Source organism: Polaromonas sp. P1_F9, from assembly GCF_056405615.1.
This window is the reverse complement of the sequence record NZ_JBFUBT010000002.1, coordinates 278,518-726,040: the sequence shown is the minus strand read 5'-3', so window position 1 is coordinate 726,040 and position 447,523 is coordinate 278,518. Positions and strand designations below refer to the sequence as shown.

Sequence of the window (447,523 nt, the reverse complement as noted above, 5' to 3'; positions counted from 1 at the left end):
CCTGGCGCAGGTAAAGCGCGCGGCCGCCCTTGGCGCAATGCGCCGCAATGGCCTCGGCTTTGGGGTCGGTGCTGTAGAAAATGACTTCGCCATCGCAAAGCTCCTGCATTTCGGCGATGCGGGGATCTGCGGCATTGAGCACTGCGGCGCCGCCGGGCAGCACCACATCGACCTGCGAGCGCATGACCTTGTACATCTGGTCGGCTTCGGTGATGTCGAATTCGGCCAGGCCTTCGGCTCCGCCCAGGTCGGTGACGACACCCACCTGGCATTTGTCATAGGGCAGGCCGGTGCGCAGGATGGTGTCGGCGCCGTTTTCAAACACGGCTGCCTGCACGGCGCGGTTGATCAGCAGGCGCTGGCCGGCTTCCCAGTTGGCGCAGTTGGATGCGTCCACACAGCGCTGGTCCAGGAACAACCCACCCTGGCAGGCCAGGCCGGTGTGCCGGCCCGACAGGTGCAGCAGCCAGGCCACCAGCCGCGCCACGCGCTGGTTGTCGCTGGAGCCGGCAATGCCGACGATGGGAATGCGGCCGTCAGGGCTGTCGGAGTCGGTGGCGGGGAAAAGGTGGTCGCAGATGGCACGGCCCACCGGGCGCGGCGCGCCTTCGGCCGGCTTGAGGTGCATGAGGAGGCCTGGGCCGGCGTTCACTTCCACGATGGCGCCGCCTTGCTCGTGCAGCGGGCGCGAGATGTCTTGCGCCACCACATCGACGCCGGCGATGTCCAGGCCCACCACGCGGGCGGCCAGCGACACGATGTGGTCAACGTCAGGGTGAACCTGGTCGGTGCAGTCGATGGCGACATTGCCGTTGCGCTGGATCAGCACCTCGCGGCCCACGGCCGGTATGGCTTCGGGGCTCAGGCCCTGGCGCTGCAGATCAAGAATGATGGCGCCGTCGCTGGCCGTGTTGATGCGGCCCAGCGGGAAGTCTTCACCGACGCCGCGGCGCGGGTCGGTGTTGAGCTGTGCGTCCACGAGCTGCGATACGGTCGAGCTGCCGTCGCCGGTCACCCAGGCCGCTTCGCCGCGCGCAGCGGCCACCACGCGGCCGCCGACCACCAGCAGGCGGTGTTCGTTGCCGCGCACAAAACGCTCGACCATGACTTCGCTGCCATGGCGCGCCGCAACGTCAAACGCGCCTTCGACTTCAGCCTGTGTTTTGAGGTCCAGCGAAACGCCCCGGCCATGGTTGCCGTCAGATGGCTTGACGACCACCGGCAGCCCGATATCTTCGGCGGCTTCCCAGGCTTCTTCGGCCGTGGCGACGATCTGGCCTTCAGGCACCGGCACGCCGCAGGTGGCCAGCAGGCTCTTGGTGAGGTCCTTGTCGTGGGCGATGCCTTCGGCAATCGCGCTGGTGAGATCGGTTTCGGCCGTCCAGATGCGGCGCTGGCTGGCGCCGTAACCCAGTTGCACCAGGTTGCCGTCGTTCAGCCGGATATGGGGAATGCGGCGGTCGGTGGCCGCGGCCACGATGGAGGCGGTGCTGGGGCCGAGGTAGCAGTCGTCCACCTTGGTCCGGATTTTCTCGACGGCTGACTGCACGCCGGCCTGGCCGTAGTCTGTGCCGTTGATGGCGGCCATCAGCAGGCGGTGGCCTTCGGCCAGCGCGGTGCGGGCCACCTGCTCGTCGCGGGCACGGAACACCATGCGGTAAACGCCGCGCTGGGAGGTGCTGCGCGTCTGGCCGAAGCCGGTCGGCATGTCGGAAAGGTTCAGCAGCTCGATGACCACATGCTCCAGCACATGGCCGGACCAGGTGCCTTCCAGCAGGCGCTGGATGAAGCCACCGCGCTCACCCACGCCGCAATGGTGTTCGACGAGGGCCGGCAACAGGGCGACCAGGCGGTCATTGAAGCCCGGCAACAGGTTGGAGGGGAAGTCTTCGAGGCTGCCGAGGTCCAGCCAGACTTCCAGCACGGGCCGATAGGTCCAGATGTTGGGACCGCGCAGGTAGTTGATGCGCAGCAGCTTGATGTCGTCCTGTGGGCTCATTTTTCGCAAAATTGTCGGCAGGGTTGGGCCTTGGCACCCCGGGGAGCAAGGCTCGGCCCTGGCCGATGGATTTCAGTGTGAGGCCTGTCAAGGTCTCGGTGGGTCCCTGTGTCTCGTTATGTTGTTGTTTTTGTCGCGGCGATGGCCGCCAGGGGTCGATTTTGATGGTTCCGTCATTTTCAGGGGGGTGAAATGGTCAAACTCCGTCGCGTCAGGCCGCATTCGGCGAAAATCCCTGTTTCGGGCCTATTCGCACGACTACGAAGAACCTGCGAATACCCTGCCGCGCCAGATGCGGGACGCCAAGATTTTCCACAACACAATGCAACACAACCACCCGGCAGACGACTCCAGCCCTACCGACCCTGTTCTGGCAGGGCTTCGCTCACAACTTGCAACCCAAGAGAACGTTTTGTGCACGCTGGTGGTTGACCTGGACAACCAACTTCATTTCGCCCGGGGCCTGCTGGCCCTGACGGACCGCCGGCTGCTGGCCTGCAACCCTGAAGGCGTGTGGGCCAGCTGGCCCACGGCGAACGCCGACGGCACCGTATTGCAGGGGCTTTCACTGCGCCATTTCGACCATGCCGGCGTGGGCACGCTGGAGCTGCATGAAGCGGGCCGGCGGCTGGCCAGCTGGCGGTTTACCCTGGGTGCCAATGTGCAGGCCCTGCGCCTGGTGCGCCTGTTTGCCCAGCAGCAGGCCCCGGCGGCGGGCGATGCCGCGGCGCTGGCCGAGGACACGGCCCTGTGCCCCGAGTGCGACCTGCCGCTGCCGCCCGACAGCGAGGAATGCCCGGCCTGCGCGCGCGAGTTGCACACGCCGCCTTCCACCTGGGTGCTGCTGCGCCTGTGGCGGTTTGCCGATCCGTACCGCTACCAGTTGCTGGCCGGCTTTTTGCTGACTTTGGCCTCCACCGCCGCCACGCTGGTGCCGCCCTACCTCACGATTCCGTTGATGGACGACATCCTGATCCCGTTCCAGAACGGCCAGAAGATCGAGCCCTGGAAGGTGGGATTGCTGCTGGGTGGCCTGCTGGGCGCGGCCGTGCTGGGCTGGGCGCTGAACTGGGCGCGCACCTATTTGCTGGCACTGGTATCCGAGCGCATAGGCGCAGACCTGCGCACCGCCACCTTCGACCACTTGCTGGAGCTCTCGCTGGACTACTTTGGCGGCAAGCGCACCGGTGACCTGATGTCCCGCATCGGCTCGGAAACCGACCGCATCTGCGTGTTTTTGTCGCTGCATGCGCTGGATTTCGCGACCGATGTGCTGATGATCGTGATGACCGCGGTGATCCTCATTTCCATCAACCCCTGGCTGGCCGTGGTGACCCTGCTGCCGCTGCCGTTTATCGGCTGGATGATCCATGTGGTGCGCGACAAGCTGCGCACCGGTTTTGAAAAAATCGACCGCGTCTGGTCGGACGTGACCAATGTGCTGGCCGATACGATTCCGGGCATCCGCGTGGTCAAGGCCTTTGCCCAGGAAAAGCGCGAAGCCCAGCGGTTTCGCGAAGTCAACCAGCACAACCTGGCGGTCAACGACAAGCTCAACAAGACCTGGTCGCTGTTCACGCCCACCGTCTCATTGCTCACAGAAGTTGGCCTGCTGGTGGTCTGGGCTTTCGGCATCTGGCTGGTGTCGCGCCAACAGATCACCGTGGGTGTGCTAACGGCCTTTATCGCCTACATCGGCCGGTTTTACGGCCGGCTCGATTCGATGAGCCGCATCGTTTCCGTTACGCAAAAGGCCGCCGCCGGCGCCAAGCGCATTTTTGACATCCTTGATCACGTCTCCAATGTCCCTGAAACGGCCAACCCGGTGAAGATTGGTGCGCTCGAAGGCCGCATCGACATGAAGAACCTCGGGTTCCGTTACGGCAACCGTTCCGTCATTCGCGGGCTGGACCTGCAGATCCGCCCCGGCGAAATGATCGGACTGGTGGGCCACAGCGGTTCGGGCAAAAGCACACTGGTCAACCTGATCTGCCGGTTTTACGACGTGAGCGACGGCTCCATCAGCGTGGACGGCACCGACATCCGCCGCTTCGGTGTGGCCGACTACCGCCGCAACATCGGCCTGGTGCTGCAGGAGCCGTTTCTTTTCTTCGGCACAATTGCCGAAAACATTGCCTACGGCAAGCCGGGCGCCACGCGCGCTGAAATCGTCGCGGCCGCGCGCGCCGCTCATGCGCATGAATTCATTTTGCGGCTGGCCCAGGGCTATGACTCGCTGGTGGGTGAGCGCGGCCAGGGGCTGTCGGGCGGTGAGCGCCAGCGCATCTCGATTGCGCGGGCCTTGCTGATCAACCCGCGCATCCTGATCCTCGACGAAGCGACCTCATCGGTGGACACCGAAACGGAAAAAGAAATCCAGCGTGCCCTCGACAACCTGGTGCAGGGCCGCACCACGATTGCCATTGCCCACCGCCTTTCAACGCTGCGCAAGGCCGACCGCCTGGTGGTGATGGACCGCGGCCAGGTGGTGGAAGTGGGACCGCACGACGAATTGATGGCGAAGCAGGGTGCCTACTGGCGCCTGTACGAGGCCCAGGCGCGCCAGGTCGACAGCGAAGAGGGCGGCGAGGAAGCAGCGCAAAGCCTTATCGCAGTGGCCACCTCGCAGCTGGCCCACACCGCGCAGCACACCGGCAATCGGTGAGCCAAGGATTGCACATGACAACTTCTTCTCATTTCTCTTCTATTTCATTTTCTCTGGAACGCACGGCGTCGGGCCGGCTGGTGTTCGTTGATGCCGACGGCCAGCCGCATGTGGGCGTGGTGCCGATCCGGGCCTTTCCCCTGGCCGCGCCCGATGAAGGCATTTCACTGGTCAACATCGAAGGGCACGAGGTCGCCTGGGTGGAAGACCTGCAGGCCTTGCCGGCGCAAGCGCGTACCGTGCTGGAGGAAGAGCTGGCCCTGCGCGACTTCGCGCCTGAAATCACACGGCTCAAAAGCGTGTCGACCTTTGCCACCCCCAGCGTGTGGACGGTGGAGACCGACAGGGGTGAGACGTCTTTTGTGCTCAAGGGCGAAGAAGATATTCGCCGTTTGGGGCGCACGGGCTTGCTGATTGCCGGCAGCCAGGGAGTGCAGTACAGCGTACGGGATATGACGGCGCTGGACCGGGGGTCGCGGCGGTTGCTGGAGCGGTTTCTTTAGGCCGGGTATTGCTCCGGCGGTGTGCTCTCCGCTGAGTGTTGTTGGCCGGGGGTTGCCCGGCGAGCAACCCTCAGACGAGAACACAACGCAAAAACCCCATCTGCCGTTAGCACCTGAATCCACGAGTGACGATGCCGCGTATCACCACCAGTCGCGTTGCACTCCGCCGTGCACCGCCTTTTTCTGAACGTTTCAAAAGCGAGACGAATAAATGCCCACTGACTCTTTACCCGCAACCCTGGGTCTGTTCGCCAGAACGTGTTGCACGATGCTCCTGCTCGCCGCGGGCCTGACCGTCACTTCGGCGAATGCCCAGCCAGTCCCACCCCGGGAATGGACCAACCCGCCACCGGGCGACATCGCGCGCGGCATGGCCCTGTACCAGGCCCGCTGCACGGCATGCCATGCCGTCGACAGCAACAAGATCGGGCCCGCGCATCGCGGCGTGATGGGCCGCCGCGTGGGCAGCTTGCCTGGGTACAAATATTCGGACGAACTGGCCCGGTCTCGGCTGCGCTGGACGCCGCAAACCCTCAACGCCTGGCTGGAAGACCCCGAGCAGCTGGTGGCAGGGCAGCGCATGGGTTTTCAGGTGGAAAGCGCGGCGGAGCGTGCCGACCTGATCGCCTACCTCGCTACGCTGAAGTGAGCCCCCCGCCCTGAGGTGCCGCGCATGGCGGTGATGAAAAAGCTCATGGTCCAGGCTTCTTCTTTGTTTCCGCCGCCTTCTTTTTAGTCGCTGCGGTTTGCGCTTTCAGCGTGTGGCGCCGCTGCTCCAGGAAAGCCAGCAGCCTGTGCTCGGCTGCGTACAAGCGGCGCATTTTTTTGCCGGACTCCAGCCGCGGCCACAACGTACTCATGGCTTCGGCATCCTGCGCAAGGCTGCTTCCCAGCGCCAGCACGGCCGGATGGATGTAGGACTTTTTGCAGACCGCTGGCGTGTTCCCCAGCAGGCGGGCCACCTCCTGCAGCACGGCTTTGGCGCTGTAAGTACTCGCTGGCGCAGCGCCGCCGCCGCAGGCCAGCCGGGTCAGTTCCAGCGCCTGCACCGTGCCGTGCCAGGTGCGGAAATCCTTGGCGGTGAAATGCTGCCCCCACGGTTGCTCACTGCGTGTAGCGTCCTGCCCCCCGAGGGGGCCGCTGCGCCTGCGGCCTGGCAAAGCCGGTTCCGCGGCCCCTGTTTGATGGGGAACTTGTGTCGACGCATGTCTGCTTCTTGTGGGTAGAGCAGTTATCTCCGCCAGGTAGTCATTGACGTCGCCTGAACCCACGGCGCGCAACTCGCCTTTCTCGTCCTCATACTGGAACAGCTGTTGCCCCGGCAGCTGCTGGCAGCGCCGCACCACGGCCGCTACCTTGGGGTCGTCAACTTTCAGCGTCTGCATCACGCCGCTCTTGCCGCGAAAGCGCAGCTGCAGTGTTTTGCCGCGCACGCCGGCATGCGGGTTGCGCAGGGTGGTCAGGCCGTAGGAGCCGTTTTCCCGGGCGTATTCGTCATTGCCGACGCGTACATACGTGGTGTCCAGCAGGCGCACCAGTGTTGCCAACACCAGGCTGCGCGTCACAGGCTGGTTGCGGTGTGGCACCAGGTCGCGCGCCACGCGGGCGCGTATGCGCGGCAGGGCCTGGCCGAAAGCCTGCAGCTTTTCGAATTTGCTGTCGTTGCGCTGGGCCTGCCAGTCGGCGTGGTAGCGGTACTGCTTGCGGCCCCGCGCGTCGTAGCCGGTGGCCTGCAGGTGGCCATTGGGTTGGGGGCAAATCCAGACCCGGCTGTAGGCTGGCGGAATCGCCAGTTTCCGGATGCGCCGGATTTCTTCCGGATCCCTGATCCATTGGCCTGCGGCATTGCGGTAGCGAAAGCCCTTGCCGCTTTTCAGCCGGGCCAGCCCGGGCATGTCGTCGTTTACATAAACCAGGCCGGTGACCAGACCGGTGCCCCGCAGGCCGGGCGGGGTGTTGGCCGAAGGTGAGGAGGGGCGTGCGCCTGGCATTGGAGATGTTTGTGGTGATTTGCTGAAGGATGATTTGTTGCTATAAATTCAATAGCTGCTTGAGCCCGTTGTCATTGGCCTGGAGCTGATTTTCGTTAATGATTTTGTGGCGGCAACCCCGGTATCTCAAACCGGACGGGCCATTTTGGGGATCGTCGCACTGCCGGAACTGTAGGACTCAGCCGTTTGATGACCCTGCCCGGGTTCTCATCTTCGCGGCGAGGCCGCCCGGTGGTGTCGCCATCGTGCCAATGCTTTTGCCTTGGCGTGACGCCCTGGCTGTACCATCGCAGCCATGAAACGACGCGACTTTCTTGCCACCACCACACTCGCTTTTACCGGAGGATTTGCCATGGCCGATGTGCCCAAAGTCCAGTCACTGGACGAAGCGCTGCGCTGGCTGGACAAGGTCGACCAGGCCGCCAGCGTCAAAACCACCGGCCAATGGCCCCTGGTGTCGGTGCTGGAGCACATGGCGCAAAGCGTGGAAATGAGTCTGGACGGTTTTCCGCAGCCGAAAAGCGCGGTGTTCCAGAACACGGCGGGCGCCGCGGCTTTCGCATTTTTCAAATGGCGCGGGCAAATGAGCCACAGCCTGAGCGAGCCCATCCCGGGTGCTGCGGCTCTCAGCCGTGAAGGCGACTGGCGGCCCGCGTCGGCGCGGCTGCGCGCCGCCATAGCCCGTTTTACCGGGCACCAGGGCCCGCTCAAGCCGCACTTCGCCTACGGCGCACTCAGCAAAGCTGATTTTTCACTCGCCCACACCTTCCATATCGCCAACCACCAGGATGAGATCGTCCTGGTAGCGCGCTAGAAGAACTGGTTAAAAGAGCTGATTAGAAAAGCTGGTCAGTTGCTATCGATTCAGGAGCTGCTTGCGCATGAACTGATTGGGCCGCAGGCACTTTTTGTTCATAAATTCCTTCTTCACCGGGCTTGGCCAGCGAGGAAGCGCGAACCCCCAGCAGGCGCAGTTTTTTGTCCAGCGGCACCCGTTTGAGGCACAAGCCCGCCAGCTGGCGGATGGTTTTTCCGTCCGCGGTATACGTGTCTGAGGTCTGGTCGCGTGTCGCGATCTTGAAGTCGTCGTAGCGCAGCTTGATGCCGATGGTTTTGGCCACATAACCCTTGCGTTGCAAGTCTTCGCCCAGCCGTTCGCACAGGTCGGTGAAGATGGCGCCCAGCGTCGCCTTGTCGCGCACCGCGTGCAGATCGCGGTCAAAAGTGGTTTCGCGGCTCATGCTGACGGGCTCGCTCTCGGTGACCACCGGGCGGTCGTCGCGGCCCCAGGCGGCCTCGTGCATCCAGGCGCCGGTGGCCTTGCCGAAATTGTCGACCAGCCAGCCCGGGTCTTGTGCGGCCAGCTCGCCGATGGTGTGAATATGGAGCTTCGCCAGTTTTTCACCGGACTTCGGGCCGATGCCGTTGATCTTGCGTACGTGCAGCGGCCAGATTTTTTCCTGCAGGTCCGCTTCATGAATGATGGAAATACCGTTGGGCTTGTTGAACTCGCTCGCCATCTTGGCCAGCAGCTTGTTGGGCGCCACGCCGACGGAGCAGGTGAGGCCCGTCTTTTCAAAAATCGCTTTCTGGATGAGCCGGGCCAGCACACGCCCGCCTTCACGCTGGCCGCCGGGCACGTCGGTGAAGTCGATATAAACCTCGTCCACGCCGCGGTCCTGCATCAGCGGCGCGATGTCGGTGATGGTGCCTTTGAAGAGCTGCGAGTATTTGCGGATTTCCGAAAAATCGACCGGCAGCACGATGGCCTGCGGGCACAGCTTGGCGGCTTTCATCATGCCCATGGCCGAGCCCACGCCGAACTGCCGCGCCGCATAGGTGGCGGTGGTGATAACGCCGCGGCCCACATAGTCCTTCAGCAGCGGAAAACTTTCCACCGGAATGAAGCGCAAGGCCCGCTCGCCCTGAGCGGCCCGCAACTCTTCGTCAACCTTGCGCCAGCCGCCGCCTATGACGACCGGCAGGCCCTTGAGCTGTGGGTAGCGCAGCAGCTCGACGGAGGCGAAAAACGCGTCCATGTCGAGGTGGGCGATGCGGCGGATTTTGGCTGGAGATGAAACGGGTGAATGGGCCACCTCGCAAGCATAGCGCGCAGGCAAGGGTTGTGGCGGAGGGCTTGCGTCCGGCAGGGTAGGCCCGGGCTTACGGCGCTTCTTCCCCGTTCCTTACGCGGACACAAATTGCCCTGATAAATACTCGAATCCACGCCAGACGGGTGGCCACGGCGGGTGCCATGCCCGTTGGCTTATTTTTGCCATCCACCCGTTGGGTGGTTTTTCCAAGGAGGCCGTTGCCATGACCGAGGACCCAAAAAATAGCCGTGCAACCATCATTCCCACGCTGCGTTACCGGGACGGTGCCGCAGCGGTCAAATGGCTGTGCCGCGCTTTCGGCTTTCAGGAGCACCTGGTGGTGCCCGACAAGGACGGCGCCATCGCACATGCCCAACTGGTTTACGGCAATGGAATGATCATGTTGGGCTCCGCCACCAACAACGAGTTCCACCAGCTCGTCAAATCGCCGTCAGAGTCCGGCTGCGTCGGGTCGCAAAGCGCTTACATCCAGGTTCAGGATGTGGACGCGCACTACAGGCAGGCCATTGCTGCGGGAGCCGTCATCGTGATCGACATCAAGGATGAAGACTACGGGGGACGAGGCTACTCCTGCCGGGATCCCGAGGGCCATATCTGGAATTTCGGAAGCTACGATCCCTGGGCAGTCTGACCAGGTGGACTCATACCATAGGCGAGGACATGCGTCGGCGACGCTGATGGCCAAGATTGCTATTTACAGGCGCAGACGATGTCTGGCTGCAAGTAGCCTTAGCAACGACAATCGTTGACATGTCGAAATCGCCTGAGTATGTACACCTAAGACCCGAAAGCCCTTTGCCGCCCATCGCGGCAACACCGCCATTTAGAGCGATTGTGGCGGTTGATAACCAGGTGTCGGGGCATTGGCAAATCGAGCTGAGCAACTGGCTTGTTCGCTCAGGCTGCCTGTACATGATGGCGTGGGGTTCCAACTGCAGTTCATGGGATGACTCGGTCGACATTGCCAACATAGAACAGTTCGAATTCGGAGAGATTCCGGGAGACAAGTTCGTGATGACGACCTGGCATGCCGACGAAGCGCTTTCCCAGGTATTTTGGTTCTCCAAGAACTGCGCGTTTCATCCAGCAGTCGAGTTGGAACGCACTGTGATACTTCATATCTCCGACAGAGAACGAGAAAGCGAATTTGTGGCGTCATATCGTGACGCTTGATCCTTATTGAAAAAGCTACCCGAACTCACATTGCTATCTGCAGCTCTGGCATCATCGAAATAGCCATCAAATCGAAAGCCAACGCCATGCCCTCCCACGCCACCGGAACATTTGAAGTCAAACTCCTGCCCCAGTCACTTGCTAACACCGAGGCCAGCCCCTTGATGGGACGCCTCTCCATCAACAAGACCTTCAGCGGTGACCTGCAGGCTACCAGCCAGGGCGAGATGCTGAGCGCCGGCACGGCCGTCAAAGGCTCGGCCGGTTATGTCGCGATGGAATGCGTCACGGGCACGCTGCACGGAAAAACCGGCAGCTTTGTGCTGCAGCACAGCGGCACCATGAACCGCGGCGCACCGCAGTTGACTGTCAGCGTGGTGCCGGATTCAGGCACCGATGAGCTGACGGGCCTGAGCGGCACGCTCACCATCCAGATCGCCGATGGCAAGCATTTGTATGTGATGGATTACGAAATACCGCCTCAGGCTTGAGATGGCGAAATAGTCATTGCCAACGAGCGTCCCCTGCACTCGCCGGGAGTCATCTGCGGCCGACCGGGCCCTCACCTCAGGTCAGGGGCACTGGCTGCATAGGCCAGCTGATAGCGGCCTGCCAACGCGCCGGACAGTGCGCCGTGGCGCTCGATCTCTTTCCCAAGCGACTCCTGCTGCAGCGCTTCCAGTGCCGACATATCGTAGGCCATGGCGACCACGATCCAGTCGGCTACCGCATCTTTGCCCCCGCGAATCTGCTGCTCCTTCGTGCTTGCGGCCTGTGGCGTTTCAGTGCGCAACACATGGAACGCGACGCCACCGGGCTGATTGACGAATGCCGCTCCCCTTGCCGAGAAGTGGCTCAATAACTCGGCATCGCGGTCTTCTGCAGGCGACAGCCGCAAGGTCAGCGCAAGGCGGCCGATGCCGCCCCCGGCGCTGTGAAGCAGCCGGCACTGGCTTCGAACCATGCCCTGGTGGTGCGGCATCATCTTCGTGGACCAGGGCGTCGGGTTGTTCAGGCGTTCCAGGTAGCCGGGCGATGTGAGGGTCTCATAGTTCTCCAGCTCATACAGCACGAAGAAACCTTCTGCGCTGTCGACGCTGGACCAGCGTGAGCCACGCAGAAATCCCTGGATGCCCATGCGCTCGGGAAAGTGCTCGTGGGAATGCCAGTGCTCGAACTCTTCCCGGCGTTCGGGCGCCATGTTCCACCACATCGCGACGGCGGCTTGTCCGAGGAAGGCCATGGTGTATACCGCCTCAGGCTCAGTAAGTGCCCGGCACAAAGATGCTGGTGTCCACCGCCTTGATGTCGGTGCGCCCACAGAAGGCCATCGTCAGATCCAGCTCCTTGTGGATGATCTGCAGCGCCTTGGTGACGCCTTCTTCGCCCATGGCGCCCAGGCCGTAGAGGAAGGCGCGGCCGATATAGGTGCCTTTGGCACCCAGGGCAACTGCTTTGAGCACATCCTGGCCGGAGCGGATGCCGCCGTCCATGTGCACCTCGATTTGGTTACCGACTGCCGCGACGATCTCGGGCAGGCAGGAAATGGAAGACATCGCACCATCGAGCTGGCGGCCGCCATGGTTGGACACCACCAGCGCATCGGCGCCTGAATTGACGGCGAGCTTGGCGTCTTCGACATCCTGGATGCCCTTGAGGATCAGCTTGCCGCCCCAGCGCTTCTTGATCCATTCCACGTCGCCCCAGTTGAGTGCCGGGTCGAACTGCTTGGCCGTCCATTCCGAGAGCGAACCCATGTTCTCGACACCCTTGACGTGGCCCACGATGTTGCCGAAGCCGTGGTGGCGGGTGCCGAGCATGCCAAGCCCCCAGCGCGGCTTGGTCATCAGGTTGAGGATGGTGGAGAGCGTCGGCTTGGGCGGGGCGCTCAGGCCGTTCTTCAAATCCTTGTGGCGCTGGCCGAGGATCTGCAAATCGAGCGTGAGCACCAGTGCCGAGCAATTGGCCGCCTTGGCGCGGTCGATCAGGCTTTCAATGAAGGCGCGGTCCTTCATCACGTAGAGCTGGAACCAGAAGGGGTGGCGGTCTGTGCCGGCGGCCACGTCTTCGATGGAGCAGATGCTCATGGTCGAGAGCGTAAAGGGGATGCCGAATTTTTTGGCGGCGCGGGCGCCCAGGATTTCGCCGTCGGCGTGCTGCATGCCTGTGAGGCCCGTGGGTGCAATCGCCACCGGCATGGCCACGGGCTGGCCGATCATGGTGGTGGCTGTGCTGCGGTTTTCCATGTTGACGGCTACGCGCTGGCGCAGCTTGATCTTCTGGAAGTCGCTTTCGTTGGCGCGGTAGGTGCTTTCCGTCCACGAGCCCGAATCAGCGTAGTCGTAAAACATGCGGGGCACCCGCTTTTTGGCCAAAACGCGCAGGTCTTCGATGTTGGTGATCACGGGCATGGGGTCTCCAGACGACATTTTTTGGGGAAGCTGCCGCCATGGTAGCGCCCGTGTTTGCGTTCTTGCGTGAATTCTGGTCCCGAGGCTTTGAAATTATTGATAAGCCACTGTCCCGCATAATCTGCGCCGGTGCGCCCCCGGGGGCGCTACCTCAACAAAAAGCGGCGACCAGGGCCTGTTCGCCAATACCAGGGAATTACCTATGCAACGCACTCTCTTCACACTGATTCCAGTCCTGACGCTCGCACTGCTGGCCGGATGTACCCGCATTGAAACCGGCGAGGTGGGCTTGCGCATCAACTTTGACAAAACCACAGACCCGACCGAGCGTCTGCCGGGCTCCTTTAACCAGACGCTGATCGGCGATATCCTGACCTTCAAGATTCAGGACGTGGCGGTAGCTGTGGACAACATGACACCCCTGGCGTCTGACAACTCGACCATCAAGGACTTTGACATGACCGTTGTCTACAACGTCAACCCGACGGCGGTGTCCGAGTTATGGACCACCAAAAACAGGACGTTTCACGGTTTGTCTGAAAAAGGCAACGACATCTTGCTGATGCAGAACTATGTGGCGATGAGCGCGCGCAACGCGGCTTACAAGGTGGCACGCGAATATGAGTCGCTCAAGATGGCGGACAACCGGCCGGCGATTGAACAGAAAATCCGCGAAAACGTCATCAAGACATTAGGTGAGGAAAAGCTGGCGGACAAGATCACGGTGTCCCAGATCCAGGTGCGTGCGATCACGCCCGCCGACGTTATCGTGCACAGTGCCAATGAGCTGGTGCGGGCGCAAAATGAACTGAAGACCAAGGAAGTTGAGGTTCAGACCGCCAAAAAAGAGGCGGAACGCATTGCCGCCCTGAATGCCAACGCGGGGGCCATTGGGTACATGAACGCCATGGCCAACCTGAAGATTGCCGAGGGCGTTGCCGCAGGCAAGGTACATACCATTGTGGTGCCCTATGACTTCAAGGGTATCGTGAACGCAAAGTGATCCTGGGCCGGCGGCGCGCATCCAACGCTGCCGGCGTCTCCTACCAGCTGCCCGACGACCCGCCGCCGCTGCTGGAGCCGCCCGATGAACTTCGGCTGCTGGAGCTGGAGCTCGAACTGCTGCCCGACGAGCTGCTGCCATCCCGGTCATCGCGCCCACTGCTGCTGCCGGCGCCACCGGTGAAGAAGCCGAACAGCATCGCCAGCCCGAATGCCATGCCTGTCGGCATCCAGGATTCCCAGTCAGTTAGAAGCAGGTCTGGCGGGTTTTGAAACGCCACATACCCCACAACGCAGGCCACCAGGGCGCTGCGCACGCCAAACTCCACCAGGCTGCGTTTGTAGGCCGCGCGCATACCCATGGCGATCAGGCCGAGCAGTAAACAGCCTATACCGCCCCCCAAGGCGTAGAGCAGGCCCAACCCGAAGCGGTTGGCGCCCACCACGAAGGCAATGCCGACCATGGCGCTGATTGCGAGCGCGATACCACCGGTCACCAGGCGCACCGTGCGGGAACGGCCGCAGCCGAACCCCAGCGCAAACGCCAGCGGCACGGGGAAGGAAAGCAGGATGGCGCCGACGGCGGGACTCTTCAGGACAACCACCGCCACCGCCGGTACCGCGGCGACGATGCCGATCGTCACGGGCCACTTCCAGGTGCAGGTGCGGCGCGCCCGAACCACGCCCACGGCAAAACCCCACAGCAGCGCGGCAAAAAACGCCCAGCCAAAGGGCGTGATGCCACCGCGGCTCGCTTGCGGGGGCTCAACTTCGCCCCGCACCAGCGCGCCGATGTGGCTGATGGTCGCTTCCAGCCCGCCCGCGTAGTCGTTGCGCTTAAAGCGCGGCTTCATGTCCTGGTCGATGATGCGGCCTGCCAGCACGTCGGGCACGGTGCCCTCCAGGCCCTGGCCGACCTCGATGCGCATGCGCCTGTCTTCCAGTGCCACCAGGATCAGGATGCCGTCGTCGCGCTGGGTGTCGCCGAGTTTCCATTTCTCGAACACGCGCGTGGCGTATTCCTCGATGGAGTCTTCGCCCGTGGTCGGCAGCATGTACACGACGACTGCTGCGCGCGTGTCTGCTTCGATTGCCAGGATTTGTTCGTTCAGGGCCGCGACCTGGGCGGTGTTCAGCGTGCCTGTGGTGTCGAGCACGCGAGCGCTGTAAGGCGGAATCTGCACCCGGACGGCATCGGCGGGCGTGGCTATCTGCGCGGCATCGGACGGCACGTCTGTCTGTCCGGCACGCGCCGGTGCTGCCATGGCATCACCCGCCGCCAGCATGCACAGCGCCCCCCACAGAACAACCAGCGTTATATAGAGAAAACGCCGGGTTTCAGCCGCTGAAGGAAATAACGGGGCGCGTTGAAGGTGAAGCATGGAAGGTTTGGGGTAGAGCATGGCCGGTACAGCGTTGTCGGATGCCGGCGACGGAAAGATCAACGTGCCGCAGTCGCGCCGCCGCGCACGCTGGCTTCACGCACTCCGGCGCCGCGAACTTCGAGCCTGATCTCGTCGGCCACCTTGCCGCCGGCATCGACCAGCTGCACCACATGCCGGCCCGGCCAGGGCATCCACTGTGCCTGGGCTCCGCGCGCAAACTCCTTGCCGTCCATCAGCCAGCGGGTGCCGCGGCCTTCGGCGCTGAAGCTGACGCGCTGGTGTTTGGGTGGAATGTCCGGGTCCAGCGCAATGATGGTGCCGGAAGCCGGCGCGGTGATGCGGGCCGGGGTATCGGGCTCGGCAGCCGGCTTTTTCAAGCCATTTCGTGCTGTAGCCCTTTCAGAACGTGCGGGAGCAGCTCCTGAATTCATAGCAAAAACGGCCTGCTCTGTGCCCTTCAAAAACCATTCGCTGCGGGCGGCTTCCAGCGGCGTGCCTCCTTGGTTGCCAAACCGGGTCTGGCTTTGCACCAGGCCGGCGGGCGGCAGCGGCGCGCGGCTGGGTTCGGTTTTGTGCAGGTAATTCATCACCGCGGCCCAGATGGGGGCGGCGCCCGTGGTGCCGCTCACGTCCCACATGGGCGCACCACTGGCATTTCCCACCCATACGCCCACGGTGTAGCGCTGTGAAAAGCCCATCGCCCAGTTGTCGCGCATGTCCTTGCTGGTGCCGGTTTTCACGGCGCTCCAGAAGCGGGTGGCCAGGATGCTGTCGGTGCCGAAAGTGCGGGCGCGGGCCATCGGGTCGGCCATGATGTCGGTGGCGATAAAGGCCGCGCGGGCGTCCAGCGCCGGCTTGAACTGGGGCTTGGGGTTCTTTACCAGTGAAGGCGCGCTGTAGCGACCGCCATTGGCCAGCGTGCGGTAGGCATTGGTGAGGGACAGCAAAGAGACTTCGCTGCTGCCCAGCGCCAGGCTGTAGCCGTAGTAGTCACCCGACTCCTTGAGCGGCAGGCCGACGGCCTTGAGCTGTTTGTGAAAGGCATCGGGCGTCACCATCACCAGCGTACGCACGGCCGGCACGTTCAGCGAAGCACCGAGTGCGGTGCGGGCCGACACCAGGCCCTTGAACTGGCGGTCGTAGTTTTGCGGAATGTAGAGCCCGCCCGCGGTCTGGATCTGCGAAGACGAATCTTCGAGCAGCGACGCTGCGGTGATGCGGCGCTCGGCAATGGCCTCTGCATACAAAAACGGCTTGAGCGTGGAGCCCGGCTGGCGCAGTGCCATCACACCGTCGACTTCTGCGGCGCCGCTCAGTTCGCCCGACGAACCTACCCAGGCCAGCACCTCGCCGGTGGCGTTGTCCAGCACGACAATGGCGCCGTCTTCGACATGGCGGCCGCGCAGCTCCCGCAGCTGCTGGGTCAGGGTCTGCACGGCAAAGCGTTGCAGTGGTGCGCGTGCGGTGGAAACCAATGTGCGGGGCACGCCTGTACGGCCGGGGGTATCTGCCTGGGCTGCGAGCAGCCGGCGCGCCAGATGCGGCGCCACACCCTCGCTGGGGTCAAACGCCTTGCGCTGCAGCGCGGCAGTGGCAAACAGATCCAGGCCTTCGCAGTCGGTTTTGGCCGGGGCTTGCATGGTTTTCAGTACGCCGCACGCCCGCTGGGAAACCTGCGCGGCTTTGGCGTTGGGGGCGCGCACCAGGGCGGCGGCGATCGCGGCCTCGCGCTCATCCAGCCCGTGTGCGGCCTTGCCGAACAGCGTGCGGCTCAGTGCGTCGATGCCGACAAGTTCGCCGCGAAACGGCACGAGGTTCAGGTACGCCTCCAGGATCTGGTCCTTGCGCCAGCGTGCCTCCAGCACCTGGGCCGACACGGTCTGCCCCACCTTCTGCACGATGTTGCGGCCACCCGCGCCGGCGCGCCAGTCCTCGTCGAGCAGTCCGGCCAGCTGCATGCTGAGGGTCGAAGCGCCGCGGGTTTTGGTGTTCCACAGATTGCCCCAGGCCGCCGCAGAGACAGCGCGCCAGTCCACACCGCTGTGCTCGTAAAAGCGCTTGTCCTCACTCAGAATCAGTGCCGTGCGCAAGGCAGGCGAGACATCGGGCAGCGCCACCCACTGGCCGCGCCGCACAGCGCTGTCGATGCGCAGGCGCTGGATGACTTCGCCGCTGCGGTCGAGGACGAGCGTGTCGGAGGGCCTGTAGTCGCGCTTTACTTCATCAAAAGTGGCTACAGCCCAGGCAGGACGTGCGCAAGCGGCTATAAAAAATATAGCAACTGCGAAGAAGCGTCGATAAGGATGCAGACATTGCAGGTGCGTTGCTTGCAGGGACCGCAGTTTCATTTCTGCTCTCCGGTACGGCACATCATGGGGAATATTTTTTCAGGGTAGCCTCGACACTGCCATTGGACTTCGCCGCTGCTGAGAGTCTTCAGCGCAGGCGTCATAGTGAGGACCGCCGCCGGATTGTCTGAAATCAGGATGATGGTGCCGGTGTCGGTGACAAATCCACTACTGACCCGACCTCCGGGCTTAACCGAAACGCCAAGGCCTGACTTCTCGAGCGTCTTTGACGCGGTTACTTTTCCCTCAATCATCTCCCTCAGCCCAGCTGTGGCCAAAACCAGCTCGGCGGCTTTTGCGCGCTCGGTGTAGCACTGGTAGGTTGGCGTAAACATGCTGACCGGAATTGCCAGAAGAAGGCTGAAAAAAAATAGCACCAAAAGATTGGTAGCAGTCCTGCCCATCATGGGGGCAACGGCCTCTAGACCCATGGGATTTCCAGCCAGCAATTGCCGCGTGTGGGCTTCCCATAGGCAAGCCATGACCGCCAGCACCGGATACGTCAAATAGAAGTACTCAGGATGAGGCGTGCAAGGGAGTGCTACGACCCATACAACTGGAGTGACCACCAATAGCCAGAACGCCCATAGAGCGCCCTTGAACGGGAATGAGTAGCGCGACCAGAAGAAGCGGAGAGTCACTTTCGCACCTCCACCTTTGACCTGGAAAGAACGCTTGTCGGCTTGCGGTTCATTTCTTGGTGCAAAGCCGCAAGTTGGTCCGGGTGGCTTGCACCACCGGCAGATAGGCCTCTGAATCGCTAGGAGGGTAGCTCCCCTTGATTTCATCGTCAGACTTTGCGGCGTCAGGCGCGAGGCCTTGCAAAGTCTTGATGCAGGCCGCGCGGTCACCCAGCTTGAATTGTGTGAGAGCAAGGTCGTTCAATACCCAGGCCGATTCAATCCAATAGAGGAATGGCTTGCACTGCGTTGCAACAGGCTGGATCACAGCCAAAGCGGCAGCGTAGTCTTTCGCCACATAACTCTTCTTGAAATTCTTCTTCGACTCATTAATGCTCTTGCGCATGCAAAGAGGCTCAGGCTTGCGGTACGTCCCCTCAAACCATGCCCGCATGCCGCAGAAATCGCGGCATGCGTCGGCGCCGTTGGTTGAGACCTTGACATCCTGGCCCTCGGTCTTGAAGCTCACCTGGCATGCGGATTTCCCGATCTTCGACTTGCCATCGACGATCACGCCGTCCAGGTCGCATACGTGTGCGTTGGCTCCCGTGGTCTCTATCGCGAACTTTCCGCGCGGCTGAACCCGCAACGTGCCCGATGCACCGTCACTGATCACGTATTCACCCTCGGCAGGCGTGTTGAACTGTGCAAGGGCCAGGTTGGCGCCCAGGAGCATGAATGCATAAAGGGCAAGTTTCACTTTGACGCCTCCAGTCTTTTTCATGCCGGCAACCCAATTTTCGTCGCCGCGTTGAAGAGCTGGAACAGCTGCGCTTGCCACGGCCCCTCGGCTTCCACGGCGGTCTGCACCAGCACGGTCTGTGTCACGCGGTCTACCAGCACGCGCTGTCCGTGGTGGCCATTCATCGTCATCCAGCTGCCGTCGGCCTTGGGATGCCAGAAGAAATTCTTGTAGCCGAAGCCGCGCATGGCCGTGCCGTGCCGGACTTGCGCATCGGCGGCCGACCATGAGGCGCATTCGTCTATCCACTTCTTGCTGACGACCTGGCGGCCTTCCATGATGCCGTCCTGCGCGATCAACTGCGCCAGCCGTGCCCAGTCGCGCAGCCGTGCGCCAAAGCCTATGCAGTTGAACTCCTTGCCTTTGCTGTCGCACAGCCAGCTGGCGCTGCCCTCTGCGCCCAGCGGCTGCCACAGGGCTTCTTCGCAAAAGGCCGCCAGGGGTTTGCCCGTCACCTGGCGGATGACCATGCCGATGGTCAGTGGGCACAGTTCGTTGTAGTTGTAGCGCGTGCCGGGCGGCTCCTGCACGGCGTTCCAGCCGCGCACCACGGCCTCCAGGTCGCTGCTGCTGCCGAGGAGCGCGCGCGGGTAAATGGTGGGGTTGTCGCGGTCGTGCAGGATGGCCGCGCCGCTGGACATATTGGCCAGGTGGCGCAGGGCAATACCGCCGTGCAGCGTTCCCTTCAGTTCGTCAACGTACATCTGCGGCGTGTCGTCCATGGAACGGATCAGGCCTCGGTCCAGGCAGATACCCAGCAGCAATGACGTCACGCTCTTGGCCATGGACCAACTCGTCATGCGCATGTCGGGTTTGCGGTCGAACTGGTAGGACTCGAGCAGCACCGTGCCCTTGCGCGCGATGAGCAGGCCCGTCACGGGCCAGGCCTTGAGGTAGTCCGCCGCCGATTCCGCAATGGGCGCGAATGCCTTGAGGCCTTCGGCCGATGCCGTGTTCAGCGTGGAAGCCTGCGCCGGTACGGCGATGGGCCGCGCCCGGAGCATGGTTTCATAGCCGCCGGAATAATTGCCAATGCGGTAGTCCTTGTCGGTCCAGTTGCGGTTGCCGCCCCAGCCCGTCGGGTAAGCGAAGCGTTGCTGCCAGTCGGCGGCGGCCGCGGCTGCCCCGCGCGGCAGGGCAATGCCTGCGGCGAGTGCGGCGGCTACGGCGCGGCGCTGGATCATTTCGCGGCTTCCACCTTCACCCGTGCATTCGGCGATTCGCCAAACATCTCGGGTGCATACATGGCCTCGACCCGGCTAGGCGGCAGCGCGAAGTCGCCGACGTTGTTCAGGCGCACGGTGTATTCCATCTTCACCACGCCCTTGGGCAGGTATTCGTAATAACTGCGGAAGGCTTCGAAGCTGCGTTCTTCAAACGCCGGCCAGCCTGCGCCGGTTTTCTTTTCGCCGCTGGTGGCGATTTCGGAATCACGGCCCAGACCGCCACCCAGGATCGTTGCACCGCCCGGCACCGGGTCGCTGATGACGACCCAGGTCATGTCGGCGCTGGCGTTGACTTCCAGCGTGATGCGAATCACGTCGCCGCGCGTGTAGATACCTTTGACGGCCTGCTCCACCGGGGTGATCGTTTTCTTGATCTGGTAACCGGCATTGAAAGGCGCCTTCAGCTGGATGGCTGCGATGGACTGCAGCGTGAGCCACGGCTTTCCGGGGCCTTGATGCGTCACGGTCAGCGTGTCCTTCGCTGCGCTGCCCCATGGCAGGAACATGCTGTTGTTGCGCAGGTTGCCGGGCGAGGCCGGTGCGCCGAAGAAGGTGGTCTGGTTGGGTGCGCCGGCCGCGTCGGTTGCCTTGACGCGGTCAACCTTGGCCCAGTCCACGCTCGCTACGCTGGCTGCTGCTGCCGCCAGCGTCGCCTTGGTAACGCCCGCTACCGGCGTGGCTTCAAACTTCGCCGAGAACTTGTCGAGGGCCAGGCCGCCCCACAGGTTGGCCGTGGTGGTGTGCCAGGCGCCTTTTTGCTGGCGCGCGATAAAGCCGTTGGCGAGGCGGCCCATGTCGTCTTTCCAGGCAGGGTCGTCCATCACGGCCAGCATCAGGCGCGCGGTGTTCACATCACCGTTGGTCATCAGCCACCACCAGTAGTCGTCCTTCTCGGTGCTGAAGATCAATTTGGTGCCCTGGAAGGACAGGCGCGAACGCAGCACCTGGTTGGCCTCGGCGATGCGCTGCTCACGCTGCGGCACATCGGCCACGCGTTTCAGGATGTTGAGCCAGTCGATCACCGCGTGCGTGGGCCACTGGTTGGGCGCAATCGTGATGCTGCCCAGCATGCGGCCCTGCGCCTTGCCGTAGCGCGAGAGCGCTTCCAGCGCAGCCAGCTTGCGCACGTCGAGGTCTTTGCGCGGGCTCCAGAACTCGCGCTGGATACGGCCTTCCACAAATGCGATCAGGCCGCGCTCCATGGGCGCGCGCGCATCGTCGGGCAGGGCAAATGCCGGGTTGATGCCGGAGGCTTCGTGCGTGGCGGCCAGCAGGTAGGCCGTCAGTGCATCGCTGCCGCGGTTGGCTTCGCCGTCGCGCGGCGGGAAGTAGTTGGCCAGGCCATCACTGTCCAGGTAGCTGGGCAGTTGTGCCAGCACGGTCTGCCACAGCTTGCTGTCGCGCAGTCCCACCGATTTGCTGGTTTTTTGCTCGAGGCAGATGAAAGGGTACATCGCGAAATAGTCGCGCACACCGTCCATGCCTTCTGCGAGTTTCGGCTGCAGCGACATCTTCAGGCCGCCGCGGCCGGGCAGGGCGTCGGCCGGCGGGTTCACGTCCAGCGTGAAGCTGCCGTCGACCTGCACCAGCGTGGCTTGCTGCACGGTCAGCGGCACGGCCGGGATGATGCGCTGGCGCGCCTTGAGGCCGTCGCGTGCGCCGCTGATCGTGTCTTTGGCTTCGATTTCCCAGAGGATGGCTTCGGCGCGTGTGAGCGCAAGTTGCGCCGGTGCGGTGACCATCCAGGCCACCTCACGCGCTTCGCCTGCAGGTATGTCCACCGTTTGCGGTTTCAGGTCGAGCATCGTGGCGCGCGGGCTCACTTCCACCTTCATGGCCACTTTGGTGGTGTTGCGCAGCGTCAGTTGTGCGCGGAACTGGTCGTCCTCGCGCACCAGCGGCGGCAGGCCGCTGATGATCTGCAGGTCCTGTGTGGCCTTGATGCTGGTCTGGCCCGTGCCGAAGAGGCCGGTGCCTGCGTCAGCCACTGCCACAATCTTGAAGGTGGTCAGCGCGTCGTTGAGCGGCACCATCACCACGGCCTGGCCGTTGGCGTCCAGTTGCACCTTCGGGTTCCACAGAAGCAGGGTGTCGAGCAGTTCGCGCGTATTGCTTCGCCCGCCGCCACCGCCGGCTGCCACCGCCTTGCGCCCGAAATGCCTGCGCCCGATGATTTCCATCTGCGCGGTCGAGGTTTCCACGCCCCAGGCGCGGCGCTGCAACATCGCGTCCAGCAGGCCCCAAGAGGTGTTGGGCATCAGCTCCAGCAGGGCCTGGTCCACTGCGGCCAGCGCCACTTCGGCATTGGCGGCCGGCTGCCCATTGGGCAGCTTCGCGGTAATGGTTACCTTGGCCTGGCTGCGCACGGCGTAGCTTTCCTTGTCGGTCTTCACGCTGACGTCAAGCTGGTGCGCCTTGGTGCCGACACGTATTTCAGCCACGCCCAGGCGGAAGGCCGGCTTGCTCAAATCGACCAGCGCGGTGGGTGCAACGTATTCGCGGCCTTCATACCAGAAGGATGTCCACCATTCACGCGGCGCCTTGTAGCCCCAGGTGAAGAAGCTGTACCAGGGCACTTCGCGCAGCCGGCCGCGCAGGGCCAGCACGCTCACGTACACATTGGGCCCCCAGCCTTCCTTGATCTGCAGGTTCACCGTCGGGTCCTGGCCGTTGAGCTGTATCACCTGGGTCTCGACAATGCCTTCACGCTCAACGGCGACCAGTGCCGTGGCAAACCGGAAGGGCATGCGCACCTGGAACTTGGCGGTCTCGCCGGGCTGGTAGCTTTTCTTCTCGGGCAACACGTCCATGCGGTCGTGGTCTTCGCCGCCAAACCAGAGTTCGCCCTGGCGGGTGACATACACGTTGCTGGCGGCCTGGATGGTGTTGCCGTCCTTGTCCTTGGCCGTCACGATGAGTTCGACCTCGCCGGGTTCGCCGAGCTTGGTCTCGCACAGCAGCAATCCACGCGAATCGCTCTTGCCGCTGCAGACGCTGCCGAGGTCCTTGACTTCCGTCTTGTTGTCGTAGGTGTAGAAGCCGCCCACCATGCGCTTGCGGCTGGTGGTGGTAATGCGCGCCACGGCCTTGACCTCCAGCGAGACACCAGGAGCGATCTTGCCTGTCAGGTCAAGCGCCAGCGCCTGGAACTTGATCTTCTGGCTGGAAGACACCCAGCCTTCCGTCTTGATGCCTGCCACCACAGCCGCCGGCCAGACGGTGGAAGTGCTGCGGATGGTCTGCACTTCGCCGTTCGGGTCGGCATAGGTGGCTTCCATCAGCAGCTCCTGTGGCTGCCTGCGCTCGGGGATGTCGTTGATGGTGAGCTTGCCCGCGCCATTGCGGTCCAGCGTCAGCGGCAGTTTGTCGGCAATCACACGCTGGTCCTGCGACGAGGTGCTTTCCTCTTCGCCCTGGTTGCCGGCGGCGCCCCGGCCGGTGCTGGGCGGCGAGAAATTGAACTCGTCGAAATCGCTGTAGCTCAGGGACTTGCCGCGCACCAGCGCGGACACCCGTACGGGCAGGGCCACGGCCCCGCCGCCCGCCACGTAATTGATCTGCACGTCGGTTGGCACGGACTTCACATTGACGAGCGGTTTTTTGTCGGAAGGATTAATGCGGCCTTCAAGCACAGGCAAACGGAACTCTTCCACACGGAACTGCCCGCTGGAAAAACTGCGCTCGCGGCTGCCGCGTTCGCCCTTGAGCTGCACTTCATACACGCCCAGCTTGGCAGCAGGCGGAATGGCAAAGGTGTTTTCGGCGCTTTGCCCGCCCGTGGCGGTCTTGCGCCAGGCGATGGGCTGGGTGTATTGCTGGCCGCTGCCGACATGCGTGATGACCAACGTGGCGGGTGCGCCCTCGGGCAGGCCGAAACCTTTGCTGGTTTCGGTGCGCAATATGTGTTTCATCGACACCGTTTCGCCGGCGCGGAACAGCGTGCGGTCAAAGACCGTGTGGGCCCGTTCGTTGGGCAGGGGGTCGCGGCTGGTCGGCACGTTGAAGCGCCAGGGTTCAATGCCCTTGTGCCAATCGCTCCAGGTGAAGGCCAGGTCTTCAATGCCGGCCACTGAGCTGCGCGCACTCACGAAATAGGCATTGGCGGAGTCGCTACCCGGGCAGCGTGGAGGCTCGGAAGACAGGCCGCTGAAATTGGCGATACCCTGCGCGTTGGTGACAGCCTTGGTGATTTCGGCGCCGTTGCAGCCCGAGACACGCACCGTGGCGCCCGCCACCGGCGCGCCCTTGTCGAGCGTGGTGACCCAGGCCAGCGAGTTCTCGCGGCCCAGCTTGAAGTGCACGCCCAGGTTGGTCACCAGTGCGGAAGTGCGCACATACATGGTCCGGCTGTTGCCGTAGCGTTCGTCGAGCAGCGAGCTGCCCAATTTTTGCGAAGCGATCTCTACCACGTGAAAACCGGGTGCCAGCGGGATGCCGACCACTTCAAACGGACGTGGGTCGGTGCCTGCGGCGGGCTTGGGCAGGTCCAGCGTCTTCACGCCGGCCTGGCCGGCCAGCAGCGACACCATGCGCGATTGCACGTAATCGCGGTCGCGTGACTCCAGCGGTTTGGGAAGGGGCCCCTTGATGTCGGCCGCAGCCGTCTTGCGCGAAACCTGGTAGTCGTCGTAACGCTGCACCTTGCGGAACCACGCAATGATCTCGGCGTCGGTGCGGGGCTGGAGGTCGCTGACCTTTCCGGCCGGTGCTGCGCCGGGCGTGAGCCCTTTCACGGGCAGCAGGGCTTCGACATTGCGCAGCGTGACGGGCAGCAAAGCCGGGTCGCCCGGTTTGGTGTTGGGTTCGGCAAAGCGCTCGACGATGCCGAAGGGAGAGGCGGCGAACTTGGCCAGCGGCGGCATGGAGCCCGTAGCCACCTTGAGGGGGAAGCTGTCGGCATTGCGCAGCGTGCGGCCCGAAGCGTCCTTGAAACCTCTGGGCAGCTCCAGCATGAATTGCCCCTGTTCAGGAAACAGAGGCTTGAAGGTCACGTTGCTGACCAGGCTGTCTCCGTCGCTGTTGCCTTCCTCGAAGGCGGGCTTGAACGTGTCCTTGTCACCCTTCAGGCGAATGGCCTCGGCCAGCTTGCGCGGCACGGGGGTATTGAAGTTCAGGGTCATGGGCCGCATCGGCAGGCAGGCCGACTGGGCGTTTTCGCGTTCGCAGGTGAAGCTGGCCGCAAATGGCTCGCGTACCTGGAAGTTGTAGCGTTTTTCCACTGAGTTGGGTATGCCGCTCGGCGTGCTGACGCCTTTGCCGTATACCAGTTGCACTTTGGCGGCCGACGTCAGGCGCCGGTTGCAGGTCAGGGTGGCGTAGCGTAGCGGCTCCTGGGCAGCGGCCTTTTCCAGGCCCAGCGACTTGAGCAGTTCGTTGCGCTCGTTACCGTCGATGAGCTTGACAGGAACACGTTCACCCAGGCCTTCCACGTTGCACCAGACGTTTTCGCGAACGCTGGCCAGTGTGGCGGCGCCGTTGAACTGCAGCACGAAGTACTGTTCTTCGTCGATGCGCTCGTAGGTGCCGGGGCGAAGGTTCTGGATGAAGGGGCCGCCGGTGTTGAATTTGTAGGAGGTGTTGCCGCCCACGGGCTGGCTTTTGGGAGACTTGAAGGTGCTGACCACCTGCACCGAACAGCTCACGCCGGGCGGCAGGTCGTTTTCAAATTCGAAAGCCCATTCGCGTTCATTGATCCAGCGGCCGGAGCCCTTGGTGGCCTGCGCGTCGCTGCAGCTCAGCGACAGCGGGGCCGGTGCCTTGGGGTCACCGAAATTGACGGCGCCTTCGTCGAACTTGGCGACGATTTGCCTGACACGCGCGACTTCGCCCTGCGGCGAAAGACTGGTGATTTGCAGGGCATGGGCATGCAGCGAGACAGCCGCGATCAGTGCCAAAGCGGCTTTTTTCATTGTTGGGCTCACGTTTTCCTCTCCTTCGGGAGGCCAAGCGTAGCCGATCTGGATGTAACAAAATGTCCCGTGAAATGGGCAAAACCGGCCAAAAAAAAGCGGGCCTGAAGCCCGCTGGTGTGATTTTCAGAGGGCCTTCAGCGAAAAAGCGGAGGGCCCAGCGTCAAGATGCTCAGCTGAAGTTCACCGGCACAAAAATTTTGCTGTCGCCCCGCTGTATCAGAAGCGCCACGGATTTCTCCGCTTTGGCCACGGTGGCGCGCACTTGGTCGATGTTTTTCACCGGAACGCCGTTGATGGACAGCAATACATCGCCAACCTGTACCCCGGCCATTGCCGCCGGGCCGCTGGCCTGCTGGACCACCAGGCCGTTGTCCACGCCGGCTTCCTGCTTTTCATCGGGCTGCAGCGGGCGCAGCGCCAGGCCCAGCTTGCCCTGGTTGGGCGTGTCCTTTTTGGCTGCGGCCTGGGCCGTCTTCTCGTCGGCATTGGCCAGCCTGGCAGTGACCACCTTGGCGGCGCCCTGCCGCCAGATGTCCAGCCGGATGCTGTCGCCGGGCGCCGCCAGGCCAATCAGCGCGGGCAGGTCGCCCGAGGACACGATGGGCTGGCCGTTGACGCCGCGGATCACGTCACCCGACTGCAGGCCGGCCTTGTCTGCCGGGCCGCCTTTTTCCACACTCGAGACAAGCGCGCCTTCGGGCTTGTCCAGCTTGAAGGAGTCGGCAAAGGACTGGTTGACCTCCTGCACCGCTACCCCCAGGCGGGCATGTTCGACCTTGCCGGTGGCCACGATCTGGTTTTTGATGCGGACCGCCACGTCTACCGGGATGGCGAAAGACACACCCTGGTAACCGCCGCTGCGGGTATAGATCTGCGAGTTGATGCCCACGACTTCACCGCGCGCGTTGAACAGCGGGCCACCCGAGTTGCCCGGGTTGACGGCCACGTCGGTCTGTATGAACGGCACGGCGCTGTCGTCGGGCAGCGAGCGGCCCTTGGCGCTGACCACGCCAGCGGTGACGGTGTTCTCAAAACCAAAGGGCGAGCCGATGGCCAGCACCCATTCGCCGACCTTGAGCTCGCTGATCTTGCCGAGTGTCACCACGGGCAGGTTTTTGGCGTCGATGCGCAGCACGGCCACATCGGTCTTGGGGTCGGCGCCCAGCACCTTGGCGCGGTATTCGCGCCGGTCGGTCAGCTTGACGGTGACCTCTTTTGCATCGCGCACCACATGGGCGTTGGTCAAGATGATGCCGTCTGGGCTGACGATGAAGCCCGAACCCTGGCCGCGTGTGGGCATTTCCTGCTGCTGGCCGCCGCGGCCACCACGCGCGCCCGGGCCCTGCTGGAAGCGTTTGAAGAATTCAAAGAACGGATCGCCGGATGGCGTTTCGTCGTCATCGCCGTTGTCCTGCGCCAGCGGGGAGTCGTTTCGTACTTTGGTGGTGCCGGTCACGCTGATGTTGACGACCGCCGGGCCGTAGCGTTCGGTGATCTGCGAGAAGTCGGGCAGGGCCATGGGCACTGAGGCTGTGGTGCCGGCGGTGATGGCCGGAGGGACGGCCGCCGTGGCGGCAGGGTGCACAGCATTAAGCGCACTGACGCCGGCGCCGCCAATGGCGCCCGCAGCCAGAAGTGCAGCGACGAGCCGGGTATTTTTCAATGCTTCAGATTTCATGGATGGGCTTCCTTGCGTTGAGGGCACACACCGGTGCCGATGGGTACAACTATGGGGTGACAGCCTTAGGGGAAGCTTAAATTTGCGCTACGGCAAAAAAAACGGCATTTTGGGGCAAAATTTTGATGAAAAGTGGCTGTGACCTATATGCAGCATGCACGGTATGCTATCAAAATAGTAGTGAAGAACTTGCTAGGCGGCGGTTTCGCTCACCGGAAATCGAACCTCGACGCACAGCCCGCCCAGGCGCTGCGATGTGCCAAGCTGCAAAGTCGCGCCGTGCCGCTCGGCGATCACCTTGACAATGGCCAGGCCCAGGCCACTGCCAGTTTCCGGGGGTATGGCCGCAGCCGTGACGCTGGCGGCACGGAAGAAGCGGTCAAACACGCGATGCCGGTCTTCTGCGGCGATGCCCGGGCCGCTGTCTTCCACCGTCAGCACTGGCTGGCCCTCCTGCATGTCCAGTGACACATCGACCCGGCCTGCCACCGGCGTGTACTTGACGGCGTTGTCCAGCAGGTTGCGCAGCAGGATGCGCAGGGCCTCGCTTTGGCCCTTCACCTGCACGGGCTGCAGGGGCTCGCTGCCGGCCAGACCCAGATCTATTTGCCTGTGGCCCGCATGCGGCAACACGTCAGCCACGGCCAGCTTCACAATGGACCGCAGGTCCACAGGGGCGGCGGCAGATGCCTGCGCCGTGCCACCAGCTTCCTCGCGTGCCAGCACCAGCAGCTGCTCGACCAGCCGTATCGCCCGGTCTATGCCCTGGTTTAACCGGCCGATGGCGGCTTCCCGCGCGGCAGGCTCTTCGTCATTTCGGCGAAGTGCTTGCGCCTGCAGCTTGAGCGCCGTCAGCGGCGAGCGCAGTTCGTGCGCCGCATCAGCCACAAAATGCCGCTGCGCCTCGAAAGCGCCGCGCACCCGGCCGAACAGCAGGTTCAGCTCTTCCACCAGCGGCCGCACTTCGTCGGGCAGGCCGTCGTCGGCCAGCGGCGACAAATCGTCGGCCGGGCGTCCGGCCACCTGCCGCCGGGCACGCTCGATAGGCGCCAGCGAACGGCTGATGACCCACCACACGGCCAGCATGAGCAGCGGGGTGAGGTAGGCAAAGGGCAGCACGGCGCGCGCAGCCAGCGTGCGGGCTCGCGCCGATCGGGCATCCAGGTCCTGCGCGATCTGCACGGTTTGCAACGCAGTCTGCAGGGTGTAGACGCGGTACCGGTTGCCGTGCGCTTCGACGTCCGAAAAGCCGAGCACTGCGCGTGGCGGAAGCGCCGATCGGGTGGAGCGGAAAATCTGCGTGCCGTCCTGGCCCCAGATCTGCACATACACCTCGAAGCGGTCGTCTTCGTCGGCTTCGTCCAGGGGAATGTTGAGTGGAATGCCGCTGCGCAGGGAGCGCGCCATTTGCTGCAAATGGTCGTCGAACATCGCGTCGGCCTGCTGCAAGGCGCCGCGATAGGCGGTGGCCGCCTGCAGCAAGGCGGCCAGGAAGATGGCGGCCAGCACGAACCATAGCAGCCTTCTTCTCAGGGAGTGACTTGCCGGCGTCCTCATTGTTTGGGCACCAGGTAGCCCAGGCCGCGCACGGTCTGAATCACGTCGTTGCCGAGATGCATAGGCCCCCACGCTCTCCACTTCGTGTGGTCGCTGCCCCCCGAGGGGGCGCTGCGCCTGCGGCCCGGCAAAGCCGGTTCCGCGGCCCCTGCTGGTGTTTGATCTGCGGGAGTTGTCATTGTTTGGGTACCAAGTATCCAAGGCCGCGCACGGTCTGAATCACGTCGTTGCCGAGTTTTTTTCGTACGCCGTGGATGTAGACCTCGACCGCGTTGCTGCTGATATCGTCTTTCCAGCTGAAGAGTTTTTCCTCAAGCTGCGCGCGTGACAGCACCACGCCCGGACGTGCGAGCAGCGGTTCGAGCACCGCCCATTCGCGTGCCGAGAGCGACACCGGCTGGCCGTTGAGGCTGGCCTCACGCGTGGCGGGGTTCAGGCTCACGCCCTTATGTTCAAACGCCGGCTCGGCCCGGCCCGCACTGCGGCGTATCAGCGCGCGGATGCGTGCCAGCAGTTCGTCGGTGTCATAGGGCTTGACGACGTAGTCGTCGGCGCCGGCATCCAGCCCGGCGATGCGGTCGCCGACCGCATCGCGCGCTGTGGCCACCATCACCGGGGTGGTGTTGCGGCGAGCCCGCAAAGCGCGCAGCACTTCCAGGCCGTCGCGTTTGGGCAGGCCCAGGTCCAGCAGCACCAGGTCGTACTGTTCGCTGTTCAGGGCCTCGTCGGCCATGCGGCCGTCACGCACCCAGTCGACGGCATAGTGCTCACCGCGCAGCACCTGCAGCACGGTCTCGCCGATCATGGCGTCGTCTTCAACCAGCAATAAACGCACTAGATGGGCCCCCACGGTCGCTCACGGCGTGTAGCTCCCTGCCCCCCTCGGGGGCCGCCCGCCTGCGGCCCGGCGAAGCCGGTTCCGCGGCTCGTACTTGGTTGAAGAGTTTCATCGGCCTCTGCTGGCCTGGGATTGCTGGGTGGCGGTAGTTGCATTGTTGAGTCCGTCGCAGCTACTGACTCTACAAAGCACACCTTAGCCGTGGCTTAGGCCAGCCGTACCCGGTGCCGCGCGATCTGCGCCTTGACCTGGGCCGGCGCGGTGCCGCCCAGGATGTTGCGCGCGTTGAGCGAGCCGCGCAGGCTCAGGCAGTCATACACGTCTTTTTCGATGTTCGGGTTGAACTCCTGCAGAACCGCCAGCGGCAGTTCGGACAGGTCCACCGCATGGGTTGTGGCGGCCTTCACGGCGTGCGCCACGGTTTCGTGCGCGTCACGGAAAGGCAGGCCTTTTTTGACCAGGTAGTCGGCCAGGTCGGTGGCGGTGGCGTAGCCACGCAGCGCGGCCTTTTCCATGGCTTCGGGCTTGACGGAGATGCCGGCCACCATCTCGGCAAAGATGCGCAGCGTGTCCTTGAGCGTGTCGACGGTGTCGAAAAGCGGCTCCTTGTCTTCCTGGTTGTCCTTGTTGTAGGCCAGGGGCTGGCCCTTCATCAGTGTGATCAGGCCCATCAGGTGACCGACCACGCGGCCGGTCTTGCCGCGCGCCAGTTCGGGCACATCGGGGTTTTTCTTCTGCGGCATGATCGAAGAGCCGGTGGTGAAGCGGTCGGGAATGTGGATGAAGCCGAAGTTCTGGCTCATCCACAAGATGAGTTCTTCGCTCATGCGGCTGACGTGCACCATGGCGAGCGACGCGGCTGCCGTGAACTCAATCGCGAAGTCACGGTCGCTCACGGCGTCCAGGCTGTTCTGGCACACCTGCGGCTGGCCGTTTTCGTCGACCATGCCCAGCGTTTTGGCCACGCGTTCGCGGTCCAGCGGGTAGCTGGTGCCGGCCAGTGCTGCAGCACCCAGCGGCAGGCGGTTCACGCGCTTCCTGATCTCCAGCATGCGTTCGGCGTCGCGGCTGAACATTTCCACATAGGCCAGCATGTGGTGGCCAAAACTCACCGGCTGGGCTACCTGCAGGTGCGTAAAGCCGGGCAGGATGACTTCGACGTTTTTCTCGGCGATGTCGACCAGTGCTTTTTGCAGGTCGGTCAGCAGCCCGCCGATCAGGTCGATCTCACTGCGCAGCCACAGGCGCACATCGGTGGCGACCTGGTCGTTGCGGCTGCGGCCGGTGTGCAGGCGCTTGCCGGCGTCGCCTACCAACTGGGTCAGGCGCGCTTCGATGTTGAAGTGCACGTCTTCGAGGTCCAGCTTCCACTCAAAAGCGCCTGAGTCGATTTCGGACGTGATCTGCGCCATGCCTTTCTGGATGTCGGCGTAGTCGGCGGCGGGAATGATCTTTTGCGCTGCCAGCATCTCGGCGTGAGCGAGCGAGCCGGCAATGTCGGCTTGCCACAGTCGCTTGTCAAAAAACACGCTGGACGTATAACGCTTCACCAGGTCGCTCATGGGTTCGGAAAAAAGGGCGGACCAGGCTTGGGACTTTTTGTCGAATTGATTCACGTCAGGGCTTTCATTGAGGCAGTCGCTGGCCGGTCTGTGGGGTAAAGCACGCCATTTCGGTCAGTTGCGCAGCCGGCCGGGCCTAAATAGTGTTTTAACCCATGGTCGAAAGGCCTTGGGCGGTGCAATACTCGTCCCTGTGATTTTATCTGGGCGCCGGACCATGCGGGAAACCCTTCCCGTTCCTTGCCTCAACTGATCTTTTTTTTAACCATATCGACGCTTTCCACCTCATGAAGCCCGTGCCCGACCTGAAGAATTTCGGCGAATCGACCTTGCTGGGCAGCTTCATTCCGGGCGATGAAGAAGCCGCGCCACTCGGCGCTTCACGTACCAACATGTTCGATGTCTGCCACGTCGGGGTGGTTTTACGCGCCGTACTGTTCGTGGAAGCGGTGACCGGCGTGTGCGTGATGTTCGGTGCGCGCGAGCCCCTGGACTGGCTGCTGAGTTTTTCATTGCTCACCGGCGGTGTGCTGCCCGCGACCCTGGCCTGGCTGATTGCGGTGTGCGCGCTGAAAGCGCGGCTGAACCGGCTGGCACTCTCACGCCAGTGGGCGGCAGGCATTGTGCTGGGTGTGTTGTCCGGGTTGTACGGCTGCGGCTTGCTGGCCTTGCTGGGCCTGCTCCAGCCGGTCCCCTGGTGGGCCAGTGCGGCGGCGGGTGCCTTGCTGTCGGCCATGATTCTGGCGGGGCTGTTCTGGCGGGCCAAGGCGCGTACGCCTGCAGCCACGGCGGCACGCCTTGCTGAACTGCAATCGCGCATTCGGCCGCATTTTCTCTTCAATACGCTGAACAGCGCCATTGCGCTGGTACGCGCCGAGCCTGCCAAGGCCGAGGCGGTGCTGGAAGACCTGAGCGAGCTGTTTCGCCATGCATTGGCGGATCCGGCCGAATCCGTGACGCTGGGCCAGGAAATTGCACTGGCGCAGCGTTACCTTGCCATTGAGCAAGTCCGCTTTGGCGAGCGCCTGCAGGTGCAGTGGAGCCTGGACGCCGCAGCGGACCAGGCCAAGCTGCCGCCGCTGCTGCTGCAGCCGCTGGTGGAAAACGCCGTCAGGCATGGCGTGGAACCCAGCGCCAGCGGCGCGCAGCTGAAAATATCCACCCTCCGGCGGGGCAGCACGGTGGTGATCAAGGTGACCAATTCAACCCCCGCGGGCGCCGGTGAGCGCGGCCACGGGTTGGCCCTGGCCAATGTACGCGAACGCCTTGCGCTGCTGCATGATGTCGAGGCGAAATTCAAGACCGTGTTCAAGGACGGCATATTTCAGGTTCGACTGGAGATTCCCGCATGACGCTCAAGGTACTGGTAGTTGACGATGAAGCCCTGGCGCGTTCGCGCCTGCGCACCCTGCTGGGTGACTGCACCGCGCCGGCTGCAGTGGCGGCAGCCGAAGCCGCCGATGCTGTTCAGGCCATGAAGGCCTTGCAGCGTGAATCATTCGATGCGGTGCTGCTTGACATCCGCATGCCTGGAGTTGACGGCATCGCGTTGGCACGCACCATTGCTTCGCTTGCGCAGCCACCCGCCCTGGTGTTTGTCACGGCCCATTCCGAACATGCCGTACAGGCCTTTGAACTGGAGGCCGTCGACTACCTCACGAAGCCGGTGCGCCTGGAACGCCTGCAGCAGGCGTTGCAGAAGGTAGAGCGTTTGGGCCAGTCCAGGGTGTCCGTAGCGGATGCAGCGGAAGAAACGCTCATCATCCAGGACCGCGGCCGCACCGAACGTGTGCCGCTGGCCGAGGTGTTGTATTTCAAAGCCGAACTCAAATACATCACTGTGCGTACTGCGACCCGCAGCTACATCCTTGATGGTTCCCTGAGCGAGCTGGAAGAGCGCCACGCGACACGTTTCATGCGCATTCACCGTAACGCGCTGATTGCGCGCCGGGCCGTGCGTGCGCTGGAAAAACATTTCGATCCCGAAGAGGGTGAGGGCTGGGCGGTACGGCTCAACGGTATTGATGAGCTGCTGGCGGTGTCCAGGCGGCAGCTGAGCGCCGTTCGGGAAGCCATCGCGGCCTGAGCCTGCTCCTCCGCGTCAGGATGGAGTCATGGCTGCCAGGGCGAGCAGATGCGTCAGCGTTACACGGTTTGGGAACACAGTTCCAGCGAAAGCGTCCTACAAATTTTCCTGGGCATATAGGTTGCAATATGTAAATACAGCCTGGGACTTGCGGTGTGCATTTTTGTCACGCCCCAGGCGAAAAAACGAATATGGGAGACATATGACCGAAGAACCCGCAGAGCGTGTCGTACGCGCGGCGCCGCCAGTGGTGCCGGGCGATCCTGAACAGCTGCATGTTCGGGTTCCGGTCGATATCCGCAGCATGTCGCTGGTGGTACTGGCGGGTCTCGCTTGTCTGTTTGTACTGCACTGGGCCAAAGCCGTCTTTATTCCGGTGATGCTGGGTGTTTTGTTCAGCTATGCTTTTTCACCGGTGGTCAACTGGTTTGAAACGAAACGCGTTCCACGCTGGCTGAGCGCTGCCGTGGTGTTGCTGACGATTGTGGGCGGCATCGGCACCACGGCGTACTCGCTCAGCGATGAAGCGGCGCAGCTGCTGGAAGCGCTGCCGGCCGCGGCGCAGAAATTCCGCCAGGCCGTGAAGGTGCGCACCAACCAGTCCGACAGTGCACTGGAAACCGTACAGAAAGCCGCCGCACAGCTTGAACAGGCCGCGCAGGAAAGTGCGGCGACCAGCAATACGCGTGGGGCGATGCGTGTCGTGGTCGAGCCTGCCCGTTTCAACATCAAGAATTACCTCTGGTCAGGCACCATCGGGCTGATTGCACTGATCGGCCAGGCGACCGTGGTGGTTTTCTTCACCTACTTCCTGATGCTTTCGGGCGACAGCTTCCGGCGCAAGCTGATCAAACTTGCGGGCTCCAGCATCAGCAGCAAAAAAATCACGCTGCAGGCCCTCAATGAGATCACCGACCAGATCCAGCGCTACCTGCAGGTGCAGCTCCTGACCAGCGTGCTGGTCGGGGTGCTGACCTGGCTGGCGCTTTGGGCACTGCGGCTGGAAAACCCCGCCGTGTGGGGCATTGCGGCTGCCGTGCTGAACCTGATTCCTTATGTCGGCTCGCTGGTCACGGCGGCGACGTCGGCCCTGGTGGCCTTTATGCAATTTGGCTCGCTCAACATGGCGCTGGCTGTGGGTGGGGCCTCGCTGGCCATTCATACCGTGGTGGGTAACCTGCTGACGCCGTGGCTTACCAGCCGCGCCAGCCGCATGAGTCCGGTGGCGGTGTTCGTCGGCTTGCTGGCCTGGGGCTGGCTCTGGGGGGTGTGGGGCCTGTTGCTCGGCATTCCCATCCTGATGATTGTCAAATCGATTTGCGACCGCATCGATGACCTGAAGCCGATTGGTGAGTTTCTCGGTAGCTGATTTGGCCCCCACGCTGGAATAAAGCCCCCACGGTCGCTCACTTCGTGTAGCTCCCTGCCCCCCGAGGGGGCCGCTGCGCCTGCGGTCTGGCAAAGCCAGTCCCGCGGCCCCGGCTGGCCTGGAGCGTCTGGGGTACTTTTATGATCTTGTTGTACTAAATTGATGAGAAAGAGAAAAAGTCATGATGGAACTGCTGACTGATCCGCAAATGTGGATCGCGTTTGCCACGCTCACTGCGCTGGAGCTGGTGCTGGGGATCGACAACATTATTTTCATCTCCATCCTGGTCGACAAGCTGCCCAAGGACAAACAGGAGCTGGCAAGGCGCCTGGGCCTTTTTATGGCGATGTTCATGCGCATCGGCTTGCTGTTCGTGCTGTCGTGGATCATCGGGCTGGTGGATCCGCTGTTCACCGTTTTGAAGCAGGAAATCTCGGGGCGCGACCTGATCCTGATTGCCGGGGGCCTGTTCCTGATCTGGAAGAGCACCGGCGAAATCCACCAGTCGATGGAAGGCGAGGAAGGCCATGCGTCCAGCGCTGTCAAGGCAACGTTTGCGGCCGTGATCGTGCAGATCATGATTGTCGACATGGTGTTCTCGCTGGACTCCATCATCACCGCCGTTGGCATGGTGGACAGTCTGCCGGTCATGATTGCCGCGGTCATCGCTTCGGTGGGCCTGATGATGCTGTTTGCGCCGGCCATCGGCCGCTTCGTGTCTGACCACCCGACCATCAAGATGCTGGCGCTGTCTTTCCTGGTTGTCGTGGGCGTGGTGCTGATCGCTGAGGGCCTCGACCATCATGTGCCCAAGGGCTATGTGTACTTTGCCATGGCGTTTTCTGTGGCAGTCGAAATGCTCAACATCCGCATGCGCAAGAAAAAGAGCAAGCCGGTACATCTGAGAAATGCCTATGTCAATGGCGACAAGGCAGACGTGGCCGACAAGCGCAAGCCCTGAGACGGGTCGCTGCCCGTGACACGCCCGCGCTGCGCCGCGTGCCTTCGTCCGCAAAGCGCCTGCATCTGCGCGTGGGTCACGCCCGTGGCGCATGAGGCGGAAGTACTGATCCTTCAGCACCCTCTGGAGTTCGACCACGCCAAAAACAGCGCCCGCCTGCTGCACCTGAGTCTGCCGCGCAGCCGCATGCTGACGGGTGAGGCCTTTGACGAGGTTGACTTGCATGATGCGCTGAAAGAGCCGAAGTACACCGTGCTCCTGTACCCGCAGACGCCGGAAGACGAAGCACCGGCCCTGGATACCGCACAACTCAAAGACCCGTCGCGCGTGCGGCTCGTGGTGCTGGACGGCACCTGGCGCAAAAGCCGCAAGATGCTGCATCTGAGCCCGGTGCTGCGGCAACTCCCTCGCTTGTCGCTGGAGGATCTGCCGGCCTCGAACTACCGGATCCGCAAGGCCCACAAGCCGGGGCAACTGTCAACGCTGGAGGCGACTTGCGCGGCGCTGGCGCAGTTGGAAAGTGATCCCGAAAAATACCAGCCGCTGCTCAAGGCCTTTGACGGGTTTGTCGCGCAGCAGCTGGCTTTCGTTCCGAAGTAATTCGGTTCCTGTTCAGTCGCCCAGGTCGACCACACCGGCCAGTGGTACACCGCTGGGGGCCGCATAGTCCGCAATCACCGCCGCGCGCCCTGCATGCGCTGAGACGCCCTGAAGCTGCTCTTTGACAAAGGCAATCGAGGGCGCATCCAGCGCAGCGAAAGGCTCATCAAGCAGCAACACCGCAGCGCCCGAAGCAAACGCCGCCGCCAGCCACACCTTGCGCTTTGACCCAGTGGACAGCATGAAGAGTCGCTTGCCCATGTGCGGTTCCAGTCCCAGACCGTCGACCAACGGAGCGATCAGATCCGCATCAAACCCCGGATACCAGCTGCTAATGGTTTCGAAATATTGCGGCGGTGTCAGCTGGTCAAACGTATCAGCGCGCGGCTCCATCCAGAACAGCTGTTGGCGGTAGGCATCCGGCTTTTCCTTGAGCGCGACACCATTGAGTCGCAACTGCCCCGAATCGGCCGGCAAGACGCCCGCCAGCAAACGAAGCAGCGTGCTCTTGCCGCGACCATCGCCGCCCTGCACCAGCGTGACCCCCGGCAGGATTTCGCCAGACCAGTTGGCGAGAATTTCAACTTGCGGGTTGGGATAGCGGAACCACAGTCCTTCAATGGTGAGCATGGCGGGCGTTTGAGCTCGGTTAAATTTTGGAGAGCAACGAATTGACTTCAATGTGAGGTCGTTTTAGTGCGTTCAGGCTTTGCTCAATGAGATCCGGATCGCGGGTGTCAAGACCAGAGCCTGTTAGCTCAGCTGTCCAATGAAGCAGACTTGAGACTATTCTCTTGAGCAAGAACGCAGCTGCCAGGCGATGGTCGCCATAGTCGGAGTTGAATTCATCGAAACCCGAAGAGTCTGTGGAATGAATATCTTGAAAGGTCAGTCGTTGAGAACGCACAAATGAGTACTCGCGAAAAAAGGCATTGACCTGTCTCTTGACTGTGTTGGTCCAGAGATATCGATGAAGTTCTACTTCACCCTCTGCGATAAGAGCCGCTGAAACAGGAAGCATGTACTCGACGCAGTTACCGGATGTCCAGTTGCCGACGATAGCCTTCACAAGCGCCATGTAGTCCTTCTTGGCAAGCCAACTATCACGGACGACATGGTATGCCTCCTGCATCCGTTGGTGATGATCCGTTTCGTCGCCGAGACGCATTGCGTCACCATGCTCTTTGAGGAACCGCGCAGTACTCATTAATTCTCCCTGACTTTGATACTCCGCAGAACTGCGGGATTGATTGGATGCCAAGTAATATTGCATTCTCTGCCGCCTTTTTTATGGCATTGGCTTGCGCGGTCCATTTTAAGAAGTTTGCAGATAGAAGCCGAGACGAAAACCTTGACTGTCTGTTTTTATGACGTCGTACCAGTTGAGTAATTACCCATGAGTTTTGGAAAAATCACCCCCATCCTTCGCATCTTCGATGAAGCCAAGGCCCGGGAGTTTTACGTCGATTTCCTCGGCTTCAAGGTCGATTGGGCGCATCGCTTTGAGCCCGGCATGCCGCTCTATCTGCAAATCTCCAAGGACGGCTGCGTGCTGCATTTGTCGGAGCACCACGGCGACTGCAGCCCGGGTGCTGCGATGCGGATTGAAACGGACGAGCTTGACGCGTATCACCAGCAGCTTTTGGCGAAGAACTACAAGCACGCCCGTCCCGGAATTGAAGACACAGCGTGGGGGAGCCGGGACATGTCGATCAGGGATCCTTTTGGCAACCGGCTGACATTTACCAATGCCATCAGCACCTGACTGCACTTTACAAACCGGGTGAATCTCACGCCGGCGCGCTCTAAAGCCCCAAGTCTTGACTTGCCCCCTGCGAGGCACCGCTCACCGTCGATGTTGGGCGACTTGACGAACGCCTGAGGCGCCCTGGAGCCAAAAAAAGGGGAATTTATAAGCAAAAAAAGCTTCCGGCCCCTACGGGAAAAGCGCGATTAGCTATTAAATTGATAGCAACGCGAAATTCAGCTTGCTTCAGCCTGCACCAGCAATGCCGCTTGCGCCCGCAGCTCGGCCAGCAGCACCACCTGTCCCGGCATGATCACCATGTCGGGCTTGAAGCTGTCTTCTGCGGCAAGCCCTGCGCCTTGCCAGCGGAGCTTCACCACACGCTCCTGCAGGCGCAGCGTGATCTCAAACGAGGGCCAGTGCGCCGGCACGCGGGGCGACAGCGACAGCGCGCCTTGCTGCACCTTGAGGCCCAGAATGTTTTCCAATGCCGCGCGGTGCAGCCACGCAGCCGAACCGGTGTACCAGCTCCAGCCGCCGCGGCCTACATAGGGCGCCGCGCCATAGATGTCACCCGCCATCACATAAGGCTCCAGCTCATAGGCGGGGCCGCGAACGGGGTGTTCGCTGCGGTGGGCGGGGCTCAGTGCCTTGAAGCTTTCCCAGGCGGCTTCGGTGTCGCCGGTGATGGCTTGCGCCATCATGGCCCAGACGGCGGCATGCGAGTACTGGCCACCGTTTTCACGCACGCCTGGCGGATAGGCCTGGATGTAACCCGGGTTGTTGTCCGAATTTTCCAGCGGCGGCGTCAGCAGGCGCAGCAGGCCCGCTTCGTTGTCCACCAGCTGTTCATTCATGGCCTGCATGGCCGGACCGATGAAGGCCTCGGTGGAGGCGCCGGAAAGCACCGACCAGGCTTGGGCAATCAGGTCGATGCGGCATTCGTCATTGGTGGAGGAGCCGAGCGGCGCGCCGTTGTCGAAGAACGCCCGGCGGAACCAGGCGCCGTCCCAGCCGGCGTCGTGCAGTGCGGCAACCCAGCCGGAGCGGGCCTGGCGCCAGCGCTGCGCGCGACCGTCGTCGCCGCGCGATGCGGCCAGGGGCAGAAAGTCATTGACCACCCGGCATAAAAACCAGCCCAGCCAGACGGACTCGCCGCGGCCTTCGTGGCCTACGCGGTTCATGCCGTCGTTCCAGTCACCCGTGCCCATCAGCGGAAGGCCGTGTGCGCCGATAGCCAGGCTGCGGTCCAGGGTACGGGCGCAGTGTTCGAACACCGTGGCGGTTTGCCCGCTGGTTTGCGGCGCGTAATACGCGTCTTCCGCACCTTCGGGAATCGACGGCCCGTCGATGAAGGCAACCTCCTCATCCAGGATGCTGGTGTCGCCTGTGACCTGGACATACCAGGCGCAGGCATAGGGCAGCCACAGCAAGTCGTCCGAAAAATGGGTGCGCACCCCTTCACCCCCGGGCGCGTGCCACCAGTGCTGGACATCTCCCTCGGGGAATTGGCGCGAGGCGTTCAGCATGATTTGCGCACGCAGGCGGCCCGGTTCAATGACGGCGAAGGCCATGGCGTCCTGCAACTGGTCCCGAAAGCCGAATGCGCCGCCGGCCTGGTAGAAACCGGCCTTGGACCACAGGCGCGATGCCAGTGTCTGGTAGAGCAGCCAACGGTTGACCAGGGCGTCAAACAGCGGATCGGGCGTCTGCACCTGCACTTTGCCCAGCAACCCGGACCAATAAGCCTTGACCTGTTCAAGCGCCTGCGCTGCATCTTTGCCTTGCCAGTTGCGGGCCAGTTGCAGTGCCTGCGAGGCGTCCCCGGCATGGCCAAGCAGAAAGGTGAACGCAAGAGTCTGGCCGGGAGGCAGGGAGAACTCGCCTGCCAGCGCGGCGCAGGGGTCCACGCCGCCGGCGGCATTCTGGCCCAGGGTGGAAGGAGGCACCAGCCGGCCTGTTGCGTCGAAAAATTCGCTTCGGTCGCAGGTCCACTCGGGTGTATCGGGCAAACCGGCCAGTGACAGGAACGCCGTGCTGCCGCCGAAGCCCGCCCGGCTTTCACGCTGCTGCGCAAACACGGCTGTCAGCAGGCTGTCTTTGTCTTTCCACGCATGGATGGTGCGGCGTTCGTGGCGTGCGGCACCCATCTGCCATTCGACCATGGCCAGGGCGCGCAGCTTGCGCGTGGCGCTGCCCTGGTTATGAAGCCTGACCTGCACCAGTTTGACCGGATCAGTCTGATCCACAAAAAAAGTGGTTTCCGCATGAAGCGCACCGTGCTGGCATTCGAATACGGTGTAGCCCTGGCCGTGACGCACACGGCAGGCAGGCGCCGGGCCGTGCTGTGCAGACGGGCTCAATGCCAGCACTTGTTGCGTGTCTACATCCTGCAGCAGATAGTGCTCGAAGGTGGGGTCCGCCACCGGGTCGTTGGACCAGGGCGTGACCTGGTGCAGCCGGCTGTTGACTGCCCATGTGTAGCCGGCGCCGGTCTCCGACACCTGAAAGCCGAAAGAGGGATTCGCGATCACGTTGATCCACGGGCGAGGTGGACGGTGCAGGCTGTCAACGTCAAACCGGAACTCGCCGGTGCCGGCATCAAAGTGTCCCTGGGGTGTCTGCAGTGCACCGGGTTGCCCGTTGGCGCTGGCCGAACCCGAAGAGAGCGCCGGCAGTGGACGCGTGGCGGGGCCCGCGCGGCGCTGGGCGTTGGCCATGACGCGCAGCGCTGCGGCCTGTTGCTCAAGCGGCCTGCCGTCTGCCACCAGAATGACGCGTGCCAACCCCGTCAGTGCGGCTTTTTCCGAGGGCACGATTTCCTGGTCGCGCAGCAGGTAAAAACCACCGGCGTCGCTGCGCGGAAAGCTGTTTTCCGTTTGTTGCAGCGTGCGGTCGCGCAGCGCCAGGATGTCGCGTTGCAAGGGCATCAGGTAGGAGTTGACTTCGCTGTTGAGGATGACCACGTCGGTACCCAGCCCGCAGAAACTCCACCAGGGTTGGGCCCGCAGCAATGAATGCACCAGCGCCATCCCGTTGCTGGAGTGGATGAGCACCAGTACGATGGGTTTGTCTCCCGAGATGCCGAAACGCCAGAGCTGGCGCTGGTCCAGCAGGCCGCGTTCCGCCATCGGCCGCGCGCAGCTGTACATCAGTGCGGTGTTCAGGTCCTGCAGCGCTGCATTTTCCTCAGGGTCGACCCCCAGGTCGCGCAGGCGCACCTGGGCCAGCGTGGCGGCCATCCGGGTAGCGCGCTCCACGTGCATGGGCTGCAGGTATTTGTCGATGCGTGCCGCGAGTTCGTCACTGCTGGACGCGGCGGCTGTGGCAAAGCTGAGCCGGGCCACGCCGCCTGCCGGAATGCGGATGCGAAGGCGCAGGCCCGCAACCGGATCCAGCCCGTTGATGGGTGAGCCGTCCTGGCCGTGCGCCTCGGCCCGCAGTGCCGGGTGGCCGGGCTCCCGGTTACGGCCCAGAAAGGCGCGCCGGTCCGAGATGAAATCGATGGCGCGGACGTTGGCCTCTGAATTGGCGAGGAAGTGTGCGACCGCCATGACAGGATCGCCCTGCAGCCGGGGTTTGCGCGACAGCAGCAGGGCGCGCCATTCGGGATGCCAGCGTGTCTGGACAAACAGGTTCGAAAACGCCGGATGGGCCTCGTCGGCGCGCGGGTCGGTCAACACCGCTTCAAAGCATGAAATCACGTCGAGCGTCATCTCCGTGGCCGACAGGTTGCGCAGCGTCACGTTGCGCATTTCGGTGTCGTCCTCGGGACTGACCAGCACGCTGGTGCTTGCCTCCAGCTGATCGGAGCTCACGTCAAATTGCACGCGGTCCGGCAGGTAGGTGGCCTTGTATTGCCAGCCGGGATGCGGCGCCGGATGTTGCGTCAGGGACCAGGCCTGCTCCTGGCCGGACGGACGCAGGTAGATGAAGGTACCGCAGGCATCGCGCAGCAGGTCGTCGCGCCAGCGGGTGATGTTGTAGGTCTTGCCTGCGGCGCGCCAGCGGCTGACGCCGGCCCCATTGGCACGCAGGGCGACGCTGTAGCGCCCATTGGACAGCAGCTGCGTAGGTTGCCAGCCGGGCATGGCCGGGTCGATCTCACGCGAATGGTACAGCCGGGCTTCGGCCAGCTCCGCGGGTTCGGGCAATGCCCGCGGGTCTGCGCTTTCGATGATCTGGCGCGGTGTTTTTTCATGCAGCAGCGATTCGAAAGCCTGCACCAGCGGCGCCGAAGCGAACCAGCGGCGCGGTGCTTCGTTGCACAGCACATTGCACAGCGCCACCAGCGACATGCCCTGGTGGTGCGCCATGTAGGTGTTGACCAGGCTCATCGCCTGGGCGCCCGGTTGCCTGGCGACGGTGAAATCCAGCGCATCGGCAAAACCGTATTCGCCGCGCGCACCCCATTGCTCAAGCTGGCGCAGGTTGGCCACTGCCTCCTGCGGCGTGAACTGGGACGCCATGATGCTGGCATAGGGCGCCACGACGCGGTCGGCAGGCGGGGTCCGCCGAAGGGCCAGCCGCGGCACGCCAAACGGCGAATACTGGTAGGCCAGCGTATGGTCCTGCCCAAAGTAGGCCGACTCCGAAACGCCCCAAGGCAGGCCCTGCGCCTGGCCCCAGGCCTGTTGCTCCTTGACGGCCGCAAGGCCGGACACATGCAGCAGGCCCTCGTCGGGCTCGCTCATGACCAGCGAAGGCATCAGGTATTCAAACATCGAGCCCGACCAGGACTTCAGGCCGGGCGTTACGCCCACCGTCAGGAAGGCGCGGCCCAACGCCAGCCAGTGGCGCCGCGGCACATCACCTTTGGCAATCGCCAGGAAGCTGGTCAGGCGCGCCTCCGAGGCGATCAGGTCGTAATAACTGGCGTCAAGTGCCTGCTCGTGCACACGCAGCCCGATATGAAACAGGTGGCGCTTGGGGCTGTAAAGGCCGCCGAAATCCATCGCCATACAAAGCTTTTCACAGCGGTCTCCCAACTCCAGGAGTGCAGCGGATTCGCCTGGCAAGGTTTCCTGGTGCGCCGCCAGCTGGCGAACACACTGCGCGACGGCCAGCAGGTGGCCGGCCAGGTTGCCGCTGTCTACGGTGGAAACATAGGCCGGAGGCAGCACCTGCAGCGACCGGGTTTCGTACCAGTTGAGCAGGTGTCCCTGGTGCTTGGGCAGGGCTTCGACCGTGCCCAGCGTGGCGCCCAGCCGCGCGATCAGCTCCGTGGTGGATATCCAGTTGAACTCGCGCGCGCAGGCGGCAGCCATCAGGTACAGGCCGATGTTGGTCGGCGAGGTGCGGTGTGCGATCGTCGGTTCCGGTTCCATCTGCAGGTTGTCCGGCGGCAGGTGGTGGTCTTCGGGGCCGACGCAGCGTTCAAAGAAGCGCCAGGTCTGTGCCGCCAGCTTCATGAGGTAGGCGCGGTCTGCGGCGCTGAGTGACAGATATGGCGTGCGGACAGCCGGCTTGCTGCCCCACCAGGCCACCGCGGGCGCCAGCGCCCACAGCAGGAAAAGCACCGGACCGATCAGGGGATGCGGCCCCCAGCATGCGGCCGCGCCCAGCGCGAGGCATAACGCGGACACCGGGGCATGGTTGCGGACAAAAGCGCCCAGCGTGTACTGGGCGGAAGCCTGCGCTTGGGCAGCGGTGGTCCACTGCAGCAGATGGCGGCGGCTGATGGCCATGCGCCAGAGGGCTCGTGTGATGGCGTCGAACGACAGGGCGGCAAGGGCGGGCAGCTGGCTCAATTGCCAAAGCGCCTGCGCCATGCTGCGGGCCACGTCGCGCATGCCGACGTCAAAGAAGTGCCCCCAGGCGATGCCTCGCCGCGTGGGAACCAGCCCTGCCAGCGCACCCATCAAGGGGCCGGCCAGGAATGCCAGAACAGTGAAAACCAGCGCTGTAGCCACAGGCAGCGCACCGGTGAATATTGTCCAGGTTAGAAGCGCGAAGCAGGCCGGGGCGATCATCGAGCGGCGCAGGTTATCCGCCATGCGCCACAGGCCCAGGGCATCAATGCCGTAGCGCTTCGCATGCAGCATCAGCGGCAGCAATTGCCAGTCGCCGCGCGTCCAGCGGTGCACGCGTGATGCGGCCACGCCTGCGTGATGCGGGTGGTCTTCCATCAGCACGACGTCGCCTGCGTAGCCGCAGCGGGCAATGCTGCCTTCCAGCAGGTCGTGGCTCAGGATGGCGCCCTCGGGCATGCGGCTGTCCAGTACGGCATGCACGGCCTCGACATGCAGCAGGCCCTTGCCGATGAAGTTGCCCATGCCGAACACGTCCTGGTACAGGTCGGAGGTGCCGTTGCTGTAAGGATCCAGGCCGCGCTGGCCTGCAAACATCGCGTGGAAAGGTGATCGCTCGTGATGGGCCGACAGGGGCATGGCCACGCGGGGCTGCAGGATGCCGTAGCCGGCGGTCACGCGCCGCGTCTCGTGGTTGACGTGCGGCGTGTTGAGCGGGTGCGCAGCGATGGCCACCAGTTCGCGCAGGGAGCCCGCCGGCAGGCTGGTGTCGCTGTCGAGCGTCAGCACGTAGCGTATGCCCGGTGCCAGCTGCATGTTGCCGTCCACAGGGACAAAGGGCGATGACGAGTGTCCGGCCAGTTGCCGCAACAGCATTTCGAGCTTACCCCGTTTGCGTTCCGCCCCGATCCATCGGCGCTCCGTCGCGGACCAGCTGCGCGGGCGATGCAGCAGTAAAAACCTTGCCGGTGAGGCTGGGCTCGCCGGTGGGCAGGTTGCGTTGAGCGCGCGCAGTTTGGCGAGGACGTCCTCGAGCAGCTCTGCATCGCCGGCCAGGCTCTCGGCGTCGGCGTCGCCCCAGTCTGTCAGCAAGGCGAACTGCGCATGGGTTTCGCGGCTGGCCAGCCAGTGCAGCTGCAGGCGGTGCACCAGTTCGCTGTTGGCGCAAGCTGAAGAAAGCATCGAAGGGATCACCACCAGCACGCGGTGTTCAGCCGGGATACCCGTGCTGAAGTCGAGACGGGCCAGGGGCTGTATGCGTGTGGATTCAGCGATCAGCCGGTGGATCAGCGCAGCGACCACTTCCGACGCGGGCCAGGCCATCAGCACCAGGGCTACCCACGCCGTCCAGGGCATCGTGGCGAGCGGGTGCGCGGCCCAACTGAGCAATGCAGCGGTTCCGGCAATCCATGCGGCTGCGTAGAGCGGCAGGCGCCAGGCACGCGGTGTTTCAGGGGCCGGCGATGGTTTGTGGGTACCCGCCGCGGGCTGCAATGCTGCTTCCAGCAGGGGGCGGCCCGGTCCTATCAGGTAGTAGCCGGCGGTGTGGGCCGCCAGGGCGTTGTTGGGCTGGTGCGCGGCAGCCAGCACCGCTTCGGCGACGGCGCGCTCGGATTTACCGGTTTGCTGCGCCAGCCTCTCCATGGCGCGCGTGATCTGCTGGCGCGTCATCTCGCTTTCGCGGGAAAAGCTCGGAAGCCGGCGCAAGACCTGCAGGGAATGGCTGACCGGCTCGATCAGCTCCACCCACTCCACCTGGCCTATGAGCCTCAGGGTGGTGATGATGTTGCTGACGGTCAGGTTGGCGGCGACCTGGGTGGTTTGCCCTTCGCCGATCATGCCCAAGGCATCGTCGCAATGCTTTTCGGTCCAGCGGACGAGGGGTGGCGCCGAAGGCGAGTCCGGCTCTTCACGTTCGGCAGGCATGCGCTGCCAGAGCTGCGTGAGATAGCTGCGTTCAAGGCCATGGGCCTGCATCAGGCCGTACAGCTCGTCGAGATCCTGCAGGCTCAATACGCCGGCCTTGTCCCAGGTCGCATGCGCCACTTCGCGGGCCACCTTGTTCCAGGCGATGCGGTCGGCCATGCGGCGCAGGTTTTCCAGCAGGACCACACGCAGCGTGGTCGGCAAGGCCCAGAGTTCGCCGAGATTGAGTTCACTGACCTCCTGGTAGGCATGCAGGAAGGCCGTGAAGAGCTCCGGGTCCAGCACGCTGTCGGTGTGCGCTACATAGGCCCAGGCAATACCGTATACCCGGGGAAGGCCCTCCAGCGGCTTGCTCGCCAGCTTGGGCAAATCCGCGTAGTAGCGCAGGGGGACGCCATCCTGGATCTGTTGCAGCTGGGCTTCGACAAGGTGGAAATTGTCGAGCAGCCATTCGGCGGCCGGCGTTACGTAGTGGCCTGTCAGCGAAGTCAGGGCGATGTAGTCGTAAGCAAGGCGGATTGCAGCGATGTTTTCCTGCACGCGCGGGAAAAAAGGCGGGCCGTGATCGGGGCTGCCGGCAGGCCTGACAGGCTGGGCTGCGGCCAGGCTGCGACCGTGTTCCTCAAAGCGCTGCGCACCGAAAAGTTCAGCGCGGATGGGCTGCTCTGCGCCGCCCTGGCGGGAGGCGAGCAGTTGCCGGGCGTAGGCGCTTAGGGTGTCCAGCCGCTCGATGACAGCGGGGGTCACGCGCTCAGGCTACGGCTAACAGACCAAGAAAAATAGCCAGTATGGCCGCGACTGTGACGATGCGCGGTGAGGCCAGGGAGTGCGCGGACTGAAGCCCGGACTGGAGCGTAAAAAACCGGCTGCGCGAATGCGCGCACTGATCCATGTGTGACGCCAGATCGGCGGCGTCGGTGGAAACAAAATCGTTTTGAATGGCGGACGGTGAGTCGGCCATGATCTCCAGGGTAGTCATGATTTTGCGCTCCGGGGTAGCTGGTTTGGGCAACGCGTGGCGAAATACCCGCATTGCTCCGTGTCTGACACCATGCTACGCACGGGCACCTCGCGGGGCCATCAGAAGACGCTGGAGTTTGTCTAGGACAAGGCCTACAGTATGCGCGCCCGGCAATACCCCTACAGCGCGAAACCTCTCACGCGCAGCATGGCTGCCCGTTGTTCACGGCCGTTCAGCCTGTGTTGCGCAAGCCCGCGGCAATCCCGTTGATGGAAATGTGAATGCCGGTTTGCACCCGCTGGTCGGCCTGGCCGGCACGGTAGCGCCGCACCAGCTCCACCTGGAGGTGGTGCAGGGGGTCGATGTACGGGAAACGATGGCGGATGGAGCGCTGCAGGGCTGCGTTGCCCGCCAGCCGCTGCTTTTCCCCGGTGATCAGCGTCAGTGCTTCGGCCGTACGATGCCATTCGGATTCGATCGCGCTGAAGATTTTTTTGCGCAGGCGCGCATCGCCCACCAGCTCCGAATAACGCGAGGCCAGTGCCAGGTCGCTTTTGGCCAGCACCATGTCCATGTTGCTGAGCAGGGTGCGGAAAAACGGCCACTGTTTGTACATTTTCTGCAGCAGCGCCAGCGCTTCCCTGCGGCTGGCGGGCGTACCGCCCTGCTGGAGGAATTGCTCGATGGCCGAGCCGAAGCCGTACCAGCCAGGCAGGGTCAGGCGGCACTGGCCCCAACTGAAACCCCAGGGAATCGCACGCAGGTCTTCAATTTTCTGCGAAGCTTTGCGCGACGCCGGGCGGGATCCGATGTTGAGTTCCGCAATCTCGCGGATCGGCGTGGAGCCAAAAAAGTATTCGGTGAACCCAGGGGTTTCGTAAACCAGATTGCGATAGGCAGCCATGCTGGCCTGTGACAACTCGGCGGCGGCTTGCAAAAAGGCCTTGGTGGCGGGCTTGGTCGGCTGCAGCAGTGTGGCCTCCAGCGTGGCGGCCACCAGCGTTTCCAGGTTGCGCCGGCCGATTTCCGGGTTGGCGTATTTGGAGCCGATCACTTCGCCTTGCTCGGTCAGGCGGATCTGGCCGCGCACCGTGCCGGGCGGCTGCGCCAGGATGGCCTGGTAGCTCGGACCGCCGCCGCGGCCGACCGTGCCGCCGCGGCCATGGAACATGCGCAGCTGGATGTTGTGCGAGTTGGCCAGCACGTCGAACAGCTCCACCAGCGCGATTTCGGCGCGGTAGAGCTCCCAGTTGCTGGTGAAGATGCCGCCGTCCTTGTTGCTGTCGGAATAACCCAGCATGATGTCCTGCTCGGCGCCGCTGCGCTTGACCAGCTGGGCGATGCCGGGCAGGGCGTAGAACTCGCGCATGATGGGCGCGGCATTGCGCAGGTCTTCAATGGTTTCAAACAGCGGCACGACGATCAGGTCGTTGGTGGCGTGGCTGTCGAGCGTGGCGTGCATGAGGCCGACTTCTTTTTGCAGCAACAGCACCTCGAGCAAATCGCTCACGGTCTCGGTATGGCTGATGATGTAGTGTCGGATCGCTTCCTTGCCGAAGCGGGCGCGCGCCGTGCGGGCCGCCTCAAAAATCGCCAGTTCGCCGCGGGTGTGGGCCGAATAGGCGGTGCCGACCACGCGCAGCGGCCGTGCATCGTTGAGCAGGCCCATCAGCAGTGCGCGTTTGGCCGCTTCGTCCAGCTTGCCGTAATTCGCCTCGATGCGTGCAACGGCCAGCAGTTCGGCCACCACTTCTTCGTGTTTGTCGGAACTCTGGCGCAGGTCGACCGTGGCCAGGTGAAAGCCGAACACTTCGACCGCGCGGATCAGCGGGTGCAGGCGCTGGGCGATCAGCGCTTCGCCGTGATGGGCCTTGAGGGAGTCTTCAATGGTGCGCAGGTCGGCCAGGAAGTCCTCCGACTTGAGGTAGGCATTTTGCGGCGCCACGGCATGGCGCGCGGCATCGCCGCCGGTCAGGTCCTTGAGCGTGGCGGCCAGGCGGGCGTAGACGCCGGTGAGGGCGCGGCGATAGGGCTCGTCCTTGCGGTGTTCACTGGTGTCGGGTGAGCTTTCGGCGAGCAGCCGCATCGCGGGACTGAACTCGACCAGCATGGCTGACAGCGAGAGCTCGCCGCCCAGGAAATGCACCTCGGTCAGGTAGTGGCGCAGCGCCACTTCTGCCTGCCGGCCGAGTGCGTAATTGAGTGTGCCGGCGCTGACGTTGGGATTGCCGTCGCGGTCGCCGCCTATCCATTGGCCCATGCGCAGAAAACTGTGCACCGGCTGGTTGCCCAGTTCGCGTTCCAGGTTGGCGTAAAGCTTGGGAATCTCCCGCAGGAAAGTGGCTTCGTAGTAGCTCAGCGCATTTTCGATTTCATCGGCGACGGTGAGTTTGGAAAAACGCAGCAAACGGGTTTGCCACAGCTGCATGACGCGGGCGCGAAGCTGCGCTTCGTTGGCGGCCAGCTCGCGCGGTGTCAGCGCATCCTTGGCGGCATTGACAGCTTGCGCCAATGCCTTGATGTCGTCCCGCGCCGTCAGCAGCAGGGCGATGTCGCGCTCGGCGTCCAGGATGCTTTTGCGCTGCACCTCGGTCGGGTGGGCGGTCAGCACCGGCGAGACAAAGCTGTGCGCCAGGGTGGTGGAAATGGTTTTGGTCGAGATGCCGGCCCAGCGCAGTCGGGCCAGCGCCACGTCGATACTGCCTTCCTGGGTGTCGCCCGCGCGCTCATGCACTGCGCGGCGGCGGATGTGGTGGCGGTCTTCGGCCAGGTTGGCCAGGTGGCTGAAATAGGTGAAGGCGCGGATCACGCTCACCGTCTGGTCGCCGGACAGTCCCTTGAGCAGTTTCTTGAGCGATTTGTCGGCTTCGGGATCGGCGTCGCGCCGGAAGCTGACGGAGAGCTTGCGCACCTGCTCGATCAGTTCGTAGGCGGCAACGCCTTCCTGCTCGCGGATCACGTCGCCCAGAATGCGGCCCAAGAGGCGGATGTCTTCGACCAGCGGGCGTTCGTTGTCCCTGGAACGAGTGGACGTTTTGGTTGTACCGGCCGCGGCGGCGTCTTTGGCGCCCTCGTTGACGTTTGGCTTAACCCTCTTGGCGCGCGCGGAAGTGACCATCTCTACCCTCTAGTTCTTGAGCCTTGCATGCTAGCATTCACTTCCCCCCAAGTATTACAAGCAGGTTACGAGTGTCCGCAGCGTTTGAATCCAGACCGAATGATATGAAAAAAGTGGTCATCGCCACCCGCGAAAGCCGCCTGGCGATGTGGCAGGCCGAGCATGTGAAGGCGCTGCTGCAGGCGCGTCTGGGGTGGCAGGTCGAACTGCTGGGCATGACCACCCAGGGCGACCAGATCCTGGACCGCTCGCTGAGCAAGGTCGGCGGCAAGGGCCTGTTCGTCAAGGAACTCGAAGTGGCGCTCAGCGAAGGGCGGGCCGACCTGGCAGTGCATTCGCTCAAGGATGTGCCCATGGACCTGCCCGAAGGTTTTGCGCTGGCCTGTGTGCTGGAGCGCGAGGACCCGCGCGATGCTTTTGTCTCTAATCAATTTGCCACACTCGCGGATCTGCCGCAGGGCGCCGTGGTGGGCACTTCCAGCCTGCGCCGGCTGGTGCTGCTCAAGGCCATGCGCCCCGACCTGGTCATACAGCCGCTACGCGGCAACCTCGACACGCGCCTGCGCAAGCTCGACGAAGGCCAGTACCAGGCCATCGTGCTGGCGGCTGCGGGCCTGAAGCGCCTGGGTCTGGAATCACGCATCCGCAGCGCGTTCGAGCCCGAAGACATGTTGCCGGCGGCAGGCCAGGGCGCATTGGGCATTGAAGTGTGCGCCGACCGCGCCGACCTGATGGCCGCGCTGGCCACACTGGCACACCAGCCGACCTGGCTGGCCGTGACGGCCGAGCGTACGGTGTCGCGCGCCATGGGCGGCAGTTGTTCCATGCCGCTGGCGGCCTTTACGCAGGGTGCCGCCAACGGGGACGCCATGCAGCTCAATGCCGCATGGGGCGACCCTGCCACCGCCGAGGCGCCATCCGCCGCTGCAGGCCCGTTGGCGCCGCTGGTGCAGGTCAACCAGACCGCCGTGGTGCGCAACTTTGCCGAGGCCGAGGCCCTGGGTGAGGCCGTGGCGGCGCAATTGCGCGCCGGCGGCGCTGTGTGGGCCGGCAAAGCCCCGGGCGCCTGATGTCGCAGGCGCCGGTGCCTCCGACTGGCGCTACGACTCGCGTCATCGTGACGCGGCCCGCGCAGGATGCGCAGCACTGGGTGCGGCAACTGCAGCAGGGGGGCTTTGCAGCCGAGGCCCTGCCGTTGATTGACATCGCCCCCGCTCTGGATACGGCCGCGCTGGAGGGCGCTTGGCAAACACTGGGCCAATACGCCGCCTGCATGTTTGTCAGCGGCAATGCGGTGGAGTACTTTTTCAAGAAAGAAATGGCTGCAGCCCATAAGGAGCCTGCGCAGGCAGCTATCAATAACATAGCGAATTCCGATGCAATGCTGCCGGTTGCGCTGCGTTTTCTGGCGCCCGGGCCGGGTACTGTGGCGGCTTTGGTGGGGACCGGGGTTCCTGCCGGGCAGATCGATGCGCCGCCGGCCGATGCGGCCCAGTTTGATTCGGAAGCCCTGTGGGCGGTGATAGGCGAGCGCGACTGGCGGGGCAAGCGCGTGTTGGTGGTGCGGGGGGAGGGTGCTGCCTTGTCTGGGGTCACGGCATCTTCCGGACGCGACTGGATCGCCCGCCAGTGGGAGACTGCCGGTGCGCAGGTGGATTTTGTGGGGGTTTACCGGCGCCTGGCGCCTGTGCTCGACGAAACGCAACTTCAGCGCGCGCGCGCGGCCAGCGTGGATGGGTCTGTCTGGCTCTTCAGCAGCTCTGAAGCGGTGGCCAACCTGACGGCCTTGCCTGCGCTGGCCGGGGTGGACTGGCGCCGCGCCCGCGCGGTGGCCACACATCCGCGGATTGAGGAAGCCGTGCGTGCTGCCGGTTGGGGTGTTGTTGTGGCGTCACGTCCTGCCCTGAAGGACATCAGGGACACACTTGCCTCGATAGAATCTCTTTATCCATGAGTGACAGTCCTAACGCCCAGCCTCCATCCTCCACGCCAGACAACGAGCCGGTGCTGGAACGCGCGCTGGTGCCGCTTCCCCCCCAACCCGTTTCGCCCGACGTCTGGATGGTGCCGCGCAAATGGGCACTGCTGGTTGCCGTGCTGGCGGCTGCCGGATTGCTGGTAAGCGGCTTGCTGTGGCAAAAACTCGGCAATATCCAGGAAGAACTGGCCCGCCGCAGCATTGATTCCGGCGCGCAGGCCATTGAAGCGCGCACACTGGCGCGCCAGGCCCAGGAAGGTACGCGCGAACTCTCCGCACGGCTGGCCATCCAGGAAACCCGCATCAGTGAAGTCAGCCTGCAGCGTACCCAGCTGGAGGAACTCATGCAAAGCCTGTCGCGCTCGCGCGATGAGAATCTGGTGGTTGATGTGGAGTCCGCACTGCGCCTGGCCCAGCAGCAGGCCCAGCTCACCGGCAGCGCCGAACCGCTGCTGGCGGCGCTCAAGTCGGCCGACCAGCGCCTGTCGCGCGCCGCGCAGCCGCGCCTGAACCCGCTGCAACGCGCCATTGCCAAAGACATGGACCGCATCAAGGCCGCCACGCTGACTGATGTACCGGTTCTCATGCTCAAGCTCGACGAACTGGTCCGCATGGCTGATGACCTGCCGGTGGCCAACGCCATGGTGGCAGCCGGCCAGCGTGCATTGCCCGCTGCGGCCGCGCCGGCTTCCGCGCCGCGCGCTGCTGCGTCGGCTGCGTCGGCTGCGTCGGCTGCGTCTTCCGCTGGAAAGTCTTCCATGCTGGTATTCGACAAGCTTGCTCTCGATGCCTGGTCGCAGCGCACGCTGGACAACCTGCGCGAAGAAGCACGCAAGCTGCTGCGCGTGAGCCGCATTGACCAGCCCGAGGCCGCCCTTGTGTCGCCGGAGCAGTCGTTTTTCCTGCGGGAGAACCTCAAGCTGCGTCTGCTCAATGCGCGCCTGGGCTTGTTGTCGCGGCAGACGGATTCGGTGCGCGCCGACCTTGGGAGTGCCAATGCCTGGCTGGGCAAGTACTTTGATGCTTCGTCCCGCAAAACGCAGGCCGCAGCGCAGCTGCTGGCCCAGGTCCAGGGCCAGCTGAAAACCAGCGAGCTTCCGCGCCTGGACGAAACCATGGCCGCGCTGGCCACAGCGGCCGCAGGCCGCTGAGCGGGAAAAGGCAGGAACCAGCATGCGCGCCGCACTCTGGCTTTTGGCCCTGTTTGGCGTAGCCGTTGCCGTGGCCCTGTTTACGGGCAACAACCAGGCCGTGGTCACCATCTTCTGGCCGCCGCACCGTGTCGATATTTCCTTTAACCTGATGGTGATGCTGCTGGCAGCGCTGTTCCTGGTGCTGTACCTGGCCTTGCGCGCGCTGTCGGTGGTGTTTTCGCTGCCGGCGGAAGCCCGCCGCTGGCGCGCCCAGCAAAAAGAGCGCGCCATGTACGGCGCCCTCATGGATTCCCTGGCGCATCTGCTGGCGGGGCGCTATATCCGTTCGACCAAGTCGGCACAAAATGCGCTGGCGCAGGCAAAGAGCCTGAACCTGTTGACCGACGAATCCGGCCATGTGACAGGCCACAGCGCCAGCCGCGGCAAACAATTGCGTTCGCTGGCCCACCTTCTGGTGGCCGAAGCCGCGCAGGCGCTCCAAAACAAGAGCCTGCGCGACCAGCACCTGCAATTGGCGTTGAAGAGTTCACGCCATGCGCAGGAAGTGCGCGAGGGCGTGCAGTTTCGCGCGGCTCGCTGGGCGCTGGACGACCGTGACGCTGGTGCGGCACTGGATTGGCTGGGCCAGCTTCCGCAGGGGGCATCGCGCCGCACGCTGGCCCTGCGCATGAAGCTGCGTGCCTCGCGGCATGCGCGGCACACGGCGCAAGCGCTGGAAACCGCGCGCCTGCTGGCCAAGCACCGCGCTTTTTCGCAGGCGGCGGCGCAAAGCATTGTGCGCGGCCTGGCCCTGGAGCTGCTGAACGATGCGCACGACCCCGCGCAGCTGCAGCAGGCCTGGTTCTCTCTGGATGACACCGAACGCGCCATGCCCGAGCTGGTGGTGCATGCAGCGTCGCGCCTCATGGCGCTGCACGGCGACGCGGAACTGGCCCGCAGCTGGCTGCTGCAGGTCTGGGACCGCATGATGCAGCCGCGCTCGGAGATTGGCGACAACCTGCGCATCAAGCTGATCGGCGTGCTTGAGGCCGGCCTCGATTCGCTGGACGCGGCCTGGCTGGCCCGCATTGAAAACGCGCAACTTAACCGTCCACGCGACGCCAACCTGCAATACCTGGCGGGCATGGCCTGCCTGAGCCGCCAGCTCTGGGGCAAGTCCCGCCAGTTGCTGACGCAGGCGGCGCCGGCGCTTCAGGATCTGACGCTTCACCGCAATGCCTGGCGCGCCCTGGCGCTGCTGGCTGAACAGCGTGAGGACGAGGCGGGTGCTGCGCAAGCTTACAAGCGGGCTGCGCAGATCTAAAAACGGCCTGGTCGTCGACTGAAGTGGCCACACCCCTTTGGCCACAGCAACCCGATCTTGCCGCGCAAGAGCCAGCTTGCTGAAAACGGCTTCTCCACCGAAATCCTTGCTTTTACCTGCCGTGCTGCCGGTAATGCGAGGGTTCGGCGCGTTGCCTGCCGTGCTCGTGGCGTCCTCCGCGCCCGTGGCCTGGATATTTGTTGACGCAAAGAAAAAGGCCCGCAAGCGGGCCTTTTCAGGAGGCCGCTCCCGCGGCAGAGGTCGGGACTTATTGGCTAGCGGATTGCTCGAAAGGCAGCTTCACAGCGCCCAGGTCGCGCTTTGTTTCGACCAGCACCAGCGGGCCATCGTCGGACACCACCAGCGGTGGACGCTCACGCGGCACGTGGACGGGTTTGACTTCGGCGGCGATAGCCGCCTTGGCTTCGGCGATCTTGGCAGCGTCAGAGTTGACCCACTGCAAGCCTGAAGACTGGGCGACCTGAACCAGGTCCTGCAGAGGCAAGTCGTAAGACTGGACCTTTGGCAGGCTGGTGGCTTGCGGCGCAGCAGCTGGAGCCGGTGCGCGAGCAGGCGCAGGCGCTGCGACCGGTGCTGGTGCAGCCACGGCGACAGGTGCCACATAGGCGGGGACAGGAGCGGCAGCAACTACGTCTGCTACAAATTCAGGAGCGACTGGTGCATGCTGTTCCTGGGTCTGCAGCCGATTTTGTTCTGAAAATTCGCCTTGGCCAGCGGGTGCGCCGGTTTCTGCGGGTTGCTCGTTACGCTCACCGTTTTCACCACGTTCGCGGCGGTCACGGCCATAACGGTCGCGGCTGCGGCGTTCGCGTGGCTGGCGCTGTTCGTCGCCCTGGTCGTTTTGAGCGGGTGCAATCACATTGCCGGCGTTATCCAGCACGGGGGCTGCTGCGGCTTCCGGATTGAAGCCGGCGGTGCCTTCAGTGGCAGCGTTCTGGCCTTCCGCTGCGCCTTCAGGGCGATCGCCACGGCGGTCGTTGCGACGGCCGCTGCGGTCACGGCGGCCTTCACCACGCTCTCCACGTTCACCACGCGGCTCACGGTTGCCTTGTGGGCGTTCGCCGTCCTGCGGTGCGCGTTCCTGGCGCGGCTCACCGGCTTCACCGCCCATGGCGGCTGCCATGGCGGCCTGGTTGGCCAGTGCGAGGTCCTGCTCGACAGAGTCGCGCTGAATGCGCTCGCCGCCGCGTTCACCACCGCGCTCGCCACGTTCACCGCGCTCGCGGCGGCCACGGCCTTCGCGGCCGGGGTTTTCGCTGCGGGGCTGGTCGGCGGCATTTTCAGGACGGCTTTCGCCGCGGGTTTCACCGGCAGGGCGTTCCTGGCGGCCGGCTTCGTTGCGGCCTTCCGGGTTGCGTTCGCGGCGCTCGCCGCCGCGGCCTTCATTGCGGCCTTCGCCACGGCCCTGGGCCTGGCCTTCTGGGCGTGGTTCGCGTCCTTCGCGGTTTTCGCCGCGGCCTTCACCGCCGCGTCCTTCGCTGCGGCCACGTCCACCGCGGCGGCCATCACGGCCTCCGCGTTCGCCGCCACGATCCGAACGCTCACCGCGTCCATCGCCACGGCCATCACGGCCTTCACGCCGGCCTTCGCCGCGCTCGTCTTTTTTCACTTCTTTGGCGGCAGGTGCCGGGGCCGGTGTTTCCGCGCCGCCGAACAGACTCTTGATCCAGCCGAAGAAGCCTTTTTCTGCAGGCGCGGCCACTGCCGGGGCAGGGCGGCGCGGCTGGGGCTTGGGAGCCGCCTGCGGCGCCACTTCCGGCTTGGGCGGGGCCACAGGCGCGGGTGCGTCGGGCAGTACGCCCTTGATGATGGGCTCCTGCTTGTTGTGCTTTTCCTGGCTGCGGCGCGTGACTGTGGTCGGATCCTCGATTTCGTCGGCCATCTTGTAGCTGGCGGCGATGTTGTCCAGGCGCGGGTCGTCGTGCTTCAGGCGTTCCAGGCGGTAGTTGGGGGTTTCCAGCGTCTTGTTGGGTACCAGCAGCACGTTGATGCGTTGCTTGACTTCGATCTTGGCGATCTCGGAGCGTTTTTCATTGAGCAGGAAGGATGCCACGTCAACAGGCACCTGGCACAGCACCGAGGCCGTGCTGTCCTTGAGGGACTCTTCCTGGATGATGCGCAGAATCTGCAGTGCCGAGCTTTCAGTGTCACGGATGTGGCCGGAGCCGCCGCAACGCGGGCAGGGGATGGATGCGCCTTCCGACAGGGCGGGGCGCAGGCGCTGGCGGCTCATTTCCATGAGGCCGAACTTGCTGATGGTGCCGAACTGCACGCGGGCGCGGTCTTGCCGCAGCGCGTCGCGCAGGCGGTTTTCCACGTCGCGGCGGTTGCGCGACTCTTCCATGTCGATAAAGTCGATGACGATCAGGCCGCCCAGATCGCGCAAACGCATCTGGCGCGCCACTTCGTCGGCGGCTTCGAGGTTGGTGCGGGTGGCGGTTTCTTCGATGTCGCCGCCCTTGATGGCGCGGGCGGAGTTGACGTCGACCGACACCAGTGCTTCGGTATGGTCGATCACGATGGCGCCGCCGGAAGGCAGCTGCACGGTGCGGGCGTAAGCCGACTCGATCTGGTGCTCGATCTGGAAACGGCTGAACAGCGGCGCGTCGTCGCGGTAGCGCTTGACGCGGTGCTCGTGCTCGGGCATCACGTGGGCCATGAACTGGCGAGCCTGCTCGTAGACGTCGTCGGTGTCAAAGAGGATGTCGCCGATGTCGCTGTTGAAGTAGTCGCGGATGGCGCGGATCACGAGGCTGGATTCCTGGTAAATCAGGTAGGCGCCTTTGCCGCCCTTGCCAGCGCCGTCGATGGCGGTCCAGAGCTTGAGCAGGTAGTTCAAGTCCCACTGGAGCTCTGGCGCGCTGCGGCCGATACCGGCGGTGCGCGCAATGATGGACATCCCGTTGGGGTACTCCAGCTGGTCCATGTTCTCCTTGAGCTCGGCCCGGTCTTCGCCTTCGATACGGCGGCTCACGCCACCACCGCGAGGATTGTTCGGCATCAGGACCACATAGCGGCCTGCCAGGGAGACGAAGGTGGTGAGGGCTGCGCCTTTGTTGCCGCGTTCTTCCTTTTCGACCTGGACCAGCAGTTCCTGGCCTTCACGGATCACATCGTTGATGCGCGCCTGGTTGACGGGCACGCCCTGGGCGAAGTATTGTTTGGAGATTTCCTTGAACGGCAGGAAGCCGTGGCGGTCTTCGCCGTAGTCGACGAAGCAGGCTTCCAGAGACGGCTCGACGCGGGTGACGACGGCCTTGTAGATGTTGCCCTTGCGCTGTTCGCGCCCTTCAATTTCAATTTCGTAGTCGAGGAGTTTTTGTCCATCGACGATCGCCAGACGGCGTTCTTCAGCCTGTGTGGCGTTTACCAGCATCCGTTTCATGGGTAGCCTTCCTTATCGTTCTTCGTTTTGATGTCATGTCTTGAACATCAATCACATGCCCAAAATGGGCCAACGACGCCGGAGGGACGCAGTGCGAACTGGAGGAATTGCCGGAGAGCTTTTGACAGCGCGCGGCCGACCGAAATGAATCGGTCAGCGACGTGGTCTGGGCGTAGGCGCGTGGATGGAGCGAGCAGGGGTCAAACGGGTGGGTGCTACAAAAAGAGTAGCTGGTTGCGCCCGCTGTACAAGGGCTGGCGGCTGATTTATGCCAAAAGCAGGGCCCACGAATGTCGTGAGGCGCCGCAGGCATATATAAATCAGACTGACCAGTGTTGTCATCAGAGGGCTACCCGTTAAAGGACTTGATCTCGACTGGATCCGCATGCAGCCTGTTGTTCATGACTTGGGCTGCACACATGGTATTCCGTAGTGTTGTTCGCAAAACGTCGACTCTTCTACCGTGCAAAGACGCTCGCCGCGAGGTGCCTGGCACTCGTCGCTTGCGGGCAATTGCCGGCGTGGGCATCGACCTTCCAGCAAGGCTGCTTGTTTGCCTTTTCAGGGCCGGGGACTTGCGTGGACTAAACTCCAGACAAATCAACCACTTACAGCGCATCGCTAGTGAAACACATTATAGGGTCAGCAAAGGGCTTGGCAAGGAAACCCGGGAAAACACCGGTATGGCCGCCCGCAGCCGTGTCCGCGCCCACTTCGGCACCACTCATTCCCCAGGCGGCGGCCCCGGCCGCGCCGCAGGCCACGGTGGTGACGGTAGATGAAGACTATGCGGGCCAGCGCCTCGACAATTTCCTGATCCGCCAGCTCAAGGGTGTGCCCAAAACCCATGTCTACCGCATCATCCGCAGCGGCGAAGTGAGGGTTAACAAAGGCCGGGCGCAGGCCGACACGCGAGTGGAAACCGGCGACATCGTGCGCCTGCCGCCAGTGCGGACTTCGGAGCGAGCCGGGCAAAAGGCTGAGGCCATGGCCCAGGAAATCGCCCGCCACGGCGCAAGTTCGACCACGGGCGGCTATGCGCCGTCCCGCGAATTCCCCATCCTGTTTGAAGACGACTTTGTGCTGGCCATCGACAAACCGGCCGGTGTGGCTGTGCACGGCGGCAGCGGCGTGAGCTTCGGCGTGATCGAACAGCTGCGCATGGCCAGGCCCGAGGCTGACTTTCTGGAGCTGGTGCACCGGCTGGACCGCGAAACCAGCGGCATCTTGCTGATCGCCAAGCGGCGCATGGCGCTCAAGCTGCTGCAGGAGCAGTTCCGGGAGCGTGAAACCGACAAGGTCTACCTGGCCCTCGTCGGCGGCGACTGGCCGGCTAATCACCGCGTGATCGACAAAGCGCTGCACAAGTATTTGTTGCCCGATGGTGAGCGGCGTGTGAAAGTGGTGCCCAACGACCACCCCGACGGCATGCGCTCGGTGACGCTGGTCAAGGTCAAGTCGGCTTTTCCTGCCAGTCCGCTGGCGCCCGCAACACCCTTCACCCTGCTCGAAGTCACGATCAAGACCGGCCGTACGCACCAGATCCGCGTGCACCTGTCCAATGAAGGTCATCCGATTGCCGGCGACGACAAGTATGGCGACTTTGAACTGAACCGGGCGCTGCAGAGGTCCGCCCCGGGCACGGTATCGCTCAAACGCATGTTTCTGCACGCCTGGAGCCTGAAATTTAACCATCCCAAACTGCGCAAGGTCGTGCACCTGCAGGCGCCTTTGCCGCCTGAACTGCAACAGTTTTTACCGGCGCAGGTTTCTACATGATTCGCGGGGGCCCTGAAGCGCTTGGCTCAAACAGCGCAGCCAAGCCGATACGGGGAAAGTTCAGCGGCCTGGCCGGAACAGTGCTGATGTTTGTCTTGGCCGGTCCTGCCCTGTACGGTGTGGCGTATTACCTGGTGGCAGGTGAGCTTGGGCGAGGCGAATTCCGGTGGAGCGAAGTGCCCTCGGTCATCTTTTGGCCGCTTTTGACGGAGTTCATGTTCTGGGTGTCGTGGGGAAATATTGAAACGATGCTTCTGTTTCCGCTCCCCACCCTTTTGGCGGCCGCGGTTTTTTGGCTGTTGAACAGGCGGATGGTGCCTTCCCTGAACACCGTGTCTGCATTTCGTTTTGTTGTTTCCAGATCGGCAATCTGCCTGGTGGTTTGTGTGTGCGCTTTTGTGGCCTTGAATCCGGGGACAGTGACACAAGGATGGGATGCGCTGTATTTTTACAATCCCCACAACCGGCATCCGTTCGACGACTCAGGGTGGGGGTTTCTTGAAAACTATGGACCGCTGTTCCATTTGACAGTGCTCGGCCTGGCAAGCGTCTTGTTGGGCGCAATTCACGGGTTCTCGTCGTGGTGGCTCCGTAGAAGCCGGAACAACTGACGCCTGCATTTCAACGTATGTCCATGTGCGCGCATAGGCATGCCTTCCCTAAGACAATATCTCCATGCAAACCCGAAATTTCGATCTGATCGCTTTCGACTGGGATGGCACGCTGTTTGATTCGACCAAAATCATCGTGCGCTGTATCCAGGCCGCGGTGCGTGATGTGGGCGGCACGGTTCCCTCCGACAAGGAAGCCGGCTACGTCATCGGCCTGGGCCTCATGCAGGCGCTGGCCCACGCCGCGCCTGATGTACCCCCTGAAAAATATCCCCAACTGGGCGAGCGCTACCGCCATCACTATGCCGCGCATTACGACGACCTGAGCCTGTTTGAGGGCGTGCTTCCCCTGCTCGGCGCCCTGAAAGCGCGCGGCCACCTGCTCGCGGTGGCCACCGGCAAGTCGCGCCGCGGCCTTGACGAAGTACTGCGCACCGTAGAGCTCAAAGGCGTGTTCGACGGATCCCGCACGGCTGACGAGACGGCAGGCAAACCCGATCCGCGCATGCTGCATGAGCTCATGGCGGAGTTCGGTATTCCCGCGGGGCGCATGCTGATGGTCGGTGACACCACCCATGACCTCCAGATGGCGGTCAATGCTGCTTGTGCCAGTGTGGGAGTGAGTTATGGCGCGCATGAGCCGGACACATTTACCGATCTGTCGCCGCGCCATGTCGCGCATTCGGTGCAGGAACTGCACGACTGGCTGCTGGTCAACGGGTAGTTTTCCGATGACGTCCACGGACCTCCGGCAAGCTTTGTGCAATAGCCGCGACCTGCTTGAAGGCGGGTTGGCAGTGCCGTTCGACGTCATGTATGCCGGGCAGACCTGCCGCGCCTTTGCGGTGCGTTACGAAGGAAGAGTCCACGCGTATCTCAATCGCTGCACCCATGTCGCGATGGAACTGGACTGGCAGCCCAACCGGGTGTTTGATGCCGGGGGGCAGTGGCTGTTATGCGCCAGCCATGGCGCCGTTTACCGTCCGGATACCGGCCTGTGCGCCGGCGGGCCTTGCCAGGGAGGGCTGCTCAAAATCGAGCTTTCAGAAATCGAAGGGGTTGTTTATTGGCATTCTGCTTACAACCTTAAACCGCTACAGTTCTAATACCTCTCTAAACTATCGCCCATGAACGACCCCCATCGCCCCGACCCTCCCATGGACTCTGATTCGCTGCGCGAATCGGATTTCCGGCCCAACCAGCCGGAATCCCTTCCGCCTTATTCCCAGGCCAGAAAATCCGCCGTTGACCCTTCCGCCACCCCCGGCTGGGAGCGCGCGACGCTTGAGAAACTGGCTTTTGCTGCGCTGAACGAGCAAAAAGCGACGCGGCGCTGGAAAACCTTTGTGCGCCTGTCCTGGCTGGCGTTTTTTATCGCCCTGGTGTGGATGGCGCTGCACCGCGGCACGCCTGCCAGCGATGCGACTGTTCCGCATACGGCCGTGGTGGAAATCAAGGGTGAAATCGCCGCGGGCGCCGACGCCAGTGCCGAGTTCGTCAACGCGGCGCTGCGGGCCGCCTTTGAGGACGAAGGCGCCAAGGCTGTTGTACTGCTGATCAACTCACCCGGCGGCAGCCCGGTGCAGGCCGGCATGATGAACGACGAAATCCTGCGCCTGAAGGCCAAGCACAAGAAGCCCGTTTACGCTGTGGTCGAAGAAACCTGCGCTTCCGCCGCTTATTACATCGCCGTCTCGGCCGACAAGATTTACGTCGACAAGGCCAGCATTGTGGGCAGCATCGGTGTACTGATGGATGGCTTTGGCTTCACGGGCCTGATGGACAAACTCGGCGTGGAGCGCCGCTTGCTGACGGCCGGCGAAAACAAGGGCTTCCTTGATCCGTTCAGCCCGCAAAGTGAAAAACAAAAAGTCTTTGCACAGGCCATGCTGGACCAGATCCACCAGCAGTTCATCGCGGTGGTCAAAGCCGGCCGCGGTAAACGCCTGAAGGAAACGCCCGAGATGTTCAGCGGCCTGTTCTGGAGCGGCCAGCAGGCGGTGGAACTGGGCCTGGCCGACCAGCTCGGCAACCTGGAGTATGTGGCCCGCGAAGTGGTCAAGACCGATGAGATCATTGACTACACGCGTCGCGACAATGTGGCCGAACGGCTGGCCAAGAAGTTTGGCGCGGCGATGGGCGAGGGCGCCATGAAGGCCTTCAAGGCGATTCCGGCGCTTCGCTAGGACGACCCCTTGAAAAGGTGATGGCCTTTGCCAAAAAGCCCGCTTCGCGCGGGCTTTTTTGTTCGTATCTGGCGTTCTAGCGGCCGATACAGAAAACGGTTGGCAATTCCAGCGGTGCCTGGAGCTTGTCGCGTTTCCAGCCGCTGACCTGCGCGCTGCGGGACCAGCCTTTGGTCATTGTCAGGCCGCAGCTCAGCGCCAGCCGGGTGTTGCCCTGCAGCGTTTGCAGCAGCGACTGGAACAAAGCCGCATTGCGATAGGGCGTTTCGATGAAGAGCTGGGTCTGGCCGGATTTGAGTGCCAGGGATTCCAGTTCCCGGATGCGCTGGACGCGCTCGGCCGGTGCCTGCGGCAAATACCCGGCAAACGCAAAATGCTGGCCGTTCAGGCCGCTCGCTGCCAGCGCCAGCATCAGCGACATCGGGCCCGTCAGCGGCACAACCTCCAGCCCCAGGTCATGGGCGGCGCGCACCACCGAGGATCCGGGATCGGCAATGGCAGGCATGCCGGCTTCGCTGACCAGGCCCATGTCGCGGCCTTCCACGGCCGCCATCAAAAGGGGGCGCGCGTCGAAGTTGCCGGTGTGGTCGCCTTTTTTGTGAACCTCCCGTGGCAGCTCCTGGATTTGCTGCGACTGCAGCGGCGTGCTGAGCGGCTGCAGCGCGTCGATACGCTTGAGGTAGGCGCGCGTGCTTTTTGCGTTTTCGCAGATCCAGCAAGAGAGCCCTGCGGCGATTTGCACGGTGCCCAGCGGCATGACATCCTGCAGGGGGGCAAGGTCGTCGCAGCCGAAGTCGAGCGGCGCGGGCACCAGGTAAAGTTTCCCTTTCGCTTCGCTGCTCATGGCTGGCTCCCGCGGGCTGAAAGCAACTTCACGCCTGCGGCTTCGATAAGCCTGCAGGTGCGGATCAGTGGCAAGCCGATCAGCGCAGTCGGGTCGTCATTGTCGATCGATTCAAGCAGCGCGATGCCGAGGCCTTCGCTTTTGGCGCTGCCCGCGCAATCGTACGGTTGCTCGGTGCGCAGGTAGTTTTCAATTTCATCATCCGTCAGCGTGCGGAATTTCACCCTCACTGCGGCCAGGCTTTGCGCTTCATAACCGCTGTCCAGGCACACGACGGCCACAGCCGTCTGAAAAATGACGGTTTGCCCTCGCATCCGGCGGAGCTGGGCGACGGCTTTTTCGTGGGTGCCCGGCTTGCCGAGCGGCTGGCCGTCGAGGTCTGCAACCTGGTCGGAACCGATGACAACCGCGTCGGGAAATGCCTCGGCGACAGCCCGGGCCTTGGCCAGGGCCAGCCGCTCGGCCAGTGGACCAGGGCGTTCGCCGGCATGGGGCGTTTCGTCCACGTCGGGCGCGACCACCTCAAACGGGAGATGCAACCGCTGCAGCAATTCCCGGCGATAGCGGGAGGTCGAGCCCAAAATCAGGGGGCGGTTTTGCCCGGTGTGTCTGGAGATTGCGGCAGGGTCGGAGACAGGATTCATGCCTTGATTCTCTTACACTGCACTCATGTCCAGATTCCTGCAGCCCAACCGACTCAACATGACCGCTTTCGCCCAGGATGGCGTGGCGCTTTCCGAGACTACCTTGCTACGAAATATGGAGCGCCTTGCGCATGAAACACAAGGGCTACAGGCCGATTCGACTGTGAAATGGCAGGCGGTCGGCGAGCTGCGCCCGCGCCCAGGCGTTGAAGACGACGTATGGTTGCATCTGACGGCCGAGGCCGTGGTGCCTTTAACCTGCCAGCGCTGTATGGGTGTGGTTGCCGCACCTGTAGGGGTTGACCAGTGGTACCGCTTTGTGGCCAATGAAGACATTGCCATGGCCGAGGATGACCAGTCTGAAGAGGATTTGCTGGTGATGGAGCCCCAGTTCGATTTGCTCGCCGTGCTGGAAGATGAATTGCTGATGGCCCTGCCGCTGGTGCCCATGCACGAGGTGTGCCCTGTCGCGCCCAAACTGCAGGCGGGCGACCTTGGTGACAATGCAGATTCGATGGGCGAGGGTAGTGAAAAACCCAATCCCTTTGCAGTTCTGGCGCAGCTTAAAGTAAAAAAGTAGTAATTTAGAGTTACTTATTTTTCAAGTAAAGCCCCCAGATTTGTCGGCATTTCACCAGTCCCGGGTTGAGGTGATGAAATTTGTCTCGCATCGAGCTATAATCAAAGGCTTCGCGTACCAATGCGGTGAATACGGTGACATGGCGTCTAGACCGCCTTGGGCCGATATTCAGGTCCAGCTATCTGAACTCGGAATTTGGTGCGTAATTTACCAACCTTACACCCCATCAGGAGCGGATCATGGCCGTCCAGCAGAACAAAAAGTCACCTTCGAAGCGCGGTATGCACCGCTCGCACAATGCACTCACCGTGCCAGGCATTGCCGTGGAATCCACCACCGGCGAAACCCACTTGCGCCACCACATCAGCCCCACCGGTTTTTACCGTGGCCGCAAGGTGCTGAAAACCAAATCCGAAGCGTAATTCCACGCTTTGAGCATGGGCCCGCACTCATCCTGCGGGCCTTTCTTTTGCCTGAATTCCACTCTCTCTTGACTGCACCGGTCGCCCCATGATCAGGATCGCTGTCGATGCCATGGGCGGCGATATCGGCCCAGCCGTCACGCTCCCGGCCAGCCTGGCATTCCTGGATGGTCATCCGGATGCTGCTGTGGTGCTGGTCGGCCAGCCCGAAGCCCTGGCGGCGCACCCGCTGCATGCCCAGCTTCAAGCCCATCCGCGCTGCCAGATCGTTCCGGCCAGCGAGATTGTCACCATGGACGATCCCATCGAGATCGCCTTGCGGCGCAAGAAGAATTCCTCGATGCGGGTCGCGATGAACCAGGTCAAGGACGGTGTGGCCCAAGCGGCCGTGTCGGCCGGCAATACCGGCGCCCTGATGGCCATTGCCCGCTACGTCCTCAAAACCCTGGAAGGCATAGACCGTCCGGCCATTGCGACCCAACTGCCCAATGCCCTGGGTGGTGCCACCACGGTGCTGGACCTGGGGGCCAACGTCGATTGCACCGAAGATCACCTGCTGCAGTTTGCCGTGATGGGATCCGCCTTGGTGGCGGCCATTACCAGCAACCCCACACCCAGCGTCGGCCTACTCAATATTGGCGAAGAAGCGATAAAAGGCAGCGAAATTATCAAAAAAGCCGGTGAATTGTTGCGTTCTGCGTCTAATTCCGGTGATTTGAATTTTTATGGAAATGTCGAAGGTAATGATATTTTCAAGGGAACGACCGATATCGTCGTCTGCGACGGTTTTGTGGGCAACGTCGCACTCAAGGCCAGTGAAGGCCTTGCGAGCATGATCGGCGGTTTCATAAAAGCTGAGTTCTCCCGCAATATCTTGACGAAAATTGCGGCAATCATTGCTTATCCGGTGTTAACTGCGTTTAAAAATCGGGTTGATCACAGGCGTTACAACGGCGCTGCACTGCTCGGCTTGCAAGGCCTGGTTTTCAAAAGCCACGGGTCGGCGGATGCCTTTGCTTTTGAGACGGCGCTGAATCGGGCTTATGATGCGGCTCGGAACAATTTGCTTGAGAGGGTGCGCGAACGCATTGCCCATGCGGCCCCTTTGCTGGTGGCAGCGCAGGCGGCGCCCCCTGCTGATGCGCCTGTCAACACCTCCTCAATGCCAGTTGACTCAGCAGTCTCAACACCGGCCACTTATTAATGACCCGTTACTCACGCATCACCGGCACCGGTAGTTATTTGCCGCCGCGCCGACTGACCAATGCCGAATTGGCCGCCGACCTGGCGACCCGGGGTGTAGAAACCTCCGATGAATGGATTGTGGAGCGCACCGGCATCCGGGCCCGCCACTTTGCCGCGTCCGACGTGACCAGCAGCGATCTGGGTGTAGAAGCCGCCAAAAATGCACTGCAGGCTGCGGGTCTGCAGGCTGCGGACATCGACCTCATCATCGTGGCGACCTCGACCCCGGACATGGTGTTTCCCTCGGCGGCCTGCATTTTGCAGAACAAACTGGGCATCGCCGGTTGCCCGGCCTTTGACGTGCAAGCTGTGTGCAGCGGATTCGTCTATGCATTGACCGTGGCCGACGCCATGATCCGCACCGGTTCGGCCAGCAAGGCGCTGGTGATCGGTGCGGAAGTGTTCTCGCGCATCCTGGACTTTTCAGACCGGACCACCTGTGTGCTTTTTGGCGACGGCGCCGGCGCCGTGGTGCTCGAGGCCTCGGACACGCCCGGCATTCTTGCCAGCGACCTGCATGCCGACGGCAAGCATGTCGGCATCCTGTGTGTGCCGGGCAATGTCTCGGGTGGTCAGATACTGGGCGACCCCTTGCTCAAGATGGATGGCCAAGCCGTGTTCAAGCTGGCTGTGGGGGTGCTCGAAAGCGCCGCGCGCGCTACGCTGGCAAAAGCCAACATGACCGATGCCGACATCGACTGGCTGATTCCACACCAGGCCAACATCCGCATCATGCAGAGCACGGCAAAGAAACTGAAGATGCCGCTCGAGAAGCTGATTGTGACCGTTGACCAGCATGGAAACACCTCCGCGGCCTCCATCCCGCTCGCGCTGGATGTGGCCGTGCGCAGCGGCAAGATTCAAAAAGGCGACACCCTCATGCTCGAAGGCGTGGGCGGCGGCTTTACCTGGGGTGCGGTGCTTCTCAACTACTGAGTGGCTCCCACCCATCTGCCAGGCTTTCACAGACAGGTGGGCATTTGAACTTCCGACCGTCCGGTGTTTGGGACCGCCTTGCAGCAGCCTTGCTGGTGCTGGCCTTCGCCCTGGCTGGATGGAAAATCCTGCAGCGCCCGCCGGCCACCCCATTTGCGGCATTGCCGGCCAGCCCTCCGGCTGATCCCGTCAAATCCTTGCCACGCACCGGCTTGCCGGGACAGCAACTTTCGCCGGATGGCCGCTTTCGTTTTGATGCGCAATTTGTCTCATCTTCTCCCGGTCAGGCCGTGCATGCGGCCTCCCTCGTGGAGTTGCGTGATGGCCGCTTGCGCGCGGTCTGGTTTTCGGGCTCGCGCGAAGGCGCGGGGGATGTCACCATCCAGACCGCAGTGATGGACCCCGCCAGCCTGCGCTGGAGCGCGGAAAGCACGCTGTTCAATCGTCAAACGCTTCAGCAGGGCCTGTGGCGCTATGTCAAGAAACTGGGCAATCCGGTGATTGCTCGCGCGCCCGATGGCTCACTCTGCCTGTGGATGGTCAACGTTTCATTGGGCGGATGGGCGGGCAGCTCCATCAGCTGGGCGCGTTCCACGGATGAAGGCGCGACCTGGAGCATGCCACGCCGCCTGGTGACGTCGCCCTTCCTGAACATCAGTACGCTGGTCAAAGGAGCACCCGTCAGCTTTGAAAGCGGCGAGACCGGCTTGCCGGTGTACCACGAGTTCGTCACCAAATTCGGCGAAGTCCTGCGCATCAACGCTCTGGGCCAGGTCGTCGACAAAGTTCGCGTTCCCGGCAGTCGCACCGGTCTGCAGCCGGTTGTGCTGGTTTCGGGGCCAGAGAAGGCGCAGGTCTATATGCGCTCAGGCAATGCCAGGGCGCTGATGGCTTCAGACACCACGGATGCCGGCAAGACCTGGTCGCGCGCGCAGGCAAGCATCTGGCCCAATCCGGACTCCGCTGTGGCCGGCGTCGTGACGAACGTCGGCACGCAATGGCTGGCCCTGAACCCGGCGCCCCGAAATCGCGAAATGCTGGCCTTGTTGCAAACGGCGGCGGGCGGCTCGTTTGACGGGGTAAGCCCATGGATCGTCGAATCGTCCGCCAACCCGCAGTCGCGCACGTCCCTCATCGACTATGAGCGCCTGCTGACTCAGGAGCTCAAAGCCCGTGGCGCCAGCGACGGCGAAGCCCAGTCCTATGTAGCCAGTGCCCGGCGCCAGTTGTGCGGCGACCAGAGCTGCTCCCAGGAGTTTTCCTATCCTTACCTGCTGCAAAGCCGCGACGGCTACCTGCATCTCGTCTATACCTGGCATCGCACGCGCATCAAGCACGTGCGGCTGGACCCCCTGCAAACCCTCCAGGCCGCGCAAGCGGCGACCGGCCATGCTTCCTCCGGCAAATGATCTGATCGCCTTGCTCGGCATTGATCTGGTGCTCAGCGCCGGCTGCCTGCGGCTGCTGAGCTGGCGGGGCGGCGTAACGCCGTGGGCCAAAGTTGTGACCGCCGCGGTATTTGTGTTGCTGTGGTGCCCGGTGGGGCCCGCCCGTTTGCCGCTCGTGGCCTATGTGCGCGGCATCAGTTCGGACCTGAGCATTTCCCTGGTGGCCATCGCCTGCCTGGGCATGTACCAGCGCCTGCGCGGCATCCCCCTTGTGGCGCAGCGTGAACGCATGTTGGTGAACCTGGCCTTCGCGGCTGGCGCATTGTTTTTGTACCCGTTGGCCCTGGGCTGGGGTGACTGGGATGCCTACCGGCTCGGCTGGGGTTCGCCAGTTCTCTGGGCGGCGCTTCTGGCGCTGTCGCTGGCATGCTGGGCCAGGGGATTTCGTTTGCTGCCCGTGCTGGCAGCTCTGGCTTTACTGGCCTGGGCTGCGGGTTCGCTGGAGTCCACCAATTTGTGGGACTACCTGATAGACCCCTGGCTGGCCGTTGCGGCTATCTATCAATGCGTCAAATCGGCTGTCGGATGGGGTTTTGCACGGCTGCGTGGTGCGCACAATGGCGCTATACCGTCGTCAGTCTGACAGACTGTGCTTCAAAAAATGACTGTTCATCTTCTTAAAATGCATGCGGATGCTTTTCGGCGACCCAAGAATTCGACCCATGGAGTAATCATTTGAAATCGTTTGCTATTGTTTTTCCCGGCCAGGGCTCGCAGTCGGTCGGCATGCTGGACGCCTGGGGCGACCATCCGGTGGTTGCGCAGACGTTGGCCGAAGCCTCCGAGGCGCTGGGCGAGGATGTCGGCCGGCTGATCAAGGACGGCCCCAAGGACGCGCTGGCGCTGACCACGAACACGCAGCCTGTCATGCTGGTCGCCGGTGTGGCGGCTTACCGTGCCTGGATGGCCGAAACCGGTGCCGCGCCGGCCGCCGTCGCGGGTCACTCGCTGGGCGAATACTCTGCTCTGGTGGCTTCGGGTGTGCTGACACTCGCACAAGCCGCGCCGCTGGTGCGCTTTCGCGCGCAGGCCATGCAGGACGCGGTGCCGGTCGGCGTGGGCGCGATGGCGGCCATTCTGGGCATGGAAGCCTCCAAAGTGATCGAGGGCTGCGCCGAGGCCGCGCGCAGCTTCGGGGCCAACACCTCCGAAGTGGTGGAAGCCGTCAATTTCAACGACCCGATGCAAACTGTCATCGCGGGCAGCAAGGCTGCGGTCGAGAAGGCCTGCGAAGTGCTCAAAGCCAACGGCGCCAAGCGCGCCTTGCCCCTGCCGGTATCCGCGCCTTTCCATTCCAGCCTGATGAAGCCCGCGGCTGAGAAACTGCGCGAGAAGCTGGCCGCCATCGAGTTCGCGGCGCCGAAAATCCCGGTCATCAACAACATTGAGGTCGCCGTCGAGACCGACGCCGACCGCATTCGCGCAGCGCTATACGGCCAGGCTTTCGGCCCCGTGCGTTGGGTGGAATGCGTGCAGGCTATCAAGGCACGCGGCCTCACGACGCTGGTCGAGTGCGGGCCTGGCAAGGTGCTGGCCGGCATGGCCAAAAGAATCGATCCCGAATTGACGGGTGTCCCCCTGTTTGATCCCGCCTCCCTGGCGGAAGTGAAGGAGTTACTGGCATGAGCGAAGTCAAGTTTGAAGGCCAGGTCGCACTGGTCACCGGCGCATCGCGCGGTATTGGCGCGGCCATTGCGCTGGAGCTGGCCCAAAAAGGCCTCAAAGTGATAGGCACGGCGACCAGCGATGAAGGCGCGGCCAAAATCGGCCAGGCCCTTGCGGCTTTCCCGGGTTGTGCCGGCAAAAACCTGAATGTGAACGACGTTACCGCCGCCGAAGCGCTGATCGACGCCATCGTCAAGGAGCACGGTGGCCTGCAGGTGCTGGTCAACAACGCGGGCATCACACGCGACATGCTGGCAATGCGGCTCAAGGATGACGATTGGGATGCGGTGCTGGACACCAACCTCAAGGCCGTGTTCCGCATGAGCCGCGCTGTGATGCGCACCATGATGAAGCAGCGATACGGCCGCATCATCAGCATCACATCCGTCGTTGGTGCCTCGGGCAACGCGGGCCAATCCAATTACGCGGCGGCCAAGGCAGGCGTGGCCGGCATGACGCGCGCACTGGCGCGCGAGCTCGGCTCGCGTAACATCACTGTCAATTGCGTTGCGCCGGGCTTTATCGAGACCGACATGACCGCCGGATTGCCGGAAGAGCAGCAAAAAGCACTTTTGGGGCAGATCCCGCTGGGCCATCTTGGCAAACCGCAAGACATTGCGCACGCTGTGGCCTTTGTGGCGAGTCCGCAGGCGGCCTACATCACAGGCCAGGAGATTCACGTCAACGGCGGCATGTATATGTAGCTCTTGAAGCGTCAGCCCTGCAGTTTCATGAAAACAGCAGGCTGACAGTGGTAAAACACGGGAAATCGAAGCCGGTTTTTATCCGTCCGGCGCGGTGCTTAGGGAAACGACTCTAACGCGGTAAAATCACGGATTAATTTACAACCCTCAGAGGGAACTATGAGCGATATCGAAGCACGTGTTAAGAAAATCATTGCCGAACAACTCGGCGTGGAAGAAGGCCAGGTCACCAGCGAAAAAGCTTTTGTGGCCGATCTGGGTGCTGACTCCCTTGACACCGTAGAACTGGTTATGGCTCTGGAAGACGAGTTCGGCATTGAGATTCCCGACGAAGACGCCGAGAAGATCACCACCGTCCAGAACGCGATTGACTACGCAAACACCCATCAAAAGGCTTGAGGCAAGGCATACGCCTGCCTCCGCCGTCATCAAGCCTGAAAAGTCGTTCCAGGGCTTTTCGGGTTCTTCTCAGGATTTTTGAATGAGCCGTCGTCGTGTCGTCGTGACAGGTCTGGGTTGTGTCAGCCCGGTAGGTAATACCGTGGCTGAATCCTGGGCCAATCTGATTGCCGGTGTACCCGGAATTGATCTGATCACGCAGTTTGATGCAAGCAACTTTGCCTGCAAATTTGCCGGTGAGGTCAAAGGCTTCAATATCGCGGATTACATTCCCGAAAAAGAAGCGCGGCACATGGATCGCTTCATTCATCTGGGTCTGGCCGCGGCTTTCCAGGCGGTGACCGACAGCGGTTTGCCGACAGGCGAGGCGCTCGACGGCGAACTGGCGACCCGCATTGGGTGCAATATCGGTTCGGGCATCGGCGGTTTGCCGATGATCGAGCAAATGCATTCCGAGCTGGTCAATCGCGGCCCGCGCCGGGTGTCTCCGTTTTTTGTACCTGCCTCTATCATCAACATGATTTCCGGGCATGTATCCATCAAATTCGGTTTTAAAGGCCCCAACGTCGCTGTCGTAACTGCGTGTACGACGGGACTTCATGCCATCGGCCTGTCGGCGCGCATGATTGAATATGGCGATTGTGACGTGATGGTGGCTGGTGGTGCCGAGTCCTGCGTTTCTCCGCTCGGTATAGGCGGCTTTGCGGCGGCGCGTGCCCTGTCCACCCGCAACGAAGACCCTAAAACAGCGTCTCGCCCCTGGGACAAGGACCGTGATGGTTTTGTGCTGGGCGAAGGCGGCGGTGTGCTGGTTCTCGAAGAGTACGAGCATGCCAAAGCGCGCGGCGCCAGAATTTATGCTGAACTGACCGGGTTCGGCATGAGCGCAGACGCATATCACATGACAGCGCCCGATGTTGACGGACCGCGTCGCTCCATGGTCATGGCGTTGAAGAACGCGGGCGTCAATGCCGACGAGGTCCAGTACCTCAACGCGCATGGCACGTCCACGCCGCTGGGCGACCTGAACGAAACAAACGCCGTCAAGGCTGCGTTCGGCAGCCACGCAAAAAACATGGTGGTCAGTTCGACCAAATCCATGACGGGTCACCTTTTGGGCGGCGCGGGCGGCATCGAGTCGGTGTTTACGGTGCTCTCGCTATATCACCAGAAAATCCCGCCGACCATCAATATCTTCAACCAGGATCCCGAGTGCGACCTGGACTACTGTGCCAATACCGCGCGTGACGCAAAAATCGAGGTTGCCGTCAAAAACAATTTCGGGTTCGGCGGCACCAACGGTACGCTGGTCTTCAAGCGCGCCTGATTTCCCGGCTCACGCACGTCAAACAGCCTGCCTTGAGCCTGCACAACGCCCCGCCGGTTGTTTATCCGCTGGGGCGTTCGCGTTTTCTGGGCACTATTTTGTTGGGTTTATGGCTGTCCGGGCTGCTTTTAGCCATGCTCTGGTATTTCAACGGAAGCCGTCAGCTGGATTGGCGCATCGGCCTGGCACTTACTGCCGCGTTGGGCGCTGGTGTGGCAGCACATATCGGTTGGCAAAATTCTCCGGCGGGCCACTTGGCATGGGATGGCGAAGTGTGGCGCTGGGAGAGCCCGGGATACCAGGCGGGCGTCGCCGAATATGAGCTTTCAGTCCTTGCCGATTTTCAACACTATTTACTGCTTCGGCTTGAAAATTCTGCTCACGCACGGTTATGGCTCTGGGTGGAGCGCGGCGTCATGCCGGAGCGATGGCTGGACCTGCGCCGCGCGGTCTACTCGCCGCACAAGTCGTCTTCCACCTTATCGCCGCATGATTTTCTGCCGGCAGAACCCGTGCCGGCTGTGGCAGTATCGGGGTCTATGCGCCCAGTTGAAGCCACATCACAAAACCCATGAGCGCTGACCTGCCTCCGCCTCAACTGGAAAAAGCAACCGACAGCGATGCCATGCTGGTGGAGCGCACCGTTGCAGGCGACCAGAAGGCATATGAACTGCTGGTCATCAAATATCAGCGGCGCATCCAGCGCCTGATAGGCCGTATGGTGCGCGATGTGGACCTGGTGGAAGATATCGCCCAGGAAACGTTCATCCGCGCCTACAGGGCCTTGGCGCAGTTCAGGGGCGAGGCCCAGTTCTACACATGGCTTTACCGGATCGCGGTGAATACCGCCAAAAAGGCCCTGATGGACCTTAAACGGGATCCAACCGTCTCTGAAAACTCCTTTAAATCGGGCCAAAGCGATGAAAGCGATGAAACTTCCCCGCTTGAAAACGAACTAACAAGCTCGGAAACGCCGGAAGCCGTACTGGCCACCAAGGAAATTGCTGAAATCATCAATGCCGCCATGGAAGCCTTGCCTGAGGAGCTTCGCCAGGCCATTACCCTGCGCGAAATAGAAGGGCTGAGCTACGAAGAGATTTCAGAGGCGATGGATTGCCCCATCGGTACAGTGCGGTCCCGGATTTTCAGGGCGCGCGAGGCAATTTCGCAGAAGGTAAAACCGTTGCTGGAAAACCAGAGCGGCAAGCGTTGGTGAAGCCGCAGCACCCAGGGGCCATCCATGAAACCACGAATCAGATCCCGTATTTTGAGCCTTTCAAAACGGCAGTTCGGCTGCCCACGAACATGATGAAACCGTCAATGCAAACCAGCGAACTCATGTCTGCCCTGGCCGATGGCCAACTGGACGGGGACGAAGTTGCGGCTGCGCTCGATGCCAGCCGGCACGACGACTCAGCGGTCGCCGCCTGGGACACCTATCACCTGATTGGCGATGCCTTGCGATCTCCTGCGCTTCGGAGCAAAAGGGCGGACGTGGCCTTTTTGGCGCGCTTGAATCAGCGCCTTGCCCAGGAAGCCCCGGCCGGTTCGAGTTTTCACCCTGCTGCACCGGCTCTGGATGTTGTTCGGGTCCCCGTGCAGGCAATGTCCCAGCCGCGTGGCGAAGCCTCCAATGACAGCGATTTCCGCTGGAAGCTGGTGGCAGGGGTTGCCTCACTCGCCGCGGTGGCGGCCATTGCGTGGAACGCCTCCAGTTCGCTGGCACCCGGCTCGGCGCTGCAGCTTGCCCAGGCGCCACTGTCACAACAGGTATTGGTTGCTTCTCCCCAAGGTCCGATGGTGCGGGACGCCCGGCTGGAGGAACTGCTGGCTGCGCACAAGCAGCTGGGGGGCACATCGGCCCTGCAGGAGCCCTCGGGTTTCTTGCGCAATGCCACCTTTGAAACGCCACAAAATGCAGGACGCTGAGCGGGCGTCTGCTTGCCGCCGGGCGCTGAAAATACCATGAAATTCAAGCTATTTCGCCTTCTGGCCCTTGCGGGATGTGCGCTGCCAGCTATGAATTTCGTAGCGGCACAGGTGCCACCGCCGGCCCCTGCTGCGACGCCCGTGGAATCCCGCAACATCAACGATTGGCTGATGCGCATGCACGAGGCTTCCAAAAAGCGCGCGTATATCGGCACCTTTGTCGTCTCTTCCGGTGGCGCCATGTCCAGTGCGAAGATTTGGCATGTTTGCGAGGGCGACCAGCAAATGGAGCGGGTAGAAACGCTGACGGGGGCACCGCGCTCGATTTTTCGCCATAACGACCAGGTAGTCACCTTCATGCCGGACCACAAGGTGGTTCGCAGTGAAAAGCGCGAGTCGCTGGGTATGTTCCCCCAGTTGCTGCAGTCAACCGATAACCGGATTGCCGACTATTACAAGGTTCGTCAGGAAGGTACCGAGCGCGTGGCGGGCGTTGAGGCCGATATCGTGCTGCTGGCGCCCAAAGACAACATGCGGTTTGGCTACCGGGTCTGGACAGAACAGAAGAAAGGCCTGGTCGTGAAGCTGCAGACGCTCGATACCGACGGCAAGGTCCTGGAACAGGCAGCATTTTCAGAATTGCAGCTCGATGCCCCGGTCAAAATGGACAAGCTCCTCCAGATGATGGGCAAGGTCGACGGTTACCGTGTGGAAAAGCCGGTTCTCGTGAAGACCACGGCAAGCGCGGAAGGCTGGCTCCTGAAAGCGCCTGTGGCGGGCTTTAAACCCATGAGTTGCTACAAGCGGCCGGCGATGGCATCGGCGCCTGCCGGCATCGCGACCGGTGAAGAGCCCCTGCAGTGGATTTTTTCGGATGGTTTGGCATCGGTGTCGATTTTTGTTGAACCGTTCGACCGCCAGCGCCACGGCCAGGAATCAAGCCTGTCGATGGGTGCCACCCAGACGATGACCCGGCAGCTCGACGCCTATTGGGTCACCGTGATGGGCGAAGTCCCCATGGCCACCTTGAAGCTTTTTGCGGGCGGGCTGGAGCGCAAGAAATAATATGCACCGGCGCTCCTGGTAATTTTCTCGGGGCTTACGTGCTGCAACAGTTTTCTCCGGCGCTGGCCTTGGGTTGCCGCCGGGTGTGATGGCCGGATGACAACATTTATGACGAGGCTGATGATGCTTGAATTGAACTGGAAACCCCTGCGCTCCTGCCTGACGGCGGCCATCGTAGGAAGCACTGCGTTCCTGGCGGTGCTGCCGGTCGCGCCGGTCTGGGCGCAGAACCGCACATTGCCGGATTTCACGGACCTGGTGGAGCAGGTGGGTCCTTCGGTGGTCAATATCCGCACCCTGGAGAAAGCCAAGGCAGTGGCTTCCGGAAGTGCCGACGAACAGATGCTGGAATTCTTCAAGCGCTTTGGCATACCGATCCCCCCCAATATGCCCCGCGCACCCCGGCCGGACCGCAGTCCTCAGCCTGACGAAGATCAGCCACGCGGCGTCGGGTCGGGGTTCATCCTGACGGCCGACGGCTTTGTGATGACCAACGCACATGTGGTCGAAGGCGCCGATGAAGTCATCGTCACGTTGACCGACAAGCGCGAATTCAAAGCCAAAATTATCGGTGCGGACAAGCGCAGTGACGTTGCCGTCGTCAAGATCGAGGCGACGGGGCTGCCCGCAGTGAAGATCGGCGACATCAACCGCCTCAAGGTCGGGGAATGGGTGATGGCCATCGGTTCGCCATTTGGCCTGGAAAACACCGTGACCGCAGGCATCGTGAGTGCCAAGCAGCGGGATACTGGCGATTACCTGCCCTTCATCCAGACCGACGTGGCCATCAACCCCGGCAACTCCGGCGGGCCCCTGATCAATATGCGCGGTGAAGTGGTGGGCATCAACAGCCAAATTTATTCGCGCTCCGGCGGCTTCCAGGGCATTTCCTTTTCCATTCCCATAGATGAGGCAGCGCGCGTGTCCGATCAGCTGCGCACGAGCGGCAAGGTGACGCGGGGCCGCATCGGTGTGCAGATTGACCAGGTCACCAAAGAAGTGGCGGAATCGATTGGCCTGGGCAAGGCCCAAGGCGCACTGGTCAGAGGTGTTGAGAGCGGCGCACCCGCGGAAAAGGCGGGCGTGGAAGCCGGTGACATCATCATCAAGTTCGACGGCAAGCCGATAGAAAAATCCAGCGACTTGCCGCGGATGGTCGGCAACGTGAAGCCGGGTACCAAGGCCGTGGTGACCGTCTTCAGGCGTGGCGCGAGCAAGGACCTTTCGGTCACGATCGGTGAGGTTGAGGCCGAAAAACCTGCGCGCAAGGCTTCGGCTGGCCCTGAACCCAAGTCCCCGGTGGCGGGTGCCGCGCAAGCTTTGGGTCTGGCTGTTAGTGAAGTGCCCGACGCGCAGAAGAAAGAGCTGAAGATCAAGGGTGGCGTCAAGGTGGACACCGCCGAAGGGGCTGCTGCGCGGGCCGGCCTGAAAGAAGGCGACGTGATTGTGGCGATTGCCAACTCCGAAGTCACCAGCGTCAAGGAATTTGAAGCGGCCCTTGCCAAAATCGACAAGTCCAAGGCCATCAATGTGTTGTTCCGCCGGGGCGAGTGGGCGCAATACGCATTGATCAGGCCTTCCCGCTGAAGGCGCCACCTAGGGGCGCTTTCTCGCGGCGGCGCGGCAAGGAGCATGTGAAGCTGCCTTTAACCCCCATACCCTGCCGGGCTATGGGGGTTTTTTGATATCTGGCGCGGGAATTTGGTGTTTCGCAAAAATATATTTTGCGAGGAGCCGGACCTGATTTTTTGTTAGTGGTCGCTCACAATAAAGTGCCCATGGACCGTTTTCGGTAGAATATAAGCTCGCGCCTGCGTTATTTCGATATATCGGAATGGCTAAAGACCCGGTTTCTCTCTTTATTTTGAGTAATACCGAACGCTCCACAGATCACCCACAAGTTGTCCAGAGACAAGCAGTATAAAATTGTGAATAAGTTGTGCATAAGTTCCATGTTGCTAGCCTGCAACGACAAAAATATGGCCATTTCGGGACTGTTCGGCTCCGGCTTTTTGCCTACAATGAAGTTCCAACTATCGCAGTTGCCATAGATTGTTGGTTCAGGGCGCGTCGCTACTCGACGCGCCCTTTTTTATGGCCCTCGCGAATTCCATTCAATCTCTTCGCAATACTTTCAAGTACTTAGGCGTTCTCGTTGATGAATCACATCAGAAATTTTTCGATCATTGCCCACATTGATCACGGCAAATCCACGCTGGCTGACCGTCTCATCCAGCGCTGCGGCGGTTTGCAGGACAGAGAGATGAGCGCGCAGGTTCTGGATTCGATGGATATTGAAAAAGAGCGTGGGATAACCATCAAGGCGCAGACCGCTGCGCTCAAATACAAGGCACTCAACGGCGAGGTCTACAACCTCAATCTGATCGACACGCCGGGCCATGTTGACTTCTCTTATGAAGTGAGCCGCTCGTTGTCCGCATGCGAGGGTGCGCTGCTGGTGGTCGATGCGAGCCAGGGCGTGGAGGCGCAAACGGTCGCCAACTGCTACACCGCGCTGGACCTCGGCGTGGAAGTCGTGCCGGTGCTCAACAAGATGGACTTGCCGCAAGCCGACCCCGATAACGCCAAGCAGGAAATCGAAGAAGTGATCGGCATCGACGCGACCGATGCGATTCCCTGCAGTGCCAAGACAGGCATGGGCATCGATGAAATCCTGGAGGCCGTCGTTGCCAGGATTCCGCCGCCCAAAGGTAATCCAGGCGGCCCACTGCGCGCCATGATCATTGACAGCTGGTACGACGCTTATGTGGGCGTCGTCATGCTGGTGCGTGTTGTGGACGGCCGGCTTGCCAAGGGTGACCGCATCAAACTGATGGCCAGCGAGGCGATGTACAACGCCGAGCAATTAGGCGTCTTTACCCCGCATACCGAGCCTCGCCAGGCACTCGAATCCGGCGAGGTGGGTTTTGTCATCGCTGGCATCAAGGAGCTTCAGGCGGCGCGGGTCGGCGACACCGTGACCCTGATCAAGCCCGGGACAGGCGGTGCTGCCTTTACCGCCACCGAGGCCTTGCCCGGCTTCAAGGAAATCCAGCCTGCGGTGTTTGCCGGCCTGTATCCCTCGGAGGCCAGCGAATACGAATCCCTGCGTGACGCACTGGAAAAACTCAAGCTCAATGATGCGTCGCTGCACTATGAGCCGGAGGTCAGCGAGGCGCTGGGTTTCGGGTTTCGCTGCGGTTTCCTGGGGCTGCTGCACATGGAGATCGTCCAGGAGCGGCTCGAGCGGGAATTCGATCAGGACCTGATCACGACGGCCCCCAGTGTGGTCTATGAAGTTCTCCAATCCGACGGAACCCTCCTCAAGGTTGAAAATCCCTCCAAAATTCCCGACGGCGGAAAGGTTAACGAGATCCGCGAGCCCATCGTGACGGTGCATCTTTACATGCCGCAGGACTACGTCGGCGCCGTCATGACGCTGGCTAACCAGAAGCGCGGCATCCAGCTGAACATGGCCTACCACGGCAAGCAGGTCATGCTGACCTACGAAATGCCGCTGGGCGAGATCGTGCTGGACTTCTTCGACAAGCTCAAGTCCGTCTCCCGCGGCTATGCGTCGATGGACTACGAATTCAAGGAGTTCCGGGCATCCGATGTGGTCAAGGTGGACATCCTGCTGAACGGCGAAAAGGTCGATGCGCTGTCCATCATCGTCCACCGCAGCCAGTCGGCCTACCGCGGCCGGGCGGTGGTGGCCAAAATGCGCGAGATCATTTCCCGGCAACAATTCGATGTGGCCATCCAGGCGGCGATCGGGGCCAATATTATTGCGCGTGAGACAATCAAGGCGCTGCGCAAAAACGTGATCGCCAAGTGCTACGGCGGCGATATTTCACGCAAACGCAAACTCCTTGAAAAACAAAAAGCGGGTAAAAAACGCATGAAACAAATCGGTTCCGTTGAAGTCCCCCAGGAAGCCTTCCTGGCCATTTTGCAGGTGGAAGATTGATGCGCGGCGCAATGAGCACGATCACGGCCGTGGTGCTGGCCGCCTTTGTGGGTTATGGCGCTGCCTGGTACTTCGGCATTGTGGACGGAAACTTTTCCCTGCTACTGTTCCTGGCGTCGGTGGTCACCGGGATTTACTGGCTGGCCGAGCGGTTTTACTTTTTGCCGCAGCGCTACCGTGCGGCGGCGGCATTTGAGGAAAGTGCTGCCAGGCGGCAGGCTGAGCTCGCCGGCAAAGGCATCAGCCAGGTCGACAACCATGTTGACGAAGCCAGAACCCGGCTCATCATGCAGCCCTGGTGGCTGGACTGGACCGCCGGCCTTTTCCCGGTGATCGTGGTGGTTTTCCTGTTGCGCTCCTTTCTGTTTGAGCCCTTCAAGATTCCTTCCGGCTCCATGATCCCGACCCTGCTAGTCAACGATCTGATCCTGGTCAACAAATTCCATTACGGCGTTCGCTTGCCGGTGCTCAATATCAAGGTACTGGACAACAACACCCCGCAGCGCGGCGATGTGATGGTATTTCGCTACCCGCCAAAGCCGAGCCTGGATTACATCAAACGGGTGGTGGGGGTGCCCGGGGATGAGGTGGCCTACCTGAACAAGAAGCTGACCATTAACGGCAAGCCTCTGGTCAAGACGCCTTTGCCCGACTTTTTTGACGAAGATATTTTGCGTTATGCAAAACAGTTCGAAGAGGTCAATGGGACGAAGAAATACCGCCTGCTGAATGACGAATCCCGCCGGGCAGGCCTCGATGAGCGGGAGGTCATGGACTTTCCTTTCAAGGAAAATTGCCGTTACAGTAGCGAGGGCGTTGTCTGCAAAGTGCCTGAGGGGCAGTATTTCATGATGGGCGATAACCGCGATAATTCGCTGGATTCCCGCTATTGGGGATTTGTTCCCGATAAAAACATCGTCGGCAAGGCCTTTTTTGTCTGGATGAATTTCGGCAACCTCAAACGTATCGGTTCTTTCGAGTAGCCACTGTTTCGGCACACTTTGGTGTACCAGGGGCAATATGACAGAACTTCCTAGTCAGAGCAGGAGAAAAAAATGAAACATCGTCAACGTGGCATTTCCTTTATTGGCCTTCTGTTTGTAGGCATCGTTCTTGTATGTGGTGGCATTTTGGCTGCCCAGGTTGCCCCGACGCTGATTGAATATCAAGCCATCCTCAAGGCCGCCGGAAAGGCGAGGGAAGGCAACACCGTGGCTGAGGCCAGAACTATCTTTGACAAGGCCGCCCAGATTGACGACATCAAGTCAATTACCGCCAAAGATATCGAAGTGACCAAAGAGGGTGACAAAACTGTAGTGTCTTTCGCCTATAACAAGGAAATTCACATGGCCGGCCCAGCTTATCTGCTGCTCAAGTACAACGGCCGTGCCAAGTAAGTGCGAGCGAGTGCTACCTCAAGTCCTGGTTTGCTGGCACTGCAAAAGCGCCTGCAGCATGATTTTTCCGACCCAAGGCTGCTCCAGCAGGCGCTGACACACCGCAGCTTTTCGACCGACCATAACGAGCGTATCGAGTTTCTGGGCGATTCCGTCCTGAACCTGGCTGTCGCGGGGCTGCTCTACGAGCAACTGAGCACCCTGCCTGAGGGCGATCTTTCACGTGTGCGGGCCAACCTGGTCAAGCAGGACACTCTGCACAAACTTGCCGTCGTGCTTGGCCTGCCGGACCTGGTACGGCTGGGTGAAGGTGAGGCAAAATCCGGAGGACAGAAGCGGCCCTCCATCCTCGCCGATGCGCTGGAAGCTGTGATAGGAGCCGTTTACCTGGACGCCGGCTTTGAGGCGGCCAACCTGCTGGTGCGCCGGCTGTTCAAGGACGTGGAAATCAACCCCCAGATGCAGGCCATCGGCAAAGATCCGAAAACCGAATTGCAGGAGTGGTTGCAGGGGCGCAAAATGAACCTGCCGATTTACCGCGTGGTGGGCACCATGGGTGCGGCCCACAAGCAGACCTTCGATGTGGAATGCGAGATCACCGAGTATGGCCGGGCCGAGCGCGGGATCGGCGGCTCCCGCCGGGCCGGCGAACAAGCCGCCGCCGCCGCCATGCTGATGTTTGTCAAGACACTGGATTCCTGACTCCGCGCCGGCAGCCTCCGAAGGCCGCAGGCCAACACACCAAGATTATGAGTACAGGTAAAAAAGAACCGAAAAAACCGGTAGCTGCTGCGGCGACTCCCTCTGCAGTCGCGCCGAAAAAGCGTCAAGCCAAAGCCCCGCAAACCGTGCAGCCGCCCGATGCGCTGGAAGCCATGCTGGCGCAGGCCCTGTCTTCGCGCGGCGCGGCCGTGCCGGCCACCGCTGACACGCCGCCTGCCGGCGAGCAGCGCTGCGGCCTGATCGCCATCGTCGGCAAGCCCAACGTGGGCAAGTCCACCCTGCTCAATGCCCTGGTGGGGCAAAAGATCAGCATCACCTCACGCAAGGCCCAGACCACGCGCCACCGCATCACCGGCATGCGCACGGTCGAGGCAACGCAGTATGTCTTCGTGGACACGCCGGGCTTCCAGACCCGGCACGGCAACGCGCTGAACCGTTCGCTGAACCGCACCGTGGTCGGCGCCGTCAATGATGTGGACCTGATTGTCTTTGTGGTCGAAGCCGGCCAGTTCAACCAGGCCGACGCCAAGGTTCTGGCCCTGCTGCCCGAGAAGACGCCCGCGATCTTGCTGGCCAATAAATTTGATTTGATTCACCGCCGTGCCGAGATCGCACCCTGGCTCAAGGAAATGCAGGAGCGGCACAATTTCGCCGAGTTCGTGCCCATGTCTGCCAACAACGCCAAGGACATCGAGCGCCTGTTCGGCATCTGCGAAAAATACCTGCCGGTCCAGCCCTGGATGTATGGTGCCGACGAATTGACCGACCGCAGCGATCGCTTCATGGCGGCGGAAATCATCCGCGAAAAGCTGTTCCGCCTGACGGGCGACGAACTTCCCTACACCTCAACGGTCATCATTGACCAGTATGAAGAAGAGGGTGCCCTGCGCAAGATTGCCGCCACCATCGTGGTGGAACGCGACGGCCACAAGGGCATGATCATTGGCGAGAAGGGTGAAAAGCTCAAACGCATCGGCACTGAAGCCCGGCACGAGCTTGAGACCCTGACCGGCGGTAAGGTGTTCCTGGAAATCTGGGTGAAAGTCCGCTCCGGCTGGGCCGATGACGAGGCACGGGTCAAGACGTTCGGGTATGAATAGATGTGGCCCCCACGGTCGCTCACTTCGTGTAGCTCCCGAGGCCTTGCAGGCCGCGGCTCGCGAGACGCTTCGCCTCTGTCGCCCGTCCAAGCCTGCGCAGGCAGGCTTGGAGCCGCGGGCTCCAGCCCCTCGGGGGCCGCTGCGCCTGTGGCCCGGCGAAGCCGGTTCCACGGCCCCTGCTTGAAGGGGGAATCCGCACAGTGCCTGCTGCGGGTTTTCCGCCTGACGCTCTGAACCATGGCCACCAAACGTATTGGTGACGAGCCCGCCTACGTCCTGCACCGCTACGACTGGAGTGAGTCCAGCCTGATTCTGGATGTGTTTACCCGGAAATATGGCCGGGTGGCTCTGGTGGCGCGGGGGGCCAAAAAGCCGAGTTCCAGTTTCCGGCCGATCCTGTTGCCTTTGCAGCCGCTGCATATCGCCTTTGGCGGCGATGCCGAAATCCGTACTCTGAAAAGTGCTGAGTGGCAGGGCGGTCACGTCATGCCTACGGGGGATGCCTTGCTGTCGGGTTATTACCTCAACGAGTTGCTCATGCGCCTGATGGCGCGTGACGACCCGCATCCCGTGCTGTTTGACGCCTACGCCGCCACGGTGCAATTGATCGCTGCGCAAAGTGCCGAAACCCTGCAGTTGGCGCTGCGCGCATTCGAGTTGCGGCTGCTGCGCGACATCGGTCTTTTGCCCCTTCTGGACGCAGAAACCGCCACGCTGGCGCCGCTGGGCCCGGACACCCGCTATGTACTGGTGCCTGAGGCCGGGCTACGGCAGGCGCATGACGACGACCGCGTCAGCCTGCCCGGCAGGCAATGGCAGGCGCTTCAGCAGGCGCTGGGCGACGAGGCCATGTTTTCCGACACCGTACGGGCCTGTATCCCCGGTTTCAATGAGCTCAAAACCCAGTTGCGCAGCCTGCTGCACTACCATTGTGGCGTGAAGGTCCTGAAAACCCGGCAAATGATGATGGACCTGCAAGCTTTCTAACGAGCAACCGCCATGAAACTCCTTTCACCCGCTCCCCTCGTGTCCCATGTGTATGACAAGACCGCGCTGTCGGTCAACGTCAACAAGGTCGCCTTGCTGCGCAACTCCCGGCACCTGGACATTCCCAGCGTGCGGCGCGCCGCCGAGCTGTGCCTGGAGGCCGGCGCCCAAGGCATCACGGTGCACCCGCGGCCCGACGAGCGGCATATCCGCCCTGACGATGTCTTTGAACTCGCCGCGCTGATGAAGGACTGGCCTGACCGCGAATTCAACATCGAAGGCAACCCGTTCCAGAACCTGATGGGCTTTGTGCACGACCTGGCCGCCAGGGGCCTGCCGCTGCACCAGTGCACCTTCGTGCCCGACAGCGAAGACCAGTTCACCAGCGACCACGGCTGGAATTTCCCCGAAGACGCGGAGCGCCTGCAGCCCCTGATAGAACAGGTGCATGACCGCCGTGTGCGGGTCAGTCTGTTCATGGACCCGGTTCCCGAGGCCATGGCGGCGGCCAAGGCCGTGGGCGCCGACCGGGTGGAGTTTTATACCGAGACATATGCGCGCGCATGGGCAACCCCGAAAAAAGCCGAAGTTCTGGCACGCTTTACCCGTGCGGGCCAGGCCGCTGCGGCGGCCGGCCTGGGCATCAACGCCGGCCACGACCTGAACTGCGACAACCTCACGGAGTTTGTACGCGAAGTCCCTGGCGTGCTGGAGGTGTCGATAGGCCACGCTTTTGTTGCCGACGCGCTTGAGTTGGGTTACGCCGCGACCACCAGGCGTTACCTGCACTGCATCTCCCAGGCGTTTGCCCCCGCATGATTGGAGCCCCCACGCTCCCCCACTGCGTGTGGGTCGCTGCCCCCCGAGGGGGCCGCCCGCCTGTGGCCCGGCAAAGCCGGTTCCACGGCTCGAGCTGGCCTGTTTTGTGTCACCTTACGGCAGCGACTGTGCGGGCAGAATGATCTACGGAATCGGTACTGATATTTGTGATGTGCGCCGCATCCGCGCCAGCCTTGAGAGGCATGGCGAACGTTTTGCCCGCAGGATCCTGAGCGACGGTGAACTCGCCACCTGGAAGCAGCGCAGCGCCCGCTGGCCCGATCGCGGCGTCAGCTACCTTGCCACCCGTTTTTCAGCCAAAGAGGCTTTCAGCAAGGCGATCGGCACCGGCATGCGCATGCCCATGACGTGGCGCAGCTGCGAAATCACCAAGGCACCCAGCGGCAAACCCGAGATCGTGCTGCACGGCACACTCAAAGCGTGGTTTGAAGCCCACCAGCTCACTGCCCATGTGTCCGTCACCGACGAAACCGATTACGCCGCCAGTTTTGTGGTCGTAGAGAAAAATAGCCCCTAGTGCCTGTCAATATTGCGCCGGCAGCTATCAATTTAATAGTATCTAATTCCTGATTTCAAACCCATGACCCAGCACGCTCCCCTCATCATCGACATCGCCGGCCTCACGCTGACCAAGGCCGACCGCCGGCGCCTCAAGCACCCCTTGACCGGCGGGATCATCCTGTTTGGCCGCAATTGGCAAGACCGCCGACAGTTGAGCGCGCTCTGTGCAGAGATCAGGAGCATCCGGCCGGATTTGCTGATTTGCGTGGACCACGAAGGCGGCCGTGTGCAGCGCTTCAGGACGGATGGTTTTACCCACCTGCCGCCCATGCGCGCGCTGGGCTCGCTGTGGATGAAAGACCAGCTTGCGGCCACCAACGCCGCCACTGCCTGCGGATATGTGTTGGGTGCAGAGCTTCGCGCTTGCGGCGTTGACTTCAGTTTCACACCGGTGCTGGACCTCAATTGGGGTGAAAGCGGGGTCATCGGCGACCGTGCCTTTGGCCGCGACCCGCGCGTCGTCACGCTGCTCGCCAAAAGCCTGATGCACGGTTTGCTGCAAGCCGGCGTCGCCAATTGCGGCAAGCACTTCCCCGGCCATGGTTTCGTCAAGGCCGACTCCCACACCGACATTCCCGTCGACAGGCGCAGCCTGAAGGCCCTCCTGGCAGACGACGCCGCGCCTTACGAGTGGTTGAACACCGCGCTCACCAGCGTGATGCCCGCGCACGTGATTTACCCCAAGGTGGACGCCCGGCCGGCAGGTTTTTCGGAAAAGTGGCTGACTTACATCCTGCGCGGCCAGCTGGGTTTTGGCGGCGCGATTTTCAGCGACGACCTGAGCATGGCCGGCGCACGCCTCATTGACGGCAAGGAAGTCAGCTACACCGAGGCTGCCGTCACGGCCCTGAATGCCGGCTGCGACATGGTCCTGCTGTGCAACCAGTCGGTGGGGGAGGGCAAACCAGTGGACGAACTGCTGGACGGTATGGCCGAGGCGCTGCTTAAGGGTCAATGGGAAGCACTGGAGTCCAGCGAACTGCGCCGGCTCGACCTGCTGCCCGCCACCCCGGCCCACGAATGGGACGAACTGATGCTGCACCCGGCATACATGCACGCGATGGGGCTGATTCCCTGAGGCTGCGTTTTGGTGGCTGCGGAATGCTATGAAATTAATAGCTGGTAGCGCATATTCCTATTGGGCCTCAGGCCTGTTTTCCATGAAATATGGCCCGGTGACCGGGCTCTGCAAGCATCGCGCTTGCCAGAGGCCTTCCTCAGGCCGAAGGCCACTCCAGCCGGCCCGCCGCATCCATATGCGTCAGGTACACCCGCAGGTCAAATTCATACTGGTGGTAGCGCGGCTCCATATGGGTGCAGAGTTGGTAAAAAGCCTTGTCATGTGCTTTTTCCTTGATATGGGCCAGCTCGTGCACCGCAATCATCCGCAAAAACTCTTCGGGCACTTCCCTGAACAGCGTGGCCACGCGGATTTCACGCTTGGCTTTGAGTTTGCTGCCCTGGACCCTGGAAACGGTGGTGTGTGTGCCCAGCGCATGGGCAATCACGTGCAGCTTGCTGTCAAACGCGACTTTGGAGAGCGGCTCCGAGCTGCGTAAAAACTCGCTTTTGAGCCCCATCACGTAGTCGTACAGGGCCTTGTCCGTCCGCACGCCATGGGCAAGGGGGTATTTGGCAAGCAGCACCTCGCCCAGCCGGCCTTGTGCCAGCAGCTGCCGCACTTGTGCGATGAGGTTTTCCGGGTAACCGGCGAGGTATTTCAATAGCACCCCCGTCCAGGCTCACTGCGTGTAGCCTGTTCCCCCCTCAAGGGGGCGGCGCCTGCGGTCTGGCAAAGCCAGTCCCGCGGCCCCTGCTGGTGTGGAATCGGGGATGGCGAAGTGAGCGATCGTGGGCTAAACCTCACGTCGCAGCGCGGGGAAGAGAATCACATCGCGGATGCTGGGGCTGTCGGTCAGCAACATCATCAGCCGGTCTATGCCGACCCCACAGCCGCCGGTCGGCGGCATGCCGTACTCCAGCGCGCGGATGAAGTCGTGGTCATAAAACATGGCTTCGTCGTCACCGCTGTCCTTGGCGGCTACCTGGGCGTTAAAGCGCGCGGCCTGCTCTTCAGCGTCGTTCAGCTCACTGAAACCATTGCCGAATTCGCGGCCGGTGATGTAGAGCTCAAAGCGTTCCGTCACCTCCGGGCGGCTGTCATTGGCGCGGGCCAGGGGGGAGATTTCCGTCGGGTGCTCCATGATGAAGGTCGGCTGCCAGAGCTTTTCCTCGACCAGCTCCTCAAAGTACAGCACCTGCAGGCTGGCCAGCGAACGCGTCGAGAGGCGGTCTTTTTCCTCGTTCATGCCCAGCTTGCGCAGTGCATTGGTTAGCCACACGGCGTCATCGACGTTGTTGCCGGCTTCGGTGTGCTTGAGGATGGCTTCACGAATGGTCAGGCGGGCAAAGGGTTTGGCGAGGTCGACTTTTTCTTCCTTGCCGCCGTAGCTCAGCTGCAGCGTGCCCACTGCTTTCTGGGCCGCGTCGCGAATCAATGCTTCGGTGAAGTCCATCAGGTCGTTGTAGTCCCAATAGGCCGCATAAAACTCCATCATGGTGAATTCAGGGTTGTGCCGTACCGAGATGCCCTCGTTGCGGTAGCTGCGGTTGATCTCGAAGACGCGGTCAAAACCGCCGACGATCAGGCGCTTGAGGTAAAGCTCCGGCGCGATGCGCAGGAACATCTCCTGGTCCAGCGCGTTGTGGTGCGTCTTGAACGGCTTGGCATTGGCACCGCCCGGGATGGGGTGCAGCATCGGCGTCTCGACCTCGAGGAAGTCGTGGCCGACCATGAATTCGCGGATAGAGCTGACGGCCTTGCTGCGGGCGGTGAAACGCTTGCGTGCCTGCTCGTCGGTGATCAGGTCCACATAACGCTGGCGGTATTTTTGTTCCTGGTCGGCCATTCCGTAAAAATCGCCGGGCAAGGGGCGCAGGCTCTTGGTCAGCAGGCGCACGCTGGTGGCGTGGATGGACAGCTCCCCGGTCTTGGTCTTGAAGACCTTGCCTTCTGCCGCGACGATATCGCCCAGGTCCCAGTGTTTGAAGGCGGCATAGAGTTCTTCGCCGATTTCGTCGCGCGTGAGGAAAATCTGGATACGCCCGGTGCTGTCCTGCAAGGTCGCAAAGCTGGCTTTTCCCATCACGCGCTTGAGCATCATGCGGCCGGCGATCTTTGCGGGAACTCCCTCGGCGGCCAGCGTCTCGCCATCCTTGCCGCCGTGCATGGCGTGCAGCTTGCCCGCGTGGTCGGACGGCTTGAAGTCGTTCGGGAACGCAATCCCCTGGCTCCGGATGGCCTTGAGCTTTTCGCGGCGTTCCGCGATCAGCTTGTTTTCGTCTTGGGCGGGGGGCAAGGTGTTGTTATCGGACATGGTCAGAAGTGTGAAAACGATCGGAGCGCCCGCTATCAGGCCGGTTTTGTGGCTGTTGCGGATAAAGCGCCAAACCGTTGATTTTAGTTTTTTAAGTGGCTGGTTTCCCCATTCAGGGCCGGCTGCCCCTATTTAAGCCTTGATAATCCCGCCTATGTACCTGCGCGCCGGCGTTTTTTCCCTGGGTTTGCTCATGGCCAGCCGCCTGCTCGGCCTCCTGCGGGAATCGGCCCAGGCCGCTGCTTTTGGCGCTACCGGGCTTGGCGACGCGGTGATTGTGATGTTCACCCTGCCGGACTTGCTGGTCGGCATATTGTTCAGCGGCGCCCTGGGTTATGTGTTATTGCCGGAATGGGCGCGCCAAACGCCTGCGCAGCAGGATGCCAGCCAGAAAAAGGTTGCGCGGACGCTGCTCGGCACTGGTCTTGCATTGGCCTTGCTTATCTGGTTGCTCCGGGAAGCTGTGATTTATGCATTGGCGCCGGGCCTTCAAGGCGAGATGGCAATGCTTGGTGCCCATTCGCTTGGTTGGAGTGCCGCCGCACTGCCGCTGGCCCTTCTCGGCGCTTTATGGGCTACGCGGCTTCAACATGAGCGCGATTTTGTCGGCATGTATGCGGGTAATCTGATCATTAACCTGATGTTGGTCGGTGCCTTGTTTGTTGTTTCGCCGGCAGCGCCCGGGGGGCAGATCGTTATGGGGCTGGGCTGCGTGCTGTTGCTGGCCATGGCGGGTCGCCTCGGCTGGCTGGCTTGGCGGCTGCCTAAAACGGCGACCCACGATACTGCAGGTGCAGATCAACCAGCCGTTCCATTGCCCGGCGCGAGCGTGTGGCTTTGGGCCGCACTGTCCTCAGGCTTGTTGCTGCTGCTTCCACTAATAGGTCGCAGCATGGCGTCCCAGGCAGGAGAGGGCGTGCTTGCCAGCTTTAATTACGCCTGGAAGCTGGTGGAGTTGCCGCTGGTGCTGGCGATACAGCTGGTTGCCGCTCTGGCATTTCCTGCGGTTGCAGCTACCGAAGCTGGCACTGACGCGAGACAGAGGGCGCTGCAGACGGCTTTTTTGCTGGCCTGGACGCTGGCCTGCATGTCAATCGCCGTGGTCGGAACGTCCTCTCTGCCAATCACCTCTTTATTGTTTGGCTGGGGTCGCATGAATGCCGAGTATCTGCGGCTGATTGCAGATGGAGGCGCGATTGGCATATGGTCGTTGCTGCCACACGCTCTGATGGCCGTGCTTCTAACTGTAATGGCCACAGAGCGGCGCATGCATATCGCGGTTTGGGCGTATGCAGCAGGAGCCCTGGCGTTGGCTTGTATTGCCGGGGTCGGACTGGCCAGCGGAATGCGGGTCATGTGGGCCCTTAACGCAGTGCTTGCCGGTGTGGCGCTCATGATGATGCTGGCAGAACGTCGCAGCGTTTCTCAGGCCTTGCCTTGGCGGGCCATGCTGGCGCCGTTGCTGGTTTGTATGGGGCTGGTCCTCCTGAAGCCCTGGTTACCTGTTTGGAACCTGCCAGGGGCGTTGCTGGCCTGCTTTTTATACGCGGCCGCCGTGATGGTCGCCGCAGTGACGGCCAGCCCCGTTCTACGAGGGGCGCTGCTCGCCAGGGCTGAGCGCAACAGTGGCCCGAGCTGATCAATAATTACGCCAAAGCTGTCCCATGATTGATTTCCTAGCCATTACCAACCAAGCCGACTTCGCGCAACAGTGCGACCAGATGCCGGGCATGCGCATCTTTGTGGACCTCGAACGCAACGGCAAGGCGGAACGCCAGGCAGGCCGAAACACCTTTATCAGTACACATCAGATGGGTGATGTGCCCGCAATCCGGGCCGTGCTGCAGCGGTCGCCGCTGATGGTTCGCGTCAATCCCTACCAACCATCGGATCCGAAGGCCAGCAAAACCGAGGTGGATGAAGTGCTTGCGGCAGGTGCTGACCTGGTGATGCTGCCGATGTTTACCAATGCAAGTGAACTTCAGGCGTTTATAGGCTTGGTGGCTGGGCGTGCGCCTGTTGTGGCATTACTGGAAACCGCAGGAGCCCTGGCGTCGCTGGATGAATGGATAGCCACGCCAGGGCTCCGCGAGGTCTTCGTGGGTCTTAACGACCTGCACCTTTCATTGGGGCACCGCTTTATGTTCGAACCACTGTTGCAAGGGCATGTGGAGCGGGTTGCGGTTGCCGCGCACAAACAAAATCTCCGTTTTGGCTTTGGCGGCATTGCGCGTGTCGGGGAAGGGCAGTTGCCGGGGCAGGACGTGCTGGCCGAACACCTGCGGCTGGGATCGCGGGCGGTCATCTTGTCTCGCACCTTCAGCGGTGGCGGAGGGGGGCGTTCTTTCCGCCAGGGGGTTGAGGAACTTCGCAGAGCCGAGCAGGCGCTTGCAGCCCGGACCGCTGCTCAGGTCGAGGCTGATCGCGCCAGAATTGTGGACTTGATTCGTTTGCTGGCGGAACCTGTTGGACAAGGCGCATGAAGCGGCTGATGGATGTTGTTTTTTCGCTGGCCGCGTTGCTGGCCTTAAGCCCGATACTGATCCTGACGGCAATAGCTATCGCACTGGAAGGGGGTTTCCCGGTGATTTTTCGGCAGACTCGTATTGGTCTGGGCGGACGCGAGTTCGAGATGTTCAAATTTCGAAGCATGAGGAAGAACGCCGCGGCCACCGGTCCCTATTTCACCGAGACAAATGATGTCCGGATAACCCGGGTCGGTCGCCTGATCCGCCGCACAAGCATTGACGAACTGCCTCAAATAATCAATGTCCTGCGCGGCGATATGAGCCTGGTAGGCCCCAGGCCAGATGTGCCGGCCCAGCGTGGCCTCTATACCGCTGATGACTGGGCGCGGCGCTGCAGCGTCCGGCCAGGAATCACTGGACTGGCGCAGGTGAACGATCGTTCGGACAGTACGTTCGAGCTTCGCCTGCACTTTGATCTTGAATACGTCGATCAGGCAACCTGGTGGCATGACTTGCAGATTATGTGGATGACTGCGCGCCAGCTCGGTGGGAAGCAGTCAAACTGAGCGGGCCATCATCACGTGCGCGACGCATACTCAGGTGCCAAACCCTATAATCCGGCTATCGCGATCCCCAACAGCTCCTCCCCCGCTGCAACTACGTGAACCAAAGACAAGCTGAATCTGTCATGGAGCAAAAGCCGATCGGCTACAACGTTCACACGGGCTCCGACCGGCAGGCGATGCTCGAGGCGATGGGGCTTTTTTCGGTGGAACAGCTGTTTGCCGATGTGCCGCAGCAGGTCCGCCTTCGGCGCGAGCTTGACATCCCTCCTGCACTCAGCGAATGGGAGCTGATGCGTGATGTCATGGCGATGGCCGGGCTGAACCAGACAGTGCTCACGCATTCAAATTTTCTCGGCAGCGGCGCCTACGAACATTACATTCCGGCCGTTGTCGATGCCATCGTCTCTCGCGGTGAATTCCTCACGGCCTACACGCCGTATCAACCTGAAATGAGCCAGGGGTTGCTGCAGGCGCTGTTTGAGTTTCAGGTGCTCGTGGGCAGATTGTTGGGCCAGGAGTCCGTCAATTGCTCGGTTTATGACGGTGCGACGGCGCTTGCCGAGTCGTGCTGGATGATGTGTTCGGTCAGTGGCAAGCGCCGCATTGTGGTGGCTCAGGCCCTTTGGACCGAATACCGCGAAGTGCTGACTACCTATCTGGAGCCGCGAGGTGTGCGGCTCGATAGCGTAGGGCATGACGCTGGCACTGGCCAGATCGACGCCGCAGCCGTAGCCGCATTGTTAGTGTCTGGCGATATCGCCGGTGTCGTGCTGCAAAGCCCCAACGCTCTTGGCGTTGTCGAGGACGTTGCAGCAATTTCCCCGATTTGCAAACAGGGGCAGGCGCTGCTTGGCATATGTGTCAACCCGCTGCTTTGCGGGTGGATTGAAGCGCCTGGCAAACTCGGTGCCGACGTTGTTGTCTGCGAAGGCCAACCCCTTGGTTTGCCGCTCAGTGCAGGCGGGCCTTATGTCGGCATCATTGCCTGCAGTAAACCGCTTGAACGGTACCTGCCGGGCCGGCTGGTCGGCCGGGTGCACGACCTCAACGGCAAACTTGGTTATGCGCTGGTCAAGGAAGATCGCGAGCAGCACGTGGCACGCGACAAGGCGACCAGCCACATTTGCTCCAACCAGGCGCTCAATGCGATTCGCGTGGCGATCTACCTGGCGTGTCTGGGTGACGCAAATTTCATGCGAATCGCTGAGGCTAATGCGGCGAATGCAGCCTTGCTGCACGAGCTGCTGGTTGCACTGCCCGGCGTCAAGGCGCTGCGCAGCGGCGCTTTTTTCAACGAGTTTTCGATCGAATTGCCTGTTGCCGCCACGGCCTTTTGTGCGCGCATGCACAAGCTCGGATTTTTCGCGGGTGTGCCGGTCGCGGCCGCTCTGGCGGGTAGTGAGCGCGGTCTGTTGGTCGCGGTCACTGAAACCAAATCCCGCGCCGATATCGAGGCTTATGCCGCGCATGCGCGAGCTTGCCTGCAGGAGTGCTGAGATGGCCGCTACGTCCGCTTCTCAGACCCTCACCGAACTGCACCGCCCCGGCGCGGCCAGCGATGTTTTTGCCGGACGCCTGCCCAGGAAGGCGCCTACGCTGCCGATTTTTGCACGACCCCGTACCGCCATTGGGCTGCCTGAAGTCAGCGAGGTTGACGTCGTCAGGCATTTCACTCGCCTGAGCCAGGAGTCGCATGGTGTCGACAACGGGCCCTATCCGCTGGGCTCGTGCACGATGAAATACAACCCGAAGCGCAATGACGAGCTTGCACGCCTTTCGGGTTTTGCCGATGCCCACCCGATGCAGGACACCGACACCCTGGGCGGCGTCTGGGAAATGTACGAGCGGCTGCAATCCATGATTTGCGAGGTCACGGGCATGGATACCTGCTGCCTGGCGCCCGCCGCAGGCGCCCATGGCGAACTTGCAGGCCTGCTGGTGATTCGCGCCCATTTCGCGCGGCTGAATAACCAGCGCCCGGTGGTATTGGTACCTGACTCGGCACATGGCACCAATCCGGCATCGGCTGCTATGGCGGGCTTTGACTGCCGTATCGTGCCATCCGACCTCAAAGGCCGGGTCGACCTCGCCGCGCTACGCGGAATGCTGACTCCCGATGTCGCGGCTTTCATGCTGACCAATCCTTCAACCCTGGGCCTGTTTGAGGACCAGATCGTCGAGATTGCCGACGCAGTTCATGCCAACGGCTCGTTGCTTTATTACGATGGTGCCAACCTCAATGCGCTGATGGGTATCGTGCGCCCCGGCGACATGGGCTTTGACGTGGTTCATGTCAATGTTCACAAGACTTTTTCGACGCCGCATGGCGGCGGTGGACCGGGCGCCGGACCCGTCGCGGTCAAGGCCGCGCTGGCTGCCTATCTGCCGAGCCCGGTCGCAGTCCGAAAGAACGGCGTGGCTCAACGAGACGACGACAGGCCGCTTTCCATCGGCCGCATGAAAAGCTTCCACGGCCATGTTGGCGTGTTGCTGCGTGCTTACGGCTACATGCGCACTATGGGTGGGGCCGGCTTGCGCCAGGCGTCCGAAAATGCGGTGCTGAACGCCAACTACCTGCAGCACCGGCTCGCGCCCATGCTGCCACCGGTTTACGACCAGTTCTGCAAGCATGAAACCCTGTTGTCGGGCGAGAAGCTCAATACATCAGCACGCCAGTTCGCCAAGCGGCTGATCGATTACGGTATCCATCCGCCAACGCTGGTAGGTGCGGGCTGCGTTTATTTTCCCGGTGACCTCAAGTCGGCCATGTTGATCGAGCCGACCGAAACAGAGACCAAGGCCAGCCTGGACTACCAGGTGGAAATTTTTCAGCGGGTCTTTGATGAGGATGCTACCGACGAAGCGCTTGTCGAAAGGGCACCGCTGAGCCGAAAAATTGCACGAATTGATTTGAAGACTTAAGGATTTGCCATGTGTGGAATAGCTGGCGTGGTCAACGCTGCGGGTACGACCAAAGATGATGTCTGGAAGATGATCGACTGCATCAAGTATCGTGGGGTCGATGAGCAGGGGGTGGAGGACCTAGGGCAGGCGGTGCTGGGTCACGCACGGCTTGCGGTGGTGGATCCCGAAAACGGCATGCAGCCCATGTCGAGTACCGACGGCAAGGTCTGGGTTGTTTTCAACGGCGAAATCTTCAATTTCATCGAGTTGCGCGAACAGCTCAAGGCCAAGGGCTACAAGTTCAAGTCGCGCTGCGACACCGAGGTGCTGGTGCATCTGTGGTGCGAAAAGGGTGAAAAAATGCTCGACGACCTGGTCGGTATGTTCGCATTTTTTATCTGGGACCAACGAACAGGAACCGGCATGCTTGCGCGTGACCGCCAAGGCATCAAGCCGTGTTTCTATGCCTCGTACCAAGGGGGCATGGCTTTCGCCAGTGAAATAAAGGCCATCCTTGCGCTGCCGAAATTTGAACGCAAAGTCAATGAATCAGCACTTGGCAATGTCTTTACCTTCAACTATTGCCCTCCGCCGGAGACCTGCTTTGAGGGTATTCGCCATCTGCCGCCCGGCACTTTCATGCGCTATGGTGCGGGCAAGTTCTCCGAACCTGTGCGCTACTGGAGCTGGCCTCTCGATGGCCCTCGTGTTGAAGCGTCTCAGGAACAGCTTGAGCAGGCACTCAACGAGGCGATCAAGCTGCAGATGCGGTTTGACGTCGACGGTGGCCTGTTTCTTTCCGGCGGTGTCGATTCGTCCGTAATCGCCAATCGGCTGGTACCGCAATGGAATCGGCCACAGCTCGACGCAATTGGCCTGCGCATCGAGGACAAGGGGTTTTCGGAGTATTCCTATGCCGAGCGTGTGGCATCGGAGCTAGATATCAATCTGAAGCCGCTTGATATCAAGCCAGCCGACATTCCCGAGATTGCACAAACTGTGGTGCGGCACGCGGAACAGCCGCACGGTGATTTTTCATTCTTCCTGTTCTTCCTGCTCTCGCGTGAAGCGCACAAGCAGGGGAAAATCGTGATGTTCACGGGTGATGGACCCGACGAGGTGATGCTCGGTTTCCGTCACAACGAACAGTTTTTCTCGGAAATGACCCGTACCAATTTTCCGATGCGGAGTTACTTCGACCTGATCAGCTACAGCACCGAAAAAGACCGTCAGCGGATGATGAGCCCGGCTTTTTTCCCGCACACCCAGGGCGCCCTGGATAGGTTCATGGAAATCATCGAACCGTTCGGCGACCTTGAGCCGGCAGAGCAGGTTGCCGCCTATGAACTCAACTCGCTGATGCCAGGCAACAATTCGGTCAAGGGTGACCGTATGGGGGCCTGCTGGTCAATCGAGGGCCGCGCGCCTTTTCTTGACCACCGTGTCAGTGAAATGTTTGCACGTCTTCCGGTGACTTCAAAGTTCCGCGATGGCATCGGCAAGCATTTTCTCAAGCAGGCCGCCGCTAGCTATTTCGACCACGATTTCGTCTTCCGTCCCAAGACCATGCCGACCCTGCCGATTGGCGAATGGATCAAAGGGCCGCTTTATACCTGGGCACGCGATGTGCTAAACCTGCCTGATGGCGGCCGCTTCGACCGCAATGAGCTGCTGGTGATGCTGGAGGAGCACCGCAGTGGTTTGCACAACCATACGAAACAGCTGCGTACTCTGTTGATGACGAAGCTCTGGCTGCAGGAATTTTTCCCCGAAAACGCATAATTAAAGACGGAAGGCCGGACATGGCAGATTTTGATTACTACCTCGCGCAGTTTGTCGATATTCATGGCCGGCCAAAGGCGAAACTGGTGCCAGGCAAGCACAAGGAAATGATCTTTGGGTCGGGTGCGGGCTTTGCGGGCTTTGCGATCGCCGGTATGGGAATGGGTCCTCATGGCCAGGAGTTCATGGCCGTTGGTGACCGCAATAGCGTGCGTCCCGTGCCCTGGATGGCGTCGACCGCAAGTGTGAGCTGTGATGGACATGTCGATGGCAAGCCACATGCGCTCGATTCACGTGTGATCGCCAAGAAGGCGATTGCCGCCTTTCGCAAGGCCACCGGCCTTGAATTTTTCTCTGGCCTCGAGCCCGAATTTTTTCTACTCAAAGCAACCGTCGCCGGTGGATACGAGGTTGCCACTGGCTCTGAGTCGCTTGACAAGCCTTGTTACGATTTCCGGCACCTGTCGTCGGTGTCGGACTTTCTCATGGAGTTGCGTGCCGCGCTCGAGGGGGCGAATATCGACGTGTATCAGATTGACCATGAAGACGCGAACGGTCAGTTTGAGATGAACTTCACCTATGCAGACGGCCTGCGTACGGCAGACAATCTGACCTACTTCAAAATGGCGGCGACGGCGATCGCGAAAAAGCACGGCATGCTGTGTTCGTTCATGCCGAAACCGTTTGCCGAGCGCTCAGGTAGCGGTCTGCATATGCATATGTCGGCCGGCAAAAAATTTGGCGATAACGCTTTTGAGGATAAGGACGATCCGCGCGGCATGGACTTGAGCCCGTTAGCCTATCATTTCCTCGGTGGATTAATGGCTCATGCTCCGGGATTGACGGCCATCGCAGCCCCCTGCGTCAATTCCTACAAGCGATTGGTCTCGCGCGGCTCGCGCTCTGGTGCGACATGGGCGCCTGTCAATATTGCCTGGGGCAACAACAACCGGACTGCATTTGTGCGCATCCCGGGAGGGCGGCTTGAGTTGCGCGTTCCTGATGCCTCATCAAATCCTTATCTGCTGACCGCCGCCATTATTTACGCCGGCTTGGACGGCATCGAGCGCAAGCTTGATCCCGGGGCACCGTGCGACGAAAATCTTTACGAGATGAGTCTGGATGAGCTTAGTGCACGAGGTATCCGGCGTTTGCCGGCTTCGCTGCCAGATGCAATAGAAGCGCTTGAAGTCGACGCTGTACTGGGCCTCGGATTAGGACAGGCCTTTATCAACGAGTTTGCGCAGATGAAGCGCCTTGAGTGCGACGAACTGATGCTGAACATTTCGCTCGCCGAGTTCCGCCGTTATGTCGATTTTTTCTGAACCCCATCGGACCACGATTGACTGCGTATGACCACGATGGACGCGACCCCTTCTGTGTTGTTTGTGACTTATGGTAACGGTCATATCGCTAAAGTAGCGCCGGTCGTGAAGATGCTTGAAGCCAGGGGAATCCGCTGTGTTGTGATGGCGTTGACTCTTGGATACAAGCAGGCGGAGCGACTAGGCTTGGCGCCCGTGGGCTACAAGGACTTCCTTCATCTGGTCGATGCGGGCAAGGCTTTGCACTATGGGCGGATGCTATGGCCCGAAAACCGCCACCCCGATGTGGACGAGTTCGAGAGCTGCTGCTACCTGGGCATCAACTATCTTGAATGGACCGAGACGTACGGTGAGGAGGGGGCTGCGCAGCTTTACGCCGAAAAGGGTAGGCGCGGGTTCCTTCCGGTGAAGTTCCTGGGCAAGGTGATTGATGCAGTAGGCGGGAGCGTCGTCGTGAGCACGAGCTCGCCGCGGTCGGAGCAGGCGGCCATTGAAGCCGCAGTGCTGCGCAAGCTCCCTTCGCTGACCATGCTGGATGTTTTCGCCAATCCGCACGATACCTACCTGTACCATAAGACCTACGCCGACCGGATTACCGCGCCCTCGCGGCTGGCGGCGCAGCAGTTGCATAGCGCTGGCTTCGACCCGGAGTGCATCCGCATTACAGGCTGCCCCGCTTATGACTACTTGAGAGATCCGTCGCATGTGGGCGAAGGCCCTGCACTGAAACACAGCCTCGGTTGGGATGGCCTGAGCGTCCTGTTGTGGGCCGGTTCGATGGAAGCCGCAACTACAGGTGCGCCTCCCGAGTATGTCGATACAGGCCTGTGCGAGATGGTAGAGCGTCGATTGCGCGAGTGGGTGCGAAGTCGCCCCGATGTCGCACTGATCGTTCGCTACCACCCGACCCAGTACCATTTTTTTGCGGATCAAGGGCCACAGGAGCGGGTGTACGTCAGCAACCCGGGTGTGGACCCTCTGCGCGCGCAATTGCACGCCGCCGATACTGTGCTGGTTCAGACCAGTACCGTCGGTTTCGAAGCTGCCTTGATGGGCAAGAGACTGTTGAACCTGGCGTTCTCGCCGACGGTGATCAGTACGGAGTACGACTTTTCGAAACTGGGCCTGGCCGAGGCCGTGACGTCGATGGAGGAACTCACGGCGGTCCTGAACCGCCCTCGAGCCCAGGTGACTGACCTCGGCGGGCGTCCTCCAGAAGGCGCCGCCACTCCGCGAGTGGTCGCCGAGATTTTCGACCTGATGCGCTCATCGCCATAGCGAGATGCTTCGCGCCGTGTCCCTGAAGACGCATTCGAACCCCGACTGCACCAGTGTATCGCGCTGTATGTCGTTGGCGTAAGCAATCAGGCTTCCATGCGCCTTGATGCGCGTGTGGTTGCGGGCGATGAATCGGCCCAGGAGCACGTCGTCGAATGGATTGAATAGGAAAACCAGGCTGGCTTCATCGGGAACATCGTAGTGCGTTGCGTCGGCGAGGATGAACTGGATGTTGTCCCGTCGCGCGCGCTGCTGATTGGTCCGCGCCGCCGCCACGAGCTCGCTCGAATATTCGACGCCAATGACGCGGGGGAAGTGGCGCGAAGCATAGATACAGGCCTTCCCCTTGCCGGCCCCGATGTCCACGAAGACGCCTCGTGCGCCTGCCCGCAGGGCTACGCGGATCAGCGCCCGCAAATTGCGAGTCCAAACGGCTTGGTAAGCGGTGCCATGTACGCCGGCCTGTGCATGTTCTCCCAACTCGCTGGGTACCGTGACGCCACGCGTGTCGATGTTGTTGCGCCAGTCGAAAAGCCGGTCCTCGAGAGTGAAGAACAGGCGCTTGAGCTTCTCAAGTACCATCGGTTCGACTCCGGACCAGGCTTTGCAGGTGACGGATGCCCGGCTGTGGCAGCAGGCATGGGCTGCCCCCGGGCGGTATGCAGCAGACCGCCTCCCGTCCGGCAAGCAAACCGATAACCATGGCCATGCTATTGCATCCCACGACCCAGTGGCTGACCGCGATCTCGTCGATCAGATCGTGGCCGCCCGATAGCTGTATCGGCAGGTCGTACTCGCGCATTACGGAAGCATATTTGTCGCGAGCTTCGGCCGGATGGGGCCGCACAATGATACGGGCCACGGGTTGAGGCAGCGCGTCCACGTGATCGAGGAAATAGCGCAGTGCCTCTTCTTCGGTATAGCCCCAATGCCGTTCGTTGCCGTATTGTCGCAGCGCATGTTCACGGATCGGCTCGCAAACGAACAAGATTGAGAGCTCGTTCATTCCGGGAGTTGTTGGAACACGCTGATGAAACGCGTCGCGCACATCCAGGAAATACGGGTTCTCGACGAGGAGGGCCGGAACTTCGGGCAACGCCGCCCGGACACGCTCAAGCGCCAGTGCGTCCCCCACCCAGATCTCATCGGGCAATACCATCCCCGAGTCACGCACGAAGCGTTCACGGAAATTCACCCAGTGGTCGAGAAAGACCGTGGATTTCTTGTGTTTGCGGCGAGCGAGCGCTATGGCTTGCAGCTCGAGGTCCGATTGCCAGCCTGAACCGCAGAGGACGCTGGCCGACTGCTCCACAGCATCCTCCATAGGCAGCTGTGTGAGAGGCCCCAATTTTTTTGGAAAGATCCTGCTTGCCGGCCCTTCGAGAGCGAACAGGAAGCACGATCGCTGCGCCGGTTCCAGGCGACGCACATGGCTGCTGAGGATTTCCGCGCCCCCGGCGTCATGCGCAACGATTGCAACCAGACCAGTGTTCATGTCGCCGCCGGGCAGAGGCTGCTGCGGGGATAGTTCAACTCGAAATACAGCTTCAATTGCGGATTGAAACTGAGCTTGAAGTCGCCGCGAGCCGGCGAATTGACGCCTACGAAATCAAGTTCTCGCAACCCGCGTCGCTTGGCGTCCAGGATGTTCTCGAACATGAGCCGGGTCGAGGCGCCGCTGTCCCTTTGCGTCGGGTCATTCGCAGCGAAAAGATAATAAGCGCGCCGGCTATCGTAGAGGAACAGGCTCATGGCAGCGATGCCGCTTTCCGTGCTGCAGCTGCTGAGGCGTCCATAGCCATGCAATAGGGCATCGCGGCTGATATCGCCCACAAGCGCCAACCTGGCATCGTTCACCGCAATCCCCTGGCGCGCGAAGGTGCCCGAGTACAGACGCAGGAAGTCGTCCAGTTGGGTTTCTGCCTTGACGGAATAGCCAGCGGCTTTTTTCAATTCCTGGCGGCGTGATGCGCGCACCTGGGCAGCGTAGGCCGCGGGCTCGATTGAATCCAGATCGAGGACGGCGGTGTAGCGTGACTGCGCGTCGAAATGCCCGCCTGAGGCGCCATGGTTGTGCCAAAGGAAGGGGCGGATGTCCTGGAAGTTCCATGACAAGGTCATCGCAATCTCGCGATAGCGCTCGGTCAGCTGCGAAACCACGAATTCGGTGATACGAAACTCGTTGAGTATCTGCTGGCGCCGTTCGGACTGTGGATCTGGCAGGAAGAGGATGCCTTGATACGGAGTGAAAGGGAACCGCACAGGGTTACCCGCTTTGTTTTCAATCGTCGGCACCAGAGCCACCGGCCGGCCCGATTTCTCCACCGCGAACAGCCGGAATGGTGTCTTGAGGGAACGCAGGAATGCCAACTTCGAAAATACGGTGCCTTGGGGCGACCGTTCGACCCATGCATCCCAGGCCGCATGGTCGGTGGCTTCGGCCAGCTGCAACCGCTTGGGGTTCATCGCGTCTGCCGGGGCGCCGCCTCGCGCTGGCGCAGCGTATCGAGCTGCGACCAGACCTTGGCAAAGGCGTCGACGATCAATTGAACATCCTGCGGGTGGTATTCGTGCATGCACAGGTTCACGCCCAGGAAGCTCGCGGTGTGCAGCTCCTCGGCAACGGGGCAAGTCCCCCTTCCGTAGTGTATTTGCCGTGAGGCATAAGGCGAAGTCCAGGGAAAGCCGCCGGTGCCGTAGGCAATCTTGTGCTGGAACATCGGCAGCAGGTGTATGTTTTGGTAGCCTGACATCAGTCCCGGTACGCCTTCAGCCCTGAGCGCTTCAATGACGCTCTGCCGCGACACGCCCAGCAGCGACGGATCGAGTGTTATCCCATAGACATAGTAGGCGTGGCTGCAGGCTGGTGAAACGTATGGCGTAGTCAGTCCTTGGAACCCTGCGAGTCCGCGATCCAGAGCGGCAGCTGCGCGCTGGCGGCTCGACACCCGTGGCGCCAGCTTGCCCAGCTGCACTGAGGCTATGGCTGCTTCGATTTCTCCCATGCGAAAGTTGTAGCCCAGCATGTTGGCCAGCTCGGCCGGCTCGTTGTCTTGCACTACGCACTCGGCATGGTTTCGAATCAGCCGCGTGCGCTGTGCCAGCCGGTCGTCGTCCGTCACGATAATGCCACCCTCGCCGCAGTGGATGTGCTTGTGGTAGTTCAGGCTGTAGCCGCCGATGTCTGCCAGGGTGCCGGCGTAACGGTCGCCCACGCGCGCACCAGGCGACTGTGCCGTATCTGATAGCAGCTTGAGCTTGTGGCGATCCGCGATCACGCGCAGTGCCGTCATATCTGCCGATTGGCCGAAGATGTCTACCGCCATGATGGCTTTGGTGCGCGGCGAGACCAGACTCTCCACGCTGGCGGGATCGATGTTGAAACTGTGGCGATTGATGTCGGCGAACACCGGGATTGCGTTCCAGTGCAGGATGGCCGTGGCACTGGCCGCCATGGTCCACGGCGTAGTGATGATCTCGTCTCCCGGCTCGACGCCGATGGCGCCGACTGACGCGATTAGCCCCGAAGTCCAGGAATTGACCGCCACCGCGTGCCGCACTCCGAAGTATCGGGCCGCCTGTTCTTCGAGCGCTCGCACGCGGGGCCCGCCCATGAAGAATTCGCCCGGCGCTCCGATATAGGCGGACAGGACTCCGCTTCGTATGACTTCGGACGCGGCATTGACCTCATCTTCCCCGACGCTGCGGAACGGCTCCAAAGATTGGGTGATGACGGGCGTGCCGCCATCGATGGCGAGCTTGGGTATTAATGTGGTGGTGTTCATGTTGAGGGCTTGTTGATGGCCATGTCTCGAATCTGTTCGCACACCAGCTGTGCCTGTAGCGCGCTGTGGCCAGTACTTTCCAGCGTGGCGCCGTGGGCCAGCGCTTGGTGAAGATTGGAAACGGCGCCGCTCATGGCCCGCGCGTACTCGCCGGCGATGTCCTCGGTCGGGCCGAGCGAACGGTAACCCGCGAAGTGCGGGCTGTCGACGGGTCTGCGCAGGCGCCAGTTCATTCCGCCATTTTCCATGATCAGCACGCCATGCGACGTCACGAGCTGGAGCTCGAACACCGCATAATCGCCGGCGTGGGCGGTGGACAGGTTCACCGGTATCCCGGAATCCGTTAGCAGGAATGCGCTGACCGAAGGATCGTCAGGCCAGAAATCGTGGACTGCCGGACCAGTGGCGAGCAGCTGCAGCGGCCCGGCCAAGTAGGTGATCATGTCCACCAGGTGTCCGCCGTTGTTCAGGACGCCCTTGTTGTACAGGCCGGTGATCGATCTGATAACCCCCCACGTGCCTGCGGTGAGTTGCTCCTTCAAGCGGATGACGTCGGGTGCCCAGCGCCGCGTGTGGTTCACCGCGAGCAGCACACCCGCTTCGTCGCAGGCACGGATCCAGCGCTGGGTTAGCGCCGCGGAAGGCGTGACCGGCTTTTCGCAGAAGATGGCGCGGGGCCGTAGGGCCAGTGCCCCTTCCAGGTCCGCTGGATGTGCCGGCGTGGGCGAACAGATGCTCACCAGTTGTGGTCGCAGCAGCGGGTGAGCCACAGCCTCGGACATGCTCGCGAATCCCAGCGGAACCTGCCAGCGCGCCATGAACGCCAGGCGCCTTGTAGTATCGGGTTCTACGCAGGCAGCAAGGCGAAATCCCGGGTGGGCGTTGAACGCGCCCGCATGGGTCAGCGGCAGTTCGCCCGCTGGACGCTGCGAATCGAAGCCTCCGGCAATGTTGCCGCAGCCCACCACTAGGACATCGAAGGCGGGCATGGAACTCATTTCAGCAGCGACCAGGACAGCGGTGTGCCGCGGGCCACCGGTTTGTTGACCTTGCAGCCCAGCACCTCCTCCAGGTGCTTGGGCGCCAGGCCCAGGCCCGGCCGGATGGCGCGAACATTGTCGGCGGTGAGTTCATCTCCCGGCAACAAATTCTTTACCACGTACAGAGATCGGCGAAACTGCAGTGAATTGCGCTCGGCTTCTGTGGGGCCATAGTGCACATGGCCCAGGCTTTGCCAGGCGCGGCCGGTTTCCACTACGAGCTGCGCCAGCTCCGCGGGTTCCAGCGAGAACGAGCTGTCCACGCCGCCGTCGGCGCGGCTTAGCGTGAAGTGTTTCTCGATAACTGTCGCACCGAGCGCAACGCTGGCCACAGACACACCCACACCCATCGTATGGTCGGACAGTCCGACCTGGCAGTTGAACAGGTCGCGCATGTGCGGGATGGTCGAAACGTTGGTGTTTTCGGGTGTCGCCGGGTAAGTGCTGGTGCATTTGAGCAGAATCAGGTCGCGGCAGCCTGCCTCTCGTGCGGCTCGCACCGATTCGTCAAGCTCCGCCACTGAAGCCATCCCGGTGGACATGATCGTGGGCTTGCCGGTCTTCGCCACACGGCGGATCAGCGGGAGATCGGTATTCTCGAACGACGCAATCTTGTAGCAGGGGGTGCCTATGCTCTCCAGGAACTCCACGGCGCTTTCATCGAATGGAGTGCTGAAGGCGATCATGCCCAGCTCGCGAGCCCGCTCGAACAGGGGCTCATGCCATTCCCAGGGTGTGTAGGCCTGCTGGTACAGCTGGTACAGCGAAGCACCTTTCCAAAGACTATCCTTGTCGTGGATCTGGAAGCCTTCGCCCTGTATGTCGAGCGTCATCGTGTCGGCTGTGTAAGTTTGCAGCTTCAACGCGTGCGCGCCGGCACGGGCTGCCGCTTCGACAATGGCCAGCGCCCGTTCGAGCGACTGGTTGTGGTTTCCGGACATCTCGGCAATGATGAAGGGCGGGTGGTCGCCGCCGACTTGTCTGCCGGCGATGCTGATATCGGCGTTCGCACTCATGTTTCGATCCTCTTCCAAAATCGGTGGGTAGCCAAGCTGTAGCCCCCATTCTCAAACAGGCGACGCGAGGCCGCATTGGCGGCGAGCGTCTCCGCACGGATTGCCGAAACATCCGGCCGGTGAGTGATAAGCCAGGCCTCGGCGGCACGCAGCAGGCCGCAGCCCAGACCCTGGCCAAGGCGCGAGGGGACGACGTAGATAGAAACCTCCGCTTCCTGGCCCTGGATGTCGAAGCGTGCCACGCCGACGGAGCCCTCCTCGTCTTCGCCGACCAGCAGCGCGCGATTCGGTGTGCGCAAGGTCTCTTCGAACCAGCGCCGGTGCTCCTGCAGGGGTATTTCTGCATTCTGGCGGGAAAATGTGCGCACTTCGGGGGCGTTGCGCCAAGCGTGAATTTGCTCACTGTCCTCCGCGACGGCCATTCGCACCCTGATCTGTGCCCCGAATAGCGCGGCGGCAACCCGTTGCACACCGCGGCCGTCGACCAGGGCCATGCCGGCGACCGACAGCGACTCCCGAAGGGCGCTGTTGTGCAGCAAGGCCTGCAGCTGGGTCGCCATTAAGGAGGGAGCAAGTAGCATTTCGTCCGGTGCACAAACGAGTCCGGCCCGGGCCGCACTCTCCAGAAGGATGCGTTGGTTTTCTGCCAGGGCCAGCGCAAGCGTGGGAACGCCCATGCAGCAACGTTCCCAGGTCGCACTGCCTCCCGCGCCGACGGCCAGGTCGGTATCTGTCAGCAGGGTAGCCATGTCAGAGGTCTGAACGTGGCAGCGGCTACCGGGCCTTGCCCGGCAATATGCCTCAATATCGGCACGTGCGGGGTGGCCCGCTCCCACCACAATGTCCAGCAGGGGCCGCGGCTCATCGAGCAGCGCCACGGCCTCCAGTACGCGCCCCGTGGCGTTCCCCGAGTCCATTCCGCCCATAAATACCAGCAGCCTGCGAACGGGGCCGCTGCGCGGGGAAACCCTGCTGCGTGCACGTGCGAATTCCGGCCTCAGGAGTGCGTAGGCAGGGCCGAGCAGCAAGGCTGTATGACCTGCACTCGTGGCATATCGTGCTCGTGCATTCCGGTGGAAATTCGCGTCCAGCAGGACGTCGCATTCGTGCAGGCGCCCAAGGTCGTCGATGGCCATCAGGTGGCTTGTTACTGGGCGTAGCTCCTGTTCCCAACTTCGGTCCAGCCCATAGTGGTCAACTACTACCCAGTCGGGCCGAAAATTCGCCAGTGCAGTTATTGTGGCCTTGGCGTCTTCGATTTGATGGTCAGGGGCCCAAGCTTCTTGCGGCGCCTCGCTGCCCGTCGGCGCTGAGAGGGAAAGCGTGGCGAGCGAATGCCCTGCCGTGGCAATGGCCTGTGCCAGATGGTTCGGCAGGGGGCGACAGGCGAAACGGATCCGGGCTCCGCGCGCCGCTAGCGCATCTGCCAGGCTCAGGCAGCGCATGATATGCCCGCTGCCGGTTGCAGAGGAGGCGTCGGCCCGGATGGCGACTTTCATGTTGTGGTTTTTCCGCCGAAAGCCAGGTGGAGCAGTTCGGCGCGTTGCCAATCGTCAGGGGTGTCGATGTCGACCACTCGCCATTCCGGCATGACGATGGTACGACCGTGAAGGTGGATGTTCAAGCCAGCTAACCACGCTGCAGCACGTCCCCAATAAAACTGGCCCGCATCGTGAAAGGCTGGAGGCAGGTCCTGGGTGCGGGTCGAGGCGAACTGAGGAAAATAGGGCTGGGTCGAGCCGTCGGACTCGCGCCGCAATGCACGCTGGATTGCAGACGGGAAGGGGGTTACGGGGAAGGTGTAATCCGCGCCTTTTTCGAGCAAGGCCAGTGCCTCCTGCAGGTCTGTCGCATGCAGGAATGGAACCCCTGGATAGATACAGCAAACCTGCTGCGCGGCCCATCCGAGCTGTGCGCATGCGTCGATCGCATGCGCCACCACAGGCACGGTGGGTGTGTGGTCGTCAGCCAGGCCCGCCGGCCGCATGAACGGCACCTGGGCGCCCATCGCAACGGCGATCGAGGCGATTTCGGCGTCGTCGGTCGACACGATGATCTTGTCGAACAGGCCCGAAGACTGGGCCGCTGCGATCGCATGGCCGATCATCGGTTTGCCGGCAAAGGGCCGAATGTTCTTGCGCGGAATGCGCTTGCTTCCGCCACGCGCCGGAATGACGGCCAATCTCACGGCATTACTCCGAGCGCGCTTCTCAGTGTGTTGACCACCTTTTGCTGCTGGGCTTCAGTCAGCGCGGGGAACAGCGGCAGGCTCATTGCCCCGCGATAGTAGTGCTCGGCAGCGGGAAAGTCGCCGGGTTTGAAGCCAAGACTAGCATAGTAGGGCTGAAGGTGAATGGGAATGTAGTGCACATTCACCCCGATCTGCGCCTTGCGCATCGCCCGAAAAACGTCCGCACGCGAGGGACCGGCGTGCTCGTCGATCTCGATTGCGTAGAGATGCCAGGCTGAAACGCGATCGTCGCGGCGAGGCGGCAGAACGAGCGGTAAGCCGCCAAGCAGCTGGTCATAGTGGTTGGCGAGACTAATTCGCTGGCGATGCAGCTCTTCCATCCGCTGCAGCTGGGACAGGCCAAGCGCCGCCTGCATATCGGTCAGCCGGTAGTTGAATCCCAGCAGGTGTTGCTCGTAGTACCAGTCCCCTTCCGGTTCCCGCTCCAGTTCGGCCGTTTCTCTCGTCATGCCGTGTGATCGCAGCAGCTGCAGCCGGCGTGCCAATTCACCGTCTTGCGTGGTCACCATCCCTCCCTCGGCGGTGGTGACTATCTTGACCGCGTGGAAGCTGAAGACCGACACGTCGGCCCACCGACTGCCGGTGGGCCGGCCCAAGTAGCTGGAGCCTGCGGCGTGAGAAGCGTCCTCCAGCACTCGAAATCCGTAGCGCTCCGCCAAGCCGCGAATCTCGCGCAGATCGCATGGCAACCCGGCGAAATCGACCGGAATCACCACCTGGGGCAGCCGTCCCAGGCGTTCCGCCGCTGCCAGCTTCGTGGCCAAGGCTGTAATGGAAATATTGCGCGTCGAAGGGTCCATATCGACGAAATCGACGTCCGCCCCGCAATAGCGCGCGCAGTTTGCAGAGGCCAAAAAGCTGTTGGGTGTGGTCCACACCAGTGAGCCCGGCCGCACATCAAGTGCCAGGCATGCGATATGCAATCCAGCTGTGGCATTGGTCACGGCTACGGCATGGCGAATATCGTGGCGCTGCGAGAACGCTTTTTCGAACGCTGGCACAGCCGGACCCTGGGTCAGAAATTCGGAGCGCAATACCTCGTTGACGGCGTCGATGTCGGCCCGGGTAATTTGCTGGCAGCTGTAAGGGATGAATGCCATGTGTCCCCGCCTAAATCGTTCAGTCGACCTGTGGATTGATGACGTAGTTCTCGATCAGCGTGCGCAGTTGCTCGACCGACAGAAATTCGGGATTGGTGCCGCTGTTGTAGGCGAAACCTGCGGGAACCGGCGTGGCTCTCATGGACCTGCAATAGTCCTCGGCCGTAAACTGGCCCGCCACCGGCAGGATGGCGTAGTAACGGGCCATATCCACCGTATTGAAACTGTCGCTGGAGGTGATCATCTCTTCGTGGATTTTCTCGCCCGGGCGGATGCCCACGATTTCATGGCGGCACTCAGGCGCAATGGCGGTGGCGACATCCACGATGCGATAGGAGGGGATTTTGGGTACAAGCACTTCGCCACCCCATGCGTGTTCGAGTGACCACAGCACCATATCCACGCCCTCTTGCAGCGAAATATTGAAGCGCGTCATCCGTTCGTCGGTGATTGGCAAGACGCCGCTGCTGCGGCGATCCAGAAAAAAAGGAATCACGGAGCCGCGGCTTCCCATTACATTTCCATAGCGCACGACTGAGAAGCGGATGTCGCGATTGCCGCGTATGTTGTTGGCGGCCGTAAATAGTTTGTCGGAGCAAAGCTTTGTCGCTCCATAGAGATTGATTGGCGCGGCGGCCTTGTCGGTTGATAGTGCCACGACGCGTTGTATGCCGTTGGACAGACAAGCTTCGATCAGATTCTGTGCGCCAAGTACATTGGTTTTAATACATTCAAAGGGGTTGTATTCGGCGGCTGGAACTTGCTTTAGCGCGGCAGCATGCACCACGATATCGATGCCTTCCAGCGCTCGATTAAGACGTGATTCGTCGCGCACATCACCAATAAAATACCGAAGGGCCGGATATTGGCGTTCCGAAAATACCTGCTGCATTTCGTATTGCTTGAGCTCGTCGCGCGAAAAGATTACCAGGCGCCGCACCTTGGGGTAGCGAGCCAGCACTGTTCGCACAAAAGCTTTGCCGAACGACCCCGTACCGCCGGTAATTAGAATAGATTTATTGTTCAGCATAGGATGGCAGGATAAATGCTCCCCGGCTTTGGAGGTGGCGGGTGAGAACACAATAGATGGAGTCCCGGTCATTATATGAACGGTCACTGGAGCTTGCGGCCGCATCGCCTCGGAATAAAAAGTCGTGAAAAAAATAAATTATCACTCTGCTACCCTGCCCATGCTCTCGTTCGACGTAGCGTTGTTGTTGGGTACTTGGTGGTTGGCGTTTTGGTTTCGCTTCAATCTCGACATTCCGGAAGATTTTGAGGCGCTGATTCGCGGCAGTTACGCACTGGTCATCGTCGGCTACGGTATTCCCCTGTTGTTTGGAGGTATGTACCGCCATGTCTGGCGTTACACGGGTATCCCGGAGCTGCGGCGATTAATGATGACCTGCATCGTAGGAGCGTTGCTGACGACTGCCATCGTACTTATGCTGCGCTTACCCAATTTTCCGAGGTCGGTATTGATGTTGCATCCGATTTTGGTGTTGATGGTGCTCGGCAGTACCCGTATTGGTTGGCGGATGCTTTTTGAGCAGAAGCGTTCGATCATTGGTGCAAACCCGATTCTCATTGTCGGGACCATGCAACATGCCTCCACCGCGTTTAACGCGCTGCGACAGTCACGGCAATGGTATCCAGTAGGCATCGTGTCGCCGCTGCCATCCGAACTAGGACGCTATGTACATCAAATTCCTGTTCTGGGAAGGGCCGAAAACATTGCAGAAATTGTCAGAGCCACTGATGCCAAAGCTGCGTTGATTGCATGCCCACAGGGAACGCCGGGGCGGCAGACCCTGATGCTTCAAGCCAGCGCAACCGGACTGCCTTTGTTAACGGTGCCAGGGACAGAAGAATGGCTTCGAGGCGGGGACAATACGGTCAGAAAGATCGAACTCGAGGATTTGTTAGGTCGAGATTCGGTACAACTTGACGTCAAAACCCTTGCCGAACTTTTTTCCGGGAAGACCGTGATGATCTCAGGCGCGGGAGGCTCTATTGGCTCCGAATTGTGCCGCCAGGTCGCCCGGCTCGGCGTCGCGCGAATGGTGTGCATAGATTCTTCCGAGATTGCGATTTACAAGCTGGAACAGGATTTGCGGCAAGCCTATCCACAAATGCAGGGGTTGTACTACACGGCCAATGTGCGCGAGATGGAGCGCATACGTTCTATCGCGGCGCTGTACAACCCATCCGTAGTTTTCCATGCTGCTGCTTACAAACATGTGCCATTGATGGAGCATCACAATGAAATTGAAGCGGTCCGCACCAATGTTTTAGGAACTTTTAATGTGGCGAAGGTCGCGGGCGAATGCGGTGCGGCTCGCTTTGTTCTGATCTCTACTGACAAGGCGGTCAATCCGACCAATATCATGGGTGCAACCAAACGCATGGCGGAGTTGGTCGTAGGGGGAGTTGCATTGGAGCATCCAACAACCCAGTTTGTTTCCGTCCGTTTTGGTAACGTGCTGGGTTCCAGTGGTTCGGTTGTCCCCTTATTTACAGAGCAGATTGCGCGGGGGGGGCCGATCACAGTTACCCATCCCGATATCGTGCGCTACTTCATGACTATACCGGAGGCGGCCCAGCTTGTGCTACAGGCCGGGTTGATGGGGAAAAGCGGGCAGATATATGTGCTGGATATGGGTGAACCGGTCAAGATTGCCGATCTTGCGCGCATGATGATCCGGCTTTCCGGAAAGACTGAACAGGATGTGCCTCTCGCATTCACTGGCTTGCGGCCAGGAGAAAAGCTTTTTGAGGAACTATTGGCTGATGACGAGACCAGCGAACCGACACCTCATCCCAAGCTGCGCATTGCCAAGACCTCGGGGAACCAAGTGGTTGCAATAAGCAGCGTAACGGATTGGATTGCTACGACGGGTCCATCGCCTCCGAGCAGCGATCTCCGAGCTTGGCTCTGCCGTCACGTTCCGGAATACCACCCGCAAGTCTATTGATGTCCTAAATTGAAATTCCTGTGCGTTCCAGAATGTCGCTGACCAGTTCCAGCCGCATCAATGGGTTGTCCAGCTGCATCAGGCGCTGCTTTAATTCCAGCGGCATTGGCAACAGTTCGCACCAGCGGTTGGCGACCCATCCGCAGTCGTTCAGCCTGTAGGGTGCCAATAGCGGCATTTGTGCCTGCGGCACCTCGCGTTCCTGCAGGCTTTTGATCAGCTTGCCCAGCGCATTGGCCGTAGCCTGCAGGTCTGCCGGGATTTCCACCAATTGGTCGTCTTCCAGGCGGGTGACGTCGGCAATCCACAGGCCATGCCTGAGTTTTTCGCGGCGGGTAGTTTCAAAGCGCTGCGCCCCAGTGCAACGGATGACCATCAGGCCCGGCTGGGGGATGGAAAATTCGGTGATGGTGGCCAGGGTGCCCACGGTGCTGAAGGCCTCGTTCGCAAAGCCGTCGCCCGTGGGGGTGCCGGCATCGGCGGGCCGGCGTACCTCGGTGCCTTCGGTGAGCGAGACAACGCCGAAAGGCGCGCCGGCCTTGTGGCACTTGCCGATCATGTCGAGATAGCGAATCTCAAAAATGCGCAGTGGCAGCACGCCGCCGGGATACAGTACCGCGCCCAGCGGGAAGAGAGGGAGGGAACTCAGCGTCAGGGCTTCTGGCATGGTCTCATCGTGCTTTGGAGTGCCGTGAACCACATCATCCCATGTGACCCGTGCGGTGAACTTTTCGAGCGGCTAATACGCTTTGCTTCAGGGGCTTTTCGAGGAAAGGCTTGCCGGGTTCTCAGCTGACGGCATCAGCCGGTTGGCGTAGCAGCATGGCCAGGGAATTGGCCACGGTCTTGCGCAGTTCCCTGCGGTCGCAAATCAGATCAACCGCGCCTTTGGTCTGCAAAAACTCGGCGCGCTGAAAGCCTTCAGGCAGCGTGACGCGTACGGTGGACTCAATGACGCGCGGACCGGCAAAACCGATCAGGGCCTTGGGCTCGGCGATCACGATGTCGCCCACGAAAGCAAAGCCGGCGCTCACACCGCCCATGGTCGGGTCGGTCAGCACGCTGATGTAGGGCAGGCCTTTTTTGGCCAGGCGGGTCAGCGATGCATTGGTTTTGGCCATTTGCATCAGGCTTAGCAGGCCTTCCTGCATGCGTGCGCCGCCGGTGGCGGTAAAGCAGATGAAGGGTACTTTTTGTTCGATGGCCGCGTGCACGCCGCGCACGAAGCGTTCGCCCACCACGCTGCCCATGCTGCCGCCCATGAAGTCAAACTCAAAGCAGGCAACCACCACGCCGATGCTGTGTACGGCTCCGCCCATCACAACCAGGGCGTCGGTTTCCTGGGTGTTTTCCAGGGCTTCTTTCAAGCGCTCGGGGTATTTGCGGCTATCCTTGAATTTCAGGGCGTCGACGGGCAGCACTTCCTGGCCCAGTTCGTAACGGCCTTCGGGATCCAGAAAGGCGTCCAGGCGCGCGCGCGCGCCTATGCGGTGGTGGTGGCTGCACTGCGGGCAGACGTTCTGGTTTTTCTCCAGATCCGTCTTGTAGAGCACGGCTTCGCAGCTCGGGCACTTGATCCACAGGCCCTCTGGCACGCTACGGCGCTCGGTCGGGTCGGTGGGGCTGATTTTGGGCGGGAGGAGTTTTTCTAACCAAGACATGTGTGTCAGTCCTTATGGTGTCGGGTAGCGCCTGGGCGCCTGTCGCTTCAATGCCTTTTGGGCTTTTGCCGGGCGAAAAGCGCAATTATGCGCCGGTTTCGCCTGGCAAAAGTGAAGTGAAAAGTCAGCCTAAAGCGGTACGGATTTCTTTCAGAAAGTCATGCGCCACCGCGGCAACCTTGTCACGCGGCTGGTTCTCAATCAGCTGGATGATCTTGCTGCCGATCACCACCGCGTCGGCCACTTTGCCGATGGCTTTGGCCGTAGCCGCATCGCGTATGCCGAAGCCCACACCCACCGGCACGTTCACATGCTCGCGGATGCGCGGCAGCATGGCTTCCACGGCGTCCACATCCAGCGTGCCGGCGCCCGTCACGCCTTTGAGCGAGACGTAGTACACGTAGCCGCTGGCGACTTCGGCCACCTGGGCCATGCGGGCGGAGGTAGAGGTGGGGGCCAGCAAAAAGATCAGGTCCATGTCATGCGCGCGCAGCCGGGCGGCAAACTCCACGCATTCTTCGGGCGGGTAATCGACGATCAGCACGCCGTCCACCCCGGCCTGTGCGGCATCGCGGATGAAAGCGCTTTCGGTTTTGCTGCCGCCGTGCTTGATGTCGTAGCGCTCGACCGGGTTGGCATAGCCCATCAGAACGATGGGGGTGGTGCTGTCTTTGGTGCGGAACTGGCGCACCATGTCGAGCACCTGTGCCAGGCCGATGCCCAGGGACAAGGCCTTTTCACCGGCTTTCTGAATCACGGGGCCGTCGGCGCTGGGGTCGGAAAAGGGCACGCCCAACTCGATCACGTCGGCGCCGCCGGCCACCATGCTGTGCATCAGTTCAGGCGTCACGTCGGCAAATGGAAAGCCTGCCGTGACGTAGGGGATCAAGGCCTTGCGGCCCTGATTTTTCAGTGTGGAAAAGGTGGTGCTGATGCGGCTCATGACTTCACCCCGCTGTCCTTGGCGGCATTCGCGCCGCCTTTGACGGAGAGGCCCCGCATGGAAGGCCGGTCGTAAAAATCGGCGCCCGAAAGGTCGGCCACGGTGCCGATGTCCTTGTCACCACGGCCTGACAGATTGACGAGCAGGCTCTGGTCCGGGCGCATGCCGCGGGCCATCTTTATGGCGCAGGCAACAGCGTGGCTGGACTCCAGCGCCGGGATGATGCCTTCGGTACGACACAGGTAGTGAAAGGCTTCCAGCGCCTCGATGTCGGTGATGCCGACGTATTCGGCGCGGCCGATGTCTTTGAGGAAGGCGTGTTCGGGGCCTACGCCCGGGTAGTCGAGGCCCGCGCTGATGCTGTGCGTTTCGGTGACCTGGCCGTCGTCGTTTTGCAGCACGTAGGTGCGGTTGCCGTGCAACACACCGGGCAGGCCGCGCTGCAGCGACGCCGAGTGCTTGCCGCTGTCCAGGCCTTCACCGGCGGCTTCCACGCCGATGAGGCGGGTTTTTGCGTGCTGGATGTAAGGGTGGAAGATGCCCATGGCGTTGCTGCCGCCGCCCACACAGGCAATCACCGCGTCGGGTTGCCGGGTGCCGATGAACTCCGGCATCTGCTGCAGGCATTCGGTGCCGATCACGCTCTGGAAGTCGCGGACCATCATGGGGTAGGGGTGCGGGCCCGCCACCGTGCCGATGATGTAGAAGGTGTTGTCCACGTTGGCGACCCAGTCGCGCATGGCCTCGTTGAGCGCATCCTTGAGCGTTTTGCTGCCGCTTTCGACCGGCACGACGGTGGCGCCCAGCAGGTTCATGCGGTAGACATTGGGGCTTTGGCGCTTGACGTCTTCGCTGCCCATGTAGACCACGCATTCGAGGCCGTAGCGGGCACAGATGGTGGCGGTGGCTACGCCGTGCTGGCCGGCGCCGGTTTCGGCGATGACGCGTGGCTTGCCCATGCGGCGCGCCAGCATGGCCTGGCCTATGGTGTTGTTGATCTTGTGCGCGCCGGTGTGGTTCAAGTCTTCGCGCTTGAGGTAAATCTGCGCGCCGCCCTGTTCGCGGCTCATGCGTGCGGCGTGGTAGATCGGGGAGGGGCGGCCTACAAAATGCTTCAGCTCGGAGTGGAATTCGGCGAGAAACTCCGGGTCGTGCTGGTATTTGGCGTAAGCGTCTTTGAGCTCGTTGATGGCATGCGTCAGGGTTTCTGAAACAAAACTGCCGCCGTAAACTCCGAAATGGCCTGAAACGTCAGGCTGGTGGTACTCGTACATGGTTGGGACTCTTTGCAAGTAGCTCGTCAGCGGCGCGAACGGCCGCTACAAACTGGTTGATCTTGTCGGCGCTTTTGATTCCCCTGGAAATCTCGACGCCCGAACTGACATCAACGGCCAGCGTTGTGCAACGCGGCCTGACTTGCAAAATGCCATCGATCACGTTTGCAGGCGTCAATCCACCAGACAAAACGAGGTGAGCGCTGACGTTTGGAGGAAGAAGTGACCAATTGAATGTTTTCCCGCCGCCGCCATAACCTTCGACATGAGCGTCGAGCAGGATGGCTTGTGCGGCCTTGAAGTCTTGTGCGTATTTTACGAGATCAAAGCTGCCGGAGGTTCCGGGCGTGCTTTCAGTGGTTTTTTCACCAAGTGGAATGCGTGCGGCGCGCATGAATGGGCGCCCGGCCTCCAGGCAGGTTTCGGGTGTTTCGTCGCCATGAAATTGCAGTAAAGCCATTGGTAGGCCTGCACAAGCAGCTATGATTTTTGTAGCGGGGGCATTGACGAAAAGCAGCACCGGCGTGACGAAAGGAGGCAGGCGGCGAGCCAGTTCGGTGGCGCGTTCGGCTGTCACATAGCGCGGGCTGGCTTCGTACATCACAAACCCGACTGCATCGGCTCCGGCAGCCACGGCCGCGTCCACGTCTTCCTCGCGGGTGAGGCCGCAGATCTTGATTCGGGTGCGGGTGGCGGGCAGGGTGTTTTGTGTACTCATCCTGAAAGGTCCATGGCGCGAAACGCCGCACATAGTCTATGCACCCGGCACTGCACAGCCCAGGAACATCGCGGAACCGGCTTTGCCGGGCCGCTGGTGTTGCCCCCTTGAGGGGGGCAGCGACCCACACGAAGTGGGGGAGCAACGGGGGCGCGCGTCATGGTAACCAATCATAGGCTGGCGCGCGAGCCGGGAGGCCGTAATGGTCTTCGTAGACGGGCCCCAGAAAGTACAGGCCGTCCGGTGAAAAGGTGGGCGCGGCTGCGTCGCGGCTGCGCGCGTCCCTTACCTCGGCCAGCCAGCCTGGCGGGTAGTTGCCTTGGCCGACAGCCACCAGGCAGCCCATGATGTTGCGAATCATGTGGTGCAAAAAGGCGTTCGCCTCGAACTCGAAGCGCCAATATTTTGAGCCCGTACCGGCACGCTCCGAAATGTCGATTCGGCTGATCGTTTTGACGGGGGACTTGGCCTGGCACTGCGCGGCCCGGAAAGAGCTGAAATCGTGCTTGCCAATGAGGTGCGTGACGGCCTGTCGCATCGCAGCGCCGTCCAGTGGCCGGTAGACCCAGCCGACACGCCCGGCTTCCACACTGGGCCGTACCGGCGATTCCAGCACCACGTAGGCGTACCTGCGTGCGATGGCACTGCCGCGGCAATGGAATTCGTCGGGGACCTCACGCGCCCATTGCACCGCGATGTCACCGGGCAAAAAGGTGTTGGTGCCGCGCACCCATGAGGCAATATCGCGCTGCAGGGGCGTGTCAAAGTGCACGACCTGCATCAGCGCATGCACGCCAGCGTCGGTGCGCCCGCAGCAGAGGGTGCGAATCGGCTGGGCGGCAAATCTGGCTAAAGCCAGCTCCAGCTTGTCTTGCACGGTGTTGCCCGAGAGCTGGCTTTGCCAGCCCTCGTAGGCACTTCCGCTGTAGCTGACGCCGAGGGCTATCCTCACGGTTGAACCCCGGCCGGTGCGCAGTGAACGCGGTGCGTTCAGGCTGCGCTCACGCCAAGGCGTTCAGGAACGCCTGCGCCTTGACTTTCAGCGGGCCGCTGGCTTCTGCCAGTACTTCTTCGGCCAGTGAGCGGGCACCGTCGGTGTCACCCAGCGAGCGGAACTCTTCGGCCAGCATGAACTTGGTTTCAAGCGGGTCATCCGACGAAGAAGATACTTCAAACTCAGGAGCGGGACTCTCCGTTGTTGGACCGTTCAGGTCAAGTGAAAGCGAACCCAGGTCGAATTCCAGCATGCCGCTGTCGGCTACTGCCGGGGCCGGGGCCGGAGCGGCCTTGACCGGCGGAACCGGTTTGGCTGGCGGGACGAACGGCTCGGGTTCAAAGTTCAGGCCTTCGGACAGAAAGGAAATCTCAGGTGCCGCTTCGGCGGGTTTGGCCGCAGCAGGTGCCGGTGGCTTGGCCGCAGGCATGGCAACCGTTGCGCTGCTGAAATCCATGTTCAGGGCGGCGGGTTCCGGTTTCTTGGCAACGGGCGGGGCAACTGGTTTTGGTGCAACGGGTGCCGATATTGCCGCAGGGGTCGTGGCTGTATCAGGCTCATCACCGAGTGAGAAATCCAGGTCAAGATCAACGTCCACGGCCGGTGTTGGCGCAGGGACATTGACCGGTTGAGCCACCATGGCCACGGTACCGCCCGGGCTGAACGCCGAGGTCCCGGCGGCGGAGGCTGTGCCGGCGGGCTGTCCGCCAGGCTGGTACATCGGGTTCGAAGGGTCGAGCTCGCGGCCCATCTCGGTGATGTACGCCCATTCCGGGCCATTGCCGTGGGTCAGATTGAAGGCTTCGATGGCGACAGTTTCAAATGCCTTGCTGTCGCGGCGTTTTGCATAGATTTCCATCAGCTTGGCATGAATTGCCACGCGCATGGGGCTGGTGCGCATCGCCTCCTTGAGGATTTCTTCAGCTTGCAGGTCGCGTCCATATGCCAGGTACACATCGGCTTCGGCTACGGGGTCTACGTCGCCAGCGGCGTCCAATTGACTGGGCGAATACACCAGGGACGAGCCCGTGGCGTTGCCTTCATTCGTGTCAATTCTTTGGCCGCCGCTGGCGCCGAAAAAAGAATCGGGCTGCAACCTGCTTTCAAGGAAAGAGCTGTCAACCTGGGCCCCACCGGCGCGCTGGCGGTACCGGTAAAAGCCGAATCCGGCGAGCAACGCGACCAAAAGGCCTACGCCCGGCAATACCAGGGGGTTTTCCAGCAGTTCGTCGATCAGGCTGGGTTCAGGTGGCGGCGGAGGCGGCGCAACAACCGGTTTTTTGGGTGCTGCCGGAGCGGCTGCCACCGGTGCGACGGGTTCGCTGGCCGCGGGGGCTGGTTGTGAAGCCACTGCAAGAGGCTCGGCGCTTGCAGCCGTGGCTGAGGCTGCAGAGGCGGGTGCCATGGCACCCGCAGGCGTCGTGCCGGTAACTACTGCGCTGGCCGCCTGTATGGGTGTAGCGGCTGCCTTGGTGGAGGTTGCCGATGCGGCGATGGAGGGCGCCGAAGCTGCCGGAGCCGCCGCGGGCACCGTGACGCTGGACGGGGCTGGAACAGCCACACCTGGCGTTTTGGCCGCGCTGGCTGCGGGTGCCGCTGCAGGACCGCTTCCGAGCTTGTTGAGCTCGTTGATATTTTTGGACAGCTCCGCGACCCGTGTCGAGGCTTCTTTGGCTTGCCGTTCCTTGGCAATCTTTTCTTCGGCGGCTGTCGCTGCCTTGCCCTTGACGGCTCCCTTGGACAGGGTGAGCTTGTCGGGGGTGGTGCTGGCAGGTGCCCGGTCTTCCACCTTGGCTTGTACCTTGCCACCGGCCTGGCGGTCGGCACCGGCTACCTGTGCAGCCGGCACGCCTTCTGCGAGTTTTCGGCGGAAAGTGTTGAAGTCCTTGCTTTGCGCGACGATGGTCTGCGTAGCTTCGCCGGGGGAGACAGCGCCGGCCGATTCCGCGGTCGGGATGTCCAGCACGGCGCCGGACTTGATGCGGTTGACGTTGCCGCCGATGAAGGCATCCGGATTGCTTCGGAGCAAGGCGACCAGCATCTGGTCCAGCGAAATGCTGGACGGCTTGTTCTGGGCGGCGATCTTGCCTGCGGTGTCACCGGATTTGACGGTGACCTGGGTATCGCCGGCGGGCGCTTTTTCCATCTTTGCGGCCGGTGCTTTCGCTGCGGGCGCGGACCTGGCGGTGCTGGAACTGGAGCCTGAGGGGGAATAGGGGATGGACGCAATGCCTTTGGAGGGCGGCGCGGCATTGGGCGAACCGGGGCGTGACAGCACAGGTGCAGTGGGTGCAACCGCAGTACCGCTACTGCCGGACCGCAGGGCCGGCGGGTCAAACAGCATGGTGTAGTCGCGTGTAATTCGCCCGTTCGACCAATTGGCCTCCAGGATGAGGTCCACGAAAGGCTCGGTAACGGGGCGGTTGCTGCTCAAGCGCAGGAAAGACCGTCCGTCCGCCCGGCGTTGCAGGCTGACTTCGACGCCGGTGACTACCGTGCCGTATTCCATGCCTGCTGCCTTGAAGGCTTCTGCCGGTGCAACACCGGCCCGAAGGCTGGCTGCTTCATCGGGCTTGATGTCCGTGATCTCGATTTCGGCGCGAAGGGGTTCACCCAGCGCCGATTGAACGGTGATCCGGCCCAGCGCAAGCGCATGGGCTTCAAGACTTGCCAGGCTGCCCAGCAAGGCAATGGCACTCGCCAGGGCGCCAATACGCCAACGACCGCGTTTATTCATGGGGTTGGGAGCCTCCAGTGCTCGGTCTGCATGTAACTTTATTCTGCTTAAGCGCACAAAAACCTCGATGCGAATTTTCGAAAAACAACCTTAACATCAAGGCATTAGGCTGACAAGCTAAGACACCACTTAAGTTTTGACACATCGAGTTAGCATCAACTTACATGTTCAGGATGTTGTCAGACGACAACGCACGGAAACAAGTGGTTACGGATGAGCAACCGCATGTTGGCAACTACTCACCCCGAATTATTCACCCCTGAAGCAGGATGCGGAGCATGCGGCGCAGCGGTTCGGCCGCACCCCAGAGCAACTGATCGCCCACGGTGAAGGCACCGAGGTAGTCGGGGCCCATGGCCAGCTTGCGCAGGCGACCCACCGGAATCTGCATGGTGCCTGTCACGGCGACTGGTGTGAGGTCCTTGATCGAGGCCTCGCGCGTATTGGGTACCACTTTGACCCACTGGTTGTCTGCGGCGATCATGGCCTCGATATCTGCCAACGGCACGTCCTTCTTCAGCTTGAAGGTCAGGGCCTGGCTGTGGCAGCGCATGGCGCCTATGCGCACGCAGAAGCCGTCGACCGGCGTTTCGGCCGTACCGAAGCTGGCGCCCTGGCCCAGGATCTTGTTGGTCTCCGCGCCGCCTTTCCATTCTTCCTTGCTCATGCCGTTGCCCAGGTCTTTGTCGATCCAGGGGATCAGCGAGCCGCCCAGCGGTACGCCGAAGTTGGCGGTCTCGTCGCCGCTCAGCGATTGCTGTTTGGCCAGCACGCGGCGGTCGATTTCCAGGATGGCTGATTTGGGGTCGTCCAGCAAGGTGCGGACTTCGCTATTGAGCGTGCCGTACTGGGTCAGCAGCTCGCGCATGTGCTGTGCACCGCCGCCGGAGGCCGCCTGGTAGGTCATGCTGGTCATCCATTCGACCAGGCCGGCCTTGTACAGCGCGCCCACGCCCATCAGCATGCAGCTCACCGTGCAGTTGCCGCCAATCCAGTTCCTGCCGCCCTTGGCCATGGCATTCTGGATGACCGGCAGATTGACCGGGTCCAGGATGATGATGGCGTCGTCGTTCATGCGCAGCGTGGAGGCCGCGTCAATCCAGTGGCCCGTCCAGCCGGCCGCGCGCAGCTTGGGGAAAACTTCCGAGGTGTAGTCGCCGCCTTGGGCCGTGACGATGATGTCGCACTTCTTGAGCGCTTCAATGTCAAAGGCGTTTTTCAGCGTGGTTTCGTTCTTGGCCTGGGCTGGGGCCTTGCCGCCGGCGTTGGAGGTCGAGAAGAAAACCGGCTCGATCAGGTCGAAGTCGCCTTCGGCCTGCATGCGATCGATCAGGACCGAGCCGACCATGCCGCGCCAGCCGACGAGTCCTGTGAGGTTGCCTTTGAGTTTCATTGGAACTGCCCTTCAAAAAGTCAAAAATAAGGCTTTTTGGCCCGGCTCATCGAGCCGGCAGGGCACGACGAACCAGGCTTGCTAGCCTTTAATGGTGGTCGTTTTGGTGATCTGGGCAAAAACCGGCGCAGCGCCGATCGCGCGCGAAGCGGCGATCAGGCGGGTGGGTGCGGGGTTTTTGCGCATGTGTCGATTGTAGCCAGGCTTGGCTTTATCGGGGCTGATGGCCGCCTCAAACCCGTGTTTTGACGCTGGTTTGAGGTGGTTTGCTGCAAAAAAACGTCAGAGATGTTTTTGCGCCGGGCCGCCCCAAGGAAAAATGCGCCCCCTCGGGGGGCAGCGCATTACACGCAGTGAAAAAGCGTGGGGGCTCCGGTTATCCCAGCGCTTTTACGACTGCGTTGCCCATCTCCACCGTGCCGACTTTTGTCGTACCTTCGCTATAGATGTCAGGCGTGCGCAGGCCCTGGCTCAGCACGGCATCCACGGCTTTTTCGATGCGGGCGGCGGCCTCGGGCTGGTTCAGGCTGAAGCGCAGCATCATGGCCGCACTCAGGATGGTGGCCAGCGGGTTGGCCACGCCCTTGCCCGCAATGTCGGGCGCGCTGCCGTGGCTGGGCTCATACAGGCCCTGGTTTTTGTCGTTCAGGCTGGCCGAGGGCAGCATGCCGATGGAGCCGGTGAGCATGGCGGCGGCGTCGCTCAGGATGTCGCCGAACATGTTGCCGGTGACGACCACGTCAAACTTCTTGGGCGCTTTCACCAGTTGCATGGCGGCGTTGTCGACATACATGTGGTCCAGCGCGACGTCGGGGTATTCCTTGCCGACTTCGGTAACCACGTCTTTCCAAAGCTGGAAGGTTTCCAGCACATTGGCCTTGTCGACGCTGGTGACGCGCTTGTCACGTTTGCGGGCTGCCTGGAAGGCGACGTGCGCGATGCGCTCGATCTCGGGGCGCGAGTAGCGCATGGTGTCAAAGGCTTCTTCCGAGCCGGGAAAGTGGCCGTCGGGCGAGACGCGGCGGCCGCGTGGCTGGCCGAAGTAGATGTCGCCGGTCAGCTCACGGATGATGAGGATGTCCAGGCCGGACACCAGCTCGCGTTTGAGGCTGGAGGCGTCCACCAGCTGCGCGTAACAAATCGCCGGGCGGAAGTTGGCAAAGAGGCCGAGGTTTTTCCGCAGGCCGAGGATGGCCTGCTCCGGTCGCAGCGGCCTGTCGAGCTTGTCGTATTTCCAGTCGCCGACGGCACCGAACAGCACGGCATCGGCTTCCTTGGCGAGCTTCAGCGTGCTTTCGGGCAGCGGATGGCCATGGGCCTCGTATGCTGCGCCGCCGACCAGTGCGCTTTCGGTTTCAAACTTCAGGTCGAGCGCCTTCAAGACCTTGACGGCTTCCGCGACGATTTCAGTGCCGATGCCGTCACCAGGGAGGATTGCGATTTTCATGTTTACTATCTTTTTTATAGCTGCTCGCGCATGTCCCGATTGGGCTGGAGCACGATTGGATGGTTGAAAAGCCTGTTTTGGGGCGTTTTGAGGCCGTTCAGGGCTGTTTTGCGCTGTGGGAGCGACTTCAGCCTGTCACGGTGTGGTTCAGCCACGGCTTGGTCGCCAACCGCTCGGCTTCAAAGGCCTTGATCTTGTCGCTTTGGCGCAAGGTCAGGCCAATGTCGTCCAGGCCGTTGAGCAGGCAGTACTTTCGGAAAGCCTGCACGTCGAACGGGAGCTCCTCGCCCTGCGGTTTGACGATCACTTGCCGTTCCAGGTCGACCGTGAGCTGGTAGCCCGGGAAGGCCAGCGCTTCGTCGAACAGCTGCGCCACCTGCGCTTCAGGCAGCACGATGGGCAGCAAGCCGTTCTTGAAGCTGTTGTTGAAGAAGATGTCGGCATAGCTCGGCGCGATGATCGCGCGAAAGCCGTATTGGTCCAGCGCCCACGGCGCGTGTTCGCGCGAGGAGCCGCAGCCGAAGTTCTTGCGCGCCAGCAGGATGGAGGCGCCCGCATAACGCGGCTGGTTCAGCACGAAGTCGGGGTTGGGTTTGCGGCTGGCCGGGTCCTGGCCGGGGAAGCCCGCGTCCAGGTAGCGCCATTCGTCAAACAGGTTGGGGCCAAAGCCCGTCTTGCGGATGGATTTGAGGAACTGCTTGGGGATGATGGCGTCGGTGTCGACGTTCTCGCGGTCCATCGGGGCGACCAGGCCCTTGTGTACGGTGAATTTCTGCATGTGATTCTCTCTTTCACTCTATCGAAACAGTTTCTTGCCAAGAAACACCGCGGAACCGGCTTTGCCGGGCCGCAGGTGTTGCACCCTTGAGAGGGTCTGGCTTGCGCGTTGTGAGCCGAGACAGGGGTTCACACAAACTTTCTGATGTCAACAAAGTGGCCGTGCACGGCGGCCGCGGCGGCCATGGCCGGGCTGACCAGGTGCGTACGGCCACCGGCGCCTTGCCGGCCTTCGAAGTTGCGGTTGGATGTTGATGCGCAGCGCTCGCCCGGCTCGAGCCGATCGGCGTTCATGGCCAGGCACATCGAGCAGCCTGGTTCGCGCCATTCAAAACCGGCGGCCACAAAAATCTTGTCCAGGCCTTCGCGCTCGGCCTGTTCCTTGACCAGGCCCGAGCCCGGCACGACCAGCGCGAGCTTGACGTTCTTGGCGACCTTCTGGCCGATCTTCTTGATCACGGCCGCGGCTTCGCGCATGTCCTCAATGCGGCTGTTGGTGCAGGAGCCGATGAACACCTTGTCGACATAGAGGTCGTTCAGCGCCTTGCCGGGCTCGAGACCCATGTACTTCAGCGCGCGTTCGATGGCGTCGCGCTTGTTGGCGTCTTTTTCCTTGTCCGGGTCGGGAACGCGGTCGTCGATGGTCAGCACCATCTCGGGCGAGGTGCCCCAGGTGACCTGCGGCTTGATCTCGCTGGCGTCCAGCTCGACCACGGCGTCAAACTTCGCGTCGGCATCCGAGTGCAGCGTGTTCCAGTACTTGACGGCCATGTCCCATTCGACGCCGGTGGGCGAGAGCAAACGGCCTTTGACGTAATCAATCGTCTTTTGGTCGACAGCGACCAGGCCGGCGCGGGCACCGGCTTCAATCGCCATGTTGCAGACCGTCATGCGGCCTTCCATGCTGAGCGCACGAATCGCCGAGCCGGCGAATTCAATCGTGTAGCCCGTGCCGCCTGCCGTGCCGATCTTGCCGATGATGGCGAGCACGATGTCCTTGCCCGTCAAGCCTGGGGCCAGCTTGCCTTCGACCTTAACGAGCATGTTTTTGGCTTTTTTGGCCAGCAGGGTTTGCGTCGCCATCACGTGCTCGACTTCGCTGGTGCCGATGCCGTGCGCCAGCGCACCGAAAGCGCCGTGCGTGGAGGTGTGCGAGTCGCCGCAGACGACCGTCATGCCGGGAAGGGTGGCGCCGCTTTCGGGGCCGATGACATGCACGATGCCCTGGCGCTTGGAGAGGAAGGGGAAGAAGGCGGCCGCGCCAAATTCCTTGATGTTGCTGTCCAGCGTGGTGATCTGTTCCTTGCTGACCAGGTCGGTGATGCCGTCGTAGCCCAGTTCCCAGCCGGTGGTGGGCGTGTTGTGGTCGGCGGTGGCGACGATGGAGCTGATGCGCCAGACCTTGCGGCCGGCCTCGCGCAGGCCTTCAAAAGCCTGCGGGCTGGTGACTTCGTGCACCAGGTGGCGGTCGATGTAGAGGATGGCCGTGCCGTCGTCTTCGGTATGAACGACGTGCTCGTCCCAGATTTTGTCGTAAAGGGTGCGTCCCATGGTGTCCTTCGTGGTCTCTCGTTGTCGTCTGTCGTGAGGGGTGATTTTAGGCCGCTGCACTTGCAGCCATGGCTGCAGTTTTGGCAGGTTGGGCTGCATTGGTTTGTGGTGTGTCGGGCTGCGTGAGATGTTCCACCAGCAGCCGCGCCGTCAGGGGCAGGGTGGAAAAGTCTCGCGCCACCAGCTGGATCTGGCGCTCGGCCCAGGCGTCCAGCAGGGGAATGGCTTCGAGTTCGCCGACGCCGTGCATCAGCTCAAAAGCGCGCTGCGGCATCACGCCCACACCCAGGCCGTTATGGATCATGCGGCACATGGCGTCCAGGCCGGTGACATGGATGCGCAGCTTGATGGTGCGGCCCAGCCGGGCGGCCGCTTCACGCATGGCGAGGTAAATAGAGCTGTTGGAGTGCAGCCCGACCTGGTCGTAGTCCAGTGCTGCTTCAAATTTGATAGCGCCTTGCGCACAGAGGGTATGGCCCCTGGGCACAATCAGCACCAGTTTGTCGGTGCGGTAAGGCAGTACCTGCAGGTCACCCGCGCCGTCGGCGGTGTTGCAGATGCCGAGGTCGGCCGCACCTTCCTGCACCGCACGGACGACCTCGGTGCTCAGGTGCTCTTCCAGATCAATCTTGATGCCCGAATGCTCGCGGGTGAAAGCGCCCAGGTCTTCCGGCAAAAACTGCACGATGGCCGAGATGCTGGCGTGCACGCGCACATGGCCGCGCACGCCGTCGGCGTATTCGCTGAGCTCGCTCTGCATCTTCTCGAGGCTGAACAGCACCGAACGCGCATGGTGGAGCAGGCTTTCGCCGGCGGGCGTCAGGTCGACGCCGCGGGTGTGGCGGTACAGCAGCGGCGTGTCCAGCGTGGCTTCGAGGTCGGAAAGGCGCTTGCTCACGGCTGAGGCGGCAATGAATTCGCGCTCGGCCGCCTTGCCGATGCTGCCGAGCTCGCACACGGCCACAAAGAGCTGAAGCGAGGTCAGGTCAATGCGGCGGGCAAAATTGCGTTCGGAGCTTTTCATGGCATGGGCGTGGCGTCATCGTGTTAGACGATGGTGAAACGTTATTTTGCTACCATGATTGATGTTTTGTCATCGCAATACGCGATGCCCTGCTTGCCAATAGGCGTTTTCAGCCCAAATCCCCGAAATTTCGGATTCTTTAAGGCTTTAGCCCAATAGCAATAAGTACAAGCAGCTATCAAAAGTATAGCAATCGACGAGTGTTGCGGCCTCCCCGGGGTTGCGCGACAAAGCTTGAGGGCATGAAAAAACCCGCCGATGTTGCCAAGGGCGGGCTTTATGTCAACGCGATGCGGCGCTTAGCGCTTGGCCAGCGGCAACACCTGACGGGTCGTGGAGCCGGTGAACAACTGGCGTGGCCGGCCAATCTTGTACTCGGGGTCGCCGATCATTTCGTTGAGCTGGGCGATCCAGCCGACGGTGCGGGCCAGCGCGAAGATCGCCGTGAACAGAGGCACAGGGATGCCGATGGCGCGTTGCACGATGCCGGAGTAGAAGTCGACATTGGGGTAGAGCTTGCGCGACACGAAGTATTCGTCTTCCAGGGCAATCTTTTCCAGCGCCATGGCGAGCTTGAACAACGGGTCGTTTTCCAGGCCCATTTCCTTGAGCACTTCCTTGCAGGTTTCCTGCATCAGCTTGGCGCGCGGGTCGTAGTTCTTGTAGACGCGGTGGCCAAAACCCATCAGCTTGACGCCGGAGTTCTTGTCCTTGACCTGCTTGATGAAGTCACCGATTTTCTCGATGCCGCCGGCTTTCTGGATGTCGCCCAGCATGTTGAGTGCCGCTTCGTTGGCGCCGCCGTGTGCCGGGCCCCAGAGGCAAGCCACGCCGGCAGCGATCGCCGCAAACGGGTTGGTGCCGGACGAACCGCACAGGCGCACGGTGGAGGTCGAGGCGTTCTGCTCGTGGTCTGCATGCAGGATGAAGATGCGGTCCAGCGCGCGTTCGAGCACCGGGTTGACCTTGTACTCTTCGCACGGCGTGGCGAACATCATGTGCAGGAAGTTGCCGGCGTAGCTCAGGTTGTTCTTGGGGTACATGTAAGGCTGGCCCACGGTGTACTTGTAAGCCATGGCGACCAGCGTCGGCATCTTGGCGATCAGGCGGATGGCGGAGATGTCGCGGTGCTCGGGATTGGTGATGTCGGTGCTGTCATGGTAGAAGGCCGACAGGGCGCCGACCAGGCCGGTCATGATGGCCATCGGATGCGCGTCACGGCGGAAGCCGCGCAGGAAAAACTGCATCTGCTCGTTGACCATGGTGTGGTTGGTCACGCGGCTGACGAAATCTTTTTTCTGCTCGACATTGGGCAACTCTCCGTACAGCAGCAGGTTGCAGGTTTCCATGTAGTCGCAGTTGGTGGCCAGCTGCTCGATGGGGTAGCCGCGGTACAGCAACTCGCCCTTGTCGCCGTCGATATAAGTGATGGCCGACTGGCAGGCAGCGGTTGACAGGAAACCGGGGTCATAGGTGAACATGCCGGTCTGGGCATACAGCTTGCGGATATCAACGACGTCCGGACCGACGCTGCCCTGGTACACCGGCAACTCGATGCTGGGGCTTCCGTTGCTGAAGGACAGGGTGGCTTTGTTGTCAGCTAGCTTCATTTCGTGCTTCTTTCTTTCGTATCAGTGTCAATGGAGGACGGACGCGTAATCAGGGGCCGGCGCTGCGGGCTGCAGCAACTTTAAAACTTCATGGGCTTCAGAAGTAGAGGCACTTGCCTTGGCCGCTTCATCGGGCAGCTGGCCGGCAACTTTTCGTTTTAACAGCAGGTCCAGCAAATCGTTGTCGGACAAATCCATTAAATCATTTAACCCTTTAGCCTGCCTGACGGTTAGCGTGGTTTCGTGCGCCAAAAAGAAGCGCTCGATCAGCAAATCGTTTTCCAGCAGGCCGCGCCGGCAACGCCACTTGAGCTTGCTCAGGGCACGCTCGTCAAGTAGGGCGTCGGCGGTTTCCATATCGTTCAGGCCGTAGAGGTTTCGCCGCCGGGCCGCCCCAAGGCGAAACACGCCCCCTCGGGGGGCAGCGTAGTACGCGAAGCGACAAGCGTGGGGGCCATATTGGTCACACTGTCCGCAAAACCATCATTTCCTTGATCTTGCCAATCGCCTTGGTCGGGTTCAGTCCTTTGGGGCAGACGTCGACGCAATTCATGATGGTGTGGCAGCGGAACAGGCGGTACGGGTCTTCCAGGTTGTCCAGGCGCTCGGCGGTGGCTTCGTCGCGGCTGTCGGCGATGAAGCGGTAGGCCTGCAGCAGGCCGGCCGGGCCGACGAACTTGTCGGGGTTCCACCAGAAGCTGGGGCAGGAGGTGGAGCAGCTGGCGCACAAAATGCACTCATAGAGGCCGTTCAGCTCATCGCGCTCTTCAGGACTCTGCAGGCGCTCTTTTTCGGGCGGCACGTTGTCGTTGATCAGGTAGGGCTTGATCGAGTTGTACTGCTTGAAGAACTGCGTCATGTCGACGATCAGGTCGCGCACCACAGGCAGGCCGGGCAGGGGTTTGAGGATGATGACCTCGGGCAGCGTGCGCATGTTGGTCAGGCACGCCAGGCCGTTCTTGCCATTGATGTTCATGGCATCGGAGCCGCAAACGCCTTCGCGGCACGAGCGGCGAAAGCTGATGGTCGGGTCCTGCGCCTTCAGCTTCATCAGCGCGTCCAGCAGCATGCGCTCGTGGCCGTCCAGCTCTACCTCGATGGTCTGCATGTAGGGCTTGGCATCGGTGTCCGGGTCGTAGCGGTAGATCTTGAAGGTGCGTTTGGTCATGGGGTTCTCGCTTCTTGTGGGGTCGCAGGGCGTCAGGGGCAGTAAGGGCAACGTCTTCAGAAAGTACGCGTCTTGAGCGGGACCGAATCGACCGTCAGGGGTTTCATCTGCACCGGCTTGTAAGCCAGACGGCTGCCTTCGCTGTACCAGAGCGTGTGCTTGTGCCAGTCGGTGTCGTTGCGGCCGTTCGGGTGCGCGGGCGTGTCGCCGTAGTCGTCGACAGAGTGCGCGCCGCGGCTTTCCTGGCGGGCGGCGGCGGACACGATAGTGGCCTGCGCTGCTTCGATCAGGTTTTCCACTTCCAGCGCTTCGATGCGCGCGGTGTTGAAAATCTTCGACTTGTCCTTCAATCCGATGCTGTTGACGCGGGCGCGCAGCGCCGCGATTTTCGTCACGCCTTCGTTCATGATGGCCTGTGTGCGGAACACGCCTGCATGCTGCTGCATGGCGGCGCGCAGGTCGTTGGCCACGTCTTGCGCGTATTCGCCGTCGGTCGCGTTGTCCAGGCGCGCGATGCGGGCCAGGGTCTTGTCGGCAGCATCCGCCGGCAGCGGCTTGTGCGTGGTGGTCTTGGCGAACTCGACAATGTGGTTGCCGGCGGCCTTGCCGAACACCAGCAGGTCGAGCAGCGAGTTGGTGCCCAGGCGGTTGGCGCCGTGCACGCTGACGCAGGAGCATTCGCCCACCGCATACAGGCCGTTGACCACCTGGCTCTGGTTGTTGGCGTCCTGCGTGACAACCTGGCCATGGATGTTGGTCGGGATGCCGCCCATCTGGTAGTGGATGGTGGGCACCACGGGAATCGGTTCCTTGGTGATGTCGACGTTGGCGAAGTTGTGGCCGATCTCGAACACCGAAGGCAGGCGCTTCATGATGGCGTCCACGCCCAGATGGGTCATGTCCAGCAGGATGTAGTCCTTGTTGGGGCCGCAGCCGCGGCCTTCCTTGATTTCCTGGTCCATGGAGCGCGAGACGAAGTCGCGCGGTGCGAGGTCTTTCAGCGTGGGCGCATAACGCTCCATGAAACGCTCGCCATTGCTGTTGCGCAGAATCGCGCCTTCTCCGCGGCAGCCTTCAGTCAGCAGCACGCCGGCACCGGCCACGCCGGTGGGGTGGAACTGCCAGAACTCCATGTCTTCCAGCGGGATGCCGGCGCGCGCCGCCATGCCCAGGCCGTCACCGGTGTTGATGAAGGCGTTCGTTGACGCGGCAAAAATGCGCCCAGCGCCGCCGGTGGCCAGCAGCGTGGTCTTGGCTTCAAAAATGTGGACGTCGCCGGTTTCCATTTCGAGGGCGGTCACGCCCACGACGTCACCTGCCGAGTCGCGGATCAGGTCCAGCGCCATCCACTCGACGAAGAAGCTGGTTTTTTCCTTGACGTTTTGCTGGTACAGCGTGTGCAGCATGGCGTGGCCGGTGCGGTCGGCTGCGGCGCAGGCGCGCTGCACGGGCTTTTCGCCGTAGTTGGCGGTGTGGCCGCCGAAAGGGCGCTGGTAAATCGTGCCGTCGGGGTTGCGGTCAAACGGCATGCCCATGTGCTCGAGGTCGTACACAACCTTGGGTGCTTCGCGGCACATGTATTCAATGGCGTCCTGGTCGCCGAGCCAGTCGGAGCCCTTGACGGTGTCATAGAAGTGGTAGTGCCAGTTGTCTTCGCTCATGTTGCCGAGCGATGCGCCGATGCCGCCCTGGGCTGCAACGGTGTGCGAGCGGGTGGGGAACACTTTGGAAAGCACGGCCACGTTGAGGCCGGCGCGTGCCAGCTGCAGCGACGCGCGCATGCCGGAGCCGCCGGCACCGACGATGACGACGTCAAATTTGCGCTTGGGGAGTTTGGATGTTGCTGTCATGATTTTTGTGTGGGGTGTCGGTCTTCTTGTCGTGGGATCAGCGAAGGCTTAAAGGCGCCACAGGACCTGGATGCCCCAGCCGGCACAGGCCACCAGCCAGACAATCGTGAAAACATTCAGAACCAGCTTGACGGAGGCCGGCTTGACGTAGTCCATCCAGATGTCGCGCATGCCGACCCACACGTGCAATAGCAGGGCAGCGATGACCACAAACGTCAGCGTCTTCATCCACTGGGAAGAGAAAATTCCGGCCCATTTGTCGTAGCCGATGGGGCCTTTGCTGAAGATGACCTGGGCCAGGACCAGCACGGTGAAGAGGGCCATCAGGGCGGCCGTGATGCGCTGCGCGAGCCAGTCGCGCAGACCATAGTGGGCACCGACAACGATGCGCTTGGAGCCGTAGTTAACTGCCATTTTTTGTGCTCCTTGTGATCAGTAGAGGCCGAACAGCTTGGCGCCGAGGATGAGCGTCAGGATGATGCTCACGGCCAGCGTGAAGATGGCGGACGATTTGCCGAATTCCTTGCTGACGGCGGCGTGGCTGACGTCCATCCACAAATGGCGCAGGCCGGCGATGAAGTGGTGCAGGTAGGCCCAGATCAGCGCCAGCGCCACCAACTTGAATATCCATCCTGGGATAGTGAATCCAACGGGTTGCGCAAAGCTCCAGAACAGGAAAGAAGACCAGCTAAAGGTCGAGCCGATGTTGAACAGGGCCTTGAATTTCGCAAACGAGATTTCAGAGGAGATCGAAGTGTCGAACATCCAGATGATGAAGGGCATCAGCAAAAACATGATGAACCCGCTGATACGGTGAAGGATGGAAACCCAGCCGGCGGGCGGCAAACGATAGGAGGGGAGGTCGGTCAGAGCGTTGATGTTGCGGAACTCGGGCCGCTTCTTCGCTACGGTTGTCGCTGATTCGGACATACTTGGCTTTCTGTGTTTTTGAGTAACGGCTTTGTAACTGCCAAAGCGGCTCAACCCGAAATTCTATTGCAATGCAGCAACAATCCCGGCCGCTTCGGGTGATGGCCGGAAATTTTTGTCGGGAAAAGCGCGTTTGGCGGCGCAACAGTTCGCAATTGCTGCGCGAAGGTCGTCGTAACTGACATGACGATTACAAATCACCGGCTGCCGCAGTGTCAGTTCAGGGTGTTGTGGTAATGGTGTGTGTCGGTGCGGTAGTAGCCGCGGCGCAGCTCCATGGGCGCATCGTTGTAGGTGTAGGCGATGCGCTCCACGCTCAAAAGCGGTGCTCCGTGCTCTACTTTCAATAGCAGCTCGCGCCCGTCAGTGGCTGCTTCGGCGCGTATTTTTTCTTCGGCGCGGACCATTCGCACGTTGAATTCGGTCTCAAACAGCGCATACATGGGGCCGTGGTAGTCAGCCAGCCGCTCGGCCGTCAGGCCCTTGAAGGGCGCGGCGGGAAGCCAGATGTCTTCAAGAATGGTGGGTGTGCCGGCAAAGCTCAGCACGCGTCGGGCCTGCAGCACGGCGTCCCCGGTGCGCAAGGCCAGCGTGCGTGCAATCTCGGCGCTGGCGCGCACGCGCCGGCAGTCGATGATGTCGCGTTGGGCCGGGCCTTCGCTGCCCGGTGTGCCGCTGTCGGGGACCAGTTTGAGAAAGCGGAACTGGACATGTTGCTCGGCGTGGGTTGCAACAAAGGTGCCCTTGCCCTGGCGGCGCACCACCAGGTTGTCGGTGGCCAGCTCGTCGATGGCTTTACGCACAGTGCCCTGGCTGACGCGGTAGCGCGCTGCCAGGTCCATCTCGGAAGGGATGGCTTCGCCCGGTTTCCATTCACCTGATTGCAGGCTTTGCAGGATCAGGGCCTTGATCTGCTGGTACAGCGGACTGAACGCCGGCGTGGCACCTGCAAAGTCATCGGCGGGTAAGGCGGGAGTGGCGTTCATGGGTTGGATTCTGGCTGGCCGTATCATATCTTATATAAGACATAAGACAAATTGACGCCCGCCACTTTTCAAGCGTAAAATCTTTGGCTGAGCCGGCGCGCGGCCTGCCGTTTTGCGGTGAATTTGGCGGGTAAAAGCATAAGACCCGTTAGTAATCTCTCCCAGATATTCCAGGGTCGCGCCAGACATCTCACGCTACATCCCTCATTCAACCGATTTTCAACTTCCTGGAGTCCTCCCATCATGAGCAAAAAACCCGTCCGCGTTGCAGTCACCGGTGCAGCAGGCCAAATCGGTTACGCATTGTTGTTCCGCATTGCTTCCGGCGAAATGCTCGGCAAGGACCAGCCCGTCATTCTCCAATTGCTCGAAGTGCCGGTTGAAGGCCCGCAAAAAGCGCTCAAGGGCGTGATGATGGAACTCGACGATTGCGCGTTCCCGCTGCTGGTCGGCATGGAAGCCCACAGCGACCCGATGACCGCATTCAAGGATGCCGACTACGCGTTGCTGGTCGGTTCGCGCCCACGCGGCCCCGGCATGGAACGTGCCGAATTGCTCGCCGTCAACGGCGCCATCTTCACGGCGCAGGGCAAAGCGCTCAACGCCGTCGCCAGCCGCAATGTCAAGGTGCTGGTGGTCGGTAACCCCGCCAATACCAACGCCTACATCGCCATGAAGAGCGCCCCTGACCTGCCGCGCAAGAACTTCACTGCCATGCTGCGCCTGGACCACAACCGCGCCGCCAGCCAGATCGCCGCCAAGACCGGCAAGGCCGTGGCTGACATTGAAAAGCTCACCGTCTGGGGCAACCACTCGCCCACGATGTATGCCGACTACCGTTTTGCCACCATCAAGGGCGAAAGCGTCGCCAAGATGATCAACGACCAGGAATGGAACGCCAACGTGTTTCTGCCCACCGTCGGCAAGCGCGGCGCTGCCATCATTGAGGCACGCGGCCTGTCCTCGGCTGCGTCGGCCGCCAACGCCGCCATCGACCACATGCGCGACTGGGCGCTGGGCACCAACGGCAAGTGGGTCACCATGGGCATCCCGTCCGATGGCCAGTACGGCATCCCGAAAGACATCATGTTCGGTTTCCCCGTGACGTGCGAAAACGGCGAATACAAACTGGTCGAAGGCCTGGAGATCGACGCGTTCAGCCAGGAACGCATCACCAAGACCCTGGACGAGCTTAAGGGTGAGCAAGACGGCGTCAAGCACCTGCTCTGAGCAATTAATGAGCGATGTGCGCCGCGCAGGGCCGCCCCAAGCAAGCACGGCCCCCTCGGGGGGCAGCGTAGTACACGAAGTGACAAGCGTGGGGGCTCGCCAACATCCGCGCGACGTTCTGCTTGGTGCCCAGGCACAAGCCGGGTTTCTTCCGGTTTGTGATCACTACAGCGGTGTTGAAGCCCGCATGCGCAAAAGCCTGCAGCTGCAGGCCGAAATGATCGAGGAGTTCGGCGCCTGCGTGTTTGACGTGACGCTGGATTGCGAAGACGGCGCACCCGTGGGCGGCGAAGCCGACCATGCCGCGATGGTCGTGGCGCTGGCGGCCCTGGCCAGCGACAAGGCACGCGTCGCGGTGCGCATCCATTCGGTGGACCACCCCGCCTTTGAGGCCGACATGGCTGTCATTGCCGGGAAGCTGTCCCGCCATCTCTCACACATCATGGTCCCCAAGGTGGAATCGGTTGCCGATGTGGTCAGGGCCGAGCAGGCTCTGCTCTCGGCATCTGCCGGCTGCCTGCCGCTGCACGTGTTGATCGAGTCTCCACTCGCGGTGCGAAACGCTTTCGACATTGCGGCGCATCCGCGCGTGCAGTCATTGAGTTTTGGCCTGATGGATTTTGTCTCGGCGCATGGCGGTGCGATTCCCGCCGACGGCATGAGCAGCCGCGGTCAGTTCACGCATCCGCTGGTGATGCGTGCCAAGCTCGAAATCGCGTCGGCTTGCCACGCCCACGGCAAAGTGCCGTCGCATTGTGTTGTCACAGAGTTCAATGACACTGAGGCCATGACTTCCGCCGCACGCCATGCCGCCCGTGAACTGGGCTACACCCGCATGTGGAGCATCCACCCCAACCAGATCCGTCCTATCCTGGCGGCTTTTGCGCCCACCGAGGGCGAGATTGAAAGTGCTACAAAAATAATAGCTGCTGCCGCACATTCAGACTGGGCCCCCATCAGTTTTGAAGGCAAGCTGCACGACCGCGCGAGCTACCGCTACTTCTGGCAGGTTCTGGAGCGCGCGCACCAGACCGGCCGTGTTTTACCGCACGAGGCGCAGGCGTATTTTTCTGTCCCGCTTCACTGATTTCCCCGATTGACTGTTGACCGTTCCAAAAGGATTCCCCATGAAACATTTCGCTCTCTCTGCCCTGATGCTGGCCGCTCCGGCCCTGTTGCTGGCCCAGACGGCGGCCGCCCCTAAAGCCGCTGCACCCAAGAAGGCCGCCGCCGCAGCCGACCAGCCCGCTCAGGCCGCCAAGCGTGCGCCGATCAAGCGCTCTGCCGCCAAGGTGGTGGAAGAAAGGACGCCCATTGACGATGACCCGTCTGTCACGTTGACCCCTGAAGACCTGGAGCTCGCCAAGCGGGTTTACGTCGGCACGATTCCCTGCGAACTGGGTGCCTCCGTCACCATCACGCCGAATGAAAAACGCCCGGGCTTCTTCCTGGTGCAGACGGGAAAGACGCGTTTTCGCATGCACCCGGTCGGAAGCCGCACCGGCGCCATCCGTCTGGAAGACGGCCGTGCCGGCGCCATGTGGCTGCAGTTGGGCAACAAGTCGATGCTGATGAGCCAGAAATTGGGCCAGCGCCTGGCTGACGAATGCATGAGCCCGGCGCAGGTGACTTTTGCCGACGAGTTGAAGAAGAACCCCCCGACCAGCATTCTGGAGCCCTTGCCTGCCGCCAAAGCTGCGCCAGCTCAGGCCGGCACGGGTTCTGCTCAGCCAGAAACTGCCCCGGCCAAAGCCCAGTGAAGCCCCACAAAGCCCAATACAGACACAGACCGCGACCGCACGCGCATCGACCGTGCAAATATTTGAGTACAGGAGAAGAAAACCATGATGCCCGAGTTCATACAAACCTACCGCAACCATGTGGCGGAGCGCGCCGTGCTGGGTATTCCCCCACTGCCGCTGTCGGCCCAGCAGACCGGTGAGGTCATTGAGCTGCTGAAGAACCCGCCCAAGGGCGAAGAAGCCTTTTTGGTGGAGCTGATTACGCACCGCGTGCCGGCCGGGGTTGATGCGGCCGCCAAGGTCAAGGCCAGCTATCTCGCTGCCGTAGCGCACGGCACTGAAAAGTGTGCGCTGATCTCGCGCGAAAAAGCAACGCAATTGCTTGGCACCATGCTGGGCGGCTACAACATCAGCCCGATGGTCGAGCTGCTCGACGACGCTGAAGACAGCGTGGCCACGCAAGCGGCCAACGGCCTGAAGCACACGCTGCTGATGTTCGACCAGTTCCACGACGTGCAGGAAAAGGCCGGCAAGGGCAACAAATACGCCAAGGCCGTGCTGCAAAGCTGGGCCGATGCCGAGTGGTTCACCAGCCGTCCGGAAGTGCCCGAGTCGATCAAGCTCACCATCTTCAAGGTGGCCGGTGAAATCAACACAGATGACCTGTCGCCCGCACCCGACGCCTGGAGCCGCCCCGACATTCCACTGCACGCGCTGGCCATGCACAAGAATGCCCGCCCCGGCGTGACGCCCGAAGAAGACGGCAAGCGCGGCCCGGTCAAGTTCATTGAAGAGCTGAAAGCCAAGGGCAATCTGGTGGCCTACGTGGGCGACGTGGTCGGCACCGGCTCCTCGCGCAAGTCCGCGACCAACTCGGTGTTGTGGTTCACCGGTGAAGACATCCCCTATGTGCCGAACAAGCGTTTCGGCGGCGTCTGCCTGGGCTCGAAAATCGCCCCGATTTTCTACAACACCATGGAAGACTCGGGCGCGCTGCCGATCGAACTCGATGTCAGCCAGATGGCCATGGGCGATGTGATCGAACTGCGCCCCTACGACGGCAAGGCGCTGAAAGAGGGCAAGGTCATCGCTGAGTTCAAACTCAAGAGCGACGTGCTGTTTGACGAAGTGCGCGCCGGCGGCCGCATTCCGCTGATCGTCGGCCGAGGCCTCACGGCCAAGGCACGTTTTGCGCTGGGCCTTCCCGTGTCTACCCAGTTCCGCCTGCCGCAGAATCCGGCCGACAACGGCCGCGGCTTTACGCTGGCACAAAAAATGGTTGGCCGTGCGGTCGGCCTGCCTGAAGGCCAGGGCGTACGCCCCGGCACTTACTGCGAGCCCAAGATGACTTCGGTCGGCTCGCAAGACACCACCGGCCCGATGACGCGCGACGAATTGAAAGACCTGGCTTGCCTGGGTTTCAGCGCCGACCTGGTGATGCAGTCCTTCTGCCACACGGCGGCTTATCCCAAGCCGGTCGATGTGAAGATGCACCACGAGCTGCCCGAGTTCATGAGCGACCGCGGCGGCATCCCGCTGCGTCCGGGCGACGGCATCATCCACAGCTGGCTCAACCGCATGCTGCTGCCTGACACCGTCGGCACCGGCGGCGACAGCCACACCCGTTTCCCCATCGGCATCAGCTTCCCCGCTGGCTCCGGCCTCGTGGCTTTCGGCGCTGCCACCGGCGTCATGCCGCTGGACATGCCTGAATCCGTGCTGGTGCGCTTCAAGGGTGAAATGCAACCCGGCATCACACTGCGTGACCTGGTCAACGCAATCCCGTTGTACGCCATCAAGGCCGGTCTGTTGACGGTTGCCAAGCAGGGCAAGAAGAACATCTTCTCGGGCCGCATCCTGGAAATCGAAGGCTTGCCCGACCTCAAGGTGGAGCAGGCGTTTGAATTGAGCGATGCCTCGGCCGAGCGCTCTGCCGGCGGCTGCACGGTGCACCTCAACAAGGAGCCCATCATCGAGTACATCAACAGCAACATCACGATGCTGAAATGGATGATCGCCACGGGTTACTCGGACGTGCGCACCATCAAGCGCCGCATCGCAGCCATGGAAGCCTGGCTGGCCGACCCGCAGCTGCTCAAGGCCGATGCGGATGCCGAATACGCCGCCGTCATCGAAATCGACCTGGCCGACATCCATGAGCCTATCGTCGCCTGCCCGAACGACCCTGACGACGTGAAGACGCTCGCCGAAGTGGCCGGCAGCAAGATCGATGAAGTGTTCATCGGCAGCTGCATGACCAACATCGGCCACTTCCGCGCAGCGTCCAAGCTGCTGGAAAACAAGCGCGACATCCCCGTCAAACTGTGGATGGCGCCGCCGACCAAGATGGATGCCAAGCAGCTGACCGAAGAAGGCCACTACGGCGTGCTCGGCTCGGCCGGCGCCCGCATGGAAATGCCGGGTTGCAGCCTGTGCATGGGCAACCAGGCGCAGGTGAAAGAGGGCGCGACGGTGTTTTCCACCTCCACCCGCAACTTCCCGAACCGTCTCGGGAAAAACTCCAACGTCTACCTCGGTTCCGCCGAGCTGGCCGCAATCTGTTCCAAGCTGGGCCGCATCCCCACCAAGGCCGAGTACATGGCCGACATGGGTGTGCTGACCGCTGCCAGCGACAAGATCTACCAGTACCTCAACTTCGACCAGGTCAAGGACTACACCGACATGGCTGACACCGTGAAGGACGGCGTGGCCGCTTAAGTGGACACCCTGCCGGCGGCTTGACAGCCGCAAGCTGAAATGGAAGGATGAAGTGATGAAGAAACCGTCACTTCTTTCCTTCCTTTTTTTTGTTCTTTTTTTGGCCACCGGTGCAGCCGCTCAAGCCCAGCAAGCGCGCACCAACGCCTTCAACGACCCCTTCCTGCAGGTCACTTCGGCGATCAGTCCGTGCCCTGTGCCGGAGGGGCCGCTCTATACCGAGCAGGAAGTGCGCGATGTGGCCCATGTACGGGCGCAGCACGGCGGCAGTTGCTATCGGGTGGGGCGTTGCCGCCTGGCCAACTCGTATTGGTACGACCAGGAAATCATTCCGCGCGTGTCACAATACATCAAGCTCGACGGCCGGTTCGACGACACCAGTGTGTGGGTGCAGGGCGAGCGGCGGCTGGTGTTCCTCAAAGGTTGCGTCAAGACACGCGAGCAATCAGAGGCGCTTGAAAAAGCCGTCTGGCTGGTTGACGACGTGATGGGCGTGGTGAACTACCTGCGCGTGGGTGATGAGCCGGTGCGCTATGTGCCGGCGCAGCCGGAAAAGAAATAGCGTCATCCAGTCAAACGAAATGCAAAAAGCCCTGCAAGAGATTGCAGGGCTTTTTTATTGGGGAAGTTAAAGCCCCGACGGCAGCGGGTCCACCACCCGCAGTTCCGAACCATCGACAAACTTCAAATACCAGAACTCCGGCGTCAGCGGCAGGTTGGGGCGTATGTGGCTGATATTGGCCGGCAGCACATAGACCGTGCTTGCACCGTCGTCGGGCGGGGGCGCCAGGTAATGGCGTTTGACCGCCACCAACCCGCCTATGGAAGAGACCACTGTGCCTATCGATTCGGTGACGGCATTGACCGTGGTGCCCTGGCCCAGCATGTGGATGGTGGTCTGGCCGAGCAGGTCGGGGCGCGAGGCCTCCACATACAACACGGCAGTGGTGTTGATGCGCAGATCATCGGGGGCGCTTGGCTCAGTGGCCTTGTTAAACGAGATAAGGGGCATGGTGCAGGCCGGTGGATGGATGTTTTTGGAAAGATTTCTGGAAAAAAGCGCTCAGGGAATATGCAGCTCTTTGTGCTCGCCCAGCTTGCGTGGCAGCTCGCCCAGGATGGCTGCTTTCGCCATCTTGGCCAGCTGCACCATCTTGCTTTCCTTCACGTCCCAGTATTCAGCGTAGTGGATGCGCACTTCAAGCAAAGCCAGGTCCGGGTCCTGCACGCCCACGGGAAACCAGGTGCGCGCCAGGGGTGACCAGAGTTCCTTTTTTTTATCCTCGTCTTCGGCGATCACGGCCTGGCCCGACACCGAGACATAGCAGTCGTCGCCCGGGTCGGCATATGACACGTTGACGTTGCCGTCCTGCAGAAGGCTTTGAACCAGCTCACTTTTGCGAGAAATGAAGAAGTACAGGTGCGATTCGGCGTCCAGCGACTGGTTCTGGGTGGTCAGCGGATGCGCGTGCAGCATGCCGTTGGCGTTGCGGTGCGTCAGCATGCCGAATTTGATGCCCTTGATCAGTTCCCAAAGGGTGTCGTGGTTTGACTTCGTTGCGCTCATGAACTCCAAAGGGGTGGCCAATGGATCGATGCTAGGCAGGAGGCCGCTTGCCGCTCATCAGCGGGCGGCGCGGGCAGCTGTCAGCAAGTGCCGACAGCCCTGCCGGGGCCGCAGCCTGTGTAAACCATGGCCCCTGCGGGAACTAATGGCGGGAGCGGTTACCATACGGATGCAAGTAATTCGTATTTGTATTACAGATTGCTTACAGGTGCCCCGCAGGCATAAGACCTCCGCCGCGCCGGTCCGATTCGGGCGAATCGGTCGTTTTTTCATCCCTAAAGGTGTTTCATGAAACTGTCGTTCCCATCCCTTGCCGGCGCCGCGCTGGCCGTCGGCCTGTTAGCCGCGCCTCTGGCTTCCATCGCCCAAACCGTCACGCCCACCGCGGAAGGCATCGTGGTCTACAACGCCCAGCACGCCAGCCTTACCAAGGCCTGGGCTGAAGCCTTCAGCAAGGAAACCGGCATCAAGGTCACTTTGCGCAACGGCAGTGACACCGAGCTGGGCAACCAGATCGTGCAGGAAGGCAAGGCCTCGCCCGCCGATGTGTTCCTGACCGAGAACTCGCCGGCCATGGCGCTGGTCGACACGGCAGGGCTGTTCGCTCCGCTGGACGCGGCCACGCTGTCTGAAGTGCCCGCCAACTTCCGCCCCGCGCACGGCCGCTGGACGGGCATCGCCGCGCGCAGTACGGTGTTTGTCTACAACAAGGCCAAGCTCACGCCGGCGCAGTTGCCCAAGTCCATGCTGGACCTGGCCACGCCCGCCTGGAGGGGCCGCTGGGCCGCATCGCCTTCCGGCGCCGACTTCCAGGCCATCGTGAGCGCGTTGCTTGAACTCAAGGGCGAAGCCGCCACCGCCGCCTGGCTGAAGGCCATGAAGGAAAACGCCACGCCTTACAAGGGCAACGGCACCGTGCTCAAGGCCGTCAATGCCGGCCAGATCGAAGGTGGCGTGATTTACCACTATTACTACTACGGCGACCAGGCCAAGACGGGCGAGAACAGTAACAACGCCCAGTTGCATTACTTCCGCAACCAGGACCCCGGCGCTTTTGTGAGCATTTCCGGTGGCGGCGTGCTGGCCTCGAGCAAGCACCAGCCCGAAGCGCAGGCCTTCGTGAAGTGGATCGCCGGCAAAGGCGGGCAGGACATCCTGAAAACCGGCGACGCGTATGAGTACGCCGTCGGCACCGGCGTAGCCTCCAACCCCAAACTGGTACCGCTGGCTGAGCTGCAGGCGCCCAAGGTCGAGCCTTCCAAACTCAACAGCAAAAAAGTCACCGACCTGATGACCCAGGCCGGCCTGCTGTAAACCACTTCCAATCGCTTCCAATCGCTTCCAACCACTTCAGCTCCACGGATCTGACACCTGCCTTGAGTGCCTTGCCCTTTGATGTCGGCGCCGACTCCCTGAAGCCGGCGAGTGCGGCCCTGCGGCCTTTGCCTGCGGCCGGGCGCGGCGGCTGGCGCCTGTCGTGGGTGGGTAGCGCGGCCCTGCTGGTCTCGCTGCTGGCATTGTTGCCGCTGGGTTTTGTCATCTGGGTCGGCATCCAGGCGGGTTGGGACACGGCCTCTGCGTTGATCTTCCGGCCCCGTGTGGGTGAACTGCTCGTCAACACTGCGTTGCTGGTGGCGCTAACAGTACCGTTATGCGCCGTGCTGGCCGTGGCCTTGGCTTGGCTCACGGAGCGCAGCGACCTGCCCGGTGCGCGCACCTGGGCCTGGCTGGCCGTCGCGCCGCTGGCGGTACCGGCTTTTGTGCACAGCTATGCCTGGATGACGGTCGCCCCCGGCCTGCACGGCTTGCCCGCCGGCGTGATGGTTTCGGTGATCGCCTACTTTCCATTTTTGTATTTGCCGGTGGCCGCAGCCTTGCGGCGGCTGGATCCGGGCATGGAAGACAGCGCCGCCTCGCTGGGCTTGAGCCCTTTGGCGGTGTTCTTCCGCGTGGTGCTGCCGCAGCTGCGGCTGGCAGTATGCGGCGGCTCGCTGCTGGTAGGCCTTCACCTGCTGGCCGAGTACGGCCTTTACGTGATGATCCGCTTCGACACCTTCACCACGGCCATCGTCGACCAGTTCCAGTCGACCTACAACGGGCCCGCCGCCAACATGCTGTCGGGCGTGCTGGTGGTGTGCTGCTTCGCGTTGCTGGGACTGGAATCGGCCGCGCGCGGCAAGGAACGTTATGCACGCGTGGGTTCCGGCGCAGCGCGCATGCCTTTCAAACGCAAGCTGGGCCGCTTTGCTGGCCTGTGCCTGCTGCTGCCCGCGCTGGTCACCGCTCTGGCACTGGGCGTGCCGCTGGTTACCCTGGGCCGCTGGCTGGTGGCCGGCGGGGCTGCCGTATGGCGCGTGGATGAAATCGGCCCGGCGATTTTTCAGACCCTGGCGCTGGCGCTGGCCGGTGCGTTGCTGACCACAGTGGCTGCCGTGCCCATGGCCTGGCTGTCGATACGCTCACCGGGCCGGCTGCAGCGCGTGCTGGAGGCCTGCAACTACATGGTCGGTTCGCTGCCCGGTGTGGTGGTGGCGCTGGCGCTCGTCACAGTGACTGTGCGCATGCCGATTTACCAGACGGCACTCACGGTGCTGTTGGCTTATTTGCTGATGTTTTTGCCGCGCGCCCTCATCAGCCTGCGTGCCGGCATTGCGCAGGCGCCGGTGGAACTGGAGCAGGCCGCGCGCAGCCTGGGCCGCACGCCCGCGCAGGCGCTGTGGGCCATCACCCTGCGGCTGGCTGCGCCCAGCGCGGCGGCCGGCGCGGCGCTGGTGGGCCTGGGGATCACCAACGAACTCACCGCCACGCTGATGCTCGCGCCCAACGGCACGCGCACCCTGGCAACTTCCTTCTGGGCCTACAGCAGTGAGATCGACTACGCCGCCGCTGCGCCCTATGCACTCATCATGGTGCTGCTGTCGCTGCCCATGACCTGGCTGCTCTATACCCAATCCAAACGCACGGCGGGACGATGACAACTTCTCTTGAACTGAACGGCCTGCGCAAACACTATGGCCCTGTGGAAGCACTGGGCGGCGTTCACCTGCACGTGCCGGCCGGCAGCCGCACCGCCATCGTGGGTCCGTCGGGTTCCGGTAAAACCACCTTGCTGCGCATCATTGCCGGCTTCGAAGTGCCCGACGCCGGCCGCGTCGTGCTGGGCGGCCGGCAACTGGCAGACGGGCCGGAAGCCGTGCCGGCACACCAGCGCGGCATCGGTTTTGTGCCGCAGGACGGCGCGCTGTTTCCGCACCTGACGATTGAAGGCAACGTCGGCTTTGGCCTGCCGCGCAATACGCCCCGGCGCGCTGAACGCATTGCTGAACTGATGGACATGGTTGCGCTGGACACCGCCATGCTCAGCCGTCGCCCGCATGAGTTGTCTGGCGGCCAGCAGCAGCGCGTGGCGCTGGCCCGTGCGCTGGCCCAGCGCCCGCAGCTGATGTTGCTCGATGAGCCTTTTTCCGCGTTGGACACGGGCCTGCGCGCCAGCACCCGCAAGGCCGTCGCGCAATTGCTCAGCGGCGCCGGCATCACCACCATCCTGGTCACGCACGACCAGGCGGAGGCCCTGTCATTTGCCGACCAGGTAGCCGTGATGCGTGAAGGGCAGCTGGTGCAGGCCGGCCGCCCGGTGGATATTTATCTGCGGCCCCATGATGCCGCGGTGGCCGGCTTCCTGGGCGAAGCCATCGTGCTGCCGGCGCAGCTGGCGGGCGGCTGGGCTGACTGCGCGCTGGGGCGAGTCGCGGTCAACGACGCCCAGCGCAGTGGCGCGGCGCAGATCATGCTTCGGCCAGAGCAGCTGCAGGTGGCTGAAGTCCCGGCGCAGGCGGCCGTGCAAAGTGCGGATGCCGCTGCGTGCTACGGCGCGGTCATCGACACCGATTTTGGCGGTCCGGTCTGCGTGCTGTCGGTGCGCCTGGTGCGCGGCGCCGGCTTGGTCACGGCAGAAGAAGCACAGGCGGCTACAGAGCCCGCTGCGTGGGACGCGCCGCTGCTGGTGCGCAGCTCCGGCCTGCATGCCCCGGCGCCAGGCGCCATGGTCCGCATCACGGTGGCCGGCGAGGCGCATGTGTTCGGATAAGCCGGCTGCGTGCCGGTTCCCGGGAATTTAAGTAAATAGTGGCCGTAGCCCAATAAGAACGGGCGCAAGCAGCTATTAAATTAATAGCATGTTGCCTGTCTCTACGGGTGCGATGAACCAGCTGGCGGCGGACGTTTCCCCGGCACGCCAGCGCAAAGGGGCGCGGTTCGACCAATACATGCCTTGTTACGAATCTTTAAGGCGTCTTACACAGGTCTTTGGGTATATTGTGTACGGTGTACACAAATTAATGACTGTGCACTTGCGCGCTGGCAACTTGATCGGTTATTGCAGCGTTTCAGGTGACAACCGCTTACCCAAGGAGATTTCCCATGGCCCGTTACGTAGATGGATTCATCGTTGCCGTCCCCGCCAAGAAAGTGGAGGACTACCGCAAGCTGTCCCGCAAGGCCGGCAAGATCTGGAAGGAGTACGGCGCGATCGAATACACCGAGTGCATCGCCGACGACGTGAAACCCGGCAAGGTCACGTCCTTTCCGCAAAGCGTCAAACTCAAGGCCGGCGAGGTGGTGGTGTTCTCGTGGATCACCTACAAGTCGCGCAAGCAGCGTGACAGCGTCAACAAAAAGGTCATGTCCGACCCGCGCCTGGAGGCCATGATGGACCCGAAGAATCTTCCTTTCGACGGCAAACGCATGATTTGGGGTGGCTTCAAGACGATCGTCGAACTCTGAAGTTTGGCTTCCGCTAGCTCTGCGCCGCCAGCGCGTGCAGCGCTTGCCGCGTGAAATCATCCGCCGGGAAAAACGTCTCCATCGCCAGCTCCTGCAGCGTCACGTCCACCGGCGTGCCGAAGATGGTGGTGGTGCTGATAAAGCTCAGCATGCCGGCCGGTGTCTTGAACAGGAAAGGCATGACCACGCCAGGGTGCTCGCCGTCGAGGTGTTCGTTTTTCGCTTCATCGGGCACGGGGTAGGCCTTGAGTTCCTCGAGCAAGGTCGCCAGCACCGCGTCGGCGGTAGCCGCGACTTGCTGGCGCAGGCGTTCAAATATATGTGCGCGCCACTGCAGCAGGTTGGCGATGCGCGGCGCCAGGCCCAAAGGATGCAGGCTCAGGCGCAACACATTCACCGGCCCCTGCAGCAGCGAGGCATCGGCGCCTTCCATCAGGTGCGGCACCATGCGGTTGGCAGCCACCAGGTTCCAGTGCCGGTCCACCGCCAGCGCCGGGTAGGGCTCATGGCTTTTGAGCAGCAGCTCCACGGCCTGCCGGGCCGAAGCCAGCGCCGGGTCGTTTAGCGGCCGTTCGCGGTACATGGGCGCATAGCCGGCCGCCACCAGCAGCGCATTGCGCTCGCGCAACGGGATGGCCAGCCGCTCCGCGAGGCGTAGCACCATTTCCCGGCTGGGCATCGAGCGGCCGGTTTCCACAAAACTCAGATGCCGGGTGGATATCTCTGCTTCCTGCGCCAGGTCCAGCTGGCTCAGGCGCCGGTGCTGGCGCCAGTGGCGCAGGTGGTCGCCAAAGGGTTGGGGCGCACTGTGCGGCGCCGGGCGGCTGGGGGGATGAATGCTGGCAGTCATGGAGACATCGTAAGGCCACGCGGCCAGGTTTCCATTACCTGCCAGGTTATCGACGTGACACCGGCGCGCAGGAATGATGACCTCCATGCGCACCGACCCGGCGGCCCGGCGCGCTAACCAAACATCACCGGCCGACCGTACTTTCAGGAGTTTTGCCATGTCTTCGAGTTCCATCCTTTCCTCTCCCAACTTCCTGCGCAATGTGCTGCGTGTGGATGCGCTGTCGTGCATCGCTTGCGGTGTATTGCAAGTCGCCTTTCCAGCCGCGATGGCCCGCCTGCTGAACCTGCCCGAGGGCCTGATTGCCTACACCGGAGAGTTCCTGCTGGTCTATGCGGCAGTCGTTGCGTTTGTTTCAACGCGTAATCCTTTGCCGCGTGGCGTTATCTGGGCACTGGTGGCGGGCAATATCGGCTGGGCGCTGGCCTGCGTGCTGATGCTGGCCAGCGGTCGTGTGTCGCCCTCCATGCTGGGCGTGGCCTATGTGGTGATGCAGGCGCTGACGGTGGCGGTGCTGGCCGAACTGCAGTACTTCGGCTTGCGCCGCGCAGCGCCGCAGCCGGCTTGGTGAGAACGCACAAGACTCGGTAGAGGGGCAGGGTATGCGGCGCCGGACTCCCACGGGGCCGCAGTGCCTGCCAGAATGGGGGCTGCTGTCAATAAAAAGGAGTCCGCCATGGCCAAACCGCCTCCCCACGCTTTTTCCTCCACGCTCAAAAGCTTCAAGACCGCCTCCGGCAAAACCGGCAAGTTCTACTCCTTGCCGGAACTCGCCAAACAGTTTCCCAAAGTTTCCCGCCTGCCGGTGTCCATGCGCATCGTGCTTGAGTCGGTGCTGCGCAATTGCGACGGCAAAAAGGTCGCGGCCGAGCATGTGGCACAACTGGCCAACTGGCTGCCCCAGGCAGAGCGCACCGAAGAAATCCCGTTCGTTGTCTCGCGCGTGGTGCTGCAGGACTTCACTGGTGTGCCGCTGCTGGCCGACCTGGCCGCCATGCGCAGCGTGGCGCTGAAGCTGGGCAAGAACCCCAAAGCCATCGAGCCGCTGGTGCCGGTCGACCTGGTGGTCGACCACTCCATCATGGTCGACTACTACGGCAAGAAAAATTCGCTGGACCTCAACATGAAGCTGGAGTTCCAGCGCAACCGCGAGCGCTACGAGTTCATGAAGTGGGGCATGCAGGCCTTTGACACCTTTGGCGTGGTACCGCCGGGCTTCGGCATCGTGCACCAGGTCAATCTTGAATACCTCTCGCGCGGCGTGCACAAGACCAAAGACAACGTGTACTACCCCGACTCGCTGGTGGGCACCGACAGCCACACCACCATGATCAACGGCATCGGTGTGGTGGCCTGGGGCTGCGGCGGCATTGAGGCCGAAGCCGCCATGCTGGGTCAGCCGGTGTACTTCCTTACGCCCGACGTGGTGGGCTTTGAGCTGACAGGCCGCCTGCGCGAAGGCGTCACTGCCACCGACCTGGTGCTGCGCGTGACCGAGCAGCTGCGCAAGGAAAAGGTCGTCGGCAAGTTTGTCGAATTCTTCGGTGAAGGCACGCGCACGCTGGCCTTGCCGGACCGCGCCACCATCGGCAACATGGCGCCCGAATACGGCGCCACCATGGGCTTCTTCCCGGTCGATGAAAAAACCATTGACTACTTCAAGGGCACAGGCCGCACCAAGGAAGAGATCGAAGCCTTCGAGGCCTACTTCAAGGCGCAAGGCCTCTTCGGCGTGGCCAAGGCCGGCGACATTGATTACTCGCATGTGGTGAGGCTGGACCTGGGCGATGTCACGCCCAGCCTGGCCGGCCCCAAGCGCCCGCAAGACCGCATCGAGCTGGGCAACGTTGCCAGCCAGTTCAAGTCGCTCTTTAGCAAGTCGATTGCCGAGAACGGCTTTAACCAGCCCGCCGGCATGCTCAATACGCGCCACCTGGTACGCCGTACTGATGAAGGCCGGCTGGACACGCTGCCGTCTGCACCGCCCACCCCGGCGGGCGCGGCACGCCCGGTGATGGAAATGGAAGGCAACCGCCCTACGCTGGCGCACGCACGCGCCAGCAACACCACCGACGCGCCCGCAAAGTCACATACAGAGGTTGTTCATTCGGCGCCCGGCATCACGGTGGGCAACGGCGACGTGCTGATCGCCGCCATCACCAGTTGCACCAACACCTCCAACCCCAGCGTGCTGCTGGCCGCCGGCCTGCTGGCCAAGAAGGCGGTGGAAGCCGGCCTGAAGGTGCAGCCGCACATCAAGACCTCGCTGGCCCCCGGCTCGCGCATCGTGACCGAGTACCTCACCGAGACCGGCCTGCTGCCTTACCTGGAGAAGCTCGGCTTCGCACTGGCTGGCTACGGTTGCACCACCTGTATCGGCAATGCCGGCGACCTGACGCCCGAACTCAATGAAGCCATCAGCAAGAGCGACCTGGTCTGCGCGGCCGTGCTTTCGGGCAACCGCAACTTCGAGGCGCGCATCCACCCCAACCTCAAGGCCAACTTCCTGGCCAGCCCGCCGCTGGTGGTGGCCTACGCCATTGCCGGCACGGTGATGCGCGACCTGATGACCGAGCCCGTCGGCAAAGGCAAGGGCGGCAAGGATGTCTACCTGGGCGACATCTGGCCGACCAGCGAAGAGATCTACAAGCTGATGAAGTACGCCATGAACGGCAAGGCTTTCCGCGCCAACTACGCCAAGGTCAAGACCGAGCCCGGCAAGCTCTGGGAAAACATCAAGGGCGTCAAAGGCACGTCGTACACCTGGCCGGCCAGCACCTACATTGCCGAGCCGCCTTTCTTCAAGGACTTCACCATGAAGGCGGGCGAGGCCGGCAGCGTGTCGGTCAAGGGTGCGCGCATCATGGCGCTGTTTGCCGACTCCATCACGACGGACCACATTTCGCCGGCCGGCTCCATCAAGGCCAGCTCGCCCGCAGGCCTCTGGCTGCAGGCCAACGGCGTACAGAAGGCCGACTTCAACAGCTACGGGGCGCGCCGCGGCAACCACGACGTGATGATGCGCGGGACGTTTGCCAACGTGCGCATCAAGAATTTGATGATTCCGCCTGATGCGGAAGGCTCGCGCGAAGAGGGCGGCGTGACGCTGTTCCAGCCCGGCAACGAAAAGATGTTCATCTACGACGCTGCAATGAAGTACATGGACCAAGGCACGCCCACCGTGATCTTTGCCGGCGAGGAGTACGGCACAGGTTCGTCGCGCGACTGGGCCGCCAAAGGCACGCAGCTGCTCGGCATCAAGGCGGTGGTGGCGCGCAGCTTTGAGCGCATCCACCGCAGCAACCTGGTGGGCATGGGGGTGTTGCCCCTGCAGTTCAAGCCGGGCGACTCGTGGCAGACCTTGAAGCTCACCGGCAATGAAGTCATTGACGTGATTCCGCACCCTGAGCTGAAGCCGCAAAGCGAAGCCAAACTGGTCATCACGCGCGCCGATGGTTCGCGCGAGGAAGTCACCGTGATCCTGCGCGTCGATACGCCGATTGAGGTGGATTACTACCGCAACGGCGGCATCCTGCCGTTTGTGCTGCGGCAGTTGCTCGCTTGATGCGGAGCAGCGAAGCAATTTCCCGCCGGGCCGCCCCAAGGGAAATTAGCCCCCTCAGGGAGCAGCGAGCCACACGCGGTGGGCGAGCGTGGGGGCCTTATCCCCGCCGGGCCGCCCCGAGGGAAATTAGCGCCCTCGGGGGGCAGGGAACTACACGCAGTGAGTGAGCGTGGGGGCCCTATTAAACAAGCCCTGATAGCCGGTGGCGGCATCGGAGGGCTCGCGGCTGCATTGGCAGTGTCGCGCGCGGGCTGGGATGTGCGCCTGTTTGAACGCGCAAGCGCGTTCAGCGAGGTCGGTGCCGGCATTCAGCTCGGCCCGAATGTGGTCAAGGTACTGCACAGCTGGGGATTGGCTGATGCACTGCAGGCCGTGGCCGCCTTTCCGGAACGCTTGCAGATACGCAGTGCGATGTCCGGAAAGCAGTTGGGCGAATTGGGCCTGGGTGCGGCAATGGTCCAGCGGTATGGCGCGCCTTATCTTTCCATTCATCGCGCAGACCTTCACGGCATGCTGCTGCAGGCCGTGCAGCAGCATGCCGACGTGAGGCTGCACCTGAGCCGGCCTCTGCAGTCCTTCAGCCAGACCGCGCAAGCCGTCACGGTGCAGGCCGACGACGGCCCTGGCATTGAAGGCGACGCCCTCATAGGTGCTGACGGCATCTGGAGCACAGTGCGCCAGGAACTGCTGGGTGACGGTCTGCCACGCCGAACCGGCCATCTGGCTTACCGCGCCTTGGTACGGCAATCCGATCTACCTGAATTGCTCAGGAGCCGGCAGATCACGGTCTGGCTGGGGCCGCGCATGCACGTGGTGCAGTACCCGGTGCGCGGCGGTGAATGGCTCAATGTGGTGGCCATCGTGCAGGGTGAAGCCGCTGCCGAAGCGGACCTCTGGGACCACAGTGCCAACACCTCCGATCTGGGCGTGGCGACGGCCGGCTGCTGTGCCGCGCTGCGCGAGGTACTGGATGCCATCGGGGGCTGGCGCTTGTGGGTGCTGCATGACCGCGCGCCGATGCGGGGTGCCCACCAGCACGCTGTAGGCCGCGTGGCCTTGTTGGGCGATGCCGCCCACCCGATGCGGCCGTATCTGGCACAAGGAGCGGGCATGGCGATTGAAGACGCTGCCGAGCTGGGCCATGCCCTGGCTCAGGCGCTGGACCCGGTGTTCGACGTGCCCACGATGCTGCAGCGTTATGCGCTCAACCGTTGGCAGCGCAATGCGCGCGTGCAGGCGAGGGCTTTGCGCAATGGGCAGATATTCCACGCCAATGGGGTGTCGCGGTGGGGCAGGGATACCGCAATGCGACTGTTGGGTGAGAAGCTGCTGGATATGCCCTGGCTATACGGGGCAAGCCCAAGCTACCTTGATGGGCATTGAGCCCATAGGACGGCGGCTGTTTGCGCAGGCCTTGCACGGTTGATACGCGCTTTCACCGCGGGCCGTGCGTCAATTTGTGGTCCGGGCTTCATGACGGCAAGGAGCTCTGCCCGGACTGGGGAAAAAACTCGCGGGACCGCGGTCACGCCTGGGTGAAATTTTGGCGACGCTTGCAGATGCGGTCGCTATTTATTCACGGGATTTTGTTTTTCTCGGACTTTGGAACTTGTATGTACTTCCTCATCCTGTCGAATTTTTCATCATAAACCAGCACATTGTCCCTCTGTTCGGGCCGGAGAATTCTCAAGCTGTTGTACCGGGTTTCCACTTTCTCTTCAGTGTTCATAAAAATCTTGTGATCCCACCGCTCTTCCGGATCTTTATAAACAGTTTCGATGATGACCTTGCCCGGGAAAACTTCGTTAAATGCGATGTAGTACTCCGGATGAAGGGAAGGATCGTTTTTTCTGAGGAACACCAGGAGGAGGTAGGCATCGTTCAGTCCTTCCCGCGTGTCCTTGAGCAGAATGGCGATTTCTTTCTTGTCCTGGCCGCTGAAATCGCCTTCCCTTAACAGGCTTGAGTATTTGAGATTTCCGGAATTCACGAACCGATAGGCCGCTCCTTCATCGGATGAATAGAAATCGAGAAGCTTTTCTTTGACGCCATACGGCAATTCCTTGAGATAAAACGCATCGAAGTCGTTGCCGTATTTTCTGCCGAAGTCTTCTGCTGAGACTAGGTAGTTGTCGTTAAGCAGGGCGGGCATCAGGGTGGGGTATTCAACAGCGCCCTTCATTGCGAGCTTTAAATAGGCTTTCCAGTTTTCCTGGCCGACCTTCGTTTGATACTTTTCCAGGTCCTGAGGCGTATTCGTTTCAATCAGGGAGTACCCGCGTTGCTTTTCGCCCTTGCCGTCTTTGCAGGTAACGCAATAAATGGTTTCACCAAAACTGAGGGCGTAGAGTTTTTCAGGAAGCTGGTCGTACTCTTTTTTGTAGCTTGCATCCAGGAGTTTGCCCTTGGTGATATGACCGGTATCACCGGTAAAAATGGCGAGTGTCTTTGACACGGTGACAGCCTTTGCCGCCGCATCTCCCGTTGTCTTTCCCGTTGTATTTCCTGTCGTATCCGCTAACGCGGCATATCTATCCCCTTCGTGCGTGAAGTCGTAGACGTAGTGTTTGAAATATTCAAAATCGTTCTTGGCAAAAAAACAAGCGAGCGCAAACACAAGCAATGCAAGCGCCGACAAAGTCTTTTTGGTCCTGGATAGCGTCGAAAAATTCATGGATCAGATGGGTGACAGGTATTTAAGACAGCAGACGAACAAAGTCTACCGATGGAAGGGCAGCTATCGTGAAATACAGTCAGGTATTGAACCGGACCGCCGAAGTATCGCTGACTATTTTGACCGGCACAACGGGGCAGGATTGCGTCCAAGCATGGATCGAATCACCCTAAAGCAAAGTAGGCGCTCGAGGTCTCCCTCCCGGATCATGTCATCCTGGATGATGCGTCGGAATGATAGATCGACAATGAAAATGGCGATTGCTGGAACGCCTTGTTGCATTTGCTATAAAAATAATAGCTGCTTGCGCACGTCCTACAAAGGCTCTGGCTACTTGTGGATTACGTTTCCGGCCAGCCCTAGTCCGCGTACGCACCCGCCGCCTTGATCACCGGCGTCCAGCGTGCAATTTCGCTGTGCAAATATTCGCGATGGCCCGCGGGTGTGTTGCGCGCATCCCGAACCACATCGATTCCTGAAGCGAGTTGTGCCCGTTTGAATGCGTCCGTCTGGATTGCGGCCAGCAATGCAGCGTTGATCCTGGTTTGTACCGCCTGAGGCGTGTTCTTCGGCGCATACAAGCCGTACCAGACGCCAAGCCGGACGGAGGGAATCCCGAATTTCTCGAGCGTCGGGATCGCCGAGGCGCCGGGAACGTTGAGCGGCTTGGCTGATGTCACGCCGACGGGCCTGGTTTTTCCGCTAAATACATGAGGCAGCACATTGGCTGTCAAATCGCACATCAGGTCTACATGGCCCCCCAGTAAATCCGCCAGCGCCGGAGCGGTCCCGCGATAGGGAACGGTGGTCATGCCGATGCCCAGCGAAGACTGGAGGAGAAGGCCGCACAGATGCGACGCCGACCCAATGCCGCCGTTGGCAAGCTTGACCTGTGGTTGCGTGGCTATCCACCGCACCAGCTCAACCGCTGAGCCCGTAGCTATCTGTGGGCGTGTCACCAGCATCAGTGGCGATTCAGCCATGATGCCCAAAGGTTCGAAGTCCGTTTCCGGGTTGAAACCGAGGCGGCGGTATAGCGCAGGGGCTGTCGCCATCCCGATATGGTTCAACAGCAGGGTATAGCCGTCGGCAGTCGCACGCAAGGCGATGGTACTGCCCAGGTTGCCTCCGGCGCCTGACAGGTTCTGAATGATGATGGATTGCCCTAACTGCTTTTCCAGCGGTAGGGCAAGCTCCCGCGCGAGCTTGTCCATAGGGCCTCCTGCGGGGTAGGGAACAATCAATGTCACCGGTTTCGAGGGGTAAACACCTTGCGCCTGCGCGCCCATGCCGCATGCCAGCAAGGCCCAAAAAACCAGTGAAAACAGTTTCTTGCTCATAAGTTTCTCCAGGGTTACCGGTACTTTTCAGGCTGGCATGCGAAGGGCCGCATAGTCGACAGCCGAGGCCCGCAGGGCCCGTCGCGCCTGAGTCGCTGCCAGGCATTTCTCGATGATGGCCGGCTCCGATGTAAAGGGTGTACCACCCGGAAAGGGTGGCTTGGGGTCGTATTCGATCTGGAGCTGGATTTGCTTGGCTGCTTCGTCTCCCATCAGCATTGCGACGACCTTCAGGGCCATGTCGATGCCGGATGTCACGCCGCCAGCAGTGAAGATATTTCCGTCCACACACATGCGCTCTCTGGTGACGATGGCACCGAACGCCGGCAGAAAATCGATGGCCTGCCAGTGGCAGGTGCTTCGCCGGCCCTTGAGAAGGCCCGCGGCGCCGAGCAGCAGCGAACCCGTACAGATGCCGAAGATGTACTTCGCTGACTTTGCTTGCCTGCGGGTGAAATTGACCCACTCGGCATCCAGTATGGCGTCGTCGGTTCCAGGTCCCCCCGGCACCACCAGCAGGTCGCAGGGTGGTGCGTTTGCGATGGTCGTGGTGGGTATCAGCGTGAGGCCGCGGTCCGAGCGGACTGGCTCCAGTGACTTCCCCACGAGCTCGACATGCACCCCCGGCACACGTGCCAGGACTTCAAAAGGCCCTGTCAAATCAAGTTGTGTCAAGGCATTGAAGAGAATAATATTAACTTTCATGAACACCCTCCTTAAGACGCTGACGGTAAGGCCAGGTGCCGCAGGGGCAGTGCCAAAAGCGGGCGAATGTGCGCCAAAATGGGTGGCATTTCTTTTGTTTGACGGCTTCCAGCCCATTGACCTCGCCGGGCCGTGGCAGGCATTTGCCACGGCAAATGAAGAGGTGGGCGTTCCGGCGTATCGCCTGGTCACCGTGGCACAGAAAGACGCTGTAACGAGCGCCGATGGTGCAATGAAAATCCATGTGGACCACGATCTGGGGGCTGCCGCGGCACTGCCGATCGATGCGCTGGTGGTGCCAGGCGGTGGCGGTGTCCATGCGGCATGTGCCGATTTTCAACTGGTCAACTGGCTGCGGGAAAGAGACCAGGCCACACGTAGAACCTGCAGCGTTTGCACGGGGGCCTTCCTGCTCGCCGCGACCGGCCTGTTGAGTGGCCGGGAGGTCACCACCCACTGGCGATCCGCCGAGAGATTGCAGCGGGACTTTCCGGACCTCAGGGTTAACGACGACAAGATCTACTGCGAAAGCGGCAAGTACTGGACCACGGCGGGTGTTACCGCCGGTATCGACCTCGCGCTGGCCCTTATCGAGCGCGACCATGGCGCCGACATCTCGCAGCGTGTTGCGCGGCGGCTTCTTGTCTATTTACGCAGGGACGGCGATCAGCGCCAGTACAGCCAGGCCATGAGGATTCAGGATCGGGCCGTTGCACCATTTCGCCAGTTGATCGAGTTGTTGCAGGCCCGGCTTGATCATGAATGGTCCGTCGATGAGATGGCGGATATGTGCAATATGTCCCGGCGCACTTTTCAGCGCAAATTTGCGGAAAACTTCGGCATGGGCCCCATGGCCGCACTCAACAGCTTGCGGTGTGAACAGGCGGAAATCCTCGCCAGCTCGGGGCGTCTGTCGGGGAAGGAAGTCCAGAGGCATACCAGATCGGCCCGGGGTATTTCCAGGACCAGCGGCGCTTGCTGATCACCAAAGCCCCCGGAGTTCACCGTCTGCACCCCGGGGCGTCTATAAGTCAGTGCGTAGTTTCCAGATCTCAGGAAATAAAACCACATCCAGCATCTTGCGCAGGTAGCTGACGCCGCCGGTTCCACCCGTGCCGCGCTTGAACCCGATCACCCGTTCCACCGTGGTCACATGCCGGAAGCGCCAGAGCCGGAAAGCGTCTTCCAGGTCGGTGAGTTCTTCGCCGAGCTGGTACAGGTCCCAGTACTTCTTGGGGTCGCGATACACCACAAGCCAGGCTTGCTCAACCTCATCGCTTTCGGCATAGCCTTGCGTCCAGTCGCGCTGCGTGTGGCTGGGCGGTACGGCCAGGCCGCGGCGGGCCAGCAGGCGCAGGGCTTCGTCATAGAGTGACGGGGCTTCATACGCGGCTTGTACCTGCGCGAGCAGGTCGGGCCGGTGCGCATGGGGCTTGAGCATGGCGGCATTCTTGTTGCCGAGCGCGAATTCGATGCAGCGGTACTGCGCGCTTTGAAAGCCGCTGGAGTTGGCCAGGTAAGGGCGTATCGCGCTGTACTCGGGCGGTGTCATGGTGGCCAGCACGTCCCAGGCATGTACCAGCTGCTCCATGATCTTGCTCACGCGGGCCAGCATCTTGAAAGCGGCGCCCAGCTCGTCTTTGGCCACATTGGCTATTGCCGCGCGCAGCTCGTGCAGCATCAGCTTCATCCAGAGTTCGCTGGTCTGGTGCTGGATGATGAACAGCATTTCGTTGTGGTCGGGCGAGAGCGGTTTTTGTGCGCCGAGGATTGCGTCGAGCTGCAGGTAGTCGCCATAGCTCATCGACTGACTGAAGTCGAGCTGCGCTTTTTCGTCGCGCACGATGTCTGCGGGCGCTTGGGGTTTGTTGTTGTCGCTGTAGTTGTTCATCAGGTGACCGCGTGCTTCTGGTTGAATTCGGCTTTGTGCCATTCGGCGGTTTCCAGCACCTGCTTCAGGTGCTCAACCGCATTCCAGACGTCTTCAAAACCGATGTAGAGTGGCGTGAAGCCGAAGCGCAAGATGTCCAGGTGCTTGCCGGCCGCGCCGTCGCCGGCGCGGAAGTCGCCGATGACGCCACGAGCGATGAGTGCCTGCACGATGGCGTAGGCGCCTTCGGTTCTGGTCAGGCACACCTGTGAGCCGCGTTGCGCGTGCTCACGTGGTGTTGCAAGGCCCAGGCCGTGTCCCGCGCAGCGTTCTTCCACGAGTTGAATAAACAGGTCGGTCAGTGCCAGCGATTTTTTGCGCAGGGCCTGCATGCCGCCGAATGCCTCGACGGCCAGCACGGTGTCCAGCCCGCACTCCAGCGCGGTCATGCTCAGGATGGGCTGGGTGCCGCAGAGGTAACGCGAGATGCCAGCGGCAGGCCGGTAGTCCGGAGTGAATTCAAAAGGTGCTGCATGGCCCCACCAGCCGGCCAGCGGCTGCCAGAAGCGGTCTGCGTGTTTGGGGTTGACCCAGACAAAGGCTGGCGCGCCGGGGCCCCCGTTAAGGTATTTGTAGCCGCAGCCAATCGAGAAATCGGCTTTCGCCGCATTCAGGTCTACCGGCACGGCGCCCGCGCTGTGGGCCAGGTCCCAGACGGTGAGTGCGCCTGCTGCGTGCGCTGCTGCAGTGACGGCGGCCATGTCGTGCATGGCGCCGGTGCGGTAGTTCACGTGGGTCAGCATCAGCACGGCCGCTTCGCTGGTGAGCGCGGCGGCGATCTCTTCGGGTTCGACCAGTCGCAGGCGAAAGCCGTGTTCACGGCACAGCGCTTCGGCGATGTAGAGGTCGGTCGGGAAGTTGCTGCGCTCGCTGACGATGAGTTTGCGGTCGGGCGCGTCCTGGGCCGCGATGTGCAGCGCGGCACTCAGCACCTTGTAGAGGTTGATGGAGGTGCTGTCGGTGGCCACCACTTCGCCGGGGGCCGCGCCTATCAGTTGCGCGATCTTGTCGCCCAGGCGCTGCGGGAGTTCAAACCAGCCGGCACTGTTCCAGGAGCGGATCAGGCCCTGGCCCCATTCGGCGGTCACGGCTTCAGCGACGCGAGCGGCGGCTGTGTTGGGCAGCACGCCCAGCGAATTGCCGTCGAGGTAGATCACATCTTCGGGCAGGGTGAATTGCCGGCGCAGCGTGCGCAGCGGGTCTTGCGCATCGAGGGCGCGGCAGTCTTGCAGAGTAGTCATGGAGTGGTCTTCATGGAAGTTCACGCAGGACTGCGCGAACGGGTGAGGCGTCGGCCCGGGTGAGCTTGAGCGGCAGGGCAATGAGTTCGTAGTCGCCTTCGGCCACGTCGTCGAGCACCAGGTTTTCGAGCACGCGCAGGCCGTGCGCCAGCAACTGGTGGTGGCTGGGCAGGTTCTGGCTGGTGGCGGGGTCCACGCTGGGCGTGTCAATGCCGACAAGCGCTATGTTTTTGGTAGCTAGCAGCGCAAGCGTGGCGGGGGCTATGGCCGTAAATGATTCCCATGACTGACTGGCTGCCACTGAGGTACGCAGCAACACGCGGGGCGGCAGGTTTTCCAGCGCATGGGCGATGTGTTCCGGCTGCACCAGCGGGCCGCAGTCCATGCAGTGGATCACGCGGCATGGCCCGAGGTAGGGCGCGAGGTCGAGTTCGCCGACGCTGGTTTCACCGTTGGCATAGTGCAGCGGCGCATCGGCATGCGCGCCGGTGTGGGGCGATAGTGTGATGCTGTTGACGTTGACCGGACAGTCCGGCGTCAGCGAAAAATGCAACTGCTGCGAATAGGCCGTGTCGCCGGGGAACACCGCGGCGTTTTCGTCCACCGACGGTGAGATGTCCCAGAGTTTTCGCGGTGGTGATGTGGTGGAAGCGGAGGTGCGGGCTGTCATGGTGCAAAGGTAGCACCGGCAAAAAAGCCGTGGTGTCGGTTATTTCCAACAATCTCAAAAATAGTTGAAACCTAAAGTACCTGGCAAAAGCGGGCCGCGCAGTCGCCGGGCGCGGCCTGTGGGACCCGTCAGCCTCGGGCACAATTAAAGGCTGTAACGCTCGTTGCGGTATCGATTTACCAGAGCGCCTTTACAACCCCTTCAAAGAGACAAAGGCACACCATGAATTCCGAGAGCAAGTCCAGCGGCAAAGTCGCACTCGTCACCGGCGCGGGCACCGGCATTGGCAAGGCTGTGGCCCTGGCCCTGCTGCGTGAAGGCTACAGCGTGGCGCTGGTGGGTCGTCGCGCCGAGCCGCTCAACGAGGTTGCCAAAGAGTCCGGCACCGACCGCGCGCTGGCTTTGCCGACCGACGTGAGCCAGCCCGACTCCGTGGCGGCGGCATTCGCCAAAGTGAAGGAAAAGTTCGGCCGGCTGGACTTGCTGTTCAACAACGCCGGTGTGGGGGCGCCGCCCGTCAACCTCGAAGACATCACGTTTGAGCAGTGGACCAATGTGGTCAACATCAACCTGACCGGCTCCTTCCTCTGTGCACAGGCCGCCATCAAGTTGATGAAAGACCAGTTGCCCCAGGGCGGCCGCATCATCAACAACGGCTCGATTTCGGCCCATGCGCCTCGGCCCAACTCAGCGCCCTATACCTCCACCAAGCACGCCATCACGGGCCTGACGAAATCCATCTCGCTGGACGGGCGCAAGTACAACATCGCCTGCGGCCAGATCGACATCGGCAATGCCATGACGGAGCTCGCGGCCCGCATGGCCAAGGGCGTGCCCCAGGCCAACGGCGAGATCGCCATTGAGCCGATGATGGACGCGAAAGAAGTTGCCGACGCGGTGGTGCATATGGCGTCTCTGCCGCTGTCAACTAATGTGCAGTTCATGACCATCATGGCCACGAAGATGCCGTTTGTAGGCCGCGGTTGAGGGCTGTTGTGTGTTGAGCCCGGCGCATATTGCTCAAGGTATGCATGGTGCATAGCCAGGTCAACTGAGGGTTGCGTGAAATGTGTTGTATTGTATGTATATGAGCAATACAGCATCTGATCTGGAACAGTACCTCGAAGAGTTGGCGCGTACCGCCCGGCCCGGGGATCGCCTTCCGACCATTCGGGATTTGATGCGCCGGTTTGCTGTGTCCCAGATGGTGATTCAGCGCGCCTTCCAGGGCCTGAAAGCCAGGGGACTGATTGCATCGCAAGTAGGGCGAGGGACCTATTTTCGCGTGGAAGGCGAGGCTGATGTCGGCCCCGGCGCCTCGTCGCCGGCCGGAAGGTCGGTGCTGCTGCTTCGCCGTTCAATCAGCATTACCCGCGGACGTGTGTTGATAGAAGGACTGCAGCGCCGCTTTACCGTCGACGGCCACCGCGTACTGGAAGTTTCCTACACCGATCCCGCCCATGCGCGGACTGTATTGAAGGGCTCGCCCCGCTTTGACGCCTGCGTGGTTCAGTCGAGCTACAAAACCATCACAATTGATTTACTCGCAGCGCTGAAAGAGAAATGTGATGCGTTGGCCGTGGATGGCGCGGCCCTCGCTGGAGCCGACGTCGAGGTGGTCGGAATGGAATGGGGAGAGCCGCTGGCTGCGGCGATCACGCTTTTGCAGCAGCAAGGCCATAGGTGCATTGCGTATGCAACGACGTCGCACCCATTCCTGGCAACCCAGATGGGACGGCGGCGGTTCGACTACCTGCAGACCACCCTGACAGGAATTGAGCTGCAGACGATCACCGTGCCGCACCTGCCTGATGAGAACTACGAAGCGGTGCTTGTGGGGATGGTCAAGGCCAGTCTGGATGCCTCGGGGCAGCTACCTTTCACCGCGTTGGTGGCATGGGGTATCGAGGATGGCGCCAGATTTCGGAAGCTGCTGCAAGAGGCTGGCGTTGGCATACCCGCACTGCTGAGCGTGGTGTTGCTGGGACGTACGGATCTTGCGAACGAGCACGCCAACTTCTTTGACACGATCGGATGCAGCGTGGCCGATCAGATCGAGTATTTGTACCAGGCCATCAATGCACGATGGGCCGACCCCTCAATCCCCTATGGCGTACGCCTGATTCCTGTAACGACTTACGCCGGCCAATCGATAGCCACCCTGCCGATGGCTGGTGAGCCGCACGAGCAGGGTTTGCGGAAGTCCGCCAAAACTCGCGGCTAGGCGCTTGCTACCGGTTCCTGATCATTTTGCCGAACGCGTGCTGTCATGCCTGGAATTCGATGGCAGAAACGGGCATGGTGCGACCCTCCCGTGCACTCCGCAGTCCCAGCTCAATCAAACCGATGACCTGCATCGCATCATTGGCCGTGACGGGGTTGATGCCCTTGCCATGGATGGCATCGCGTACTGCGCCGTAGTAGGCAGGGTAGTCACCCGCAACGCAGTTTATTTCGCGCCTTAAGCAAGCGCCATCAAGCCAAACTGAAACCTCGGCAGGCAAGGGATCAACTCCCCAGTCCAGGGCGGGCGCCCGCTTTCCGGCCTTTAGCGCATCCTCTTGTGGATCAAGACCCATCTTGACGAAACTGCCCAGGCTTCCATGCACTGTGAAGCGCGGCCCCGGCGCCGGCGTCAGAGCACTGCCATGCAAAATGACCCGGCTTTGGCCATGGCGCAACACGGCGTGAAACCAGTCGGGAGTCTTTGCACCATCGCGTTGCTGTGCGAGGTCAAGCGCAATCGATTCGGGAAGCCCGAATAGCTGCAGCGCCTGATCCAGTAGATGTGCGCCAAGGTCGTACCACAGTCCACCGCCCGTATCGGCTTGTTCGCGCCAACGGCCAAGAACTTCCGGCCGGTAACGATCAAAATGCGATTCAAAATGAACGATTTGCCCCAGTTCACCGGAGGCAATGATCTGGCGCGCAGTCAGGAAGTCTGCATCCCAGCGCCGATTGTGGAAGACGGAGAGCAGGCGCCCAGCGGTCTGCGCTTTTGCCTGCAGTTGCCGTGCTTCGTCCAACGTGACCGTAAAGGGTTTGTCGACCACCACATGCTTGCCTGCGGCCAGCCCTGCGCAAGCGAGCGAAAAATGTGTGTCGTTGGGTGTTGGTATCACCACAAGGTCAATGTCCGGACGCGCAAAAAGCCGCTCTGCAGTTGCTTCGACCTGCACATCGGGCCAATCCGCATACACCCTGGAAGGATCGCTGCTTGAAATCGCGGCAAGTCTGAGCCCCGGGACTCCAGCTATCAAAGGCGCATGAAACGTTTTGGTCGCGTAACCGTAACCGACGATGCCAACGGAGAGAGTTTTAAGCACTAGGTGCCCCTTTTAGGTTGACCGCTTATCGAGGTTGCGTCACGCGCTCGACCGTCTCAATCGTGATTGCCGCCGATTCGCCCACATAGTTGCTCGCTACAAGTGCCTGGGCCAGGCCCTCGGGAAGCCCATGTTTTGCAAACATCGGGTGCTCACTGATGCTTGTTATAAACGGAACGCCTTCGGATTGGGACCGTTGCGCTGCTTCGTAGAGTAGCTTGTGTGCTTCGTGGCGTCCCATCAGCCTGGTCAGCCGCATCATGACGGCTTCCGAAGCGATCAGGCCATTTGACAGTTCAAGATTTTGCCGCATCGCCTCAATGTTCACGGTAAGACCCTTTGCCAGCCTGGCAAGGGTCTCGGCAATGGACGCCGAGATGATGGCGATTTCTGGAAGCAGGGTGTCGGTCACATTGGTTGCCGACGAATCGCCTTCGTCCATGCGCACCATGGCTTCAAGGGCCGCAGGCACCCGCATCCGCATCATGCGCGCAAGGCTGACCAACAGCAGCGCGGTGGAAGGATTGCGTTTCTGCGCCATGGTCGAGCTGCCTACCTTGCCCATATGAAACGCTTCCGCAACCTCCCCGATTTCGGTGCGCTGCATGAATACGACGTCTTGCGCGATTTTCTGCGCAGTACCTGCAAGCAATCCCAGTGCTGAAATGTAGTCGCATACGCGGTCGTAAGACGAACGGCTTGGCAGCCCGGCTGGCGGTAACCCGAGTTGCTCAGCCATGCGGGCTTCCACGGCTCGGCCTTTATTGCCCATCGCCGCGAAAGTGCCTATTGCACCGCCCATGCACGCAACGAACGACGACGCCAGGCGCCGCATCAGTCGGTCGCGGTCCCTGTCCAGTTCGTCAATCCAGCCGGCAAGCTTGAAGCCGAACGTCATCGGCAATGCATGTTGGCCGTGTGTGCGGCCCGCCATCACCGTTGCCCGGTGTTCCTGCGCCAGCCAGCCAAGTGCGGCGATGGCTGCATCCAGATGACCCGTCAACAAGTGGTGTGTCTCACGCATCTGCAGTGAACTGGCGGTATCGAAGATGTTCTGGGTCGTCGCCCCCCAATGGATATAGCCCGCGGCTGGTTCACCGCACAGTTCCTCGAACTGGGAGAGGACGGGAACAAGCGGATGATGTGCAAACGCGATGTCCCTGGACAGGCGTTGCAGATCGAAGAGCCCGGCATTGGCCTTCTTTCCAATGATTTGCGCGGCCTCGGCGGGAATGACGCCAAGCTCGGCCTGGGAATGAGCCAGTGCTGCTTCAACATCGAGCCACGCCTGCAACGTGGCCCTGTCGCTCCAGATGCGCTTGGCTTCGCCGCTGAACCAGTGGCCGGTGATAAATGACTCAAACATACTTGTATTCATGGGCTGCTTTGGTTGAAGCGGTATGCCTGTATTGGCCATGCTCGCTTAAAAATTTGTGATAGATACATATTGTATTTAAGTAATACCATGTTTTATATTGGATAAATTGGAAATTAATACAATTTACAATAAATATAAATACAATATACTCGCCATGCATTCAGCTGGTACATAGAACATGGAGACACGTCATGGAAGATCTTTTCGCTCGCCAGCGAGCCGGGCGTCGCAGGCTGTTGAACCAGCTTGCTTTGCTGGGTGGCGGCGCGCTATTACCAGGCATTGGCCGCGCACAATCGGACAAGCCTGTATCGCTGATAGTCGGGTACTCTGCCGGCGGCAGTGCCGACCTGGTCGCCCGGGTTGTGGGGACCGAACTGTCAAAGCGCCTGGGGCGCCAGGTTATCGTCGAGAACGTTGCGGGCGCCAGCGGCATGATTGCCGCGCAAAAAGTGCTCAATGCGCCAGCCGACGGTAACCTCATCTACATGGGGGGCACGGATACAGTGCTCGTGCCCATGGTCAATCCGAAGGCCAGGCTTGACTGGGAGAAGGACCTTCTGCCGGTTGGAAGAATGACCACCGTGCCCCTGGTATTCGCCGTCCCCGCGGGCTCGCCCCACGCGACGCTTACCGACCTGGCGGGTGCGCTGCGCAAAAGCGGTAAAGAGAACTTCAATTACGCAACGCCCGGCATTGCGACGATGCAACATCTCTACGGGTCGCTGATCAATAAGCGGGCGAAGGTGGAAATGTTGCATATCCCGTACCGTGGCGGTGCCCAGATCGTGAATGATCTTGTTGGTGGCCAGGTCGACAGCGCGGTGCTGGTCTTGTCGACGGCAATGCCCTTTCTCAAGGAGGGCAAGATCAAGGCCCTGTCGGTGTCTGATGGTGCACGCGTTCCGCAACTGCCGAATGTCAGGCGCATTGGCGAGGAAGAGGGCTTCAACGGAATTTCACTGCCGCTCTGGCAAGGCCTGTTTCTGAAAGCGGGAACCTCCCCCTCTGTCGTGGCCGCTTATGAGAAGGCATTACTGGAAGCGCTCGCGCAGCCCGACGTGCGCACAAAGCTGGCGGAAGCCGGCATCACGGTCGCTCCGATGACCGGCCGTGAGCTTCGTGCGTTCGTCGGTCCCCAAGCCGCGCTGTACCGCGAGATTGTGAAGACCGCAAAAATCACCATGGAATGACAAGCGGCTCATTCTGGACCGGTTGCGATAAAAAAAGATGACTGCATTGCCCGGCAGTCCTGGCGGCGGTGGGCGGCTTTTGGCCGACATAGGCGGGACCAACGCACGCTTCGCGTGGCAGGCCGGCGCCGGGGAATCCATCAATGACCTGGTGATATTGCCTTGTGCCGGATATGCCAGCCTTGCGGATGCAATCCGGCATTACCTGGGCCTTGTGGGGCGAAGCGCGCCTCCTGACTGCGCAATCGCGATTGCCAATCCAGTGCATGGGGATCAGGTGCGAATGACCAACCATCGCTGGACTTTCTCGATCAAGGCACTGAAAGAGCAATTCGGATTCGCGAAGCTGCGGGTGCTCAATGACTTTACAGCGCTGGCTCTGGCACTGCACGCATTGAGACCAGAGGAGTTGCGCCAGGTTCAGGGCGGAAAGCCCGCCTCTTTCGCTGCGATGGGTTTGATCGGGCCCGGTACCGGTTTGGGCGTTTCGGGGCTGTTGCCCGACGGGCAGGGCGGCTGGATCCCGATCGAGGGGGAAGGCGGACATGCTACTTTGGCGGCTTGCACCCCGCGTGAGCAGGCGGTACTTCATTGGTTAAGCCGCCGCTACGGGCACGTTTCGGCCGAGAGAGCCGTGTGCGGCCAAGGCCTGGTGGATATCTACCTGGCCATCAAGGAAGTTGACGGCCGTGCACCTGATGTCGGGCTTGATGCGGCGACCGTAGCGTCGGCAGCACTGGATGGGGGTGATCCCTGGTCTCGCGAAGCACTCGATCTTTTCTGCGCATTCCTCGGAACGGTCGCGGGTAATCTGGCACTGACGCTTGGCACTCGCGGCGGGATATTTATCGGCGGCGGCATCGTTCCGCGCATGGGAGGGGTTTTTGAGCGTACGGCGTTTGGGCAACGCTTCAGGGCAAAGGGACGCTTTGCACAGTTCCTGGCCGACGTGCCGGTGTACGTCATTCAGTCCGCGCAATCACCTGCGCTTCGCGGCGCCGCAATTGCGTTGGACAGCCCCTCCGCTTCAGCGACTGGTGTTCCGCGAGACGGGTGACGCGGCTCGCGGTGCCGATGGAACTCACGCTCTATCGTTGATCCCTCAGCGTTTACGCAAGCTGCCCGAGCAAAAGGAACTCCATGAGTGCCTTTTGTGCGTGCATCCTGTTTTGGCTTTGGCACGCGGCCGGTGGCCGCTTCACGTGCGCTTTGCGCACGTGAGCCTGCGCCGAAACAGGCTACCGGCGCTTTGCGCCTGCACTCGCGTGTTACGCGAGCTGCCCGAGCAAAAGGAACTCCATGAGCGCCTTTTGCGCGTGCATCCTGTTTTCAGCTTCATCCCAGACCACCGACTGCGGGCCGTCGATCACGTCGGCTTCGACTTCTTCGCCGCGGTGAGCAGGCAGGCAGTGCATGAAAAGCGCATCAGGCTTGGCTGCGGCCATCATCTCGGCGTCCACGCACCAGTCGGCGAAAGCTTTCTTGCGTGCTTCGTTTTCGGCCTCATAGCCCATGCTGGTCCATACGTCGGTGGTGACCAGGTCGGCACCAGCGCAGGCTTGCATCGGGTCCTTGAAGACCTTGTAGCTTTCGGCCGAACGGATGCCGGCGATGGACTGGTCAACCTCGTAGCCGCCCGGGGTGCTCACGTGCACCTTGAAGCCGAGGATTTCGCTGGCCTGCAGCCAGGTATTGGCCATGTTGTTACCGTCGCCCACCCAGGCCACCGTCTTGCCTTTGATGGAGCCGCGGTGCTCGATGTAGGTGAATATGTCGGCCAGGATCTGGCAGGGATGGAATTCGTTGGTCAGGCCGTTGATGACCGGCACGCGTGAGTGCTCGGCAAAGCGGTCGATCTTGGTTTGCTCGAAGGTGCGGATCATCACCAGATCGACCATGCGGCTGATGACCTTGGCGCTGTCTTCAATCGGCTCGGCACGGCCCAGCTGGCTGTCGCCGGTGGTCAGGTGCACCACACTGCCGCCCAACTGGTACATGCCGGCTTCAAAGCTCACGCGCGTGCGCGTCGAAGCTTTTTCAAAAATCATCGCCAGCGTGCGGTCGACCAGGGGCTGGTGTTTTTCGTAGGCCTTGAATTTCTTCTTGATGATGGCGGCGCGCTCGAAAACATAGGCGTATTCGGCCGCGTTCAGGTCGCTGAACTGCAAATAGTGCCGCACTAAAGGAGCCCCCACGCTTGCCACTGCGTGTGCTGCGCTGCCCCCCGAGGGGGCTAATTTTCCTTGGGGCGGCCCGGCGGAAAATTCTTTCGTTGCGGTCATGCTGATTTTTCTTTCAAAAGCTGCTTGATCAGCGGAACCAGAATGGCCACCGCTTCGTCGGCTTCAGCCATGGTCATGATCAGCGAAGGCACCATGCGGATCACGGTGTCGGCGGTCACGCTCAGCAGCAGGCCGTTTTCGGCGGCGCGGGCGAGCAGCTCGCCGCAAGGCACTGTCAGCTCAATGCCCAGCATGAGGCCGCGGCCGCGAATTTCTTTCAAACCTTTTTCGCCGGCGAGTTCGCGGGCCAGCGCCGCACGCAGGTGGTCGCCCACCTTCACGGCGTTGGCGAGAAGGCCATCTTCTTCCATGATGCGGATGGTTTCCACCCCCGCACGCATTGCCAGCGGGTTGCCGCCAAAAGTGGTGCCGTGGTTGCCGGGGCCAAAGATATGTGCGGCCTTGGGGCCGGCCACCACCGCGCCAATCGGCACACCTGAGCCAAGGCCCTTGGCCAGCGGCATCACGTCGGGCTTGATGCCCGACCATTGGTGGGCAAACCATTTTCCGGTGCGGCCCATGCCGCACTGCACTTCGTCGATCATCAGCAGCCAGTCGCGTTCGTCACACAGCGCCCGCACGTCGCGCAGGTATTCGTCCTTCATGCTGTTGATGCCGCCTTCGCCCTGGATGGCTTCAAAAAACACCGCGACTACATTCGGGTTGTTGGCCGTCGCCGCTTTCAGCGCATCGATGTTGTTGAGCGGCACGCGGATAAATCCCTCCACCAGCGGGCCGAAGCCGGCCTGCACTTTGGGGTTGCCGGTGGCGCTCAAGGTGGCGATGCTGCGGCCATGAAAGGCTTTCTCATAGACGACGATTTCCGGGCGCTCAATGCCCTTGTCATGGCCGAACTTGCGCGCCAGCTTGAGCGCGGCTTCATTGGCTTCCAGGCCGGTGGAGCAGAAAAACACGTTTTCCAGGCCCGACAGTTCCACCAGTTTGGCGGCCAGGGTTTCCTGCAAAGGCACATGGTAGTAATTGGAGCTGTGGATGATCTTGGCGATCTGCTCCTGCAGGGCCGGCACCAGCCTGGGATGGTTGTGGCCCAGCGTGTTAACGGCGATGCCGCCCAGTGCGTCGAGGTAGGCCTTGCCGTTAACGTCCCAGACGCGGCAGCCCTGGCCGTGGTCCAGCGCGATGGGCAGGCGGCCGTAGGTGTTCATCACGTGAGGAGAGGCGGCTTCGATATGTTTTGGCAGGGCTGCGGTCATGGAGAACTCCGGAACAATGGCTGTAACAGGGCTGAAAATCGGAGGCCCGCGATAAGTGAAGCGGGCCTGACGCGATTTTAGGCGCAGAGTTTGCGGGCTTTTGTGACGATCCTGCATCACTGCAATGCAGGCGCCTGGCGCCTCCTGATGTTGAAAATCAGGCATCAAGTCTTATATAAGAGTCGCAAATAAGATAGAATTGTTGTGCGGTGCAGCATGGGGTGAATACGATCCCCTTCCCACGTCAGGCGCCGCAAAAACCCTCCATCCGATGGTCTCCAACACCGCCAAAGAAGTCTTCATTCAGGGTATTACCCGCGACGGCAAAACCTTCCGGCCCAGCGACTGGGCCGACAGGTTGTGCGGCGTGATGAGTCATTTCCGCCCGGGCGGCCCGCAGCCTGGCAGCCACCTGACCTACTCCCCCTGGTGCGTGCCCACCGTCATCAACGGCGTGAAGTGTGTGGTCGTTAACTCAGAGCTGCGCGAGGCCGAGCCCATGGCCTGGGACTTCGCCATCAACTTCGCCAAAGACAACGATTTACAGGTGGCCGAAGCCTGTTTAATTCCGGACCCTCCGCGCAAAGACTGAGGTTTTCGAAGCGCCCAACAAAAAAGCCGTCTTTCGACGGCTTTTTTGCTTTGCTGCAGCGCACCCTACAAAACGGCGGACGGTATTTTCAAAATGCCGTCCGGGCGATTTGCCTGATTGCTCAGGCGGCCTTTGCGGGGGCCAGTGCCAGGGCTTTCACCTTGGCGGACAGGCGGCTCTTGTCGCGCGCTGCCTTGTTCTTGTGGAAGATGCCCTTGTCGGCAACCGTGTCCACAATGCTTTGGGCCTTGGCGAACAGGTCTTTGGCTTTGTCTTTGTCACCGGCTGCAACGGCTTTTTCGACGTTTTTCACAGCGGTGCGGTATTTGGAGCGCAGCGAGGTGTTCGCAGCGTTGAGTTTGACGTCCTGGCGGACGCGTTTGCGGCCCGACGCAAGGCGCGGGTTCTTTTTCTTGGGTTTGGCGGTAGCCATATATAAATTCCTTTAATCCTGGGGAGGAGTCTGTGGATGTTGCAGCAAAGCCCACGATTATAGCCCCCACAGTCGTTCACTGCGTGTAACTCCTTGCCCCCCGAGGGGGCCGCCCGCCTGTGGCCCGGCAAAGCCGGCTCCACGGCTCATGCTGGTGAAGAGGATTTCTGCACTCCACTGCTATCAAATCTGTAGCTGCTTGCGCATGCTATACGTGGGATTGAGGCCGATTTGATGCCTAAATTCAGCGTTTTGAGTTGATTTTTCCGCGCCATATCGAGCCAGCTTGACATTGGTTGGGCGGCGCAAGGCCGAGGCTAAACTCCACGGGTGTCACTTTTCAAATCCGCCTCTACCGTCTCCCTTCTGACCCTGGTCTCCCGAATCACCGGTTTGGTGCGGGAACTGCTGATTGCCTCGACTTTTGGCGCCAGCGCCATGACGGATGCCTTCAATGTGGCATTTCGCATTCCCAACCTGTTCCGGCGGCTGTTTGCCGAGGGGGCTTTCAGCCAGGCTTTTGTGCCGGTGCTGGCCGCCAGCAAGGCCCAAAACGGCGACGCCGAGACCAAGCTGCTGATAGACCGGGTCGCCACTTTACTGGCCTGGGCGCTGCTTTTGACCTGTGTGGCCGGCGTGGCGGCAGCCCCGGTGCTGGTCTGGGCCATGGCCAGCGGCCTGAAGCAGGAGGCGCGCGGCTTCGAGGCCGCCGTGTTCATGACGCGCTGGATGTTTCCTTACATCGGCTTCATGTCGCTGGTAGCGCTGTCCTCGGGCGTGCTCAACACCTGGCGCCGGTTTGCCGTGCCGGCTGCCACGCCGGTACTGCTCAACCTTTCCATGATTCTGGCAGCCTGGCTGGGCGCCCCCTGGTTCAAGACGCACGGGATCGAGCCGGTTTACGCCCTGGGCGGCGGCGTGATGGTGGGCGGCATCCTTCAGCTGGCGGTGCAGGTGCCGGCGCTGTTCCGGCTGGGGCTGCTGCCGCGCATCGGCTGGAACCCTTCTGCGATCAAGGCGGCCTGGGCCGATCCAGCCACCCAAAACATCACCAGGCTCATGGTGCCGGCCCTGCTGGGTGTCAGCGTGGCGCAGATTTCGCTTCTTATCAATACGCAGATCGCTTCGCACCTCACGCCCGGCAGCGTCAGTTGGCTCACCTATGCCGACCGCCTGATGGAGTTCCCGACCGCGATGCTGGGTGTGGCCATCGGTGTGGTGCTGATGCCGCAGCTGTCGGCCGCCAAAGCCGCCGGCGATGCGGCGCGCTATTCGGCCATGCTGGACTGGGGCCTGCGCATTGTGGTGCTGCTGGCCGTTCCCTGTGCCGTGGCCCTGATGACATTTGCCCAGCCGCTGGTCGCCACGCTGTATCACTATGGTGCTTTTACCGACCGCGACGTGCAGCAGACCACTACGGCCTTGATGGGCTACGGCGCGGGCCTGCTGGGACTGGTGGCCATCAAGGTACTGGCGCCCGGTTTTTATGCGAGCCAGGACATCAAGACGCCGGTGCGTATTGCCGTGGCCGTGCTGGTGGTGACACAGCTGCTCAATCTGGCGCTGGTGCCGTTTTTGCAACACGCGGGGCTGGCGCTGGCCATCGGTATTGGTGCGCTCATCAACGCGCTCTGGCTGCTGTGGGGGCTCAAGCGGCGCGGCAGCTACACGCCGGCGCCCGGTTGGGGTATGTTTTCGGCACAGGTGGTGGGCGCCAGTGCATTGCTGGCGGTTTTCCTGCTGTGGGCGGCCGGGGCCGTGAACTGGGTCGGTCTGAAAGGCCAGTACCTGGAGAGAATAGGGCTGCTGGCGCTTGTCCTGTTTGCGTCGGGCGCTATTTATTTTATAGCGCTGTGGGCGTCGGGCCTGAAGGTGCGAAAACTCCTGAAACACTGAGCTGTCGCCTTTTTCAGACTCTTCAAGGGCATTCCTTGATTCCCTTTTTGCGCCGGTTTATGAGACAGTAGGGTATGCAATTAAATCTGACCGTACCGTCTCCATTGCAGTATTTCTCCAGCCTTGTGGAAAGCGACGAGCATTTCCCCTTGCTGGAGGCCGCCGTCAGCCTGGCGCAGGACGAATACCCCGACCTTGATGTGCAGCAGGTGCTGGGCGATGTAGACCAGCTGCTGGCCCGCCTCAAGCGCCGCCTGCCTGCCGATGCTCCCGCGCTGCAGCGCCTGCGGGCACTGAACCAGTTCTTCTTTCACGACCTGAACTTCGGCGGCAACGTCAACGATTACTACGACCCCGACAACAGCTACCTGAATGCCGTGCTGCGCACACGCCGCGGCATTCCCATCACGCTGGCGGTGCTATGGCTTGAGCTGGCCCTGGGCCTGGGCCTCAACGCGCGCGGCGTGGCCTTTCCCGGGCATTTCATGGTGAAGGTCAACCTGCCCAAAGGCCAGGTTGTGATTGATCCGTTCAGCGGCCAGTCGCTCAGCCGCGAAGAGTTGTCCGAGCGGCTGGAGCCTTTCCGGCAACGCAGCAGCGCCGACGAAGAGTTTGAGGTGCCGATGGGCCTGTACCTGCAGTCGGCGCCGCCGCGCGAAATCATCAGCCGCATGCTGCGCAATCTCAAGGAAATCCACAAGACACAGGAAGACTGGCAGCGCCTGATCCCCGTGCAGGACCGCCTGATTGTTCTGCAGCCGGAAGCATGGACTGAATACCGCGACCGCGGCCTGGCCTGGGCCGCGCATGGCGAGCCCGAACGGGCCATTGCCGACCTGGAAATCTATCTTGCCAACGCCGAAGACGCGCTTGACATTGACACCATGGCCGAGCGGCTGACCCAGCTGCGCCAGAGCCGTCACTGAGTCGCCCTGCCATCTCCCTGGTTTTCCCCGGCTATTTGCTATTGATTTGATAGCTGTTTGTGCTTGTCCGAAGCGCGCTACGGCCACTTTTTCTCAAAGAAGTTCAATCTCGCTGAGCGTGAGAAAGCAGCTTTCCCGTGTGATCGCCACAAAGTCTTCCAGCCAGGGCCGGCCTGACATGGCTTGCGTGCACGCGACATAGAGGCGCCCAGTCAGGCCCTTTTTGCCCACCGGCCTTGCGGTCACGTAACCCCGGTCCAGATAACTTTGCACGGCCCATTTGGGCAGGGCGGCGATGCCGCGGCCACTGGCCACCAGTTGCAGCATGGCAATCGTCAGCTCGGTGGTACGGCGGGCAGGCCTGACGCCGGCCGGCTCCAGCACCTGGCGCACCACGTCGAGCATTTCGTCGGGTACCGGGTAGGTGATCAGGGTTTCGTTGGCGAAGTCCCTGGCCGTGAGATGCGTTTTGGCCGTCAGCGGATGCTCGTTCGCCAGCAGCGCCATGATTTCAAAGCGGAACAGCGGGTGGAAATCGACGGTTTCGCTGGCGTCTTCTTCCGAGACGATGGCGATGTCGGCGCGGTCCTGCAGCACGAGTGCAATCGGGTCGGGGTGAAAGCCCGAAACAATGTCCAGTTCCACCTCGGGCCAGCGTGAGCGAAACGAATCCATGGCCGGCATCAGCCAGTCAAAACAGGTATGGCATTCCACCGCGATGCGCAACTGGCCTGAACGCCCGGTGGCCAGCCGCGCCACATCGCGCTCGGCTTCCTCGACTTGCGGCAGCACCGCGTCGGCCAGCGCCAGCAGCCTGAGGCCCGTGGTGCTGAACTGCGGGGGTACGGACTTGCGCTCGAATAGCGGCGTGGCGTAGCGCTCTTCGAGCAGCTTGACCTGATGCGAGAGTGCCGACTGCGTGAGGTTGAGCAATTGCGCCGCGCGCACCAGGCTGCCGCTGTCGCGCAGGGCGGTCAGCGTGCGCAGGTGGCGCAGTTCAAGGATAGACAAGCTCATCAGTTATTCCCTGCAGATCGATCAGCAGATTAATCAGCAAATTAATCGGTGAATCAATTATTTTCATGTTGAAAGGCAATATCTTTCGTTTGAATAATAGTTGAATCTGGCCGACCATGCGTGCTTCTGTGATTGATTTGCATTGGGAGATAACTGGATGGTCCACACACATACCCTGGGTTTTCCGCGCATGGGCGCGAACCGGGAACTGAAATTCGCGCTCGAAAAACACTGGCGCGGCGAGAGTGACCTGGCTGCACTGGAAGCCACCGGAGCCGGCCTGCGCGAGCAGCACTGGGCCGTGCAGAAAGAAGCCGGGCTGGACTTTGTCACGGTAGGCGACTTCGCTTTTTACGACCACGTGGCCAATCACATCCAGATGTTGGGGTGCGAACCTGTGCGTTTCGGTTTTACCGGTCAGGAAGCTGCTTTGAGCCGCTACTTCGCCATGGCGCGCGGCGTGAATGCGCACAAAGACCACACACACAGTGCCGACTGTGCGTGCGCGGATGGCAAGGCGGGCGGCAGCAGCTTCGCACTGGAAATGACCAAATGGTTTGACACCAACTACCACTACCTGGTGCCCGAATTCAATGCAGGGACGCAATTCAGCCTTGTTTCGGAGCGCCTCTTCGACGAAGTGGCGCAAGCCCAGGGCGCCGGCCACCGGGTCAAGGCGGTGCTGCTCGGGCCACTGAGCTTTCTGTGGCTTGGCAAGGAAAAGACAGGCGGCGAAGAGCCCGGCTTTGACCGCTTCAGCCTGCTCGACAAACTATTGCCGGTGTATGCGCAGATTCTCGGGCGGTTGAAGGCGCAAGGTGTGGAGTGGGTTCAGATGGACGAGCCCATCCTGGGCCTGGATTTGCCCGAGCAGTGGCGCTACGCCTTTGAGCGCAGCTATTCGCAGCTTGCCCGCAACGCACCCCAGCTGCTGCTGGCCACCTACTTTTCGCCGCTGGCCGACAACCTGAGGCTGGCCTGCCAGCTGCCGGTGGCGGGCTTGCATGTCGATGCGGTGCGTGCGCCCGAGGAACTGGTGGGGGTGGCCGACTGGCTGCCTGCACACAAGGTGCTGTCGGTGGGTATTGTGGACGGCCGCAACATCTGGCGCACAGACCCCGATGCGGCATTGGCGAAGCTGCGCGCGGTGACAGCCAGGCACCAGGGCGAACTCTGGATCGCGCCCTCCTGCTCGCTGTTGCACGTGCCTTTCAGCCTTGCCGCCGAGAGCGCGCTGGATGCGGAACTGCGCGCCTGGCTCGCCTTTGCTGTGGAAAAACTGGGCGAACTGCGCATGTTGCGCGCGGCGTTCACGGGAGAAGAGTCTCTGGTTGCCAGGGAGCTTGCTTCAGCCCGCGCAGCTGTTGCGGCGCGCCGGCGCAGCCCCCGTGTGCACCGGGCCGACGTGGCATTGCGTCTTGCACGCAGCGTTGCAGGCGACGATTGCCGCAGCTCGCCGTTTCCGGTGCGCCAGGCCCTGCAGCGCGCCCGCCTTGCGCTGCCGCCGCTGCCCACCACTACCATCGGCTCCTTCCCGCAGACGCCGGAGATCCGCGCTGCGCGCGCAGCGTTCAAACGCGGCGAACTCGGCGCGGCGGGCTACCGTGAAAAAATGGAAGCCGAGATTGCGCTGGCGGTACGCAAGCAGGAGGCACTAGGCCTTGACGTCCTGGTGCATGGGGAAGCCGAGCGCAACGACATGGTCGAGTACTTCGGCGAGCAGCTTGACGGCTTTGCCTTCACCGCCAACGGCTGGGTGCAGTCCTACGGCTCGCGCTGCGTCAAACCGCCGGTGATCTTCGGCGACGTGGCGAGACCTGCACCCATGACGGTCGAATGGACGGCGCATGCGCAGAGCCTGACGAAGCTGCCGATGAAAGGCATGCTGACCGGCCCCGTCACCATCCTGCAATGGTCCTTTGTGCGCGACGACCAGCCGCGCAGCCTGACCTGCGAGCAGATCGCCTGGGCCATACGCGACGAAGTGGTAGACCTTGAGAGGGCCGGCATCGGCATCATCCAGATCGACGAGCCGGCCATTCGCGAAGGATTGCCGCTGCGCCGTGCGAGCTGGGCCGCGTACCTGCGCACCGCCACGCGGGCTTTTCGCATCAGTGCCTCGGGTGTGCGCGACGAGACGCAAATCCACACCCACATGTGCTACGCCGAATTCAACGACATCCTGCCGGAAATCGCTGCAATGGACGCCGACGTGATCACCATCGAGACCAGCCGTTCCGACATGGAACTGCTGCGCGGCTTTGGCGCCTTCAGGTATCCCAATGAAATCGGGCCCGGCGTGTATGACATCCATTCGCCGCGCGTTCCGACCGTGGACGCCATGGTGCGCTTGCTGCGAAAGGCCGCCAGCGTGATCCCGGCGGAAAACCTCTGGATCAATCCCGACTGCGGGCTGAAAACGCGGGGCTGGCCGGAAACCGAAGCGGCGCTCGGCAACATGGTGCGGGCCGCGCAAGAAGTGCGCAAGCAGCTGGCAGCTTCCTGACGCGGTGCGCCGGACGCCGGGAGGAAGGGCGAGTCAGGTGCCGCGCTTGAGGAAATGCGGAATCTGCATGCCGTCAGGGGAATCCACATTGCGCGACATGGCCGGCGCCGTGCTGACCTGCACAGGTCGGCCGACCGCGCGTGCGGTGCTTTGTGAGGACATGCGCGCGCCATGCACCAGGGATTCCTGCGCGGGCATGAGGCTGTTGGGAAGCGAGCTGCCCAGGCGCGCGGACGCGGCTTTGGCAGCGGGCGGTGGGTTGAGCAACCGGGCACCCAGCGTTGCGGCGGTCGAAGGCAGGGGCGCGATCATCCGGACCGGGGCTTTGGCCGGCACTGTCGCGTGCCCCCTTTCGGGCGCGTCGTTGGCGGCTTGCGGCGGATACAACGTGGGGCGCAGCCACTCCAGGATCGGTTGCCACTGCTGCAGGTCTTGCGTTGCGGCGCTGGCCGGCAAGTCAAATATCGTCATGCCGCGCTCCAGGCTGCGTACATACAGCTGGGTTTCGCGCAGGGCGCCCAGGAAAGGCATGCCCAGGCTTTCAGACCACGCCTGCAGCGTTTTCGCGGCACTGGTGCGCCCGTCGATCCGCATGCCCACCGTGGCGAGCCGGCAGCGGCCGCTGGCTACGCGCGGCAACGCCATCAGCTCGGCGTGGCACTGCGCGGCCGATTCACGGTCAAACATCGAATTGCACACCGGCATGACGATGACATCGGCAAACATCACCACGCGCGCCAGCTCAAAGCCGTGCATGCCGCCCGGCGTGTCAAGCACCACGTGCGTGATGCCGGTAGGCACACGCAGCATGTTTTTCTGGTCGACGGCCCAGGGCGCGATGGCGGGCAGCGCGGGGTCCCGTCGCTTGAGCCAGCTTCGCGCCGACTGCTGGCGGTCTACATCGCCCAGCATGACCGAGCTGCCATTGCGCGCGCACCACGCGGCCACATGCGCGGCGAGTGTGCTCTTGCCACTGCCTCCCTTGCGGTTGACGACTGCAATAACGGGCATGGATGCTCCAGGGGCGGGTTGGGGGATCAACGGAACCGATGGAACAGTTTGATACAAAAATCGGCAAAAGTCCAGCGAAGCTAATCAGCATGGGCGCAAGCAGCTAGTATTTTTGTAGCACTTCAGTGGCGATGATGTCCGGCGATGTTTTGCGGCTCGCTTGTTATCGACCTTCCGCTGATTCAACTTCTGCCGCATTCCCGGCTGCGTCTCTCAGCCATCCCTTCAGCCACCGGCACGCCTTAAGCCCAATAACAACGAGCGCAAGCAGCTATTAAATTGATAGCGACTCAAAGGCGGATTCATCAACTGCGACGGGTGCCACACCGTCACTGCGAGGACCTGTGCCACCCCCACAGCATGACCAGCGCCACCAGGCAAAAAACGGCGCCTGCGGCAAAGGTGGCTGGTGCGCCCAACTGGTCCCACAGCACGCCGGCCAGAGTGCTGGCCACCAGCATGGCCAGGCCGCTGACCAGGTTGAAAAAGCCAAAGGCGGTGCCGCGCAGCTCGGGTGGGGCTGTTTCGGCCACCATGGTGGCAAGCAGGCCCTGGGACATGGCCATGTGCAGTCCCCACAGTGCAATCCCGGCCGCAAGCCAGAGGCCAGGTTGGCTCCAGTGCCCGCTTGACGCCAGCAGCACATCGGCCGCGATCAGCACCACCAGCGCCCAGGCCAGCAAGGTGGTGTGGCTGAGTGTGTCCGACAGCTTGCCAAATGGGTAGGCGCCCATCGCAAAGACGATGTTCATGCCGATCAGCACCAGCGGCGTGTAGGCAACCGGCAGGCCGATCTGCAGTGCGCGTAACAGCAAAAAGGCTTCGCTGAAGCGGGCCAGTGTGAACACGGCGCCGATGGCAACCACACGCCAGTAGGGCGCGCTCAGGCGCTGCAGGTTGGCCTTGCTGATCGGGTTGACCCGCGGCGCCTCCCCCGGTTTGCTGGAGATGCGCACGGGTTCCTGCACGCCGAACAGCAGCAGGGCCACCGACAGCGCGCCCGGAATAATGGCCACCCAGAAAATCGCCCGGAAGTCATTGGCCCAGAGCAGCATCAGGCCCATGGCCAGCAGCGGCCCGACAAAAGCCCCCACGGTGTCCAGCGACTGGCGCAGCCCGAAAGCCGCGCCGCGCATGCCAGGTGGCGCCAGGTCGGCGACCAGCGCATCGCGTGGCGCGCCGCGTATGCCTTTGCCCACCCGGTCTACCAGCCGTGCAGCGAGCACTAGGCCCGATGTGGTCGCCAGCGCAAAGAGCGGCTTGGACGCCGCGCCCAGCCCGTAGCCCAGCAATGCCAGCGGTTTGCGTTTGCCCCAGTAGTCGCTGAGCACACCGGAGAACACCTTGACGATAAGGGCGGTGGCTTCGGCAAAACCTTCGATCAGTCCGACAGCCCAGACGCTGGTGCCCAGCACCGTCACCATGAAAACGGGCAGCAGGCTGTGGATCATCTCGGAAGAAATGTCCATGAGCAGGCTGACAAAGCCCAGCGCCCAGATGCCTGCGGGAAGGCGGGGCGCGCTGGTTGAGGGTGGGGTGGTTGGCGGCATAAGGCGTCTGGTTTGCCGCGCCTGGCGGTTTAGCCGACGGTGACGGCGGCGCCGTCGCCCTTGGGCGCGATCACACCGATTTCATACACCTGCTCGCCGGCGTCACGCAGGGTTTTGGCTGTGGCTTGCGCATTGGCGGCGTCCACCACGACGACCATGCCGATGCCGTTGTTGAAGGTGCGGTTCATCTCGAAGTCGTCAATGCCGGCGGTTTTTTGCAGCCAGGCGAACAGCTCGGTCTGCGGCCAGCTGCCCTTTTTGAGGTGGGCGGCCGTACCTTCGGGCAGCACGCGCGGAATGTTTTCCAGCAAGCCGCCGCCGGTGATGTGGGCCAGCGCCTTGATCGGGTGGGCAGCCAGCGCAGCCAGCACGTTCTTGACGTAGAGGCGCGTAGGCTCCATCAGGGCCTGCTTGAAAGGCTTGCCGTCAAGCTTCGCCGGAGCAGCTGCGCCGGCGCGTTCAATGCACTTGCGCACCAGGCTGAAACCGTTGGAATGCGCACCGCTGCTGGCCAGGCCCAGCACCACATCGCCGGCCTTAACGTCTTTGCCGGTGAGGATTTTTGACTTTTCCACCGCACCGACGGCGAAGCCGGCCAGGTCGTACTCACCCGCCGGGTACATGCCGGGCATTTCGGCGGTTTCGCCGCCAATCAGGGCGCAACCGCTGAGCTCGCAACCTTTGGCAATACCGCCGACCACGGCTGCAGCCGTGTCCACATCCAGCTTGCCGCAGGCGAAGTAGTCCAGAAAAAACAGCGGCTCGGCGCCTTGTACCAGCACGTCATTGACACTCATGGCCACCAGGTCGATGCCCACGGTGTCGTGCATCTGCCATTCAAAGGCCAGCTTGAGTTTGGTGCCCACGCCATCCGTGCCGCTGACCAGGACGGGTTCCTTGTAGCGCTTGGGCACCTCAAACAAGGCGCCAAAACCGCCAATACCTGCCAAAACGCCCTCCCGCATGGTCTTTTTGGCCAGCGGCTTGATGCGCTCGACCAGCGCGTCACCTGCGTCGATGTCGACGCCTGCGTCTTTGTAGCTCAGGGGGGAAGTGGAGGAGGTGGTCATGTGTCGGCTTTGATGCAGTGGGAGGGCAGGCGGTCAGAAGGCGGATTTGCAGCCCGGAAGCGGCCTGCAAGCCCGATAGAATTCAGCCTGAGATTCTAAAGGCTGCCCATCAGGTGCCTTTCGGGCCTTTCCAGGGACTTCTCCAACGTTCCTTCCGGCAAGCTCAACCCAAGGCTGTATGCAATTCACCACCACCCAAAAACGCGCCGCCACCTGGTGCGCCATCGCCGCGCTGGTCATCCTGGCGCTGTGGCTGCTGGGGCCGGTGCTGGCGCCCTTTGTCATTGCAGCCGTGCTGGCCTATGCGTTGACGCCGCTCGTGAACCGGCTGGACGACATGGGCAAAGGCCGCCTGCCGCGCGTGGTGGCGGTGGTCATGGTGGAGTTCCTCTTCATCGTGGCGCTGTTCGGCCTCTTTTTGCTGATTGTGCCCATCATGGCCAAGGAGCTGCCTGTGCTGCGCGAGCAGGTGCCGTTGCTGGCCGACAGGCTCAACACCAGCCTGGCGCCGTGGCTGGCGCAGTTCGGCATCCATGTCGCGCTGGACGTCGGCAGCATCAAGGCCTTTGTACTCAAGTACCTCAATGCCAATTTTGAAGATTTGTTCGGCTCGCTGATGTCGTCACTCAAGCTGGGCGGCAGCGTGGCGCTCGCCATCATCGGCAATGCGGTGCTGATTCCCGTGGCGCTGTTTTACCTGCTGATGGACTGGGATAAATTTGTCGCCCGTGTGCTTGAACTGGTGCCGCCGCACCTGCGCGCGGGTTTTGACAGCTTCACTGACGAAGCCGACTCGGTGCTGGGCCAGTACCTGCGCGGCCAGCTGCTGGTGATGCTGATCATGGCGGTGTTTTATGCGGTGGGGCTGGCGCTGTTCGGCCTGGATCTGGCCCTGCCCATCGGCGTTTTCACGGGCCTGGCGATGTTCATCCCTTACCTGGGCTTTGGCCTGGGCCTGATGCTCGCGGTGCTGGCCGGGCTGCTGGAGTTCGCTTCGCTCAAGGCGCTCGTCATGGTGGCCGTGGTCTATGGCATTGGGCAGCTGTTGGAAAGCCTGTATCTCACGCCGCGGCTGGTGGGTGAGCGCATCGGCCTGCATCCGCTGGCGGTGATCTTTGCCTTGCTGGCTTTCGGCCAGATGTTCGGCTTTGTCGGTGTGCTGGTGGCGCTGCCGGCCAGTGCGGTGCTGCTGGTGGGCATACGCCGCATTAAAGCCAGCTATATGGCCAGCCGGCTTTACAACAAGGCCGGCTAAGGCTGAACAGGGTCAGGATGAACGCATGGCGGGCATGAAACAGATTGCGCTGGACATCGGGCTGGCTTCCGCCCCGTCCTTCGCCAATTTTTTTGGCGGGCCGAACGAAGCCGCGCTCCGGCACCTGGAACTGTGGGCCGGCAACACGCTGCGCTCCCCGGTGCCCACCTACCTCTGGGGTGAAGCCGCCAGCGGCAAAACGCATTTGCTGAAAGCCGTGCGCGAAGCGCTGCGCGAGCAGGGCGCCGCCAGCGGCTGGATGGACGCCTCCATGCTCGAGCCGCCCGAGTTCAACGAATCGTGGGCGGCCGTCATCCTGGACGACTGCCATCTCTACACCGCGGTGCAGCAGCAGGCGGCCTTCAACTGGTTTGTCAACGCGCTCAGCGCGCCCGACGGCCGCCCGCGTTGGGTGCTGGCCGCTGGCCAGATGCCGCCGGCCGACCTGGCCCTGCGCGAAGACCTGCGCACCCGGCTGGGCTGGGGCCATGTGTTTGCCCTGCAAGCCCTGACCGAACCCGAGCGGCGCGCCGTGTTACGGCGCGAGGCCGATGCACGCGGCGTGTTCCTGAGCGACGAGGCCATGGATTTCATGCTGACCCGCTTTTCGCGCGACCTGGGCAGCCTGATGCAGCTGCTCGACCAGCTGGACGCCTATGCCCTGCAAACCAAACGGGCCATCACGATTCCCCTGATCAAATCGATGCTGGAGAGCGAATAAGTGACTGTGACTGCGAAATGACTGCTTCCCGCAAGATTGCCTTATTTGACCTGGATCACACGCTGATCCCTATCGATTCCGACTACGAATGGGGCGAATTCACCATTGCGCTGGGCTGGTGCGACAGCACCGAGTTCAAGCGCCGCAACAACGAATTTTTTGAGCACTACCGCGCCGGCACGCTCGACATCCACGAATACGTGCGCTTTGCCACTGAAGCCATCCGCAAGCAGGGCGCTATCAATTCAGGAGCTGGTCACGCACGATTCATGCGGGACGTGGTGCAAAAAGCCATCACAAAACAGGCGCTGGCGCTGGTAGATGGCCACAGGGCTGCGGGCGATGAACTGGTCATCGTCACCGCCACCAACGAGTTCGTCACACGGCCGATTGCCGATGCTTTCGGCGTGAAAGAGCTGATTGCGGTTGAGCTGGAACGTGACGCTGACGGCTGGGTGACCGGCGAGATCCAGGGCACCCCCTCAGCCCGTGAAGGCAAGGTCACCCGCATGGAACAATGGCTGGCAGCTCGAAACCTGGGCTGGAATGACGTGGAAACCACGTTTTACACCGACTCCATGAACGATATTGCCCTGCTGGAGAAGGCCACCCACCCTGTCGCCACCAACCCGGACGCCCGCCTGCGGGCCCTGGCGGCAGAGCGCGGATGGCGCATACTTGACCTGTTTCACTAGTTTTTCATGATCAAAAAATTTATCGACAAGCTGTTTGGCAAATCAGACAGCGCAGATCCCGGCGCCAAGCGGGTCAAAAAATCACCTTTCGGTCAGCGCCAGGATGTCACCGTCAAGGAGCACGGCATTGACGTGTCGTTGGTGGACGACCGCGCCATGGACGTTGTGCGCACCCTGAAAGACGCCGGCTACGAGGCCTATATCGTCGGCGGTGCAGTGCGTGACCTGCTGGTCGGCTTGCGCCCCAAGGACTTTGATGTCGCCACAGATGCCACGCCCGAGCAGGTCAAGTCGCTGTTTCGCCGCGCCTTCATCATCGGGCGGCGCTTTCGCATCGTGCACGTCATTTATGGCCGTGGGCGTGAGCACGAAGTGATCGAGGTCTCGACCTTCCGCGCGCACCTTGACAGCAGTCTGGCCGAACAGGTCGGCGGCAACGAGCGCACCAGCAAAAGCGAACTCGCCGGCATGAAGCATGCGGTCGATGCGTCGGGCCGAGTGCTGCGCGACAACGTCTGGGGCCCTATCGAGCAGGACGCCGCGCGCCGCGACTTCACCATCAACGCGATGTACTACGACCCCGAGACGCAGGTGGTGGTCGACTATCACAACGGCATCAGGGACGCCAAGAAAAAGATCATCCGCATGATCGGCAACCCGGCCGTGCGCTACCGCGAAGACCCGGTACGCATCATCCGCGCCGTGCGCTTTGCCGCCAAGCTCAGCGCGCTGGGCTTCAAGTTTGAAGACAAGACCGTCGCCCCGCTACGCGAGATGAAGGGCCTGCTGGCCGACGTGCCGCAGTCGCGCCTTTTTGACGAAATGCTCAAGCTGCTGCAGACCGGCCATTCGCTGGCCAGCATCGCGCAGCTCAAGTTCCTCGGCCTGGGTACCGGCATTTATCCGCTGCTCGACGTGGTGGTGGAAAACGCCGACGAACCTTTCCTGAAGCTCGCCTTGCAAGACACCGACCGCCGTGTTGGCGAAAGCAAGCCGGTGGCGCCCAGCTTCTTGCTGTCGTGCGTGCTGTGGTTTGACGTGCGCGAAGGCTGGGAGCGGCGCAAGAAACGCGGCGAGCACCTCATGCCCGCGCTGCAGGATGCGATTGACGATGCCTTCAACGCCAAGATCGGCGATGTCTCGGGCCGCGGCAAGCTGGGCACCGACATGCGCGAGATCTGGACCATGCAGCCCCGCTTTGAAAAGCGCACCGGCAGCGCGCCGTACTCCCTGCTGGACCAGCCCCGCTTCCGCGCCGGCTTTGATTTCCTGCGCCTGCGCGCGCAGACCGGCGAGATCGACATGGAACTCGCCGAGTGGTGGGAGAAATTCAGCACCGCCTACGACGACGAGCGCCACGCCATGATTGAAGAGGCGCGCCGCGAGCAGCAGAGCAAGCCGCAGGCGCCGCGGGTTCGCGTCAAGCGTGTTGATGCGGAGCCTGGTTCGGTGCATGCCGAACGCGCGACGCCTGATTCGGCCGATGCGTCCGGCGAACAAGGCGATACCGCCCCCGCCAAAAAACGCCGCCGCCGCCGCAAGCCGGCCAATCGCGGTGGCGCGGGCGGGGCTGAAGGCGTAGATGGCGAGGCTTCTTCGCCTTCATCGGACAGCACTCCCAACGTCTGAGGTTGACATGGTTCGTGCCTACGTAGCCCTGGGCGCCAACCTCGGCGATGCCGTAGCAGCACTACGGCGAGCTGTGCATGCGATAGGCCAGTTGCCGCTCACTGAGGTCAGCCAATCCTCCAGCCTATATAAAACAGCCCCACTCAATACCGATGCGGGCGAGGAGTCTGCGGCGCCCGGCAACGACTACCTCAACGCCGTCGTCGAAGTGGAAACCGGTTTGACCGCTCCTGCTCTGCTAAGCCACCTGCAGCAGATCGAGCAACAAGCCGGCCGTGAAAGGCCCTACCGCAACGCACCGCGCACGCTGGACCTGGATGTGCTGCTCTACGGCAGCGCGCACATCGAATCCGAACACCTCACGGTGCCGCACCCGCGTATGACACAGCGGGCCTTTGTGCTGGTGCCGTTGGCGGAACTCGCACCGAGCTTGGTCAGTACGGAGCATCTGGATGCAGTGGAGCATCAGTGCGTTGAGCGGCTGAATCCATTGGTTGACCCACAGAGATAAATCTTTGTTGATCAGTATTCGTTCTTGTCCCGTTCTGCCACCCCTTACGGAGCTAGCTAGGGGGACGTTTGGAGCGGGTAGCTGACAACGGCTATTACATTAGCGAGATTTCGGCATCGGCCACGGGGCCGCAGGGATGGTAGAGCATGGCTCCATCACCAGCGTAGCGCATGTTCAGCAATCCGTGGCTCGACGGGTTTGTATAGAACACGACGTAAGCGGCTTGCGGAGGAACGTCAAACTCAGAAAGAAAAGACGGGAAAATTCCCTTGGCCCATTGTCCCCTTGCAACCAAAGGTCTTTTCTCGACCGTGGACAGCTCTTGAAATGAGGTATTAAGGAAAGTTGCTTGTGGGCAGAAAACCTGAGAGTACTTAACTGACTCTACGGCCGACGATCCAGTTATAAAAGTACGGACCAGAAGGCGCTTGGACAAGGCAGGCGGCAACGAATACGCCACAAAGTAGCTTTTCCCCGTGGGGAATCCGTAGACAGGGGAAAGTTCACCTAATGTAATCTTCGTCAGACCTTCTGTTGCCAGAGGGCTGTACGGAAATTCCGCAGGCGATTTACAGCAAGCCGGCTTAGCCTCAACTCTGGTAGTTAACTCCGGAACTGTGGCACATGCCGATAGAAAAATCGACAGTCCGAGTACAACCGTTTTATATCTTTTCACTGCTGGGTTTTTCGCCACGATTTACCTTCCTGAGTGTTGCCTCGTTCGCACAAAACGGGCCATAGATTCAAGGAATGCATGGTAACTGATGAGTTACAAAATTCCTTCCTGCTAGTTCCAAATGCATATCCGAACTAGAAATCCATGTGCGTGGCCTTAAGGCGCGAGCCGTTCGCGCAACCAGCCCGAATCCCCCTGCAAGGTGTACCGCAGCCGGTCATGCAGCCGGCTCTTGCGGCCTTGCCAGAACTGCCAGTTGTCGGGCTTGAGGCGGTAGCCGCCCCAGTGCGGTGGGCGCGGGGGCTGCAGCAAAAATTTGGCGCCGTATTTGGCGGCGTTCGCCACCAGCACGCTGCGTCCGGCGATCACCTCACTTTGCGGGCTGGCCCAGGCGCCTATGCGTGAGTCGAGCGGGCGGCTACTGAAGTAGGCGTCGCTTTCTTCGGCGGAGACTTTTTCCACCACACCTTCGATGCGCACCACGCGTTCAAGCTCCACCCAGTGAAACTGCAGCGCCGCATACGGGTTGCCGGCCAGTTCCTGGCCCTTGCGGCTGTCGTAGTTGGTGAACCAGGTGATGCCGCGCTCGTCGTAGCCCTTGATCAGCACGATGCGGGTGGAGGGGCGCAGGTTGCTGGCCACTGTGGCCAGTGTCATGGCGTTGGGCTCGGGCACTTCGGCGGCGATGGCTTCTTTCAGCCACTGGTCGAATTGCAGGAGCGGGTCTGCGGCTGATGCGTCTTCGTTGAGTTCGGCGCGTTCGTAGCTTTTGCGAAGGTCGGCAATGGAGGGGGTGGACTGGCTCATGCCTTGGATTGTGCCCCCAGAGGCCTTGTCCTTGTGTGCGGTAGATCTCAGCAGAGGGCAGAGTTGATAACGAATTAATATTCGCTTATATTATTAGCTCCCCATGAAACCCAAAGACGACGAAAAGCAGCGAGCGATCGCCGAGGCCACCTTCAACCTGGTGGCCCAGACCGGCCTGAGCGGCCTGACCATGGCCGACATCGCCCGCACGGCCGGCATCGCCACCAGCACGCTGTACGTCTATTACCCGTCCAAGGACGAGCTGATCAGCCAGCTCTATGAAGAAGCCAAGACCGCGACCATGCTGCGCCTGATGGACGGCGTGCTTCCCGGCAATCCCTTGCGCAGCCGGGTGCGCCGCCTCTGGGGCAACCTGCTGCGGCACCGGCTGGACCGGTATGCCGAAGTGGTGTTTCAGGAGCAGTACTACAACTCCCCCTGGTTCACGCAGGGCAACCGCGAACTGTCCACCCGGCTGATGGCAGGCTTTCTGGCGCTGATGGAGGAAGGGCAGCAGCAGGAGATATTCAAGGCTGTGCCCCTGCCGTTGTTGACTGCCAGCGTGGTGGGCTCGGTGCGGGAAACCGCCAACCTGATACGCACCCAGGTGCTGCCAGATGACGAGGCGGTGCACCAGGCGGCCTTTACCCTGTGCTGGGACGCCATCAAGGCGTGAATCTTTGAAACGCCTCTGAAAGGCAATACCCCTCATTTCTGCATGCCCAAGTTTTTACGGATAAAACCCTGATTTAAGCGAATATAAATTCGACAAGTAGCGCTTCCTTTTTTTCTCCCTTTTGATTTCCCCCTAACAAAAACCTCAAGGAGTTCCACGATGCCCACCCTCAACATCAACGGCAAGGACGTATCCGTCAACGCCGACCAATCCACCCCCATCCTCTGGGCCCTGCGCGACACGCTGGGCATGACCGGCACGAAGTTCGGGTGCGGCGCGGCGCTGTGCGGCGCGTGTACCGTGCACCTCAACGGCGCGGCCATCCGCTCTTGCATCACGCCCATTTCTGCCGCCGCCGGCCAGAAGATCACCACCATTGAAGCCGTGGCCACCGACCGCGTGGGCAAGGCCGTGCAGGACGCCTGGGTCAAACACGATGTGGCGCAATGCGGTTATTGCCAGAGCGGCCAGGTGATGAGCGCCACCGCCTTGCTCAAGTCCAATGCCAAACCGAGCGATGCCGACATCGACGGCGCTATGGCCGGAAATATCTGCCGCTGCGGCACCTATGTGCGCATTCGCGCTGCCATCAAAGACGCCGCCCAGGCATTGACTTAAAGAAGGAGAACACCATGTATTCCAACACCACTGACACCTTCGACATCGCCGATCAGCTGCCAAAAGGCCTTCAAGTCCTTATGAGTCGGGCGCAAGCAGCTACCAAAACCATAGCAGATGCCGAACTGCCGCGCCGCAGCTTCCTCAAGGTTGCGACGGCCGGCGGCTTTGCACTCGGCGCTTTTCCGATGCTGACGCAAGCGCAAACCATGGCCACAGCGGGTGCACCGGCGGCATCCAGCCTCAAGCCGACCCAACAGCCCTCGGCCTTTGTGCGTATCGACAAGGACGGCACGGTGACCGTCACCATCAACCGGCTCGATTTCGGACAGGGCGTGCAGACCGGCCTGCCCATGATCCTGGCCGAAGAACTCGACGCGGACTGGAGTCTTGTGAAGAGCCAGCATGGCAACGCCGACCCGGCGTATGTGGATCCGGCTTTCGGCATGCACCTCACGGGCGGCTCAGGTTCGATCAAAAACTCCTATACGCAGTATCGCGAACTCGGCGCGCGCACCCGCGCCATGCTGGTCTCGGCGGCTGCGGCGCAGTGGGGCGTTGATGCGAGCAGCCTGCGCACCCAGCAGGGCGTGGTCATTGGCCCCGGCGGCAAGCGCCTGACGTACGGCGAGCTGGCCGAAGCGGCCATGAAGCTGCCGGTGCCGGAGGCCGTCACGCTCAAGGACCCGAAACAGTTCCGGATCATCGGCAAGCCCACGGGCCGGCTCGACGCGCGGGCCAAATCCACCGGCGGGCAAAGCTACGGCATCGACGTGCGCCTGCCCGGCATGCTGACGGCCGTTGTGGCGCACCCGCCGGTGTTTGCCGGCAAGCTCAAGTCACTGGACGCCGCCGCGGCCAAAGCCGTTCCCGGCGTGAAGGCCGTGCTGCGCGTGCCGCTGGACCGCGGCGGCGAGGGTGTGGCCGTGGTGGCCGAGGGCTACTGGGCTGCCAGGCAGGGCCGCGATGCGCTCAAGATCGAGTGGGACACCAGTGGCGTCGAGAAGGTCGATAGCGTGCAGCAACTGGCCAGCTATCGCGCGCTGGCGCAGAAAACCGGTGCGCTCAAATACAAGGACGACATCAGCAAGCTGGCGTCAGCACCCAGGAAGATCAGGGCCGAGTTTGTCTTCCCCTATCTGGCCCATGCGCCCATGGAGCCGCTCAATTGCACGGTGCAGCTGAGCGGGCAGGGCACTCAGGCCAAAGCCGAACTCTGGCTGGGCACGCAGATGCCGGGCCTGGACACGATGGCCGCTTCCAAGGCCCTGGGCGTGGCGCCGCAAAACGTGAAGATGAATGTGCAGATGGCTGGCGGCGGTTTCGGCCGCCGTGCGATTGCCACCAGTGATTACGTGGTGGAAGCCTGCAATGTCGCAAAAGCTGCGCGCGGCGTCGGCCTCGCGGCCGCGGTGCGCACGCTGTGGAGCCGCGAAGACGACATCAAGGGCGGTTACTACCGTCCCATGCATGTGCACCGCGCCGAGATCGGCTTTAACGACAAAGGCGAGATCCTGGGCTGGGACCACGTCATCGTCGGCCAGTCGATCGTCGGCGGCACGCCGTTTGAAGCCTTTATGGTCAAGGATGGCGTGGACGGCACCATGGTTGAAGGCATGAAGGAGCCTTACGACATCCCGATGCGTCTGTCTGTGCATCACCCCAAGCTCAACGTGCCGGTACTCTGGTGGCGCAGCGTGGGTTCTACCCACACGGCGTACGTCATGGAAACGTTGATTGACGAAGTCGCGCGCAGCAGCGGGCAAGACCCTGTGGCTTACCGCCTCAAGCAGTTCGGCACCAAGCACCCGCGCCACACGGCCGCGCTGCAGCTGGCGGTCGACAAATCCGGTTATGGCAAACGCACTTTGCCCGCCGGGCGCGCCTGGGGCGTGGCGGTGCATGAGTCGTTCAACACCGTGGTGGCTTATGTGGTCGAAGCGTCCGTCAAGGACAACGTACCAGTGCTGCACGGCATTACCGCAGGCGTGCATTGCAACCTCGCGATCAACCCGACCAGCATCGAGGCGCAGGTACAGGGCGCGGCGCTGATGGGTTTGTCGATGTGCCTGCCGGGTGCGGCCATCACGCTCAAGGACGGTGTGGTCGAGCAAAGCAATTTTGGCGATTTCCCGGTGCCGCGCATCACCGACATGCCCACGGTGGCTGTGTTCATCGTGCCCAGCGCCGATGCGCCCACGGGCTTGGGCGAGCCGGGCCTGCCGCCGCTGGCCCCGGCCTTTGCCAATGCCATCGCCAGGCTCACGGGCAAGCCGGCGCCGCGCGAGCTGCCCTTCAAGCTGGCGTGATGCAGGGCAGCAAGCCCACGGTACTGGTGCTGGCCTCAGGCCGGGGTGAGCGCTTTGCCGCGTCGGGTGGCGGCACGCACAAGCTGCAGGCGCTGCTGGCCGGCAAACCTGTGCTGCAGCACACGCTGGACGCCGTGGCTGCCAGCGGCTTGCCCTGGCATCTGGAAGATGCCGGGCATCCGGGCATGGGCGACTGCATCGCGGCCGCCGTGCGGGCCACGCCCGAAGCTGCGGGCTGGTTGATTTTGCCGGGTGATTTGCCGCTGGTGCAGGCCGCTACGCTGCAGGCGGTGGCCCACGCGCTGGCGCAGCATGCGGTGGTGGTGCCGATGTTCCAAGGCGCGCGCGGCCATCCGGTGGGTTTTTCGGTTGCATGCCGTGCCGCGTTGCTGGATTTAAAGGGAAATAACGGTGCAGCGCCCGTGGTACTTTCGCAAGCAGCTATCAATTCTGTAGCATTCATTGATGTGTCCGATGAAGGCACGGTTACCGACATCGACACGCTGGACGACTTGCGCCGGGCTGAAGCGCTGCTCAGGCAGCGCTGAATCTCAGGCCCGGGTAATTACCGCGCATGCCAGCCGCGGTCCGGAATTTCCGGTGGGCTGGGTCTTGTAGTCGTCGGGGTCACGGTGAACGATCAGCCCTTTGCCGACGATGTCGGTCGTGCCGCTGCCAACCGAAAGGGTCTTTGATTCAAAGCTGAATTTCGCGACGCCGCTGGCGTCGGCTTTCAGGCTGGGCAGGTCGCCGGTGTGGTGGGCCATGTCGGCATGGCTGCCATGCTGCTGGCCGGTGGGGTTGAAATGTCCGCCTGCGCTCATCCCGTCGCCGCTGGAACAGTCGCCTTTTTCATGTACATGAAAACCGTGCTCGGCATTGGGTTTGAGGCCGCGTATCTCGCCCGAAACCAGCACCTTGTCGCCGCTCTGCACGAAGCTGACGGTGCCGGAGGCGGTATTGCCGGTGGTGCTTTGCAGCTGGGCCACGGCGCGCGGGCCGCTCATGGATGAGGCGCAAGCGGCCAGCATCAAGGCGGCGGCAAGGGCGGTGGCGAACGGTGCCAGGTGGTATTTCATGATGCAGGTCTCCTGATGGTTGATTCAGTGGCTGACTGTAGGGCGCCTTGCCCCTGCTGACAAGGCCAGGGCCTCCGCTGTCTGGGCCTATTTGGCCAGCTGCAGCAGCTTCCCCAGTGCGTGGTCGTGGATTCCCAGCGTTTTAAGTTTGTCATAGGTGAGCTGTGCATACTCGCGCGTGGTGCCGTAACGGCCGCAGGAGTCGGAAAAAATCTGCCGGTAAACGTCTGCGCTGAGCACGCCGGTGTGGCTCGGGCTGCGCTTGGACAAGGTGAAGGCCAGCGCCCGCACATCGCCCTGTGCCGTCTGACAGCGCAGCCATTTGGGGTCATAGACGCCGTTGGGCATTTCACGTTTCCACAGCGCAGGCAGGGCGCCAGCGACCTGCGCCTGAGGTATGCGAAACACCATCCCCTTACAGCTGCCGCCGTGCAGGAGGCCAAACACCAGGCCTGGGCACTCCGGCGTGCCGCGGTTCAGGCGGCTCCACATCTTCAGGGCGCGGTGGTAGCCGTGGATGGTCGCAAAACGTTCCTCGGCATGTTCAAACTCCGGGCGCCAGATGAGCGAGGCATAGGCGAAGATCCAGAGATCGCTTTGGCCGCCCCATTCGCGGATGACGGTCTCGAGCATGTGGTCCGGGTTGCGGGAAACGCTGATGCCGGGGCTGGCGGCTTGTTGGGCTGAATTTTCCACAGCCGCACTTTACAATGCGCTGAGTTTTTGTGACGGATTTAGTGACGGGAGTGGGGCAATGTTTTCTCAGGACGATGAAGGCCAGCAAGGCTTGGTGTTGGCGGTCGTTCTCGGCCTCGTGGCTTTCGTGATCGCGCTGGTGGTGGGGCTCTGCATGCATCGGCTCAGCCGGATGCCTTCCGCCGCTGTTGCGCCTGCCCAAAAAGCCCTGCCCGTGCCTGTGCCAGAGGCGGCGCCGACGCCTGCCCTGCCAGCCAGCGCCGCGAACAATGCCGGCCAGGCTTCGCAGGCTGCGGCCGACGCCGCCAGCGTGAAGGTGGAGCAGGGCGCGGTGCGGTTTTATTTTGCCTCGGGCGATGCAGACCTTGCAGACGGTGCGGGTGCTGCTCTGGGTGAAGTGGTCAAGGCCGCCAAGGCTGGCCGCACGCTGGTGATCACCGGTTTTCACGATGCCACAGGGGACGCCCAGAAAAATGCAGTGCTTGCCCGGCAGCGCGCCCTTGCCGTGCGCGAGGCACTGAAGCAGGCCGGTGTTTCCGATCGCCAGATCGTGCTGAAAAAGCCCGAGCAGCTTGTGGGTGGCGGCAGCGATGCCGAAGCGCGGCGCGTGGAAATTACTCTCCAGTAAAGCCGCATCCACGGGTTGTTTCAGAACCTTGCAGAACAGCTTTTGCGGCAGCGTTTCGTAACCACCTGGTAACCATGCAGCGGTAAAGAGACCGGTAACCCGTTACCATAGAGTCAGTAATAAAGTTACATACCCAGTGACTTGACCATGACCGGAGTTACAACATGGCCCTTCACCCCGCAGTTTCAAAAATCACCGCCCGCATCGCAGAACGCAGCCTTCCCACGCGCAGCGCCTACCTTGCACACCTGCGCGCTGCCGCCAGCCGCGAACCCGGCCTGGACCGCATGGGTTGCGCCAATGTGGCGCATGCCTTTGCCGGCATGCCGCTGGACGACCGCTTCAAGGTGGTGGCCGAGCGCAAGCCCAACATTGGCATAGTCACTGCCTACAACGACATGTTGTCGGCGCATACCCCGCTCCAGGCCTACCCGGCCTTCATCAAGGACGAGGCGCGCAAGCTGGGCGCCACGGCGCAGGTTGCGGGTGGCGTCCCCGCGATGTGCGACGGCGTGACGCAAGGCACCAGCGGCATGGAACTCAGCCTTTTCAGCCGCGACGTGATCGCGATGGGTACGGCGGTTGCGTTGTCGCACGACATGTTCGACGCCGCGCTGATGTTGGGCGTGTGCGACAAGATCGTGCCGGGCCTGCTCATAGGTGCATTGCAGTTCGGTCACCTTCCCACGGTGTTTGTACCTGCAGGGCCCATGACCTCCGGTATCCCCAACAAGGAAAAAGCCCATGTGCGTGAGCAGGCCGCGCAGGGGCTGGTGGGACGCGATGCCTTGTTGGACTCGGAGTTCAAGTCCTATCACAGCCCCGGCACCTGCACCTTTTACGGCACAGCCAACAGCAACCAGTTGCTGCTCGAAGCCATGGGCCTGCATGTGCCCGGCACCGCGTTTGTGAACCCTGATAACGCCCTGCGCGAAGAACTCACGCGCGAGGCGGCGCGCACGGTACTCGGCATCGTCAAGGCCAAACGCTTTGCTCCCATCGGCCAGATCGTCGATGAAAAAGCCATTGTCAATGCGATGGTGGCCCTGCTCGCCACCGGGGGATCCACCAATCACCTGATCCATTGGGTAGCCGTCGCGCATTCGGCCGGCATCGTGATCGACTGGAATGATTTTTCCGACCTCTCTGACGTGGTGCCGACGCTGGCCCACGTCTACCCCAACGGCAGCGCCGACGTGAACCAGTTCCAGGCCGCAGGCGGCCCCGGCTTCATCATTCGCGAGTTGCTGGATGCGGGCTTCATGCATGAAGACGTGCTCACGGTGCGCGAAGGCGGCATCCGCGAATACACACGCGAGCCGGCGCTGGCCGGCGCGGCGCTTGCCTGGCACGACGTGGGCGCGTCCAAAGACGAAGCCATCGTGCGCACGCCCGCCAAGCCCTTCAGCGCCACTGGCGGCCTCAAGCTGCTGCAAGGCAACCTGGGCCGCAGCGTGATCAAGGTCTCCGCTGTGCCCGACGACCGTCATGTCATCGAGGCGCCCGCGCGAGTGTTTGATTCGCAGGAAGCCTTGCACATCGCGTTCAGCGCCGGAGAACTCAACCGCGACGTGGTGTGTGTGGTGCGCTGGCAAGGCCCGCAAGCCAACGGCATGCCCGAGCTGCACAAGCTCACGCCGCCGCTGGCCGTGCTGCAGGGCAAGGGATTCAAGGTCGCGCTGGTCACCGACGGCCGCATGAGCGGCGCTTCGGGCAAGGTGCCGGCCGCCATCCATGTGTCGCCCGAAGCCGCTGCCGGCGGCCCGCTGGCCAAGGTGCGCGACGGTGATGTAATTCGTGTGGATGCCATCACCGGCGAATTGAAGGTGCTGGTGAACGATGCAGAATGGATCGCGAGGCCCGTCGACACCATGCCTGCCGATTTGCGCGCAGCCAACGGCATCGGCATGGGACGGGAGTTGTTTGCCGGTATGCGCCGTCACGCGCTAACAGCTGAAGAAGGAGCTTTATCGTGGATGTGAATCTCAACGTCAGCGGAAAACTGACCCCCCTGCAGATCATGCAGGACGCCCCCGTGATACCCGTGATTGTGCTGACCGACGTGAGCCAGGCGGTACCGCTGGCACGTGCGCTGGTGGCCGGCGGCATCCGCATGCTCGAAGTCACCTTGCGCACGCCGCAAGCGCTGGCCTGCATTGAGGCCATTGCGCGCGATGTGCCAGAAGCCGTGGTGGGGGCGGGCACTGTGCGCAGTGCCGCCGACGCCCAGGCCTGCGCCATGGCCGGTGCACGCTTTGCGGTAAGCCCCGGTTACACCCGTGCGATGGGACAGGCCTGCAAGGATGCCGGCCTGCCGCTGTTGCCAGGGGTGGCCACCGGGAGCGAGATCATGATGGCGCAGGAAGACGGCCTGACCGAACTCAAATTTTTCCCGGCCATGCAGGCGGGCGGCCCGGCCATGCTGAAAGCCTGGAATGGCCCCTTTGGCGACGTGCGGTTTTGCCCGACGGGTGGCGTCACGGTGGCCAATGCGCCTGAGTTTCTGGCGCTGCCCAATGTGGTGTGTGTGGGCGGTTCCTGGCTGACCCCTGCGGACACGCTGGCTCGCGGCAACTGGTCACACGTCACTGCGCTGGCTTTTCAGGCCTGCCAGCTGGCACGCAGTGCTGCTTGAGCTAGGCAGCCCGCCCGCTATTTATGAGGAAAATAGCGCTCCCAGCCTTTCTGGATGAGCGCAAGAAGCTATTAAAAGAATAGCAGCGGAGCGGATTGAACTAACGCAGGCCAGCGCCCGCAGCGCTTTCATCGCGCTGTATCAGCTCAATCTTGTAGCCGTCCGGGTCTGTCACAAAGGCAATCACCGTGATGCCGCCCTTGACCGGACCGGCCTCGCGCGTGACGTTGCCGCCAGCGGCCTTGATCTTGTCGCAGGCTGCATAGGCATCAGGCACGCCCAGCGCAATGTGGCCAAAAGCCGTGCCCATCTCGTAGCTTTCGGTGCCCCAGTTGTAGGTCAGCTCGATTTCGGCCTGCGCCGGGTTGCCTTCATAGCCGACAAAGGCCAGGCTGTATTTGTACTCGGGGTTTTCCGAGGTGCGCAGCAGCTTCATGCCGAGAACCTGGGTGTAAAAGTCGATGGAGCGCTGGAGATTGCCAACGCGCAGCATGGTGTGGAGGAGTCGCATGGTGATGAAGGTGGGGAGTGGCGGATTGCCCATTGTCGCGAATCTTCGCTCCCTGTGCAGGCCGCTTGCGCAGGGATGCAAAGCCGATGGCGATGCATGCCGCGCAATGACCGATGAGGGGCCTACTCTGTTGCCGCCAAAGCCTCCAGCATTTTTCCTTGCAGCAACTTCATGTCGCCGTTTTTCAGGATGTAGCCATTCATGCCGGCGTTCAAGGCTGTCCTGACATCAAGCTCATCGGAGTTCCCGGAAAGTGCGAGGATAAAAATACCCTGATGCTCCCAATCACGCGAGCGAATCGCCTGGGTCGTTTGCACGCCGTTCAAGCCGGGCATGTTCATGTCCATCAAGATCAAATCGACACTTGGGGTGCTGTCCAGGTGGGCCAGTACCTGGCGCCCCCCTTCGGCCTCCAGTACTGTCAATCCCCAGCTTTTCAAGCGCTCCCCCACCATGATGCGGTTAAGTTCGTCGTCTTCGGCCAATATGACGGTTCTGCCCTCCAGCACATTGCCGGGGATGATGGGGCTGGCTGCCTGCCGAGGCGCTTCCGGCGCTGCGGCGGCCTTGCCCGTCCCGGTTTGCGGTATTGGGGGGAAGGTCAGCGTGAATTGCGTAAATTCACCGACCACGGAATCGCAATGAATATCACCGCCAAAACCTTGCATGGTGCGTTTGCAATACGACAGCCCAAGGCCTGTCCCCTCGGCCTTTCCTGAAGTCATGAAGGATTCGAACAGGTGCGCCAACACCTCCTTGTCGATGCCCGGACCCGTGTCTCTGACGGTCACCTTGTGATCGTCTACCGTCAGTATGATCGTTGCGCCGGACTTTTGGTCGAGGTAATAGAGCGCGTTCTTGATCAGGTTGAAGAGCACAAAAACATAAGGGGTTTCGTCTCCGTAAAAGGTGAAATCCTTCACGACACGCACTGTGACACTGTCACGTAAGTTGCCACCATCATCGCGCAGGTGCCGATCGGAAAAACTGTATTCGTCCACCGCCTTCTGAGTTATTTTTGCGGCGGATAGATACTCAAATTTGCTTCGGTCCACCACGCTGGATTTGAAGGAGCCCAGGATCAGGTCAATCACCTGGTTGCCCCTGTGTACAGCGATCTCCCCCATGTTGACAAACTGGCGCATGCGGGAAGTGTGTTCGGCGGAGACCGCGATACCGTTCGCGGGCAGCATTTCCCCGATACTCTCCAGGCTCATCTTGGCCTGTGCCAGCGGGTTTCGCATCTCATGGGCAATCGAGCCGGCGAGAGAGGTTGCAATGCGCAATTTCTCCGCATCTATCTGCTTTTCCGAAAGCTTGAATGCGGCGCCGCCGATAAGTATCAGCAGGTAGGCCGGGAGCTGGGCCACCATGTCCATGGGTATTGAGGGGTTGGGTGTGATGGCGACGTACAGCAACGCCGCGCTGCCGCAACCGATCACCAACATGGCAATCGTGTTGCGCCAGTCGGCGATCATGACAAGAAAACTGAGCGCGATAAAACAGTTGGAGATCGCGGGGATGCCTCCGTGCCGCTTCAGCGATAGAAATACGTTGAAAAACGGCAGGCAATAAATCAATGCCCAATAGGAATAGGCGAAGTAATATTTCTTCAGCTTCTGGGGCCAGCGATTTTTCATCGCCAGCGCGGTAAAGAGAATCACGACCAGCACCCGCATGCCGAGGTCGTCATAGGGACGGGGATTGGGTTTCGTGAACCGTATCAGGTAGAACACCACATAGGTCATCGCGCCGACGATGCCGACGTATTTGAGCAAGGGTCTTCCATGTGCGTGGTAAGCCTCATAGTGGCCAAAGAGTTTTTTTAACCAGCCCATATATATTTCAATTCTGTTGGCGCGGGAAAACCATCAACAGCAACCTCTTCCGGTCTCTGGTGGAGGAGACGGCTGCAATATGAAATATTCCCGTGCATGACTTACTGACAGTCAGACGATTTGAGAATGTCCGGTACCTGTCCATGTATCAGGGCAAACGATTCGTCCGCCCCATCCACTCGTAAATTGTTGGCGATGGTGGCAAACCCGAAACGCCTGTACAAGCGGCTCAGCACCGGCGTGCAGGAGGCAAAGAGGTCTTGCCCATCGGTATGCCGCGCAAGATACGAAACACCCAAAAATATGCATCGCTTCACAAGATCGGGGCCGCTTCTGTAATCGGGATTGAGCACAAGGCGCCCGATTTCCCAGCTGTTTCGGCAGGTCTCTGGCGCAATCAATTGTTTTTCCGCCAACAGCTTTTCAAGTGAGGTCAGCCCCTTGTGCATCGGAACCAGCCTCAAGGTGCCAATCACCACGCGTTGGAACTCGAATGCAAACACAAAGCCCAATTCGTCTCTTTTTTTTCTTGTTCAAAAAACCGCGCGTCGCGGCATCCGGACGGCAGGTTGATGTGGCCGCGCAGGCTCTGGACTTTTTCCATCTTTAACGGAGTATCCAGATGGCAGAGCGTGACTTCGTCGGCGAAATTTCCCCGGGGAGGGGCTGAAATGAAGGGCGTTCCGCCGGTGAGAAAAACGGCTCCTGGAGCATCCATCGGCTGGCGCAAAACCTGAAAGGGGGTTGGCGCATGGTCGTTCAGGGAGGTAATCATTGCGTTGCATTTCCAGGTTGAGTGCTTGTCTTTGCCAAATGCCTTAATTCTTCTTTGAATGTTCGCGCAGTCTATGCGCCGCGCAAGGCTGAATCAAGCCTGACCCTGTCAGATATAACAGGGGTTTCCCGCTTATTCCGCTTGAATAGCGGGTCGAATCGAAAAAAGAACATAAATTGTCCGCATGCGGACAGTCTGCCGGGATTTTTGGTCCTGGTGTGAGCCCTTCTTCAAGGATCTCTCGGTCAGGTCATCGAACCGGCTTTTTGGGGGGGCATGCCGGCCAAGTGGCGTAACTGGAGAATTTTCCGGTGACCGTGGCGGTGGATGCGTCGGGGATTTCCATTCACCGCCACATTGGCTTGTATCAGGTGCCTTGGTCAGCCTTGGCTCCCCCGACCTCAAACACCAGACAGGTCGTGGTCGCATGCGCATACAGCTTGCCGTCCGGCCCGACGATGCGGCCCTCGGCCGTTGCCAACTGGCGGCCGCAGTGGATCACCGTGCCGATGGCGCGCAGCGGGCCGGTCTTGTGTGAGGCGGCACGCACGATGTTGATGCTGAGTTCGGCGGTGGTGTAGGCCCGGCCGACCGGCATCATGGTGTGCACGGCGCAGCCCACGGCGGAGTCGAGCAGCGTGGCGTACCAGCCGCCGTGCACAGTGCCCAGCGGGTTGTAGTGCTTGAGCTGCGGCGTGCCCTGGAAGGTGGCTTTACCGGGCTCAACCTCAATCAGGGAGAAATCCAGTGTTTCAGCAATGTGGGGGTAGGGCAATTGGCCGGCGAGCATGGCCTGCATCACTTCCATGCCGGTCTTGCCTGTGACGTCTTCCGGTCGGGCCAGACCGGGATTGCCGCCGCCGTCCATCATGCGGGCGCGCACTGCGGCGCTTTGTTCCATCCACTGAGTCAATGTGTCTTGCAGGGTCATGGCATTTATAAATGTTGCATATACAATGATTGTAGCTACAATCAAATTATGAGCGAGAAAACCCGCCTGTCAACCCAGGCCGAACTCAAAGTGCAGGGCTGCACCAATGTCAAGCTGCGCCAGCTGATGCGCCGCGTCGCGCACCACTACGACCTGGAAATGACCAAGGCCGGACTGAAGACAACGCAGTATTCCCTGCTGACTTATGTGCTGAAGCTGGGCCCCATGCGACCGGGCGAGCTGGCGCGCGGCATGAAGGTGAGTGCCTCTACCCTCACGCGCAACCTCAAGCCGCTGATCGAGGCCGGCTGGATTGAGCTCGCCGCAGGCACCGATGCGCGCAGCCGTACCGTGGTGCTGACTGACGCGGGCCGTGCCAAGCATGAGGAGGCCCGATCACGGTGGAGGGCTGCGCAGGAGCAGCTCAACGCACTGTTGGGCGCCGGGCGTGTGCTGGCCCTGCACAACCTGATCAATGAATCCCTCGAACTTTTGTCCCCTGTCGAATCTGGAGCTGATGATGAGTAATACCGAGCCTTCCCCTTCCCCGTCCAGCGTCACGCCTTCCGCTTCTTCCACTGCACTGCCAGCGCGCCGCATCGCGATGTGGCTGGTCCTACTGGCCGCCGGCGGCACCTTTGCCCTCACCATGGGCGTGCGACAGACCATGGGCCTGTTCCTCTCTGCGCTCAATACTTCGACCGCACTGGGTATCGGCAGCATCAGCCTGGCCTTCGCTTTCGGCCAACTCTGGTGGGGGCTGACGCAGCCCTTTGCCGGCGCGGTGGCTGACCGCATCGGTACTGGCCGTGTGATCTTCATGGGTGTTGTGTTGGTGGCGATTGGCACCATCATCACGCCGCTGATGACCAGCACAGCCGGCCTGATCTTTGCCATCGGCGTGCTTGCGGCGGGCGGTGCCGGGATGGCCGGGCCTTCTGTGCTGATGGCCGCCAGCACACGCCTGGTGCCGCCTGAAAAGCGCGGCCTGGCCACCGGCATCGTCAACGCGGGCGGCTCTTTTGGGCAGTTCGCGATGGCTCCCATCGCCATTGGCCTCACAGCCGCTGTCGGCTGGGCCAGTGCAATGCAGTGGCTGGGCGCGCTGGTGCTGCTGGCGGTGCCTGCGGTGCTGGTGCTGAAAGGCAATTCGAATGCGCTGGCAGCCCAGGCTGCGGCGGCCTCGGGCACGAAAGCGCTGAGCGCACGTCAAGCCATTAGCCAGGCCATCGCAACGCCTAGCTACCGTTACCTCGCGGCGGGTTTTTTGGTGTGCGGTTTTCACGTGGCGTTTCTGGCGACTCACCTCCCCGGCGTGATAGCGGCCTGTGGTTTGCCGCCCGAAATTGGCGGTTGGTCGCTTGCGATGATTGGCCTCTTCAACATCGTCGGCAGTCTGGCCATGGGTTGGGCCGTCGGCCGCTGGCGCATGAAGTCCTTGCTGGCGCTGCTCTATACAACGCGTGGCCTCGCCGTACTCATCTTCCTGCTGGCGCCCAAGACCCCGGCCGTGATGCTGATCTTCGCCGCCGTCATGGGCGTGACCTTCCTTTCGACCGTTCCACCCACGGTGGGCCTGGTCGCCAAGATGTTCGGTACGGCCAACATGGCCATGCTGTTCGGCGTGGTCATGTTGTCGCACCAGCTGGGTGGTTTCCTGGGTGCTTATCTGGGCGGTTATATATTCCAGGCAACCGGCAGCTACGACTGGGTCTGGTATATCGACATCGTGCTGGCCGCAGGCGCCGCGCTGGTGAACCTGCCGATCCGCGAAGCGCTGCTGCCGCGGCAAATGGCCGCCAGGGCCGCGACCTGAGTGTCTGCCTAAGCGAAAGAAATGCATGAGCAATATTCCTGAAGCCGGCATTCCGGAGCCCCGTTATCTCGACGACCTCACGGTAGGCGACCGCTTCGTCAGCGGCGAGCATGCACTCGACGAGGCTCAAATCATCTCTTTCGCCGCGCAGTTTGATCCGCAGCCATTTCACCTGGACCACGAAGCGGCCATAGCCACACTCTTTGGCGGCTTGGCCGCGAGCGGCTGGCATACGGCGGCTGTCACGATGCGGCTGCTGGTGGGTGGCGGTTTGCCACTGGCCGGCGGAATCATAGGCGCGGGCGGGGAAATCAGCTGGCCCAAACCCACGCGCCCCGGGAATGTGCTGCATGTAGAGACAGAAGTGGTGAGCGTGACGCCCTCAGCCTCGCGGCCCGACCGGGGCCGGGTGGTGGTGCGCAGCCAGACGCTCAACCAGCACGGCGAGGTGCTGCAGCAGTCGGTCTATAACCTGGTGGTTCCGCGCCGCCCAACCTGATCTCAGCGTGACGGTATATCGGCGCTGTGCCAGAATTCACGCAGGCAGACAACTTGCGGGAAACAACAGATGCTTATCAATTGCGTGGTCTACCAGAACGGCACCAAGCTTGCCGACATTCCCGTCACCGAGATCAGCGACTACATCTGCCGTCCCGATGCTTTCGTCTGGGTGGCGCTGCAAGACGCCACGCCGGAAGAGCTTGAAGAAATGCAGCATGAGTTCGGCCTGCATGAATTGGCGGTCGAAGATGCCCGGCACGGCCACCAACGCCCAAAAATCGAGGAATACGGCGCCTCGCTGTTTTCGGTACTGCACCTGATCGAGCAGTCCAACGAGAAGCCGGGTGAGCTCCACGTCGGCGAGGTAGATGTGTTCACCGGGAAGAACTATGTACTCTCGGTGCGCAACCGCAGCCAGAAGGGGTTTCTGGGCGTGCGTGAACGCTGCGAGCGCGAACCGGAGCTGCTGCGCAACGGTTCGGGTTTTGTGCTGTACGCCCTGATGGATGCGGTGGTTGACCGTTACTTTCCCATCCTCGACGCACTCGAGACCGAGTTGGAGCTGATCGAGAAGGAAATCTTCACGCCCGGTGCTGCGCGAAAGAACATCGAACGGCTCTACGAACTCAAGGGCAGCGTGATGGTGCTCAAGCACGCAGTGGCGCCGCTGCTCGAAGGGGCCAGCAAACTCTATGGCGGCCGGGTTCCTCAGATCTGCAGTGGAGTGCAGGATTATTTTCGCGACGTGGTTGACCATTTGTCGCGCATCAACGCATTGATCGAAAACATGCGTGACACCATAGGCACTGCTATCCAGGTGAACCTGGCGATGGTGACGATTGAAGAGAGCGAAGTGACCAAGAAGCTCGCGGCCTGGGCCAGTATCTTTGCGGTCTGCACGGCGTTTGCCGGCATATGGGGCATGAACTTCGAAGCCATGCCCGAACTCAAATGGCGTTACGGCTATCTCATGGCCATCAGCATGATTGTGGTGGCGTGCTCGCTGCTGTACTGGCGTTTCAGGCGCGCCAAATGGCTTTGAATTAAAGCGGGCGCGGTGGTGTAAACGCCTTGCGGGCGGCCAGCGCCGCCTTGCGGCTGGCGCAGCCCTCGATGTGGTCATTGACCAGACCCATGGCCTGCATGAAGGCATACATCGTGGTGGGGCCCACAAAGCTCCAACCGCGTTTCTTCAAATCCTTGGACAGTGCGATGGAGGCCGGAGAAGTCGGCATGGCTTTGACAGCCTCATGTGTGATGCGCGCGGGGCGGCTCTTGGCCTCGGGCTCCAGCCGCCAGACAAAAGCGCCCAGTGAGCCAAATTCTTTTCGTAGCTCGATGACGCGCTTGGCATTGTTGATGGTCGAGGCGATCTTTCCCGCGTGTCGCACAATGCCCGCGTCATTGACCAGGCGTTTGATGTCACGCTCGCCAAAGCGGGCCACCCGCTCGGCATCGAAGTTGGCGAACGCGTTGCGAAAGGATTCGCGTTTGTTCAGGATGGTCAGCCAGCTGAGGCCAGCCTGAAAGCCTTCGAGGCAGATTTTTTCGAAGAGCCGGCGTTCATCGTCCACGGGAAAGCCCCACTCGCTGTCGTGGTAGTTGCGGTAAATGGGCGTCGCCTGGCACCAGGCGCAGCGCGCGGTGTGGGTGTCATCGGTAAAAAGGCCGGCAGCCGGCGAGGGCACAACCTGGAGGCGATTGGGAGGGATGGCGGAAGGCATGGGCAATTTTAGGCAGATGCGGACAGGGCCGCGCGGGTGAGGTGATTCATCCTTGGCCGCCCGGCAGTATCATGAAGCGTGCTCCTTCTCATCGATCCACAACTTCGGAACAACGCACCATGTCCATCCAGCTTTGGCTCGCTTTCGTCGCCGCAACCGCCGTCCTGCTCATCATCCCGGGCCCGACCATCCTGACGGTCATCAGCTACTCGATGGCGCACGGCAAGCGTGCCAACATTCCATTGGTGGCTGCGGTGGCGTTGGGTGACTCGACGGCGCTGGTGGTCTCGTTGTTCGGCCTGGGCGCCTTGCTCGCGGCATCGGCCTTCTGGTTCACGGTAGTCAAGTGGGCGGGTGGCCTGTATTTGCTTTACCTGGGCATCAAGCTCCTGCGCGCCGGAATTTCGCCCATGCAGGCAGCAGAGCCCGAGGTGCCTGGCTCCTTGTGGAGGCTGTTCGGCAACACCTACCTGGTCACTGCACTCAACCCCAAGGGCATTGTGTTTTTTGTGGCTTTCCTGCCCCAGTTCATCAACCCCGGCGCCGACGTGACGCGACAGCTCTGGGTGCTGGCGGTGACCTTTGTGGTGATGGCCAGCCTGAACGCCACGCTGTATGCGGTGTTTGCCGCGTCGGCCCGTACGCTGCTGGCCTCACCGCGCGCCCAGCGGCGTTTTAATTTCGCGGGCGGCTCGCTGCTGTCCATGGCCGGTGTCTGGGCCTTGCTGGCCAAGCGGCCGGCCTGAATTCAGGCCGGCCTGCCGAGTGCCTGCTGCATCACCGCCGCGCCCTGGGTCATCATCGTGTCGATGTATTCCCCCAGTGCATCGGGCAGCACGTCGGTGATCCAGACAAAGCGGGTGCGGTTTTCGCCCTCGGAAAACAGCTGCGCCGAAGCCATGTGATGGGTGGCCTTGCCGCCGACCACGGTGTAGCTGAGGCGATGCGCCTCTTCATGGATGCCCACCAGCACTTCGTGCGCGACCATGCCGTTGGCAAAGGTTACGGTGCGGCTGCCTTCGCCAGGTTTGCAATCGACCACGAAGCCCGGCGCAAGGCGCCGGTGCACAGCGTTGAAATCGCGCAGCGCGTCCCAGACGCTGTCTATGCCGGCGTCGACGGTGAATTCCTGGTAGATCGTGGCCATGGCGACCCCAGTCTGGCTGGCGCCGGGGTGGCGCCTTGTCATCGCAGCATAGCAATCAAACCGGGCGAAGTCAGCCCTGTTAAGCACCGGTTACAAACGCTTCCCGCGCAGCCTCAGTGCATTGCTGATCACCGACACCGAACTCAGGCTCATCGCCAGGGCCGCGATCATGGGCGACAGCAGCCAGCCGGTAAAGGGAAAGAGCAGCCCCGCGGCCAGCGGGACACCGAGGGAGTTGTAGACGAAGGCAAAACCGAGGTTCTGCTTCATGTTGGCGATCGTCGCCTCCGAAATTTTCCGGGCTTGCGCGATGCCGCGCAAATCACCTTTGACCAGCGTGATCTGGGCGCTGTTCATGGCCACGTCGGTACCTGTGCCCATGGCAATGCCCACGTTGGCCTGGGCCAGGGCCGGGGCGTCATTGATGCCGTCGCCGGCCATGGCAACGATATGGCCTTCATCTTGCAGGCGCTTGACCAGTGCCAGCTTGTCTGCCGGCTGCACGCCGCCGTGCACTTCGTCAATGCCCAGGCGCCCGGCGATGGCTTTGGCTGTGGTCAGGCCGTCGCCTGTGGCCATGATCACGCGCAAGCCAGCGGCTTTGAGCGCCGCCAGCGCCTCGGGCGTGCTGGCTTTCACCGGGTCGGCCACGGCGAGCAGGCCCGCAAGCTTGCCGTCGACCGCCAGGTGCATCACGCTGGCGCCTTCGGCCCGCAGGGCCTCCGCCTGGGCCAGCAGCGAATCTACTGACACGCCAGCTTGCGCCATCAACGCCGTATTGCCGAGTGCGAGCAGCCGGCCGGCTACACGCCCGTTGACGCCGATGCCGCTGGCGGACTCGAAGTTCTCTGGCGTGTCCAGCGCCAGGCCGCGCGCGCGTGCTGCGGCCACCATGGCTTCGGCCAATGGGTGTTCGCTGCCCTGGTCCAGGCTGGCGGCCAGCCGCAGCACTTCGTCGGCGCTGAAGCCCACTGCGGGAACTGCGCGGTCGAACGCCGGTTTGCCGGCCGTCAGCGTGCCGGTCTTGTCGACGATCAATACGTCGACGGTGCGCAGGTGTTCAATCGCCGCCGCATCGCGGAAAAGAATGCCCTGGCCAGCCGCCTTGCCCGTGGCGACCATGATGGACATCGGCGTGGCCAGGCCCAGCGCGCAGGGGCAGGCGATGATCAGCACCGCCACCGCGTTGATCAGGCCGTAAACCCAGCTCGGCTGCGGGCCGAAAAATCCCCATCCCAGAAAGGTCAGCACGGCCACGGCCACTACGGCCATCACAAACCAGCCGGCAACCTGGTCGGCCATGCGCTGCAGGGGTGCCTTCGAGCGTTGGGCCAGCGCGACCATCTGCACGATTTGCGACAGCATGGTTTGCGCGCCGACGCGCTCGGAGCGCATCACCAGGGCGCCGCTGGTGTTGAGCGTGGCGCCTATCAGCTTGTCGCCCGGACGCTTGCTCACGGGCAGGGGTTCTCCGGTCAGCATCGATTCATCAACGGCGCTGCCGCCCTCGGTAACGACGCCGTCGACGGGCACTTTTTCGCCGGGGCGCACGCGCAGGCTGTCGCCCACGTGCACGTGGGTTAGCGGCACGTCTTCCTCGGTGCCGTCGGCCTTGATGCGCCGCGCGGTTTTTGGCGCCAGCCCCAGCAATGACTTGATTGCGGCGGAAGTTTGCGAGCGCGCCTTCAGCTCCAGCATCTGGCCGAGCAGCGTCAGTGAAATGATCACGGCCGCCGCCTCAAAGTAAACCGCTACACGGCCCATGGAAATAAACGACTCCGGGAACACACCGGGCGTGAGGGTGGCGACCACGCTGTAGGCAAAGGCCGCGCCTGTTCCCAGGCTGATCAGGGTCCACATGTTCGGGCTGCGGTGGGCGACTGACTGCGCGCCACGCACAAAGAAGGGCCAGCCTGCCCACAATACGACCGGCAGGCTCAGCACCAGTTCTATCCAGCTCTGGACAGTCATGTCGAACCAGCCGAGCTGGTGGCCGAACATGGCCAGCACCGTCACCATCATGCTCAACGGCAGCGTCCACCAGAAGCGGCGCGTGAAAGATAGCAATTCCGGATTTTCATCCTCGTCGAGGCTGGGCATGACAGGCTCCAGCGTCATACCGCAGATCGGGCAATTGCCCGGGTGATCCTGCCGGATTTCCGGATGCATGGGGCAGGTATAGACCGTGCCGCCGGCCACCGCGGTATCGCCATGGACGGTTGGCGTTGCAGCGCCGACGGCCGCCGTGCTGGACCCGTGAGAAGCTTGAGATGAGTGAGATGAGTGAGGAGAGTGGGCGTGGTTCATGAAGGGCATCCTTTCCCGCGTTGCAGGCTTGAAAATCAGGCATCGAGGAAAGATAAACCCTCCCATAGGGGAAAGGTCAAGCCCGCCGTTGGCATCTCCTGGAGTCGCAGCGCTCCGCCCCTGGCGACGCTGTAAAACTCAGGGTTTGGCTGGAACCGGAGGCAGGCGGTCCATCATCATCTGCATCATGGACTGCATCATTTCCATGCGTTTTTCCATCATCTGTTGGCGCGCGGCCGGGTCGTTGCCTGGGCCCTGCATGTTGCCCATCATCCCGCCCATGCCACCCATCATGCTCATGCTTTCCTGCATGAGTTTGTGGTGTTCAGCCATCAGGGCACTACGTTCTTCGGGGGTTTTTGCGCGCGTCATGCGGTCGTGCATGGTGCGCATGGCTTTCATGTGCTCGTCCATACGCACCATCGGCATGGGTTGACCTGGAGCAGCCGCCGACGCGCCAGGGTGGTGCGCTGCATGGTCGGTGGGTGTCTGGGCACAGCCGGCCAGGCCGAGGGTGGCGGCGGTAGCGAGAATGGAAATCAGGCGTATTGACATGGTGGTGAACTCCAGAAGAGGAGAGCCCAGTCTATTGATACGACGGGGTTTGCGGGCCACGTTTTGCGGCCTGCATGATCCATGTCAACTGCGCAGGCAATTTTGGCCCTGCTTTCGCGGGATGGCTGACCCTAGACGGGCACGGTGTAGTTCAGCGTCATCCGACCGCCATCCACCACCACGATCTCACCGGTGATGTAGCTCGCGGCGTCGCTGGCCAGGTAGGCCACCGTGTCGGCGATCTCCGAGGGCTCGCCCAGGCGCTTCATGGGCGTGCGGCTCATGATCTTGGCCTTGGCCTCGTCGCTGGTGAGCACGGCCCTGGCGGCCAGTTCGGTGGCGATAGTGCCGGGCGCAACCGCGTTGACGCGCACGCCCTGGCCTGCCAGCGACAGCGCCATCACGCGCGTGAGCTGGTTGATGCCGCCCTTGCTGACGTTGTAGCTGGCAATGGTGGGAATGGCGAGCACGCCGTTGACCGAACTCATGTTGACGATGCTGCCCTTGCCGGCGGCCGCCATCACGCGCGCCACGGCCTGCCCGACCAGGAAGGAGCCCTTGAGGTTGATGCGCAGTACGGCGTCGAAGTCGGCTTCCGTCACGTCCAGAAACTCTGCGGCCTTGAAGATGCCGGCATTGTTGACCAGCACGTCGATGCGGCCGTGCGCGGCCACGGTTTGTTCAACCAGCGCATCGACCTGAGCCTTGTCGCCCACGTCGCAATGAACATACAGGCCGCCGAGTTCTGTGGCCAGCGCCGTGCCGCGCGCGTCGTCTATATCGGCGATGACGACCTGCGCTTGCTCACGCGAAAAACGCCGTGCGCAGGCCTCGCCGATACCTTGGGCACCGCCGGTGACGATGCAGACGCGGCCCGCCAGTCCGAATGATACCTGGGTAGTATCTGTAGATGAAATAATGCTCATGCCCTTATGGTACCAGCGCAAGCAGCTATAAATTCCATAGCAGATTCGGAGACCTGGGCGGCGGAAGAACCTGGTTTGTAGAGTGCCGATCCGATGCCGAAACCGTTCGCGCCCGCGGCAAGGTAGGGCGCCATATTGGTGGGCGTGATGCCGCCGACCGGCAGCACTGCGGCTTGCGCGGGCAGTACCGCGCGAAGGGCTTTCACGACCGCCGGGGTAATCATTTCGGCCGGGAAAATCTTCAGCCCTGTCGCGCCCGCTTCGAGCGCAGCAAATGCCTCGCTCGCAGTCATGATGCCGGGCAGGCACACCAGGCCGAGGCGGACAGCTTCGCGCACCACCGCCGGGTTGAAATTGGGCGAAACGATGAGCTGGCCACCCGCGGCGTGGACGTCACGTACGGCTTCAGGAGTCAGCACCGTGCCCGCACCGACCAGGGCCTGCGGAAAGGCGCTGGCCATGGCGGCAATGCTGTCCAGCGGCTGGGGTGAGTTGAGCGGAATTTCGATCAGCGTCCAGCCCGTGGCAACGAGTGCCTGGCCGACGGGCAGGGCCTCCGCCGGCGTTAGTCCGCGCAGGATGGCCACCAGGGGGAGGGCGCCGAGGGCCTGGGAAAATTTTTCGTGTGCGTTGTTCATGGTGTTCTGTGGGTTGAGGCGCAATACTGCGCCGGGTCAGGCCAGGGTATCGGCGATGGCCCGCAGGCCGCGCCAGGTAGCACCCGCACCCACGCGCTTCACGGGCACGCCGAGCTGGGCCAGTGCCTGTTCGTAGCGGGCCGTGAGGGCTTCCGCGCCCATCACCACCACGGGCTCGCCGCGCGGCAGTGCCTGGGATTTGAGTTCTTCACCGATGACCAGACCCGACAGGTAGCTGGGCAGGGCCTCGGTGGCCATCCGCTGGAACAGCGACAGGGTGCGTGTGCTGAAGGCGGTGTTCAGCAGGCCGGGACCGGCCAGCGCATGGGCCACGCCCTGGTCAAAGGCGGCGGCGTCCAGCGCAGGTTCGTCGTCTGGCAGCATGCGTGCGAGGATGGATTGGCGGCGCAGCAGCGCATAGAACTCGCCGGTCATCCAGGTCGAAAAATCAGTGACCTGCCGATTTTCGACGGTGACCCATTTGCTGTGCGTGCCGGGCAGTACCAGCCGGGCATGGGTCAGACCCAACAGTTGCAAGGCGCCAAAGATCTGCGTTTCCTCGCCGCGCATGACGTCGGGCACGCCGCCCTTGTCTATGCTCAGGCCGGGCACGATGGCGATGCGGCCGGGCTCCACCCATTCCAGTGCGGCGGCGATCGCGTCAAAGCCGGCGGGGCAGGCGCAGTAGGGCGCTTCGCGCCAGCCCTGTTTGCTGCCGGCCATGCCGGAGACCAGGCACAGCGTGCCTGACGTCATCCAGTCAGCAAAGCAGTTTGCAAAAACCTCCGGAAAGGTACCGGGAGCGACAGTCAGGATGCCGCGTGCGAAGGAACGTTCGTCCAGGGCTGTGCCGGCGCCGTCGATCAACGCGCCGCGCAGTGAAGAGCTGCCCCAGTCGACTGCCAGAAGGCGGTTCACAGCAGGGCCCTGACCTGTTCGGGACGCGGCAGCGGAGCGACCGCGCCATAGCCCTGCACCGTGAGGGCGGCCGCTGCATTGGCATAGCGGGCCGCATCAAAGACGTTGTCGCCCGCCGCAATGCGCGCCAGCAGGTTGCCGCAAAAGCAGTCGCCTGCACCGGTGGCATCCACCAGCTTCACGGTGTGCACGGGTACGCGCTCGCGCCGCGTGCCGTCGCTGACCAGCGCGCCGTCGCCGCCGAGCTTGAGCACCACGGTTTTGGCGCCCAGGGCATGGCCCCAGTCCACGACCGCGTCGGGGTCCGTCATGCCGTTGAGGGTGGTGATGTCTTCCAGGCTCGGCAAGAAAATGTCGCATAGGGAAATGGCATGGCGGGTGCAGGCAAGGGCCCGGTCCAGCGGCCAGAGCTTGAGTCGAAGATTGGAGTCAAACGACACGAGGGTACCGGCCTCTTTGGCCAGTTTCATCGCGGCAAACGCTGTGTCGCAGGCGCTGGCGGAAATCGCCAGCGAGATGCCCGATACATGCAGAACCTTGGCTTGGCGCACGGCATCGGCCGCGCCGGCCTGCTGCAGCCAGGCCGGTGTCATGCGACTGGCCGCGGAGCCCGCGCGCAGGTAGCTGAATTCATGGCCTTTGGGGCCATGGGTGACGAAGTACAGGCCGGTGCTGGCCTCGCTGTCCTGCTGGACCGCTTCCGTGGAAACCTTCTCCGCGGTCCACAAGGCCATTAGCGAGTGGCCGAAGGTGTCGCCGCCTAGGCGGGTGAGATAGGCGGTGTTGGCGCCGGCGCGCGCCGCCGCGATCACGGCGTTGCTGGTGTCGCCGCCAAAACCCTGCAGGTAGTTAGGCTGGCCGGCAGTGGTCTGGTTGAATTCCATCATGGCTTCGCCGAGCGCGACGACATCGAATTTTCTGGCTTGCATTGATTGGGTTTCCTGGCTTCTTCCGGCATCCCGGCGCGGGGCTTTTCAGGGAAGAAAACCTGAAAGCACGTCGCGCTTCAAACCCCCCGATGGTACCCGCGGGCCGGGGCGGCCCCGTACCCGCGCTGTACCCGGCTTAGTGGTTGTCGCGCGGCACGAACGAACCGCGCTTGCCCACCAGGAAATCCAGGTCTACGCCTTCATCGGCCTGCAGCACATGGTCGATGTATAGCTTCCAGTACCCTGAAGACAGCGGCGGCTCGGGCGCTTTCCAGCTGGTCATGCGCCTGGCGAGCTCTTGGTCACTGACATGCAGGTGCAGCCGGCGATTGGGCACATCCAGTTCGATGATGTCGCCGTTTTGCACCAGGGCCAGTGGTCCGCCTGCTGCGGCTTCAGGCGCGGTGTGCAGTATCACGGTGCCATACGCTGTTCCGCTCATGCGGGCGTCGCTGATGCGGACCATGTCGGTGATGCCTTTGCGCAGCACCTTGGGCGGCAGCGGCATGTTGCCGACTTCGGCCATGCCGGGGTAACCCTTGGGCCCGCAGTTCTTCAGCACCATCACGCAGTTCTCGTCGATGTCCAGGTTTTCATCGTCGATGCGCGCATGGAAATCTTCAATGGTTTCAAAGACCACGGCACGGCCCTTGTGCACCATGAGTGCGGGCGTGGCCGCGCTGGGCTTGATGACCGCGCCGCGCGGCGACAGGTTGCCCCGCAGCACGGCGATGCCGGCCTTGTCCTTGAAGGGTGTGGAGAGCGGCATGATGACATCGGTGTTGTAGTTTTCCGCATCAGCGATGTTCTCGCCGATGGTTTTGCCGTTGGCTGTGATGGCGCTGGTGTGCAGGTGCTGCGCGATTTCCTTCATCACGACCGGCAGGCCGCCGGCGTAGCAGAAGTCTTCCATCAGGTATTTGCCGGAAGGCTGCAGGTTGACGAGGCAGGGCAGCTCGCTGGCCAGGCGGTCGAAATCATCCACCGTGAGCTCCACACCTATGCGGCGGGCGATCGCGATCAGGTGAATGACGGCGTTGGTCGAGCCGCCGATCGCGGCCAGCGTCTTGATGGCGTTTTCAAACGCTTCGCGCGTGAGGATTTTCGAGAGCGTGAGGTCTTCATGCACCATCTCGACAGCGCGGCGGCCGGCCATGCGGGCCAGCACGTTGCGCCTGCCGTCCACCGCGGGGTAGGCGGCGTTGCCCGGCAGGCCTATGCCCAGGGCTTCCACCATGCTGGCCATCGTTGAAGCTGTGCCCATGGTCATGCAGTGGCCGTGGCTGCGGTGCATGCAGCTTTCGGCCTCAAAAAACTCGGCGAGTTTGAGCGTGCCGGCCCGCACCTGCTCGCTCATGCTCCAGACGCCGGTGCCCGAGCCCAGCTCCTGGCCGCGCCATTTGCCGCTCAACATAGGGCCGCCGCTGACGCCCACCGTGGGCAGATCGACGCTGGAGGCGCCCATGACCAGCGAAGGTGTGGTCTTGTCGCAGCCCATCAGCAGCACCACGCCGTCGATGGGGTTGCCGCGAATGCTTTCCTCGACGTCCATGCTGGCCAGGTTGCGGTAGAGCATGGCGGTGGGGCGCAGCAGGGTTTCGCCCAGCGACATCACCGGGAATTCGAGCGGGAAACCGCCGGCCTCATAGACGCCGATCTTGACCTGCTCGGCAATCGTGCGGAAATGCGAGTTGCAGGGCGTCAGTTCGCTGAAGGTATTGCAGATGCCAATGACCGGGCGGCCGTCGAACTGGTCGTGCGGGACGCCTTTGCCCTTGACCCAGCTGCGGTAGGCAAAGCCGTCGCGGTCCTGGCGGCCGAACCATTGCTGGCTGCGGAGTTCGTGGGCGGGTTTTTTCTTGGGTGGTGTGCTCATGCGGGAAAGTCCTTAAATCTTCAAACATATTATCGTCATACCATTGACCGGGCTATCTTAGTGAAAACCATGACCACAGGAGTTCGTCCCTTGTCCGTCCCGTCCAGCCGCCCGCACATCCTCACCGTCGCCAAGCTTCCGCCCTTCCTGATGGAGCCGCTGCAGGCCGCTTATGAAGTCCATGACAGGCTGCATGAAAGCGACCCGGCGGCTTTCGCCAGGGTGGCGCCGCTGATCCGCGGAATCGCCGGAGGCGGGGAGTCCAAGGTGCCGCGTTCCCTGATGGAGCAACTGCCCGCTCTGGAAATTGTTTCCATCATGGGCGTGGGTTACGACGGTGTGGACGTCGACGCTGCGCTGGAAAAACGCATTCCGGTTACCCACACGCCCGGCGTGCTCAACGACGAGGTGGCGGATCTGGCCATAGGTCTCATGCTGTCGGTGGCGCGCCGCATACCGCTGGCGGACCGTTATGTGCGCGCCGGCCGCTGGGCCAAGGAGGGGCCCATGCCGCTGGCGCGCAAGGTCTCGGGCGCGCGCCTGGGCATCGTCGGCCTGGGCCGCATAGGCCAGGCCATCGCGAGCCGGGCGGAGGCCTTCGGCATGTCGATCGCTTACACCGGGCGCGGCGCGAAGGCGGAACTCGCTTACACCTTTTACCCCACTGCGCACGCACTGGCCGCGCAAGTGGATTTCCTGATCGTGATTACGCCGGGCGGCGCTGGAACGCACCACATGATCAATGAGGAGGTGCTCAAGGCCCTCGGGCCCGAGGGCTACCTGATCAACGTGGCGCGCGGTTCGGTGGTCGATGAGGCGGCCCTGGTTGCCGCATTGCAGCAAGGCGTGATCGCCGGTGCGGCGCTTGATGTGTTCGAGAAGGAGCCGCATCCCACGGAGGCGCTCTGGTCCATGGACAACGTGGTGCTGACGCCGCACATGGCCAGCGCAACGGTGCAGACGCGCCATGCCATGGCCAACCTGGCCGTGAACAACCTGCGTGCCCATTTTTCCGGGCAAGCCCTCTTTACCCCTGTGCCGGAATGGCATTGAATCAGGGGCAGGATGCTTCGGGTTTTCCATAGAAGAATCGGGGTTTAATCATCATATGATAACAATGCGTCAACGAACCCTTTAGAGTTTTTTGCCGTTCAACAACCCACCCGCAGAGGAGACAAACCCAATGAGACTCAAGACAATTCTGGCCGCCGCGATGGTCGCGGCCGGCCTTATCACGGCGGGGCAGGCTGCCGCCCAGGAAAAGCTCACCGTCTGGTGGGTCAAAGGCTTTTACAAGGCCGAAGACGACGCCCTGTTTGCTGCCATCAAGAAATATGAAGACAAGCACAAAGGCGTCAAGATCGAGCTGTCGCAGTACCCGGTGCAGGACATGATTCCGAAAACCGTCGCGGCCCTCGATTCCGGCAGTCCGCCCGACGTGGCTTATGCCGACGTCTATGACTTCCAGGTCGCCGGCAAGTGGGCCTTCGACGGCAAGCTTGAAGACATCAGCAGCGTGATCAACCCCATGCGCGCGCGCTTTGCACCCAACACGGTGGAAACCGCCTTTCTCTATAACGACGTCGCCAAGACCCGGGCCTATTACGCCTTTCCGATGAAGCAGCAAACCATGCATATCCAATACTGGGTGGACATGCTTAACGAAGCCGGCTTCAAGGAATCCGATATTCCTACCGGCTGGAAGGACTACTGGTCATTCTGGTGCGACAAAGTGCAGCCGGCTTATCGCCAGAAGAGCGGCAATCGCACCTTCGGCATCGGTCAGCCGCTGGGCGTGGATTCGAGCGACTCCTTCTATTCGTTCCTGACCTTCATGGATGCCTACAACGTGAGCCTGGTCAGCGACAGCGGTAAGCTGCTGGTTGATGACCCGAAAGTGCGTGCCGGCCTGATCGGTGCGTTGACCGACTACACCCAGCCGTACGCCAAGGGCTGCACGCCACCGTCGTCCACCAGCTGGAAAGACCCGGACAACAACGTCGCTTTCCACAACAAGACCACCATCCTGACCCATAACGCCACGATCTCCATCGCCGCGAAGTGGCTGGACGACATGAACAACGCGGCCCTGAAACCAGAGGAGCGCGAGCTTGCGAAAAAGAATTACACCGAGCGTATTCGCACCGCGGGCTTCCCGAACAAGCCTGATGGCAGCAAGATGGTTTACCGTGCCGCGGTCAAAGTGGGTGTGGTGTTCAACCAGGCCAAGAACAAGGCCCGCGCCAAGGAGTTCGTTTCCTTTCTGATGCAGGAAGAGAACCTGACGCCGTATGTGGAAGGCTCGTTGGGTCGGTGGTTCCCGGTGACCAAGGCGGGGCAGCAGCGGCCGTTCTGGAAGGCCGATGCGCACCGCCAGTCGGTCTACAACCAGTTCATGAACGGCACGGTCAATTTTGAGTTCACCAAGAACTACAAATTCACCATCCTGAACAATGAGAACGTCTGGGCCAAGGCGGCCAACCGCGTCATCAACGAAAAAGTGCCGGTGGACAAGGCTGTTGATGAAATGATTGCCCGCATCAAAACCGTGGCCAACTGACCTTTCGCTGACTGAAGAAAGCCGCGCTGCCCGGACTGGATCGTCCAGACGGGTGGCGCGCGTACCAAAAGCATGAGCACTGCAATCATCGACCAGGCCGGCCCCTCTTTGCGCGCAGAGCGCGGAGCCATGACTTCATGGGAGAAATGGGGGCTGGTTCTTGTTATTCCCTATCTGCTGATATTTCTGATTTTTGTTATTTACCCGGTAGGGTATGGCCTGTGGCTCGCACGCCATCCCGAGAGTTATGTCCGGCTTTTTGCCGACCCGATATTCTTCCGCTCACTGGTCAATACCGTGATCTTTATCGTCGTAGCGGTCAACGTCAAGATGGTGGTCGCGCTATTCCTGTCGGGATTTTTCCTGAACACGCGCTGGTGGGTCAAGGGCCTGTCGGTCGTATTTATCCTGCCTTGGGCGGTGCCGTCGATTCCGACCATCCTGTCCATGCGCTTCATGCTCAATCCTGAGTGGGGTGTCATCAATACGCTCATTTACAAGATGACCGGCGTTGACGGGCCCAACTGGCTCAATGATCCGACGCTGGCGCTGTGTTTTTCGATGTTGGCTCACATCTGGAAGTCGTTGCCGTTCTGGACGCTGATTTTGCTTGCCGGCCGCATGGCCATTCCGGCCGAGCAGTATGAAGCGGCGTCGGTAGACGGTGCCACCATCTGGCAGAAGTTCCGGTTTATCACCTGGCCGTCGATGCGCTCGCTCTACCTGACGTCGACCATCCTGTCGATGATCTGGACGCTGGGCGACTTCAACAGCGTTTATCTGCTCACGGGCGGCGGGCCCGCCGATCTGACTCATGTGCTGGCTACGCTCGGCATCCGCTATTTGCGCCTGGACCAGGTGGATTTGTCGCTGGCGTCCATTGTCGTGGCCCTTCCCCTCGTCTTGCCGCTGGTGTATTTCATGATGAAAAGGTTGTCCAGATGAGCCGCATCACACTTCGCAAGGTGAGCCGCGAGGCCAGACTGCTGTTGATTGGCATCCCGGTGCTGCTGTGGACGCTGATTCCGATTTACCACATGGTGCTGTTTGCAATTTCGCCAAGAAACGAAGCCACGACGGGGCGGCTCTGGCCTAAAAGTCCCACATTGAGCAATTTCGAGACAGTGTTCTGGCAAAAGCATTTCTACCTCGACCACTTCTGGGTGCAGCTGGGCAACTCGCTGGTGATCGCGCTGTCTGTGGGCGTGCTGACGCTGGTGATTTCCACCACCGCGGCATTTGCGATCAGCCGTCTCAAAGTGCGCGGCGGCCGCACGGTGATGAACATGGCGCTCTTCACCTACTTCATTCCGGCCGCCTTCCTGGCCGTTCCCATGTACAAGACCATGGGTAACTACGGCATGCTCAACCACCAGTGGTCGCTGATTCTGGCCATGGTGACCATCGCCTCGCCGTATTGCATCTGGGTGCTCAAGCAGGCCTCCGACAAACTGCCTTACGAACTCGACGAGGCGGCCAAGATGGACGGTGCTACGGCGATGCAGCTGTTTCGGCTGGTTTACCTGCCGCTCATGGTGCCGTCACTGGTGGCGGTTGGCACCTATGCGCTGTTGCTGGCCTGGAACGAGTATCTCTACGCCTTCCTGCTGCTGTCCAGGGACACCAGCGTGACGCTGGCTGTGGCGTTGGGTAATTTCCTGGCGGCCGACGATTCGCCCTGGGAGCTGCTGATGGCCACCGGCCTGATTTACGCGTTGCCTCCGGCGGCTATTTATTACACATTCAAGCGTTACATGGTGTCCGGCCTGACGGCCGGCGCCGTGAAAAGCTAAAAGTATGGCCCCCACGCTTGTCACTTCGTGTATTGCGCGGCCCTCCGAGGGGGCCGCAACCGGCTTGGGGCGGCCCGGCGCCGGTTGGGCCCCGGTCTTTATCAGGAAATAACGGGAATCTCATGGCATCTGTATCGTTTCGCAATATCGAGAAGGCCTTCGGCAAGGTCAAGATCATTCACGGCATCAGCTTTGACATCTCCGACGGCGAATTCGTCGTTCTGGTGGGGCCGTCGGGCTGCGGCAAGTCCACGCTGCTGCGCATGCTGGCCGGGCTTGAGGAAATCAGCGGCGGTGAAATGTCGATTGACGGCAAGATCATCAACGAGCTGGATTCCAAGGACCGCGACATCGCGATGGTGTTCCAGAGTTACGCCCTGTACCCGCACATGACGGTGCGAGACAACATGGCCTTCAGTCTGAAGTTGCGCAAGGCCGATGCCGAACTCACCAACAAGCGCGTCGGCGACGCCGCCCGTATCCTGAACCTGGACCCGCTGCTGGACCGGTTCCCGCGGGAGCTGTCAGGCGGGCAACGCCAGCGTGTGGCCATGGGGCGAGCCATTGTGCGCGACCCCAAGGTCTTCCTGTTCGATGAGCCGCTTTCCAACCTGGATGCCAAGCTACGTGTTGCCATGCGTGCTGAGATCAAGGCGCTCCACCAGCGCCTGAAGACCACGACTGTCTATGTCACCCACGACCAGATTGAGGCGATGACGATGGCTGACCGCATCGTTGTCATGCACGATGGCATCGTCGAGCAAATCGGCACACCGCTCGAATTGTTCGATCGTCCCGGCAATTTGTTCGTTGCGCAATTTATTGGTTCCCCGTCCATGAATGTCTTCAAGGGTGTGTTGCGCCAATCGGCTGGGCAGGCCTGGGTAGAGGCGCAGGGACACCGGTGGCCCATTGGAGCGATTTCGCAGGCGCGCGACGGCCAGGCGGTGCACTATGGCGTACGGCCCGGTGACATCTCGCTGTCGACAAGCGGGCAGGGCATTCCTGCAAAGGTGATTGTGGTGGAACCCACCGGTGCCGAAACCGAACTTTTGCTTGATGTCGGTGGCGCCAACGTCATACTGGTGATGCACGGCCGAACAGCGGTGCGGCCAGACGATATCGTTCATCTCGAAATCGCGAACGGCAAGAGCCATGTTTTTGACGACGCCAGCGGTGCCCGTCTGGATTGAGGCGCAATGGCTGCAGGCATGTTCAGTCTTGATGGTCGGCTGGCGCTGGTGACGGGGTCTTCTGGCGGCATCGGTTTTGCGCTGGCGCGTGGGCTGGGCCATGCCGGCGCTGCCGTGGTGCTTAACGGCCGTGACAGCCTCAAGCTGGAGCAAGCTGCGAGCAAGCTGCGAAGCGAAGGGTTGACTATTCACACGCGCGCATTTGATGTGACTCAGGCATCGGCCGCGCAGACCGCAGTCGATGACATTGAATCGTCAATAGGCCCTGTTCATATTCTGGTGAACAACGCCGGCATGCAGCGACGCATGGCCCTGCAGGACTTTCCGGTTGAAGATTGGCATGAGTTGATGCGCACCAACGTCGACAGTGTTTTTTTTGTCGGACAGGCGGTAGCCCGAAAAATGATTGAGCGCCGCAGCGGCAAGATCATCAACATCTGTTCGGTACAAAGTGAACTGGGCCGACCGAACATCGCGCCTTATATGGCCAGCAAGGGCGCGGTCAAGATGCTGACCAAGGGCATGGCGATTGACTGGGGCCCCTATGGCATTCAGGTCAATGGCTTGGGCCCCGGTTACTTCAAGACCGAACTGACAGAAAAGCTGGTGGCCGATGAGCAGTTCAGCGCCTGGCTTACCGCGCGAACGCCCAGCAGGCGCTGGGGCGAAGTGGCGGAACTGGCCGGCGCGGCCGTGTTCCTGGCCAGCGATGCCTCCAGCTTTGTCAATGGCCATGTTTTGTATGTCGACGGCGGGGTGACGGCGACGCTGTGAAGCCGCCGCCAGCCCGCGCAACCAGGGAAAAACATCATGCGTGGACTTGTCTGTCATGCACCCCTAGACCTGCGTCTTGACGCGCTGGATACCGAACACCTGGGTCCGAAGCAGTTGCGGGTACGGGTGGCTTTCGGCGGAATCTGCGGCTCCGACCTGCACTACTTCCAGCACGGCGGCTTCGGCACGGTGCGTATCAAGGAGCCGATGGTGCTGGGCCATGAGGTGTCGGGCGTCGTTGAGGCCGTGGGCAGTGAGGTTAACGGCCTGCGCGCCGGCCAGCGCATCGCGATTTCACCGTCTCGGCCTTGCGGTGTTTGCCGCTTCTGCCAGCAAGGCCTGCACAACCATTGCACGGACATGCGCTTTTACGGCAGCGCGATGCGCTTTCCGCACATCCAGGGTGCTTTCCGCGAAACCCTGGTCATAGAGGCCGCCCAGGCGCATCCGGTGGCTGACGACCTACCCTTGTCCGAGGCCGCGCTGGCCGAGCCCCTGTCGGTAGGCTTGCACGCCATTTCGAGGGCCGGCTCGGTGTTCGGCAAGCAGGTGCTGGTCACCGGTTGCGGACCCATAGGCGCCTTGCTGATCGCCGGCCTGCGCCGCGCGGGTGCGGCCCGCATCGTCGCGGCCGACATTGCCGAGCTTCCCCTTGCCTGCGCCAAAAAAATGGGCGCTGACCAGACCATCAACCTGGCCCGGGAACCCGACGCCCTGACGGCCTTCGCCGCCGGCAAGGGGCAGTTCGATGTGATGTTCGAGGCCTCGGGCAATGAGAAAGCCCTGGTCGCCGGCCTGGATGTGGTGGTGCCGCGCGGCGTCATCGTAACGGTGGGCCTGGGCGGCAATATCTCCCTGCCGCTCAACACCCTGGTCGCCAAGGAACTCGAGTTGCGCGGCACCTTCCGCTTCCATTCCGAATTCGCCGTGGCGGTGGCCTTTCTGAACCAGCGGCTCATTGACGGGCGGCCCGTCATCACCGACATCGTCGCCTTCGACCAGGCCGCGCATGCCTTTACACTCGCCGGCGACAAGCGTCAATCCATGAAAGTGCAAATCGCCTTCGGCGGCGAAACTTCATGAGGCGCCTGCTTTTCATATCCATTCACCGGAGTCCCTTGTGACCGTTTTCCCCAAAGTCATTCTTTACACCGATACCGACGGTCGGGCCAAATTCCGGGAAGAGGCGATCCCGCTCGGCGAAGGCTCGCCGCGGGCCATGCTGTCTACGTTGTTTGCTTCGGGCGGTTACCAGTTGCGCCACAGCCCGCCGGGGTTTCGCAGCCAGTTCCATTGCACGCCGAACCCGCAGTGGGTGTTCATCCTGGGTGGCGAGATGGAAATCGGCCTGCAGGGCGGTGTCTCACGCGTCTTCAAGCCGGGCCAGCATTTCTACTCGGCCGACGTGCTGCCGGCCGGAGCCACCTTTGACCCGGCCCTGCACGGCCACTGGAGCCGCCAGGTCGGGCTGGACCCGCTGGTCACACTGTTTGTGCGTGGTTAAGGCAACACCATGGCCACCATGAAAAACGTCCACGGCAACACGGTTGACCATATCGGGGAAGCCATTGTCGCGGGGCGTTATGCCGCAGGCATGTCGATGCCACCTGAGCCTATTCTTTGTGAAGAGCTTGGCGTGAGCCGCACGGTGGTGCGCGAAGCGGTCAAGTCGTTGATCGCCAAGGGCCTTGTCACCACCGGGCCCAAAGTGGGCACCCGCGTGCTGACCGAGGAGCACTGGAATTGGTTCGATCCCGACGTCATCGCCTGGAAGGCCAAGGCCGGCATCACACCCGAATTTCTGCGTGACCTGCTTGAGTTGCGGCGCCTGGTGGAGCCTGCTGCCGTACGCATGGCAGCCGAGCGGGCAACAGCGGCGGAGGTCGCCGAAATCGAGGATGCCTACGCAGGCATGAAGCGTGCCATTGAAGGCGGCGGCGACTATGTCACCTACGATCTGCGCTTTCACCAGGGACTGTTGCGGGCCGCCCATAACCGCATGCTTGTCCAGATGAGCAAGGCCTTGAGTGCGCTGCTGCGTACCAGCTTTGAGATTTCCACGAGCCGCAAGGACGGGCCCAAGCTTTCACTCCCACTGCATCGTGCTGTGCTGGACGCTGTGATTGCTCGCAACCCGGCCAAAGCTGAAAAAGCGATTCTGGTCTTGATTGACGGTGCGCGCGAGGATATCGAACTGGTGCTTGGCTCGCGGCGCCGTTTGCCCAAGCTGAGCGACCCAGCCAAGCAGCTGAAAGCTGCCTGAACAGGCCCTAGCTTTGCTGCATCTCGCCCGACAGCACCACGTGTTGGCCCCGGCGAACGGCCACTTCTTCAACCAGCGTACGCGCGACGCTTTCCGATGAAACGGACTGGTAGTTGGCAGGGATCACATTGCTCAGAAGCTTGCTCAGGCCAAGTGCGATTTTTTCACCGGCGCGCGGCGCCTGACCCAAAGACTTGCGCTCACCCGCCAGGAATGAGGGCCGCACCACCACCAGAGTGGAAAAGCCTAGCAGTGCGAGCGCTTCTTCCGCTTCGCCTTTAACGCGCGTGTAGAAGAGGGCGGAGTGCCAATCAGCGCCCATGGCACTGACCACACCCAGCCGCGTGGCGCCGGCAATGCGGCCAGCGTGGGCTACGGCCAGCACGGCGTCGAAATCCACTGCCCTGAAAGCTGCCTGGCTGCCGGCCGTTTTGATCGTGGTGCCCAGTGCAATAAAGACATCATCGACTGGCGGCGCTGTGAAGTCCGCGAATGAATCGGTCAGGTGCACGGCCAGCCGTGCGTCGCGTTGCGCAGGCGCGCGACGGCCCACACAGTGAACCGCCGAATAGCGCTTATCGGCCAGTAAACGAGCCAGGACCGCCTGGCCGACGAGGCCCGTTGCCCCGGCCACCAGCGCCACCCGAGCCGCCACCACCGCCGGAGCGATTGCCGCCCCGGTAGTTGCCGCGGTTGCCGCCCGTGGGCTGGCCGGAGGATGGGAAGCCGGAGGAGGCGTGGCTGGCAGGTTGCTGGTTGTCGAAGTCATTGCGTGGCTCCCTTGACTCGTTGCGGGGCGCGCGCGGCTGCTGGTCGTCGCGCTGGCGCGGCGCCTGGGCCTGCCGTGGCGGCTGGCCGTTCTGCGAATAACCGGAATTCTGGCGTGGCTGGCCTGGGTTAGGTGTGCGCGGGCCGCGGCCGCCGCCATTTCCACCACCGGCGGGGCCGCGTCCACGGGCGCTGCCGTTGCCGCCTCCGTTACCGCCGCCTGCACCGCGCGCGGGCTGTGCGCCCTTGGTGTCGCGGATGCGCTGCATCATTTCAGTACGGGCTGCTTTGGCGGCAGCCTGCATCACGTCGCGGCTAGGCGGCTTGCCCAAGCCGCCCCAAATGGTCTGGCGGCCCATGGCCAGCGGCTCGGCGCGTTCGCCGGGCTCGGCTTCAAAGCCGGGGACGATGACTTTTTCGATGTTCTGCTTGGTGAAGCGCTCGATGTCCTGCATGAAGCCTTCTTCATCCAGGCAGACCAGGCTGACGGCTTCGCCGCTGTTGCCGGCGCGGCCAGTACGGCCGATGCGGTGCACGTAGTCTTCGCTGACATTCGGGATTTCGTAGTTCACGACGTGCGGCAGCTCGTCGATGTCAATGCCGCGGGCGGCGATGTCGGTGGCCACCAAGGCGCGAATCGTTCCGCTCTTGAAATCGGCCAGGGCCTGGGTGCGGGCGGTCTGGCTCTTGTTGCCGTGCAGCGCCATCGCGGGGATGCCGTTTTTGGTCAAGTGCTCGGCCACGTTGTTGGCGCCGAACTTGGTGCGGGTGAACACCAGCACCTGGCTCCAGTTGTGCTCGTTGATGATGTGGGTCAGCAGCGCTTTTTTCTTGGCTCGCCCGACGGGATGGATCGTCTGCGTGATGCGCTGCACCGTGGTGTTGCGCGGCGTGACCTGGATGGATTCGGGGTTTTTGAGCAGGCCGTTGGCCAGCTCGCGGATTTCATCGCTGAAGGTCGCGCTGAACAGCAGCGATTGTTTCTGCTTGGGCACCAGGGCCAACACTTTTTTGATGTCGTGGATGAAGCCCATGTCCAGCATGCGGTCGGCTTCGTCGAGCACGAGGATTTGCACCTGGCTCAGGTCCAGTGTGCCCTGGCTCGCGTGGTCCAGCAGGCGGCCAGGAGTGGCGACCAGGATGTCGACGCCGCGGCGCAGTTTTTCAATTTGGGCGCCCATGCCGACGCCGCCGAACATTACCATTGAGGTGAGGTCGGTGTATTTGCCGTATGTGCGGACGCTTTCTTCGACCTGGGCCGCGAGTTCGCGGGTGGGTGTCATGATCAGGGCGCGTACGGCGTTGACGCCGCGGCGGTTGGTCAGGCGTGCTTCTGTGGACAAGCGCTGCAGCAAGGGCAGCGTAAAGGCAGCGGTCTTGCCGGTGCCGGTCTGGGCGCCGCCCAGCAGGTCCACGCCTTTGAGCACGGCGGGGATCGCCTGGGCCTGGATGGGGGTGGGGGTGTCGTAGCCTTGCTCGAGCACGGCCTTCAGAATGGCCGGAGCCAGATTCAATTCTTCAAATGTCATGATGTTGCGCCTGGGTGGCGCTTTAGATCGGCCTGTTGGGCGCCTTGTTGAAAGGCAAACCCGCCAGTCAAAGGCAGATGGGGTCAGAAAGTGGGCCAAAAACACCGTAAGCAGCCACTTGAAGCGGTACCCGGATGTGCCCAAATGTTGAAGGCAACTGGAACCAGCAACGCCTGTATTGTCGCACAGCAACGATAATGGAGGCATTCACGCATAAAACACGCTTTGCCAAAAGGCGGTTGCGCCCAGGCGCGGCGTGTCGTTCCAGCCCGCAAGAAAGCCTGCTGACAGCCTGTAGAAATAGCATGTACAGGCGGCAAGCAGCCCGTTTTCGTGCATTGTTTTTCATTTTTACCAAAGTTAATCCTGATGGCTCAGTACGTATTTACCATGAACAAGGTCGGCAAAATCGTGCCGCCCAAGCGCCATATCCTTAAAGAGGTGTCGCTCAGTTTCTTCCCGGGCGCAAAGATCGGCGTGCTGGGCACCAACGGTTCCGGCAAGTCCACACTGCTCAAGATCATGGCCGGCCTGGACACGGAAATCGAGGGTGAAGCCACCCCTATGCCGGGCCTGAACATCGGCTACCTGCCGCAGGAACCCAAGCTGGACCCCGAGCACACGGTGCGTGAAAGCGTGGAAGCCGGCATGGGCGCGGTATTTGCCGCCAAGGCCCAGCTCGAAGCCGTGTACACGGCCTACGGGGAGCCCGATGCCGACTTCGATGCGCTGGCCGCCGAGCAGGCCCGCCTGGAAGCCATCATTGCCACCGCAGGCACCGATTCCGAGCACCAGCTTGAAATCGCCGCCGACGCGCTGCGCCTGCCGCCCTGGGACGCCAAGATCGGCGTGTTGTCGGGCGGCGAAAAACGCCGGGTCGCCCTTTGCGCGCTGCTGCTGTCCAAACCCGACATGCTGCTGCTTGACGAACCCACCAATCACCTGGACGCAGAATCGGTGGACTGGCTAGAGCAGTTCCTGCAGCGCTTTTCAGGCACTGTGGTGGCCATCACTCATGACCGCTACTTCCTTGACAACGCCGCCGAGTGGATCCTGGAGCTGGACCGCGGCCACGGCATCCCCTGGAAGGGCAACTACAGCAGCTGGCTGGACCAGAAGGGCGAGCGCCTGGCCCAAGAGCAAAAGGGCGAGGAAGCCCGCGCCAAGGCCCTGAAAAAGGAACTCGAATGGTCGCGCCAGAACCCCAAGGCGCGCCAGGCCAAGAGCAAGTCGCGCCTGGCCCGTTTTGAGGAACTCTCCGATTTCGAATACCAGCAGCGCAACGAAACCCAGGAAATCTTCATCCCCGTGGCCGAGCGCCTGGGCAATGAAGTCATTGAATTCAAGAACGTCAGCAAGTCCTTCGGCGACCGCCTGCTAATCGACAATCTGAGCTTCCAGGTGCCCGCGGGCGCCATCGTCGGCATTATCGGCCCCAACGGCGCGGGTAAATCCACGCTGTTCAAGCTGATCGCCGGCAAGGAAACACCGGACAGCGGCGAAGTTGCCATTGGCAAGACCGCGCGCATGGCCTTCGTCGACCAGCACCGCGACGACCTGGCCAATGAAAAGACCGTCTGGGAAGACATCTCCGGCGGCCTGGACATGTTGACCGTCGGCAAGTTCACCATGCCCAGCCGCGCCTATGCCGGCCGCTTCAACTTCAACGGCGCCGACCAGCAAAAGCGCGTCGGCATGCTGTCGGGCGGTGAGCGCGGGCGTTTGCACCTGGCCAAGACCTTGATCGCGGGCGGCAACGTGCTGATGCTTGACGAACCCTCCAACGACCTGGACGTGGAAACCCTGCGCGCGCTCGAAGACGCGCTGCTGGAGTTCGCCGGCTCGGTGCTGGTGATCAGCCATGACCGCTGGTTCCTCGACCGTATCGCGACCCACATCCTGGCCGCCGAAGGCGACAGCCAGTGGACCTTCTTCAACGGCAACTACCAGGAGTACGAAGCTGACAAGAAGAAGCGTCTGGGTGAAGAGGGTGCCAAGCCGAAGCGTGTGCGGTTCAAGGCACTTCACTGAGCCCCCACGGTCGCTCACTGCGTGTAGCTTCCTGCCCCCCGAGGGGGCCGCTGCGCCTGCGGTCTGGCAAAGCCAGTCCCGCGGCCCCTGCTTGGTTGAAGAGCTCTCGTGCACGTTGCGTGTAGCTCCCTGGAGATAGTGATGACCGACGACGAAGTCCTTGCCCAAACCCGCCACTGGCTCGAAAAAGCCGTGATCGGGCTTAACCTGTGCCCGTTCGCCAAGGCGGTCTACGTCAAGAACCAGGTCCGTCTGGTGGTAAGTCATGCGAAACATGCGGACGGCCTGCTCGAGGAGCTGGATCGCGAACTGGACCTGCTGGCGGCGACGCCGGCCGAAGAGGTCGACACTACGCTGCTGATTCACCCCACGCTGTTTGATGATTTCCTGGACTTCAACGATTTCCTGGAAATCGCCGAAGGCGTGGTGGATGAGCATGACCTCGAAGGCGTGATCCAGCTGGCGAGCTTTCACCCGCAGTTCCAGTTCGATGGCACCGAGCCCGGCGACATTGGCAACTACACGAACCGCGCGCCCTTTGCCATCCTGCATTTGCTGCGCGAGGAAAGCGTGGCACGGGCCGTGGAGGCGTTTCCCGAGGCTGAGGCCATCTTTGAGCAGAACATCGCGACGCTCGAAAAGCTGGGCCGCGCGGGCTGGAAGGCGCTGGGCCTATAACGCTGAGGCCTTATTTGGGCAAGTGCTGTTTGAGCACCGCTTGCAGCTGCGCGAAGTTAAAGGGCTTGGTCACATAGCCGCTGGCACCCAGGCGCAGAGCTTCCTCCAGCCGCTCTGACTCCGCGCTGGCCGACAGGAACACAAAGGGCACCTGCTTGAGGGCGGGTTCCGATTGCAGCGCGGCCAGAACTTCCATGCCGTTCATCAGCGGCATCATCACATCGCAAAAAATCAGGTCCGGTTGCTGCTCCCTGGCCACTTGCAGGCCGGCATGGCCGTCTGCCGCTGCCAGGCCTTCGTGGCCCTCCAGCCGGACAAAGCGCAGGAGGTTGTCCCGGATATGGGATTCATCTTCAATCACCAGAATGCGCGCCATTTTTCTTTCGCATTGAAGGCCCTGCATTTCATCGTTGGCGGGGCTGATTTCCCTGAACCACCCGGCAGGCTCTGTGGCGGTGCCGGGCTGGTGTCCATCTTATAGCCTTAACCCGGTTTCCCCAATCTGCCCGGTGCGCGGGCTGGTTTGGCCAGGTTCCGTGACTCAAATCGTGACGGTAAAGCGCGTGCCCTGGCCCACGACGCTGGTGACGTTGATGTGGCCGCCGTGCAGGTCAACCGAATTTTTGACGATGGCCAGCCCTAGGCCCGTGCCCTGGATTTCGCCGACATTGCTGGCCCGGTGGAACCATTCGAAGAGGTGGGGAAGCTCTTCGGCCGGAATGCCTATGCCCTGGTCCGCTACCTCAAAGGCCACACGTCCCTCCGACGAAAACACACGGAAAGAGACTTTTCCGCCTTGTGGTGAATACTTGATGGCGTTTGACAGCAGGTTGCCAAAAATATGGCGCAGCAGCTTCTCATCAAAAAGCCCGACCTCCGGCCGCGCCTCGAATTCCAGGGCCAGCTCGCAGCCCGCCTCTGAATGCTGGATGCGCGCATCCTCCACAAGGTTCTGGCAAAGCAGTTGCAGATTGATCTCCGCCGGCTGGAACGCCAGCATTTGGGCCTCCACCTTGCCCAGCAGCAGCACGCGGTCCAGCATCTGGGTCATGCGCTGCACGCCGGTTTCTATGGTGGTGATGACCTCGGCTTTTTCGGGCTCGGGCAGGCGGTCGCCGTAGTGCTTGAGGAGTTCGGCGGACGACAGGATGAACGCCAGCGGCGTGCGGAATTCATGCGACGCCACCGAGATGAAGCGCGACTTCATGTCATTGAGCTCGGTTTGCCGCTGCAGGGTCTGGCGCTGCGTCAGTTCGGCCTGCAGGCGGGCCGTGGCGTCCACCACGAAGATGAGCGTCGCCTCGCGCTTGCCCCATTCGATCTGCACGGCGGAGAGCTCCAGCGAGCGCACCTCGCCGGCCTGGGTGATCACGCGAAACCCGTACATCGAGTCGACCTCGTCGCCCCGCAGGCGGCGCTCGTGGCGCTCTCGCATCACCGGCAAATCGTCGGGGTGGACGGTCGCGGTGTAAGGCTGGGACAGCAGGTATTCCCGCGGATGGCCCACGATGCGCTCCAGGCTGGGGTTGGCGAACACCATGCGCCCGTACTGCACCACTACCACGCCGACGCCGACGTTTTCAATCACCGTGCGGTAGCGCTCTTCGGATTTGCGTAGTTCGTCCAGCGCCTGGTAGCGCTCGATGGCGCTGCTGACGTGGTTGGCGACAAAGGACAGGATGTCGGCGTCGGTGTCGCTGTAGACCACGCCCGATTCATAGCCCTGCACCGCCAGCACGCCGCCTATGCTGCCGCGTATGTGCATGGGAACGCCCAGCCAGGAACTGAAGGTCATGTCGCCGCTGCCTTCCGTCACCTGGCCGCCGGCTTCGAGCAGCTTGAGCCGCGCCGCGTCGATGATCTGCGGCCGGCCGGTGCTCAGCACGAACTCGGTCAGCCCGCGCCGATAGGGCACGTTGCTGCGCTGCAGGGTGTCGCCGTCGCGTTCGTCCACGTAATAGGGAAAATCCTTGCGCTGCTTTTGCGCGTCATAGAGGCACACGTAGCAGTTTTTCGCGTACAGCAGCTCGCCCAGCAGGCCGTGCACCGACTGCAGGAAATCGTAGAAAGAAAGGTCGGCCGCCGCCCGTTCGGCGATGCGGTAGAACACGCGCTGCAGCGTCTCGGCTTTTTTCTGCTCCAGTGCTTCGACCTGAAGTTCGCGGGTTCGCTGTTCCAGCCACAGGTTGGCGGATGTCTCCTGCTTCTGCTTTTCAAGCTGCAAATTCCGGTAGTCGACCTCTAACGCCTGGTATTGCTGTTGCAGCTGCTTGAGCTGGAGTTGCAGGTCGGCGTCGGACGGCATGGCGCGGCTTTCGTGCTCGGGTTGAAAATAGGGCTGCTGCAATGGCTGCACCCGAGTCATTGTGCGGCCCTGGTTCAGGGGGTGTTCAGTCCGCCCACGGTCTGAAACATAGCCTGGCGCGCCTGAGCCACGATTTGTGAGCGCCATTCGTCCGTGTCGACATAAAACGCGTTCATCATTTGCCGCTTGATCGTCGCCTGTTGCTCCGCGGGCATCTCAGGATGATTGTGCAGCCAGTGGTCGGCGCGCAGGGCGGCAATGACGTCCAGAATGGGCACCGTACCGTATTCCATGGCCATGCCGGTGTATTCGGCCTGCGGGCATTCGTCGGGAACCGACGCCCACATCAAACCCGTCAGGTGCGCCGAGCTGGAGGAGCCGTCGTAAAACGAGGTGACGGGGGTGGCGCCGCCGCCGTCCCACCAGGCGCGCGCACGTGCCAGGGCTATGGGATCGTTGTCGCAGGCAAAAATGCGCTCACCAATCCCGCTTGGGCCAAGCCCTGTGTGCAGGTCCATCCAGGCGATGCGTTTAGCCCGTTGTCCGAAGGTTTGCAGCACTTCGCGCAAGGTGCGATTGCTCCACGTGGGCTCCGTCCCGCCGAAAAACATGCCATCGGCGTATTCATGCTGGCCTTGCGATACGGCCGCCTGGTAGCGTGCCACGCCACGGGTGTCAATATAGGCCGCAATGGCGGCCTGGTTTTCGCTTGTAGGGGGCCACCGCGCGGGTAGCAGCAAATCGTGGAGCTCGCGGTAAGCTTCATTGACAGGCAAGGGCTGGCCGAAGTCATGGAAGTTGCGGTTCAAGTCCACGTTTTCGTGCGTAGTGCGTCGTGCATGGGAAAAGCCGTGGGGATTGATCGCGTGAATGTAGAGCACCGCCACACCGCCCGCGCGGGCCTTGGCGCGCCATTCGGCGTCCTGTGCGGCGTACACCTGCACACCCGAGCCACAGTAGCCTTCCACGCCGTGGCAAGCGCTGCTGACGATAAAGAGCTTGTTTGCGTCAGGCGAGCCGTCCAGGGCCACGTCCATCGCGAGGGTTTCGCCGTCGCGACCCTTCAGCGGGTGTTCATAGGCGCGAAGCGCCATGCCGGCGGCGCGAGCCGTCTCGAGGAATTTGGCGCGCGCAGCCGCATAACTGGCTGAAAAAGCCGCGTGTGTGTTCATGGTGTTGTTGGCGTTGTCAGGGGCGCGCCTCAGGAACCGTGCCCAGCCAGCGCGTAGCCAGCTGGACCCAGTAGGTGCCGCCCAGGGGGATAAGGTCGTCGTTGAAGTCGTAGCTCGGATTGTGCAGTGTGCAGGGCCCTTCGCCGTGGCCCATGTCGCGGTGCGCGCCGTCACCGTTGGAAATGAAACAGTAGGCGCCGGGTTTGGCTTGCAGCATGTAGGCGAAGTCTTCGGCGCCCATGGTGGGCTCCTGCGGCAGCACGTTGGCCGGCCCCACGATGTCGCTCATCACCCGGCGTGCGAAGTCGGCCTCGGCGGCGCTGTTGACTGTGGGCGGGTAGTTGCGCGTGAACTCGAATTCGCAGCGTGCTTCAAACGCGGCACAGGTGTGTTCGGCCACTTCCTTCATGCGCTTTTCAATCATGTCCAGCACTTCAATGCTGAACGTGCGCACTGTGCCCTGCAACTCGCAGAAGTCCGGCACCACGTTGGTCGCTTCTCCGGCGTGAATCATGGTCACCGAGATGACGCCCGCATCAACCGGTTTTTTGTTACGGCTGATGATGGTCTGGAAGCCCTGCACCATCTGGCAGGCGATAGGCACAGGGTCGATGCCGAAGTGCGGCATCGCGGCGTGGCTGCCCTTGCCGCGTATAGTGATCTTGAACTCGTTGCTTGATGCCATCACTGGCCCCGCGCTGACCGCGAAAGTGCCGACAGGCGCGCCCGGCCAGTTGTGCATACCGAAGACCGCTTCGACGGGGAATTTTTCAAAGAGGCCGCCCTTGATCATCTCGCGTGCGCCGCCGCCGCCTTCCTCGGCCGGCTGGAAGATCAGGTAGACCGTGCCGTCAAAGTCTCGGTTCTGCGAGAGGTGGCGTGCCGCGGCCAGCAGCATCGCGGTGTGGCCATCATGGCCACAGGCGTGCATCTTGCCCTGCCGCGTGCTGGCATGGGGGAATTTGTTGAACTCCTGCATGGGCAGCGCGTCCATGTCGGCGCGCAGCCCCACGGTCCGGCCACAAGCGCCGCCGTCGCGGCCGTGCACGATACCGACCACGCCGGTGGTGCCCATGCCGCGGTGAATCGGGATGCCCCAGGATTCGAGCTTTTGCGCGACAATGTCGGCAGTGCGTACTTCCTGGAAACACAGTTCAGGGTGGGCGTGGATGTCGCGGCGCACGGCGGCGATGTCGGCTGCCCCGGCCAGGATGGATTCAATGATTTTCATGGCGATGTCCCCTAAGAGTACATAGTAACCAAGCCGGTTCCGTTTTGCATGACCGTGCCTGCGTTCCTGGTATTTGTTCCCTAAATCCGGCCCTCTTCAACTGCATGGCAGGCCACACGAATGCCTTGAAGGTGAAGGAACTCCGGCCGTTCGCTGCGGCAACGCTCGTTGGCATGCGGGCAGCGTGGGTGGAAAGTGCAGCCGATGGGCGGGTTCAGTGGATTGGGCACTTCGCCCGACACAGGGGTGCGGGCCCGGCCGGTGTCGTGCATCTTGGGGATGGCATCCAACAGCATGCGTGTGTAGGGATGGCGCGGTGTGTCGAACAGGCTGTGCTTGTCGGCCATCTCGACCAGGCGGCCCAGGTACATCACGCCGACTTGGTCGCTCACGTGGCGCACCACTGCGAGGTTGTGCGAGATAAAGAGGTAAGTCAGGCCGCGCTTTCGTTGCAGGTCCTTCATGATGTTGAGCACCTGCGCCTGCACGCTCACGTCCAGCGCCGAGGTCGGTTCGTCGCAGACCAGGAACTCGGGCTCCGTCGCCAGTGCGCGCGCGATCGATATGCGCTGGCGCTGCCCACCCGAGAATTGATGTGGATACTTGGGCTTGTCCAGCGCAGACAGGCCCACCGACCTCAGCAGTTCGTCCACGCGTTCCTTGAGTGCTGCGCTGTCACTCAGGATGCCGTGCTCGTGCAACGGTTCTGCGATGACGTCTTCCACCGTCCAGCGCGGGTTCAGGCTGGCATAGGGGTCCTGAAAAATCATCTGGATGCGCCTGCGCAATTGCCGGCCCTGAGGTGTCTTGAAAGTGGAATGCGCATCCTGGCCGTCAAAGGTCAATCCACCGCGCGTCGGCTCATAGAGACCCACTAGCAGGCGGGCGACGGTGCTTTTGCCGCAGCCCGATTCGCCGACCAGTGCCAGCGTCTTGCCTCTCTCGATGTCGAAGCTTACGCCGTCGACGGCCTTGAGCAGCAGGCGGGGCTTGCGCTCCAGCACGCGGTTGAGCCAGAGCGGCGACACATCGAAAGTCTTGGCCAGGTCGTGCGCCTGGACCAGCGGTTCCCCAACCTTTGCCGCATTTTGCAATACTTCGGCATTCAGGATGTCGCTCATGCGGCCACCCCCGCATGCGCGTCATGCAACCAGCACGCCGCCCGCGTGGCGCCGGCCGGCATCAGGTCCGGCCTGTCCTGGCGGCAGCGTTCAAAGGCCTTGGGGCAGCGCGGATTGAAGGCGCATCCCTGTGGGATGGCGTTCAGGCGCGGCATGGCGCCATCGATCTGATACAGGCGCTCACGCTCCACGGTAATGTCGGGAATCGCGGCCATCAGGCCCGCCGTGTAGGGATGCGAGGGGTGGTTGATCACCTGGTGCACTGGGCCTATCTCGGCGATCCGCCCGGCATACATCACGGCCACACGGTCACAGGTTTCGGCGATCACGCCCATGTCGTGGGTGATCAGCATGACGGCGGCGCCGCGCTGCCGGCAGATATTTTTGAGCAGGGTGATGATTTGTGCCTGGATCGATACGTCAAGCGCGGTGGTCGGTTCGTCGGCCACGATGAGCTTGGGCTCGGCCGCCAGCGCCAGGGCGATTACCACGCGCTGGCGCATACCGCCCGAGAACTGATGCGGGTAGTGGTCTATGCGCTGGGCGGCTGCGGGAATGCCGGTGTCATCCAGCAGTTCGATGGCGCGCGCCCGGGCTTCCTGCGTGCTGACAGGTAAATGAGCCTGGATGGTTTCCACCAATTGCCGTCCTATGGTGTAGAGCGGATTCAGCGAGGTCAGCGGATCCTGGAAGATCGCGCCTATCTTGCGCCCCCGGATGTGACGCATGCGCTCGTGGGGCAGGTTGTCGATGCGCTCGCCCTCGAGCAGGATATTGCCGCCCGCCACGCGCCCGGGCGGCTCCAGCAGGCCGATGATGGCCGCACCGGTCAGCGACTTGCCCGCGCCCGATTCACCGACCACGCCAAGGATTTCGCCAGGGGCGATGTCAAACGAGATGTCGTCCAGTGCACGCAGCGTGCCACGCCGGCCGGGAAACTCGACCACCAGGTTCTTGATTTGTAAAAGACTCATTGACGGTTCAGCTCACGAAGTGAGCGATGAGTAAGGTTTTTCCGCCGGGCCGCCCCAAGGAAAAATGCGCTCCCTCGGGGGCAGCGTAGTACACGTAGTGACAAGCGTGGGGGCATTCATTTTTCGGCCTACCTTAGACGGGGATTGAGGGCATCACGCAACCAGTCACCGAGCAGGTTCACGCTCAGCGCAATCAACACCAGCATCAGGCCCGGGAACACGGTAATCCACCACTCGCCAGAGAACAGGTAGTCGTTGCCGACACGGATCAACGTACCCAGCGAGGGTGAGGTGGGCGGCGCGCCCACACCCAGGAAGGACAGCGTGGCTTCGGTGATGATGGCGGTCGCCACCTGGATGGTGGCAAGCACCAGTACAGGCCCCATCACATTGGGCAGCACATGGCGCCGCATGATGCGCAACGGCGAGACACCGGTGACGCGTGCGGCCTGTACATATTCCTTGCTGCGTTCCACCATGGTTGATCCGCGTACCGTGCGCGCGTATTGCACCCAGCCCGACTGCCCCATCGAGATCGACAGAATCAGCACGCCCATGGCGAGGAGCTGACTCGCGTCAGGAAACACCGCACGGCCCACACCGGCGATCAGCAGCGCGACCAGGATGGGCGGAAAAGACGACATCACATCGCATACGCGCATCAGGGCCGCGTCGATCCAGCCGCCGCGAAAGCCCGCGAGCAAGCCCAGCGACACGCCAGCCAGCATGGAGAGGATGACAGAGGCCACGCCCACTATCAGTGAAATGCGCGCGCCATACATCAGCGCCGATAAAATGTCCCGCCCCTGGTCATCGGTGCCCAGCAGGTATTTCGAACTGCCCTGCGCGCTCCAGGCCGGGGGCAGGCGCGCATCGCTGAGCTCCAGTGTGCTGAGGTTGAACGGGTCGTGCGGGGCCACCCAGCCGGCAAACACCGAACAGAAAACGCAGACCAGCGCAATGGCCGCCGCAAGCATCGCAACCGGCGAGGTGCGAAAACTGTGGCCCACATCGCTGTCAAACCAGCGCGCAAGAGTTTTTGTCATCAAAAGAAAGAGCAATCCATACAACCAAAGACGAGTAAAGCGAGACCTGTGCCAGCAACAGCGCGGAACCGGCTTTGCCGGGCCGCTGCTGTTGTCCCCTGCAGGGGAGAGGCCGTTACGCGAAGCGAAAAGGCAACAGGGTGGTGCTTATTTCTTCACAGTCATCCACTTGAAGAACATGAAGTTGTCGGCCATCTGGACCAGTTCTACCTTCTTGTTCATGCCCCAGGCGAGCGACTGCTGGTGCAGCGGTATGTGGCCGATGTCGGCTCCGTGGATGTCGAACGCTTCCTTGATCATGGCATTGCGTTTGGTCTTGTCGGTTTCGGATTGGACCTTCCTGGTCAGCTCGTCAAACTTCGGATTGCAATATGCGCCCAGATTGAACTGACCGGCGCCCTTGTCGTCGACACAGGCGACCAAGGCATTCATGGCGTTGTGGGCGTCATAAGTGCCGGGTGTCCAGCCCAGCATGTAAAAGCTGGTGTCGCGACGCAAAATCTTGGGGAAATAGGTGCCTTTGGTTTCAGCCTGGAGGTTGATTTTGACGTTGATGCGTGAAAGATTGGCTGCCACAGCCTGGCAAATCCGGCTGTCGTTCACATAACGGTCGTTCGGGCAGTTCATGGACACTTCAAAGCCGCTCGCATAGCCGGCATCTGCCATCAGTTTTTTGGCGGCTTCAGGGTCGTAGGGCAAGCGCTTGTTCTGGTCGGCCTGGAACCCGTTGATACCGGGGCCGATCAGCAGCGCTGTCGGGTTGGAGCCGCCGCGCATCACGGTTTTCTTGATGCCTTCGATATCGATGGCCTGATAGAAGGCCTGGCGTACGCGCTTGTCCTTGAACGGGTTTTTGCCCTTCACGCTGGAATACAGGAGTTCGTCGCGCTTTTGGTCCATACCCAGGAAAATGGTGCGCAGCTCTGGCCCGGCCAGAACGCGGGTTGCAGCGTTGCTGTTGACGCGTTCAATATCCTGCACCGGTACGGGCTCCATGACGTCGACTTCACCGGACAGCAAGGCTGCCACGCGCGTGGCGTCGTTGCCGATGGGGGTAAAGATCACCTCCTGAACGTTGCCTTCAATCTTGCCCCAGTAGGTGCCGTTGCGGACAAAGGTGGTGCGCACATTGGGTTGACGCTCCCGCACCCGATAAGGGCCGGTGCCATTGGCACGGAAGGAAGCAGCGTTTTCAATGCCTTTACGGCGGTCCACCGGTTTGATGGCCTGGTTGGTTTCGCACCATTTCTTGCTCATGATGTAAACCAGCGTGATCACGTCGGGCAAGATGGGGAAGGGTGTTTGGGTTTCGATCTCGACCACATGGTCGTTGACCTTGCGCACTTCCTTGAAGTCGTTGGTGTAGCTCTTCATGTCCGAGCCGTCGGCCTGGGTGCGGTTAAAGCTGAACACCACGTCATCGGCGGTGAACGGCGTTCCGTCGTGAAACTGCACGCCCTTGCGCAGCTCGAAGCGCCATACGTTGGGCGAGGTTTGCTTCCAAGAAGTTGCCAGGCCAGGCGCCAGGCTCAGGTCCTTGTTGCGGATGACCAAGCCTTCATACGCATTGCCCGTCGTGCTGAGCTGCAGTGACTCGTTCAGCGAGTGCGGATCCATCGACAATGAATCGCCCTGGTTGGCGACTCGCAGGGTTTGCGCCGAAGCGATAAAACTTGTGGCCGTGAGGCCGCACAGCACAGCGGCTGAAAGCAGATTGGACTTGAATTTCATCAGGAACTCCTTGTGAAAGGGATGAGGACTTGCGGGTGTAAAAAATGAAAGAAAGGGGTGCGGCCTGCGCCATCAGTGGCCCGCGGCATTGCCGACGCGAAGCCGGGGATCGACAGCGAAATACAGCAGATCGACGACCAGGTTGATGACCACAAAAATCAGTGCAATCAGGCACAGGTAAGCGGCCATGACGGGGATGTCGGCAAAGGTCACCGCCTGGATGAACAGCAGGCCCATGCCCGGCCACTGAAACACGGTTTCGGTGATGATGGCAAAGGCGATCAGCCCGCCCAGTTGCAGACCGGTAATGGTCATTACCGGCACCAGCGTGTTGCGCAAGGCATGGCCGAAATGGATGGCCCGGTCGGGCAGGCCGCGGGCCCGTGCGAACTTGATGTAGTCGGTGCGCAATACCTCCAGCATTTCGGCGCGCACCAGCCGCATGATCAACGTGAGCTGGAAGACTGCCAGCGTCACGGCCGGCAGGACGATGTGGTGCCAGCCATCGGCCTTGAAGAGGCCCGTGCTCCACCAGCCGATCTGCACCGTCTCGCCACGGCCAAAGCTCGGGAACCAGCCCAGGCCCACGGCGAACACCAGGATCAGCAGGATGCCGATCAGGAAAGTGGGCAGTGAAACACCCAGCAGGGAGATCGTCATGAACACCTGGCTCAGGAACGAGCCACGGCGCAGCGCCGAATAGACGCCCATCGGGATACCGATGAGCAAGGCCAAAACGGCAGCCACCAGCGCCAGCTCCAGCGTGGCGGGGAAGCGTTCGGAAATCAGGCGCGACACCTTGGCGCCCTGTCGCAGGCTCAGGCCGAATTCGCCCTGCGTGGCGTTGACCAGGAAATGCCAGAACTGAACGATAAAAGGCCGGTCCAGCCCGAGGTCGGTGCGCAGTTGCCGGATCTGCGCCGGCGTGGCGTCCTGCCCCAGAAGGAACACCACCGGGTCACCGACATACTGAAAGAGCATGAAGGCAATCAAGGCGACCACGATCATCACGATCACGGCCTGGATCAGGCGGCGCAGAATAAAAGCAAGCATTGGCCAAAGAAAAGTGTCGGACGATACTAGCAGAGCAATTGCTATGCCGACACAGGGGTTTACTTTAGGATTAAAGAACCGCGTGGCCCCAGCAATTGCCCTGAATCGGGCCTTTCGTTGCCCTTTTAAAGTGCCGCGCGCCTCTTTGCGGCGCGAGCGGCTCTAAAGCCTTTGCAGTTTTTTGCGCACCAGGTGGATGTTGCTGCGCAGCGCATACAGCTCGTCGGTGTAAGAAAGTGGAACGGTGATTTTTTCGGCGCGGCTTTCCAGGTTGTCGAGTTCTTCCAGCAAGGCCGCGTTGCCGCTGTTTTCGCCGGAGATTTCCACGCGGTTTTCAATGTCGCGCAACTGGCCGTACCAGCGGAAGATGCGTGAACGCACACGAAAGGCGTACAGCGGCGGGATGATGCGCGACAGCGGCAGCATGATAGCGATGATGATGCCCATTGCCAGCCACATCCGCTCGACCAGGTTGGCCACCCAGAAGGGCAGGTAGCGCTGCAGTACGGGAGTGCCGTTCTTGATGGCGCGCTCGGCCTCCTTGGCAATGGGCAATTCGCTGTTGTCGCGGTTCGGGTATTCGCGGGCGCTTTTGAACCAGCCGGCCCCGCCATGGATGTCGTTGCCGGCCTGGGCCAGCAGTTGCTGCAGCGCGGGGTGGGTACCGGAGCGCGTGATCAGTGAGGTGGTCGACGCGACCAGCCGTACGTCGTCGGGCGGAATATTGCCCGCCAGATCCACCACACCGCGTGGCAGGCGGGTCGGCGTCAAAAATGCAAAGCGCCGCGAATAGGCTTCGCTCTGGGCGAAATTCATGAGCTTGACGCCGGGGGTTTGCAGCAGCATCTGCACCATCAGCGATTCGGGGGCGGACGCGAACACAATAGCGTCCAGTTCGCCGCCCAGAAAGGCCACGGTCGCGGGCGTTTGCTCCAGCCTCGAGACTTTCATCGTAGCGGGGTCGATGCGGTTGCTGTCGAACAGTTTTGCCATCAGGCTGGGAACGCCACTGCCTGGCGTTCCCAGGTTGACGCGCAGGCCCTGCAATTGCGTGAGCGATGTGAGGCTGGCGTCTTCGCCCGTATCCGCGGAGTCTGCCTTTGCGGCGAGTCGGCTGCCTGGTGCCTTCGCGGCCCGTGCCGCGGCAGCCACCTTGCGCGCCGCATCTTCCCGGTAGAACAGCCAGAGCGGCTCCACAAACAGGCTGCCCAGCGACGCCAGGTCTTCTTCATCCTGGGCGGTGTAGTCGCTGGTGCCGCCCTGGACAAAACCGACGTTCACCTTGCCTTCCCGCAGCAGCTGCAGGTTGGCGGCTGAGCCTTCCGAAGGTACCAGGACCACATCGATCCCCTCCGACGCCAGCGCCTTGGCGTAGCGCTTGCCGAATTCTTCGTAGGCGCTTTGCGCCGGGCCGGTCGCCAGGGTCACCCGCTTGGGCGGGTTCGGGTCCAGCCACCAATAGGCCAATACCAGCAGCGCCGCCGCCAGCAGGATGAACGGGCCGGCGGAGACCCACAGATCGCGCAGGGACAACAGGGTATAGCGAATGGTCTTAGGCATGCGCCGAACCATAGCATGGGGCTGCTGCCGGCCTGCAGGCAAAGTTTGTCTATTGGTAAAAATGGCCTGTAGGCCAATCAGGACGAGCGTAAGCGGCTATCAAAACAGGAGCTTATTGACAGCCACGCCGGCAAGCCGGTTACTTGCCGGGTTCAATGGACAGCACCGTGAAGGTCCCGTTGATCCTGTCCATAGTGAAACTGACCTTGTCCCCGGCTTTCACGGTTTCCAGCATCGCGGGGTCCTTGACCTGGAACACCATGGTCATGCCGGGCATGTCCAGGTTCTTGATCTCACCGTGTTTGAGGGTGATCTTGCCGGCCTCCTTGTCGACTTTGCGGACTTCGCCTTCAGTCAGCGGCAAGGCCGCCTGCGCCAGAGCGAGTGACATTGCCAGTGTGGCAGAGAGGGCAGCCCCTATGCGGTTAAAACATTTCATGGGAATCCTTTCAGGTGCGGTGGTAGCTTTGGTAAATGCGGGTGCTGCCATCGCGATGAACCAGCAGCACGTCATATGGGTCCTTGCGTCCGCCATAAAGCGGCGCATCCATGCCGGGCGAACCTACCGGCATGCCGGGAACGGCCAGGCCTACGGCCTGCGGGCTCTCTTTGAGCAGGCGGTAGATCTCGTGGGCCGGCACATGGCCTTCCAGTGCGTAGCGCTTGCCGGCCAGGCTGACTTCCGCCGTGTGGCAGGAACCGAGCTTTTCCGGAATGCCGAGCCTGGTCCGTGCCGCCGTGTTGCCGCTGTCGTGAATGCGAACCTGAAACCCGTTGGCCTGCAGGTGCGCCACCCAGTCCTTGCAGCAACCGCAGTCAGGGTCTTTCCAGACTTCGACGGGTACTTGGGTCTGGGCCCACAGCGCCGGGGATAGGGCTGTGGCGCTTGTAAGCGCGGCCGTCGCCTGGATGAGTTGTCGTCTTTGCATCAGTACTCCTTGTGTGAACGGATCAGCGGGCCGCAACAGTGATCTTGCCCACCATGCCTGCCTGGTAGTGGCCGGCGATCAGGCAGGCGAAGTCGAATTCACCGGCGCGGTTGAAGGTCCACACCAACCCGCCCGACTTGCCCGCCGGCACATGCGCCATGTAGGGCTCGTCGTGCTCCATGCCGGGAAACTTCATCATCATCGCCGCGTGTTCGTCGAGATTTTTTTGGGTCCCGATCACCAGTTCATGCAAAAGTTTGCCGCGATTGCGGATCTCAAAACGCACGGTTTCGCCTTGCTTGAATGAGAGCTTGTCGGGTGTGAACCGCATGTTGTCGTCCATGGACAGCGTGACGGTGCGTGTGGCTGCGCTGGCATCGCCCGCGATGCCCCAGGGCTTTTGCTCCTTCGAGGCCGGGGCCGCACTGGGGCTATGGGCAGCGTCGCCGTGGGCGAAGGCTGGCGCGGCCGAGGCTGCAAAAACGGCGGCGGCAAGAATGGCGATAAGTGGGTTCATGGTGTGATCCTTGTGGATGAAATTAAAGAGTCAAGAGCTCAAGTCAAATCAATATTGGTGGCCGGGATGCCCGGCCGTTGTGTCCGGCGCATTGCTGTAGCCGCGCAAATCCGCGTAAAGGTTTATCTGGTGCGGTGTCAATAAACCGGCCTGTTGCAAGTGCGTATGCAAGTGCGAGGCACGCAACTGGGCTTGAAGCAGGCCAATCTGCCGGGTCAGGGCATCAACCTGTGCCGCGTTCACCTGCCTGTCGGCAAAGGCGCTGTCCAGGTCACGCTCGGCCTCCACCAGCCTGGTGCCCAGCGCGCGGGCCTCGGCCTTGTGCTGGTTCATCAGTGCTTCGCTGGCCTGCTTTTGCGCGGCGCTCAGCGCTAGCGGGCCGGCCAGTTCCAGTACGTGCATGGGCCCCGGGTAACCGTTCAATTCGGCCGCCTTGGCTTGTTCCATGCCTTTGCCGGCCAGAAGGTCAGCGGTTTGCGCCGCCGACAGGGCTTTGATGCCGCGCGCCTGCTGGTCCGCGTAAGGACTTGCTGCGGGGTTTTTATCCCTCGTCTGGCCATGTTGGGCAAACAGGGCCGTAGCGCCCGACAGTAAAGCGCAAGCAGCTATCAATTTAAGAGCGGTTTGGGTTTTCATGGTGTTCCTCAATGTTCTGGGTCAGTGGCCGGTATGGCCTGAGGGTTTGCGGATGGTGATTTCAGTGCCGCCTGCAGGCGCGGCCGGATTGCCAGGCTGGGGCCGGGTGGGCTCGGGCAGGGCGCCCTTCCATTCGTAGGCCTGCGTACCGGTCGGCTGCCGATACCAGCCCGGATCCTTGTAGTCGCCGGGCTTCTGGTCCCTGCGCACCTTGAGCACGCTGAACATGCCGCCCATCTCCACGCCGCCGTAGGGGCCCTTGCCCGTCATCATGGGCGCGGTGTTGTCGGGGATCGGCATCTCCATCTCGCCCATGTCGGCCATGCCGCGTTCGCCCATCACCATGTAGTCGGGCACGGCCCTCTGGATTTTCCTGACGAGGCCACGGTGGTCCACGCCAATCATGGTGGGCACGTCGTGGCCCATGGCGTTCATGGTGTGGTGGCTTTTGTGGCAATGAAAAGCCCAGTCACCTTCCTCGTCCGCCAGAAATTCAAACTGGCGCATCTGGCCCACAGCAACATCCGTCGTCACTTCCGGCCAGCGGGCTGGCCGCGGCGTGGGGCCGCCGTCGGTGCCGGTTACCGTGAACTCATGCCCGTGCAGGTGCATCGGGTGGTTGGTCATGGTGAGGTTGCCCACGCGTATGCGCACTTTGTCGTTCCTGCGCACCACCAGCGGGTCAATGCCGGGGAAGATGCGGCTGTTCCAGCTCCACAGGTTGAAGTCCAGCATGGTCATGATCTTCGGTGTCATGCTGCCGGGCTCGATGTCATAGGCGTTGAGCAGAAACACGAAGTCGCGGTCGACGACGTCGATGAGTGGATGTTTTTCCCTGGGGTGTGTGACCCAGAAGCCCATCATGCCCATGGCCATCTGCGTCATTTCGTCGGCATGCGGGTGGTACATGAACGTGCCGGGGCGCCGCGCCGCAAACTCATACACAAACGTCTTGCCCACCGGGATCGCCGGCTGGTTCAGCCCGACCACACCATCCATGCCGTTGGGCAAGCGTTGGCCATGCCAGTGGACGCTGGTGTGCTCGGGCAACTTGTTGGTGACGAATATGCGAACGCGGTCGCCCTCGACGACCTCAATTGTGGGGCCCGGGCTCTGCCCGTTGTAGCCCCACATGTGGGCCTTGAAGCCTGGGGCCATTTCGCGCACCACCGGCTCTGCGACCAAATGGAATTCTTTCACCCCGTTGTTCATGCGCCAGGGCAGCGTCCATCCATTCAGGGTGACGACCGGGTTGTAAGGCCGGCCGTTCGGCGGCGCCAGCGGCGGCGCGGTGTCGGGCTTGTTCATCGTCACGGGTTCCGGCAGCGCGGCCATCGTCACCTTGCTGACGGACGCGGCGGCAACTGCCGTCAGCGCCGTGCGGTTAAAGAAATTTCGTCGATTCATGGGATTCCTTGTGTTGGGGGGCGCTCAGTGCGCTGCGGCTGTGGCGGCGCCGGTTTTGCCGGAAGACCTGGGCGAGGCCGTGCCGGGCGATGCGCCGGCAAGCACCGTCTGAAGGTCGGCTTCGGCAAGCCAGAAGTCGCGTTGCGCCTCGATGGTGCCGGCAGCGGCCAGGGTCTGCGCGCGGGCGCCGGCCAGCAGGTCAAAGACGCTGGTGAGCATGCCGTTGTAGCGCAGCACCGTTTCATCCTGGATGAAGCGGTAAAGCGGCATCACCTCCGTCTGGTAGTGGCGTGCCAGGTCGTAGGCCGTGCGGTAGCTGTGGTAAGCCTCGCGTGCTTCGCTGCGCGCCCTGACCGCCAGTTCGCGCACACGTGCCGAATCACCCAGGGTGTCCCACAGGCCGTCGGCACCGGGTTGGGGCCGGATGGCGCGTTGTCCTGCCCATTGCGCCGTCGCCAGGCGCAGGTCCAGCCGCTGCTGCAGCACGCGGCTTTCCACGTCCGGCATGTCTTCCGCTTTCGGGGGCAGATCGGGCAGCCGCTCGGGCAATGTGAAGCCGGCTTGCGTGCCCCACAGGCCCATCACCACCACGAGTTTTTCGCGCTCGCTGAACGCGGCCTGCCGGGCGCGCGCCAATTGCGCCGTGGCCTCGGCCAGCAACAATTGTTCCCGGGCCTGCTGCAGCTTGCTCCAGTTGCCTGCGCGTGCCATGCGGCGTGCCAGCTCGCCGGCGGCCTCCGCGTTCTCCCTGGCCTCGTCCATAAAGCGCGCTGTCTGCGCGGCAGCCACCGCGTTGATCCAGGCTTTACGGGTTTCGCTGGACAGCAGGGTGACGTCTTGTGCGGCCTTGAGTTTGGCCGGGCTGGCAGACACGGCATCCGTGATGTTGACGCCTTCGCCGGCCAGGGACAGTTGCAAGCCTGGGTTATTGAGCAGCGCAATGCGCACCGCGCTTTCTGGGCTGAGCGGGCCTTTCAGCAGGTCGGCAACGGCGGCGCTGGTGTCTTTGCCCGGCCGAGCGATGAGCACGGGGGGGGCAGTGCCCGAGCCGCCCGGTTGCGTGGTGGCCAATGCCTGCAGGCCACTCACGCCGCCATCGGGCACTGCCGTTGTGCAGCCCGCGAGGACCAGCATAAGCAGCGCCAATGAACCCAGCCGTGGAGCGACGTAACGTTGGGCGGCAGCGGAGGTCATGCCGGGCCTCATGGTTTCGAGGCGGCAGGCGCCGCAGGTTCAATTCGTGGTGCCTGGGCCTCTTCCCATTTCAGCAGGTCGGCATGCCCCTTTTTGAATTGGCCCGCAGTGGTGTTGGATTTTTTCCAGTCATCGCTGGCCGGCTCCACGCCCTGCGCACGGTTCACAAATACGGACTGGTACGGGGTGGATGGCACCAGCGTGCCCGGGCTGGCAGCTTGTTCGGTGGGTCGGGGGTTCACCCGGGGGTAGGGGCCTGCCTGTGCATGGGCGCCGGCGGAACCGATAAAAAACAGTGCGACGGCCAGCGCTGCGCGCGGGCGGGAAATGAAACGAATAGTCACAAGAATCTCCTGAATACAAGCGGGGCGATTTGCGGAAAATCGCGGGTATCCGGTGTCAGGAGCCCGAAAGGCCCCGCCGGACGGCAAGTACAGGCCCAGTACGGGCCTGGAGATCAGGAAATGGGTGGTTTTTGGCCTAGCGCGGCGTCGGCACTGGCAAACTGGTCTTGCGCCGGACGCAGCAGGCTGCGTCCTTTGAAAACGGGACTATGGTCTGGCGCCGCCAGCGATAGCGCCACCGTATGGCAGGCCTGGCAGGCCGCGCAGGATTCGCAGCCGGTATCGCTCGACTGGGGGGTGTCCCCCGAGGTTTGTCCGGCGCAGTCGTGCATGGCCATGGTGGCTTCGGGCGACGTCTCTTCGTGACCTGAATGGCCCTCGGCCCCCATGTGGTGGGCGGAAGCAGCTATCATTTTGGTAGCGGACTGTTCTGCGGAAGCAAGCTGCCCGTGTTGCACATGGGCCGCGGCCATCTGCGTCGCCATTGCATCGCCTACCCAGCCGCGCAAGGGCAGCAGGGCGATCATCAGGGCGAGAAGCAGGTGGCGCATGGGTGAATGATAGGCGATGCGTTTAAAAAGTTCCCGCGCGGCGGGCTATCAAGCTTGCCATCGCAAGGCCGGCAGGGGAAACTGTTGAGATCACTCATGACAGGCAGATTCGTCTTTTGAAACTTCACCCCATGCTGTTGAAGCCCGGCGTCGCAGCCGCCTTGGCCTCGGCTTTCCTGTTCGGCGCGGGCACGCCGCTGGCCAAGTCACTGCTCGGCCAGGTCAACCCCTGGATACTCGCCGGGCTTTTGTACCTGGGCTCCGGCCTGGGGCTGGCGATTTATCGGCGCCTGCGCGGCGCTGCCCGGCCACGCCTGAACCCGGGCGAGGGTCGCTGGCTGGCCGCGGCCGTGCTGTGTGGCGGCGGCCTGGCGCCGGTGCTGCTGATGTACGGCCTGTCGGCGATGCCTTCGAGCCATGCGGCCCTGCTGCTCAATGCCGAGGCGGTATTGACCGCCGTGCTTGCGTGGATGGTGTTCAGGGAAAACTTTGACCGCCGTATTGCAGCGGGCATGGCCGCTATCGTAGCGGGCGCCGTGTTGCTGAGCTGGCCGCAGCAGGCTGCGGCTGTGGCAGGGTCAACATTCAGCGCGCTGTGGCCCGCACTCGCCGTGACCTTGGCGTGTTTTTTCTGGGCCCTGGACAACAACTTCACGCGCAAGGTGTCGTTGGTGGATGCGTCATGGATTGCCTGCGTGAAAGGACTGGCAGCCGGCGTGACCAATCTGCTGCTGGCTTTTCTGGCGGGTGCGGCGTTGCCGGGTGCGGCACAAATCTCCGCCGCGATGGCGGTCGGCCTGCTGGCCTACGGCGTGAGCCTGGCGCTTTTTGTGGTGGCCTTGCGGCACCTTGGGGCATCAAGGGCCGGCGCCTACTTTTCGACGGCGCCTTTTGTGGGCGCATTGTTTTCCGTGGTGTTTCTTGCCGAGCCCGTCACCTGGCAACTGGTGGGCGCCGCCTTGCTGATGGCCATCGGCATCTGGCTGCACCTGACCGAGCATCATGCGCATCTGCATCGGCACGAAGCGCTGGAACATGAACACCTGCATGCGCATGACGCGCATCACCCGCATGAGCATGCCCAGGCCGTTCCGGGGATGCATTCACATCGCCACCGCCATGAGCCCCTGGCCCACAGCCATGCGCACTACCCTGACGCCCATCACCGTCACGGGCATTCCGGAGGCTGAAGAAAGACGGCCTCGTTTAGACCGCAAACAGGTCTCAGGCTTTCTGAAGTTGCAGCTGCGCCTTGTTGATCCAGAGCTGCAGGCTGTCCAGCAATTCCTTCTGGCTGAAGGAGCAGCTTTCTTCGGTGAACAGTGCGGCGGACTCCAGCCGGTTGAGCAGTTGCGACAGCACATCATTGAAGCGGGCCGGCAAGGCAGCTGCAAGGCTTTGCTGCTGCGCGGCCAGTTGTGCAAAGGTGCCCACGCGAATGCCATCACTGCGCAGTTGCCGCAGCGCAGCTTGCAGTGCTTCGAGTTGCTGTTGGGGTGTCATGGTCTGGTTGTGGCGCTTGAAGGGACGTTCAGGCGGTGGCGGACACCTGCACCCGGGCCGGCATGCGGTCGAACACCAGCGTCAGCATGGCCAGCAAACCAAAAGGCACGCCGACCCAGCCCAGCTGCGCAAAACCCACCTGATCGAGCAGCGCACCGCTGACCACAGCGCCCAGGGCGGTGCCCACATACAGCATGGAGCCATTGAGGCTGAGCAGCAGCGGTGCCTGCGCGGGCGACAAGGTGGCCAGCCGGCTTTGCTGCGGCGCCATCAGCCCGAAACCTGCAATGCCCCACAGAACCAGCACGGCCATGGTGGCTGGCACATGGCCGCGCGTCAGCGGCAGCAGGCACATCATCGCCACCAGCACGGCCAGTTGCACGCGCATGCTGCGCAGCGCACCAAAGCGGTCAGTGGCCCAGCCGCCCATCAACGTGCCCGCAACACCCGCCAGGCCGAAGACGGCCAGCGTGGCGGAGAGCTGCGCTGAACTCATGGGGTTGAGCGCCTGCAGTACCGGGCCGACATAGGCGAAAACACTGAAGATGGCGATGAAATACAGCAGCGTACGGCCCCATACGCGCAGCACGGCGGGCTGGCGCGCTGCGGCGCGGAAACCCGCAAAGCTGGTGCCTGCGCTGGCCATGTCGGCCGGTATCAGCCAGCTCGCCGCGACCAGCGCCGCCAGGCTGGCCCCAGCCGACAGCCAGACCGGCACGCGCCAGCCAAACTCAAAGCCCAGCCAGGCGCCGACCGGCAGGCCCACGGCGTAGCTGATGCTCATGCCCAGGAAGGTGATGGACAGCGCCCGGCCGCGCAGGGCCGGCACCACCATGCTGACCGCCAGCGCCGATGCAGCGGCGGTGAACATGGCACCCGCTCCCATCAGCACACGGCCCAGCAGCAGCAGGGAAAAGCTGGGCGCGAGTGCGCAAACCAGGCAACCGGCCGTAAACAGGCTGAGTGCCAGCTGGACGGCGCGCTTGCGAGGCCACCTGGCGGTGAGGATGATGAGCAGGGGTGCCAGCACCGCGGTGGCAATGGCGTATGCCGTCATGGCTTGGCCGGCGGCCGCCACGCTGATGCCCAGCGAGGCACTCATGGGTTGCAGGATGCCGCCGAGCACAAAAGCCCCGCTGCCGATCACGAGGTTGCACAAGGCGAAGAAATAGAGAATGGGCGGCATGGCGGTCATGGGCAGCGGGAGTCCGGTGGGCAGATCAGGGCGGAGGCATGGTTGCAGGCGGGCGGTTGGGCAACAAATTGGCCTTCAGCCCAACAGGAACGAGCGCAAGCAGCTATCAAATTGAGAGCAACAAAAAGACGTCCCCGCTATTGTGCGGGAACTCACCCAACCCTGCAGGAGCGGGGGAAAGGCGGCCTGGCGCGGCCCCGTCAGGTTTGCGGGACCCAGGGCCCGCTGGCGGGCAGGGTTGATGTGCTTTGCAGCACTTCCAGGTCTACCGGCTGCGGCGTGTTGTCGCCCGCACCCTGGATTTTCACGATGTCTTGCGGGCAGGCGGAAAACGCGACAAAGCAGTCCATCTCGGCGCGCAGCGTGATCGAGTCGCCGGCTTTCGTCACGGTGGGTAGGGTTTTGAGTGTGATGCCGTCGGGTTGCACCCGGATGTTCATGAAGATGTTAAACGACGCGAGGATCGCGCGCGGCGGCGTCAGGCCCAGCTCGAACATGCCTTCAAACATGTTGTCGCAGCAGTTGCGGTGGTAGCCCTTGACGCCCAGCAGTTCATAACGGCGGCGGTCGCAGGCGGCCATGAAGGTGTCGTGTACGCCAGGCGTGCTGTCTTCCACCACGGTGAGGATGGGGTGGCGCTGGTTCGTGACGAAAGAGTCACCGACGACGGGATTCAGGTGCTGGTTCCACACGCGGGTGGTTTCCATGCACATGAATTCGTTCAGGTCGTAGGCATTGAACGCCCAGCAATCGACCACCTGCGTGCCGTGGGTGTTGATGACCTTCACCGCTTGCCCGGCCTGCAGGCGCAGCGCCTTGCCGTGGCCGGCAGGGATGTGCAAGGTGCCGGGCGCCATGGAAGGCGTCATGGAAGGCGTCATGGATTCCCCGGGTTACTGGATCATCCCGAGGAACTGCTTCAGCTCGGCGGTTTGCGGATTCGAAAACACTTCGTCGGGTGGCCCGATCTCGTGCACGCGGCCCTGGTGCATGAAGACCACGCGGTCGCACACCTTGCGGGCGAAGTTCATCTCGTGCGTCACCATCAGCAGCGTCATGCCTTCGGCGGCGAGGCTTTCCACGACCTGCAGCACTTCACCGACGAGTTCAGGGTCCAGCGCCGAGGTGATCTCGTCGCACAGCAGCACCGAAGGCTGCATGGCCAGTGCGCGCGCGATCGCCACACGCTGTTGCTGCCCGCCCGAAAGCTGGTCGGGCCAGGCTTCGAATTTTTCGGCCAGGCCCACGCGCTGCAGCAGCGCACGGGCGTGTTCTTCTGCGGGGGCACCGGCCGTCTTCTTGACCAGCGTGGGCGCCAGCATGATGTTTTTGCCGACTGTCAGGTGCGGGAAGAGGTTAAAGCTCTGGAAGATCATGCCGACATGCTGGCGCAGCTCGCGCATGACCTGCGGACTGTCGTGCAACAGGTGCTTGCCGTCCACGCGCAGCGTGCCGCTCTGAAAGACTTCCAGCCCGTTGATGCAGCGCAGCAGCGTGCTTTTCCCCGAGCCGCTTTTACCGATGATGGCGATCACCTCGCCGGCCTTGACCTCCAGGTCAATGCCTTTTAAAACTTCGTTGGCGCCAAAGCTTTTGCGAAGCTGATTGATCTCGACAAGAGTCCTGTCGGACGAAGTTGTTGCGGGGGCTGCAGGGGGTGGTGCGACGTTAGCGTCCATTTCGGGCTTTCCTCTCAAGCTTGCGGGCATACAGGGACACGGGGAAACACAGCGCGAAGTACATCAGCGCGACGCAGCTGTACACCACAAAGGGTTTGAAGGTGGCATTGGTGATCATGGTGCCGGCCTTGGTCAGTTCGATAAAACCAATCACCGAGGCCAGCGCGGTGCCCTTGATGACCTGCACCAGAAAGCCCACGGTGGGCGGCACGGCAATGCGCACAGCTTGCGGCAGCACGATGTACTTGAGCTGCTCGCCGAAGTTGAGCGCCAGGCTTTGCGCGGCTTCCCACTGGCCTTTCGGAATGGCATCCACGCAGCCACGCCAGATCTCGGCCAGGTAGGCGCTGGTGTAGAGCGTGAGTGCTACCGCAGCCGCCACCCAGGCCGGCACGTTGATGCCAAAGAGCGCCAGGCCGAAGTAAGCCAGGAAAAGCTGCATCAGCAAGGGCGTGCCCTGGAACAGCAGCACGTAGCCGTCCAGCGCGCGGCGCGTGATGAGCGCCGCCTTCTGGGCGCCTGGTACCGCGCGGGCGGCCGACAGCCGACCGATTAGCAGCAGCATGCCGACAATGCCGCCGCCAATGAAGGCGACGAGTGAGAGCACAACGGTCCAGCGTGCTGCAAGCAGCAGGTTGCGGAAGATATCCCAGACAGTAAATTCAATCATGGCGTGTCCGTCCTGGGTTATCGGCCGAAGAGGAACCGGGGTCCCATCCAGTTGAGGAGCTTTCGCACCGCGACTGAGAGCGCCAGGTAAATCAGCGTGGCGATGATGAAGGCCTCAAAAGCGCGGAAGTTGCGGCCCTGGATCAGGTTGGCGGCGTAAGACAGCTCCTGCGTCGAAATTTGCCCGCACACCGCGGAGCCCAGCATCACGATGATGATCTGGCTCACCATGGCGGGCCAGACTTTCTTGAGTGCCGGTGGCAGCACCACCCGGGTATAAATCTGTACGCGGGTGAGCGCCAGGCTTTCGGCCGCTTCAATTTGCCCGCGCGGCGTGGCTTCAACGCCTGCGCGAATGATCTCGGTGGCGTAGGCAGACAGGTTGATCACCATCGCCAATACCGAGGCCGTCTCAGGCGACAGCCTGAAGCCCGCAGCCGGCAGGCCGAAGAAGATAAAAAACAGCTGCACGATAAATGGCGTGTTGCGGATCAATTCCACATACGTGCCGACTACCCAGCGCAGCCACGTTGGCCCGCTGGCACGCGCCCAGGCAAATGCCATGCCCATGAACATGCCGAGCACCGACGAGATCGCCGTCAGACCCAGCGTCCAGGCGACGCCAACAGCCAGCAGCGGCCATTGGGACAGAACTGCCATGAAATCAAGCTCGACACGCATCTGATTCACTTCCTGTTGAGAGGGGCTGCCTGCAGGCCAGCGGCCGCAGCGGAACCGGCTTTGCCGGGCCGCAAGCGGCGCCCCCTGCAGGGGGGAGGAGGCTACACGAAGTGAGCCTCAACGGGGGTCAGGGTAAATTGCCGGCAGGGCGGCCCAGCCACTTCATCGCGATCTTGTCGAGGTCGCCATTTTTCTTGGCTTCGGCAATCACTTCATTGACCTTCAGGCGCAGCTTGTCCTCACCCTTGGCCACGCCGATGAAGTTGGGGCTGTCGCTGAGCAGCAGCTTGTACTCGGTGTTCAGTTGCGGGTTCTTGGCCATCATGTTGCCGGCGACTGACGCGCCGGTGGCGATCAGCTGCACCTGGCCTGCGGTGTAGGCCGACACGGTGGTGTTGTTGTCTTCAAAGCGCTTGATGTCGGCGCCGGCGGGGGCAACCTTGCTCAGTTCCTGGTCTTCCAGGGCGGCGCGCGTGACACTGATGCTCTTGCCGGAAAGATCGGCAAACGATTTGACGCTGACGCTCTTGGGGCCGAACACCGCCTGGAAGAACGGCGAATAGGCCACAGTGAAGTCGATGACTTTCTCGCGGTCGGGGTTTTTGCCCAGTGTGGAGATCACCAGGTCGGCCTTTTTGGTTTGCAGGTAGGCGATGCGGTTGGCGCTGGTGACAGGCACGAGCTCGATTTTTACGCCGAGTTTTTGCGCAATGTAGCCGGCCATTTCCACGTCCAGGCCCTGGGGTTTCAGGTCAGTACCGACCATGCCGTAGGGCGGGAAGTCGGTCGGGATGGCGATCTTGATTTCCTTGGCCTTCATGATGTCGTCCAGCGCAGTCTGTGCATGGACACCGGTGACGCCCAGCACGGCGGCTGCGGCAAGGGCAAGAGAAAAGACGCGTTTGCTGGACTTCATAGCAGGGCTCCAAGGTAAGTTGAGGAATCGTCAGTGGGTTTGGCCGATGAGCGGCCGGGCTTGCGGACACGGGAGGGCGGCGAGGACGCCGCCTTGTTGCTGGGGCTCTGCGCATCCAGCGGACTTAATGCACTGCGCAGATGCGACAACGGGTCGCCGGCGCTGGTTTGCAGCTTGAGCGCGGCCTGCACGCTGCCGATATGGGCCTGCATGAGTTTTTCGGCCTTGGCAAGGTCGCCCTTTTCAAGCGCCTGCACGATCTGCACATGCTCTTCGCAGGATTGCGCCGCATCGTGTGATGACTGGTAGAGCATGGCAATGAGTGTGGTGCGCGCGGTGAAATCGCGCAGGGTATCGGCCAACAGGCTGTTGCCCAGGCATTCGGCCAGGCACACATGAAAGTCACCCAGCAAAAAGCTGCGCAGGCCCACATCGTCGCCCTTGACTGCGGCTTTCTCGCGGGTGAGGTGGCTTTTGAGCTGCTTGATGGCGGCTTTGCTGACGTCGCCCGTGCAGCGGATCAGGCCCATCTCGATCACGCGGCGCGCCTCGAAGGCTTCGCGAGCCTCTTCCTGCGAAGGCTCAATCACATACCAGCCGCGCCGGCTGCTGACGGTGACAATGCCGCGCACCGCCAGGCGGGTGAGGGCTTCGCGCACGATGGTGCGGCTGCAATCAAACAGCATCGCCAGTTGTTGCTCGCCCAGGCGAGCGCCGGGCGCGAGCTTTTGCGCCATCACGGCTTCAATGATGCGGTTGGAGATGTCGGAGGCTGTGGCCATGCACCCTGTAGTGCATATCCCGTGCCAGTCGCCAAACTGGTTCGATTAACTGGTATACAAGTTATGTGCACCTGTCTGGCGTGCCTGTAGGCCAAAATTGCGAGGTTTTGGGGCTGCCCGCACCAGAAAGGGGAATGGCATGGGCTTCTGGTTCTGGCTGCCGGCATTTCTGCCGCGCCGGACCCTGTCAGTCCAGCCTGGCGCCCGAAGCCTTGACCGCCTGGGCCCAGCGCGGCATTTCAGCGGCCAGGAACTGGGCAAACTCTTCACTGCCCATGAAGGCAGGGTCGGCCCCTTGCGTGACCATGCGGTTGCGGATGTCCGGGCTGGTCATGACCTGCTTGAAGGCATCGCTGAGTTTTGCCGCTACGTCCCTGGGCAGGCCTGCGGGCGCAAGGAAGCCGTAAAAGCCCACCACCTCAAACCCCTTGATACCCGATTCAATGACCGTCGGAATGTCAGGCAGGGCGGGGTTGCGCTCCTTGCTGGTCACGGCCAGCGCGCGCACCTTGCCCTGCTTGTGATAGTTGGCTGCCTGCGGAATCGATTCGGCCATGAACTGCACCTGGCCTGCCATCAGGTCGGTGAAGGCTGGCGCGCTGCCGCGGTAGGGGATGTGCACCATGAAGAGCCCGGTGGCATTCTTGAACATCTCGGGCACCAGATGGCTGATGCCGCCGTTGCCGGCCGATCCGTAGTTGACCTGGCCGGGCCTGGCCTTGGTGTAGGCGATGAATTCCTTGAGGTTGTTGACCGGCAGCTTGGGGTTGACCAGCAGCGCCAGTGGCTGCATCGCGGTGCGTGCAATCGGGGTGAAGTCTTTCAGCGTGTTGTAGGGCAGCTTGCTGTAGAGCGCGGGGTTGATCACCATCACGCCGGTGTTGGCCAGCATGAGCGTGTAGCCGTCGGGTGCCGCCTTCATGACGTCTTGTGCGCCCACGGTGCCGCCGGCGCCGGATTTGTAGTCGATCACGATGGGTTGCCCCAGCACGGCCTGCAGGCGCTCGGTCAAGAGGCGCGCATGCTGGTCCAGCGGGCCGCCGGCTGGAAAGCCGATCACCACGCGGATGGGCTTTTCGGGGAAAACCGCGAACGCTGCACCAGAGGACAGCGCTGTGAAGGCCAGTGCGCCAGCCGACATCAGGGTTTTTCGTCGAAGGGTGAGAAATCGGGTCATGGTGTCTCCTGGATGTTTCTGCTTTTATTTCCGCACGTAAGCGGTGAGGCCGGAATGACTTCCGCCGTGAAGGGGGGATGCATGGCTCTTGCGCGGGCTGCTGTGCGGGTGCAATCCATCATAGTGAGCGCGGGTCGCTCAAGTGACAGTGTTTTATCAGGAGCTTCCCGGATGTGGACAGCCTGGACTCGGGGTAGGCTTGGGTCCCAAGTCAGTACTTGTCTGGAGCCTTTTTCTTGTCCCTTGATTCCAACACCGGCCAGGCCGTCCCCGCAGCAACTCCGCACAACCTGCACCACCAGGTCTGGCCCAAGCGCCTGCCGCACAGCATCACGCCGCCGGCAACTTCGTTGTGGCACAACCTGGCGGTCAGCGCGCTGCGCTTTCCGGACAAGCCCGCGCTGGTTTTCTTCAACCGCGTGCTCAGCTATGCCGAGGTGATGCGGCAGGCCGAGCGCCTGGCAGCCACGCTTTACCGCATGGGCGTGCGCAAGGGCGACCGCGTGGTGCTCAACATGCAGAACTGCCCACAGTGGGTGATCGCGCACTTTGCGATCCTGCGGGCCAACGCCGTGGTGGTGCCGGTCAACCCGATGAACCGGGCCGAAGAGCTCAAGCACTACATCACCGATCCCGACGCCCGGGTTGCCATCACCACGGTCGACCTGGCGCCCGAGCTGGCTCGGGCCAATGCGCAGCTGGCACCCACCGACCGGCTCGCGCACCTGGTGGTCACGCATTACAGCGATGCATTTGACATGGAGCAATCCGGCGGCGGCGATGCAGCGATGCCCGACGCCTGGCGCGACTGGCTGGGCACGCGCCACTCGCTGCCCGTGCTGGAAGGCGGCACGGTGATGAGCTGGACTGATGCGATGACCGCCGGAGAAACCGCAGAGCTGCCCCCACACACCGCCACGCCGCAAGACCTGGCCGTGCTGCCCTATACCAGCGGCACCACCGGCCTGCCCAAGGGCTGCATGCACACGCACGCCAGCATCATGCACAACGCAGTGGCCAGCTGCCTGTGGGGCGGCAGCACGTTTGAAAATGTCACGCTGTCCGTGGTGCCGATGTTTCACATCACAGGCATGGTGTCGGTCATGCACGCTTCCATTTACGGCAGTGCGACGCTGGTCATCATGCCGCGATGGGACCGCGAGCTGGCCGGGCGCCTGATCTCACGATGGGGGGTGACGCACTGGACAAATATTCCCACCATGGTGATAGATTTGCTGGGGAGTCCCAACTTTGCTTCTTTCGATTTGAGTAGCCTCGTCTACATCGGCGGCGGCGGTGCGGCCATGCCGCAGGCCGTGGCCCAGCGCCTGTGGGAGCAATACGGTCTGCGTTTTGCCGAAGGCTACGGCCTCACGGAAACCGCGGCGCCCTCGCACAGCAACCCCTATGACGCCACCAAACAGCAATGCCTGGGCGTTCCCTTCATGAGCTGCGACTCGCGCATCATCGATCCGGTCACGCTCAAGGAGGTGCCACAGGGCGAGCAGGGCGAAATCATCATGAGCGGGCCGCAGATATTCCAGGGCTACTGGAAGCGCCCGGACGCGACGGCCGAAGCTTTTATCGAGCTCGACGGCAAGCGTTTCTTTCGCTCGGGCGATCTCGGGCGCATGGACGAGCAAGGCTACTTTTTCATCACCGACCGGCTCAAGCGCATGATCAATGCGTCAGGCTTCAAGGTGTGGCCGGCTGAAGTGGAGGCGCTGATGTTCAAGCACCCGGCCATCCAGGAGGCCTGCATCATCAGCACCAAGGACGCCTACCGCGGCGAAACCGTCAAGGCGGTGGTGGTGCTGCGCGCCGCGGCCAAAGGCCAGACGACGGAAGACGACATCATCAACTGGTGCAAGGAGAACATGGCGGCGTACAAGTACCCACGGGTTGTGCAGTTTGTCGATGTCTTGCCCAAAAGCGGATCCGGCAAGGTCATGTGGCGAGCGCTGCAGGAGGCGGAGCAGGGCAAGGCATGAAGTGAGGGCTTCTGGCACGATGGGGGTTATGAGCGCTATCCGGAGACAACAATGAAAATCGCCTCGGTCAAACCTTTCATCCTGCATGTGCCCGTCACCGGCTCACAGATTGCCGACAGCACGCACACCATTTCGCATTGGGGCGTGGTCGGTGCGCAAATTGATACCGATACCGGCCTGACGGGCTACGGCTTTACCGGCACGCATGCGCACCTGGCCAGCGACCAGCTGATCACGCGCTGCATTGAAACCTGCCACGCGCCGCTGCTGATCGGCGAAGACGCGATGGATATCAACCGCCTCTGGCTCAAGCTGGCGCGCAACCCCGCGCTGCAGTGGGTGGGGCGCGCCGGCATCATTACGCTGTCGCAGGCCGCCATCGACATTGCGCTGTGGGACCTGAAGGCCAAGGCCGCGGGCGTGCCGTTGTGGAAGCTGCTGGGCGGCCAGGTGCGCGAGAAAGTACGCGCTTACAACACCGACATCGGCTGGCTCAGCATTCCCGACGACCAGTTGGTGGCCGGTGCGAAGCGCGCAGTCGACGAAGGCTTCACCGGTATCAAGGTGAAGATTGGCTCCAGCGTCGACCGTGACCTGAAACGGCTGGAGGCCGTTCGCCGCGCCATCGGCCCCGGCATCACGATGGCGACCGACGGCAACGGCAAATGGGACTTGCCCACCTGCCAGCGCTTTTGCCGCGCGGCAGAGGCATTTGATTTGTACTGGATCGAAGAGCCGCTTTGGTACGACGACGTGAAAGGCCATGCACAACTGGCGCGCAGCACCAGCATTCCCGTCGCGCTGGGCGAGCAGCTCTACACGCACGATGCGTTTGCTGAATTCTTCCACCAAGAAGCCGTTCATTGGGTGCAGCCCGATGTGACGCGCATGGGCGGCATCACCGAAGTGCTGCGGGTCTGCGACACGGCGCATTCCTTCCGGTTGCCGGTGGCGCCGCACGCGGGCGACATGAGCCAGGTGCATGTGCACCTGAACCACGCGCACTCGGCGTGCGCGGTGCTTGAATACATTCCCTGGATCAAGGACTGCTTCCTGGAGCCCGCACAGGTGGTGGACGGCCACTTCAGCCTGCCGCAGCAGCCGGGCGCCAGCACCACGCCCACGGAAGCAGCCTGGGCCAGATACCGCCAGCCGGCTTCCTGATGTCGTTTGGATCATTTTTAGTAAAAAGTGGTTGAAAGCCATCATGGACGGGCGCAAGCGGCTATAAAAATAGTAGCAAATTCCTGCGCGGCCGTGAAGGCTTTCCCGGTCAGGTATCGTGCTGCTCTGTCAACCCAATGAATACGCGGCGCTTGCTGCGCCTTTCCTGCATGGCCAAACCCGCTCCGCCTCTTCCCGCTTCGCCCGACCTGGATGACAAGCCCCTCGACGGCTGGCGGCTGCGCCTGTACACCATCATCTTCGAGGCCGATACCCGTGCCGGACGGCTTTTTGACAAGACACTGATCGTCCTTATCCTGGTCAGCATCGCCGTGGTGATGGCCGACAGCGTGCAGTCGATTCATGCTTCGCACGGCCGGGCATTCGCGGTGGTCGAATGGATTTTCACGCTGCTCTTCACCGCCGAATACATCGCACGTCTGGTGTGTGTGCGCAAGCCGCTGCAGTACGCGACAAGCTTTTTCGGCATCATCGATCTGGTCGCCGTGTTGCCAACTTACCTGGCGCTGTTCTTTCCGGAACTCCATGCGCTCATCGATGTGCGCGTGCTGCGGCTGCTGCGTGTGTTCCGCATCTTCAAGCTGGCTGCCTATGTGGCCGAATACCAGTCGCTGGGCCGGGCGCTGGCAGCGAGCGGCCGCAAGATTCTGGTGTTCCTGTCGGCCGTGGTGATGATGGTGCTGGTGATGGGTACCGTGATGTACGTGGTCGAAGGGCCGTCCAACGGCTTTACCAGCATCCCGACCTCGGTCTACTGGGCCATCAGCACGGTCACCACTGTGGGCTTTGGCGACATCACGCCCAAGACTGACCTGGGCCGGCTGATCTCGTCATTCATGATGTTGCTGGGCTGGGGCATTCTGGCGGTGCCCACCGGCATCGTCACGGCCGAAATGGCGGCGGAGCGGCGGCTGCAGCATCTGGCCTTGCCTACCACGCGTACCTGCCATGAATGCCTGACCGAAGGCCACCTGCCCGAGGCAGACTTCTGCTTTCATTGCGGGGCCAAGCTGCTGCTTTATCAGCATCAAGACCAGCACAAGGATTCCGGGGACGCGAAGGATGCGTCCTCTCGGCGTTCTGGTGTTTAAGACTCGCCGGCCGTCAACCGGCGCGGCGTGATCTCTACCGACCCGAGCGCCGTGCTCATCCACACCGTGCCGTCTTGCACTGTCACCTGCAGTTGCATGCTGCGCTCGGCAAGTTTCGCCAGCGTCTGGCTTTCGGCCGCGTCGATCTGCCAGACCACGAGGTTGGAAGCGCGCGTGAGCTTGGTTTCTATGTTCTTCCACCAGACCGGCGTGCTGCTGGCAAAGCTGTAGACGCTGACCTTTTCGGCGCGGCCTGCGGCCTTCATCAGGCGCTTGTCGTCGGGCTGGCCCACGTCGATCCAGTGCAGGATCTGCTCGGTGTAGTCCTTGTGCCAGAGCGCGGCTTCGTCCACATCCCACAGGTCTTTGGCAAATTCGAGGTTGCCCTTTTTGTCGTCGGCCGGCACGTTGAGCGCAAAGGCCAGCAGGCGGATCATCATGCGTTCGTCGGCCTCCGACGGGTGGCGCGCAATCGTCACGCTGTGGTCGGCGTAGATGCTGCGGTCCATGTCGGACAACGCAAGCTGGGCTTTGTAGATGGTGGCTTTGAGTGCCATAAGGTGTACTTCTTTATCTCGGGTCTGGACGGGAGTGAACCCTCTATTGGAACAGAGCGGGGAGATCGCTGTCCCGGGGTAACCCCGCCCGAGCGGGATTTAACCGGTCTGGCTATAGTGGCCCGACCATGCAACTGTCCGTCCTAGACCAGTCCGTCGCCGTCACCGGCCGTACGGAAGATGCCTCCATCCGTGAAACCCTGCAACTGGCCCGCCATTGCGAAGCGCTGGGCTACAAGCGCTTTTGGGTCAGCGAACACCACAGCCACCCCAGCATCGTCGGCTCGGCCCCCGAAGTCTTGATGGCGGCCATCGTGGCCACCACCAGCCGCATCCGGGTGGGCAGTGCTGGTGTCATGCTGCCGCACTATGCGGCACTCAAGGTGGCCGAGCAGTTTCGGGTGCTGGAAGCCATCGCCCCCGGCCGCATCGACCTGGGCGTGGGCCGCGCGCCGGGCTCGGACATGCGTACGGCGCGTTTGCTGAGCAGCGACCCGCGTCAGTCGGCCGAGAACTTTCCCATCCAGGTGCGCGAGCTGCAAGCCTGGCTCGCCGGCGTTGACATGCCCGAAGGCCACCCTGGCCGTGGCGTGACGGCCAACCCCATGGGCCCGACCACGCCGGAGATGTGGATGCTGGGCAGTTCTGACTACGGCGCGCAGCTGGCCGCGCACTATGGGCTGCCGTATGCGTTTGCTTACTTCATCACCGACGGGCAGGGCGCAGAGCAGGCGCTGGGGATTTACCGCTCGACCTACCGGCCCAGCCCGCGCCACCCGACGCCGCAGGCGGTGCTCTGCGTCTGGGCGCTGGCGGCCGACACGGAGGCCGAGGCCTGGCACCACTTCTCGGGCCGCGAGCGCTGGAAGATAGACCGCAACCGCGGCGCTCTGGCGGCCTTGCCTTCGCCTGAAGAGGTGGCGTTGCGGCCGTATACGCCGGTCGAGCAGGCGGAGGCCGACAGGCTCAGGGCCAATGCGTTGGTCGGCAGCGGCCCGCAAGTTGCTGCCAAATTAAGGGCGTTGGCTCATACACTGGGGGTTGACGAGCTGGTCGTGATCACCTGGACGCACAACCCCGCCGCCCGCAGGCGCTCCTATGAACTGCTGGCACGGGAGTTTTTCTGAACATGAAACCGGCTACCCCCAAAAAGCACTGAACAAATATTGAGACAAGGACCGCCCATGCAAACGCCTCCTGCCACTCCGCTCTTTAGCGCCGCCATCGCCGGCAGCCTGCCCAAACCCGGCTGGCTGTCGGAAACCCAAAAACTCTGGCCTCAGTGGAAAAGTGAAGGCGAAGAACTCAGGCAGGCCAAGGCCGACGCCACGCTGCTGTGGATCAAGGCGCAGGAAGACGCGGGCCTTGACGTGATTGGTGACGGCGAGCAGTCGCGCCAGCACTTTGTGCACGGTTTTCTGGAGCAGGTTGAAGGCATCGACTTCGAGCACAAGGTCAAGATGGGCATACGCGACAACCGCTATGACGCGATGGTGCCGCAGGTGGTGTCCCAGCTCAAGCTCAAGGGCCGGGTGCACGCTGCTGAAGCACGGCTGCTGCGCGCGCACACCACCAAAAAAATAAAATTCACCTTGCCGGGCCCGATGACGATTGTCGACACTGTGGCTGACCAGTTCTACGGCGACAAGGTCAAGATGGCGATGGCGTTTGCCGAACTGCTGAACCAGGAAGCGTTGGCGCTGCAGGCTGACGGTGTCGACATCATCCAGTTCGACGAGCCCGCATTCAATGTCTACATGAAGGAAGCCGCCGACTGGGGCGTGAGGGCGCTTGAGCGCGCGGCGCAGGACCTGACCTGCACGACCGCCGTGCACATTTGCTACGGCTACGGCATCAAGGCCAACACCGACTGGAAAGAAACCCTGGGCGAGGAATGGCGGCAGTACGAAACCGTGTTTCCGGCGCTCGCCAAAAGCACCATCCGCCAGGTCAGCCTGGAGTGCTACCACTCCCACGTGCCGCCGCACCTGATGGCGCTGCTTGAGGGCAAGGACGTGATGGTCGGCGTGATCGACGTCGCCAGCGAGGAGATTGAAACACCCGAGCAGGTGGCCGACACCATTGGCCAGGCGCTCAAATATGTGCCCAGGAACCGATTGATTCCCTGCACCAATTGCGGCCTGGCGCCCATGGACCGCGAAGTGGCGCTGAAGAAGTTGCAGGCGCTGGGCGCAGGTGCGGCGCTGGCGCGGGAACGCTACAAGTAAGGTTGCTCAGCGGACGCGGCATCGCTGCGCAGTGCGGGAGGCCGTTGTGCTGGACTGAATGCATGGCGCTGGTGTACGCTGACAGCATGAGCAATGACCCCACGCTTCCGCATCATCCTCACGACCACGATCATTCCCACGGTCCCGGGCACACGCATCCTCACGCGCACGGAGAAGCCGACCCACCGTGGAAGCACGACGGCGTGCGCGTGATCGCGGGCAACCAGCTTGATGGCAACACAGCGCAAACACCCGGCATGGACAGGCGCGCCGCCATCAACTTCGCCCGCGTCGGTGCCCAAAAGCTCTGGGCCGGCACAGTGACCATCCACGCTGACGCGAAGACCGGCGCGCATCACCACGGCCACCTGGAGAGCGTGATCTATGTCATTCGGGGTAGAGCCCGCATGCGCTGGGGCGACCACCTGGAGTTCACCGCCGAGGCCGGTCCGGGCGACTTCATCTATGTGCCGCCTTACGTGCCGCACCAGGAAATCAACGCCAGCCCGACCGAGGTTCTGGAGTGCGTGCTGTGCCGCAGTGACGGCGAAGCGGTTGCTATCAACCTCGATATCGATCCTGTGGAGAAGCCGGACACGGTGCTGTGGGTGGATCCGACCCATCCCCATGGGGGCGTCTAAAAATACGTGTAAAGCCTGGGTGAAGGCTGTATGAGGGCGGTGTGAACACGTGCTGAAGTGCGCAAAAGCGCACACTTTCACCTGAACGCGGAAAGCTTTCCTTACGAATGTCACTTCGTCCTACAGGATGTATCCGGCGGTGTTGTTACAACCGGGGCTCACACACAGGAGTTCCATCATGGACACCAACAACCAAGTTAATCAACCCGCCGTTCAACCTCAGCCTGCCCACCAGCCGGGCTTCTCGCAACGCCTGCAGCACAGCAAGGCGCTTGTCGCCATCGTTGCCGTGCTCGGCGTGACCGTCATGGCGCTGGCCGCCGCGCTGGTCGTCAACCGGTCTGACGCGCAGCCGGGTGGATCGGCTGCCGTCAATGAACCCGCTCAAACCGCCAAGCTGGCGGCCGATACGTCCAAACACACGCAGCCCGCCAAGCCGCACACCAGCCCGGTCGTGGTCGCGCAAGCCTCGCCTCGCGCCAATGTCTGCGCAACTTGCGGCACCGTCGAAGCTGTGACCCCGGTTCAACGCCAGGGCAAGGTGAATGGCGTAGATGTGGGCAACACCACCATCGGCCTCGGCACGGTGGCTGGCGGTGTTGTCGGCGGCCTTGTCGGTAACCAGATGGGCGGCGGCAATGGCAAAACCGCCATGACCGTGCTGGGTGTTGCAGGCGGCGCATTTGCTGGCAACCAGATCGAGAAAAACATGAAGAAGGTCACCGTGTACGAAGTGCGCGTTCGCATGGACGATGGCACCGTGCGCAACATGGAGCTTTCCAGCGCCGTGGCAGTGGGTTCGAAGGTGATTGTTGAAGGCAAGAATCTCCGTCTGGCCTAAAAAATGGCCCCCACGGTCGCTCACTTCGTGTAGCTTCCTGCCCCCCGAGGGGGCCGCCCGCCCTACGGCCCGGCAAAGCCGGTTCCGGGGCTCATGCTGGCATGAAGAGGGGGCACAACAAAAAGCGCTGGTGTTTGTCACTGGCGCTTTTTTTTTGGCCGCTTCATAAATCCCCCGGGCCGGGCAAGGGCTGTGCGGAGGGTTAGCATGGAGCCCTGTTTCTTCCAAATTCCCGATCAGCCGATCGACCTCCACCCCGCCTCAACATCCACATCGAACAGAAAGAAAGACCCATGAAAGCCATCTGGAACGGCGCAGTGATTGCGCAAAGCGACGACACCGTGGTGGTGGAAGGCAACCACTATTTCCCCGAAAGCGCGCTCAACCGCGACTACGTGACCTTCAGCAACCACCACACCATGTGCTCATGGAAAGGGCAGGCCAGTTACTACTCGTTGCTGGTCAACGGTGAAATGAATACCGATGCCGCCTGGTATTACCCCGATCCCAAGCCCGAAGCCGACAACATCAAGGGCCATATTGCGTTCTGGAAAGGCGTGAAGATCGAGCCCTGACGCACCAGCCTGAGGTGGCGGCTGCCGGAGGGGCCGATGAATGCCCGAAGAGGGCGGGTTTACCCTGAATCTTCAGCGTTTGCCTGGAAAATTTGCCATGTAATATGCATGCTTATTAAAAATGACCCTTCCGGGCCGTTGCCAATAGGGAGACTTCATGACGCTTTCCGCGCCCGATCCAGCGCTGGTCGAAAAACTCGTGATGGCCAACCGCATCCTGTACGACCAGGGGGTGGTAGATGGCTTTGGCCATGTGAGCGTGCGCCACGACAAGTCACCTGAACATTTTCTGCTGTCCTGCAACCGTGCGCCCGGGCTGGTCAAAAAAGCTGACATCCTGACTTACGACCTCAATGGCGACCTGGTGGGTGAGTCCACGCTGCGGTCCTACCTTGAACGTTTCATTCACGGCGAAATCTTTCGCGCGCGGCCCGACGTGATGGCGGTGGTGCACAGCCATTCCCCCAGCGTGATTCCTTTCGGCGTGACCGGCCAGCGCCTGCGCCCCATATTCCACATGAGCGGTTTTTTGGGCAGCGGCTCGTCGCTGTATGAAATCCGCGAGTCCAACGGCAACACCGACCTGCTGATCCGCGACATGGGGCTGGGCAAAGACCTCGCCAGGGCACTGGGCCAGCACACCTGCGTGCTGATGCGTGGCCACGGTTCGACCGTAGTGGCGCCTTCGCTGGAGCGCGCGGTTTACCGGGCGGTCTATGCCGAAGAAAATGCCAAGCTGCAGCTAACCGCATCGGCCCTGGGCCCGATCGAATTCCTGACGTCCGAAGAAGCGGACCTGGCCATGGCGACGAATGAGGGCCAAGTCATGCGGCCGTGGGAATTGTGGAGCCGCCGTATCGGCGCTATTGAATAAACAGCCCGGACAAACGAAAGAGGCGAATCATGAAATTTCCAAAGCTCCTGGCCCTGGTCACCTTGATGTCACTGACCTCCATGACAGCAACGCAGGCGCTGGCGCAAGCCTATCCATCACGCCCCGTGCGCATCATTGTTCCTTATGGCACCGGCGGCGGCTCCGACATCCTGGCGCGCCAGATCGGCGCACGCCTGCAGACCCTGTGGGGGCAGGGCATTGCGGTAGACAACCGTGCGGGTGCCTCCGGCAATATCGGCACGGAAGCCGTGGTCAAGGCGCCGGCAGACGGCTACACGCTGCTGCTGCAAAACAGCACCATGGTGGTCAACCCGGCCGTGAACGGCAAGCTCAACTACGACCCCGAGAAAGACCTGACGCCCATCATGCTGCTGGGCCTCACACCGATCGCGCTGGTGTCGCACCAGAGCACCAACATCAAGACGATTCAGGAACTGGTCGCCTATTCCAAAGCCAATCCGGCGGCGCTGAGCTACGGCTCTTGCGGCGTCGGCACACCGCAGCATTTCGTGATGGAACTGGTCAAGCAAAAGTCTGGTGTCAGTGCTACCAATGTTGGCTACAAGGGCTGTGCCCCTGCGCTGACCGACGTGGTGGGCGGGCAGGTGCAACTGGCCATCCTCAGCGCCAACCTTGCTGCGCCGCACATCAAGACCGGCAAGCTCAACGGCATTGGCGTGTCAACCGCCACGCGCTATGACCTGATGCCCCAGGTGCCGACCTTTGAAGAGCAGGGCCTGAAGCCTCTGGACTTTTCCATCTGGTATGCGCTGATGGGCCCGGCCAAAATGCCGCCCGAGGTGGTTGCCAAAATTTATGCGGACGTTCAAAAGGTGCTGGCTGAAGCTGCCGTGAGGGAAAACCTTTCAGGGGCAGGCGTGGAGCCCCTGAGCGGCGACGGCGCCGCGCTTGCCAGGCTGATCAAGGTGGATCTGGTGCGGTACGCACAACTGGCCAAATCGGCCAATATCAAACCTGAATGAATGCCGCGAGGCAGTGACGTCCGTGCAGCGCAGTGCTGCGGTTTCGGCGCCTTGTCTGACGGCGGCCTGTCGCCCAATACCCTATAACTGATGCATGGCGGGCCCGTAGCGGCCCTGCGCTGGCCGGCATTGACCCGCGAAGGGCGCCGGCCGCAGAATCCATTCCTGGCTCAAGGAGATTCCATCATGTACAAGCACATTCTGGTTCCTGTAGACGGCTCCCCCACCTCGCGCAAGGCGATCGGCAATGCACTGGCAGTGGCCCAGGCTTTCAAGAGCGAGGTGACAGTCGTTTACGTCATAGACCCTTATGCTTTTACCGGGGTGGGCGCCGATTTTGCCTATGGGCAGGCCGAATACCTGAGCGCTGCCACGGCCGAAGCCAATGAGGCCATCACCGCAGCCAAACAGGCCTTCCAGGAGGCGGGTATCACCGCTACCGGCTCGGTGGTGGAAGGCCATGCCATCTATCGCGGCATCCTCGACACCGCCGAAGCAGTCGATGCCGACCTGATCGTCATGGGTTCCCACGGCCGCCGCGGGCTTGAAAAACTGGTGCTGGGCAGTGTCACCGCCCAGGTGCTTTCCCACGCGCACCTGCCTGTGCTGGTGGTGCGCGACTGAACAGCTGTTCGTTTCCCGACGGCGTGACGCTACACAAAAGGAGTTTTTATGGACCTTCTGAATCACGACATTGCACATGAATTTCCGGAATACCTGCAGAAGATGCGCAGCCTCAAGGTGTCTGACCCACACTTTGCTGAGCTCTTTGCGCGCTACGACGAGGATAACCACGCGATTGCAAAGTATGAGCAGGGCGTGGGTGTCATCACGGACGAGGCGCTGGAAGACCTGAAAAAGCGGCGGCTCAAGGTCAAGGACGAGATTTACCAGATCCTCAAAAAAAGCTGACCACGTCATGGGAATTCTTGATTTTTAAGGAAAACTGCCTTGAAACCCAATAGGGACGTGCGCAAGCAGCTACCAAAATGGAAGCGAAAACGGGGTTGATATCGTTCCTGCCCTGCAGGGCTGCTTGAAAATCCGGTGATATGGCCAACGGTTTTCGGCCGTTTCATCAAACTGCCATGTGCCGCGGGTACGCTGGGGTGTTGACCGATTTCCGGTTGTGCAGGAGAGAGCCTTGAGTTCAAGCGACGAAGAATTGATGCGGCGGATCCGCAATGACCTGATCGACAGCTACGACGAAGAGCTGGAGATGGAAATTGAAGACCGCACCGTGGCCGAGCTTATCGGGGAAGAGCTGCCTGCCCGCAGCACCAAAGATGCGGCACAGGACAAAGAAGACCGCCGCCAGTACTTCCGTGAGCTGTTCCGCCTGCAGGCCGAACTCGTGAAGCTGCAGGACTGGGTGGTCAGCACCGGCCACAAGGTGGTGATCTTGTTTGAAGGGCGCGACGCCGCCGGCAAGGGAGGCGTGATCAAACGCATCACCCAGCGGCTCAATCCGCGCGTCTGCCGTGTTGCGGCATTGCCGGCCCCGAACGACCGCGAGCGCACGCAGTGGTACTTCCAGCGTTATGTGTCCCATTTGCCGGCCGCCGGAGAGATCGTGCTGTTTGACCGCAGCTGGTACAACCGCGCCGGCGTGGAACGCGTCATGGGCTTTTGCACCGACGATCAGTACGAAGAGTTTTTCCGCACTGTCCCAGAGTTTGAAAAGATGCTGGTGCGTTCGGGCATACAGCTCATCAAGTACTGGTTTTCCATTTCCGATGAAGAGCAGCACCTGCGCTTTCTCGGCCGCATCCACGACCCGCTCAAACAGTGGAAGCTCAGCCCCATGGATCTGGAGTCACGCCGCCGCTGGGAGGAGTACACCAAGGCCAAGGAGATCATGCTGGACCGCACCCACATCCCCGAGGCCCCATGGTGGGTGGTGCAGGCGGACGACAAGAAAAAAGCCCGCCTGAACTGCATCCACCACCTGCTGCAGCAGATGCCCTACCAGGAAACCCCGCACCCGCCCATCGTGCTGCCCGAACGGGTGCGCCATGAGGACTATGTGCGTACTCCGGTCCCACAAAACATCGTCGTACCGGAAATATATTGAACACCCCCGTCCAGACTCACTGCGTGTAGTGTGTTCCCCCCTTGCAGGGGGCGGCGCCAGCGGCCCGGCAAAGCCGGTTCCGCGGCTCCTGCTGGGTTTAAGAGTTCTTTGGTAACCAGTGGGAGTGGTCAGTCCCTCACGTCAGCTACTGGATTGGCGCCGAAATCTGGCCGTGCCAGGAAAGCGAGGATTCGCGCAGCGGCATCTTCGGGCGATGTCAGTACGCCGCCCGTTTTCAAACCTACAAACGACTCACGGTCCGGAAAGGCTTTGGGGTCGGCTGCGCGCAGCTGCTCCTGCATGCCGGTGTCGATCACGCCTGGTGCGAGTGAGCAGACTTTGGCGCCGTGGGGCTTCAGGGTTTCCTCCAGTGCCAGGCAACGGGTGAAATGGTCCATGCCGGCTTTGGCGGCACAGTAGGCCGCTTGCGAAGCCATGGCGCGGCGCCCCAGGCCTGACGAAATATTGAGCACCTTGCGCGGCGCTTGCCAGCTGCCGGTAGCGCGCAGGAAAGCGGCGGTGATTTGCATCGGCGCTTCCAGCCCCACACGCAGGGCCCTTGCCAGGTCGGCTTCGCCAATCTGGTCCAGCGAGCCGATCTGCGGGATCACGCCTGCGTTGTTGATCAGCGTGACGCTGGTCCAGGGTGCCTTGGCATGTGAATCCTTGAGCCAGCTTTCCAGCTTCTCGTTCAGTGAGCCGCTGTCCGCCAGGTCATGCTCCCATTGCAGCACTGTTGCGCCGGTATGCCGCGCATGTGCTTCCAGCTCGGGCGCTGCCGTGCGCGAAATACCCAGCACGGTATGGCCGGCGGTAAGCAGCTGGCGCGCCATGGAAAAGCCCATGCCGCGTGAGGCGCCTGTGATGAGGGTAAGGTGGTTCGATGCGTTCATGGCTGCATGGTAGCGCCCGTGCGCAAACCCTGCTTTGCGCCACGCGGTAGCCAGATGCTAAAACCCCGGCGTACTTTCAAACTGCATTGCAATGCCGTTCGCCGGATGGGTAAAGTGCAGCGCGCAGGCATGCAGCAGCAGCCGCGGCGCGGCGGCCTGCACCGCTTCGGGGGCATAGAGTGCATCGCCCAGAATGGGATGGCCCAGTGCTTTCAGGTGCACGCGCAATTGATGTGACCGACCGGTGACAGGTTCGAGTTCTACGCGCGTGGTGTTAGCCGCCGTGTCATGCGACATCACGCGCCAGCGGGTCTGGCTGGGTTTGCCGCGTTCAGCGTCAATGATGCGCAGCGGCCGGCGTGGCCAGTCCACGATGATGGGCAGGTCGGTCAGACCCCAGCCGTCCGGGGCATTCGGACCACTCGGTGCAGGCAAGTGGCCGCTTACCACCGCCACGTAGCGCTTGCCAATCTCACGCGTTTCAAACGACCGGCTCATCGCGCGCTGCATGGCCGCGCCGCGCGCCATCAGCATCAGGCCCGAGGTGGCCTGGTCCAGCCGGTGCACGATCAGGGCGCCTGGAAAGGCGGCCTGCACACGGGCGCTCAGGCAGTCTTGCTTGTCTTCACCGCGTCCCGGCACTGAGAGCAGTCCTGATGGCTTGTCCAGCACCAGCAGGAACTCATCGGCGTGTAGCAGCCTCACACCTGGAATGTCGATGACATTACCTGCGGGGTAATTGTTCTGCGGCGGCTCGGCCTTCATGATTCAGTCAACGAAAAGTTTTTAACCAAGGAGAAGAAATCATGACTGACGCAGGCGCCATTGCCATTGCATGTGGATTGATCATAGGCCTGGGCGCCATTGGCGCCTGCCTGGGCATAGGGACGATGGGCGGGCGATTTCTGGAAGGCGCCGTGCGCCAGCCCGAATTGATGGAGCCGCTGCAGGTCAAGATGTTTCTGCTGGCCGGCCTGATCGATGCCAACTTCCTGATCGGTGTGGGCATCGCCATGATGCTCTTGTTCGCCAATCCCCTCTAGGGTTGGGGCTTGGCTTTAGGCGGCGGGAAGTTATGAACCTGCGGGCTGCTGCGTTTGACTTCCCGCAGCATGAAGAGGTAAAGGCTTTCAACCTTTTCGCGCGCCCAGGGCGTCTTGCGCAAAAATTTCAGGCTGGACGCCATGCTGGGATCGCTGGTGAAGCAGCGGATGTTGATGCGCTGGCCGAGTTCTTCCCAGCCGTAGTGGTCCGACAAGGCCGTCACGATGGCTTCCAATTTGACACCATGCAAGGGGTTGTCCGGCTGCGCTGGAGCAGCAGCCGGAACGTCCCCGGGCAGATTTGCAGGCGAATCGACAGAGCCGGCCATCAAGGCCTTATTTGTTCTTCAGCTTGCCGCGCAAGGGAACCTGCGTCACGATGGTCGGGCGCACCGCGTCAGGAGACACCGTCTTGGGCGGCGAGGTGTCCTTCTTCGGCTTTTTGACCATCTTGTTGTTGTTTTGCTGTCCTTTTGCCATGGTTTTCTCCGTTGGGTTGATAAGGGAATGGGTTGATTATCAGTGCAACTTGATGCGTGGGCGATAGGTGCGGTCCAGCATTTCCGACAGCGTGATCAGCGCGGTTTTCTTGAAGCCGCCCAGCGCCAGCTGGTGCTGCTTGTGCAGGCCCCAGTACATGAACTTGGCCAACTGGCCTTCAATGAAGAAGCTGCCCTTGGTGAGGCTGCCCATCAGGCTGCCGACTGAGGAGTATTCCGACAGCGACACCAGCGAACCCTGGTCCTTGAAGACGAAGGGCGCCACCGGCTTGCCGGCGATCAGGTCGGAGAGCGAACGCGTCAGGTACATGGCCTGCTGGTAGGCGGCCTGGGCTCGCGGTGGCACCCAGGTGCCGTCGGGTTGCTGGCATGCCGCGCAGTCGCCAAAGGCATAGATGTTTGCGTCGCCGGTACTTTGCAGGTTTCCGTTCACGACCAGCTGGTTGAGCCTGTTGGTTTCCAGCGGGTTGCCATCGCCCAGGGCCCGCAGAAAGTCGGAGGCTTTTACGCCGGCGGCCCACACCGTGATGCTCGATGAAATGACCTTGCCGCTGGCCATTTTCAGGCTGTCGGCGGTGACTTCCACCACTTTTTCATTGGTGTGCACTTCGATGGCCAGCTTGCGCAGCTCGCGCATGGCCGATTCGCTCAGGCGCTCGGGCAACTGGGCCAGCAGGCGCGGCGCGGCTTCGACGAGCACGATCTGCAGGTCTTTTTCGGGGTGGATGTGGTCAAAGCCGTAGTTGGCCAGCACCCGCGCTGCGGCGTGGAGCTCGGCAGCCAGTTCCACGCCGGTGGCGCCGCCTCCCACGATAGCGACTGTGAGGCGCCCGCTGCCGGCCATGCGCGGCACGGTCTGTGCGCGAATGCAGGCGTTGATCAGGCGGTCGTTAAAGCGTTTGGCGGCCTGCGGGCTGTCCAGCTTGATGGTGTGGTCGGCCGCGCCGGGCGTGCCGAAGTCGTTGGTCTGGCTGCCCACGGCAATCACCAGCGTGTCGTAGGCCAGTTGCTGGGCCGGTGTGATCTCGCGGCCGGCTTCGTCATGGCTGGCGGCCAGTTGCAGGGTTTTGTTCTGGCGGTCCACGCCGGTCAGGCTGCCCAGGCGAAACTTGAAGTGGTTCCAGCGGGCCTGCGCGAGGTATTCAATTTCTTCGGCGTGCGTGTCAAAGCTGCCCGCGGCCAGCTGGTGCAGTAGCGGTTTCCAGACGTGGGTGCGGGCGGCATCCACCAGGGTGATCTCGGCCAGGCCCTTTTTCCCCAGGCGTTTGCCCAGTTGCGTGGCCAGCGCCAGCCCTCCGGCGCCTCCGCCCACTATGACGATGCGGTGCATAACTTCTTCCTCCTGGTGTTAGGGTGGCCCTGTTATGTCGCCATGTTAACTGCCTGTTTCGCCTAAAACGCTCCCCCACTTAAAGCCAATGGCCTAATTTTCAGGCTAGCAGGCGGGCTTATCGGGCTTGTCTCCCCGTTCGGGCGAAAGCGGTTCAGTTCTGGGTACGGCCGTCGTGCCTGCGAACGCGTCAGTGCGGGAATGCTGGTTTTAACCAGGCAGGACGTGCGCAAGCGGCTATTAAATCAATAGCATTGCAACCGCCCAAGCGTGCTCTCAAGAGTAGCCCTTGCCGTATCTTGCGGGCGCGGCGCTGTTAAGCTTCGGGCCGCATGCCGACACACTCATTCAAGGAACTCACCCGCCAGCGCGCCTACATGCGCATGTGGTTCGCCCGGATTTTTGCCACCACAGGCAACCAGATGCTGATGGTTGCCGTGGGCTGGCAGATGTACGAACTGACCGGTAACGCCTGGGACCTCGGCCTGGTGGGGCTGTACCAGTTTGTGCCGGCCTTGCTGCTGACGCTGGTGGCAGGGCATGTCGCCGACCGATTTCACCGCGGGCGCATCATCGCGGCCTGCCTGGTCACGCAGGCCACGGTGGCGGTGATCCTGGTGGCGGCCACACAGGGCTGGCAAATAGGGGGAATGCACCACAGTTGGGTTTCGCGCGAGCTGTTGCTGGCGGTGTCGGTCATGCTGGGCGTGGCCCGCGCCTTCCAGATGCCCGCGCAGCAATCGCTTACCCCGGTGCTGGTGCCGCCCGCCATGCTGCCGCGCGCCATGGCCTTCAGCTCGGCCGGCATGCAGGCGGCCGTCATCGGCGGGCCGGCGCTGGGTGGCGTGATTTTTGTGGCCGGCGCCACGGCGGTGTATGCCACTTGCGCTTGCCTCTTTGCCACCGGCTGCGTGCTGATTGCCGTACTGCGCTACGACCATGCACCGCCGCCGCGCGAGCCGGTGACGCTGCGCACGCTGTTGGCCGGCGTGGAGTTTGTATGGCAGCGCAAGGCCCTGCTGGGCGCTGCGTCGCTGGATCTTTTTGCCGTGCTGCTGGGCGGCGCCACGGCCTTGCTGCCCATGTTCGCCAAAGACATCCTGCACGTCGGGCCCTGGGGGCTGGGCCTGCTGCGCGGCGCCCCTGCTGTCGGTGCCTTGCTGATGTCCGCGGTGCTGACGCGCTGGCCGCTGGAGCGTCGCGTCGGGCCAACCATGCTGTCGGCCGTCGCCCTGTACGGCGTGTGCATGGTGGTGTTTGGCCTGTCGACCAGCTTTGTGCTGTCGCTGCTGGTTCTGGCCGTCTCGGGCGGCGCCGACATGGTCAGTGTGGTGGTGCGCCAGACTTTGGTGCAGATCGAAACTCCCAATGAAATGCGCGGCCGTGTCAGCGCGGTCAACTCCGTGTTCATCGGCGCGTCCAACCAGCTTGGAGAGTTTGAATCAGGTGCCACGGCGGCGTTGCTGGGGCCTGTCGGATCGGTGGTTGCCGGCGGCGTGGGCACGCTGCTGGTGGCCGCGGCGTGGTTCAGGCTGTTTCCGTCGCTGTCCGGCCGTGACAAGATGGTCAATCACTAGCCTTACGTTTGCAAAACCTTAGTCAGGAGATCAACCAAGGGCGAACATGACGCAGGAAGGTGCTGAGATGAGCGATGAAATTTTTCCTGGCAAGTGTGTCCGCCTGATCAGCTTGCCGGACTGGCTGACGCATGACTTGCCTGCGAGCGAGCAAATAGAAATGCGTGCCTGCATTGGTCAGGTTGCCGTTGTTCAAAAGGTCGACAGTCACGGCTACTTCTGGATCGGTTTCGGAAGCACTACCGGTCACGATGATGGTGCCCGCTACAGTGGGCATTCATTTGGCGTACCTCGCGAATGCATCGAGCAGCCTTGATCGCGGCATTCTGCTGCTGACGGAAGTGCTATTTATGTCTGGTTTTTGCCATTAAGGGGAAATTCGAGCGCCAGATTTCCGCTATACGAGAGCACCGTACCGAGCAGGGGGAAACCGACTTTCACCTTGAACTGATACTGACCGTTGTCGATACATTTCGACGCGACGGTGCGGGGCAGGAGCCAAACGGGACATGCAATACCCCATAGGTGACCTCCAATGGGACGCCAGACCCAGCCTCCATTGACGATGGAAACCGCCAGCTTGAGGCGCAGCAGGCCAGATAATTCGATCCAGTAACCCGATGGATAACGACCTGTCGGCGTGAAGGTTGAAGCGAACCTGGAGGTTTCGTTGAAAGTGCGATCCCAATGAAGCTCAGTTTCGGTGCTGTAGATCGAGACGCGCATCGAAGTGACCCCATCGCGAGGCGGGACACCAAGTTTTTGCGCAAGCCGCCGGCCCGCCCAACCTGCAAGGCCGGTGCCCAGGCGAACCTCGACTGTGCCTGAGAGCGTGCCTCCAGACCGATGGAGTTCCTGGAGCAACGGGTGCAGTTGTGCGAAGGCCTCACCAAACCAGGTTTCAACGACTGCCGACATGCGCTCTTTCGGTTGCGGTGCAGTTCCGCCATGAACCAGATCAACAGAAGCGGGGGCTGCACACTGCAGGTGATTTTAGGTGTGTAGCTGGCAGGCCGCCGTCCTCCAGATGAAAGGCGCTGGCGGCCCGGGTCCTGTTGTCCTCAAAGGACGACCATTGCGCCCCGCTTCGCAACGAAGCGCAGTGATCCGTCTACCGCCCCGTACTCGCCCGTATCCGGTTCACTTCCACCGGCGTGATTTCGCTCGCCCTGTTGCCCCATGATTGGCGGACATGCGTCAGCACCAGCGCCATGTCGGCGTCGTTCAGCACCAGCACGAAGGGCGGCATGCCGAAGGGGCGCGGATTGCCTGTCGTGGCCGGTGCGTAGCCGCCGTTGAGCACGATTTGCACCAGGTTCACGGCCTGGCTCATGGTGACGGCGCGGTTGCCTGCCAGCGCCGGGTAAGCGTTGGCGATGCCTTCGCCCTTGGCACCGTGGCACTGGGCGCATTGCTGTTCGTAGAGTTTGCCGGCGCGTTCCACCGACTCGCCCTGCGTCTTGATGGTGGCCGGCTCGGGGGGCGTGGTGTGTGTGGGCGGCAGCTCTTTCAGGAACTGCGCCATCGCGCCGAGGTCGGCGTCGCTCAGGTATTGCGTGCTGCGCTGGACGACTTCAGCCATGGGGCCGGTGACCGAGGCGCGTGGTGAGACGCCGACTTTTAGAAGGCTCACGATGTGCTGCCTGTCCCAGTCGCTCACACCCGCTTCGTAAGGCGAGGTCAGCGAAGGCGCATACCAGTTCTGCATGGGAATCAGCCCGCCGGCCAGGTCCAGCCCCGCATCGCTGGCGCCCAGCGCATTGCGGGCGGTGTGGCAGGCCGCGCAGTGCCCCAGGCCCTTGACCAGGTAGGCGCCGCGGTTCCAGTCGGCGCTGCGTGCCGCGTCAGGTTGGTACACGCCGGGGCTGAAGTACAGGGCGCGCCACACCGCAAGTGCGGCCTGCGACTGGTAGGGAAAGCGCAGCGCATGGGGCTGGTTCGTTTGCACCGCAGCGGGCAGGCTGCGCAAGTAGGCAAACAGTGCATCCGAGTCCTCGCGCGTGACCTGCGTGTAGCTGGTGTAGGGGAAGGCCGGGTAGAGCAGGCGGCCGTTTTTGGAGCGGCCGTTGTGCATGGCGCGCCAGAAATGGGCGGATGACCAGGTGCCGATGCCGGTTTTGTCGTCGGGCGTGAGGTTGGAGGTGAACACTGTGCCAAACGGCGTGGCGATACCGCGCCCGCCCGCATAGGCCTGGCCGCCCTGCACGGTGTGGCAGGTCTGGCAGTTGCCGGCGCGCGCCAAGTAGGCGCCCCGGGCAATCAGGCTGTCGCTGGGGGCTGCGGTAGCCACAGGCGCCTTCACGTCGACTTCGTCGCGCACATTCAGCGCCCATACCAGCAAAACCACGGCGGCTGCCAGGGTGGCAAGGCCCACTGCCCATTTGAGAAGGGTCTTCATTTTTGCGTTTTCCTGGTGGGCAAAGCCGGTACAGCGGGCATGTCTGCTGCGCTGCCGCAGGTGATGGCCACGGCGCCGGGCGCAAGCGCGGGCAGCGTGGTGGCCGGTTTGGTGCTCGCGGGCAGGGGCTGCGCAGCCACCCAGCTGGCGACGGCATTGATGTCCTCCAGGGTGAGTTTTTCCACCACATTTTTCATGCAGTCCGGCGCATGCGCGCGGCGCTGGCCCGCCTTCCAGGCACCCAGCTGTGCATTGAGGTAGTCACGTGGCAGCCCCAGCAGGCCCGGAATGGCAGGCGCCACGCCGGTCATGGCCTGGCCGTGGCACTGCACGCAGGCCGGTAGCCGGCGCACGGCGTCACCCTGCATGACCAGCTGCTGTCCATGGCGCATGGCCTCGGGCGATGCGGCCGCAGGCAGGGGGGCGGGATAGGGGACTTCGAGCTGGGAGAAGTATTGCGCAATCTCCATCAGGTAGGTGTCGCTGAGCGGCTCGATCAGCTGCGTCATGAGGCCGTAGTGGCGGCGCCCGTCGCGAAAGTTCAGCAGCTGGTTGTACAGGTAGCCCGCCGGTTTTCCCGCCAGGCGCGGGTAATAGCCATCGGGTGCTGCCCGGCCCTGGGGCCCGTGACAGGCCGTGCAAGCCATGGCGCGCTGCGCGATGGTGTCTTCAAATGGCGGCGTGGCCGCCTGGGCGGTGCCCGCCATGGCAAACGTCAGGCCGGCCCACAACAGCCGCGCGGCCAGCATGTGCCCGCAAAAGCGTGGAAAAAATCTTTGGTCCATGGGGCCATCATGCCGTACATGGCCGGCCGGTGTCAGCATCAGTTGTCCTCCAGAAAACCGTATCGGATGAAAACGGGTGAAATTGACGGGATGCTGGCTTCACAGCAAAGTCCCTGTCATGAGTCGCACGGCTGGCGGCAGCCGGGCTTGCAGCCTTACTTGCGGGGGTCTTGCAGCGCGCGGACGCAGGCCAGAAAATGGTCCCAGCTGGTCTGCACTTCCTTCACGCGCACGCCTTTGTCCAGCACGGCACCGCAGGCCGCTTCAGCGCGCCGCACCACCTTGGTCAATGCGCTGCCCGGCAAAGGGGGAATCTGCGCGCGCAGCGCATCGGCTTTTGCCCGCATCTGCACGATGGCGTCCCGGGCCAGTGTCTTGTTGCCCGCACAGGCAATCATGCAGATCATTTCCGCCATTTCAGTGAGGGCGGGGTCCAGTTGCCAGATGGCGGCGGTGGTGCCGAGTGCCAACGCCCAGATGCGCCGGTTGCGGCGAGTGGTGGCAACTGCGAGCGGTTCGGCCGCAGTGTCGTGTAGCTCTGTGCTGGCAGGTGGGGTGGGCTTGTTCATGGTGTCGGCGGGAGACAGCCGATTTTGCACCAGGGCCGTAATGAAGGTATCCGGTGGCGTGTAAAAGCCCCCTGTCTGGTCAAACTTCAGTTGCTGGTTACCTTGGCGCTACAACAAGGTACAGGACCCGGAGGACGTGGGTGCTGCCCTAATGCCTGTCAATCGGTGTCAGCGCGGCTGTCCGGGTTCCGGTCGCCACGCGCTGGGTATTGACGTTGTCGGTGGTCACAATTTTGGTGAACGGCCGCATATTTGCGTGCATTGCAGGTGCAACACCGAGGGACGCTATCGGGGGCATCGGCAGGTTTGCTTTCAGCCTGGTCGCCACTGCCACTTCACGCAGGGGTTGCTTGATGGGTTCAAGTGCTTCATGCAAGGGCCCGAGCTTGGCCGTCTGCCGTTCCATGGCATCGACAAAGTGGTGCAGGTTGTTGGGGTTTTCGGGTTTTTCCTTGATCTTCGTGACGAAGCCATCGTCGGCGCCTTGCCGGCTGGGCAAGGTGGAGTTGCTGTCGCCCTGGAACCCGCTGACGCGTACACGCGGATCGGCGTGCTGGTGATCCAGCGCGGCAGAAACCTGCCCGGCAAAGGTCTGGGCCAAATTGCGCGGGCCGATGGCCACATGGTCGCGCGACACCGTACCGGCGCTGCCACAGGATGTCAGCCGGACGTCCAGGCCCGGGCTGTTCACGGAATTGGCAATATTGTGCACCGCAGTCCCAATGTCCTGCGCCGTGTGCGTCATCTTGTAGCCGCGCTTGATGTTGACCTTTGTTGCCTGCTCAAACAGGCCCGGCGGGTGGTGTTCGTCTTCATCCACCGGCGTTGCCACGGTGGTGATGGAGTTGGGATTGCGCGGGCTACCGTGGCCCTTGACGAACAGAACATCGGCGGGGCCGTTTTCCCGGTTGTTGTACGGCGCCATATCAGGCCGCACGACCTTGACGTTGCGCATCGCCGAGCTCAAACCGCGGTATTCGCGCTGCAGGTGCTGTTTTTGCTGAACCGTCAGGTTTCCGGCAAGCAGCTTGTCCATCACGCTGGCATGGCGTTCCTCGTAATGCGCACGCACCGCGCGCTGGGCTTCTATGTTGTCTACAAAAACTGTGCCTGGTTTGAACTCGTTGTTGGCACCGGTGTGTCCCATTTCCATCACCGCTGCCTTGCGGTGGCCGGTGTCGAACGCCGACAGGCCGGGAAGATAAACGTGCCGCTTGATCCTTTGGTCTGCCATGGTGTGGGTTCACTCCTCGGCCGCGGAGGTTTGCAAACCCTGTGCCAGGTGTGCAGTGCGTGCAAGTGCCTGAATCCAAAAAGATTTTTTGGCGCAGCAAACAGGAGCTGCGGGACCAATTTGTCCCTTGCGTTCGAAGAGGAATATCACCCCAACTCAGTCGCTGCGTTGCCTGACGGGGTGGGATGTTTTTGTCCCGTGCCGGGTCTTATTTGTCCCGCCCCGCTGGCACCCAGCCCGCAGGGCTGGAACCATTCATGCGCAGGCGTTGTCCCATAGCGCCACGTGCTGGCACACCCAGCTGGGGTCGTCGTGCGGCAGGTCATGCCCTGCCCAGGGATGCTCCCGGTGCGATGTTTGCCAGGCATGAGAAAGCTGCGCGGAACAGGCCGGGCTGACAAGGGCATCGCCGGCTGAAGACAAGACCAGCACCGGGCAACGCGGCGCAAGTGGCGCGCAGGTGAACCGGGCGGCGGCCCATAATTGCCGCGCTGCGTTGGCTGCGCACACAGGTGCGCTTTGGCGGATGAAGCGCCATTGCGCGAGATCCTGCCGCCGTTGCTCCTGGCGTTTGCAGGTGAGTTCATGGACTTTTTGTTCCACGACATCAATGTTTCGCCAGTGCGCGGCTATCGCCAGCAGTGCCAGCCAGCTGCGGGGCCGCAGGCGCTGCGCAAAATGCGCATAGGGGCGCATGCTGGTGTTGACAAGCACCAGCCGCGAAATTTCCTCCGGGTAGCGTTGTGCCCAGCTGGCCGCCGCCATGCCGCCCAAGGACATCGCCAGCACCGCATAAGGTGGTTGCACGCCTTGCGCCGCCAGCTGCCGGCGCGCCGCCTCGACCATCTCCTCCACGGAAATGGGGGAGCGCTGCCCGCACCATTTGCCATTGCCGGGCAAGTCCAGCGTGATGACCTGGCCTGGGCTGCGGCCTGTGGCTTCCTGCAAATGCTGCGGGAAATCCCCCCAATGCCGGGATTCGCGGGTCAAGCCCCGGAGCAATATCCAGCTCATGTCACAACACCCTGCGCGGGCGCCAGTGCGCTGCGGCAAGCCGTGCGAGCTGCACACGCTGTTCGCCCGAAGGCAGCCAGCGCGGTGCGGAGAATGCGGCGCGTGTCAGGAAATCAAGCAGATCTGCATGGCGGCGCAGTACACGCCGCGTGCGGTGGGCCTTGATGGGGTTGAAAATGCCGTGGCGCGAAAACAGCTGGCGCGGGTTCTTGCGTATCCATAACCATGAGCCCAGCTCCAGCGTCATCGGCAAAAAAATGTTCTCCGCCGGCGCGCGGTCATAGGCATGATCCCAAAGGTCGCCGTGCAGCAGATACTGGTTGCTTTGCGGCTCAAAGCTGTAGGCGTGGTGCGGGTGCGATTGCTCCAGCATGGTCCGCAGTGCAAACATCTCCGGCAGGTGCGGCATCAGCCGGCGCGTCCTGGCGTACGGAAACCACAGGCTGTCCTCAAAGCCGTAGCCCGAATGGCAGTCCAGTGCCAGGCTGAAGGGCCGGCTGGCAAGCTGCTCTTGTGCCACTTGCAGTACGGCCGCGCTTTCCACTTCCATAGGCATGCCCGGCCTTCCGCAGTACCAGGGAAGCTGAGGGCTCACGGTTTGCCCGCCGGCCAGGAAAGGCACACGGGCGTCGGCCTTGTGGGGGGCGTTGCGCATCAGGTCCACGCCCTGGGGGTTGGCGCGCTTGTGCGCCCACATGCCGCCGGGGTTCACGATGGGCATGAACACCAGCCGGATCTTTTCGAGTTGCCGGTGCAGCAATTCGTCCCACTCCAGGCGAAACAGCAACGCCCGCATGTAATGCAGAACCAGCTGCGTGCCGATGCGTTCCAGCCCATGGATGCCGCCGAAGAAGCCCACCGCGGGCGCCGCCGGATCGCGGGAGCCGATGCCCGCCACATACAGCGGAAAAGACGGGCCGGCAGTATGCGCTTCGGCCGCAACGGCCACATCAAAGTGCGCGCTGCCCGCCAGCAGGATCATCTTGAGCTCTTCCATCTCCGCAAAGCTGGCCGCCGCATCCCGCGCAGGCGTGAGGCTGTAGGGGCTGTGAAGGCTGCGCGGGCTGTCGGCAGCGCCATTCGGTGGCAGGGGGAGCATCCGCCCATCCTTGCACAGTTGTTTGACAGGCGTGCTACAGCTTGTTGTTTTGCGGTGAAGGCCGGGAACCCGGCTGGCGCGGCTCGGCACCCGCCCGCTGTGAAATGGCCGCAATCACCTGGTGCAGGGCTTTGTTCACCGGTTTGTCGTTGCGCACGATCAGGGCCAACGTCCTTTGCAGCCGTGGGTACAGCGGGTGGACCACGAGTTCGGCATGCTGCCCCGGACCGGTGACGGCCATGGCCGGCAGGATGCTGCAGCCCAGGCCGGCCGCCACCATTTCCTTGATGGCTTCGACGCTGCCCAGTTCCATGATGGGCTTGGGGGCGTGGCCTGCACCCTGAAACCACTGGTCGATGATCACGCGGGTATTGGCCGCCGGCTCGAACAGCACCAGCTCGCGCTTTGCCAGGACGGCCGGCGTGATCCTGGCGGGCATGGCGGCATCACGCTTGGGTGCGATGGCCACAAATTCGTCGTTGAACAACGGTGTCACCGCCAGTGCGCGCCGTTTGACGGGCAGCGTGACCAGCGCCAGGTCCAGCATGTTGCCTTCCACCGCCTTGACGAAGTCGGCCGTGTTGCCCGTGCTGACGACCACGCTCAGATTGGGAAATCGCAGCCTCAATGAGCGCAGGATTTGGGGCAGGAAATAAAGGCAGGCCGTGGCACCAATGCCCAGCGTGATGCGGCCAGCCACATCCGAGGAGTGGGAAGCCATGGCGGCCATGACACCGTCCACGGCGGTGTTGACGTGCTGGATTTCTTCCATCAGGTCAAACCCGGCCGGCGTAGGCGTTGCGCGGCGCGCCACACGCTCAATCAGGCGCACACCGAGCTTTTGTTCCAGCTGCCTGATCTGCAGGCTGACGGCGGGTTGCGAAAGGCCCAGCCTTTCGGCCGCACCGGAAAAGCTCCCGGTTTCAACGATGAGGGCGTAGGTGCGCAGGTGGTCCAGGTTGAGCATGCAAAGAAATTCTAATCAATCTGATAAGTTTTGACATATTTACTTATGCATGCCATTGCGCAACCATAGCGGCATGCACCCCACACCAGCTTCCCATTCTGTCCAGCCTGTCCATGCCCTTGAGTCGGCCCATTCCCTGACGATTGGCCCGTGTGCCGAAAGCCACATGGAGGCAATCCAGGCGATTTACGCGCACTACGTGGCCACCAACCTGGCGACGTTTGAGCTCGAGCCGCCCAGCGTCGCGCAGATGCTGTCGCGCCGCGCTGACATCCTGCAGGGTGGCTACCCCTACCTGGTGGCGCACCGCAACGCAGAGGTGGTGGGGTATGCCTATGGCAGTGCCTACCGGTCGCGGCCGGCCTATCGCCATACGGTGGAAGACTCGATTTACGTCGCGCCCGGCATGCGCCAGTCCGGCATTGGCAGCGCCTTGCTGCGTGAGCTGATCCGCCAGTGCGAGCAGCGCGGTTTCCGGCAAATGGTGGGCGTGGTCGGCAACAGCGCCAACACGGGCTCGCTCAGGGTGCACGAGGCTTTGGGCTTTGCCCGTGTCGGCACGCTGGGCAGTGTCGGCTACAAGTTCGGCCAGTGGGTGGACACGGTGCTGATGCAGCGCGCGCTGGGCGACGGCGCGGCGTCGCCCGGGGCTTTGCCCGTGGGTCTACGGCAGATCCCGCCAGTTCAATCCCCTGGCTCGATCACCAAATCCGACACCGGGTACGCCACACAGGGCAGGATGTAGCCCGCCTTCTTTTCCTCGGCGCTCAGGCCTGGCCATTCGATGCGGTAAGCCACCTGCCCGCTGGCCAGCCGGCGGATGCAGGTGCGGCAGGTGCCGTTGCGGCATGAACTGTCCATCGCCATGCCGGCCAACAGCGCTGATTGCAGGATCGGCAGGGACGGCGAGGCGCTGAAATGCACCCCTTCCGGGTTCAACTGGACGCTGAACAGAACCGCATTCGCCGGATCGCCAGGGTGGGCCGGGTCGTCCATCGCTGCTTCGGGTACGGGTAGCTGCCTGCGCCGGCGTCTGCGTTAACCGCGCAGGCGTTCCAGCAGCAGCACGGTCATCAGGGACAGCAACAACTGCTGCTCTTCGCGTTCATTGACGGGGGCCATCCGCTCGGCGGTGAAGCGGCCTTCAAACAGGGCGGGCTGCTTGGTGAGCTCGGCCACCAGGGTGCCGTCGGGCCTCGTCACCTGGTAGGCGGGATGGAACAGGTAGCCCGAAAAAATCCCGATCAATGGAATCTGGCTGAAGAGGCCGTCAAGAAAACGCGTCATCACGCTTTTTTCGTTGATGCTGAAGTGGGTGACACCGTTGTCCTGCACGTCAAAACCGGCTCTCCACATGGAGCGCATGCCGCGACGCTTGATGCCGCCCAGCGCCGCGCCCTGGGTATCGGTGAAGTGGTACAGCGCCGAAAAATCGATAATCCGGTCCGCCTGGATCTGGTAGAGCTGCCGGTCCTGTTTTTCATCGGTGAAAACCGTGATGGCTTCCTTGAGCTTGAAGAGTTTTTGTTTGACATACGCCACCGGCTGGTTGCGCGCGTCCTTGACCAGAAATTGCGGTGCAAAGGCGATGAGTTTGAAGGACATTTGCAGGGGAAACTGAAGACCTTGGGCCATGATGTGCAAGCGCTTGTAAGTGTTAGGGTGCGATGAATGTACCCGACGCCAAAGTCGCTAGCCGGTCGTTCATCCTGCCGCCGGACTGCCGTGAAGCGAAGGTATTGCCGGTCGGGGGGCGATTTGGGCGACAATTCTGCTCCCCCGATCATTTCCCGCATCGATTCACAAGCGATTTTTTCATGTCCAGCTATTCCGTTCGTCCCGCTACGCCCCGCGATGCCAAAACCATTGCCGAGATTCATGTCGCCACCTGGCAGGCCACTTATAAAGACCTCATGCCCGAGGACTACCTTGGCAAGATCACGGTAGAAAAACGCCTGCCTTACTGGCGCGAAGCCATTGAATTCAGCGAGCCGCAACTGCTGGTGGCCACGGACGGAGATGAGATTGTGGGCTTTGTCGGCTTTGACCGTTCCCGCGATGCCGGCACCAAATCCACTGTTGGCGAAATCTGGGCGCTGTATGTGCTGCCAGAACATTGGGGCAAGGGCGCAGGCCTGGCCCTGTGGGACGGCGCGCGTGAGGGCCTGAAAGAAGAGGGTTGCACGCAGGTCACGTTGTGGGTGCTGTTGCGCAATGAGCGTGCGCTGCGCTTTTATGAGCACGCGGCGGGGTTCAAGCGCGAGATGCCATCGCTCAAGACTGTGGCATTTGGCAGTGCCAAGCTGGAAGAGATCCGGCTCAAGCGGGTGGTTGATTGAGAGCTGGATTTTTGAACTGATTCTGTTTGGGCCGGTTCGTATTCCGGCGTTGTGCTTTCTGCTGAGATCTGCTGGCCGGGGGTAGCCCGGCAGCTACTCACTTTTCTTTTGCTTCGCCAAAAGAAAAGTAAGCAAAAGAAAAGGCGACCCTGCTGTCTGCGACCCTCCGCTTCGCTGCGGGCAACCTGCGGTGCTCGGTTCAGGCGGGGTCTCGCTCGAACTCGCCTTCGGCTCAGGCAATCGCGATCCCTGATCCGCCTGAACCTGCGCTCCTCGGCGCAGACAGAAGGGGTGATCGGGAACGGGGACCGAAGACAAATACCAACTCCAATACCAATACCAATACCAATACCAATACCAATACCAATACCAATACCAATACCAATACCAATACCAATACCAATACCAATACCAACAAGGACACGCCATGGCGTGTCCTTGTTTCTTCAGGTGTCCGGGTTCCGGTATTCGGCTGTTGGCTGTTCGGTATTCTTCTCCAACCCCCTTGTGGATGCGCCGAGGAGCACAGGGCCAGACGGATCAGGGCAAAAACTTGTTTGAGCGAAGCGAGTTGTTTTTGACCCCGGCTGGACCGAGCACCGCAGGTTGCCCGTAGCGCAGCGAAGGGACGCGGGAACCAGGGTCGCCTTTTCTTTGCTTACTTTCTTTTGGCGAAGCAAAAGAAAGTGAGTTGCATGCCGGGCAACCCCCGGCCAGCCACCCTCAGCAAAAAGCCCAACGACAGAAAAAACCAGGCCTTAAGGGAGCCGTCTCACGACGGCACATTCACCACCCGCTCATCATCATCCGGAATCAGCGGCATCCCTTCGTCGGGCTCGACCGGCAACTCCAGTGCGTCGTCTTCATCCAGACCTTCCTCGGGTGGGCCGTTACGCGGCTGGCCGTTGTCGGTTGCGCCGGTTTTGAGGGCGGGTCTTCCAATCCTGGGCATTGTGCTTCTCCTTGGGTTTCAAAAGCGTAAGAGGGCGTTTATCAACGGTGCCTGGCCTGGATGCCATTGGCTTGTGAGTTCAGGACGATGATGCGGGTAACCGCGCCAGGGGCTGCCAAGCCAAGCGGCCTTTTTCCTGTCAGTGCGGGCCGACAACCGCGCGGCGCGCACAACACTCTCTTGTCCTACATGCAGCGTATCCGGCTGCGCACAGTCCGCATGCCTGCCGCCGCTTAATGTCGGCAGACACCGATGGACGATCATGAGCCCGTCATCACCGAGGCTCAGATAGATCGCAGAGGTATTTTGCGGAATTTTTTTGAAAGAAGCATCATGGACAAAACCACAGCCTCCACCGGTACGGCTTCCGGTATTGACAACCCCCTGCAGCGCGGCGTCGAGTCTGCCGGAGCAGCGCTCCACAGCGGCATAGATAAAGTGGCTGAGCCAGCCCGCAGTGCGGTAGACCGCGCTTCTTCCGCCGCGCACGAAAGTGTGGACAAGCTGGCCAGCGGTGCCAGCAATGTGGCTGACCGCTTTGCCGACCAGACCCGCCGGGTGACTGAAGCACCAGGCCGGGCCATTGACGCCTCGAAATCGTGGGTCCAGGAAAGGCCCCTGGAGGCTGTCGGTGCCGCCCTGGCGCTGGGTTTTATCCTGGGACGGCTCACCGCACGTTGAGCACCTGGCGCATAAATGCCCCGTTCAAAGCCGCCCGCGAGGCGGCTTTTTGTTGCGCTGAATTTGGGTACAGTAGGTCTTCCCTTTCGGTGCCATCACCACGCATACCAGCGGCACCGGATTCCTGCCAGACCCCGGCCTCACCACGGCCGGGCTTTGCAAGCTTTGCTCATCCCCTTCGGCCCTGCGCCGGCACACGGAACCTACATATGGCCAGCAGCCTTCTCGCGTTGATCGACGACATCGCCACCATCCTTGATGACGTGGCGTTGCTTTCCAAGGTGGCCGCCAAGAAAACCGCCGGCGTGCTGGGTGATGACCTGGCGCTCAACGCCCAGCAGGTCTCGGGTGTCAAGGCAGACCGGGAGTTGCCGGTGGTCTGGGCTGTGGCCAAAGGCTCCTTCGTCAACAAGGCCATCCTGGTGCCGGCCGCGCTGGCCATCAGCGCGTTCATACCGTGGGCCGTCACGCCGCTGCTGATGGTGGGCGGTGCATTTCTTTGTTACGAGGGGTTCGAAAAGCTCGCGCATAAATTCATGCACAGTGCGGACGAACAGGCGGCCGAGCATGAGGCGCTGACTGCCGCACTGACCAACCCCGACGTAGACGTGCTGGCGCTTGAAAAAGACAAGATCAAGGGCGCGGTCCGCACCGATTTCATCCTGTCCGCTGAAATCATCGCGATCACGCTGGGTACCGTGCAGGCCAGTCCCTTCGTGACGCAGGTGGCTGTTCTGGGCGGTATCGCCCTTCTGATGACGGTGGGGGTCTATGGCCTGGTGGCAGGCATCGTGAAGCTGGACGACGGCGGGCTTTACCTCAGCCGGCGTGAAGGAGGCGGCGCCCTGGGGCGCTTGCAGCGCAGCGCAGGCCGCGCCATCCTGCTGGCCGCTCCCTGGCTCATGAAAGGCCTTTCTGTGGCGGGCACCATCGCGATGTTCCTGGTGGGAGGCGGCATTCTGACGCACGGCTTTGCGCCGCTGCATCACGCGATCGAGCTGCTCGCACAAAAAGCGTCGGCCGTAGGCGGAGCAGGTGCCTTGCTGGCCGCGCTCACGCCGCTGGTAATGGACGCACTCACGGGCTTGATCGCCGGTGCGCTGGTGCTGTTCGCCGCCATGCTGGTCAAGCGCGTCCTGGCGCGCCGCTGACACAGAAGAGAGCGAATGGAGAATCCGGCGCTCAGTCGCCGGATCCTGGCTTGGCCGGTTTTTCCGGTTCCTCGTGGCGGCCTTCAGTCTTGCCGGCGGGCTGGTCGTCCGGCACCGGAAATGGCCAGCGGCCTTTTTCACGGGGTGGTGCGGGCATTGCAGCATCCCGCGCGCGCTGCTCCAGTGCCTTTCGGCTCTCGGTATCGGGCGCGGCAACTTTGGGTCTTGGCATGGGTGGTCTTTCGCAGGGAAGAAAGGCTGTGTATGAAAGCAGGCGCGCAAAACGCCGGACAGCCACTGACCTTACTCCTCTGAGGTGTCCTGCGGTGTAGTCTGCGGATGACGCCAGTTGTAGGAAGCCGGGGACGCCGGGAAATGCCGATGCATTCGTCGGTGTAGCGGTTATCGCGTTGTCCACCGCGTTTATTGCGGCAAGCTGCTCTTGCGCTGTATCAGGTCGTGTTTGGCGAACAGGTCGGCGATCCAGTCGACAAACACACGCACCTTGTTGCTCAGGTGGCGATTGGGTGGGTACACCACATGAATGGGTTTGGCCTCGGAACACCAGCCGTTGAACAGGGGTTCCAGCGCACCGCTGCTGATGTGGTGCTGGACCAGGAAGGTGAGCGTCTGCAGGATGCCCAGGCCGGCCAGCGCCGCCGCCACACCTGCGTTCGAGTCATTGACCGACAGCTGGTGGTGTCCGCCGATCTCCACCACCTCGCCGTCTTTTTGCAGGTTGACGGTGTAAAGCTTGCCGTCGCGCGGCGAAAAATAGCGGATCAGCTTGTGCGCCTGCAGCTCGCGCGGGTGCTGCGGCACGCCGTGGCGCTTGAGGTAGGCGGGTGAAGCGCAGGACATCAAATAGAACTCGCCGATGCGGCGCGCCACCAGCGACTGGTCGGTGATCTGTCCGCCGCGGATCACGCAGTCGACATTTTCAGCAAGGATGTCGATCGGCCGGTCGCTCACGCCGAGCTCCAGCTGGATGTCGGGGTAGCGCGCATAAAAGTCGGGCAGGGCTGGAATCACCACCGCCAGGCCCAGTGATGAGGGAATGTCCACCTTGAGCCGGCCACGCGGGCTGGCCTTGGCGCGCGACATGCTCGACTCAAGCTCTTCCATTTCGCCCAGAAGGCGGCCCGCACGTTCGTAATAGGCCGCGCCGTCGGCCGTCACGGTGACTTTGCGCGTGGTGCGGTTGAGCAGCTTGGTGTCCAGCGATTGTTCCAGCGTCTGGATCAGGCGCGTCACCGTGGGCTTGGGCATGCCCATGGAATCTGCCGCTTTGGTAAACGTGCCGGCCTCTACAACCCGTACAAAGGCCTGCATTGCGGAAAACTTATCCATAAAAGAGTCCTGTTCTGGTGAGGGCCGTCAGCGCGTGCCTTGCCTGGCGGGCCGGCGCTGCAAGAGGATATGGGGCAGATACGGAGGCGGTAATAAAAGAATGGCCGCCCGGGAGAGGGCATTTGCCAACAGGGGCTCATCGGCAAAACGGCGAGGGGCGATTGTGACCAGCCCAGCCGGTTCAGGTGCGGGGCGCGAAATAGCCCTGAGAACTTTCCGGGATTGCCCGCTCCCGATTGACCTTGCCCCACAGGGAAGGATGAAACTCCGCGCTCGGATGTTCATGGGAGTTTTCATGGGGGCCGTGATTTTCAGAGGAGAAGCCTGCTTGCTACCCTTCATTGTTGCACTGGTGAAATAAAGTATAAACAAAACGGCTATTTATTAAGCGACCTGGCGCACGTATCTTCTGCTGCATTGCAACAAAGAGGAGCCGCGTGCGGCTCGCCATGATGAACAGCCCACAGCCCGTCCCCGCAGGCGCCGACAAAACCACTCCTCCCTGGGTGGAAAAACAAATCCAGCTGGCGCTGAAAAAGCCGCTGGACGTGCGCTTTTACGGCCGCCGCAGCAGCGCGGGAGTTTCTCCGCTGGTGGTGCATTTCCATGCCGGCGCTTTTGTGGGCGGATCCCTGGAAGGCGGTTCCTGCGTAGCCGGGTTGCTGGCCCAGGCCGGCGCAGTGGTGATGTCGCTGGACTATCCGCTGGCGCCAGAGCACCCTTTCCCCAATGCTGTCGAAATAGGTTATGCCGCGCTGGTCTGGGCCGCCAAGGCCCGCCACAAGCTGGTCGGCGTCGGTGCGCCGGTTTTTGTGGCTGGCGAAGAGGCCGGCGGCAATATTGCTGCCGCCGTGGCGCTGATGGCGCGTGACCAGCACGAGCCGGCGCTGGCGGGGCAGATCCTGATGTCGCCGATGCTGGACCCATGCCTTGCGACCGCTTCGCTGCGCGACGCCGAAGCCGGGCCCGTGGGCTGCACCTGGGCCGACGGCTGGCACAAATACCTGCCCCGGGCCGAAGACGCAAGCCACCCTTACGCCGCACCTGGCGCCGCATTCCGCCTGGCCGGCCTGGCACCGACGCTGCTCATCACGGCGCAGGACGACCCGCTGCGCGACGAAACGCTGGCCTACGCCGCACGGCTGCGCACCGCAGGCCTGATTGCACACGAGACCGTGTTGCCGGTGCCCACCGGCTGGCCCTGCAGCTATCTGCAGCCTTGTGACCACAAGGCCGCGTGGGGCCCTGTCCTGCATGAGCAGTACACCCGTTTTTTCGCCGATGCGCTGGCCGCGCACGCGACCCATTCCTGAGTTTCACAGTTCCTTTTTTCCTTTTTCTTTTGAGGGGTTTCACCATGGCATCGATTCATCTGCATAACAACAAGCGCCGTTTGCTGGCAACCGTCGTGGCCGTTCTGGCATTGACGGGCGTGACGGCCGTCATCTTCGGCGTTTCGGGCACACGTGCCCAGCCCGCTGCGTCCGGCGAGCCGCAGGCCACGCCGGTATCGGTGGCCACCGTCGTGCAAAGCGACGTGTCTGCCTGGGACGAGTTTTCGGGCCGGCTGGAAGCGGTCGAGCGCGTGGATATCCGCTCGCGTGTAGCCGGCACCATCCAGGCCGTGCACTTCCGCGAAGGCGCACTCGTCAAAAAGGGCGACCTGCTGCTGACGATTGACCCGGCGCCCTATGCCGCCGAAGTGGCTCGCGCCGAAGCCCAGGTGGCGGCAGCGCAGGCCCGCGTGACACAGGCCAAGGGCGAACACGAGCGCTCACAGCGCCTGTGGGGCGAGCAGGCCATTTCAAAGCGCGAATTTGACGAGCGCACCAATGGCAAGGGTGAAGCCGACGCCAACCTGCGCGCCGCGCAGGCGGCCCTTCAAACGGCGCAGCTGAGCCTGGGATATTCGCAGGTCCGTGCGCCGGTGGCCGGCCGCGTCGGCAAGCTGGAAGTGACGGTGGGCAACCTGGTCGCCGCAGGCCCGGGCGCTCCCGTGCTGACCACGCTGGTGTCCGTGAGCCCGATTTATGCGAGCTTCGACGCCGACGAGCAGGTCGTGGTCAAGGCGCTCAAGGACGTGCAGGGCGCCAACGCCGGTATCGCGGGCGGCCGCAACCTGGACCGCATCCCGGTGCAGATGGGCACCGCCGCCAGCGCCGACACACCGTTTGAAGGCAAGCTGCAGCTGGTCGACAACCAGGTGGACGCCCGAAGCGGCACCGTGCGCGCACGCGCCGTGTTCGACAACAAGGACGGCCAGCTGATTCCCGGCCAGTTCGCGCGCATCCGCATGGGCCAGGCCACCAAAGGCAAGGCATTGCTGATCAACGAGCGCGCCGTCGGCACCGACCAGAACAAGAAGTTTGTGCTCGTGGTCGGCGCCGACAACAAGGCGATGTACCGCGAAGTCACGCTGGGCGCTTCCGTCGATGGCTTGCGTGTGGTCAAAAGCGGCCTGGCTGCCAACGAACGCATTGTGGTCAACGGCCTGCAGCGCGTCCGCCCCGGTGCGCTGATCACACCGCAGCCGGTCGAGATGACCGCCAAGTCGGAACTCACCGAAAAAGCCGTGAAGGTCGCGGCCAAGTCCTGAGCCGCTCCTTCACCTGAACCAGAAGAATTGCCATGAATCTTTCCAAATTTTTTATTGACCGGCCGATCTTTGCCGGCGTGCTGTCGCTGCTGATGTTCATTGCCGGACTGATCGCGCTGCGCTCGCTGCCGATCGCGGAATACCCGGACGTCGTGCCGCCCACTGTGGTGGTGCGCGCCAACTACCCCGGCGCCAACCCCAAGGTGATTGCCGAGACGGTAGCCACGCCGCTGGAGGAATCCATCAACGGCGTGGACGGCATGCTCTACATGAGCAGCCAGGCCACCACCGACGGGCTGATGACGCTCAACGTCACCTTCAAGCTTGGCACAGACCCCGACAAGGCCCAGCAACTGGTGCAAAACCGCGTTTCGCAAGCCGAGCCGCGCCTGCCCGAAGAAGTGCGCCGCCTGGGCATCACCACCATCAAGAGCTCACCCGACCTCACGATGGTGGTGCATTTGCTGTCGCCCAACGACCGCTACGACATGACCTACCTGCGCAACTACGCGGTGCTCAATGTCAAGGACCGCCTGGCGCGCATCAACGGCGTGGGCCAGGTGCAGCTGTTCGGTTCGGGCGACTACTCGATGCGCGTCTGGCTTGACCCGCAAAAAGTGGCCGAACGCGGTTTGTCCGCCGGCGACGTGGTGCGCGCCATCCGCGAGCAGAACATCCAGGCTGCGGCCGGCGTCGTGGGCGCTTCCCCCGGCCTGCCCGGCGTGGACATGCAACTGTCCATCAATGCCCAGGGCCGTCTGCAAAGCGAAGAAGAGTTCGGCGACATCATCGTCAAGACCGACAAGGGCGGCGCCGTGACACGCCTGCGCGATATTTCTCGTCTGGAACTCGGTGCCTCCGACTACGCCCTGCGTTCACTGCTGGACAACAAGCAGGCTGTGGCCGTGCCGGTGTTTGCCGCACCGGGCTCCAACGCCATCCAGATTTCGGATGACGTGCAGGCCGTGATGAAGGACCTGAAAAAGAACATGCCCGAAGGCGTGGACTACGAGATCGTTTACGACACCACGCAGTTTGTGCGCTCGTCCATCGAGGCCGTGGTGCACACGCTGCTCGAAGCCGTGGCGCTGGTGGTGCTGGTTGTGATCATCTTTTTGCAGACCTGGCGCGCTTCCATCATCCCGCTGCTGGCCGTGCCTATTTCGGTCATCGGTACCTTCGCGGTGATGCACCTGTTCGGCTTTTCGATTAACGCGCTCAGCCTGTTCGGGCTGGTGCTGGCCATCGGCATTGTGGTGGACGACGCCATCGTGGTGGTGGAGAACGTGGAGCGAAACATCGAGGCGGGACTGAGTCCGCGCGACGCCACCTACCGTGCCATGCGGGAGGTGTCCGGGCCCATCATCGCGATTGCGCTGGTGCTGATCGCCGTGTTCGTGCCACTGGCTTTCATCACCGGTCTTTCGGGTCAGTTCTACAAGCAGTTCGCCCTGACCATCGCGATCTCCACAGTGATCTCGGCCGTCAATTCGCTGACCCTGTCACCTGCGCTCGCCGCCTTGCTGCTAAAGAGCCACGACGCACCGAAAGACGCGCTGACCCGCGGTATGGACAAAGTGTTCGGCCGCTTCTTCGCAGGCTTTAACCGCTTGTTCGGTCGCGGGGCTGAAAACTACAGCCGTGGTGTCAAGGGCGCGATCTCGCGCAAGGCCGTCATGCTGGGTGTGTACCTGGTGCTGGTGCTGTCCACCACGGCGCTCTTCAAAGCGGTGCCCAGCGGTTTTGTGCCCGGGCAGGACAAGCAATACCTGATCGGTTTTGCCCAGCTGCCTGACGGCGCCACGCTGGACCGCACCGAAGACGTGATCCGCAAGATCAGCGACATCGCCATGAAGCAACCCGGCGTGGAACACGCGATTGCGTTCCCCGGCCTGTCGATCAACGGCTTCACCAACAGCTCCAACTCGGGCATCGTGTTTCTCTCGCTCAAGCCTTTCGACGAGCGCAAGAGTGCGGACCTGAGCGCAGGCGCCATCGCCGGCCAGTTGAACGGAAAATTCGGCGGTATCCAGGAGGCGTTCATCGCGATGTTCCCGCCGCCGCCCGTGCAGGGCCTGGGCACCACCGGCGGCTTCAAGCTGCAGCTGGAAGACCGGGGCTCGCTCGGTTATGCCGCGCTGGACGCCGCCACCAAGGCCTTCATGGCCAAGGCCTACCAGACGCCCGAATTGGCTGGCATGTTCTCGAGCTTCCAGGTCAACGTGCCGCAGCTCTATGCCGACATCGACCGCACCAAGGCGCGCCAGCTCGGCGTGCCGGTGACTGACGTGTTCGACACCATGCAGATCTACCTGGGCAGCCTGTATGCCAACGACTTCAACAAGTTCGGCCGCACGTATTCCGTGCGGGTGCAGGCTGACGCGCCTTACCGCGCACGCGCTGAAGACATCGGCCTCCTGAAGGTGCGCTCGGCCACCGGCGAGATGGTGCCGCTGTCGGCGCTGATGAAAGTCACGCCCAGCTTTGGCCCCGAACGCGCCATGCGCTACAACGGCTTCCTGTCGGCCGATATCAACGGCGGTGCCGCGCCCGGTTATTCGTCGGGCCAAGCGCAGGATGCGGTCGCCCGCATTGCGGCCGAGACGCTGCCGCCCGGCATCAGCTACGAGTGGACGGACCTCACGTACCAGGAAATCATTGCCGGCAATTCGGCCATGTGGGTGTTCCCGCTGGCGCTGCTGCTGGTCTTCCTGGTGCTGGCTGCACAGTATGAAAGCCTGACCCTGCCGATCGCCATCGTGCTGATCGTTCCCATGGGCCTCCTGGCCGCCATGCTGGGCGTGAAGCTGACCGGCGGCGACAACAATATCTTCACGCAGATCGGCTTGATCGTGCTGGTGGGGTTGTCTGCGAAGAACGCGATTTTGATCGTGGAGTTTGCACGCGAGCTGGAGTTTGCCGGGCGCACGCCGCTGCAGGCTGCGATTGAAGCGAGCCGCCTGCGTCTGCGTCCCATCCTGATGACCTCGCTGGCTTTCATCATGGGCGTGCTGCCCCTGGTGCTGTCCTCCGGTGCGGGCGCCGAAATGCGCCATGCCATGGGTGTGGCCGTGTTCTCGGGAATGATTGGTGTGACGGCTTTCGGCCTGTTCCTCACGCCGGTGTTCTATGTCACGCTGCGCCGCCTCACGGGCAACCGTCCGCTCAAGCTGCATGGAGAGGTGCCGCACGTCGAGGCCTTCGCAGGCAGTGGTGGTGCAGGCGCGCACGCGCAGCCGGCAGCGCCCCTCAAGCTTCACGAATAACAACAAGCATCAAAGGTACAGGAGTTCATCATGAACCACACAACGTCCAAACTGCGCACCGCGCTGCTGCCTTTGCTGGCTGCCCTGGTGCTGGCCGGCTGCGCCACCAGCGCGTCGGTTGACCCGGCGAGCATTCCGGCTGCACCTGCGGCCTACAAGGAAAACGCTGCCGCGCCGGCCGTTGCCACGGCAACGGCCCCGCAATCACAAGGCACCTGGTGGAAGGCATTCGCCGACCCGGTGCTCGACCAGCTGGTCGAGCAGGCCGGCAATAACAACAATAGCGTCAAGGTGGCCGCGGGCCGGCTGGCCCAGGCGCGCGCCATCCTGCGCAACACCGATGCCGACCGCCTGCCGCAAGTCGGGTTGAGCGGCGGCGCCGTGCGCCAGAGCAACATCACCACCAACCGCGTCGCGCAGACCACGGTCACAGCCGCCGCCAACTTTTCGTATGAAGTCGATTTGATCGGCAAGCTCTCGCTGAATTCAGACGCCGCATCGCTGGACGCGAAGTCGCGCGAAGCCTTGCTGCGCAGCACCCAGCTGCTGGTGCAGGCCGATGTGGCGCAAACCTACCTCAACCTGCGCGCGCTCGACACCGAACGCACGCTGGTGCGCGACACGCTGCAGGCTTACCGCAACACGCTGCGCCTGACGGAAATCCGCTTCAAGGAAGGCGACGTGGCCGAGCTCGACGTGGCCCGCGTGCGCACCGAGGTCGCCTCGACCGAGTCCGATGCACTGGCACTCGACCAGCGCCGCGCCGTGCTGGAGCATGCCCTGGCTGTGCTGGTGGGCGAGGTGGCGTCGAACTTTGCCGTCGCGCCTGCTGAATGGTCGACTGCCTTGCCGGTGATACCGGCCGGTGTGCCCAGCACCGTGCTGGAGCGCAGGCCCGATGTGTCCGCCGCGCAAAACACCATGCAGGCCGCGCAGGCCCGTGTCGGTGTCGCCCAGGCTGCGTGGTTCCCGACCTTTTCGCTGACAGGCAACGCCGGTTATGCCGCTCCCGAGATCAAGGACCTGTTCAAGGTCTCGACCCAGGCCTGGGGTGTGGGCGCGTTGCTCTCGCTGCCGATCTTTGACGGCGGACGCCGCAAGGCCGGCGTGCAGAACGCGAATGCCGAACTCGACATCGCCCTGGCCAACTACCGCGAGCAGATCCTCGTCGCCTTCAAGGACGTGGAAGACCAGCTCTCGGCCCTGCGCCTGCTGGCCGAGCAGTCGGAGGCGCAATCGCGCTCGGTGGCTTCGGCCACGCGCGCCACGGTGCTGTCGGATTCGCGCTACCGCAATGGTTTTGTCAGCCAGCTCGAGTTGCTGGACGCGCAGCGCAGCGAATTGCGCAACCGCCGCCAGGCGCTGCAGGTCAAAACCGCGCAGTACCTGGCAACGGTGGGGCTGATCCGGGCGCTGGGTGGCGGGTGGGCTTGATTGCACACCCCTGTTGAGGCTCACTTCGTGTAGCCTCCTCTCCCCTTGCAGGGGACAGGCGCCTTGGGGCCGGCAAAGCCGGACCCCGGCCCCTGCTGGTGAGGAGGGGAGCGCCCCTTTTGAGGCTCTTCCCTTGCAGGGGGACGGCGCCTGCGGCCTGGCGGAGCCAGTTCCGCGGCCCCTGCTGGTGGAATACCTCCCCTTGCTGACGGTGCGGTTGCTATCTAATTCATAGCTGGTAGCGCATGTCCTTATTGGGCTGGAGGCCAAAATCGTTCTTGAAAATGGCCTGAAAAGTGCCCTAGAGGCTGTTTTGGGGCTGCTGAACGTCCAAAACAGCCCGTAGACCTTCAAAAAGCCCTTTTTTGAGTGCCAAAAGTGGCTGTAGCGCAATCAGGACGTGCGCGAGCAGCTATTAAATTGATAGTGATTAGGCAGCGCTTGCAGCCGCTGGGGCCGGCCATCTGTTAAAACACTTGGCTTCCTTCTTTGTTCTTCTTTGTGTCTGCCCCTGATGCCCTTGATGCCTGCCTCACCTGCCGTTCCCGTTGCTTCTTCCGCTACCTCTTCTCCTGAGCCCGCCACCATCCACTGGACGGAGGGCGGCGAGGCGCGTTCTGCGCGCTGGCGTTCCGAGCGCGGCGCGCTGCCACCCAAGCGTGTGGTGATCGCGGACGACACCCTCGCTGCGGATGCCGCTTACCGCCTGGCGTGCGAAGGCACGGGCCTGCTCTGGCGCGGCGACTTCCAGAATGCCCGCCTGCTGCTGCAGGCGCTGGCGCGCCGTGTCGACAAACCGGCCAAGCCCAAACGCGAGAAACGCGTCAAGGACCAGAAGGCCGGAGAGGCCAGCGCCCAGGTTGAAGCACACGCACCGGTTTTCCCGGAAGCCTTTCACCTGCACCGTCAGTCACAGGCGCAGCGCGCCCGCGTGCTGGGCATGGTGCTGATCCCGTTTGACGCGGACTACAGCATCCCCTTGCGCCGTGCGCCCGATGCCAAAAAAGCCTGCGCCGAAGCCTGGGGCCCTGCCCGGGATGGAGCGGTTCCCTCCGTCGCATCACTGCGCGAGCTGATGGGTTTCATCAGCTCGCATGAATGGCGCCGCAAGGGCGTGCCCATCCCCGCGCTGGGCGAAAACGGGCCGCACAACCGCATCCATCCGCACTACGGCGTTTTCTCGCCGGTGCGCGGCGAATACATCGACCTGGTGGCCCAGGCGCCCGTGCCTGAAGGCACCGATGACCTGACCGGTTTTGACATCGGCACCGGCACCGGCGTGCTGGCCGCCGTGCTGGCGCTGCGCAGCGGCATACAGCGCGTGGTGGCCACCGACCAGGACCCGCGCGCGCTGGCTTGTGCACGCGACAACCTCAAGCGCCTGGGCTTTCCGCAAGTCGAGGTGCGCGAGGCCAACCTGTTCCCCGACGGCAAGGCGCACATCATCGTCTGCAACCCGCCGTGGTTGCCGGCGCGGCCCGGCTCGCCGCTGGAGCATGCGGTGTACGACGAAGACAGCCGCATGCTGCTGGGCTTCCTCAACGGCCTGGCGGTGCACCTGGAGCCCAAAGGCGAGGGCTGGCTGATCCTGTCGGACATCGCCGAGCACCTGGGCCTGCGCACGCGCCCTTGGCTGCTGGCGGCGATCGATGCAGCGGGCCTCAAGGTGGTGGACCGGCTTGACGCGCAGCCGCATCACCCCAAGGCCTCGGACGCCAGCGATGCGCTGCATGCGGCACGCGCGGCGGAAGTCACGTCCTTGTGGCGGTTGGCCGCCAAATAGAAACCAGAAGCAGGGTGGGATGAGTACTGAACCACGCGCTACCGTCCTGCTGGCCCCGATGGAAGGCCTGCTGGACTTTGTGCTGCGCGACATCCTCACGCGGGTCGGCGGCATTGACCGCTGCGTCTCTGAATTCATCCGCATCACCGACCAGCTGTTGCCCGAGCGGGTGTTCTTGCGCATCGTGCCCGAGCTGCACCACGGCGGCCGCACGCTGGCCGGTGTGCCGGTACGCGCGCAGTTGCTGGGCTCCGACCCGGGCTGCATGGCCGAGAATGCCGCGCGACTCGCGAGCCTCGGTCCGGCAGGCATTGACCTGAACTTTGGCTGCCCGGCCGCGGTGGTCAATCGCCACGGCGGCGGTGCATCGCTGCTGCGCGAGCCCGAAACCCTGACGGCCGTCGTCGGCGCGGTTCGCCGGGCGGTGCCGGCCGGCATGCCCGTTTCGGCCAAGATGCGGCTGGGCTACGAAGACGACGCGCGTGCCGTGGAATGTGCGCTCGCCATCGAAGCCGGCGGCGCCGGCGAACTGGTCGTACACGCCCGCACCAAAGCCCAGGCCTACAAGCCGCCCGCCTACTGGGAACGCATCGCCGACATCCGTGCCGCAGTCAGGATTCCGGTGGTGGCCAACGGCGAGATATGGACAGTGGAAGATGCGCGGCGCTGCCGTGAAGCTTCAGGTTGCGACGTGCTGATGATCGGCCGCGGCGCGGTGCGCGACCCGGGCCTGGGGCTGGCGATCAAGGCCGACATGGCCGGTGGGCACCATGCCGCTGTGGGTTGGCCGACGCTGCTGCCGCTGATCGCCGACTTCTGGCACATCGTTTGCTCACGGCTTGAAACACGTGCGAGAGCTGGGCGCCTCAAGCAGTGGCTGAATTTTTTGCGGCGGCGCTTCCCGGAGGCCGAAACTGCCTACCAATTGCTCAAGACCATAAACCACCCAGCCTTGATCGATGAATGGCTGGCGCAGGCGCTGCGCAGCCATGAGCTTGAACCGCCGCGTGTGCGGCAGCCCCTGCCTGAAATCGCCTGAGGGGGGCGCGCACGGCAGACCCAAACAGCGCTGGCCCTGGGCCCATCGCTACGCGGCTATTTTCATTGAAGCCATAGGCATCAGGCGGCCGCGAATCTCCCCCAGCGGCAAGATCTGCGCGCCTTGTGCATCGAAGTTATCCAGCGACAGCCAGCTTTCGAAGGCCTTCTTCAAGAGCGGCCATTCACCGTCGATGATGGAAAACCAGGCGGTGTCGCGCGTCCTGTTCTTGTAGACGAGGAGCTGCCGGAAAACGCCTTCGAAGCTGAAGCCGAGCCTGGCGGCAGCGCTGCGCGACGGTGCGTTGAGGCTGTCGCATTTCCACTCGTAGCGGCGGTAGCCGAGCGTTTCGAAGACCAGTTTCATCAGCAGGTACTGGGCTTCGGTGGAGGCGCGGCTGCGCTGCAGCAGCGGCGAGAAGATCACGTGCCCGACCTCAATGACGCCGTTGGCGGTGTCCATGCGCATCAGCGACAGCGTCCCGACCGCGCGCTGGGTGCCGGCGTCCACGACCGTGTAGTGCAATGGGTCGGCGCTGGCCGCGTTGCGTTCGAGGTAGGCGTCGAAATCGCTGCGCGCGGTAAATGGCTCGGGGGCGAGGTAGGTCCAGGCCCGGCCGTCGGGCGCGGCGGCGTAGGCGGTGAACAGGTCGTCGCCATGGCGCCTGGCGTCCAGTGGTTCGAGGCGGCAATACCGGCCTTCGAGTGTGATACGCGGCGGTTTCGGCCTTTCTTTCCAGCCCTGCATGGCTTCGCCAATGGGTTGCCCGTAGGCGTTTGTGCGTGTGGTCATCGATGCTCCTGTGAGTTTGAGCGCTCAGGTTAAGATCTTTGTGGCCCTTAATAAAGTGCCATAGTGTGGCTATTTTGTGGTGCCACGATTTACGACGGAACTCCTCACCGTTCAACAACCCTTGCGCGATGCCCTCTACCGATTCCGCTAACAAGTCCGCTCCAAAGCATTCCGCTCCGCAGGGCTTCCTGGAAGCCCCGCTCGACAGATCCGACGCCGAACCCCTGCAGCGCCAGCTTTACCGCAGGCTCAAGGTGGCCATCCTCAAGGGCCAGCTCGCCGCGGGCAGCCGCCTGCCCGGTTCGCGCGCATTGGCGCAAACCCTGTCGGTCTCGCGCAATACCGTGGCGATTGCCTATGAACACCTTGTGTCCGAGGGTTATGTCCGCGCCGACCGGCAGGGCAGCACCGTGGCTACCCTGGTGCGCCCGGCCGTGCGGGAGGCGCAGCCCGACGCCACCGCGCCATCCCGTGTGGCACTGCGCCTGTCCCGCATTCGCTCGGGCCCCGCACGCCTTGACACCAGCACCGCCCTGCGACCCGGTGTGCCGGCGCTTTCCCACTTTCCGCTGGCTGTATGGCGCAGGATGCTGGATCGCGCAGTGCGTGAGGCCTTGCCGGCGGCGCTGCATTACGGCGACCCTTTCGGCCAGTCTGAACTGCGCACCGCCATTGCGCGTCACCTGGCGATCACGCGCGGCGTGCATTGCGAGCCGGCGCAGGTCATCGTGACGGAAGGCGCGCAGGAAGCGCTCATGCTGTGCGTGCGCTTGCTGACCAACCCGGGCGACACGGCCTGGGTGGAAGACCCGGGCTACCGGGGCGCCAAGGCAGCGATGCATGCGGGTGACCTGCGCATCGTGCCGAAACGCATGGACGACGAAGGCCTGCACATCGGCGCGGCGGATTGGCGCTCACGCACGCCGCGGCTGATTTACACGACGCCTTCGCACCAGTATCCGATTGGCGTGGTGATGTCGGTGGCACGCCGCCTGGCCTTGATGTCTGCCGCGCGCAGGCACGGCGCCTGGATCATTGAAGACGACTACGACAGCGAATTCCGCCACGCCGGCGAACCCATAGGCGCCATGCAGGGCCTGGTGGCCGATGCGCCTGTGCTCTACGTCGGCACGTTTTCCAAAACCATGTTCCCCTCGTTGCGCCTGGGTTTCGTGGTCATGCCAAAGCCACTGCTGGCTTCAGCGCAGGACGCCTTGCGCGAGATGCTTCGCGGCGGCCACAGCCATGAGCAGCTTGCCATGGCCGGCTTTATCGAGTCCGGGCAGTTTGTGCGGCACCTGGGGCGAATGCGGCGGCTGTACCGTGAGCGCCAGCACGCCCTGCGGGAAGCGCTGACGCGGCACCTGCGCGTTCCGCATGTCATTGAAGGCGGGCAGGGCGGCCTGCACCTGGCCGTCCGGCTACCGAGGGACTTCGCAGACGCTCGCATTGCGGAAGCCGCCCGGCGCTACGGGATGGCGCCCATGCCGCTTTCCTCGTTTGCCATGGCGCCGGCACCTGAAGACAACGGCCTTGTGCTGGGCTACGGAAACACCGCGACGGAGCTGCTGGACCCTCTCGTCAAACGCCTGTCGCAGCTGGTGCTGACGGCAGGAGGCTGAGCCCGGCGCACAATGGCACCATGAAAACACCCAAGAGGCTGCAGTCGCTGCTCGAAGAAGGCCTGATCGATACCGTGGTACGGCAACTGATGAGCGGCAAGGAAGCCATGGTGTATGTGGTGCGCTGCGGTGATGAAACCCGCTGCGCCAAGGTCTACAAAGACGCTACCGAGCGCAGCTTTCGCCAGGCGGTGGACTACACCGAGAACCGCAAGGTCAAGAACACCCGGCAGGCGCGCGCCATGGCCAAGGGCACGCGTTTCGGCCGGCAGGCCACCGAAGCGGCCTGGCAAAGCGCCGAGGTCGATGCGTTGTACCGGCTGGCTGCAGCCGGCGTTCGTGTACCTAAACCGTATAACTTCTGTGATGGCGTGCTGCTGATGGAGCTGGTGACCGACGAGCACGGTGACGCAGCACCACGCTTGAACGACGTGGAGTTCACGCCCGAAGACGCGCGGCTGCACCACGCCACGCTGCTCACGGAAGTGGTGCGCATGCTGTGCGCCGGCGTCGTGCACGGCGATTTGTCGGAATTCAATATTTTGCTGGGTGTGACGGACGGCCAGCCCGGCCCGGTCATCATCGACCTGCCGCAGGCGGTAGACGCCGCCGGTAACAACCACGCGGGCCGCATGCTGCTGCGCGACGTGGCGAACCTGCGCGGTTTCTTCGGCCGCTTTGCGCCGGAGCTGCTGCAAACCGACTACGGCAGCGAGATCTGGGACCTGTACCAGCGCGGCGTGCTACAGCCCGAGACGGTGCTGACGGGCCGCTTTGCCCACAAGACAGGCCCGGTCAACCTCGGCGCCGTGATGGGCGAGATTGACGATGCGCGGGCAGAAGATGCCGCACGGCGGTTGCGCATGCAGCAAGCCCGTTAGGCGCGTCTTGTCGCGAGGCGCTAGTGCGCCGGCGCAGTGGCAGCGCGTTTGCCGCCCAGCGTCACGCGCGCCGTGGCATACGCCAGCAAGGCGCATCCGGCGATGCCGGCCACCATGGGCCGGGCGCTGCCGTCGACAAACACGCCCACCACAGCCATCACCACCGCACCGGTGACAAACTGCAGGGTGCCCATGAGGGCCGAGGCCGTGCCGGCAATGGCGCCGTGTTCTTCCAGTGCCAGTACGGCGGTGGTTGGAACCACCAAGCCCAGAAATCCATAGCCCACCAGCATCAGCGCGATCATCACGTCCAGCCTTTCGATGCCCACCAGGTTCAGCACCAGCAGCAGGGCCATCACGGCGGCATAACCCGTCACGGCCACTTTCACGATGGGCACGAGCCCGAAACGCGCAGCCAGCTTGCCCGTGAACTGCGAAACCCCGATGAAGGAGGCCGCGTTGACCGCGAAGGCGATGCTGTACTGGCGCGGTGTCAGTCCGTAGTGGTTGATCAGCACAAAGGACGAGTTGGCAAGGTAGGCAAAAAAGCTCGAAATGCCGAAGGCGCCGATGAAGACGAGGCCGATGAAATGGCGGTCTCGTAGCAGCACGCCGTAGGCGGTTAATGCGCTGCCAAAGCTGCTGTGCACGCGCTGCTCGGCAGGCCGTGTTTCCGGCAAGGTCATGGCCACCAGCACCAGCCCTGCGGCGGCGGCCACGGTGACGGCCCAGAACACGCTGCGCCAGCCGAAGGCTTCAATGAGGAAGCTGCCGGCCAGCGGCGCCAGGATGGGCGAGACGCTGAAGACCAGCATCAGCAGGGACATGAGGCGCGCGGCATCATGGCCGGTATGCAGATCCCGCACCACCGCGCGCGGCACCACCATGCCGGCGCAGGCGCCAAGCCCCTGGATGAAGCGCAGCACCACCAGCGTCTGGATGTCAGGCGCCAGTGCGCAGCCGATGCTGCCCGCGGCAAACAGCAGCAGGCCGAAGTACAGCGGCGGCTTGCGGCCCACCATGTCGGAGACGGGGCCGTAGATGATTTGCCCAATGCCGAGGGAGATGAAAAACGCCATCAGGCTGGCTTGCACCGCGCCCATGGAGGCGCCCAGGCTGTGCCCGATGGAAGGCAGCGCAGGAAGGTACATGTCGATGGCGAAAGGGCCGATGGCGGACAGCAAACCCAGCACCAGGGCTGCCCGGAAGAAACTTTTTGTCATGAATGAAATGAAGTCAAGCCGCTTTGTGTATCGGTAACAAGGAAGAGGGCCTTGCACCAAACGGCACTGTTAAAACCGCCATTGAAAACGCACCAGGGCGGGGCGCAATGGTGGCAAAGAAATTACCTGTGACTTATTGTCGCTGACCTCGCTGTCTCTTGCTTGCGCTGCGCCGGTAACCTGTCAGGCCTGACAGGGGCCGAAATGTAAGCGGGACGCTGTGTTGATTCAAACTGTAATGAAGCCGCAATACGGGGTTTAACCTGAGGTCTTTGGACGAACAGGAGCGCACCCCGATGCATAGACGTGAATTCTCACAGGCCGCCGTGGCGGCGGGCGCGTTGGCCGCCTTTGGGCCTTTCATGACGGCCCGGCTTGCCCAGGCCGCAGCGCCCCTTGCCGCGGCCGGCTCGCCAGCGATGGGAACCAATCTTTCCGGCATGGAATGGGCAAAAACCGGTTTGCGGCGCAACACGAGTTCTGCAACCAATATTCATTTCACCGTGCCGCGCAAGGCCGACGTGGATTATCTTGCCGCCTGCGGTTTCACCAAAAACAGGCTGCCTATTCAATGGGAGCTGCTGCAGCCCATGCTGCATGACACGGTGGCCAACGCTGCGGCCAAAGCGGCGATCGGCAATCCGGGTGTCTTTCATGCTGCGTATGAAGCCTATATCACCGGTGTGCTGGACGCCCATGCGGCGGCGGGCATGAAGTGCATCATCGACAACCATAACTACGGGCGCTACCAGGATTTCAAATTCCAGGCCGACGGATCCGTGCTCGGCCTGACCGTGCCGTCCGACCCGCTGCTGCGACCCTACACCACCGATGCAAGCCAGGTGCAGGTGAGAATTTTTTCGCTGACCGCAGGCGCCACGCTCAAGCAATCCCAGTTTGCGGATTTCTGGGCGCGTGCCGCCACGAAGTGGAAGAACCACCCGGGCTTCGGCGGCTATGGCCTCATGAACGAACCGCACGACCTGCCCAAGCCGGGTGGCCTTATCGCCTCGGATGAAGAAACCGTGAAGGGCGGTGAAGACCTGGCGATCATGGCGGCGTATTCGCAGGCTGCCATCAATGCGATCCGGGCCATCGACCCCGTCAACCCCATTTATGTGGGTGGCAACCAGTACAGCGCGGCCATATCGCTGGGCACCAGGAACCCGGGCTTCCCGGTCACAGGCGCCAACCTCGTGTATGAAGTCCACGTCTACCTTGATGCTTTCGGCAACGGTGCCTCTTTCGATTACGACACGGAAGTCGCCAAGAACTACAGCGCGGGCTTTGGTGTTGGCCCCATCAAGGCTTCCACGGGCATGGACCGCCTGAAGATTGCGGCCGACTGGGTACAGGCCAGGGGCGCGAAGCTGGCGCTCACCGAGATCGGCATGCCGATTGACGACCTGCGGTGGCAAACCATGTTTGCCCAGGCCGTCAACTATGCGCGCCAGGTCAACTGCGAGGTCTATAGCTGGATGGGCGGCAACCACTGGCCCATCCACAACTACGCCATCAACCATGTGCCGGGCTGGCATCAGAACCGCACGCTCGAGCCGCTGGTGTCGGGGCCGATGAAGGCCGCGGTGGGTATTGTGCAGGCCACCGTGTACGACGACGGCCCCGGCTATTCACCCGCCGGTGCACCGCTGACGTTCACGGTGTATGCCCGCGGCAACCTTGCGCAACCCGTGACGCTGACGGTGGCCTCCAACAACGGAGGTGCGCTGAGCAAGTCCAGCCTTGTCATTCCTGCGGGGGCCAACGGCCAGGACACCTTCACCTTCACGCCGGCAGCCAATCGGGTGGCTACGCTGACCTATACCAGCGGCGGCCAGCTGTCGGGCCAGGTGCCGCCGCCGCGCAAGGTGTTCTCGCTGACCGATCCGGTGGCCTACGCTGCCACCAGCCTGGCCGATGCCGCGCTGGCCATCATCGCGAAATACAACGCCTGCAAATGGGACATGGCAAATGGCTACACCGACTACCTGCTGGGTGCGCCCGCCGCGGCCGGGCAGGCGGTGCGCGCGGTGTCGGATTCGGGTTACGGCTCCAGCCCCGGCAATGCCATGGAGATGATCAACTGGATCAACAGGGACGGCCCCAACATGGGCACGATGGCGCCGCCGGTGATGCGCGTGAACGCCGGGGGCAAAAAATATTCGGACCACAGTGTTTACGACACGGCGGGCTTCTGGTGCAAAAAATCAGTGCCGATGGCCGGCATCCAGCCCAATCCGAAAAACCGCGTGCCCTACAACATTGAAGATCCCCATTTCGCCCTTGCCGCGGTCAGTGTTCCGGGGCCCACCAATACCGGCGTGGTTTTCCAGGCCTCAAAGACCGAGACGCTCTACACCTCGGACCTGGGTTTCACCAACAGCCAGCCGTATGCCAAATGGGTGGACTCAGCGGGGCAGACCGTGCAGCTGACCAGCGCCACGAAACTCACTGCGGGTGTGCCTGCCGTGATGGCGCTCACCTCTGCCCCCGGCGCGCAGAGGCTGCGTATCAATTCGGTGCAGGCGGGCACCGCCAGTGCCACGCTGGCGCCCGGTGTGTGCAGCCAGATGCTGATCGGCTGGGGTTATCTCAGCTACTACCCGCGTGGTGGTTTCAGGGGCCACATTTACGCGGTCATTGCGGGCAAAGGCGCCCCCACCGTGACCGAGCTGGCTGTGCTGGAAAAATACCTGGCCTCCGTGGCCGGCGTCACGCTGGCATAGGCCAGCGTTGAAGTATTGCCGGCGCTATTCGACCTTGGCGCCCGATGCCTTCACGACCTCGGCCATGCGCTTGTAGTCCACTGCCAGCAGCTTGGCAAAGTCGGCGTTGCTCAGCGCCAGGGGCTCGATGCCCTGCTTGTCCAGGCGCTCAAGGATGACGGGGTCCTTGAGCAGCTTGGCGATGGCCGCGTTGACGCGGTTGACGTCGGCCGCAGGTGTGCCGGCAGGGCCCAGCAGGCCAAACCACGAGTCAAACTGGTAACCCGGCAAGCCGCTTTCGGCAATGGTGGGGACGTCGGGCAGGTATCTGGAACGCTTGGGTGAGGTCACACCGATCAACCGGATGCGGCTGTCTTTGGCGAAAGCCAGCGCACCAATGCTGGCGGCAATCACGGCCTGTGCGCGGCCCGAGATCACTTCATTGATGGCTTCGCCCGTGGCTTTGAGCGGCACATGCACCACGTCGATGCCGGCCAGGCCATTGAAGTAGGCCATGGAAAGGTGCGTGGCGCTGCCAACGCCGGCTGTCGCGTAATTCATCTTGCCCGGGTTGGCCTTGGCATAGCGGATGTATTCGGCCGCGGTTTTGGCGGGCACCTCGGGGTGGATCATCAGCACGTAGTCGGCGGTGCCGATATGCGCCATGGGGGTGAAGTCTTTTTGCGGGTCGTAGGCGAGTTTGGTGTAGAGCGTGCCGGCGATGTTGTGGCTGGCGGCCGCCAGCACCATCGCACCGCTGTCGGGCGGGGACTTGGCGACATAACCCGTGCCCACGGTGCCGCCCGCGCCGGGCCGGTTTTCTACAATCACGGTTTGGCCCAGCGCAAGGCCGAGCTCGGTGGAGATGGACCGGGCCAGGATGTCCTGCACGCCGCCCGGTGCAAAAGGCACCACGATGCGCGCGATTTTGGGGTTGGCCTGCGCCAGCGCGCTGCCTGCGGTGAGTGCCAGTCCGGTGCCCAGGAAATCTCTGCGTTGCATCATGTGTTCTTTCGGGTGAGGTAGGGGGTTGCAGTGGTCAGTTCACGACGGACTCACGACGGATTGATGCAGAGCTCGTCGGCCAGGCGGCGCATGAAGCGCTCGCACCAGGCCAGTTGTTCCAGCGTGACCCATTCGTTCGGCTGGTGTGCCTGCGCGATATGGCCGGGGCCGCACACGATGGTAGGCACACCGGCCTGATGGAACAATGCAGCTTCCGTGCCAAAAGAGACCTTGCCTGCACCGGAGCTTGCGTCCACGTCTGCGCACTTGAAGCACAACTGGGCGATTTCGCTGTCGGCATCGGTGGCGAAACCCGGCAGCACCGAGTTGAGCTTGTGCGTGATGCCGGTGCCTGCCGACACCGCCTGCATGGCTGGCACCAGGCTGTCGGCAAAAGCCCTGGCTTCATTGAACAGCTCGACCGGTGAATTCATGTGGTGGTGGCGAATCTCCCAGGTCACATCGCAGTCGCGCGGGATGATGTTGAGCGCGGTGCCGCCGGCGATCACGCCGGTGTGGATGGTGGTATGCGGCACGTCGTAGATTGGGTCAAACGGGCCTTCCTTGACCAGTCGCTTGTGCATGGTCTTGAGATGGGCGACAAACTCGCAGGCAATCTCTACCGCGTTCACGCCGAGCGGCGTGAGCGAGGAGTGCGCCTCAAAGCCGCGCACCGAGGTTTTGTAGGCATGCTTGCCCTTGTGCGCAATCACCACCTGCATGCCGGTGGGTTCGCCGACGATGCAGCCCGCAGGCTTGTAACCCTGCTCCACCATGTCGGCAATCAGGCGGCGCACGCCGATGCAGCCGACTTCCTCGTCGTAGCTGAAGGCCAGGTGAACCGGGCGCTTGAGTTTGCGCTTGAGCAGCTCGGGCACCATCATCAGCGCCGTGGCGCCATAGCTTTTCATGTCGGTCACGCCGCGGCCAAACAGCTTGTCTCCGATGACTTGCGCTGCGAACGGGTCGGTGTCCCAGGGCTGGCCGTCCACCGGCACCACGTCGGTATGGCCCGACAGCACGATGCCGCCCACTTTGGTTTCACCGTTCTCCGCGGGCAGGGTGGCCCACAGGTTGGCCTTCTTGCCGCTGTCGTCGTAGGTGCGCCGGCATTCAATGCCCAGCGCTTCAAGCCGCGCCTGCGTCCAGTCAAGAAGGGGCAGGTTGCTGTCGCGCGAGACGGAGGCAAAGGACACCCATTTTTCAATGAGCGGCAGGGCGGCCAGGTCGGCGGCCTGTACGGACTGGCGGGCGGCGGCGGGGAGAGGGGCGTTCATGGTGGGGCCTTTTGGGGAGGGCGGAAATTGGTATGACAGCATACTATTTTGCGAAGGGCTTCGCCGTCCCCGCAGGCCATTGCCGGGCTGCAAAGCGTTCCCGCCGCAATCCGGCGAGAATGCAGGGCGCCGCGTGCAGGGCGCGGCAGGCTATCTCCATTCCTTTACCGAAAGCATTTCATGACCAGCAGCATCTACACCACGTCCGTCCCCGTTTTCAAGCAGATGTTGGGTGGCCTCAAAGGCGTCCTGGCCAAGGCCGAAGCCCACGCTTCCGCCAAAAACATCGACCCGAATGCGCTGTTGCAGGCCCGCCTCTTCCCCGACATGTTCCCCTTGCTGCGCCAGGTGCAAGTGGCCAGCGATTTCGCCAAGAGCGTGTCGGCCCGGCTGGCCGGTGTGGAAGTGCCGAAGATCGAAGACAAGGAAACGACGTTTGCCGAACTGCAGGCGCGTATTGACACCATCCTCGCCTTCGTCGAAGGCCTGGACGTGGCGAAATTTGATGAGGCCGCCACGCGCGAGATCGTCACGCAAGCCGGCACGCCCAAGGAAAAGCGCTTTACCGGCCAGTCCTATTTGCTGAATTACGGCCTGCCGCATTTCTTTTTTCACACCACCACGGCATACGCCATCCTGCGCCACAACGGCGTGGAAGTTGGCAAAAAAGATTACATCGGCTCGTATTGAGCCTGTCGCCGGCGCCTGCGATGGGCGCCTGCTGTTTCGCCCTAGTGGCTCTGTGCCAGCCCGGGCGCTCCGGGCGCAGCCGGTTCCACGGGCGCGCGTGGCGCGTAGCCGCTGCGCGGCCGGGTGGGACTTTGTATCCAGATGGTCGGGTCGGGCATTTCCTGATGGGGGCAGCTGTCGCCGCCGTCAAGCTGCCAGGAAATGCCGTGGAGCCAGTCACTGGCGCGCGGCTCAAAACGCATGATGTCCGCCATCAATACTTTCTGGAAAGCCGCCGCGTAGGTCAGCAGGCGCAGGTCCCACTGCTTCATGATGATGCGCAGGTACATGCCTTCGCCGTGTGTGGGGTTGGCGGTCAGCAACATCTGGCAGTCCAGCCAGTTCGACGGAATGCCCGCCCGCCGGGCAGTGTCACGCAACAGCACCTGAATGAGCTGCTGCCGCACGCCAATGGTGGAGTGTTCGTCGCCGGGGACAGAGACTTCCGATTCGGGGTGGGTGGCGCTTGAGGCCGGTTTTGGCTGGCTTTTCAGTCCAAAGAGCTGTTGAAGTTTCATGAGGTGCCCGCATCGCGTTGTGGCGCCAGCTGTCTGACAAGAGGTATTTTTGCGCTCTGTCTTTGGCCAACACCGCGTGTTACAAAGTGTTAACAATGTCGACGACTGGCGTCCGCAAGTCAAGCGGAGGGCTCTTTAAAAGCGGAATTTTTTCATGAAAACGCGGCCGAAATGATGTGCTTCGTGAGTATTCAACGTGGACGCTACAGGGGGGAACAGGCCGCGGTTGGGTTTTCAATCGAACACCCTGGAAGGGCGGGAGATATTGTTCCCGGTTTTGCGTCGGGGCAAGGATAAATTCACCAATTGTTTTTTTGTGTAACTTTTTAGCGATTTTTTGGGACCTCGAAAATCCCCCCGCGAAGAGGAGCGGCTCAGGTCCCTTTTAAAAATACCGCTCTTAGGCACGCACAAAATAGATGAACGTGGTGCCGGGAAAAATATGCCGGTAGACAGGCCGGGCAATGACCCTCGCCAGGTTTTTGGGCTGAAGCAGGCCCGAGGCGCTGTTGTACAGCCTGTAGAGCTTGGGGCGCAGCGGTTTCAGGCCAAACTCTTTTCCGAAGGCGACGAGCGATTCATGGCTGAAAGCGTTGATGTGTTCGAGCGGGGCAATGGGCATCTGGTCGCCAGGCGACAGCGCGCCGAAATCTTTCCCCTGGCTGATTTTTTTCAGCGCGGCAGCCGCGTTGGGAACGCTGATCTTGATGACCCCGTCGCCTGACAGGGCATCGCGCAATTTTTCGAGCACCAGCCTGGGTTCCGTCAGGTGTTCAAAGACCTGTTCCGTATTGATGAACCTGAACCTCCTGGCCGGCAGGTCGGCCAGGCCGACAACCCGCAGCCCCACGGATTTACCGTGGCGGGCGCGTTCCTCGGAAAGCTCCACACCCCACACATTGCAGCCAAATCCCATGGCCATCTTCGACCAGTGCGCCCAGCCGAAGCCGAAGTCAAGCGCGTCCAGTTCACCCGGCGGGAGCCCGAAGTATTGAATGATGAACTGGACCTGCTCGGCCAGGTAGCGGTATTCGTCCAGGCTGTAATTGCGGTGCTCGCGGTCCAGCTCGGTGCCGGGAACCCAGTCGTTGTAGATCTCGCCGAGCAAGGGGTCGTCGGGCACCTGTTGCTGAAAGACCAGGCTGCAACTGTTGCAGCGTGCCAGCGCATAAACGCCTGCGTCGGCAGTCCTTGACGCGTGGCCTTCATAGTGCCTTGCAAGATAGGCCTGAACGCCCGCACCGGCATACGGTTCCTCATAAACCACCGAGAGGGAAACCGACAGGCAACCGGGACACCGCGTCCTGATCTTGAGGGCCGATTCACGCGGCTGCGTGGCACCCTGACGCTGTTGTGCATGGCGTGGCGCCTGCAGGTTTTCCCTGAGCGACGGCGAAGCCGGATCCCCCGGCAGACGCGGGAATTCAAGTGAGGTGGCGGGCATGTTCATGGGTTGAGTCCGGAATGCCGCAAACGCAGCAGCACCAAACACCTTAGCCTGCAGCAGGCAGCAGCGGGTAACCCTCTGTAAACCACGTATCGGTGCTCTTTGCCGCCTACGCGCCCGGTTGGCGTGGCGTTTCAATGCGGGCTACGGCATGGTGCCTGTCCCCGGGCCGGCTCCTGCCTCTGGGAAAACCGTTATCAGCAGGCGTCGCGGACTGGCGTACTACGCCATGCGGCCCTTGTTTTCGACCACCACGCAGCCGGTGATGCGCCACGCTTTGTTGCTTTGCCGTTCGAGGCTGTAAACCGCCAGCCACGAAACACCGTCGGCATCGGCCATTTGCACCCGCTGGATCACCTGGTCGTTCTTGCCGTCGGGTTTCAGAAAGGCCACCGATGCCGGGCGGTACACCACCGGGTAATCGCGGCGCACCATCGCCATGAATCCCTGGGGTGTTCCGACGGCCTTCTGCACATTGGGCGCCGCGAAAGAAAACGCCTTGACCGCGTCATCTTTTGCGAAGGCAGCCAGCTGGGCCTGCACCACGGTGCGCACCGTCTTTTCGTCAGCCGCGGTAAAGGGCGCTGCACCGGCCGGCAACGCCGCGCACATGAGTAACAGTGCTGCGCCGCAAGCAGCGAGCAGCCGGGCCACGCGATTTACCACACAGTTCAAACGGATCGGACGGGCAGTCATAAGGTTAATCTTTCCTGGATTCGAGGGCCGCAGCTGCAAAAGGTACTGAAGGTGCTGAGGGTACGCAAGCGGCGCGCCAACGGATGCCATCCCTCAAATCAGCCGGCCGTGCGCCAGCACCACGACGCCGCCGCTGACCAGCATCTCACCAGCAGCGTTGGCCTCCACCGTGATGCGGCTGGGGCGTCCGGCAAAACGCCCCTGCTTGAGTGTGATGACTTCGTCCACCTTCGCCGCGCCGTGGCGCAGCAGGTAAGCGCCCGCCGGCCCGGCGGCGCTTCCGGTGGCAATGTCTTCCACCAGCCCGGCGTTGTCCCAGGTGCGGCCTTCGCGCGCCGACACGTCCAGCACGTAGGCGAATTTGGCGCCCACGGTGGCCAGCAGCGCCTCAAAATCAGGGTGCACAATTTTTGCGCGCTCCAGGCCGCCGACCACAGGCACCAGCAGATAGGGCAGGCCGGTAGACACCACCTGCAGCGGAAAACGCACATCCAGCTGCGCCGGGCCCAGCCCGAATGCCGCGAGAAACGGCAGGCTGTCCGCATGGCTGAGGGCTGCCTCGAAGCGGGCCACGCCCTGGTTCATGCTGGCGTCGTAAGTGCCCGGTGCGCCTTCCTTGCGCTTGGTGCTGATGGCAACTGCCCGTGTGCCCAGCATCAGCGTCCAGCCGGCAGAAGGCTGATGCCCCGCATGCAGGTGGTGCAGCAAGCCTGCTGCGCCCAGCAGGGGGTGGCCCGCGAAGTCGAGCTCTTCCTCCATCGTGAAAATGCGCGCTTCGAAGCGGTTTCCGGGGCCGTCGGGCGTGAGGAAAATGCTCTCGAACTGCCGCATCTCGATGGTCAGGCGCTGCATCAGGCGGGCCGGCAACGGGCTTTCGGGCAGGAACACGGCCAGGCCGTTGCCAGCCAGCGCCTCGTGGGTGAAAACATCGACCTGGTAATAGCTGAGGCCCTGCACAGAGGGGTTGGTGATCATTGAAAGCCTCCTCCGGTGATTATCGCGGCGGCGTCCTACCCGGCTGTCAGCGCTTCAGGCCGCAGGCGCCGGACTGCCGGTGGTAAAAAGTCATTGTCATTTCTTCCTGCCTTGCCTCCTTTCCTTTTTTGCCAATACCGGTCAACAGCAACCTTCCATGGACCACACCAGCGGCGCCGCGTGGTACGCGCAACTCGTCAAACCCTTTTTTGCACCACCCGCCACGGTCTTCGGGCCGGTGTGGACGGTGCTCTACCTGATCATTGCCTTCAGCTTCGGCTATGTACTGGTGCAGGCGCTCAGGCGTCGCCTGCCGATCAGCGTACTGCTGCCTTTCATCCTGAACCTGCTGTTTAACCTGGCCTACACGCCCATCCAGTTCGGGCTGAAAAACAACGCGCTGGCCAGCGTGGACATCCTGCTGGTACTGGGCACCCTGGGGTGGGCTCTGGCTGCCATCTGGCGCCGGGTGCGCTGGGTGGCGCTGGCCAACATTCCCTATTTGCTGTGGGTGGCGTTTGCCACTGTGCTGCAGCTCAGCATCACCTGGTTGAACCGTTAACTCCCTTGCCCCATGCGACACGCCCACCCTGGTTTACGCCAGCGCTCACGCGCCTTGCCCGCGATTGCACTGATTGCTGCGCTCGCCGTCCTGCCGACGTCCGGCTGCGCCTGGCGCATACGGCAATCAGTTGAGCTCGCGCGGCTGAGCGAGCCTTTCGAGGCTTCGCCCGCCGGCGCCGTGGCCAGCCTGCTGGTGGTGGGCGACAGCACCGGCGTGGGCACTGGCGCGTCCTCTCCCGCCACCAGCCTGGCCGGCCTGATCGGCCAGGCACACCCTCGCCTGAAGATCACCAACCGCGCCGGGGACGGTGCAAAATTTGCCGACATTGCCGGGCAACTCGAAGCTTTAGGCGCCGAGCGTTTTGACGCCATCCTGGTGCTCGGTGGCGGCAACGATGTGATTCGCCTCACGCGCGATGAGACGCTGGAGCAGGACATTGCGCGCACCGCCGGGCTGGCGCGCACGCATGCCGGCCTGGTGGTGGTGATGCCTTGCGGCAATGTGGGCAGTGCACCCTTTTTCTTTGTGCCGTGGTCGTGGTTGATGACCTGGCGTTCTCAGGCGCTGCACGGCTTTGTGCGCGAAGCCGCCAAAGACAACAGTGCGCTGTATGTGAACCTGTACAAGGACAAGTCCGAAGACCCCTTTGCCAGGCGGCCCAATGAGCTTAATGCCCGGGATGGGCTGCATCCCAGCGACGCAGGCTATCGCCTGTGGTGGGACGAGCTGAACCGGCAGGCGGATTTTTCAAACCGGCTGGCGGCCTTGCACCGCCAGGGTTGAGCCCGCGGCTTTCAAATGCCGAGGAGTTTTTTCGCGCTGCCCAGCGCTTTCATGGAGTCGTCGTGCTTGCCTTCCTTGTGAAACTTTTCGCCATCGGCGCGAAGTTCTTTCACCTTGGTCATGTCGGCGGGCGAGAGCTTGGGGTTGGTGGAGAGCCTGGCGTCAATCGCCTTCATCTCGTTGGGACAGTTATGGGCAAACGCCAGGGACGAAGTGGCCAGGGCGACGGCGGCAATGATGAGCTTCATGTGAATCTCCAACCTGCGTCAGAAAATGCTGACGCCAGATGCTAGCAAAGCCTCCGCGATGGCACAAGCCACGCAAGATCGTTAGCTTTTCTGGCCGATTTGCAGCTTGGTGGCGCCGATGAACTGGTAGTCAGGGATGTCCAGGTTGGTCGGCGCCGGTACGTTTTTCACCACGCGGCCGGCAAGATCAAACCGGGAGCCGTGGCAGGGGCAAAAAAATCCGCCGGGCGCGTGAAGCTCGGCATTCAGCGCGGTGTCGTCCAGGCGCAGGGTCGGTGAGCAGCCCAGGTGCGTGCACACCCCCACCGCCACCAGGATTTCGGGGCGCTCGGAGCGGGTCGCGTTGGCGCACGATTTCGGTTGCTCGGATCGCCTGGACTGCGGGTCTGCCAATGCCGGATTGGGTTGCTGCAGCGCGCGCACCATCTCCTCGCTGCGGCGCATCAACCAGACCGGTTTTCCGCGCCAGGCGACGGTGCGCAGCTCGCCTGTCGCCAGTGTGGAAATATCGACAAGTACCGGGCCACCCCGGGCGCGTGCCACTTCAGAGGGTGCAAGGCTGGCCGCGAAGGGATAGGCCGCGGCCAGCAGCCCGGCGCCGGCTGCGATGCCGGTTGCAGTCACCAGCAGGCTGCGCCGTTCGGCGTCCGGCAGGGTGCCGTCGTCTATCGCGTGGATCAGTTCGGTGACGCTGCGCATGATCTGACTTGAAAAGTTAAATTGAGGCAGGCCCGGTGTGCTTACGGCGCGGCTTTATCGGCGCCCGCGCCCCAGAGGAACACCTCTCGGGAGGGTTTGCCTGCCTTCACGTCCACCTTCCTGCGCTGGGTCTGGCCGGCGAGCGTCGCCTCCACGGCATAGCTGCCCGGTGCCAGCCGGGCCAGCAGGAAGGGGCCTTCCGACGTGGCCTGAAGCACTTCATTTCCCCCGGCATCGAGCACACGCACCTTCACGTCGGCCGCGAAGTCGGCACGCTGCTTGTCCTTGATGGCAAATTCGAGTGTCAGTGGCCAGTGCCCGCTGGCATTGCGGATTGCTGCGGATTCGTCGGCGCCGATGCCGCCGCTCAGGTATTCAACCGGGCCGCTGGTGCGCACCGGCGGCAAGGGGGCGCTTGCCTGGGCCAGCGCGCCGCCCGCCATCAGCGCACCGAGGACCGCCGAGGCGGCCTTGTGGGTCAGGGTTTTCATTTCAACATGCTCCTTCTGCAACGATGGGGGCAGCAAGTCGGCGCAGTGTGCTGCCTGGCACTGTTTTCATGCGGCCTGCCGGTCTGCGCGAAGGCCTGGCCAGCTGCCTTGCCATCACACCGTAGCAGGCTTTGTGCGCCAGGTGTTCAGCGCTGCCGGAAACCATTGTTCGCGGGTTAGCTTAGGCCGGTCTTAAAATCCCGCTGGCGTGCCTTGCAGCTTCAAGCGGCAGCATTCAAACGTCATCTGCTTCCTCAACCACCTGGACCCGTCACCCATGCCCCTCGAAGTCATTGAAGCCCAGACGGGCGACAAGCCCGTCGCCACCGTTCTCATCATGCACGGCCTCGGGGCCGACGGCCGGGACTTCCTGCCGATTGCCGAACAGATGGATTTGTCCAGCGTGGGAGATGTGCGTTTCCTGTTTCCGAGTGCACCCAGCATTCCGGTCACCATCAACGGTGGCTACGTCATGCCGGCCTGGTACGACCTGCTGGGCGCCGACCTGGTGAGCCGGCAGGACGAGGCCGGGCTGCGCAAGTCGCAAGGCGACATCGAGGCCTTGATCGCCCGGGAAAAGACGCGCGGCATTCCCGCCAGCCGCATCGTGGTGGCGGGCTTTTCGCAGGGTTGTGCCATGGCGCTCATGACCGGCCTGCGCCACGGCGAACGGCTGGCCGGCATTGCGGGCCTGTCGGGTTACCTGCCGCTGGCCGACAAGACGGCCGCCGAGCGCAGCGCCGCCAACCAGGATGTACCCATTTTCCTGGCGCACGGCACGCGCGACGGCGTGGTGGTGCTGCCGCGCGCCACCGCCACACGCGATGCGCTCGGCGCCATGGGCTACGCGGTGGAGTGGCACGAGTACCTGATGGAGCACTCGGTGTGCCCGCAGGAAATCACCGACCTGGAGCTGTGGCTGCGCCGGGTTCTGGCTTGACGGGATTTTAAGGAAAAATGGCTGTAGGCCTTACATAACGGGCGCAAGCAGCTATTAAAAGCATAGCGGTCCGGGCAAGGCCAGGAGGTTGTTCAGGCCACCGCTGTTTTCGTCGTGGCCGCCCGCGCCATCCGCCGCACGCGCCACAGCAGGAAAAACGCAATGCTGAAGTTCAGCAGGTTCCACGCAATGCCGTTGAGGAATGCGGCGTGGTAGGAACCGGTGAGGTCAAACACCTTGCCTGACATCCAGCCGCCCAGCGCCATGCCCAGCAAGGATGCCATGATCACCGTGCCCACCCGCGCGCCGGCCTCGGCAGGCTCGAAGTATTCACGCACGATGATGGCGTAAGCCGGTACGAGGCCGCCCTGGAACAGGCCGAACAGCGCGGCGATGACGTAAAGCGATACCAGCCCGTCAAAGGGCAAAAACAGCAGCAGCGCGATACCTTGCAGCACAGAGCCCAGCATCAGCGTGCGCAGCCCGCCTATGCGGTCGCAGATGGCGCCCGACACCAGCCGGCTCACCACACCGCAGGCCAGCATCAGCGACAGCATTTCAGCGCCGCGCGCCGCGCCATAGCCCAGGTCGGTGCAGTACGACACGATGTGCACTTGCGGCATGGCCATGGCCACGCAGCAGGCCACGCTGGCCACGCACAGCAGTATTTGCGCCGAGCCCGGCGTCAGGCCGAAAGGCATGCTGCTGGTGGTGGCGGCGATGCCGCTGTTGCCCACCGCGGACGCTACGGCCACCGGCGGGCGCTTGCGCATCAAAAGGGCCAGCGCCGTCATGGTGACGAAGCTGAAAAGGCCCAGCCACAGATAGGTCTGGCGCCAGCCCACGGCTTCAACAAAATGCTGCACGATAGGCGGCCAGATCGCGCCGCCCAGGTAGTTGCCGCTGGCGCACACCGCCACGGCAAAACCGCGGCGCCGTACAAACCAGAGCGATGTGTCGGCCAGCAGCGGCGCAAAGGTGGCGGCAGAGCCGAGAAAGCCGATCAGCAGGCCGTGGGCCAGCGAGAACATCCAGATGTTGCCGGCCATGGCGGCCAGGGCAAAACCCAGGCCCAGGCCCACGGCGCCAATCAGCAACGGAACCATGACGCCGAAGCGGTCGGCCAGCCGCCCCATCAGCACGCCGCCAACACCGAAGCCGATCATGAGCGCGGTGTAGGGCAGGGAGGCATCGGCCCGCGTCACACTGAATTCAGCCTGCACTGCGGGCAGCACCACGGCCACCACATACATGCCGCAGGCGCCGACGGTCATCAGCGCCAGCGTGACCATGAGCCGCATCACGGCGTAACGCGAGTCGATGAGGAGGGAAGAATCTTGCGCGGCGGTTGCGGGGCTTGGGGGCGTGACGGGAGGGCTCATCAGGCAAGCGTACACCAGCAGCTGCCCCGCTGCGCTGATGATGGCCTGGCCGGAGCTGGCGCGTTACAGCGGGGAAGGGCGCGTGGCTTCGTAACCGACGGCGGAGTTGCTGTCGCTTGGCTGGCCCAGTTCCTGGTCACGGATGCGGAAAAGGCGTTCCAGGTCTTTCATGGCGTCTGCGTCAGCTGCGGAGACCGGGGCCGGCCGTGCCACCACCGGTGCTGCGGGCTGGGCCGGCAGGCTGGCAGCCACAGCGGGGGCGGCGGGCATGGACGCCGCGGAAGCTGTTGCCGCCGCGGGAAGAGGGGCCAGGGAAGCCAGGGGCGAGCTGCGTGGCGGGCGAACCGATGCGCCGGCAGGTGGCCGGACGGGATCGGCCCAATACGACTTGTCGGGCATGGTCGGGTTGGGGCAGGTCTCCGCCACTTCCAGTTGCCAGGAAATGCCGTGCAGCCATTGGGCAGCCCCGGGTTCAAAGCGCGTGATTTCTTCCATCAGGGCATTCTGGAAGGCGAAGGCGTACTTCAGCAGACGGTCGTCCCAATGCCGCACAACGAGGCGTACATACATGCCAGGGCCGCGGCTGCGGCTGGAAACCAGCAGCATCTGGCAGTCGATCCAGGGCAAGGGAATACCGTATTTACGCATGGCATCGCGTAGCAGCACCTGCACCAGGTGGCGGCGCGTGGCGTTGTCCGAGCCGTCTTCAATGGTGAGCGGGTTGTCCCGGCTGGACGCGCCTGTGCGTTTGGAAGACGCTGCGGGGGTTGAACCGCCGAAAAGGCTGGCTAGCAGTTTTTTCATTTTTTGACCAAGCTCTAAGCTGCCTCAGGCTAAAAGACCGCAAAACCGTTTAGTTTGGCGGAAATTGAAGGGTAAAACAGCCGTGTTACGGAATGTTTTTTTTATCGTCGTCCAGCTTGTCTGACAAGTCAAGGGAGTTATGCACGTTGGCGCTCCGGCGTCGCTCGCTTTCCACATCCCGCCCGCCAAATTGGGGATTTTTGCCAGAAAGTGCGGTGCATGGCCCAAATCCGGCCGACCTGCACGGGCCCCGCGCCAGACTCCACCCGGGCTGTGCTGGCAAGCCCGGATGCGCCAGCGCAAAGCGCCGTGCTGTGATAACTTCCACGCCAATTCAAGATTCTGGGGGAATGACGATATGACCAAGTTGCAGGCGCCTGCGGGCGCGCTACAGGACCGCCTGAAAGCGCTCACCCCGGCCCGGCTCAAGGGCATGCGCCGCGGTATCGAGAAGGAAAGCCTGCGCGCCAAACCCGGCGGCGGCCTGGCCCTCACACCGCATCCCGCGGCCCTGGGCTCGGCCCTCACGCATCCGGGCATCACCACGGACTTCAGCGAATCGCAGGTTGAGCTGGTCACCGGCGCCCACCCCAGCCCTGAAGCCACGCTGCAAGAACTGACGGAGCTGCACCAGTTCACTTACCGCACCATGAAAGAGCTGGGCGACGAAATGCTCTGGGTGTCCAGCATGCCTTGCGGCCTGCCGACCGACGAAACCATTCCCATCGCCCGTTTCGGTTCGTCCAATGTCGGGCGCGCCAAGAGCGTTTACCGCATGGGCCTGTCGCACCGTTACGGCCGGCGCATGCAAACCATTTCCGGCATTCACTACAACTGGTCCCTGCCCGGGGTGAGCAGCAAGGAATATTTCGCGCTGATCCGCAACTTCCGCCGCCAGGCATTTTTGCTGCTGTACCTGTTTGGCGCTTCGCCCGCGGTGTGTTCCACGTTTGTGGAAGGGCGCCAGCACGAGTTGCAAACCCTGAGCGACAGCACCATGTACATGCCCCACGGCACTTCGCTGCGCATGGGCCGCCTGGGCTACCAGAGCGACGCGCAGGCCTCGCTTGCCGTGAGCTACAACAGCCTCGACGGCTACGGCGCCTCGCTGCAGGACGCGCTGACCCGGCCGTACCCGGCCTATGAGGCAGTGGGCATCCGCAACCCCGGCGGCGACTACAACCAGCTGGCCACCACGCTGCTGCAGATTGAAAACGAGTTCTACGGCACCATTCGCCCCAAGCGCGTGATCTTTCCCGGCGAACGGCCGCTGCACGCGCTGCGCGAGCGCGGCGTCGAATACATCGAAGTGCGGCTGATGGACCTGGATCCTTTCGAGCCCGTCGGCATCAATGCACAGACCATGCGTTTCCTCGATGTGTTCCTGCTGCACTGCCTGCTCAGCGACAGCCCGAACGACACGCCCCAGGAAATCGCCGAGCTCAAGCACAACCAGCACCAGACGGCGGCGCGCGGGCGAGAGCCCGGCCTGAAGCTCAAGCGCGGCGGCCATGAAATCACGCTGACAGCCTGGGGTGCGGAGGTGGTGGCCCAGTGCGCGCCCATCGCGGCGGCGCTCGACGCCGCGTATGGCGGCACGCAGTACAGCGACGCCCTGACACTGGCCAGCGCCGCCTTGCTGGACCCGTCCACCTTGCCTTCGGCCCGTGTGCTGGCCGCCATGGCCGACAGGCACGACAACTCCTTCATCCGGTTCACCCGCGCGCAGTCTGAAAAGACACAAGGCATCCTGCAGACCCAGCCGCTGTCGGCCGGCCAGCTGGCACACTTCGCCGCACTGACCGAGGCTTCCGTCCAGGAACAAAAGAAGATTGAAGCCTCGGACACCATGCCGTTTGAGCAATACCGCCAGCAGTACGTTTCGGCGGAACGCCTTGGCATGCCGGGTCGTGAATCTGAGCACACCCCTATCGGCGCTCACTTCGTGTAGCGCCTTTTCCCCTTGCAGGGGACGGGCGCCTTGGGGCCGGCGAAGCCGGACCCCGGCCCCCACTGGCAGTATTGCTCACTCCTGCTGGCGCCGCTGATCCGGTGTCGTGGTTGTAGCGGTTGCTATTAATTCAATAGCTGCTGGCGCAGATCTGTATTGGGCTGGAGCTCGATTTTGTTCTTAAAATCGCTTCTTCGGCGTCTTCACGCCAGCACGCCGCGGCTGCGTACCAGCTTTCCCATACGCAACCATTGCAGCCGCGACCGCAGCAGGTGTTGGGCTCGGGAGGAGGTGGCCGCAAGCGGATGCCCGCAGCGGCGGCGCTCTCCTGCAGGGTGCTGAAGATCGCCAGGGCGGCGCTGTGGTCAGCAGGGCTTTCGGGCATGGGCCTGGTGTGGGCGCCGTGTCAGGGTTTGGCGGAAGCCGCCATGCGCCGGCGAAGGTACAGGCCGATGAAGGCGCAGCCCAGCACCAGGGCAAACCAGCCTACAAGGGACGATTTGGCGACGATGCCCTGCATGCCTGGCGAGGTGATGAAGTAGGGTGACACCACCACACCCAGGCCGATCAGCACACACAGGATGCCTTTGATCATCAGTTCATTGTTGGCCTTGAGATTGGAGGCGGCCAGGCGACGGGCGGGAACCACGGGTTTTTGGTCGGGGGCTGCGGGCAGGGGCATGAGGGGCTCGATAGGGGGAGGTCGGAGATGGATGGGAAGGGCTTCGGGGCGGCTTGGAGCGGCCCCGATGAGCCTGGGCGCATTACGGCTGGTCGCAGCCGCTACATCTGTCTATGCCCCGATTGTCCTTCATTGCGCCGCAAGCAGGCGTGGCGGGCCCGGAATGTCCCCGTACCGGCTCGGCGGCGGGGGGTTGCCCGCTGCGGCGACAATTGGGGGATTGAACGGGGCCCTGCCGCCCGTTCCCTCGCCCAACCCGAACACCCCAAGAAAGATCCCGATGGCCATCCAGTGGTTTCCCGGTCACATGCACCTGACCAAAAAAGCCATCAGTGAGCGCATCAAGGAAATTGATGTCGTCATTGAGCTGCTTGATGCGCGCCTGCCCGGCTCCAGCGCCAACCCCATGCTGGCGGAGCTCACCGGCGCCAAGCCCGCGCTCAAGGTCCTGAACAAGCGCGACCTGGCCGACGCCACCCGTACGCCGCTCTGGCTGGATCACTACAACAGCCTGCCCGCGACCCGCGCGATTGAGCTGGACGCCAGCGAAACCACGCCCGCCCGCCGCCTCATTGACGCCTGCCATGCGCTGGCACCGACACGCGGCACCATGGTCAAGCCTATGCGGGTGCTGATCTGCGGGATTCCCAACGTCGGCAAGTCCACCCTCATCAACACCCTCACCGGCAAGCGCGCCACCAAAACCGGCGACGAAGCCGGCATCACCAAAGTCGAGCAGCGCCTGGTGCTGGCCGACGGGTTTTATTTATGGGACACGCCCGGCATGCTTTGGCCGCGCATCATCGTGGCCAAAAGCGGCTACAACCTGGCCGCCAGCGGCGCCATTGGCCGCAACGCCTTTAACGAGGAAGAAGTGGCGCTCGAGCTGCTGGATTACCTGATCAAGCACTACTCCGCCTTGCTGGAGGCGCGCTACAAGGTCGAGGTCACGCCCGGCATCACCGACGAGCAGCTGCTCGAAGAAATCGGCCGCAAGCGCGGCGCGGTGCTCTCCAAGGGCCGGGTCAACCTGCAAAAGGCCGCCGAGATCGTGATCTATGAATTCCGGGCGGGAACGCTGGGCCGCGTGACACTGGAAACGCCTGACGAGTTTGCCGAATGGGCCGCCGCCGGCCGGCTGCTCGACGCCGAGCGCCAGGTGAAAAAAGACAAGATCGAAACCAACCGGTTGATCAAGTTCAAGAAGATTCCGCGGCCGGATAAATCCGGCAGGTCCGGGTCCGACGAATCCTGAGGCCGGCCACCGCGCGCGGGATCACTTGGGGCCTGTTTTGCAGGTCCGTATACCAAGCAGTGTGTACGCCGGGCACCAGCCCAGCAACCCTGTCAGCAGGGGCACCAGCCCCAGCAGCGCCCACCAGCGCCAGGCGGGCTCCGCCACAAAATACAGGCTGAGGATGACGAGTCCCGCCACGATGCGCACAGCACGGTCGGCGGTGCCTGCGTTTTTGTTCATGATGAGTTCCTTTGGAAAATTAACTTTTTAGTGCAGCACCAGCACCGGCTTTTTGCTGTGGGACAGCACCTTCTGGGTTTCACTGCCCAGCAGGAACCCGGTGATACCCTTGCGGCCGTGCGAGGCCATCACGATGAGGTCGCAAGCTTTGCCGTCCGCCATCCGGACAATGGTTTCGTAAGGGTGGTCGCCTGCAACACAAATGGTCTCGCAAGGCACGCCCGCCTTGTCGGCGGCATCTTTCAGCGCAGACAGGAATGCCTCTGCCTGCGCCTGGCATTCCCTCATGAATTGGTCCCGTGTGTCTTCCAGCATCTGGACCCGGTAGGTCAGCAGGTGGAACTCCTGCATCACATGCAAACCCGTGATCCTGGCCTGGGCTTCCCTGGCGAAAGTCACTGCCTGTGCAATTGCCCGATCCGAAGCAGGCGAGCCGTCGGTCGGTAGAAGAATATGTTTGAACATGGCAAATCTCCTTGTCATCCTGGGCGGCTCATCGCAGGTGCGGCAAACCTTGAGCAGGGTGGTCCCACTTTAGGTTGCTGCCGCCAAACGGCTTTGATGCAGGTCAAGCCTTCGCCTCAATGAGAAGGTGACGGGGCGGTATGCGTTCCCGGGCGATGCCAGGAGGAAAAATCCACATGATTTGATCTTCATCAAGTTCGGGGTGGAACCTGGTGGCATTCTTGGTGGCATCTATCAGCCGGAGACCGCCATTCACAAACATGCCAGCGTGCAAATCATCCTCGATGAGCACGCCTCCCTTTCCGCCATGCTGCGCTCCATGCTGCTCATGGTGGCGCGCGGCCCGGGCGACCGTGCGCAGCAGTTCTTCGACGTCTTTCGGGCCATGCTGTTTTATATCGACGAGTTCCCCGAGCGCCTGCATCACCCGAAGGAGTCGGACCTGCTGTTTCCCCGCGTGGTGCGCTCCGCGCCATCGGTCATGGCCACGGTGCAGCAGCTGGAGCGCGACCACATGAGCGGCGAGAAGGCCGTGCGCGACCTGCAGCACCTGTTGCTGGCCTGGGAGCTGCTGGGCGAGCAGCGAAAGCCCGAGTTTGAGGCGCAGTGCAAACGCTATGTCGAGTTTTATCTCGAGCACATGCGGCTGGAAGAAACAGTCATCCTGCCGCAGGCTGAAAAAGTGCTTACCGAGGCCGACTGGAAAGAGCTGGACGCCGCCTTCCAGCAAAACCGCGACCCGCTTGGCGGCAAGCATGCGGCCGACCCGGTGTATGACCGGCTCTTCACACGCATCGTGATGGAGGCGCCGGCGCCTATCGGGCTGGGCGATGCCTGAAGCCTGCCCTGCACCGGCATCGGGCATGTGGTCTGCCATACGTGCCTGACGCGAATCTGTGTTCCCCGCGAGCCTGCGGCCAGTCAGGCCGTGCGCGAGCGGCTATGAAATCAATAGCATCACTTCGCGAATCCCCGTTTGTGTAGGGTGATGATGGGGCCGGAAACGGGCAGGGTCCTGCGCCGGGGCGCACATCATTCCTACAAGGCCGTCAGCAACAGACTCTGGCCGCGCGGGCGCCGGCAACGCATAGTCAGGATATCTTCTCCAAAGGTTCAGGTGCCGCCTGGGCCGCACGCCATGACCCCTGAGAGTACAAGTCCGCCTTCCCGTCAGTCCTCCCGTGAAGCTGGCAGCAACGAGCTCAGGGCCGTCGCGGCTTACATGAAAAACCATTCGCTGGTGCTGGCCACCGCCGAGTCCTGCACCGCAGGCCTGATCGCCGCGCACCTCGCGGATGTGCCGGGTGCAGGTTCCCTGCTGGAGTCGGCTTACGTGGTGTATTCACCCCGGGCCAAACAGCGCTGCCTTGGGGTGAAGGCAGAAACCATCGAGCGCTGCAACCTCACCAGCGAAGAGGTGGCTGCCGAGATGGTGCGCGGCGCGATGCAAAAGAGCGAGGCCTCCATGGCCATCGCCAACACCGGCGTGACCGACGGCACCGACCCGAAGATTCCTGCCGGCACGCAGTGCTTTGCCTGGATGTTTGCGGGGCGTGATGAACGTGAGGACGCGGTGTTCACCGAAACCCGCAGGTTCAGCGGTGACCGCAACAGCATCCGCGAACAGGCGGCTGCCTATGCGCTCACGCAGATCCCGGCGCGCCACGCGGCGTTTCTTGAAGCGGCAGCCAGGCGGGAACGCACCGGCTGACAAATCCGTCAGGCGACAAATTTCCTGTCGCGCAGCCAGTCGGCCAAACGCCCGGCAAAGACCTTGTAGCCTTCCGCATTCGCGTGGATCTGGTCAGAACGCAATTCGCTGCGTGACAGCACATAAGACCAGGCATCTGAAAAAAGCGGGGTGGCTGTTTCCGCGGCGACCTCGGCATACACCTCATGGTCTTTCAGTGAACCGATCGCGGCAGAAAGCAGCACGGGCCTGGGCTGCGCGATCAGCACCACCTGCGTGCTGGCAGCGGCGGTTTGCACAATCGACCGGATGGCGGCGCGCGTGCTGTCCAGCGGCATGTTGCGCAGAAAGTCGTTGCCGCCAATGCACACGAGCACCAGGCCCGGCTTGTTTTCCTGCAACAACGCCGGCAACCGTGCCAGCGCTCCGGCCGCTGTGTCGCCGTTAACGCCCGCGTTCTGCGTCACGTAGCCGGTCAGTAGTTCCAGCTGTTGCGGGTAGCTGCTGCCCGCCGGGGCGCCGTAGCCAAAGGTCAGCGAATCGCCCAGGCACAGCAGGGTGGCTTCCTTGGGCAGGGTCTTGCCTTTGGGTCCGGCCTTTCTGGAGCAAGCCGTAGCCAGCAGCAGCGCAGAGCCGGCGGCGCCCAGCAGGAGCTGGCGGCGAAAGGGATGGTGATGCGAGTCCATGCGTCGTGCCGGTTTATTTCAGGTTATCGGGTGGAGCCGGGTGCACGGCCGGCGCCTTGTCTTTTGGATGCAGCTGCTTGCGGCTTGGCGAAGGGATGATCAGCATGCGCACAGTCTAACCATGCCAAAGCGCATCTGGACACCACTGCAAGCGCGAGGTAATGCAAGGGTAATCACTGCGTAATGACGGGGTAAAGCTCCGTTTGCCTTACACGGCATTCACAAGAGCGGGCCAACAATGGTTTCACTGAAGCGCAAAGGCCTTTGAAAGCAGCGATTCAGGAGCAGCCCCGACAGCCGCTTGCCGAGACGGAGATTTATCGCCGCCACCGCAAGTTGCCCACCGGGTTGCTGGCAATCAAACGCACAAGCATTCCAAGGAGAACCTCATGAAATCGAAATTCCTCACTGTCTCATTGCTGGCCTCAGCCCTGTTTGCGGGCCTGGGGTTTGCCCCTGCCATGGCGCAGGGCACCAACACACCCGGTATCGACCAGGCGCAGCAAGCCATCAGCGCGCGCATTCAGCAGGGTCTGGCCTCCGGCCACATCACGCCGTCTGAAGCGCAGGTGCTGTACCGCCGCGACCAGGAGATCGCGGCTCGCGAGGCGCGCTTTAAATCCAACGGCGTCGCCACGCAGCAAGAGCGCCAGCAATTGCGCGCCGACCTTGACGGCCTCAGCGCCGAAGTGGAACGCATGATGAACAACCGCGATGTGGTGGCAGGCCGGCCTGGCAACGCCGGCAATACTCCCGGCATCGACAACCGTGAATTCCAGATCAGCCAGCGCATTGACGAAGGCGTGCGCACGGGTCACATCACGCAGCGCGAAGCCGCGAAGCTGCACCAGCGTGAACGCCGCATCGAGCGCCACGAGACCCAATTCAAGTCCGACGGCGTGGTGACCGCGCAGGAGCGCCGCCAGCTGCGCAACGAGCTGACATCGCTGCGCGACGACGTGGAACGCATGATGAATAACCGCCGCCGCGGTTAAGCTGTTAGGCGGTTAAGTAGGGCGCTGTTCCGGGCGCCGCCGCGCGGTGCCCTGGACAGCCGCCATGCGCAAGCAAGGCGCGCCGGTGCTTATCGAAGCGCCGGCGCTTTTTTTTGCCTGCGGCATTGCGCGTATTGCGCCGGTGTGGGGGCGGGGGCGCGCGCTTCAGGCGTGTCATTGACCTGCATCAATACGTGAGCGGCGGGCTGCTTATAAAGTGGCTTTTTTTTCTGCGTCACCGCACGCATTCAGCCATGCCCATAGAGCTTTACCGTGACGACAGGCATGCCTGCCTGATGTTCACCGACCTGATCGAAGAAGACGGGCAAGCCGTCCAGTCCAACCAGTTCCTGATTGTCGACAACGGCACCGGTGCCGTGATTGACCCGGGCGGCAACCTGGCGTTCAACGAACTGTTCCTGGGCATGTCGCGCCACTTCAGCCCGCAAAAACTGTCTTACATCATCGCCTCCCACGCCGACCCCGACATCATTGCCTCGCTGGACCGCTGGCTCACGTCCACCCCGGCGCAGCTGGTGATCTCGCGTGTGTGGGAGCGTTTTGTGCCGCACTTCACCAAGGTCGGCAAGACCGAGCAGCGCCTGGTCGGCGTGCCCGACAGCGGCGGGCGGTTGCCGCTGGGGCAGAGCGAGCTGTGGCTGCTGCCCGCGCACTTCCTGCACTCGGAAGGCAACTTCCATTTTTACGATCCCATCAGCCGCATCCTGTTCACCGGCGACCTCGGTGTGTCGATGATGTCAGGCCGAACGGCGCAGGTGCCCGTCACCGACCTGGAGCCCCATCTGCCGTTGATGGAGGGCTTTCACAAACGCTACATGGTGTCGAACAAGGTCCTGCGCCTGTGGGTGGCCATGGCGCGCCGGCTGGATATTTCCATGCTGGTGCCCCAGCACGGCGCGCCGCTCAAAGGCCCTGCCATTGCCCAGTTTTTTGACTGGGCGGAATCACTGAAATGCGGCATTGACCTGTTTGACGAGCACAACTACCAGGTGCCCACCGGGCAGATCAAGGGCCGGGTGACGGCTTGAGCCGGCGGGACAGGGCAGGCGTTTGCTACAGCCGGCTGATGGAGCACACGTAAACCACCTCGCATGAGCTGGCCCCGGTGTCAGTCCGCACGGTGGAGCTTCGCCAGCGCCAGCCATCGGGTTTTTGCGCTTCCACCAGCCAGCCGTCGATGCGCACGCGGTCGTTGCGGCTCACGCGGGCCAGCGCTTTGGCAACCGCGTCCGTGGCAGGAATCAGGTGCATGTTGGCGCTGCTGCGTGCAATTTCCGGCGGCGGCAGTGGTGGTTCGTTGTCCCACCGGTAGTAGTACCAGCGTGACGACTGGCTGATCTTCAGCTGCGACAGCACCTTGTCGTCGGCCATGCGCTGCCAGCCCAAAGCAAGGTCGGTGGGCGACAGCGTGGCCTCGTTGTCCATCCGGTAGTCCTCGCGCGACAGCACCCGCGCGTCAACGCTAAAGCCCGCCAGCGGCGTCAGGGTCGCGGCTTTCAGCGTGAAAGGCGCCATGCCGCCCGGCACACTGGTTTGCAGCGGCTCGTCGCCGGTGTTGACCTGCGGCGGCAGCGGACAGGCAATGTCGTTGCCCACACCGGCCGCGCGGAAGGTGTTGGGGGTAAACCACCAGTGCAGCCCCGCCAGCAGCGCACAGGCCACCAGTGCAAAACGCAGGCTGACAAAACCGGATTCCGGGCGGTGGTGCGGGCTTTGGGTCATGGATGTGATGGGGGCGTCCTCAATGGCGCCCGCTTCTGTGCGGCGGATTCATTATGGGGCCTGGTTGCAGTGCCGGATATGCTTCGGGGCGGGATCAGAGGTATACAACAAAACAAGGGTGAGATCATGAATGCAGTGGTCGGGAAGTGGATCAAGTGGGGAGCGCTGGCCGTGTTGGCGGTGTTGGTGTGCCTGGTCGCCGTCGTAGGGGTCTTGAACCGTGACCGCCTGGAGTTCTATTACGGCTACCTGCGCGTCGAATCACCCGCGGTGACGATGCGCTACGCCCAGCTCTCCGGCCAGATGGACGAGGCCGCCGTGCGCAAGCATTTTGGGGAGGTGTTCCTGAGCTGCTCCAACCAGCAGGGCGGGCCTGCCGGGACCGACCGGCTTTGCCACGCAGCGGTGGACAAAGCCGACGGGGAATCCGCCATGATGCTTGTGGCTTTTTTCAGCAAGGGCCGCCTGACTTCCACGGTGGTGCATGTTCCCTGGTGGGTGCACGGCAGGTGGCTTGATCGCCTGGCAGGGCAGTACGGAAAAGCGGAACGCGCAGGCATCGTTTCGTGGATGGGCGGTCCGGTTCTGCGCTGGACCTTGCCCAACGGCACGCTCGAATACAGCCGAGATCGGAGCTTTAACCCGCTGGAATGGAGCGCCGTCTTCTGGTCCGCGGGCGCGAGCCAGAAATAACGGGGCGACGTAGCGAGCCGATGTAGCGAGCCGGTTTTTCGGCCGGCCAGCTGACCCGCGAACGATTTGCTACAACTGCGACGCACCCGATGCGTGAGCTGGCGCCTCTAACGGAGGTATTGGAGGTATGGTGGCACGTTGTGCATGAGACACCTCTTACTTCTGTGGATACCTCTGTGGAAACTCCCCTTTTGATGCGACTCTGGAAATCCTGCCGACTCCCCGCCGTGCTGCTGGCAGCATGCGGCCTGTCGTCCCTGCTGACAGGCTGCGTCACCGGCGCCAAGGCATTTCCGTTGCAGGAAAAGTTTGCTTCCACCCAGACGTATTCCCGCCTCTTTGACGCCACCCCGGCACGGACCTGCGAGGCCTCGCGGCGTGCGCTGCTGAGCCAGGGCTACATCATCAACATGGCCAGCGCCGAACTGGTGGAAGGGCAAAAGGCCTTCCAGCCCGAGCCCGAGGCGCACCTGCAAATGTTGGTTCGCGTGGTGTGCGCACCCGACACACCCGATGGAAAAGTGAGCCTGGGTTTTGTCACGGCCTTGCAGGACAGCTACGCCATGAAAAAGACCAACAACTCCGCCAGCCTGGGTGTGGGCGCCATTGGCTCCGTCTCACTGCCGTTCACGTCGAGCAATGAGTCCATGGTCAAGGTGGGCAGTGAAACCATCACCGCCGATGATTTTTATGACCGTTTTTTTGAGCTGGTGAGGCGCTACCTGGTGGCGGACGCCGCGCTCGACTGATTCGATGTGTGCAGCCATTTTGGGGGCGTTACAACCGATTTTTCAAGTAAAAAGTGCCTGTGGCGCAGACGGTTAATGCCTGGTGTGCTATTAAAAAAATAGCAAAATATATGGCCTGCAGTTCTCCGAATCGGGCTGAAGCAGATTGAACCGCAGTGATCGCGGTGAGGCTACCAGGCCGACAGGCCTGCCTTCAGCGCAAATTACCCTGCACCCAGCGCACGATGTCGGCCGCACCCATGGCGCCGGCCTGGCGCGCCACTTCACGGCCACCCTTGAACAACGCCAGCGTGGGAATGCTGCGGATGTTGAAGCGTGCGCCCAGGTTGGGCACCGCTTCAGTGTCGACCTTGGCTATGCGAACCTGCGGCTCCAGCTGTGCCGCTGCCTGCTCATAGGCCGGCGCCATTTGCCGGCACGGCCCGCACCACGGCGCCCAGAAGTCCACCAGCACCGGAATCTGGTTGCGGGTGATGTGTTTGTCAAACGCGGCTTCGTCCAGCGCGGTGGAATGCGCGGTAAACAGCGCCTTCTTGCAGCTGCCGCAAGTTGGCTCGCTGCCGAGCTGGTCGGCGCGCACGCGGTTGGTGGTGTGGCAGTGCGGGCAGACGATGTGGAGAGGGTCGGTCATCAGGCGCAGCTGGGGGCCGTGGCCGGCATTTCAAGCGCGGGTCTGCAGTTGCCGGGTCAGCAAGCCGCCGGATTCCGCTCGTGAAAAAGCCGCCTGCAAAGGCGGCTTTTTCTTTGGGGGCCCATGCGCTACTTCAGTATGCTACTGATTTGATAGCTGCTTGCGCCCGTCAGTAAATGGATGCAGCCCGTTTTGTTCAGAAATGCTCAGGCGGTCTTGGCGGCGCGGCGCTGGCTGAAAGCCGTTTTGCGCTTGGCGGTGCTGGCCTGGTCGCCGGCAATTTTGCTGGCGAGCTGGGCAGTTTTTTGCTCGATCTGCGCGGCGAGTTTGCTCAGTGCCAGGGCGCCCGGTGCGGTGGCCTGGGCAAGCGTGTTCAGGGTGGTCACGCCGGTTTTTTCTTCAAACAGGCTGGCATTGGCAGCAGCACGTTCCACGCCGCTCTCCAGAACCTTGACCAGCTGGCTCACCACTTGCTGTGCGCCATTGGTCGTCAGCATCAGGCCTTTGGTGTAGTACACGCTGAAGGCCAGTTGTGCTGCCGTGGCGTTTTTGGCCGTTTCGGCTGTCAACTCGGTGCGCGACTGTTTCAGGGCGCGGTTCCAGCGCTGCTCCAGCAGGATGACTGCGCGCTCGCCGCCGGCGCGGTAGGCGTTGATCACGTGGCGGGCGGTGTTGCCCGAAGACTCGATGAGGTCGGTTGCAACGGTAGACAGGTTTTTGGCGGTCATGGTGTTTCCTTCAAAGGGGTTGAACAATGATTCATCATCAATGTTTTCCCTAGTGAGTGCGACCTACCGGGCTAGAGGGGCCGGTCCAGATTCGGTTACAGCAGGTTTTGGCGTGGAGGCGCTACGTTTTTAATAGCTGCTTGCGCAAGACCTTATTGGGCTCCAGCCGCTTTTTTCATTAATTACCCTGCCGCTACTCCCCACTGCTCACAGTTACTCGCCGCCTGCCCGGGCACCCAGAAACAGCGCCGGGTCCACCATGGCGCGGTTCAGCATCACGCCCCAGTGCAGGTGCGGCCCCGTGACGCGGCCCGTGGCGCCCACGGCGCCCAGGCGCTCGCCCGTCTTCAGTGTGTCGCCAACGGCCACGCCAATCGCGCTCAGGTGGCACATCATGCTCAGCAAGCCGCCGCCGTGGTCCAGCCACACCGTGTTGCCGTTGAAGAAATAGTCGCCCGTGTCAATGACGCGGCCGGGCAGCGGTGCCACCACCGGCGTGCCTGTGGCGGCGGCAATGTCCATGCCGCTGTGCGGGTTGCGCGACTGCCCGTTGAAGACGCGCCGCAGCCCGAACGAGCTGGAGCGGCGCCCCGGCACCGGCACCTGCATGCGCAGCGGCGTTTGCGGCAAGGGCTCGCTGAAGGTGGCCATCACCACTTCCTGGTGCGCGCGCTCGCGCTCGTAGCGCGCCTGGTCTTCGGGCGACAAATCCACCGTGCCGGGTGCTACTTTGAGGCGCTGCTCAAGGTAATGCTTGGGCGCCACCGTGTAGGCAAGCTGCTGCTGGCTGCCGTCAGGCGCCAGCACCGAGATGGTCGCCTCGCCGGGCTCTGCAGACAGCGCAATGCCCACCAGCGCTGTCCACCCCGCAGGGTCACCCAGCACCAGCAGGGGCACACCGCCTGCCTGCGCCACGGGCCGCACCGCCGCCGGGCCCAGCGGCAGCCGGGCAATGCCGCCGGGAACCTGCGACGCGGTGGGCCAGGCGCCCGAGGGCGCAGGCGCCGCGGCAAGGCATGAGGCAGGCAAGGCCAGCATGCCCGCGCCCGCCAGCAGCACTGAGCGGCGGGTAGGCGGGGAGGGCTGCAACGATGGCAAGAAAGGCAGGAAAGTGGAGCGTGAGGAGCTGACAGGCATGGAGTCGATTATTGCGGCGCCGCGGCGCTTACTGCGTGAGCGTGATTTTTCCTTTGCTCACGTAGTCGTCAAACTGGATACGCGGAATCGCCGTGACGGCGGCAACACCGTCGCCGGCGTCCCAGCTGAGCGTGGCGCTGTCCGGCTCCAGCGCGACTTCCACGCGCACACGCGGGATCTCGATGGGCGTACCGTCACCCGGTGTGTAAGTCACGTCACCGGTAATCATGGCGAACTGGGGCATGGCTATCTCCTGGCAGGGGTCGTTATGCGCCCCCGGACGGCGGCGCTTGAAACCCATTTGGCACGCATCGCAAGCGTTTGTCTGTCAGAGAAAGGCGGCATTGTTGAATGTCGGCGTTCATGAACCGCCTTCCATGATGGCAACGGGTTGTCACGCTCAGGTCACGCTCATGTTGAAAGGGTTGAATCCCCGGGACCTTCACTTTCTGGATGCAGGGTGGGTTGACAAACCAATAACCATTTGGTTATGATTTTGGCATGCAAACAGTTTCCAACGAGGTCGCCAACGAAGTTTTCAAAGCCCTGGCCGACCCGACACGCCGGGCGATTTTTGAGCGCCTGGCCCAGGACGGGGCGCAAACCGTGCGTGCGCTGACGGACCGCGCGGGCGTGTCGCAGCCGGCGGTGTCCAAGCACCTGCGCATCCTGAAACAGGCAAAGCTGGTGGACGACAGGCGTGAGGGCCGCGAAACGCATTACAGCGCCCAGCCGCTGGCGCTCTCAGTCCTGCGCGACTGGGTGAGCTTTTATGGCGCCTTCTGGAACGACCGCATCGATCACCTCGAATCACTTTTGAAAAGGATGGACCAATGAGCAACACTGCAACCCTTAACGCCACCGCAGCTTCCACTGAAACACGCGCCGTCGTCGTCGAGCGCGAGATTCCTTACCCGCCCGAAAAAATCTGGCGCGCCCTCACGCAGCCGCACCTGATCGAAGAGTGGCTCATGAAGAACGACTTCAAGCCCGTCATGGACCAGCGTTTCAGCCTGCGCGCAGACTGGGGCGCTGTCGAATGCCAGGTGCTGGCCATTGAGCCCGACAAAACGCTGTCTTACACCTGGGCCGCCTATGGCCTTGAAAGCGTCGTCACCTGGACGCTTACCCCCACAGGCACGGGCACACACCTGCGCATGGAACAGTCGGGCTTCCGGCTGGGCCAGGAGCAGGCCTACCAGGGCGCCAAGCACGGCTGGCCGCAGTTCTTTGCCAAGCTCGAACAGGTTCTGGCGCGGGCAGGTTGACTGCCCGGGTCTTCAACGCAAGGCATTGAGATGAATGCAATGGCCAAAAAGAAGCCCGATGCGAGCAGGGCGCCGGCAAAGGCAGGCAAGCCGGCCCTGCTCGCAGGCGGCAACCCGCAGATTCCCAAAGGCGAGGGCGACGCGCCCGTGCAGGCTTACATCGCGGCCATGCCGGGGTGGAAGCGCGACATCGGGCAACGCCTTGACGCGCTCATCGTGCGCGCCGTTCCCGGCGTGCACAAGGCCGTCAAATGGAACTCGCCCTTCTACGGCGCGAAGGGTGAAGGCCAAGGCTGGTTCCTCAGCGTCCATTGCTTCACGAAGTACGTCAAGGTGGCATTCTTTCGCGGTACGTCGTTGCGCCCCGTTCCTCCTGGCGAGTCGAAAAGCAAAGACACACGCTACCTCGATATCCATGAAGACGACCCCTTCGACGAAGCGCAGTTAGCTGACTGGGTGAAACAGGCCAGCCAGTTGCCCGGCGAAAAGATGTGAGCAAACACCCGACATGAAGAATGGAGCAACAACATGAACAAAACCAAAAGCGCGCCGGCTGAAGCAAAAGAATCAGGCTCAGCCTCTGAGTTGATAGACGCAAAGATCAAAGGCCTCGATGACTGGCGCGGCGAGACGCTCGCCCGCGTCCGGGCCATCGTCACACAGGCGGTTCCCAATGTGGTCGAGGAATGGAAGTGGAGCGTTCCCGTGTGGTCCAAAGATGGCATCCTCTGCACCGGCGAAACCTACAAGAAGGCCGTGAAGCTGACCTTCCCCAAAGGCGCAAAGCTCGAAGACCCTTCTGGCCTCTTCAACTCAAGCCTCGAAGGCAACACCCGGCGTGCCATTGATTTTCATGAGGGCGACAAGATCGATGAAAAAGCGCTGAAGGCACTGATACGCGAAGCCGCGGCGCTGAACAAGCCATCGGCCAAATAGACGGGCTCCAGGGCCACTTTCACGCGTCCCTGGGGAATCCCGATCGGCGAAACCACCGTGAGCCGTGCGACGCTCTCACGCGCTGGGTAAGCATTTAGCGTGCAGTTTCCCCATCTGGTTGCAATTTATCGCCGGCGATAAAAATGTTTTCAAATTAATGCAACCATTTTGTTGCGGTTTTGAATGGGTCTGCGCATAATTAATGCAACCAGGAGATTGCATATATGACTTCATCAACCATATCCACTTCATCCACAGACCGCATTGAACGCAGCACCTTGATCAATGCCCCCGTATCACGGGTCTGGCGCGCGCTGGTGAACGCCGAAGAATTTGGCGGCTGGTTCGGCGTGGCGCTCAAGGGCAAAAACTTTATCGCCGGCCAGCAGGTGCAAGGCCACATCACCATTCCGGGCTATGAGCATGTTGTGTTTGACGTGCTCATAGAACGCATAGAGCCCGAAAAGCTGTTCTCTTACCGCTGGCACCCCTACGCGGTAGACCCGGCCATCGACTATTCGAAAGAGCCGACCACGCTGGTGGAGTTCACGCTCAAAGAGACGAACAAGGGCACCCTGCTCAGCGTGGTGGAATCAGGCTTTGACAAAATCCCCGTGGCCCGCCGCGCAGAGGCCATCCGCATGAACACCGGCGGCTGGGAAGGCCAGATGGAGAATATCCAGAAATATGTCACCACGCAGTAAAACCTCTGAAGTCTTGACCCCCCAGCCCGGCCCCGCAGGCGTCTTCGCCGCCCTGGGCGACGAAACCCGCCTGCGGCTGGTGGCGGTGCTCTGCGTGGGCGGCGCCGTGTCAATTGCCCAGCTGACCTCCACCACCGACATCACCCGTCAGGCCGTGACCAAGCACCTGCATGTGCTGGCCGACGCGGGGCTGGTGCATCACGTCAAAGTAGGGCGAGAGCGCCTGTGGCAGTTTGACCCACAGCAGCTCGACGAAGCCCGTCGCTCACTGGATTTGATCGCCCAGCAGTGGGACCAGGCACTGGGCCGCCTGAAGGCCTCACTCGAGGCAGAGGCATAGCCGCTTTTTGCAGAAGGAATGACGATGCCCCAGCACAAGATTTTCACAATGGCCTTTGCCAAGGTCTACCCGATGTTGGTTCAAAAAGCCGAACGCAAAGGCCGCACCAAAGAGGAAGTCGACCAGATCATTCGCTGGCTGACCGGCTACGACCAAAAGGGGCTGGACAAACAAATCAAGCTGCAAAACGATTTCGAAACTTTCTTTGCCCAGGCCCCAGCCATGCATCCGAACGTGTCGCTGATCAAAGGCGTCGTCTGCGGTGTTCGCGTAGAAGAGGTCGAAGACCCGCTGATGCAAAAAATACGCTGGCTGGACAAGCTGATTGACGAGCTTGCCAAAGGAAAGGCGATGGAGAAGATCCTGCGGCAGTAACTCCTGTGGCGTCACGCCTTAGTCTGTTTCCGCTTGCTCCTGCGCCTCACGCCAGCTGCCCTGCGCCAGGCCTTGCAGCGCATAAGGGCCGATAGAAGCGCGAATCAGGCGCAAAGTCGGAAAGCCCACTGCGGCCGTCATGCGCCGCACCTGGCGGTTGCGCCCTTCGCGAATGCCCAGCTCCAGCCACGATGTCGGAATGGCCTTGCGCACGCGCACGGGCGGCTCGCGCTCCCACAGGCCCGGTGGTGTGTCGATCAGCCGAGCGTTGGCCGGGCGCGTCATGCCGTCGTTGAGCTGCACGCCCTGGCGCAGTGCGGTCAGCGCGGCCTCGTTGGGCACGCCTTCAACCTGCACCCAATAGATCTTTTCCATCTTGAAGCGCGGGTCACTGATGCGCGCCTGCAGCGCGCCGTCACTCGTCAGCAGGAGCAGGCCTTCACTGTCCGCATCCAGCCGGCCGGCCACATACACCTCGGGCACTGCAATGAAATCTTTCAACCCGCGCCAGCGGCCTTCCGGCGTGAACTGGCTCAGCACGCCGTAGGGCTTGTTAAAGCAGATCAGGCGCGGCGGCATGCGGGTTGCGGTGGGCGGAATGAAGCTGGGGCTGGGCATGGGTGTCATTGGACCATGCCCTGGTAGCGGCACTGCGATAGCATCGCCGCATGAGTACCCAATACGAGAGCATCAAAACCGCGACGCTTTATACCGATGCCTTCGGCGTGGCCGCCCCGGATTCGCCCGTGGAACGCAATGTGTGGCCGCGCAAGCCGGGTGTTTTTATCCGCGCGATAAAAGTCGATGAAGCTGAGGAGGTTGACGAGGTCACAGGCGCTGAAAAGCTCCCGCGAGCGCTGCTTTCGCATGAGCTGGTGACCGGCCAGTTTGGCCTGGTGCCGCGCTGGGTCAAGTCGGCGTCTGACGCCAAGCTGCGTTCGACCAAGCTGGTCAATGCCCGCTCGGAAACCGTCACCACGTCCAGCAACTTCCGCGATGCCTGGCTGGCCGGGCAGCGCTGTATCGTGCCCATGATGGCCTTCATGGAAGAGGATTGGCGCAGCGGCAAGGCCGTGCCCACCCGCATTGCCCGGGTGGACGGTGAACCCATGGGTGTGGCGGGCCTGTGGGAGAGCTGGACAGGTGCGGATGGCGAAGTCATCGTCAGCTACGCACTCCTCACAGTGAATGCCAACAGCCACGCCCTGATGAGCCGGTACCAGCAGCCCGGCAACGAAAAACGCATGCTGGCGATTCTGAACGAGGGCGCCTACGATGCCTGGCTCAGCGCCCGCACGGAAAAGGCCAAGGAGTTCATGCGGGCGTATCCGGCTAATTGGCTGACCGCCAACCCGGTTGAGAAAAGCCGCTGATCGCCACGCTAACCGGGTAGAACTAAAATTTATGGGAAATGATGCTGTAGCCATTGATGGGAAAGCGCGACCAGCTATAAAAATAATAGCGGATTCAGCTTGCCGCCGACGAGTGCGCAGTTAATGTTTTGCCGACTGCTGTGATTTGGCCCAGACCAGCAGCAGGTTGTTGGCCGGCATGGCGTGCCGGGCTTGCAACTGCAGGCCGGCGCGCGCGGCTTCCTGCTCTACACCTTCTCTGCGCCTGATGCCCCAGGTGGGGTCTTGCGCGCGCAGGCTTTGGTCGAAGTTGAGGTTGCCTTCAGACGTAGGCACACCGTCTTCCAGATAAGGCCCATAAGTCACCAGTACACCGCCCGGCGCCAGATGGCGCGCGCTACCCTGCATCAAAGCGGCGCAAGTCGCCCAAGGCGAGATGTGCAGCATGTTGGCGCAGTAGATCAGGTCAAACTGTTCACTGGCCGACAACCATCCGGGGGCCATCACGTCGAGCACAAGGGGAGGGCGCACATTGGCCAAGCCCTGCTCGGCTACATGGGCAGATATGGAGTCCATCGAGGCAGGCATCGCATCGGTGGGCTGCCATGTCCATTGCGGAAGGGCTGCGGCGAACCAGGTGACGTGTTGGCCAGTGCCTGAGGCGATCTCTAGTGCATTGCCGTGCGCGGGCAAGACTTCGCGCAGGACATCGAGGATGGGCTGCTTGTTACGGTCTGCCGCGGGGCTGAAGTTTGGGGATGGCATGGGATGACTAGAGTGCGCAAGGGAAAGGTGAATCTGCTTCGGGCAGCAGCATGGCTCGTCTTAGGCGATTGGCGCTAATTGGCAATATCACGTTGGCCAGTGTTCTACACCCTGCCTAGAATGATGGCAAGAGGAGAGGGATTACATGGCCAAAATTTTCGGCAAGAAGGTTACCCATGAAAAACTGGCCAGATCGTATTGGCCCGGATGGGTCAGCAGACTGTTTGAGACTCTCAAAGAAATTCCATGGCTCAGCCTGACTGCGACCAGCACTTTCTTCGGTGCCCTCATCCTTTTCTCATACTTTCGATCAATCGATCATTTTCCTTCTGACTTTTCTTCCTTGGTTACGCTGGGAGCCGCGACGGCAGTTTGCTCTGTCGCGTTGATTTGTGCACTTGCCTTCGGGCTTTTCGCTCCAGCTGCTGTTTATCAGCAATACGCTACTAAGGAGAAAGGCGAAAAATCCGAATTTTCGAAGGTATTTAGTGAGTACGAATTGGTTTGTTTGCAGTTCGGGGGTGTTGGATGGGTATTTTCATACTCCGGATATTCGCAGTATCGTGATTGTGAAACTTTTAGCTGGTATGGGATCTTTGGATTTTTGCTATTTCTTCTGGGGTTCATCGCTTTTTTGAGAATAGTTTGGAGAGGAAAGTCATGGGGCTCACGATTTCACGATGGATTCATAGCAATTGCAGTGGCAGTACTGACAGTCGCTCCATTCTTGATGCTGATTCCGCTCAAGGAGGTTTTAACTTTCCCAGGCTTTGATTCTTCTATCGCACTATTGGCTCTTTGGGCTCTGGCGATATTGGCTAATGCTTCGGTTGGAAGGTTGAGGGGGTCTGATGTTGCCGTGATTGCAATAGTGCTGGTTGGCGTTTTATATATTTGCGTCCCCTTGGCCATAGATCAACCCAGCTTTTTCCCCAAGATGGTTGCCTCGTACTTGGGCGTGAGAGGCGAACGGCCGCAGGATATTCGGGTGCCTAAAAAAACTTGTGAGCTAATAAAAAGCAGCTTACCGGGCAATAGTGGAGAGGACTTGTTTTGCTCGGATGGGAATTGGAGCAAAGTGAGTGCCCAGATTCTGTCCAACGTCGGTGAGCATTGGCTAATCGAACTCTCTGTACCAAAGAATTCGATTGAAAACGAATCTTCAAGGATAAGGTTAACTATTCCTCGAATCGATGTGCAGGTCGTGACGCGAATGGAAAAGAAAACCTCTACGGAGAAATCTATTAGCTGCGCTAAATAGTTCCTGTCACCCGTTTGAGCACGACCTTGTCATCCTTGTAGTCGACAATGCCTATGACGAAGTACACAAGCTAGCCTGCCCTTCAGTGGTTGTACCCATGGCTACCCCTTAAGCCCCTTACCCGCCCGCGCCACCATCTCCTCAGTCCCCACATCCTTCGCACACCACCCCGCCACAATTCGCGATGAATTCGACAACCCATGCGCGTCCGGCCCGCTGCCTTCACCCTGCAGCACCTGAACCGGAATCTGCGCTTTTTGCAGCGCGTCGGCCATCACGGTCTGCGAAGCCCAGAAAACGTTTTTGTCATTCGGGTTGCCCAGCACGAACACGCGCAGCTTGGGGTTGACCTTGTCTTTGGCGACAAATTTCCACGGCTCGTAGGAGTCGGCGTAGTTGGTGGTGTCTTTGGTGCGGCCCATCATTTCCCAGCGGATGCGGGGTGAAGAGGGCGCTGAGGTGGGGACGGCGCAGATGATGTCTGAGCGTTCGGTGATTAATGACGACGTGACGTGGCCGCCGCCGCTTTGTCCGGCGATGACCCATTCTTCTACGCCGTAGCGCTTCTTGATCTCGTCCAACGCGGCCGAGATGATGAGTGATTCGTCAATGCGCCTGCGCTGCATGTGGTCGCCTGATGAGCCGTGGGTGCCCGGGCGGCCCATGTAGATGTAGGGCATGCCGAGTGTTTTGGCCCAACCGTCGGCGAAGTTTTGCAACTGGGCATTGCTCAAGTCCAGGTAGTTTTTGCTGGTCTTGCCTACGCCCACAAAGACGTCGCCATGAAAGAACACGATGGCGCGTTTGACGGGTTGGTCGCCAAAACCGGCCTTCCAGTATTTGATGCATTCGGCGCCCGAGCTGGCCGCGGCGGCCCAGACGGTGTTGGCGGCGGCTGCGCATTGCGCCTGAGTGGCCTTGACGCCGTGCAGGATGGCCGATTCCGAGAAGTCGCCTGCGTCGCTAAATTCGAAACGGCCGAACTGGGCATGACCGGTGGCCGGTACCAGCAGGGACGCCGCCCATCCCGTCATCACCAGAAAATTGCGCAGGCGCTTGGGATAAGGGGATGGGCGCATATGTGGGCCTAGGGCTTGGCGACACCCATCTGTTGCAGCTCCAGGCCCGCTGCGACGTGCTCGATGTAGAGGAGGACGCCTTTTTCGCGGGCCTTGTTGAAAAACTCGGCGGCTTTTGTCTTGTCGCCCTGGGCATAGTAGTTTTGGCCAACATAGAAGTAGCCCTCCACCAGGGCCATGTCGCGTTCGTCGCCCTTTTTGCTGTCGAGTGTGGCCAGGGCTTGTTCGGGCGTCATCAGGCCGTGCAGCATGGCGAGGGCGGGGCGGGGCCAGTCACCGCCGGGCTTGGCCCTGGCAAGCGCCTGTTGTGCAGCGTCCGGCGTGATGCCCAGCCGCTTTTGTGTCCATACGCGCCACAGCTCCGCGTAAAGTGCGGCGTCGGCATCAGCCTGTTTGGACTGGCTTGCTTTGGCAAAGTCTTCTGCCGCTGCTGCAAGCTGGCCACCGTAGAAACGTGCATGGCCGCGCCGGTACATCACGTGGTCGCTTTCATCGCCGAGTGAAATGGCCTTGCTGTAGTCGGCAATGCTGCGGGGGTAGTCTTGCAGGCCAAAGTACACATTGCCGCGGCAGGCATAGGCGCGCGAAAAGTTGGGGCTGCCCTTGATGGCAAGCTGGGCGTCTTTCAGGCCTTCTTCGGGTTTGCCGAGGTCTGTGAGTGCTTCGGCGCGTTCGCACAGGGCGTCTGCCAGGTCGTCGCCGCTCAGCCGGCCGCTGTCGATGCCTTTGCTGACCTTGCCGATGCGGTCGTTCAGGCGGTCTTCAATCGTCTGGCGCAAGGTCTTGGTGCCCAGGCCCAGCAGGCCGGATGACTTGATGTCGTCTTTACGCACTACCGCAATGGGGTAAAAAATCTCGCCGGTGCGGCGCAGGGCGGCCGCATAGGCAGGCACGCGTGAGGCCTCGATCTGGGTTTGCAATACGGCCAGCTCGATGGTGGTTGATGCCCGGTTACCGCGGAAGCTTGCGGAGACCTGGTAGTCAAAGGCGTCGTCGCGCACGGAGCGCGTGAGGGGGTCACGCACCACAGACACCTCAGGCGGGAATTCAATCTCGATCGAGTAGCGATTCTTGCGCGGCAGGACTTCCATGGACAGCGGCTGGGTGCGATTGACTGACGGCGGCATGACCACCATGCCCGCCATGTTGCTGGCGCTGTAGCGCACCGCCCACTCGCTGCCGGCCGAGATGGCCAGGTTGGGAACGGTGTACTGGGTTTTGACGGTTACAACGTTGTTGATGGTGTCGTCGAGCACCTGGAGCGGCGCGGAAAAACGGATGCCCGGGTAGCGCCGCTCGTACGCTTCGCGGAACACCTTGTCGCGCTGCTCCGTCGTCCAGGCGGCCAGCTGGATGCGGCGCATTTCCGCGCTGTAGCCCGACCAGAGGTGTTGGCTTTCGAGCGTGCCGTCGCCGCCAAATTTCGGCAGCGTGATTTTTTCGGTGAGTTCGTTGCGGGAGATCCCGGCGTAATCAGCTGACTTGATGCGGGTGAAGCTGCTGTTGCCGGGTTGAACAACGAGTACCTCAGAGCCTTCATGCGGCTGGCCCAGTGCGTCCAGCCGTCCCGTCTGGCCGATCAGGGTGGGGTCGAGAAAATAGGTTTTTCCTTCCACTTCCGCGCGCACGATGGCGTGGTCGAAAGCGTAAGGTGAAGGCAGCATCTTCGTCAGTCCGTCGCGAAAGCGGGTGGACACCAGCACGGGCTGCGCCTTGACGCCCAGCGCACGCAGCATTTCGATCAACATGAATGATTTGTCCTTGCAGTCGCCATAGCGGCGCTGCAGGGTGAGCGCGGGTTGCGTGGGGCGGTGCGAACTTTCACCCAGGGACACCGAGAAATAACGGATTTCGTTCTGCACCCATTGCAGTGCACCGGAGACGCGCTCGTCCATAGTGGGCTTGGTGCCCAGCGTTTGCACTACCTGCATGATTTCAGGAGGCAAGGGTGCGTTGCTACGGAACAGCTGATCAGCCCAGTCCGACACCTCGGCCCAGCTCTGGAACTCCGAGAACTGCATGGAGCGGCCCACATAAAAACTGGAAGGAACCGAAGCTTCAAAGTCCACGGCTGGCAGCGTGAGCTGTTCCCAACGGAGTTTTTTCATCGCGCCGCTGACTGACTCGACAGGCTTCGGATAGTCCTTGTTCAAGTCGCCAAGAAAGCGCACGTTGATCTTGCGTGCGGACGGGTAATTCAGGGTGACACGGCGCCGGTCAACCGGGACGCCCTGGTCCCAGCTGGCGTAGTCAATGAAGCGGTTGCCCATGACCGGGTTGGCTCCGATGGTGGAGTAGGCGATCTCCAGCACGTCGCCGACGCGCAGGTCCTCAACCAGGATGGATGCGGTGGTTTCGCCGTTATAGGCGCCCATGTCGAGGCCGGTTTCCTGCTGAAGAAAGCGGATTTCGGCCGTGGCGAGCTTGTCAAGAACCTGGCCTGCGCGGTGAATGCGCAGAATATGGAGCTTGGCCCGCTGGTATTCGGGGTTGAAGGACACGGCCATCGTGCCCAGCGACTGCAACGGGGCATTGGTGTTGGCCAGCCAGGCCCGGTGTACAAAGCTGGTGGATTGTGCGGCCACCATGAACTGCGTGTCCGCCAGTATGGTTACCACGGGTGCCTTGCTTTGCGTGGCAGGCAGGTTGGTGATGGGTTCGACCCAACTGGGCAGGGCCGCCTGGCGCTCGAATTTGTCGGATGAAATCCGCACTTCCTTGACGCCTTCGTTCGGACCCTGGGTAGCAGGCGCCGGCTGGGACTGCGCGGCCAGTGCGAACAGAGCGAGCGTGCCCATCAACATCGTGCTGCGCACGGCATGCAACCAAAATTTCAAAATATTCTCCCTCGTAATTCGAATTGTTTTGTAGACGCTTTTTTGGGGCTTCGTTGGCGCTGCGTCTTTCGGGTTGCCAGCTATTTGGCCCAGTTGTCCTTCATACCCGTGACCCGATTGAATACGGCTTTACTGTTACTGGCAGAGTGATCCACCAGATCCGTCACAAAGTACCCATGCCGCTCAAACTGAAAGCGCGTCCCGGCGGGCACATTCGTCAGTGATGGCTCAACGTAGGCCGTCACGGCCTTAAGGCTGTCGGGGTTCAACTCATCGTGGAAGTCCTTGTCGCCGGTGCCGGGGTGTTCGGTGGTGAAGAGGCGGTCATAAAGGCGCACTTCGGCCTCTACCGCGTCATTCACGCCCACCCAGGTGATCACGCCCTTGACCTTGATGGCATCGGAGCCGGGGGTGCCGCTCTTGGTGTCGGGGATCAGGGTGGCGTGCACTTCCGTCACCTTGCCGTTGGCGTCTTTCACTGCGCCTGTGCATTCGATGACGTGGCCATATTTGAGGCGGACCTTGCTGCCCGCAATGGCTTGCTTGCTGGCGTTGATGTGCGGCGGGAAGAGGCGGAAGAAACCTTTGGGTGGCGTTTCTTCGTAGTCGGTGCGTTCAATCCAGACTTCCTTGCCGATCTTGAACTGGCGTTTGCCCATCTCTTCGTGGTGCGGGTGAACCGGGGCGCTGCAGTCGTCGAGCTTGCCTGCGCCCATCACTTCGTCCCAGTTCGTGAGCACGAGCTTGACCGGATCAAGCACGGCCATGGCGCGTGGGGCGATCGGGTCCAGCGTGTCGCGGAGGGACCCTTCGAGCGTGCTGTAGTCGATCCAGCTGTCGCTTTTGGTCACGCCAATGCGTTCAGCAAAGAGTTGCAGTGATTCGGGCGTGTAGCCGCGGCGGCGCAGGCCGACTATTGTTGGCATGCGCGGGTCGTCCCAGCCGCTCACGCGCTTTTCAGTGACCAGCTGGGCCAGCTTGCGTTTGCTGGTGAGCACGTAGGTGAGGTTCAGGCGCGCAAATTCGTACTGGCGTGGGTGCGGTGTGGCAATGAGTTTGCCTTCGGCCAGACGGTCGAGCAGCCAGTCGTAAAACGGGCGCTGGTCTTCAAACTCGAGTGTGCAGATGCTGTGGGTGATTTGCTCAAGTGCGTCTTCGACCGGGTGGGCGAAGGTGTACATCGGGTAGATGCACCATTTGTCGCCGGTGTTGTGGTGGTGGGCGCGGCGTATGCGGTAAATGGCCGGGTCGCGCATGTTGATGTTGGGCGAGGCCATGTCGATCTTGGCGCGCAGCACGGCGGCGCCGTCGGGCAGCTTGCCGTCTCGCATCTCGCGAAAGCGCGCCAGGTTTTCTGCGGGTGTGCGGCCGCGGAAGGGGCTGTTGGTGCCGGGGTGGCCGAAGTCGCCGCGGTTGTGGCGCATTTCGTCGGCGGTTTGTTCGTCAACGTAGGCGTTGCCGCTTTCGATCAGATATTCGGCGGCGCGGTACATGAAGTCGAAATAGTCGCTGGCCTGGTAGGGCTTGTCGCCCCCTTTGCCGTTGCCGATCTGCGCCCAGTCATAACCCAGCCACTTGACGGCTTCGATGATGCTGTCGACGTATTCAGTGTCTTCTTTTTCGGGGTTGGTGTCGTCAAAGCGCAGGTGGCACACGCCGCCGTAGTCACGCGCCAAGCCGAAGTTCAGGCAAATGCTTTTGGCGTGGCCCACATGTAAATAGCCGTTGGGTTCGGGCGGAAAGCGCAGGCGCACCTTGGCCGGGTCGGGCTGGCCTGCAGCATGGTGGGCGGCGTCACCCGGGCTGCCGCCCCAGCGGCGGCTGGCATAGGTGCCTTCGGCCAGGTCTTTTTCGATGATCTGGCGCAGGAAGTTGCTGGGCTTGTGGGTTTCTTTGTCGGCGGGAGCGGAGGCAGGGGCGGGGGTGGTCATTGAGTGATTTTAGGGGGTTACACGAAAGGGTTACGTTTGGCTACGCTCTTCACTGTGCGTACGGTACGCCGTTACGGGGGTGGCGCGTTTAATAAACACATGGGCATTTCCTGCCCTGTTAAGGAGATCATATGAAGACAGCAATCAAGGCAAACCGCTCCGTCGCCGTGGCAGGCGCCGCAGCCGCACTGGCACTTGCCGCTTTCGGCTTTGCCGGTGCTGCCCAAGCCCGTGACAACGTGACCTTTTCCGTGGGCGTCGGGGTGCCGGGTGTGCAGGTTGGCGTAACGAACGCCTATCCGGTGTACCAGCAGCCCGTGTACGTGCAGCCGGCACCTGTGTATTACCCGCCCGCACCGGTGTACTACCAGCCGCGCCCCGTGTACGTGAGGCCTGCGCCTGTGTACTACGCCCCGCAGCCGGTGTACTACGGCCCAAGGCACGGCCACAGGCACCACGGTGGCTACTACGTGCAGGCCCCCCCTCCGGGTTATGGGCCGGCGTACTACAGGCGCTAAAGCCTGCGTTGCGGGCTAACCCGGTCTGACCCGGAGTCGCCAGGGTTAGCCGCCTTGCAACAGCAAAAAGCAAAAAGCCCGCTTCATGCGGGCTTTTTGTTGGGCGATGAAAGGCCGGTGGGTTGCAGTGCTAGGCGGCCGGGCGCCAGAAAACATAGTCAGCCTCGAAAGGCACCGACACCCGCATGCCCAGGCTTGCAGAGGTGCAGGGCGGGTTCGACACAACGCCGCCCGCGGTTCTGCGGCTCTGGATGTAGCTGACGTCGGCGAGCGCACCCGGGGTTTCTGAAGGGCTCACCATGGCCCGCTGCAGCGGAAGGCTGCTGCGGTCGGCGGACACTTCAACCAGTTCCTGCGCGACGACCCTGGAGCCGTCGCTGTGCACCCAGCGCGAGCGCAGGCCCGGGTAGTACGTGACGGTCTGGCCATTGCTGTCCTGCAGCCGCAGCCCCGGTGACTGGAGCAGCCAGGCGTATTCATAGGGCGCACGTTTGATGGCCTGGCATTCATACAGGAGGTCGCCCTTGCCCTGGGCTTCCAGCACGGCCTTGTGGCCCGCCGGCACGCGTATGGCTTCAGGCAGGGCCTGCTGGGCGTTGTAGGGGTTGGGCAGGCGCACGCTGCAGGCGCCAAGCACCCCCACTGCGCCGGTGACCATGAGCACGCTTCGCAGCAGGGCGAAGCAGGGAGCGCGAGAGGCTTTGGTGTTCACGGCAGGTTCCAGGTGGGGGGCGATGGTCTCAGGCACCAGTAAAACACAATGAGCCAGGCCCGCTGTAGGACGCTGAAGGGAGTGGGTGCGGGCAAAGGTCGGCAGGTTTGACTGGTGGGGTGATGGCGCATTGGAAGCGTTCAGCCGGGTATTCCATGCCGGTGCCAATGCCGATGTCGTGATGCGGCTCCATCCCAATGCCAAATATGGCTGTAGCCCAATTAAAATAAGCGCGAGCAGCTATAAATTCAGTAGCAGGTTGATTCTGCCCACGCCAGAAAAAAAGCCCGCAGACCAGGGGCCTGCGGGCTTTTGGGTTCCATTGCCGCTCTGCTTCAAGAGGCTTTCCAGAAAATATAGTCGGCCTGGTAAGACGTTGTCAGCTTGTCGCCGAGGTCGGACTGCGTGCAGGCCTTGCTCAGGTCTTGCCCGCCCTTGGTCTTGATGCGCTGGATGTAGGTGATGTTTTGCAGGACGCCAGGCGTGGCGCCCGATGCACCGGTGGAAAGCTGGTTCGGCAGGTTGGTGGCGCCTATGCGGGGCGCCAGCGCCACCTGCGTGCCGACCACGCTGGAGCCGTCGATGTGTGTCCAGGTGGCAGGCGGGCCGGAATATTTGACGACGGTTTTGCCGGTGCGGTCCAGCAGGTCGGCCTCGGGCCTCACGAGAACCCAGCCGATGGTGCCGGCTGTGTCGGCGTTGGCCTTGCACTCGTAATGAAGCAGGCCGCTAGCGGTGGTTTCAAGCGCCACAACATGCCCGGGCGGCACCTTGACCGATGCGTCCAGCGGGTCCTGCGTGTATTCCTTGGGAAGCGGCGCGACGCCGGAGCAGGCGGTGATTAGCGCGGCAGTGCCGGTGACCATGGCCAGCATGACGCCAGCGCTCTTGCTGTAGGCCCAAAAGATGTTGTGTGTGCTTTTCATGGAGGCTCCTCGGTTTGTTGTTTTGTCTGCTTGCCAGTAAAGCCCGCTGAAATGTAAACATCTGTAGGACGCCGCGCAGCCTCATTGCCAGCGCCTTGCCGGACCGTTTGCGGGCAAATGCGACAGCTCAGGCGGCACGTCAAAAGACAGCTCACGCAACCCGCCAAAGAGGAGGCCAACTGCCCGTAAAAAAGCCCGCAGCGCCGGCCTTGTGGCAAGCCTGCGGGCGTAAGACCAGCCCCGCCTGATTTCAGAGCTGGCGGCTCACCCTGAGGAGATGCGGGTGAAGGGTGTCGGGCGCCGGGAGGGTGCCTGTGCGAACCTCCCTGCGCCTTCCTGCGCTTACGCTTACATCGCCTTGTAGAAGATGTAGCCGGCCTGGTACTTCACGACCTGTTTGGCGCCCATGTTGCCGGCGGCGCAAGGCATGGCGGGCGCTACGCCGCCCTGGGTGTCCACGCGCTGGATATAGGTCACGCCGCTCATGGCGCCGCTGCCCATGGCCGGGTTGCCCTTGACGAGCTGCAAAGGGATGTTGCCCATGCCGCCGGGGGCGACCGCGATTTGCGTTGCCGTCAGTTTGGAGCCGTCCATGCTTTCCCAGGTGGCCGGCGGGCCGTAGTATTTGCCGACCTGCTTGCCGCTGCGGTCATTGAGCTTCGCGTCGGGGCCGACAAAGACCCATTCAAACTGGCCGGCCATGTCTTTTTTGGCGTTGCACTGGTAGGTGATGTCGCCCACGCCCACGGTCTCCATCGCGACCTTGTTGCCTGCCGGCACCTGCACGGCAGCCGGCAGGCCGGCCTGCGAGTAGCTGGGCATCATGGGCGACATGCTGCCGCAGGCGGCGAGCAGGGACACGAGCAGAACTGAAGCTGAGGCGGTGGCTGTGCGTAAAGTCATTTTTGAACTCCTGGGTTTTTGTGAACCGGCCAGGGCTGGCCGGTGGTGAACTAGGGCGGCCGGCCGTTGTTGTTGGCGATGTGGCGCGGGACGTCCCGTTGCTAGTACGCGGCGGTCGTGATGCTGGATTCAAAAAAGCGGGGTAACCACGGGGGGCATTTCACCAGCGGGGGCCGAGGGTCCGGCTTCGCCGGCCCCAGGCGCCGCCCCCTGAGGGGGGAGCAGGCTACACGAAGTGAGCCTGAACGGGGGGGAACGTTCTCACTGCCCGAAGCGCGGGCCCTTGAGAAGAAAGTCGGCTTCCTCGGGCGTATCGGTGCGCCCCAGCGCCGCGTTGCGGTAGGGGAAGCGTCCGAAGCGGGCAATGATGTCCCGGTGCTGGTGGGCGAAGTCAAGATTGCCGCGCAGGCGCTGCTTGAGTGAGTCGGGCGCGTCATCCACCAGCCGGGTGAAGCGCGCCACGCATTCATCTTGCAGTGCCAGGCTTTCGGCATGCATCAGCGGCATGTACAAAAAGACGCGCCCGGCCCAGGGCAGCTGCAGGTCGGTTTGGGCGGCCAGCGCCTCCAGCACCAGTTGCTGGGCCCGCGCGTCGCCGGCAAAGGCCTTGCCGGAGCCGCGAAAGACATTGCGTGTGAATTGGTCCAAAAGGATGACCAGCGCCAGGCGGTGAAGGGGCGGTTGCGCCCAGCCTTGCAGGCCGCCGTCCACGGCTGCCTCGACCTCAAGGCCGAAGCGCGCGCGGATGTCTTCGTCGAGTTCGGCGCCGCCGCCAAACCAGCGTTTGCCAAGGTCTTGCGTGGGCCAGTCTTTTTCGACGCCGTCGCCCAGCCAGAAGTCCAGGACTTCGGCGGGCGTGGCGTGGTGGCGGGCAGGCGCCGCGCCGGAAGATGCGCCAGGGAATGCGCCAGGCAATGAGGTGGGCTCGGTCATGACGACCGAAAGCTTAGCCTACCAGCGGTCAGAGCGCAGCTGCAGGTCCCAAACACCCTTGCGGATCGAGTAAACGCCGACCACGCCGTAACGCTGCTCGCCCACCGAGTCCCACTTCATGGAGCCGGTAATCGGCGCGTAGCCGTCAAAGGTGCGCAGGGTTTCGGTGATCTTTTCAGGTTTGACCGAGTTGGCGCGCCGCATGGCGCCGGCCAGGATGTACATCGCGTCGTAGGTGTAGTGGCCGCCGTAAGCCGGCTCCCTTTTGAAGGTGTCCTGGTACTTGCTCAGGAAGGCCTTGCCGTTGACGAACTCTTTGGCGTCCAGGATGGGCGAAGTAGCGTAGATGCCCTTGACTGTGTCGCTGCCCTTGAGCATGTCGGTCGTCTTGATGGTGTCGCCGCCCAGGATGCTGATCTGCTGGTTGTAGTCGATCTTCTTGAGGGCATCAATCAGCGCGAGGATCTGGAAGTCGCCTTGCGTGGACACGACCACTTCGACATTGCCGTCCTTGATCTTGCCGGCCAGCTCGTCAAACCTGGTGGTCTTGTCGTCGGACGAATAGGTGACCACTACTGCCTTTCCGGCTTTCTTCAGCTCGACGGCCGCACCGGCGGCGAGGCCCTTGCCGTAGGTGGTGCCGTCATCGACGATGGCGAACTTGCTGGCGCTGAGCTGGTTGGCGGCAAAGGAGCCGATCGCGCGGGCCTGCAGGTTGTCGTTGGCCACCAGGCGGAAGGTGGTGGCCAGGCCCAGCTCGGTGAACTTGGGGTTGGTCGAGATGGCCAGCTGGGGAATGTTTTTGGCGGCATAGACCGGTGCGGCCGGGATGCTGACGCCCGAATTGAGGTTGCCGATCACGGCGACCACGCCGGCGTCGACGAGCTGCTGCGCGACTTCCACACCGGTTTTTGGATCAGACCGGTCGTCCATGGCCACGATTTCAATCTTGACCGTCTTGCCCTTGATCTGGAAGCCCTCCTTGTTGATCTCGTCCACGGCCATCTTCACGCCGTTGTGCAAGTCCTGGCCGAGCGCGGCGAGGTTCCCCGACAGCGGCTGGGCAACGCCGATCTTGATGGTGTCTGGCGGGTTGTCACAGCCTGAGAGCAGGGCGCTGGCTACGGCAATGGCGGTCAGGCCGACCAGGGTATGGCGGCGGGATGTGAAGCTGTTCATCGTGAGAACCTTGGTGATAATGTTGGTGTAACTGAATGTATATTTCACCTTCATGAAGCGGTAGTGGGGTTCACCCCTCAGCGAATGAATGTACGAGTAGATAAGTTTTACTAATGATTCTTATTGGTTCGTTTCTGACTCAAAAACGCACCTGAAAGGCTCATTTTTGGTTCACTTCGATGCGTGACCTCCAGGCACCGCCAGGCGTGCCTGTGGCCAGCCTTCACAAGCCCATCACCGGGAATTCAAGGAAGCAGGTGCCTGCGCAGGAAGCTGCTGATCTTCTGGTCCACCGCGGGAAGCTCGCTGCGGTCAAAGCCGGGCGGGTCCAGCAGCAGGTCTTTGGCCAGGGCCGACATGGCATCGGTCGGTGGCGGCGGCGACAGCAGCGCACCGTGGCCGCCGGTGGGCAGGTCGGCCAGGTGTTCGCAGCGCTTGCAGGCCGCAAGCACCACGTCGCTGTGAAAACGGGGCACCAGCCAGCGGTCTTGCCGGGCGGTGACCAGCCCGAGCGGCACGGGCGGTGCGGCCAGCGAGGCCATGTCGAAATCGGCGGCCAGCGGAACGCCGGCAACCACGGCGCGAATGCGTGGATCGGTGTGGGTTTGCCAGCCGGCGTCTCTGAATTTCTGGCGGATCACTGCCAGCGCCACCGATTTTTTCAGGCCGTCCAGCATGCCCCCCGTGAGCCGGGTGGTCAGCCCGACGCAGGTGTGAAAGTCCTCGGCAATGTTCGCCTCGCAATGCCGGGCCAGCAGCGCCGGGGACCAGCGGCCGCCGGCGAGTGTCAGGGCGGTATGGCCGCCGGCCGACATGCCGTACATGCCGACCTTGTCCAGCGACAGCAGCGGTGCAAGGCGCTGGTCACGCGCTACCGCGTCAATGGCGCGGGACACTTCGGCGGGCCGCTGCTTCCAGCTGTCGGGTCCGGGGGTAGATGGGTCCATGGCGTTGTCGCCGCGGTGCCGCGGAAACGCGACGACGAAGCCGTCTTCGACCAGGCGGCGCGCCAGGTCGGTGTAGGTCCAGGGCGAGCCGCCCGAGCCGTGCGAGATCACCACCAGGCGCGTGTTGCCGCGCACCGGCTGGCCACCGCGATCAAGTTTGAGGGAATAGGAGCCGAACTGGGCCTGCCGGTCTTCACCGGCGGAAGGGTAAAAAACGCTGACGGGGCCATCATCTTGCAGGCCGGGCAGTTCGGTGAATCCCATGCCGGCCTGCACGCAGGTGGCGGCGAGCAGCAACAGGCCGCTCAGGACATAACGGTGCATGGGTGTTCTTTCTTTTTCTGGGCGCCCGGGTGAGGCATTGTGTGCGTCCGAGGGATTTTCACCGGACTCCGTGCGCGGACCGTCCTGCCACGGGCTCGTCAAAAAATGCTGCAGCTTTTTCGGGCGATGTGGAAGGTCACAGCAGGCCGAGCTGCGTCCACAGCATCTTGCCCAGGTAGCGGTCGGGCATCAGCGTGAACACGCCTGCCACAAGGCATGCGCCAATGTAGAGTGACTGCATGGCGCGGCGGTGGCCCGCAATGTTGCCGCGGCTCAAATGCCAGAACGCGCCGCTCAGGCTGAGCAGCGCGAAGGGCACCAGCAGGTGGATGGGTGTGTAGCCGGCAATATTGGGGTAGTCAAAGTCGCGGATGAAAACTGCCGTCGCGGCAGTGACCAGCATCATCGTCACGAAGGCATAACCAAAAGCCCGGTGTACCTTGGGCCGTTGCAAGCGCCCTTTACGCGCCCACAGCGCGACCGGCCCAATGATGATGGCGGTGCTGGCAGCAAACAGGTGAATGGCAATCAGCGGAGTCAGTTGCATGGCTGTGGCGACTGGCGAAGGGGTAACAAATTGTGCACAGAAATACCACCCCTGTCCAGACTCACTGCGTGTAGCCTGTTCTCCCCTCGAGGGGATGGTGAACCAGATCCACCCCCGTCCGGTCTCACTGCGTGTAGCCCGTTCCCCCCTCCGGGGGCGGCGCCTGCGGTCTGGCGAAGCCAGTCCCGCGGCCCCTGCTGGCATGGACCTGGGCGCCACGGCCCTTCTTTCTCTTTTGGGCGAGGGGTAGGCCAACAGCTACAGCCATAATCTGGACTTTATTTTCTGGAGACTGCGTGGATATAGCACTGTTGATCAAAGCCGCCGTCATGGGCATCGTCGAGGGCCTGACTGAATTCCTGCCGATCTCTTCGACAGGGCACCTGATATTGGCCGGCGCGCTGCTGGGATTTGACGATGAAAAGGCCAAGGTGTTTGACATAGCGATCCAGACCGGCGCCATTTTTGCGGTGATCCTCGTGTACTGGCAGAAGATCCGTGCCACCGCCGTAGCCCTGCCGACCGAGAAACAGGCGCAACAGTTTGTGCTCAATGTGCTGGTGGCCTTTGTGCCCGCCGTGGTGCTGGGCCTGCTGTTCGGCAAGGCCATCAAGGCCCATCTGTTTACGCCCGTGGTGGTGGCCAGCACCTTCATCATCGGCGGCTTCATCATCCTCTGGGCCGAAAAGCGGCAGCAAAAGAACACCGCGGCTGCGCGCATCCAGGAGGTGGAGGACATGACCGTGATGGACGCGGTGAAGGTCGGCCTGGTGCAATGCCTGGCGATGATTCCCGGCACCAGCCGAAGCGGTGCAACCATCATCGGCGGCATGCTGCTGGGGCTGTCGCGCAAGGCCGCGACCGACTTCTCGTTTTTCCTGGCCATGCCGACGCTGATTGGTGCCGGCGCCTACAGTCTGTACAAGGAGCGGGCGCTGCTGTCTGCTGCCGACATGCCGATGTTCGCGGTAGGCCTGGTGTTTTCGTTTTTCAGCGCCTGGCTTTGCGTACGCTGGCTGCTGCGCTACATCTCGACCAACAGCTTTGTGCCGTTTGCCTGGTACCGCATCGCGTTCGGCATTGTGGTGCTGGCCACGGCATGGAGCGGGCTGGTAGTTTGGGCGGCGTAAAAAAACTGAGCGTCCGGTAAAAGAGACGCAGAGGAGGGGACTGCCATGACCTGGCTTCGTTATTTTTCTGTTCTTCTTTTTGGCTTGCTGCTGGCACAGCTGTCGCATGCGAGTGGCCCGGTATTGATCCCGTCGCAGGACGGCAAGCTGCAGATTCCCGGCTACTGGTTCGACACCGGCGACAAGGATCCGCGGCCCGTCATCATCGGCCTGCACGGTTGTGGCGGCGGGCTCGACAGCAAAGGCAATTTTGCCGAGCGGCTCTTTCGCTATGGCGGGTACTTCAACGCGGAGCGCATGCATTTCCTCGCGCTGGACAGCTTCACCCCGCGTGGCCAGAAATCGATTTGCGAGACGCCCAACAAGCTCCGTACCATTCACGAAAGTGACCGCCGCGAGGACGTGTTCGCCGCCATCGACTGGCTGGTGAAGCAGCCGTCCGTGGATGCTTCGCGCATTGTGGTGCTGGGCTGGTCGCATGGCGCGCAGACAGTGCTCAGCACCATCGACGCCACAGACAAATACGTGCAGGCGCAGAAGGTGCAGCCGCGCGCCGCCGTGGCTTTTTACCCTGGCTGCCTGCTGAACAACAGAATGTGGAACTATGAAGTCCATGTGCCGCTCCTGATCATGATCGGCGAGCTTGACGACTGGACACTGGCTCCGGAATGCGTCACCCTGCATGGGCGCCTGCAAAAGAACAAGGCCAATGCGCCGGTGGAACTGACGGTTTACCCCGGCAGCTACCACGGCTTTGACGGCCCCGGGCCTGTCAAACAGATGGAAGGCCTGGGCAACACCAAAACAGGCAAGGCCACGGTGGGCGGCAACCCCGCAGCGCGGGAGGCCTCGCATGCACGCATGTTCGAGTTTCTCTCGGCGCAGCTGGGCCAGCCTTTGCTGTTGTCGCATGCCCAGCGTTTCAAAGGGCATCACTACGTAGTGCCGCCGGCCTCCGGCTTTGCGGCGGCCGATGACACGGCGGCCGTGCCGCTCAGCGACGCCGGCAAGGCGCGTTATGCCCACTTCCGTACCTTGCCGCCTCCCAAAGCCTTTGCCGTGACGGAAAAGGGCGGCTGGTACTTCAACGCTGGCGAGCCTGAAGCGATCGCGACGACCTTCCAGCAGTGTGCGAGGGCGAAATCAAGGTGCTGGCTGTATGCGGTAGACGACCAGGTGGTGTGGCAGCCCGATATGGCGGCGCGGGCGGGTGAAGCAGGCCTGAAGCGCGTGGGTGCGCCAGCCCGTTGAGCGATGCGTTGCCAGGCTGCGATTGGCGTGACGTCTGACAAAAGCTGTCACATCCCGGTGTTACTCTGGATTTTTAAACTTCACCCAGGGGCGCACCATGAGTATTCTCGGCAAAATTTTCGGCAAGATATTTCCCTCGCTGCAAACGCCCGATGCAGCGCCGCCGGTGGCTGCCGCCCCTGCTGACACAGCACCTGCCCCGGCGCCCGCAGCGCCGCCCATGCAGCAGGTCGATGTCGAAGCCCTGCTCAACGGCATGGCCAGCAAGAACCCGGAAAAACTCAACTGGAAAACCTCCATCGTCGACCTGATGAAGCTGCTGCACCTGGACAGCAGCCTGGGCGAACGCAAGGAGCTGGCGAAGGAGCTGGGTTACACGGGCGACATGAATGACAGCGCGACCATGAACATCTGGCTGCACAAGCAGGTCATGAACAAGCTGGCTGCCAACGGCGGCAAGGTACCTGCCGACCTGACGGACTAGGCTTGCGAGGGCTAACGCTCAGGCGGACCTGAGTTTTTCCACCAGCGCCGCGTAACCGGCCATCGCGTCTTCGCGGGCCATGCCCTTGCGCTGGGCCCATGCATCGTATTTGGCGCGGCCCATCACGTCCATCATGCCGGGGCGTTCGCCGGTCGCGTCCCCCAGCGTTGCCTGTTTGTACAGGGCATAGAGGCCAAGCAGGGCTTCGTTGTCAGGTGGTTGGGCCAGCGTCTTCACCGCGATGCCGGCGGCTTCAAAAGCGCGCTCGGCTTCGCTGGGCCCGGCAGGGGCCACCGGTTCACCGAAGTGCGCGTCTTCCAGCGCCACGTCGTCGGGAAACCAGCGCGCATCCAGCAGCCGGCCCGAGCGCACCGCAAAGGCCAGCACACCTTGCGACATCAGGCCACCAGCCGTGAGCGTGGCGGGCACCACGGCCACACCGGCATTGAACACCGGCTGCCCGAATGCGGTGAACCGCACTGCAGCGGCCCACGGCAGCATGGCTTGCAGACCCTTGTTGCCGCGGTAAACGCCGCTGGCGCGGTTGGCGCCGGGCTGGAACCATGCCATGTCTGAAGCGCCCTTGGCAAAGATGCTGGTGAAGTCGCCGGCCTCCAGCGAGGTACGCAGCGCTTGCGCAAAGGCGACCAGTGCTTCGGGGCTCATCTTCGGGTCGTCTACCGCCATGCCCAGTGAGGCCGCGCTGCTGGCGCCGAAAAACTCCAGCACGTTGCGGGCAACCTGTTCGCGGTCGTTGTCGACGCAGATCATGTGATAGCTGTTTTCCAGCACGACCATGCGCGCCCTGGCGCCACCGATCTGCTCGACCAGGTAGTTGGCCGAGTTCAGGCTGGTGAGTTCGTCTTCGCGTGCGTGGATGACCAGGGTTTCGCTGGCCATGTCTTTCAGGCCAGTCATGACCCAGCCGCGAAGCCGGTCTACCTGCCGCACGCAGGCCAGCGGTACCCAGCGGTAATGAAAGGCTTCACCGCGCGCAAATTTGGCCTTGACGATGGCGCGCAGCTGTTCGTTCTTGATGCCGAAAGGGTCTTCTTCCTCGACCTTCATGCGTGCCGGAACGCCGGGCACGTGGTACATCAGGTGGCGCAGCGGTGTGTACCAGGCGGTGGCCCAGCCGTCGATGTAGATAGGCGGCGCCAGCGCGATCAGCTTGCCGCGCGTGTGCTTTTGCCGCTTGGCCAGCTCGGTGGCCAGCAGCGCGCCCATGCACATGCCCATGATGTGGAAGTTGTCGTGCTGCGCGGCTACCTCGTGGTACTTGGCGGTGACGGCATCCATCCACTGCTCGGCGGTCACGTTCACCAAATCCTCGGGCGTGGTGCCGTGGCCGGGCAGGGTCAGCGAATGCGTGACGAAGCCCGCGTTTTTCAGCCGCTTGTGCATGGAGCCCAAATCGTATTGCGTGCCGCCCAGCCCGTGGATAAGAAAAACGGCCGGCGTCTTCTTGTCCACGGCCGGTGCCGGTGACTCGGTGGACGCGGTGCTGGAAGTGTCCAGAGCCACGTCAGGCCTCGACTTCCAGCAGCGCTGCAACCTGTTCGACATTGCCGTCGGCGCCGCGCACACCCGACAGGCGCGCGTTCACGCTGGCCACGCGGCCGTCGCTCCAGCGCAGGGTGTTCTTCCACAGCACGTGGTCGCGCTGGCCCTGTGTCAGGTCGCGCCAGTCGGCTTGCAGCCCGGGCTGCTCTTGCGGGTCGGCGTGGGCGATGAAGTCCTGCACGGTCAGCAGCGCGTTGGCGTTGGTGCGCAGCAACTCGCTGGCGCCTTCGCCCCATTCGGCAGCGCCCGTCCTGGCGTCAAAATTGGCGACCACCGTGCGGTTGGAGTCCAGCACCTGGCGGTAGCGGGTGCGCCAGTCCTGCGCCTGCGCCAGGGCCTGTGCGGCGGTGGCGCCCAGGGCATTGACCACGCCCACCAGCAGCGCCATCACGGCGACATAACCTTGCACCTCGATCACGGCCTCACCCGGAAAGCCTTCGACCTCGGCGAAGGGGCCGCCGCCGGCGTTGGTCCAGGCGACCAGGGCCAACGCGCCGACGAGCGTGGCCACCGTGGCGCCGCGTTCCTTCCAGAGGATGGCGGTCACCACCATGAAGGGCAGCGGCAGGTAGGTGAGGGTGGGGCCCAGCGATGCGCTGAACCGGTCGGACACATCGCTGGAGAAGATCAGCCCCGCCACCACGAAGAAAAGCAGGAAGGTGCCCGCGCCCGCCAGGAACTGGCTGGTGGCCATGCCGCCCGAGCGCTTGACCTTGAAGCCGGAAAACGCAGTGATGAGCGGCGCGATCAGCAAGATGCCGACAAAGGTGGTGCAGGTCCACACGCGCCATTCGGTCAGCAGGACAACGGGCTCCGGCAGGGCCCAGCTCCAGAGCATCACGCCGATGCTGGCACCCAGCGCGGAGGTCAGCAGCGCGCCCAGCAGCACGCCCGCGTAAGACTTGCCCGGCTCCATGCCGCCGCCGGGCCCGGTGCTGCGCAGCAGGCGCGCCACCCAGGCGCCCAGGCTGGCGCAGAGGGCTTCGTTCAGGCCAAAAGCGATGGCAGGCAACACGGCCAGGCCGTCCAGCAAGGCCAGCGCGATGGCCGCCAGCGCGGCGCCCGCCAGCACGGCGGGGCGCTTGGGCGGTTTCACGGCCAGCAGCGCGCCGAACGTGACACCCGTGGCCAGCCAGACAGATGCGCTCAGCGTCATCGCATCACCCATGCTTTGGGACAGCACCGCGGCAACGGCCCAGGCTAGAAAGGTCACGGCGAGGGTGACGATAAAGGATAGGGCCATGAGAAACCTCCTCTGAGAATCGTTCTGATGCGCGGCACAGGGGCTGCCGGATGTGCTGGGCTAGTTTATCCAGTCTGTTGCGAATGTTGAACCGCAGTCTTAAGGGTAAGTCCCCGCGGCATCAACATCGCTGAAATCTGCACTTTTAGGTGGTTTTTGGCCTTTGGGGCAATAGGGACGGGCGCTGGCCGCTATTGAATTGATAGCGGTTTCTTGAGGCCGGATTTTGCTCCGGCGTTGCGCTTTTTGCTGAGGATTGCTGGCCGGGGGTAGCCCGGCGGCTACTCACTTTTCTTTTGCTTCGCCAAAAGAAAAGTAAGCAAAAGAAAAGGCGACCCTGCTGTCTGCGTCCCCTGCGCTTCGCTCCAGGGCAACCTGCGGTGCTCGGTTCAGGCGGGGTCTCGCTCGAACTCGCCTTCGGCTCAGACAATCGCGATCCCTGATCCGCCTGAACCTCCGCTCCTCGGCGCAGACAGAAGGGGCTAGCGGGACCGAATACCAATACCCAAGACAAATACCAACAAGGACTCGCCGTGGCGAGTCCTTGTTTCTTCTGGTATTCGGGGTTTGCCTTCGGCTGTTGGTATTCGTCCCCCACCCCTTGTGGATGCGCCGAGGAGCGGAGGTTCAGACGGATCAGGGCAAAAACTTGTTTGAGCGAAGCGAGTTGTTTTTGACCCCGGCTGGACCGAGCACCACAGGCTGCCCGTAGCGCAGCGAAGGGACGCAGGAACCAGGGTCGCCTTTTCTTTGGTGACTTTCTTTTGGCGAAGCAAAAGAAAGTTACTTGCATGCCGGGCAACCCCCGGCCAGCAACCCTCAACAAAGACTGCGCCCATCAAATCAACAGCAGCCTACCCGAGGAAATTCCTCAAAGCCGCCTCAACCGCAGCCGCCGTTGCCAACGGCTTCTCCATGGGAAACAGATGACTCCCATCCAGCATCATGATCCGCCCCTTCGTCACCTTCTCAGTCATCGCCATCCCAACCTGCTTCATCTCCACCGATTGCCGCCCCCCGATAAAAGCAACAGGGCATTTCAGCGGATGGCGTTTGAGCAGGCCTTCCAGATTGTGGGGAAGCGTGTTGTAGATCGCGGTTTCGACGTCGCGGTCGAAGCTCAGCAACTGCTTGCCATCGTCGCCGCCGGTGCCTTCATAGGTGCCGTGCTCGATGTAGTCACGCAGCACTTGTTCGTCCCACGCGGCAAAGGCTTTCTTGCTGTGAAAGTGTTCAAAGACCTCGTCTTTGCCTACCCATTGGTGACGGCGTTTGCGGCTGATGGCGCCGGGGGAGATGGAGCCCACCAGTTGTGCGCGCTTGGCGACGCTCAGCGCTGCGGCGCGCCAGCCGCCGAGGATGGGGGAGTCGACCAGCACCACGCCCTTGACGGCGTGGCCGCCCAGCACCGGGTTGCGTGCGGCGCACATCAGGCTTAAAAAGCCGCCCAGCGAATGGCCCACCAGGAAAGCCGGCTGGCCGGATTTTTCAACCTCGCTGGCTGTGAAGTCGGCCAGTTGCTGCACCAGGTGCGGCCAGTTGCTGGTGACGGGGTAGCGCGGGTCGTGGCCGAATTTTTCAATCGCCTTGACCTGAAAGCCGCGTGCTTTCAGGCTCTGGAACACCGCGCTGTAGGTGCCGGCGGGGAAGCTGTTGCCGTGGGAAAAAATGACCAGCGGTTTTGCGTTGGCGGGCACGGCTTAAATCAGTTTCTCGTCAGGCGTGCTGATTTTTTTCAACGGCTCATGGCGGGTGGCCGGCATCTTCAGCGGGATGTCGGTGTGCGCGTCGTCCCACACCGGGTCTTCGATGCTGTCGAACACCTCGCGCAGCTTCTGGCCCCAGCTGCTGTGCATCATGCGGTAGTAGGGGTTGTCGTTGTCGATGCAGACGATCTTGTCGCTCCGGTAGGTGTCGGCCTCATAGACCACAAGGTCCAGCGGCAGGCCAACCGAGAGATTCGACTTCATGGTCGAGTCCATGGACACCAGCACGCACTTGGCGGCTTCGGCCAGCGGCGTAGCCGGGGTGAGCACGCGGTCCAGCACGGGTTTGCCGTACTTGGATTCGCCGACCTGGAAGTAAGGTGTCTCGTCGGTCGCTTCGATGAAGTTGCCGGCCGAATACATCTGGAAGAGGCGCATGTTCTCGCCGCGGATCTGCCCGCCGAAGACCAGTGACACGTTGAAGTCGACATCGGCGTTTTTCAATGCTTCGGCGTCGCGATCGTAGACGCGGCGTATCGCCGAGCCCAGCACGCGCGCGGCATCGAACATGCTTTTGGCGTTCCAGATCGTGATGGCTTCGCCGCCGTCGGGGTCCTTGAGCTGCTCGACCTGCAGGATTTCGCGGATCGACTGGGAGATCGACAGATTGCCGGCCGACAGCAACACCATGAAACGGTCGCCCGGCTTTTCATAGACGATCATTTTGCGGAAGGTGCTGATGTGGTCCAGGCCCGCGTTCGTGCGGGAGTCTGACAGGAACACCAGCCCGGCGTTGAGTTTGGCGGCGACGCAGTAAGTCATGAGGTGGCTTTGGTGGCTTGGAAGTGTGGGGGCGGTCGGGTTGCGCTGGGTCACGGTGAGGCGGAGATCTTTTTCAGGCGGTACAGGGCGTCCAGCGCCTCGCGCGGACTCAGTGCATCGGGGTCTATGGTACCCAATGCCTTGTCTACGGCACTTTGCTCGGGCGCGGCGGCTTCTGGCGGGGCGGCGAACAGGTCGACCTGGGCGCGCGCTTCGGTCTGGTGGGCTTCGAGCGCATTGAGCGCGTGGCGGGCGTGGTTGACGACGGCAGCGGGCACGCCAGCCAGCCTGGCCACGGCAATCCCGTAGCTTTTGCTGGCAGGGCCGGGCTCGATGTGGTGCAAAAACACAATGTCGGCGCCGGACTCGACCGCGCTCACGTGCACATTGATCGCGCCGTGGTGTTGCGCCGGGAATTCGGTGAGCTCAAAGTAATGCGTGGCAAACAGCGTCAAAGCCTGCGTCTTGTTGTGCAGGTAGGCGGCAATGCCGCCGGCCAGCGCCAAGCCATCGAAGGTGGAGGTGCCCCGGCCGATCTCGTCCATCAGCACCAGCGAATGCGGGGTGGCGGCGTGCAGAATCTGCGCGGCCTCGGTCATCTCCAGCATGAAGGTCGATTGCGCGTTGGCCACGTCATCGGCCGCACCGATGCGGGTGTGGATGGCATCAATGGGCCCGAGCCGGCAGCTGGCCGCCGGCACGTAGGAGCCCACACTGGCCAGCAACACGATCAGCGCCACCTGGCGCATATAGGTCGACTTGCCGCCCATGTTAGGGCCGGTGATGACCTGCATGCGGTGCTTGCCGCTCATGACGGAATCGTTGGCGATGAAGGCGCCGCCGCCCGTCTCGGCCAGACGAGCCTCCACCACCGGGTGGCGGCCTTGGCTGATGTCGATGCAGGGTTCGCGCACAAACACCGGTGCTGCCCAGTTGAGAGTGAGTGAGCGTTCGGCCAACGCGCACAGCGCGTCGAGTGAGGCGAGGGCACGTGCCAGGCGGCTCAGCGCGGGAACGAAGTCCTGCAACTGGTCGAGCAGCTGTTCGTACAGCCACTTCTCGCGCGCCAGTGCGCGCTCCTGCGCCGACAGGGCCTTGTCTTCAAAGGTTTTGAGCTCGGGCGTGATGTAGCGCTCGGCATTTTTCAGCGTCTGGCGGCGGCGGTAGTCGTCGGGCACCTTGTCGAGCTGGCCTTGCGTGACTTCAATGTAGAAGCCGTGCACCTTGTTGAACTGCACGCGCAGGTTGGCGATGCCGGTGCGGGCTTTTTCGCGGCCTTCCAGGTCCAGCAGAAAGTCGTCGCAGTTGGTCTGGATGGCGCGCAATTCGTCCAGGTCTGCATCGCAGCCGTGGTTGATGACGCCGCCGTCGCGTATCAGTGCGGCGGGCTCATCCAGCACATAGCGGCCGAGTAGTTCACGGCAGCCTGCCGGCGGCTGCAGGTCTTCAAAAATTTTGGTTAAAAGTGCCGGCAGCCCAATACCAGCGGGCGCGACCAGCTCTGTTTTTTGTAGCGTGTCTTTCAGGGCCACGAGTTCGCGCGGCCGCACCTGGCGCAGCGCGATGCGGGCGGTGATGCGTTCCACGTCGCTGCAGCCCTTGAGCCTGGCGCGCAGGGTTTGCTGGGAGCCGCTGCGCAGGTGGGTAATGGCATCCAGCCTGTCGGCGGCCTGTGCGCGGTCACGGCGCGGTGTGAGCAGCCAGCTTTTCAGTGCACGGCTGCCCATGCCGGTGGTGCAGGTGTCCAGCAGCGAAAACAGCGTGGGCGATTCTTCGCCGCGCAGGGTCTGCGTGAGTTCCAGATTGCGGCGCGTGGTTTGCGGCAGCTCGATCAGCTCGCCCGAACGCACCACCTGCAGGCCTTGCACGTGCGACAGCGCCCGGCCCTGGGTGTGTTCAGCGTAGCCCAGCAGTGCCGAGGCTGCGGCGTGCGCCTCATTCAGTGCTTCAGCATTCCAGGATGCGAGCGAGGCGACCTTGAGCTGCTCCAGCAGGCGGCGCGCGCCCAGGGCGGAATCAAACTGCCATGCGGGCCGGGCGCTGGCGGCGCAGCGCTGGGCTTTGAGGCGCTGCTCAAAGGCCGGCGTCACATCGACGTTGTAAAGCAGTTCGCTTGGCGCCACGCGCGCCAGCCAGGCTTCGAGTTCGTCATTGGCGCAGTGCGCCAGGTGGATTTCGCCCTGCGTCACGCTGAGCCAGGCCAGGCCGCAGGTGTTGCGCGGCCCCTGGTGCACGGCCAGCAGGATGGATTCGGTTTTGTCGCTCAGCAGTTCAGTGTCTGTGAGTGTGCCGGGCGTGACCACGCGCACCACTTTGCGCTCCACGGGGCCTTTGCTGGTGGCGACATCGCCGACCTGCTCGCAGATGGCCACCGATTCGCCGAGCTTGATAAGTTTGGCCAGGTAGCCTTCCAGCGAATGAAAGGGCACACCCGCCATGACGACCGGCTCGCCGGCGGACTGGCCGCGCCGCGTCAGCGTGATGTCGAGCAGGCGGGAGGCCTTTTCCGCGTCGGCAAAAAAGACCTCATAGAAGTCCCCCATGCGGTAGAAAACCAGGGTGTCGGGGTACTCCGCCTTGATGCGCTTGTATTGCGTCATCATGGGTGTGTCTTCCGGCGCCCCGCCTGTTGGGTTTTTGCCGCGAATTGTTTCTTTTTGCATCAATGACCCAGCGCGTGCGCGCTTCCTTCTTTTTGCATTTTCGTCTCACCTGGCACCTATCTCAGGGGCCGTTCCTCGATGTTTCCGGCCCCTGATTGTCCTTTACTATCAGGCACTTACCGTCATGGTCGGCTTCTGCCTGAAAAACCTGGAGTGCGGCCTTCAGTCGGGATCAAGCCTTACGCCGGAATCCGGCAATTTGCCAAGGAGCGGTATTTGTGAGGAGGTAGACTCGCTTGCATTCACCATTCAAAAAAGCAAGCCGGATACGGTCTGCGCCAGGGCCCACGACCTCAACCGAAAGGCAAGCAATGACCGAGCCGAGTATCTCGCCTTTCAACAGCGCAAGCGGGGCGGAGCCGACCGACACTGTGCTTGCCGAGTCGGCCCTCGTCAATAGGGGCCGCAGGGCGGTGCATGAAACTGCCCGTCTTTGCGTGGGTTACCTGGTACTTGTCGGCGTCAGCCTGGCGGTCTCGCTGCTGGCGGTGGTCATGCGGCCATTGTTGCCGAGGGTATTGAGCAAACGATGGGGGCGCAGGCTTGTAGCAGCCACTTTCCGGTCTTACCTGCGCCTGCTGGTGTTGATGGGAGCCTGCCGGTTCGACCTGACGGCGCTGGATGCGCTGCAGGCGGGCCCCCCGGTAATCATCGCGCCCAACCATCCTTCCCTGCTCGACGCCATCATGATCCTGTCGCGTTTGCCGGACGCCACCTGCATCATGAAAGCGGACATCGTCAACAGTGTCTTTTTTGGGGCAGGTGCCCGGCTGGTGGGCTATATCCGCAATACGCCGTTGCGCACCATGGTGCAGCTGGCCGTTGCCGATTTGCGCCAGGGCAGCAGTTTGCTGCTTTTTCCCGAGGGTACCCGCACGCGGCGGTTTCCTGTGGGGCGCATGCAGGGAACGACCAGCCTGATTTCCAAATACGCAGGTGTGCCGGTACAGACCGTTTTCATCGAAACCGATTCGAGGTTTCTGGGCAAGGGCTGGTCCCTGCTATGGACGCCGAAAATGCCGGTCACATACCGTGTTCGCCTCGGAAAATGCTTTGAGCCGGTGAGCGACACGGCGCACTTCACCGCAGAGCTGGAGCAATACTTCCAGACCGAGCTGGGGCGTACCCGCTCGTCCCCCCTGGCTGCTTCTGCGCCGCCGGCGTGAAGCTGCACGCAGTTTTCCGTTCAAGTTAGATCCCTCGATGAATGATTCCCTTCGCGACACGTCCAGGACGCATCTCGTCCTGATTCCCAGTTACAACCCCGGTGTCAAAGTTGACGAAACAGTTCGCAGTGCACTTGCGCAGTGGGCGCCGGTCTGGGTGGTCGTTGACGGCAGCACCGACGGCAGCACCGACCGCCTGCTGGCAATGGCCGCGGACGATGCGCGCTTGCGGGTCGTGGTGTTGCCGCGCAATGTGGGCAAGGGTGCCGCAGTGCTGCACGGCATTGAGCTGGCTGCGGCCCAGGGGTTCACGCATGTGCTGACCATGGACTCGGATGGGCAGCACCCCGCCCACCTGATTCCGGAATTCATGGTCGTGTCGCTGGCCCAGCCCGCTGTCATGGTGCTCGGCGTGCCGGTGTTCGCCGCGGATGCACCGCGCCTGCGAGTCAACGGACGCAAGGTGTCCAATGGATGGGCCGACCTGGAAACACTGTGGGCCGGCATCGGGGACTCCCTGTTCGGCTTTCGTGTTTACCCGATCGCGCCGCTGCGTGATGTGATGGCCGGACAGCGCTGGATGCGCCGCTTTGACTTTGACCCGGAAGCGGTGGTGCGCATGTGCTGGCGCGGTGTGAAGCCGGTCAACCTGCCGGCCACCGTGAAGTATTTTCGGCCCGAGGAGGGGGGTGTGTCGCACTTCAACTACCTGCGCGACAACCTTTTGCTCACCTGGATGCATTCCCGGCTTTTTATCGGGTTTGTGCTGCGCTTGCCGGTGCTGCTGGCCCGGCGCCTGTTTCAGCGATCGTGATGAGTTGAGGCCGGAGAGCCGGGCAGCGACTTGACTGCCTGGTATTCTGAGAATACGCCGGCTTCCAGGTGTTGCCTGACATCCGCCAGGCCCGCCGCGCGCAGCGTGGCCAGGACCTGTTCGGGCGGCACGCAGGCTTCTATGCTGTCCCAGTAGTAGCGCCAGATGGACGCGGTTTCTTTTTGCCGCGAAACGAAGCGCGTCAGCAGCGGTATGACGCCACGCATGTAGGTTTTGAGCAACCAGCGGCCCCAAGGGCTTTTTGCCTGGGTGATTTCGAGCACGCAGAGCCGTCCACCGGGCTTCAACACGCGTTCAAATTCTGCAAATGCCACACCCAGGTCGCTGATGTGGCGCAGGGCATAGCCCATGCTTAAAAAATCGAAATGGTTGTCCGGAAACGGCAGGGACTCGGCCCGGCCTTCAACCAGCACCATGGTTTTTGGCAGCTTGCTGGCGGCCATCATGCCGGGGCTGGGATCAAGGCCGGTCACCAGCGTGGGGTCTCCGGTCAGGAGGCAGGCTTGCGCGGCAACCAGGCCGGTTCCCACGCCCACGTCGAGCACTTTCATGCCGGTTTTCAGGCCGCCGCGAATCAGTGCGTCGCGTCGATAGCGTGAACCGCTGCCCCAGGCCAGGATCGCCTCGATGCGGTCGTAGTCCGGCGCCGTGCTGTCAAATATCCTGCGCAGATAGGTTTGCCGGTCCTGCTCTGTCTGGTAATACTCGGTCAGCGGGACATGGGGTGCATGCACCGTTGGAGTGTTTTCAGGAATGGTCATGGAGTGCCTTTTTAAATCATGCCGCCGTTGATGGAGATAACCTGGCCGCTGATGTAAGCTGCGCGCTCTGAAGTCAGAAAACTCACGAGGTCGGCGACTTCTTCGGGTCGGCCGGCTCGCTTCATGGGTACCAGCTGCGCAATGGCAGTGGCATCAAAACTGTCCTGGCTCATCGGCGTTGCGATGATGCCCGGCGCGACCGCATTGACCGTGATGCCGCGGCTGGCCACCTCCAGCGCAAGGGATTTGGTGGCTGAATGCAAGGCGCCTTTGGCAGCCGAATAATTCACCTGCCCGCGGTTGCCTGCCACTGCGGCGACCGACGTGATGTTGATGATACGCCCCCAGCGCGTACGGATCATCGGCATCATCAAGGGCTGGGTGACATGAAAAAAACCATTCAGCGAGACGTCAATGACGTGTTGCCATTGCCGCAGCTGCATGCCCGGAAAGACCGCGTCGTCGTGGATGCCCGCGTTGTTCACAATCACCTGGACCGGCCCCTGAAGCAGCAGGGTTTCCAGGGCAATGGCGGTTGTGGCGGCATCAGTGACATCAAACGCCACAGCCTCCGCATGACCGCCTGACGCCTGGATGGAGGCCACCAGCGCTAATGCGGCATCGAGGCCGCGGTTGGCATGCACGATGACATGAAATCCATCGGCAGCCAGCTGCCGGCAAATCGCCGAGCCGATGGCGCCACTGCCACCGGTGACCAGTGCGCGTTTGAGTACGGAGGCGTTCATGCAGTCCCCTTTGATGGCGCGTCGAGCATCACCACGGCGCGGCCCGACAGAAGCAGCGCGGGGCCCGCATGAACCGTGAACCCATAGAGAATACTGCCGGCGTCGCCGCTCGTGCGTTCGGCATGGATGGTGAGCGCGAGGTCGATGTCGTCGAGTCTTTCGACATGCAGGGTGACGCCGCGAACGCTGACCAGGTAGCCGAAGGGGGTGGCGTTGTCGTCTGCCTTGTGATTTTCCTGCGTGCCGGCCGCGGCTTCCGAGATCAGCGCGCCATGCACAGCCATGGCTTGCGCCGCATATTCAATCCCGCATGCGGCGCCCAGCCTTCCGTAGGCACGCAGGGGATTGCCGGGAGCGCGGTGGCTGGTGGCTTCGCAGGCAATTTGGCTGTTGTCCCACGCCGTGACGCGTTCCAGCAGGCACATGCTGCCTTGATGGGGAATGCGGCGCGCGATCCCGTCGTGCCCAAGGCTCGAAGGCGCACTGCAGGCCTTGGTGGGCATGGGGCCTGCAAGCATCACGGTGTCACCTGCAGGGTCAACTGTTGGCCGTCAAGGTAGTCCAGCACGATCCGGCCGCTTTGCTGCCGCGCGATGCTGAGCAGCAGCGGCAGGCAGCGCGCCGCAGGAATGTCTGTGCGCAGCTGTTCGAGCGCGGCGTCATCGAGCCGCTCGGCAGGCAAGGCCGTCAGGCAGTTGTCTGGTTCCAGCGTCCACTGCGCCTGGCTGCGTTCACTGCGGTGGGGTGTCAGCACCAATCCCAGGCCGAAGGTGTCAGGAATGGGGCGTGTGCTGTGCAACGGCTCCGGGTAATCGGTGTCATAGGCGACCAGCAGGACGGGTATCTGGTCCACCGCCACCTGGGTCATGGCCTCCAGCAGGCCTGCCGAAAAACTTGCATCGCGCGCGCAAAGCACCGAAGACGAAACCATCGAGCCGCTTGAAATACTCCAGTAGCCGGAGGCGGCGTTGTGCACTGAGTTGTGAAAGCGCGTCGGGGAGATCAGCCTGTCGCTGGAGGCCAGTGCATTGCAAATCTCGTGGCAATTGACGGCGTCGCCGCTGGAAGATGAAAAGACGGATGCCAGCATGGCAGCTTGCAGGCCTGAAGCTGCAACGGCTTCCTCGCTCACTGCCAGCGACACCTTCACCACCGCGCCGGCCCGGCGGCGTTCGGCCTGCGGCAAAGCCATGGGTGGCGGAAGAACGCAGCGCGTGGCTTGATAGGCGGTGCTGCCTTTGAGATGTTCGCGCCCTTGTTCCCACCCCGCCAGTCCGGGGCCCAGCAGCCCGATACCTTCGACAAAGACCGTCAGGGCTTTTGCGGATGGGGATTGTGCTTGTGTCATGTCGGGACCTTAACCGGCACGGCCAAAAATCAGGCTGCAATTGGTGCCGCCGAAGCCGAAGGAATTGCTGAGCACATGCCGGGGGGCGGCCTCCTGGTTGGCCAGGAGGTAGTTGACGGCCAGGGCAGGGTCGCGCTCGTGGGTGTTGATGCCGCCGGGCAGCAGGCCGTGCTGCAATGCGAGCGCGCAGATCACGGCTTCAAGCCCGCCTGCGGCGCCCAGCGTGTGGCCGGTGGCGCCTTTGGTGGAGCTGCAGGGGGTGCCTGGGCCGAACAGCCCGGACACTGCCTTGGCTTCCGCGGCATCGTTGCTTTGTGTGGCGGTGCCGTGCAGGTTGATGTAGTCGATCCCGGCCGTGGTGAGGCCGGCCATGTCCAGGGCTTGCTGCATGGCCAGCCGTGCACCCAGGCCGTCGGGATGGGGGGAGGACATGTGGTGGGCGTCGCTGGATTCGCCGACGCCCAGCAGCAGCACATCACCTGGGGCGGGTTGTGCCGGCGTGGGCTCCAGCAGGGCGAAAGCGGCAGCTTCGCCAATGGTGATGCCGTTGCGCGCGGCGTCGAATGGCCTGCAAGCCTGGGGGGAAATCAGGCCCAGCGAGTTAAAGCCATACAAGGTTGTGAGGCACAGCGAATCGACCCCGCCGACCACGGCGGCATCGATCAGGCCTGCCCGCATCATTCTTCGCGCGGAAGCAAACACCTTGGCGCTGGAAGAGCAGGCAGACGATACAACGGCGGCCGGGCCGGTCAGCCCGAGGTACTGGCGCGCGAAATCAGCGACAGAAAATGTATTGTGTGTTGTGCCGTAAATGAAATCGGGCGGCAGGGCGCCGGTCCCCGGATCGCGCCGGCGATAGGCGAGTTCGGTTTGCAAAATGCCCGATGTACTGGTGCCGATGAAGACACCCACACGGTGCGCGCCGTATTTTTTGCTGGCGGTTGCCGCCGCTTCAGTAAAGCCGTCCTGCTGAAGCCCCAGCAGGGCGAGCCGGTTGTTGCGGCAGTCGAAGCGGGCCCACTGTGCAGGAAGCTGCACGCTGTCTGTGCCGGCGACCTCACCTGCAAAGGTCGGCAGATCGACTGTGTCGAACGTGCATGGGGCGAGCCCGCTCCGCCGCCTGCGCAGTGCATCGAGAGTTTGTGCAAGACCGCGACCCATGCTGCTGGTTGCGGTGAAGTGGGAAAGCCAAAGTGGATGCAGAGAAAAGACCAATCTGAAGAAAAGGACACTTTAGCAAATCAGGTGGCAAATCCGGCGCCATTGCGATGCCGGACACCAGCTGTTACTTGCCTGCGGTGCGCTGTTTGTGAAGATGCAGGGACAACCAGGCGGCCACCCCTCCCAGGAGCAGGCCTCCGGCGACGTCTACCGCGACGTGCTGCCTTGTGGCCAGCGTGGAATAGGCAATGCCGAAACACCAGAGCGCGTTCATCGCCAGCACCCATGCGGGGACGGAGAATCGGCGCAGCAGATGGTGCAGCCAGATGCCTGAAAAAATGGCTGTCGCCACATGAAGCGAAGGGCAGGCGTTGCCTGCCGCATCCATGTTTTTCAGGAAAAGCATCTGCGGGTATTTCGGCCAGTCGATGTCTGGAGCGGGCGCGGCCGTGGGCCAGAAATAAAACACCAGCAGGCCCGCCAGGCAGGTCAGCGCAATGGCGCCGCCATAGCGCAGGAGTTCGCGCCGGTCGCCAAAGAAGATGGGCGGCAGCGAGACATAAACCCATAGCGAGAGATAAACCGGCAAGGCCAGCGGTTCAAAACCGATGAGGCGATCAGGCCAGGTGAGGGGCATCACCGCGATCGGAAAGGCCGGGTGCTTGAGCAGGTAAAAGTAGGCGCCGAAAAACACGCCGATGAAAAGCATCGTGCCAATGGCTTTCAGATAGATGTGCTGAAAGATAACCCGCCCTATTTGTGACCACGGGCTCTGCCGGGTTTTCTGCGTAGGATTCATGCGAGGGCCTGCTGCAGGGTCACGGTGCGCAGGTTGGCGGCCGCAATGGACTCCAGCAAGGCGGGCAGGACATCCAGGATGACCGGAACACCTTGCGGTGTGCGTGCTGCATTGCCGTCATGCAACAGCAGGATGGCTCCGGCTTGCAGCCCGGCTGTGAGTTTGCGTTTTACACGCTCGGCATTGGCGACGCGGGTGTCGAAGCCGCGCACGGACCAGCTGGCGAGCTTCAAGCCGAGCCGGGCCAGTACCGGGTCAAGAAAGGGGTTGCGCAGGCCGGCGGGAGCGCGAAAGAAAAGGGGCCGCTGGCCTGTCAGGCCGCTCAGTGTGTTTTGCGCCGCCTGCAACTCGCGAAACATGCTGCGCGGGCCCGTCAGGGCAAAGTAGTGGCGGTGGTGCTGGCTGTGGTTTTCGACGGCATGTCCGCGCCGCACAAGCTCGCGGCACAACTCGGGATGGCGGGCGGCTTTGTCACCGACGCAAAAAAAAGTTGCGCGGGCCGCATACTGGTCGAGCAGGTCCAGGACTTGGGGTGTCACGGCGGGATCGGGCCCGTCATCGATGGTCAGGGCGATTTCCCGCCTGGCGATGGAGGCCTGGGGCAGGCGGGTCCAGTTGGGGCCCAGCCACTGGCTGCGGGGCCACATACCCACGACGGTGAGCAGCAGGTGGTTGAAGACCACGGCGGCAAGCGCCCAGCGCCACCAGCCGGAATCAACAAGGATGGCCGCAAGTGCCGCCGCATGCAATGCGATGCTTGCACGGATCAGAATGCTTGGCTTCCAGCGGAGGTCAGGCATGAGGCTTCCGGGAAAAAATGGCTGCATAGACCAACGCCAGGATGACGCCCGGGGCAACGGTGACGCCCATGGCCTGCAGGATGGACACCTTGGAAAATGCGAGCAGGCCAAACCCGGCGACGGTGGTCAGATTGGCCAGCAGCATGGACGCCAGGGTTCGGGGCGCTATCGGGGCATGGGGATCGGGCCGGTCAAAAAACAGCGCGTAGTTGGAGCCCACGGCCACCACCAGCAACAGGCCGACCAGGTGCAGGATGATCAGCTGCTGGCCCAGCAAGGCCAGCCCCGCCGTGACCGTGACGACGGCGGCCGCCAGTGGCGCAATGATCCGCAGCACCCGGGAAGGGGAACGGAAAACCACCAGCAGCAGGGCCACGAGGACAGCCAGCCCACCCAATGACAGCACGATGGCTTCGTGAAGGTAGCTGGAATACAGATGATCTGATTCAGCCTTCATGTCGACAAAAAGTACGCCAGGCAAAGGCTTGGTGGCCAGTGCGGCGCGAATGTTGCGGGCGTCGATGTTTCGTCCCTGGGATGCTGTCAAAGGTAGCAGGGCGCTCCAGCGGTTATCTTTCCCGATGAGCAGCGCGGCCAGCGCCATGGACATCGAGGTTTTTTCAAGGTCGGCTGGTTGCAGCAGGGGCAGGCTGCGTGCGGCCTCGACTTCAGCCACGAAAGGTGAGAAGACCGATGGGCGCACCGGCAGGCCGTGCGCGGCCTGGGCCAGGCGGGCCTGCAGCACCTCGGCGGCAGGAAGGCTGGCCTGTCGGGCGCGCTGGGTGGCCACGCTCGGAAGGTAGCGGCTCGGGCTTTCAAACCCCGCAATCTCACCGCGCTCGACTTGTGCCTGGAGCAGGGTGGACACCTGCTCTGCGATCTGGAGCACAGCTTCCCGGCTGGTGCCGGAGACCACCACGACATAACGCACGTCCGGTGCTCCCATGTCGGCACGCAAGCTTTCATCCAGTGCCACATCGGCTTGCGAGACCGGGCTGAGCGACGATATCTTGTCGTTGAAGAGGCTGGCGTGGTTTGCGGCAAGCACGGCACAGGCAACCGCCAGGACCGCCGCGGCAGGCCATCGCAACAAAGACGCGCGTTGCACCAAGCCCCCGAGCACCCGCCCGATGGCCGACACATCATGGATGCGGAAATGGCGCGGCAGCAGATGAGGCAGTACATAGCGGGTCACCGCGGCAGCCACGACCAGGCCGGCAATCGAATACAGGCCGAGTTGGGCCAGGCCCGGAAAGCCCGAGAACAGAAGGGAGGCGAACCCGGCAACGGATGTCAGGACGCCTAGCCGGATGGTAGGCCAGAAGCGCTTGACCCAAGGCGCCTGACTGGCGCCTGCATCCTCGGACTGTACGAAGAGATAAATGGAGTAGTCCACCGCTTCGCCAATCAGCGCTGTGCCAAAGCCCAGCGTGATGCCGTGCACTGACCCAAAGCCCAGGCTGACCGCGGCAATTCCCGCGAGTGCCCCTGTCACTACCGGCAGAAAACCCAGCAACAGTGCACTGACGGAACGGTAGACCAGCAGTAACAGCGTTGCGATCAGCAGTACGCTGATCAATGAAAGATGGCTCACCTGGCTTTGAATGGTCTCGCGGGAGGTGACTGAGAACACGCCCGGGCCGGTCATGACGAAACGCGCACCGGCCGCGGAGCCGCCCGCTGCGTCGAAGGCCCGGCGGATCGCGTCCATGGCATGCTGCTGGGCGTCGGTGTCCGAGCCCGCCGCATGGGTTTGCAGCAGCATCAGCGCCCGCCTGCCGTCGCGGGAAGTCCAGGCCCCATAGGCTTGCTGCGGCTGGCTGCCGCTGTTGAGCTGGCCCAGCAACTGCACCATTTCGCCGGTGGGATCGCGCGGCAGCAGGGCCTTGACCATCAAGCCAGCCGGCGAAGCGAGCAATTCAATGCTGTCGGAAAGCGCGGCGTGCAACCCGTCCACGCTGAATCGTTCCGGTGTGACTGCAGGGCTCAAAAGATAACGGTGCTTGAGCAGGAAATTTCGATCCCCCTCGGTGTTGACGGGCTCGCCATTGGCGACGCTGGCAAAAGCGGAGTCACTGCGTAACTGCAGCGCCATTTTTTTGGAGAGCTCCGCGCGTCCGGCGGGATCCGAGCCCTCTATGCCTACCAGGACAAGGCGGGAGGCCAGTCCTTCGGTCAACTGGTCCATCAGCAGCTGTTGCTCGGGCGTAGGGGTCCGCGGAAGAAATGCGGACAGGTCCGTCGTGAAATGCGTGCGGCTGATGACAACGCCGCAACCGATCAGGAACGCCAGCCATACCGCAATGGCTGCCATGCGGCCGCGTGCGCCATTCATCACGGGGCTGCCACTTGCTCGATGGTCATGGTGGAGCTGTCGCCATCAGCCTGGGCGATGTCGATGCTGCGCAACTGGTCACGCACACCCATGATGCGGATGCGCTGGATGACCGCCTGCATTTTGGGATCGATGGGTTGCAATTGCAGGGTCCAGCGTTCGGCCGTGCCTTCGAGGCTGAGCCGGTAATTGCGTTCCAGGGCATTGCGGTCGCCCGCCAGGGTGCCGCGAATGCTGTCAATGAACGCGGCCAGCTCAGGGTAAGCCTGTAGCCGCAACTGGTATTTTTGCTTCCCGCGCTCAATCACCAGTTCTCCGCCGTTCACCACCATGGATTCGGGCTTCGGCTTGAGCGTGCGCTTTTCCAGCCGGTCTGGCGCGGTATAGAGCAGTTCCCCGGACGATTCCACCGGTTTGTCGAGCAATGCAATGCTCTTTTTTTCGACGAAGGTGGCGCGGCCCGATTTTGTTTGCGCCAGAGAATCCATCAGTTGCTGAAGGTCCCAGGCGGCCAGCGCTGCCGGGCTCAAAGCCGCCAATAACAGCGACACCGCAAACGCCGTGAAAGAAAAAATGGGCCGCGATGTCCGCTGCGAAACCTGCGAGGGAGATGGCGTGGATGTGGTGGGTTGAATAAGGTGTGTCATGTGTTCAGGTGTCTTGTTCAGGCTGGCCGGCACGCTGCGATGCGGGTCGCCAGAAATCAAAAAAGTTGAACCAGTTGTAAGGCGCGCTGCGGCAGTACTGCGCCATCAACGCAGCATAGCGTGTCATGGCCGACTGCACGGCTGCAGTGCGGCCGCGCGAAGGCAGCGTGGAAAAGTCGGCCAATGCTTCGAAGTGAATGTCGTAGCGGTTGCCACCCCGGTACAGCCCCGTCATGAACAACACGGGGCGTTTGAGGATGGCAGCCATGCGGAAAGGGCCGAGCGGCAGCTCGGCGGGATCTCCGAGGAATTCGATGGAATACGTGTCGTCCTTGCCGAGTGAACGGTCTCCCAGCATACCGACGACAGCGCCCTCATCCAGCAGCTCGTGCACCCTGATCATCGAATCGATATGTCCCAATGCCACGACGTCCAGCTGTGCTTTGGGATTGATGGCGCCCATGGCTGCATTGATTTTTCGTGCGTTTTCCTCGTACATCACCATGGCAATGCGCAGGCCGGGTTGCTGGCGCCCAATGGCCCGCAGCACTTCAAAACTGCCCAGATGCGCACCGATGAGGAACACGCCTTTTCCATCAGCCACCACCTTGTCGATCAGCTGCTGGTTGTGCACACGGATATCAAACAGCTCGAAGCGGTCATTCAGCAGGTAAACACGGTCGTGAATGGCAGAAGCAAAACTCAGGAAATGCCGGAACAGATGACGCCAGCCAACGGCGGCAGACGACGGCAGTTCGAACACGCGCCGTAAATAATTTCGCGACATCCGGCGTGCCGCCGGTGCAAAAACGAGGAAATAGGCTGCGATGCCATAGAGGACGATGCGGCTGGCGCTGCGGCCCAAATTCAGTGAAATCCAGGTCATCACGCGCAGCATGAAACCGTTGCTGCGTTCCGGGAGCTGCTGCCATTCGGCCGCGGACGCTGCTTTGGCTCCGTGGGCTGTGTTCATGGCTGCGGTGACAACAGCAGGGTTCCCGTGGCAACTTTCCGGTTGCCGCTGGAGATGTCAAAGCGCGTGCTTCCCGACGCCATGGTGGTGCAGGAAATGGTCAGCGTCTCGCCAGGGCCTACCGTGCTGAGGAATTTTGCCGAGCTGATCTGGCAGACCTCGGGTTGCGTTGCTCCGGTACCCCGTGCGTGGGCGATACATGCCTGTTGTACCGCGTGCACCGCGGCATCAAGCAGCACTACGCCCGGGACGATGGGCGCCCCTGGGAAATGCCCGGCGAATGCCGGGTGGTCCGCAGGAATGTGAAAACGGGTCTCGCCCGGAGCGGATGCTTTTTTCCGCAGATGGTCGCGTGCGAGCCTAGCCAGCACGTCACGCGGCAATTTGCCGGTGCTGTTGCGTGGCAGGCTGTCCAGCAGCACCAGAGGCCGCGGGATGAAGAGGGCATCCACCCGTTCCCTCAGCGCCGCCAGGAGTACAGGAGCCGCGAGGCCCGGTGCCACAACGAACGCCATCAGCCGAACGACCGTATCGTCGGCATCATCGTCAGGCATGAAGAAGGCGCCGTCCATCACGCCTGGTATGGCGTGGAGCTGATGGTTGAGGTAGCCCAGGGAGCTTCGCTTACCCGCGATATTGATCAGGTCGGCAGTCCGGCCATGCAAAAGAAACTGGGTACCCGACACCGATTCCAGTTCATCGGCCAATGGGGTAGGTTGGTCGACGTGGCCGCCCGAGGCCCAGGTTTGCCCCTGCTTGACGTTCAGCGTGACGTCCGGAAAAAGTGTCCAGGCCAGGGTCTCGGTCATGCGCCGCGTGGCGATTTGGCCGGTTTCGGTAGAACCGTAGATTTCCAGCAACGGGACTTGCAGGCGGGCTTCGGTGGCCGAGGCCAGCTGCGGTGGCAAGGGTGCCGTGGCGGACAGGACCAGGTCAACCTGGGGAATGTCCAGGCCTGAAGCCAGCAGCGCTTTCAAATGTACGGGCGTGGTCACCAGCATGCGAGGGCGCCCCGCTTCCGCAAGCGCGGTGCAGATATCGGCCGGATAAAACGGATGGGCGGAAACCAGGATGGACCTGCTTTGCATCGGCAGCAGGACGGTGGACTCGAAACCGAACATGTGCTGCGGCGGCACCGTTGCCACGACGCTGTGTTGGCGGCCGTCCAGCAAGCCGAGCCGGGCGGCCTCGGCCTGTGCGCTGCGAACCAGCCCGCCCCAGCTTTTTCGGTGCGCCACCGGCGTGCCGGTCGAGCCGGAGGTGAACATGATGGTCGCAATGCGCGACGCAGGAATTTGCGGTACATCGTATGGCCCGCCAGTTGCCGGTTGCGTCGAACGGGGCGCCATCAGATCCGTCCAGCTGAACACCGGCAATGCCAGCGGCTGCGGCTGGTCCGTGAGGCAAAAAACGTCAGGTGCAAAGCTGCGGACCTGTTTCACCATTTCGGGCGTCAAGGTGGGCGGCAGCAGGCTGACCTTGTCCGCCAGCAGGGCGGCCGCCATGCCCACAGCAAACCGGTAGCGGTCTGCGCAGACATTGAGAACATGCCCGCCCGGCGGTAAAGCTTGCGCAAGCTGCCTGACGTCGGCCAGGAAATGTGCGGCAGTCAGGGGCTGGCCCTGGCTGAAGGCCACAACATCTTCAGCCTGGGTATGCGAGATCAGCGCAAGCGTCGTCATGGCCGGCGTGCACGGCTTTCTGCGGAAGCCTGCCGATAAGCGCGTATGGCCTCCAGCGGGCCGGCACGATCTGCTGCCGGTAATGCGAAGCAGCGCACTGCATATTCCGCAGCGAACATCAGTGCAAGCAAGGGAATGCCCAGCAGGTTGGCAAAAGTGGACCAGACGGCTACAGGCGCCAGCCAGAACAGCAGCAACGAAAGCCCCGCAACGCTGCCGAAATACAGCGCCCATGCCCAGGTGGCCGATCGTGTGTAGGCGACAAGTGCGGGCGAGAGTTCGCCGTGTACGACACGGGCAAATTGCGCAATCATGGGTGTGCGGCCTCGTACGAGGGTCCGGCCGAAGGTGCCGCACAGCAGGGCATAGGTGCCCGCATGCTGCAGCAGGAACACCCAGTTGTAATGGGTGATGAGCCATTCCCTGAACACATAAAACCCGAGGCAGGCCAGAGCACAAAGGGCCAGCATGACCGGGCGTTGCGGTGAACGCCAGGCCAGGATAAAGGCCAGCACCAGCAGCGGAAGCACGGCAACCAGGGCTTCAAGCAGGCCCGGTGCTGCCGATGCCGCGGCCAGGTGGGAAAGCACGGCGTAGCCGATTCCCAGAGCCGCAATACCGCCCCAGCGACAGGCTTGGGTAAAGCGTGTCGCCAGCACCGCTTTCACTGGGTTCGCCAGGCGGCAATGTGATCGCCCAGACTTCGCAGCGAATGAAAGATGGCGTGGTTGTCTTCGTGGTCTGCCCGCAACTGCAGGCCGTAGTGCTTGGAGACAACCAGCGCAATTTCCAGGATGTCGATGGAATCCAGACCCAAGCCGTCGCCGTAGAGCGGTTCGTCGGGTTGTACATCGTCGGCGCTCACCTCAAGGTTGAGGGCGCTCACCACCAGTTCCGCGACCTCGCGCAGCAAGGCTGCATCAGCCGATGTGGAAGAGGTTTTTACGGTGGATTCAGGCATAGTTTTATTACTAGTTATGACCAGGTGCGAAACAGTTCAGTCGGGGCCGCCGCATGCACGCGACTCCCTGCGCAGTGCGGAAATTTTAGCTGAGGCTATACGGCCCAAGCCTTCATCGCGGCCTTTGCCTACAGCGGCTGGCGTTAGACGGGGGCGTCCGGCGCATCGGGCCGCGCCGCCCCAGCCTTGATTTTTCTGGCGGTCAGCTTGGGTTTGTCTGCGGGCTGGTCGGCAGCACTGGCGGGCTCGAGGCTTGCCGTGTCTTCCTGCAGCGCCTGGCGCACCGTCGCCTTGTCTCCGGCGCCGGCAAATTTGCTGTATTTGGCCAATGTGGCCACCATCTGCCCGTAAATGCGCGGGTTGCCCGCCACGCATTCGCTGTGGTCCATGAAGTCGGCCTCGCCGGTGAAGTTGCCGATCAGGCCGCCGGCCTCGGTCACCAGCAGCGAGCCGGCCGCCACGTCCCAGGGCTTGAGGCCGGTTTCAAAAAAGCCGTCGCTGAAGCCCGCTGCCACGTAGGCCAGGTCCAGCGCCGCTGCGCCCGGGCGGCGCACGCCGGCGCACTGGCTCATGACTTCACCGAGCATGTTGAGATAGCTTTTGAGCTTGTCACCGGGACGGTAGGGAAAACCGGTCGAGATCAGGCATTCCTGCAGCCGGGTGCGTTTGGCTACGCGGATGCGGCGGTCGTTCATGTAGGCGCCGCGGCCTTTCGTGGCACAAAAAATGTCGTTGCGGGTGGGGTCGTACACCACGGCTTGCTCGACCTTGCCCTTGACGGCCAGCGCGATGCTGACGCAATAGACGGGAAAGCCGTGGATGAAGTTGGTGGTGCCGTCCAGCGGGTCGATGATCCACACGAAATCGGAGTCTTTGGCGCCGTGCTCGCTGCCGGATTCTTCGGCCAGGATGCCGTGGCCGGGGTAGGCGGTCAGCAGCGTTTCGATGATCGCGGCTTCAGCGGCCTGGTCGATCTCGGTGACAAAGTCGTTGGTCTGCTTGACCGATATGCGAACCGATTCGACGTCAAGCGCCGCACGGTTGATGATGGCGCCTGCAGCGCGCGCAGCCTTGATGGCCACATTGAGCATGGGGTGGAGATTGCTGGACATAACTTGTAGGGAAGAGCGGAACGAACCGGCGCCGGCGATGCGGGCGGCGGGCAATGCCGGTATTTTCCCATAAACGCGAACCGTCCTTTCCCAGCCCCTTCCCAAGGTCGATATCGCGTCCCAATCGTCCAGAAACCTGTTCTAGGCGCCTTCCGCGATCAGGAAATCCGTGTCAGCGTGTTGCTGACGGATCGCCCGGGCCGCCTGGTATTCGGGGCTGGCATAACAGGCCTGGGCGGTCGCCATGTCGGAGAACTCCACGACGACGTTGCGCTCGCGCGATTTGCCTTCCATGCATTCATACGCGCCGCCGCGCACCAGAAAGCGCGCGCCGAACTTGTCGAAGGCCGGCCGCGCCGCCGTGAGGTAACGAGGGTATTCCTCGATATTGCGTACCGAGACGCGCACGATCCAATAAGCCTTTGCCATTCTTGTTCCTTGGGTGGTGTGAAGTGATGAAGACTGGACGATACGCGTGACAATTCATTCTGAAAAATGAATAATAAAGATAATTAATATCTTCACAAGAGATCATGGAGCTAAGCGACCTGGTTATTTTTCGAGCCGTGGTGGAAGCGGGCGGTGTGACGCGGGCCGCCGAGCGCCTGCACCGCGTGCAGTCCAACATCACGACGCGCATCCGCCAGCTGGAGGAAAAGCTCGGCGTGCCGCTTTTTATCCGGGAGGGCAAGCGGCTGCACCTGTCGCCAGCCGGGCAGGTGTTGCTGGACTATGCCGGGCGCCTGATCAGCCTGGCTGACGAAGCACGCGATGCGGTGCAGGGCGGGCAGCCGCGCGGCGCATTTGTGCTTGGCGCCATGGAAAGCACTTCGGCTGTGCGGTTGCCGGCTCCTCTGAGCGATTTTGTGCGTCTCTATCCGGAGGTCAGGCTCGCGCTTAAAACCGGCAACCCGCAGCAACTGGCCGCGGCTGTGCTGGCAGGGGAGATGGACGCGGCGCTGGTCACTGGGGCTATTGCGGAGGGTCCGTTTGAACGGGAGGCGATTTACACCGAGGAACTGGTCATTGTTGCGAGTGCCGGGCACCCGCCCATTACGGCAATCCACAGTGAGCCTCCGCGAGCCATGGTGGCTTTTGAAAAGGGCTGCCCGCATCGCGCGCGGCTGGAAGCCTGGTACTTGCTGAAAAACAGCATGCCGGTGCAGACCATTGAAATCACGTCCTACCATGCCATGCTGGGCTGCGTGGTGGTGGGCATGGGCATTTCGCTGGTGCCGCGCAGCGTGCTGGCAACCTTTCCGGAGCGGGGCCGGCTCAGCATCCACGCATTGCCGCCGGGCAGCGATTGCGCCCAGACTGACCTGATCTGGCGCAAGGGGGCGAAGTCGCCGAAGGTGGAGGCGCTGCTCCGCGTCCTGAAGTCGCCGGCATAGGACAATCCAGCTCCATGCACACGCGATTCATCCTGATCAATACCAGCCACGCCGGCAATGTGGGGGCTACGGCCCGTGCCATGAAAACCATGGGTTTTGACGACCTGGTGCTGGTGGCGCCGCGCTGGGCCAATGTGCTCAACCGTGAAGAAACCATTCAGCGGGCCAGCGGGGCGCTCGACGTTCTCAAAAACGCCCGCATTGTGGCCACCCTGGACGAAGCCGTGGACGGCATGGCGCACCTGTGCGCCACCGCCATGACGCCGCGCGACTTCGGCCCGCCCACGCGGGCACCGCGCCAGCACTTTGCGCAGCTGCTGGGCCAGGCAGGTCTGCTATCAAAAGAGGAGCTGCTTGCGCTTGCCCCTATTGGGCAGAAGCCGGATTCCGTTGCTTTTTTGTTTGGTTCCGAGCGTTTTGGCATGCAGAACGAAGACGTCTACCGCTGCCATGTGGCGCTGAGCATTCCGACCGACCCGAAGTTTGGCTCGCTCAACCTGGGCGCGGCCGTACAGCTGATCGCCTACGACTGGCGCCAGGCCTTGGGCGGCTTCAGCGTACAACCTGCCACAGCCGAACCCTCGCTGGCCGACGCGGCCGCGGTGGCGGGCATGCTCAGGCACTGGGAAGAGGCCTTGGCCGGCATCGGCTTCCTCGATCCGGCTTCGCCCAAAAAACTGATGCCGCGCCTGAACCAGCTGTTCAACCGCGCGCAGCTCAGCCCCGAGGAAATCCATATCCTGCGCGGGGTCGCCAAAGCCATGCTGCAGAAGGCCTCCGAAGCCAGGGGCAAAAGCGCCGTCCCAGCAAGCAGCTCACAGCCTCAGTAGACTTCGCCTATGTTTTCCCGAATTCGCTCCGACATCCAGTGCATTCTCGACCGCGATCCTGCCGCCCGTACGGCCTGGGAAGCACTGACCTGCTACCCCGGCGTGCATGCGCAGGTGCTGCACCGCCGGGCGCACTGGTGCTGGAACCACGGTTTCAAGTGGCTGGGCCGTTTCATTTCGCATTTTTCGCGCTGGGTAACAGGCATTGAAATACACCCTGGCGCCAAAATCGGTGAACGCGTGTTTTTCGACCATGCCATGGGTGTCGTCATCGGCGAAACCGCTGAAATCGGCGACGGCTGCACGATCTACCAGGGCGTGACCTTGGGCGGCACCTCGTTGTACAAAGGCACCAAACGCCACCCGACCCTGGGCCGCGATGTGGTGGTGAGTGCGGGGGCCAAGGTGCTTGGCGGTTTCCTGGTGGGTGACGGCGCCAAGATTGGCAGCAACGCAGTGGTAATCAAGCCGGTTCCGGCAGGCGCCACGGCGGTGGGCATCCCGGCGCGCATCATTCCCTCCAAGACCGGGGAAAGCGCCGACGTCACCATTACCCAGTTTTCGGCTTATGGCATCACGCAAGAGGATGACCCGCTGTCGCAAGCCATGCGCGGGCTGATCGATAGCGCCGCCGGCCAGGAGCACCAGATCGCCCTGCTGTGGCAAGCGATTGAGAAACTCTCCGGACCGCAGACGGCCATGAGCAAGGATTGCGTGCCGCAGGACGCCGCGCTTACGGAAACCTTCGAGGCCGACAAGCTCAATCAGCTGGTCGGCAAATAAGGCGGTGAGACGGGCGGGCGAATAAGACGGGAAAAAAAAGGAAGGGCGAGCCCTTCCTTTTTTGTTTTCGCCGTTGGGCTTCAGTTGATCAGGCGAAGCGCGAACGGCACGCGGAAGGCCTTGCCATTGGACGCGCCCAGTGCGCCCATGACACAGAACACCAGGTGGCAGATGCCCAGCGCCGCGAACACCAGAAAGCCGATCAGCACAAAGGTCAGGATCATTGCCGCCACATAGCCGATGGTCGCGGTGATCGACCAGTTGAGCGCTTCCTTGGACTGGTCCAGGATATAGGCGTCGTCCTTTTTCACCAAGTAGACAATCAGCCCCGGAATGAAACCCAGAAACAGGGTTCCGATCCAGATCAGCACGGCGGTGTTTTTCGATTCCTTGCTCGGCGTTTCAATCAGGTCGTCCATCTCAGCTCCTCGTGTTGTAAAGCCCGAATACTACGTGAGAAAGAGGCCATGCCCAAACCGGCGAGTGGCAAGGCTCAGCGCGGCGGACGTATGGCGCTTTTGGGCCTGAACGCCTGGCACACCGCTTCATCGGTTTCCAGGTAAGGGCCGCCGATCAGGTCGATGCAATAAGGCACGGCGGCGAAGATGCCTGCCACCGCCTGGGAGCCGTCGGCGTTTTTCAGCCCTTCCAGGGTCTCCGCAATCGATTTGGGCTGGCCCGGCAGGTTCATGATCAGGCATTTGTCGCGTATGACTGCGCACTGGCGCGACAAGATGGCTGTGGGCACAAATTTCAGGCTGATCTGCCGCATCTGCTCGCCAAAACCCGGCATTTCCTTGTGGGCAACAGCCAGAGTGGCTTCAGGCGTCACGTCACGCAGCGCGGGGCCGGTGCCGCCGGTGGTGAGCACGAGGGAACAGCCGGCGTCGACCAGCTCAATCAGTGCGGCGCTGATGTGCGGCTGCTCATCGGGGATCAGCCGCTCTTCGAAGGTAACCGGGTTGCGTAGTGCACGCCCCAACCATTCCTTGAGCGCCGGCAAACCTTTGTCGACATAGACGCCGGCAGAAGCACGGTCGCTGACCGAGACAATGCCGATCTTCACCGCATCAAAGGCGCTGCTCACGCTTCTGGCTCCTCGCCGTTCTCAGGTCCTCTCGCCGGGGTCTGCCTGACCAGCTGGAAAATCTCGCGGTATGACTTGCCGTGCCGCGGCGCTTCGCCGGGTTTTTCGGGCTTCGCGTCTTTGCGGGCCTGGCGAATCAGCGCGCGCAGTTGCTGGGAGTCGGTGCCGGGGTGTTCTTCGAGCCAGGCGCTCAGCGCGGCGTCGTCGGCGATCAGCTTGTCGCGCCACTGCTCGGCCAGGTGCAGGGCCAGCGTCAGGTCGGCCGAGCCGTTGAGCTGCTCGTTGATCGCTTCGCGGATCGGCTCAGGGTCCAGCGGGCGCATCAGCTTGCCGATGAACTGCATCTGGCGGCGCCTGCCTTCAAAATTGGTGATCTTTTTGGCGTCGGCAATGGCGTCGCGCAGCTTGTCGGGCAGGTCAAGGCGCGCCATCAAATCGGCGCGCAGCGTCAGCAGCGCTTCACCGAGCGCCTGTTTTTCATCGGCCTCGGCCTTGAGCTGGGTTTTGCTGGGCGGGCCGACTTCTTCAAGCGCGATTTCCTCGGGTTTGACGAAGCGGCCGTTGGACCAGTAGCCCTTGATGGCCTTGGGAGTCTTGTTGTTCATAGCAGTCAGTATCATAGCTACCCATATGACCCAAAAAGCTTCTTCTCGCGCCAGCGGCGCAACACGCAGTGCTTCCCGCCCCGTCCAGGGCCCCAAGGGCCAGTCAGGCCAGCCCGAATCCGGTTTCAGCTACCACCGAGATTTTTTCGAGGAACTCGTCGACAGCGCCCTTGGCCATGCCAAAAAACTGGGGGCCACCGATGCCGCCGCGGAAGCCTCCGAAGGCTGCGGGCTCTCAGTCAGCGTGCGCAAGGGCGAGCTTGAAAACGTCGAGCGCAACCGCGACAAGTCTTTGGGCATCACCGTCTACATCGGCAAAAAGCGCGGCAATGCCGCCACCAGCGACTTCTCCAAAGCGGCGATCGAGCAGACCGTGAAAGCGGCATACGACATCGCGCGCTTCACGGCGGAAGATGAAACCTCCGGCCTGCCCGATGACCGCGACATCGCGCGCGTGCATCCGGCGCTCGACCTTTTTCACCCCTGGTCCATCAATTCGGAAGAAGCCGCCCAGCTCGCCCTGCAGTGCGAAGCCGCCGCCCTGAGTACCAGCCGCCTGATCACCAACAGCGAAGGCGCCGGTGTGTCGGCGCAGCAAAGCCATTTTTTCAGTGCGCACACCAAGGGCTTTCGTGGCGGTTACGCCAGTTCGCGCCACAGCATTTCGGTGGCGCCGATTGCCGGCAAGGGTGACCAGATGCAGCGCGATGCCTGGTACAGCTCCATGCGCGACGCCGGTGAATTGGCGGCTCCCGAAGCGGTAGGCCGCTATGCCGCCGAGCGTGCACTGGCACGGCTCAAGAGCCGCAAAATCCCAACGACGCAATGCCCGGTGCTGTTCGAGTCGCCGCTGGCTGCAGGCCTGCTGGGCGGCTTTGTGCAGGCCGTGAGCGGCGGTGCGCTCTACCGCAAAAGCACCTTCCTGGCCGACAGTCTGGGCAAAGCAGCTTTCCCAAAATACATCGACATCGCCGAAGATCCGCACCTGCGCAAAGGCAAGGGCAGCGCACCTTTTGATGAAGAGGGCGTCAAGACCAGGGCGCGCCAGGTGGTGGAGGCTGGCCGTGTCGAAGGTTATTTTCTGAGCACCTACTCAGCCCGCAAGCTGGGCATGCGCACCACCGGCAACGCCGGCGGCTCACACAACCTGATCATGACCAGCCGCCACACCCGCAAGGGCGACGACCTGGACGCCATGCTGCGCAAGCTGGGCCGCGGCCTTTTTGTGACCGAGCTGATGGGGCAGGGCGTGAACTATGTGACGGGCGACTACTCGCGCGGGGCTTCGGGCTTCTGGGTGGAAAACGGCCGCATCGCCTTTCCGGTCGAGGAAATCACCATCGCCGGCAATCTGCGCGACATGCTGATGGGCATCGACGCCGTGGGCGCGGATGCCTACAACTACGGTGCCAAAACAGTGGGCTCGATTCTCGTCAACCGGATGAAGGTCGCCGGTAGTTAGAGCCCCCACGCTTTTCACTTCGTGTAATGCGCGAGGCCTTGCAGGCCGCGGCTTGCGAGACGCTTCGCCTCTGTCGCCCGTCCAAGCCTGCGCAGGCAGGCTCGGAGCCGCGGGCTCCAGCCCCTTGGGGGCGCCCCGCCTGCGGCCCGGCGAAGCCGGTTCCGCGGCTCGGACTGGCTTAAGAGGGGTATAACCGCTGGCCGTTGCGTTTAGCCAGCCAGCGCCGCCTTCACCGCTGCCGAAACCTGGCCCATGTCGGCCTTGCCGGCCAGTTTGGCTTTCACTGCGCCCATGACCTTGCCCATGTCGCCGGGGCCGCTGGCGCCCAGTTCGGCCACGATGGCTTTGACCGCAGCGGCGACTTCGTCGGCGCTCAGGCGCGCTGGCAGGTAGGCCTGCAGCACGACCAGTTCGGCCGCTTCCTTGTCGGCCAGGTCCTTGCGCTCGGCTTTTGTGAAAGCTTCGAGCGAGTCCTTGCGCTGCTTGATCAGCTTGTCGACGATGGCGACCACCGCCGCGTCGTCCAGCACCACGCGCTCATCCACCTCTTTTTGCTTGAGGGCGGCCAGCAGCAGGCGGATGGTGCCCAGGCGCTCGCTGTCCTTGGCGCGCATGGCGGTCTTCATGTCTTCGGTGATCTGGTCTTTGAGTGCTGACATTCGGAGGCTCCTGGAAGGCAAAATAGGATGAAGGGTGGCGTAGCGCCAAAAACACAAAAGCCCGCAGAGCGTCCTCGTGCGGGCTTTTTGTTGCCGTGAGGCGGTACTAAAGATTAGTACAGCTTTTTCGGCAATTGCATCGAGCGGATACGCTTGTAGTTACGCTTGACGGCGGCTGCCTTCTTGCGCTTGCGCTCTGCCGTTGGCTTTTCGTAAAACTCGCGGGCGCGCAGGTCGGTCAGCAGGCCGAGTTTTTCAATGGTGCGCTTGAAACGGCGCAGAGCCACGTCGAAGGGCTCATTGTCTTTTACACGGATGGTGGTCATTGTTCAGTTGATCCAAAAGGTGCGCCTTAATTGATCTGATCAGGATCAGGCCAGGCGCGGGTTTGCTAGCAAAGCCTGAGATTATAGCACCCCCACGCTTTTCACTTCGCCTTCGGCTCCGTGTAATGCGCTGCCCCCCGAGGGGGCGCTGCGCCTGCGGCCCGGCGAAGCCGGTTCCGCGGCCCCGGCTTGCCTGAAAACCCCGGGGCCGGGCTGTGTTTTGTGGCCTTTTTGGTCCTATTCGGCTACCGCGCGGGCGGCCAGCGCCTCCGCGCAGGCGTGGGCGCTGGCCCATGCCCACTGGAAGTTGTAACCGCCCAGCCAGCCGGTGACGTCGACGACTTCTCCGATGAAATAGAGGCCTGGCTGCTTCGATTCCAGGGTCTGGGAGGACAAATCGCGGGTGTCTACGCCGCCAACGGTGACTTCGGCCTTTTTGTAGCCTTCGGAGCCGTTGGGGGTGAGTTCCCAGTCGGCCAGGCGTTGCGCAAGGGCCAACAGGGCCTTGTCGGTGGCTTCGCTGATGGGGCGCTGCAGGGCGGGGTCCTGGCTGACCCAGGCGTCGGCCAGGCGGCTGGGCACCAGGGTGGCGAGTTCGTTGGCGATGAGTTTTTTGGAGGTGGCCTTGGCGCGCAGCAGCAGGGCCGGCAAATCCAAGCCGGGCGCCAGGTTGATGCGTATCGGCTGGCCTTCGCGCCAGAAGCTGGAGATTTGCAGAACTGCTGGGCCGCTCAGGCCGCGGTGGGTGAACAGCAGGTCTTCCGAGAAAACCGCGGCCTTTTTGCGTTGCTTGGGCGTCGCGTCGGCGGGGCTGGTCTCGATGAGCACCGGCAGCGCCAAGCCTGCCAGCTGGGCATAGGGCGCCCAGCCTTCGCCGTCGAAGGTCAGTGGTACCAGCGCGGCGCGCGGCTCCACCAGCCGCAAGTCGAATTGTTTGGCGATGCGGTAGCCGAAATCGGTGGCACCAATCTTCGGGATCGAAAGGCCGCCGGTGGCGATGACTACTTGCGGCGCTTCGACCAGCCCGCGATCGCTCTCAATTTGATAGCTGCTCGCGCCTGTTTTGTCTGGGCTGGAGCCGTATTTGATGCTTTTTATGGTGCAGGGTTGCCAGCGCGTCACATGCCCGGCGTCGCACTCGGCGAGCAGCATGTTGATGATGTCTTCGGCCGAACGGTTGCAAAACAGCTGGCCCTTGTGCTTTTCGTGAAAGGGGATGTTGTGGCGCTGCAGCAACTCGATGAAGTCCTGCGGGGTGTAGCGCGACAGGGCCGAGCGGAAGAAGTGCGGGTTCTCGCTCAGGAAGTTGGCCGGCGTGGCGTCACGGTTGGTGAAATTGCAGCGGCCACCGCCTGAGATGCGGATCTTCTCGGCGACCTTTTCGCTGTGGTCGACCAGCAGCACTTTCAGGCCGCGCTGGCCGGCCTGGGCAGCGCAGAACAGGCCGGCGGCTCCCGCGCCGATCACGACCACATCGAATTGATGTGTCAAATCAGCCTCTGGGCCAATGTGGACGAGCGCGAGCAGCTATAAAAACCATAGCAAATCATGATGAGAAACTTCAGCCCTTCCAGGTGAAAGGAAACTTCAGCTGCTTCAAAAAGCCATTGGGCACGTAGTCGCCCAGCACCCCATAGCGCTCCGGCCAGAGTTTTGTGCTTTTCACGGCCGTGCCGAACAGGTAGTCGATAAAGGCGTAGTGTGCCGAGTAGTTGCGGTCCAGTGCTTCCTGGTCCTGACTGTGGTGCCAGTGGTGGAAGTTGGGCGTGACGATGACGTAACGCAGCGGGCCGAGGCGCACGCTCACGTTGGCATGGTTGAAGACCGCCTGGAAACCGACGATGACGATGTAGGCGTCGATCACTTCCTTGGAAAAACCCAGCACGTAAATGGGCGCGAGGATGAGTGTGCGGGTGATCAAGAGCTCCAGGATGTGCTGGCGCGAACCGGCCAGCCAGTCCATGCTTTTGGCGCTGTGGTGCACCGCGTGCAGGCGCCACAGCACCGGCACCTCGTGGTAGGCCCGGTGCGTCCAGTACTGCACCAGGTCGGCCACCAGCACGATCAGCAACACGCCACCCCAGAAGGGCAGGCCCTGCACCCAGCCTCGTAAGCCGTCGTTGGCGGCCCAGCCGAAGAACTTGTGCACCAGCAAGTTGGTCGCCAGCAGCACAAAGCCCACGATCATGTGGTTGACGATGAAGTGGTGAAAGTCGGTTTGCCATTCGGCGCGAAACACCGGCTGCTCCTTGCGCAGCGCAAACAGCTTTTCAATGAAGATGAAGATCAGCGAGGAGCCCAGCAGGTCGAGGATGAACCAGTCCAGGCCGATGTAAGGCGTGTTGTCGGCGAAGTCGTTCACCGGCACCTTGTGCCCACCCAGCAGCGCGGTAGCCACCACCAGCAAAAAGGCGGCACCGGCCAGCCAGCGCGAGCGGTTGAAGATGATGTTGACCAGCGAGATGCCGCCGGCAATGACCAGCGATACGAACATCACGATGCGGATCACGTCGACGTTGTAGCTTTTGCGCAGTTCCGGCGTGGTCAGGTATTCGGGAAAGTGAAAGGCCAACACGCCCAGGAAACACAGCACACCCAGGCTGAGGGCGATCACCCCGCTCATGAGGCCCTTGCCGCGGCGCAACTCGCCGTGGCTTTCCGTCAATTCATTGAGTTTTTCAAGCATCGCGCCGTTCCCCCTGCTGTTGTTTTGACTTCGGGAGTGTAGCCGTGCATGCCGGATGCCGGGCCGGCCCGCGCGGGCCCGGTCGCGGTTTCTTCACTGTTTCACGATGACCGGTTGAATCGTGAACACGTTGGGGTTCTTCGGCTCCACGGTGACGCGCACCCAGTGGATCAGCGGGCTGCCGAAAGTCTGCAGGCGCGTGAGGTTGGCCAGCAGCCTGGTAGGGCTGTAGAGCGGCTTGTCGACCTTGAAGAAGTGCGTGTCGCCGTGCACCAGCAACACCTGGCCGGAGAACTGCTCTGTTTCGGCGATGACGCTGCTGATGAAAGTGCGGTAGCCGCTGACGCCCGGTGCCTGGCTCTCGTCCTTGTCTTCGGTTTCGGGCAGGTCAAAGCCGGGGTCGGCCTGAATCACCAGCACCAGGCCGCGCGCCTTGCCGGCCTTGGCTTGGGCGAAAGCCTGCTGCATCCAGCGCACATTGGCCGCGTCGCGTTCCAGGTATTCGGCATTGGAAGCTTCGCACTGGGCGGTGGTGCGTGCGCTTTTCTGGGTGCAGTCTTTTTCGTCCAGGATTTTGTTGTTGTTGCTCCCCGGCACGTTCAGTGTCGCGAACACGATGCCGCGGTGCTCAAAGCGCGTGTTCTCGATGAACTTCTCGCCCAGCGGGGCTTGATGAACCAGCGGCAGGGTGCTTTTACCCAGGCTGCGCGCGGTGGGGAACATGGTTTTGCGCAGGTAGGCCAGGCGCTCCAGGCCGTCGTAACCGCCGTTGTTCAGGCGGTGGCAGTCCGTCCATTCGTTGTCGCCGGGCACGTAAACCACGGGTTTTTTCAACTCGCCGAACATGGTGAGCGCTGCCGCATAGATGTCGTCGGTGCATTTGGAACTGCCGTCCTTGATGTCGCCGTCGTAAATCGAGAAGGCGATGTCCGACTGGTTGATGCTTTTGAGCAGCGCTGGAATTTTTGGGTCGTCGTTGGCCTTTTGATAGGGCATGTCGCCCCACAGGCCGAATGAAAAACTTTGCGCTTGCGCAGAAACCACGCTGAGCGCCAGCAGCGCGCATGCCAGAAAACGGTGAAACATGAAAGCTCCAGTCGAAAGACCGGGAGCTTAGGTACCGCGCGTGACAGCGGTGTGACGCGTGTTTTCTTCAGGCCACGCGAACTGAGTCGGGGTGCGCGGCTGCCAGCGCCACACCGCTGATCACGTCACCCACCACGATGACGGAGGGGCTGGCCATGCCGGCTTCGCGGATGGCGCCGGCCAGTGTGCCCAGTGTGGTGGTGATGTGGCGCTGTGTGGACAGCGAGGCGCTCTGGATCACGGCCACCGGCGTGGCGGCGGGCAGGCCCGACAGTAGCTCGTCCTGAATGCGTTCGGAGCCGCTGACGCCCATGTAGATCACCAGGGTGAGACGGGCGCTGTGCGCAGTGGCGGCCAGTGCTTTCCAGTCGGTGCCGGTATCGCCCGGCTTGGCGTGGCCGGTGACGAACACCACGCCGTGCGCATGCTCGCGGTGCGTGAGCGGCACGCCCAGCGAGGTGACGGCGGCCAGGCCTGACGTGATGCCGTTGATGACGTTCACCGTGATGCCCGCGGCGCGCAGGTGTTCAACTTCTTCGCCGCCGCGGCCGAAGATAAAAGGGTCGCCGCCCTTGAGCCGCACGACGTCTTCGCCTTCGCGCGCGGCCATGAGCATGAGCTTTTCAATAAAGGCCTGGGGCGTGGACTTGCAGCCGCCCCGCTTGCCGACATACACAACGCGGGCTTCGGGTCGTGCAAACGCCACGATCTCGTCGCTGACCAGGTCGTCCACCAGCAGCACCGTGGCGCGCTGGATGGCTTTCAGGGCCTTGAGGGTCAGCAGTTCCGGGTCGCCGGGGCCTGCACCTACCAATGTGACTTTTCCGTTGTTCATGGTCGTGAGGTGATTTGAGGAAGCAAACGCAAGATATGTTCCACCTGCTGCGCAATCGAAGGCGGCACAGGTACGTCGCCTGCGAGCACGGCGCGAATGTAGTCCGCCGTGGCGGCTGCGTCCACTGTTTTGGGGAAGTCGGGGATGGAGGCCAGCGTGCCGGCCTGGGTCTCTTGCAGAAGTGAGCGCTGCCCGCCGATAAAGGCTTCCATCTGCGGCATGCGGCGCGCGTCGGCCACCACTTCGCCTTCGGTGCCGCGCAGCAGCAGCGCATTGGCGCCCGTCAGCTCAAAAGTCTGTGCCATCGACACAGCGTATTCGGGGTGGGTATAGCTGCTCACGACCAGGCTCTTGCCCAGGCAGGGGCTCATGATTTTGACCAGGCTGTGTGCCGGATTGCGCAGGCCGACGAAGCGGCGCACGTCCAGCAGGCGCTTCAGCGCCGGCAGCAGCAGCTCGGTCGGGGCAAATGCCACTTCACCATCTGCTATCTTATTAATAGCGCCTTGCGCTCGTATGTCAAGGGCCAGGAGCACTTCTGATGCAAAAACCCGGCTCGATTCGGTGGGTGTGCCGTGTATCAGCACCGGAACGCCTTCACGTGCCAGCAGCAGCGCCAGCAGCGGTGTGAGCACCGGCAGCTTGCGGGCGCCGTTGTAGCTGGGCAGCACCACCGTGGGGCTGTCGCCGGCGGGCAGGTGATTGAGGCGCTGGTGCAGCGCATCGAGGAAACCTGCCATCTCTTCGGGCGTTTCACCCTTGATACGCATGGCCAGGCAAAAGCCGCCAATTTCGAGATCGGTCACCGTGCCGTCCAGCACCTGGCCCATCAGGTCGGTGGCTTGCTCGCGCGACAAGGCACGAGCGCCGTCCTTGCCGCGACCGATTTCCTTGATGTATTGGCTAATGCCCATAAGCGTGATTGTCCGCCAACGCAGATAACTTCTTGTTATGAGCTTAAGCCACTTGCCGGATGGGGATCACGGTACGGGGTGCTGAAGGTGGAGCGTCGTTGCGCGATGACCGCACCCGGCGCTTGAGTTCCGGCACGCACGAGCCGCAGTTGGTGCCGCACTTGAGCGTGGACTGCAGGGACGCCAGCCGCTCTTCGTCGGTGCCCAGGTGGCCGGCCCCGCCGCCGCCGGTTGCCAGTAGCGACAGGTGTTCGTCAATGGCCATGTCGCTGACGTTAAAGCAGGTACACACCGGCTTTCCGCGCGATTGCACCGCCACCGGCGGCTTGGCGCCGGGCAGCAACAACAGACGGCCATAGGACTGCGCGGCCAGCTCGTCCTGCAGCAGGGTTTTGATCCAGGCCTGGGCGCTGGTGTCGCCCGCCAGTACAAAGCCGGCGAGGTGGGCGTCGCCTTCGCTGCGCACCAGTCGGATAGTGCGGCGCTGGCCTTTTTTGCGGTCGGCGTAGCGCAGCACATCGGCCGCATCCAACCCGAGGAAGCGTTCCAGCGCGGCCAGTGTTTCGTCAGGCGGCGCCTCATGGCTGGCCGCGCGAAACAGCACGCCGGTGCGTTCACGGCTGCGGTCAGCCAGCGGTGTGTTGTTGGAAAACGGCACACAACTGGTGAAAGGAAATTGCGCCATCAAAGGCTTGAGCTGCTCGCGTGCTTTCAGTGCATCGCCTTCCGGCAACCAGGCCATGGCCAGCAGCGTCCACGGCATTTCGGCCCTGAGAATTTTGACCGCGGCATGCTTGAGCTCAGGCTGCTTTGAGCTGGGGCAATAAGCCGAGGTGGTGAGCGCATTGACACCTGCCAGCGGCGTGCCGCCGGTCGACTGACCGCTCAAATACTCTTCGCCCCAATGCATGGCGATAAAGGCCTGGCTCACCGCCACCTCGGGCGAGGCCTGCAGCGGCACCACGATGGAGCCGCGCTTGGATGTCACATGCACCAGATCGCCGTCTTTCAGCAGGCGCCGCGCCATGTCCTGCCCGTTCATTTGAATCGAGGGCTCGGCCACGTGGCCGAACAAGCGTCCCAGCGTGCCGGTGCGGCTCATGCCGTGCCATTGGTCCCGCAGCCGGCCGGTGGTGAGCGAAAACGGGTAGCGCGATTCGCGCGGCTCGGCCACCGGCTTGTAGACCGTGTTGACAAAGCGGGCCTTGCCGTCGGCGGTGGGGAACACGCCGTCTTCATACAGCCGCACTTTGCCCGCCGTGTCGCCCGTCTTGAAGGGCCATTGCTGCGGTGCGGCGTCGAGCAGTGCGTAACTCAAGCCGGTGATGTCGAGGTCGCGACCGCGGGTGGATTCGCGGTGTTCGTTCCAGATGGTTTCCGCGCCCGATGTTTCGTCGGCCAGCGAATAGGGAAAGAGGGTGGCGCCGGCTGCCGCGCGGCTGGGCAGCAGCTTTTCAAGCCGCTGTGCAAAGTCCACCGCGATGGACCAGTCATGCCGCGTTTGCCCCGGCGCAGCCACGGCCGGCCGCACGCGGCTGATGCGGCGTTCGCTGTTGGTCACCGTGCCGATTTTTTCGCCCCAGGTCGTGGCCGGCAGCAGCAGGTCGGCGTAGTCGCAGCTCGACGTGGTGGAAAAGGCCTCCTGCACGATCACCAGTTCGGCGCGCTCCATCGCGCGGCGCACCGTGGCCTGGTCGGGCATCGACTGGGCCGGGTTGGTACAGGCAATCCACAGCGCCTTGATTTCGCCATCGGCCGCGGCCTGGAACATTTCAACAGCTGTCTTGCCCGGTGTCTCTGGCACCGATGACACGCCCCACAGCGCGGCGACTTCGGCACGATGCTCAGGGTTGGCCAGGTCGCGGTGCGCGCTCAGCAGGTTGGCCAGGCCGCCCACTTCGCGCCCGCCCATCGCATTGGGTTGGCCTGTCAATGAAAAAGGGCCGGCGCCCGCCTTGCCGATCTGGCCTGTGGCCAGGTGCAGGTTGATGAGTGCGGCGTTCTTGGCGGTGCCGCTGCTGGACTGGTTCAGGCCCTGGCAGTACAGGCTCAGCGTGGTGGCCGAGGTGGCAAAGAGTTTGGCCGCGACCAGCAGGTCTTCTTTTTTGATGCCGCAGGTCTCGGCCACCAGGTCGGGCGTGTAGTCGCGCACCGTGGCCTTGAGCGCGTCAAAGCCCGTGGTGTGCGCCGCAATGTAGGCCGCGTCAACCCAGCCTTCCCACAGCATGATGTGCAGCATGCCGTTAAAGAGCGACACATCGGTGCCCGGCTGTATGCCCAGGTAGAGGTCGGCGATCTCGGCCGTGTCGGTGCGGCGCGGGTCGCAAAAAATGATCTTCATCGCCGGGTTGGCCGCCTTGGCGTCTTCAATGCGGCGAAACAAAATCGGGTGCGCGTAGGCCGTGTTGCTGCCGACAATGAAAATGCACTGTGCGTGGTTCACGTCGTCGTAGCAGGCAGGCGGCGCGTCGGCGCCCAGCGTCTGCTTGTAGCCCGCCACCGCGCTGCTCATGCACAGGCGCGAGTTGGTGTCGACGTTGTTGGTGCCGATCAGGCCCTTGGCCAGCTTGTTGAAGACGTAATAGTCTTCGGTCAGCAACTGCCCTGAAATGTAAAAACCGACCGCATCGGGCCCATGCTCGCGAATGATCTGCGCAAAGCTTTCGCTGGCAAAACCCAGCGCGTTGTCCCAGGACACCGGCTTGGGCACCTCATGGCGGTGCTCGCGCCGCATCGGCTGCAAGAGACGTGTCTGCCGCGTGACCGACGCTGTTGCGGTGAGTGCCAGCGTCGAGCCCTTGGTGCACAGCCGCCCGAAATTGGCCGGGTGATCCGGGTCACCGCGTACCCCGGTGATTTCGTCGCCCTGCGATTCAATGATGACGCCGCAGCCGACACCGCAATAGGGGCAGGTTGACCGGGTCTCAGCCATGATGGACGAAGCCAAGGCTGCGGCCTTTGTCGTGCATCGCAAAGCGATTAACAGCGTGAGCTGTTAGATCGCAGCCGACACCGCAATACGGGCAAGTTGATCGGGTATCAGTCATGAAGATCCAGGAGGCCTTTGCTCTTATGCCGTGTGAGGCGCCTGCACACTGAAGCTTTCGTCGCCCAATGCGCCACTGGTTGCACCCGGACCGGCGCGAGGGGGCTGCAAATCCAGCGCCAGCGTAGCCAGTTCGGTGGCGTCCAGAAACACTTGGCCCGTTTCCACCTTGCAGCTGAACTTGGGCGTGCAGCCTTCGTCGGGCTGCTTGGCGCAGCCGTCCGCCAGGCCTATGGTCCAGTTGTGCAGGGGGCAGGCCACGCTGGTGCCAAACACGATGCCCTGCGACAGCGGGCCGCCCTTGTGCGGGCAGCGGTCAAGCAGCGCAAACACCTGGTCCTGGTCATTGCGGAACACGGCCACGTCAATACCTTTGGCGCGTGAAACACGGCGCGAGCCGAGCACCGGGATGTCGGTGACCAGGCAGATTTTTTTCCATTCAGACATAGTGATCTCTCAATTCGGGCTTAAGACGGGCAGCCGGTCAGGCGGGCGTGAGTTTTTCGAACTGGCGGGCGTCCACCGACGCTTCCTTCAGGTCGAACCAGGGATCCGGCTCGCCGTCCAGCGCAAACTGCAGCTGCTCCCACAGCGCCTTGCGGCCCTCGTGGTCTTCCAGGATTTTTTTCTTTACGTAGTCCAGGCCGACACGGTTGACGTAATGCACTGTGCGCTCGAGGTACCAGCCTTCCTGGCGGTAGAGCTCGCAGAAGGCGCCGGTGTATTCGAGCACCTCGGCCGCCGTCTTGAGCTTGGTGAAGAAGTGCGCCACTTCCGTCTTGATGCCGCCGTTGCCGGCGATGTACATCTCCCAGCCAGAGTCAACGCCGATGATGCCGACGTCCTTGATGCCGGACTCGGCGCAGTTGCGCGGGCAACCGCTCACGGCAAACTTGACCTTGTGCGGTGCATACATGCGCCACATGGCACGCTCCAGGTCTTTGCCCATCTGCGTGCTGTCCTGCGTGCCCATGCGGCACCATTCGCTGCCTACGCAGGTTTTCACCGTGCGCAGGGCCTTGGCGTAGGCGTGGCCGGACGGCATGCCGATGTCTTTCCAGACGTTCTGCAGGTCTTCTTTTTTCACGCCCAGCAAGTCGATACGCTGCCCGCCGGTGACCTTCACGGTCGGGATCTTGTATTTTTCGACCGCGTCGGCAATGCGGCGCAACTCGCTGGCCGTGGTTTCGCCGCCCCACATGCGCGGGATGACGCTGTAGGTGCCGTCTTTCTGGATGTTGGCGTGGCTGCGTTCGTTGATGAAGCGGCTTTGCGGGTCGTCCTTGGCCTGTTTGGGCCAGGTGCTGATCAGGTAGTAGTTGACGGCCGGGCGGCAGGTGGCGCAGCCGTTGGGCGTCTTCCAGTCCAGGAACTTGAAGGTGTCAGAAATGCTGAGCAGCTTGTTGGCGCGTATGGCGTCGCGCACCGCCTGGTGACCGTGGTCGGTGCAGGCGCACATGGCCTTGAGCTTGGGCGTGGCCGAGTAGTCGCCACCGGCGGTGAACATCAGGATCTGCTCGACCAGCCCGGTGCATGACCCGCAGGACGCGCTGGCCTTGGTGTGCTTGCGCACTTCATCGAGCGTGAACAGGCCCTTTTCCTTGATGGCCTTGCAGATGGTGCCCTTGTTGACACCATTGCAGCCGCAGACTTCCGCATCGTCGGCCATCAACGCCGCCTTGTTCTGGCCTTCGTGGCCGGCGTCGCCGAGGTTGGACTCGCCGAAAATCAGCTTGTCGCGGATGTCGCTGACATTGCGGCCGTCACGCAGCAGCTTGAAGTAGTAGCTGCCGTCCACGGTGTCGCCGTAAAGGCAGGCGCCGATGAGTTTGTCGTCCTTGATGACGAGTTTTTTGTAGACGCCGCCGAAGGGGTCGCTCATCACGATTTCTTCGGCGCCGTTGCCGCCCATGAATTCGCCGGCGCTGAACAGGTCAATGCCGGTGACTTTCAGTTTGGTGGACGTGAGCGAGCCGGAATAACGGCCTATGCCGAATTGCGCCAGGTGGTTGGCCGCTACCTTGGCCTGCTCGAACAGCGGTGCCACCAGGCCATAGGCGATGCCGCGGTGGGCTGCACATTCGCCGACCGAATAGATGCGCGCATCGGTGACGGTCTGCATGGTGTCATTGACCACGATACCCTTGTTGCAATGCAGGCGCATGGATTCCGCGAGCTGTGTGTTCGGCCGGATGCCGACCGCCATGACCACGAGGTCAGTGGCCACTTCCGTGCCATCCTTGAATTTGATCGCGGTCACGCGGCCGTCTTCACCGCCCACCAGCTCTTGTGTCTGCGCACCGATCATGAACTTGAGGCCGCGGTCTTCCAGAGATTTCTGCAGCAGCTTGCCCGCCACGTCGTCAAGCTGGCGCTCCATCAGCCAGGGCATGACGTGCACCACGGTGACTTCCATGCCGCGCAGCATCAGGCCGTTGGCCGCTTCCAGGCCCAGCAGGCCGCCGCCGATGACCACCGCTTTTTTGTACTTCTGGGCTGTGGCGATCATCTCGTTGGTGTCGGCGATGTCGCGGTAGGCAATCACGCCCTTGAGGTCTTTGCCGGGCACCGGCAGGATGAAGGGATTGGAGCCGGTGCACATCAGCAGGCGGTCGTATTCCTCTTCGGTGCCGTCTTCGGCGCGGACCACGCGCTTGATGCGGTCCACTTCAACCACTTTTTTGCCGGCATGCAGCGTAATGTGGTTGTCCTTGTACCAGTCCCAGCTGTTCAGCACGATTTCGTCGAGCGTCTGCTCGCCGGCCAGCACGGGGCTGAGCAAGATGCGGTTGTAGTTGGGATGGGGTTCGGCGCCGAAGACTGTAATGTCGTAGAGGTCGGGGGCGACCTTGAGCAGCTCCTCAAGGGTGCGAACGCCGGCCATGCCATTGCCGACCATCACCAGTTTTGATTTTTTCATGGGGCTACTCCAGATTGATTCGATGTCATGTTCAAGGTCCAATGTGCAAGCGTCATGCCACGGCGAACGCGGCAGCAGATGCGCAACGGGCGGGCTGGGCGGGGTCAATGGGCTCGGCGCCGGGATAAAACGCAGCAACGCAGCGGTAGTTCACCAACACCAGCAGATCTGCCTGATTTGTCAAAAATTGAGTGGAAATCATGATGCTCTCTCCCGGAAACAGGGATCCGGACTGTCAGCCCGGTATGAGGCACACCATTACGCACGTCGTTGTGCGCAGAACCCGCAGTGCATTCGCTAAGGTTGGGCGCGTCGTTACGCCCACCGCAAATGACGCAAGACTTGTGCCATATCATTGGTATTCGCAGCTTTCCCGGCGCCGGCGTGGCGGCGGCATGGCCTGCGACTTGCGAACCATGTCGCTGTTCCCCGCTTAACCCCTTGATTTGTATGACCTCCGCATTGGTAAATCTGAACGGCCCCGGTGGCGCACATCCTCTGGTTTCAGACCTGGAGGCCGCTGGCATCCAGGTGCTGGGGCCTGTCGGTGAGCGCAGCAAACTGGTGCAGGAAGTGCTTCGGCAGGCACCCGATGTGGTGATTTGCCATGACCCGCTTCCGGGTGATGAGCTTTTCAAGGCCTTGCAACTGGTGGCTGACACGGCGCCATGTCCCGTCATTGTTTTCACCAGCGACGCAGACGCGGGAAAGATCACGCGGGCCACCGAGGTGGGTGTTCATGCCTATGTGGTCAACGGTTATGGTGCGCAGCGCCTGCGGCCCCTCATTCACCTCGCCAAGGCGCGTTTTACCCGCGAGCAGGCCCTGCGTGCCCAGGTGCAGGAGGCAGCCAGCCGGCTTGAAGAGCGCAAGGCGGTGGACCGGGCCAAAGGTATTTTGATGCGGGCCCGGCAGATGTCGGACGACGACGCTTTCCATATTTTGCGGACCGCCTCCATGCATACCAACCAGCGGCTGGGGCAGGTGTCGGAGCACATCATCCATTCGGCGCGCTTCGCTGAGGACGTCAACCGTTCCGGCCAGCTGCGCATGTTGTCGCAGCGGCTGGTCAAGCTTGCCTTGCTGCAATCGGCAGGGGTGCAGGCCGCCCGGGCCAAAGAGCTGCTGAAGGAGTCGGTGCTGCGCATCGACGCCAACCTGGTCTCACTGGGGAAAAGCCTTTCGCAGCCCACATTTGGAGACCTGCTCGGGCAGGTGTCCATTACCTGGGGGCGGCTCAAGATTGCCCTGCAGGACACGCCCGCCGCTGGCAGCATGGCTCACCTGGATGAACTGGCAGACCTGCTTTTGCAGGATGCCGAGCGCATGACCAGCAGTCTGGAGAGCGCCGGCGCAATGCCTCCCTTGCAGATGCTGAACCTCGCGGGCCGGCAGCGCATGCTGAGCCAGCGTTTTGCCAAATATGCCCTGCTCAGGGCCACGGGCGGCAAGGCAACGCTGGCCCGCAGCGAGGCCGGCATGGCCGAGTCCCAGGCGGCATTCGAGCACGCCTTGCAATACCTGAACGACATTCCGCTGACCAGCAAGGACATCCGCCAGTCGCTGGACCGGGCGGCCATCAGCTGGCAGCACATGAGCGAGGGCGCGCTTGCCATGGACAAAGACCCCCGGCGCCTGGAGGGTCTGGCGACGGCCAGCGAAGACCTCCTCGACGTCTTTGAGCAGCTGTCGGCCCAGTACGAACACAGCATGCAAATGCTGGTGGGCTAGGGCCTGCACGCCGGCCGTGCATTGTTGCGATGCACCAAATTCGGGCATCAAACTTGCTTATCTTGGTGCATGGCATTTGATCTGGACATTGGCTTCGCTTCATTGGCGGGCCGCAAGAACACCAACGAAGACTTTTGCGCTGCGATGCTGCCCGAGGCGGGGCAGGAGGGCATGGGCTCCATCGTGGCGATCGCCGATGGCGTGAGCACAGGCGGCATGGGCCGGGAGGCGGCGCAGACCACCGTGACGAGCCTGGTCCGCGACTACTATGGCACGCCCGAAACCTGGGACACCACCGTGGCCCTGGACCGCATCATTGGGGCGCAGAACGCCTGGCTGGCGGGTATCAACCAGCGCCGCAGTCCGGCCATGGGACTGACCACCCTCACGGCGCTGGTGCTGCGCGGGCAGTCATACACGCTGGCGCATGTCGGCGATTCGCGGGCCTATTTGCTGCGCGGCGGCAAAACCCAGCAGCTCACGCACGACCATGCAGTCAATCACCCGGACTTTCGGCACCAGTTGCTGCGTTCGGTCGGGGCAGAGGACCATGTGGTGGTGGACTACATGCAGGGTGACTTGCAGGTCGGCGACGTTTTTGTGCTGCTGACGGATGGCGTGCATGGCGTGGTGCGTGATGTGCGGCTGCAGGGTTTAGCCGATCTTGAGGCGTCTGCCGACGCCCAGCTTGCAAGCCAGAACCTGGTCGAAGCAGCCCTGGCGGCTGGCAGCAACGACAACGTGACGGCCGTCGTGGTGCGGGTGCGCGGCTTGCTCGACGCAACACTGCAGGACGTCAATCGCATTGCGCAGACCTTGCCCATCCCGCCCCGCCTGAAGGTGGGCGATGTGATGGACGGCCTGAGTGTGACGGCGCCGGTGGCCGACAACGGCATCAATGTGCTGTATCAGGTGCGCGATCCCGCTACACGGGTGCTGTATGCCCTCAAGACGCTGAACCCGGCCCGGTCGCACGACGAAGAAGAACGCGCCATGCTGGCCCACGAGGCCTGGCTGGCCCTGCGCATGCAGTCGGGCAGGGCGGCAGGGCATCTGGTGAACCTGCATGACCGCCTGCCGAACGGCCAGGAGCGCAGCGCGTTTTACCTGCTCTATGACTGGCACAGCGGCGAGACACTGCAGCAGCAACTGGACCGCCGCCACAAATTCAGCGTAGAGCAGGTGCTGGGCGTTGCTACCCAGGCCGCGCGCGCGCTGGGCCGATTGCACCGCCAGTGCGTGATCCACCGCGACATCAAGCCCGCCAATTTGCACCAGGGTGAAGATGGCGTGCTGCGCTTGCTGGACCTCGGGGTGGCGCTGAGCGGGCGCGAGCCTGAAGCCATGCGCAAGCTGCACGCCGGCACGCCCAGCTTCATCAACCCTGAACAATGGGGCTTCAGCGCAAGCAGCACAGATGGGCCCGAGGAGTTGCCTGATGCTCAAAGCGATTTGTTCGCGCTGGGTGTGACGCTGTACCAGTTGCTGACCGCGCGCCTGCCGTATGGCGAGGTACTGCCCTACCAGGCCGGGCGGTATTACCGTGACCCGGTGGCGCCCAGCCGCATCAACCCCGAAGTACCGATCTGGCTGGACCACATCGTGCTCAAGGCGGTGGCGCGCGACAAGCGCCGGCGTTTTGAAACCGCTGAAGAACTGCTGCTGGCGCTGGAGCGGGGCGCCTCGCGGCCGTTGACGGCACCGCAGGCCACGCCTTTGATTCAGCGGGATCCTGTGATGTTGTGGAAGCTGCTGCTGGGCGTGAGTGTGCTGGTCAATGTGTTGCTGATTTACTGGCTGCTGTTTTTGCCTCGGTAGGGTGGTTGAGTATTGAATTGACTTCTGGGGCAATGGGGACGGGTGCCAGCAGCTATTGAATTGATAGCGGTTTCTTTTGGGATTGTTGTTGATTTGGAGAAGGTGTTGTTTGCTGAGTCCTGCTGGCCGGGCAACCCCCGGCCAGCGGCCTCAGCTAAAGGCGCATCCTCAAGCAGTCCTCGCCCGTCCACCTTTCTCCGCCCAGGTCCGCGTCCACCGAATCTGCATCACCCTCAGCATCACAAGCATGCCCAGCGACAAGGCTGCAAAAAAGAAGAAACCCCACATGTAAGTGCCCGCATACTGCTTGGAGATACCCATGGCATTGGGCACCAGGCCGCCGCCCAGTGCGCCGATTTCCCCAATCATGGAGCCGGCCACCGCGGTGGCCAGGGGCCAGCGCAGCGGTACCAGCTGAAAAAGGGCGCCATTGCCAGCACCCAGTGCGGCAAAGCACAGCATGACCAGCAAGGTGGTGGCCACCAGGGATTTGCTGGCCAGCCCGCATGCCACGAGTGTGACGGCGATGGTGAGCAGCACGACGCTCAAGGTATTCACGCCGCCCCAGCGGTCCGAGATCCAGCCGCCGAAGATGCGCAGCGCCGCGCCCATGAAAGCTGCCAGCATCGACAGTTGCCCCGCCTGCACCTTGCTGACACCAAACTGGTCGTAGTAGTAGGAAGGCAAAAACGTCGCCAGCCCGATGAACCCGCCAAAACTCACGGCGTAGATCAGGCTGAAAGCCCAGCCGTCTTTCTCGAACAGGCAGGCCACGTGCTCGCGCAGGGTGGCATGGCTGTCTACATCATCAGGTTCTTTGGCAAAAAGAATCATCGCGATCATCGGCAGCAACATGGCCACCGCGGCAATGCCGTAGACCGACTGCCAGCCGAAGCGCTGCGCCAGTGCGGGTGCAACGAGCACGGAGACGGCGGTGCCCACGTTGCCCGCACCGACCAGGCCCATCGCCAGCCCTTTGTAGCGGGGAGGGAAGGAGCCGGAGCCCAGGCTGAGCGCCACGCCAAAACTGGCGCCGGCAATGCCCAGCAGCACGCCCATGGCCAGCAGGCTGCTGTAGGAGTCGACCACAAAATAGCCGAACAGCAGGGCCACCATGATCAGGCCCATCTCGACCAGCGTGGCATTTTTGCGGCCTATGTACTGGGCCAGCACGCCCAGCGGGAAGCGCATCAGCGCGCCGGCGAAGATGGGAACCGACAGCATCACGCCTTTTTGCGTGGGCGAAAGGTTATAGGTTTCCGAGATAAAAGGCGCCATGGCGCCGTTCATGACCCAGATGCAACAGGAAAAAGCGAAGTAAAAAAAGGCCGCACCCAGTGTGGGTGCGTGGCCAGCCTTGAGAAAATTACGGAACCCCGCCATGGTGCAAGCTCTTTCTGTGAAGATAGTCGATTCACAGAATCAGTGCGAAAAGCGTGCCACCTTGGGGCGCGCAAAACGCACCCTTGCAGCGCAATTCAGGATCGTTGGCCTGATTATTTTGGTGCGTCGCACAAATAACGTGCATGCCGCCTCAGGGCATTGCTCTGAGCCCTTCAGTACGTAGCCCGGTACGCAGCCTCAGTTTTTGCGGTCCATGTCGACGCAGACCATTGCCGCATAGTGGTTCCAGCGCAGGGTGATGACATAGGGACGTTTGCGTACCCGGGCTTTCATGCCTTGCGCGCCCTGCAGCTTGATCGGCACTGAAATCTGCAGCTCAGAACCCAAAGCCTTGCGCGCATTGCCTGCCAGTGTGTTGGCGATTTCACCTACGGCGTCGAGCAGATTGCCGTCGCTCAAGTCGGTTTCATGCTGGAGCAGCAAGATCTCGCGCACCAGTTTCCCCGGCATGGACACCACCACGTGTCCGTTGTGGCTTCCTGAAAAGGTCACGATGCCGTTGAATTCGAAGGCTTCGATATCGCCCGTTCCGAGATAGGCCGAGGTGATCTGCGGTTCCTGCCGGGTTGTGATCTTGAGGTAATGCCGGATGGAATCGACAAAGAGCTTGAGGTCGTTTTCGTTCAGTGTGGCCATAACAATGTCCTTAGCGCACGTCTGCAACGTCGAGCAGTGCAATCTGCAGCTCTTCGTCGGTAAAGGGTTTGGCGACGAATCCGCGGGCGCCCAGCTTGAGCGCCTGGATGGCGGTTGATTTGTCGCTGAGGGCGCTGACCACCAGTATCTTGATGGACGGGTCGAACTTCAGCAATGCGGTGATGCATTCAATGCCGTCCATCTCGGGCATGGTCAGGTCCATGGTAACGACCTCAGGTCGGGTTGCCCGGGCCAGCCGCACGGCTTCGAGGCCGTTTTTGGCCAGGCCTGCGAGCACCACGCCCTTGATGCCGCCGTTTTGCACCACTCTCGAAATCCGGGTCCGGATCATGTTGGAGTCGTCAACAATCAGCAGTCGCATGGAGAAGCTCCTGTGTGAGGTATGTGATGGCCATTGCGGGATTACTTCAAAAAATCAGGAAAAAGAAACCTTGAATTCGGTGTGCTGGCCGGGCGTGCTGGAGAGCAGCAGGCGCGCCCCCAGCTGCTGCACGTTGGTCTGCACCAGGTCCAGGCCCACGCCGCGGCCTGCGTGGCGGGAGGTGGCGCCGGCCGTGGAAAAGCCCGGCTTGAAAATATGTGCAACGATCTGCTGCTCGCTGAAGCTTTGCAGCTGCTCTGACGTGTACCAGCCCAATTCAAGCAGACGGCGGCGAACGTCGGCCGCATTCAGGCCCGCGCCGTCATCGCGAACGCTGAGCTGCCACTGGCCGTCTTCGTTCCGGGTGAGGTTGACGGCGATCCGCCCGGCCTCTGCCTTGCCCGCAGCGCGCCGCACGGAGGGTGCTTCCACGCCGTGCACCACGGCGTTACGCAGCAGCTGGATGGCGATTTCGCGCAGCAGGTTCATCTTGTCGGCAGGCATGTCCTGCGCACTGCCCATACGCACCTCGGCATCCACGCGTTTGCCGCAGTCGGTGCCGACTTCATTTGCCAGCTGGGTCAGCACGGCGTTCAGTCCTTGCGATGCGGAACCGTCCGGGGCGGGCGCCGTGTCACCGCCTGAGCGCTTCTGGCCCAGCGCCTTGAAGGCGCCGACCTTGGCAAGCAGGTCCTCGAGCGGCAAAGGCAGGGCCAGCAGGGCGTCGCCGGTGGCGGCGCCGTTGTCCTTGAGCTTTTGCAACTCGCTTTCGAACTGATGGGCCAGTGTGGCCAGGATTTCCAGGCCGAGCGATGCTGCGTCACCCTTGAAGGCGTGGATGCGGCGGTAGGCGCCGTCCACAGCTTTGAGCACCTGGACTTCCGAGGCGGCCGATGAAGTGCTTCGCAGCAGGTCGTTGACTTCCAGCAGGGACGCTTCAGCCCGCTCGACAAAGGCGCGCATCATGGCCGGCTCCGTCTCGAAAGCCTTGAGCATCATGGACAGCTCTTTTTGCGAGCGCTGGCGTTCGCCGGTCAACCGGGCCTGCAACTCGACCTTTTGCGTGATGTCCTGTACGGTGACCAGCAGGTGCCGCACCGTGGCGCCGTCCTGCACCCGGTTGAAATGGAAAGAAAGATAGCGCTTGGTGTCCTGGCCCAGCCGGTTCCTGACGGTGAGTTCCACTTCCGACAGCGGGTTGATGCCCTGGATCAGCTGCTCCTTGACGTGTGGAGAGAACAGCAACTCGACATAGTCCCGCGCATCGGTCAATGCCTTGTCGGAAACCAGGGTGGACAGCTGGTAGAAAAAGTTTTGCCCCGGTGCCAGTGTTTTGCCGAACAGTGCATGGGTCGAACGGGACAACTGGGAGCCGAGCTGGTGCTGGGGTGTCAGCAGGAACAGGCCTTCGCGCACGCTGGCGAGAATTTCCCGGTTTTCTTCGGTGGCAGCTTCAATTGCGGCGTCTGAAGTTTTCAGGCGGCGCAGGAACTTGAACAGAATGAAGGCGAAATTCAGCAGTGCCAGCACGATGCCGACGGTTTGCACCATGCGCAGCACGCTGGCGCGCGAGGCGCCGATCTGCTGCGTTTCCGTGACGAAGTCGTTGGCAACGCCCAGCAGTTTGATGTTGTTGGCCTGGCTATAGGCCAGCGCGGCAGCCAGTTCCGTCTGCGTGAAGCCGTCGCCGGCAAGCAGGGGCTGGAGCAGCTCGAAGTAGGGCTTCCACAGCGCGTCCACCTTATCCTCCAGCTCGCGGCCCCGGCTGGACACCACGGGCTCCAGGTACACCGGTTTGCCGTCGCCGCCGGGAATGGTGCCGCCTTCGCGGAATGCGACATGGGAGGCCTGGAAGATCTTTGCGCCTGAACGCAGCTCGGCCAGTGTCTCGGGCTTGTAAGGCGTGCCCGCCACCCGCATGGCGTCGAGTTCGAGCAGGGTCCGCGCGACACGCTGCGAAACATAGCGCTGGCGGCCGGAAAGGTTGATGGCCACGGTGTCCTGGTCGATCTTGAACGAGGTGTAGAAGTTCAGGACCAGCACCCCCAGGTCAAACAGCAGGAAAAGCGCGACCGCGATGATGATTTCACGGTACTTCCCGAGCGAGGCGAGGCCGCTCGAGCGCACAGGCCGCGTGCTGGCCGGTGCACCATAGGCGATTCTGTCGGCGCCGGGGATTGGCAAAACTGCAGACATTAAAAACCTCCCTTTGAAAATCCCGGAGCGGCTTGTTTGCCGCTTTTCCGGTCTGGCCTTTTCAGGCCGCTTTTTCGACGTGGCCCTGGCGGGTGTAAAGGAAATCAATCACGGCTTTGCGGTAGCCCAGGTAGCGGATGTCTTCGGCCAGCGCCACGCGGGAACGCGGGCGGGGCAGCTCCACCGGCAGCACTTCGCCGATCGTGGCAGCGGGACCGTTGGTCATCATCACAATGCGGTCGCTCAGGAGGACCGCTTCGTCGACGTCGTGGGTCACCATGACCACCGTGCTTTGCGTGGTGGCGACGATTTGCAGCAGTTCGTCCTGCAGCTTGGCGCGGGTCAATGCATCAAGGGCGCCGAAAGGCTCGTCCAGCAGCAATACTTTGGGTTCCATCGACAGTGCGCGTGCAATGCCGACGCGCTGCTTCATACCGCCCGAAATTTCGCCGGGACGTTTTTGCGCTGCCGGCGTCAACCCGACCATGGCCAGTGCGGCGTCGGTGCGGGCCTTGAGCTGGGCCTTGTTTTCAGTGGCTGCAAACACCCGCTCGACGGCAAGGTAAACGTTCTCGAAGCAGGTGAGCCAAGGCAGCAGTGAATGGTTCTGGAATACGACGGCGCGTTCGGGGCCGGGACCGGCGATTTCGCGGTTGGCGCACAGCAAGCTGCCTTCGGTGGGCGTGGTCAGGCCGGCAATCAGGTTGAGCAGCGTGGATTTGCCGCAACCGGAATGGCCGATCAGTGTGACGAACTCGCCCTTGGCTACCGTGAGGTTGATGTTCTGCAGTGCGCAGAACGGCCCCTTTTTGGTCTTGAAGGTTTGCTCGACGCCCTGGATTTCGATGTACTTGGTAGTGAAGGATGTCATGGCTTCGTTCTCCTTTTGTTCGAGCGGTTCAGTTCTTGACTTCTTCAAACGTGAAGGCTGTTGCAAGCTTGATCAGTGCGAACTCCAGCACCAGCCCGACGATGCCAATCACGAAGATCGCGATGATGATGTTCTTGACGTTGAGGTTGTTCCACTCGTCCCAGACCCAGAAGCCGATGCCGACGCCGCCGGTCAGCATCTCGGCCGCGACGATGACGAGCCAGGCGGTGCCCACGGCAAGGCGCACGCCGGTCAGCATGTAAGGCAGTACGGCGGGAAAGAGGATCTTGGTGACGATCTTCCACTCGCTGAGGTTGAGCACACGCGCCACGTTCATGTAGTCCTGGGGCACGCGCTGCACGCCGACAGCCGTGTTGATGATCATCGGCCAGATGGAGCAGATGAAGATGGTCCAGATGGCTGCGGGGTTGGCGCCCTTGAAGACCAGCAGACCAATCGGCAACCAGGCCAGCGGCGAGACCGGGCGCAGCAGGCTGATCAGCGGGTTGAACATGCGGCTCAGAAAGTTGAAGCGCCCGATCATGAAGCCGACCGGGATGCCGACGACAGCCGCCATGCCGAAGCCCATGGCCACGCGCTTGAGCGAAGACAGCACGTTCCAGCCCACGCCCTGGTCGTTAGGCCCCTTGCTGTAGAACGGATCACTGAAGATCTGCACCGCCTGCACAAAGGTGTCTTTGGGCGAGGGAATGCTGCCGGCCGTGCCCATGAAAACCAGTTCCCAGATCAGCACCAGCAAACCCAGGCCCAGCAGGGGGGGCAGGACGCTGAGCCAGAGCCAGGAGGCATCGCCGGATGGCTTGGTGATTGGGGTGGGTTTTGTTGGGGCGTTCATGCTGTTTTGGGCTGTAGCGCCCGTTGGATGAGTGCCACCAGCTATCGAATTGATAGCGGCGGCATCTCTGGGCCTTTCGCTGCTGCGGCTTGCCGGGGCGGCCGCCTCCAGCGGGGTGTGAAATACTGCACTGACCATGGCGTCACCTCTTTACGTGGGAAGGTTGAATGACTCGAGCGTGACTGTTCAGGCGTGAATCTTGAAGCTGTCGGCGTATTTCTTCGGATCCTTGCCGTCCCACACGGTGCCGTCCATCAGCTTGCTGCTGCGCATGATCTCCTTCGGAACGCTGGCCTTGGCCGCCGTGGCTGCCTGCTTGTAGACGTCGATGTGGTTGATCTGCTTGGCAATGCCCAGGTAGTCGGGGTGATCCTTGATCAGGCCCCAGCGCTTGTGCTGTGTGAGGAACCACATGCCGTCGGAGAGGTAAGGGAAGCTCACCGCGCCGTCGTTGTAGAACTTCATGTAATTGGGGTCGTCCCAGGTCTTGCCCATGCCGTTCTGGTAGCGGCCCAGGATGCGCTGATTGATGGCGTCCACGCTGGTGTTGACGTAGCTCTTGTCGGCCACGGTTTCGGCCATCTTGTTCTTGTTGGAGAGGCTGGCGTCAATCCATTTACCGGCCTCGATGATGGCGGCGGTGACGGCGCGCGCCGTGTTGGGATATTTCTTGACGAAGTCGGCGGTGGTGCCCAGCACTTTCTCGGGGTGGTCTTTCCAGACGTCCTGGGTGGTCACAGCGGTCACACCGATGCCGTCGATGATGGCGCGGTGGCCCCAGGGCTCACCCACGCAGAAGCCGTCCATGTTGCCCACGCGCATGTTGGCCACCATCTGCGGCGGCGGCACGGTGATGACTTTGGCGTCCTTCATCGGGTTGATGCCGTTGGCGGCCAGCCAGTAGTACAGCCACATGGCGTGCGTGCCGGTGGGGAAGGTCTGGGCGAAGGTGTATTCGCGCTTGTCGCTGGCCATGAGTTTGGCCAGGCCGGCGCCGTCTACGGCGCCCTTGTCTGCCAGTTTTTTGGACAGCGTAATAGCCTGGCCGTTGTTGTTGAGCGTCATCAGCACAGCCATGTCCTTCTTGGGGCCGGCTGTGCCCATGTGGACGCCGTAGACCAGGCCGTAGAGCACGTGGGCGAAGTCCAGCTCACCGTTGACCAGCTTGTCGCGCACGCCGGCCCAACTGGCTTCCTTGGTCGGGATGATCTTGACGCCGTATTTCTGGTCAATGCCCAGCACCGAGGCCATGACCACGGAGGCACAGTCGGTCAGTGGAATGAAGCCGATCTTGACTTCCTTCTTCTCTGGTGCGTCCGAGCCCTGGGCATAGACGGCAGCGCGCAGGGCGGGGTTGATGCCCACGGCGCCTACGGCCGCGGCCTGAAGCACGGTACGGCGTGTCAGCGAAGATTTCAGCAGTTCAGTCATGTCAGCGGCTCCTGATGGTTAAAACGAAAGAAAAAACAAAAAAGGCGCTCGACCCGGGCAACACGTTGAACGTGATGCAGGGTGCGAACGCCTTTGTTCCTTGGGGGCACCACACACTTCGCCATTGAAGTGCTGTGCCGGTTGGCCATCCTTGACCAGTGCCTAGGGCATTGCAAAAGCTGTGCCAGCGATGCTGAGTGCTGTGAAAGAGAGTCGCTTTAAGAAGGGAAAGTGCCCCGGGTGCACTGCCTGCTCCAGTGGCTGCGGGGAAAGGCGGTGCGAGGCGGTGGTTTGATGCTTGCACCGTATTTGTGCGGTGCACCAATTGAGGGTTACCCGATATCAGGCCCGGTATTCATCCCAGCAAATCCAGAGCGTCGAGCATGCGCTGGGCGACTTCGCCCAGCCGCAGGCCCTTGTCCATCGCTGCCTTGCGCAGCTTTTCGAAGGCAGCCTGTTCGGTCAGGCCCTGGCGCTGCATCAGCATGCCCTTGGCCCGGTCTATGACTTTTCGGTCATGAAGCTCTGTTTTGGCGTGTGCCAGTTCCTTGCGCAGGCCCTGCTCGTGTTCAAAGCGCGCCATGGCCACATCCAGGATAGGCCGAATGCGGTCCGGAGAGAGGCCGGCCACCACATAGGCCGACACGCCGGCGGCGACGGCATCCTTGACGTGGCTGGTGTCGTTGTCGTTGGTGAACAGCACGATGGGCCGGCGGGCGTCCCGCGTCGCCATCACCACATGCTCCAGCGAATCGCGGGCCTCGCTTTCGGCGTCCACGATGATCATGTCGGGTTGCAGCTGCGCCAGGCGCTCATCCAGGAAGGTATCGGCCGGGAGCACCGCGACGATGTTGTAACCGTTTTCCAGCAGGCCGATACGCAGCTGGCGCGAGCGCTCGGCCAATTCCCGTGCATGGGCGTCATCGGACACGGACTCCAGCAGGTCCGGGGCGATGATGACAAGGCGCAGGGATTGGGACGGTGTCATGCGCCAAGCGGTGCAAGAACCGTGCCCCTGCCGACTCCGCGGCCCTGCTGGTATGGGGAGTTCTCTCCAAACCTTACACTTCAAAGATGAGAGTTCTTGGAATCGAATCGAGTTGTGATGAAACCGGTGTGGCGCTGGTGGATGCCAGCGGCAGCGGTGTGCCGCGTTTGCTGTCGCACGCCTTGTTCAGCCAGATTGACATGCACCAGGCTTATGGCGGTGTGGTGCCGGAATTGGCCAGCCGGGACCATATCCGGCGCGTTTTGCCGTTGACCCACCAGGTGATGGCGGAGGCGGGCAGCAACCTTGCACAGGTAGATGTGGTGGCCTATACGCGGGGCCCCGGGCTTGCGGGGGCACTGCTGGTGGGGGCGGGTGTTGCTTGCTCGCTGGCGGCGGCGCTTGGCAAGCCGGCGATGGGTGTGCATCACCTGGAAGGGCATTTGCTGTCGCCCTTTCTGAGCGCCGACCCGCCCGAGTTTCCTTTTGTGGCGCTGCTGGTGTCTGGCGGCCATACCCAGCTGATGCGCGTGGACCGGGTCGGCAGTTACGAATTGCTCGGTGAAACCATTGACGATGCGGCGGGTGAGGCTTTTGACAAGTCGGCCAAGCTGATGGGCCTGCCTTACCCCGGAGGGCCGCATCTGTCGAAGCTGGCTGAGGGCGGTGACGGCGCGGCCTTCAAGTTGCCGCGGCCTTTGCTGCACAGCGGTGACCTGGATTTTTCCTTTGCCGGGCTCAAAACCGCGGTGCTGACGCAGGCCAAAAAACTGGGGCCGGATCTGGAAAGCCGCAAAGCCGATCTGGCCGCGTCTACGCAGGCGGCCATCGTTGAAGTGCTGGTGAAAAAATCACTCGCAGCCATGACGCAAACCGGGTTGAAGCGCCTGGTGGTGGCTGGCGGCGTGGGCGCCAATGCGCTGCTGCGCAGCCAACTTAATGCCGTGTGCAAACAACGAGGCATCCGCGTGCATTACCCCGAGCTGCATTTATGCACCGACAACGGCGCCATGATCGCCCTGGCGGCTGGTATGCGCTTACAGGCCGGCCTGGAAACACTGCAACACGGCTACACCTTTGACGTGAAGCCGCGCTGGAGTTTGGGCGAACTGACTATTGCGTGAACCCTGAAATCGGCAAGTGCCCTGGGTGCTCTCCCCTCCAGCAGGGGCCGCGGAACCGGCTTTGTCGGGCCGCAGGCGCAGCGGCCCCCACGGGGGGAAGGGAGCTACACGCAGTGAGCGACCGTGGGGGGCTACATTCACTGGATGTCGAGATGCGTCACGTTGCTGACAGGGACCTTCTTGCCCAGCGTCAGCGTCAGCACGCCATTCTCAAGTTTGGCTGTGCTGGACGCGGTATCGATCTCCAGAGGGAAGCGCCATGCGGCCTTGATTTTGCGGGGTGCGTCTTCCTTGCTGGAGACACGAACCACGTCGCCTTCGATGCCGATATCCAGTTGTTCGCGGGCCAGGCCGGGAACGTCGAATTGCAGGGTATATGCCTTCTCGAGGTCTTCCACGTTGGCAGCCTTGGCGGCGCCGGTGTCAGACAGCGATGAGAAGGTGTCGTTGAGGAATTTTTCCAGGGCGCCGTTGCTCACGACGGGTGCGTAGTGGCGATGAAAGGCGCGGGCAGGGCGATGGGCGAGAGAGTAAAACATGGCTATTCCTTGATGGATGAACAAGGGGTGTTTTCCCCTTACACTGCGCGGCGCTCACCGTGATTGCCGCATGCTCAGCAGTTAGGTGTTCATCCGATTTATTCAAGCCAGATCAAAATCAAAAGCAGGGCTTATTTTTTTTATGCGTCATCTCTTGAAACGCCTGTTCACGGCACTATGTCTTTCCGCCTCCCTGGGTGCCGGTGCGCAGACTGCGAGCCAGCCGCCGGTGCGGATCGCACTCATCGAAAGCCTCTCGGGCGCCTTCGCCAACACCGGCGAAGCGGTATTCCGCAATCTGGTTTGGGCGACCGAGCGCGTCAATGCGCGCGGTGGCGTCAAGCTGGCGGGCGGGCCGCGTAACCTGGTCGTTGAGCGCTACGACAACAAGGGCCAGAACGAAGAGGCGCTGGCGGCATTGCGCTCGGCGATCGACGACGGTGTGACCATCATTGCGCAGGGCAATTCATCCGCGATTGCGGCTGTGCTGATCGACGCCATCAACAAGCACAACGAGCGTGAGCCGAACAAGCGTGTGCTGTTCCTCAATTACTCGGCGGTCGACCCGATCCTGACGAATGAAAAGTGCAGCTACTGGCATTTCCGCTTTGATGCGCACGCGGATATGCGCATGGCCGCGCTCATGGACGTACTCCGGGACGACAAGGCGCTGAAAAGCATTTATCTGATAGGCCAGGACTACAGTTTCGGGCAGGCCGTGCTACGCGAGGCACGCAAGCAACTGGGTGCGCAGCGACCCGACGTGCAGATCGTGGGCGACGAGTTGCACGCGCTGGGCCGTGTCAAGGACTTCATTCCCTATGCCGCGAAGATCAAGGCCAGCGGAGCGCAGGCAGTGCTGACGGGCAACTGGGGCAACGACCTGACGCTGCTGATCAAGGCGGCAAGGGAGGTCGGTTACGAGGGCAAGTTCTATACCTTTTACGGTAACGCGCTGGGCGTGCCGGGCGCGCTGGGCGATGCCGGCGTAGGCAAGGTGATCGCGGTGGCCGACTGGTTCCCGAATGAGGCGGGCGCGCAGTCCGAATCCTTCTACCAATCCTTTCGCCAGCGCTTTCCCAAGCCTCAGGACGACTATGTGCACATGCGCATGCAGCTGATGATTGAGGCCCTGGCGCAAAGCCTTGACAAGGCGGGCAGTGCTGACGCCGGCGCGGTGGCGGCGCAGCTTGAGCGCAGTACGGTAACTTTTGCGGGCCACAAAGGCGCGATGCGCTCGGCCGACCACCAGTTCCAGCAGCCGCTGCTGGTGGCGTTGATGGGCAAGCAGGGTTCGCCGGGTGTGAAATTTGACGTGGAAGGTTCCGGCTACGGCTTTCGCGTCATCAAGACGATTTCGCCCGAAAAGGCCGAGCAGCCCAACAGCTGCAAGATGGTCCGGCCCTGAGTTCAAATTGGCTGATTGAATGACTTGAATTGAAGCCGGCAGGCGGACGGGCTATCCATGAGAAAAACAGTTTTAGATCTTGAAGAATCGATGATCCGCCAGGTGGCCAACGCCGGCATGGGGCGCGATGACGTCCTCAAGTTCTGGTTTGGCGAGAGCGATGAGGTCACGCCCGCGTTTATCCGCGATGCGGCGGCTGCGTCGTTGCAGCAGGGCGAGACTTTTTATGCGCAAAACCTGGGGCTGCCAGAGCTGCGGGAGGCTATTGCCAATTACGCGACGGGCCTGCGCTGTGCGGGGGCCGCGCCGATTACGGCCGAGCGCATCGCGGTGACTTCCGGCGGCGTCAATGCGCTGATGCTGGCGGTGCAGGCGCTGGTGGATGCCGGCGACGAAGTCGTGGCCGTGACGCCTGTCTGGCCCAACCTGACGGCCCAGCCGGCCATCATGGGGGCGCGGGTCAAATGCGTCAGCCTCAAGCCTGTGGCAGGCGAGTGGCGGCTTGATGTGGCCGAGCTGCTGGCCGCCATCACGCCGAAAACCAAGCTGCTGATCGTTAACGCCCCCAACAACCCGACCGGCTGGACGCTGTCGTGCGCCGAGCAGGAGGTCATCTTGGCGCATTGCCGCAATACGGGCACCTGGATTCTGGCGGACGAGGTGTACGAGCGCCTGTATTACGAGCCCACCCCTAACGGTTGCGCCCCCAGTTTTCTGGATATCGCCGCGCCCGAAGACCGCCTTGTGGTGGTTCACAGCTTTTCCAAGAGCTTTTTGATGACCGGGTGGCGCCTGGGCTGGCTGGTGATGCCGACCGCCATGACGCCGCACGTGGGCAAGCTGGTGGAGTTCAATACCTCCTGTGCACCGGTGTTCGTGCAACGAGCCGGTCTGGTGGCCATCGAGCGGACGGCCGACATCACCCCCCGGGTGGTTGCTCACCTGAAAACCTGCCGCGACACCCTGGTGCCGCTGCTGCAGGCCGTGCCGGGGGTGCAACTGGCGCTGGCCAAAGGCGGCATGTACGCCTTTTTCCGGCTGGAAGACCAGGCGCGCTTCGGGGATTCTCTGGAGACCGCCAAGCGCCTCGTGGTGGAAGGTGGCTTGGGCCTGGCGCCGGGCAATGCATTCATGGTCAATCCAGGCCCAGAGGCCCAGGGCTGGCTGCGCTGGTGCTTTGCCAGCCAGGACGTGGGCAGGCTGGGGCAGGGAGTGGAACGCTTGAGGCGCTGGCTTGGGCTATAATCCAAGGCTCTGCGCAAATTGAGGCCTTTTTTTGGCCTTTTTCATGCCGGAACACGACGAAAGCGGTTTATTTAATCCCATGTCGGGAACGCTGCTTCGCTCGCAAGCGCATCTCGGTGCAGGAAAGAGAAAACATGATTGCAAAATCAATCAAGGCCGAAATCGTTCAGGCCAACGCACGTGCCGCCGGCGACACCGGCAGCCCTGAAGTTCAAGTGGCGCTGCTGACCGGCCGCATCAACGAACTGACCCCCCATTTCAAAGCCAACGCGAAAGATCACCACGGCCGCCGCGGTCTGCTGCGCATGGTGAGCCGCCGCCGCAAGCTGCTGGACTACCTGAAGTCCAAAGATGCCGAACGTTACACCGCGCTGATCGCCAAGCTTGGCCTGCGCAAGTAATCGGTAAAAACGATTTGAAAGCGCCTGAGTTAGTTCACTAGCTCAGGCGCTTTTTACTTCGGAGCAAGGCAAAACGAGCACGCGCTGTGTCATTCCACAAGAAAAGCCCCGGTCAGACCCCTGATTCCAGGCATTTTGTGGAATGGCATCGTGTTCAGCCAGCCGCCGCTCCGGGCCTCCCGCGCTGCCTCAAGCGCGTGAATTTAGTGGAGATAAGAACATGAGCATTTTCAACAAAGTCACCAAGTCTTTCCAATGGGGCCAGCACAAGGTCACGATGGAAACCGGCGAAGTCGCACGCCAGTCCAGCGGCGCAGTCATCGTCGACATGGACGGCACCGTGGTGCTGGCCACCGTGGTCGCCAAGACCGATGCCAAGCCTGGCCAGGACTTCTTCCCCCTGACCGTCGACTACCTTGAGAAAACCTACGCCGCCGGCCGCATTCCCGGCAGCTTCTTCAAGCGCGAAGGCCGCCCCAGCGAATTCGAAACGCTGACCTCCCGCCTGATCGACCGCCCGATTCGCCCGCTGTTCCCCGAAGGCTTCTTCAATGAAGTGCAGGTCGTGATCCACGTGCTGTCGCTGAACCCTGAAGTCGAAGGTGACATCCCTGCGCTGATCGCTTCGAGCGCCGCACTGTCGATCTCCGGCATCCCGTTCAACGGCCCCATCGGCGCCGCGCGTGTCGCCTACATCGACGGCCAGTACGTGCTGAACCCCGGCAAGACCCAGCTCAAGGATTCGAAGATGGATCTCGTCGTGGCCGGCACCGAAGCCGCCGTGCTGATGGTCGAGTCCGAAGCCCAGCAGCTGTCCGAAGAAATCATGCTCGGCGCCGTGGTGTTTGGCCATGAGCAAGGCAACATCGCCATCAATGCGATTCATGAGCTCGTGCGCGACGCCGGCAAGCCGGTCTGGGACTGGAAAGCGCCCGCCAAGAACGAACCGCTGATCGCCAGGGTCAACGAACTCGCCGGTGCCAAGCTGCAAGCCGCTTACCAGATCCGCGCCAAGCAAGCCCGTACGCAAGCCTGCCGCGTGGTGACCTCGGAAGTCATGGCCGCACTGAAGGCTGACGGCGTTGAGTTTGACGGCGTTGCCGTTGAAGGCATGCTGTTCGACATCGAAGCCAAAATCGTTCGCAGCCAGATCCTGGCCGGTGAGCCTCGCATCGACGGCCGCGACACGCGCACCGTTCGCGCGATTGAAATCCGCAACAGCGTGCTGCCCCGTACCCACGGGTCGGCCTTGTTCACGCGTGGCGAAACCCAGGCGCTGGTCGTGACCACGCTGGGCACCGAGCGTGACGCGCAGCGCATCGACGCACTGTCGGGCGACTACGAAGACCGCTTCATGCTGCACTACAACATGCCTCCGTTCGCCACCGGCGAAACCGGCCGTGTCGGCTCGCCAAAACGCCGTGAAATCGGCCACGGCCGCCTGGCCAAGCGCGCGCTGATCGCCGTGCTGCCCACGAAGGAAGAATTCCCGTACACCATGCGTGTAGTGTCTGAAATCACCGAATCGAATGGTTCCTCGTCGATGGCTTCGGTCTGCGGCGGCTGCCTGTCGCTGATGGATGCCGGTGTGCCGATGAAAGCCCACGTGGCCGGTATCGCCATGGGCCTGATCAAGGAAGACAACCGCTTCGCCGTGCTGACCGACATCCTGGGCGACGAAGATCACCTGGGCGACATGGACTTCAAGGTTGCCGGTACCACCTTCGGTATCACCGCACTGCAGATGGACATCAAGATCCAGGGTATCACCAAGGAAATCATGCAGGTCGCACTGGCCCAGGCCAAGGAAGCCCGCATGCACATCCTGGGCAAGATGCAGGAAGCCATGGGCGAAGCCAAGGCTGAAGTTTCCGACTTCGCGCCACGCCTCTACGTCATGAAGATCAATCCCGAGAAGATCCGCGACGTGATCGGCAAGGGCGGCGCCGTTATCCGTGCGCTGACCGAAGAAACCGGCACGCAGATCAACATCGAGGAAGACGGCACCATCACCATCGCCTCGAACGATAGCGCCAAGGCCGACGAGGCCAAGCGCCGTATCGCCGAGATCACCGCTGAAGTCGAAATCGGCAAGGTCTATGAAGGCCCGGTCACCAAGATCCTGGACTTCGGCGCGCTGATCAACCTGCTGCCCGGCAAGGACGGCCTGCTGCACATCAGCCAGATCGCCCACGAACGCGTCGAGAAGGTCACCGACTACCTGAGCGAAGGCCAGATCGTCAAGGTGAAGGTTCTTGAGACCGACGAAAAGGGCCGTGTCAAGCTGTCCATGAAGGCCCTGCTGGACCGTCCAGCCCAGGATCAGGACCGGGGTTGATCAATATCTGCTATTGATTTTGTAGCTGCCAGCGCTCTTGTACAAAGGGCTGGCGGCTCAAATGACATTGATACGCCATGAAAGCTGTTGAAATTACCTCCTACGGCAAGCCTGAGGTGCTGTGCCTGGCTGATCGCCCGGCGCCCATTGAAGGTCCTGGCGAGGTAGTGATCCGCGTGAGCGCCAGCGGCGTCAACCGCCCCGATGTGCTTCAACGCATGGGTCACTATCCAGTACCGCCGGGGGCATCGGACATTCCGGGGCTTGAAGTGGCGGGTGTCATTGTGTCTGGCGATGCAAAAGCCTTGACCGCCGCGGGTTTGAAAATCGGCGACCGCGTCTGTGCGCTGGTCGCGGGCGGGGGATATGCCGAGCTGTGTGTTGCTCCCGCTGCTCAGTGCCTTCCGGTGCCTGCAAGCCTCAGCGATATCGAAGCGGCTTCGCTGCCTGAGACCTTTTTCACGGTCTGGAGCAATGTGTTCGAGCGCGCTCATTTGCAGCCGGGCGAAACACTGTTGATTCAGGGCGGCTCCAGCGGCATCGGCGTGACGGCCATCCAGATTGCCAAGGCATTGGGGGCCACGGTGCTGGTCACGGCAGGCAGTGACGACAAGTGCGCCGCCTGCGTGGCGTTGGGTGCTGACCATGCCATCAATTACAAAACCAGCGATTTCTCCGAAGAAGTCAAAAAGCTCACGAACGGGAAGGGCGTTGACGTCATTCTCGATATGGTGGCTGGCGGGTATGTGACGCGAGAGGTTGACTGCATGGCCGAGGACGGCCGCCTGGTCATCATTGCCTTGCAGGGCGGCGTCAAGGCTGAATTCAATGCCGGCCTCGTGCTGCGCAAGCGCCTGACGATCACTGGTTCGACCTTGCGTCCGCGCTCCGTCGAATTCAAGGCGGCCATCGCGGCTGCGTTGAAAGAAAAAGTCTGGCCGCTGATTGCCGGCGGCGCTGTCAAGCCTGTGATTCACAGTACGTTTGCCGCCGCTGATGCGGCCAAGGCGCACGCGCTGATGGAGTCCAATCAGCATGTCGGAAAAATCGTTTTAACCTGGTCGCCGACACCATGAAAAAGCTAATTGCTGGTAATTGGAAAATGAACGGCAGCCTGGAGGCCAACGCGGCCTTGCTCGAGGCCCTGGCCAAGGGGTTGGCCAATCCTCCGGCATGCGATGTGGCGATTTGTGTGCCCGCACCTTACCTGGCACAGGTTCAGCAATTGCGAACTGCAAAGCCCGGTCTGTCCGTCGTTGAGCTTGGTGCGCAGGATGTGTCCGTACATGCCAGCGGCGCTTATACGGGTGAAGTCAGTGCCACCATGCTCAAGGAGTTTGGTTGCCGTTTTGCCATTGTTGGTCATTCGGAGCGCCGCCAATATCACGGCGAGACTGATGCGGTGGTGGCCGACAAGGCGAAATCTGCACTGGCCTGTGGTGTTACGCCCATTGTGTGTGTTGGCGAAACGCTGGCCGAACGCGAAGCTGGGCATACGGAAGAGGTCGTCAAGCGTCAGCTGGCGGCGGTGATTCATACCAACGGACATTGCATCAGCGAGATTGTGGTGGCCTATGAACCTGTATGGGCCATCGGCACCGGCAAGACCGCTTCCCCGGACGAGGCGCAGGCGATGCACGCGGTGCTGCGGAGCCAGCTGAAGGCGGCGACGGATCAGTTTGCTCGCGTGAAAATTCTGTATGGCGGCAGCATGAATGCGGCCAACGCCGCAACACTGCTAGCCCAGCCTGACATCGACGGCGGCCTGATTGGCGGCGCATCCCTGAAGGCCGCCGATTTCTTGACAATTATTGCTGCAGCCCGCAATTGACGAGCGCAGCACGCTATTAAATTAGGAGTAAACATGAACGTTGTATTAACCATTGTCCTCGCCGTGCAGATGCTTTCGGCGCTTGGCATGATTGGCCTGATCCTGGTGCAACACGGCAAGGGCGCAGACATGGGCGCGGCGTTCGGCAGCGGCGGTTCAGGCAGCCTTTTTGGCGCCAGCGGCAGTGCCAATTTCCTGTCGCGTACTACCGGGGTTCTGGCTGCGTTGTTTTTTGCCTCCACCTTGCTGCTTGCTTACTTTGGTAATGTCTCTGGGCGCACCAGCTCCAGCGTTCTCGAAGGTGCTGCAGTGACGGCGCCGGCGCCTGCTCCCGCCGCTTCCGGCGCAGCCCAGATTCCGGGGACCTCGGCTCCTGCGGCTACCGGCACGGCAGTTCCGGTTCCAGCTGCACCTGCCGCATCGGGTGCTGCGCAAATCCCGACGAAATAACGAGATTTTGCTGGTGCCCGTAGCCGGGTGCGGCAATATTTCGGGGTAAACTCTAAGACTGTCTGGAAAGCCAAAACCGCAAGGTTCCTCATGCCATCCAGTCAGTTAAAAACCGCGGACGTGGTGAAATTGGTAGACACGCTATCTTGAGGGGGTAGTGCCGAAAGGTGTGCGAGTTCGAGTCTCGCCGTCCGCACCAGATTGACATGCATCGGCAGCAGCGCTCCGGCAATGTTGTCGGCTCAAACGGCAGCTGAAGCAAACCGCGCAAGTGGCTTTTCAGAAGTTGAATCCACGATGAACCTCGATCAATACCTTCCTGTTCTTTTGTTTATTCTGGTTGGTGTGGGTGTCGGCGTGGTGCCTCAGGTCCTGGGGCGATTGTTGGGCCCTGTGCGTCCCGACAGCGAAAAAAACTCCCCCTATGAATGCGGCTTCGAGGCTTTCGAAGATGCCCGCATGAAGTTCGATGTGCGCTATTACCTGGTCGCCATCCTCTTCATTCTTTTTGACCTCGAAATTGCATTTCTCTTTCCCTGGGCCGTGGCGCTCAAGGAAATCGGTCCTGTCGGCTTCTGGTCGGTCATGATTTTCCTGGGCATTCTGGTCGTGGGATTTGTCTACGAGTGGAAAAAAGGTGCGCTGGACTGGGAATAAAAAGATCCCGAGGGTTCTCTAGGGCGTTTCTCGCCACAAAGGTACGGGTATGTCACTTGAAGGTGTTTTCAACGAAGGCTTCATGACCACGAGTTACGACTCGGTGGTGAACTGGGCCAAGACGGGTTCGCTCTGGCCCATGACATTCGGTCTGGCCTGCTGCGCCGTCGAAATGATGCATGCGGGCGCGGCGCGTTACGACCTGGACCGTTTCGGCATGTTGTTCCGTCCCAGCCCACGCCAGTCCGACCTGATGATTGTGGCCGGCACGCTGTGCAACAAGATGGGTCCGGCCCTGCGCAAGGTGTACGACCAGATGTCCGAGCCGCGCTGGGTTCTGTCCATGGGCTCCTGCGCTAACGGCGGCGGGTATTACCACTACAGCTATTCCGTGGTTCGCGGCTGCGACCGTATCGTGCCGGTGGACGTTTACGTGCCCGGCTGCCCGCCCACGGCCGAAGCTCTGATGTACGGCATCATCCAGCTGCAGCAGAAAATTCGTCGCACCAACACGATTGCGAGGGCATAAAGCATGTCCTCTTCCCCCGTGTCCATGGAGCAACTCGCCGAAACGATTCACGCCGTGCTCGGCGACAAGGTCAAAAGCCTGAAGACTGCTCTGGGTGAAATCACCCTTACGGTCGCCGCTGCTGATTATCTTGGGGCCGCAACCCTGCTGCGCGATGCGCCCGGTTGCCGTTTTGAGCAGCTTATCGATCTGTGCGGTGTCGACTATTCCGAATATAAGGACGGCCAGTACGACGGCCTGCGCTACTGCGTGGCGTCGCATCTGCTGTCGGTCAGCCTTAACCAGCGCGTTCGCCTCAAGGTGTTTTGCCCCGACGACGACTTCCCTGTGGTGGATTCGCTCAACGGCATCTGGAACTCGGCCAACTGGTTTGAGCGCGAAGCCTTCGACCTTTACGGCATCATCTTCGAAGGCCACAACGACCTGCGCCGCATCCTGACTGACTACGGTTTTATCGGTCATCCTTTCCGCAAGGACTTCCCGACTTCGGGCCATGTGGAGATGCGCTACGACCCCGAACAAAAGCGCGTGATTTACCAGCCGGTCACCATCGAGCCGCGTGAGATCACTCCCCGTGTGATCCGCGAAGACAACTATGGCGGACTGCAATGATGAGCCCCCACGCTTGCCACTTCGTGTGCTGCGCTGCCCCCCGAGGGGGCTTGCCTTGCTTGGGGCGGCCCGGCGCGGCGGCAGAGCGCCGGTTTTACAGAGTTTGACACCCACATGGCTGAAATCAAAAACTACACGCTCAACTTTGGGCCACAGCATCCCGCGGCGCACGGCGTGCTGCGCCTGGTGCTTGAACTCGACGGCGAAGTGATCCAGCGCGCTGACCCGCATATTGGCCTGCTGCACCGCGCAACCGAAAAACTCGCTGAAAGCAAGACCTACATCCAGTCGCTGCCCTACATGGACCGGCTGGACTACGTCTCCATGATGTCCAACGAGCAGGCCTACTGCCTGGCCATCGAGAAGCTGCTCGGTGTCGACGTGCCGGTGCGCGCGCAATACATCCGCGTGATGTACGCCGAAATCACGCGCTTGCTCAACCACCTGCTGTGGCTGGGCGCGCACGGTTTCGACTGCGGCGCGATGAACATCCTGATTTACTGCTTCCGCGAACGCGAGGCGCTGTTCGATATGTACGAGGCCGTCTCCGGCGCGCGCATGCATGCGGCCTACTTCCGCCCGGGCGGCGTCTACCGCGACTTGCCCGACAGCATGCCGCAGTACCGCGTCAGCAAGGTCAAGAACGCCAAGGCCATCGCCGCGCTCAACGAGAACCGCCAGGGTTCGCTGCTCGACTTCATCGAGGATTTCACCAACAAGTTCCCCGGTTATGTCGACGAATACGAAACCCTGCTGACCGACAACCGCATCTGGAAGCAGCGCACCGTCGGCGTGGGTGTCGTCTCACCGGAGCGCGCCCTCAACCTTGGCTTCACCGGCCCCATGCTGCGGGGTTCAGGTTTTGCCTGGGACCTGCGCAAGCAGCAGCCCTATGACGTCTACGACAAGATGGACTTTGACATCCCGGTTGGCAAGACCGGCGACTGCTATGACCGTTACCTGGTCCGCATCGAAGAGATGCGCCAGTCCAACCGTATCATCAAGCAGTGCATCGACTGGCTACGCGTGAACCCCGGTCCCGTGATCACCAGCAACCACAAAGTTGCCGCACCCGACCGCGAATCCATGAAGACCAACATGGAAGAGCTGATTCACCACTTCAAGCTCTTCACCGAAGGTTTCCACGTGCCCGAAGGCGAAGCCTATGCGGCGGTCGAGCACCCCAAGGGCGAGTTCGGTATCTATATCGTCAGCGACGGCGCCAACAAGCCCTATCGCCTCAAGATCCGTCCGCCGGGTTTTCCGCACCTCGCGGCTATGGACGAAATGTCGCGCGGCCACATGATCGCCGATGCCGTTGCCGTGATCGGCACCATGGATATTGTGTTTGGAGAGATTGACCGATGAATCGGTTATCCCGTTCGCTGTTGCTCTGTTTTTTTCTGCTCGGACTGCAGGTGGCACACGCGCAAACAGTTTCCGCGGAGGAGATGGAGAAACGTCGCGTGCTTGCCGTTCGCCTGATGGCCCAGACCGGATTCGACAAGATGTATGACACCATGGCCGACCAGATGGTCCCTCTGTTTGAGCCCATGTTGACGCAAATGCTGAAATCCAGCAATGCGCCCGAGCCGCTAAAAAAAGAATTTGTCTCGAAATTCTCGGCGAATTTTCTTCGTGAATTCAAGTCCACCGAAACAAAACAGCTTTATACCGATGCGGTAACGGGTATTTTGGCAAAAGACTACTCCATAGAAGAAATGGAGGCGTTATCCGCTTTTTATGCCACCCCATTAGCCCAGAAGATGCTCGCTCGTCAACCGCAACAGATGCAGGGTATCTTGCTTCAGGGTCGTGCGATTGGCGAGGCATCTGGGCGCAAGGCCGCAGCACAAACGCTAGAACAGATGGGCATAGGCAAACGCTAGTTGCGGATCGAAAATCATATGATTTCTGAACAAACCAGAGCGCGGTTCGACCGCGAAGTCGCTAAATACCCCGCGGACCAGAAGCAGTCGGCCGTCATGGCTTGCCTGACCATCCTGCAGGAAGAGCACGGCTACGTGAGCGCCGAAAGCGAGAAGGTCGTGGCCGAATACCTCGGTATGGCGCCAATCGCCGTGCATGAAGTCACCACCTTCTACAACATGTACAACCAGCGCCCCGTTGGCAAATACAAGCTCAGTGTCTGCACCAACCTGCCTTGCCAGTTGCGCGACGGCGCCAACGCGCTCAAGCACCTGGAGCACAAACTGGGCATCGCTATGGGTGAGACCAGCACCGATGGCCTTTTCACGCTGCAACAATCCGAATGCCTGGGCGCCTGTGCCGATTCTCCAGTGATGCTCGTCAACGACCTCACTATGTGCAGCTTCATGAGCAACGAGAAACTGGACCAGCTCATCGAAGGTCTTAAATCCGCCGAGGCAAAGCAACCATGACGCTCGCACCACTGACCCCCAACAGTGCAGCCGCGCAGAGCGTGCTGTCGCAGTTTTCAGCTACCGGCGTGCAGACCTGCTTTCACGGCCGGCACATTAATCCGCAAATCCTGGCCGACCTCGACGGCAGCAACTGGCGCCTCAAAGATTACGAAGCCCGTGGCGGCTACCAGGCTCTGCGCAAGATCCTCAAGCAGGACGGCGGCGAGGGCATGACGCCCGACCAGGTGATTGCCGAAGTCAAGGCCGGCAGCCTGCGCGGCCGCGGTGGCGCCGGTTTCCCGACCGGGCTCAAATGGAGCTTCATGCCGCGCCAGTTCCCGGGCCAGAAGTACCTGGTCTGCAACTCGGACGAGGGCGAACCAGGCACCTGCAAAGACCGCGACATCATGCAGTACAACCCGCACAGTGTGATCGAAGGCATGGCAATCGCCGCCTACGCCATGGGCATCAGCGTGGGCTACAACTACATCCACGGCGAAATATTCGCGACCTACCAGCGCTTTGAAGAAGCCCTGGAAGAAGCGCGCGCCGCCGGCCTGCTGGGCGACAACATTCTCGGCAGCGGCTACTGCTTCCAGCTTCATGCCTCGCACGGTTTCGGCGCCTACATCTGCGGCGAAGAAACCGCGCTGCTCGAGTCGCTCGAAGGCAAAAAAGGCCAGCCGCGCTTCAAGCCGCCGTTCCCGGCCAGCTTCGGCCTCTACGGCAAGCCCACCACCATCAACAACACCGAAACCTTCGCGGCCGTTCCGTGGATCATCCGCAACGGCGGCCAGGCCTACCTCGAATGCGGCAAGCCCAACAACGGCGGCACCAAAATCTATTCGGTCTCGGGTGACGTCGAGTTGCCGGGCAACTACGAAGTGCCCATGGGCACGCCGTTCTCCAGGCTGCTCGAACTCGCCGGCGGCGTGCGCAAGGGCCGCACGCTGAAGGCGGTGATTCCCGGCGGGTCTTCGGCGCCCGTGCTGCCCGCTTCCATCATGATGGAATGCACCATGGACTACGACTCCATCGCCAAGGCCGGCTCCATGCTGGGTTCGGGCGCGGTGATCGTGATGGATGACAGCCGCTGCATGGTCGAGTCGCTCAAGCGCCTGTCTTACTTCTACATGCACGAGTCCTGCGGCCAATGCACACCCTGCCGCGAAGGCACGGGCTGGCTCTGGCGCGTCGTGGATCGCATCCACAACGGTCACGGCAAGCAAACCGACATGGACCTGCTCAACTCGGTGGCCGACAACATCCAGGGCCGCACCATCTGCGCACTAGGCGATGCCGCGGCCATGCCGGTGCGCGCCATGATCAAGCATTTCCGCCATGAGTTTGAAGCCATGATCAAGACGCCAGCCCACCAGGCTCCCGCATCCCAAACTTCGGCCGCCGCGCAAGCCTGAGTCCCGGAAAGAAAAAAGTATGGTTGAAATAGAACTCGACGGCCAGAAGGTGGAAGTGCTTGAGGGAAGCACGGTGATGCATGCGGCCGAAAAAGCCGGCACCTACATTCCGCACTTCTGCTATCACAAGAAGCTCAGCATTGCCGCCAACTGCCGCATGTGCCTGGTCGATGTGGAGAAGGCGCCCAAGCCCATGCCGGCCTGCGCCACGCCGGTCACCCAAGGCATGATCGTGCGCACCAAGAACGACAAAGCCATCAAGGCCCAGAAGGGCGTGATGGAGTTCCTGCTGATCAACCACCCGCTGGACTGCCCGATCTGCGACCAGGGCGGCGAATGCCAGCTGCAGGACCTGGCCGTCGGTTACGGCGGCAGCGAATCGCGCTACGAAGAAGAAAAGCGCGTGGTCTTCCACAAGGACGTCGGCCCGCTGATCTCCATGCAGGAAATGAGCCGCTGCATCCATTGCACGCGCTGCGTGCGTTTCGGCCAGGAAGTGGCCGGCGTGATGGAGCTCGGCATGTCGCATCGCGGCGAGCACGCCGAAATCGAAACCTTCGTCGGCATGTCGGTGGACTCCGAACTGTCCGGCAATATGATTGACATCTGCCCGGTCGGCGCACTGACCAGCAAGCCTTTCCGTTACAGCGCCCGCACCTGGGAACTGTCGCGCCGCAAGTCGGTCAGCCCGCACGACTCGACCGGCGCCAACCTGATCGTTCAGGTCAAGAGCAACAAGGTCATGCGCGTGGTGCCCCTGGAGAACGAAGACGTCAACGAATGCTGGATCGCCGACCGCGATCGCTTCTCGTATGAAGCCCTCAACGGCGACGAGCGCCTGACCAGCCCCATGCTCAAGCAGGGCGGTGAATGGAAGGCCGTCGACTGGCAGACCGCGCTTGAATACGTGGCCAACGGCCTCAAGCAGATCAAGGCCGACCACGGCGCGGGCAGCATCGGCACCCTGGCCAGCCCGCACAGCACACTCGAAGAGCTCTACCTCGCTGCTTCCCTCATGCGCGGCCTGGGCAGCGACAACATCGATTACCGACTGCGTAACGCCGAATTCGCCGCACCTTCGGCCATCCGCTGGCTGGGCACCTCTATCGCTTCGCTGTCGCAGCTGCAGCGCGTGCTCGTGGTCGGTTCCAACCTGCGCAAGGACCATCCGCTGTTCGCGCAGCGCATACGCCAGGCCGTCCGCAAGGGTGGGGCGCTAAGCACCATCAATTCCACCACTGAACTCGCGGGTGCAGAGGCCTGGGCCATGCCTATCGCCAACACGCTGCTGGCGGCGCCTGAAGCCTGGGCCCAGTCCCTGGCTGATGTGGCCGCCGCGATTGCCGCCGACAAGGGCGTCACCGCGCCCGCCGCCGGCCAGGCCACCGACGCCGCCAAGGCCATCGCCAAGTCCCTGCTGGGTGGCGAGCGCAAAGCCATCCTGCTGGGCAATGCCGCGGCGCACCACGCCAAAGCCTCCAGCCTGCTGGCACTCGCCAACTGGATAGGCACACAAACCGGCGCCACCGTGGGTTACCTCACGGAAGCTGCCAACACCGTGGGCGCACAACTCGCCGGCGCCTTGCCGGCAGGCAATGGCCTCAATGCAGGCCAGATGCTGGAGGGCCAGCTCAAGGCCGTGATCCTGCTCAACAACGAACCCGAGTTTGACTCGGCCGCCGGCGCCAGGGCCAAGTCCTCGCTGAACGCCGCGCAGATGGTTGTGACGTTGAGCCCCTTCAAGGCCAACATGGCTTTTAGCGATGTGCTGCTGCCGATCGCGCCTTTCACCGAAACTCCCGGTACGTTCGTGAACGCCGAAGGCCGGGTGCAAGGTTTCCACGCCGTCGTCAAGCCGCTGGGCGATGCCCGTCCGGCCTGGAAGGTGCTGCGCGTGCTCGCCAACGTGCTGGGCTTGCCCGGCTTTGATTTCGAATCGTCGCAGGACGTGCTCAAGCAGGTCGCGGGTGCCGATGCGGCGGAGCTTCCCGCGGACAAGCTCGGCAACAGCACCCAGGCCGCTATCGACCTGTCGGGGGCTTCCTCCCACACGCCAGCCGTGGCCAGCATTTACCAGCTCGACGGGCTGGTCAGGCGCGCCACATCGCTGCAGCTGACGGCGGATGCCCGCCAGGCCGCCGCCAAGCTCGAAGGAGTGACGGCATGATTGATGGAATCTTCGCGTTTGGCCAGGGTTTGATGGGCGGCATCTGGCCGGCCACGGTATGGCCTGTGTTGTGGACCCTCATCAAGATCGTCTGCGTGCTGCTGCCGCTGATGGGCCTCGTGGCTTACCTCACCTTGTGGGAGCGCAAGGCCATCGGCTTCACCCAGATCCGCCTTGGGCCCAACCGCGTCGGGCCTTTCGGTCTGCTGCAGCCGATTGCCGATGCGCTCAAGCTGCTGACCAAGGAAATCATCATTCCCACGGCGGCCAGCAAGGGCCTGTTCGTGCTCGGCCCCATCATGACCATCATGCCGGCCCTGGCCGCCTGGGCCGTGATTCCCTTCGGGCCTGAGATTGCGCTGGCGAACATCAACGCCGGCCTGCTGTTCCTGATGGCCATCACCTCGCTGGAAGTCTATGGCGTGATCATCGCGGGCTGGGCTTCGAACTCCAAGTACGCCTTCCTCGGCGCCATGCGCGCTTCGGCCCAAATGGTCAGCTATGAAATCGCCATGGGCTTTTGCCTGGTGGTGGTGCTCATGGTTTCGGGCAGTCTCAACATGACCGACATCGTGATGAGCCAGGGCAAGGGTATGCTGGCCAGCCATGGCTGGATTTTCCTGTCGTGGAACTGGTTGCCGCTGCTGCCGATTTTTGTGGTGTACTTCATCTCCGGCCTGGCCGAGACCAACCGCCATCCCTTCGACGTCGTCGAAGGCGAGTCCGAAATCGTGGCCGGCCATATGGTTGAGTACTCCGGCATGGCTTTCGCGATGTTCTTCCTTGCCGAATACGCGAACATGTGGCTTGTTGCCATCCTGGCGGTGCTGCTGTTCCTCGGCGGCTGGCTGCCCCCGGTCGAAGCCCTGAGCTTCATCCCGGGCTGGATCTGGCTGGGCGCCAAGACCTTTGTCGTGGTCACCATGTTCCTGTGGGTGCGCGCCACCTTCCCGCGCTTTCGTTATGACCAGATCATGCGTTTGGGCTGGAAGATCTTCATTCCTGTCACCCTCGTGTGGCTGGTGGTGGTTGGCGCCTGGATGCAGACGCCGTACAACATCTGGAAGTAGATATGGCCCCCACGCTTTTCACTTCGTGTAATGCGCTGCCCCCCGAGGGGGCCGCTGCGCCTGCGGTCTGGCAAAGCCAGTCCCGCGGCCCTGGCTGGAATAGAACCCCCTATATGGCTCAGTTGAGCAGGAAATCATCATGAGTGCCGTAGCTTCCATCAAAGACTTTGCGTCGAGCTTCATGCTCACCGAGCTGTTCAAGGGCATGGCCCTGACCGGCAAGTACATGTTCAGCCGCAAGATCACGGTTCAGTTTCCTGAGGAAAAGACCCCGCTGAGCCCGCGTTTTCGCGGCCTGCATGCGCTGCGCCGCTATGAAAACGGCGAAGAGCGCTGCATCGCCTGCAAGCTCTGTGAAGCGGTGTGCCCGGCGATGGCCATCACCATTGAGTCCGACGTGCGTGAAGACGGCAGCCGCCGCACCTCGCGCTACGACATCGATCTGACCAAGTGCATCTTCTGCGGTTTCTGCGAAGAAAGCTGCCCGGTCGACTCCATCGTCGAGACCCATATCTTTGAATACCACGGCGAAAAGCGCGGCGACCTGTATTTCACCAAAGAGATGTTGCTGGCCGTGGGCGACCGGTATGAATCCGAAATTGCCGCCAACCGCGCGGCTGATGCCAAGTACCGCTGAACCCCAGGCTACTGGCTCAAGAAAGAATCCACCACAACATGGACGCTAAATCACTTCTTTTTTATGTTTTCGCTTTGGTGCTGCTATTCGCGGCATTCAAGGTGATTACTGCGCGCAACCCGGTGCACGCGGCGCTTTACCTCGTGCTGGCATTCTTCCAGGCGTCCGCCGTCTGGATATTGCTCAAGGCCGAGTTCCTGGCGATCACATTGGTGCTGGTCTATGTGGGCGCCGTGATGGTGCTGTTCCTGTTCGTCGTGATGATGCTGGACATCAACATCGACAGCGTCCGTAAGGGGTTCTGGAAACATTTCCCGCTGGCCGGTGGCGTCGGTGCCATCATCGCGCTGGAAATGTCATATGTGCTGATGGGTGGCTTCCGTGAGCCGCCCAAGGTGGCGACGGCCGCGGGGCAGATAGGCGCACAAGTCTCCAACACCAAGGAGCTCGGCAAGCTGCTGTACTCCGAATACCTCTATCCGCTGGAAGTCGCCGCGGTGATCCTGCTGGTGGCCATCATTGCCGCCATCGCGCTGACCCTGCGCGCCCGCAAGGATTCCAAGTACCAGAATCCTTCAGAGCAGATCCGGGTCAAGCGCTCGGACCGCGTGAGCCTGGTCAAGATGAAATCAGTCGTGGCCGCACCGGTGGTTGCCGCGGCCCCCGCAGCCGCCGAGGAGAAGAAGGCATGACGCTCACCCTGGGACATTTTCTTTCGCTGGGCGCGATGCTGTTCGCGTTGTCGGTCATCGGCATCTTCCTGAACCGCAAAAACCTGATCGTGCTGTTGATGGCCATCGAGCTCATGCTGCTGGCGGTCAACATGAATTTCGTGGCCTTCTCCTACTACCTGAACGACATGGCCGGCCAGGTATTCGTGTTTTTCATTCTGACCGTCGCCGCGGCCGAATCGGCCATAGGCCTGGCCATCCTGGTGCTGCTGTTCCGCAACAAGTCCAGCATCAACGTAGACGAACTCAATACGCTCCAGGGCTAATGATGACACTCCCCCCCGAAGCGGCCTCCGGCCGCCTCCCCCTCGAGGGGGCGCCGCTAACGGCCCGGCAAAGCCGGTTCCGTGGCGGCCCTGGCATGGCTTCCTTGTTTGCCTGCGCAACTTGCTCGGCGGAAAAAAACTGATATGGCATCCACCCTTAACGCTTCAACTCTGCTGGCCGTCCCGCTGGCGCCGCTGGCCGGCGCCCTGGCGGCCGGTATCCTCGGCACTTCCTTTGGCGGCAACTGGATAGGCCGGCGCCTGTCGCACACCCTCACCATCCTCGGCGTGCTAGTGGCTTTCATCATTTCGGCAATGACGCTCAAGAGCGTGGCCATCGATGGCGCGCGCTTCAACGAGACGCTCTACACCTGGATGAACGTCGGCGGCCTGAAGATGGAAATCGGCTTCCTGGTTGACGGCCTTACGGCCATGATGATGTGCGTGGTGACCTTTGTGTCGCTCATGGTGCACATCTACACCATAGGCTACATGGAAGAAGATGAGGGCTACAACCGCTTCTTCGCCTACATCTCGCTGTTCACCTTCTCCATGCTGATGCTGGTGATGAGCAACAACATGCTGCAGCTGTTCTTTGGCTGGGAGGCCGTGGGTCTGGTGTCTTACCTGCTGATCGGCTTCTGGTTCAACAAGCCGACCGCCATCTTCGCGAACATGAAGGCCTTCCTCGTCAACCGCGTGGGCGACTTCGGTTTCATCCTCGGCATTGGCCTGATCGCTGCCTATGCCGGCACACTGAACTACGGCGAGGCCTTTGCCAAGGCCGGCGAGCTTTCCAAGCTGAGCTTCCCGGGCACCGGCTGGATGCTGGTGACCGTGATCTGCATCTGCCTCTTCATTGGCGCCATGGGCAAGTCCGCCCAGTTTCCGCTGCACGTCTGGCTGCCCGATTCCATGGAAGGCCCGACCCCGATCTCCGCACTGATTCACGCAGCGACCATGGTGACGGCGGGCATCTTCATGGTGGCACGCATGTCGCCGCTGTTCGAACTCAGCGACACAGCGCTCAGTTTCATCATGGTGATTGGCGCCATCACGGCGCTGTTCATGGGCTTTCTCGGCATCATCCAGAACGACATCAAGCGCGTGGTCGCATATTCCACGCTCTCGCAGCTGGGCTACATGACGGTGGCGCTGGGTGCTTCGGCTTATTCCGTTGCGGTGTTCCACCTGATGACGCACGCTTTCTTCAAGGCGCTGCTGTTCCTGGCAGCAGGCTCGGTCATCATCGGCATGCACCACAACCAGGACATCCGCTGGATGGGCGGCGTGCGCAAGTACATGCCTATCACCTGGATCACCTCGTTGCTGGGTACGCTGGCCTTGATCGGCACGCCGTTGTTCGCGGGGTTTTACTCCAAGGACAGCATCATTGAAGCTGTGCATGAAAGCCACCTGGTCGGTGCCGGTTTTGCGTATTTCGCGGTGCTGGCGGGCGTTTTTGTGACGGCTTTCTATTCGTTCCGCCTGTATTTCCTGGTGTTCCACGGCAAGGAACGTTTTGACCAGAACCCCGACGCGCACCATGGCCACGACGACCACGGACACCATGATGAGCACCACGAGCCGCACGAATCCCCCTGGGTCGTCACGGTGCCGCTGATCCTGCTGGCAATTCCGTCGGTGGTCATCGGCTTCATGACGATTGAGCCCATGCTGTACGGCGACTTCTTCAAGGATGCCATCCTGGTGAACCTCGAGAAGCACCCCGCCATGGAAGAGCTCAAGCAACTGTTCCGCGGCCCGGCGCAAATGGCTCTGCACGGCCTCATGTCGCCGCCGTTCTGGCTGGCCCTGTCGGGTTCGGTGCTGGCCTGGTACATGTACATGATCAACCCGGCCCTGCCGACCGCGATCAAGCGCATGTGCATGCCGGTCTTTACGCTGCTCGAGAACAAGTACTACCTCGACTGGTTCAATGAAAACGTGCTGGCCCGGGGCACGCGTGCACTCGGTACCGCGCTGTGGAAGGGTGGTGACCAGAAGCTGATCGACGGCGCGCTGGTCAACGGTTCATGGAAGCTGGTCGGCTGGGTTTCCGGCATCGTGCGCAGGCTGCAGTCCGGCTACATCTATCACTATGCCTTCGGCATGATCATTGGCGTGTTTGTGTTGATGACGTATTTCGTCTGGCTCAATCGCTGATCAGTTCAACAAAATCAAGGAAGAACAAGAATGGGTTTGTTGAGTCTTGCGATCTGGACGCCGATTGTTTTCGGTGTGGTTCTGCTGGCGCTGGGCCGTGACGAGCAGGCGCGCAGCGTTCGCTGGGTCGCGCTGATAGGTGCGGTCGTCAGTTTCCTGGTGACGCTGCCTTTGTACAGCGGTTTTCAGCTGGACACGTCGGCTATGCAGTTTGTCGAAAAGGGCAGCTGGATCCAGCGGTTTAATGTCAATTACCACGTGGGTGTTGACGGCATTTCGCTGTGGTTTGTGCTCTTGACGGCCTTTATCAATGTGGTGGTCATTATCGCCAGCTGGGAAGCCATCACCACGCGCGTGAACCAGTACATGGCTTCTTTCCTGATACTCAGCGGGCTCATGATCGGCGTGTTTGCGGCACTTGACGGCATCCTGTTTTACGTGTTCTTCGAGGCCACACTGATCCCGATGTACCTGATCATCGGCATCTGGGGCGGGCCCAACAAGATCTACGCGGCCTTCAAGTTTTTCCTGTACACATTGCTGGGCTCCCTGCTTATGCTGGTGGCACTGATTTTCCTGTACAACAAGTCTGGCGGCAGCTTCGACATCCTGACCTGGCACAAGCTGCCCCTGGGCAGCACGGTGCAGACATTGCTGTTCTTCGCCTTCTTCGCGGCCTTTGCCGTCAAGGTGCCGATGTGGCCGGTCCACACCTGGCTGCCCGACGTGCACGTTGAAGCCCCCACCGGTGGTTCCGCCGTGCTGGCCGCCATCATGCTGAAGCTGGGCGCTTACGGTTTCCTGCGCTTCTCGATGCCCATCGCCCCGGATGCCGCGCATGAATGGGCCTGGTTGATGATTGCCCTGTCGCTGATCGCCGTCGTCTACGTCGGCTTGGTGGCACTGGTGCAGCAGGACATGAAAAAGCTGGTGGCTTATTCGTCAGTGGCTCACATGGGCTTTGTTACCCTGGGCTTTTTCATCTTCAACGACCTGGGCGTCTCCGGCGGTATCGTGCAGATGATCGCCCACGGCTTTGTGTCGGGTGCCATGTTCCTGTGTATCGGCGTGCTGTACGACCGCGTTCATTCCCGGGAAATTGCCAGCTACGGCGGCGTTGTCAACACCATGCCCAAGTTTGCGGCCTTTGCGCTGCTGTTTGCCATGGCCAATTGCGGCCTGCCGGCCACGGCCGGTTTCGTCGGCGAGTGGATGGTGATTCTGGGCGCGGTCAAATACAACTTCTGGATAGGTGGCGCAGCAGCGACGGCACTCATATTTGGCGCGGCCTACACCCTGTGGATGTACAAGCGCGTTTACCTGGGCCCCGTGGTCAATGACGACGTCAAGGCGCTCACCGATATCAACAGCCGCGAATTCCTGATGCTGGCGTTGCTGGCTATCGCTGTGCTGTACATGGGCATCTATCCCAAGCCGTTTACCGATGTGATGAATACTTCAGTGGCGGACCTGCTCAAGCACGTCGCGGCCTCCAAACTGAACTGAAGATGAACCGACGCAACTACAAAGAATTCAGATGATTGACAAACTCTCCTGGATCACGGTTTATCCGGAAATCGTCCTCCTGACCATGGCCTGCGTGATTGCGCTGGTGGACCTGGGCGTCAAGACGCCGCAGCGTACGCTAACCTACGTGCTCACCCTGTTGACCCTGGCCATCGTGGCCGCCATGGAGGCCGCCTACGCATCTGGAGGCCAGACCTTCTACGGCTTTGGCAACATGGTTGTCACCGACCCCATGGGCGGCTGGCTCAAGTGCTTTGCCTGCATCACCGTCATGATCACGCTGGTCTACGGCCGCCCGTATGCCGCGGAACGCGACATGTTGCGCGGCGGTGAGATCTTCACGCTCAGCCTGTTCGCGTTGCTGGGCATGTTCGTCATGATCTCGGGCCACAACTTCCTCGTGATCTACATGGGCCTGGAATTGCTGACGCTGTCCAGCTATGCGCTGGTGGCCCTGCGCCGCGACAATGCCACCGCCACCGAAGCCGCCATGAAGTACTTCGTGCTGGGCGCGCTGGCCTCGGGTTTCCTGCTGTATGGTCTTTCGATGCTGTATGGTGCCACCGGCTCCCTGGACCTCAACGAAGTATTCAACGCCATCGCCAGCCGCCAGGTCAGGCACCAGGTGCTGATTTTCGGCCTGGTCTTCATCGTGGCCGGCTTGGCCTTCAAGCTGGGCGCCGTGCCTTTCCACATGTGGCTGCCAGACGTCTACCAGGGCGCTCCTACCGCGGTGACATTGCTGATTGGCGGTGCCCCGCAGCTCGCGGCCTTTGCGATCTGTATCCGCCTGCTGGTCGAAGGCCTGCTGCCGCTGGCAATTGACTGGCAGCAGATGCTGGCCCTGATGGCCATAGGCTCATTGCTGGTCGGCAACCTGGCCGCCATCGCCCAGTCCAACCTCAAGCGCATGCTGGCGTTCTCCACCATCTCGCAAATGGGTTTCCTGTTGCTCGGCCTGCTGGCCGGCGTGGTTAACGGTAACCAGCTCAACACCGAATCGGCCTACAGCGCGGCAATGTTCTACGCGCTGACTTATGTGCTCACCACCCTGGGTGCTTTCGGCATCATCATGCTGCTGGCGCGCGCCGGGCACGAGTCCGAAGAGATCGTCGATCTGGCCGGCCTGAACCAGCGCAGCCCGTTGTATGCCGGTGTGATGGCGATCAGCATGTTCTCGCTGGCCGGCCTGCCGCCACTGGTGGGTTTTTATGCCAAGCTGTCCGTCCTGCAGGCGCTGATTTCCTCGCAACAAACCAGCTACATTGTGCTGGCCGTTTTTGCGGTGATCATGTCGCTGGTAGGCGCCTTTTATTACTTGCGCGTGGTCAAGGTCATGTACTTTGATGCACCACTCAGCCACAACGCCCAGCCGGTTTCTGCGCCGGCAGATGCCAAGGCAGTGCTGGCCATCAATGGTGCGCTCATCCTGATCCTGGGCATCATGCCTGGCGGTTTGATGACCCTGTGCGCGCAGTCCATCAGCAGCATCGTCAAATCACTGGGTAGCTGACCCCTGCCATGACCCAAACTGCTTCAGTCTGGCTGGTCGTGCTGCTGGCCTTGCTGGCAGCCAACCTGCCTTTCATCAGCAATCGCCTGTTCGCGGTCTACGCGCTCAAGTTGCCGAAAAACCTGGCGATCAGGGCCGCAGAGCTGGTGGTCTGGTACCTGGTTGTCGGCGGTCTGGGTTTATACCTTGAGCAGCGGAGCGGCCAGATTGCTCCGCAAGGCTGGGAGTTCTATGCCATCACCGGCACGCTCTTCATCACCTTTGCGTTTCCCGGATTCACCTGGCGCTACCTGTTCAAGCACCGCCCATGAGCGCATCTTCCGGTCCTGATCAAGCCAGTGCAATTGCCGACGCGCACCTCGTCGAAACCTGCGTCGACTCGGTCGAGATCCTGAGAGGGAATTTCCTGCATGCCTTGCGTGATACCGTCAGGCTGCCCGACGGCAGCCAGGCAACGCGCGAATACGTTATTCACTCCGGTGCCGTGATGATCGTGGCGCAACTGGACGACGGGCGTCTGGTGCTGGAGCGTCAGTATCGCTATCCCATGCGTGCCGTGATGGTGGAGTTTCCCGCGGGCAAGCTCGATCCAGGCGAAGGCGCGCTGGCCTGCGCCCAGCGTGAACTGCTGGAGGAAACCGGTTACACCGCGCGTGAGTGGGCGAGGGCAGGCGTGCTGCATCCGGTGATCTCCTATTCCACCGAATTTATTGACATCTGGTTTGCGCGCGGGTTGACCCTCGGCCAGCGCAAGCTGGATGCCGGGGAGTTTCTGGACGTCTTTACGGCAACACTCCCTGAGCTTCTTGCCTGGTGCGCCAGCGGCGAGGTCACGGATGCAAAAACATTGACAGGCGCGCTGTGGTTGCAAAACGTGCTGTCCGGCGCGTGGGCTTTGGACTGGCAAGCTGCAACAGCCTGATCCCCCGGCGATAATCCGCCCATGAAAGTCCTGAATCTCCAATGTGCGCACCAGCATTCGTTTGAAGGCTGGTTTGCGTCCGAGGACGACTTCCAGGCCCAGCTGTCGAGCGGCCAGATCGAATGCCCGCTGTGCGCCGACAAAAGCATCCAGAAACTTCCCAGTGCGCCACGTCTCAACCTGGGCGGCCACGACCTCGCGAGTGCGGGTAGCCAGGCCGCTGCGTCTTCATCAGTTGCCATTCCGAGCCCGGTGCGGGTCGCCGAAGACGAGGCCAACGCCGTGGCGGGTATACCGGTCGCAAAGAATCACGCAGAGCAGGCCGCATTTCTGAAGGCCTTGCGTCATGTGATGACGCATACCGAAGATGTCGGCAGCCAGTTCGCGGAGCAGGCCCGCCGCATGCACTATGGCGAACTTGAGGCGCGCAGCATTCGCGGCCAGGCCAGTGCGCGCGAAGCTGTGGAACTGATAGAGGAGGGCATCGACGTCATGCCCTTGCCTTCGCTGCCTGGCGTCAAGGAAACGTTGCAATAACGCCCCCACGGTCGCTCACTGCGTGTAGCTTCCTGCCCCCCGAGGGGGCCGCTGCGCCTGCGGTCTGGCGAAGCCAGTCCCGCGGCCCCGGCTTGGTTTAAGAGCCCACGTCAATCACCGGGGTTGGCTCGAAGGCCGCGCTTGCTGCCAATGCTTGAGAAGACCGTCTGCCGGGCTTGGCGAAGGCCTCCGCGTTGGGTCAGCAACTCAGGGGTACAAGCCGCGCAGCTCGCGCGTGTGCAGGATTCGCTTGCAGGCCACGATGAAGGTGGCGGTGCGCAGGCTGACCTTCTGGTCTTGCGCCACGGCCCAGACACCGGCAAAGGCGTCTTTCATGATTTTCACCAGGCGCTTGTTGATTTCTTCTTCGTCCCAAAAGAAGCTGGAAAAATCCTGCACCCATTCAAAGTAGCTGACGGTCACGCCGCCGGCATTGGCGATCACGTCCGGCAGCACCAGCACGTTGCGGTCATGCAGGATGTCGTCGGCGGCAGGTGTCGTCGGGCCGTTGGCGCCTTCAATGATCATGCGCGCCTTGATGCGGCCAGCGTTGGCTGCGGTGATTTGCTGCTCAAGTGCGGCCGGAATCAGGATGTCGCACTCCACATCCCAGAACGCGTCGTTGGCAATGATCTCGGCTCCGGTGAATCCGGCCACGCTGCCGTTGGCTTCCACATGGCGCAGCAACGCCGGCACATCAAGGCCGGCTTCGCGGTAAATCGTGCCGCCATGGTCTTGCACCGCGACCACGCGTGCGCCGGTTTCGGCAAACAGCTTGCCGGCCACGCCGCCCACATTGCCAAAGCCCTGCACGGCGACCCGTGCGGTACTGATATCAAGGCCAATGTGTTTGGCTGCCTCAGTGCCCACGGTGAACACACCGCGCCCCGTGGCTTCACGCCGGCCCAGAGAGCCGCCCAGGTCGACCGGCTTGCCCGTGACGACGCCGGTTGAGGTGGAGCCGGTGTTCATCGAGTAGGTGTCCATCATCCACGCCATGATCTGGTCGTTGGTGTTGACGTCCGGCGCAGGGATGTCCTTGTTGGGGCCGATGATGATGCCGATTTCGCTGGTGTAGCGGCGCGTCATGCGTTCCAGCTCACCACGCGAAAGCTTCTTCGGGTCGACGCGGATGCCGCCTTTGGCGCCGCCGTAAGGCACGTTCACCGCGGCGTTCTTGACCGACATCCAGGCCGACAGCGCCATCACTTCAGACAGTGTGACGTCCTGGTGGAAACGCACGCCGCCCTTGCCGGGACCGCGCGAAACGTTGTGCTGCACACGGTAGCCTTCAAAGTGCGCCACGGTGCCGTCATCCATGTGAATCGGCACGTCCACGATCAGTACACGCTTGGGCCGCTTCAGGGTTTCAGCCCAGCGCGCCAGGCTGCCCAGGTGCGGAATGACGCGGTCTACCTGCTGCAGGTAGTTGCCCCAAGGGCCCAGGTTGTCCGCCTGCAGGTAAGACGGAAGCGGGTGAGACCCGGCGGGGGTGGGAACGGAAGAGGCTGCGTGTGACATTGAAAAAGCTCCTTGTGGGATTTCTTGCGGGAAAGTCTGCGGGGAAGAATCAATGCACGGAGCTTAAGAGCCCCGGTCTAAATAGTCCAAGGCATTGTTGACCAATATCTATGCAAATAATGCATATCGCTGGTTTTGACGGTCGCCGAAGCTGCGGCGAAAGCCGGGAAGCCCGCAGATGCCAAGGCCGTCACACCGTGAACTGCAGCGCCGCCAGGCGCGCATAAACGCCGCCGCGGTTCACCAGCTCGGCATGCGTGCCTTGCTCAACCAGCTGCCCGTGGTCCAGCACCAAGATGCGGTCGGCCTGCTGCACAGTGGCCAGCCGGTGCGCAATCACCAGCGTCGTGCGGTCCTTCATGGCCGACTCCAGGGCCGCCTGCACCATGCGTTCGCTTTCGGCATCCAGCGCGCTGGTGGCTTCATCCAGCAGCAGCAGCGGGGCATTTTTCAGCATTGCCCGGGCAATCGCAATACGCTGGCGCTGGCCGCCGGAAAGCCGCACACCGCGCTCCCCCAGGAAGGTGTCGTAGCCCTCTGGCAGGGCGGTGATGAATTCATGCGCGAAAGCCGCCCTGGCCGCTGCGCGGGTTTCTTCATCAGTGGCTTCGGGCTTGCCGTAGCGGATGTTTTCCAGCGCGCTGGTCGAGAAGATGACAGCGTCCTGCGGCACGATGCCGATGCGCTGTCGCAAATCATGCAACGCCATGTCGGCTGTGCGCACGCCATCCAGTTCGATGCGGCCCGAGGCCGGGTCATAAAACCGCAGCAGCAACTGGAACACCGTGCTCTTGCCCGCACCGCTGGGCCCCACAATGGCCACTGTTTCACCGGGCGCTACGCTCAGGGAAAAGTTTGTCAACGCAGCTTGCGCGGGCCGCGACGGGTAGTGAAACGTCACGGCATCAAACTTGACAGCGCTTCCGGCCCGCGTGACTTGAGCAGGAGCGGGGTTGGCGGGTGATGTCACGGGTGAACGCGACGTCAGCAGCTCCATCAGCCGCTCGGTGGCGCCGGCCGCCCGCAGCAGGTCGCCATAGACCTCGCCCAGCACGGCCGCCGCGCTGGCCAGGATGATCACGTACACCACGGTCTGGCCGAGGTGGCCTGCCGTAATATCGCCCCGCATCACCGCCTGCGTGCCCTGGTACAGGCCCCACAGCAACGCCGCCGACGTGGCGATGATGATGAAGGCCACCAGCACCGAGCGCGCCCTGGTGCGGCGAATCGCAGTGTTAAAGGCACTGGTCGTTGACGCATCAAAACGCGCGGCCTCGCGGCCTTCAGCGGTGTAGCTTTGCACCACCGGGATGGCATTAAGCACTTCGGCGGCAATCGCGCTGGAGTCGGCCACGCGGTCCTGGCTGGCGCGCGACAGCTTGCGCACACGCCGGCCAAACCAGACCGAAGGCGCCACGATCAGCACCAGCACCACCAGTACCTGCACCATGAGGTAAGGGTTGGTATAGACCAGCATGCCCAGCGCGCCCACGCCCATGACCGCATTGCGAAGGCCCATGCTGAGCGAGGAGCCCACCACCGTTTGCACCAGCGTTGTGTCTCCGGTCAGGCGCGAGAGCACTTCGCCGGTTTGCGTGGTTTCAAAAAACTCGGGGCTTTGCCGCACCACATGCGCGTAGACCGCATTGCGCAGGTCTGCCGTCACACGCTCGCCCAGCCAGCTCACCATGTAAAAGCGGCCTGCCGAAAAAAGGCCCAGCGCCGCCGCTACGCCAAACAGCTCAAAGAAATGGGTGCGCAGCGCCATCAGCTGCTGGCTCTTGTCCGCCGCGCTGAGCCCGCCGTCAATCAGGCTGCGCAGGGCCAGCGGAAACACCAGCGTGGCAACGGCCGCCATCACCAGGAAAAACATCGCCAGAACAATCCGCCCCCGGTAGGGACGCAGGAAGGGAACGAGGCCGGAAAGGGAGCGGGGCGCGCCCTTGGGCGCATTGGAAAGAGAGGAAGTAGCCATGCGGGGAGTTTAGCCATAAAAGATGTCTGTACAAACACAGCCTTGACAATGTTTGTCTAGGCATGTATTATTCGTGTCCATGAAATCCGAATCCAGCCGTCCGCCAGCTGCCCCAGCTCCCTCAACTCCCCTGTGCGGGTTGCCGGCCGAGTTTTATTGCGCGACCGATTACGACGCCGGGCAAAGCACCGGCGCGCTGATGCGCCAGATTCTCAACAGTGTCTCCCAGCAGGTTACGCGCGAACTGGAGCCCCAAGGCCTCACCAACGCGCAGTGGGTGCCCATGCTCAAGATCTACCTCGGAAAAGCCTCCACGGTGGCTGAACTGGCGCGTGTATGCCAACTTGATGCCGGCTCCATGACCCGTTTGCTCGACCGGCTCGAAGCCAAGGGCTTTTGCCGCCGCATCCGCTCCAGCGAAGACAGGCGCGTGGTCAATATCGAATTGACACCCGAAGGCCGCGAAGCGGCGAAAGAAATCCCCGCGGTGCTCAGCCGTGTGCAAAACGCCCACCTGGCCGGTTTTACGGTCGATGAGTGGCAAAACCTCAAAGGCTACCTGCGCCGCATTCTTGAAACAGCGCAGACCCTTCAGACCCTTCAAGCAGCGAATGAAAAAGATGACAAATAACAGCAATACCCTCTGCAGCGCGTCCGCCCCGGTGAACCAGGCCGAGCACGCCGAGCCGCGCCTGCCGCTCTGGCGCGCCTCTTTCCGCATGGCCCTGGTGGCCGCCGCCAGCGTGGTGGCCGTGGGTTTGATGGCAACCGGCCTCACCGGCTGTGCCGACATGTCGGGCATTGCGCCGCAGTCCAGCCTGCGTGACGCGCCTTCGCTGGGCCTGGCTGCCGACACCGCCAGCCAAACGCCGGCCCAGGCGCCGCTGGCCGCCGAATGGTGGCGCGAGTTTGGCGATGTGCAGCTCAACGGCCTGGTCGACCAGGCCCTGCAAACCAGCCCGACCTTGAAGCTCGCGCAGGCCCGCCTGGCGCGCGCACTGGCCGTCACCGAGGTTGCCGATGCCGCCACATTGCCGCAGGTCACCGGGCAGCTGGACCTGACACGCCAGCAATACACCGCCAATGGCGCAGTGCCCGCACCACTGGCTGGCTCCATCCGCAACAGCGGTACGGCGCAGCTCGCGGTGAGCTGGGAGCTTGATTTTTTCGGCAAGAACCGCGCCGCGCTGGACGCCGCGCTGGGCACCGCCAACGCCGCTGAAGCAGACGCGCAGGCCGCACGCTTGCTGCTGGCCAGCAATGTGACCCGCACTTACTTTCAGCTGGTTCGCCTGAACGAGCAGGTGACGGTGGCCCGCCGAACACTCGCCCAGCGTGAAGAAACCCTCAAGCTGGTGCGCGACCGCGTCGACGCCGGCCTGGACACTCGCCTGGAGCTGCGCCAGAGCGAAGGCGGCCTGCCCGAAGCGCGCCTGCAGCTCGAAACCCTGCAGGAGCAGATGGCCCTCACGCGCAATGCGCTGGATGCCCTCATTGGCAAGCCGAATGGCACTGCAGCCCTTTCCCTTCCTGCGCAAGCAGCTATCAAAAATGTAGCAACCGCCACGGCCATTCCGGCCGACCTGCTGGGCCGGCGCGCCGACATCGCCGCCGCGCGGTGGCGCGTAGAGGCTTCGTCCAAAGATGTGGTCAACGCCAAAACCCAGTTCTACCCCAACGTCAACCTCGTCGCTTTTGCCGGTTTTTCCAGCATCGGCCTCGGCCGCCTGCTTGACTCGGGCAGCCAGCAGTGGGGTGTCGGGCCGGCCCTGCGCCTGCCGATTTTTGATGCCGGCCGCCTGCGCGCCAACCTGCGCGGCAAGACGGCCGACCTGGACGCGGCTGTCGAAAGCTACAACGCCGCCGTGATCGATGCGGTGCGCGATGTGGCCGACCAGGTGGCGTCGTCGCAAGCCATCACGCGCCAGCAAACCGAACAGCGCGCCGCGCAGGAAGCCGCGGAAGGCGCCTATGACATCGCCGTGCAGCGCTACAAGGCCGGTCTGGGCACCTACCTCAATGTGCTGACCGCCGAAACCAGCGTGCTGGCACAGCGCCGCCTGGCGGTAGACCTCTCGGCCCGCGCGCTCGACACGCAGGTCGCCTTGATACGCGCCCTGGGCGGCGGCTACAGCAATGCCCCGGCGCAGGCGAAGCAGGCGCAAGGCGCTACAAAAACAATAGCTGCTGGCGCAAGTCCTGATTGGGCTACAGCCGGTTTTAATTCTGAAAAAGTGCCTGCAGCGCATTAAGTGCCGGCCCAAACGCAAGTAACGCATCGTTCCCGAATCAACCAACACCTGACACCATCATGAGCGACACAACTTCTACCAACTCCCCAGCTTCCGATGCACCTGCACAGCCGCCCGCAGGAAACCCCAAACGTAAAAAAGCGCTGACGGCGCTTGCAGCCGTGGTGGTCGTTGCAGGGCTGGGTTGGTCGGCCTATGAATACCTGGTGGCCAGTCATTACGAGTCCACCGACAACGCCTATGTGCAGGGCAACGTGATCCAGATCACGCCGCAAATCGGCGGCACCGTCATGGCCATCATGGCCGACGACACCGACTTTGTGAAAGCCGGCCAGACGCTGGTGCAGCTGGACCCGGCCGACGCCAAGGTTGCGCTGGAGCAGGCCGAAGCCGCACTGGCCCAGGCCGTGCGGCAAGTGCGCACGCTCTACGCCAACAACGGCACCTTGGCGGCGCAGATCGCGCTGCGTGATGCCGATGTGGTCAAGGCGCAAAGCGACATCGCCCGCGCCAGCGACGACCTGAACCGCCGCCAGTCGCTCACCGGCAACGGCGCGGTGTCCAAGGAAGAACTCAACCACGCCCAGACGCAGCTGGCCACCGCCAAGAGTGCACTGGCCGCGGCGCAGGCCGGTGTGGTGGCTGCACGTGAGCAACTCACCAGCAACCAGGCCCTGACCGAAGGCACCAGCGTCGAGCAGCACCCCAGCGTGCAGGTGGCCGCCGCCCGGGTGCGTGAGGCCTACCTGGCCACACAGCGCGCCGCGCTGCTGGCGCCCGTGGATGGTTATGTGGCCAAGCGCACAGTGCAACTCGGCCAGCGCGTGGCCGCTGGCGCGCCGATGATGTCCATCATCCCGCTCAACCAGGTCTGGGTCGACGCCAACTTCAAGGAAGTCCAGCTGCGCAACATCCGCATCGGCCAGCCCGTGACATTGGTGGCCGACCTCTACGGCAAGAAGGTGGAATACAAAGGCAAGGTGGCCGGCCTGGGCGTCGGCACCGGTGCGGCTTTTTCATTGCTGCCCGCGCAAAACGCCACCGGCAACTGGATCAAGGTGGTGCAGCGCGTTCCGGTGCGCATTGCGCTGGACGCCAAACAGCTCGCCGACAACCCGCTGCGCGTGGGCTTGTCGATGGACGCCGAAGTGGACGTGAGCAGCAAGGACGGCAAGACGCTGGCCGATGCCCCGCGCGACGCCACCGTGGCACACAGCCAGACCTACGGCACGCCAGACGATGCCGCCGACAAGGACGTGCAGCGTGTCATCGCCGCCAACACCGGAAAATCCGTGAAGCTGGCCAAGCCCGCCGTCGCAGCCACGCCGGCCCTGCCGCAGGGCGGCGCTGTTTCGCCCGCCCAGGCCGGCGCCGACCCGCAGCGCCTCGCGTTCAGCCACACGCTGTCGCTGGCTGGCAACCGCGTGGCGCCGTAAGTCACAGCCTCACACACAACCCGCACTTCCAGCCCGCGCAACCGCAGCGATTTTCCGTAGCGGTTTCCACCAGCCCCTTATTCGCAAGGCTTTCATGGCTTCCGCACCTGCTCCCGCCTCCGCCTATGTCCAGCCGCCACCGCTGACAGGCTCTGCCCGCCTGTGGGGCACGCTGGCCCTGTCGGCCGCGACTTTCATGAATGTGCTCGACACGTCCATCGCCAACGTGTCGCTGCCCGCGATTGCCGGCGACCTGGGCGTCAGCCCCAACCAGGGCACCTGGGTCATCACCAGCTTTGGCGTGGCCAACGCGATTGCCGTGCCGCTCACCGGCTGGCTGTCGCAACGCTTCGGCCAGGTGCGGCTTTTCACGGCCAGCGTCATGCTGTTCGTGCTCACGTCGTGGCTGTGCGGCCTGGCGCCCAACATGACCACGCTGATCTTTCTGCGCGTGCTGCAGGGCCTGGTGGCTGGGCCGATGATTCCGCTTTCACAGGCGCTGCTGCTGTCGAGCTACCCGAAAGCGCTGGCGGGGCTGGCCATGGCGCTCTGGTCCATGACCACGCTGGTCGCGCCGGTGATGGGGCCGCTCCTGGGCGGCTGGATCACCGACAACATCTCATGGCCTTGGATTTTTTACATCAACATCCCCGTCGGCTTTGGCGCCGCCTTCATCACCTGGAGCATCTTCCGAAAGCGCGAAAGCGTCACCCGAAAGCTGCCCATCGACTCGGTGGGGCTGGCGCTGCTGGTCATCTGGGTCGGCGCGCTGCAGATCATGCTCGACAAGGGCCAGGAGCTCGACTGGTTCCACTCTGGTGAAGTCATCGCGCTGGGCATCATCGCCCTGGTCGGCCTGATCGCCTTTGTGATCTGGGAACTCACCGAAGAGCACCCGGTGGTCGACCTCACGCTGTTCAAGAAGCGCAACTTCTGGGCCGGCGCGCTGGCGCTGTCGGTGGGCTACGGCCTCTTCTTCGGCAACGTTGTGCTGTTGCCGCTGTGGCTGCAGCAATACATGGGCTACACCGCCACGCAGGCCGGCATGGTGCTGGCGCCGGTCGGCGCATTCGCCTTGCTGCTCTCGCCCGTGGTCGGCAAGAACATCGCGAAAGTTGACCCGCGCCGCTTCGCCGCGTTTGCCTTCATGGTGTTTGCGCTGGTGCTGTGGATGCGGTCCAACTTCAACACCCAGGCCGATTTCCGCACCATCATGATCCCGACCATCATCCAGGGCGTGGCCATGGCCTTCTTTTTCATCCCGCTGGTCACCATCACGCTGTCGGGCATCTCGCCCGACAAGATCCCCGCGGCATCCGGCCTGTCGAACTTCGTGCGCATCACCGCCGGCTCGTTCGGCACCTCGATTGCCACCACCATCTGGCAAGACCGCGCCGCCATGCACCACGCGCAGATCAGCGAATACGTGAACCAGGGCAGCACCGCCACCAACAGCGCCCTCACAGGCCTGGCCGGCGCCGGCCTCACGCCCGACCAGGCGCTGGGCACCATCAACCGCCTGGTCGACCAGCAGGCCTACATGCTCGCCGCCAACGACGTGTTTTATGCCTCCTCGTTGATCTTCCTGCTGCTGATTCCGCTCGTGTTTTTGACGCGGCACACCAAGGCGGGGGCGGGGAGTGCGGACGCTGCGGCCGGGGCGCACTGAGGCTTCTGCGTGGGCTTGAACGAAGACGGCGCCTTGTGCGCCGCTTTTGTTTTCGCTATCAAATCAGTAGCTGCTTGCGCTTGTTTATATTGGGTTGCAGGGCTGTTTCGTATCTAAAAGCAGACTCCAAACGCTCAGAAACAGGAGAATTTGTTGCGGTTGCACCTCGCAGAGGCCTTGCAACCGCCTCCAAAGCGGTTTTTGACCTCTTTTAGGTATTAAAACGGGCTGAAGCCCAATCGGAATATGCGCGAGCAGCTATCAAATCAATAGCATTTCAGGCAAGCAGGCGTCCAGCGGGCTGGCCGTGCCGCCTGCGGTAACCTTCAGCACGTGGGTGTAAATCATCGTCGTGCTCACGTCACTGTGGCCCAGCAGTTCCTGCACCGTGCGAATGTCGGTGCCCGACTGCAGCAAATGCGTGGCGAAGCTGTGGCGCAAGGTGTGCACCGATACCGGCTTGACAATCCGGGCGGCGGCGCCGGCCAGTTTGATGGCACGCTGCAAGCGCTCTTCGTACAGATGGTGCCGGCGTTCAATCTGAGAGCGGGGATCCACCGACAGTTGAGGCGCGGGAAATACCCAAAACCAGCCCCAACGCCGCCCCAGGTCGGGGTACTTGACCGACAGCGCATCAGGTACTTCAACACCGGCAAAGCCTGCTTCGCGGTCACGTGCCCATACTGCCCGGGCCCGGCCCACCTGCACCTTGAGAACGTCATGCAGAGAGCGCGGCAACATCACCACACGGTCTTTGCCGCCCTTGGCCTCGTGTACCACCAGCACTTGGCGGTCAAAATCCAAGTCCTTGATACGCAAGCGCAAACCCTCCATCAAACGCATGCCCGTGCCATACAGCAGTTTTGCCAGCAAAGCCATCTCGCCATCCAGCGCGCCCAATAATGCGCTGACTTCCGCCGTGGTGAGCACCGAGGGAATTCGCCGGGTCCGGGTCGGCCGCTGTAATTCGGTGAGCCATGGCAAATCAAGTCCCAGCACCTCGCGGTATAAAAACAGCAGGGAACTGAGCGCCTGGTTGTGAGTGGAGACCGACACCTGTCGCTCATTGGCAAGCATCGTCAGGAACTGTGTGACCTCCAAAGCACCCATGTCGCGGGGATGCCGCATCTGCCCGCCCCGGCCGCACCAGCGGACAAAAAAACGCACCCAGTACACATAAGCCTGCTCGGTCTTCAGGCTATAGTGTTTGTAACGAATGACCTCGCTCACCTGTTCCAGCAGGCGCTTGGACTGGGGAAGATAGGTGACAGGGTTCATAACGGTCTAACCATGTATAAAAACACTGTATTTATCTCGCCGACCCTTGTGTCAAGAGGGGTTGCTAGAGAGTTGGCCGTTACTACGCCTAGACTGCCCCCGCTTATCCCGTCGGATAAACTGGAATTGCGGTTTATCCGACGATCTAAATCACGTTAGGCGCTTCAGGTCATGGCCGCAACGAATCTTCCACCGAAGTGCTCGCGCTTCGTTGACGCCGACTCGTCACTCTACGATCGCTATCTTTTCTTTATCCAGGATGTTGGTTCGTCCGGTACTGGCGATAGGGACATCGCGTGGCATCAGTCGGCCAAGACGCTAGCTACCGACTTGCATTCCAAGGCCGTGGACCTTGGGATGAGCCGAGCACATGAGTACTCAGACGACATCTATTGGCTGGATCAGTGCGCTGCCGTTGTTTCTCTTATTGCCTTTGGCCGACGGTCGAGCGACTTCGAGAAGTACGAAGCGGCAGTTCACTACTACCGCAATTTTCCAAGTACAGCGCCAAGAGTCATGGAGTTCGATCGCTATGTGCAAAGCGCCTAACCCTTCCATCGAGCGGACGTGCAACACCAGGCCTCGCCTGCTGTCGCCCGCCACTCATGTCAAACGTTAGGCATCAAGTGAAGCTGCGATCTATCGTGCTCTCGGTATACGGCCACTCTATTGATGTAGCGGCGCCCTTTAGTTTCGAGACACGCAGCCTCTGCAATTTTGTTCAACGCTACGCCCGCTCAATAGAAATTGAAACCGCCGGGTTCAATCAGATCATTGTTCAAGATGATCTCCATAGCCCAAAACTTTCCAGCCCGACGCTGATTCCAGAGAAAACGCTAGCAATCCCATTTGAGTTCGACAAAGACCGCTATCGGCAGGCCACTTCAGCAGAGAAGCAGGAATACTTCATCGAAATTCTGTCGGCAGGCCTTGAAGCAGCACACACTTTTCATCCACTCCCGCTGAAAGAATTTCAGGACAGAATCAAAGAATTCAGAACGAATGGCTATCGAAACTATTGGGTTCATCAGTCGAAGACCATTCGAAAAATCGCAGCTACTGCTGAGCTTCAATGCGAGCTGACGCTAGATCAGTTCACGCTCACGCTTGAGATTCGAGGAAAAAGCGGCTCTCTTAGAAGAATCCATCTTCTTGAGACCAAGCCCGACGAACTGTGCTTTCACCATCAATTCAAAGACATCGTGGTCAGAGAAGAGCATCTGGTCGTTACCAATCGACGCTACTCCAATGACGAGCTTGCTCGCTTCCCGCTTGCCAGCCTCTCCGCGATTGATGCATAACCCTCTCATGTCAAACGTTAGGTTGCTTTTGCATGCTCACAGTCTCGATCAATGGTTGGAGCCCAGGTTTTCGCAAGGTTTCGCATACGGAACTTCTTCGAAGCGCTGCCGGTATGTCTCTCGCTCAAGCAAAGGACTGCATCGATCGAGTACTTGCCGGGGAATGCGTGACACTTGTCGCTGGTTCGAAGGGAGAGGCTCGTGAACTTGCGGGTCAACTGGTTGATTTGGGCGCCAAGGCGGTGGCTATTTATGAATAGCGAATGGCAATCTAACTTGTCAATCGACGCGGACTCACAACAGCAGAAGGCGGCTTCGCCGCTCATGTTGGTGGTCCGGTCATCTTTACGTTAGGCCTCAGCACACATGCCAGTAAGCTTTTCCCTCGACGCTACCGACTTCAAGCTGCTGGAGCGCGCCGTGGTAGCCCGCTTTGAGCGGAATCACGGACGGATGAATTTGGCCTTCTTTGCGCAGGTGCTTGCATGGATGTTCATTGCTCTCGCAGCGTTCACCTTCTTTAAGCAGTGGGAGAGAACGCCTGATGTCGCACGAGGCTACGGAGTAATTCTGTTCTTCGCAGTTGTCGGCTTCCTGTTTGCCTGTGTTCGGCCGCTAGCGGGGCAGTGGCTCTACCAAAAGTATGTTTCCGCCGCGAACAGCGCATTCACCGAGAAGCAATCGGTGGACCTTCAGGACGGCTCGCTAGTCTTGGAGTCAGCGTCCGCCAGGTCAGTTGTCCGTCGGACGGCGATCATCGACTGTTCGGAAGACGACCGAAACCACTACCTGTTTCTCACCGGAGTCCAGGCAATTGCTATTCCTAAGGCCACAGCCGCCACTCTCGGCGCTGAGTTTTCCGCCTTCCTGGCAGGCTGCGCACATGAGGCCTAACAGGTCAATCGACACGGACGTCGACGCGGCGGGCTTCGCCCGCCTATGCGCCGCCGGTCATTTCCGACGTTAGGCCTCACGAGTACCGCAACCATGGAACGGAAAGCCGCCGAAGACATCTTTGCCGCGTGCGAAAGAGCGTTGGCCTCTCTCACGGAGTTGGAGACAGCAGTTGCTCAGGTCTCAGATAGCACTGAACGCCAGAATCTCTTGCACGCCTTGTCAGGGGCGATTGTGGAGTTGCTTGCAGGCGTGCGAGCCCCCGTCGTGCTTCAGTACCGTGATATTGAGCCATTCGATCCAGAAGATGCCGCACCATATGAGCCTACTGATGAGGAGATAGGATTCATGCGCGCTGCATCCAAAGATGCAGAACTGGCAGTCGATTCGATGATCCTCCGAGAATGCTCATCCCAATGGCAAAAGGTAGCCAAGATCGTTGGAAATCTGATCCCCGAACTCGACCAAGTTGATGCCGATCTGCCGATTGCCTACATACAAGCGCGCATGGACGAACTCGAAGAGTTGGGGAAAGTCGAGGTTGCCGGGAACGCTTGGGCTATGCGCTACTCCGAGATTCGGCTCGTGCAAGATGAGGCGAACGCAGCGTGAGGCCTAACCCTTCCATCGCGAGGGACGTCCAAGGACTATCGCCCTTGGCCGCTCCTCATGCCAAAGGTTAGGCGGCATTCGGAGATGTGGCGAGTAATCGGATCAATCTTGGTTGGGCTGCTGCTAGCAGTGGCTCTTCTTGGCATAGTCGTCGCAACAGATGGCGCGGTTGTCCACGCGCATTGGATACGCGATGTTTTTCTTGATCCCCCGTTATGGTTGCTGCAAACGGGGATTCCGGCAGTTTCTGCTTCTTTCGCAATCGAACGGGGCAGCGCCTATAGCGGATTTGCTTTCTTTACGGCGTTCTTCATTGGTTTCTGGTGGCTGGTATGTGGTGCACTTGTATGCGCAGTTCGGCGCCAGCCGCCTAACCCGTCTTTGCAGCGGACCGCCTCCGGCGTCCGCTGAACTCCAACTTTATGCCGCCTATGCCAATCGCTGACTCGCAAGCGCTGAATCTTTACATTGAGAGCGTCGTGCGGCAGGCGCAGGCCGAGGTTTGTGCAGTTCACGTCAGCGGCTTTCAGGCGGAGTTTGCGAAGCGCTTCGCAGCCTGGCGCGGCGCGCATGCAGAAGCGCTCGCAAGTGGCCAGGCGCAGGCAGAAGCAGCCAAACCGTCTGGGCCTGGCGTCCAGCACTTTGCAGCCATGAATGCGCAGGTACTTGCATCCTTGCCCGCGGATGATCGATTTCGCCGGTGCCAAGAGCTATTGGCGCTTTTTAAGGACGAGAAACCTTGAACAGCGTGCATAACTGGTCGGCCAACACGGAACCGCAACTCCGCGAGGCGGCTTCGCCACAAGTGTTGCGGTCCGGTTGCCTCCAACGTTAGATTCCATGGGACCGTTTCGTGTCGGTTGGACCGAATCGGATGTTGAGGCCGTGATGGATCGCGGCGATCCTCAAGAGCTGTTGTACGTGCCGATCGTTGCCGGAATGAATGCTGACTCGTGTGAGCCGGGCTGGGCCGAAGCGGTCTGTCTCAGATTGATTTCGCATGAGCATTTCAACGTTCGTGGCAACGCGATGCTCGGACTAGGTCACGTTGCGCGCACATGTGGCGAACTGAATCTCGAGCGAGTCCTGCCATTCCTCTCGGCTGGCCTCAAAGACCCAAATGAATTCGTCCGTGGTCAAGCGGAAAGCGCTGCATGTGAGCTCGAGATCTACATGGGAGTGCTCGTCCCAGGCTACGATGGCGAGCAAACGCGGGCGCTGCTTGCGGCCATAGAAAAGGTGAAAAAGGACAATGGAATCTAACTTGTCAATCGACGCGGACCCACAACAGCAGGAGGCGGCTTCGCCGCGAATGTTCGTGGCCCGGTCATTTTTACGTTAGATTGCATGCAAAGACCATCGACACGAAATCTGGGTGAAGCGGTGGCTGCCTTCGTGCTGGCTGTCTTTGTTGCGGGCTACGGGTGGTTGACGCTTCTCAACGGCGGCGTTTCTATCGCTCGCGGCGTCAGGGGTGTGCTCCACACCGCGTACTTGGCTGGCGATGAAGCGGGTGTGTACACCGGAGCAGTTTTCCTCGTCGCGGCCGTTATCTCCTTTTTTGCCGTGAGGAGAATTTCCAAGCGGAAAGCAATCGGTTGGGGCGTAGCATTAGTGGTCCTTCTCCATCCGTTGGTATATGCCGCAGCAGCGGGCTGAATCGTTATTAGGATATTCACAGTGAAAGGGCGAACCGGCATGCGGTCTAACCGGCCAGTCAACGCGGACGCCCAAGAGCGTGCGTGGGCTTCGCCGGTCCTCCCCTGGGCGCCGGTTACCTCCAACGTTAGCCCTCACTGGAGCCCACACTTGTCCAAGAATGCTGCGATCATTGGTACTTGGTTTGTCACCGTCGCTCTTGTTGCCGTGGTCGCCTGTTGGTGGTTGCTCATGTCCGCCATCGGGTCGTGCCCTGACTCCCCAGATCCGACCAGTGGGCATGTCGTGCCCTACAACAATCATGGGACGATTCAATACATGACTGAGGTCCAGCACAATCTTCTTTGGGAACTCCCAGTCACATTCGTCGTTGTGTTCGCAATAGGAGTATGGGTGAAGAGGCAAAGGGCGCCAAATGCGAGCTAACAGGCCGGCCAACACGGACCCGCAACTACAGACGGCTTCGCCGCAAGGGTCGCGGTCCGGTCACCTCCAACGTTAGACGGCACAGCATGCATGTCGAATATGTGCTCGATCCGAGGAGCGAACTGCCTCATCACTACGCACGCAGTGACACAACGTCATTGAAGATATGGCACTGCAAGTTCGAGTCCTTTGAATGGTTGCCCGCGTTTTCCGGGCTGAGGTCGCTTGTCTTCGCCGGTTTCCCCCTGAATTCGTTCTCCATTCTGAAAAAATTACCTCGCCTGCGTGAACTGCGCATTGTTGACTTTCCGAGGGTAAGGGATGTCGAAGCGCTGAGCTCCTTGCGGAAGCTTGAGATTCTGTCTCTCCAAGTGCTTCCAGACTGGCATGCCATGCACAGGCGGCAGCACGTTGCATCCCTTGCACCGCTTGGAAATCTGCACAAGCTGCGCGTGATCGACCTTCTTGGTGTGGTGCCTGACGCTGGCGGGCTGCTGCCGCTGAGCGCTTGCCGGCACTTGACCCAGATGCAGTTGCTCGGATACTCAGCCAAGGACAAGGCCGCGTTGCAGCAGGCGCTTCCGCGGCTTTCAATAGCGGAGCGTGATGCCGTCTAACATTTCAATCGACGCGGACCCACAACAGCAGGATGCGGCTTCGCCGCTCGTGTTGATGGTCCGGTCATTTTTACGTTAACCGGCTAGCAAATGCCGTTCGAGATCAAACTAGCTTTCATGGTATTCGCGCTTGTCGTGTTGCCGCTCTTGCTATGGGCGTTGCGGCCATCGCAGTCCAAGGCGGTGTCCCCGAAATGGTTTCGCCTGGGTTCCGGCGACCCTATGTTTCGAATTTTATTTCGACCCGACGGAAAGCCGTACCGTTTCACGTGGGCGCTCACCGTCGGATGGTTTGCGCTATGGCTTGTTTTGATATGGGTCATCCCCACTGCGCAATGAAACGAATGCTGGTTAACTTGTCAATCGACGCGGACCCACAACCGCAGGCTGCGGCTTCGCCGCTTGTGGTGGTGGTCCGGTCATCTGTACGTTAGACAAAATGCAGCTCAAATCTCATCTCAACAAGGACATCAGCCCAAAGAGTCCGGTGCTCTTCCTAATTCTGGGGCTACTCGTGACGCTCGCTTCGTTGTATGCCGCATGGTTTCACTACACCGAACCATACGGGTGCGACCCTTATAAAAAGTTCTGTAGTTTCGCGAATTGGGCTAGCTCAATTACTGGCCTCTCGAAGAACACCTTCATGGCAAGTATTGATATCGCTGGAGGATTTCTTGGTGTTCTAATAGTTTTGGACTCAGTTAAGAGGCTAAGAAAAAAAGAGTAGATTCAATGTGAAAGCAAAAGCTAGGTCTAACATTTCGCTCGGCACGGACACACAGCAGCAGGTTGCCGCTGCGCGGCCAATGCTGCGCGCCGGGCAGCTTCGACGTTAGACCGCAAAGCCATGCCCGGTTACGCCGTCTACGTTCTCCTTGTCTGCGCTGGCTTCGGCGTGTGGGCGCTGCTGTTCTGGTTTATGCGAACAAGCTCCGGGCCAAAGCGGACGGCACTGGGTTGGAGCCTTGTTGGGCCGTTTCACGCGTACTTGGAGAAACGCGGGTACCGGCTGCGCCGGCGAGAGTTGTTCGGGTGGGCGCTGGTCGGCGCCGTCATGCTCCTTGCCCCTGTGCTGTCGTGGCTGCTTGAGCGATGATTGCGCGTATGCGGTTTAACAGGTCGTTCGACGCGGACACGCAGCGGCATTGCGCCGCGAGCCGTGCGCGGGAGCATACGTCTCGCGGAGCAATGCCACTGCGTGCCGGTCAACTCCGACGTTAAACAGCAGGAGCCTATGAGATCCATCGCCTATTTTTTGTGCGCCACATTGGTTTCACTCCCGACATTGCATTGGCTTGTAGTTTCGTTTCTATCGATGCTAAAAGTTCAGGTCCCGTACATCACCCTTCTCTCGCTTCTTTTCTCTTTTGGCTCTTTGGTTCCTTCGATGTTTGCTGGCATCCTCCCGCGCCCTCTTACCGTGGTGCTGGGGTATGTAATGATGTTCCTCATCCTGCGGCGGTGTTGGTTATTCGCTGTAAAGAAGGAGAGAACACCGGTGTCTTTCGTTGGATTTCAGAAAGCGCTTGGCTATGTTGGATTTTGGTCTTTCTCACTTAGCGTTTTCGTTTTACTTCTCAGTATGGCGCTCAAAGCTGGCTCGGGCGTACCTGCTGGCATGCTGATGATCCCCGCAATGTTTTGCGTGCCTTGGGCTTTTTTCTTAACTGAGGTCATGAGCTTCAAACGGAAAGCTGCTGCTAATGAATCTGTTTAACTTGTCGCCCAAGGCGGACGCCTTCGGCTCCGCTTGTCTTCAACGTTAGGCCGCACACACGGCATGGAGATTAATCATCGTCACCAAGATTCACTGTTCCTGTGGCTCAGTTCACGTGC

Annotated in this window: 427 protein-coding genes, 1 tRNA gene and 1 pseudogene (2 of these 429 running past the window's edge); 209 read left to right on the top strand and 220 right to left on the bottom strand. The window is 62.1% G+C overall.

The features are described from left to right. A protein-coding gene (locus tag AC1DYR_RS08620) for a cyanophycin synthetase (RefSeq protein WP_477704722.1) crosses the window boundary here: on the bottom strand, positions 1 to 1,999 show its 5' portion. The gene continues 209 nt to the left of window position 1, outside the view; the window shows 1,999 of its 2,208 coding nt (coding positions 1–1,999); the start codon lies at positions 1,997 to 1,999; its stop codon lies beyond the left edge, outside the window. A gap of 322 nt (positions 2,000 to 2,321) precedes the next feature. On the opposite strand from AC1DYR_RS08620, the gene AC1DYR_RS08615 reads away from it, so the two are divergent. From AC1DYR_RS08615 to AC1DYR_RS08605, 3 genes are all read left to right on the top strand, one after another. Next, positions 2,322 to 4,664, top strand: coding sequence for a cyanophycin metabolism-associated ABC transporter (locus AC1DYR_RS08615; RefSeq protein ID WP_477704721.1), 2,343 nt, complete (start codon positions 2,322 to 2,324; stop codon positions 4,662 to 4,664). A 14-nt stretch (positions 4,665 to 4,678) separates the two neighbouring features. Further along, entirely contained in the window at positions 4,679 to 5,167 is a 489-nt protein-coding gene (locus AC1DYR_RS08610; RefSeq protein ID WP_477704720.1) for a cyanophycin metabolism-associated DUF1854 family protein, read from the top strand. Positions 5,168 to 5,435: 268 nt separating this feature from the next. Then, positions 5,436 to 5,816 carry a c-type cytochrome gene (locus AC1DYR_RS08605; protein ID WP_477704719.1) on the top strand — a complete coding sequence of 127 codons (381 nt, stop codon included), beginning with the start codon at positions 5,436 to 5,438 and terminating at the stop codon, positions 5,814 to 5,816. A 43-nt stretch (positions 5,817 to 5,859) separates the two neighbouring features. Here the strand turns inward: AC1DYR_RS08605 and AC1DYR_RS08600 are convergent, their stop codons facing one another. After that, on the bottom strand, positions 5,860 to 7,158 hold the full coding sequence (locus AC1DYR_RS08600) for a DNA topoisomerase IB (protein WP_477704718.1): 1,299 nt from the start codon (positions 7,156 to 7,158) through the stop codon (positions 5,860 to 5,862). A gap of 295 nt (positions 7,159 to 7,453) precedes the next feature. Between AC1DYR_RS08600 and AC1DYR_RS08595 the strand changes: the two genes are divergently transcribed. Beyond that, positions 7,454 to 7,972, top strand: coding sequence for a DUF1569 domain-containing protein (locus AC1DYR_RS08595; RefSeq protein WP_477704717.1), 519 nt, complete (start codon positions 7,454 to 7,456; stop codon positions 7,970 to 7,972). Positions 7,973 to 7,994: 22 nt separating this feature from the next. Here the strand turns inward: AC1DYR_RS08595 and AC1DYR_RS08590 are convergent, their stop codons facing one another. Then, on the bottom strand, positions 7,995 to 9,197 hold the full coding sequence (locus AC1DYR_RS08590) for a Y-family DNA polymerase (protein WP_477704800.1): 1,203 nt from the start codon (positions 9,195 to 9,197) through the stop codon (positions 7,995 to 7,997). A 277-nt stretch (positions 9,198 to 9,474) separates the two neighbouring features. Here AC1DYR_RS08590 and AC1DYR_RS08585 point away from each other — a divergent pair, with 277 nt between their 5' ends. The 3 genes from AC1DYR_RS08585 (at position 9,475) to AC1DYR_RS08575 (ending at position 10,936) form a co-directional block, all read left to right on the top strand. Beyond that, positions 9,475 to 9,903, top strand: coding sequence for a VOC family protein (locus AC1DYR_RS08585; RefSeq protein WP_477704716.1), 429 nt, complete (start codon positions 9,475 to 9,477; stop codon positions 9,901 to 9,903). Positions 9,904 to 10,022: 119 nt separating this feature from the next. Further along, positions 10,023 to 10,445: a DUF7684 family protein gene (locus tag AC1DYR_RS08580; protein WP_477704715.1), complete on the top strand. Its 423-nt coding sequence runs from the start codon at positions 10,023 to 10,025 to the stop codon at positions 10,443 to 10,445. A gap of 86 nt (positions 10,446 to 10,531) precedes the next feature. Then, positions 10,532 to 10,936 carry a DUF3224 domain-containing protein gene (locus AC1DYR_RS08575; RefSeq protein ID WP_477704714.1) on the top strand — a complete coding sequence of 135 codons (405 nt, stop codon included), beginning with the start codon at positions 10,532 to 10,534 and terminating at the stop codon, positions 10,934 to 10,936. A 71-nt stretch (positions 10,937 to 11,007) separates the two neighbouring features. On the opposite strand, the gene AC1DYR_RS08570 is transcribed toward AC1DYR_RS08575, so the two are convergent. Both AC1DYR_RS08570 and AC1DYR_RS08565 read right to left on the bottom strand, forming a co-directional pair. After that, positions 11,008 to 11,688, bottom strand: coding sequence for a hypothetical protein (locus AC1DYR_RS08570; RefSeq protein WP_477704713.1), 681 nt, complete (start codon positions 11,686 to 11,688; stop codon positions 11,008 to 11,010). Positions 11,689 to 11,707: 19 nt separating this feature from the next. After that, positions 11,708 to 12,856 carry an alpha-hydroxy acid oxidase gene (locus AC1DYR_RS08565; RefSeq protein ID WP_477704712.1) on the bottom strand — a complete coding sequence of 383 codons (1,149 nt, stop codon included), beginning with the start codon at positions 12,854 to 12,856 and terminating at the stop codon, positions 11,708 to 11,710. Between the two features lie 202 nt (positions 12,857 to 13,058). Here AC1DYR_RS08565 and AC1DYR_RS08560 point away from each other — a divergent pair, with 202 nt between their 5' ends. Further along, positions 13,059 to 13,859, top strand: a complete 801-nt coding sequence (locus AC1DYR_RS08560) for an SPFH domain-containing protein (protein ID WP_477647289.1) — start codon at positions 13,059 to 13,061, stop codon at positions 13,857 to 13,859. Between the two features lie 40 nt (positions 13,860 to 13,899). On the opposite strand, the gene AC1DYR_RS08555 is transcribed toward AC1DYR_RS08560, so the two are convergent. From AC1DYR_RS08555 to argH, 10 genes are all read right to left on the bottom strand, one after another. Then, positions 13,900 to 15,240, bottom strand: a complete 1,341-nt coding sequence (locus tag AC1DYR_RS08555) for a TPM domain-containing protein (protein WP_477704711.1) — start codon at positions 15,238 to 15,240, stop codon at positions 13,900 to 13,902. A gap of 59 nt (positions 15,241 to 15,299) precedes the next feature. Next, entirely contained in the window at positions 15,300 to 17,591 is a 2,292-nt protein-coding gene (gene pbpC, locus AC1DYR_RS08550) for a penicillin-binding protein 1C (RefSeq protein WP_477704710.1), read from the bottom strand. After that, positions 17,588 to 18,232, bottom strand: a complete 645-nt coding sequence (locus AC1DYR_RS08545) for a pilin (RefSeq protein WP_477704709.1) — start codon at positions 18,230 to 18,232, stop codon at positions 17,588 to 17,590. The genes pbpC and AC1DYR_RS08545 overlap by 4 nt, the downstream gene beginning before the upstream one ends. A gap of 49 nt (positions 18,233 to 18,281) precedes the next feature. Further along, positions 18,282 to 18,971, bottom strand: a complete 690-nt coding sequence (locus AC1DYR_RS08540) for a hypothetical protein (protein WP_477704708.1) — start codon at positions 18,969 to 18,971, stop codon at positions 18,282 to 18,284. A 20-nt stretch (positions 18,972 to 18,991) separates the two neighbouring features. Beyond that, positions 18,992 to 20,197, bottom strand: a complete 1,206-nt coding sequence (locus tag AC1DYR_RS08535; protein WP_477704707.1) for a serine hydrolase domain-containing protein — start codon at positions 20,195 to 20,197, stop codon at positions 18,992 to 18,994. Beyond that, positions 20,194 to 26,148 (bottom strand): alpha-2-macroglobulin family protein, encoded by a 5,955-nt coding sequence (locus tag AC1DYR_RS08530; RefSeq protein WP_477704799.1) that lies wholly within the window; start codon positions 26,146 to 26,148, stop codon positions 20,194 to 20,196. Before AC1DYR_RS08530 ends, AC1DYR_RS08535 begins: the two co-directional genes overlap by 4 nt. Positions 26,149 to 26,320: 172 nt before the next feature. Beyond that, positions 26,321 to 27,829: a DegQ family serine endoprotease gene (locus AC1DYR_RS08525; RefSeq protein WP_477704706.1), complete on the bottom strand. Its 1,509-nt coding sequence runs from the start codon at positions 27,827 to 27,829 to the stop codon at positions 26,321 to 26,323. A 192-nt stretch (positions 27,830 to 28,021) separates the two neighbouring features. Beyond that, a complete protein-coding gene (locus AC1DYR_RS08520) occupies positions 28,022 to 29,386 on the bottom strand; it encodes an ATP-binding protein (protein WP_477704705.1) in 1,365 nt (454 codons plus the stop codon). 175 nt (positions 29,387 to 29,561) lie between these two features. Further along, positions 29,562 to 30,221, bottom strand: coding sequence for a response regulator (locus AC1DYR_RS08515; RefSeq protein WP_457279431.1), 660 nt, complete (start codon positions 30,219 to 30,221; stop codon positions 29,562 to 29,564). 209 nt (positions 30,222 to 30,430) lie between these two features. Beyond that, positions 30,431 to 31,840: an argininosuccinate lyase gene (gene argH, locus AC1DYR_RS08510; RefSeq protein ID WP_477704704.1), complete on the bottom strand. Its 1,410-nt coding sequence runs from the start codon at positions 31,838 to 31,840 to the stop codon at positions 30,431 to 30,433. Positions 31,841 to 32,073: 233 nt separating this feature from the next. Here argH and AC1DYR_RS08505 point away from each other — a divergent pair, with 233 nt between their 5' ends. The 5 genes from AC1DYR_RS08505 to AC1DYR_RS08485 all read left to right on the top strand — a co-directional run bounded on the left by AC1DYR_RS08505 (position 32,074) and on the right by AC1DYR_RS08485 (position 36,802). Beyond that, positions 32,074 to 33,138 (top strand): sensor histidine kinase, encoded by a 1,065-nt coding sequence (locus AC1DYR_RS08505; RefSeq protein ID WP_477704703.1) that lies wholly within the window; start codon positions 32,074 to 32,076, stop codon positions 33,136 to 33,138. Then, a complete protein-coding gene (locus AC1DYR_RS08500) occupies positions 33,135 to 33,872 on the top strand; it encodes a LytR/AlgR family response regulator transcription factor (protein ID WP_477704702.1) in 738 nt (245 codons plus the stop codon). The genes AC1DYR_RS08505 and AC1DYR_RS08500 overlap by 4 nt, the downstream gene beginning before the upstream one ends. A gap of 202 nt (positions 33,873 to 34,074) precedes the next feature. Then, on the top strand, positions 34,075 to 35,241 hold the full coding sequence (locus AC1DYR_RS08495; protein ID WP_477704701.1) for an AI-2E family transporter: 1,167 nt from the start codon (positions 34,075 to 34,077) through the stop codon (positions 35,239 to 35,241). A 181-nt stretch (positions 35,242 to 35,422) separates the two neighbouring features. Beyond that, complete coding sequence (locus AC1DYR_RS08490; protein ID WP_477704700.1) at positions 35,423 to 36,202, top strand: TerC family protein; 780 nt, start codon at positions 35,423 to 35,425, stop codon at positions 36,200 to 36,202. Positions 36,203 to 36,217: 15 nt separating this feature from the next. Further along, positions 36,218 to 36,802, top strand: a complete 585-nt coding sequence (locus AC1DYR_RS08485; RefSeq protein ID WP_477704699.1) for a tRNA-uridine aminocarboxypropyltransferase — start codon at positions 36,218 to 36,220, stop codon at positions 36,800 to 36,802. Between the two features lie 12 nt (positions 36,803 to 36,814). Here the strand turns inward: AC1DYR_RS08485 and AC1DYR_RS08480 are convergent, their stop codons facing one another. After that, entirely contained in the window at positions 36,815 to 37,432 is a 618-nt protein-coding gene (locus AC1DYR_RS08480; RefSeq protein WP_477704698.1) for an ABC transporter ATP-binding protein, read from the bottom strand. A gap of 19 nt (positions 37,433 to 37,451) precedes the next feature. Then, positions 37,452 to 38,075: a hypothetical protein gene (locus AC1DYR_RS08475; protein WP_477704697.1), complete on the bottom strand. Its 624-nt coding sequence runs from the start codon at positions 38,073 to 38,075 to the stop codon at positions 37,452 to 37,454. Between the two features lie 123 nt (positions 38,076 to 38,198). Here AC1DYR_RS08475 and AC1DYR_RS08470 point away from each other — a divergent pair, with 123 nt between their 5' ends. Beyond that, a complete protein-coding gene (locus AC1DYR_RS08470; protein ID WP_477704696.1) occupies positions 38,199 to 38,567 on the top strand; it encodes a glyoxalase superfamily protein in 369 nt (122 codons plus the stop codon). 218 nt (positions 38,568 to 38,785) lie between these two features. Here AC1DYR_RS08470 and AC1DYR_RS08465 read toward each other — a convergent pair whose 3' ends face one another. The 3 genes from AC1DYR_RS08465 to ppc form a co-directional block, all read right to left on the bottom strand. Next, positions 38,786 to 46,972 carry a glycoside hydrolase family 94 protein gene (locus AC1DYR_RS08465; RefSeq protein ID WP_477704695.1) on the bottom strand — a complete coding sequence of 2,729 codons (8,187 nt, stop codon included), beginning with the start codon at positions 46,970 to 46,972 and terminating at the stop codon, positions 38,786 to 38,788. A 4-nt stretch (positions 46,973 to 46,976) separates the two neighbouring features. Continuing rightward, positions 46,977 to 47,204 carry a hypothetical protein gene (locus tag AC1DYR_RS08460; RefSeq protein WP_477704694.1) on the bottom strand — a complete coding sequence of 76 codons (228 nt, stop codon included), beginning with the start codon at positions 47,202 to 47,204 and terminating at the stop codon, positions 46,977 to 46,979. Positions 47,205 to 47,418: 214 nt separating this feature from the next. Further along, positions 47,419 to 50,304 (bottom strand): phosphoenolpyruvate carboxylase, encoded by a 2,886-nt coding sequence (ppc, locus tag AC1DYR_RS08455; protein ID WP_477704693.1) that lies wholly within the window; start codon positions 50,302 to 50,304, stop codon positions 47,419 to 47,421. Positions 50,305 to 50,408: 104 nt separating this feature from the next. Here ppc and hemC point away from each other — a divergent pair, with 104 nt between their 5' ends. Genes hemC through AC1DYR_RS08435 form a run of 4 tightly spaced genes read left to right on the top strand, consistent with a single transcriptional unit; the run spans position 50,409 to position 54,739 of the window. Continuing rightward, a complete protein-coding gene (hemC, locus tag AC1DYR_RS08450) occupies positions 50,409 to 51,374 on the top strand; it encodes a hydroxymethylbilane synthase (protein WP_477704692.1) in 966 nt (321 codons plus the stop codon). Next, the gene (locus AC1DYR_RS08445; protein WP_477704691.1) at positions 51,347 to 52,258 is read left to right on the top strand and encodes a uroporphyrinogen-III synthase; all 912 of its coding nucleotides are present in this window, start codon (positions 51,347 to 51,349) and stop codon (positions 52,256 to 52,258) included. The genes hemC and AC1DYR_RS08445 overlap by 28 nt, the downstream gene beginning before the upstream one ends. Beyond that, positions 52,255 to 53,433 (top strand): uroporphyrinogen-III C-methyltransferase, encoded by a 1,179-nt coding sequence (locus AC1DYR_RS08440; RefSeq protein WP_477704690.1) that lies wholly within the window; start codon positions 52,255 to 52,257, stop codon positions 53,431 to 53,433. Before AC1DYR_RS08445 ends, AC1DYR_RS08440 begins: the two co-directional genes overlap by 4 nt. 22 nt (positions 53,434 to 53,455) lie before the next feature. Beyond that, entirely contained in the window at positions 53,456 to 54,739 is a 1,284-nt protein-coding gene (locus AC1DYR_RS08435) for a heme biosynthesis HemY N-terminal domain-containing protein (RefSeq protein ID WP_477704689.1), read from the top strand. A gap of 268 nt (positions 54,740 to 55,007) precedes the next feature. On the opposite strand, the gene AC1DYR_RS08430 is transcribed toward AC1DYR_RS08435, so the two are convergent. Beyond that, a complete protein-coding gene (locus AC1DYR_RS08430) occupies positions 55,008 to 58,145 on the bottom strand; it encodes an Rne/Rng family ribonuclease (RefSeq protein WP_477704688.1) in 3,138 nt (1,045 codons plus the stop codon). A gap of 624 nt (positions 58,146 to 58,769) precedes the next feature. Here AC1DYR_RS08430 and AC1DYR_RS08425 point away from each other — a divergent pair. From AC1DYR_RS08425 to AC1DYR_RS08405, 5 genes are all read left to right on the top strand, one after another. Further along, positions 58,770 to 59,924 (top strand): RluA family pseudouridine synthase, encoded by a 1,155-nt coding sequence (locus AC1DYR_RS08425; protein WP_477704687.1) that lies wholly within the window; start codon positions 58,770 to 58,772, stop codon positions 59,922 to 59,924. After that, a complete protein-coding gene (locus AC1DYR_RS08420) occupies positions 59,921 to 60,535 on the top strand; it encodes a hypothetical protein (RefSeq protein ID WP_477704686.1) in 615 nt (204 codons plus the stop codon). The genes AC1DYR_RS08425 and AC1DYR_RS08420 overlap by 4 nt, the downstream gene beginning before the upstream one ends. Before the next feature lie 64 nt (positions 60,536 to 60,599). Further along, a complete protein-coding gene (locus tag AC1DYR_RS08415) occupies positions 60,600 to 61,259 on the top strand; it encodes an HAD family hydrolase (protein ID WP_477704685.1) in 660 nt (219 codons plus the stop codon). 7 nt (positions 61,260 to 61,266) lie between these two features. Further along, positions 61,267 to 61,641 (top strand): Rieske (2Fe-2S) protein, encoded by a 375-nt coding sequence (locus AC1DYR_RS08410; RefSeq protein ID WP_477704684.1) that lies wholly within the window; start codon positions 61,267 to 61,269, stop codon positions 61,639 to 61,641. Between the two features lie 21 nt (positions 61,642 to 61,662). After that, positions 61,663 to 62,721, top strand: coding sequence for a S49 family peptidase (locus AC1DYR_RS08405; protein WP_477704683.1), 1,059 nt, complete (start codon positions 61,663 to 61,665; stop codon positions 62,719 to 62,721). Between the two features lie 76 nt (positions 62,722 to 62,797). Here AC1DYR_RS08405 and AC1DYR_RS08400 read toward each other — a convergent pair whose 3' ends face one another. Both AC1DYR_RS08400 and AC1DYR_RS08395 read right to left on the bottom strand, forming a co-directional pair. Then, the gene (locus AC1DYR_RS08400) at positions 62,798 to 63,565 is read right to left on the bottom strand and encodes an SAM-dependent methyltransferase (protein ID WP_477704682.1); all 768 of its coding nucleotides are present in this window, start codon (positions 63,563 to 63,565) and stop codon (positions 62,798 to 62,800) included. Continuing rightward, complete coding sequence (locus AC1DYR_RS08395) at positions 63,562 to 64,209, bottom strand: Maf family protein (protein ID WP_477704681.1); 648 nt, start codon at positions 64,207 to 64,209, stop codon at positions 63,562 to 63,564. Before AC1DYR_RS08395 ends, AC1DYR_RS08400 begins: the two co-directional genes overlap by 4 nt. Before the next feature lie 25 nt (positions 64,210 to 64,234). Here AC1DYR_RS08395 and AC1DYR_RS08390 point away from each other — a divergent pair, with 25 nt between their 5' ends. The 24 genes from AC1DYR_RS08390 (at position 64,235) to nagZ (ending at position 86,585) form a co-directional block, all read left to right on the top strand. Then, positions 64,235 to 64,789, top strand: coding sequence for a YceD family protein (locus AC1DYR_RS08390; protein ID WP_477704680.1), 555 nt, complete (start codon positions 64,235 to 64,237; stop codon positions 64,787 to 64,789). A gap of 239 nt (positions 64,790 to 65,028) precedes the next feature. Then, positions 65,029 to 65,211: a 50S ribosomal protein L32 gene (gene rpmF, locus AC1DYR_RS08385; RefSeq protein WP_007873878.1), complete on the top strand. Its 183-nt coding sequence runs from the start codon at positions 65,029 to 65,031 to the stop codon at positions 65,209 to 65,211. 88 nt (positions 65,212 to 65,299) lie between these two features. After that, on the top strand, positions 65,300 to 66,415 hold the full coding sequence (gene plsX / locus AC1DYR_RS08380) for a phosphate acyltransferase PlsX (protein ID WP_477704679.1): 1,116 nt from the start codon (positions 65,300 to 65,302) through the stop codon (positions 66,413 to 66,415). Then, positions 66,415 to 67,392, top strand: coding sequence for a beta-ketoacyl-ACP synthase III (locus tag AC1DYR_RS08375; protein ID WP_457279389.1), 978 nt, complete (start codon positions 66,415 to 66,417; stop codon positions 67,390 to 67,392). The genes plsX and AC1DYR_RS08375 overlap by 1 nt, the downstream gene beginning before the upstream one ends. A gap of 44 nt (positions 67,393 to 67,436) precedes the next feature. Next, positions 67,437 to 68,801 carry a sialidase family protein gene (locus tag AC1DYR_RS08370; protein WP_477704678.1) on the top strand — a complete coding sequence of 455 codons (1,365 nt, stop codon included), beginning with the start codon at positions 67,437 to 67,439 and terminating at the stop codon, positions 68,799 to 68,801. Continuing rightward, entirely contained in the window at positions 68,782 to 69,423 is a 642-nt protein-coding gene (locus AC1DYR_RS08365; protein WP_477704677.1) for a hypothetical protein, read from the top strand. Before AC1DYR_RS08370 ends, AC1DYR_RS08365 begins: the two co-directional genes overlap by 20 nt. A 92-nt stretch (positions 69,424 to 69,515) precedes the next feature. Then, on the top strand, positions 69,516 to 70,466 hold the full coding sequence (gene fabD / locus AC1DYR_RS08360; protein ID WP_477704676.1) for an ACP S-malonyltransferase: 951 nt from the start codon (positions 69,516 to 69,518) through the stop codon (positions 70,464 to 70,466). Next, positions 70,463 to 71,209 carry a 3-oxoacyl-ACP reductase FabG gene (gene fabG, locus AC1DYR_RS08355; protein ID WP_457279385.1) on the top strand — a complete coding sequence of 249 codons (747 nt, stop codon included), beginning with the start codon at positions 70,463 to 70,465 and terminating at the stop codon, positions 71,207 to 71,209. The genes fabD and fabG (AC1DYR_RS08355) overlap by 4 nt, the downstream gene beginning before the upstream one ends. A gap of 159 nt (positions 71,210 to 71,368) precedes the next feature. After that, positions 71,369 to 71,608, top strand: coding sequence for an acyl carrier protein (gene acpP, locus AC1DYR_RS08350; RefSeq protein WP_011484542.1), 240 nt, complete (start codon positions 71,369 to 71,371; stop codon positions 71,606 to 71,608). A gap of 82 nt (positions 71,609 to 71,690) precedes the next feature. Next, on the top strand, positions 71,691 to 72,935 hold the full coding sequence (gene fabF / locus AC1DYR_RS08345) for a beta-ketoacyl-ACP synthase II (protein WP_477704675.1): 1,245 nt from the start codon (positions 71,691 to 71,693) through the stop codon (positions 72,933 to 72,935). Positions 72,936 to 72,967: 32 nt separating this feature from the next. Continuing rightward, entirely contained in the window at positions 72,968 to 73,510 is a 543-nt protein-coding gene (locus AC1DYR_RS08340; protein WP_477704674.1) for a hypothetical protein, read from the top strand. Then, positions 73,507 to 74,151 (top strand): RNA polymerase sigma factor RpoE, encoded by a 645-nt coding sequence (gene rpoE / locus AC1DYR_RS08335; RefSeq protein WP_457279382.1) that lies wholly within the window; start codon positions 73,507 to 73,509, stop codon positions 74,149 to 74,151. The genes AC1DYR_RS08340 and rpoE overlap by 4 nt, the downstream gene beginning before the upstream one ends. Before the next feature lie 104 nt (positions 74,152 to 74,255). Then, positions 74,256 to 74,864 (top strand): sigma-E factor negative regulatory protein, encoded by a 609-nt coding sequence (locus AC1DYR_RS08330; RefSeq protein ID WP_477704673.1) that lies wholly within the window; start codon positions 74,256 to 74,258, stop codon positions 74,862 to 74,864. A 36-nt stretch (positions 74,865 to 74,900) separates the two neighbouring features. Then, complete coding sequence (locus tag AC1DYR_RS08325) at positions 74,901 to 75,929, top strand: MucB/RseB C-terminal domain-containing protein (protein WP_477704672.1); 1,029 nt, start codon at positions 74,901 to 74,903, stop codon at positions 75,927 to 75,929. Between the two features lie 123 nt (positions 75,930 to 76,052). Continuing rightward, complete coding sequence (locus tag AC1DYR_RS08320; protein WP_477704671.1) at positions 76,053 to 77,516, top strand: DegQ family serine endoprotease; 1,464 nt, start codon at positions 76,053 to 76,055, stop codon at positions 77,514 to 77,516. A gap of 571 nt (positions 77,517 to 78,087) precedes the next feature. After that, a complete protein-coding gene (gene lepA / locus AC1DYR_RS08315; protein WP_457279378.1) occupies positions 78,088 to 79,899 on the top strand; it encodes a translation elongation factor 4 in 1,812 nt (603 codons plus the stop codon). An 11-nt stretch (positions 79,900 to 79,910) separates the two neighbouring features. Further along, entirely contained in the window at positions 79,911 to 80,882 is a 972-nt protein-coding gene (gene lepB, locus AC1DYR_RS08310; protein ID WP_477704670.1) for a signal peptidase I, read from the top strand. A 72-nt stretch (positions 80,883 to 80,954) separates the two neighbouring features. Then, on the top strand, positions 80,955 to 81,296 hold the full coding sequence (locus tag AC1DYR_RS08305) for a DUF4845 domain-containing protein (RefSeq protein ID WP_457279376.1): 342 nt from the start codon (positions 80,955 to 80,957) through the stop codon (positions 81,294 to 81,296). Then, positions 81,297 to 81,998, top strand: a complete 702-nt coding sequence (rnc, locus tag AC1DYR_RS08300; RefSeq protein ID WP_457279375.1) for a ribonuclease III — start codon at positions 81,297 to 81,299, stop codon at positions 81,996 to 81,998. A gap of 173 nt (positions 81,999 to 82,171) precedes the next feature. Then, the gene (era, locus tag AC1DYR_RS08295) at positions 82,172 to 83,119 is read left to right on the top strand and encodes a GTPase Era (RefSeq protein WP_477704798.1); all 948 of its coding nucleotides are present in this window, start codon (positions 82,172 to 82,174) and stop codon (positions 83,117 to 83,119) included. Between the two features lie 237 nt (positions 83,120 to 83,356). Beyond that, positions 83,357 to 84,106 (top strand): DNA repair protein RecO, encoded by a 750-nt coding sequence (gene recO / locus AC1DYR_RS08290; protein ID WP_477704669.1) that lies wholly within the window; start codon positions 83,357 to 83,359, stop codon positions 84,104 to 84,106. Positions 84,107 to 84,118: 12 nt separating this feature from the next. Further along, positions 84,119 to 84,925, top strand: a complete 807-nt coding sequence (locus AC1DYR_RS08285) for a pyridoxine 5'-phosphate synthase (RefSeq protein ID WP_477704668.1) — start codon at positions 84,119 to 84,121, stop codon at positions 84,923 to 84,925. A 139-nt stretch (positions 84,926 to 85,064) separates the two neighbouring features. Then, entirely contained in the window at positions 85,065 to 85,463 is a 399-nt protein-coding gene (gene acpS / locus AC1DYR_RS08280; RefSeq protein ID WP_477704667.1) for a holo-ACP synthase, read from the top strand. A 63-nt stretch (positions 85,464 to 85,526) separates the two neighbouring features. After that, a complete protein-coding gene (gene nagZ / locus AC1DYR_RS08275; protein WP_477704666.1) occupies positions 85,527 to 86,585 on the top strand; it encodes a beta-N-acetylhexosaminidase in 1,059 nt (352 codons plus the stop codon). A gap of 139 nt (positions 86,586 to 86,724) precedes the next feature. Here the strand turns inward: nagZ and AC1DYR_RS08270 are convergent, their stop codons facing one another. Both AC1DYR_RS08270 and lysS read right to left on the bottom strand, forming a co-directional pair. Then, positions 86,725 to 87,231, bottom strand: coding sequence for a YgjP-like metallopeptidase domain-containing protein (locus tag AC1DYR_RS08270; protein ID WP_477704665.1), 507 nt, complete (start codon positions 87,229 to 87,231; stop codon positions 86,725 to 86,727). Positions 87,232 to 87,363: 132 nt separating this feature from the next. Then, on the bottom strand, positions 87,364 to 88,884 hold the full coding sequence (gene lysS / locus AC1DYR_RS08265; protein ID WP_477704664.1) for a lysine--tRNA ligase: 1,521 nt from the start codon (positions 88,882 to 88,884) through the stop codon (positions 87,364 to 87,366). A gap of 154 nt (positions 88,885 to 89,038) precedes the next feature. Between lysS and AC1DYR_RS08260 the strand changes: the two genes are divergently transcribed. The 8 genes from AC1DYR_RS08260 to AC1DYR_RS08225 all read left to right on the top strand — a co-directional run bounded on the left by AC1DYR_RS08260 (position 89,039) and on the right by AC1DYR_RS08225 (position 99,207). Continuing rightward, positions 89,039 to 90,523, top strand: coding sequence for a lipid II flippase MurJ (locus tag AC1DYR_RS08260; RefSeq protein ID WP_477704663.1), 1,485 nt, complete (start codon positions 89,039 to 89,041; stop codon positions 90,521 to 90,523). Positions 90,524 to 90,548: 25 nt separating this feature from the next. Then, on the top strand, positions 90,549 to 91,367 hold the full coding sequence (locus AC1DYR_RS08255; protein WP_477704662.1) for an aldolase/citrate lyase family protein: 819 nt from the start codon (positions 90,549 to 90,551) through the stop codon (positions 91,365 to 91,367). Beyond that, on the top strand, positions 91,364 to 91,918 hold the full coding sequence (locus AC1DYR_RS08250) for a sugar transferase (protein ID WP_477704661.1): 555 nt from the start codon (positions 91,364 to 91,366) through the stop codon (positions 91,916 to 91,918). Before AC1DYR_RS08255 ends, AC1DYR_RS08250 begins: the two co-directional genes overlap by 4 nt. A gap of 122 nt (positions 91,919 to 92,040) precedes the next feature. After that, positions 92,041 to 93,414, top strand: a complete 1,374-nt coding sequence (gene gcvPA / locus AC1DYR_RS08245) for an aminomethyl-transferring glycine dehydrogenase subunit GcvPA (protein WP_477704660.1) — start codon at positions 92,041 to 92,043, stop codon at positions 93,412 to 93,414. A 1-nt stretch (position 93,415) separates the two neighbouring features. Further along, positions 93,416 to 94,840: an aminomethyl-transferring glycine dehydrogenase subunit GcvPB gene (gene gcvPB, locus AC1DYR_RS08240; RefSeq protein ID WP_477704659.1), complete on the top strand. Its 1,425-nt coding sequence runs from the start codon at positions 93,416 to 93,418 to the stop codon at positions 94,838 to 94,840. Between the two features lie 9 nt (positions 94,841 to 94,849). Then, positions 94,850 to 96,604, top strand: a complete 1,755-nt coding sequence (gene asnB, locus AC1DYR_RS08235; protein ID WP_477704658.1) for an asparagine synthase (glutamine-hydrolyzing) — start codon at positions 94,850 to 94,852, stop codon at positions 96,602 to 96,604. Positions 96,605 to 96,624: 20 nt separating this feature from the next. Beyond that, positions 96,625 to 97,929 (top strand): type III glutamate--ammonia ligase, encoded by a 1,305-nt coding sequence (glnT, locus tag AC1DYR_RS08230; protein ID WP_477704657.1) that lies wholly within the window; start codon positions 96,625 to 96,627, stop codon positions 97,927 to 97,929. A 27-nt stretch (positions 97,930 to 97,956) separates the two neighbouring features. Further along, complete coding sequence (locus tag AC1DYR_RS08225) at positions 97,957 to 99,207, top strand: hypothetical protein (protein ID WP_477704656.1); 1,251 nt, start codon at positions 97,957 to 97,959, stop codon at positions 99,205 to 99,207. Here the strand turns inward: AC1DYR_RS08225 and AC1DYR_RS08220 are convergent. The 10 genes from AC1DYR_RS08220 to pseB are packed head-to-tail and all read right to left on the bottom strand — an operon-like array spanning position 99,196 to position 109,429. Beyond that, positions 99,196 to 99,789, bottom strand: coding sequence for a class I SAM-dependent methyltransferase (locus AC1DYR_RS08220; protein ID WP_477704655.1), 594 nt, complete (start codon positions 99,787 to 99,789; stop codon positions 99,196 to 99,198). The two genes, AC1DYR_RS08225 and AC1DYR_RS08220, sit on opposite strands and share 12 nt — an antisense overlap. After that, entirely contained in the window at positions 99,779 to 100,702 is a 924-nt protein-coding gene (locus AC1DYR_RS08215; RefSeq protein ID WP_477704654.1) for a hypothetical protein, read from the bottom strand. The genes AC1DYR_RS08220 and AC1DYR_RS08215 overlap by 11 nt, the downstream gene beginning before the upstream one ends. Next, positions 100,699 to 101,673 (bottom strand): GNAT family N-acetyltransferase, encoded by a 975-nt coding sequence (locus tag AC1DYR_RS08210; RefSeq protein WP_477704653.1) that lies wholly within the window; start codon positions 101,671 to 101,673, stop codon positions 100,699 to 100,701. The genes AC1DYR_RS08215 and AC1DYR_RS08210 overlap by 4 nt, the downstream gene beginning before the upstream one ends. After that, positions 101,670 to 102,992 carry a DegT/DnrJ/EryC1/StrS family aminotransferase gene (locus tag AC1DYR_RS08205; protein WP_477704652.1) on the bottom strand — a complete coding sequence of 441 codons (1,323 nt, stop codon included), beginning with the start codon at positions 102,990 to 102,992 and terminating at the stop codon, positions 101,670 to 101,672. Before AC1DYR_RS08205 ends, AC1DYR_RS08210 begins: the two co-directional genes overlap by 4 nt. Beyond that, positions 102,989 to 103,981 carry a Gfo/Idh/MocA family protein gene (locus tag AC1DYR_RS08200; protein WP_477704651.1) on the bottom strand — a complete coding sequence of 331 codons (993 nt, stop codon included), beginning with the start codon at positions 103,979 to 103,981 and terminating at the stop codon, positions 102,989 to 102,991. Before AC1DYR_RS08200 ends, AC1DYR_RS08205 begins: the two co-directional genes overlap by 4 nt. A 5-nt stretch (positions 103,982 to 103,986) precedes the next feature. Then, positions 103,987 to 105,048, bottom strand: coding sequence for a pseudaminic acid synthase (gene pseI / locus AC1DYR_RS08195; RefSeq protein WP_477704650.1), 1,062 nt, complete (start codon positions 105,046 to 105,048; stop codon positions 103,987 to 103,989). Continuing rightward, positions 105,045 to 106,547: a UDP-2,4-diacetamido-2,4,6-trideoxy-beta-L-altropyranose hydrolase gene (gene pseG / locus AC1DYR_RS08190; protein ID WP_477704649.1), complete on the bottom strand. Its 1,503-nt coding sequence runs from the start codon at positions 106,545 to 106,547 to the stop codon at positions 105,045 to 105,047. Before pseG ends, pseI begins: the two co-directional genes overlap by 4 nt. Further along, a complete protein-coding gene (pseF, locus tag AC1DYR_RS08185; protein WP_477704648.1) occupies positions 106,544 to 107,236 on the bottom strand; it encodes a pseudaminic acid cytidylyltransferase in 693 nt (230 codons plus the stop codon). Before pseF ends, pseG begins: the two co-directional genes overlap by 4 nt. Further along, positions 107,233 to 108,399, bottom strand: coding sequence for a UDP-4-amino-4,6-dideoxy-N-acetyl-beta-L-altrosamine transaminase (gene pseC / locus AC1DYR_RS08180; RefSeq protein WP_477704647.1), 1,167 nt, complete (start codon positions 108,397 to 108,399; stop codon positions 107,233 to 107,235). The genes pseF and pseC overlap by 4 nt, the downstream gene beginning before the upstream one ends. 19 nt (positions 108,400 to 108,418) lie before the next feature. Next, positions 108,419 to 109,429: a UDP-N-acetylglucosamine 4,6-dehydratase (inverting) gene (pseB, locus tag AC1DYR_RS08175; RefSeq protein WP_477704646.1), complete on the bottom strand. Its 1,011-nt coding sequence runs from the start codon at positions 109,427 to 109,429 to the stop codon at positions 108,419 to 108,421. Positions 109,430 to 109,553: 124 nt separating this feature from the next. Here pseB and AC1DYR_RS08170 point away from each other — a divergent pair, with 124 nt between their 5' ends. After that, positions 109,554 to 111,374, top strand: a complete 1,821-nt coding sequence (locus AC1DYR_RS08170) for a polysaccharide biosynthesis protein (protein WP_477704645.1) — start codon at positions 109,554 to 109,556, stop codon at positions 111,372 to 111,374. Positions 111,375 to 111,378: 4 nt separating this feature from the next. On the opposite strand, the gene AC1DYR_RS08165 is transcribed toward AC1DYR_RS08170, so the two are convergent. The 19 genes from AC1DYR_RS08165 to AC1DYR_RS08075 all read right to left on the bottom strand — a co-directional run bounded on the left by AC1DYR_RS08165 (position 111,379) and on the right by AC1DYR_RS08075 (position 132,437). Then, on the bottom strand, positions 111,379 to 112,041 hold the full coding sequence (locus tag AC1DYR_RS08165; RefSeq protein ID WP_477704644.1) for an LON peptidase substrate-binding domain-containing protein: 663 nt from the start codon (positions 112,039 to 112,041) through the stop codon (positions 111,379 to 111,381). 121 nt (positions 112,042 to 112,162) lie between these two features. After that, positions 112,163 to 113,035, bottom strand: coding sequence for an acetyl-CoA carboxylase, carboxyltransferase subunit beta (gene accD, locus AC1DYR_RS08160; RefSeq protein WP_457279350.1), 873 nt, complete (start codon positions 113,033 to 113,035; stop codon positions 112,163 to 112,165). 124 nt (positions 113,036 to 113,159) lie between these two features. Continuing rightward, positions 113,160 to 113,978, bottom strand: coding sequence for a tryptophan synthase subunit alpha (gene trpA, locus AC1DYR_RS08155; protein ID WP_477704643.1), 819 nt, complete (start codon positions 113,976 to 113,978; stop codon positions 113,160 to 113,162). Beyond that, positions 113,975 to 115,252 (bottom strand): tryptophan synthase subunit beta, encoded by a 1,278-nt coding sequence (gene trpB, locus AC1DYR_RS08150; protein WP_477704642.1) that lies wholly within the window; start codon positions 115,250 to 115,252, stop codon positions 113,975 to 113,977. The genes trpA and trpB overlap by 4 nt, the downstream gene beginning before the upstream one ends. After that, positions 115,230 to 116,003: a phosphoribosylanthranilate isomerase gene (locus AC1DYR_RS08145; protein ID WP_477704641.1), complete on the bottom strand. Its 774-nt coding sequence runs from the start codon at positions 116,001 to 116,003 to the stop codon at positions 115,230 to 115,232. The genes trpB and AC1DYR_RS08145 overlap by 23 nt, the downstream gene beginning before the upstream one ends. A 124-nt stretch (positions 116,004 to 116,127) precedes the next feature. Beyond that, positions 116,128 to 116,922, bottom strand: coding sequence for a tRNA pseudouridine(38-40) synthase TruA (gene truA / locus AC1DYR_RS08140; RefSeq protein WP_477704640.1), 795 nt, complete (start codon positions 116,920 to 116,922; stop codon positions 116,128 to 116,130). Positions 116,923 to 116,971: 49 nt separating this feature from the next. Continuing rightward, a complete protein-coding gene (locus AC1DYR_RS08135; protein ID WP_477704639.1) occupies positions 116,972 to 119,701 on the bottom strand; it encodes a FimV/HubP family polar landmark protein in 2,730 nt (909 codons plus the stop codon). 253 nt (positions 119,702 to 119,954) lie between these two features. Then, positions 119,955 to 121,094: an aspartate-semialdehyde dehydrogenase gene (asd, locus tag AC1DYR_RS08130; RefSeq protein WP_477704638.1), complete on the bottom strand. Its 1,140-nt coding sequence runs from the start codon at positions 121,092 to 121,094 to the stop codon at positions 119,955 to 119,957. A 376-nt stretch (positions 121,095 to 121,470) separates the two neighbouring features. After that, positions 121,471 to 122,541, bottom strand: a complete 1,071-nt coding sequence (leuB, locus tag AC1DYR_RS08125; protein WP_477704637.1) for a 3-isopropylmalate dehydrogenase — start codon at positions 122,539 to 122,541, stop codon at positions 121,471 to 121,473. Positions 122,542 to 122,668: 127 nt separating this feature from the next. Next, the gene (gene leuD / locus AC1DYR_RS08120) at positions 122,669 to 123,319 is read right to left on the bottom strand and encodes a 3-isopropylmalate dehydratase small subunit (RefSeq protein WP_477704636.1); all 651 of its coding nucleotides are present in this window, start codon (positions 123,317 to 123,319) and stop codon (positions 122,669 to 122,671) included. Between the two features lie 128 nt (positions 123,320 to 123,447). Next, complete coding sequence (gene leuC, locus AC1DYR_RS08115; protein ID WP_477704635.1) at positions 123,448 to 124,869, bottom strand: 3-isopropylmalate dehydratase large subunit; 1,422 nt, start codon at positions 124,867 to 124,869, stop codon at positions 123,448 to 123,450. Positions 124,870 to 124,915: 46 nt separating this feature from the next. Further along, positions 124,916 to 125,893 carry a LysR family transcriptional regulator gene (locus AC1DYR_RS08110; RefSeq protein ID WP_477704634.1) on the bottom strand — a complete coding sequence of 326 codons (978 nt, stop codon included), beginning with the start codon at positions 125,891 to 125,893 and terminating at the stop codon, positions 124,916 to 124,918. 299 nt (positions 125,894 to 126,192) lie between these two features. Further along, positions 126,193 to 127,503, bottom strand: a complete 1,311-nt coding sequence (gene gltA / locus AC1DYR_RS08105; RefSeq protein ID WP_477657143.1) for a citrate synthase — start codon at positions 127,501 to 127,503, stop codon at positions 126,193 to 126,195. Positions 127,504 to 127,530: 27 nt separating this feature from the next. After that, complete coding sequence (locus AC1DYR_RS08100) at positions 127,531 to 127,860, bottom strand: FAD assembly factor SdhE (protein ID WP_477704633.1); 330 nt, start codon at positions 127,858 to 127,860, stop codon at positions 127,531 to 127,533. Between the two features lie 106 nt (positions 127,861 to 127,966). Then, a complete protein-coding gene (locus AC1DYR_RS08095; RefSeq protein ID WP_122955671.1) occupies positions 127,967 to 128,671 on the bottom strand; it encodes a succinate dehydrogenase iron-sulfur subunit in 705 nt (234 codons plus the stop codon). Positions 128,672 to 128,727: 56 nt separating this feature from the next. Beyond that, entirely contained in the window at positions 128,728 to 130,521 is a 1,794-nt protein-coding gene (gene sdhA, locus AC1DYR_RS08090; protein WP_477671354.1) for a succinate dehydrogenase flavoprotein subunit, read from the bottom strand. Between the two features lie 48 nt (positions 130,522 to 130,569). After that, positions 130,570 to 130,935 (bottom strand): succinate dehydrogenase, hydrophobic membrane anchor protein, encoded by a 366-nt coding sequence (gene sdhD, locus AC1DYR_RS08085; RefSeq protein WP_477704632.1) that lies wholly within the window; start codon positions 130,933 to 130,935, stop codon positions 130,570 to 130,572. Positions 130,936 to 130,953: 18 nt separating this feature from the next. Further along, a complete protein-coding gene (sdhC, locus tag AC1DYR_RS08080; RefSeq protein WP_477704631.1) occupies positions 130,954 to 131,451 on the bottom strand; it encodes a succinate dehydrogenase, cytochrome b556 subunit in 498 nt (165 codons plus the stop codon). Between the two features lie 215 nt (positions 131,452 to 131,666). Further along, complete coding sequence (locus tag AC1DYR_RS08075) at positions 131,667 to 132,437, bottom strand: GntR family transcriptional regulator (RefSeq protein WP_477671357.1); 771 nt, start codon at positions 132,435 to 132,437, stop codon at positions 131,667 to 131,669. A gap of 243 nt (positions 132,438 to 132,680) precedes the next feature. On the opposite strand from AC1DYR_RS08075, the gene AC1DYR_RS08070 reads away from it, so the two are divergent. The 5 genes from AC1DYR_RS08070 to AC1DYR_RS08050 all read left to right on the top strand — a co-directional run bounded on the left by AC1DYR_RS08070 (position 132,681) and on the right by AC1DYR_RS08050 (position 138,689). After that, positions 132,681 to 133,667: a malate dehydrogenase gene (locus AC1DYR_RS08070; protein WP_477649359.1), complete on the top strand. Its 987-nt coding sequence runs from the start codon at positions 132,681 to 132,683 to the stop codon at positions 133,665 to 133,667. A gap of 79 nt (positions 133,668 to 133,746) precedes the next feature. After that, positions 133,747 to 134,754, top strand: a complete 1,008-nt coding sequence (locus AC1DYR_RS08065) for an HpcH/HpaI aldolase/citrate lyase family protein (protein WP_477704797.1) — start codon at positions 133,747 to 133,749, stop codon at positions 134,752 to 134,754. A 40-nt stretch (positions 134,755 to 134,794) separates the two neighbouring features. Further along, positions 134,795 to 135,427 (top strand): hypothetical protein, encoded by a 633-nt coding sequence (locus tag AC1DYR_RS08060; protein ID WP_477704630.1) that lies wholly within the window; start codon positions 134,795 to 134,797, stop codon positions 135,425 to 135,427. 84 nt (positions 135,428 to 135,511) lie between these two features. Continuing rightward, positions 135,512 to 138,127: a bifunctional aconitate hydratase 2/2-methylisocitrate dehydratase gene (locus AC1DYR_RS08055; protein WP_477704629.1), complete on the top strand. Its 2,616-nt coding sequence runs from the start codon at positions 135,512 to 135,514 to the stop codon at positions 138,125 to 138,127. Positions 138,128 to 138,182: 55 nt separating this feature from the next. After that, positions 138,183 to 138,689 (top strand): BON domain-containing protein, encoded by a 507-nt coding sequence (locus tag AC1DYR_RS08050; protein WP_477704628.1) that lies wholly within the window; start codon positions 138,183 to 138,185, stop codon positions 138,687 to 138,689. 66 nt (positions 138,690 to 138,755) lie between these two features. Here AC1DYR_RS08050 and AC1DYR_RS08045 read toward each other — a convergent pair whose 3' ends face one another. Then, positions 138,756 to 139,139: a hypothetical protein gene (locus tag AC1DYR_RS08045; RefSeq protein WP_477704627.1), complete on the bottom strand. Its 384-nt coding sequence runs from the start codon at positions 139,137 to 139,139 to the stop codon at positions 138,756 to 138,758. Positions 139,140 to 139,190: 51 nt separating this feature from the next. Beyond that, entirely contained in the window at positions 139,191 to 139,694 is a 504-nt protein-coding gene (locus AC1DYR_RS08040; RefSeq protein ID WP_477704626.1) for a pyridoxamine 5'-phosphate oxidase family protein, read from the bottom strand. Positions 139,695 to 139,982: 288 nt separating this feature from the next. Here AC1DYR_RS08040 and AC1DYR_RS08035 point away from each other — a divergent pair, with 288 nt between their 5' ends. The 4 genes from AC1DYR_RS08035 to AC1DYR_RS08020 all read left to right on the top strand — a co-directional run bounded on the left by AC1DYR_RS08035 (position 139,983) and on the right by AC1DYR_RS08020 (position 144,476). Further along, positions 139,983 to 141,008 (top strand): iron ABC transporter substrate-binding protein, encoded by a 1,026-nt coding sequence (locus AC1DYR_RS08035; RefSeq protein WP_477704625.1) that lies wholly within the window; start codon positions 139,983 to 139,985, stop codon positions 141,006 to 141,008. Positions 141,009 to 141,070: 62 nt separating this feature from the next. Continuing rightward, positions 141,071 to 142,669, top strand: a complete 1,599-nt coding sequence (locus AC1DYR_RS08030) for an ABC transporter permease (protein ID WP_477704624.1) — start codon at positions 141,071 to 141,073, stop codon at positions 142,667 to 142,669. Beyond that, positions 142,666 to 143,781 (top strand): ABC transporter ATP-binding protein, encoded by a 1,116-nt coding sequence (locus AC1DYR_RS08025; protein WP_477704623.1) that lies wholly within the window; start codon positions 142,666 to 142,668, stop codon positions 143,779 to 143,781. The genes AC1DYR_RS08030 and AC1DYR_RS08025 overlap by 4 nt, the downstream gene beginning before the upstream one ends. Positions 143,782 to 144,113: 332 nt before the next feature. Then, the gene (locus AC1DYR_RS08020) at positions 144,114 to 144,476 is read left to right on the top strand and encodes a DUF1428 domain-containing protein (protein ID WP_477704622.1); all 363 of its coding nucleotides are present in this window, start codon (positions 144,114 to 144,116) and stop codon (positions 144,474 to 144,476) included. A gap of 13 nt (positions 144,477 to 144,489) precedes the next feature. Here the strand turns inward: AC1DYR_RS08020 and AC1DYR_RS08015 are convergent, their stop codons facing one another. Continuing rightward, complete coding sequence (locus tag AC1DYR_RS08015) at positions 144,490 to 145,326, bottom strand: helix-turn-helix domain-containing protein (RefSeq protein ID WP_477704796.1); 837 nt, start codon at positions 145,324 to 145,326, stop codon at positions 144,490 to 144,492. A 157-nt stretch (positions 145,327 to 145,483) separates the two neighbouring features. Here AC1DYR_RS08015 and AC1DYR_RS08010 point away from each other — a divergent pair, with 157 nt between their 5' ends. The 3 genes from AC1DYR_RS08010 (at position 145,484) to AC1DYR_RS08000 (ending at position 150,274) form a co-directional block, all read left to right on the top strand. Next, a complete protein-coding gene (locus AC1DYR_RS08010) occupies positions 145,484 to 145,897 on the top strand; it encodes a hypothetical protein (RefSeq protein ID WP_477687967.1) in 414 nt (137 codons plus the stop codon). Between the two features lie 105 nt (positions 145,898 to 146,002). Beyond that, positions 146,003 to 148,891, top strand: a complete 2,889-nt coding sequence (locus AC1DYR_RS08005; protein ID WP_477704621.1) for an aconitate hydratase — start codon at positions 146,003 to 146,005, stop codon at positions 148,889 to 148,891. A gap of 159 nt (positions 148,892 to 149,050) precedes the next feature. After that, entirely contained in the window at positions 149,051 to 150,274 is a 1,224-nt protein-coding gene (locus AC1DYR_RS08000) for an FAD-dependent monooxygenase (protein WP_477704620.1), read from the top strand. Between the two features lie 193 nt (positions 150,275 to 150,467). On the opposite strand, the gene AC1DYR_RS07995 is transcribed toward AC1DYR_RS08000, so the two are convergent. The 3 genes from AC1DYR_RS07995 to AC1DYR_RS07985 all read right to left on the bottom strand — a co-directional run bounded on the left by AC1DYR_RS07995 (position 150,468) and on the right by AC1DYR_RS07985 (position 153,610). After that, positions 150,468 to 151,565 carry a hypothetical protein gene (locus AC1DYR_RS07995; protein ID WP_477704619.1) on the bottom strand — a complete coding sequence of 366 codons (1,098 nt, stop codon included), beginning with the start codon at positions 151,563 to 151,565 and terminating at the stop codon, positions 150,468 to 150,470. A 359-nt stretch (positions 151,566 to 151,924) separates the two neighbouring features. Further along, the gene (locus AC1DYR_RS07990; protein ID WP_477704618.1) at positions 151,925 to 152,905 is read right to left on the bottom strand and encodes a tripartite tricarboxylate transporter substrate-binding protein; all 981 of its coding nucleotides are present in this window, start codon (positions 152,903 to 152,905) and stop codon (positions 151,925 to 151,927) included. 27 nt (positions 152,906 to 152,932) lie between these two features. Next, positions 152,933 to 153,610 (bottom strand): DJ-1/PfpI family protein, encoded by a 678-nt coding sequence (locus AC1DYR_RS07985; RefSeq protein WP_477704617.1) that lies wholly within the window; start codon positions 153,608 to 153,610, stop codon positions 152,933 to 152,935. A gap of 82 nt (positions 153,611 to 153,692) precedes the next feature. On the opposite strand from AC1DYR_RS07985, the gene AC1DYR_RS07980 reads away from it, so the two are divergent. After that, a complete protein-coding gene (locus AC1DYR_RS07980) occupies positions 153,693 to 154,592 on the top strand; it encodes a GlxA family transcriptional regulator (RefSeq protein ID WP_477704795.1) in 900 nt (299 codons plus the stop codon). A 42-nt stretch (positions 154,593 to 154,634) separates the two neighbouring features. On the opposite strand, the gene kynA is transcribed toward AC1DYR_RS07980, so the two are convergent. From kynA to kynB, 3 genes are read right to left on the bottom strand one after another with little or no spacing between them, the layout of a single operon-like run. After that, positions 154,635 to 155,501 (bottom strand): tryptophan 2,3-dioxygenase, encoded by an 867-nt coding sequence (gene kynA, locus AC1DYR_RS07975; protein WP_477704616.1) that lies wholly within the window; start codon positions 155,499 to 155,501, stop codon positions 154,635 to 154,637. Beyond that, positions 155,501 to 156,781, bottom strand: a complete 1,281-nt coding sequence (gene kynU / locus AC1DYR_RS07970) for a kynureninase (RefSeq protein ID WP_477704615.1) — start codon at positions 156,779 to 156,781, stop codon at positions 155,501 to 155,503. The genes kynA and kynU overlap by 1 nt, the downstream gene beginning before the upstream one ends. A 10-nt stretch (positions 156,782 to 156,791) precedes the next feature. Continuing rightward, positions 156,792 to 157,451 (bottom strand): arylformamidase, encoded by a 660-nt coding sequence (gene kynB, locus AC1DYR_RS07965; protein ID WP_477704614.1) that lies wholly within the window; start codon positions 157,449 to 157,451, stop codon positions 156,792 to 156,794. Positions 157,452 to 157,673: 222 nt separating this feature from the next. Between kynB and AC1DYR_RS07960 the strand changes: the two genes are divergently transcribed. Both AC1DYR_RS07960 and AC1DYR_RS07955 read left to right on the top strand, forming a co-directional pair. Then, positions 157,674 to 158,438 carry an SDR family oxidoreductase gene (locus tag AC1DYR_RS07960; protein WP_477704613.1) on the top strand — a complete coding sequence of 255 codons (765 nt, stop codon included), beginning with the start codon at positions 157,674 to 157,676 and terminating at the stop codon, positions 158,436 to 158,438. A gap of 100 nt (positions 158,439 to 158,538) precedes the next feature. Continuing rightward, the gene (locus tag AC1DYR_RS07955; protein ID WP_477704612.1) at positions 158,539 to 159,675 is read left to right on the top strand and encodes a GntR family transcriptional regulator; all 1,137 of its coding nucleotides are present in this window, start codon (positions 158,539 to 158,541) and stop codon (positions 159,673 to 159,675) included. Positions 159,676 to 159,718: 43 nt separating this feature from the next. On the opposite strand, the gene AC1DYR_RS07950 is transcribed toward AC1DYR_RS07955, so the two are convergent. Both AC1DYR_RS07950 and AC1DYR_RS07945 read right to left on the bottom strand, forming a co-directional pair. Then, the gene (locus tag AC1DYR_RS07950; RefSeq protein ID WP_477704611.1) at positions 159,719 to 160,777 is read right to left on the bottom strand and encodes an oxidoreductase; all 1,059 of its coding nucleotides are present in this window, start codon (positions 160,775 to 160,777) and stop codon (positions 159,719 to 159,721) included. Positions 160,778 to 160,802: 25 nt separating this feature from the next. After that, positions 160,803 to 162,143: a class-II fumarase/aspartase family protein gene (locus AC1DYR_RS07945; RefSeq protein ID WP_477704610.1), complete on the bottom strand. Its 1,341-nt coding sequence runs from the start codon at positions 162,141 to 162,143 to the stop codon at positions 160,803 to 160,805. A gap of 203 nt (positions 162,144 to 162,346) precedes the next feature. Here AC1DYR_RS07945 and AC1DYR_RS07940 point away from each other — a divergent pair, with 203 nt between their 5' ends. Then, entirely contained in the window at positions 162,347 to 163,348 is a 1,002-nt protein-coding gene (locus AC1DYR_RS07940; RefSeq protein ID WP_477704609.1) for a Bug family tripartite tricarboxylate transporter substrate binding protein, read from the top strand. 37 nt (positions 163,349 to 163,385) lie between these two features. Continuing rightward, positions 163,386 to 164,405, top strand: coding sequence for a glucokinase (gene glk / locus AC1DYR_RS07935; protein WP_477704608.1), 1,020 nt, complete (start codon positions 163,386 to 163,388; stop codon positions 164,403 to 164,405). A 211-nt stretch (positions 164,406 to 164,616) separates the two neighbouring features. On the opposite strand, the gene argF is transcribed toward glk, so the two are convergent. Together argF and AC1DYR_RS07925 are read right to left on the bottom strand one after the other, a co-directional pair. Beyond that, positions 164,617 to 165,528 carry an ornithine carbamoyltransferase gene (argF, locus tag AC1DYR_RS07930; protein WP_477704794.1) on the bottom strand — a complete coding sequence of 304 codons (912 nt, stop codon included), beginning with the start codon at positions 165,526 to 165,528 and terminating at the stop codon, positions 164,617 to 164,619. A 98-nt stretch (positions 165,529 to 165,626) separates the two neighbouring features. Then, positions 165,627 to 166,844, bottom strand: a complete 1,218-nt coding sequence (locus AC1DYR_RS07925; RefSeq protein WP_477704607.1) for an acetylornithine/succinylornithine family transaminase — start codon at positions 166,842 to 166,844, stop codon at positions 165,627 to 165,629. 271 nt (positions 166,845 to 167,115) lie between these two features. Here AC1DYR_RS07925 and AC1DYR_RS07920 point away from each other — a divergent pair, with 271 nt between their 5' ends. Next, positions 167,116 to 167,436, top strand: a complete 321-nt coding sequence (locus AC1DYR_RS07920) for a DUF3579 domain-containing protein (protein ID WP_411885285.1) — start codon at positions 167,116 to 167,118, stop codon at positions 167,434 to 167,436. A gap of 121 nt (positions 167,437 to 167,557) precedes the next feature. Here AC1DYR_RS07920 and rpsT read toward each other — a convergent pair whose 3' ends face one another. Beyond that, positions 167,558 to 167,869, bottom strand: coding sequence for a 30S ribosomal protein S20 (gene rpsT, locus AC1DYR_RS07915; RefSeq protein ID WP_007864125.1), 312 nt, complete (start codon positions 167,867 to 167,869; stop codon positions 167,558 to 167,560). Between the two features lie 330 nt (positions 167,870 to 168,199). Between rpsT and murJ the strand changes: the two genes are divergently transcribed. Next, positions 168,200 to 169,765: a murein biosynthesis integral membrane protein MurJ gene (gene murJ, locus AC1DYR_RS07910; protein WP_477704606.1), complete on the top strand. Its 1,566-nt coding sequence runs from the start codon at positions 168,200 to 168,202 to the stop codon at positions 169,763 to 169,765. A gap of 74 nt (positions 169,766 to 169,839) precedes the next feature. After that, the gene (locus AC1DYR_RS07905; protein WP_457279301.1) at positions 169,840 to 170,691 is read left to right on the top strand and encodes a SirB1 family protein; all 852 of its coding nucleotides are present in this window, start codon (positions 169,840 to 169,842) and stop codon (positions 170,689 to 170,691) included. Positions 170,692 to 170,784: 93 nt separating this feature from the next. On the opposite strand, the gene AC1DYR_RS07900 is transcribed toward AC1DYR_RS07905, so the two are convergent. Next, positions 170,785 to 171,708, bottom strand: coding sequence for a LysR family transcriptional regulator (locus AC1DYR_RS07900; protein ID WP_477704605.1), 924 nt, complete (start codon positions 171,706 to 171,708; stop codon positions 170,785 to 170,787). 157 nt (positions 171,709 to 171,865) lie between these two features. On the opposite strand from AC1DYR_RS07900, the gene metE reads away from it, so the two are divergent. Beyond that, on the top strand, positions 171,866 to 174,214 hold the full coding sequence (gene metE / locus AC1DYR_RS07895) for a 5-methyltetrahydropteroyltriglutamate--homocysteine S-methyltransferase (protein ID WP_477704604.1): 2,349 nt from the start codon (positions 171,866 to 171,868) through the stop codon (positions 174,212 to 174,214). 33 nt (positions 174,215 to 174,247) lie between these two features. Here the strand turns inward: metE and AC1DYR_RS07890 are convergent, their stop codons facing one another. The 3 genes from AC1DYR_RS07890 to purM form a co-directional block, all read right to left on the bottom strand. Then, a complete protein-coding gene (locus tag AC1DYR_RS07890; protein ID WP_477704603.1) occupies positions 174,248 to 175,225 on the bottom strand; it encodes a division plane positioning ATPase MipZ in 978 nt (325 codons plus the stop codon). Positions 175,226 to 175,554: 329 nt separating this feature from the next. Beyond that, the gene (locus AC1DYR_RS07885; protein ID WP_477704602.1) at positions 175,555 to 176,775 is read right to left on the bottom strand and encodes an MFS transporter; all 1,221 of its coding nucleotides are present in this window, start codon (positions 176,773 to 176,775) and stop codon (positions 175,555 to 175,557) included. A 29-nt stretch (positions 176,776 to 176,804) separates the two neighbouring features. After that, entirely contained in the window at positions 176,805 to 177,845 is a 1,041-nt protein-coding gene (purM, locus tag AC1DYR_RS07880) for a phosphoribosylformylglycinamidine cyclo-ligase (RefSeq protein ID WP_477704601.1), read from the bottom strand. Positions 177,846 to 178,023: 178 nt separating this feature from the next. Between purM and AC1DYR_RS07875 the strand changes: the two genes are divergently transcribed. The 5 genes from AC1DYR_RS07875 to folK are packed head-to-tail and all read left to right on the top strand — an operon-like array spanning position 178,024 to position 182,656. Next, on the top strand, positions 178,024 to 179,100 hold the full coding sequence (locus tag AC1DYR_RS07875) for an AI-2E family transporter (protein WP_477704600.1): 1,077 nt from the start codon (positions 178,024 to 178,026) through the stop codon (positions 179,098 to 179,100). Positions 179,101 to 179,134: 34 nt separating this feature from the next. Then, on the top strand, positions 179,135 to 179,821 hold the full coding sequence (gene hda / locus AC1DYR_RS07870; protein ID WP_457279795.1) for a DnaA regulatory inactivator Hda: 687 nt from the start codon (positions 179,135 to 179,137) through the stop codon (positions 179,819 to 179,821). Between the two features lie 17 nt (positions 179,822 to 179,838). Next, positions 179,839 to 180,516, top strand: coding sequence for an HAD family hydrolase (locus tag AC1DYR_RS07865; protein WP_477704599.1), 678 nt, complete (start codon positions 179,839 to 179,841; stop codon positions 180,514 to 180,516). A gap of 6 nt (positions 180,517 to 180,522) precedes the next feature. Next, a complete protein-coding gene (gene pcnB, locus AC1DYR_RS07860) occupies positions 180,523 to 182,145 on the top strand; it encodes a polynucleotide adenylyltransferase PcnB (RefSeq protein WP_477704598.1) in 1,623 nt (540 codons plus the stop codon). Positions 182,146 to 182,152: 7 nt separating this feature from the next. Beyond that, positions 182,153 to 182,656 carry a 2-amino-4-hydroxy-6-hydroxymethyldihydropteridine diphosphokinase gene (folK, locus tag AC1DYR_RS07855; protein ID WP_477704597.1) on the top strand — a complete coding sequence of 168 codons (504 nt, stop codon included), beginning with the start codon at positions 182,153 to 182,155 and terminating at the stop codon, positions 182,654 to 182,656. Between the two features lie 94 nt (positions 182,657 to 182,750). Here the strand turns inward: folK and AC1DYR_RS07850 are convergent, their stop codons facing one another. Both AC1DYR_RS07850 and pdxH read right to left on the bottom strand, forming a co-directional pair. Beyond that, on the bottom strand, positions 182,751 to 183,350 hold the full coding sequence (locus tag AC1DYR_RS07850) for a hypothetical protein (protein WP_477704596.1): 600 nt from the start codon (positions 183,348 to 183,350) through the stop codon (positions 182,751 to 182,753). A 138-nt stretch (positions 183,351 to 183,488) separates the two neighbouring features. Beyond that, positions 183,489 to 184,139 (bottom strand): pyridoxamine 5'-phosphate oxidase, encoded by a 651-nt coding sequence (gene pdxH / locus AC1DYR_RS07845; protein WP_477704595.1) that lies wholly within the window; start codon positions 184,137 to 184,139, stop codon positions 183,489 to 183,491. Positions 184,140 to 184,242: 103 nt separating this feature from the next. Between pdxH and AC1DYR_RS07840 the strand changes: the two genes are divergently transcribed. The 4 genes from AC1DYR_RS07840 to AC1DYR_RS07825 all read left to right on the top strand — a co-directional run bounded on the left by AC1DYR_RS07840 (position 184,243) and on the right by AC1DYR_RS07825 (position 188,290). After that, positions 184,243 to 184,815 (top strand): TetR/AcrR family transcriptional regulator, encoded by a 573-nt coding sequence (locus tag AC1DYR_RS07840; protein WP_477704594.1) that lies wholly within the window; start codon positions 184,243 to 184,245, stop codon positions 184,813 to 184,815. A 159-nt stretch (positions 184,816 to 184,974) separates the two neighbouring features. Beyond that, positions 184,975 to 185,433 (top strand): (2Fe-2S)-binding protein, encoded by a 459-nt coding sequence (locus AC1DYR_RS07835; protein WP_477704593.1) that lies wholly within the window; start codon positions 184,975 to 184,977, stop codon positions 185,431 to 185,433. Between the two features lie 14 nt (positions 185,434 to 185,447). After that, positions 185,448 to 187,742: a xanthine dehydrogenase family protein molybdopterin-binding subunit gene (locus tag AC1DYR_RS07830; protein ID WP_477704592.1), complete on the top strand. Its 2,295-nt coding sequence runs from the start codon at positions 185,448 to 185,450 to the stop codon at positions 187,740 to 187,742. Next, positions 187,742 to 188,290 carry a nucleotidyltransferase family protein gene (locus tag AC1DYR_RS07825; RefSeq protein ID WP_477704591.1) on the top strand — a complete coding sequence of 183 codons (549 nt, stop codon included), beginning with the start codon at positions 187,742 to 187,744 and terminating at the stop codon, positions 188,288 to 188,290. The genes AC1DYR_RS07830 and AC1DYR_RS07825 overlap by 1 nt, the downstream gene beginning before the upstream one ends. A gap of 3 nt (positions 188,291 to 188,293) precedes the next feature. On the opposite strand, the gene AC1DYR_RS07820 is transcribed toward AC1DYR_RS07825, so the two are convergent. After that, the gene (locus AC1DYR_RS07820) at positions 188,294 to 188,821 is read right to left on the bottom strand and encodes a superoxide dismutase family protein (protein WP_477704590.1); all 528 of its coding nucleotides are present in this window, start codon (positions 188,819 to 188,821) and stop codon (positions 188,294 to 188,296) included. A gap of 87 nt (positions 188,822 to 188,908) precedes the next feature. Further along, on the bottom strand, positions 188,909 to 189,454 hold the full coding sequence (locus tag AC1DYR_RS07815) for a gamma-glutamylcyclotransferase (RefSeq protein ID WP_477704793.1): 546 nt from the start codon (positions 189,452 to 189,454) through the stop codon (positions 188,909 to 188,911). Positions 189,455 to 189,575: 121 nt separating this feature from the next. Here AC1DYR_RS07815 and AC1DYR_RS07810 point away from each other — a divergent pair, with 121 nt between their 5' ends. The 3 genes from AC1DYR_RS07810 to eda all read left to right on the top strand — a co-directional run bounded on the left by AC1DYR_RS07810 (position 189,576) and on the right by eda (position 192,780). Beyond that, positions 189,576 to 190,145 (top strand): OmpA family protein, encoded by a 570-nt coding sequence (locus AC1DYR_RS07810; RefSeq protein WP_477704589.1) that lies wholly within the window; start codon positions 189,576 to 189,578, stop codon positions 190,143 to 190,145. Positions 190,146 to 190,309: 164 nt separating this feature from the next. Then, positions 190,310 to 192,127 (top strand): phosphogluconate dehydratase, encoded by a 1,818-nt coding sequence (gene edd / locus AC1DYR_RS07805; RefSeq protein WP_477704588.1) that lies wholly within the window; start codon positions 190,310 to 190,312, stop codon positions 192,125 to 192,127. After that, a complete protein-coding gene (eda, locus tag AC1DYR_RS07800; RefSeq protein WP_477704587.1) occupies positions 192,118 to 192,780 on the top strand; it encodes a bifunctional 4-hydroxy-2-oxoglutarate aldolase/2-dehydro-3-deoxy-phosphogluconate aldolase in 663 nt (220 codons plus the stop codon). The genes edd and eda overlap by 10 nt, the downstream gene beginning before the upstream one ends. Before the next feature lie 100 nt (positions 192,781 to 192,880). Here the strand turns inward: eda and gloA are convergent, their stop codons facing one another. The 5 genes from gloA to AC1DYR_RS07775 all read right to left on the bottom strand — a co-directional run bounded on the left by gloA (position 192,881) and on the right by AC1DYR_RS07775 (position 196,835). Then, a complete protein-coding gene (gloA, locus tag AC1DYR_RS07795; RefSeq protein WP_477704586.1) occupies positions 192,881 to 193,291 on the bottom strand; it encodes a lactoylglutathione lyase in 411 nt (136 codons plus the stop codon). Between the two features lie 122 nt (positions 193,292 to 193,413). Further along, a complete protein-coding gene (locus tag AC1DYR_RS07790) occupies positions 193,414 to 195,069 on the bottom strand; it encodes an ATP-binding response regulator (protein ID WP_477704585.1) in 1,656 nt (551 codons plus the stop codon). Between the two features lie 161 nt (positions 195,070 to 195,230). Then, positions 195,231 to 195,632: an N-acyl amino acid synthase FeeM domain-containing protein gene (locus tag AC1DYR_RS07785; RefSeq protein ID WP_477704584.1), complete on the bottom strand. Its 402-nt coding sequence runs from the start codon at positions 195,630 to 195,632 to the stop codon at positions 195,231 to 195,233. Then, complete coding sequence (locus AC1DYR_RS07780) at positions 195,602 to 195,904, bottom strand: hypothetical protein (protein ID WP_477704583.1); 303 nt, start codon at positions 195,902 to 195,904, stop codon at positions 195,602 to 195,604. Before AC1DYR_RS07780 ends, AC1DYR_RS07785 begins: the two co-directional genes overlap by 31 nt. 367 nt (positions 195,905 to 196,271) lie before the next feature. Further along, positions 196,272 to 196,835 (bottom strand): PaaI family thioesterase, encoded by a 564-nt coding sequence (locus AC1DYR_RS07775; protein ID WP_477704582.1) that lies wholly within the window; start codon positions 196,833 to 196,835, stop codon positions 196,272 to 196,274. 48 nt (positions 196,836 to 196,883) lie between these two features. Between AC1DYR_RS07775 and AC1DYR_RS07770 the strand changes: the two genes are divergently transcribed. From AC1DYR_RS07770 to AC1DYR_RS07755, 4 genes are all read left to right on the top strand, one after another. Then, positions 196,884 to 197,363 carry a MarR family winged helix-turn-helix transcriptional regulator gene (locus AC1DYR_RS07770; RefSeq protein ID WP_477704581.1) on the top strand — a complete coding sequence of 160 codons (480 nt, stop codon included), beginning with the start codon at positions 196,884 to 196,886 and terminating at the stop codon, positions 197,361 to 197,363. Between the two features lie 76 nt (positions 197,364 to 197,439). Continuing rightward, entirely contained in the window at positions 197,440 to 198,651 is a 1,212-nt protein-coding gene (locus tag AC1DYR_RS07765; RefSeq protein ID WP_477704792.1) for an MFS transporter, read from the top strand. Positions 198,652 to 198,676: 25 nt separating this feature from the next. Beyond that, complete coding sequence (locus AC1DYR_RS07760; RefSeq protein ID WP_477704580.1) at positions 198,677 to 199,150, top strand: MaoC family dehydratase; 474 nt, start codon at positions 198,677 to 198,679, stop codon at positions 199,148 to 199,150. Positions 199,151 to 199,219: 69 nt separating this feature from the next. Then, positions 199,220 to 200,194: a magnesium and cobalt transport protein CorA gene (locus AC1DYR_RS07755; RefSeq protein WP_477704579.1), complete on the top strand. Its 975-nt coding sequence runs from the start codon at positions 199,220 to 199,222 to the stop codon at positions 200,192 to 200,194. Between the two features lies 1 nt (position 200,195). On the opposite strand, the gene AC1DYR_RS07750 is transcribed toward AC1DYR_RS07755, so the two are convergent. After that, positions 200,196 to 200,876 carry a DNA-3-methyladenine glycosylase I gene (locus AC1DYR_RS07750; protein ID WP_477704578.1) on the bottom strand — a complete coding sequence of 227 codons (681 nt, stop codon included), beginning with the start codon at positions 200,874 to 200,876 and terminating at the stop codon, positions 200,196 to 200,198. A gap of 119 nt (positions 200,877 to 200,995) precedes the next feature. On the opposite strand from AC1DYR_RS07750, the gene AC1DYR_RS07745 reads away from it, so the two are divergent. Continuing rightward, a complete protein-coding gene (locus AC1DYR_RS07745) occupies positions 200,996 to 201,622 on the top strand; it encodes a LysE family translocator (RefSeq protein WP_477704577.1) in 627 nt (208 codons plus the stop codon). Between the two features lie 2 nt (positions 201,623 to 201,624). Here the strand turns inward: AC1DYR_RS07745 and AC1DYR_RS07740 are convergent, their stop codons facing one another. From AC1DYR_RS07740 to AC1DYR_RS07705, 8 genes are all read right to left on the bottom strand, one after another. Further along, the gene (locus AC1DYR_RS07740) at positions 201,625 to 202,023 is read right to left on the bottom strand and encodes an SRPBCC family protein (RefSeq protein WP_477704576.1); all 399 of its coding nucleotides are present in this window, start codon (positions 202,021 to 202,023) and stop codon (positions 201,625 to 201,627) included. 90 nt (positions 202,024 to 202,113) lie between these two features. Further along, positions 202,114 to 204,330: a copper-transporting P-type ATPase gene (locus AC1DYR_RS07735; RefSeq protein WP_477704575.1), complete on the bottom strand. Its 2,217-nt coding sequence runs from the start codon at positions 204,328 to 204,330 to the stop codon at positions 202,114 to 202,116. A 138-nt stretch (positions 204,331 to 204,468) separates the two neighbouring features. Continuing rightward, complete coding sequence (locus tag AC1DYR_RS07730) at positions 204,469 to 204,885, bottom strand: hypothetical protein (RefSeq protein ID WP_477704574.1); 417 nt, start codon at positions 204,883 to 204,885, stop codon at positions 204,469 to 204,471. A gap of 131 nt (positions 204,886 to 205,016) precedes the next feature. Continuing rightward, positions 205,017 to 205,811 carry an SDR family NAD(P)-dependent oxidoreductase gene (locus AC1DYR_RS07725; RefSeq protein ID WP_477704573.1) on the bottom strand — a complete coding sequence of 265 codons (795 nt, stop codon included), beginning with the start codon at positions 205,809 to 205,811 and terminating at the stop codon, positions 205,017 to 205,019. After that, entirely contained in the window at positions 205,808 to 206,449 is a 642-nt protein-coding gene (locus AC1DYR_RS07720) for a 2-dehydro-3-deoxy-6-phosphogalactonate aldolase (protein WP_477704572.1), read from the bottom strand. Before AC1DYR_RS07720 ends, AC1DYR_RS07725 begins: the two co-directional genes overlap by 4 nt. A gap of 36 nt (positions 206,450 to 206,485) precedes the next feature. Continuing rightward, positions 206,486 to 207,367, bottom strand: a complete 882-nt coding sequence (locus tag AC1DYR_RS07715) for a 2-dehydro-3-deoxygalactonokinase (RefSeq protein WP_477704571.1) — start codon at positions 207,365 to 207,367, stop codon at positions 206,486 to 206,488. Then, positions 207,364 to 208,296, bottom strand: a complete 933-nt coding sequence (locus tag AC1DYR_RS07710) for a sugar kinase (protein ID WP_477704570.1) — start codon at positions 208,294 to 208,296, stop codon at positions 207,364 to 207,366. The genes AC1DYR_RS07715 and AC1DYR_RS07710 overlap by 4 nt, the downstream gene beginning before the upstream one ends. A gap of 136 nt (positions 208,297 to 208,432) precedes the next feature. Then, positions 208,433 to 210,172 (bottom strand): IlvD/Edd family dehydratase, encoded by a 1,740-nt coding sequence (locus AC1DYR_RS07705; RefSeq protein ID WP_477704569.1) that lies wholly within the window; start codon positions 210,170 to 210,172, stop codon positions 208,433 to 208,435. A gap of 90 nt (positions 210,173 to 210,262) precedes the next feature. On the opposite strand from AC1DYR_RS07705, the gene AC1DYR_RS07700 reads away from it, so the two are divergent. The 9 genes from AC1DYR_RS07700 (at position 210,263) to AC1DYR_RS07660 (ending at position 218,755) form a co-directional block, all read left to right on the top strand. Then, positions 210,263 to 211,225, top strand: a complete 963-nt coding sequence (locus AC1DYR_RS07700; protein WP_477704568.1) for a 2-hydroxyacid dehydrogenase — start codon at positions 210,263 to 210,265, stop codon at positions 211,223 to 211,225. Between the two features lie 130 nt (positions 211,226 to 211,355). After that, the gene (locus tag AC1DYR_RS07695) at positions 211,356 to 212,732 is read left to right on the top strand and encodes an ABC transporter substrate-binding protein (protein ID WP_477704567.1); all 1,377 of its coding nucleotides are present in this window, start codon (positions 211,356 to 211,358) and stop codon (positions 212,730 to 212,732) included. A gap of 72 nt (positions 212,733 to 212,804) precedes the next feature. Then, positions 212,805 to 213,677: a carbohydrate ABC transporter permease gene (locus tag AC1DYR_RS07690; RefSeq protein WP_477704566.1), complete on the top strand. Its 873-nt coding sequence runs from the start codon at positions 212,805 to 212,807 to the stop codon at positions 213,675 to 213,677. Then, entirely contained in the window at positions 213,674 to 214,525 is an 852-nt protein-coding gene (locus tag AC1DYR_RS07685) for a carbohydrate ABC transporter permease (protein ID WP_477704565.1), read from the top strand. Before AC1DYR_RS07690 ends, AC1DYR_RS07685 begins: the two co-directional genes overlap by 4 nt. 122 nt (positions 214,526 to 214,647) lie before the next feature. Then, a complete protein-coding gene (locus tag AC1DYR_RS07680) occupies positions 214,648 to 215,718 on the top strand; it encodes an ABC transporter ATP-binding protein (protein WP_477704564.1) in 1,071 nt (356 codons plus the stop codon). A gap of 18 nt (positions 215,719 to 215,736) precedes the next feature. After that, positions 215,737 to 216,492: an SDR family oxidoreductase gene (locus AC1DYR_RS07675; protein ID WP_477704563.1), complete on the top strand. Its 756-nt coding sequence runs from the start codon at positions 215,737 to 215,739 to the stop codon at positions 216,490 to 216,492. 36 nt (positions 216,493 to 216,528) lie between these two features. Beyond that, positions 216,529 to 217,575: an L-idonate 5-dehydrogenase gene (locus tag AC1DYR_RS07670; RefSeq protein WP_477704562.1), complete on the top strand. Its 1,047-nt coding sequence runs from the start codon at positions 216,529 to 216,531 to the stop codon at positions 217,573 to 217,575. Positions 217,576 to 217,612: 37 nt separating this feature from the next. Continuing rightward, positions 217,613 to 217,996: a cupin domain-containing protein gene (locus AC1DYR_RS07665; protein WP_477704561.1), complete on the top strand. Its 384-nt coding sequence runs from the start codon at positions 217,613 to 217,615 to the stop codon at positions 217,994 to 217,996. A gap of 9 nt (positions 217,997 to 218,005) precedes the next feature. Further along, positions 218,006 to 218,755, top strand: coding sequence for a FadR/GntR family transcriptional regulator (locus tag AC1DYR_RS07660; RefSeq protein ID WP_457279256.1), 750 nt, complete (start codon positions 218,006 to 218,008; stop codon positions 218,753 to 218,755). 7 nt (positions 218,756 to 218,762) lie between these two features. On the opposite strand, the gene AC1DYR_RS07655 is transcribed toward AC1DYR_RS07660, so the two are convergent. After that, positions 218,763 to 219,389, bottom strand: coding sequence for a Rossmann-fold NAD(P)-binding domain-containing protein (locus AC1DYR_RS07655; protein WP_477704560.1), 627 nt, complete (start codon positions 219,387 to 219,389; stop codon positions 218,763 to 218,765). After that, on the bottom strand, positions 219,331 to 221,052 hold the full coding sequence (locus AC1DYR_RS07650) for a DEAD/DEAH box helicase (RefSeq protein ID WP_477704559.1): 1,722 nt from the start codon (positions 221,050 to 221,052) through the stop codon (positions 219,331 to 219,333). The genes AC1DYR_RS07655 and AC1DYR_RS07650 overlap by 59 nt, the downstream gene beginning before the upstream one ends. 369 nt (positions 221,053 to 221,421) lie before the next feature. On the opposite strand from AC1DYR_RS07650, the gene ettA reads away from it, so the two are divergent. Then, positions 221,422 to 223,083: an energy-dependent translational throttle protein EttA gene (gene ettA / locus AC1DYR_RS07645; protein ID WP_477704558.1), complete on the top strand. Its 1,662-nt coding sequence runs from the start codon at positions 221,422 to 221,424 to the stop codon at positions 223,081 to 223,083. Between the two features lie 141 nt (positions 223,084 to 223,224). Next, on the top strand, positions 223,225 to 223,761 hold the full coding sequence (locus AC1DYR_RS07640; RefSeq protein WP_477704557.1) for a DUF1415 domain-containing protein: 537 nt from the start codon (positions 223,225 to 223,227) through the stop codon (positions 223,759 to 223,761). Positions 223,762 to 223,771: 10 nt separating this feature from the next. Here AC1DYR_RS07640 and AC1DYR_RS07635 read toward each other — a convergent pair whose 3' ends face one another. The 18 genes from AC1DYR_RS07635 to AC1DYR_RS07550 form a co-directional block, all read right to left on the bottom strand. Continuing rightward, on the bottom strand, positions 223,772 to 224,137 hold the full coding sequence (locus AC1DYR_RS07635) for a response regulator transcription factor (RefSeq protein WP_477704556.1): 366 nt from the start codon (positions 224,135 to 224,137) through the stop codon (positions 223,772 to 223,774). A 165-nt stretch (positions 224,138 to 224,302) separates the two neighbouring features. Continuing rightward, entirely contained in the window at positions 224,303 to 226,126 is a 1,824-nt protein-coding gene (locus AC1DYR_RS07630; RefSeq protein WP_477704555.1) for a sensor histidine kinase, read from the bottom strand. Positions 226,127 to 226,140: 14 nt separating this feature from the next. Beyond that, a complete protein-coding gene (locus tag AC1DYR_RS07625; RefSeq protein ID WP_477704554.1) occupies positions 226,141 to 227,238 on the bottom strand; it encodes a M14 family metallopeptidase in 1,098 nt (365 codons plus the stop codon). Positions 227,239 to 227,254: 16 nt separating this feature from the next. Next, positions 227,255 to 228,469: a M20 aminoacylase family protein gene (locus tag AC1DYR_RS07620; protein ID WP_477704553.1), complete on the bottom strand. Its 1,215-nt coding sequence runs from the start codon at positions 228,467 to 228,469 to the stop codon at positions 227,255 to 227,257. Positions 228,470 to 228,549: 80 nt separating this feature from the next. After that, positions 228,550 to 229,590 (bottom strand): ABC transporter ATP-binding protein, encoded by a 1,041-nt coding sequence (locus AC1DYR_RS07615; RefSeq protein WP_477704552.1) that lies wholly within the window; start codon positions 229,588 to 229,590, stop codon positions 228,550 to 228,552. Beyond that, positions 229,587 to 230,564: an ABC transporter ATP-binding protein gene (locus tag AC1DYR_RS07610; protein WP_477704551.1), complete on the bottom strand. Its 978-nt coding sequence runs from the start codon at positions 230,562 to 230,564 to the stop codon at positions 229,587 to 229,589. Before AC1DYR_RS07610 ends, AC1DYR_RS07615 begins: the two co-directional genes overlap by 4 nt. Before the next feature lie 128 nt (positions 230,565 to 230,692). Continuing rightward, positions 230,693 to 231,610: an ABC transporter permease gene (locus AC1DYR_RS07605; RefSeq protein WP_477704550.1), complete on the bottom strand. Its 918-nt coding sequence runs from the start codon at positions 231,608 to 231,610 to the stop codon at positions 230,693 to 230,695. A gap of 147 nt (positions 231,611 to 231,757) precedes the next feature. Further along, positions 231,758 to 233,341, bottom strand: coding sequence for an ABC transporter substrate-binding protein (locus AC1DYR_RS07600; protein WP_477704549.1), 1,584 nt, complete (start codon positions 233,339 to 233,341; stop codon positions 231,758 to 231,760). 72 nt (positions 233,342 to 233,413) lie between these two features. Next, on the bottom strand, positions 233,414 to 234,394 hold the full coding sequence (locus AC1DYR_RS07595; protein WP_477704548.1) for an ABC transporter permease: 981 nt from the start codon (positions 234,392 to 234,394) through the stop codon (positions 233,414 to 233,416). 162 nt (positions 234,395 to 234,556) lie between these two features. Then, a complete protein-coding gene (locus tag AC1DYR_RS07590; RefSeq protein WP_477704547.1) occupies positions 234,557 to 235,954 on the bottom strand; it encodes a TAXI family TRAP transporter solute-binding subunit in 1,398 nt (465 codons plus the stop codon). Positions 235,955 to 236,093: 139 nt separating this feature from the next. Continuing rightward, positions 236,094 to 236,393, bottom strand: a complete 300-nt coding sequence (locus AC1DYR_RS07585) for a copper-binding protein (RefSeq protein WP_477704546.1) — start codon at positions 236,391 to 236,393, stop codon at positions 236,094 to 236,096. 10 nt (positions 236,394 to 236,403) lie between these two features. Further along, a complete protein-coding gene (locus AC1DYR_RS07580) occupies positions 236,404 to 236,883 on the bottom strand; it encodes a DUF411 domain-containing protein (RefSeq protein ID WP_477704545.1) in 480 nt (159 codons plus the stop codon). A gap of 22 nt (positions 236,884 to 236,905) precedes the next feature. Then, entirely contained in the window at positions 236,906 to 237,400 is a 495-nt protein-coding gene (locus AC1DYR_RS07575) for a cupredoxin domain-containing protein (RefSeq protein WP_477704544.1), read from the bottom strand. Positions 237,401 to 237,448: 48 nt separating this feature from the next. Continuing rightward, positions 237,449 to 238,036: a Spy/CpxP family protein refolding chaperone gene (locus AC1DYR_RS07570; RefSeq protein WP_477704543.1), complete on the bottom strand. Its 588-nt coding sequence runs from the start codon at positions 238,034 to 238,036 to the stop codon at positions 237,449 to 237,451. A gap of 21 nt (positions 238,037 to 238,057) precedes the next feature. Then, positions 238,058 to 239,443, bottom strand: a complete 1,386-nt coding sequence (locus tag AC1DYR_RS07565; RefSeq protein WP_477704542.1) for a multicopper oxidase family protein — start codon at positions 239,441 to 239,443, stop codon at positions 238,058 to 238,060. 24 nt (positions 239,444 to 239,467) lie between these two features. Next, the gene (locus AC1DYR_RS07560; RefSeq protein WP_477704541.1) at positions 239,468 to 240,637 is read right to left on the bottom strand and encodes a TolC family protein; all 1,170 of its coding nucleotides are present in this window, start codon (positions 240,635 to 240,637) and stop codon (positions 239,468 to 239,470) included. A gap of 8 nt (positions 240,638 to 240,645) precedes the next feature. After that, positions 240,646 to 240,981, bottom strand: a complete 336-nt coding sequence (locus AC1DYR_RS07555; protein ID WP_477704540.1) for a hypothetical protein — start codon at positions 240,979 to 240,981, stop codon at positions 240,646 to 240,648. 113 nt (positions 240,982 to 241,094) lie between these two features. Beyond that, entirely contained in the window at positions 241,095 to 241,532 is a 438-nt protein-coding gene (locus AC1DYR_RS07550) for a hypothetical protein (RefSeq protein ID WP_477704539.1), read from the bottom strand. Between the two features lie 131 nt (positions 241,533 to 241,663). Between AC1DYR_RS07550 and AC1DYR_RS07545 the strand changes: the two genes are divergently transcribed. Continuing rightward, on the top strand, positions 241,664 to 242,722 hold the full coding sequence (locus AC1DYR_RS07545; RefSeq protein ID WP_477704538.1) for a DMT family transporter: 1,059 nt from the start codon (positions 241,664 to 241,666) through the stop codon (positions 242,720 to 242,722). Between the two features lie 34 nt (positions 242,723 to 242,756). Here AC1DYR_RS07545 and AC1DYR_RS07540 read toward each other — a convergent pair whose 3' ends face one another. The 9 genes from AC1DYR_RS07540 to AC1DYR_RS07500 all read right to left on the bottom strand — a co-directional run bounded on the left by AC1DYR_RS07540 (position 242,757) and on the right by AC1DYR_RS07500 (position 250,098). After that, on the bottom strand, positions 242,757 to 243,035 hold the full coding sequence (locus tag AC1DYR_RS07540; RefSeq protein ID WP_477704537.1) for a hypothetical protein: 279 nt from the start codon (positions 243,033 to 243,035) through the stop codon (positions 242,757 to 242,759). Positions 243,036 to 243,063: 28 nt separating this feature from the next. After that, the gene (locus tag AC1DYR_RS07535) at positions 243,064 to 244,230 is read right to left on the bottom strand and encodes an MFS transporter (RefSeq protein WP_477704536.1); all 1,167 of its coding nucleotides are present in this window, start codon (positions 244,228 to 244,230) and stop codon (positions 243,064 to 243,066) included. A 200-nt stretch (positions 244,231 to 244,430) separates the two neighbouring features. Next, positions 244,431 to 245,111 carry a DUF1989 domain-containing protein gene (locus AC1DYR_RS07530; RefSeq protein ID WP_477704535.1) on the bottom strand — a complete coding sequence of 227 codons (681 nt, stop codon included), beginning with the start codon at positions 245,109 to 245,111 and terminating at the stop codon, positions 244,431 to 244,433. Positions 245,112 to 245,123: 12 nt separating this feature from the next. After that, positions 245,124 to 245,909, bottom strand: a complete 786-nt coding sequence (locus AC1DYR_RS07525; RefSeq protein WP_477704534.1) for an amino acid ABC transporter ATP-binding protein — start codon at positions 245,907 to 245,909, stop codon at positions 245,124 to 245,126. Beyond that, on the bottom strand, positions 245,899 to 246,579 hold the full coding sequence (locus AC1DYR_RS07520) for an amino acid ABC transporter permease (protein ID WP_477704533.1): 681 nt from the start codon (positions 246,577 to 246,579) through the stop codon (positions 245,899 to 245,901). The genes AC1DYR_RS07525 and AC1DYR_RS07520 overlap by 11 nt, the downstream gene beginning before the upstream one ends. Before the next feature lie 17 nt (positions 246,580 to 246,596). Further along, positions 246,597 to 247,259 (bottom strand): amino acid ABC transporter permease, encoded by a 663-nt coding sequence (locus AC1DYR_RS07515; RefSeq protein WP_477704532.1) that lies wholly within the window; start codon positions 247,257 to 247,259, stop codon positions 246,597 to 246,599. Positions 247,260 to 247,386: 127 nt separating this feature from the next. After that, positions 247,387 to 248,175 (bottom strand): transporter substrate-binding domain-containing protein, encoded by a 789-nt coding sequence (locus AC1DYR_RS07510; protein WP_477704531.1) that lies wholly within the window; start codon positions 248,173 to 248,175, stop codon positions 247,387 to 247,389. Continuing rightward, the gene (locus AC1DYR_RS07505; protein WP_477704530.1) at positions 248,172 to 248,957 is read right to left on the bottom strand and encodes a GntR family transcriptional regulator; all 786 of its coding nucleotides are present in this window, start codon (positions 248,955 to 248,957) and stop codon (positions 248,172 to 248,174) included. Before AC1DYR_RS07505 ends, AC1DYR_RS07510 begins: the two co-directional genes overlap by 4 nt. Before the next feature lie 187 nt (positions 248,958 to 249,144). Continuing rightward, the gene (locus AC1DYR_RS07500; protein ID WP_477704791.1) at positions 249,145 to 250,098 is read right to left on the bottom strand and encodes a Bug family tripartite tricarboxylate transporter substrate binding protein; all 954 of its coding nucleotides are present in this window, start codon (positions 250,096 to 250,098) and stop codon (positions 249,145 to 249,147) included. 272 nt (positions 250,099 to 250,370) lie between these two features. Here AC1DYR_RS07500 and AC1DYR_RS07495 point away from each other — a divergent pair, with 272 nt between their 5' ends. The 3 genes from AC1DYR_RS07495 to AC1DYR_RS07485 all read left to right on the top strand — a co-directional run bounded on the left by AC1DYR_RS07495 (position 250,371) and on the right by AC1DYR_RS07485 (position 254,401). Further along, complete coding sequence (locus AC1DYR_RS07495) at positions 250,371 to 252,125, top strand: long-chain fatty acid--CoA ligase (RefSeq protein ID WP_477704529.1); 1,755 nt, start codon at positions 250,371 to 250,373, stop codon at positions 252,123 to 252,125. 51 nt (positions 252,126 to 252,176) lie between these two features. Then, positions 252,177 to 253,289, top strand: coding sequence for a mandelate racemase/muconate lactonizing enzyme family protein (locus AC1DYR_RS07490; protein ID WP_477704528.1), 1,113 nt, complete (start codon positions 252,177 to 252,179; stop codon positions 253,287 to 253,289). Between the two features lie 170 nt (positions 253,290 to 253,459). Then, a complete protein-coding gene (locus tag AC1DYR_RS07485; protein WP_477704790.1) occupies positions 253,460 to 254,401 on the top strand; it encodes an ion transporter in 942 nt (313 codons plus the stop codon). Here AC1DYR_RS07485 and AC1DYR_RS07480 read toward each other — a convergent pair. After that, entirely contained in the window at positions 254,398 to 254,958 is a 561-nt protein-coding gene (locus AC1DYR_RS07480) for a YaeQ family protein (protein ID WP_477704527.1), read from the bottom strand. The genes AC1DYR_RS07485 and AC1DYR_RS07480 overlap by 4 nt on opposite strands. Before the next feature lie 128 nt (positions 254,959 to 255,086). Here AC1DYR_RS07480 and AC1DYR_RS07475 point away from each other — a divergent pair, with 128 nt between their 5' ends. The 10 genes from AC1DYR_RS07475 (at position 255,087) to ppk2 (ending at position 263,195) form a co-directional block, all read left to right on the top strand. After that, positions 255,087 to 256,085, top strand: a complete 999-nt coding sequence (locus tag AC1DYR_RS07475) for an LLM class flavin-dependent oxidoreductase (protein ID WP_477704526.1) — start codon at positions 255,087 to 255,089, stop codon at positions 256,083 to 256,085. 57 nt (positions 256,086 to 256,142) lie between these two features. Further along, a complete protein-coding gene (locus AC1DYR_RS07470; protein WP_477647430.1) occupies positions 256,143 to 257,186 on the top strand; it encodes a methionine synthase in 1,044 nt (347 codons plus the stop codon). Between the two features lie 86 nt (positions 257,187 to 257,272). Then, positions 257,273 to 257,827 (top strand): cupin domain-containing protein, encoded by a 555-nt coding sequence (locus tag AC1DYR_RS07465; RefSeq protein ID WP_477704525.1) that lies wholly within the window; start codon positions 257,273 to 257,275, stop codon positions 257,825 to 257,827. Between the two features lie 178 nt (positions 257,828 to 258,005). Further along, positions 258,006 to 258,668, top strand: coding sequence for a glycine zipper 2TM domain-containing protein (locus AC1DYR_RS07460; protein WP_477704524.1), 663 nt, complete (start codon positions 258,006 to 258,008; stop codon positions 258,666 to 258,668). A gap of 293 nt (positions 258,669 to 258,961) precedes the next feature. Further along, on the top strand, positions 258,962 to 259,243 hold the full coding sequence (locus tag AC1DYR_RS07455) for a DUF427 domain-containing protein (RefSeq protein WP_348047097.1): 282 nt from the start codon (positions 258,962 to 258,964) through the stop codon (positions 259,241 to 259,243). Between the two features lie 157 nt (positions 259,244 to 259,400). After that, complete coding sequence (locus tag AC1DYR_RS07450; protein ID WP_457279217.1) at positions 259,401 to 260,117, top strand: class II aldolase/adducin family protein; 717 nt, start codon at positions 259,401 to 259,403, stop codon at positions 260,115 to 260,117. Positions 260,118 to 260,146: 29 nt separating this feature from the next. After that, positions 260,147 to 261,121 (top strand): Bug family tripartite tricarboxylate transporter substrate binding protein, encoded by a 975-nt coding sequence (locus tag AC1DYR_RS07445; protein WP_477704523.1) that lies wholly within the window; start codon positions 260,147 to 260,149, stop codon positions 261,119 to 261,121. 186 nt (positions 261,122 to 261,307) lie between these two features. Then, on the top strand, positions 261,308 to 261,745 hold the full coding sequence (locus AC1DYR_RS07440) for a universal stress protein (RefSeq protein ID WP_477704522.1): 438 nt from the start codon (positions 261,308 to 261,310) through the stop codon (positions 261,743 to 261,745). Between the two features lie 48 nt (positions 261,746 to 261,793). After that, the gene (locus AC1DYR_RS07435) at positions 261,794 to 262,033 is read left to right on the top strand and encodes an HP1242/YdcH family protein (protein ID WP_457279214.1); all 240 of its coding nucleotides are present in this window, start codon (positions 261,794 to 261,796) and stop codon (positions 262,031 to 262,033) included. Between the two features lie 256 nt (positions 262,034 to 262,289). Beyond that, entirely contained in the window at positions 262,290 to 263,195 is a 906-nt protein-coding gene (gene ppk2, locus AC1DYR_RS07430) for a polyphosphate kinase 2 (RefSeq protein ID WP_477704789.1), read from the top strand. A 128-nt stretch (positions 263,196 to 263,323) separates the two neighbouring features. Here ppk2 and AC1DYR_RS07425 read toward each other — a convergent pair whose 3' ends face one another. Further along, positions 263,324 to 264,088 (bottom strand): SDR family NAD(P)-dependent oxidoreductase, encoded by a 765-nt coding sequence (locus AC1DYR_RS07425; RefSeq protein ID WP_477704521.1) that lies wholly within the window; start codon positions 264,086 to 264,088, stop codon positions 263,324 to 263,326. Between the two features lie 57 nt (positions 264,089 to 264,145). Continuing rightward, positions 264,146 to 264,853: a pseudouridine synthase gene (locus AC1DYR_RS07420; protein ID WP_477704520.1), complete on the bottom strand. Its 708-nt coding sequence runs from the start codon at positions 264,851 to 264,853 to the stop codon at positions 264,146 to 264,148. A 41-nt stretch (positions 264,854 to 264,894) separates the two neighbouring features. Between AC1DYR_RS07420 and atpE the strand changes: the two genes are divergently transcribed. Then, the gene (atpE, locus tag AC1DYR_RS07415) at positions 264,895 to 265,131 is read left to right on the top strand and encodes a F0F1 ATP synthase subunit C (protein ID WP_477671465.1); all 237 of its coding nucleotides are present in this window, start codon (positions 264,895 to 264,897) and stop codon (positions 265,129 to 265,131) included. Here atpE and AC1DYR_RS07410 read toward each other — a convergent pair. Genes AC1DYR_RS07410 through AC1DYR_RS07400 form a run of 3 tightly spaced genes read right to left on the bottom strand, consistent with a single transcriptional unit; the run spans position 265,128 to position 266,961 of the window. Continuing rightward, complete coding sequence (locus AC1DYR_RS07410) at positions 265,128 to 265,460, bottom strand: VF530 family protein (protein WP_477704519.1); 333 nt, start codon at positions 265,458 to 265,460, stop codon at positions 265,128 to 265,130. The genes atpE and AC1DYR_RS07410 overlap by 4 nt on opposite strands. Before the next feature lie 7 nt (positions 265,461 to 265,467). Beyond that, the gene (locus tag AC1DYR_RS07405) at positions 265,468 to 265,611 is read right to left on the bottom strand and encodes a hypothetical protein (RefSeq protein WP_164483755.1); all 144 of its coding nucleotides are present in this window, start codon (positions 265,609 to 265,611) and stop codon (positions 265,468 to 265,470) included. Positions 265,612 to 265,650: 39 nt separating this feature from the next. Continuing rightward, positions 265,651 to 266,961 carry an NAD(P)/FAD-dependent oxidoreductase gene (locus tag AC1DYR_RS07400; RefSeq protein ID WP_477704518.1) on the bottom strand — a complete coding sequence of 437 codons (1,311 nt, stop codon included), beginning with the start codon at positions 266,959 to 266,961 and terminating at the stop codon, positions 265,651 to 265,653. Between the two features lie 332 nt (positions 266,962 to 267,293). Between AC1DYR_RS07400 and AC1DYR_RS07395 the strand changes: the two genes are divergently transcribed. After that, positions 267,294 to 268,538, top strand: a complete 1,245-nt coding sequence (locus tag AC1DYR_RS07395) for an MFS transporter (protein ID WP_477704517.1) — start codon at positions 267,294 to 267,296, stop codon at positions 268,536 to 268,538. 46 nt (positions 268,539 to 268,584) lie between these two features. Then, complete coding sequence (locus AC1DYR_RS07390; RefSeq protein WP_477704516.1) at positions 268,585 to 268,854, top strand: hypothetical protein; 270 nt, start codon at positions 268,585 to 268,587, stop codon at positions 268,852 to 268,854. Positions 268,855 to 268,886: 32 nt separating this feature from the next. Here AC1DYR_RS07390 and AC1DYR_RS07385 read toward each other — a convergent pair whose 3' ends face one another. From AC1DYR_RS07385 to AC1DYR_RS07350, 8 genes are all read right to left on the bottom strand, one after another. Beyond that, positions 268,887 to 269,456 carry a DUF4166 domain-containing protein gene (locus AC1DYR_RS07385; protein ID WP_477704515.1) on the bottom strand — a complete coding sequence of 190 codons (570 nt, stop codon included), beginning with the start codon at positions 269,454 to 269,456 and terminating at the stop codon, positions 268,887 to 268,889. Positions 269,457 to 269,649: 193 nt separating this feature from the next. Further along, positions 269,650 to 270,936, bottom strand: coding sequence for a c-type cytochrome (locus AC1DYR_RS07380; protein ID WP_477704514.1), 1,287 nt, complete (start codon positions 270,934 to 270,936; stop codon positions 269,650 to 269,652). After that, entirely contained in the window at positions 270,933 to 271,685 is a 753-nt protein-coding gene (locus tag AC1DYR_RS07375) for a c-type cytochrome (protein ID WP_477704788.1), read from the bottom strand. Before AC1DYR_RS07375 ends, AC1DYR_RS07380 begins: the two co-directional genes overlap by 4 nt. A 191-nt stretch (positions 271,686 to 271,876) precedes the next feature. Then, entirely contained in the window at positions 271,877 to 272,290 is a 414-nt protein-coding gene (locus tag AC1DYR_RS07370; RefSeq protein WP_477704513.1) for a hypothetical protein, read from the bottom strand. 148 nt (positions 272,291 to 272,438) lie between these two features. Next, positions 272,439 to 273,524 carry a hypothetical protein gene (locus AC1DYR_RS07365; RefSeq protein WP_477704512.1) on the bottom strand — a complete coding sequence of 362 codons (1,086 nt, stop codon included), beginning with the start codon at positions 273,522 to 273,524 and terminating at the stop codon, positions 272,439 to 272,441. A gap of 255 nt (positions 273,525 to 273,779) precedes the next feature. After that, complete coding sequence (locus AC1DYR_RS07360; protein ID WP_477704511.1) at positions 273,780 to 274,538, bottom strand: alpha/beta fold hydrolase; 759 nt, start codon at positions 274,536 to 274,538, stop codon at positions 273,780 to 273,782. A 1-nt stretch (position 274,539) separates the two neighbouring features. After that, positions 274,540 to 275,637: a M14 family zinc carboxypeptidase gene (locus AC1DYR_RS07355; protein ID WP_477704510.1), complete on the bottom strand. Its 1,098-nt coding sequence runs from the start codon at positions 275,635 to 275,637 to the stop codon at positions 274,540 to 274,542. 34 nt (positions 275,638 to 275,671) lie between these two features. Further along, a complete protein-coding gene (locus AC1DYR_RS07350) occupies positions 275,672 to 276,604 on the bottom strand; it encodes a LysR family transcriptional regulator (protein ID WP_477704509.1) in 933 nt (310 codons plus the stop codon). Between the two features lie 49 nt (positions 276,605 to 276,653). Between AC1DYR_RS07350 and AC1DYR_RS07345 the strand changes: the two genes are divergently transcribed. Beyond that, positions 276,654 to 277,349 (top strand): N-acetyltransferase family protein, encoded by a 696-nt coding sequence (locus tag AC1DYR_RS07345; protein ID WP_477704508.1) that lies wholly within the window; start codon positions 276,654 to 276,656, stop codon positions 277,347 to 277,349. Here the strand turns inward: AC1DYR_RS07345 and AC1DYR_RS07340 are convergent. Both AC1DYR_RS07340 and AC1DYR_RS07335 read right to left on the bottom strand, forming a co-directional pair. Continuing rightward, a complete protein-coding gene (locus AC1DYR_RS07340) occupies positions 277,289 to 277,600 on the bottom strand; it encodes a 2Fe-2S iron-sulfur cluster-binding protein (protein ID WP_477704507.1) in 312 nt (103 codons plus the stop codon). The two genes, AC1DYR_RS07345 and AC1DYR_RS07340, sit on opposite strands and share 61 nt — an antisense overlap. A 42-nt stretch (positions 277,601 to 277,642) precedes the next feature. Beyond that, positions 277,643 to 278,239, bottom strand: a complete 597-nt coding sequence (locus AC1DYR_RS07335) for an LURP-one-related family protein (protein ID WP_477704506.1) — start codon at positions 278,237 to 278,239, stop codon at positions 277,643 to 277,645. 182 nt (positions 278,240 to 278,421) lie between these two features. Here AC1DYR_RS07335 and AC1DYR_RS07330 point away from each other — a divergent pair, with 182 nt between their 5' ends. Beyond that, on the top strand, positions 278,422 to 278,943 hold the full coding sequence (locus tag AC1DYR_RS07330; RefSeq protein ID WP_477672773.1) for an N-acetyltransferase family protein: 522 nt from the start codon (positions 278,422 to 278,424) through the stop codon (positions 278,941 to 278,943). A gap of 772 nt (positions 278,944 to 279,715) precedes the next feature. On the opposite strand, the gene AC1DYR_RS07325 is transcribed toward AC1DYR_RS07330, so the two are convergent. After that, positions 279,716 to 279,895, bottom strand: coding sequence for a hypothetical protein (locus tag AC1DYR_RS07325; protein ID WP_477648863.1), 180 nt, complete (start codon positions 279,893 to 279,895; stop codon positions 279,716 to 279,718). A 333-nt stretch (positions 279,896 to 280,228) separates the two neighbouring features. Between AC1DYR_RS07325 and AC1DYR_RS07320 the strand changes: the two genes are divergently transcribed. Together AC1DYR_RS07320 and AC1DYR_RS07315 are read left to right on the top strand one after the other, a co-directional pair. Next, entirely contained in the window at positions 280,229 to 280,576 is a 348-nt protein-coding gene (locus AC1DYR_RS07320) for an ElaB/YgaM/YqjD family protein (RefSeq protein ID WP_477704505.1), read from the top strand. Between the two features lie 209 nt (positions 280,577 to 280,785). After that, positions 280,786 to 281,727 (top strand): DUF808 domain-containing protein, encoded by a 942-nt coding sequence (locus AC1DYR_RS07315; protein ID WP_477704504.1) that lies wholly within the window; start codon positions 280,786 to 280,788, stop codon positions 281,725 to 281,727. Between the two features lie 31 nt (positions 281,728 to 281,758). On the opposite strand, the gene AC1DYR_RS07310 is transcribed toward AC1DYR_RS07315, so the two are convergent. Both AC1DYR_RS07310 and AC1DYR_RS07305 read right to left on the bottom strand, forming a co-directional pair. After that, the gene (locus tag AC1DYR_RS07310; RefSeq protein ID WP_477704503.1) at positions 281,759 to 281,959 is read right to left on the bottom strand and encodes a hypothetical protein; all 201 of its coding nucleotides are present in this window, start codon (positions 281,957 to 281,959) and stop codon (positions 281,759 to 281,761) included. Positions 281,960 to 282,150: 191 nt separating this feature from the next. Continuing rightward, positions 282,151 to 283,077 carry a LysR family transcriptional regulator gene (locus AC1DYR_RS07305; RefSeq protein WP_457279192.1) on the bottom strand — a complete coding sequence of 309 codons (927 nt, stop codon included), beginning with the start codon at positions 283,075 to 283,077 and terminating at the stop codon, positions 282,151 to 282,153. A 452-nt stretch (positions 283,078 to 283,529) separates the two neighbouring features. Here AC1DYR_RS07305 and AC1DYR_RS07300 point away from each other — a divergent pair, with 452 nt between their 5' ends. The 6 genes from AC1DYR_RS07300 to AC1DYR_RS07275 all read left to right on the top strand — a co-directional run bounded on the left by AC1DYR_RS07300 (position 283,530) and on the right by AC1DYR_RS07275 (position 293,195). Further along, positions 283,530 to 284,390, top strand: coding sequence for an alpha/beta hydrolase (locus tag AC1DYR_RS07300; RefSeq protein WP_477704787.1), 861 nt, complete (start codon positions 283,530 to 283,532; stop codon positions 284,388 to 284,390). Between the two features lie 44 nt (positions 284,391 to 284,434). Continuing rightward, positions 284,435 to 285,673 carry an efflux RND transporter periplasmic adaptor subunit gene (locus tag AC1DYR_RS07295; RefSeq protein WP_477704502.1) on the top strand — a complete coding sequence of 413 codons (1,239 nt, stop codon included), beginning with the start codon at positions 284,435 to 284,437 and terminating at the stop codon, positions 285,671 to 285,673. Positions 285,674 to 285,705: 32 nt separating this feature from the next. Continuing rightward, positions 285,706 to 288,939, top strand: coding sequence for an efflux RND transporter permease subunit (locus AC1DYR_RS07290; protein ID WP_477704501.1), 3,234 nt, complete (start codon positions 285,706 to 285,708; stop codon positions 288,937 to 288,939). A gap of 30 nt (positions 288,940 to 288,969) precedes the next feature. After that, a complete protein-coding gene (locus AC1DYR_RS07285) occupies positions 288,970 to 290,373 on the top strand; it encodes an efflux transporter outer membrane subunit (protein WP_477704500.1) in 1,404 nt (467 codons plus the stop codon). 523 nt (positions 290,374 to 290,896) lie between these two features. Further along, the gene (locus tag AC1DYR_RS07280) at positions 290,897 to 292,156 is read left to right on the top strand and encodes a methyltransferase (RefSeq protein ID WP_477704499.1); all 1,260 of its coding nucleotides are present in this window, start codon (positions 290,897 to 290,899) and stop codon (positions 292,154 to 292,156) included. Between the two features lie 19 nt (positions 292,157 to 292,175). After that, positions 292,176 to 293,195, top strand: a complete 1,020-nt coding sequence (locus tag AC1DYR_RS07275; protein ID WP_477704498.1) for a tRNA dihydrouridine synthase — start codon at positions 292,176 to 292,178, stop codon at positions 293,193 to 293,195. A gap of 90 nt (positions 293,196 to 293,285) precedes the next feature. Here AC1DYR_RS07275 and AC1DYR_RS07270 read toward each other — a convergent pair. Then, a pseudogene (locus tag AC1DYR_RS07270) lies at positions 293,286 to 293,987 on the bottom strand (GNAT family N-acetyltransferase); the annotation flags it as partial. A 128-nt stretch (positions 293,988 to 294,115) separates the two neighbouring features. On the opposite strand from AC1DYR_RS07270, the gene pdxR reads away from it, so the two are divergent. Continuing rightward, positions 294,116 to 295,609: a MocR-like pyridoxine biosynthesis transcription factor PdxR gene (pdxR, locus tag AC1DYR_RS07265; protein WP_477704497.1), complete on the top strand. Its 1,494-nt coding sequence runs from the start codon at positions 294,116 to 294,118 to the stop codon at positions 295,607 to 295,609. Between the two features lie 20 nt (positions 295,610 to 295,629). Next, positions 295,630 to 296,490: a PA4780 family RIO1-like protein kinase gene (locus tag AC1DYR_RS07260; RefSeq protein ID WP_477704496.1), complete on the top strand. Its 861-nt coding sequence runs from the start codon at positions 295,630 to 295,632 to the stop codon at positions 296,488 to 296,490. A gap of 20 nt (positions 296,491 to 296,510) precedes the next feature. Here AC1DYR_RS07260 and AC1DYR_RS07255 read toward each other — a convergent pair whose 3' ends face one another. Beyond that, positions 296,511 to 297,713 carry a multidrug effflux MFS transporter gene (locus AC1DYR_RS07255; protein ID WP_477704495.1) on the bottom strand — a complete coding sequence of 401 codons (1,203 nt, stop codon included), beginning with the start codon at positions 297,711 to 297,713 and terminating at the stop codon, positions 296,511 to 296,513. A gap of 296 nt (positions 297,714 to 298,009) precedes the next feature. Here AC1DYR_RS07255 and AC1DYR_RS07250 point away from each other — a divergent pair, with 296 nt between their 5' ends. Continuing rightward, on the top strand, positions 298,010 to 300,439 hold the full coding sequence (locus AC1DYR_RS07250) for a cellulase family glycosylhydrolase (protein ID WP_477704494.1): 2,430 nt from the start codon (positions 298,010 to 298,012) through the stop codon (positions 300,437 to 300,439). Between the two features lie 24 nt (positions 300,440 to 300,463). On the opposite strand, the gene AC1DYR_RS07245 is transcribed toward AC1DYR_RS07250, so the two are convergent. Both AC1DYR_RS07245 and argE read right to left on the bottom strand, forming a co-directional pair. Continuing rightward, positions 300,464 to 301,423, bottom strand: a complete 960-nt coding sequence (locus AC1DYR_RS07245) for a tripartite tricarboxylate transporter substrate binding protein (RefSeq protein ID WP_477704493.1) — start codon at positions 301,421 to 301,423, stop codon at positions 300,464 to 300,466. Between the two features lie 50 nt (positions 301,424 to 301,473). Further along, positions 301,474 to 302,700: an acetylornithine deacetylase gene (gene argE, locus AC1DYR_RS07240; RefSeq protein ID WP_477704492.1), complete on the bottom strand. Its 1,227-nt coding sequence runs from the start codon at positions 302,698 to 302,700 to the stop codon at positions 301,474 to 301,476. 180 nt (positions 302,701 to 302,880) lie between these two features. Here argE and AC1DYR_RS07235 point away from each other — a divergent pair, with 180 nt between their 5' ends. Further along, a complete protein-coding gene (locus AC1DYR_RS07235; RefSeq protein ID WP_477704491.1) occupies positions 302,881 to 303,390 on the top strand; it encodes a DUF1993 domain-containing protein in 510 nt (169 codons plus the stop codon). Between the two features lie 41 nt (positions 303,391 to 303,431). Here AC1DYR_RS07235 and AC1DYR_RS07230 read toward each other — a convergent pair whose 3' ends face one another. The 4 genes from AC1DYR_RS07230 to AC1DYR_RS07215 form a co-directional block, all read right to left on the bottom strand. Beyond that, positions 303,432 to 303,947 carry a hypothetical protein gene (locus tag AC1DYR_RS07230; RefSeq protein ID WP_477704490.1) on the bottom strand — a complete coding sequence of 172 codons (516 nt, stop codon included), beginning with the start codon at positions 303,945 to 303,947 and terminating at the stop codon, positions 303,432 to 303,434. Positions 303,948 to 304,347: 400 nt separating this feature from the next. Beyond that, positions 304,348 to 305,397 (bottom strand): class I SAM-dependent methyltransferase, encoded by a 1,050-nt coding sequence (locus AC1DYR_RS07225; RefSeq protein ID WP_477704489.1) that lies wholly within the window; start codon positions 305,395 to 305,397, stop codon positions 304,348 to 304,350. A gap of 219 nt (positions 305,398 to 305,616) precedes the next feature. Continuing rightward, a complete protein-coding gene (locus AC1DYR_RS07220; protein WP_477704488.1) occupies positions 305,617 to 306,090 on the bottom strand; it encodes a DUF4864 domain-containing protein in 474 nt (157 codons plus the stop codon). A 93-nt stretch (positions 306,091 to 306,183) separates the two neighbouring features. Beyond that, on the bottom strand, positions 306,184 to 307,065 hold the full coding sequence (locus AC1DYR_RS07215) for a PhzF family phenazine biosynthesis protein (RefSeq protein ID WP_477704487.1): 882 nt from the start codon (positions 307,063 to 307,065) through the stop codon (positions 306,184 to 306,186). Between the two features lie 157 nt (positions 307,066 to 307,222). Here AC1DYR_RS07215 and AC1DYR_RS07210 point away from each other — a divergent pair, with 157 nt between their 5' ends. Together AC1DYR_RS07210 and AC1DYR_RS07205 are read left to right on the top strand one after the other, a co-directional pair. After that, the gene (locus AC1DYR_RS07210) at positions 307,223 to 307,627 is read left to right on the top strand and encodes a TspO/MBR family protein (protein WP_477704486.1); all 405 of its coding nucleotides are present in this window, start codon (positions 307,223 to 307,225) and stop codon (positions 307,625 to 307,627) included. A 12-nt stretch (positions 307,628 to 307,639) separates the two neighbouring features. Then, entirely contained in the window at positions 307,640 to 308,413 is a 774-nt protein-coding gene (locus AC1DYR_RS07205) for a GDSL-type esterase/lipase family protein (RefSeq protein ID WP_477704485.1), read from the top strand. An 11-nt stretch (positions 308,414 to 308,424) separates the two neighbouring features. On the opposite strand, the gene AC1DYR_RS07200 is transcribed toward AC1DYR_RS07205, so the two are convergent. The 3 genes from AC1DYR_RS07200 to AC1DYR_RS07190 form a co-directional block, all read right to left on the bottom strand. After that, positions 308,425 to 308,661 (bottom strand): hypothetical protein, encoded by a 237-nt coding sequence (locus AC1DYR_RS07200; protein WP_477704484.1) that lies wholly within the window; start codon positions 308,659 to 308,661, stop codon positions 308,425 to 308,427. 81 nt (positions 308,662 to 308,742) lie between these two features. Next, positions 308,743 to 309,360, bottom strand: a complete 618-nt coding sequence (gene petA / locus AC1DYR_RS07195) for a ubiquinol-cytochrome c reductase iron-sulfur subunit (protein WP_477704483.1) — start codon at positions 309,358 to 309,360, stop codon at positions 308,743 to 308,745. Positions 309,361 to 309,401: 41 nt separating this feature from the next. After that, the gene (locus AC1DYR_RS07190) at positions 309,402 to 309,851 is read right to left on the bottom strand and encodes a carboxypeptidase-like regulatory domain-containing protein (RefSeq protein WP_477704482.1); all 450 of its coding nucleotides are present in this window, start codon (positions 309,849 to 309,851) and stop codon (positions 309,402 to 309,404) included. Between the two features lie 277 nt (positions 309,852 to 310,128). Here AC1DYR_RS07190 and AC1DYR_RS07185 point away from each other — a divergent pair, with 277 nt between their 5' ends. After that, positions 310,129 to 310,791: an alpha/beta hydrolase gene (locus AC1DYR_RS07185; RefSeq protein ID WP_477704481.1), complete on the top strand. Its 663-nt coding sequence runs from the start codon at positions 310,129 to 310,131 to the stop codon at positions 310,789 to 310,791. Positions 310,792 to 310,883: 92 nt separating this feature from the next. On the opposite strand, the gene AC1DYR_RS07180 is transcribed toward AC1DYR_RS07185, so the two are convergent. Both AC1DYR_RS07180 and AC1DYR_RS07175 read right to left on the bottom strand, forming a co-directional pair. Then, on the bottom strand, positions 310,884 to 312,173 hold the full coding sequence (locus AC1DYR_RS07180) for an MFS transporter (RefSeq protein ID WP_477704480.1): 1,290 nt from the start codon (positions 312,171 to 312,173) through the stop codon (positions 310,884 to 310,886). A gap of 63 nt (positions 312,174 to 312,236) precedes the next feature. Next, on the bottom strand, positions 312,237 to 312,977 hold the full coding sequence (locus AC1DYR_RS07175) for a hypothetical protein (RefSeq protein WP_477704479.1): 741 nt from the start codon (positions 312,975 to 312,977) through the stop codon (positions 312,237 to 312,239). Positions 312,978 to 313,335: 358 nt separating this feature from the next. Here AC1DYR_RS07175 and gshA point away from each other — a divergent pair, with 358 nt between their 5' ends. Next, positions 313,336 to 314,928 carry a glutamate--cysteine ligase gene (gene gshA / locus AC1DYR_RS07170; RefSeq protein ID WP_477704478.1) on the top strand — a complete coding sequence of 531 codons (1,593 nt, stop codon included), beginning with the start codon at positions 313,336 to 313,338 and terminating at the stop codon, positions 314,926 to 314,928. Between the two features lie 130 nt (positions 314,929 to 315,058). Here gshA and AC1DYR_RS07165 read toward each other — a convergent pair whose 3' ends face one another. Both AC1DYR_RS07165 and AC1DYR_RS07160 read right to left on the bottom strand, forming a co-directional pair. Continuing rightward, positions 315,059 to 315,313 carry an oxidoreductase-like domain-containing protein gene (locus AC1DYR_RS07165; RefSeq protein ID WP_477704477.1) on the bottom strand — a complete coding sequence of 85 codons (255 nt, stop codon included), beginning with the start codon at positions 315,311 to 315,313 and terminating at the stop codon, positions 315,059 to 315,061. Between the two features lie 21 nt (positions 315,314 to 315,334). Continuing rightward, positions 315,335 to 315,610 carry a hypothetical protein gene (locus tag AC1DYR_RS07160; protein ID WP_477704476.1) on the bottom strand — a complete coding sequence of 92 codons (276 nt, stop codon included), beginning with the start codon at positions 315,608 to 315,610 and terminating at the stop codon, positions 315,335 to 315,337. A gap of 280 nt (positions 315,611 to 315,890) precedes the next feature. Between AC1DYR_RS07160 and ylqF the strand changes: the two genes are divergently transcribed. Beyond that, the gene (ylqF, locus tag AC1DYR_RS07155) at positions 315,891 to 316,865 is read left to right on the top strand and encodes a ribosome biogenesis GTPase YlqF (protein ID WP_477704475.1); all 975 of its coding nucleotides are present in this window, start codon (positions 315,891 to 315,893) and stop codon (positions 316,863 to 316,865) included. Positions 316,866 to 316,886: 21 nt separating this feature from the next. Here the strand turns inward: ylqF and AC1DYR_RS07150 are convergent, their stop codons facing one another. Beyond that, positions 316,887 to 317,087, bottom strand: coding sequence for a YgaP family membrane protein (locus AC1DYR_RS07150; protein WP_477704474.1), 201 nt, complete (start codon positions 317,085 to 317,087; stop codon positions 316,887 to 316,889). 27 nt (positions 317,088 to 317,114) lie between these two features. Then, on the bottom strand, positions 317,115 to 317,552 hold the full coding sequence (locus tag AC1DYR_RS07145; protein WP_477704473.1) for a universal stress protein: 438 nt from the start codon (positions 317,550 to 317,552) through the stop codon (positions 317,115 to 317,117). A gap of 250 nt (positions 317,553 to 317,802) precedes the next feature. On the opposite strand from AC1DYR_RS07145, the gene AC1DYR_RS07140 reads away from it, so the two are divergent. Both AC1DYR_RS07140 and AC1DYR_RS07135 read left to right on the top strand, forming a co-directional pair. Further along, positions 317,803 to 318,390 carry a hemerythrin domain-containing protein gene (locus AC1DYR_RS07140; protein ID WP_477704786.1) on the top strand — a complete coding sequence of 196 codons (588 nt, stop codon included), beginning with the start codon at positions 317,803 to 317,805 and terminating at the stop codon, positions 318,388 to 318,390. 300 nt (positions 318,391 to 318,690) lie between these two features. Then, positions 318,691 to 319,263: a CinA family protein gene (locus tag AC1DYR_RS07135; protein WP_477704472.1), complete on the top strand. Its 573-nt coding sequence runs from the start codon at positions 318,691 to 318,693 to the stop codon at positions 319,261 to 319,263. An 8-nt stretch (positions 319,264 to 319,271) separates the two neighbouring features. On the opposite strand, the gene AC1DYR_RS07130 is transcribed toward AC1DYR_RS07135, so the two are convergent. Beyond that, a complete protein-coding gene (locus AC1DYR_RS07130; RefSeq protein WP_477704471.1) occupies positions 319,272 to 319,928 on the bottom strand; it encodes a GDSL-type esterase/lipase family protein in 657 nt (218 codons plus the stop codon). A 389-nt stretch (positions 319,929 to 320,317) separates the two neighbouring features. Between AC1DYR_RS07130 and AC1DYR_RS07125 the strand changes: the two genes are divergently transcribed. Further along, complete coding sequence (locus tag AC1DYR_RS07125; protein WP_477704470.1) at positions 320,318 to 320,923, top strand: hypothetical protein; 606 nt, start codon at positions 320,318 to 320,320, stop codon at positions 320,921 to 320,923. Positions 320,924 to 321,177: 254 nt separating this feature from the next. Further along, a complete protein-coding gene (locus AC1DYR_RS07120) occupies positions 321,178 to 321,972 on the top strand; it encodes an oxygen-binding di-iron domain-containing protein (RefSeq protein WP_477704469.1) in 795 nt (264 codons plus the stop codon). Between the two features lie 25 nt (positions 321,973 to 321,997). Here AC1DYR_RS07120 and AC1DYR_RS07115 read toward each other — a convergent pair whose 3' ends face one another. After that, positions 321,998 to 322,666: a hypothetical protein gene (locus AC1DYR_RS07115; RefSeq protein WP_477704468.1), complete on the bottom strand. Its 669-nt coding sequence runs from the start codon at positions 322,664 to 322,666 to the stop codon at positions 321,998 to 322,000. A gap of 126 nt (positions 322,667 to 322,792) precedes the next feature. On the opposite strand from AC1DYR_RS07115, the gene AC1DYR_RS07110 reads away from it, so the two are divergent. Then, entirely contained in the window at positions 322,793 to 323,359 is a 567-nt protein-coding gene (locus tag AC1DYR_RS07110) for a hypothetical protein (protein WP_477704467.1), read from the top strand. A gap of 194 nt (positions 323,360 to 323,553) precedes the next feature. After that, positions 323,554 to 324,108 (top strand): DUF2242 domain-containing protein, encoded by a 555-nt coding sequence (locus tag AC1DYR_RS07105; RefSeq protein WP_477704785.1) that lies wholly within the window; start codon positions 323,554 to 323,556, stop codon positions 324,106 to 324,108. 193 nt (positions 324,109 to 324,301) lie between these two features. Here the strand turns inward: AC1DYR_RS07105 and trxC are convergent, their stop codons facing one another. The 4 genes from trxC to AC1DYR_RS07085 all read right to left on the bottom strand — a co-directional run bounded on the left by trxC (position 324,302) and on the right by AC1DYR_RS07085 (position 326,848). Continuing rightward, positions 324,302 to 324,739, bottom strand: coding sequence for a thioredoxin TrxC (gene trxC, locus AC1DYR_RS07100; RefSeq protein WP_477704466.1), 438 nt, complete (start codon positions 324,737 to 324,739; stop codon positions 324,302 to 324,304). 206 nt (positions 324,740 to 324,945) lie between these two features. Further along, a complete protein-coding gene (locus tag AC1DYR_RS07095; RefSeq protein WP_477704465.1) occupies positions 324,946 to 325,467 on the bottom strand; it encodes a hypothetical protein in 522 nt (173 codons plus the stop codon). A gap of 213 nt (positions 325,468 to 325,680) precedes the next feature. Next, on the bottom strand, positions 325,681 to 326,604 hold the full coding sequence (locus tag AC1DYR_RS07090) for a peptidoglycan DD-metalloendopeptidase family protein (protein ID WP_477704464.1): 924 nt from the start codon (positions 326,602 to 326,604) through the stop codon (positions 325,681 to 325,683). Positions 326,605 to 326,632: 28 nt separating this feature from the next. Next, complete coding sequence (locus AC1DYR_RS07085) at positions 326,633 to 326,848, bottom strand: hypothetical protein (protein WP_457279148.1); 216 nt, start codon at positions 326,846 to 326,848, stop codon at positions 326,633 to 326,635. A gap of 257 nt (positions 326,849 to 327,105) precedes the next feature. Here AC1DYR_RS07085 and AC1DYR_RS07080 point away from each other — a divergent pair, with 257 nt between their 5' ends. From AC1DYR_RS07080 to AC1DYR_RS07050, 7 genes are all read left to right on the top strand, one after another. Then, complete coding sequence (locus AC1DYR_RS07080) at positions 327,106 to 327,441, top strand: ArsR/SmtB family transcription factor (RefSeq protein ID WP_477648908.1); 336 nt, start codon at positions 327,106 to 327,108, stop codon at positions 327,439 to 327,441. Next, the gene (locus tag AC1DYR_RS07075; RefSeq protein WP_477704463.1) at positions 327,438 to 327,872 is read left to right on the top strand and encodes an SRPBCC family protein; all 435 of its coding nucleotides are present in this window, start codon (positions 327,438 to 327,440) and stop codon (positions 327,870 to 327,872) included. The genes AC1DYR_RS07080 and AC1DYR_RS07075 overlap by 4 nt, the downstream gene beginning before the upstream one ends. A 39-nt stretch (positions 327,873 to 327,911) precedes the next feature. Then, positions 327,912 to 328,367 (top strand): DUF1801 domain-containing protein, encoded by a 456-nt coding sequence (locus AC1DYR_RS07070; protein WP_477704784.1) that lies wholly within the window; start codon positions 327,912 to 327,914, stop codon positions 328,365 to 328,367. A gap of 33 nt (positions 328,368 to 328,400) precedes the next feature. Next, entirely contained in the window at positions 328,401 to 328,808 is a 408-nt protein-coding gene (locus tag AC1DYR_RS07065; RefSeq protein ID WP_477704462.1) for a DUF1801 domain-containing protein, read from the top strand. Between the two features lie 224 nt (positions 328,809 to 329,032). Further along, on the top strand, positions 329,033 to 329,512 hold the full coding sequence (locus AC1DYR_RS07060; RefSeq protein WP_477704461.1) for an SRPBCC family protein: 480 nt from the start codon (positions 329,033 to 329,035) through the stop codon (positions 329,510 to 329,512). Beyond that, positions 329,496 to 329,852: an ArsR/SmtB family transcription factor gene (locus tag AC1DYR_RS07055; protein ID WP_477704460.1), complete on the top strand. Its 357-nt coding sequence runs from the start codon at positions 329,496 to 329,498 to the stop codon at positions 329,850 to 329,852. Before AC1DYR_RS07060 ends, AC1DYR_RS07055 begins: the two co-directional genes overlap by 17 nt. A 24-nt stretch (positions 329,853 to 329,876) precedes the next feature. Then, positions 329,877 to 330,227: a DUF2200 domain-containing protein gene (locus AC1DYR_RS07050; RefSeq protein WP_477704459.1), complete on the top strand. Its 351-nt coding sequence runs from the start codon at positions 329,877 to 329,879 to the stop codon at positions 330,225 to 330,227. 18 nt (positions 330,228 to 330,245) lie between these two features. Here the strand turns inward: AC1DYR_RS07050 and AC1DYR_RS07045 are convergent, their stop codons facing one another. Then, on the bottom strand, positions 330,246 to 330,845 hold the full coding sequence (locus AC1DYR_RS07045; RefSeq protein ID WP_477704458.1) for a pseudouridine synthase: 600 nt from the start codon (positions 330,843 to 330,845) through the stop codon (positions 330,246 to 330,248). A 50-nt stretch (positions 330,846 to 330,895) separates the two neighbouring features. On the opposite strand from AC1DYR_RS07045, the gene AC1DYR_RS07040 reads away from it, so the two are divergent. Beyond that, positions 330,896 to 331,600, top strand: coding sequence for an SOS response-associated peptidase (locus AC1DYR_RS07040; RefSeq protein WP_477704457.1), 705 nt, complete (start codon positions 330,896 to 330,898; stop codon positions 331,598 to 331,600). Positions 331,601 to 331,720: 120 nt separating this feature from the next. On the opposite strand, the gene AC1DYR_RS07035 is transcribed toward AC1DYR_RS07040, so the two are convergent. Beyond that, the gene (locus AC1DYR_RS07035; protein WP_477704456.1) at positions 331,721 to 332,344 is read right to left on the bottom strand and encodes a DUF938 domain-containing protein; all 624 of its coding nucleotides are present in this window, start codon (positions 332,342 to 332,344) and stop codon (positions 331,721 to 331,723) included. 145 nt (positions 332,345 to 332,489) lie between these two features. Here AC1DYR_RS07035 and AC1DYR_RS07030 point away from each other — a divergent pair, with 145 nt between their 5' ends. Next, complete coding sequence (locus AC1DYR_RS07030) at positions 332,490 to 333,605, top strand: hypothetical protein (RefSeq protein WP_477704455.1); 1,116 nt, start codon at positions 332,490 to 332,492, stop codon at positions 333,603 to 333,605. A 101-nt stretch (positions 333,606 to 333,706) separates the two neighbouring features. On the opposite strand, the gene AC1DYR_RS07025 is transcribed toward AC1DYR_RS07030, so the two are convergent. From AC1DYR_RS07025 to AC1DYR_RS07015, 3 genes are all read right to left on the bottom strand, one after another. Then, on the bottom strand, positions 333,707 to 334,684 hold the full coding sequence (locus tag AC1DYR_RS07025; RefSeq protein WP_477704454.1) for an alpha/beta hydrolase family protein: 978 nt from the start codon (positions 334,682 to 334,684) through the stop codon (positions 333,707 to 333,709). 8 nt (positions 334,685 to 334,692) lie between these two features. Next, positions 334,693 to 337,521 carry a DUF3857 domain-containing protein gene (locus AC1DYR_RS07020; protein WP_477704453.1) on the bottom strand — a complete coding sequence of 943 codons (2,829 nt, stop codon included), beginning with the start codon at positions 337,519 to 337,521 and terminating at the stop codon, positions 334,693 to 334,695. Positions 337,522 to 337,601: 80 nt separating this feature from the next. Next, positions 337,602 to 339,452: a glutamine--tRNA ligase/YqeY domain fusion protein gene (locus AC1DYR_RS07015; RefSeq protein ID WP_477704452.1), complete on the bottom strand. Its 1,851-nt coding sequence runs from the start codon at positions 339,450 to 339,452 to the stop codon at positions 337,602 to 337,604. Between the two features lie 131 nt (positions 339,453 to 339,583). Between AC1DYR_RS07015 and AC1DYR_RS07010 the strand changes: the two genes are divergently transcribed. Continuing rightward, positions 339,584 to 339,970 carry a hypothetical protein gene (locus AC1DYR_RS07010; protein ID WP_477704451.1) on the top strand — a complete coding sequence of 129 codons (387 nt, stop codon included), beginning with the start codon at positions 339,584 to 339,586 and terminating at the stop codon, positions 339,968 to 339,970. Between the two features lie 130 nt (positions 339,971 to 340,100). On the opposite strand, the gene AC1DYR_RS07005 is transcribed toward AC1DYR_RS07010, so the two are convergent. The 7 genes from AC1DYR_RS07005 to AC1DYR_RS06975 form a co-directional block, all read right to left on the bottom strand. Next, positions 340,101 to 340,682: a DUF3455 domain-containing protein gene (locus AC1DYR_RS07005; RefSeq protein WP_477704450.1), complete on the bottom strand. Its 582-nt coding sequence runs from the start codon at positions 340,680 to 340,682 to the stop codon at positions 340,101 to 340,103. Positions 340,683 to 341,017: 335 nt separating this feature from the next. Further along, positions 341,018 to 341,608 carry a DUF3455 domain-containing protein gene (locus AC1DYR_RS07000; RefSeq protein WP_477704449.1) on the bottom strand — a complete coding sequence of 197 codons (591 nt, stop codon included), beginning with the start codon at positions 341,606 to 341,608 and terminating at the stop codon, positions 341,018 to 341,020. A gap of 348 nt (positions 341,609 to 341,956) precedes the next feature. Beyond that, on the bottom strand, positions 341,957 to 342,511 hold the full coding sequence (locus tag AC1DYR_RS06995; RefSeq protein WP_477704448.1) for a DUF3455 domain-containing protein: 555 nt from the start codon (positions 342,509 to 342,511) through the stop codon (positions 341,957 to 341,959). Positions 342,512 to 342,772: 261 nt separating this feature from the next. Then, positions 342,773 to 343,444, bottom strand: a complete 672-nt coding sequence (locus tag AC1DYR_RS06990) for a DUF924 family protein (RefSeq protein WP_477704447.1) — start codon at positions 343,442 to 343,444, stop codon at positions 342,773 to 342,775. An 18-nt stretch (positions 343,445 to 343,462) separates the two neighbouring features. Continuing rightward, complete coding sequence (locus AC1DYR_RS06985) at positions 343,463 to 344,623, bottom strand: branched-chain amino acid ABC transporter substrate-binding protein (RefSeq protein ID WP_477704446.1); 1,161 nt, start codon at positions 344,621 to 344,623, stop codon at positions 343,463 to 343,465. 245 nt (positions 344,624 to 344,868) lie between these two features. After that, on the bottom strand, positions 344,869 to 345,894 hold the full coding sequence (locus tag AC1DYR_RS06980) for an alpha/beta hydrolase family protein (RefSeq protein WP_477704445.1): 1,026 nt from the start codon (positions 345,892 to 345,894) through the stop codon (positions 344,869 to 344,871). Between the two features lie 136 nt (positions 345,895 to 346,030). Continuing rightward, positions 346,031 to 346,441 carry a DUF2306 domain-containing protein gene (locus tag AC1DYR_RS06975; RefSeq protein WP_477704444.1) on the bottom strand — a complete coding sequence of 137 codons (411 nt, stop codon included), beginning with the start codon at positions 346,439 to 346,441 and terminating at the stop codon, positions 346,031 to 346,033. 296 nt (positions 346,442 to 346,737) lie between these two features. Here AC1DYR_RS06975 and AC1DYR_RS06970 point away from each other — a divergent pair, with 296 nt between their 5' ends. From AC1DYR_RS06970 to AC1DYR_RS06960, 3 genes are all read left to right on the top strand, one after another. Continuing rightward, positions 346,738 to 347,571, top strand: a complete 834-nt coding sequence (locus tag AC1DYR_RS06970; protein ID WP_457279124.1) for an undecaprenyl-diphosphate phosphatase — start codon at positions 346,738 to 346,740, stop codon at positions 347,569 to 347,571. 45 nt (positions 347,572 to 347,616) lie between these two features. Next, entirely contained in the window at positions 347,617 to 348,822 is a 1,206-nt protein-coding gene (locus AC1DYR_RS06965) for a dienelactone hydrolase family protein (RefSeq protein WP_477704443.1), read from the top strand. A 97-nt stretch (positions 348,823 to 348,919) separates the two neighbouring features. Next, entirely contained in the window at positions 348,920 to 349,306 is a 387-nt protein-coding gene (locus AC1DYR_RS06960) for a DUF3597 domain-containing protein (RefSeq protein WP_477704442.1), read from the top strand. A gap of 18 nt (positions 349,307 to 349,324) precedes the next feature. Here AC1DYR_RS06960 and AC1DYR_RS06955 read toward each other — a convergent pair whose 3' ends face one another. The 5 genes from AC1DYR_RS06955 to mutS all read right to left on the bottom strand — a co-directional run bounded on the left by AC1DYR_RS06955 (position 349,325) and on the right by mutS (position 357,303). Then, a complete protein-coding gene (locus AC1DYR_RS06955) occupies positions 349,325 to 350,830 on the bottom strand; it encodes an acyl-CoA-binding protein (RefSeq protein ID WP_477704441.1) in 1,506 nt (501 codons plus the stop codon). A 1-nt stretch (position 350,831) separates the two neighbouring features. Further along, the gene (locus AC1DYR_RS06950; RefSeq protein ID WP_477704440.1) at positions 350,832 to 352,112 is read right to left on the bottom strand and encodes an MASE1 domain-containing protein; all 1,281 of its coding nucleotides are present in this window, start codon (positions 352,110 to 352,112) and stop codon (positions 350,832 to 350,834) included. Between the two features lie 854 nt (positions 352,113 to 352,966). Then, positions 352,967 to 353,809, bottom strand: a complete 843-nt coding sequence (locus AC1DYR_RS06945; protein WP_477704439.1) for an alpha/beta fold hydrolase — start codon at positions 353,807 to 353,809, stop codon at positions 352,967 to 352,969. Positions 353,810 to 353,812: 3 nt separating this feature from the next. After that, entirely contained in the window at positions 353,813 to 354,640 is an 828-nt protein-coding gene (locus tag AC1DYR_RS06940) for a proteasome-type protease (RefSeq protein ID WP_457279118.1), read from the bottom strand. A 50-nt stretch (positions 354,641 to 354,690) separates the two neighbouring features. Beyond that, positions 354,691 to 357,303: a DNA mismatch repair protein MutS gene (gene mutS / locus AC1DYR_RS06935; protein WP_477704438.1), complete on the bottom strand. Its 2,613-nt coding sequence runs from the start codon at positions 357,301 to 357,303 to the stop codon at positions 354,691 to 354,693. Between the two features lie 311 nt (positions 357,304 to 357,614). On the opposite strand from mutS, the gene AC1DYR_RS06930 reads away from it, so the two are divergent. Then, positions 357,615 to 358,469, top strand: coding sequence for a lysophospholipid acyltransferase family protein (locus tag AC1DYR_RS06930; RefSeq protein ID WP_477704437.1), 855 nt, complete (start codon positions 357,615 to 357,617; stop codon positions 358,467 to 358,469). A 37-nt stretch (positions 358,470 to 358,506) separates the two neighbouring features. After that, positions 358,507 to 359,283, top strand: a complete 777-nt coding sequence (locus AC1DYR_RS06925) for a glycosyltransferase family 2 protein (protein ID WP_477704436.1) — start codon at positions 358,507 to 358,509, stop codon at positions 359,281 to 359,283. On the opposite strand, the gene AC1DYR_RS06920 is transcribed toward AC1DYR_RS06925, so the two are convergent. The 15 genes from AC1DYR_RS06920 to AC1DYR_RS06850 all read right to left on the bottom strand — a co-directional run bounded on the left by AC1DYR_RS06920 (position 359,271) and on the right by AC1DYR_RS06850 (position 373,058). Then, on the bottom strand, positions 359,271 to 360,065 hold the full coding sequence (locus tag AC1DYR_RS06920; protein WP_477704435.1) for a class I SAM-dependent methyltransferase: 795 nt from the start codon (positions 360,063 to 360,065) through the stop codon (positions 359,271 to 359,273). The two genes, AC1DYR_RS06925 and AC1DYR_RS06920, sit on opposite strands and share 13 nt — an antisense overlap. Positions 360,066 to 360,076: 11 nt before the next feature. Then, entirely contained in the window at positions 360,077 to 360,811 is a 735-nt protein-coding gene (fabG, locus tag AC1DYR_RS06915) for a 3-oxoacyl-ACP reductase FabG (RefSeq protein WP_477704434.1), read from the bottom strand. Further along, positions 360,808 to 361,329: an ApeP family dehydratase gene (locus AC1DYR_RS06910; protein ID WP_477704783.1), complete on the bottom strand. Its 522-nt coding sequence runs from the start codon at positions 361,327 to 361,329 to the stop codon at positions 360,808 to 360,810. Before AC1DYR_RS06910 ends, fabG (AC1DYR_RS06915) begins: the two co-directional genes overlap by 4 nt. After that, a complete protein-coding gene (locus AC1DYR_RS06905) occupies positions 361,329 to 362,159 on the bottom strand; it encodes a beta-ketoacyl synthase chain length factor (protein WP_477704433.1) in 831 nt (276 codons plus the stop codon). The genes AC1DYR_RS06910 and AC1DYR_RS06905 overlap by 1 nt, the downstream gene beginning before the upstream one ends. Before the next feature lie 9 nt (positions 362,160 to 362,168). Then, complete coding sequence (locus AC1DYR_RS06900) at positions 362,169 to 363,362, bottom strand: beta-ketoacyl-[acyl-carrier-protein] synthase family protein (RefSeq protein WP_477704782.1); 1,194 nt, start codon at positions 363,360 to 363,362, stop codon at positions 362,169 to 362,171. A gap of 82 nt (positions 363,363 to 363,444) precedes the next feature. After that, on the bottom strand, positions 363,445 to 364,029 hold the full coding sequence (locus tag AC1DYR_RS06895; RefSeq protein WP_477704432.1) for a phosphatase PAP2 family protein: 585 nt from the start codon (positions 364,027 to 364,029) through the stop codon (positions 363,445 to 363,447). Positions 364,030 to 364,115: 86 nt separating this feature from the next. Then, positions 364,116 to 364,919: a polysaccharide deacetylase family protein gene (locus tag AC1DYR_RS06890; protein ID WP_477704431.1), complete on the bottom strand. Its 804-nt coding sequence runs from the start codon at positions 364,917 to 364,919 to the stop codon at positions 364,116 to 364,118. Continuing rightward, a complete protein-coding gene (locus AC1DYR_RS06885) occupies positions 364,912 to 367,254 on the bottom strand; it encodes an MMPL family transporter (RefSeq protein ID WP_477704430.1) in 2,343 nt (780 codons plus the stop codon). Before AC1DYR_RS06885 ends, AC1DYR_RS06890 begins: the two co-directional genes overlap by 8 nt. Then, positions 367,254 to 367,901: a LolA-related protein gene (locus AC1DYR_RS06880; RefSeq protein ID WP_477704429.1), complete on the bottom strand. Its 648-nt coding sequence runs from the start codon at positions 367,899 to 367,901 to the stop codon at positions 367,254 to 367,256. The genes AC1DYR_RS06885 and AC1DYR_RS06880 overlap by 1 nt, the downstream gene beginning before the upstream one ends. 4 nt (positions 367,902 to 367,905) lie before the next feature. Then, positions 367,906 to 368,874, bottom strand: coding sequence for an LpxL/LpxP family acyltransferase (locus AC1DYR_RS06875; protein ID WP_477657676.1), 969 nt, complete (start codon positions 368,872 to 368,874; stop codon positions 367,906 to 367,908). Beyond that, positions 368,871 to 370,556, bottom strand: a complete 1,686-nt coding sequence (locus AC1DYR_RS06870; RefSeq protein ID WP_477704428.1) for an AMP-binding protein — start codon at positions 370,554 to 370,556, stop codon at positions 368,871 to 368,873. The genes AC1DYR_RS06875 and AC1DYR_RS06870 overlap by 4 nt, the downstream gene beginning before the upstream one ends. Then, a complete protein-coding gene (locus AC1DYR_RS06865) occupies positions 370,553 to 371,224 on the bottom strand; it encodes a COG4648 family protein (protein ID WP_477704427.1) in 672 nt (223 codons plus the stop codon). The genes AC1DYR_RS06870 and AC1DYR_RS06865 overlap by 4 nt, the downstream gene beginning before the upstream one ends. Beyond that, the gene (locus AC1DYR_RS06860; RefSeq protein ID WP_457279104.1) at positions 371,221 to 371,517 is read right to left on the bottom strand and encodes a phosphopantetheine-binding protein; all 297 of its coding nucleotides are present in this window, start codon (positions 371,515 to 371,517) and stop codon (positions 371,221 to 371,223) included. The genes AC1DYR_RS06865 and AC1DYR_RS06860 overlap by 4 nt, the downstream gene beginning before the upstream one ends. A gap of 143 nt (positions 371,518 to 371,660) precedes the next feature. Continuing rightward, positions 371,661 to 372,629 (bottom strand): inositol monophosphatase family protein, encoded by a 969-nt coding sequence (locus tag AC1DYR_RS06855; protein WP_477704426.1) that lies wholly within the window; start codon positions 372,627 to 372,629, stop codon positions 371,661 to 371,663. A 141-nt stretch (positions 372,630 to 372,770) separates the two neighbouring features. Continuing rightward, the gene (locus tag AC1DYR_RS06850) at positions 372,771 to 373,058 is read right to left on the bottom strand and encodes a DUF1330 domain-containing protein (protein ID WP_477704425.1); all 288 of its coding nucleotides are present in this window, start codon (positions 373,056 to 373,058) and stop codon (positions 372,771 to 372,773) included. A 104-nt stretch (positions 373,059 to 373,162) separates the two neighbouring features. Between AC1DYR_RS06850 and AC1DYR_RS06845 the strand changes: the two genes are divergently transcribed. The 3 genes from AC1DYR_RS06845 to cysE are packed head-to-tail and all read left to right on the top strand — an operon-like array spanning position 373,163 to position 375,636. Continuing rightward, the gene (locus AC1DYR_RS06845; protein WP_477704424.1) at positions 373,163 to 374,023 is read left to right on the top strand and encodes a LysR substrate-binding domain-containing protein; all 861 of its coding nucleotides are present in this window, start codon (positions 373,163 to 373,165) and stop codon (positions 374,021 to 374,023) included. Between the two features lie 14 nt (positions 374,024 to 374,037). Beyond that, positions 374,038 to 374,853, top strand: coding sequence for an RNA methyltransferase (locus AC1DYR_RS06840; protein ID WP_477704423.1), 816 nt, complete (start codon positions 374,038 to 374,040; stop codon positions 374,851 to 374,853). A gap of 9 nt (positions 374,854 to 374,862) precedes the next feature. Then, positions 374,863 to 375,636 carry a serine O-acetyltransferase gene (gene cysE, locus AC1DYR_RS06835; protein ID WP_477704422.1) on the top strand — a complete coding sequence of 258 codons (774 nt, stop codon included), beginning with the start codon at positions 374,863 to 374,865 and terminating at the stop codon, positions 375,634 to 375,636. 80 nt (positions 375,637 to 375,716) lie between these two features. Here the strand turns inward: cysE and AC1DYR_RS06830 are convergent, their stop codons facing one another. The 3 genes from AC1DYR_RS06830 to yjgA form a co-directional block, all read right to left on the bottom strand. Next, the gene (locus AC1DYR_RS06830) at positions 375,717 to 376,055 is read right to left on the bottom strand and encodes a DUF4870 domain-containing protein (RefSeq protein WP_477648091.1); all 339 of its coding nucleotides are present in this window, start codon (positions 376,053 to 376,055) and stop codon (positions 375,717 to 375,719) included. Between the two features lie 74 nt (positions 376,056 to 376,129). Beyond that, positions 376,130 to 376,723, bottom strand: a complete 594-nt coding sequence (gene mog, locus AC1DYR_RS06825; protein ID WP_477704421.1) for a molybdopterin adenylyltransferase — start codon at positions 376,721 to 376,723, stop codon at positions 376,130 to 376,132. Continuing rightward, a complete protein-coding gene (gene yjgA / locus AC1DYR_RS06820; protein ID WP_477704420.1) occupies positions 376,720 to 377,328 on the bottom strand; it encodes a ribosome biogenesis factor YjgA in 609 nt (202 codons plus the stop codon). Before yjgA ends, mog begins: the two co-directional genes overlap by 4 nt. 25 nt (positions 377,329 to 377,353) lie before the next feature. Between yjgA and pmbA the strand changes: the two genes are divergently transcribed. After that, the gene (pmbA, locus tag AC1DYR_RS06815; RefSeq protein ID WP_477704419.1) at positions 377,354 to 378,790 is read left to right on the top strand and encodes a metalloprotease PmbA; all 1,437 of its coding nucleotides are present in this window, start codon (positions 377,354 to 377,356) and stop codon (positions 378,788 to 378,790) included. Between the two features lie 209 nt (positions 378,791 to 378,999). Here the strand turns inward: pmbA and AC1DYR_RS06810 are convergent, their stop codons facing one another. The 12 genes from AC1DYR_RS06810 to AC1DYR_RS06755 all read right to left on the bottom strand — a co-directional run bounded on the left by AC1DYR_RS06810 (position 379,000) and on the right by AC1DYR_RS06755 (position 391,464). Further along, the gene (locus tag AC1DYR_RS06810; protein ID WP_477704418.1) at positions 379,000 to 379,449 is read right to left on the bottom strand and encodes a GatB/YqeY domain-containing protein; all 450 of its coding nucleotides are present in this window, start codon (positions 379,447 to 379,449) and stop codon (positions 379,000 to 379,002) included. A gap of 113 nt (positions 379,450 to 379,562) precedes the next feature. Next, the gene (gene rpsU, locus AC1DYR_RS06805; protein ID WP_007872347.1) at positions 379,563 to 379,775 is read right to left on the bottom strand and encodes a 30S ribosomal protein S21; all 213 of its coding nucleotides are present in this window, start codon (positions 379,773 to 379,775) and stop codon (positions 379,563 to 379,565) included. 237 nt (positions 379,776 to 380,012) lie between these two features. Continuing rightward, positions 380,013 to 381,266: a BaiN/RdsA family NAD(P)/FAD-dependent oxidoreductase gene (locus tag AC1DYR_RS06800; RefSeq protein WP_477704417.1), complete on the bottom strand. Its 1,254-nt coding sequence runs from the start codon at positions 381,264 to 381,266 to the stop codon at positions 380,013 to 380,015. 70 nt (positions 381,267 to 381,336) lie between these two features. Beyond that, positions 381,337 to 382,461 (bottom strand): sterol desaturase family protein, encoded by a 1,125-nt coding sequence (locus AC1DYR_RS06795; RefSeq protein WP_477704416.1) that lies wholly within the window; start codon positions 382,459 to 382,461, stop codon positions 381,337 to 381,339. A 93-nt stretch (positions 382,462 to 382,554) separates the two neighbouring features. Beyond that, entirely contained in the window at positions 382,555 to 383,547 is a 993-nt protein-coding gene (locus AC1DYR_RS06790; RefSeq protein WP_477704415.1) for a hypothetical protein, read from the bottom strand. Between the two features lie 67 nt (positions 383,548 to 383,614). Beyond that, positions 383,615 to 384,382 carry a uroporphyrinogen-III C-methyltransferase gene (gene cobA / locus AC1DYR_RS06785; RefSeq protein WP_477704414.1) on the bottom strand — a complete coding sequence of 256 codons (768 nt, stop codon included), beginning with the start codon at positions 384,380 to 384,382 and terminating at the stop codon, positions 383,615 to 383,617. Further along, entirely contained in the window at positions 384,379 to 385,296 is a 918-nt protein-coding gene (gene ybiB, locus AC1DYR_RS06780) for a DNA-binding protein YbiB (RefSeq protein WP_477704413.1), read from the bottom strand. Before ybiB ends, cobA begins: the two co-directional genes overlap by 4 nt. A gap of 43 nt (positions 385,297 to 385,339) precedes the next feature. Beyond that, positions 385,340 to 388,228 carry a nitrate reductase gene (locus AC1DYR_RS06775; protein ID WP_477704412.1) on the bottom strand — a complete coding sequence of 963 codons (2,889 nt, stop codon included), beginning with the start codon at positions 388,226 to 388,228 and terminating at the stop codon, positions 385,340 to 385,342. Beyond that, entirely contained in the window at positions 388,221 to 388,343 is a 123-nt protein-coding gene (locus AC1DYR_RS06770) for a hypothetical protein (RefSeq protein WP_477704411.1), read from the bottom strand. Before AC1DYR_RS06770 ends, AC1DYR_RS06775 begins: the two co-directional genes overlap by 8 nt. 23 nt (positions 388,344 to 388,366) lie before the next feature. Further along, a complete protein-coding gene (gene nirD, locus AC1DYR_RS06765; RefSeq protein ID WP_477704410.1) occupies positions 388,367 to 388,789 on the bottom strand; it encodes a nitrite reductase small subunit NirD in 423 nt (140 codons plus the stop codon). A gap of 37 nt (positions 388,790 to 388,826) precedes the next feature. After that, positions 388,827 to 391,262, bottom strand: a complete 2,436-nt coding sequence (nirB, locus tag AC1DYR_RS06760) for a nitrite reductase large subunit NirB (protein ID WP_477704409.1) — start codon at positions 391,260 to 391,262, stop codon at positions 388,827 to 388,829. 52 nt (positions 391,263 to 391,314) lie between these two features. After that, positions 391,315 to 391,464 (bottom strand): hypothetical protein, encoded by a 150-nt coding sequence (locus tag AC1DYR_RS06755; RefSeq protein ID WP_477704408.1) that lies wholly within the window; start codon positions 391,462 to 391,464, stop codon positions 391,315 to 391,317. A 248-nt stretch (positions 391,465 to 391,712) separates the two neighbouring features. On the opposite strand from AC1DYR_RS06755, the gene AC1DYR_RS06750 reads away from it, so the two are divergent. Next, on the top strand, positions 391,713 to 392,993 hold the full coding sequence (locus AC1DYR_RS06750) for a type IV pili methyl-accepting chemotaxis transducer N-terminal domain-containing protein (RefSeq protein WP_477704407.1): 1,281 nt from the start codon (positions 391,713 to 391,715) through the stop codon (positions 392,991 to 392,993). Between the two features lie 69 nt (positions 392,994 to 393,062). Then, entirely contained in the window at positions 393,063 to 394,811 is a 1,749-nt protein-coding gene (locus AC1DYR_RS06745) for a bifunctional protein-serine/threonine kinase/phosphatase (protein ID WP_477704406.1), read from the top strand. Between the two features lie 168 nt (positions 394,812 to 394,979). On the opposite strand, the gene AC1DYR_RS06740 is transcribed toward AC1DYR_RS06745, so the two are convergent. The 8 genes from AC1DYR_RS06740 to AC1DYR_RS06705 all read right to left on the bottom strand — a co-directional run bounded on the left by AC1DYR_RS06740 (position 394,980) and on the right by AC1DYR_RS06705 (position 403,575). Then, positions 394,980 to 396,194: an MFS transporter gene (locus AC1DYR_RS06740; protein WP_477704405.1), complete on the bottom strand. Its 1,215-nt coding sequence runs from the start codon at positions 396,192 to 396,194 to the stop codon at positions 394,980 to 394,982. A gap of 198 nt (positions 396,195 to 396,392) precedes the next feature. Beyond that, a complete protein-coding gene (locus AC1DYR_RS06735; protein WP_431097274.1) occupies positions 396,393 to 396,851 on the bottom strand; it encodes a chemotaxis protein CheX in 459 nt (152 codons plus the stop codon). A gap of 10 nt (positions 396,852 to 396,861) precedes the next feature. Continuing rightward, positions 396,862 to 397,233, bottom strand: coding sequence for a response regulator transcription factor (locus AC1DYR_RS06730; RefSeq protein ID WP_457279080.1), 372 nt, complete (start codon positions 397,231 to 397,233; stop codon positions 396,862 to 396,864). A gap of 54 nt (positions 397,234 to 397,287) precedes the next feature. Continuing rightward, the gene (locus AC1DYR_RS06725; protein WP_477704404.1) at positions 397,288 to 399,429 is read right to left on the bottom strand and encodes an ATP-binding protein; all 2,142 of its coding nucleotides are present in this window, start codon (positions 399,427 to 399,429) and stop codon (positions 397,288 to 397,290) included. Between the two features lie 61 nt (positions 399,430 to 399,490). Next, entirely contained in the window at positions 399,491 to 400,300 is an 810-nt protein-coding gene (locus tag AC1DYR_RS06720; protein ID WP_477648110.1) for an ABC transporter ATP-binding protein, read from the bottom strand. Between the two features lie 28 nt (positions 400,301 to 400,328). Beyond that, a complete protein-coding gene (gene ntrB / locus AC1DYR_RS06715; protein WP_457279077.1) occupies positions 400,329 to 401,156 on the bottom strand; it encodes a nitrate ABC transporter permease in 828 nt (275 codons plus the stop codon). 186 nt (positions 401,157 to 401,342) lie between these two features. Then, a complete protein-coding gene (locus AC1DYR_RS06710; protein ID WP_477648112.1) occupies positions 401,343 to 402,587 on the bottom strand; it encodes a CmpA/NrtA family ABC transporter substrate-binding protein in 1,245 nt (414 codons plus the stop codon). Positions 402,588 to 402,942: 355 nt separating this feature from the next. After that, positions 402,943 to 403,575: an ANTAR domain-containing response regulator gene (locus AC1DYR_RS06705; protein ID WP_477648113.1), complete on the bottom strand. Its 633-nt coding sequence runs from the start codon at positions 403,573 to 403,575 to the stop codon at positions 402,943 to 402,945. An 86-nt stretch (positions 403,576 to 403,661) separates the two neighbouring features. Between AC1DYR_RS06705 and tsaD the strand changes: the two genes are divergently transcribed. After that, on the top strand, positions 403,662 to 404,699 hold the full coding sequence (tsaD, locus tag AC1DYR_RS06700) for a tRNA (adenosine(37)-N6)-threonylcarbamoyltransferase complex transferase subunit TsaD (RefSeq protein ID WP_477704403.1): 1,038 nt from the start codon (positions 403,662 to 403,664) through the stop codon (positions 404,697 to 404,699). A gap of 137 nt (positions 404,700 to 404,836) precedes the next feature. Here the strand turns inward: tsaD and AC1DYR_RS06695 are convergent, their stop codons facing one another. Continuing rightward, the gene (locus tag AC1DYR_RS06695; protein ID WP_477648115.1) at positions 404,837 to 405,238 is read right to left on the bottom strand and encodes an Hsp20/alpha crystallin family protein; all 402 of its coding nucleotides are present in this window, start codon (positions 405,236 to 405,238) and stop codon (positions 404,837 to 404,839) included. A gap of 142 nt (positions 405,239 to 405,380) precedes the next feature. Here AC1DYR_RS06695 and AC1DYR_RS06690 point away from each other — a divergent pair, with 142 nt between their 5' ends. The 26 genes from AC1DYR_RS06690 to AC1DYR_RS06565 all read left to right on the top strand — a co-directional run bounded on the left by AC1DYR_RS06690 (position 405,381) and on the right by AC1DYR_RS06565 (position 430,047). Beyond that, entirely contained in the window at positions 405,381 to 406,646 is a 1,266-nt protein-coding gene (locus tag AC1DYR_RS06690) for a branched-chain amino acid ABC transporter substrate-binding protein (RefSeq protein WP_477704402.1), read from the top strand. 57 nt (positions 406,647 to 406,703) lie between these two features. Then, positions 406,704 to 407,891 carry a pyridoxal phosphate-dependent aminotransferase gene (locus tag AC1DYR_RS06685; protein ID WP_477704401.1) on the top strand — a complete coding sequence of 396 codons (1,188 nt, stop codon included), beginning with the start codon at positions 406,704 to 406,706 and terminating at the stop codon, positions 407,889 to 407,891. Positions 407,892 to 408,025: 134 nt separating this feature from the next. Beyond that, entirely contained in the window at positions 408,026 to 408,292 is a 267-nt protein-coding gene (gene rpsO, locus AC1DYR_RS06680) for a 30S ribosomal protein S15 (protein WP_348046953.1), read from the top strand. Between the two features lie 220 nt (positions 408,293 to 408,512). Further along, positions 408,513 to 410,630 (top strand): polyribonucleotide nucleotidyltransferase, encoded by a 2,118-nt coding sequence (gene pnp / locus AC1DYR_RS06675; RefSeq protein WP_477659140.1) that lies wholly within the window; start codon positions 408,513 to 408,515, stop codon positions 410,628 to 410,630. Positions 410,631 to 410,707: 77 nt separating this feature from the next. Beyond that, positions 410,708 to 411,706, top strand: a complete 999-nt coding sequence (locus AC1DYR_RS06670) for an NAD(P)H-quinone oxidoreductase (RefSeq protein ID WP_477704400.1) — start codon at positions 410,708 to 410,710, stop codon at positions 411,704 to 411,706. Continuing rightward, a complete protein-coding gene (gene tpiA / locus AC1DYR_RS06665; RefSeq protein ID WP_477704399.1) occupies positions 411,703 to 412,461 on the top strand; it encodes a triose-phosphate isomerase in 759 nt (252 codons plus the stop codon). Before AC1DYR_RS06670 ends, tpiA begins: the two co-directional genes overlap by 4 nt. 33 nt (positions 412,462 to 412,494) lie before the next feature. Further along, positions 412,495 to 412,911 carry a preprotein translocase subunit SecG gene (gene secG / locus AC1DYR_RS06660; RefSeq protein WP_477659137.1) on the top strand — a complete coding sequence of 139 codons (417 nt, stop codon included), beginning with the start codon at positions 412,495 to 412,497 and terminating at the stop codon, positions 412,909 to 412,911. Positions 412,912 to 413,025: 114 nt separating this feature from the next. Then, positions 413,026 to 413,110, top strand: a tRNA-Leu gene (locus AC1DYR_RS06655). A 98-nt stretch (positions 413,111 to 413,208) separates the two neighbouring features. After that, positions 413,209 to 413,568, top strand: a complete 360-nt coding sequence (locus AC1DYR_RS06650; RefSeq protein WP_007864471.1) for an NADH-quinone oxidoreductase subunit A — start codon at positions 413,209 to 413,211, stop codon at positions 413,566 to 413,568. Between the two features lie 49 nt (positions 413,569 to 413,617). Beyond that, positions 413,618 to 414,097, top strand: a complete 480-nt coding sequence (locus tag AC1DYR_RS06645) for a NuoB/complex I 20 kDa subunit family protein (protein ID WP_007864469.1) — start codon at positions 413,618 to 413,620, stop codon at positions 414,095 to 414,097. A gap of 3 nt (positions 414,098 to 414,100) precedes the next feature. Beyond that, the gene (locus AC1DYR_RS06640; protein WP_477704398.1) at positions 414,101 to 414,709 is read left to right on the top strand and encodes an NADH-quinone oxidoreductase subunit C; all 609 of its coding nucleotides are present in this window, start codon (positions 414,101 to 414,103) and stop codon (positions 414,707 to 414,709) included. A gap of 114 nt (positions 414,710 to 414,823) precedes the next feature. Continuing rightward, on the top strand, positions 414,824 to 416,077 hold the full coding sequence (locus AC1DYR_RS06635) for an NADH-quinone oxidoreductase subunit D (protein ID WP_477704397.1): 1,254 nt from the start codon (positions 414,824 to 414,826) through the stop codon (positions 416,075 to 416,077). Continuing rightward, positions 416,074 to 416,598, top strand: a complete 525-nt coding sequence (locus AC1DYR_RS06630) for a DUF2059 domain-containing protein (protein WP_477704396.1) — start codon at positions 416,074 to 416,076, stop codon at positions 416,596 to 416,598. Before AC1DYR_RS06635 ends, AC1DYR_RS06630 begins: the two co-directional genes overlap by 4 nt. Positions 416,599 to 416,616: 18 nt before the next feature. After that, the gene (gene nuoE / locus AC1DYR_RS06625; RefSeq protein ID WP_477704395.1) at positions 416,617 to 417,111 is read left to right on the top strand and encodes an NADH-quinone oxidoreductase subunit NuoE; all 495 of its coding nucleotides are present in this window, start codon (positions 416,617 to 416,619) and stop codon (positions 417,109 to 417,111) included. After that, positions 417,108 to 418,511 carry an NADH-quinone oxidoreductase subunit NuoF gene (nuoF, locus tag AC1DYR_RS06620; RefSeq protein WP_477704394.1) on the top strand — a complete coding sequence of 468 codons (1,404 nt, stop codon included), beginning with the start codon at positions 417,108 to 417,110 and terminating at the stop codon, positions 418,509 to 418,511. The genes nuoE and nuoF overlap by 4 nt, the downstream gene beginning before the upstream one ends. A gap of 19 nt (positions 418,512 to 418,530) precedes the next feature. Continuing rightward, complete coding sequence (gene nuoG / locus AC1DYR_RS06615; protein ID WP_477704393.1) at positions 418,531 to 420,678, top strand: NADH-quinone oxidoreductase subunit NuoG; 2,148 nt, start codon at positions 418,531 to 418,533, stop codon at positions 420,676 to 420,678. Next, the gene (gene nuoH / locus AC1DYR_RS06610; protein ID WP_477704392.1) at positions 420,675 to 421,748 is read left to right on the top strand and encodes an NADH-quinone oxidoreductase subunit NuoH; all 1,074 of its coding nucleotides are present in this window, start codon (positions 420,675 to 420,677) and stop codon (positions 421,746 to 421,748) included. Before nuoG ends, nuoH begins: the two co-directional genes overlap by 4 nt. 139 nt (positions 421,749 to 421,887) lie before the next feature. Further along, complete coding sequence (gene nuoI / locus AC1DYR_RS06605; RefSeq protein WP_436155269.1) at positions 421,888 to 422,385, top strand: NADH-quinone oxidoreductase subunit NuoI; 498 nt, start codon at positions 421,888 to 421,890, stop codon at positions 422,383 to 422,385. Between the two features lie 38 nt (positions 422,386 to 422,423). After that, positions 422,424 to 423,077: an NADH-quinone oxidoreductase subunit J gene (locus AC1DYR_RS06600; RefSeq protein WP_477704391.1), complete on the top strand. Its 654-nt coding sequence runs from the start codon at positions 422,424 to 422,426 to the stop codon at positions 423,075 to 423,077. Beyond that, positions 423,074 to 423,382: an NADH-quinone oxidoreductase subunit NuoK gene (gene nuoK / locus AC1DYR_RS06595; RefSeq protein ID WP_007864437.1), complete on the top strand. Its 309-nt coding sequence runs from the start codon at positions 423,074 to 423,076 to the stop codon at positions 423,380 to 423,382. The genes AC1DYR_RS06600 and nuoK overlap by 4 nt, the downstream gene beginning before the upstream one ends. 144 nt (positions 423,383 to 423,526) lie before the next feature. Then, a complete protein-coding gene (gene nuoL, locus AC1DYR_RS06590) occupies positions 423,527 to 425,548 on the top strand; it encodes an NADH-quinone oxidoreductase subunit L (RefSeq protein ID WP_477704390.1) in 2,022 nt (673 codons plus the stop codon). A 30-nt stretch (positions 425,549 to 425,578) separates the two neighbouring features. Further along, positions 425,579 to 427,054: an NADH-quinone oxidoreductase subunit M gene (locus AC1DYR_RS06585; RefSeq protein WP_477704389.1), complete on the top strand. Its 1,476-nt coding sequence runs from the start codon at positions 425,579 to 425,581 to the stop codon at positions 427,052 to 427,054. 31 nt (positions 427,055 to 427,085) lie between these two features. Continuing rightward, complete coding sequence (gene nuoN / locus AC1DYR_RS06580; protein WP_477704388.1) at positions 427,086 to 428,588, top strand: NADH-quinone oxidoreductase subunit NuoN; 1,503 nt, start codon at positions 427,086 to 427,088, stop codon at positions 428,586 to 428,588. A gap of 8 nt (positions 428,589 to 428,596) precedes the next feature. Further along, positions 428,597 to 428,899, top strand: a complete 303-nt coding sequence (locus AC1DYR_RS06575; protein WP_457279055.1) for a DUF2818 family protein — start codon at positions 428,597 to 428,599, stop codon at positions 428,897 to 428,899. Then, complete coding sequence (locus AC1DYR_RS06570; protein WP_477704387.1) at positions 428,896 to 429,510, top strand: NUDIX domain-containing protein; 615 nt, start codon at positions 428,896 to 428,898, stop codon at positions 429,508 to 429,510. The genes AC1DYR_RS06575 and AC1DYR_RS06570 overlap by 4 nt, the downstream gene beginning before the upstream one ends. A gap of 21 nt (positions 429,511 to 429,531) precedes the next feature. Next, the gene (locus AC1DYR_RS06565; protein ID WP_477704386.1) at positions 429,532 to 430,047 is read left to right on the top strand and encodes a DUF1178 family protein; all 516 of its coding nucleotides are present in this window, start codon (positions 429,532 to 429,534) and stop codon (positions 430,045 to 430,047) included. 207 nt (positions 430,048 to 430,254) lie between these two features. On the opposite strand, the gene AC1DYR_RS06560 is transcribed toward AC1DYR_RS06565, so the two are convergent. After that, entirely contained in the window at positions 430,255 to 431,568 is a 1,314-nt protein-coding gene (locus tag AC1DYR_RS06560) for a Glu/Leu/Phe/Val family dehydrogenase (RefSeq protein WP_477704385.1), read from the bottom strand. 190 nt (positions 431,569 to 431,758) lie between these two features. Continuing rightward, entirely contained in the window at positions 431,759 to 433,543 is a 1,785-nt protein-coding gene (locus tag AC1DYR_RS06555; protein ID WP_477704384.1) for an ABC transporter transmembrane domain-containing protein, read from the bottom strand. A 79-nt stretch (positions 433,544 to 433,622) separates the two neighbouring features. Between AC1DYR_RS06555 and AC1DYR_RS06550 the strand changes: the two genes are divergently transcribed. From AC1DYR_RS06550 to AC1DYR_RS06535, 4 genes are all read left to right on the top strand, one after another. Further along, entirely contained in the window at positions 433,623 to 434,174 is a 552-nt protein-coding gene (locus AC1DYR_RS06550) for a MarR family winged helix-turn-helix transcriptional regulator (protein ID WP_477704383.1), read from the top strand. A gap of 88 nt (positions 434,175 to 434,262) precedes the next feature. Beyond that, positions 434,263 to 435,795, top strand: a complete 1,533-nt coding sequence (locus AC1DYR_RS06545; RefSeq protein WP_477704781.1) for an efflux transporter outer membrane subunit — start codon at positions 434,263 to 434,265, stop codon at positions 435,793 to 435,795. A gap of 59 nt (positions 435,796 to 435,854) precedes the next feature. After that, complete coding sequence (locus AC1DYR_RS06540) at positions 435,855 to 437,231, top strand: EmrA/EmrK family multidrug efflux transporter periplasmic adaptor subunit (RefSeq protein ID WP_477704382.1); 1,377 nt, start codon at positions 435,855 to 435,857, stop codon at positions 437,229 to 437,231. Positions 437,232 to 437,325: 94 nt separating this feature from the next. Continuing rightward, the gene (locus tag AC1DYR_RS06535) at positions 437,326 to 438,900 is read left to right on the top strand and encodes a DHA2 family efflux MFS transporter permease subunit (protein WP_477704381.1); all 1,575 of its coding nucleotides are present in this window, start codon (positions 437,326 to 437,328) and stop codon (positions 438,898 to 438,900) included. A gap of 261 nt (positions 438,901 to 439,161) precedes the next feature. Here the strand turns inward: AC1DYR_RS06535 and AC1DYR_RS06530 are convergent, their stop codons facing one another. Continuing rightward, positions 439,162 to 440,178: an integron integrase gene (locus AC1DYR_RS06530; protein ID WP_477704380.1), complete on the bottom strand. Its 1,017-nt coding sequence runs from the start codon at positions 440,176 to 440,178 to the stop codon at positions 439,162 to 439,164. Between the two features lie 171 nt (positions 440,179 to 440,349). On the opposite strand from AC1DYR_RS06530, the gene AC1DYR_RS06525 reads away from it, so the two are divergent. The 10 genes from AC1DYR_RS06525 to AC1DYR_RS06480 all read left to right on the top strand — a co-directional run. Then, positions 440,350 to 440,727, top strand: coding sequence for a hypothetical protein (locus AC1DYR_RS06525; RefSeq protein WP_477704379.1), 378 nt, complete (start codon positions 440,350 to 440,352; stop codon positions 440,725 to 440,727). Between the two features lie 77 nt (positions 440,728 to 440,804). Then, positions 440,805 to 441,479: a hypothetical protein gene (locus tag AC1DYR_RS06520; RefSeq protein WP_477704378.1), complete on the top strand. Its 675-nt coding sequence runs from the start codon at positions 440,805 to 440,807 to the stop codon at positions 441,477 to 441,479. A gap of 366 nt (positions 441,480 to 441,845) precedes the next feature. Continuing rightward, the gene (locus tag AC1DYR_RS06515; RefSeq protein ID WP_477686697.1) at positions 441,846 to 442,373 is read left to right on the top strand and encodes a hypothetical protein; all 528 of its coding nucleotides are present in this window, start codon (positions 441,846 to 441,848) and stop codon (positions 442,371 to 442,373) included. A 93-nt stretch (positions 442,374 to 442,466) separates the two neighbouring features. Next, positions 442,467 to 442,985, top strand: a complete 519-nt coding sequence (locus AC1DYR_RS06510; protein ID WP_477704377.1) for a DUF3658 domain-containing protein — start codon at positions 442,467 to 442,469, stop codon at positions 442,983 to 442,985. Positions 442,986 to 443,416: 431 nt separating this feature from the next. Further along, positions 443,417 to 443,728 carry a hypothetical protein gene (locus AC1DYR_RS06505; RefSeq protein ID WP_477704376.1) on the top strand — a complete coding sequence of 104 codons (312 nt, stop codon included), beginning with the start codon at positions 443,417 to 443,419 and terminating at the stop codon, positions 443,726 to 443,728. 97 nt (positions 443,729 to 443,825) lie between these two features. Continuing rightward, the gene (locus AC1DYR_RS06500) at positions 443,826 to 444,248 is read left to right on the top strand and encodes a hypothetical protein (RefSeq protein WP_477704375.1); all 423 of its coding nucleotides are present in this window, start codon (positions 443,826 to 443,828) and stop codon (positions 444,246 to 444,248) included. 84 nt (positions 444,249 to 444,332) lie between these two features. Beyond that, positions 444,333 to 444,644 (top strand): hypothetical protein, encoded by a 312-nt coding sequence (locus AC1DYR_RS06495; RefSeq protein ID WP_477704374.1) that lies wholly within the window; start codon positions 444,333 to 444,335, stop codon positions 444,642 to 444,644. 512 nt (positions 444,645 to 445,156) lie between these two features. After that, positions 445,157 to 445,687 carry a hypothetical protein gene (locus tag AC1DYR_RS06490; protein WP_477704373.1) on the top strand — a complete coding sequence of 177 codons (531 nt, stop codon included), beginning with the start codon at positions 445,157 to 445,159 and terminating at the stop codon, positions 445,685 to 445,687. 1,234 nt (positions 445,688 to 446,921) lie between these two features. Then, on the top strand, positions 446,922 to 447,404 hold the full coding sequence (locus AC1DYR_RS06485) for a hypothetical protein (RefSeq protein ID WP_477704372.1): 483 nt from the start codon (positions 446,922 to 446,924) through the stop codon (positions 447,402 to 447,404). Between the two features lie 73 nt (positions 447,405 to 447,477). Continuing rightward, positions 447,478 to 447,523, top strand: the 5' portion of a protein-coding gene (locus AC1DYR_RS06480) for a GFA family protein (protein ID WP_477704780.1). It continues 368 nt past the right edge of the window; 46 of the gene's 414 nt are visible here — the first part of the coding sequence; it begins with the start codon at positions 447,478 to 447,480; the stop codon falls past the right edge of the window.

Bases quoted from the DNA above. Each gene is read 5' to 3' on its own strand.
- AC1DYR_RS08615 (WP_477704721.1), top strand. From the start codon at position 2,322: ATGCAACACAACCACCCGGCAGACGACTCCAGCCCTACCGACCCTGTT.
- AC1DYR_RS08610 (WP_477704720.1), top strand. From the start codon at position 4,679: ATGACAACTTCTTCTCATTTCTCTTCTATTTCATTTTCTCTGGAACGC.
- AC1DYR_RS08605 (WP_477704719.1), top strand. From the start codon at position 5,436: ATGCTCCTGCTCGCCGCGGGCCTGACCGTCACTTCGGCGAATGCCCAG.
- AC1DYR_RS08600 (WP_477704718.1), bottom strand. From the start codon at position 7,158: ATGCCAGGCGCACGCCCCTCCTCACCTTCGGCCAACACCCCGCCCGGC.
- AC1DYR_RS08595 (WP_477704717.1), top strand. From the start codon at position 7,454: ATGAAACGACGCGACTTTCTTGCCACCACCACACTCGCTTTTACCGGA.
- AC1DYR_RS08590 (WP_477704800.1), bottom strand. From the start codon at position 9,197: ATGGACGCGTTTTTCGCCTCCGTCGAGCTGCTGCGCTACCCACAGCTC.
- AC1DYR_RS08585 (WP_477704716.1), top strand. From the start codon at position 9,475: ATGACCGAGGACCCAAAAAATAGCCGTGCAACCATCATTCCCACGCTG.
- AC1DYR_RS08580 (WP_477704715.1), top strand. From the start codon at position 10,023: ATGTCGAAATCGCCTGAGTATGTACACCTAAGACCCGAAAGCCCTTTG.
- AC1DYR_RS08575 (WP_477704714.1), top strand. From the start codon at position 10,532: ATGCCCTCCCACGCCACCGGAACATTTGAAGTCAAACTCCTGCCCCAG.
- AC1DYR_RS08570 (WP_477704713.1), bottom strand. From the start codon at position 11,688: ATGGCCTTCCTCGGACAAGCCGCCGTCGCGATGTGGTGGAACATGGCG.
- AC1DYR_RS08565 (WP_477704712.1), bottom strand. From the start codon at position 12,856: ATGCCCGTGATCACCAACATCGAAGACCTGCGCGTTTTGGCCAAAAAG.
- AC1DYR_RS08560 (WP_477647289.1), top strand. From the start codon at position 13,059: ATGCAACGCACTCTCTTCACACTGATTCCAGTCCTGACGCTCGCACTG.
- AC1DYR_RS08555 (WP_477704711.1), bottom strand. From the start codon at position 15,240: ATGCTTCACCTTCAACGCGCCCCGTTATTTCCTTCAGCGGCTGAAACC.
- pbpC (WP_477704710.1), bottom strand. From the start codon at position 17,591: ATGAAACTGCGGTCCCTGCAAGCAACGCACCTGCAATGTCTGCATCCT.
- AC1DYR_RS08535 (WP_477704707.1), bottom strand. From the start codon at position 20,197: ATGATCCAGCGCCGCGCCGTAGCCGCCGCACTCGCCGCAGGCATTGCC.
- AC1DYR_RS08530 (WP_477704799.1), bottom strand. From the start codon at position 26,148: ATGAAAAAAGCCGCTTTGGCACTGATCGCGGCTGTCTCGCTGCATGCC.
- AC1DYR_RS08525 (WP_477704706.1), bottom strand. From the start codon at position 27,829: ATGAAATCTGAAGCATTGAAAAATACCCGGCTCGTCGCTGCACTTCTG.
- AC1DYR_RS08520 (WP_477704705.1), bottom strand. From the start codon at position 29,386: ATGAGGACGCCGGCAAGTCACTCCCTGAGAAGAAGGCTGCTATGGTTC.
- AC1DYR_RS08505 (WP_477704703.1), top strand. From the start codon at position 32,074: ATGAAGCCCGTGCCCGACCTGAAGAATTTCGGCGAATCGACCTTGCTG.
- AC1DYR_RS08500 (WP_477704702.1), top strand. From the start codon at position 33,135: ATGACGCTCAAGGTACTGGTAGTTGACGATGAAGCCCTGGCGCGTTCG.
- AC1DYR_RS08495 (WP_477704701.1), top strand. From the start codon at position 34,075: ATGACCGAAGAACCCGCAGAGCGTGTCGTACGCGCGGCGCCGCCAGTG.
- AC1DYR_RS08490 (WP_477704700.1), top strand. From the start codon at position 35,423: ATGATGGAACTGCTGACTGATCCGCAAATGTGGATCGCGTTTGCCACG.
- AC1DYR_RS08480 (WP_477704698.1), bottom strand. From the start codon at position 37,432: ATGCTCACCATTGAAGGACTGTGGTTCCGCTATCCCAACCCGCAAGTT.
- AC1DYR_RS08475 (WP_477704697.1), bottom strand. From the start codon at position 38,075: ATGCAATATTACTTGGCATCCAATCAATCCCGCAGTTCTGCGGAGTAT.
- AC1DYR_RS08470 (WP_477704696.1), top strand. From the start codon at position 38,199: ATGAGTTTTGGAAAAATCACCCCCATCCTTCGCATCTTCGATGAAGCC.
- AC1DYR_RS08460 (WP_477704694.1), bottom strand. From the start codon at position 47,204: ATGACTACCCTGGAGATCATGGCCGACTCACCGTCCGCCATTCAAAAC.
- ppc (WP_477704693.1), bottom strand. From the start codon at position 50,304: ATGGTCACTTCCGCGCGCGCCAAGAGGGTTAAGCCAAACGTCAACGAG.
- hemC (WP_477704692.1), top strand. From the start codon at position 50,409: ATGAAAAAAGTGGTCATCGCCACCCGCGAAAGCCGCCTGGCGATGTGG.
- AC1DYR_RS08440 (WP_477704690.1), top strand. From the start codon at position 52,255: ATGAGTGACAGTCCTAACGCCCAGCCTCCATCCTCCACGCCAGACAAC.
- AC1DYR_RS08435 (WP_477704689.1), top strand. From the start codon at position 53,456: ATGCGCGCCGCACTCTGGCTTTTGGCCCTGTTTGGCGTAGCCGTTGCC.
- AC1DYR_RS08430 (WP_477704688.1), bottom strand. From the start codon at position 58,145: ATGAAACGGATGCTGGTAAACGCCACACAGGCTGAAGAACGCCGTCTG.
- AC1DYR_RS08420 (WP_477704686.1), top strand. From the start codon at position 59,921: ATGATTCGCGGGGGCCCTGAAGCGCTTGGCTCAAACAGCGCAGCCAAG.
- AC1DYR_RS08415 (WP_477704685.1), top strand. From the start codon at position 60,600: ATGCAAACCCGAAATTTCGATCTGATCGCTTTCGACTGGGATGGCACG.
- AC1DYR_RS08410 (WP_477704684.1), top strand. From the start codon at position 61,267: ATGACGTCCACGGACCTCCGGCAAGCTTTGTGCAATAGCCGCGACCTG.
- AC1DYR_RS08405 (WP_477704683.1), top strand. From the start codon at position 61,663: ATGAACGACCCCCATCGCCCCGACCCTCCCATGGACTCTGATTCGCTG.
- AC1DYR_RS08400 (WP_477704682.1), bottom strand. From the start codon at position 63,565: ATGAGCAGCGAAGCGAAAGGGAAACTTTACCTGGTGCCCGCGCCGCTC.
- AC1DYR_RS08395 (WP_477704681.1), bottom strand. From the start codon at position 64,209: ATGAATCCTGTCTCCGACCCTGCCGCAATCTCCAGACACACCGGGCAA.
- AC1DYR_RS08390 (WP_477704680.1), top strand. From the start codon at position 64,235: ATGTCCAGATTCCTGCAGCCCAACCGACTCAACATGACCGCTTTCGCC.
- rpmF (WP_007873878.1), top strand. From the start codon at position 65,029: ATGGCCGTCCAGCAGAACAAAAAGTCACCTTCGAAGCGCGGTATGCAC.
- plsX (WP_477704679.1), top strand. From the start codon at position 65,300: ATGATCAGGATCGCTGTCGATGCCATGGGCGGCGATATCGGCCCAGCC.
- AC1DYR_RS08375 (WP_457279389.1), top strand. From the start codon at position 66,415: ATGACCCGTTACTCACGCATCACCGGCACCGGTAGTTATTTGCCGCCG.
- AC1DYR_RS08365 (WP_477704677.1), top strand. From the start codon at position 68,782: ATGCTTCCTCCGGCAAATGATCTGATCGCCTTGCTCGGCATTGATCTG.
- fabG (WP_457279385.1), top strand. From the start codon at position 70,463: ATGAGCGAAGTCAAGTTTGAAGGCCAGGTCGCACTGGTCACCGGCGCA.
- acpP (WP_011484542.1), top strand. From the start codon at position 71,369: ATGAGCGATATCGAAGCACGTGTTAAGAAAATCATTGCCGAACAACTC.
- fabF (WP_477704675.1), top strand. From the start codon at position 71,691: ATGAGCCGTCGTCGTGTCGTCGTGACAGGTCTGGGTTGTGTCAGCCCG.
- rpoE (WP_457279382.1), top strand. From the start codon at position 73,507: ATGAGCGCTGACCTGCCTCCGCCTCAACTGGAAAAAGCAACCGACAGC.
- AC1DYR_RS08330 (WP_477704673.1), top strand. From the start codon at position 74,256: ATGCAAACCAGCGAACTCATGTCTGCCCTGGCCGATGGCCAACTGGAC.
- AC1DYR_RS08325 (WP_477704672.1), top strand. From the start codon at position 74,901: ATGAAATTCAAGCTATTTCGCCTTCTGGCCCTTGCGGGATGTGCGCTG.
- AC1DYR_RS08320 (WP_477704671.1), top strand. From the start codon at position 76,053: ATGCTTGAATTGAACTGGAAACCCCTGCGCTCCTGCCTGACGGCGGCC.
- lepA (WP_457279378.1), top strand. From the start codon at position 78,088: ATGAATCACATCAGAAATTTTTCGATCATTGCCCACATTGATCACGGC.
- lepB (WP_477704670.1), top strand. From the start codon at position 79,911: ATGAGCACGATCACGGCCGTGGTGCTGGCCGCCTTTGTGGGTTATGGC.
- AC1DYR_RS08305 (WP_457279376.1), top strand. From the start codon at position 80,955: ATGAAACATCGTCAACGTGGCATTTCCTTTATTGGCCTTCTGTTTGTA.
- era (WP_477704798.1), top strand. From the start codon at position 82,172: ATGCTGGCGCAGGCCCTGTCTTCGCGCGGCGCGGCCGTGCCGGCCACC.
- recO (WP_477704669.1), top strand. From the start codon at position 83,357: ATGGCCACCAAACGTATTGGTGACGAGCCCGCCTACGTCCTGCACCGC.
- AC1DYR_RS08285 (WP_477704668.1), top strand. From the start codon at position 84,119: ATGAAACTCCTTTCACCCGCTCCCCTCGTGTCCCATGTGTATGACAAG.
- acpS (WP_477704667.1), top strand. From the start codon at position 85,065: ATGATCTACGGAATCGGTACTGATATTTGTGATGTGCGCCGCATCCGC.
- nagZ (WP_477704666.1), top strand. From the start codon at position 85,527: ATGACCCAGCACGCTCCCCTCATCATCGACATCGCCGGCCTCACGCTG.
- lysS (WP_477704664.1), bottom strand. From the start codon at position 88,884: ATGTCCGATAACAACACCTTGCCCCCCGCCCAAGACGAAAACAAGCTG.
- AC1DYR_RS08260 (WP_477704663.1), top strand. From the start codon at position 89,039: ATGTACCTGCGCGCCGGCGTTTTTTCCCTGGGTTTGCTCATGGCCAGC.
- AC1DYR_RS08255 (WP_477704662.1), top strand. From the start codon at position 90,549: ATGATTGATTTCCTAGCCATTACCAACCAAGCCGACTTCGCGCAACAG.
- AC1DYR_RS08250 (WP_477704661.1), top strand. From the start codon at position 91,364: ATGAAGCGGCTGATGGATGTTGTTTTTTCGCTGGCCGCGTTGCTGGCC.
- gcvPA (WP_477704660.1), top strand. From the start codon at position 92,041: ATGGAGCAAAAGCCGATCGGCTACAACGTTCACACGGGCTCCGACCGG.
- gcvPB (WP_477704659.1), top strand. From the start codon at position 93,416: ATGGCCGCTACGTCCGCTTCTCAGACCCTCACCGAACTGCACCGCCCC.
- asnB (WP_477704658.1), top strand. From the start codon at position 94,850: ATGTGTGGAATAGCTGGCGTGGTCAACGCTGCGGGTACGACCAAAGAT.
- glnT (WP_477704657.1), top strand. From the start codon at position 96,625: ATGGCAGATTTTGATTACTACCTCGCGCAGTTTGTCGATATTCATGGC.
- AC1DYR_RS08225 (WP_477704656.1), top strand. From the start codon at position 97,957: ATGACCACGATGGACGCGACCCCTTCTGTGTTGTTTGTGACTTATGGT.
- AC1DYR_RS08220 (WP_477704655.1), bottom strand. From the start codon at position 99,789: ATGGTACTTGAGAAGCTCAAGCGCCTGTTCTTCACTCTCGAGGACCGG.
- AC1DYR_RS08215 (WP_477704654.1), bottom strand. From the start codon at position 100,702: ATGAACACTGGTCTGGTTGCAATCGTTGCGCATGACGCCGGGGGCGCG.
- AC1DYR_RS08210 (WP_477704653.1), bottom strand. From the start codon at position 101,673: ATGAACCCCAAGCGGTTGCAGCTGGCCGAAGCCACCGACCATGCGGCC.
- AC1DYR_RS08205 (WP_477704652.1), bottom strand. From the start codon at position 102,992: ATGAACACCACCACATTAATACCCAAGCTCGCCATCGATGGCGGCACG.
- AC1DYR_RS08200 (WP_477704651.1), bottom strand. From the start codon at position 103,981: ATGCCCGCCTTCGATGTCCTAGTGGTGGGCTGCGGCAACATTGCCGGA.
- pseI (WP_477704650.1), bottom strand. From the start codon at position 105,048: ATGAGTGCGAACGCCGATATCAGCATCGCCGGCAGACAAGTCGGCGGC.
- pseG (WP_477704649.1), bottom strand. From the start codon at position 106,547: ATGAAAGTCGCCATCCGGGCCGACGCCTCCTCTGCAACCGGCAGCGGG.
- pseC (WP_477704647.1), bottom strand. From the start codon at position 108,399: ATGGCATTCATCCCTTACAGCTGCCAGCAAATTACCCGGGCCGACATC.
- pseB (WP_477704646.1), bottom strand. From the start codon at position 109,429: ATGCTGAACAATAAATCTATTCTAATTACCGGCGGTACGGGGTCGTTC.
- AC1DYR_RS08165 (WP_477704644.1), bottom strand. From the start codon at position 112,041: ATGCCAGAAGCCCTGACGCTGAGTTCCCTCCCTCTCTTCCCGCTGGGC.
- accD (WP_457279350.1), bottom strand. From the start codon at position 113,035: ATGTCTTGGTTAGAAAAACTCCTCCCGCCCAAAATCAGCCCCACCGAC.
- trpA (WP_477704643.1), bottom strand. From the start codon at position 113,978: ATGAGCCGCATCAGCACCACCTTTTCCACACTGAAAAATCAGGGCCGC.
- trpB (WP_477704642.1), bottom strand. From the start codon at position 115,252: ATGTACGAGTACCACCAGCCTGACGTTTCAGGCCATTTCGGAGTTTAC.
- AC1DYR_RS08145 (WP_477704641.1), bottom strand. From the start codon at position 116,003: ATGTGCGGCGTTTCGCGCCATGGACCTTTCAGGATGAGTACACAAAAC.
- AC1DYR_RS08135 (WP_477704639.1), bottom strand. From the start codon at position 119,701: ATGAATAAACGCGGTCGTTGGCGTATTGGCGCCCTGGCGAGTGCCATT.
- asd (WP_477704638.1), bottom strand. From the start codon at position 121,094: ATGAAACTCAAAGGCAACCTCACAGGACTCGTCGGCTGGCGCGGCATG.
- leuB (WP_477704637.1), bottom strand. From the start codon at position 122,541: ATGAAAATCGCAATCCTCCCTGGTGACGGCATCGGCACTGAAATCGTC.
- leuD (WP_477704636.1), bottom strand. From the start codon at position 123,319: ATGCAGAAATTCACCGTACACAAGGGCCTGGTCGCCCCGATGGACCGC.
- leuC (WP_477704635.1), bottom strand. From the start codon at position 124,869: ATGGGACGCACCCTTTACGACAAAATCTGGGACGAGCACGTCGTTCAT.
- AC1DYR_RS08110 (WP_477704634.1), bottom strand. From the start codon at position 125,893: ATGAAAAGCTCCGAACGCAATTTTGCCCGCCGCATTGACCTGACCTCG.
- gltA (WP_477657143.1), bottom strand. From the start codon at position 127,503: ATGAAGCTAGCTGACAACAAAGCCACCCTGTCCTTCAGCAACGGAAGC.
- AC1DYR_RS08100 (WP_477704633.1), bottom strand. From the start codon at position 127,860: ATGGAAACCGCCGACGCCCTACTTGACGAGCGTGCCCTGAGCAAGCTC.
- AC1DYR_RS08095 (WP_122955671.1), bottom strand. From the start codon at position 128,671: ATGACCAAACGCACCTTCAAGATCTACCGCTACGACCCGGACACCGAT.
- sdhA (WP_477671354.1), bottom strand. From the start codon at position 130,521: ATGACAGCAACATCCAAACTCCCCAAGCGCAAATTTGACGTCGTCATC.
- sdhD (WP_477704632.1), bottom strand. From the start codon at position 130,935: ATGGCAGTTAACTACGGCTCCAAGCGCATCGTTGTCGGTGCCCACTAT.
- sdhC (WP_477704631.1), bottom strand. From the start codon at position 131,451: ATGTCCGAATCAGCGACAACCGTAGCGAAGAAGCGGCCCGAGTTCCGC.
- AC1DYR_RS08075 (WP_477671357.1), bottom strand. From the start codon at position 132,437: ATGAACGCCACTCCCGCCTTACCCGCCGATGACTTTGCAGGTGCCACG.
- AC1DYR_RS08070 (WP_477649359.1), top strand. From the start codon at position 132,681: ATGAGCAAAAAACCCGTCCGCGTTGCAGTCACCGGTGCAGCAGGCCAA.
- AC1DYR_RS08060 (WP_477704630.1), top strand. From the start codon at position 134,795: ATGAAACATTTCGCTCTCTCTGCCCTGATGCTGGCCGCTCCGGCCCTG.
- AC1DYR_RS08055 (WP_477704629.1), top strand. From the start codon at position 135,512: ATGATGCCCGAGTTCATACAAACCTACCGCAACCATGTGGCGGAGCGC.
- AC1DYR_RS08050 (WP_477704628.1), top strand. From the start codon at position 138,183: ATGAAGAAACCGTCACTTCTTTCCTTCCTTTTTTTTGTTCTTTTTTTG.
- AC1DYR_RS08045 (WP_477704627.1), bottom strand. From the start codon at position 139,139: ATGCCCCTTATCTCGTTTAACAAGGCCACTGAGCCAAGCGCCCCCGAT.
- AC1DYR_RS08040 (WP_477704626.1), bottom strand. From the start codon at position 139,694: ATGAGCGCAACGAAGTCAAACCACGACACCCTTTGGGAACTGATCAAG.
- AC1DYR_RS08035 (WP_477704625.1), top strand. From the start codon at position 139,983: ATGAAACTGTCGTTCCCATCCCTTGCCGGCGCCGCGCTGGCCGTCGGC.
- AC1DYR_RS08025 (WP_477704623.1), top strand. From the start codon at position 142,666: ATGACAACTTCTCTTGAACTGAACGGCCTGCGCAAACACTATGGCCCT.
- AC1DYR_RS08020 (WP_477704622.1), top strand. From the start codon at position 144,114: ATGGCCCGTTACGTAGATGGATTCATCGTTGCCGTCCCCGCCAAGAAA.
- AC1DYR_RS08015 (WP_477704796.1), bottom strand. From the start codon at position 145,326: ATGACTGCCAGCATTCATCCCCCCAGCCGCCCGGCGCCGCACAGTGCG.
- AC1DYR_RS08010 (WP_477687967.1), top strand. From the start codon at position 145,484: ATGTCTTCGAGTTCCATCCTTTCCTCTCCCAACTTCCTGCGCAATGTG.
- AC1DYR_RS08005 (WP_477704621.1), top strand. From the start codon at position 146,003: ATGGCCAAACCGCCTCCCCACGCTTTTTCCTCCACGCTCAAAAGCTTC.
- AC1DYR_RS07995 (WP_477704619.1), bottom strand. From the start codon at position 151,565: ATGAATTTTTCGACGCTATCCAGGACCAAAAAGACTTTGTCGGCGCTT.
- AC1DYR_RS07990 (WP_477704618.1), bottom strand. From the start codon at position 152,905: ATGAGCAAGAAACTGTTTTCACTGGTTTTTTGGGCCTTGCTGGCATGC.
- AC1DYR_RS07985 (WP_477704617.1), bottom strand. From the start codon at position 153,610: ATGAAAGTTAATATTATTCTCTTCAATGCCTTGACACAACTTGATTTG.
- kynA (WP_477704616.1), bottom strand. From the start codon at position 155,501: ATGAACAACTACAGCGACAACAACAAACCCCAAGCGCCCGCAGACATC.
- kynU (WP_477704615.1), bottom strand. From the start codon at position 156,781: ATGACTACTCTGCAAGACTGCCGCGCCCTCGATGCGCAAGACCCGCTG.
- kynB (WP_477704614.1), bottom strand. From the start codon at position 157,451: ATGACAGCCCGCACCTCCGCTTCCACCACATCACCACCGCGAAAACTC.
- AC1DYR_RS07960 (WP_477704613.1), top strand. From the start codon at position 157,674: ATGAATTCCGAGAGCAAGTCCAGCGGCAAAGTCGCACTCGTCACCGGC.
- AC1DYR_RS07955 (WP_477704612.1), top strand. From the start codon at position 158,539: ATGAGCAATACAGCATCTGATCTGGAACAGTACCTCGAAGAGTTGGCG.
- AC1DYR_RS07945 (WP_477704610.1), bottom strand. From the start codon at position 162,143: ATGTTTGAGTCATTTATCACCGGCCACTGGTTCAGCGGCGAAGCCAAG.
- AC1DYR_RS07940 (WP_477704609.1), top strand. From the start codon at position 162,347: ATGGAAGATCTTTTCGCTCGCCAGCGAGCCGGGCGTCGCAGGCTGTTG.
- glk (WP_477704608.1), top strand. From the start codon at position 163,386: ATGACTGCATTGCCCGGCAGTCCTGGCGGCGGTGGGCGGCTTTTGGCC.
- AC1DYR_RS07925 (WP_477704607.1), bottom strand. From the start codon at position 166,844: ATGACCGCAGCCCTGCCAAAACATATCGAAGCCGCCTCTCCTCACGTG.
- AC1DYR_RS07920 (WP_411885285.1), top strand. From the start codon at position 167,116: ATGGTCTCCAACACCGCCAAAGAAGTCTTCATTCAGGGTATTACCCGC.
- rpsT (WP_007864125.1), bottom strand. From the start codon at position 167,869: ATGGCTACCGCCAAACCCAAGAAAAAGAACCCGCGCCTTGCGTCGGGC.
- AC1DYR_RS07905 (WP_457279301.1), top strand. From the start codon at position 169,840: ATGCAATTAAATCTGACCGTACCGTCTCCATTGCAGTATTTCTCCAGC.
- AC1DYR_RS07900 (WP_477704605.1), bottom strand. From the start codon at position 171,708: ATGAGCTTGTCTATCCTTGAACTGCGCCACCTGCGCACGCTGACCGCC.
- metE (WP_477704604.1), top strand. From the start codon at position 171,866: ATGGTCCACACACATACCCTGGGTTTTCCGCGCATGGGCGCGAACCGG.
- AC1DYR_RS07890 (WP_477704603.1), bottom strand. From the start codon at position 175,225: ATGCCCGTTATTGCAGTCGTCAACCGCAAGGGAGGCAGTGGCAAGAGC.
- AC1DYR_RS07885 (WP_477704602.1), bottom strand. From the start codon at position 176,775: ATGCCGCCAACCACCCCACCCTCAACCAGCGCGCCCCGCCTTCCCGCA.
- purM (WP_477704601.1), bottom strand. From the start codon at position 177,845: ATGACCACCTCCTCCACTTCCCCCCTGAGCTACAAAGACGCAGGCGTC.
- AC1DYR_RS07875 (WP_477704600.1), top strand. From the start codon at position 178,024: ATGCAATTCACCACCACCCAAAAACGCGCCGCCACCTGGTGCGCCATC.
- hda (WP_457279795.1), top strand. From the start codon at position 179,135: ATGAAACAGATTGCGCTGGACATCGGGCTGGCTTCCGCCCCGTCCTTC.
- AC1DYR_RS07865 (WP_477704599.1), top strand. From the start codon at position 179,839: ATGACTGCTTCCCGCAAGATTGCCTTATTTGACCTGGATCACACGCTG.
- pcnB (WP_477704598.1), top strand. From the start codon at position 180,523: ATGATCAAAAAATTTATCGACAAGCTGTTTGGCAAATCAGACAGCGCA.
- folK (WP_477704597.1), top strand. From the start codon at position 182,153: ATGGTTCGTGCCTACGTAGCCCTGGGCGCCAACCTCGGCGATGCCGTA.
- pdxH (WP_477704595.1), bottom strand. From the start codon at position 184,139: ATGAGCCAGTCCACCCCCTCCATTGCCGACCTTCGCAAAAGCTACGAA.
- AC1DYR_RS07840 (WP_477704594.1), top strand. From the start codon at position 184,243: ATGAAACCCAAAGACGACGAAAAGCAGCGAGCGATCGCCGAGGCCACC.
- AC1DYR_RS07835 (WP_477704593.1), top strand. From the start codon at position 184,975: ATGCCCACCCTCAACATCAACGGCAAGGACGTATCCGTCAACGCCGAC.
- AC1DYR_RS07830 (WP_477704592.1), top strand. From the start codon at position 185,448: ATGTATTCCAACACCACTGACACCTTCGACATCGCCGATCAGCTGCCA.
- AC1DYR_RS07825 (WP_477704591.1), top strand. From the start codon at position 187,742: ATGCAGGGCAGCAAGCCCACGGTACTGGTGCTGGCCTCAGGCCGGGGT.
- AC1DYR_RS07820 (WP_477704590.1), bottom strand. From the start codon at position 188,821: ATGAAATACCACCTGGCACCGTTCGCCACCGCCCTTGCCGCCGCCTTG.
- AC1DYR_RS07815 (WP_477704793.1), bottom strand. From the start codon at position 189,454: ATGCTCGAGACCGTCATCCGCGAATGGGGCGGCCAAAGCGATCTCTGG.
- AC1DYR_RS07810 (WP_477704589.1), top strand. From the start codon at position 189,576: ATGTTTTCTCAGGACGATGAAGGCCAGCAAGGCTTGGTGTTGGCGGTC.
- edd (WP_477704588.1), top strand. From the start codon at position 190,310: ATGGCCCTTCACCCCGCAGTTTCAAAAATCACCGCCCGCATCGCAGAA.
- gloA (WP_477704586.1), bottom strand. From the start codon at position 193,291: ATGCGACTCCTCCACACCATGCTGCGCGTTGGCAATCTCCAGCGCTCC.
- AC1DYR_RS07780 (WP_477704583.1), bottom strand. From the start codon at position 195,904: ATGATTACCTCCCTGAACGACCATGCGCCAACCCCCTTTCAGGTTTTG.
- AC1DYR_RS07775 (WP_477704582.1), bottom strand. From the start codon at position 196,835: ATGACCCTGCAAGACACATTGACTCAGTGGATGGAACAAAGCGCCGCA.
- AC1DYR_RS07770 (WP_477704581.1), top strand. From the start codon at position 196,884: ATGAGCGAGAAAACCCGCCTGTCAACCCAGGCCGAACTCAAAGTGCAG.
- AC1DYR_RS07765 (WP_477704792.1), top strand. From the start codon at position 197,440: ATGTGGCTGGTCCTACTGGCCGCCGGCGGCACCTTTGCCCTCACCATG.
- AC1DYR_RS07760 (WP_477704580.1), top strand. From the start codon at position 198,677: ATGAGCAATATTCCTGAAGCCGGCATTCCGGAGCCCCGTTATCTCGAC.
- AC1DYR_RS07755 (WP_477704579.1), top strand. From the start codon at position 199,220: ATGCTTATCAATTGCGTGGTCTACCAGAACGGCACCAAGCTTGCCGAC.
- AC1DYR_RS07750 (WP_477704578.1), bottom strand. From the start codon at position 200,876: ATGCCTTCCGCCATCCCTCCCAATCGCCTCCAGGTTGTGCCCTCGCCG.
- AC1DYR_RS07745 (WP_477704577.1), top strand. From the start codon at position 200,996: ATGTCCATCCAGCTTTGGCTCGCTTTCGTCGCCGCAACCGCCGTCCTG.
- AC1DYR_RS07740 (WP_477704576.1), bottom strand. From the start codon at position 202,023: ATGGCCACGATCTACCAGGAATTCACCGTCGACGCCGGCATAGACAGC.
- AC1DYR_RS07735 (WP_477704575.1), bottom strand. From the start codon at position 204,330: ATGAACCACGCCCACTCTCCTCACTCATCTCACTCATCTCAAGCTTCT.
- AC1DYR_RS07730 (WP_477704574.1), bottom strand. From the start codon at position 204,885: ATGTCAATACGCCTGATTTCCATTCTCGCTACCGCCGCCACCCTCGGC.
- AC1DYR_RS07725 (WP_477704573.1), bottom strand. From the start codon at position 205,811: ATGAGCATTATTTCATCTACAGATACTACCCAGGTATCATTCGGACTG.
- AC1DYR_RS07720 (WP_477704572.1), bottom strand. From the start codon at position 206,449: ATGAACAACGCACACGAAAAATTTTCCCAGGCCCTCGGCGCCCTCCCC.
- AC1DYR_RS07710 (WP_477704570.1), bottom strand. From the start codon at position 208,296: ATGCAAGCCAGAAAATTCGATGTCGTCGCGCTCGGCGAAGCCATGATG.
- AC1DYR_RS07705 (WP_477704569.1), bottom strand. From the start codon at position 210,172: ATGAGCACACCACCCAAGAAAAAACCCGCCCACGAACTCCGCAGCCAG.
- AC1DYR_RS07695 (WP_477704567.1), top strand. From the start codon at position 211,356: ATGAGACTCAAGACAATTCTGGCCGCCGCGATGGTCGCGGCCGGCCTT.
- AC1DYR_RS07690 (WP_477704566.1), top strand. From the start codon at position 212,805: ATGAGCACTGCAATCATCGACCAGGCCGGCCCCTCTTTGCGCGCAGAG.
- AC1DYR_RS07685 (WP_477704565.1), top strand. From the start codon at position 213,674: ATGAGCCGCATCACACTTCGCAAGGTGAGCCGCGAGGCCAGACTGCTG.
- AC1DYR_RS07680 (WP_477704564.1), top strand. From the start codon at position 214,648: ATGGCATCTGTATCGTTTCGCAATATCGAGAAGGCCTTCGGCAAGGTC.
- AC1DYR_RS07675 (WP_477704563.1), top strand. From the start codon at position 215,737: ATGTTCAGTCTTGATGGTCGGCTGGCGCTGGTGACGGGGTCTTCTGGC.
- AC1DYR_RS07670 (WP_477704562.1), top strand. From the start codon at position 216,529: ATGCGTGGACTTGTCTGTCATGCACCCCTAGACCTGCGTCTTGACGCG.
- AC1DYR_RS07660 (WP_457279256.1), top strand. From the start codon at position 218,006: ATGGCCACCATGAAAAACGTCCACGGCAACACGGTTGACCATATCGGG.
- AC1DYR_RS07650 (WP_477704559.1), bottom strand. From the start codon at position 221,052: ATGACATTTGAAGAATTGAATCTGGCTCCGGCCATTCTGAAGGCCGTG.
- ettA (WP_477704558.1), top strand. From the start codon at position 221,422: ATGGCTCAGTACGTATTTACCATGAACAAGGTCGGCAAAATCGTGCCG.
- AC1DYR_RS07640 (WP_477704557.1), top strand. From the start codon at position 223,225: ATGACCGACGACGAAGTCCTTGCCCAAACCCGCCACTGGCTCGAAAAA.
- AC1DYR_RS07635 (WP_477704556.1), bottom strand. From the start codon at position 224,137: ATGGCGCGCATTCTGGTGATTGAAGATGAATCCCATATCCGGGACAAC.
- AC1DYR_RS07630 (WP_477704555.1), bottom strand. From the start codon at position 226,126: ATGACTCGGGTGCAGCCATTGCAGCAGCCCTATTTTCAACCCGAGCAC.
- AC1DYR_RS07625 (WP_477704554.1), bottom strand. From the start codon at position 227,238: ATGAACACACACGCGGCTTTTTCAGCCAGTTATGCGGCTGCGCGCGCC.
- AC1DYR_RS07620 (WP_477704553.1), bottom strand. From the start codon at position 228,469: ATGAAAATCATTGAATCCATCCTGGCCGGGGCAGCCGACATCGCCGCC.
- AC1DYR_RS07615 (WP_477704552.1), bottom strand. From the start codon at position 229,590: ATGAGCGACATCCTGAATGCCGAAGTATTGCAAAATGCGGCAAAGGTT.
- AC1DYR_RS07610 (WP_477704551.1), bottom strand. From the start codon at position 230,564: ATGAGTCTTTTACAAATCAAGAACCTGGTGGTCGAGTTTCCCGGCCGG.
- AC1DYR_RS07605 (WP_477704550.1), bottom strand. From the start codon at position 231,610: ATGACAAAAACTCTTGCGCGCTGGTTTGACAGCGATGTGGGCCACAGT.
- AC1DYR_RS07600 (WP_477704549.1), bottom strand. From the start codon at position 233,341: ATGAAATTCAAGTCCAATCTGCTTTCAGCCGCTGTGCTGTGCGGCCTC.
- AC1DYR_RS07595 (WP_477704548.1), bottom strand. From the start codon at position 234,394: ATGCTTGCTTTTATTCTGCGCCGCCTGATCCAGGCCGTGATCGTGATG.
- AC1DYR_RS07590 (WP_477704547.1), bottom strand. From the start codon at position 235,954: ATGCCTAAGACCATTCGCTATACCCTGTTGTCCCTGCGCGATCTGTGG.
- AC1DYR_RS07585 (WP_477704546.1), bottom strand. From the start codon at position 236,393: ATGAAATGTTTTAACCGCATAGGGGCTGCCCTCTCTGCCACACTGGCA.
- AC1DYR_RS07580 (WP_477704545.1), bottom strand. From the start codon at position 236,883: ATGCAAAGACGACAACTCATCCAGGCGACGGCCGCGCTTACAAGCGCC.
- AC1DYR_RS07575 (WP_477704544.1), bottom strand. From the start codon at position 237,400: ATGAACCCACTTATCGCCATTCTTGCCGCCGCCGTTTTTGCAGCCTCG.
- AC1DYR_RS07570 (WP_477704543.1), bottom strand. From the start codon at position 238,036: ATGAAAACCCAAACCGCTCTTAAATTGATAGCTGCTTGCGCTTTACTG.
- AC1DYR_RS07565 (WP_477704542.1), bottom strand. From the start codon at position 239,443: ATGAATCGACGAAATTTCTTTAACCGCACGGCGCTGACGGCAGTTGCC.
- AC1DYR_RS07560 (WP_477704541.1), bottom strand. From the start codon at position 240,637: ATGACCTCCGCTGCCGCCCAACGTTACGTCGCTCCACGGCTGGGTTCA.
- AC1DYR_RS07550 (WP_477704539.1), bottom strand. From the start codon at position 241,532: ATGCGCCACCTGCTTCTCGCCCTGATGATCGCCCTGCTGCCCTTGCGC.
- AC1DYR_RS07545 (WP_477704538.1), top strand. From the start codon at position 241,664: ATGCTGTTGAAGCCCGGCGTCGCAGCCGCCTTGGCCTCGGCTTTCCTG.
- AC1DYR_RS07540 (WP_477704537.1), bottom strand. From the start codon at position 243,035: ATGACACCCCAACAGCAACTCGAAGCACTGCAAGCTGCGCTGCGGCAA.
- AC1DYR_RS07535 (WP_477704536.1), bottom strand. From the start codon at position 244,230: ATGACCGCCATGCCGCCCATTCTCTATTTCTTCGCCTTGTGCAACCTC.
- AC1DYR_RS07530 (WP_477704535.1), bottom strand. From the start codon at position 245,111: ATGACGCCTTCCATGACGCCTTCCATGGCGCCCGGCACCTTGCACATC.
- AC1DYR_RS07525 (WP_477704534.1), bottom strand. From the start codon at position 245,909: ATGGACGCTAACGTCGCACCACCCCCTGCAGCCCCCGCAACAACTTCG.
- AC1DYR_RS07520 (WP_477704533.1), bottom strand. From the start codon at position 246,579: ATGATTGAATTTACTGTCTGGGATATCTTCCGCAACCTGCTGCTTGCA.
- AC1DYR_RS07515 (WP_477704532.1), bottom strand. From the start codon at position 247,259: ATGCGTGTCGAGCTTGATTTCATGGCAGTTCTGTCCCAATGGCCGCTG.
- AC1DYR_RS07510 (WP_477704531.1), bottom strand. From the start codon at position 248,175: ATGAAGTCCAGCAAACGCGTCTTTTCTCTTGCCCTTGCCGCAGCCGCC.
- AC1DYR_RS07505 (WP_477704530.1), bottom strand. From the start codon at position 248,957: ATGGCCACAGCCTCCGACATCTCCAACCGCATCATTGAAGCCGTGATG.
- AC1DYR_RS07500 (WP_477704791.1), bottom strand. From the start codon at position 250,098: ATGTCGGCTGGCGCACTGGCCTTCACAGCGCTGTCCTCTGGTGCAGCG.
- AC1DYR_RS07490 (WP_477704528.1), top strand. From the start codon at position 252,177: ATGAAAATCGCCTCGGTCAAACCTTTCATCCTGCATGTGCCCGTCACC.
- AC1DYR_RS07485 (WP_477704790.1), top strand. From the start codon at position 253,460: ATGGCCAAACCCGCTCCGCCTCTTCCCGCTTCGCCCGACCTGGATGAC.
- AC1DYR_RS07480 (WP_477704527.1), bottom strand. From the start codon at position 254,958: ATGGCACTCAAAGCCACCATCTACAAAGCCCAGCTTGCGTTGTCCGAC.
- AC1DYR_RS07475 (WP_477704526.1), top strand. From the start codon at position 255,087: ATGCAACTGTCCGTCCTAGACCAGTCCGTCGCCGTCACCGGCCGTACG.
- AC1DYR_RS07470 (WP_477647430.1), top strand. From the start codon at position 256,143: ATGCAAACGCCTCCTGCCACTCCGCTCTTTAGCGCCGCCATCGCCGGC.
- AC1DYR_RS07465 (WP_477704525.1), top strand. From the start codon at position 257,273: ATGAGCAATGACCCCACGCTTCCGCATCATCCTCACGACCACGATCAT.
- AC1DYR_RS07460 (WP_477704524.1), top strand. From the start codon at position 258,006: ATGGACACCAACAACCAAGTTAATCAACCCGCCGTTCAACCTCAGCCT.
- AC1DYR_RS07455 (WP_348047097.1), top strand. From the start codon at position 258,962: ATGAAAGCCATCTGGAACGGCGCAGTGATTGCGCAAAGCGACGACACC.
- AC1DYR_RS07450 (WP_457279217.1), top strand. From the start codon at position 259,401: ATGACGCTTTCCGCGCCCGATCCAGCGCTGGTCGAAAAACTCGTGATG.
- AC1DYR_RS07445 (WP_477704523.1), top strand. From the start codon at position 260,147: ATGAAATTTCCAAAGCTCCTGGCCCTGGTCACCTTGATGTCACTGACC.
- AC1DYR_RS07440 (WP_477704522.1), top strand. From the start codon at position 261,308: ATGTACAAGCACATTCTGGTTCCTGTAGACGGCTCCCCCACCTCGCGC.
- AC1DYR_RS07435 (WP_457279214.1), top strand. From the start codon at position 261,794: ATGGACCTTCTGAATCACGACATTGCACATGAATTTCCGGAATACCTG.
- ppk2 (WP_477704789.1), top strand. From the start codon at position 262,290: ATGCGGCGGATCCGCAATGACCTGATCGACAGCTACGACGAAGAGCTG.
- AC1DYR_RS07425 (WP_477704521.1), bottom strand. From the start codon at position 264,088: ATGAACGCATCGAACCACCTTACCCTCATCACAGGCGCCTCACGCGGC.
- AC1DYR_RS07420 (WP_477704520.1), bottom strand. From the start codon at position 264,853: ATGAAGGCCGAGCCGCCGCAGAACAATTACCCCGCAGGTAATGTCATC.
- atpE (WP_477671465.1), top strand. From the start codon at position 264,895: ATGACTGACGCAGGCGCCATTGCCATTGCATGTGGATTGATCATAGGC.
- AC1DYR_RS07410 (WP_477704519.1), bottom strand. From the start codon at position 265,460: ATGGCCGGCTCTGTCGATTCGCCTGCAAATCTGCCCGGGGACGTTCCG.
- AC1DYR_RS07405 (WP_164483755.1), bottom strand. From the start codon at position 265,611: ATGGCAAAAGGACAGCAAAACAACAACAAGATGGTCAAAAAGCCGAAG.
- AC1DYR_RS07400 (WP_477704518.1), bottom strand. From the start codon at position 266,961: ATGCACCGCATCGTCATAGTGGGCGGAGGCGCCGGAGGGCTGGCGCTG.
- AC1DYR_RS07395 (WP_477704517.1), top strand. From the start codon at position 267,294: ATGCCGACACACTCATTCAAGGAACTCACCCGCCAGCGCGCCTACATG.
- AC1DYR_RS07390 (WP_477704516.1), top strand. From the start codon at position 268,585: ATGACGCAGGAAGGTGCTGAGATGAGCGATGAAATTTTTCCTGGCAAG.
- AC1DYR_RS07385 (WP_477704515.1), bottom strand. From the start codon at position 269,456: ATGTCGGCAGTCGTTGAAACCTGGTTTGGTGAGGCCTTCGCACAACTG.
- AC1DYR_RS07380 (WP_477704514.1), bottom strand. From the start codon at position 270,936: ATGAAGACCCTTCTCAAATGGGCAGTGGGCCTTGCCACCCTGGCAGCC.
- AC1DYR_RS07375 (WP_477704788.1), bottom strand. From the start codon at position 271,685: ATGCTGGCCGCGCGGCTGTTGTGGGCCGGCCTGACGTTTGCCATGGCG.
- AC1DYR_RS07370 (WP_477704513.1), bottom strand. From the start codon at position 272,290: ATGAACAAGCCCACCCCACCTGCCAGCACAGAGCTACACGACACTGCG.
- AC1DYR_RS07365 (WP_477704512.1), bottom strand. From the start codon at position 273,524: ATGGCAGACCAAAGGATCAAGCGGCACGTTTATCTTCCCGGCCTGTCG.
- AC1DYR_RS07360 (WP_477704511.1), bottom strand. From the start codon at position 274,538: ATGAGCTGGATATTGCTCCGGGGCTTGACCCGCGAATCCCGGCATTGG.
- AC1DYR_RS07355 (WP_477704510.1), bottom strand. From the start codon at position 275,637: ATGCTCCCCCTGCCACCGAATGGCGCTGCCGACAGCCCGCGCAGCCTT.
- AC1DYR_RS07350 (WP_477704509.1), bottom strand. From the start codon at position 276,604: ATGCTCAACCTGGACCACCTGCGCACCTACGCCCTCATCGTTGAAACC.
- AC1DYR_RS07345 (WP_477704508.1), top strand. From the start codon at position 276,654: ATGCCATTGCGCAACCATAGCGGCATGCACCCCACACCAGCTTCCCAT.
- AC1DYR_RS07340 (WP_477704507.1), bottom strand. From the start codon at position 277,600: ATGGACGACCCGGCCCACCCTGGCGATCCGGCGAATGCGGTTCTGTTC.
- AC1DYR_RS07335 (WP_477704506.1), bottom strand. From the start codon at position 278,239: ATGGCCCAAGGTCTTCAGTTTCCCCTGCAAATGTCCTTCAAACTCATC.
- AC1DYR_RS07330 (WP_477672773.1), top strand. From the start codon at position 278,422: ATGTCCAGCTATTCCGTTCGTCCCGCTACGCCCCGCGATGCCAAAACC.
- AC1DYR_RS07325 (WP_477648863.1), bottom strand. From the start codon at position 279,895: ATGCCCAGGATTGGAAGACCCGCCCTCAAAACCGGCGCAACCGACAAC.
- AC1DYR_RS07320 (WP_477704505.1), top strand. From the start codon at position 280,229: ATGGACAAAACCACAGCCTCCACCGGTACGGCTTCCGGTATTGACAAC.
- AC1DYR_RS07315 (WP_477704504.1), top strand. From the start codon at position 280,786: ATGGCCAGCAGCCTTCTCGCGTTGATCGACGACATCGCCACCATCCTT.
- AC1DYR_RS07310 (WP_477704503.1), bottom strand. From the start codon at position 281,959: ATGCCAAGACCCAAAGTTGCCGCGCCCGATACCGAGAGCCGAAAGGCA.
- AC1DYR_RS07305 (WP_457279192.1), bottom strand. From the start codon at position 283,077: ATGGATAAGTTTTCCGCAATGCAGGCCTTTGTACGGGTTGTAGAGGCC.
- AC1DYR_RS07300 (WP_477704787.1), top strand. From the start codon at position 283,530: ATGAACAGCCCACAGCCCGTCCCCGCAGGCGCCGACAAAACCACTCCT.
- AC1DYR_RS07295 (WP_477704502.1), top strand. From the start codon at position 284,435: ATGGCATCGATTCATCTGCATAACAACAAGCGCCGTTTGCTGGCAACC.
- AC1DYR_RS07290 (WP_477704501.1), top strand. From the start codon at position 285,706: ATGAATCTTTCCAAATTTTTTATTGACCGGCCGATCTTTGCCGGCGTG.
- AC1DYR_RS07285 (WP_477704500.1), top strand. From the start codon at position 288,970: ATGAACCACACAACGTCCAAACTGCGCACCGCGCTGCTGCCTTTGCTG.
- AC1DYR_RS07280 (WP_477704499.1), top strand. From the start codon at position 290,897: ATGCCTGCCTCACCTGCCGTTCCCGTTGCTTCTTCCGCTACCTCTTCT.
- AC1DYR_RS07275 (WP_477704498.1), top strand. From the start codon at position 292,176: ATGAGTACTGAACCACGCGCTACCGTCCTGCTGGCCCCGATGGAAGGC.
- pdxR (WP_477704497.1), top strand. From the start codon at position 294,116: ATGCCCTCTACCGATTCCGCTAACAAGTCCGCTCCAAAGCATTCCGCT.
- AC1DYR_RS07260 (WP_477704496.1), top strand. From the start codon at position 295,630: ATGAAAACACCCAAGAGGCTGCAGTCGCTGCTCGAAGAAGGCCTGATC.
- AC1DYR_RS07255 (WP_477704495.1), bottom strand. From the start codon at position 297,713: ATGACAAAAAGTTTCTTCCGGGCAGCCCTGGTGCTGGGTTTGCTGTCC.
- AC1DYR_RS07250 (WP_477704494.1), top strand. From the start codon at position 298,010: ATGCATAGACGTGAATTCTCACAGGCCGCCGTGGCGGCGGGCGCGTTG.
- AC1DYR_RS07245 (WP_477704493.1), bottom strand. From the start codon at position 301,423: ATGATGCAACGCAGAGATTTCCTGGGCACCGGACTGGCACTCACCGCA.
- argE (WP_477704492.1), bottom strand. From the start codon at position 302,700: ATGAACGCCCCTCTCCCCGCCGCCGCCCGCCAGTCCGTACAGGCCGCC.
- AC1DYR_RS07235 (WP_477704491.1), top strand. From the start codon at position 302,881: ATGACCAGCAGCATCTACACCACGTCCGTCCCCGTTTTCAAGCAGATG.
- AC1DYR_RS07230 (WP_477704490.1), bottom strand. From the start codon at position 303,947: ATGAAACTTCAACAGCTCTTTGGACTGAAAAGCCAGCCAAAACCGGCC.
- AC1DYR_RS07225 (WP_477704489.1), bottom strand. From the start codon at position 305,397: ATGAACATGCCCGCCACCTCACTTGAATTCCCGCGTCTGCCGGGGGAT.
- AC1DYR_RS07220 (WP_477704488.1), bottom strand. From the start codon at position 306,090: ATGACTGCCCGTCCGATCCGTTTGAACTGTGTGGTAAATCGCGTGGCC.
- AC1DYR_RS07215 (WP_477704487.1), bottom strand. From the start codon at position 307,065: ATGATCACCAACCCCTCTGTGCAGGGCCTCAGCTATTACCAGGTCGAT.
- AC1DYR_RS07210 (WP_477704486.1), top strand. From the start codon at position 307,223: ATGGACCACACCAGCGGCGCCGCGTGGTACGCGCAACTCGTCAAACCC.
- AC1DYR_RS07205 (WP_477704485.1), top strand. From the start codon at position 307,640: ATGCGACACGCCCACCCTGGTTTACGCCAGCGCTCACGCGCCTTGCCC.
- AC1DYR_RS07200 (WP_477704484.1), bottom strand. From the start codon at position 308,661: ATGAAGCTCATCATTGCCGCCGTCGCCCTGGCCACTTCGTCCCTGGCG.
- petA (WP_477704483.1), bottom strand. From the start codon at position 309,360: ATGCGCAGCGTCACCGAACTGATCCACGCGATAGACGACGGCACCCTG.
- AC1DYR_RS07190 (WP_477704482.1), bottom strand. From the start codon at position 309,851: ATGAAAACCCTGACCCACAAGGCCGCCTCGGCGGTCCTCGGTGCGCTG.
- AC1DYR_RS07185 (WP_477704481.1), top strand. From the start codon at position 310,129: ATGCCCCTCGAAGTCATTGAAGCCCAGACGGGCGACAAGCCCGTCGCC.
- AC1DYR_RS07180 (WP_477704480.1), bottom strand. From the start codon at position 312,173: ATGAGCCCTCCCGTCACGCCCCCAAGCCCCGCAACCGCCGCGCAAGAT.
- AC1DYR_RS07175 (WP_477704479.1), bottom strand. From the start codon at position 312,977: ATGAAAAAACTGCTAGCCAGCCTTTTCGGCGGTTCAACCCCCGCAGCG.
- gshA (WP_477704478.1), top strand. From the start codon at position 313,336: ATGACCAAGTTGCAGGCGCCTGCGGGCGCGCTACAGGACCGCCTGAAA.
- AC1DYR_RS07165 (WP_477704477.1), bottom strand. From the start codon at position 315,313: ATGCCCGAAAGCCCTGCTGACCACAGCGCCGCCCTGGCGATCTTCAGC.
- AC1DYR_RS07160 (WP_477704476.1), bottom strand. From the start codon at position 315,610: ATGCCCCTGCCCGCAGCCCCCGACCAAAAACCCGTGGTTCCCGCCCGT.
- ylqF (WP_477704475.1), top strand. From the start codon at position 315,891: ATGGCCATCCAGTGGTTTCCCGGTCACATGCACCTGACCAAAAAAGCC.
- AC1DYR_RS07150 (WP_477704474.1), bottom strand. From the start codon at position 317,087: ATGAACAAAAACGCAGGCACCGCCGACCGTGCTGTGCGCATCGTGGCG.
- AC1DYR_RS07145 (WP_477704473.1), bottom strand. From the start codon at position 317,552: ATGTTCAAACATATTCTTCTACCGACCGACGGCTCGCCTGCTTCGGAT.
- AC1DYR_RS07135 (WP_477704472.1), top strand. From the start codon at position 318,691: ATGACCCCTGAGAGTACAAGTCCGCCTTCCCGTCAGTCCTCCCGTGAA.
- AC1DYR_RS07130 (WP_477704471.1), bottom strand. From the start codon at position 319,928: ATGGACTCGCATCACCATCCCTTTCGCCGCCAGCTCCTGCTGGGCGCC.
- AC1DYR_RS07125 (WP_477704470.1), top strand. From the start codon at position 320,318: ATGAAATCGAAATTCCTCACTGTCTCATTGCTGGCCTCAGCCCTGTTT.
- AC1DYR_RS07120 (WP_477704469.1), top strand. From the start codon at position 321,178: ATGCCCATAGAGCTTTACCGTGACGACAGGCATGCCTGCCTGATGTTC.
- AC1DYR_RS07115 (WP_477704468.1), bottom strand. From the start codon at position 322,666: ATGACCCAAAGCCCGCACCACCGCCCGGAATCCGGTTTTGTCAGCCTG.
- AC1DYR_RS07110 (WP_477704467.1), top strand. From the start codon at position 322,793: ATGAATGCAGTGGTCGGGAAGTGGATCAAGTGGGGAGCGCTGGCCGTG.
- AC1DYR_RS07105 (WP_477704785.1), top strand. From the start codon at position 323,554: ATGCGACTCTGGAAATCCTGCCGACTCCCCGCCGTGCTGCTGGCAGCA.
- trxC (WP_477704466.1), bottom strand. From the start codon at position 324,739: ATGACCGACCCTCTCCACATCGTCTGCCCGCACTGCCACACCACCAAC.
- AC1DYR_RS07095 (WP_477704465.1), bottom strand. From the start codon at position 325,467: ATGACCGCCAAAAACCTGTCTACCGTTGCAACCGACCTCATCGAGTCT.
- AC1DYR_RS07090 (WP_477704464.1), bottom strand. From the start codon at position 326,604: ATGCCTGTCAGCTCCTCACGCTCCACTTTCCTGCCTTTCTTGCCATCG.
- AC1DYR_RS07085 (WP_457279148.1), bottom strand. From the start codon at position 326,848: ATGCCCCAGTTCGCCATGATTACCGGTGACGTGACTTACACACCGGGT.
- AC1DYR_RS07080 (WP_477648908.1), top strand. From the start codon at position 327,106: ATGCAAACAGTTTCCAACGAGGTCGCCAACGAAGTTTTCAAAGCCCTG.
- AC1DYR_RS07075 (WP_477704463.1), top strand. From the start codon at position 327,438: ATGAGCAACACTGCAACCCTTAACGCCACCGCAGCTTCCACTGAAACA.
- AC1DYR_RS07070 (WP_477704784.1), top strand. From the start codon at position 327,912: ATGGCCAAAAAGAAGCCCGATGCGAGCAGGGCGCCGGCAAAGGCAGGC.
- AC1DYR_RS07065 (WP_477704462.1), top strand. From the start codon at position 328,401: ATGAACAAAACCAAAAGCGCGCCGGCTGAAGCAAAAGAATCAGGCTCA.
- AC1DYR_RS07060 (WP_477704461.1), top strand. From the start codon at position 329,033: ATGACTTCATCAACCATATCCACTTCATCCACAGACCGCATTGAACGC.
- AC1DYR_RS07055 (WP_477704460.1), top strand. From the start codon at position 329,496: ATGTCACCACGCAGTAAAACCTCTGAAGTCTTGACCCCCCAGCCCGGC.
- AC1DYR_RS07050 (WP_477704459.1), top strand. From the start codon at position 329,877: ATGCCCCAGCACAAGATTTTCACAATGGCCTTTGCCAAGGTCTACCCG.
- AC1DYR_RS07045 (WP_477704458.1), bottom strand. From the start codon at position 330,845: ATGCCCAGCCCCAGCTTCATTCCGCCCACCGCAACCCGCATGCCGCCG.
- AC1DYR_RS07040 (WP_477704457.1), top strand. From the start codon at position 330,896: ATGAGTACCCAATACGAGAGCATCAAAACCGCGACGCTTTATACCGAT.
- AC1DYR_RS07035 (WP_477704456.1), bottom strand. From the start codon at position 332,344: ATGCCATCCCCAAACTTCAGCCCCGCGGCAGACCGTAACAAGCAGCCC.
- AC1DYR_RS07030 (WP_477704455.1), top strand. From the start codon at position 332,490: ATGGCCAAAATTTTCGGCAAGAAGGTTACCCATGAAAAACTGGCCAGA.
- AC1DYR_RS07025 (WP_477704454.1), bottom strand. From the start codon at position 334,684: ATGCGCCCATCCCCTTATCCCAAGCGCCTGCGCAATTTTCTGGTGATG.
- AC1DYR_RS07015 (WP_477704452.1), bottom strand. From the start codon at position 339,452: ATGACCACCCCCGCCCCTGCCTCCGCTCCCGCCGACAAAGAAACCCAC.
- AC1DYR_RS07010 (WP_477704451.1), top strand. From the start codon at position 339,584: ATGAAGACAGCAATCAAGGCAAACCGCTCCGTCGCCGTGGCAGGCGCC.
- AC1DYR_RS07000 (WP_477704449.1), bottom strand. From the start codon at position 341,608: ATGAAAAGCACACACAACATCTTTTGGGCCTACAGCAAGAGCGCTGGC.
- AC1DYR_RS06995 (WP_477704448.1), bottom strand. From the start codon at position 342,511: ATGACTTTACGCACAGCCACCGCCTCAGCTTCAGTTCTGCTCGTGTCC.
- AC1DYR_RS06990 (WP_477704447.1), bottom strand. From the start codon at position 343,444: ATGACCGAGCCCACCTCATTGCCTGGCGCATTCCCTGGCGCATCTTCC.
- AC1DYR_RS06985 (WP_477704446.1), bottom strand. From the start codon at position 344,623: ATGAACAGCTTCACATCCCGCCGCCATACCCTGGTCGGCCTGACCGCC.
- AC1DYR_RS06980 (WP_477704445.1), bottom strand. From the start codon at position 345,894: ATGCACCGTTATGTCCTGAGCGGCCTGTTGCTGCTCGCCGCCACCTGC.
- AC1DYR_RS06975 (WP_477704444.1), bottom strand. From the start codon at position 346,441: ATGCAACTGACTCCGCTGATTGCCATTCACCTGTTTGCTGCCAGCACC.
- AC1DYR_RS06965 (WP_477704443.1), top strand. From the start codon at position 347,617: ATGACCTGGCTTCGTTATTTTTCTGTTCTTCTTTTTGGCTTGCTGCTG.
- AC1DYR_RS06960 (WP_477704442.1), top strand. From the start codon at position 348,920: ATGAGTATTCTCGGCAAAATTTTCGGCAAGATATTTCCCTCGCTGCAA.
- AC1DYR_RS06950 (WP_477704440.1), bottom strand. From the start codon at position 352,112: ATGGCCCTATCCTTTATCGTCACCCTCGCCGTGACCTTTCTAGCCTGG.
- AC1DYR_RS06940 (WP_457279118.1), bottom strand. From the start codon at position 354,640: ATGACTTACTGCGTCGCCGCCAAACTCAACGCCGGGCTGGTGTTCCTG.
- mutS (WP_477704438.1), bottom strand. From the start codon at position 357,303: ATGCAAAAAGAAACAATTCGCGGCAAAAACCCAACAGGCGGGGCGCCG.
- AC1DYR_RS06930 (WP_477704437.1), top strand. From the start codon at position 357,615: ATGACCGAGCCGAGTATCTCGCCTTTCAACAGCGCAAGCGGGGCGGAG.
- AC1DYR_RS06925 (WP_477704436.1), top strand. From the start codon at position 358,507: ATGAATGATTCCCTTCGCGACACGTCCAGGACGCATCTCGTCCTGATT.
- AC1DYR_RS06920 (WP_477704435.1), bottom strand. From the start codon at position 360,065: ATGACCATTCCTGAAAACACTCCAACGGTGCATGCACCCCATGTCCCG.
- fabG (WP_477704434.1), bottom strand. From the start codon at position 360,811: ATGAACGCCTCCGTACTCAAACGCGCACTGGTCACCGGTGGCAGTGGC.
- AC1DYR_RS06910 (WP_477704783.1), bottom strand. From the start codon at position 361,329: ATGCTTGCAGGCCCCATGCCCACCAAGGCCTGCAGTGCGCCTTCGAGC.
- AC1DYR_RS06905 (WP_477704433.1), bottom strand. From the start codon at position 362,159: ATGACACAAGCACAATCCCCATCCGCAAAAGCCCTGACGGTCTTTGTC.
- AC1DYR_RS06895 (WP_477704432.1), bottom strand. From the start codon at position 364,029: ATGCTTTTCATCGGCGTGTTTTTCGGCGCCTACTTTTACCTGCTCAAG.
- AC1DYR_RS06890 (WP_477704431.1), bottom strand. From the start codon at position 364,919: ATGCCTGACCTCCGCTGGAAGCCAAGCATTCTGATCCGTGCAAGCATC.
- AC1DYR_RS06885 (WP_477704430.1), bottom strand. From the start codon at position 367,254: ATGAATGGCGCACGCGGCCGCATGGCAGCCATTGCGGTATGGCTGGCG.
- AC1DYR_RS06880 (WP_477704429.1), bottom strand. From the start codon at position 367,901: ATGACACACCTTATTCAACCCACCACATCCACGCCATCTCCCTCGCAG.
- AC1DYR_RS06875 (WP_477657676.1), bottom strand. From the start codon at position 368,874: ATGAACACAGCCCACGGAGCCAAAGCAGCGTCCGCGGCCGAATGGCAG.
- AC1DYR_RS06870 (WP_477704428.1), bottom strand. From the start codon at position 370,556: ATGACGACGCTTGCGCTGATCTCGCATACCCAGGCTGAAGATGTTGTG.
- AC1DYR_RS06860 (WP_457279104.1), bottom strand. From the start codon at position 371,517: ATGCCTGAATCCACCGTAAAAACCTCTTCCACATCGGCTGATGCAGCC.
- AC1DYR_RS06855 (WP_477704426.1), bottom strand. From the start codon at position 372,629: ATGTCCAGCAATCTCCACCCCATGCTCAATGTGGCCATCAAGGCTGCG.
- AC1DYR_RS06850 (WP_477704425.1), bottom strand. From the start codon at position 373,058: ATGGCAAAGGCTTATTGGATCGTGCGCGTCTCGGTACGCAATATCGAG.
- AC1DYR_RS06845 (WP_477704424.1), top strand. From the start codon at position 373,163: ATGGAGCTAAGCGACCTGGTTATTTTTCGAGCCGTGGTGGAAGCGGGC.
- AC1DYR_RS06840 (WP_477704423.1), top strand. From the start codon at position 374,038: ATGCACACGCGATTCATCCTGATCAATACCAGCCACGCCGGCAATGTG.
- cysE (WP_477704422.1), top strand. From the start codon at position 374,863: ATGTTTTCCCGAATTCGCTCCGACATCCAGTGCATTCTCGACCGCGAT.
- AC1DYR_RS06830 (WP_477648091.1), bottom strand. From the start codon at position 376,055: ATGGACGACCTGATTGAAACGCCGAGCAAGGAATCGAAAAACACCGCC.
- yjgA (WP_477704420.1), bottom strand. From the start codon at position 377,328: ATGAACAACAAGACTCCCAAGGCCATCAAGGGCTACTGGTCCAACGGC.
- pmbA (WP_477704419.1), top strand. From the start codon at position 377,354: ATGACCCAAAAAGCTTCTTCTCGCGCCAGCGGCGCAACACGCAGTGCT.
- AC1DYR_RS06810 (WP_477704418.1), bottom strand. From the start codon at position 379,449: ATGTCAGCACTCAAAGACCAGATCACCGAAGACATGAAGACCGCCATG.
- rpsU (WP_007872347.1), bottom strand. From the start codon at position 379,775: ATGACCACCATCCGTGTAAAAGACAATGAGCCCTTCGACGTGGCTCTG.
- AC1DYR_RS06795 (WP_477704416.1), bottom strand. From the start codon at position 382,461: ATGCTTGAAAAACTCAATGAATTGACGGAAAGCCACGGCGAGTTGCGC.
- AC1DYR_RS06790 (WP_477704415.1), bottom strand. From the start codon at position 383,547: ATGTTTCACCGTTTTCTGGCATGCGCGCTGCTGGCGCTCAGCGTGGTT.
- cobA (WP_477704414.1), bottom strand. From the start codon at position 384,382: ATGAACAACGGAAAAGTCACATTGGTAGGTGCAGGCCCCGGCGACCCG.
- ybiB (WP_477704413.1), bottom strand. From the start codon at position 385,296: ATGGGCATTAGCCAATACATCAAGGAAATCGGTCGCGGCAAGGACGGC.
- AC1DYR_RS06775 (WP_477704412.1), bottom strand. From the start codon at position 388,228: ATGGCTGAGACCCGGTCAACCTGCCCCTATTGCGGTGTCGGCTGCGGC.
- AC1DYR_RS06770 (WP_477704411.1), bottom strand. From the start codon at position 388,343: ATGACTGATACCCGATCAACTTGCCCGTATTGCGGTGTCGGCTGCGAT.
- nirD (WP_477704410.1), bottom strand. From the start codon at position 388,789: ATGTCTGAATGGAAAAAAATCTGCCTGGTCACCGACATCCCGGTGCTC.
- nirB (WP_477704409.1), bottom strand. From the start codon at position 391,262: ATGAAAAAATCAAAACTGGTGATGGTCGGCAATGGCATGGCCGGCGTT.
- AC1DYR_RS06755 (WP_477704408.1), bottom strand. From the start codon at position 391,464: ATGATTTCCACTCAATTTTTGACAAATCAGGCAGATCTGCTGGTGTTG.
- AC1DYR_RS06750 (WP_477704407.1), top strand. From the start codon at position 391,713: ATGACCTCCGCATTGGTAAATCTGAACGGCCCCGGTGGCGCACATCCT.
- AC1DYR_RS06745 (WP_477704406.1), top strand. From the start codon at position 393,063: ATGGCATTTGATCTGGACATTGGCTTCGCTTCATTGGCGGGCCGCAAG.
- AC1DYR_RS06740 (WP_477704405.1), bottom strand. From the start codon at position 396,194: ATGGCGGGGTTCCGTAATTTTCTCAAGGCTGGCCACGCACCCACACTG.
- AC1DYR_RS06735 (WP_431097274.1), bottom strand. From the start codon at position 396,851: ATGGCCACACTGAACGAAAACGACCTCAAGCTCTTTGTCGATTCCATC.
- AC1DYR_RS06730 (WP_457279080.1), bottom strand. From the start codon at position 397,233: ATGCGACTGCTGATTGTTGACGACTCCAACATGATCCGGACCCGGATT.
- AC1DYR_RS06725 (WP_477704404.1), bottom strand. From the start codon at position 399,429: ATGTCTGCAGTTTTGCCAATCCCCGGCGCCGACAGAATCGCCTATGGT.
- AC1DYR_RS06720 (WP_477648110.1), bottom strand. From the start codon at position 400,300: ATGACATCCTTCACTACCAAGTACATCGAAATCCAGGGCGTCGAGCAA.
- ntrB (WP_457279077.1), bottom strand. From the start codon at position 401,156: ATGAACGCCCCAACAAAACCCACCCCAATCACCAAGCCATCCGGCGAT.
- AC1DYR_RS06710 (WP_477648112.1), bottom strand. From the start codon at position 402,587: ATGACTGAACTGCTGAAATCTTCGCTGACACGCCGTACCGTGCTTCAG.
- AC1DYR_RS06705 (WP_477648113.1), bottom strand. From the start codon at position 403,575: ATGACACCGTCCCAATCCCTGCGCCTTGTCATCATCGCCCCGGACCTG.
- tsaD (WP_477704403.1), top strand. From the start codon at position 403,662: ATGAGAGTTCTTGGAATCGAATCGAGTTGTGATGAAACCGGTGTGGCG.
- AC1DYR_RS06695 (WP_477648115.1), bottom strand. From the start codon at position 405,238: ATGTTTTACTCTCTCGCCCATCGCCCTGCCCGCGCCTTTCATCGCCAC.
- AC1DYR_RS06690 (WP_477704402.1), top strand. From the start codon at position 405,381: ATGCGTCATCTCTTGAAACGCCTGTTCACGGCACTATGTCTTTCCGCC.
- AC1DYR_RS06685 (WP_477704401.1), top strand. From the start codon at position 406,704: ATGAGAAAAACAGTTTTAGATCTTGAAGAATCGATGATCCGCCAGGTG.
- rpsO (WP_348046953.1), top strand. From the start codon at position 408,026: ATGATTGCAAAATCAATCAAGGCCGAAATCGTTCAGGCCAACGCACGT.
- pnp (WP_477659140.1), top strand. From the start codon at position 408,513: ATGAGCATTTTCAACAAAGTCACCAAGTCTTTCCAATGGGGCCAGCAC.
- AC1DYR_RS06670 (WP_477704400.1), top strand. From the start codon at position 410,708: ATGAAAGCTGTTGAAATTACCTCCTACGGCAAGCCTGAGGTGCTGTGC.
- tpiA (WP_477704399.1), top strand. From the start codon at position 411,703: ATGAAAAAGCTAATTGCTGGTAATTGGAAAATGAACGGCAGCCTGGAG.
- secG (WP_477659137.1), top strand. From the start codon at position 412,495: ATGAACGTTGTATTAACCATTGTCCTCGCCGTGCAGATGCTTTCGGCG.
- AC1DYR_RS06650 (WP_007864471.1), top strand. From the start codon at position 413,209: ATGAACCTCGATCAATACCTTCCTGTTCTTTTGTTTATTCTGGTTGGT.
- AC1DYR_RS06645 (WP_007864469.1), top strand. From the start codon at position 413,618: ATGTCACTTGAAGGTGTTTTCAACGAAGGCTTCATGACCACGAGTTAC.
- AC1DYR_RS06640 (WP_477704398.1), top strand. From the start codon at position 414,101: ATGTCCTCTTCCCCCGTGTCCATGGAGCAACTCGCCGAAACGATTCAC.
- AC1DYR_RS06635 (WP_477704397.1), top strand. From the start codon at position 414,824: ATGGCTGAAATCAAAAACTACACGCTCAACTTTGGGCCACAGCATCCC.
- AC1DYR_RS06630 (WP_477704396.1), top strand. From the start codon at position 416,074: ATGAATCGGTTATCCCGTTCGCTGTTGCTCTGTTTTTTTCTGCTCGGA.
- nuoE (WP_477704395.1), top strand. From the start codon at position 416,617: ATGATTTCTGAACAAACCAGAGCGCGGTTCGACCGCGAAGTCGCTAAA.
- nuoF (WP_477704394.1), top strand. From the start codon at position 417,108: ATGACGCTCGCACCACTGACCCCCAACAGTGCAGCCGCGCAGAGCGTG.
- nuoG (WP_477704393.1), top strand. From the start codon at position 418,531: ATGGTTGAAATAGAACTCGACGGCCAGAAGGTGGAAGTGCTTGAGGGA.
- nuoH (WP_477704392.1), top strand. From the start codon at position 420,675: ATGATTGATGGAATCTTCGCGTTTGGCCAGGGTTTGATGGGCGGCATC.
- nuoI (WP_436155269.1), top strand. From the start codon at position 421,888: ATGAGTGCCGTAGCTTCCATCAAAGACTTTGCGTCGAGCTTCATGCTC.
- AC1DYR_RS06600 (WP_477704391.1), top strand. From the start codon at position 422,424: ATGGACGCTAAATCACTTCTTTTTTATGTTTTCGCTTTGGTGCTGCTA.
- nuoK (WP_007864437.1), top strand. From the start codon at position 423,074: ATGACGCTCACCCTGGGACATTTTCTTTCGCTGGGCGCGATGCTGTTC.
- nuoL (WP_477704390.1), top strand. From the start codon at position 423,527: ATGGCATCCACCCTTAACGCTTCAACTCTGCTGGCCGTCCCGCTGGCG.
- AC1DYR_RS06585 (WP_477704389.1), top strand. From the start codon at position 425,579: ATGGGTTTGTTGAGTCTTGCGATCTGGACGCCGATTGTTTTCGGTGTG.
- nuoN (WP_477704388.1), top strand. From the start codon at position 427,086: ATGATTGACAAACTCTCCTGGATCACGGTTTATCCGGAAATCGTCCTC.
- AC1DYR_RS06575 (WP_457279055.1), top strand. From the start codon at position 428,597: ATGACCCAAACTGCTTCAGTCTGGCTGGTCGTGCTGCTGGCCTTGCTG.
- AC1DYR_RS06570 (WP_477704387.1), top strand. From the start codon at position 428,896: ATGAGCGCATCTTCCGGTCCTGATCAAGCCAGTGCAATTGCCGACGCG.
- AC1DYR_RS06565 (WP_477704386.1), top strand. From the start codon at position 429,532: ATGAAAGTCCTGAATCTCCAATGTGCGCACCAGCATTCGTTTGAAGGC.
- AC1DYR_RS06560 (WP_477704385.1), bottom strand. From the start codon at position 431,568: ATGTCACACGCAGCCTCTTCCGTTCCCACCCCCGCCGGGTCTCACCCG.
- AC1DYR_RS06555 (WP_477704384.1), bottom strand. From the start codon at position 433,543: ATGGCTACTTCCTCTCTTTCCAATGCGCCCAAGGGCGCGCCCCGCTCC.
- AC1DYR_RS06550 (WP_477704383.1), top strand. From the start codon at position 433,623: ATGAAATCCGAATCCAGCCGTCCGCCAGCTGCCCCAGCTCCCTCAACT.
- AC1DYR_RS06545 (WP_477704781.1), top strand. From the start codon at position 434,263: ATGGCCCTGGTGGCCGCCGCCAGCGTGGTGGCCGTGGGTTTGATGGCA.
- AC1DYR_RS06540 (WP_477704382.1), top strand. From the start codon at position 435,855: ATGAGCGACACAACTTCTACCAACTCCCCAGCTTCCGATGCACCTGCA.
- AC1DYR_RS06535 (WP_477704381.1), top strand. From the start codon at position 437,326: ATGGCTTCCGCACCTGCTCCCGCCTCCGCCTATGTCCAGCCGCCACCG.
- AC1DYR_RS06530 (WP_477704380.1), bottom strand. From the start codon at position 440,178: ATGAACCCTGTCACCTATCTTCCCCAGTCCAAGCGCCTGCTGGAACAG.
- AC1DYR_RS06525 (WP_477704379.1), top strand. From the start codon at position 440,350: ATGGCCGCAACGAATCTTCCACCGAAGTGCTCGCGCTTCGTTGACGCC.
- AC1DYR_RS06515 (WP_477686697.1), top strand. From the start codon at position 441,846: ATGCCAGTAAGCTTTTCCCTCGACGCTACCGACTTCAAGCTGCTGGAG.
- AC1DYR_RS06510 (WP_477704377.1), top strand. From the start codon at position 442,467: ATGGAACGGAAAGCCGCCGAAGACATCTTTGCCGCGTGCGAAAGAGCG.
- AC1DYR_RS06505 (WP_477704376.1), top strand. From the start codon at position 443,417: ATGCCAATCGCTGACTCGCAAGCGCTGAATCTTTACATTGAGAGCGTC.
- AC1DYR_RS06500 (WP_477704375.1), top strand. From the start codon at position 443,826: ATGGGACCGTTTCGTGTCGGTTGGACCGAATCGGATGTTGAGGCCGTG.
- AC1DYR_RS06495 (WP_477704374.1), top strand. From the start codon at position 444,333: ATGCAAAGACCATCGACACGAAATCTGGGTGAAGCGGTGGCTGCCTTC.
- AC1DYR_RS06490 (WP_477704373.1), top strand. From the start codon at position 445,157: ATGCATGTCGAATATGTGCTCGATCCGAGGAGCGAACTGCCTCATCAC.
- AC1DYR_RS06485 (WP_477704372.1), top strand. From the start codon at position 446,922: ATGAGATCCATCGCCTATTTTTTGTGCGCCACATTGGTTTCACTCCCG.